The 445,580-nt window shown below is 64.7% G+C and carries 415 protein-coding genes, 1 tRNA gene, 10 pseudogenes and 2 riboswitches (2 of these 428 cut by a window edge); of the genes and pseudogenes, 218 read left to right on the forward strand and 208 right to left on the reverse strand.

What is annotated here, in order from left to right; all coding sequences use genetic code 11:
* The 3 genes in view from recD to recC are tightly spaced (each overlapping or abutting the next) and all read right to left on the reverse strand, a layout consistent with a single transcriptional unit that may run on beyond the window.
* Window positions 1-1,205: the 5' portion of an exodeoxyribonuclease V subunit alpha gene (recD, locus tag ACOAPY_RS00225; protein WP_465154600.1), read on the reverse strand. It extends 694 nt beyond the left edge of the window; only the first 1,205 of its 1,899 coding nucleotides appear in the window; the start codon lies at window positions 1,203-1,205; its stop codon lies beyond the left edge, outside the window.
* Window positions 1,202-4,861 carry an exodeoxyribonuclease V subunit beta gene (gene recB / locus ACOAPY_RS00230; protein ID WP_465154601.1) on the reverse strand — a complete coding sequence of 1,220 codons (3,660 nt, stop codon included), beginning with the start codon at window positions 4,859-4,861 and terminating at the stop codon, window positions 1,202-1,204. Before recB ends, recD begins: the two co-directional genes overlap by 4 nt.
* A complete protein-coding gene (gene recC, locus ACOAPY_RS00235; RefSeq protein ID WP_465154602.1) occupies window positions 4,858-8,187 on the reverse strand; it encodes an exodeoxyribonuclease V subunit gamma in 3,330 nt (1,109 codons plus the stop codon). The genes recB and recC overlap by 4 nt, the downstream gene beginning before the upstream one ends.
* A gap of 147 nt (window positions 8,188-8,334) precedes the next feature.
* On the opposite strand from recC, the gene ACOAPY_RS00240 reads away from it, so the two are divergent.
* The 6 genes and pseudogenes from ACOAPY_RS00240 (at window position 8,335) to ACOAPY_RS00265 (ending at window position 15,472) form a co-directional block, all read left to right on the forward strand.
* A complete protein-coding gene (locus tag ACOAPY_RS00240; protein WP_076423408.1) occupies window positions 8,335-8,628 on the forward strand; it encodes a hypothetical protein in 294 nt (97 codons plus the stop codon).
* Window positions 8,629-8,794: 166 nt separating this feature from the next.
* Window positions 8,795-11,050: a putative bifunctional diguanylate cyclase/phosphodiesterase gene (locus ACOAPY_RS00245; RefSeq protein ID WP_465154603.1), complete on the forward strand. Its 2,256-nt coding sequence runs from the start codon at window positions 8,795-8,797 to the stop codon at window positions 11,048-11,050.
* Window positions 11,047-11,376, forward strand: a pseudogene (locus ACOAPY_RS00250) (PAS domain-containing protein); the annotation flags it as partial. The gene ACOAPY_RS00245 and the pseudogene ACOAPY_RS00250, both read left to right, overlap by 4 nt.
* Before the next feature lie 138 nt (window positions 11,377-11,514).
* A complete protein-coding gene (locus ACOAPY_RS00255; protein ID WP_465156888.1) occupies window positions 11,515-12,636 on the forward strand; it encodes a methyl-accepting chemotaxis protein in 1,122 nt (373 codons plus the stop codon).
* 99 nt (window positions 12,637-12,735) lie between these two features.
* On the forward strand, window positions 12,736-14,373 hold the full coding sequence (locus ACOAPY_RS00260) for a Na/Pi cotransporter family protein (RefSeq protein ID WP_465154604.1): 1,638 nt from the start codon (window positions 12,736-12,738) through the stop codon (window positions 14,371-14,373).
* A 70-nt stretch (window positions 14,374-14,443) separates the two neighbouring features.
* Window positions 14,444-15,472: a DUF5924 family protein gene (locus ACOAPY_RS00265; protein ID WP_465154605.1), complete on the forward strand. Its 1,029-nt coding sequence runs from the start codon at window positions 14,444-14,446 to the stop codon at window positions 15,470-15,472.
* A 75-nt stretch (window positions 15,473-15,547) separates the two neighbouring features.
* On the opposite strand, the gene ACOAPY_RS00270 is transcribed toward ACOAPY_RS00265, so the two are convergent.
* Both ACOAPY_RS00270 and hmpA read right to left on the reverse strand, forming a co-directional pair.
* On the reverse strand, window positions 15,548-17,164 hold the full coding sequence (locus tag ACOAPY_RS00270) for a methyl-accepting chemotaxis protein (protein ID WP_465154606.1): 1,617 nt from the start codon (window positions 17,162-17,164) through the stop codon (window positions 15,548-15,550).
* Between the two features lie 111 nt (window positions 17,165-17,275).
* On the reverse strand, window positions 17,276-18,457 hold the full coding sequence (gene hmpA, locus ACOAPY_RS00275; protein ID WP_465154607.1) for an NO-inducible flavohemoprotein: 1,182 nt from the start codon (window positions 18,455-18,457) through the stop codon (window positions 17,276-17,278).
* 148 nt (window positions 18,458-18,605) lie between these two features.
* Between hmpA and norR the strand changes: the two genes are divergently transcribed.
* Window positions 18,606-20,162, forward strand: coding sequence for a nitric oxide reductase transcriptional regulator NorR (gene norR, locus ACOAPY_RS00280; RefSeq protein ID WP_465154608.1), 1,557 nt, complete (start codon window positions 18,606-18,608; stop codon window positions 20,160-20,162).
* 1 nt (window position 20,163) lies between these two features.
* On the opposite strand, the gene ACOAPY_RS00285 is transcribed toward norR, so the two are convergent.
* Entirely contained in the window at window positions 20,164-21,774 is a 1,611-nt protein-coding gene (locus ACOAPY_RS00285) for a methyl-accepting chemotaxis protein (protein ID WP_076581453.1), read from the reverse strand.
* Window positions 21,775-21,854: 80 nt separating this feature from the next.
* Window positions 21,855-23,081: a nucleoside recognition domain-containing protein gene (locus ACOAPY_RS00290; RefSeq protein WP_465154609.1), complete on the reverse strand. Its 1,227-nt coding sequence runs from the start codon at window positions 23,079-23,081 to the stop codon at window positions 21,855-21,857.
* A 130-nt stretch (window positions 23,082-23,211) separates the two neighbouring features.
* Between ACOAPY_RS00290 and ACOAPY_RS00295 the strand changes: the two genes are divergently transcribed.
* The 3 genes from ACOAPY_RS00295 (at window position 23,212) to ACOAPY_RS00305 (ending at window position 26,156) form a co-directional block, all read left to right on the forward strand.
* Window positions 23,212-23,868: a DUF3313 domain-containing protein gene (locus tag ACOAPY_RS00295; protein ID WP_465154610.1), complete on the forward strand. Its 657-nt coding sequence runs from the start codon at window positions 23,212-23,214 to the stop codon at window positions 23,866-23,868.
* A 115-nt stretch (window positions 23,869-23,983) separates the two neighbouring features.
* Window positions 23,984-25,684, forward strand: a complete 1,701-nt coding sequence (locus tag ACOAPY_RS00300; protein WP_465154611.1) for a sulfatase-like hydrolase/transferase — start codon at window positions 23,984-23,986, stop codon at window positions 25,682-25,684.
* A gap of 64 nt (window positions 25,685-25,748) precedes the next feature.
* Window positions 25,749-26,156, forward strand: a complete 408-nt coding sequence (locus ACOAPY_RS00305; protein ID WP_465154612.1) for a DUF1330 domain-containing protein — start codon at window positions 25,749-25,751, stop codon at window positions 26,154-26,156.
* Here the strand turns inward: ACOAPY_RS00305 and ACOAPY_RS00310 are convergent, their stop codons facing one another.
* The 8 genes from ACOAPY_RS00310 to ACOAPY_RS00345 form a co-directional block, all read right to left on the reverse strand.
* The gene (locus ACOAPY_RS00310) at window positions 26,157-27,728 is read right to left on the reverse strand and encodes an EAL domain-containing protein (RefSeq protein ID WP_465154614.1); all 1,572 of its coding nucleotides are present in this window, start codon (window positions 27,726-27,728) and stop codon (window positions 26,157-26,159) included.
* Between the two features lie 13 nt (window positions 27,729-27,741).
* Entirely contained in the window at window positions 27,742-28,518 is a 777-nt protein-coding gene (locus tag ACOAPY_RS00315) for an N-acetylmuramoyl-L-alanine amidase (protein ID WP_465154615.1), read from the reverse strand.
* Between the two features lie 26 nt (window positions 28,519-28,544).
* Window positions 28,545-29,138, reverse strand: coding sequence for a MarC family protein (locus tag ACOAPY_RS00320; protein ID WP_076423422.1), 594 nt, complete (start codon window positions 29,136-29,138; stop codon window positions 28,545-28,547).
* 104 nt (window positions 29,139-29,242) lie between these two features.
* Window positions 29,243-31,117: a diguanylate cyclase gene (locus ACOAPY_RS00325; protein WP_465154616.1), complete on the reverse strand. Its 1,875-nt coding sequence runs from the start codon at window positions 31,115-31,117 to the stop codon at window positions 29,243-29,245.
* A gap of 24 nt (window positions 31,118-31,141) precedes the next feature.
* Complete coding sequence (locus tag ACOAPY_RS00330) at window positions 31,142-31,987, reverse strand: endonuclease/exonuclease/phosphatase family protein (RefSeq protein ID WP_465154617.1); 846 nt, start codon at window positions 31,985-31,987, stop codon at window positions 31,142-31,144.
* A 10-nt stretch (window positions 31,988-31,997) separates the two neighbouring features.
* Window positions 31,998-32,627 carry a thiol:disulfide interchange protein DsbA/DsbL gene (locus tag ACOAPY_RS00335; protein ID WP_076581892.1) on the reverse strand — a complete coding sequence of 210 codons (630 nt, stop codon included), beginning with the start codon at window positions 32,625-32,627 and terminating at the stop codon, window positions 31,998-32,000.
* Between the two features lie 146 nt (window positions 32,628-32,773).
* Complete coding sequence (locus ACOAPY_RS00340) at window positions 32,774-33,391, reverse strand: c-type cytochrome (RefSeq protein WP_465154618.1); 618 nt, start codon at window positions 33,389-33,391, stop codon at window positions 32,774-32,776.
* A 45-nt stretch (window positions 33,392-33,436) separates the two neighbouring features.
* Entirely contained in the window at window positions 33,437-33,730 is a 294-nt protein-coding gene (locus ACOAPY_RS00345; protein WP_076423425.1) for a c-type cytochrome, read from the reverse strand.
* Window positions 33,731-33,924: 194 nt separating this feature from the next.
* Between ACOAPY_RS00345 and yihA the strand changes: the two genes are divergently transcribed.
* Window positions 33,925-34,572, forward strand: a complete 648-nt coding sequence (gene yihA, locus ACOAPY_RS00350) for a ribosome biogenesis GTP-binding protein YihA/YsxC (protein WP_465154619.1) — start codon at window positions 33,925-33,927, stop codon at window positions 34,570-34,572.
* A 312-nt stretch (window positions 34,573-34,884) separates the two neighbouring features.
* On the opposite strand, the gene polA is transcribed toward yihA, so the two are convergent.
* Window positions 34,885-37,671, reverse strand: a complete 2,787-nt coding sequence (gene polA, locus ACOAPY_RS00355) for a DNA polymerase I (protein WP_465154620.1) — start codon at window positions 37,669-37,671, stop codon at window positions 34,885-34,887.
* Window positions 37,672-37,745: 74 nt separating this feature from the next.
* Between polA and ACOAPY_RS00360 the strand changes: the two genes are divergently transcribed.
* Both ACOAPY_RS00360 and ACOAPY_RS00365 read left to right on the forward strand, forming a co-directional pair.
* Window positions 37,746-38,030, forward strand: coding sequence for a DUF2782 domain-containing protein (locus ACOAPY_RS00360; RefSeq protein ID WP_061902892.1), 285 nt, complete (start codon window positions 37,746-37,748; stop codon window positions 38,028-38,030).
* A 4-nt stretch (window positions 38,031-38,034) separates the two neighbouring features.
* Window positions 38,035-38,985 (forward strand): homoserine kinase, encoded by a 951-nt coding sequence (locus ACOAPY_RS00365; RefSeq protein ID WP_465154621.1) that lies wholly within the window; start codon window positions 38,035-38,037, stop codon window positions 38,983-38,985.
* On the opposite strand, the gene ACOAPY_RS00370 is transcribed toward ACOAPY_RS00365, so the two are convergent.
* Both ACOAPY_RS00370 and ACOAPY_RS00375 read right to left on the reverse strand, forming a co-directional pair.
* A complete protein-coding gene (locus ACOAPY_RS00370; RefSeq protein WP_465154622.1) occupies window positions 38,968-39,309 on the reverse strand; it encodes a hypothetical protein in 342 nt (113 codons plus the stop codon). The genes ACOAPY_RS00365 and ACOAPY_RS00370 overlap by 18 nt on opposite strands.
* The gene (locus ACOAPY_RS00375) at window positions 39,309-40,214 is read right to left on the reverse strand and encodes a zinc ABC transporter substrate-binding protein (RefSeq protein ID WP_465154623.1); all 906 of its coding nucleotides are present in this window, start codon (window positions 40,212-40,214) and stop codon (window positions 39,309-39,311) included. The genes ACOAPY_RS00370 and ACOAPY_RS00375 overlap by 1 nt, the downstream gene beginning before the upstream one ends.
* Before the next feature lie 62 nt (window positions 40,215-40,276).
* Here ACOAPY_RS00375 and ACOAPY_RS00380 point away from each other — a divergent pair, with 62 nt between their 5' ends.
* From ACOAPY_RS00380 to ACOAPY_RS00410, 7 genes are all read left to right on the forward strand, one after another.
* Window positions 40,277-40,777 carry a Fur family transcriptional regulator gene (locus ACOAPY_RS00380; RefSeq protein ID WP_076581481.1) on the forward strand — a complete coding sequence of 167 codons (501 nt, stop codon included), beginning with the start codon at window positions 40,277-40,279 and terminating at the stop codon, window positions 40,775-40,777.
* Complete coding sequence (znuC, locus tag ACOAPY_RS00385; RefSeq protein WP_076581484.1) at window positions 40,774-41,565, forward strand: zinc ABC transporter ATP-binding protein ZnuC; 792 nt, start codon at window positions 40,774-40,776, stop codon at window positions 41,563-41,565. Before ACOAPY_RS00380 ends, znuC begins: the two co-directional genes overlap by 4 nt.
* A complete protein-coding gene (znuB, locus tag ACOAPY_RS00390; RefSeq protein WP_076423434.1) occupies window positions 41,565-42,353 on the forward strand; it encodes a zinc ABC transporter permease subunit ZnuB in 789 nt (262 codons plus the stop codon). Before znuC ends, znuB begins: the two co-directional genes overlap by 1 nt.
* Before the next feature lie 53 nt (window positions 42,354-42,406).
* The gene (locus ACOAPY_RS00395; protein WP_465154624.1) at window positions 42,407-43,369 is read left to right on the forward strand and encodes a PA5502 family lipoprotein; all 963 of its coding nucleotides are present in this window, start codon (window positions 42,407-42,409) and stop codon (window positions 43,367-43,369) included.
* 236 nt (window positions 43,370-43,605) lie between these two features.
* Window positions 43,606-44,613, forward strand: a complete 1,008-nt coding sequence (locus tag ACOAPY_RS00400) for a methionine ABC transporter ATP-binding protein (RefSeq protein WP_465154625.1) — start codon at window positions 43,606-43,608, stop codon at window positions 44,611-44,613.
* Window positions 44,610-45,290 carry a methionine ABC transporter permease gene (locus tag ACOAPY_RS00405; protein WP_272794400.1) on the forward strand — a complete coding sequence of 227 codons (681 nt, stop codon included), beginning with the start codon at window positions 44,610-44,612 and terminating at the stop codon, window positions 45,288-45,290. Before ACOAPY_RS00400 ends, ACOAPY_RS00405 begins: the two co-directional genes overlap by 4 nt.
* A 77-nt stretch (window positions 45,291-45,367) precedes the next feature.
* Complete coding sequence (locus tag ACOAPY_RS00410) at window positions 45,368-46,147, forward strand: MetQ/NlpA family ABC transporter substrate-binding protein (protein WP_465154626.1); 780 nt, start codon at window positions 45,368-45,370, stop codon at window positions 46,145-46,147.
* Between the two features lie 46 nt (window positions 46,148-46,193).
* Here ACOAPY_RS00410 and ACOAPY_RS00415 read toward each other — a convergent pair whose 3' ends face one another.
* Genes ACOAPY_RS00415 through ACOAPY_RS00440 form a run of 6 tightly spaced genes read right to left on the reverse strand, consistent with a single transcriptional unit; the run spans window position 46,194 to window position 50,877 of the window.
* Window positions 46,194-46,871 carry a hypothetical protein gene (locus tag ACOAPY_RS00415; RefSeq protein WP_465154627.1) on the reverse strand — a complete coding sequence of 226 codons (678 nt, stop codon included), beginning with the start codon at window positions 46,869-46,871 and terminating at the stop codon, window positions 46,194-46,196.
* Window positions 46,872-46,896: 25 nt separating this feature from the next.
* The gene (locus tag ACOAPY_RS00420) at window positions 46,897-47,535 is read right to left on the reverse strand and encodes an SCO family protein (protein WP_076581499.1); all 639 of its coding nucleotides are present in this window, start codon (window positions 47,533-47,535) and stop codon (window positions 46,897-46,899) included.
* A gap of 24 nt (window positions 47,536-47,559) precedes the next feature.
* Window positions 47,560-48,459 carry a heme o synthase gene (gene cyoE / locus ACOAPY_RS00425; protein WP_021700885.1) on the reverse strand — a complete coding sequence of 300 codons (900 nt, stop codon included), beginning with the start codon at window positions 48,457-48,459 and terminating at the stop codon, window positions 47,560-47,562.
* A 14-nt stretch (window positions 48,460-48,473) separates the two neighbouring features.
* Window positions 48,474-49,532 (reverse strand): COX15/CtaA family protein, encoded by a 1,059-nt coding sequence (locus ACOAPY_RS00430; RefSeq protein WP_465154628.1) that lies wholly within the window; start codon window positions 49,530-49,532, stop codon window positions 48,474-48,476.
* Window positions 49,533-49,571: 39 nt separating this feature from the next.
* A complete protein-coding gene (locus tag ACOAPY_RS00435; RefSeq protein WP_465154629.1) occupies window positions 49,572-50,147 on the reverse strand; it encodes a hypothetical protein in 576 nt (191 codons plus the stop codon).
* On the reverse strand, window positions 50,122-50,877 hold the full coding sequence (locus ACOAPY_RS00440) for an SURF1 family protein (RefSeq protein ID WP_465154630.1): 756 nt from the start codon (window positions 50,875-50,877) through the stop codon (window positions 50,122-50,124). The genes ACOAPY_RS00435 and ACOAPY_RS00440 overlap by 26 nt, the downstream gene beginning before the upstream one ends.
* Window positions 50,878-50,945: 68 nt before the next feature.
* Between ACOAPY_RS00440 and ACOAPY_RS00445 the strand changes: the two genes are divergently transcribed.
* On the forward strand, window positions 50,946-51,149 hold the full coding sequence (locus ACOAPY_RS00445; RefSeq protein WP_076423443.1) for a twin transmembrane helix small protein: 204 nt from the start codon (window positions 50,946-50,948) through the stop codon (window positions 51,147-51,149).
* 6 nt (window positions 51,150-51,155) lie between these two features.
* Here the strand turns inward: ACOAPY_RS00445 and ACOAPY_RS00450 are convergent, their stop codons facing one another.
* The 4 genes from ACOAPY_RS00450 to coxB are packed head-to-tail and all read right to left on the reverse strand — an operon-like array spanning window position 51,156 to window position 55,357.
* Window positions 51,156-52,043, reverse strand: coding sequence for a cytochrome c oxidase subunit 3 (locus ACOAPY_RS00450; protein ID WP_076581510.1), 888 nt, complete (start codon window positions 52,041-52,043; stop codon window positions 51,156-51,158).
* A gap of 12 nt (window positions 52,044-52,055) precedes the next feature.
* On the reverse strand, window positions 52,056-52,634 hold the full coding sequence (locus ACOAPY_RS00455; protein WP_465154631.1) for a cytochrome c oxidase assembly protein: 579 nt from the start codon (window positions 52,632-52,634) through the stop codon (window positions 52,056-52,058).
* Between the two features lie 10 nt (window positions 52,635-52,644).
* Window positions 52,645-54,228, reverse strand: a complete 1,584-nt coding sequence (gene ctaD / locus ACOAPY_RS00460) for a cytochrome c oxidase subunit I (RefSeq protein ID WP_076581516.1) — start codon at window positions 54,226-54,228, stop codon at window positions 52,645-52,647.
* A gap of 4 nt (window positions 54,229-54,232) precedes the next feature.
* A complete protein-coding gene (gene coxB / locus ACOAPY_RS00465) occupies window positions 54,233-55,357 on the reverse strand; it encodes a cytochrome c oxidase subunit II (RefSeq protein ID WP_179085209.1) in 1,125 nt (374 codons plus the stop codon).
* 376 nt (window positions 55,358-55,733) lie between these two features.
* Between coxB and ACOAPY_RS00470 the strand changes: the two genes are divergently transcribed.
* Window positions 55,734-56,381: a hypothetical protein gene (locus tag ACOAPY_RS00470; protein WP_465154633.1), complete on the forward strand. Its 648-nt coding sequence runs from the start codon at window positions 55,734-55,736 to the stop codon at window positions 56,379-56,381.
* A gap of 36 nt (window positions 56,382-56,417) precedes the next feature.
* Here the strand turns inward: ACOAPY_RS00470 and ACOAPY_RS00475 are convergent, their stop codons facing one another.
* The 4 genes from ACOAPY_RS00475 to prlC form a co-directional block, all read right to left on the reverse strand.
* A complete protein-coding gene (locus ACOAPY_RS00475) occupies window positions 56,418-57,143 on the reverse strand; it encodes a carbonic anhydrase (protein WP_076581524.1) in 726 nt (241 codons plus the stop codon).
* A 313-nt stretch (window positions 57,144-57,456) separates the two neighbouring features.
* Complete coding sequence (locus tag ACOAPY_RS00480) at window positions 57,457-58,146, reverse strand: CatB-related O-acetyltransferase (RefSeq protein WP_465154634.1); 690 nt, start codon at window positions 58,144-58,146, stop codon at window positions 57,457-57,459.
* A gap of 25 nt (window positions 58,147-58,171) precedes the next feature.
* Entirely contained in the window at window positions 58,172-58,438 is a 267-nt protein-coding gene (locus ACOAPY_RS00485) for a YheV family putative zinc ribbon protein (protein WP_465154635.1), read from the reverse strand.
* Window positions 58,438-60,486, reverse strand: coding sequence for an oligopeptidase A (prlC, locus tag ACOAPY_RS00490; protein ID WP_465154636.1), 2,049 nt, complete (start codon window positions 60,484-60,486; stop codon window positions 58,438-58,440). Before prlC ends, ACOAPY_RS00485 begins: the two co-directional genes overlap by 1 nt.
* Before the next feature lie 124 nt (window positions 60,487-60,610).
* On the opposite strand from prlC, the gene ACOAPY_RS00495 reads away from it, so the two are divergent.
* From ACOAPY_RS00495 to ACOAPY_RS00505, 3 genes are all read left to right on the forward strand, one after another.
* Entirely contained in the window at window positions 60,611-61,153 is a 543-nt protein-coding gene (locus tag ACOAPY_RS00495; RefSeq protein ID WP_465154637.1) for a gamma carbonic anhydrase family protein, read from the forward strand.
* Window positions 61,150-61,572, forward strand: coding sequence for a hypothetical protein (locus ACOAPY_RS00500; RefSeq protein WP_465154638.1), 423 nt, complete (start codon window positions 61,150-61,152; stop codon window positions 61,570-61,572). Before ACOAPY_RS00495 ends, ACOAPY_RS00500 begins: the two co-directional genes overlap by 4 nt.
* Before the next feature lie 71 nt (window positions 61,573-61,643).
* Window positions 61,644-62,573: a hypothetical protein gene (locus ACOAPY_RS00505; RefSeq protein WP_465154639.1), complete on the forward strand. Its 930-nt coding sequence runs from the start codon at window positions 61,644-61,646 to the stop codon at window positions 62,571-62,573.
* Between the two features lie 6 nt (window positions 62,574-62,579).
* Here the strand turns inward: ACOAPY_RS00505 and ACOAPY_RS00510 are convergent.
* Both ACOAPY_RS00510 and ACOAPY_RS00515 read right to left on the reverse strand, forming a co-directional pair.
* Window positions 62,580-62,810: pseudogene (locus ACOAPY_RS00510) on the reverse strand (DUF1161 domain-containing protein).
* Window positions 62,811-62,844: 34 nt separating this feature from the next.
* Window positions 62,845-63,909 carry an aminopeptidase gene (locus ACOAPY_RS00515; protein ID WP_465154640.1) on the reverse strand — a complete coding sequence of 355 codons (1,065 nt, stop codon included), beginning with the start codon at window positions 63,907-63,909 and terminating at the stop codon, window positions 62,845-62,847.
* Between the two features lie 43 nt (window positions 63,910-63,952).
* Here ACOAPY_RS00515 and ACOAPY_RS00520 point away from each other — a divergent pair, with 43 nt between their 5' ends.
* Together ACOAPY_RS00520 and ACOAPY_RS00525 are read left to right on the forward strand one after the other, a co-directional pair.
* Window positions 63,953-64,354 (forward strand): PA0061/PA0062 family lipoprotein, encoded by a 402-nt coding sequence (locus ACOAPY_RS00520; RefSeq protein ID WP_465154641.1) that lies wholly within the window; start codon window positions 63,953-63,955, stop codon window positions 64,352-64,354.
* Between the two features lie 38 nt (window positions 64,355-64,392).
* Window positions 64,393-64,815: a PA0061/PA0062 family lipoprotein gene (locus ACOAPY_RS00525; RefSeq protein ID WP_465154642.1), complete on the forward strand. Its 423-nt coding sequence runs from the start codon at window positions 64,393-64,395 to the stop codon at window positions 64,813-64,815.
* An 84-nt stretch (window positions 64,816-64,899) separates the two neighbouring features.
* Here the strand turns inward: ACOAPY_RS00525 and ACOAPY_RS00530 are convergent, their stop codons facing one another.
* The 3 genes from ACOAPY_RS00530 to ACOAPY_RS00540 all read right to left on the reverse strand — a co-directional run bounded on the left by ACOAPY_RS00530 (window position 64,900) and on the right by ACOAPY_RS00540 (window position 67,500).
* Window positions 64,900-65,898 (reverse strand): LLM class flavin-dependent oxidoreductase, encoded by a 999-nt coding sequence (locus ACOAPY_RS00530; protein WP_465154644.1) that lies wholly within the window; start codon window positions 65,896-65,898, stop codon window positions 64,900-64,902.
* Window positions 65,899-65,959: 61 nt separating this feature from the next.
* Window positions 65,960-66,652 carry a DsbA family protein gene (locus ACOAPY_RS00535; RefSeq protein ID WP_465154645.1) on the reverse strand — a complete coding sequence of 231 codons (693 nt, stop codon included), beginning with the start codon at window positions 66,650-66,652 and terminating at the stop codon, window positions 65,960-65,962.
* Window positions 66,643-67,500, reverse strand: coding sequence for an MBL fold metallo-hydrolase (locus ACOAPY_RS00540; RefSeq protein WP_465154646.1), 858 nt, complete (start codon window positions 67,498-67,500; stop codon window positions 66,643-66,645). The genes ACOAPY_RS00535 and ACOAPY_RS00540 overlap by 10 nt, the downstream gene beginning before the upstream one ends.
* 103 nt (window positions 67,501-67,603) lie before the next feature.
* Between ACOAPY_RS00540 and ACOAPY_RS00545 the strand changes: the two genes are divergently transcribed.
* Complete coding sequence (locus ACOAPY_RS00545; protein WP_465154647.1) at window positions 67,604-68,515, forward strand: LysR family transcriptional regulator; 912 nt, start codon at window positions 67,604-67,606, stop codon at window positions 68,513-68,515.
* Window positions 68,516-68,570: 55 nt separating this feature from the next.
* On the opposite strand, the gene ACOAPY_RS00550 is transcribed toward ACOAPY_RS00545, so the two are convergent.
* The 3 genes from ACOAPY_RS00550 to ACOAPY_RS00560 form a co-directional block, all read right to left on the reverse strand.
* Window positions 68,571-68,795 carry a DUF1161 domain-containing protein gene (locus ACOAPY_RS00550; RefSeq protein ID WP_465154648.1) on the reverse strand — a complete coding sequence of 75 codons (225 nt, stop codon included), beginning with the start codon at window positions 68,793-68,795 and terminating at the stop codon, window positions 68,571-68,573.
* A 91-nt stretch (window positions 68,796-68,886) separates the two neighbouring features.
* Window positions 68,887-69,102: a dodecin gene (locus tag ACOAPY_RS00555; RefSeq protein ID WP_076423465.1), complete on the reverse strand. Its 216-nt coding sequence runs from the start codon at window positions 69,100-69,102 to the stop codon at window positions 68,887-68,889.
* Between the two features lie 47 nt (window positions 69,103-69,149).
* On the reverse strand, window positions 69,150-70,037 hold the full coding sequence (locus ACOAPY_RS00560; RefSeq protein WP_465154649.1) for a LysR family transcriptional regulator: 888 nt from the start codon (window positions 70,035-70,037) through the stop codon (window positions 69,150-69,152).
* Between the two features lie 112 nt (window positions 70,038-70,149).
* Here ACOAPY_RS00560 and trpB point away from each other — a divergent pair, with 112 nt between their 5' ends.
* From trpB to ACOAPY_RS00575, 3 genes are all read left to right on the forward strand, one after another.
* Entirely contained in the window at window positions 70,150-71,361 is a 1,212-nt protein-coding gene (trpB, locus tag ACOAPY_RS00565) for a tryptophan synthase subunit beta (RefSeq protein WP_465154650.1), read from the forward strand.
* The gene (gene trpA, locus ACOAPY_RS00570; RefSeq protein ID WP_465154651.1) at window positions 71,358-72,167 is read left to right on the forward strand and encodes a tryptophan synthase subunit alpha; all 810 of its coding nucleotides are present in this window, start codon (window positions 71,358-71,360) and stop codon (window positions 72,165-72,167) included. Before trpB ends, trpA begins: the two co-directional genes overlap by 4 nt.
* 102 nt (window positions 72,168-72,269) lie before the next feature.
* A complete protein-coding gene (locus ACOAPY_RS00575) occupies window positions 72,270-73,688 on the forward strand; it encodes a GGDEF domain-containing protein (protein ID WP_465154652.1) in 1,419 nt (472 codons plus the stop codon).
* Here ACOAPY_RS00575 and ACOAPY_RS00580 read toward each other — a convergent pair.
* A complete protein-coding gene (locus ACOAPY_RS00580; RefSeq protein ID WP_465154653.1) occupies window positions 73,651-74,775 on the reverse strand; it encodes a M14 family metallopeptidase in 1,125 nt (374 codons plus the stop codon). The two genes, ACOAPY_RS00575 and ACOAPY_RS00580, sit on opposite strands and share 38 nt — an antisense overlap.
* Window positions 74,776-74,946: 171 nt before the next feature.
* Between ACOAPY_RS00580 and ACOAPY_RS00585 the strand changes: the two genes are divergently transcribed.
* The 5 genes from ACOAPY_RS00585 (at window position 74,947) to ACOAPY_RS00605 (ending at window position 79,464) form a co-directional block, all read left to right on the forward strand.
* Entirely contained in the window at window positions 74,947-75,852 is a 906-nt protein-coding gene (locus ACOAPY_RS00585) for a LysR substrate-binding domain-containing protein (protein ID WP_465154654.1), read from the forward strand.
* A gap of 77 nt (window positions 75,853-75,929) precedes the next feature.
* Entirely contained in the window at window positions 75,930-77,216 is a 1,287-nt protein-coding gene (locus tag ACOAPY_RS00590; RefSeq protein ID WP_465154655.1) for an NAD(P)/FAD-dependent oxidoreductase, read from the forward strand.
* A gap of 42 nt (window positions 77,217-77,258) precedes the next feature.
* Window positions 77,259-77,816 carry a helix-turn-helix domain-containing protein gene (locus tag ACOAPY_RS00595; protein WP_203789668.1) on the forward strand — a complete coding sequence of 186 codons (558 nt, stop codon included), beginning with the start codon at window positions 77,259-77,261 and terminating at the stop codon, window positions 77,814-77,816.
* Window positions 77,817-77,987: 171 nt separating this feature from the next.
* On the forward strand, window positions 77,988-79,334 hold the full coding sequence (locus ACOAPY_RS00600; protein ID WP_465154656.1) for a glutamine synthetase family protein: 1,347 nt from the start codon (window positions 77,988-77,990) through the stop codon (window positions 79,332-79,334).
* A 54-nt stretch (window positions 79,335-79,388) separates the two neighbouring features.
* Window positions 79,389-79,464, forward strand: a tRNA-Thr gene (locus tag ACOAPY_RS00605).
* A gap of 56 nt (window positions 79,465-79,520) precedes the next feature.
* Here the strand turns inward: ACOAPY_RS00605 and pbpG are convergent.
* The 7 genes from pbpG to ACOAPY_RS00640 all read right to left on the reverse strand — a co-directional run bounded on the left by pbpG (window position 79,521) and on the right by ACOAPY_RS00640 (window position 86,555).
* On the reverse strand, window positions 79,521-80,432 hold the full coding sequence (gene pbpG, locus ACOAPY_RS00610; RefSeq protein WP_465154657.1) for a D-alanyl-D-alanine endopeptidase: 912 nt from the start codon (window positions 80,430-80,432) through the stop codon (window positions 79,521-79,523).
* 80 nt (window positions 80,433-80,512) lie between these two features.
* The gene (ppk2, locus tag ACOAPY_RS00615) at window positions 80,513-81,697 is read right to left on the reverse strand and encodes a polyphosphate kinase 2 (protein WP_465154658.1); all 1,185 of its coding nucleotides are present in this window, start codon (window positions 81,695-81,697) and stop codon (window positions 80,513-80,515) included.
* A 196-nt stretch (window positions 81,698-81,893) separates the two neighbouring features.
* Window positions 81,894-82,721: a shikimate dehydrogenase gene (gene aroE, locus ACOAPY_RS00620; protein ID WP_465154659.1), complete on the reverse strand. Its 828-nt coding sequence runs from the start codon at window positions 82,719-82,721 to the stop codon at window positions 81,894-81,896.
* A complete protein-coding gene (gene hemF / locus ACOAPY_RS00625) occupies window positions 82,718-83,677 on the reverse strand; it encodes an oxygen-dependent coproporphyrinogen oxidase (protein ID WP_465154660.1) in 960 nt (319 codons plus the stop codon). Before hemF ends, aroE begins: the two co-directional genes overlap by 4 nt.
* An 88-nt stretch (window positions 83,678-83,765) precedes the next feature.
* Window positions 83,766-84,323 (reverse strand): L-threonylcarbamoyladenylate synthase type 1 TsaC, encoded by a 558-nt coding sequence (gene tsaC / locus ACOAPY_RS00630; RefSeq protein ID WP_465154661.1) that lies wholly within the window; start codon window positions 84,321-84,323, stop codon window positions 83,766-83,768.
* A 39-nt stretch (window positions 84,324-84,362) separates the two neighbouring features.
* Window positions 84,363-85,451, reverse strand: a complete 1,089-nt coding sequence (gene dprA, locus ACOAPY_RS00635) for a DNA-processing protein DprA (protein WP_465154662.1) — start codon at window positions 85,449-85,451, stop codon at window positions 84,363-84,365.
* Between the two features lie 63 nt (window positions 85,452-85,514).
* Window positions 85,515-86,555, reverse strand: a complete 1,041-nt coding sequence (locus tag ACOAPY_RS00640; RefSeq protein WP_465154663.1) for a LysM peptidoglycan-binding domain-containing protein — start codon at window positions 86,553-86,555, stop codon at window positions 85,515-85,517.
* 133 nt (window positions 86,556-86,688) lie between these two features.
* On the opposite strand from ACOAPY_RS00640, the gene def reads away from it, so the two are divergent.
* Genes def through ACOAPY_RS00665 form a run of 5 tightly spaced genes read left to right on the forward strand, consistent with a single transcriptional unit; the run spans window position 86,689 to window position 91,241 of the window.
* On the forward strand, window positions 86,689-87,195 hold the full coding sequence (gene def / locus ACOAPY_RS00645) for a peptide deformylase (protein ID WP_021700840.1): 507 nt from the start codon (window positions 86,689-86,691) through the stop codon (window positions 87,193-87,195).
* Between the two features lie 60 nt (window positions 87,196-87,255).
* Window positions 87,256-88,188, forward strand: a complete 933-nt coding sequence (gene fmt, locus ACOAPY_RS00650) for a methionyl-tRNA formyltransferase (protein ID WP_465154664.1) — start codon at window positions 87,256-87,258, stop codon at window positions 88,186-88,188.
* Window positions 88,185-89,498: a 16S rRNA (cytosine(967)-C(5))-methyltransferase RsmB gene (rsmB, locus tag ACOAPY_RS00655; RefSeq protein WP_465154665.1), complete on the forward strand. Its 1,314-nt coding sequence runs from the start codon at window positions 88,185-88,187 to the stop codon at window positions 89,496-89,498. The genes fmt and rsmB overlap by 4 nt, the downstream gene beginning before the upstream one ends.
* A gap of 13 nt (window positions 89,499-89,511) precedes the next feature.
* Complete coding sequence (trkA, locus tag ACOAPY_RS00660) at window positions 89,512-90,885, forward strand: Trk system potassium transporter TrkA (protein ID WP_076581627.1); 1,374 nt, start codon at window positions 89,512-89,514, stop codon at window positions 90,883-90,885.
* A 23-nt stretch (window positions 90,886-90,908) separates the two neighbouring features.
* Window positions 90,909-91,241 (forward strand): tetratricopeptide repeat protein, encoded by a 333-nt coding sequence (locus ACOAPY_RS00665; protein ID WP_021700836.1) that lies wholly within the window; start codon window positions 90,909-90,911, stop codon window positions 91,239-91,241.
* Here the strand turns inward: ACOAPY_RS00665 and ACOAPY_RS00670 are convergent.
* From ACOAPY_RS00670 to ACOAPY_RS00685, 4 genes are read right to left on the reverse strand one after another with little or no spacing between them, the layout of a single operon-like run.
* A complete protein-coding gene (locus tag ACOAPY_RS00670) occupies window positions 91,238-91,501 on the reverse strand; it encodes a PilZ domain-containing protein (RefSeq protein ID WP_076423489.1) in 264 nt (87 codons plus the stop codon). The genes ACOAPY_RS00665 and ACOAPY_RS00670 overlap by 4 nt on opposite strands.
* Before the next feature lie 59 nt (window positions 91,502-91,560).
* Window positions 91,561-92,448, reverse strand: a complete 888-nt coding sequence (locus tag ACOAPY_RS00675; protein WP_142136092.1) for a lysophospholipid acyltransferase — start codon at window positions 92,446-92,448, stop codon at window positions 91,561-91,563.
* A gap of 54 nt (window positions 92,449-92,502) precedes the next feature.
* Entirely contained in the window at window positions 92,503-93,054 is a 552-nt protein-coding gene (locus ACOAPY_RS00680) for a DNA-3-methyladenine glycosylase I (protein ID WP_465154666.1), read from the reverse strand.
* A 48-nt stretch (window positions 93,055-93,102) separates the two neighbouring features.
* Complete coding sequence (locus tag ACOAPY_RS00685) at window positions 93,103-94,311, reverse strand: class I SAM-dependent methyltransferase (RefSeq protein ID WP_465154667.1); 1,209 nt, start codon at window positions 94,309-94,311, stop codon at window positions 93,103-93,105.
* Between the two features lie 158 nt (window positions 94,312-94,469).
* Between ACOAPY_RS00685 and glyQ the strand changes: the two genes are divergently transcribed.
* From glyQ to ACOAPY_RS00735, 10 genes are all read left to right on the forward strand, one after another.
* On the forward strand, window positions 94,470-95,417 hold the full coding sequence (gene glyQ, locus ACOAPY_RS00690) for a glycine--tRNA ligase subunit alpha (protein WP_076424507.1): 948 nt from the start codon (window positions 94,470-94,472) through the stop codon (window positions 95,415-95,417).
* Window positions 95,414-97,468 (forward strand): glycine--tRNA ligase subunit beta, encoded by a 2,055-nt coding sequence (gene glyS, locus ACOAPY_RS00695; protein WP_465154668.1) that lies wholly within the window; start codon window positions 95,414-95,416, stop codon window positions 97,466-97,468. The genes glyQ and glyS overlap by 4 nt, the downstream gene beginning before the upstream one ends.
* Before the next feature lie 93 nt (window positions 97,469-97,561).
* On the forward strand, window positions 97,562-98,098 hold the full coding sequence (gmhB, locus tag ACOAPY_RS00700; RefSeq protein WP_465154669.1) for a D-glycero-beta-D-manno-heptose 1,7-bisphosphate 7-phosphatase: 537 nt from the start codon (window positions 97,562-97,564) through the stop codon (window positions 98,096-98,098).
* Between the two features lie 15 nt (window positions 98,099-98,113).
* Window positions 98,114-98,887, forward strand: coding sequence for a lysophospholipid acyltransferase family protein (locus ACOAPY_RS00705; protein ID WP_465154670.1), 774 nt, complete (start codon window positions 98,114-98,116; stop codon window positions 98,885-98,887).
* A gap of 235 nt (window positions 98,888-99,122) precedes the next feature.
* Entirely contained in the window at window positions 99,123-99,746 is a 624-nt protein-coding gene (locus tag ACOAPY_RS00710) for a CDP-alcohol phosphatidyltransferase family protein (RefSeq protein WP_203789595.1), read from the forward strand.
* 10 nt (window positions 99,747-99,756) lie between these two features.
* A complete protein-coding gene (locus ACOAPY_RS00715; protein ID WP_465154671.1) occupies window positions 99,757-101,511 on the forward strand; it encodes a bifunctional alpha/beta hydrolase/class I SAM-dependent methyltransferase in 1,755 nt (584 codons plus the stop codon).
* Window positions 101,511-102,848, forward strand: a complete 1,338-nt coding sequence (locus ACOAPY_RS00720; protein ID WP_465154672.1) for a phosphatase PAP2/dual specificity phosphatase family protein — start codon at window positions 101,511-101,513, stop codon at window positions 102,846-102,848. Before ACOAPY_RS00715 ends, ACOAPY_RS00720 begins: the two co-directional genes overlap by 1 nt.
* The gene (locus ACOAPY_RS00725) at window positions 102,838-103,293 is read left to right on the forward strand and encodes a hypothetical protein (RefSeq protein WP_465154673.1); all 456 of its coding nucleotides are present in this window, start codon (window positions 102,838-102,840) and stop codon (window positions 103,291-103,293) included. The genes ACOAPY_RS00720 and ACOAPY_RS00725 overlap by 11 nt, the downstream gene beginning before the upstream one ends.
* A 13-nt stretch (window positions 103,294-103,306) precedes the next feature.
* Window positions 103,307-103,930 (forward strand): lysophospholipid acyltransferase family protein, encoded by a 624-nt coding sequence (locus ACOAPY_RS00730; RefSeq protein ID WP_272794470.1) that lies wholly within the window; start codon window positions 103,307-103,309, stop codon window positions 103,928-103,930.
* 1 nt (window position 103,931) lies between these two features.
* Window positions 103,932-104,864, forward strand: coding sequence for a phosphatidate cytidylyltransferase (locus ACOAPY_RS00735; protein WP_237045696.1), 933 nt, complete (start codon window positions 103,932-103,934; stop codon window positions 104,862-104,864).
* 331 nt (window positions 104,865-105,195) lie between these two features.
* Here ACOAPY_RS00735 and gyrB read toward each other — a convergent pair whose 3' ends face one another.
* The 4 genes from gyrB to dnaA are packed head-to-tail and all read right to left on the reverse strand — an operon-like array spanning window position 105,196 to window position 111,311.
* Window positions 105,196-107,619, reverse strand: a complete 2,424-nt coding sequence (gene gyrB, locus ACOAPY_RS00740; protein ID WP_465154674.1) for a DNA topoisomerase (ATP-hydrolyzing) subunit B — start codon at window positions 107,617-107,619, stop codon at window positions 105,196-105,198.
* Complete coding sequence (gene recF / locus ACOAPY_RS00745; RefSeq protein WP_465154675.1) at window positions 107,616-108,716, reverse strand: DNA replication/repair protein RecF; 1,101 nt, start codon at window positions 108,714-108,716, stop codon at window positions 107,616-107,618. Before recF ends, gyrB begins: the two co-directional genes overlap by 4 nt.
* 10 nt (window positions 108,717-108,726) lie before the next feature.
* Window positions 108,727-109,830 carry a DNA polymerase III subunit beta gene (gene dnaN, locus ACOAPY_RS00750; RefSeq protein WP_465154676.1) on the reverse strand — a complete coding sequence of 368 codons (1,104 nt, stop codon included), beginning with the start codon at window positions 109,828-109,830 and terminating at the stop codon, window positions 108,727-108,729.
* Between the two features lie 29 nt (window positions 109,831-109,859).
* Window positions 109,860-111,311: a chromosomal replication initiator protein DnaA gene (gene dnaA / locus ACOAPY_RS00755; RefSeq protein ID WP_465154677.1), complete on the reverse strand. Its 1,452-nt coding sequence runs from the start codon at window positions 111,309-111,311 to the stop codon at window positions 109,860-109,862.
* A 524-nt stretch (window positions 111,312-111,835) separates the two neighbouring features.
* Here dnaA and rpmH point away from each other — a divergent pair.
* The 21 genes from rpmH (at window position 111,836) to glmS (ending at window position 131,797) form a co-directional block, all read left to right on the forward strand.
* Window positions 111,836-111,970 (forward strand): 50S ribosomal protein L34, encoded by a 135-nt coding sequence (gene rpmH, locus ACOAPY_RS00760; protein ID WP_021702523.1) that lies wholly within the window; start codon window positions 111,836-111,838, stop codon window positions 111,968-111,970.
* Window positions 111,971-111,983: 13 nt separating this feature from the next.
* Window positions 111,984-112,379 carry a ribonuclease P protein component gene (rnpA, locus tag ACOAPY_RS00765; protein ID WP_465154678.1) on the forward strand — a complete coding sequence of 132 codons (396 nt, stop codon included), beginning with the start codon at window positions 111,984-111,986 and terminating at the stop codon, window positions 112,377-112,379.
* Window positions 112,372-112,608, forward strand: coding sequence for a membrane protein insertion efficiency factor YidD (gene yidD, locus ACOAPY_RS00770; RefSeq protein ID WP_076581672.1), 237 nt, complete (start codon window positions 112,372-112,374; stop codon window positions 112,606-112,608). The genes rnpA and yidD (ACOAPY_RS00770) overlap by 8 nt, the downstream gene beginning before the upstream one ends.
* A gap of 3 nt (window positions 112,609-112,611) precedes the next feature.
* Complete coding sequence (gene yidC, locus ACOAPY_RS00775; RefSeq protein ID WP_465154679.1) at window positions 112,612-114,282, forward strand: membrane protein insertase YidC; 1,671 nt, start codon at window positions 112,612-112,614, stop codon at window positions 114,280-114,282.
* Between the two features lie 77 nt (window positions 114,283-114,359).
* The gene (mnmE, locus tag ACOAPY_RS00780) at window positions 114,360-115,727 is read left to right on the forward strand and encodes a tRNA uridine-5-carboxymethylaminomethyl(34) synthesis GTPase MnmE (RefSeq protein WP_465154680.1); all 1,368 of its coding nucleotides are present in this window, start codon (window positions 114,360-114,362) and stop codon (window positions 115,725-115,727) included.
* A 423-nt stretch (window positions 115,728-116,150) separates the two neighbouring features.
* Window positions 116,151-118,043, forward strand: a complete 1,893-nt coding sequence (mnmG, locus tag ACOAPY_RS00785) for a tRNA uridine-5-carboxymethylaminomethyl(34) synthesis enzyme MnmG (protein ID WP_465154681.1) — start codon at window positions 116,151-116,153, stop codon at window positions 118,041-118,043.
* Window positions 118,043-118,690: a 16S rRNA (guanine(527)-N(7))-methyltransferase RsmG gene (gene rsmG / locus ACOAPY_RS00790; protein WP_465154682.1), complete on the forward strand. Its 648-nt coding sequence runs from the start codon at window positions 118,043-118,045 to the stop codon at window positions 118,688-118,690. Before mnmG ends, rsmG begins: the two co-directional genes overlap by 1 nt.
* A gap of 12 nt (window positions 118,691-118,702) precedes the next feature.
* Complete coding sequence (locus tag ACOAPY_RS00795; protein ID WP_076423510.1) at window positions 118,703-119,491, forward strand: ParA family protein; 789 nt, start codon at window positions 118,703-118,705, stop codon at window positions 119,489-119,491.
* Between the two features lie 9 nt (window positions 119,492-119,500).
* A complete protein-coding gene (locus ACOAPY_RS00800) occupies window positions 119,501-120,373 on the forward strand; it encodes a ParB/RepB/Spo0J family partition protein (RefSeq protein WP_465154683.1) in 873 nt (290 codons plus the stop codon).
* 157 nt (window positions 120,374-120,530) lie between these two features.
* A complete protein-coding gene (locus tag ACOAPY_RS00805) occupies window positions 120,531-120,938 on the forward strand; it encodes a F0F1 ATP synthase subunit I (RefSeq protein WP_465154684.1) in 408 nt (135 codons plus the stop codon).
* A gap of 16 nt (window positions 120,939-120,954) precedes the next feature.
* Window positions 120,955-121,824 carry a F0F1 ATP synthase subunit A gene (gene atpB / locus ACOAPY_RS00810; RefSeq protein WP_076581685.1) on the forward strand — a complete coding sequence of 290 codons (870 nt, stop codon included), beginning with the start codon at window positions 120,955-120,957 and terminating at the stop codon, window positions 121,822-121,824.
* 83 nt (window positions 121,825-121,907) lie between these two features.
* Entirely contained in the window at window positions 121,908-122,165 is a 258-nt protein-coding gene (gene atpE, locus ACOAPY_RS00815; RefSeq protein WP_003097235.1) for a F0F1 ATP synthase subunit C, read from the forward strand.
* 55 nt (window positions 122,166-122,220) lie between these two features.
* Complete coding sequence (locus tag ACOAPY_RS00820; protein WP_021702534.1) at window positions 122,221-122,691, forward strand: F0F1 ATP synthase subunit B; 471 nt, start codon at window positions 122,221-122,223, stop codon at window positions 122,689-122,691.
* A 12-nt stretch (window positions 122,692-122,703) separates the two neighbouring features.
* Entirely contained in the window at window positions 122,704-123,240 is a 537-nt protein-coding gene (locus ACOAPY_RS00825) for a F0F1 ATP synthase subunit delta (RefSeq protein WP_465154685.1), read from the forward strand.
* 21 nt (window positions 123,241-123,261) lie between these two features.
* Window positions 123,262-124,806: a F0F1 ATP synthase subunit alpha gene (gene atpA / locus ACOAPY_RS00830; RefSeq protein ID WP_076581687.1), complete on the forward strand. Its 1,545-nt coding sequence runs from the start codon at window positions 123,262-123,264 to the stop codon at window positions 124,804-124,806.
* 50 nt (window positions 124,807-124,856) lie between these two features.
* Complete coding sequence (gene atpG / locus ACOAPY_RS00835) at window positions 124,857-125,717, forward strand: F0F1 ATP synthase subunit gamma (protein WP_076581690.1); 861 nt, start codon at window positions 124,857-124,859, stop codon at window positions 125,715-125,717.
* A gap of 30 nt (window positions 125,718-125,747) precedes the next feature.
* Entirely contained in the window at window positions 125,748-127,124 is a 1,377-nt protein-coding gene (gene atpD / locus ACOAPY_RS00840) for a F0F1 ATP synthase subunit beta (protein ID WP_061902827.1), read from the forward strand.
* Window positions 127,125-127,165: 41 nt separating this feature from the next.
* On the forward strand, window positions 127,166-127,585 hold the full coding sequence (locus ACOAPY_RS00845; protein WP_021702539.1) for a F0F1 ATP synthase subunit epsilon: 420 nt from the start codon (window positions 127,166-127,168) through the stop codon (window positions 127,583-127,585).
* A 118-nt stretch (window positions 127,586-127,703) separates the two neighbouring features.
* Window positions 127,704-129,068 carry a bifunctional UDP-N-acetylglucosamine diphosphorylase/glucosamine-1-phosphate N-acetyltransferase GlmU gene (gene glmU / locus ACOAPY_RS00850; protein ID WP_465154686.1) on the forward strand — a complete coding sequence of 455 codons (1,365 nt, stop codon included), beginning with the start codon at window positions 127,704-127,706 and terminating at the stop codon, window positions 129,066-129,068.
* A gap of 114 nt (window positions 129,069-129,182) precedes the next feature.
* A complete protein-coding gene (locus tag ACOAPY_RS00855) occupies window positions 129,183-129,950 on the forward strand; it encodes a DeoR/GlpR family DNA-binding transcription regulator (RefSeq protein WP_465154687.1) in 768 nt (255 codons plus the stop codon).
* Between the two features lie 11 nt (window positions 129,951-129,961).
* Window positions 129,962-131,797: a glutamine--fructose-6-phosphate transaminase (isomerizing) gene (gene glmS, locus ACOAPY_RS00860; RefSeq protein WP_465154688.1), complete on the forward strand. Its 1,836-nt coding sequence runs from the start codon at window positions 129,962-129,964 to the stop codon at window positions 131,795-131,797.
* A gap of 52 nt (window positions 131,798-131,849) precedes the next feature.
* On the opposite strand, the gene ACOAPY_RS00865 is transcribed toward glmS, so the two are convergent.
* A complete protein-coding gene (locus ACOAPY_RS00865; RefSeq protein WP_465154689.1) occupies window positions 131,850-132,056 on the reverse strand; it encodes a hypothetical protein in 207 nt (68 codons plus the stop codon).
* An 894-nt stretch (window positions 132,057-132,950) separates the two neighbouring features.
* On the opposite strand from ACOAPY_RS00865, the gene ACOAPY_RS00870 reads away from it, so the two are divergent.
* The 5 genes from ACOAPY_RS00870 to ACOAPY_RS00890 all read left to right on the forward strand — a co-directional run bounded on the left by ACOAPY_RS00870 (window position 132,951) and on the right by ACOAPY_RS00890 (window position 137,939).
* Window positions 132,951-133,619 carry a sulfurtransferase gene (locus ACOAPY_RS00870; RefSeq protein ID WP_465154690.1) on the forward strand — a complete coding sequence of 223 codons (669 nt, stop codon included), beginning with the start codon at window positions 132,951-132,953 and terminating at the stop codon, window positions 133,617-133,619.
* A gap of 9 nt (window positions 133,620-133,628) precedes the next feature.
* Entirely contained in the window at window positions 133,629-133,877 is a 249-nt protein-coding gene (locus tag ACOAPY_RS00875) for a sulfurtransferase (protein ID WP_465154691.1), read from the forward strand.
* A 222-nt stretch (window positions 133,878-134,099) separates the two neighbouring features.
* Window positions 134,100-135,134, forward strand: coding sequence for a YeeE/YedE family protein (locus tag ACOAPY_RS00880; RefSeq protein WP_465154692.1), 1,035 nt, complete (start codon window positions 134,100-134,102; stop codon window positions 135,132-135,134).
* Window positions 135,135-135,447: 313 nt separating this feature from the next.
* On the forward strand, window positions 135,448-136,011 hold the full coding sequence (locus ACOAPY_RS00885; RefSeq protein ID WP_465154693.1) for a LemA family protein: 564 nt from the start codon (window positions 135,448-135,450) through the stop codon (window positions 136,009-136,011).
* A 2-nt stretch (window positions 136,012-136,013) separates the two neighbouring features.
* A complete protein-coding gene (locus ACOAPY_RS00890) occupies window positions 136,014-137,939 on the forward strand; it encodes a DUF2207 domain-containing protein (RefSeq protein WP_465154694.1) in 1,926 nt (641 codons plus the stop codon).
* A gap of 148 nt (window positions 137,940-138,087) precedes the next feature.
* Here the strand turns inward: ACOAPY_RS00890 and ACOAPY_RS00895 are convergent, their stop codons facing one another.
* Complete coding sequence (locus ACOAPY_RS00895; protein ID WP_465154695.1) at window positions 138,088-139,407, reverse strand: 4Fe-4S binding protein; 1,320 nt, start codon at window positions 139,405-139,407, stop codon at window positions 138,088-138,090.
* A gap of 156 nt (window positions 139,408-139,563) precedes the next feature.
* Entirely contained in the window at window positions 139,564-141,741 is a 2,178-nt protein-coding gene (locus ACOAPY_RS00900; RefSeq protein ID WP_465154696.1) for a TonB-dependent receptor plug domain-containing protein, read from the reverse strand.
* A 78-nt stretch (window positions 141,742-141,819) separates the two neighbouring features.
* Between ACOAPY_RS00900 and ACOAPY_RS00905 the strand changes: the two genes are divergently transcribed.
* Window positions 141,820-142,017, forward strand: coding sequence for a hypothetical protein (locus tag ACOAPY_RS00905; RefSeq protein WP_465154697.1), 198 nt, complete (start codon window positions 141,820-141,822; stop codon window positions 142,015-142,017).
* 3 nt (window positions 142,018-142,020) lie between these two features.
* Here the strand turns inward: ACOAPY_RS00905 and ACOAPY_RS00910 are convergent, their stop codons facing one another.
* From ACOAPY_RS00910 to folE2, 9 genes are read right to left on the reverse strand one after another with little or no spacing between them, the layout of a single operon-like run.
* Complete coding sequence (locus tag ACOAPY_RS00910) at window positions 142,021-142,602, reverse strand: 6-pyruvoyl trahydropterin synthase family protein (protein WP_465154698.1); 582 nt, start codon at window positions 142,600-142,602, stop codon at window positions 142,021-142,023.
* Window positions 142,596-144,521, reverse strand: a complete 1,926-nt coding sequence (gene thrS / locus ACOAPY_RS00915) for a threonine--tRNA ligase (RefSeq protein WP_465154699.1) — start codon at window positions 144,519-144,521, stop codon at window positions 142,596-142,598. The genes ACOAPY_RS00910 and thrS overlap by 7 nt, the downstream gene beginning before the upstream one ends.
* A gap of 34 nt (window positions 144,522-144,555) precedes the next feature.
* Window positions 144,556-145,896 (reverse strand): dihydroorotase, encoded by a 1,341-nt coding sequence (locus ACOAPY_RS00920; RefSeq protein WP_465154700.1) that lies wholly within the window; start codon window positions 145,894-145,896, stop codon window positions 144,556-144,558.
* The gene (gene yidD / locus ACOAPY_RS00925; protein WP_465154701.1) at window positions 145,889-146,134 is read right to left on the reverse strand and encodes a membrane protein insertion efficiency factor YidD; all 246 of its coding nucleotides are present in this window, start codon (window positions 146,132-146,134) and stop codon (window positions 145,889-145,891) included. Before yidD (ACOAPY_RS00925) ends, ACOAPY_RS00920 begins: the two co-directional genes overlap by 8 nt.
* Window positions 146,131-146,538: a phosphoribosyl-AMP cyclohydrolase gene (hisI, locus tag ACOAPY_RS00930; RefSeq protein WP_465154702.1), complete on the reverse strand. Its 408-nt coding sequence runs from the start codon at window positions 146,536-146,538 to the stop codon at window positions 146,131-146,133. The genes yidD (ACOAPY_RS00925) and hisI overlap by 4 nt, the downstream gene beginning before the upstream one ends.
* Entirely contained in the window at window positions 146,535-147,407 is an 873-nt protein-coding gene (locus ACOAPY_RS00935; protein WP_465154703.1) for a metal ABC transporter substrate-binding protein, read from the reverse strand. Before ACOAPY_RS00935 ends, hisI begins: the two co-directional genes overlap by 4 nt.
* Before the next feature lie 9 nt (window positions 147,408-147,416).
* Window positions 147,417-148,277, reverse strand: a complete 861-nt coding sequence (locus tag ACOAPY_RS00940; protein ID WP_465154704.1) for a metal ABC transporter permease — start codon at window positions 148,275-148,277, stop codon at window positions 147,417-147,419.
* Entirely contained in the window at window positions 148,277-148,942 is a 666-nt protein-coding gene (locus tag ACOAPY_RS00945) for a metal ABC transporter ATP-binding protein (protein ID WP_465154705.1), read from the reverse strand. The genes ACOAPY_RS00940 and ACOAPY_RS00945 overlap by 1 nt, the downstream gene beginning before the upstream one ends.
* Window positions 148,939-149,835 carry a GTP cyclohydrolase FolE2 gene (gene folE2, locus ACOAPY_RS00950; RefSeq protein WP_465154706.1) on the reverse strand — a complete coding sequence of 299 codons (897 nt, stop codon included), beginning with the start codon at window positions 149,833-149,835 and terminating at the stop codon, window positions 148,939-148,941. Before folE2 ends, ACOAPY_RS00945 begins: the two co-directional genes overlap by 4 nt.
* 85 nt (window positions 149,836-149,920) lie before the next feature.
* Here folE2 and dksA point away from each other — a divergent pair, with 85 nt between their 5' ends.
* Genes dksA through ACOAPY_RS00965 form a run of 3 tightly spaced genes read left to right on the forward strand, consistent with a single transcriptional unit; the run spans window position 149,921 to window position 152,182 of the window.
* Complete coding sequence (gene dksA / locus ACOAPY_RS00955) at window positions 149,921-150,343, forward strand: RNA polymerase-binding protein DksA (RefSeq protein WP_076424528.1); 423 nt, start codon at window positions 149,921-149,923, stop codon at window positions 150,341-150,343.
* Window positions 150,336-151,541: a zinc metallochaperone GTPase ZigA gene (gene zigA, locus ACOAPY_RS00960; RefSeq protein WP_095940884.1), complete on the forward strand. Its 1,206-nt coding sequence runs from the start codon at window positions 150,336-150,338 to the stop codon at window positions 151,539-151,541. The genes dksA and zigA overlap by 8 nt, the downstream gene beginning before the upstream one ends.
* Window positions 151,541-152,182 (forward strand): DUF1826 domain-containing protein, encoded by a 642-nt coding sequence (locus tag ACOAPY_RS00965; RefSeq protein ID WP_465154707.1) that lies wholly within the window; start codon window positions 151,541-151,543, stop codon window positions 152,180-152,182. Before zigA ends, ACOAPY_RS00965 begins: the two co-directional genes overlap by 1 nt.
* 215 nt (window positions 152,183-152,397) lie before the next feature.
* On the opposite strand, the gene ACOAPY_RS00970 is transcribed toward ACOAPY_RS00965, so the two are convergent.
* Entirely contained in the window at window positions 152,398-152,751 is a 354-nt protein-coding gene (locus ACOAPY_RS00970) for an NADH:ubiquinone oxidoreductase (protein WP_465154708.1), read from the reverse strand.
* 70 nt (window positions 152,752-152,821) lie between these two features.
* Here ACOAPY_RS00970 and ACOAPY_RS00975 point away from each other — a divergent pair, with 70 nt between their 5' ends.
* Window positions 152,822-153,787, forward strand: a complete 966-nt coding sequence (locus tag ACOAPY_RS00975) for a CobW family GTP-binding protein (protein ID WP_465154709.1) — start codon at window positions 152,822-152,824, stop codon at window positions 153,785-153,787.
* Here ACOAPY_RS00975 and ACOAPY_RS00980 read toward each other — a convergent pair.
* Together ACOAPY_RS00980 and ACOAPY_RS00985 are read right to left on the reverse strand one after the other, a co-directional pair.
* On the reverse strand, window positions 153,784-154,119 hold the full coding sequence (locus ACOAPY_RS00980; protein ID WP_465154710.1) for a hypothetical protein: 336 nt from the start codon (window positions 154,117-154,119) through the stop codon (window positions 153,784-153,786). The two genes, ACOAPY_RS00975 and ACOAPY_RS00980, sit on opposite strands and share 4 nt — an antisense overlap.
* Window positions 154,120-154,207: 88 nt before the next feature.
* Window positions 154,208-155,038: an extracellular medium-chain-length polyhydroxyalkanoate depolymerase gene (locus ACOAPY_RS00985; protein WP_465154711.1), complete on the reverse strand. Its 831-nt coding sequence runs from the start codon at window positions 155,036-155,038 to the stop codon at window positions 154,208-154,210.
* A gap of 475 nt (window positions 155,039-155,513) precedes the next feature.
* Here ACOAPY_RS00985 and ACOAPY_RS00990 point away from each other — a divergent pair, with 475 nt between their 5' ends.
* Both ACOAPY_RS00990 and ACOAPY_RS00995 read left to right on the forward strand, forming a co-directional pair.
* Window positions 155,514-157,274, forward strand: a complete 1,761-nt coding sequence (locus tag ACOAPY_RS00990; RefSeq protein WP_465154712.1) for a DUF1302 domain-containing protein — start codon at window positions 155,514-155,516, stop codon at window positions 157,272-157,274.
* A gap of 11 nt (window positions 157,275-157,285) precedes the next feature.
* Entirely contained in the window at window positions 157,286-158,638 is a 1,353-nt protein-coding gene (locus ACOAPY_RS00995; RefSeq protein ID WP_237045668.1) for a DUF1329 domain-containing protein, read from the forward strand.
* 22 nt (window positions 158,639-158,660) lie between these two features.
* Here the strand turns inward: ACOAPY_RS00995 and ACOAPY_RS01000 are convergent, their stop codons facing one another.
* Window positions 158,661-159,281 carry a TetR/AcrR family transcriptional regulator gene (locus tag ACOAPY_RS01000; protein ID WP_237045667.1) on the reverse strand — a complete coding sequence of 207 codons (621 nt, stop codon included), beginning with the start codon at window positions 159,279-159,281 and terminating at the stop codon, window positions 158,661-158,663.
* Window positions 159,282-159,460: 179 nt separating this feature from the next.
* Here ACOAPY_RS01000 and ACOAPY_RS01005 point away from each other — a divergent pair, with 179 nt between their 5' ends.
* The 3 genes from ACOAPY_RS01005 to ACOAPY_RS01015 are packed head-to-tail and all read left to right on the forward strand — an operon-like array spanning window position 159,461 to window position 161,565.
* Entirely contained in the window at window positions 159,461-160,261 is an 801-nt protein-coding gene (locus ACOAPY_RS01005; RefSeq protein ID WP_465154714.1) for an alpha/beta fold hydrolase, read from the forward strand.
* A gap of 55 nt (window positions 160,262-160,316) precedes the next feature.
* Entirely contained in the window at window positions 160,317-161,198 is an 882-nt protein-coding gene (locus ACOAPY_RS01010) for an alpha/beta fold hydrolase (protein WP_465154715.1), read from the forward strand.
* 1 nt (window position 161,199) lies between these two features.
* Complete coding sequence (locus tag ACOAPY_RS01015) at window positions 161,200-161,565, forward strand: DUF7079 family protein (RefSeq protein WP_237045664.1); 366 nt, start codon at window positions 161,200-161,202, stop codon at window positions 161,563-161,565.
* Window positions 161,566-161,567: 2 nt separating this feature from the next.
* Here the strand turns inward: ACOAPY_RS01015 and ACOAPY_RS01020 are convergent, their stop codons facing one another.
* A complete protein-coding gene (locus ACOAPY_RS01020; RefSeq protein ID WP_237045663.1) occupies window positions 161,568-161,972 on the reverse strand; it encodes a DUF3301 domain-containing protein in 405 nt (134 codons plus the stop codon).
* Window positions 161,973-162,084: 112 nt separating this feature from the next.
* Here ACOAPY_RS01020 and ACOAPY_RS01025 point away from each other — a divergent pair, with 112 nt between their 5' ends.
* Genes ACOAPY_RS01025 through ACOAPY_RS01035 form a run of 3 tightly spaced genes read left to right on the forward strand, consistent with a single transcriptional unit; the run spans window position 162,085 to window position 165,181 of the window.
* The gene (locus ACOAPY_RS01025; protein WP_465154716.1) at window positions 162,085-163,335 is read left to right on the forward strand and encodes a hypothetical protein; all 1,251 of its coding nucleotides are present in this window, start codon (window positions 162,085-162,087) and stop codon (window positions 163,333-163,335) included.
* A 60-nt stretch (window positions 163,336-163,395) separates the two neighbouring features.
* On the forward strand, window positions 163,396-163,758 hold the full coding sequence (locus ACOAPY_RS01030) for a DUF2946 family protein (RefSeq protein WP_465154717.1): 363 nt from the start codon (window positions 163,396-163,398) through the stop codon (window positions 163,756-163,758).
* A gap of 49 nt (window positions 163,759-163,807) precedes the next feature.
* Window positions 163,808-165,181, forward strand: a complete 1,374-nt coding sequence (locus ACOAPY_RS01035; RefSeq protein WP_465156890.1) for a PepSY-associated TM helix domain-containing protein — start codon at window positions 163,808-163,810, stop codon at window positions 165,179-165,181.
* A 41-nt stretch (window positions 165,182-165,222) separates the two neighbouring features.
* Here the strand turns inward: ACOAPY_RS01035 and ACOAPY_RS01040 are convergent, their stop codons facing one another.
* The gene (locus ACOAPY_RS01040) at window positions 165,223-165,705 is read right to left on the reverse strand and encodes an acyl-CoA thioesterase (protein ID WP_465156892.1); all 483 of its coding nucleotides are present in this window, start codon (window positions 165,703-165,705) and stop codon (window positions 165,223-165,225) included.
* A 170-nt stretch (window positions 165,706-165,875) separates the two neighbouring features.
* On the opposite strand from ACOAPY_RS01040, the gene ACOAPY_RS01045 reads away from it, so the two are divergent.
* Window positions 165,876-166,595, forward strand: coding sequence for a tetratricopeptide repeat protein (locus ACOAPY_RS01045; protein ID WP_465154718.1), 720 nt, complete (start codon window positions 165,876-165,878; stop codon window positions 166,593-166,595).
* Window positions 166,596-166,598: 3 nt separating this feature from the next.
* On the opposite strand, the gene ACOAPY_RS01050 is transcribed toward ACOAPY_RS01045, so the two are convergent.
* The 5 genes and pseudogenes from ACOAPY_RS01050 to ACOAPY_RS01070 form a co-directional block, all read right to left on the reverse strand.
* Window positions 166,599-167,354, reverse strand: coding sequence for an SDR family NAD(P)-dependent oxidoreductase (locus ACOAPY_RS01050; protein WP_465154719.1), 756 nt, complete (start codon window positions 167,352-167,354; stop codon window positions 166,599-166,601).
* 168 nt (window positions 167,355-167,522) lie between these two features.
* Window positions 167,523-169,162: pseudogene (locus ACOAPY_RS01055) on the reverse strand (ShlB/FhaC/HecB family hemolysin secretion/activation protein).
* 17 nt (window positions 169,163-169,179) lie between these two features.
* Window positions 169,180-175,149 carry a two-partner secretion domain-containing protein gene (locus ACOAPY_RS01060; protein ID WP_465154720.1) on the reverse strand — a complete coding sequence of 1,990 codons (5,970 nt, stop codon included), beginning with the start codon at window positions 175,147-175,149 and terminating at the stop codon, window positions 169,180-169,182.
* Window positions 175,150-175,346: 197 nt separating this feature from the next.
* On the reverse strand, window positions 175,347-176,714 hold the full coding sequence (locus ACOAPY_RS01065; protein ID WP_465156894.1) for a glutamine synthetase family protein: 1,368 nt from the start codon (window positions 176,712-176,714) through the stop codon (window positions 175,347-175,349).
* A 110-nt stretch (window positions 176,715-176,824) separates the two neighbouring features.
* Window positions 176,825-178,216 (reverse strand): aspartate aminotransferase family protein, encoded by a 1,392-nt coding sequence (locus tag ACOAPY_RS01070; protein WP_465154721.1) that lies wholly within the window; start codon window positions 178,214-178,216, stop codon window positions 176,825-176,827.
* Between the two features lie 122 nt (window positions 178,217-178,338).
* Here ACOAPY_RS01070 and ACOAPY_RS01075 point away from each other — a divergent pair, with 122 nt between their 5' ends.
* The 5 genes from ACOAPY_RS01075 to ACOAPY_RS01095 all read left to right on the forward strand — a co-directional run bounded on the left by ACOAPY_RS01075 (window position 178,339) and on the right by ACOAPY_RS01095 (window position 183,863).
* Window positions 178,339-179,109, forward strand: a complete 771-nt coding sequence (locus ACOAPY_RS01075) for an SDR family NAD(P)-dependent oxidoreductase (protein ID WP_465154722.1) — start codon at window positions 178,339-178,341, stop codon at window positions 179,107-179,109.
* Between the two features lie 142 nt (window positions 179,110-179,251).
* Complete coding sequence (locus ACOAPY_RS01080; RefSeq protein ID WP_465154723.1) at window positions 179,252-179,914, forward strand: GntR family transcriptional regulator; 663 nt, start codon at window positions 179,252-179,254, stop codon at window positions 179,912-179,914.
* A 74-nt stretch (window positions 179,915-179,988) separates the two neighbouring features.
* Window positions 179,989-181,587, forward strand: coding sequence for a response regulator (locus tag ACOAPY_RS01085; RefSeq protein WP_465154724.1), 1,599 nt, complete (start codon window positions 179,989-179,991; stop codon window positions 181,585-181,587).
* Entirely contained in the window at window positions 181,584-182,264 is a 681-nt protein-coding gene (locus ACOAPY_RS01090) for a sensor histidine kinase (RefSeq protein ID WP_465154725.1), read from the forward strand. Before ACOAPY_RS01085 ends, ACOAPY_RS01090 begins: the two co-directional genes overlap by 4 nt.
* Before the next feature lie 204 nt (window positions 182,265-182,468).
* Window positions 182,469-183,863 carry a pectin acetylesterase-family hydrolase gene (locus ACOAPY_RS01095; RefSeq protein WP_465156896.1) on the forward strand — a complete coding sequence of 465 codons (1,395 nt, stop codon included), beginning with the start codon at window positions 182,469-182,471 and terminating at the stop codon, window positions 183,861-183,863.
* Between the two features lie 51 nt (window positions 183,864-183,914).
* Here the strand turns inward: ACOAPY_RS01095 and ACOAPY_RS01100 are convergent, their stop codons facing one another.
* From ACOAPY_RS01100 to uvrD, 6 genes are all read right to left on the reverse strand, one after another.
* Window positions 183,915-184,559 (reverse strand): hypothetical protein, encoded by a 645-nt coding sequence (locus ACOAPY_RS01100; protein ID WP_465154726.1) that lies wholly within the window; start codon window positions 184,557-184,559, stop codon window positions 183,915-183,917.
* 66 nt (window positions 184,560-184,625) lie between these two features.
* Window positions 184,626-185,033, reverse strand: a complete 408-nt coding sequence (locus ACOAPY_RS01105; RefSeq protein ID WP_465154727.1) for an SMI1/KNR4 family protein — start codon at window positions 185,031-185,033, stop codon at window positions 184,626-184,628.
* Window positions 185,034-185,318: 285 nt separating this feature from the next.
* Entirely contained in the window at window positions 185,319-187,307 is a 1,989-nt protein-coding gene (locus tag ACOAPY_RS01110) for a PhoX family protein (protein ID WP_465154728.1), read from the reverse strand.
* Between the two features lie 181 nt (window positions 187,308-187,488).
* Entirely contained in the window at window positions 187,489-188,343 is an 855-nt protein-coding gene (locus ACOAPY_RS01115; protein WP_465154729.1) for a Tim44 domain-containing protein, read from the reverse strand.
* Between the two features lie 85 nt (window positions 188,344-188,428).
* Window positions 188,429-189,007 carry a TetR/AcrR family transcriptional regulator gene (locus ACOAPY_RS01120; RefSeq protein ID WP_465154730.1) on the reverse strand — a complete coding sequence of 193 codons (579 nt, stop codon included), beginning with the start codon at window positions 189,005-189,007 and terminating at the stop codon, window positions 188,429-188,431.
* A gap of 66 nt (window positions 189,008-189,073) precedes the next feature.
* Window positions 189,074-191,275 (reverse strand): DNA helicase II, encoded by a 2,202-nt coding sequence (gene uvrD, locus ACOAPY_RS01125; RefSeq protein ID WP_076581833.1) that lies wholly within the window; start codon window positions 191,273-191,275, stop codon window positions 189,074-189,076.
* A gap of 185 nt (window positions 191,276-191,460) precedes the next feature.
* On the opposite strand from uvrD, the gene ACOAPY_RS01130 reads away from it, so the two are divergent.
* Window positions 191,461-194,340: a putative bifunctional diguanylate cyclase/phosphodiesterase gene (locus tag ACOAPY_RS01130; RefSeq protein WP_465154732.1), complete on the forward strand. Its 2,880-nt coding sequence runs from the start codon at window positions 191,461-191,463 to the stop codon at window positions 194,338-194,340.
* Here the strand turns inward: ACOAPY_RS01130 and ACOAPY_RS01135 are convergent, their stop codons facing one another.
* From ACOAPY_RS01135 to zwf, 3 genes are all read right to left on the reverse strand, one after another.
* On the reverse strand, window positions 194,341-194,961 hold the full coding sequence (locus tag ACOAPY_RS01135; RefSeq protein WP_076581839.1) for a trimeric intracellular cation channel family protein: 621 nt from the start codon (window positions 194,959-194,961) through the stop codon (window positions 194,341-194,343). It lies immediately after the preceding gene.
* A gap of 20 nt (window positions 194,962-194,981) precedes the next feature.
* Window positions 194,982-195,079, reverse strand: a riboswitch (glycine riboswitch).
* Window positions 195,080-195,170: riboswitch (glycine riboswitch) on the reverse strand.
* Between the two features lie 21 nt (window positions 195,171-195,191).
* Window positions 195,192-196,508: a prephenate-dependent tRNA uridine(34) hydroxylase TrhP gene (gene trhP / locus ACOAPY_RS01140; RefSeq protein WP_465154733.1), complete on the reverse strand. Its 1,317-nt coding sequence runs from the start codon at window positions 196,506-196,508 to the stop codon at window positions 195,192-195,194.
* A gap of 113 nt (window positions 196,509-196,621) precedes the next feature.
* Complete coding sequence (zwf, locus tag ACOAPY_RS01145) at window positions 196,622-198,112, reverse strand: glucose-6-phosphate dehydrogenase (RefSeq protein WP_465154734.1); 1,491 nt, start codon at window positions 198,110-198,112, stop codon at window positions 196,622-196,624.
* Window positions 198,113-198,212: 100 nt separating this feature from the next.
* Here zwf and hexR point away from each other — a divergent pair, with 100 nt between their 5' ends.
* From hexR to ACOAPY_RS01160, 3 genes are all read left to right on the forward strand, one after another.
* Window positions 198,213-199,079 carry a transcriptional regulator HexR gene (gene hexR / locus ACOAPY_RS01150; protein WP_061902765.1) on the forward strand — a complete coding sequence of 289 codons (867 nt, stop codon included), beginning with the start codon at window positions 198,213-198,215 and terminating at the stop codon, window positions 199,077-199,079.
* An 87-nt stretch (window positions 199,080-199,166) separates the two neighbouring features.
* Window positions 199,167-199,367, forward strand: a complete 201-nt coding sequence (locus ACOAPY_RS01155; RefSeq protein ID WP_465154735.1) for a PA3496 family putative envelope integrity protein — start codon at window positions 199,167-199,169, stop codon at window positions 199,365-199,367.
* Between the two features lie 105 nt (window positions 199,368-199,472).
* Window positions 199,473-200,480, forward strand: coding sequence for an Ldh family oxidoreductase (locus ACOAPY_RS01160; RefSeq protein WP_465154736.1), 1,008 nt, complete (start codon window positions 199,473-199,475; stop codon window positions 200,478-200,480).
* A gap of 200 nt (window positions 200,481-200,680) precedes the next feature.
* Here the strand turns inward: ACOAPY_RS01160 and ACOAPY_RS01165 are convergent, their stop codons facing one another.
* The 10 genes from ACOAPY_RS01165 to ACOAPY_RS01210 all read right to left on the reverse strand — a co-directional run bounded on the left by ACOAPY_RS01165 (window position 200,681) and on the right by ACOAPY_RS01210 (window position 212,483).
* A complete protein-coding gene (locus ACOAPY_RS01165) occupies window positions 200,681-202,264 on the reverse strand; it encodes an aldehyde dehydrogenase (NADP(+)) (RefSeq protein WP_465154737.1) in 1,584 nt (527 codons plus the stop codon).
* Between the two features lie 87 nt (window positions 202,265-202,351).
* Entirely contained in the window at window positions 202,352-203,287 is a 936-nt protein-coding gene (locus ACOAPY_RS01170; RefSeq protein WP_465154738.1) for a dihydrodipicolinate synthase family protein, read from the reverse strand.
* A 141-nt stretch (window positions 203,288-203,428) separates the two neighbouring features.
* Window positions 203,429-204,466 (reverse strand): trans-3-hydroxy-L-proline dehydratase, encoded by a 1,038-nt coding sequence (locus ACOAPY_RS01175; protein ID WP_465154739.1) that lies wholly within the window; start codon window positions 204,464-204,466, stop codon window positions 203,429-203,431.
* Window positions 204,467-204,537: 71 nt separating this feature from the next.
* Entirely contained in the window at window positions 204,538-205,260 is a 723-nt protein-coding gene (locus tag ACOAPY_RS01180) for an amino acid ABC transporter ATP-binding protein (RefSeq protein ID WP_021702080.1), read from the reverse strand.
* Complete coding sequence (locus ACOAPY_RS01185) at window positions 205,253-205,903, reverse strand: amino acid ABC transporter permease (protein ID WP_076423613.1); 651 nt, start codon at window positions 205,901-205,903, stop codon at window positions 205,253-205,255. The genes ACOAPY_RS01180 and ACOAPY_RS01185 overlap by 8 nt, the downstream gene beginning before the upstream one ends.
* A 13-nt stretch (window positions 205,904-205,916) precedes the next feature.
* Window positions 205,917-206,582: an amino acid ABC transporter permease gene (locus ACOAPY_RS01190; RefSeq protein ID WP_076423614.1), complete on the reverse strand. Its 666-nt coding sequence runs from the start codon at window positions 206,580-206,582 to the stop codon at window positions 205,917-205,919.
* A gap of 3 nt (window positions 206,583-206,585) precedes the next feature.
* Window positions 206,586-208,361: a cis-3-hydroxy-L-proline dehydratase gene (lhpI, locus tag ACOAPY_RS01195; RefSeq protein ID WP_465154740.1), complete on the reverse strand. Its 1,776-nt coding sequence runs from the start codon at window positions 208,359-208,361 to the stop codon at window positions 206,586-206,588.
* Window positions 208,362-208,380: 19 nt separating this feature from the next.
* Window positions 208,381-209,199 carry an ABC transporter substrate-binding protein gene (locus tag ACOAPY_RS01200; protein ID WP_076423616.1) on the reverse strand — a complete coding sequence of 273 codons (819 nt, stop codon included), beginning with the start codon at window positions 209,197-209,199 and terminating at the stop codon, window positions 208,381-208,383.
* A 270-nt stretch (window positions 209,200-209,469) separates the two neighbouring features.
* Complete coding sequence (locus tag ACOAPY_RS01205; RefSeq protein ID WP_178105097.1) at window positions 209,470-210,222, reverse strand: AraC family transcriptional regulator; 753 nt, start codon at window positions 210,220-210,222, stop codon at window positions 209,470-209,472.
* A gap of 89 nt (window positions 210,223-210,311) precedes the next feature.
* The gene (locus tag ACOAPY_RS01210) at window positions 210,312-212,483 is read right to left on the reverse strand and encodes a M14 family zinc carboxypeptidase (RefSeq protein ID WP_465154741.1); all 2,172 of its coding nucleotides are present in this window, start codon (window positions 212,481-212,483) and stop codon (window positions 210,312-210,314) included.
* A gap of 286 nt (window positions 212,484-212,769) precedes the next feature.
* On the opposite strand from ACOAPY_RS01210, the gene ACOAPY_RS01215 reads away from it, so the two are divergent.
* Window positions 212,770-213,210: a hypothetical protein gene (locus ACOAPY_RS01215; protein WP_237046024.1), complete on the forward strand. Its 441-nt coding sequence runs from the start codon at window positions 212,770-212,772 to the stop codon at window positions 213,208-213,210.
* Here ACOAPY_RS01215 and ACOAPY_RS01220 read toward each other — a convergent pair.
* The 6 genes from ACOAPY_RS01220 to ACOAPY_RS01245 all read right to left on the reverse strand — a co-directional run bounded on the left by ACOAPY_RS01220 (window position 213,195) and on the right by ACOAPY_RS01245 (window position 218,641).
* A complete protein-coding gene (locus ACOAPY_RS01220) occupies window positions 213,195-214,451 on the reverse strand; it encodes an FAD-dependent oxidoreductase (RefSeq protein WP_465154742.1) in 1,257 nt (418 codons plus the stop codon). The two genes, ACOAPY_RS01215 and ACOAPY_RS01220, sit on opposite strands and share 16 nt — an antisense overlap.
* Entirely contained in the window at window positions 214,448-214,684 is a 237-nt protein-coding gene (locus tag ACOAPY_RS01225) for a (2Fe-2S)-binding protein (protein WP_465154743.1), read from the reverse strand. Before ACOAPY_RS01225 ends, ACOAPY_RS01220 begins: the two co-directional genes overlap by 4 nt.
* Window positions 214,677-215,777 carry an NAD(P)/FAD-dependent oxidoreductase gene (locus ACOAPY_RS01230; protein ID WP_465154744.1) on the reverse strand — a complete coding sequence of 367 codons (1,101 nt, stop codon included), beginning with the start codon at window positions 215,775-215,777 and terminating at the stop codon, window positions 214,677-214,679. The genes ACOAPY_RS01225 and ACOAPY_RS01230 overlap by 8 nt, the downstream gene beginning before the upstream one ends.
* On the reverse strand, window positions 215,774-216,850 hold the full coding sequence (locus ACOAPY_RS01235; RefSeq protein WP_465154745.1) for a proline racemase family protein: 1,077 nt from the start codon (window positions 216,848-216,850) through the stop codon (window positions 215,774-215,776). The genes ACOAPY_RS01230 and ACOAPY_RS01235 overlap by 4 nt, the downstream gene beginning before the upstream one ends.
* A gap of 112 nt (window positions 216,851-216,962) precedes the next feature.
* The gene (locus tag ACOAPY_RS01240; RefSeq protein ID WP_021702092.1) at window positions 216,963-217,634 is read right to left on the reverse strand and encodes a GntR family transcriptional regulator; all 672 of its coding nucleotides are present in this window, start codon (window positions 217,632-217,634) and stop codon (window positions 216,963-216,965) included.
* Between the two features lie 65 nt (window positions 217,635-217,699).
* Window positions 217,700-218,641, reverse strand: coding sequence for a LysR family transcriptional regulator (locus tag ACOAPY_RS01245; RefSeq protein ID WP_465154746.1), 942 nt, complete (start codon window positions 218,639-218,641; stop codon window positions 217,700-217,702).
* 188 nt (window positions 218,642-218,829) lie between these two features.
* On the opposite strand from ACOAPY_RS01245, the gene ACOAPY_RS01250 reads away from it, so the two are divergent.
* From ACOAPY_RS01250 to ACOAPY_RS01265, 4 genes are all read left to right on the forward strand, one after another.
* Entirely contained in the window at window positions 218,830-220,245 is a 1,416-nt protein-coding gene (locus tag ACOAPY_RS01250) for an acetyl-CoA carboxylase biotin carboxylase subunit (RefSeq protein ID WP_465154747.1), read from the forward strand.
* 72 nt (window positions 220,246-220,317) lie between these two features.
* A complete protein-coding gene (gene oadA / locus ACOAPY_RS01255; RefSeq protein ID WP_465154748.1) occupies window positions 220,318-222,126 on the forward strand; it encodes a sodium-extruding oxaloacetate decarboxylase subunit alpha in 1,809 nt (602 codons plus the stop codon).
* Between the two features lie 35 nt (window positions 222,127-222,161).
* The gene (locus ACOAPY_RS01260; RefSeq protein WP_465156676.1) at window positions 222,162-223,115 is read left to right on the forward strand and encodes a sodium-dependent bicarbonate transport family permease; all 954 of its coding nucleotides are present in this window, start codon (window positions 222,162-222,164) and stop codon (window positions 223,113-223,115) included.
* 1 nt (window position 223,116) lies between these two features.
* The gene (locus ACOAPY_RS01265) at window positions 223,117-223,419 is read left to right on the forward strand and encodes a P-II family nitrogen regulator (RefSeq protein WP_465154749.1); all 303 of its coding nucleotides are present in this window, start codon (window positions 223,117-223,119) and stop codon (window positions 223,417-223,419) included.
* Between the two features lie 70 nt (window positions 223,420-223,489).
* On the opposite strand, the gene ACOAPY_RS01270 is transcribed toward ACOAPY_RS01265, so the two are convergent.
* Window positions 223,490-223,705 (reverse strand): DUF1127 domain-containing protein, encoded by a 216-nt coding sequence (locus ACOAPY_RS01270; RefSeq protein ID WP_465154750.1) that lies wholly within the window; start codon window positions 223,703-223,705, stop codon window positions 223,490-223,492.
* Between the two features lie 354 nt (window positions 223,706-224,059).
* On the opposite strand from ACOAPY_RS01270, the gene ACOAPY_RS01275 reads away from it, so the two are divergent.
* The 3 genes from ACOAPY_RS01275 to ACOAPY_RS01285 all read left to right on the forward strand — a co-directional run bounded on the left by ACOAPY_RS01275 (window position 224,060) and on the right by ACOAPY_RS01285 (window position 226,554).
* A complete protein-coding gene (locus ACOAPY_RS01275; protein WP_465154751.1) occupies window positions 224,060-225,097 on the forward strand; it encodes a threonine aldolase family protein in 1,038 nt (345 codons plus the stop codon).
* A gap of 85 nt (window positions 225,098-225,182) precedes the next feature.
* A complete protein-coding gene (locus ACOAPY_RS01280) occupies window positions 225,183-226,007 on the forward strand; it encodes an HDOD domain-containing protein (RefSeq protein ID WP_076581960.1) in 825 nt (274 codons plus the stop codon).
* 112 nt (window positions 226,008-226,119) lie between these two features.
* Complete coding sequence (locus ACOAPY_RS01285) at window positions 226,120-226,554, forward strand: CBS domain-containing protein (protein WP_021702100.1); 435 nt, start codon at window positions 226,120-226,122, stop codon at window positions 226,552-226,554.
* A gap of 12 nt (window positions 226,555-226,566) precedes the next feature.
* Here ACOAPY_RS01285 and ACOAPY_RS01290 read toward each other — a convergent pair whose 3' ends face one another.
* Window positions 226,567-226,890, reverse strand: a complete 324-nt coding sequence (locus tag ACOAPY_RS01290) for a hypothetical protein (RefSeq protein WP_465154752.1) — start codon at window positions 226,888-226,890, stop codon at window positions 226,567-226,569.
* Window positions 226,891-226,916: 26 nt separating this feature from the next.
* Window positions 226,917-227,438: a LuxR C-terminal-related transcriptional regulator gene (locus ACOAPY_RS01295; RefSeq protein WP_465154753.1), complete on the reverse strand. Its 522-nt coding sequence runs from the start codon at window positions 227,436-227,438 to the stop codon at window positions 226,917-226,919.
* Between the two features lie 211 nt (window positions 227,439-227,649).
* Here ACOAPY_RS01295 and ACOAPY_RS01300 point away from each other — a divergent pair, with 211 nt between their 5' ends.
* Window positions 227,650-228,711 (forward strand): hypothetical protein, encoded by a 1,062-nt coding sequence (locus ACOAPY_RS01300; RefSeq protein ID WP_465154754.1) that lies wholly within the window; start codon window positions 227,650-227,652, stop codon window positions 228,709-228,711.
* Between the two features lie 32 nt (window positions 228,712-228,743).
* Entirely contained in the window at window positions 228,744-229,148 is a 405-nt protein-coding gene (locus ACOAPY_RS01305) for a hypothetical protein (RefSeq protein WP_076581979.1), read from the forward strand.
* A gap of 58 nt (window positions 229,149-229,206) precedes the next feature.
* On the opposite strand, the gene ACOAPY_RS01310 is transcribed toward ACOAPY_RS01305, so the two are convergent.
* Together ACOAPY_RS01310 and ACOAPY_RS01315 are read right to left on the reverse strand one after the other, a co-directional pair.
* Window positions 229,207-230,295 carry a polyamine ABC transporter substrate-binding protein gene (locus ACOAPY_RS01310; RefSeq protein WP_465154755.1) on the reverse strand — a complete coding sequence of 363 codons (1,089 nt, stop codon included), beginning with the start codon at window positions 230,293-230,295 and terminating at the stop codon, window positions 229,207-229,209.
* A 180-nt stretch (window positions 230,296-230,475) separates the two neighbouring features.
* Complete coding sequence (locus tag ACOAPY_RS01315; protein ID WP_465154756.1) at window positions 230,476-231,504, reverse strand: histone deacetylase family protein; 1,029 nt, start codon at window positions 231,502-231,504, stop codon at window positions 230,476-230,478.
* A gap of 193 nt (window positions 231,505-231,697) precedes the next feature.
* Between ACOAPY_RS01315 and glsB the strand changes: the two genes are divergently transcribed.
* Window positions 231,698-232,621 carry a glutaminase B gene (glsB, locus tag ACOAPY_RS01320; protein WP_465154757.1) on the forward strand — a complete coding sequence of 308 codons (924 nt, stop codon included), beginning with the start codon at window positions 231,698-231,700 and terminating at the stop codon, window positions 232,619-232,621.
* A 73-nt stretch (window positions 232,622-232,694) separates the two neighbouring features.
* Here the strand turns inward: glsB and ACOAPY_RS01325 are convergent, their stop codons facing one another.
* Together ACOAPY_RS01325 and ACOAPY_RS01330 are read right to left on the reverse strand one after the other, a co-directional pair.
* The gene (locus tag ACOAPY_RS01325) at window positions 232,695-233,687 is read right to left on the reverse strand and encodes an asparaginase (RefSeq protein WP_465154758.1); all 993 of its coding nucleotides are present in this window, start codon (window positions 233,685-233,687) and stop codon (window positions 232,695-232,697) included.
* Between the two features lie 90 nt (window positions 233,688-233,777).
* Window positions 233,778-235,223, reverse strand: coding sequence for an alanine/glycine:cation symporter family protein (locus ACOAPY_RS01330; RefSeq protein WP_465154759.1), 1,446 nt, complete (start codon window positions 235,221-235,223; stop codon window positions 233,778-233,780).
* Window positions 235,224-235,386: 163 nt separating this feature from the next.
* Here ACOAPY_RS01330 and ACOAPY_RS01335 point away from each other — a divergent pair, with 163 nt between their 5' ends.
* Window positions 235,387-236,205, forward strand: coding sequence for a helix-turn-helix domain-containing protein (locus tag ACOAPY_RS01335; protein ID WP_374322517.1), 819 nt, complete (start codon window positions 235,387-235,389; stop codon window positions 236,203-236,205).
* Window positions 236,206-236,389: 184 nt separating this feature from the next.
* Window positions 236,390-236,812, forward strand: coding sequence for a hypothetical protein (locus ACOAPY_RS01340; protein ID WP_465154760.1), 423 nt, complete (start codon window positions 236,390-236,392; stop codon window positions 236,810-236,812).
* A 14-nt stretch (window positions 236,813-236,826) separates the two neighbouring features.
* Here the strand turns inward: ACOAPY_RS01340 and ACOAPY_RS01345 are convergent, their stop codons facing one another.
* The 3 genes from ACOAPY_RS01345 to ACOAPY_RS01355 all read right to left on the reverse strand — a co-directional run bounded on the left by ACOAPY_RS01345 (window position 236,827) and on the right by ACOAPY_RS01355 (window position 238,646).
* Window positions 236,827-237,498, reverse strand: a complete 672-nt coding sequence (locus tag ACOAPY_RS01345; protein ID WP_465154761.1) for a GNAT family N-acetyltransferase — start codon at window positions 237,496-237,498, stop codon at window positions 236,827-236,829.
* Window positions 237,495-237,938 carry an N-acetyltransferase family protein gene (locus ACOAPY_RS01350; RefSeq protein ID WP_465154762.1) on the reverse strand — a complete coding sequence of 148 codons (444 nt, stop codon included), beginning with the start codon at window positions 237,936-237,938 and terminating at the stop codon, window positions 237,495-237,497. The genes ACOAPY_RS01345 and ACOAPY_RS01350 overlap by 4 nt, the downstream gene beginning before the upstream one ends.
* 84 nt (window positions 237,939-238,022) lie before the next feature.
* Window positions 238,023-238,646, reverse strand: coding sequence for an FMN-binding negative transcriptional regulator (locus ACOAPY_RS01355; protein WP_465154763.1), 624 nt, complete (start codon window positions 238,644-238,646; stop codon window positions 238,023-238,025).
* A gap of 88 nt (window positions 238,647-238,734) precedes the next feature.
* Between ACOAPY_RS01355 and pdxR the strand changes: the two genes are divergently transcribed.
* Entirely contained in the window at window positions 238,735-240,198 is a 1,464-nt protein-coding gene (gene pdxR / locus ACOAPY_RS01360; protein ID WP_465154764.1) for a MocR-like pyridoxine biosynthesis transcription factor PdxR, read from the forward strand.
* 316 nt (window positions 240,199-240,514) lie between these two features.
* On the opposite strand, the gene aspA is transcribed toward pdxR, so the two are convergent.
* Entirely contained in the window at window positions 240,515-241,942 is a 1,428-nt protein-coding gene (gene aspA, locus ACOAPY_RS01365; protein WP_465154765.1) for an aspartate ammonia-lyase, read from the reverse strand.
* A 183-nt stretch (window positions 241,943-242,125) separates the two neighbouring features.
* Here aspA and ACOAPY_RS01370 point away from each other — a divergent pair, with 183 nt between their 5' ends.
* Window positions 242,126-243,037, forward strand: a complete 912-nt coding sequence (locus tag ACOAPY_RS01370; RefSeq protein WP_465154766.1) for a LysR substrate-binding domain-containing protein — start codon at window positions 242,126-242,128, stop codon at window positions 243,035-243,037.
* A 150-nt stretch (window positions 243,038-243,187) separates the two neighbouring features.
* On the opposite strand, the gene aauR is transcribed toward ACOAPY_RS01370, so the two are convergent.
* From aauR to ACOAPY_RS01420, 10 genes are all read right to left on the reverse strand, one after another.
* On the reverse strand, window positions 243,188-244,516 hold the full coding sequence (gene aauR, locus ACOAPY_RS01375; RefSeq protein ID WP_076582022.1) for a two-component response regulator AauR: 1,329 nt from the start codon (window positions 244,514-244,516) through the stop codon (window positions 243,188-243,190).
* Window positions 244,509-246,377, reverse strand: coding sequence for a sensor histidine kinase (locus tag ACOAPY_RS01380; protein ID WP_465154767.1), 1,869 nt, complete (start codon window positions 246,375-246,377; stop codon window positions 244,509-244,511). Before ACOAPY_RS01380 ends, aauR begins: the two co-directional genes overlap by 8 nt.
* A 317-nt stretch (window positions 246,378-246,694) precedes the next feature.
* Window positions 246,695-247,429: an amino acid ABC transporter ATP-binding protein gene (locus ACOAPY_RS01385; RefSeq protein ID WP_465154768.1), complete on the reverse strand. Its 735-nt coding sequence runs from the start codon at window positions 247,427-247,429 to the stop codon at window positions 246,695-246,697.
* Window positions 247,426-248,094: an amino acid ABC transporter permease gene (locus ACOAPY_RS01390; RefSeq protein WP_181418831.1), complete on the reverse strand. Its 669-nt coding sequence runs from the start codon at window positions 248,092-248,094 to the stop codon at window positions 247,426-247,428. Before ACOAPY_RS01390 ends, ACOAPY_RS01385 begins: the two co-directional genes overlap by 4 nt.
* On the reverse strand, window positions 248,091-248,837 hold the full coding sequence (locus ACOAPY_RS01395) for an amino acid ABC transporter permease (RefSeq protein WP_061902729.1): 747 nt from the start codon (window positions 248,835-248,837) through the stop codon (window positions 248,091-248,093). The genes ACOAPY_RS01390 and ACOAPY_RS01395 overlap by 4 nt, the downstream gene beginning before the upstream one ends.
* Window positions 248,838-249,029: 192 nt before the next feature.
* A complete protein-coding gene (locus ACOAPY_RS01400) occupies window positions 249,030-249,944 on the reverse strand; it encodes a glutamate/aspartate ABC transporter substrate-binding protein (protein ID WP_465154769.1) in 915 nt (304 codons plus the stop codon).
* A 235-nt stretch (window positions 249,945-250,179) separates the two neighbouring features.
* Complete coding sequence (locus ACOAPY_RS01405; RefSeq protein WP_465154770.1) at window positions 250,180-250,974, reverse strand: hypothetical protein; 795 nt, start codon at window positions 250,972-250,974, stop codon at window positions 250,180-250,182.
* A gap of 68 nt (window positions 250,975-251,042) precedes the next feature.
* Entirely contained in the window at window positions 251,043-252,065 is a 1,023-nt protein-coding gene (adhP, locus tag ACOAPY_RS01410) for an alcohol dehydrogenase AdhP (protein WP_465154771.1), read from the reverse strand.
* A gap of 120 nt (window positions 252,066-252,185) precedes the next feature.
* Complete coding sequence (locus ACOAPY_RS01415) at window positions 252,186-252,365, reverse strand: hypothetical protein (protein ID WP_076423653.1); 180 nt, start codon at window positions 252,363-252,365, stop codon at window positions 252,186-252,188.
* A 109-nt stretch (window positions 252,366-252,474) separates the two neighbouring features.
* Window positions 252,475-253,074: a TetR/AcrR family transcriptional regulator gene (locus tag ACOAPY_RS01420; protein ID WP_169920876.1), complete on the reverse strand. Its 600-nt coding sequence runs from the start codon at window positions 253,072-253,074 to the stop codon at window positions 252,475-252,477.
* A 77-nt stretch (window positions 253,075-253,151) separates the two neighbouring features.
* Here ACOAPY_RS01420 and ACOAPY_RS01425 point away from each other — a divergent pair, with 77 nt between their 5' ends.
* Together ACOAPY_RS01425 and ACOAPY_RS01430 are read left to right on the forward strand one after the other, a co-directional pair.
* Window positions 253,152-254,879 (forward strand): N-acyl-D-amino-acid deacylase family protein, encoded by a 1,728-nt coding sequence (locus ACOAPY_RS01425; RefSeq protein WP_465154772.1) that lies wholly within the window; start codon window positions 253,152-253,154, stop codon window positions 254,877-254,879.
* A complete protein-coding gene (locus ACOAPY_RS01430) occupies window positions 254,880-255,776 on the forward strand; it encodes an alpha/beta fold hydrolase (protein ID WP_465154773.1) in 897 nt (298 codons plus the stop codon). It abuts the gene before it with no gap.
* Window positions 255,777-256,058: 282 nt separating this feature from the next.
* On the opposite strand, the gene ACOAPY_RS01435 is transcribed toward ACOAPY_RS01430, so the two are convergent.
* From ACOAPY_RS01435 to ACOAPY_RS01445, 3 genes are all read right to left on the reverse strand, one after another.
* Complete coding sequence (locus tag ACOAPY_RS01435; protein WP_465154774.1) at window positions 256,059-256,436, reverse strand: hypothetical protein; 378 nt, start codon at window positions 256,434-256,436, stop codon at window positions 256,059-256,061.
* A 209-nt stretch (window positions 256,437-256,645) separates the two neighbouring features.
* Window positions 256,646-257,587 carry a restriction endonuclease gene (locus tag ACOAPY_RS01440; RefSeq protein WP_465154775.1) on the reverse strand — a complete coding sequence of 314 codons (942 nt, stop codon included), beginning with the start codon at window positions 257,585-257,587 and terminating at the stop codon, window positions 256,646-256,648.
* A gap of 106 nt (window positions 257,588-257,693) precedes the next feature.
* Entirely contained in the window at window positions 257,694-258,227 is a 534-nt protein-coding gene (locus ACOAPY_RS01445) for a hypothetical protein (RefSeq protein ID WP_465154776.1), read from the reverse strand.
* A gap of 675 nt (window positions 258,228-258,902) precedes the next feature.
* Here ACOAPY_RS01445 and purE point away from each other — a divergent pair.
* The 4 genes from purE (at window position 258,903) to ACOAPY_RS01465 (ending at window position 261,395) form a co-directional block, all read left to right on the forward strand.
* Window positions 258,903-259,391 (forward strand): 5-(carboxyamino)imidazole ribonucleotide mutase, encoded by a 489-nt coding sequence (gene purE / locus ACOAPY_RS01450; protein WP_465154777.1) that lies wholly within the window; start codon window positions 258,903-258,905, stop codon window positions 259,389-259,391.
* A 14-nt stretch (window positions 259,392-259,405) separates the two neighbouring features.
* Window positions 259,406-260,488: a 5-(carboxyamino)imidazole ribonucleotide synthase gene (locus tag ACOAPY_RS01455; protein WP_203789399.1), complete on the forward strand. Its 1,083-nt coding sequence runs from the start codon at window positions 259,406-259,408 to the stop codon at window positions 260,486-260,488.
* 83 nt (window positions 260,489-260,571) lie between these two features.
* Window positions 260,572-260,817, forward strand: a complete 246-nt coding sequence (locus tag ACOAPY_RS01460) for a GlsB/YeaQ/YmgE family stress response membrane protein (protein ID WP_021702132.1) — start codon at window positions 260,572-260,574, stop codon at window positions 260,815-260,817.
* Between the two features lie 44 nt (window positions 260,818-260,861).
* Complete coding sequence (locus tag ACOAPY_RS01465; RefSeq protein WP_169920869.1) at window positions 260,862-261,395, forward strand: DUF3299 domain-containing protein; 534 nt, start codon at window positions 260,862-260,864, stop codon at window positions 261,393-261,395.
* Window positions 261,396-261,485: 90 nt separating this feature from the next.
* Here ACOAPY_RS01465 and ACOAPY_RS01470 read toward each other — a convergent pair whose 3' ends face one another.
* Entirely contained in the window at window positions 261,486-262,388 is a 903-nt protein-coding gene (locus ACOAPY_RS01470; protein ID WP_465154778.1) for a D-hexose-6-phosphate mutarotase, read from the reverse strand.
* Between the two features lie 217 nt (window positions 262,389-262,605).
* On the reverse strand, window positions 262,606-263,010 hold the full coding sequence (locus tag ACOAPY_RS01475) for an acyl-CoA thioesterase (RefSeq protein ID WP_021702135.1): 405 nt from the start codon (window positions 263,008-263,010) through the stop codon (window positions 262,606-262,608).
* Window positions 263,011-263,190: 180 nt separating this feature from the next.
* Between ACOAPY_RS01475 and ACOAPY_RS01480 the strand changes: the two genes are divergently transcribed.
* The 7 genes from ACOAPY_RS01480 to ACOAPY_RS01510 all read left to right on the forward strand — a co-directional run bounded on the left by ACOAPY_RS01480 (window position 263,191) and on the right by ACOAPY_RS01510 (window position 272,538).
* Window positions 263,191-264,498 carry an MFS transporter gene (locus tag ACOAPY_RS01480; protein WP_465154779.1) on the forward strand — a complete coding sequence of 436 codons (1,308 nt, stop codon included), beginning with the start codon at window positions 263,191-263,193 and terminating at the stop codon, window positions 264,496-264,498.
* Window positions 264,499-264,651: 153 nt separating this feature from the next.
* Window positions 264,652-265,617 (forward strand): PstS family phosphate ABC transporter substrate-binding protein, encoded by a 966-nt coding sequence (locus ACOAPY_RS01485; RefSeq protein WP_465154780.1) that lies wholly within the window; start codon window positions 264,652-264,654, stop codon window positions 265,615-265,617.
* A 175-nt stretch (window positions 265,618-265,792) separates the two neighbouring features.
* Complete coding sequence (locus tag ACOAPY_RS01490; protein WP_465154782.1) at window positions 265,793-268,072, forward strand: ABC transporter permease subunit; 2,280 nt, start codon at window positions 265,793-265,795, stop codon at window positions 268,070-268,072.
* Between the two features lie 76 nt (window positions 268,073-268,148).
* The gene (gene pstA, locus ACOAPY_RS01495) at window positions 268,149-269,765 is read left to right on the forward strand and encodes a phosphate ABC transporter permease PstA (protein ID WP_465156678.1); all 1,617 of its coding nucleotides are present in this window, start codon (window positions 268,149-268,151) and stop codon (window positions 269,763-269,765) included.
* Between the two features lie 65 nt (window positions 269,766-269,830).
* Window positions 269,831-270,664, forward strand: a complete 834-nt coding sequence (pstB, locus tag ACOAPY_RS01500; RefSeq protein WP_076423666.1) for a phosphate ABC transporter ATP-binding protein PstB — start codon at window positions 269,831-269,833, stop codon at window positions 270,662-270,664.
* 139 nt (window positions 270,665-270,803) lie between these two features.
* Window positions 270,804-271,532 carry a phosphate signaling complex protein PhoU gene (gene phoU, locus ACOAPY_RS01505; RefSeq protein ID WP_076582063.1) on the forward strand — a complete coding sequence of 243 codons (729 nt, stop codon included), beginning with the start codon at window positions 270,804-270,806 and terminating at the stop codon, window positions 271,530-271,532.
* A 100-nt stretch (window positions 271,533-271,632) separates the two neighbouring features.
* Window positions 271,633-272,538, forward strand: a complete 906-nt coding sequence (locus ACOAPY_RS01510) for a response regulator (protein ID WP_465154783.1) — start codon at window positions 271,633-271,635, stop codon at window positions 272,536-272,538.
* 20 nt (window positions 272,539-272,558) lie between these two features.
* Here the strand turns inward: ACOAPY_RS01510 and ACOAPY_RS01515 are convergent, their stop codons facing one another.
* Entirely contained in the window at window positions 272,559-273,467 is a 909-nt protein-coding gene (locus tag ACOAPY_RS01515) for a LysR family transcriptional regulator (RefSeq protein WP_465154784.1), read from the reverse strand.
* 92 nt (window positions 273,468-273,559) lie between these two features.
* Here ACOAPY_RS01515 and ACOAPY_RS01520 point away from each other — a divergent pair, with 92 nt between their 5' ends.
* Window positions 273,560-274,063 carry an SRPBCC family protein gene (locus ACOAPY_RS01520; RefSeq protein ID WP_465154785.1) on the forward strand — a complete coding sequence of 168 codons (504 nt, stop codon included), beginning with the start codon at window positions 273,560-273,562 and terminating at the stop codon, window positions 274,061-274,063.
* Between the two features lie 71 nt (window positions 274,064-274,134).
* Here ACOAPY_RS01520 and ACOAPY_RS01525 read toward each other — a convergent pair whose 3' ends face one another.
* Complete coding sequence (locus ACOAPY_RS01525; protein WP_465154786.1) at window positions 274,135-275,628, reverse strand: acetyl-CoA hydrolase/transferase family protein; 1,494 nt, start codon at window positions 275,626-275,628, stop codon at window positions 274,135-274,137.
* A 240-nt stretch (window positions 275,629-275,868) separates the two neighbouring features.
* On the opposite strand from ACOAPY_RS01525, the gene ACOAPY_RS01530 reads away from it, so the two are divergent.
* Window positions 275,869-276,765: a peptidoglycan DD-metalloendopeptidase family protein gene (locus ACOAPY_RS01530; RefSeq protein WP_076582069.1), complete on the forward strand. Its 897-nt coding sequence runs from the start codon at window positions 275,869-275,871 to the stop codon at window positions 276,763-276,765.
* Between the two features lie 89 nt (window positions 276,766-276,854).
* Window positions 276,855-277,127: a hypothetical protein gene (locus tag ACOAPY_RS01535; RefSeq protein ID WP_076582071.1), complete on the forward strand. Its 273-nt coding sequence runs from the start codon at window positions 276,855-276,857 to the stop codon at window positions 277,125-277,127.
* Between the two features lie 9 nt (window positions 277,128-277,136).
* On the opposite strand, the gene ACOAPY_RS01540 is transcribed toward ACOAPY_RS01535, so the two are convergent.
* From ACOAPY_RS01540 to ACOAPY_RS01560, 5 genes are all read right to left on the reverse strand, one after another.
* Window positions 277,137-278,477 (reverse strand): hemolysin family protein, encoded by a 1,341-nt coding sequence (locus tag ACOAPY_RS01540; RefSeq protein WP_465154787.1) that lies wholly within the window; start codon window positions 278,475-278,477, stop codon window positions 277,137-277,139.
* Between the two features lie 74 nt (window positions 278,478-278,551).
* Window positions 278,552-279,856, reverse strand: coding sequence for a phosphate regulon sensor histidine kinase PhoR (gene phoR / locus ACOAPY_RS01545; protein WP_465154788.1), 1,305 nt, complete (start codon window positions 279,854-279,856; stop codon window positions 278,552-278,554).
* Between the two features lie 22 nt (window positions 279,857-279,878).
* Window positions 279,879-280,568: a phosphate regulon transcriptional regulator PhoB gene (gene phoB, locus ACOAPY_RS01550; RefSeq protein ID WP_076423673.1), complete on the reverse strand. Its 690-nt coding sequence runs from the start codon at window positions 280,566-280,568 to the stop codon at window positions 279,879-279,881.
* 86 nt (window positions 280,569-280,654) lie between these two features.
* A complete protein-coding gene (gene ubiA, locus ACOAPY_RS01555; RefSeq protein WP_465154789.1) occupies window positions 280,655-281,548 on the reverse strand; it encodes a 4-hydroxybenzoate octaprenyltransferase in 894 nt (297 codons plus the stop codon).
* A gap of 59 nt (window positions 281,549-281,607) precedes the next feature.
* The gene (locus tag ACOAPY_RS01560; RefSeq protein ID WP_465154790.1) at window positions 281,608-282,156 is read right to left on the reverse strand and encodes a chorismate--pyruvate lyase family protein; all 549 of its coding nucleotides are present in this window, start codon (window positions 282,154-282,156) and stop codon (window positions 281,608-281,610) included.
* Between the two features lie 231 nt (window positions 282,157-282,387).
* Here ACOAPY_RS01560 and ACOAPY_RS01565 point away from each other — a divergent pair, with 231 nt between their 5' ends.
* The 4 genes from ACOAPY_RS01565 (at window position 282,388) to ACOAPY_RS01580 (ending at window position 284,445) form a co-directional block, all read left to right on the forward strand.
* Window positions 282,388-282,555 (forward strand): rubredoxin, encoded by a 168-nt coding sequence (locus ACOAPY_RS01565; RefSeq protein WP_021702151.1) that lies wholly within the window; start codon window positions 282,388-282,390, stop codon window positions 282,553-282,555.
* 283 nt (window positions 282,556-282,838) lie between these two features.
* Entirely contained in the window at window positions 282,839-283,111 is a 273-nt protein-coding gene (locus ACOAPY_RS01570; RefSeq protein WP_021702152.1) for an HU family DNA-binding protein, read from the forward strand.
* Window positions 283,112-283,247: 136 nt separating this feature from the next.
* Window positions 283,248-283,646: a helicase gene (locus tag ACOAPY_RS01575; RefSeq protein WP_076582086.1), complete on the forward strand. Its 399-nt coding sequence runs from the start codon at window positions 283,248-283,250 to the stop codon at window positions 283,644-283,646.
* A 70-nt stretch (window positions 283,647-283,716) separates the two neighbouring features.
* Entirely contained in the window at window positions 283,717-284,445 is a 729-nt protein-coding gene (locus ACOAPY_RS01580; protein WP_465154791.1) for a hypothetical protein, read from the forward strand.
* A gap of 46 nt (window positions 284,446-284,491) precedes the next feature.
* Here ACOAPY_RS01580 and ACOAPY_RS01585 read toward each other — a convergent pair whose 3' ends face one another.
* The 6 genes from ACOAPY_RS01585 to exbB form a co-directional block, all read right to left on the reverse strand.
* Window positions 284,492-285,901 carry an HDOD domain-containing protein gene (locus ACOAPY_RS01585; protein WP_465154792.1) on the reverse strand — a complete coding sequence of 470 codons (1,410 nt, stop codon included), beginning with the start codon at window positions 285,899-285,901 and terminating at the stop codon, window positions 284,492-284,494.
* Window positions 285,902-286,004: 103 nt separating this feature from the next.
* A complete protein-coding gene (recG, locus tag ACOAPY_RS01590) occupies window positions 286,005-288,080 on the reverse strand; it encodes an ATP-dependent DNA helicase RecG (RefSeq protein ID WP_465154793.1) in 2,076 nt (691 codons plus the stop codon).
* Complete coding sequence (locus tag ACOAPY_RS01595; protein WP_465154794.1) at window positions 288,077-289,009, reverse strand: hydrogen peroxide-inducible genes activator; 933 nt, start codon at window positions 289,007-289,009, stop codon at window positions 288,077-288,079. The genes recG and ACOAPY_RS01595 overlap by 4 nt, the downstream gene beginning before the upstream one ends.
* Window positions 289,010-289,090: 81 nt before the next feature.
* Window positions 289,091-289,804, reverse strand: coding sequence for an energy transducer TonB family protein (locus tag ACOAPY_RS01600; protein WP_465154795.1), 714 nt, complete (start codon window positions 289,802-289,804; stop codon window positions 289,091-289,093).
* The gene (exbD, locus tag ACOAPY_RS01605) at window positions 289,801-290,226 is read right to left on the reverse strand and encodes a TonB system transport protein ExbD (protein WP_076582100.1); all 426 of its coding nucleotides are present in this window, start codon (window positions 290,224-290,226) and stop codon (window positions 289,801-289,803) included. Before exbD ends, ACOAPY_RS01600 begins: the two co-directional genes overlap by 4 nt.
* A gap of 3 nt (window positions 290,227-290,229) precedes the next feature.
* Window positions 290,230-291,306, reverse strand: a complete 1,077-nt coding sequence (exbB, locus tag ACOAPY_RS01610) for a tonB-system energizer ExbB (RefSeq protein WP_465154796.1) — start codon at window positions 291,304-291,306, stop codon at window positions 290,230-290,232.
* A gap of 175 nt (window positions 291,307-291,481) precedes the next feature.
* Here exbB and ACOAPY_RS01615 point away from each other — a divergent pair, with 175 nt between their 5' ends.
* Window positions 291,482-292,354: an SDR family oxidoreductase gene (locus ACOAPY_RS01615; protein ID WP_465154797.1), complete on the forward strand. Its 873-nt coding sequence runs from the start codon at window positions 291,482-291,484 to the stop codon at window positions 292,352-292,354.
* Here ACOAPY_RS01615 and ACOAPY_RS01620 read toward each other — a convergent pair.
* The 7 genes from ACOAPY_RS01620 to ACOAPY_RS01650 form a co-directional block, all read right to left on the reverse strand.
* On the reverse strand, window positions 292,330-292,695 hold the full coding sequence (locus ACOAPY_RS01620) for a hypothetical protein (RefSeq protein WP_465154798.1): 366 nt from the start codon (window positions 292,693-292,695) through the stop codon (window positions 292,330-292,332). The genes ACOAPY_RS01615 and ACOAPY_RS01620 overlap by 25 nt on opposite strands.
* On the reverse strand, window positions 292,695-293,423 hold the full coding sequence (locus ACOAPY_RS01625) for a hypothetical protein (protein ID WP_465154799.1): 729 nt from the start codon (window positions 293,421-293,423) through the stop codon (window positions 292,695-292,697). The genes ACOAPY_RS01620 and ACOAPY_RS01625 overlap by 1 nt, the downstream gene beginning before the upstream one ends.
* Before the next feature lie 5 nt (window positions 293,424-293,428).
* Complete coding sequence (locus ACOAPY_RS01630) at window positions 293,429-293,809, reverse strand: RidA family protein (protein WP_021702007.1); 381 nt, start codon at window positions 293,807-293,809, stop codon at window positions 293,429-293,431.
* Window positions 293,810-293,848: 39 nt separating this feature from the next.
* Entirely contained in the window at window positions 293,849-295,957 is a 2,109-nt protein-coding gene (gene spoT / locus ACOAPY_RS01635; RefSeq protein ID WP_076423686.1) for a bifunctional GTP diphosphokinase/guanosine-3',5'-bis pyrophosphate 3'-pyrophosphohydrolase, read from the reverse strand.
* A gap of 63 nt (window positions 295,958-296,020) precedes the next feature.
* On the reverse strand, window positions 296,021-296,287 hold the full coding sequence (rpoZ, locus tag ACOAPY_RS01640) for a DNA-directed RNA polymerase subunit omega (RefSeq protein WP_076582113.1): 267 nt from the start codon (window positions 296,285-296,287) through the stop codon (window positions 296,021-296,023).
* Between the two features lie 105 nt (window positions 296,288-296,392).
* Window positions 296,393-297,013, reverse strand: a complete 621-nt coding sequence (gmk, locus tag ACOAPY_RS01645; protein ID WP_021702010.1) for a guanylate kinase — start codon at window positions 297,011-297,013, stop codon at window positions 296,393-296,395.
* A gap of 39 nt (window positions 297,014-297,052) precedes the next feature.
* Window positions 297,053-297,916, reverse strand: a complete 864-nt coding sequence (locus tag ACOAPY_RS01650) for a YicC/YloC family endoribonuclease (RefSeq protein WP_203789360.1) — start codon at window positions 297,914-297,916, stop codon at window positions 297,053-297,055.
* Window positions 297,917-298,073: 157 nt separating this feature from the next.
* Between ACOAPY_RS01650 and rph the strand changes: the two genes are divergently transcribed.
* Genes rph through ACOAPY_RS01665 form a run of 3 tightly spaced genes read left to right on the forward strand, consistent with a single transcriptional unit; the run spans window position 298,074 to window position 300,177 of the window.
* Window positions 298,074-298,793: a ribonuclease PH gene (rph, locus tag ACOAPY_RS01655; protein WP_465154800.1), complete on the forward strand. Its 720-nt coding sequence runs from the start codon at window positions 298,074-298,076 to the stop codon at window positions 298,791-298,793.
* A gap of 24 nt (window positions 298,794-298,817) precedes the next feature.
* On the forward strand, window positions 298,818-299,183 hold the full coding sequence (locus ACOAPY_RS01660) for a DUF4870 domain-containing protein (protein ID WP_465154801.1): 366 nt from the start codon (window positions 298,818-298,820) through the stop codon (window positions 299,181-299,183).
* A 58-nt stretch (window positions 299,184-299,241) separates the two neighbouring features.
* On the forward strand, window positions 299,242-300,177 hold the full coding sequence (locus tag ACOAPY_RS01665; protein ID WP_076423690.1) for a DUF808 domain-containing protein: 936 nt from the start codon (window positions 299,242-299,244) through the stop codon (window positions 300,175-300,177).
* Window positions 300,178-300,199: 22 nt separating this feature from the next.
* Here ACOAPY_RS01665 and ACOAPY_RS01670 read toward each other — a convergent pair whose 3' ends face one another.
* The gene (locus ACOAPY_RS01670) at window positions 300,200-300,979 is read right to left on the reverse strand and encodes an exodeoxyribonuclease III (protein WP_061902694.1); all 780 of its coding nucleotides are present in this window, start codon (window positions 300,977-300,979) and stop codon (window positions 300,200-300,202) included.
* Between the two features lie 358 nt (window positions 300,980-301,337).
* Here ACOAPY_RS01670 and pyrE point away from each other — a divergent pair, with 358 nt between their 5' ends.
* Both pyrE and ACOAPY_RS01680 read left to right on the forward strand, forming a co-directional pair.
* Window positions 301,338-301,979, forward strand: coding sequence for an orotate phosphoribosyltransferase (gene pyrE / locus ACOAPY_RS01675; protein WP_021702016.1), 642 nt, complete (start codon window positions 301,338-301,340; stop codon window positions 301,977-301,979).
* Window positions 301,980-302,001: 22 nt separating this feature from the next.
* Window positions 302,002-302,616 (forward strand): DUF4124 domain-containing protein, encoded by a 615-nt coding sequence (locus ACOAPY_RS01680; RefSeq protein WP_465154802.1) that lies wholly within the window; start codon window positions 302,002-302,004, stop codon window positions 302,614-302,616.
* 18 nt (window positions 302,617-302,634) lie between these two features.
* Here the strand turns inward: ACOAPY_RS01680 and argB are convergent, their stop codons facing one another.
* The 4 genes from argB to coaBC all read right to left on the reverse strand — a co-directional run bounded on the left by argB (window position 302,635) and on the right by coaBC (window position 307,880).
* Window positions 302,635-303,543 carry an acetylglutamate kinase gene (gene argB / locus ACOAPY_RS01685; protein ID WP_465154803.1) on the reverse strand — a complete coding sequence of 303 codons (909 nt, stop codon included), beginning with the start codon at window positions 303,541-303,543 and terminating at the stop codon, window positions 302,635-302,637.
* 24 nt (window positions 303,544-303,567) lie between these two features.
* A complete protein-coding gene (gene algC, locus ACOAPY_RS01690; RefSeq protein WP_465156680.1) occupies window positions 303,568-304,974 on the reverse strand; it encodes a phosphomannomutase/phosphoglucomutase in 1,407 nt (468 codons plus the stop codon).
* 1,217 nt (window positions 304,975-306,191) lie between these two features.
* Window positions 306,192-306,647, reverse strand: coding sequence for a dUTP diphosphatase (gene dut, locus ACOAPY_RS01695; protein ID WP_465154804.1), 456 nt, complete (start codon window positions 306,645-306,647; stop codon window positions 306,192-306,194).
* A gap of 24 nt (window positions 306,648-306,671) precedes the next feature.
* Window positions 306,672-307,880: a bifunctional phosphopantothenoylcysteine decarboxylase/phosphopantothenate--cysteine ligase CoaBC gene (gene coaBC, locus ACOAPY_RS01700; protein WP_465154805.1), complete on the reverse strand. Its 1,209-nt coding sequence runs from the start codon at window positions 307,878-307,880 to the stop codon at window positions 306,672-306,674.
* Between the two features lie 138 nt (window positions 307,881-308,018).
* On the opposite strand from coaBC, the gene radC reads away from it, so the two are divergent.
* Window positions 308,019-308,693 (forward strand): RadC family protein, encoded by a 675-nt coding sequence (gene radC / locus ACOAPY_RS01705; protein ID WP_076582138.1) that lies wholly within the window; start codon window positions 308,019-308,021, stop codon window positions 308,691-308,693.
* Between the two features lie 25 nt (window positions 308,694-308,718).
* Here the strand turns inward: radC and ACOAPY_RS01710 are convergent, their stop codons facing one another.
* The gene (locus ACOAPY_RS01710) at window positions 308,719-310,296 is read right to left on the reverse strand and encodes an ABC transporter substrate-binding protein (protein ID WP_465154806.1); all 1,578 of its coding nucleotides are present in this window, start codon (window positions 310,294-310,296) and stop codon (window positions 308,719-308,721) included.
* Window positions 310,297-310,616: 320 nt separating this feature from the next.
* Here ACOAPY_RS01710 and rpmB point away from each other — a divergent pair, with 320 nt between their 5' ends.
* Window positions 310,617-310,853, forward strand: a complete 237-nt coding sequence (gene rpmB, locus ACOAPY_RS01715; RefSeq protein ID WP_021702024.1) for a 50S ribosomal protein L28 — start codon at window positions 310,617-310,619, stop codon at window positions 310,851-310,853.
* A 10-nt stretch (window positions 310,854-310,863) separates the two neighbouring features.
* Window positions 310,864-311,019, forward strand: coding sequence for a 50S ribosomal protein L33 (gene rpmG, locus ACOAPY_RS01720; protein ID WP_021702025.1), 156 nt, complete (start codon window positions 310,864-310,866; stop codon window positions 311,017-311,019).
* A gap of 130 nt (window positions 311,020-311,149) precedes the next feature.
* Here the strand turns inward: rpmG and ACOAPY_RS01725 are convergent, their stop codons facing one another.
* Window positions 311,150-311,512: a cupin domain-containing protein gene (locus ACOAPY_RS01725; protein ID WP_021702026.1), complete on the reverse strand. Its 363-nt coding sequence runs from the start codon at window positions 311,510-311,512 to the stop codon at window positions 311,150-311,152.
* A 219-nt stretch (window positions 311,513-311,731) separates the two neighbouring features.
* On the opposite strand from ACOAPY_RS01725, the gene ACOAPY_RS01730 reads away from it, so the two are divergent.
* Together ACOAPY_RS01730 and ACOAPY_RS01735 are read left to right on the forward strand one after the other, a co-directional pair.
* Complete coding sequence (locus ACOAPY_RS01730) at window positions 311,732-313,225, forward strand: aldehyde dehydrogenase (protein WP_465154807.1); 1,494 nt, start codon at window positions 311,732-311,734, stop codon at window positions 313,223-313,225.
* A gap of 316 nt (window positions 313,226-313,541) precedes the next feature.
* On the forward strand, window positions 313,542-314,684 hold the full coding sequence (locus tag ACOAPY_RS01735) for an MFS transporter (protein WP_465154808.1): 1,143 nt from the start codon (window positions 313,542-313,544) through the stop codon (window positions 314,682-314,684).
* On the opposite strand, the gene ACOAPY_RS01740 is transcribed toward ACOAPY_RS01735, so the two are convergent.
* Window positions 314,681-316,114, reverse strand: coding sequence for an aminotransferase-like domain-containing protein (locus ACOAPY_RS01740; RefSeq protein ID WP_465154809.1), 1,434 nt, complete (start codon window positions 316,112-316,114; stop codon window positions 314,681-314,683). The genes ACOAPY_RS01735 and ACOAPY_RS01740 overlap by 4 nt on opposite strands.
* Window positions 316,115-316,273: 159 nt before the next feature.
* Here ACOAPY_RS01740 and ACOAPY_RS01745 point away from each other — a divergent pair, with 159 nt between their 5' ends.
* A complete protein-coding gene (locus tag ACOAPY_RS01745; RefSeq protein ID WP_272795034.1) occupies window positions 316,274-316,504 on the forward strand; it encodes a DUF1127 domain-containing protein in 231 nt (76 codons plus the stop codon).
* A gap of 6 nt (window positions 316,505-316,510) precedes the next feature.
* Here ACOAPY_RS01745 and ACOAPY_RS01750 read toward each other — a convergent pair whose 3' ends face one another.
* Window positions 316,511-317,845, reverse strand: a complete 1,335-nt coding sequence (locus ACOAPY_RS01750; protein ID WP_272795033.1) for an NAD(P)/FAD-dependent oxidoreductase — start codon at window positions 317,843-317,845, stop codon at window positions 316,511-316,513.
* A gap of 158 nt (window positions 317,846-318,003) precedes the next feature.
* Between ACOAPY_RS01750 and ACOAPY_RS01755 the strand changes: the two genes are divergently transcribed.
* The gene (locus ACOAPY_RS01755) at window positions 318,004-318,357 is read left to right on the forward strand and encodes a YkgJ family cysteine cluster protein (protein WP_272795032.1); all 354 of its coding nucleotides are present in this window, start codon (window positions 318,004-318,006) and stop codon (window positions 318,355-318,357) included.
* Between the two features lie 10 nt (window positions 318,358-318,367).
* On the opposite strand, the gene dadR is transcribed toward ACOAPY_RS01755, so the two are convergent.
* Window positions 318,368-318,856: a transcriptional regulator DadR gene (dadR, locus tag ACOAPY_RS01760; protein WP_021702033.1), complete on the reverse strand. Its 489-nt coding sequence runs from the start codon at window positions 318,854-318,856 to the stop codon at window positions 318,368-318,370.
* 227 nt (window positions 318,857-319,083) lie between these two features.
* On the opposite strand from dadR, the gene dadA reads away from it, so the two are divergent.
* The 5 genes from dadA (at window position 319,084) to ACOAPY_RS01785 (ending at window position 323,047) form a co-directional block, all read left to right on the forward strand.
* The gene (dadA, locus tag ACOAPY_RS01765) at window positions 319,084-320,382 is read left to right on the forward strand and encodes a D-amino acid dehydrogenase (RefSeq protein WP_021702034.1); all 1,299 of its coding nucleotides are present in this window, start codon (window positions 319,084-319,086) and stop codon (window positions 320,380-320,382) included.
* On the forward strand, window positions 320,357-320,707 hold the full coding sequence (locus ACOAPY_RS01770; protein WP_465154810.1) for a RidA family protein: 351 nt from the start codon (window positions 320,357-320,359) through the stop codon (window positions 320,705-320,707). The genes dadA and ACOAPY_RS01770 overlap by 26 nt, the downstream gene beginning before the upstream one ends.
* A 58-nt stretch (window positions 320,708-320,765) precedes the next feature.
* Window positions 320,766-321,839, forward strand: coding sequence for an alanine racemase (gene alr / locus ACOAPY_RS01775; protein ID WP_465154811.1), 1,074 nt, complete (start codon window positions 320,766-320,768; stop codon window positions 321,837-321,839).
* A 103-nt stretch (window positions 321,840-321,942) separates the two neighbouring features.
* The gene (locus ACOAPY_RS01780; protein ID WP_021702037.1) at window positions 321,943-322,491 is read left to right on the forward strand and encodes a cupin domain-containing protein; all 549 of its coding nucleotides are present in this window, start codon (window positions 321,943-321,945) and stop codon (window positions 322,489-322,491) included.
* Between the two features lie 133 nt (window positions 322,492-322,624).
* Window positions 322,625-323,047 (forward strand): c-type cytochrome, encoded by a 423-nt coding sequence (locus tag ACOAPY_RS01785; protein ID WP_465154812.1) that lies wholly within the window; start codon window positions 322,625-322,627, stop codon window positions 323,045-323,047.
* A 74-nt stretch (window positions 323,048-323,121) separates the two neighbouring features.
* On the opposite strand, the gene ACOAPY_RS01790 is transcribed toward ACOAPY_RS01785, so the two are convergent.
* Entirely contained in the window at window positions 323,122-325,671 is a 2,550-nt protein-coding gene (locus ACOAPY_RS01790) for an SEL1-like repeat protein (protein WP_465154813.1), read from the reverse strand.
* A 71-nt stretch (window positions 325,672-325,742) separates the two neighbouring features.
* The gene (gene rep / locus ACOAPY_RS01795; protein ID WP_021702040.1) at window positions 325,743-327,752 is read right to left on the reverse strand and encodes a DNA helicase Rep; all 2,010 of its coding nucleotides are present in this window, start codon (window positions 327,750-327,752) and stop codon (window positions 325,743-325,745) included.
* Between the two features lie 297 nt (window positions 327,753-328,049).
* Here rep and ACOAPY_RS01800 point away from each other — a divergent pair, with 297 nt between their 5' ends.
* A complete protein-coding gene (locus tag ACOAPY_RS01800; RefSeq protein ID WP_465154814.1) occupies window positions 328,050-329,723 on the forward strand; it encodes a putative bifunctional diguanylate cyclase/phosphodiesterase in 1,674 nt (557 codons plus the stop codon).
* A 121-nt stretch (window positions 329,724-329,844) separates the two neighbouring features.
* On the opposite strand, the gene ACOAPY_RS01805 is transcribed toward ACOAPY_RS01800, so the two are convergent.
* Entirely contained in the window at window positions 329,845-331,230 is a 1,386-nt protein-coding gene (locus ACOAPY_RS01805) for a NorM family multidrug efflux MATE transporter (RefSeq protein ID WP_465154815.1), read from the reverse strand.
* Window positions 331,231-331,366: 136 nt separating this feature from the next.
* On the opposite strand from ACOAPY_RS01805, the gene ACOAPY_RS01810 reads away from it, so the two are divergent.
* On the forward strand, window positions 331,367-332,296 hold the full coding sequence (locus ACOAPY_RS01810; RefSeq protein WP_465154816.1) for a LysR substrate-binding domain-containing protein: 930 nt from the start codon (window positions 331,367-331,369) through the stop codon (window positions 332,294-332,296).
* Between the two features lie 323 nt (window positions 332,297-332,619).
* Window positions 332,620-333,420: a gamma-glutamyl-gamma-aminobutyrate hydrolase family protein gene (locus tag ACOAPY_RS01815; RefSeq protein ID WP_465154817.1), complete on the forward strand. Its 801-nt coding sequence runs from the start codon at window positions 332,620-332,622 to the stop codon at window positions 333,418-333,420.
* A gap of 47 nt (window positions 333,421-333,467) precedes the next feature.
* Here ACOAPY_RS01815 and ACOAPY_RS01820 read toward each other — a convergent pair whose 3' ends face one another.
* Together ACOAPY_RS01820 and ACOAPY_RS01825 are read right to left on the reverse strand one after the other, a co-directional pair.
* Window positions 333,468-335,435: a BCCT family transporter gene (locus ACOAPY_RS01820; RefSeq protein WP_465154818.1), complete on the reverse strand. Its 1,968-nt coding sequence runs from the start codon at window positions 335,433-335,435 to the stop codon at window positions 333,468-333,470.
* A gap of 113 nt (window positions 335,436-335,548) precedes the next feature.
* A pseudogene (locus tag ACOAPY_RS01825) lies at window positions 335,549-336,019 on the reverse strand (magnesium chelatase subunit ChlI family protein); the annotation flags it as partial.
* An 83-nt stretch (window positions 336,020-336,102) separates the two neighbouring features.
* Here ACOAPY_RS01825 and ACOAPY_RS01830 point away from each other — a divergent pair.
* From ACOAPY_RS01830 to ACOAPY_RS01845, 4 genes are read left to right on the forward strand one after another with little or no spacing between them, the layout of a single operon-like run.
* The gene (locus ACOAPY_RS01830) at window positions 336,103-338,196 is read left to right on the forward strand and encodes a hypothetical protein (RefSeq protein ID WP_465154819.1); all 2,094 of its coding nucleotides are present in this window, start codon (window positions 336,103-336,105) and stop codon (window positions 338,194-338,196) included.
* Window positions 338,196-340,151, forward strand: a complete 1,956-nt coding sequence (locus tag ACOAPY_RS01835) for a site-specific integrase (RefSeq protein ID WP_465154820.1) — start codon at window positions 338,196-338,198, stop codon at window positions 340,149-340,151. The genes ACOAPY_RS01830 and ACOAPY_RS01835 overlap by 1 nt, the downstream gene beginning before the upstream one ends.
* Window positions 340,144-340,650, forward strand: a complete 507-nt coding sequence (locus ACOAPY_RS01840) for a hypothetical protein (RefSeq protein ID WP_465154821.1) — start codon at window positions 340,144-340,146, stop codon at window positions 340,648-340,650. The genes ACOAPY_RS01835 and ACOAPY_RS01840 overlap by 8 nt, the downstream gene beginning before the upstream one ends.
* Window positions 340,647-342,017 (forward strand): tyrosine-type recombinase/integrase, encoded by a 1,371-nt coding sequence (locus ACOAPY_RS01845; RefSeq protein WP_465154822.1) that lies wholly within the window; start codon window positions 340,647-340,649, stop codon window positions 342,015-342,017. The genes ACOAPY_RS01840 and ACOAPY_RS01845 overlap by 4 nt, the downstream gene beginning before the upstream one ends.
* 41 nt (window positions 342,018-342,058) lie before the next feature.
* Here the strand turns inward: ACOAPY_RS01845 and ACOAPY_RS01850 are convergent, their stop codons facing one another.
* Window positions 342,059-342,343: a helix-turn-helix domain-containing protein gene (locus tag ACOAPY_RS01850; protein ID WP_465154823.1), complete on the reverse strand. Its 285-nt coding sequence runs from the start codon at window positions 342,341-342,343 to the stop codon at window positions 342,059-342,061.
* 114 nt (window positions 342,344-342,457) lie between these two features.
* On the opposite strand from ACOAPY_RS01850, the gene ACOAPY_RS01855 reads away from it, so the two are divergent.
* On the forward strand, window positions 342,458-342,862 hold the full coding sequence (locus ACOAPY_RS01855; protein ID WP_465154824.1) for a hypothetical protein: 405 nt from the start codon (window positions 342,458-342,460) through the stop codon (window positions 342,860-342,862).
* Between the two features lie 1,027 nt (window positions 342,863-343,889).
* Here ACOAPY_RS01855 and ACOAPY_RS01860 read toward each other — a convergent pair.
* From ACOAPY_RS01860 to ACOAPY_RS01870, 3 genes are all read right to left on the reverse strand, one after another.
* Complete coding sequence (locus ACOAPY_RS01860) at window positions 343,890-344,111, reverse strand: AbrB/MazE/SpoVT family DNA-binding domain-containing protein (protein WP_465154825.1); 222 nt, start codon at window positions 344,109-344,111, stop codon at window positions 343,890-343,892.
* Between the two features lie 167 nt (window positions 344,112-344,278).
* The gene (locus ACOAPY_RS01865; protein ID WP_465154826.1) at window positions 344,279-344,785 is read right to left on the reverse strand and encodes an HAD domain-containing protein; all 507 of its coding nucleotides are present in this window, start codon (window positions 344,783-344,785) and stop codon (window positions 344,279-344,281) included.
* Between the two features lie 231 nt (window positions 344,786-345,016).
* Window positions 345,017-345,373: a histone-like nucleoid-structuring protein, MvaT/MvaU family gene (locus tag ACOAPY_RS01870; RefSeq protein WP_465154827.1), complete on the reverse strand. Its 357-nt coding sequence runs from the start codon at window positions 345,371-345,373 to the stop codon at window positions 345,017-345,019.
* A 470-nt stretch (window positions 345,374-345,843) separates the two neighbouring features.
* Here ACOAPY_RS01870 and ACOAPY_RS01875 point away from each other — a divergent pair, with 470 nt between their 5' ends.
* The 8 genes and pseudogenes from ACOAPY_RS01875 (at window position 345,844) to ACOAPY_RS01910 (ending at window position 359,764) form a co-directional block, all read left to right on the forward strand.
* Window positions 345,844-347,418, forward strand: coding sequence for an nSTAND3 domain-containing NTPase (locus ACOAPY_RS01875; RefSeq protein WP_465154828.1), 1,575 nt, complete (start codon window positions 345,844-345,846; stop codon window positions 347,416-347,418).
* 196 nt (window positions 347,419-347,614) lie between these two features.
* Window positions 347,615-349,735 (forward strand): hypothetical protein, encoded by a 2,121-nt coding sequence (locus ACOAPY_RS01880; protein ID WP_465154830.1) that lies wholly within the window; start codon window positions 347,615-347,617, stop codon window positions 349,733-349,735.
* An 846-nt stretch (window positions 349,736-350,581) separates the two neighbouring features.
* Window positions 350,582-351,589 (forward strand): AraC family transcriptional regulator, encoded by a 1,008-nt coding sequence (locus tag ACOAPY_RS01885; protein WP_465154831.1) that lies wholly within the window; start codon window positions 350,582-350,584, stop codon window positions 351,587-351,589.
* 439 nt (window positions 351,590-352,028) lie between these two features.
* Window positions 352,029-353,933, forward strand: coding sequence for a DUF1302 domain-containing protein (locus ACOAPY_RS01890; protein ID WP_465154832.1), 1,905 nt, complete (start codon window positions 352,029-352,031; stop codon window positions 353,931-353,933).
* Window positions 353,934-353,962: 29 nt separating this feature from the next.
* Entirely contained in the window at window positions 353,963-355,336 is a 1,374-nt protein-coding gene (locus ACOAPY_RS01895; protein WP_465154833.1) for a DUF1329 domain-containing protein, read from the forward strand.
* Between the two features lie 464 nt (window positions 355,337-355,800).
* Window positions 355,801-357,702 (forward strand): annotated as a pseudogene (locus ACOAPY_RS01900) (hypothetical protein); the annotation flags it as partial.
* A 111-nt stretch (window positions 357,703-357,813) separates the two neighbouring features.
* Window positions 357,814-358,002, forward strand: a pseudogene (locus tag ACOAPY_RS01905) (response regulator transcription factor); the annotation flags it as partial.
* A gap of 181 nt (window positions 358,003-358,183) precedes the next feature.
* Complete coding sequence (locus ACOAPY_RS01910; RefSeq protein WP_465154834.1) at window positions 358,184-359,764, forward strand: GMC family oxidoreductase; 1,581 nt, start codon at window positions 358,184-358,186, stop codon at window positions 359,762-359,764.
* A gap of 116 nt (window positions 359,765-359,880) precedes the next feature.
* Here ACOAPY_RS01910 and ACOAPY_RS01915 read toward each other — a convergent pair whose 3' ends face one another.
* Window positions 359,881-360,891: an AraC family transcriptional regulator gene (locus ACOAPY_RS01915; RefSeq protein WP_465154835.1), complete on the reverse strand. Its 1,011-nt coding sequence runs from the start codon at window positions 360,889-360,891 to the stop codon at window positions 359,881-359,883.
* A 153-nt stretch (window positions 360,892-361,044) separates the two neighbouring features.
* On the opposite strand from ACOAPY_RS01915, the gene ACOAPY_RS01920 reads away from it, so the two are divergent.
* Together ACOAPY_RS01920 and ACOAPY_RS01925 are read left to right on the forward strand one after the other, a co-directional pair.
* Window positions 361,045-362,079, forward strand: coding sequence for a 2Fe-2S iron-sulfur cluster-binding protein (locus ACOAPY_RS01920; RefSeq protein ID WP_465154836.1), 1,035 nt, complete (start codon window positions 361,045-361,047; stop codon window positions 362,077-362,079).
* Window positions 362,080-362,110: 31 nt separating this feature from the next.
* Window positions 362,111-363,277, forward strand: a complete 1,167-nt coding sequence (locus tag ACOAPY_RS01925) for an alkane 1-monooxygenase (RefSeq protein WP_465154837.1) — start codon at window positions 362,111-362,113, stop codon at window positions 363,275-363,277.
* 333 nt (window positions 363,278-363,610) lie between these two features.
* Here the strand turns inward: ACOAPY_RS01925 and ACOAPY_RS01930 are convergent.
* From ACOAPY_RS01930 to ACOAPY_RS01950, 5 genes and pseudogenes are all read right to left on the reverse strand, one after another.
* Window positions 363,611-364,737: pseudogene (locus ACOAPY_RS01930) on the reverse strand (IS3 family transposase).
* Between the two features lie 154 nt (window positions 364,738-364,891).
* Window positions 364,892-367,507 (reverse strand): AAA family ATPase, encoded by a 2,616-nt coding sequence (locus ACOAPY_RS01935; protein WP_465154838.1) that lies wholly within the window; start codon window positions 367,505-367,507, stop codon window positions 364,892-364,894.
* A gap of 191 nt (window positions 367,508-367,698) precedes the next feature.
* Window positions 367,699-368,487 (reverse strand): ATP-binding protein, encoded by a 789-nt coding sequence (locus ACOAPY_RS01940; protein WP_465154839.1) that lies wholly within the window; start codon window positions 368,485-368,487, stop codon window positions 367,699-367,701.
* Window positions 368,488-368,715: 228 nt separating this feature from the next.
* Window positions 368,716-369,609, reverse strand: coding sequence for a nucleotidyltransferase domain-containing protein (locus ACOAPY_RS01945; protein WP_465154840.1), 894 nt, complete (start codon window positions 369,607-369,609; stop codon window positions 368,716-368,718).
* 13 nt (window positions 369,610-369,622) lie between these two features.
* Window positions 369,623-370,570, reverse strand: coding sequence for a patatin-like phospholipase family protein (locus tag ACOAPY_RS01950; RefSeq protein WP_465154841.1), 948 nt, complete (start codon window positions 370,568-370,570; stop codon window positions 369,623-369,625).
* 320 nt (window positions 370,571-370,890) lie between these two features.
* Between ACOAPY_RS01950 and ACOAPY_RS01955 the strand changes: the two genes are divergently transcribed.
* The 6 genes and pseudogenes from ACOAPY_RS01955 (at window position 370,891) to ACOAPY_RS01980 (ending at window position 377,564) form a co-directional block, all read left to right on the forward strand.
* Entirely contained in the window at window positions 370,891-372,639 is a 1,749-nt protein-coding gene (locus ACOAPY_RS01955) for a hypothetical protein (protein ID WP_465154842.1), read from the forward strand.
* 651 nt (window positions 372,640-373,290) lie between these two features.
* Window positions 373,291-373,773, forward strand: coding sequence for a hypothetical protein (locus tag ACOAPY_RS01960; RefSeq protein WP_465154843.1), 483 nt, complete (start codon window positions 373,291-373,293; stop codon window positions 373,771-373,773).
* Window positions 373,774-373,851: 78 nt separating this feature from the next.
* Window positions 373,852-374,139, forward strand: a pseudogene (locus ACOAPY_RS01965) (YdcA family protein).
* Window positions 374,140-375,317: 1,178 nt separating this feature from the next.
* Window positions 375,318-375,674 (forward strand): molecular chaperone DnaJ, encoded by a 357-nt coding sequence (locus ACOAPY_RS01970; protein ID WP_465154844.1) that lies wholly within the window; start codon window positions 375,318-375,320, stop codon window positions 375,672-375,674.
* Window positions 375,675-375,686: 12 nt separating this feature from the next.
* Complete coding sequence (locus tag ACOAPY_RS01975) at window positions 375,687-376,583, forward strand: hypothetical protein (RefSeq protein ID WP_465154845.1); 897 nt, start codon at window positions 375,687-375,689, stop codon at window positions 376,581-376,583.
* 177 nt (window positions 376,584-376,760) lie between these two features.
* A complete protein-coding gene (locus ACOAPY_RS01980) occupies window positions 376,761-377,564 on the forward strand; it encodes an inositol monophosphatase family protein (RefSeq protein WP_465156682.1) in 804 nt (267 codons plus the stop codon).
* Between the two features lie 94 nt (window positions 377,565-377,658).
* On the opposite strand, the pseudogene ACOAPY_RS01985 reads toward ACOAPY_RS01980, so the two are convergent.
* A pseudogene (locus tag ACOAPY_RS01985) lies at window positions 377,659-377,781 on the reverse strand (ATP-binding protein); the annotation flags it as partial.
* A 34-nt stretch (window positions 377,782-377,815) separates the two neighbouring features.
* On the opposite strand from ACOAPY_RS01985, the gene ACOAPY_RS01990 reads away from it, so the two are divergent.
* From ACOAPY_RS01990 to ACOAPY_RS02000, 3 genes are read left to right on the forward strand one after another with little or no spacing between them, the layout of a single operon-like run.
* Window positions 377,816-378,934, forward strand: coding sequence for a tyrosine-type recombinase/integrase (locus ACOAPY_RS01990; protein ID WP_465154846.1), 1,119 nt, complete (start codon window positions 377,816-377,818; stop codon window positions 378,932-378,934).
* Entirely contained in the window at window positions 378,931-380,550 is a 1,620-nt protein-coding gene (locus ACOAPY_RS01995) for a hypothetical protein (RefSeq protein ID WP_465154847.1), read from the forward strand. The genes ACOAPY_RS01990 and ACOAPY_RS01995 overlap by 4 nt, the downstream gene beginning before the upstream one ends.
* 10 nt (window positions 380,551-380,560) lie before the next feature.
* A complete protein-coding gene (locus ACOAPY_RS02000; protein ID WP_465154848.1) occupies window positions 380,561-382,399 on the forward strand; it encodes a hypothetical protein in 1,839 nt (612 codons plus the stop codon).
* A gap of 951 nt (window positions 382,400-383,350) precedes the next feature.
* On the opposite strand, the gene ACOAPY_RS02005 is transcribed toward ACOAPY_RS02000, so the two are convergent.
* The 5 genes and pseudogenes from ACOAPY_RS02005 to ACOAPY_RS02025 form a co-directional block, all read right to left on the reverse strand.
* On the reverse strand, window positions 383,351-384,280 hold the full coding sequence (locus ACOAPY_RS02005; RefSeq protein WP_465154849.1) for a response regulator: 930 nt from the start codon (window positions 384,278-384,280) through the stop codon (window positions 383,351-383,353).
* A complete protein-coding gene (locus tag ACOAPY_RS02010; RefSeq protein WP_465154850.1) occupies window positions 384,280-386,598 on the reverse strand; it encodes an ATP-binding protein in 2,319 nt (772 codons plus the stop codon). Before ACOAPY_RS02010 ends, ACOAPY_RS02005 begins: the two co-directional genes overlap by 1 nt.
* Window positions 386,599-386,601: 3 nt before the next feature.
* Window positions 386,602-387,870, reverse strand: a complete 1,269-nt coding sequence (locus ACOAPY_RS02015) for a DNA cytosine methyltransferase (protein ID WP_465154851.1) — start codon at window positions 387,868-387,870, stop codon at window positions 386,602-386,604.
* Window positions 387,871-388,113: 243 nt separating this feature from the next.
* A pseudogene (locus ACOAPY_RS02020) lies at window positions 388,114-389,022 on the reverse strand (YifB family Mg chelatase-like AAA ATPase); the annotation flags it as partial.
* Window positions 389,023-389,054: 32 nt separating this feature from the next.
* Window positions 389,055-389,315, reverse strand: coding sequence for an accessory factor UbiK family protein (locus ACOAPY_RS02025; protein WP_021700072.1), 261 nt, complete (start codon window positions 389,313-389,315; stop codon window positions 389,055-389,057).
* Between the two features lie 413 nt (window positions 389,316-389,728).
* On the opposite strand from ACOAPY_RS02025, the gene glnK reads away from it, so the two are divergent.
* The 5 genes from glnK to sutA all read left to right on the forward strand — a co-directional run bounded on the left by glnK (window position 389,729) and on the right by sutA (window position 393,733).
* A complete protein-coding gene (glnK, locus tag ACOAPY_RS02030) occupies window positions 389,729-390,067 on the forward strand; it encodes a P-II family nitrogen regulator (protein ID WP_021700071.1) in 339 nt (112 codons plus the stop codon).
* 34 nt (window positions 390,068-390,101) lie between these two features.
* Window positions 390,102-391,418, forward strand: coding sequence for an ammonium transporter (locus tag ACOAPY_RS02035; protein WP_076423755.1), 1,317 nt, complete (start codon window positions 390,102-390,104; stop codon window positions 391,416-391,418).
* A 93-nt stretch (window positions 391,419-391,511) separates the two neighbouring features.
* Window positions 391,512-392,762, forward strand: a complete 1,251-nt coding sequence (locus tag ACOAPY_RS02040) for an ammonium transporter (RefSeq protein WP_465154852.1) — start codon at window positions 391,512-391,514, stop codon at window positions 392,760-392,762.
* 127 nt (window positions 392,763-392,889) lie between these two features.
* The gene (locus tag ACOAPY_RS02045; RefSeq protein ID WP_465154853.1) at window positions 392,890-393,315 is read left to right on the forward strand and encodes a secondary thiamine-phosphate synthase enzyme YjbQ; all 426 of its coding nucleotides are present in this window, start codon (window positions 392,890-392,892) and stop codon (window positions 393,313-393,315) included.
* An 88-nt stretch (window positions 393,316-393,403) separates the two neighbouring features.
* Complete coding sequence (gene sutA, locus ACOAPY_RS02050; RefSeq protein ID WP_076423761.1) at window positions 393,404-393,733, forward strand: transcriptional regulator SutA; 330 nt, start codon at window positions 393,404-393,406, stop codon at window positions 393,731-393,733.
* Between the two features lie 56 nt (window positions 393,734-393,789).
* Here the strand turns inward: sutA and ACOAPY_RS02055 are convergent, their stop codons facing one another.
* Genes ACOAPY_RS02055 through lptM form a run of 6 tightly spaced genes read right to left on the reverse strand, consistent with a single transcriptional unit; the run spans window position 393,790 to window position 398,355 of the window.
* Window positions 393,790-394,494: an HAD family hydrolase gene (locus ACOAPY_RS02055; protein WP_465154854.1), complete on the reverse strand. Its 705-nt coding sequence runs from the start codon at window positions 394,492-394,494 to the stop codon at window positions 393,790-393,792.
* The gene (xerC, locus tag ACOAPY_RS02060; protein ID WP_465154855.1) at window positions 394,491-395,387 is read right to left on the reverse strand and encodes a tyrosine recombinase XerC; all 897 of its coding nucleotides are present in this window, start codon (window positions 395,385-395,387) and stop codon (window positions 394,491-394,493) included. Before xerC ends, ACOAPY_RS02055 begins: the two co-directional genes overlap by 4 nt.
* Window positions 395,388-395,430: 43 nt before the next feature.
* The gene (locus tag ACOAPY_RS02065) at window positions 395,431-396,123 is read right to left on the reverse strand and encodes a DUF484 family protein (RefSeq protein ID WP_465154856.1); all 693 of its coding nucleotides are present in this window, start codon (window positions 396,121-396,123) and stop codon (window positions 395,431-395,433) included.
* Window positions 396,120-396,950, reverse strand: a complete 831-nt coding sequence (gene dapF, locus ACOAPY_RS02070) for a diaminopimelate epimerase (RefSeq protein WP_465154857.1) — start codon at window positions 396,948-396,950, stop codon at window positions 396,120-396,122. Before dapF ends, ACOAPY_RS02065 begins: the two co-directional genes overlap by 4 nt.
* Window positions 396,951-396,960: 10 nt before the next feature.
* Window positions 396,961-398,208, reverse strand: a complete 1,248-nt coding sequence (gene lysA, locus ACOAPY_RS02075) for a diaminopimelate decarboxylase (protein ID WP_465154858.1) — start codon at window positions 398,206-398,208, stop codon at window positions 396,961-396,963.
* A 9-nt stretch (window positions 398,209-398,217) separates the two neighbouring features.
* On the reverse strand, window positions 398,218-398,355 hold the full coding sequence (gene lptM / locus ACOAPY_RS02080; protein WP_021700061.1) for an LPS translocon maturation chaperone LptM: 138 nt from the start codon (window positions 398,353-398,355) through the stop codon (window positions 398,218-398,220).
* 164 nt (window positions 398,356-398,519) lie between these two features.
* Here lptM and ACOAPY_RS02085 point away from each other — a divergent pair, with 164 nt between their 5' ends.
* The 4 genes from ACOAPY_RS02085 (at window position 398,520) to rnk (ending at window position 400,815) form a co-directional block, all read left to right on the forward strand.
* Window positions 398,520-399,572, forward strand: coding sequence for an AraC family transcriptional regulator (locus tag ACOAPY_RS02085; RefSeq protein WP_465154859.1), 1,053 nt, complete (start codon window positions 398,520-398,522; stop codon window positions 399,570-399,572).
* 207 nt (window positions 399,573-399,779) lie between these two features.
* A complete protein-coding gene (gene cyaY / locus ACOAPY_RS02090) occupies window positions 399,780-400,112 on the forward strand; it encodes an iron donor protein CyaY (RefSeq protein ID WP_465154860.1) in 333 nt (110 codons plus the stop codon).
* Window positions 400,084-400,287 carry a DUF1289 domain-containing protein gene (locus ACOAPY_RS02095; protein ID WP_465154861.1) on the forward strand — a complete coding sequence of 68 codons (204 nt, stop codon included), beginning with the start codon at window positions 400,084-400,086 and terminating at the stop codon, window positions 400,285-400,287. The genes cyaY and ACOAPY_RS02095 overlap by 29 nt, the downstream gene beginning before the upstream one ends.
* A gap of 120 nt (window positions 400,288-400,407) precedes the next feature.
* Window positions 400,408-400,815 carry a nucleoside diphosphate kinase regulator gene (gene rnk / locus ACOAPY_RS02100; protein ID WP_465154862.1) on the forward strand — a complete coding sequence of 136 codons (408 nt, stop codon included), beginning with the start codon at window positions 400,408-400,410 and terminating at the stop codon, window positions 400,813-400,815.
* Here rnk and ACOAPY_RS02105 read toward each other — a convergent pair.
* Together ACOAPY_RS02105 and ACOAPY_RS02110 are read right to left on the reverse strand one after the other, a co-directional pair.
* Window positions 400,812-401,030, reverse strand: a complete 219-nt coding sequence (locus ACOAPY_RS02105) for a hypothetical protein (RefSeq protein ID WP_465154863.1) — start codon at window positions 401,028-401,030, stop codon at window positions 400,812-400,814. The genes rnk and ACOAPY_RS02105 overlap by 4 nt on opposite strands.
* Before the next feature lie 2 nt (window positions 401,031-401,032).
* A complete protein-coding gene (locus ACOAPY_RS02110; RefSeq protein WP_465154864.1) occupies window positions 401,033-401,221 on the reverse strand; it encodes a hypothetical protein in 189 nt (62 codons plus the stop codon).
* A gap of 185 nt (window positions 401,222-401,406) precedes the next feature.
* On the opposite strand from ACOAPY_RS02110, the gene ACOAPY_RS02115 reads away from it, so the two are divergent.
* Window positions 401,407-402,210, forward strand: coding sequence for a lipase family protein (locus tag ACOAPY_RS02115; protein ID WP_465154865.1), 804 nt, complete (start codon window positions 401,407-401,409; stop codon window positions 402,208-402,210).
* On the opposite strand, the gene ACOAPY_RS02120 is transcribed toward ACOAPY_RS02115, so the two are convergent.
* The 5 genes from ACOAPY_RS02120 to ACOAPY_RS02140 form a co-directional block, all read right to left on the reverse strand.
* Entirely contained in the window at window positions 402,211-402,900 is a 690-nt protein-coding gene (locus ACOAPY_RS02120; protein ID WP_465154866.1) for a glycine-rich domain-containing protein, read from the reverse strand.
* 18 nt (window positions 402,901-402,918) lie between these two features.
* Complete coding sequence (locus ACOAPY_RS02125; protein ID WP_465154867.1) at window positions 402,919-405,780, reverse strand: class I adenylate cyclase; 2,862 nt, start codon at window positions 405,778-405,780, stop codon at window positions 402,919-402,921.
* A gap of 133 nt (window positions 405,781-405,913) precedes the next feature.
* Window positions 405,914-406,162 carry a TIGR02647 family protein gene (locus tag ACOAPY_RS02130; RefSeq protein ID WP_076582231.1) on the reverse strand — a complete coding sequence of 83 codons (249 nt, stop codon included), beginning with the start codon at window positions 406,160-406,162 and terminating at the stop codon, window positions 405,914-405,916.
* Between the two features lie 52 nt (window positions 406,163-406,214).
* Window positions 406,215-406,979, reverse strand: a complete 765-nt coding sequence (locus ACOAPY_RS02135) for a substrate-binding periplasmic protein (protein ID WP_465154868.1) — start codon at window positions 406,977-406,979, stop codon at window positions 406,215-406,217.
* An 80-nt stretch (window positions 406,980-407,059) separates the two neighbouring features.
* The gene (locus ACOAPY_RS02140; protein ID WP_021700050.1) at window positions 407,060-407,335 is read right to left on the reverse strand and encodes a hypothetical protein; all 276 of its coding nucleotides are present in this window, start codon (window positions 407,333-407,335) and stop codon (window positions 407,060-407,062) included.
* 117 nt (window positions 407,336-407,452) lie between these two features.
* Here ACOAPY_RS02140 and ACOAPY_RS02145 point away from each other — a divergent pair, with 117 nt between their 5' ends.
* Window positions 407,453-408,112, forward strand: a complete 660-nt coding sequence (locus tag ACOAPY_RS02145) for a glutathione S-transferase family protein (protein WP_465154869.1) — start codon at window positions 407,453-407,455, stop codon at window positions 408,110-408,112.
* A gap of 3 nt (window positions 408,113-408,115) precedes the next feature.
* Here the strand turns inward: ACOAPY_RS02145 and ACOAPY_RS02150 are convergent, their stop codons facing one another.
* The 4 genes from ACOAPY_RS02150 to argH all read right to left on the reverse strand — a co-directional run bounded on the left by ACOAPY_RS02150 (window position 408,116) and on the right by argH (window position 411,115).
* Complete coding sequence (locus tag ACOAPY_RS02150) at window positions 408,116-408,868, reverse strand: endo alpha-1,4 polygalactosaminidase (RefSeq protein WP_465154870.1); 753 nt, start codon at window positions 408,866-408,868, stop codon at window positions 408,116-408,118.
* An 83-nt stretch (window positions 408,869-408,951) separates the two neighbouring features.
* Entirely contained in the window at window positions 408,952-409,431 is a 480-nt protein-coding gene (locus ACOAPY_RS02155; RefSeq protein ID WP_465154871.1) for an N-acetyltransferase family protein, read from the reverse strand.
* Between the two features lie 19 nt (window positions 409,432-409,450).
* A complete protein-coding gene (locus ACOAPY_RS02160) occupies window positions 409,451-409,693 on the reverse strand; it encodes a hypothetical protein (RefSeq protein ID WP_076582242.1) in 243 nt (80 codons plus the stop codon).
* 27 nt (window positions 409,694-409,720) lie between these two features.
* A complete protein-coding gene (gene argH, locus ACOAPY_RS02165; RefSeq protein WP_330099329.1) occupies window positions 409,721-411,115 on the reverse strand; it encodes an argininosuccinate lyase in 1,395 nt (464 codons plus the stop codon).
* A 210-nt stretch (window positions 411,116-411,325) separates the two neighbouring features.
* Here argH and ACOAPY_RS02170 point away from each other — a divergent pair, with 210 nt between their 5' ends.
* The 8 genes from ACOAPY_RS02170 (at window position 411,326) to ACOAPY_RS02205 (ending at window position 418,590) form a co-directional block, all read left to right on the forward strand.
* On the forward strand, window positions 411,326-412,408 hold the full coding sequence (locus ACOAPY_RS02170) for a sensor histidine kinase (RefSeq protein WP_021700045.1): 1,083 nt from the start codon (window positions 411,326-411,328) through the stop codon (window positions 412,406-412,408).
* Complete coding sequence (locus tag ACOAPY_RS02175) at window positions 412,405-413,154, forward strand: LytR/AlgR family response regulator transcription factor (RefSeq protein WP_021700044.1); 750 nt, start codon at window positions 412,405-412,407, stop codon at window positions 413,152-413,154. Before ACOAPY_RS02170 ends, ACOAPY_RS02175 begins: the two co-directional genes overlap by 4 nt.
* A gap of 92 nt (window positions 413,155-413,246) precedes the next feature.
* Window positions 413,247-414,179, forward strand: a complete 933-nt coding sequence (hemC, locus tag ACOAPY_RS02180) for a hydroxymethylbilane synthase (RefSeq protein WP_021700043.1) — start codon at window positions 413,247-413,249, stop codon at window positions 414,177-414,179.
* A complete protein-coding gene (locus tag ACOAPY_RS02185) occupies window positions 414,176-414,964 on the forward strand; it encodes a uroporphyrinogen-III synthase (RefSeq protein ID WP_465154872.1) in 789 nt (262 codons plus the stop codon). Before hemC ends, ACOAPY_RS02185 begins: the two co-directional genes overlap by 4 nt.
* Window positions 414,957-416,120, forward strand: a complete 1,164-nt coding sequence (locus ACOAPY_RS02190) for a uroporphyrinogen-III C-methyltransferase (RefSeq protein WP_465154873.1) — start codon at window positions 414,957-414,959, stop codon at window positions 416,118-416,120. The genes ACOAPY_RS02185 and ACOAPY_RS02190 overlap by 8 nt, the downstream gene beginning before the upstream one ends.
* On the forward strand, window positions 416,117-417,349 hold the full coding sequence (locus ACOAPY_RS02195; protein ID WP_465154874.1) for a heme biosynthesis HemY N-terminal domain-containing protein: 1,233 nt from the start codon (window positions 416,117-416,119) through the stop codon (window positions 417,347-417,349). Before ACOAPY_RS02190 ends, ACOAPY_RS02195 begins: the two co-directional genes overlap by 4 nt.
* Before the next feature lie 103 nt (window positions 417,350-417,452).
* Complete coding sequence (locus ACOAPY_RS02200) at window positions 417,453-417,944, forward strand: disulfide bond formation protein B (protein ID WP_076582271.1); 492 nt, start codon at window positions 417,453-417,455, stop codon at window positions 417,942-417,944.
* 172 nt (window positions 417,945-418,116) lie between these two features.
* Window positions 418,117-418,590, forward strand: a complete 474-nt coding sequence (locus ACOAPY_RS02205; RefSeq protein ID WP_076582274.1) for an Rsd/AlgQ family anti-sigma factor — start codon at window positions 418,117-418,119, stop codon at window positions 418,588-418,590.
* A 54-nt stretch (window positions 418,591-418,644) separates the two neighbouring features.
* Here the strand turns inward: ACOAPY_RS02205 and ACOAPY_RS02210 are convergent, their stop codons facing one another.
* The gene (locus tag ACOAPY_RS02210; protein WP_465154875.1) at window positions 418,645-419,283 is read right to left on the reverse strand and encodes an FKBP-type peptidyl-prolyl cis-trans isomerase; all 639 of its coding nucleotides are present in this window, start codon (window positions 419,281-419,283) and stop codon (window positions 418,645-418,647) included.
* A gap of 115 nt (window positions 419,284-419,398) precedes the next feature.
* Here ACOAPY_RS02210 and ACOAPY_RS02215 point away from each other — a divergent pair, with 115 nt between their 5' ends.
* Complete coding sequence (locus tag ACOAPY_RS02215) at window positions 419,399-420,397, forward strand: AlgP family protein (protein ID WP_465154876.1); 999 nt, start codon at window positions 419,399-419,401, stop codon at window positions 420,395-420,397.
* On the opposite strand, the gene ACOAPY_RS02220 is transcribed toward ACOAPY_RS02215, so the two are convergent.
* Entirely contained in the window at window positions 420,394-420,837 is a 444-nt protein-coding gene (locus ACOAPY_RS02220) for a TIGR02444 family protein (RefSeq protein WP_465154877.1), read from the reverse strand. The genes ACOAPY_RS02215 and ACOAPY_RS02220 overlap by 4 nt on opposite strands.
* Window positions 420,838-420,876: 39 nt before the next feature.
* On the opposite strand from ACOAPY_RS02220, the gene ACOAPY_RS02225 reads away from it, so the two are divergent.
* From ACOAPY_RS02225 to ACOAPY_RS02235, 3 genes are read left to right on the forward strand one after another with little or no spacing between them, the layout of a single operon-like run.
* Window positions 420,877-422,787, forward strand: a complete 1,911-nt coding sequence (locus ACOAPY_RS02225) for an ATP-binding cassette domain-containing protein (protein ID WP_465154878.1) — start codon at window positions 420,877-420,879, stop codon at window positions 422,785-422,787.
* On the forward strand, window positions 422,787-423,320 hold the full coding sequence (locus ACOAPY_RS02230) for a mechanosensitive ion channel family protein (protein ID WP_076423832.1): 534 nt from the start codon (window positions 422,787-422,789) through the stop codon (window positions 423,318-423,320). The genes ACOAPY_RS02225 and ACOAPY_RS02230 overlap by 1 nt, the downstream gene beginning before the upstream one ends.
* A 54-nt stretch (window positions 423,321-423,374) precedes the next feature.
* Window positions 423,375-424,004 (forward strand): LysE family transporter, encoded by a 630-nt coding sequence (locus tag ACOAPY_RS02235; protein WP_076582287.1) that lies wholly within the window; start codon window positions 423,375-423,377, stop codon window positions 424,002-424,004.
* A gap of 1 nt (window position 424,005) precedes the next feature.
* Here the strand turns inward: ACOAPY_RS02235 and ACOAPY_RS02240 are convergent, their stop codons facing one another.
* On the reverse strand, window positions 424,006-424,779 hold the full coding sequence (locus ACOAPY_RS02240) for an SDR family NAD(P)-dependent oxidoreductase (RefSeq protein ID WP_465154879.1): 774 nt from the start codon (window positions 424,777-424,779) through the stop codon (window positions 424,006-424,008).
* Between the two features lie 73 nt (window positions 424,780-424,852).
* On the opposite strand from ACOAPY_RS02240, the gene ACOAPY_RS02245 reads away from it, so the two are divergent.
* Window positions 424,853-425,302, forward strand: a complete 450-nt coding sequence (locus tag ACOAPY_RS02245; protein ID WP_021700030.1) for a YaiI/YqxD family protein — start codon at window positions 424,853-424,855, stop codon at window positions 425,300-425,302.
* Window positions 425,303-425,444: 142 nt separating this feature from the next.
* Here the strand turns inward: ACOAPY_RS02245 and ACOAPY_RS02250 are convergent, their stop codons facing one another.
* On the reverse strand, window positions 425,445-425,915 hold the full coding sequence (locus tag ACOAPY_RS02250; RefSeq protein WP_021700029.1) for a thioesterase family protein: 471 nt from the start codon (window positions 425,913-425,915) through the stop codon (window positions 425,445-425,447).
* 103 nt (window positions 425,916-426,018) lie between these two features.
* A complete protein-coding gene (elbB, locus tag ACOAPY_RS02255) occupies window positions 426,019-426,684 on the reverse strand; it encodes an isoprenoid biosynthesis glyoxalase ElbB (RefSeq protein WP_465154880.1) in 666 nt (221 codons plus the stop codon).
* 172 nt (window positions 426,685-426,856) lie between these two features.
* On the opposite strand from elbB, the gene ACOAPY_RS02260 reads away from it, so the two are divergent.
* The 3 genes from ACOAPY_RS02260 (at window position 426,857) to ppk1 (ending at window position 431,437) form a co-directional block, all read left to right on the forward strand.
* The gene (locus ACOAPY_RS02260; RefSeq protein WP_465154881.1) at window positions 426,857-428,086 is read left to right on the forward strand and encodes a sterol desaturase family protein; all 1,230 of its coding nucleotides are present in this window, start codon (window positions 426,857-426,859) and stop codon (window positions 428,084-428,086) included.
* Between the two features lie 108 nt (window positions 428,087-428,194).
* Window positions 428,195-429,208: a porphobilinogen synthase gene (gene hemB / locus ACOAPY_RS02265; RefSeq protein WP_465154882.1), complete on the forward strand. Its 1,014-nt coding sequence runs from the start codon at window positions 428,195-428,197 to the stop codon at window positions 429,206-429,208.
* 21 nt (window positions 429,209-429,229) lie between these two features.
* Window positions 429,230-431,437, forward strand: coding sequence for a polyphosphate kinase 1 (gene ppk1 / locus ACOAPY_RS02270; RefSeq protein ID WP_465154883.1), 2,208 nt, complete (start codon window positions 429,230-429,232; stop codon window positions 431,435-431,437).
* Between the two features lie 152 nt (window positions 431,438-431,589).
* On the opposite strand, the gene ACOAPY_RS02275 is transcribed toward ppk1, so the two are convergent.
* The 3 genes from ACOAPY_RS02275 to ACOAPY_RS02285 all read right to left on the reverse strand — a co-directional run bounded on the left by ACOAPY_RS02275 (window position 431,590) and on the right by ACOAPY_RS02285 (window position 433,301).
* On the reverse strand, window positions 431,590-432,030 hold the full coding sequence (locus ACOAPY_RS02275) for a DUF4399 domain-containing protein (RefSeq protein ID WP_465154884.1): 441 nt from the start codon (window positions 432,028-432,030) through the stop codon (window positions 431,590-431,592).
* A 63-nt stretch (window positions 432,031-432,093) separates the two neighbouring features.
* Complete coding sequence (locus ACOAPY_RS02280; protein ID WP_272794987.1) at window positions 432,094-432,591, reverse strand: 2-thiouracil desulfurase family protein; 498 nt, start codon at window positions 432,589-432,591, stop codon at window positions 432,094-432,096.
* A 101-nt stretch (window positions 432,592-432,692) separates the two neighbouring features.
* On the reverse strand, window positions 432,693-433,301 hold the full coding sequence (locus ACOAPY_RS02285) for a 2OG-Fe(II) oxygenase (RefSeq protein ID WP_465154885.1): 609 nt from the start codon (window positions 433,299-433,301) through the stop codon (window positions 432,693-432,695).
* 63 nt (window positions 433,302-433,364) lie between these two features.
* On the opposite strand from ACOAPY_RS02285, the gene ACOAPY_RS02290 reads away from it, so the two are divergent.
* Complete coding sequence (locus ACOAPY_RS02290) at window positions 433,365-434,132, forward strand: hypothetical protein (RefSeq protein ID WP_465154886.1); 768 nt, start codon at window positions 433,365-433,367, stop codon at window positions 434,130-434,132.
* 83 nt (window positions 434,133-434,215) lie between these two features.
* On the opposite strand, the gene bipL is transcribed toward ACOAPY_RS02290, so the two are convergent.
* A complete protein-coding gene (gene bipL, locus ACOAPY_RS02295) occupies window positions 434,216-435,157 on the reverse strand; it encodes a phospholipase BipL (RefSeq protein WP_465156684.1) in 942 nt (313 codons plus the stop codon).
* A 109-nt stretch (window positions 435,158-435,266) separates the two neighbouring features.
* On the opposite strand from bipL, the gene ACOAPY_RS02300 reads away from it, so the two are divergent.
* A complete protein-coding gene (locus ACOAPY_RS02300; RefSeq protein WP_076582302.1) occupies window positions 435,267-435,836 on the forward strand; it encodes a DUF6436 domain-containing protein in 570 nt (189 codons plus the stop codon).
* 102 nt (window positions 435,837-435,938) lie between these two features.
* The gene (locus ACOAPY_RS02305) at window positions 435,939-437,447 is read left to right on the forward strand and encodes a methyl-accepting chemotaxis protein (protein WP_465154887.1); all 1,509 of its coding nucleotides are present in this window, start codon (window positions 435,939-435,941) and stop codon (window positions 437,445-437,447) included.
* Between the two features lie 3 nt (window positions 437,448-437,450).
* Here ACOAPY_RS02305 and ACOAPY_RS02310 read toward each other — a convergent pair whose 3' ends face one another.
* Window positions 437,451-438,200 carry an NRDE family protein gene (locus ACOAPY_RS02310; RefSeq protein ID WP_465154888.1) on the reverse strand — a complete coding sequence of 250 codons (750 nt, stop codon included), beginning with the start codon at window positions 438,198-438,200 and terminating at the stop codon, window positions 437,451-437,453.
* Between the two features lie 105 nt (window positions 438,201-438,305).
* Here ACOAPY_RS02310 and ACOAPY_RS02315 point away from each other — a divergent pair, with 105 nt between their 5' ends.
* The 8 genes from ACOAPY_RS02315 to ACOAPY_RS02350 all read left to right on the forward strand — a co-directional run.
* Window positions 438,306-439,088 carry a sulfite exporter TauE/SafE family protein gene (locus ACOAPY_RS02315; RefSeq protein ID WP_465154889.1) on the forward strand — a complete coding sequence of 261 codons (783 nt, stop codon included), beginning with the start codon at window positions 438,306-438,308 and terminating at the stop codon, window positions 439,086-439,088.
* A gap of 10 nt (window positions 439,089-439,098) precedes the next feature.
* A complete protein-coding gene (gene lgt, locus ACOAPY_RS02320) occupies window positions 439,099-439,887 on the forward strand; it encodes a prolipoprotein diacylglyceryl transferase (protein ID WP_465154890.1) in 789 nt (262 codons plus the stop codon).
* Window positions 439,888-439,961: 74 nt separating this feature from the next.
* Window positions 439,962-440,756 carry a thymidylate synthase gene (locus ACOAPY_RS02325; RefSeq protein ID WP_076423872.1) on the forward strand — a complete coding sequence of 265 codons (795 nt, stop codon included), beginning with the start codon at window positions 439,962-439,964 and terminating at the stop codon, window positions 440,754-440,756.
* 3 nt (window positions 440,757-440,759) lie between these two features.
* On the forward strand, window positions 440,760-441,620 hold the full coding sequence (locus tag ACOAPY_RS02330) for a LysR family transcriptional regulator (RefSeq protein WP_465154891.1): 861 nt from the start codon (window positions 440,760-440,762) through the stop codon (window positions 441,618-441,620).
* Window positions 441,621-441,802: 182 nt separating this feature from the next.
* A complete protein-coding gene (locus tag ACOAPY_RS02335) occupies window positions 441,803-442,858 on the forward strand; it encodes a putative 2-aminoethylphosphonate ABC transporter ATP-binding protein (protein ID WP_465154892.1) in 1,056 nt (351 codons plus the stop codon).
* A complete protein-coding gene (locus ACOAPY_RS02340) occupies window positions 442,858-444,567 on the forward strand; it encodes a putative 2-aminoethylphosphonate ABC transporter permease subunit (protein ID WP_465154893.1) in 1,710 nt (569 codons plus the stop codon). Before ACOAPY_RS02335 ends, ACOAPY_RS02340 begins: the two co-directional genes overlap by 1 nt.
* 17 nt (window positions 444,568-444,584) lie before the next feature.
* A complete protein-coding gene (gene phnX / locus ACOAPY_RS02345) occupies window positions 444,585-445,412 on the forward strand; it encodes a phosphonoacetaldehyde hydrolase (RefSeq protein WP_465154894.1) in 828 nt (275 codons plus the stop codon).
* Between the two features lie 51 nt (window positions 445,413-445,463).
* On the forward strand, window positions 445,464-445,580 hold the beginning of the coding sequence (locus tag ACOAPY_RS02350) for a putative 2-aminoethylphosphonate ABC transporter substrate-binding protein (RefSeq protein ID WP_076582326.1). It continues 903 nt past the right edge of the window; 117 of the gene's 1,020 nt are visible here — the first part of the coding sequence; the start codon lies at window positions 445,464-445,466; its stop codon lies off the right edge, out of view.

Consider the following 445,580-nt stretch of genomic DNA (forward strand, 5'->3'; position numbering starts at 1 on the left):
CGACCTTCACGCAGCAGATTGAGGGTGCCGGCGGCATCGCCACCGTTGATCCTGCGCGCCAGCTCGCCGATGCCGCTGTCGCCAGCGAAGCGGTGGCTGTGGCTGAGCAGCACCACGGCGTCGCCCAGAGCCGAGCGTGGCGTCTCGACCGGCACCGTCTGCCCGGTGATGCGCTGCAGCTCGGCGGCAGCTTCGGCATCGAAGCCGCGCCCTTCGCACAGCTCGGCGAATACCGCACCGGCCTCCACGGCGGCCAGCTGGTCCTTGTCCCCGAGCAGGATCAGCCGCGCCTGCGGCGGCAGGGCGTCGACCAGCTTGGCCATCAGCGCCAGGTCGACCATCGACGCCTCGTCCACCACCAGCACATCCAGCGCCAGCGGCCGCGCCGCATCGTGGCGCACGGCCGGGCTGTCGCCACGGCTGCCGAGCAGGCGGTGCAGGGTACGCGCCTCCTCGGGCAGCAGCGCCTTGAGGTGATCGGCCAGCGGCAGGTCGGCCTTGGCATTGCGGATCGCCTCGGCCATGCGTGCCGCCGCCTTGCCGGTCGGCGCGGCCAGGCCGATGGCCAGGCGCTCGCCACCAGGCTGCTCCAAGAGTGCGGCGAGCAGGCGCACCACGGTGGTGGTCTTGCCGGTGCCGGGGCCGCCGGAGATCACCGCCAGGCGCCGACGTACCGCCTGGGCGGCGGCCAGGCGCTGCCAGTCCGGCTGCTGTTGGTTGAAGGCGAACAGGCGCGCCAGGCTCTCGCTCAGCAGCGCCTCGTCCACTGCGGGGCGCTCGGCGGAAAGCGCCAGCAGGCGCTCGGCCAGGCGCTGCTCATAGGCCTGGTAGCGCGCCAGGTACAGGCGCTCGCCTTCTAGGATCAGCGGGGTGAAACGGCCGGGCGCACCGACCAGCACGGAGCCTGAAAGAAGGACACGCAACTCGGCCAGCGGCGGCAGGGCGAAGTCGAACTCCGCCCAGGGCCGGCGGCCGGCCACCCGCACCAGCGGCAGGCACACGTCGCCGGCGGCCAGGGCCTCGCTGCACAGGGCGGCGCAGGCCAGCACGGCGTCCGGCGCCTGCGGCTCCAGGCGCTGCAGGCTGGCCAGCAGGGCGCGTTCCAGCGGACCGAAAGGTAGGGTGGACAACGGCGCAGCCTTGTCCACCTGGATGCCTGGTGGATATTCGCTGCGCGAGATATCCACCCTACTCTCCGTGCTCATCGGGCCTCCTCCGCAAACAACCGATCCAGCGCATCCAGCAGCGCATCGCTCGGCCGGGCGAAGTACACGCCGGCCTGCGGCATGCCGCGCAGGAACAGGTACCAGGCGCCGCCCAGCTGCGCGTCGCCGAAACCGGCCAGGCGCGTGCGCAGGAAACGGCGCAGCGCCACCAGGTAGATCAGGTACTGCAGGTGGTAGTGCTCAGCGGCGATGGCCTGCTCCAGGCGTTCGGCGCCGTAGTGGGCGGCGGTCGGGCCGAGCCAGTTGGACTTGTAGTCGAGGATGTACCAGCGCCCGGCGTGCTCGAAGGTCAGGTCGATAAAGCCTTTCAGGTAGCCCTTCAGCTCGTCGAACTGCAGGCGCTCGGCGGCCTGGCGCATGGGTTCGGGCAGGCCAAAGGCCGGATCGGCCAGCAGCGCGCGCAGGTGCTCTACATCGAGCCGTTCGACCGGGAAGGTGAAGCCCAGCTCAGGCAGGCGACGGTTGGGCTGCAGCGCCGACAGACGCAGGCCCTGGCCATCCAGGTCGGTGTCCAGCACCGCCTGCAGCTGGGCGATGGCGATCGCGCCCCACAACTCGGCGTCGATGCCGTGTTCCTGCAGGGCGAGCGGCACCAGCTGTTCCAGGCTGCCCTTGCCGCGCATCCAGTCTTCGAGAATGGCGTGCAGGCAGGTACCGGCGCGGGCGCCACGCGGGAAGGCGAAGAAGCCGGCGCCCGGCTCGCTGGCATCGACCAGGGCCAGGGCGTCGCGGTCCGGCGCCTCCATGTGCATACCGGCGGCCAGCCCCGAGAAGCTACCGATGCGCCAGGCGCTGTGCAGGCTGCGCTCGAACAGCTGCTGGGCCTGGGGCGGCTCGGCGCGGCCCGTGCCGGCGGCCTGGGCTTCCTCGGTAAGCGGGGCGAGACGGGCGATCAAGCCGGCGCTGCTGTCAGACAGCTCGTCCAGTTCGCCAGCCAGGGCCGGGCCTTCCTGGCCCGCCAGATAAGTAGCCAGCTCGCCCAGGGCATCCACACCGGGCAACTCGCGGCCGTGCAGCAGCCAGGCCAGGGCGCTGCTGTGCAGCCCCTCATCGGGCAGCTTGCCGGTCTTCTGATTCGGCTTGGGCAGGGCGACCGGCCCCCAGTGCAGCCACAGGCGGTCGCGGGCGCGGGTCAGGGCCACGTAGGTCAGGCGCAGCTTCTCGGCGAAGCTTTCGCGCCGCGCCGCCTGCAGGCGCTCGTCCAGGCGCGCGCTACCCAGGTCGAGCAGCGGCTGGCCATCCTCGTCGTGGCAACGGGCGCTGTCGGTGTGCTGGCCGAGCAGGCGGCCGTCCCACAGGAAGGGGCAGAACACCAGCGGGTATTCCAGGCCCTTGGAGGTGTGGATGGTGACGATCTGCACCCGCTCGGCATCGCTTTCCAGACGCAGCAAGGCGTCCTCGCCGGCGCCCTCGCTACCGCGCTGGGCGGCGAACCAGGCCAGCAGCGGCTCCAGCCCCGGGCGTTGCAGGCTCTCGGCCTGCAGCAGTTCGCCGAGGTGCAGCAGGTTGGTCAGCCGTCGCTCGCCATCGATGCCGGCCAGCAGGCGCTCGGCCACCCGCTCCTGGTCCAACCACGCCCTGAAGACGCGCATAAAGCCCTGCTGCTGCCACAGCTGGTGGTACTGCTCGGCAGCGGCGCGCTCGCGGTCCCATTCCTGCTCGACTTCCTGGCAGCGGGCAATCTGCGCCGCGTCGCGGCCCAGCAGGCGAGTCGCCAGGGCATAGCGCAGCACGCCCTCGCGGCCCGGCTCGGCGTAGGCCGACAGCACCGCCGCCAGCTCGGCGGCCTCCTCGCTGTGCCAGACGCTGTCGCGGCCGCGACGCACACTGGGCACGCCGCGCGCCGCCAGCTCGGCGGCGACGCTGGCGGCCTCGCGGTGGTTGCTAACCAGCACGGCGATATCGCCACCTTTCAGCGGCTTTCTGCCGCCATCGTCTTCGAAGTAGGCCTTGCCCTGGACGCTGGCGGTGAGCAGCGAGGCGATCCGCCGCGCCGTATCCAGCGCCGCCAGCTCGCCGGCACGCGCCTTGCTCAACCCCTCGTCACCGAGCCAGACCAGGCCGAGCGGCGCGGCGCCATCCTGCTCGCGCAGCACCAGCGTGGCCCGCGACTTCTTGCCGGCGCTGACCGGCGGGTAGCTCAGCCCTTCCTCGGCAAAGGGCTGCGGGCGAGCGAACAGCTGGTTCAGCGCCTTGATCAGCGCGGGGGTGGAGCGGTAGTTGAAGGGCAGGTCGTACTGCCGCTCGGCAGCCTCGCGGGCCTGCAGGTAGGTGGCCAGGTCGGCGCCGCGGAACGCATAGATCGCCTGCTTGGGGTCGCCGACAAAACACAGGTCGCCACGCGGGCTACTGCGCGACTCGCCAGCGTTGTCGATCGCCGTACTCGCTGTACTGTCTCGGCCTTCGCTCGAAGCCCTTCTAGCTGGCAAGCCGCTCGCTACGCCCGCAGCTTTTGGGTAGATACGGTCGAAGATGGCGTACTGGATCGGGTCGGTGTCCTGGAACTCGTCGATCAGCGCCAGCGGATACTGCTCGCGCAGGCGCGCGGCTAGGTCTTCGCCGGCCGCGCCCTGCAGGGCCTGGTCGAGGTTGTTGAGCAGGTCGTCGAAGGCCAACAGGCGCTGGGCCGCCTTGCGCTGCGGCAGCTCGACGTTGAGACGGTCGAGCAGTTCGACCTGCAGGGCGATCAGCTTCTGCCGGCCGGCGGGCAGGGCGCTTTCCAGGGCCGCGCCAAGGACATCCAGGGCTTCGGCCAGCGCGCTGTGCGGTGCCTCGAAGTTCTTCTTGGTGGCCTTGAGCAGGGCGGCGGCGCCCAGTTTGACCAGGCCGTCCGGCGCCTCGAACAGCGCCGCCGGGTCGGCGAAATAGGCGTCCAGCTCAGCCGACCACAGCGGCAGCTTGGCCGCCTTGTGCGTGCTCTGGCTGAGGCCACCGTGCTCGCGCAGCACCTCGACCCAGGCGTAGCCCTCGGCGCGCCACAGCTCGGCGGCGGCCTGCCAGGCGGCGCTGGCGGCCTGCAGCTCGGCCTCGCCCACACGCTCGCGTGGCTCTACGCGCAGGTAGGGCTTGCCCAGGTGGCTGCGCAGGGCCTGGCGCAAAGTCGCGGGGGTGACTTTCTGCTTAGCCAGGTAGCGCGCCCAGGCCGGGTCGGCGCCGGCCAGCACATGGCGCCAGGCGTCGCCGAGCAGGGCGTCGAGCACCTCGCGGTCGTCCTGGGTCAGCTCGGCGTCGAAGTCGCCGCCGGCCTCGAAGGCCGAGTCCTGCAGGGCGCGCTGGCAGAAGCCGTGGATGGTGAAGATGGCCGCCTCGTCGAAGCCATGCACGGCCAGCAGCAGACGCCGCCGTGCCGCCTCGCCGGGGTGGCGGCGGTGCAGCTCGACGAGGAAGGCATCGGTGCTGCTGCCGCCCTCGTAGAGCGCCAGCAGCTCGGCCAGGCGGGCACGGATACGCTCCCTCAATTCGGCGGTGGCGGCGGTGGTGTAGGTGACCACCAGGATCTGCCCGACCGACAGCTCGCGCTCCAGCAGCAGGCGCGCGTACAGCGCGGTCAGGGTCCAGGTCTTGCCGGTACCGGCGCTGGCCTCGATCAGCGAGCGGCCAGTGAACGGCGAGTCGTGCAGGTTGAGGTCGTTCATTCGCCCTCCTCCTCGCCGCCAGCCAGGGCCTGCAGCGCCGGGCCCAGCAGTTGCTCGGCCAGTTGCTCGAAGCGCTCGCCGAGCGGCTCGCGCTCGCGGAAGGCCAGGGCATACCAGGGGTCGAAGACTTCCCCGGCCAGCGGGCTGAATTCGGCGCCGAGCCAGGCGGCCTGGGCCTTGTCGCGGGCGGCGGCGATGGGCTCCTTGCGGCTCTTGGCGCTGGGCGTGACCAGCGCCTTGGCGAAGTCGTAGCTGCTGCGGGTGATGAAGGGCAGCGGCTCGCACAGCGCCTCGCGGTAGGCGGCCAGCCAGGGTTCGAGCAGTGCTGCGGGGTTGTCCAGCGGGCCGAGCTGCCAGTCACCGGCCGGCGACACCAGCAGGCTCTCGCGGGCGATGTCAGGAGTGGCGGCGACGTTGAGCAGCAGGTGGCGCAGCCAGAAGCCGGGCAGGTCGCGCGCGTCCGGCGCGCGCAAGCGCCAGTCGAACAGGCCGCTGGAGGTAACGCCGTCGAGCCAGCCGTGCAGACGCACGCCGGCCAGCTGAATGTCCACCAGCAGCGGCTCCGGGCTCTCCTCGGGGCGCGCCTCGAACAGCCGCGGGGCAAAGGCGCGCACCGGGCCGCGCTGCTTGCCCCACAGGGCATGGCCCAGCTCGCCGGGCGGCAGCCAGCCGGCGGCGCGGGCTACGCGGCGCTCCTGCTCCTCGCTCCAGCCGCGTTCCACTGCCTGCAGCGCCAGCTGGCGCAGGCCGAGGTAGGCCGAGCGCTCCAGGCTGAAGGGTTCGTCGGCGGCGATGCCTTCCTCGGCATCGGCCAGGCGCAGGCCCAGGCGTTGTTCGAGGAGGAAGCGCGCCGGGTGCTTGAAGCAATAGAGCAGCTGGCTGGGCTCGAGGGTCAGCCAATCGTCATTGGCCTCCGGCAGGCGCTGGATAAAGGCCGGAGCCGCTGCCGGGGCTTCGGCCAAACGCTGGGCAGCGCGGAACCAGGCGCCGGCGAAGCCCTGGCGCGGGCCGCTGCGCTCGAAGTTGCCGGGGGCGAAGGGCTGCAGCGGGTGTTCGACGGTGATGCGCGCGCTGGCTTTCTGCTCCTGTGGGAGCGGCCTTGGCCGCGATGCTTGTGATGTGGCGTCCACATCGCGGCCAAGGCCGCTCCCACTAGAAGCCACCACCCCGGTCAGATCAACCGCCTCCAGCAGCTCGCTGACCAGCACCGAGGGCGGCAGCTCGGCGTTGTCGCGCGGGTCGCGGCCGACATAGCTCAAATACAAACCATCGCGGGCGCTGAGCAGGGTTTCCAGAAACAGGTAGCGGTCGTCCAGGCGCCGCGCGCGGTCGCCACGCCGTGGGCGCTTGGCGATCAGATCGAAGCCGGCGGCCGGGGTGCGCCGGGGCAGGGCGCCGTCGTCCAGGCCGAGCAGGCAGACCAGGCGGAACGGCAGGCTGCGCATCGGCACCATGGTGCAGAAGGTCACCGCGCCGGTGAGGAAGCCCGAGGCGCCGCTGCCGCTCTCCAGCGCCGCGCCGAGCTGCTGGCGCACCAGCGCCAGTTCCACCGGGCGGGTGATGCCGGCGTCCGTGGCCTGGCGGCCCAGCGCCGCGCAGGCCTGGCTAAGCAGCAATAAGGTATCTCCCGCCTCGCGCTCGTCGAACAGCGCGTCGACCAGCCCCTGCAGGTCCAGCGCCCAGTCGGCCAGCGGGCGGGCGCGCTGCAGGCGCTCGGCCAGCCCGGCGAGCAGTTCGACAAAGGCACACAGGCGCCCGAGCAGCTGCGCGCGCGCGCCTTCCAGGGCGTCCAGCGGCCAGCTGTCACCCAGCAGCGGCAGGCCGTCACCGGCCAGCTGCGGTGGCGCGGCGAAACCGAGCAGCAGGCGATCCAGGCCCTGGCGCCAGGTGAAGGCGTCGTCGGCCGGCAGGTCGAGCGCGGCACGGTGCTGGCCGTCGCGGCCCCAGCGCACGCCGGCCTGGCGCAGCCAGTCGCGCAGCAGCGGCAGGTCCTCGGGCTCGATGCCGGCACGGCGGGCGATGGCCGGCTGCTCCAGCCAGGCGAGGATTTCCTCGGCGGCGAAGCGGCTTTCCGGCAGGCTGAGCAGGCCGAGGAAGGCGTCGAGCAGCGGCGTCTCGGCGCGCAGGCTGCGGTCGGCCAGGCTGTAGGGCACATAGGGGGCGCCTTCGCGGCGAGCGAAGACGGCCTCGATGAAGGGCGCATAGCGCTCGATGTCCGGGGTCAGCACCACCACCTGGTCCGGGCTCAGGCGCGGGTCGGCGGCAAAGCGCGCCAGCAGCTGGTCATGCAGGATTTCCACCTCGCGCAGCGGCGAGTGGGCGATGTGCAGCTCCAGCGAACGGTCGTCGGCGCGCAGCGCCAGGCGCTCGTCGGGCATGCGGGTGCGCAGGCGCAGGATGTCGTTCTGCAGCGCATGCAGCAGGCTGTCGTCGGAAAGCTCGGCGTCCTGCGGGTAGATGCCGTGCTCCTCGGCGATCTGCCCGAGCAGGCTATCGAAGAAGTCGCGGCCCTGCTTGCCCAGACTGGCCAGCAGCGGATGACCGACGTCGAGGTACCAGTCATCCGGGCTGACTTCGGAGTGGGCCAGCTCGCGCACGTCGCGGATCTCTCCCCAGGCCTCGCGGCAGGGGTTGAGGGCGCAGATCACCACATCCGCGTGCCGCGCCAGCCCTTCCAGCACACGCAGGTGGTGCGGCGGCAGCGAGCTGATACCGAACACCAGCAGGCGCTCGGGCAGACCCTCGATGACAGCATCGCCGTGCAGGCGCGCCAGCAGCTCGCCGAGCAGGCGCGCGCGGTGTGGGTGGCCGTCCTTGGTCAGCTCGGCCCAGAGCAGTGCCTGCCAGGCCTCGTCCGGGCCCAGGTCGCACAGCTCACCGCGCTCCCAGGCGGCCAGCCAGTCGTCGCGGTAGAGCAGGTACTGGTCGAAAACGTCGGCGATCTTCGCCGCCAGGGCCAGGCGGCGGCGCTCGTCGCCGCCCTCCAGGTAGCGCTGCAGGCGCTCGGCGCGGGCCAGGTTGGCCGGCTCGCACAGCCAGTCGTAGAGGCGCCAGGTCATCGCCTGCGGGTTGAACGCCGACTGCTCCGGCAGGGCGCCGAGTACCTGGCGCGCCAGGGCCCAGACGAAGCTGGACGGCAGCTGCACCTCCAGGTGCATGGCGATGCCCTGATCGCGCGCCAGCTGCAGGGTCAGCCAGCGGCCGATGCCCTGGCTTGGCACCACCACCCGCGCCGGCGCCAGCACATCCGCCTGCGGCTGGGCGAGCAGGCGGCAGGCGAGGGCGCCGAGGGTTTCCAGGTCGGGGGCGTGGTACAGGCTGAGCATGGGCGGGCATCCGTTCGATGGCGGCTAGGGTAGCAGGCCGGGCCGCAGGCCCGCGACGGCTGACCGACGCGGACGTTGATGCGGGTCAAGGGCAATTCGCCAGTATCCGCTACCGTGCAGTCTCCATAAGTCTTTGTGCGGATCACCATGCCCTGCCCGAAAGCGCGCGTCGCCTGCAGCGACCCGCAGCTGGCCCAGCACCTGCGCCGCCTGCTTGGCGACTGCGAGGTGATAGAGGAGCCCCACCACTGCAGCCAGGCACCGCTGTGCCGCTGGCTGGACGAGGCCCCCCTGGGCCCTGGCGGCCAGGTACAGGCCGCTCTGGCAGAAGCCGTGGCCACACTGGAGCGCACCCGCCACGCCTTCCGCTCGCGCGAGCTGGGTCAGCTGCGCCAGCGCCTGGAACAACTCTTGATCGAATTGTCAGCAACGCCGGATTGAGGTAGAACAGCCTCCAGCAAGGTTTCGCCGCATCGGCGAAGACCGGCTTTGCCGGGCAGGACGAACGGGCCTGCAAGACGAAGCGCCGCGACGTCGCATTCAACCGAATGCGCCGTGCGGCGCTTTTTTTGTGCCCGCAGAAAACAACAATGCAAGAAGGGTTCTCATGGATTCAGCGCAAGTACTGCGCCAGTTGATGCGCCGCATCGGCCTCGACCGCGAGGAAGTCGACGAGCGCTGCCGCCTGCTCGACTGGCAGGCCAGCGATGGCGTGCGGCTGAACCAGGCCGCCCCCGCCATGGACGATGTGCACCAGCAGTTCGTCGAGCAGCTCTACCAGCATCTCGGGACCTTTCCCGGGCCGGCCGGCCTGCTTGCCGCCGATCAGGTGCTCACACGCCTCAAGCACAGCCAGCTCGACTACTACCAGCGCCTGTGGCACGGCCCCTACGACCGCGACTACCTGACCGGACGCCTGCATGTCGGCCTGATCCACCAGCGCGCCGGGGTCGAGCCCAAGTGGTACCTGGCCGCGTACCGCCTGTACCTGGAACAGATGAGCCATGCGCTGTTCGCCGCGCATCCGCAGCAAGCGCTGTTCGCCAGCCTGCTCAAGGCGGTGTTCTTCGACATGACGCTGGCCATCGACACCTACGGTGCCGCCCAGCGCCAGGCCCTGGAAGACAGCGAGGCACGCTTTGCCCGCGCCCTGCGCGGCGCCCACGACGGCCTCTGGGACTGGCACCTGGAACACGACCGGCTGTACGTCTCGGAGCGGTGGGCCGGCATGCTCGGCCTCAGCCGCGACGGCCTCGGCGAGAGCAGTGCGGCCTGGTTCTCACGCGTGCACCCGGACGACCTGCCGGGCCTGCGCCAGGCCATCGACACCCACCTGGCCGGCAGCACTGCGCAGTTGCACCATGAATACCGCCTGCGTCGCCAGGACGGTGGCTACCTCTGGGTGCTGGCCCGCGGCGTGGCCGAGCGCGACCACGAGGGCCAGCGGCGCATGGCCGGCTCACAGAGCGACGTCAGCGCGCGCAAGGCGGTGGAACAGCAGCTGCGCCACGCCGCACGCCATGATCCGCTGACCGGCCTGGCCAACCGTCTGCGCCTGGACGAGCTGCTGCAGCAGGCCCTGCAGCAGCTCGGCAAGCACGGCGCGCGCGAGGCGGCGCTGTTGTTCATCGACCTCGACCGCTTCAAGCTGATCAACGACAGCCTCGGCCACCAGGCCGGCGACCGCGTGCTGGTGGAAGTCGGCCGGCGCCTGCAGCAGTGCCTGCGCCCCGGCGACCATCTGGCACGCTTCGGCGGCGACGAGTTCGTCGTACTGCTCACCGACCTGGCCTGCGGCAGCGACGCCGAGCAGGTGGCCCAGCGCATGCTCGATGCCCTGCACCAGCCGCTGCATCTGGGTGAGCAGACCCTGGTGGTCAGCGCCAGCATCGGCATCGCCGCGCTGCCGGCGCGCACCGCGCCCGAGCAGGCGCTACAGGCCGCCGACCTGGCGCTGTACCGCGCCAAGCAGGCCGGCAAGGCGCAGTTCGCCCGCTACAGCCAGGAGCTGCAGGCCGCCGCACGGCGCCAGTTGGAGCTGGAAAGCGCGCTGGGCCAGGCCCTGGAGCGCGACGAGTTCGTGCTGCACTACCAGCCGATCTGCCGCATCGACCAAGGCCAGCCGCGCCTGGTCGGGGTCGAGGCGCTGCTGCGCTGGCGGCACGCTGGCCGACTGATCGCACCACAGGAGTTCATCGCCTCGCTGGAAGAGTCCGGCGAGATCCTGCGTGTCGGGGACTGGGTGCTGCGCGAGGCCTGCCGCCAGGTGCGCACCTGGCAGCGGGCCGGGCACAGCCAGTTGCGCTGCGCGGTCAACCTGTCCAGCCGCCAGCTGCAGCAGGAAGACTTCGTCGCCCGCCTCACCGACATCCTCATGGACAGCGGCCTGGCGCCGTCCAGCCTGGTGCTGGAAATCACCGAGAGCCAGCTGATGCAGGACTGCACCAGCACCCTGATCGCCCTGCGCGAGCTGGGCAGCCTGGGCGTGCGCCTGGCCCTGGACGACTTCGGCACCGGCTATTCCTCGCTGGGCTATCTCAAGCGCTTTCCGCTGCACATCCTCAAGGTCGACAAAAGCTTCATCGGCGGCGCCGACGCCGAGTCGCATGCCATCAGCCGGGCCATCATCGGCCTCGGCCGCAGCCTCGGCCTGGAGGTGGTGGCCGAGGGCGTGGAGCGCGACGAGCACCTCGACTTCCTGCAGCACGAGAGCTGCAGCCTGGCCCAGGGCTACTGGTTCAGCCGGCCCCGCCCGGCCGCTGAGCTGCAGCGCCTGCTGGCCGGCGAAGATTGCTTCGAAGGACTCTGGTGCCTGCTGCCGGAGACATCCGCTCGCCAACCCTGCCGAGACCCCCAAACATGAAGATCAATCTGCCGGTCAGCCAGCGCGAGGTCCCGGTGGGCCCGCGCGCCAACATCCTCTCGACCACCGACCTGAAGGGTGTGATCACCTACGTCAACCCGGACTTCATTGCCATCAGCGGCTTTGAGGAGGGCGAGCTGCTCGGCCGCAGCCATAACCTGGTGCGCCATCCCGACATGCCGCCGGCGGCCTTCGCCGACCTGTGGCGCACGCTCAAGGCCGGGCGCTCATGGATGGGCCTGGTAAAGAACCGCTGCAAGAACGGCGATCACTACTGGGTCAGCGCCTTCGCCACCCCGGTGATCCGCGACGGCGCGGTGGTGGAGTACCAGTCCGTGCGCAGCCAGGCCGACGCGCAGCGGGTGGCCCGCGCCGAGCCGCTGTATGCCGAGCTGAGCGCCGGCCGCACGCCACGCGTGCTGCGCCGGCCACGCCTGGACAGCGCCAGCAGCCTGGCCCTGCTGGTGGGCGCAGCACCGCTCGGCGCAGCACTGTTGCTCGGGCTGGCCGGCGCGCTGCCGCTGCTGCCGGCCCTGGGCGGCGGCGCGCTGTTTGGCGCCGGCCTGGCCGCCCTGGTGCGCTGGCGCCTGCAGCCGCTGGTGGCGCTGAGCCGCGAGGCCCGGCGCATCGCCGACAACCCGCTGAGCCAGTGGGTGTACTGCGGGCGCAACGACAGCTTCGGGCAGATCGCCTTCGCCCTGCATAGCCTGGAGGCGGAATCGGGCGCCATGGTCGGGCGCATCGCCGACTCGGCGCGCCAGCTCAACGAGGATGTCGGCGAACTGGCAGCGGCGGTGGACTGCAGCCGCGGTGCCAGCGTGCAGCAGCAGCGCGAGACCGAGCAGGTGGCCAGCGCGGTGGAGCAACTGGCCGCCAGCGTGCAGGAGGTGGCGCGCCATGCCCAGCTCAGCGCCAGCGCCGCCGCCGAGGCCAACCAGGCCACCGACAGCGGCCTGCGCCAGGTGGAACAGACCCGTCGGCAGATCGCCGCGCTGGCCGAGGAGGTGGTGCAGGGCAACCAGGTGATCCAGCGCCTGCAGGCGCACAGCCAGGAGATCGACCAGGTCATCGAGGTGATCCACGGCATCGCCGAGCAGACCAACCTGCTCGCGCTCAACGCCGCCATCGAGGCGGCGCGCGCCGGCGAGGCGGGCCGCGGCTTCGCCGTGGTGGCCGACGAGGTGCGCGGGCTGGCCAGCCGCACCCAGCAGTCCACCGCGCAGATCCAGGCCATCATCGAGCGCCTGCAGCAGGGCACCATGGCGGCGGTAGCTGCCATGCAGCGCAGCCAGGCGCAGGCCGAGGGCAGCGTCGACAACGCCCTGCAGGCGGCCGAGGCGCTGAGCGGGATCAACCTGCAGGTGGAGGCCATCAGCGGCATGAGCCTGCAGATCGCCACCGCGGTGGAGGAGCAGAGCGCGGTAGGCGAGGACATCCAGCGCAACCTCGACGGCATCCGCGAGGCCGGGCAGAGCACGGTGGCCGCCAGCGGCCGCAGCCGCCACAGCGCCGAGCACGTGGCCAGCCTGGTCGAGCGCCTGCAACTGCTCGCCGAGCAGTTTCGCGGCAATGCACAACGGGGCTGAACCGGGCATCGCCGCGCCCGCTGGCGATCTACACTGACAACAAACGGGAGGGCGCCGGGAAACCGCACCTAGAAGAAGAGCGAGCCACGAGGCTGCGCCATGCTCACCCTGCTCAACCTGCTGTCTGCCATCGCCCTGCTGGTATGGGGCACCCACATCGTGCGCACCGGCATCCTGCGCGTGTACGGCTCGCAGCTGCGGCGCATCCTCAGCCACAGCGTGGCCCGCCGCCCACAGGCATTCGCCGCCGGTATCGGCGTCACTGCCCTGGTGCAGAGCAGCAACGCCACCGCCCTGCTGGTCACGTCCTTCGTCGCCCAGGGCCTGATGGCGCTGCCACCGGCACTGGCCATCATGCTCGGTGCCGATGTCGGCACGGCGCTGATGGCGCGGGTGCTGACCCTCGACCTGGCCTGGCTGTCGCCGCTGCTGATCTGCGCCGGGGTAGTGCTGTTCCTCTCGCGCAAGCAGAGCCGCGCCGGGCAGATCGGTCGCATAGCCATCGGCCTCGGCCTGCTCCTGCTGGCCCTGCAACTGATCGTCGAGGCGGCGCGACCGATCGCCGAATCCAACAGCATCGAGGCGCTGTTCGCCTCGCTGACCGGCGACCTGCTCCTGGACGCCCTGGTCGGCGCGCTGTTCGCCATCCTCACCTACTCCAGCCTGGCCGCCGTGCTGCTCACCGCGACGTTGGCCGGCAGCGGCATGATCAGCCTGCCGGTGGCCATCGGCCTGGTCATCGGCGCGAATGTCGGCAGCGGCGTGCTGGCCCTGCTGAGCAGCAGCATGCAGTCCGCCGCCGGGCGCCGGGTAGCCCTCGGCAGCCTGCTGTACAAGCTGCTCGGCCTGCTGCTGGTGCTGCCTCTGGTTGAGCCGCTGGTGCACTGGATGAGCGGGCTGGGCTGGTCGGCGGCCAACCTGGTGATCACCTTCCACCTCGCCTACAACAGCCTGCGCTGCCTGCTGATGCTGCCCAGCGTGGGGCTGATGGCGCGCCTGTGCAGCCTGCTGCTGCCCGAACGGGTGCAGGACAACGGCGTGGCCAAGCCGCGCCACCTCGACCGCGCGGCGCTGGACACACCGAGCCTGGCGCTGGCCAACGCGGTGCGCGAGACCCTGCGCATCGGCGATCTGGTGGAGCAGATGCTCGCCCACCTGCTGGAGGTACTGCGCGCCGACTCGACCGAGGCCGCGCAGCAGGTGCGCAAACTCGACGATGACGTCGACGCCCTGTACGGCGCGGTCAAGCTGTACCTGGCGCAGATGCCGCGCGACTACCTGCCGGCCCACGACAGCCGGCGCTGGGCCGAGATCATCGAGCTGGCGGTGAACCTGGAGCACGCCGGTGACCTGATCGAGCAGATGGCCGGCAAGCTGGACAGCCACAAGCGCGCCCGCCACCACTTCTCCAGCGACGGCCTGGCCGAACTGACCACCCTGCACGGCCTGCTCGCCGGCAACCTGCGCCTGGGCCTCAACGTGTTCCTCAACGGCAACCGCGACAACGCCCGCCGCCTGCTGGAGGAGAAGCAGCACTTCCGCCAGGAGGAACGCCGCCTGGCCCATGCCCATGTCGACCGCCTGGCCCAGCAGGTGGTGCAGAGCATCGAGACCAGCGCCCTGCACCTGGAGCTGATCGCCGACATGAAGCGCCTCAACTCGCTGTTCTGCAGCAGCGCCTACGCCCAGCTGGAGGCGCTGGCGCCAGTGCCCGGCGACCCGCAGACACAGCGTTGAGACGCGGCCTGACGGCACGCGGGGTGGCTGGTATCCTGCCGCCCCTGCCGTCACCACCTCGCGCTCCCCGATGCCGCACTGGAAACCCCATCTGCTCCGCCTGCTCGCCCTGCTGCAACGCTACCCCGGGCTGATCGCTGCCTTCGGCTTCTGCTCCGGCGTGGCCAGCTTCATCCTGGTCGATCGTCAGGCCGGGGTGGGCAAGGTGATCGCCGTGCTGATGCTGCTGAGCTGGGCCTGGCTGCTGCTCGAGGGCCTGCTGACCCGCAGCGCGGCGCGCTGGCTGGGCATCGAGGTGCCGCCCTTGCTGCTGCGCTACCTGACCCAGCTGATCCACCAGGAAAGCCTGTTCTTCGCCCTGCCGTTCTTCTTCGTCACCACCGCCTGGAACAGCGGCCAGGCGCTGTTCACCGGCCTGCTCGGCGCCGCCGCACTACTCGCCATCACCGACCCGCTGTACTACAAGTGGCTGGCCGCGCGGCGCTGGCTGTACCTGAGCTTCCACACCCTGGCGCTGTTTGCCGTACTGCTGGTGGCGCTACCGCTGATCGTCCACCTGACCACCGCCGAGAGCTATCGCCTGGCCCTCGGCGTGGCCCTGGTGGTGGCGCTGCCCAGCCTCGGCAGCAGCCTGCGCATCCAGCGCTGGTGGCGCTGGCCGGTGCTGGTCGGCCTGCTCCTGGCGCTCGGCCTGGGCGCCTGGCTGGCGCGGCCCTGGGTGCCGCCCGCGACCCTGTGGCTGACCCAGGTGGCGGTCACCGCCGAGCTGCAGCAGCGCAACCCCGGCCGCAGCCTGGAGCAGGTCGAGGCTGCCCAGCTGCACCAGGCCGGGCTTTATGCCTACACCGCGATCAGCGCGCCACGCGGTCTCAACGAGCGTATCTACCACGTGTGGAAGCGCGACGGCGGGGAGATGGACCGCATCGCCCTGGACATCCACGGCGGGCGCAAGGCCGGCTACCGGGCCTGGACGCACAAGCGCAACTTCCCGGCGCAGGCCGCCGGCAACTGGCAGGTGCAGGTGGTCACCGAGGCCGGGCAGCAGATCGGCGTGCTGCGCTTCGTCGTGACCGACCAGGCCGGCCCTGTCCGCCCGTAGGTAATCCGGGTCAGAGTCGCCGGCCGGTCCCGGACTGCATCCAAGCCAAGCTCGCAGCAGCCCGGCAACCGCAGCCTAGAGACGGAAGCGCTGCACCATGCCGTTGAGGTCAGTGGCCAGGCGCGCCAGCTGGTCGCTGGCCACCGAGGTCTCGTGGGCGCCGGTGGCGTTCTGCGCGGCGATATCGCGAATGGCTACCAGGTTACGATCAACCTCGCGCGCCACCTGCGCCTGTTCCTCGGCGGCACTGGCGATCACCAGGTTCATCTCGTTGATCTGGCTGACCCGTTGCGCGATCTGCTCCAGCGCATTGTCCGCCTCGCTGGCCAGGGCGCTGCTACGGCTGGCGTAGGTGCTGCTCTCGCCCATGGCGTCCACCGACTCGCGACTGGCGCTCTGGATCGCGCTGATCATCCGTTCGATTTCCTGGGTCGAGCTCTGCGTGCGCTGCGCCAGGGCACGCACCTCGTCGGCGACCACGGCGAAGCCGCGGCCCTGGTCGCCGGCACGTGCCGCCTCGATGGCGGCATTCAGCGCCAGCAGGTTGGTCTGCTCGGCGATGGTGCGGATCACTTCCAGTACGCGGCCGATGGCGATGGCCTCCTCGGCCAGGCGGGTGATGGTGCCGGAGGTATTCTCCAGGCGCTGGCTGAGCTGGTCGATGGTGCTGCGCGTGGTGTTCACCTGCTGGCGCCCGGCCTCGGCGCTCTGCTCCGCCTCGCGCGAGGAGTCCGAGGTGAGGTTGGCGTTGCGCGCCACTTCGTCCACCGCGGCGGACATCTCGGTCACGGCGGTGGCGGCCATCTCGATCTCGTCGTTCTGCCGGGTGATGCCCTGGGACGAATCCTCGGTGACCGCATGCAGTTCCTCGGCGGCCGAGGCCAACTGGGTGGCGGCGCTCTGGATACCCTGCAGGGTGTCGCGCAGGCTCTCCTGCATCTGCTTGAAGGAAACCTGCACGGCGGTGATCTCGTCGCGACCGCTGCACTGCACCGGCTCACGCAGGTCGCCGGCGGCATTGCGCGCCACCACCTCGCGCAGCTCGGAGAGGCGCAGGTTGATGCCGCGGCTCATCGACCAGGCCTGCAAACCGCCGCCGATCAGCAGCAGCGCGAGCAGCCCGGCGACCAGGTTGAAGTTGCGCTGATACAGGGCCACGCCCGCCTGGTACTGGCGCTCGGACTCCTGCAGCTGAACCTCGATCAGCTTGGCGAACTGCTCGGACAGGGGGTCGATGTAGGGGTAAAGCTCCTTGGCGGTGAACGTTGCCAGGGCCTCATGGTCATCGGCCTGAAGTATGGCCTTGAGGCGCTGCAGGGGCTCCCTGGCCTTGCTCATCAGCGGTTCGATACGGGCGATCAGAAGCTTCTCTTCATCGATCAGGTGAGTCGCCAGGTAGGCCGTCCAGATCGACTGGATCCTCCGCTCTGCCTCGTCCACCTGCCGCGCGGCCTCGGCTGCGGGCATGCCGCCGTTACGCGCTTTGTGGCTGGCATCGACGATATTCACCGCATACAGGTCGGAAATCAGCTTGAGATCGCGCAGAGGCACCACGCGGTCCAGGTAAACGCTGTTGAGGCCGTCGAGCACGCCGCGCAGGCCGCTGAGGCCGGCGGCGCCGATGGCCAGGCTGCCCGCCATCATCAGGACGATGAGAGCGAACAGCCTTGCCCGAATGGTCCAGTTGTTCATGGTCGGTCACCCGCATGAGGACAGGCGTATGCCTTGCAGAAACATAGACCCATTCCGCCGGCAACGCGCGGCCGGCGTGGCGCGGCTGGCTAGGCGCGGCCGGCTGGGCGCTCACTCCTCCAGCGCGGCGGCCGGGCCGAAGAACTCGTAACGCGCCTGCGCCTCGGGTACCCCCAGCTCGCGCAAGTGGCGCTTGAGCATCGCCATGAAGGGCTTGGGGCCAAGGAAGTAGGCATCCAGATCGCGCTCGGCCGGCAGCCAGCGCTGCAGCAGCTCAAGGCTCAGGCGGCCATGGGCATCGGCGCCGTCGGCCGGGCGCGCCTGCTCCAGGCAGTAGAAGCGCTGCAGTTGCGGATGGGCGGCGGCCAACGCATCGACACGGGCGGCGAAGGCCTGCACCCCGGCATGCCGCGCGCAGTGGATGAAGCGGATCGGCCGACCGCTGGGCAGCGCCGCCTCCAGCATGGCCAGCAGCGGGGTGATGCCGACGCCGGCGCTGATCAGCACCAGCGGCTTGCGCGAGACACTCAGGGTGAAATCCCCGGCCGGGGCGAACAGCTCCAGTTCATCGCCCTCACGCACCTGCTCATGCAGATGGCTGGAGACCCGCCCGCCGGCCTCGCGCTTGACGCTGATGCGGTACTCGCGGCCGTTCGCAGCCTGCGACAGCGAGTAGTTGCGCCGCACCTCTTCGCCATCCAGGCACAGGCGCAGGCCGATGTACTGGCCGGGAATAAAATCGAGCAGGGCGCCGCCATCGGCAGGCTGCAGGTGGAAGGAGGTGATCTCCTCGCTCTCGCGCACCTTGCGCGCCACGCGGAAGGCCCGCCCGCCGCGCCAGCCACCCGGCGCCCGTTCGGTGGCGGCATAGACCTCCTCCTCGGCGCCGATCAGCAGGTCGGCCAGCTGGCCATAGGCCGCGGCCCAGGCGGCGATCACCGCGTCAGTCGCCACCTCGGCGCCAAGCACCTCACGGATGGCGCGCAGCAGGCAGCTGCCGACGATCGGGTAGTGCTCGGGGAGGATCTGCAGCGACACGTGCTTCTGCACGATCTGCCCGACCAGCGGGCCGAGCGCCTGCAGACGGTCGATATGCCGGGCGTACATCAGCACGCCGTTGGCCAGCGCGCGCGGCTGGTCGCCGCTGGCCTGGTGCGCCTGGTTGAACAGCGGGCGCACCTGCGGGTACTCGGCCAGCATGAGGCGGTAGAAATGGGTGGTCAGCGCCTCGCCGCCGGCCTCCAGCAGGGGCACCGTGGACTTGACGATGGCAATGTGTTCGTTGGACAACATAGTAGATCCTCTTGCACGCAGGGTTGTTCTCAACCTGATATGCCAGGAATCGTGCCAATATAATTTTTCATATAAATCAATGATTTAATTTATATATTGTCATGAAGACAGCATTTGTTCTGCTGTCGTAAAGACACATGGAGTCACAATGACAACCCATCCACTGCTGCAGGCCCTGCTACCGCTGGTCGACGATCTCAGCCGTGAGCTGGCTGAAGCGGAACGCTACCGACGCCTGCTCAGCGCCCTGCGCGCGCTGATCCCCTGCGATGCCACCGCGCTGCTGCGCCTGGAGGGCGAGCAGCTGGTGCCACTGGCGGTGGATGGCCTCAGCCCGGATACCCTCGGACGGCGCTTCGCCGTGGCCGAACACCCGCGCTTCGCCGCCCTGCTGGCCGAGCGACGACCGACCCGCTTCGCCGCCGACAGCCAGTTGCCCGACCCCTACGACGGCCTGGTCGAGGAACACGTCGGCCAGCTCGAAGTACACGACTGCCTGGGCTGCCCGCTGTACATCGACGAGCGTCCCTGGGGCCTGCTGACGCTGGACAGCCTGCGCCCCGGCAGCTTTGCGCAGAACGACCTGGACAACCTGGACGCCTTCGCCCGCCTGGCCGCCGCCTCGGTCAAGGCCAACGACCGCCTGCTCGGCCTGGCCCAACGCGCCGAGGCCGAGCGCCAGCTGGCCGCACGCTTTCGCGAAATGGTCGGGCAGGCTGGCGCCGCCGAACTGATAGGCCAGAGCGCCGCACACAAACGCCTGCTGACGGAGATCGACACCGTGGCCGGCAGCGACCTGACCGTGCTGATCACCGGCGAAACCGGCGTCGGCAAGGAGCTGGTGGCGCAGGCCATCCATGCTCGCTCGGCACGCGCCGGCAAACCGCTGGTCAGCATCAACTGCGCAGCCCTGCCGGACCAGCTGGTGGAAAGCGAACTGTTCGGCCATGTGCGCGGCGCCTTCACCGGCGCCAGTGGCGAGCGCAGCGGCAAGTTCGAGCTGGCCGACGGCGGCACCCTGCTGCTCGACGAAGTCGGTGAACTGCCGCTGGCGGTGCAGGCCAAGCTGTTGCGGGTGTTGCAGAGCGGCCAGTTGCAACGCCTGGGCTCGGACCGCGAGCACCGGGTGGATGTGCGCATCCTCGCCGCCACCAACCGCGACCTGGCCGAGGAAGTGCGCGCCGGGCGCTTCCGCGCCGACCTCTATCACCGCCTCAGCGTCTACCCCTTGCAGGTACCGCCGCTGCGCGAGCGCGGCCGTGATGCGTTGCTGCTGGCCGGGCACTTCCTCGAACAGAACCGTGCGCGCCTGCACCTGCGTGGCCTGCGCCTGAGCGCCGAGGCCCAGGCCGCAATGCTGGCGCACCACTGGCCGGGTAACGTGCGCGAACTGGAACACCTGCTCGGCCGGGCCGCGCTCAAGGCGCTGGCGCGGCAGGCGGAACGGCCGCGCATCCTCAGCCTGGAAGCCATCGATCTGGATCTGGGTGCACCCGCCGCGCTGCCGGCGGCGCCAGTCAACCCGCCGCCGACGGACGCCGGGGCGGCGATTGCGGATTTGCGCAGCGCGGTCGATGCCTACCAGCGCCAGCTGATCCTGGCGGCCCTGGCACGCCACCAGGACAACTGGGCCGCCGCCGCCCGCGAACTGGGCCTGGACCGCGCCAACCTGCACCGCCTGGCGGTGCGCCTGGGGCTCAAGTAGGTCAGAGGCGGAAGCGCTGCACCATGCCGTTGAGGTCGGTGGCCAGGCGCGCCAGCTCATCGCTGGCGCTGGAGGTCTGGCTGGCGCCATCAGCGCTTTGCTCGGCGATGTCGCGGATGGCCACCAGGTTGCGGTCCACCTCGCGCGCCACCTGCGCCTGCTCCTCGGCCGCGCTGGCGATCACCAGGTTCATCTCGTTGATCTGGCTGACCCGCTCGGCGATCTGCTGCAGCGCCTGATCCGCCTCGCTGGCCAGTGCCTGGCTGCGGCTGGCGAACTCGCTGCTCTGCTGCATGGCGCCGACCGACTCCTGGCTGGCGCTCTGGATCGCGCCGATCATGCGCTCGATCTCCTGGGTCGAACTCTGGGTCCGCTGCGCCAGCGCACGCACCTCGTCGGCCACCACGGCAAAGCCGCGGCCCTGGTCGCCGGCGCGTGCCGCCTCGATCGCGGCGTTGAGGGCCAGCAGGTTGGTCTGCTCGGCAATGGTACGGATCACTTCCAGCACCTGGCCGATGGACAGTGCCTCCTGAGCCAGGCGGCTGATGATTTGTGACGTCCCGTCCAGCTTGCCGGTCAGCTGTACGATGGTGTCGCGCGTGACGCTGACCTGGCGGCGTCCGGTCTCGGCGGTCTGCTCCGCCTCGCGCGAAGCATCGGAGGTGTGGTTGGCGTTGCGCGCCACCTCCTCCACTGCGGCAGACATCTCGTTGACGGCGGTAGCGGCCATCTGGATCTCGCCGTTCTGCCGGTGAATACCCTGCGAGGTCTGCTCGGTGATCGCATGCATTTCCTCGGCGGCCGCGGCCAACTGGGTCGCCGAGGTCTGAATGGACTGCAGGGTGCCACGCAGGCTGGACTGCATCTGCTCCAGGGAATGCTGCACGTCGGTGATCTCGTCGGCGCCCTCGCAGCGCACCGGCTGGCTCAGGTCGCCACCGGCGATGCGCGCCGCCAGTGCCTTGAGCTCCACCAGCGGCCGGGTAATGCTGCGACTCAGCGACCAGGCGGTGATCAGGGTCAGCAGCAAGCCGGCCCCGAGCAGCAGGGAGAACATCAGAACCGCGCGCTCGGCCTGCTTCTCGGCCTCCACCCCGGCCGCCTGGGCGCCTTCGCGGTTGAGCTGCGACACCGCCTCCAGCGCATCCATCATCGCCGTGTACGCCTGCTGGCTGGCGCCCACGCTCGCCAGATCAGGCTCGCCGGCCCGCGTGGAGTCCAGCACCTTGCGCAGCGCCTGCTCGTAGAGACGGGTCTTTTCGATATAGGCATTGAAGGCGCGGCGGTCATGCTCGTAGACAATCTCGCCACTGTATTTCTGCTCGATGCCCTGTACCGAGCTGAGGAATGCCTGGATATCGCCGGCCAGGCTGTCGACCTGGTCCGGCAGGGTCAGTACCAGACTCTCCTTGAGGCGGATGTTCTGGCGGTCTGACTTCATTTGCGCGACCCAGTCCAACCCCAGCATCCACTCATCCCGCATCTCCAGCACTTCGCGCTTGAGCACCTGAATTTCCTTGAGCGCCACCACGCCGGTGACCAGCAGGATCAGGCCCAGCAGGCCAAAGCCCAGCAGATTGCGGGCGCGTACGGATACATTGCGAAGGGACATGGTGGCTCCAGGCAGGCGGGACTACATAAACGGGTTAGCGTCCAAAGCACGCAAAAGTTGAGGCTCGGGCGCCAAGCGCCTCAGCCGAAGAACCAGTAGCACACGCCGATCGCCGCCAGCACCCCGGCCAGGTCGGCCACCAGCGCGCAGCCCACCGCGTGGCGGGCACGCTGGATACCCACCGCGCCGAAGTAAACGGCCAGCACGTAGAAGGTGGTCTCGGTGCTGCCCTGGATGGTCGCTGCCACCAGGGCCGGGAAACTGTCCACGCCGTGGGTCTGCATGGTCTCGATCAGCATGGCGCGCGCCGCGCTGCCGGAGAACGGCTTGACCAGCGCGGTGGGCAGGGCGTCGACGAAACGGGTGTCCCAGCCAGCCCACTCGATCAGGCTGCGGATGCCGTCCAGGCCGAAGTCGAGGGCGCCGGAGGCGCGCAGCACGCCAATGGCGCAGAGCATGGCGACCAGATACGGCAGCAGGTTCTTGGCCACGTCGAAGCCTTCCTTGGCGCCTTCGACGAAGGTTTCGTACACCGGCACCTTGCGCAGCCAGCCGACCAGCACGAAGAGGAAGATCAGGCCGAACAGGGTGAGGTTGCCGAGCAGCGAGGACAGCTCTTTCAGCGCCACGGCGCTGAGGCCGCCCAGCAGGGCCATGAAACCGCCCAGCAACAGGGCGCCGGGAATCAGGTAAGCCAGCACCACCGGGTCCCACAGGCGCAGGCGCTGCATCAGCGCCACGGAAAGCAGGCCGGCCAGGGTCGAAGCACTGGTGGCCAGCAGGATCGGCAGGAACACCAGGGTCGGGTCCTCGGCGCCCTGCTGCACGCGGTACATGAAAATCGACACGGGCAGCAGGGTCAGCGACGAGGCGTTGAGTACCAGGAACAGGATCTGCGCATTGCTCGCCACCGTGGCACTGGGGTTGAGCTCCTGCAGCGCCTTCATCGCCTTGAGGCCGATGGGCGTGGCGGCGTTGTCCAGGCCCAGGCCATTGGCGGCGAAGTTGAGGGTGATCAGCCCGAGCGCCGGGTGGCCGCGCGGCACCTCGGGCATCAGCCGGGCGAACAGCGGGCCGAGGGCGCGGCCGAGCAGGTCGACCAAGCCGGCCTGCTCGGCGATGCGCAAAAAGCCCAGCCACAGGGTCAGGGTGCCGAACAGCACCACCATCAGCTCGACCGAGACTTTGGCCATGGCAAACAGGCTCTCGACCATGGCCGCCCATACCGTGACGTCGCCGCCTATCCAGCGCACCGTGGCGGCCAGCGCGGCCACCACGAAGAATCCCAGCCACAGGCCGTTGAGCATGGTCAGTCCCCCGATCGATGGCGGCGATGATAGCCGGCACCCGGCGCTTCACCAAACTGCAAGGCGCGCCTGCCAGTCTGCTATAAGCGACTAGAGTTAAAGCGCTTATCAACCCCTTAGGAGTGCAAGGATGAAACCCACACTGATGCTGTCTCTTGGCCTCGCCGCCGGTCTGCTGCTGACCGGCTGCGCCAGCAAGACCACTCAACCCTCGCAGTATTCCGGCTTCCTCAGCGACTACTCGCAGCTGCAGCAGGCCACTTCGGCCAGCGGCGCACCGGTGCTGCGCTGGGTTTCGCCTGACTACAGCGCCAGCCGCTACGCTTCGGTGTACCTGGAGAAACCCGTGTTCTACCCGGCGCCAACGCCAAGCGAGCAGGTCAGCCAGGCGGCCCTGAACGACATCAGCAATTACCTGTATCAAGCCATGCGCCGCGAGTTGCAGAGCCGCATGACGGTGGTCGACCAACCCAACGCGGACAGCCTGGTACTGCGCAGCGCCATCACGGCGGTCAACGTCTCCACCGAGGGCCTGAAGCCCTATGAGGTGATTCCCGTCGCACTGGTACTGGCCGCCGCCACCACGGCCGCCGGTACGCGCGACAAGAACACCGAGATCTACGTCGAACTGGAAGCGCTGGACGGCCGCACCAGCCAGCCGATGCTGCGCGTGGTGCGCAAGGGCCACGGCCTGGCACTGGAAAACAGCAGCACCCAGCTGAGCCTGAAGGACCTCAAACCCGCTCTGGACGTCTGGGCCCGCGACGCCCGCGCCTTCAAACCCTAAGCAGCGCGCCGCGTGGGGCGGGACCCGCGCGGCAAACTCCGGTAACAAGCCGGGCGGGAACCCGGAGCGAATCGGCATACTCTGTTGGCGATCCGCCACTATCGAGTAGTCCCCCATGTCGCTTGCCGCCCTGGCTCCCGATACGTCCGCCCAGCGCTTGCCCTGGTCCATCGCCCTGCCGCGCCTGCTGCTGTTGAGCACGCTGAGCGCCTGCCTGCTGATGGCCGACGACTTCATCCAGCAACTGTTCACCAGCGCCAACCAGGCCGAGCTCGAGGCCCGCTTCGTGGTAGTGGTCTGGCTGTTCGCCCTGGGCCTGTGGCTGTGCGGCATGCCGCGCCTGGTCGCGAGCCTGCTGGTGCTGCTGGCGGCCATGCAGCTGATCCAGCTCAGCCATGTGTCGTTCTTCGGCGAGCCGTTGGCGGCGCCCGACATCGTCAGCCTGTTCAGCGACTTCGCCGAAGTGCGCGAAACCGGCTGGGCCAGCTTCGCCGACCACTGGCACGTGCTGCCCACGGTGCTGCTGCCCTATGGCCTGCTGCTGGCGCTGCACCTATGGCTGCCGCGCCGCCTGCGCTTGCCACAGAGCCGCTGGGCTCTGCTGATCATCGTTCTGGTGCTGGCGGCCAAGCCCTGGCGCGCCACCTACCGCGACTACAGCTCGTTCCTCCCCGGGCCGACCCGCAGCGGCCTGCATAACAGCTTTAACGCCTTCGCCTTCTATGGCGTGCGCCTGGCCTTCCGCCCGGCCGAGGCGCTGCCCAAGGCGCCGTTCGCACCCTACCGGGTCACGCCGGTGGCCAGCGGAGCCAAGCATGTCTGGGTGGTGGTGGCCGACTCGCTGCGTACCGACCGCCTGGGCGTGTTTGGTCACACGCGCAACACCACCCCGACCCTCAGCCGCCTGCAGGCCGAGGGCGCACTGCTGGCGCGGCCGGGCATCGCCTCCGGGGTATCCACGGCGGTCAGCCTGCCGATGCTGCTCAACCTGATCCGTGAGCCCGGCCAGCCCGAGCTGCTGCGCCAGCAACCGCACAATCTGTTCGCCCTGGCCCGCGCCAGCGGCTTCCGCACCCACTGGCTGTCGGCGCAGGAATCCAAGCTGCTCAGTCACCTGGGCAGCCGCCACCTGGACGTCAGCATCACCCGCGAGGACCACCCGCTGCTGTTCCTCAAGCGCCACGACCATGCCCTGGTCGATCTGCTCGGCGAGCAGCACTGGGGCGAACGCAACTTCGCCGTGATCAACCTGCGCACCGCACACCTGCCGTACGAAGAGAACTACGACCAGCATCAAGAGCCACTGCCGAGCTGGCCGGTCGATCCGTCACTGCCGCGCGAGGAGCGCCAGCGCAACGCCTACGACAATGCCATCGGCTACCTGGATGACGTACTCGCCGAGGTGATCGCGCGCTTCGACCAGCTGGAAGGGGAGCGCTACCTGCTGATCACTGGCGACCACGGCCAGCTGCTCGGCGAGGGCGGGCGCTGGGGCCATAACGACCTGCTCCCGCAGGTCGCCGAAGTGCCGGTGATGGTGCTGGCGCGCGAGGCGCCGGAAGCGGCCCTGGAGTCGCTGCGCCAGGAGCAGTGGGTCAGCCACCACGAAGCCGGACTGTGGCTGGCAGAGCGCCTCGGCCAACGGGTGGAAAACCCCAACCGGATTGCTGGCGAACATTTCGTGCAGGGCAAGCAGCTGTTCGGCGACAACATGATCCAGCGTGTACGGGAAACGCCCGCAGGTCTGGTATTCGATGAGCCGCGCCTGCTCAGCCGCTGGCTGCGGGATCTGGGGGAGGCGCCATCCACGCCCTGAATGGGGCTTGCGACCGACCCGCCAGTAGCGGAGGCTGGGCACAGAACCCAATCAGGAGTCTGCCATGCCCAGTCTAAACCCCAGTCGCGACCAGCTCGCAGCCTTTGCCCAGAACATGCCGGACGACACACCGATCCTGATGCTCAACCTGCTGCGCTACCGCGAGGCGGCCGACTACCCGCCTGACAGCGGACATAGCCCCTGCAGCGGCCGCGAAGCCTATAAGCGCTACAGCAGGATCGCCCTGGGCAAGGTGCAGGGCGCTGGCGGCCAAGTCGAGCTGATGGCGCAGGCGCAGATGGCCCTCATTGCACCGCACGACGAGCAGTGGCATGACCTGCTGTTGGTGCGCTACCCCTCGAAGGCCGCCTTCCTCGGCATGCTCGCCGACCCCGAATACCGCGCCGCCACCGTGCACCGCACGGCGGCTCTGGCCGACTCACGGCTGATCGGCTGCCTACCGCCGGGCTGATCAATGCGCCGCGACGAAGTCGCGGAACGCTTGACCGGACAGCGGTTTGGCGAACAGCCAGCCCTGACCGATCTGCGCGCCCAGTTCGGCCAGTAGACGCGCCTGCTCGGCCTGCTCGACCCCCTCGGCGATCACTTTCAACCCCAGCGCCCGCGCCATGGCGATGATGTGCGGCGCCACCGGGCTGCTGGCAGCCTCGGTGCCCAGGGCATCGACGAAGCTCTTGTCGATCTTCAATACGTCCACCGGCAGCTGCTGCAGGTAGGAGAGACTGGAGTAGCCCGTGCCGAAGTCGTCGATGGCGATGCGGTGGCCGGCCTGACGCAACGGTTCGAGCACCGCCACGGCGCGCTGCGGATCGACCAGCCCACGCTCGGTGACTTCGTAGACCAGCTGTGCGGGTGCCACGCCGGCGGTTCGCAGTGCCTCATCTGCCTCGGCCGGGAAATGCGCCTCGACCAGGTCTGCCGCAGCCAGGTTGACCGAGATGTACAGCTGAGGATGCTGCCGCAGCAGCTCACCCTGCTCCTGCAGCACCTGGCGGATCACCCAGCGGGTGATCGCGGTAATCTGCCCGCTGTCCTCGGCCTGCGGGATGAACAGGTCCGGTCGCACCCGCTGGCCATCGGCGCGGCGCCAGCGCAGCAGCGCCTCGGCACCCACGCAGCGGCCCGTGTCCAGGTCCACCAGTGGCTGGTAGTCCAGCTCGAACTCATCACGCCGCAGCGCCTGGGCCAGCGCCCGCGCCAGCGACTGGTCACGGCGTAGCAGCAGGGCGACCAGCCAGCCCAGTAGGGCCGCCAGCACCAGGCCGAAAGTCGCGCCGAGCGCACGTAGCTTGAATTGTTGCTCGAGCAGGCGCTGCTCCGGACGACTGACCAGCAGACGCAGACCGAAACGATCACCCGCCCCCAGCAGATAGGTGTGTCCGTCCAGGTGCAGCAGCCCCTCGGGCTGTTGCAGCAGACGACGCTCGCGGTCTCTGAGCTGCGAGGTGTCCCCCTCAAGGTCAAGCACCTGTCCACCGGGGCCCAACAGGCGGCTGTCGGTTCCCGCCGGCATCTGCATGAGTGCCCGCAGGAAACGCAGACTGCTGGCAACCTGCACACCACCACGACCGAGCATCAGCGAAGGCTGCAGGGGATCTTGCACACGCGAGGGCTGCCACCAGATGTCGACATCATCGAGGCGCCAGTGGCGGTAGTCCTGCAGCGCGCGCGTCGACGGCAGCCGCAGGGTGCCGCAGGTCCGGCCGTCGGGCAGGGTGCGGCTGAAACCGACCACGAACAGTTCGGCAGCCGCACGCTGTTGCAGTTCGAAGGCCGAGGCTTCAGCGCAGCGCGCGGCATTCAGGGCATCCAGCTGGCGCATGCTGGCATAGAGGCTGTCGAAGAAGTCGCCAATGCGCTCGGCACTTTGTTGGCGCAACAGCTCCAGTTCGCGTTGCTCGCTGCGGCGCGCTTGCCAATCCGCCCCCGCGAACAACGCGGGCAGCAGCACCAGGGCACTGAGCAGAGCCGCCAGCAGGCCCATGGGCAAGGGGCGGAGCCACTGTTGCAATCCTTTGCCCATGACCGTTCCTCGCTCAGGGGGTGGTGTTCAATACGGCGAGTATCGCTGCCGTTTCCGCATCCGCCAGGCCATCGTAGCGATCCGGCCGGTACTTCATCTGGAAGGCCGCCAGCACGTTGCGGGTCTGTTCGTCGAACTGGCCACTGAAGGCCAGGCTGAAACCGACTTTTGCCAGTTGCTGCTGGAACCACAGTGCATCCGGCAACGCCTGTTCGAACTGGCCGCGCTGCCTGGCCACCTGTGCCGCGTCCGGCCAGCGGATCAAGCCAGCGTCGGCCAGGCGCTTCCAGGGAAACAGCGGGCCGGGGTCGACCTTGCGCTGCGGGGCCACATCGCTGTGACCGATGACGCTGTCGATGGGCAGGTCGTGACGCTTGACCAGTTCCTTGAGCAAGGCGATCAGCCTCTGCATCTGCGCCTCGCCGTAAGGCTGCCAGTAGCGGCCATTGGGCCCATCGAAATAGCCCTGGTTGACCAGTTCAATGCCGATGGTGCTGGCGTTCAGCCAGGTACGGCCCTGCCAGCTGCTGTCACCGGCATGCCAGGCTCGGCGATCCTCGTCGACCAGCCGATAGACCTTGGCCGAGCCATCGGCGATCAGGTAATGGGCACTAACTTCACCCTGGGTCAGCAGGGCCAGGGAACGCTGCAAGTCAGCGGAGGTGTAATGCAGCACAATGTACTGCACCCGGCTGCTCTGGCCGCGCGCGCTGTAACTGTCATCGATCGACGCGGTACCCGCGCAACCGGCGAGGAACAGGGCACAGAAGGTGAGGCTGAGAAATCTCATCGGTTGGGCGACTGTCCGTTCTGAAATCAGGGCGCGATATGCAGGATGCTCTGCAGATTGTCCAGCAGCATGTCGACACTGAGCATGATCAGCAGCATGCCGGTGAGGCGCTCGACCGCCGTCAGCCCGCGCGGGCCGAGGAACTTCTGCAGCCAGGAGGCCTGCAGCAGAATGCTGGCGGTGGCCAACCAGGCCAGCCCGACCGCCAGGTAGAGCTCCCAGATGGGCCCGTCGTAGGTGCTGCGCAGGGTCAGCAACACCGCCAGTGCAGAGGGCCCGGCCACCGCCGGCGTGGCCAGTGGCACCAGCAGCGGCTCACCATCGGGCAGATCGCCCAGCACGCCCTCAGGGCGCGGGAATATCAGGCGCATCGCGATCACGAAGAGAATGATGCCCCCGGCGATGGCGGTGGACTCGCGCGACAGCCCGAGGCCGCTGAGGATCTTGTCACCGAAGGTGAGAAACAGCATCAGCAGCGCCAAGGCCAGCAGCAACTCGCGCAGGGCCACGCGCATGCGCCGTTCGGGCGCGACGTTCTTCAGCGCGGCGAGGTAGATGGCAATGTTGCCGAAGGGGTCGGTGACCAGAAAAACCAGGACGGCAATACCGAAAATATCCATGAACAACTCCTTGAGCACGCCATAGTCTATCCGGCGCGCCCAGCCCGCCCCAAATACGCCGCGCGGACAGCGGGCCGTCGCCCGCCCTCGGCGCCCAGCGCAGGCTACGCCAGCTCGATGCGGTTACGCCCCTCGCGCTTGGCGCGGTAGAGCGCCTGGTCGGCTCGGGCAAACACCGCATCGCTGCTGTCGCCGCTGGTGAAGGCGGTGAGCCCCGAGGACAAGGTGATGGTCACAGGTTCGCCACGGAAGTGGAAAGGACAGGACTCGACACCTGCGCGCAACGTCTCCAGCAGCTGCCGTCCGCCTTCCAGCGGCGTGCTGGGTACCAGCAGGACGAACTCCTCGCCGCCGAAGCGGGCGAGAAAGTCCGTCTTGCGCAGCCGCTTGCTGAGCTCGCCGGCGATGATCTTCAGCACCTTGTCGCCGGCCAGGTGGCCATAGCCATCGTTGATCCGTTTGAAGTGATCGATATCCAGCACCGCCAGCAGCAGATCACCGCCATAGCGCTTCCAGCGCGCCACCTCCAGCTCCAGACGCTCGGCCCAGCCGGCACGGTTGGCCAGGCCGGTCAGCGGGTCGGTGAGGGCTTTCTGCCGCTGCTCCTCGATATGCTCGCGGAAGCCCTGGGCTTCCTGCTCCATCTCGGCCACTTTCAGCGACAGCGCCTGCAGGCGCTCGGCCACCTCGCCCTCCCGCCCCTCGCGCTGGCGCTGGTGCTCGATCACCGTACTGAGCAGGCCGTCGAGGCGCTGCTCCAGGGCCTGCTTGAGGGTGCCCAGGTCCACTGCCTCCTGCACACTGGCCTGCAGGCCACTGACCTGCTCGCGCAGCTCACGGTTGAAGCTGCGCGAGCTTTCCAACGACTCGCTGTACCCCTCATGAGCCTGGCCGAGGGTATCGATGAAGGCCGCCAGGCGCTCGTTGAGCTGCTTGAGGTACACGGCGAACTCGCGCTGACCGCTGTCGCTCACCGCCAGCACCAGCACGGCCAGGTCGTCCAGCGCCGGTACCAGCTCGTACCAGTTCAGACCACCGCTGATGCGCTCGCGCAGAGCCTCGCCCTGAGGCTGGTGGTGCGCCGGCAACTCCAGCTCGTCGAGCAGGCCCAGCAGGCTCTGCGCCACATGCGGCGCCACCGTGCTGTAACCGGGCTCAGAGGATTCCGGCAGGGCGAAAGAGGGATCACCCTCGCCGGTCAGAATCCGTGCATCCAGCGGCAAGCTGTCCAGGCCGGCGACTGCGACCGGCAGCGGCGCCGCCGGACGCGCCACGGGAGCGGGATCCGTCACTGCAGCAAGGGGCGCCGCCTCGGCAGTGAGCGAGGCAGAAACCTGGAGCGGCTGTGTGGCGGCCACGCCAGCAGGCGCCGGCACGTCACCCTCGTCATCCAGCATGATCGGCGCGGGCGCCTGAGGTTGCGACTGGGCTGCTGGAGCCTCGGGGACTGCCTCGTCGCGCCCGCCACCAAACAGGCGCTGCAGCAAACCTGGACGTTCCACTGGCGCACTGCCCAGCACCGTCAGCGTCTTGCCCTGCAGGCTGCTCAATTCAGCCAGCAGGGCCGGCATCTCGCGTGACTGACTGGCACGCTCCTCGATACGCCTGGCAAACTGCTTGAGCGCCTTGCGCACCTCGCGCGGCGGGTCGAGCGCCAGCAGTTGCTGGGTCAGATCGGTAATGCCTGCAATGTTCTGCTCGATGCGCTGCTGGCGGCGCTGCTCGGAATCCAGTACGGCCTTCTCCAGCCGCGGAATGAGCGCGGAGAGACCGCTATCCATCTGCTCGCCACGGATCAGCTCACGCAGTTCCTGCATGCACTGATCAACCGCCTTGTCACTGCCCTCTGCAGCCAGCGAACTGCGCACCAGGCCGCGCCGCAGCAGGTCGAGACGCTCATTCCAGAGCTTCTCCTGCAACTCCTGCTGCTCAAGGCTTTTAAGGTATTTGGTTTTCCAGCGCTGGGCATTCTCGGTCATGGTGGCGATCCAGTGGCAAAGCCACTACAGCATAGGCAGACTGAAACCGCTCGGCAGGCGGATATCGACCGCCACCGGCAGGTGATCGGAAATCGGCTGACTGAGCACTTCGACGCGCTCCAGCAGCAGCGTGGGACTGAGCAGGATGTGATCCAGGCAACGCTGCGGCCGCCAGCTGGGAAAGGTTGCGGCGACCTGCGGCGCGAACAGACCGAGATCACGCAGCGGTGATCGCTGCAGAAGATCGACGGCATGAGTGTTCATGTCCCCCATCAGCACCACGTGGCGATAGCCCTCGATCAACTCCCGAACATAGGCCAGCTGACGCGTGCGGGTCCGCGCACCGAGCGCGAGATGGAGATTGATGACTGCCAGGGCATCGGCACCCGCGCCGAAACGCGCCAGTATGGCGCCACGCCCGGGCGGCCCGGGCAGCGGATGGTCTTCCAGCAGGTCCGGACGCAGGCGACTGAGCATGCCGTTGCTGTGCTGGGCCAGGCGGCCCATATCGCGATTGAGCTGTTGGTACCAGTAGGGAAAGGCACCCAGCTCGGCGAGGCGCTCGACCTGGTTGATGAAGCCGGAACGCAGGCTGCCGCCATCGACCTCCTGCAGCGCGACCAGATCATAGTCGCCGAGCAAAGCGCCAATGCGTTGCAGATTGACTGCACGACCAGAGTGCGGCAGCAGGTGCTGCCAGCTACGGGTCAGGTAGTGGCGGTAACGTTCGGTGCTGATGCCGACCTGGATATTGAAACTGAGCAACCGCAGGCGCCCATCAAACCCGTGACCGCCGGATTCCGCGCAGAGGCCGTTGACCTGCGCTTGGCGCAGGCCCGCGGAACGCCCGGAACTCCAGCGGCGCAGCATGGCGAGGGACTCAGTTGGCGGAGCGCTCTTTCTGGATCAGGAAGTCGGCAACCTGCAGGGTTTCCTGCGGGCCGCCCGAGCTGCGGATGTCGAAACGGTACTTGCCGCCGACGATCAGCACCGGAACGCCGCTGATCTGGTAGGCGACCGCCAGCTTCTTGGCCTTGGCCATCTGACCCTTCACCGCAAAGGAGTTGAAGGTGCTGAGGAACTTGTTCTTGTCGATGCCATGAGCCGCGAGGAACTCGGCCATCTCTTCGGCAGTGGCCAGCTTGCGCTTCTCGTTGTGGATGGCATTGAACACGGCGTCATGCACGCGCTGCTCGACACCCATGGACTCCAGCGTGATGAAGAGCTGCCCATGCACATCCCAGATGCCGCCAAAGAGGGCAGGAATACGCACGAAGTTGACATCGGCCGGCAGTTTCTCGATCCACGGATTGAGGGTCGGCTCGAACTGGTAGCAGTGCGGGCAGCCGTACCAGAACAGCTCGACCACTTCGATCTTGCCCGGCTGCGACACCGGCACCGGGTTGCTCAGCTCCTCGTACTGGCGACCGGCTTCGATGTTCTCGGCCTGGGCGTTCAGGCCCAGCAGGCTGAGGCCGGCGAAGGCGGCGCTGAGAATCAGGTTACGCATGCAGAACTCCTTGAAAATGAGGGCCGCGCAGACACGGCGGTTCGCTTCGACCAACAGTGCGGCAACGGGTTCCAGCATTGTAGCGGCAGCACCAATGAAAAAGGGTGGCCGAGGCCACCCTTTTCTTTACACCTGGCAGCACCTGATCAGTGCAGGCCCTGGATGTAGCTGGACACCGCCTGGATATCCTTGTTGCTCAGCTTGGCCGCAATGGCGCGCATGATCATGGCATCGCCGTCGTTGGTACGGTTGCCTTCGCGGAAGTCGGTCAACTGCTTGGCGACGTACTGGCTATGCTGGCCACCCAGCTTGGGGTACCCAGCAGCAGCCAGACCAGCACCGTCCGGCGAGTGGCAACCGGTGCACGCCGGCATACCTTCAGCCAGCTTGCCGCCACGGAACAGCGCCTCGCCACGTTCGACCAGCGCCGGATCGGCGGCGCCAACGCTCATCTTCTGACTGGCAAAGTAGGCGGCAATATCGGCCAGGTCCTGATCGCTCAGGTTGGTCAGCATCCCCGTCATCTCGACGATCTGCCGCTTGCCGGACTTCACGTCATGCAACTGCTTGAGCAGGTACTTCTCACCCTGCCCAGCCAGTTTCGGGAAGTTCGGCGCAGCACTGTTGCCATCGGCGCCATGACAGGCACCGCAGACGGCGACCTTGGCCTTGCCGGCTTCAGCATCACCCACGAGGGGGTTGGCAGCTTGCGCGGCTGCGGAGACGCCCAGGCTCAACAGCAGACTCACGAGTACTTTGTTCATCAGCTAATCCAAATAACGGCTAGAGGTAATTAGGTTTTTTCGGGACTACTCGCTCATCACCTTGATGACGGCCTGGTAATCCTCGGCACTGCAATCCATGCACAGGCCACGGGGTGGCATGGCATTCAGACCGTTGGTGACACTCTGTACCAGCGCATCCATGCCCTTGGCCAGTCGTGGTTCCCAGGCCGCCTTGTCGCCCCGTTTGGGCGCCATCGGCAATTGACCATTGTGGCAGGCCGCACAGGCCTTGGCATAAACCGCTTCCGGATCCTGCGCCGCATTCGCGGCACCCGACAACCACAGTAACGCTGCACTGACGATCAGCACTTTCTTCATAGCCAAACCTCAATCAGGGAGGGAACGGCCTGCGTCTGGTCGCGCAGCGGGTTCTGTCTCGTTCCCGGCGGAAGGACAAAGCGCACACAAAATCTGCGGCATTATATACTGGCGTCGCTGAAACGGAAGCGACAGCATGCCGCGCCCCTCTGGCGCCGCCACGCGTTCCGGCTCCCCGCCCATACGGACTCCCCATGTCATCCAGAAACCCCATTCTCGGCCTGTGCCAGCAGGCAACCTTCCTCATCAGCGCCGCCAAGGTCGATCAGTGCCCGGACGACCAGGGCCTGGAAGTGGCCTTCGCCGGACGCTCCAACGCCGGCAAGTCGAGCGCGCTGAACACCCTGACCCACGCCAACCTGGCGCGGACCTCGAAGACCCCGGGTCGTACCCAGCTGCTCAACTTCTTCCGCCTGGATGACGAGCGCCGCCTGGTCGACCTGCCGGGCTACGGCTATGCCAAGGTACCGATCCCGCTCAAGCAGCATTGGCAGAAACACCTGGAGGCCTACCTGGGCAGCCGCGAAAGCCTGTGCGGACTGGTGCTGATGATGGACATCCGTCATCCGCTGACCGAGTTCGACAACATGATGCTCGACTGGTGCAAGGCCAGCGGCATGCCGCTGCACATCCTGCTGACCAAGGCCGACAAGCTGACCTTCGGCGCAGCCAAGAACACCCTGCTCAAGGTCCGCCAGGAAATCCGCAAGGGTTGGGGCGACGAGGTCGCCAGCATCCAGCTGTTCTCCGCGCCCAAGCGCCAGGGCGTGGACGAAGCCCAGCTTGTACTGGCCCAGTGGCTGGGACTGATCGAGGAAGAAGAGGCGGAACAGGACGCCTGACCCTGCACCCCACGACCGGCTGAAACCCCTGCCAGTGGGGCTGATGCCGGCCCGCGGGCGTTCGCCGGGCAAAAAAAACCCCGGGCTTCGTATGGGGAGGGAGAAGACCGGGGTTCAATTCTGAACCGCTAGGGCGGGGTTCAGAGATCTGCCAACACTAAAACACAGGAGCATCGAAGGGCTTCGTTGCCATTCACGATCTCTGACCCCCCTTTTCCAGCAATAGTTCAGATTTTTTTAAATCGCATTGCGATAAGCAGGGCCGCCTTTAGTCGCAACAGCAATTTACCTGCGACCTTATGCCGCAACGCCTCAGTGCGCCTCGTCCCAGTTGTTGCCCACCCCGGCTTCGACCACCAGCGGCACATCCAGCTCGGCGGCGCCGCTCATCAATGGTAGAAGGCCGGCACGCAGCGCCTCGACCTGATCCTCGCGCACCTCCAGAACCAGTTCGTCGTGCACCTGCAGTATGACTTTCGCATCCAGCCCGGACTGCGGCAGCCACTGGTCCACGGCGATCATCGCGCGCTTCATGATGTCCGCCGCGGTGCCCTGCATCGGCGCGTTGATCGCCGTGCGCTCGGCACCCTTGCGCAGGGCCGGGTTCTTCGCATGGATGTCCGGCAGATAGAGGCGGCGGCCGAACAGGGTCTCGACATAGCCCTGCTGGGTCGCCTGCTCGCGGGTGCGCTCCATATAGGCGAGCACGCCGGGGTAGCGGGCGAAATAGGTGTCGATATAGGCCTGCGCCTGCTTGCGATCGACGCCGATCTGCTTGGCCAGGCCGAAGGCGCTCATGCCGTAGATCAGGCCGAAGTTGATCGCCTTGGCGCTGCGGCGCTGGTCGGAGCTGACCTGCTCCAGTGGCACGCCGAACACCTCGGCGGCGGTGGCCCGGTGCACGTCGCGGTCGTGGCGGAAGGCGTCCAGCAGGCCCTCGTCCTTGGCCAGGTGCGCCATGATGCGCAGCTCGATCTGCGAGTAGTCCGCCGACATCAGCTTGTAGCCTGCGGGCGCGACAAAGGCCTGGCGGATACGCCGGCCCTCGGCGGTTCGGATCGGGATGTTCTGCAGGTTCGGGTCGGTCGACGACAACCGCCCGGTGGCTGCCACCGCCTGGTGGTAGCTGGTGTGGATGCGCCCGGTGCGCGGGTTGATCTGCTCCGGCAACTTGTCGGTGTAGGTGCTCTTCAGCTTGCTCAGTGAGCGGTACTCCATCAGCAGCTTGGGCAGGGCGTGATCCTGCTCGGCCAGTTCGGCCAGCACGTTCTCGGCGGTGGACGGCTGGCCGGTGGCGGTCTTGCTCAGCACCGGCAGGCCGAGCTTGTCGTAGAGGATGGCACCGAGCTGCTTGGGCGAGCCGAGGTTGAACTCCTGGCCGGCCAGCTCGTAGGCCTGGCGCTCCAGCGCCACCAGGCGCTCGCCCAGCTCCAGGCTCTGCTGGCCGAGCAGCTTGGCATCGACCAGCGCGCCGTTGCGCTCGATACGCGCCAGCACCGGTACCAGCGGCATCTCGATGTCCTTGAGCACCTTGGCCAGGCTCGGCGTGGCCTGCAGCCTGGCCCACAGGGTCTGGTGCAGGCGCAGCGTCACGTCGGCGTCTTCGGCGGCGTAAGGGCCGGCCTGCTCAAGGGCGATCTGGTCGAACGTCAGCTGCTTGGCGCCCTTGCCGGCAATGTCCTCGAAGCGGATGGTGCTGTGCTCCAGGTACTTCATGGCCAGGCTGTCCATGTCGTGGCGGGTCGCCGTGGAGTCCAGCACATAGGATTCCAGCATGGTGTCGAAGGCCACGCCCTGCACCTCGATCGGCGTGGTCGCGTGGGCCAGCACGTTCATGTCGTACTTGGCGTGCTGGCCGACCTTGGCCTTGGCCGGGTCTTCCAGGATCGGCTTGAGCGCACGCAGCACCGCGTCGCGATCCAACTGCGCCGGCACGCCCATGTAGGAGTGGGCCAGCGGCACATAGGCAGCCTCGCCGGCCTCGACGGCGAAGGACACGCCGACCACCTGGGCCTGCTGCGGGTCGAGGCTAGTGGTCTCGGTGTCGAAGGCGATCAGCTCGGCGCCTTCCAGCTTCTTCAGCCAGGCGTCGAAGCGGGCCTGCTCCAGCACCGTCTCGTAGCGCGATTCGCTGGCCGGCTGCTCGGCAACGGCAGTAGGCTCGGGCGCATCGAACAGGCCACCGATCGGCGCCGGCACCGTGGCCGGGCGGGCCTTGGGCTGCTGGCGCTGCAGCTCGTCGAGCCAGCCCTTGAACTCCAGTTCGGTATACAGGGTGACCAGCGCGGCACGGTCTGGCTCGCCGGGGTGCAGGTCGTCGACGCCGACGTCCAGCTCCACATCGGTCTTGATGGTCGCCAACTGGTAGGAGAGGAAGGCCATCTCCTTGTGCTCGGCGAGCTTGGCCGGCAGGGTCTTGGCGCCGCGGATCGGCAGCTCGGGCACCTTGTCCAGGCTGGCATAGAGCACGTCGAGGCCGCCGCCGACACCGACCAGCAGGCCCAGCGCGGTCTTCTCGCCGACGCCGGGCACGCCGGGGATGTTGTCGACCTTGTCGCCCATCAGGGCCAGGTAGTCGATGATCAGCTCCGGGCCGACGCCGAATTTCTCGCGCACGCCCTCGATGTCATAAACGCTGCCGGTCATGGTGTTGACCAGGGTGACATGCGGGCAAACCAGCTGGGCCATGTCCTTGTCACCGGTGGAGATCACCACGTCGCGGCCGAGCGCGGCGGTCTGCCGGGCCAGGGTGCCGATCACGTCGTCGGCCTCCACGCCTTCCATGCACAGCAGCGGGTAGCCGAGGGCGCGCACGGCGGCGTGCAGCGGCTCGACCTGACCGCGCAGCTCCTCGGGCATGGGCGGGCGATGCGCCTTGTAGTGTTCGAACATCTGGTCGCGGAAGGTCGGGCCCTTGGCGTCGAACACCACCGCGAAGGGGCTGTCCGGGTATTGCTTGCGCAGGCTCTTGAGCATGTTCAGCACGCCCTTCACCGCGCCGGTCTGCAGGCCCTTGGAGTTGGCCAGTGGCGGCAGGGCGTGGAAGGCGCGGTACAGGTAGGAGGAACCGTCGACCAGAACGAGAGGGGCCTTGGACATGCTTGGAATCAACCTTTTGCCGGGTGCGAGCGCTAGAATGGCTGCATCAACCTGAAGAAAGGGACAAGGTTACCATGCGCCTGCTCACCCGCCTGACCCTGGCCGCCCTGCTGGCCGCCAGCCCGATGCTCGCCCTGGCCGAGGAAGAAGTCACCGGCGACCCGGACGTGACCATCCGCCAGGATGGCGACAAGACCATCACCGAGTACCGGCAGAACGGCTTCCTCTACGCCATCAAGGTCACGCCGAAGAACGGCAAGCCGTACTTCCTGGTGCGTGCCGACGGCAGCGAGGGCAACTTCATCCGCTCCGACCAGCCGGACATGCTGATTCCCGCCTGGGAAATCTTCAGCTGGTAAGTCCATGTCCGTTTTCACGCCCCTTGAACGCCCAGAGCTGGAAACCTTCCTCGAACCCTACGGGCTTGGTCGCCTGAAGGATTTCCAGGGCATCGCCGCCGGCAGCGAGAACAGCAACTTCTTCATCAGCCTGGAGGGCGGCGAATTCGTCCTCACCCTGGTGGAGCGCGGCCCGCGCGCCGACATGCCGTTCTTCGTCGAACTGCTGGAACGCCTGCACCAAGCCGGCCTGCCGGTACCCTACGGCATCGCCACCGGCAACGGCGAAGTGCTGCGCGAACTGGCCGGCAAGCCGGCGCTGCTGCAGCCGCGCCTGTCCGGCAAGCATGTCGACCAGCCCAACCCCCACCACTGCGCGGAAATCGGCGCCTGGCTAGCGCGCCTGCACCTGGCGACCCGCGAGCATATTCTGGAACGGCGCAGCGACCGCGGCCTCGACTGGATGCTCGAAGAAGGCCCGGTGCTGGCCCTGGAGCTGCATGACGAACAGCTGCCGCTGCTGCGCGACAGCCTGCACGAGGTGGCCGAGCTGAAGGCGCGCATCCTCGCGCTGCCGCGCGCCAACCTGCATGCCGACCTGTTCATCGACAACGCGCTGTTCGACGGCAACCAGCTGGCGGGAGTGATCGACTTCTATAACGCCTGCTCGGGGCCGATGCTCTACGACCTGGCGATCACCCTCAACGACTGGTGTTCGACAGCCGACCAGCGCCTCGATGGCCCGCGCGCCCAGGCACTGCTCGGTGCCTATGCCGCGCTGCGGCCCTTCACCCGCGCCGAAGCCGAGCTGTGGCCGGCCATGCTGCGCATCGCCTGCCTGCGCTTCTGGCTGTCCAGACTGATCGCCGCGCGACGCTTCCAAGGCCGCGACGTGCTGGTCAAGGACCCCGGCGAGTTCCAGCGCCGCCTGGCGCAGCGCCAGCAGGTCGCCCTGGCGCTACCGTTCGCCTTCTGAGACGGGCTGCAGGCTGTACAGCCAGCGCTCACCCGCGGGATGGGCGAGCGGCTGCAGCTGGCCGAACTCGCCCTTGTCGATCAACAGCTCCAGCTGCGCCTGCGCGTTGTACTCGCAGAAGCGCAGACGCAGGCGGGTGCCGGCCGGCAGGGTAATGCCGGCGCCATCCTGCAGGGCAACACCGACGCGGTAATCCCGAAAGTCACCGGCGCACAGCAGGTCGGTCAGCCCGGCCTGCCAGCGGGCGGCATGCCAGCCCAGCAGCGCGCTCAGGCCCATCAGCGATAGCGTCGTCGCCGCCCACAGCAGACGCCGGCGGCGCATCAGAGACCTTCCAGGCAGCCGGCCAATTGTCCGGCCAGCGCCTCCAGCAATTGCTCGTAGCTGCGAGCCTCGGCGCCCAGCGCATCCAGCTCGGCCAGCCGCACCGGCAGGCCGGCGGAGAGCGTCTCGGCCAGACGCGGACGCAGCGGCGGCTCACTGAACACGCAGGCCGCGCCGGTCGCCTTGAGCCGCTCGCGCATCGCCGCGACGTGGCGGGCGCCGGGCTGAACCTCGCTGGCGGCAGTGAATACGCCGGCGTGCTGCAGGCCGTAAGCACTCTCGAAGTAGTCGAAGGCCTGGTGGAAGACAAAGAAGGGCTTGCCGGCCAGCGGTGCCAGGCGCTCCCTGAGGCGAACATCCAGCGCGCCCAGGCGCTGCTCGAAGGCCTGCAGGTTGGCCTGGTACAGCGCGGCATTGGCGGGGTCGACCATGGTCAGGTCGGCCGCCATCTTCGCGGCGATCACCCGCGCATTGGCCGGCAGCAACCAGAGGTGCGCGTCCAGGCTGCCAGGACGGTGATCATGGTCATGATCGTCATGCTCGTGGTGGTGCTCGTCCTCACCGTGCGCCGCCTGGCCAAAGTGACGCAGGGTCATGCCCGGCAGCGCCTGCACCGCCACGCTGGGCTTGTCGCGGCCCGCCAGCACGCGCGGCAGGAAGCCTTCCAGGTCCGGGCCGACCCAATACAGCAGGTCGGCGCCCTCGACCCGACGCACATCGGACGGGCGCAGGGCGAAGTGATGCGGCGAGGCGCCCGGCGGCAGCAGCACTTCGGGGCTGCCAGCGCCCTCTTGAACGGCTGCGGCGATCAGCTGCAGCGGCTTGATGCTGGCCAGCACGCGCACTTCGGCGCGGGCGGAAAGGACGGTGAGACTGAGCAGGAGCAGAACAAGGAGGCGCGACACGGAACAACACTCGGCGGGTCAAGAGTAATAGAATAACGTCTCTTCACCCGGACGTCCCCGTCATGTTCAAGCCCCTGACTCGCAACACGCCGCTCGCCTGCCTGCCTCATGACCATTCGCGTTGCGTGGCGTCGGCCCTGGCCGAGGCCGAGTCGCTGTGCGCGAAGCAGGGCACGCGCCTGACCGCACTGCGCAAGCGAGTGCTGGAACTGGTGTGGGCCAGTCACAAGCCACTGGGCGCCTACGACATCCTGGCAGTGCTGAGCGAGGAAGACGGCCGCCGCGCCGCCCCGCCCACCGTCTACCGGGCGTTGGACTTCCTGCTGGAGAACGGCCTGGTGCACCGTATTGCTTCACTCAATGCCTTCATTGGCTGCATCCACCCGGGTGAGCTGCACCAGGGCCAGTTCCTCATCTGCAAGGCCTGTCATGCGGCCATCGAGCTGGAGCTGCCAAGCATCAGCGAGGCGATTGCCAGCGGCGCCCGCGCCGTAGGCTTTGCCGTCGAAAACCAGACGGTGGAAGTCGTAGGCCTGTGCGCCGGCTGCCAGGGGGTGGCATGAACGATGCGCTGATTCGCCTCGAGGGTGTCAGTGTCGGTTTCGCCGGCCAGGACGTGCTGCAAGATGTGCAATTGAGCCTGCGCGCCGGCGAAATCGTCACGCTGATCGGTCCCAACGGCGCCGGCAAGACCACCTTGGTGCGCACCGTACTCGGCCTGCTCAAGCCGGACCGCGGTAGCGTGCAGCGCAAGCCGCGCCTGCGCATCGGTTACATGCCGCAGAAGCTGCATGTCGATCCGACCCTGCCGCTCTCGGTGCTGCGCTTCCTGCGCCTGGTGCCGGGTGTCGACCGTAGCGCCGCAGCCGCCGCGCTGGCCGAAGTCGGCGCCAGCCAGGTGATCGACAGCCCGCTGCAGAGCATTTCCGGCGGCGAACTGCAGCGCGTGCTGCTGGCCCGCGCCCTGCTGCGCGAGCCCGAGCTGCTGGTGCTGGACGAGCCGGTGCAGGGTGTCGACGTCGCCGGCCAGGCCGAGCTGTACCGCCTGATCAGCCAGTTGCGCGACCGTCATGGCTGTGGCGTGCTGATGGTATCGCATGACCTGCATCTGGTGATGAGCGCCACCGACCAGGTGGTTTGCCTGAACCGCCATGTGTGCTGCTCGGGTCACCCGGAACAGGTCAGCAACGATCCGGCCTTCGTCGAACTGTTCGGCCAGGACGCCAAGAGCCTGGCCGTCTACCACCATCACCACGACCACAGCCACGACCTGCATGGCACTGTGGTCAGTGAACCCGGCCTGCGCATTCACGGCCCGGCCCATGTCCACGGCCCAGGGTGCAAGCACTGATGCCCGATTTCCTCCTCAACGCACTGCTCGCCGGCCTGGCCCTGGCTCTGGTCGCCGGCCCACTCGGCTCCTTCGTGGTGTGGCGGCGCATGGCCTACTTCGGCGACACCCTGTCGCACGCCGCCCTGCTCGGCGTGGCGCTGGGCTTCCTGCTCGACCTCAGCCCGACCCTGGCGGTGACCGCTGGCTGCCTGTTGCTGGCCGTGCTGCTGGTGACCCTGCAGCAGCGCCAGCCGCTGGCCTCCGACACCCTGCTGGGTATCCTGGCGCCGACCACCCTGTCCCTCGGCCTGGTGGTGCTGAGCTTTATGGACGAAGTGCGCATCGACCTGATGGCCTACCTGTTCGGCGACCTGCTGGCGGTGAGCCGCACCGATCTGGCCTGGATCCTCGGCGGCAGCGCGCTGGTCCTGGCCCTGCTGCTGCCACTCTGGCGACGCCTGTTGGCGATCACCGTGCATGAGGAGCTGGCGCGGGTCGAGGGCCTGCCGGTGGCCGCCCTGCGCCTGGCACTGATGCTGCTGATCGCGGTGGTGATAGCCGTGGCGATGAAGATAGTCGGGGTGCTGCTGATCACCTCGCTGCTGATCATTCCGGCCGCCGCCGCCCAGCGCCATGCACGCACGCCGGAACAGATGGCCATCGGCGCCAGTTTCCTCGGCATGCTCGCGGTAGCCGCGGGCTTGAGCCTCTCCTGGTTCCAGGACACACCCGCCGGGCCTTCTATCGTGGTATCAGCCGCAGCAATTTTCCTCGCAGGCTTTGCCCTGCCGCGTCGGGCCCGCTAGGATTGGGCGTTTTTTGTCCAGCCCAAAACGAAACAGAACCAGCGGGTCACATCATGAACAAGCCAAGCCACCGTTATCTTGCAGCGCTCGCTTTGAGCCTGCTGCTGGGCGAAGCCCGCGCCGACTACCGGACCGTGGACGAGCTGGTAGACGGCTTCAACCAGGTGTCGGCGCAGATCGCCCGCGGCGAGCTACAGGCCGCCGAGGCCGGCCTGGACGCCCTGCGTCAGCGCACCGGGAGCAACGATGTGCGCATCGGCCAGTACCAGCGCGAGCTGGCCAGCGCCTACCTGCAGCAGGGCCGCCAGCAACTGCAGGCCGGCGACAAGGCCGGCGCCAGTGCCACCCTGGCCAAGGGCGAGCGCCATCTGGCCGCCACCTCTCCGGCATTCCGCCAGCAGTACCAGGCCGTTGTCGCCGAGGGCGGCAGCGTCAAGCCGGCAGCGGCACCCGTCGCGGCAGCCAAGCCACAGCCGGTGGCCAAGCCTGCCGAGGCGAAAGCCCCAGCGGAGCGCCGCGAAGATGTCGAACGCCGCCTGCGCGAAGCCGAAGCGACCATCGCCAGGCAGGAGGCCGAACGCGCCCGCCAGCAGCAGCTGGCCGAGGAGAAAGCCGCCGCCGAGCGCGAGGCCGCCCAACAGGCTGCCGCCGCCCAGGCCAAGCCAGCACCGGCAGTGCTGGCCAAGGTCGAGGAGCCCAAGCCCGCCGTGGCCGCCGCGCCGCGTGCGCGCCTGATCGACCCGAACGCCGCCAGCAGCAGCGTGCCCCTGCCGATGCTCGACGCCAACGATCGCGACAGCCTGCGTGACTTGCTCGACCAGGTCGCCGCCGATGTGGTTGCCTTCGACTGCGCGGTACGCCTGGAAGTCCGCGCGGCCAAGGACTACCCCTTCGTCGCCGCACTGCTCACCGCTAGGATCAAGAAGCTCGATCCAGGCTTCTCACCGCAATTCTCACCCGTGCTCAAGCCGGATCAGGAGCCGCGCCTGGTGCTGAGCCCGCAAAGCAACGGCTGAGCCCGGCAGCAAGACAGTGCAGGGCGGGTGCGCCCCGCGCGGGGTAGACCCGCGGGGTGCAACCGCCCTGCTTGCTTATGCCTTTCTGATAGCAATTCAGGCCAATAAAGACTAAGACCGCATAAACAAAGCGGCTAAAATGCCCGCCTTTCGGCCAACCGCCTACGCTTGCTGAAATCGCCGGCACCACCTATCTGCCGGCAGACAGCCTTCAACGTACCCACAAGGTTCGCTCCGTGATCGAGTTTCACCACGTCCAGAAGACCTATCGGGTCTCCGGGCGGGACGTTCCCGCCCTGCAGTCCACCGACCTGCGCATCGAGCAGGGTCAGGTGTTCGGCCTGATCGGCCATTCCGGCGCCGGCAAGAGCACCTTGCTGCGCCTGATCAACCGCCTCGAAGAGCCCTCGGCCGGCCGCATCCTGGTCGCCGGCGAGGACGTCACCGCCCTCGATGCCGACGGTCTGCGCCGCTTCCGCCGCCAGGTCGGGATGATCTTCCAGCACTTCAACCTGCTGTCGTCGAAGACCGTCGCCGCCAACGTGGCCATGCCGCTGGAGCTGGCCGGCGAGCTTAGCCGCCAGCAGATCACCCAGCGCGTCGCGGAACTGCTGGCCCGCGTCGGCCTCAGCGAGCATGCCAACAAGTACCCGGCGCAGCTCTCCGGTGGCCAGAAGCAGCGCGTCGGCATCGCCCGCGCACTGTCGACCAACCCGAAGATCCTGCTGTGCGATGAGGCCACCAGCGCGCTGGACCCGCAGACCACCGCGCAGGTGCTGCAGCTGCTGGCCGAGATCAACCGCGAGCTGGGCCTGACGATCGTCCTCATCACCCACGAGATGGATGTGATCCGTCGCGTCTGCGACCAGGTGGCGGTGATGGATGGCGGCTCCATCGTCGAGCAGGGACCGGTGGCCCAGGTGTTCCTCCACCCGCAGCACCCGACCACCCGGCGCTTCGTCCAGGAGGACGAGCAGGTCGACGAGAATGAGCAGCGCGACGACTTCGCCCATGTCAGCGGCAAGATCCTGCGCCTGACCTTCCAGGGCGAGGCCACCTACGCGCCGCTGCTCGGCACCGTGGCGCGCGAGACCGGCGTGGACTACAGCATCCTCGCCGGGCGCATCGACCGCATCAAGGACACCCCCTATGGCCAGTTGACCCTGGCCCTGACCGGCGGCGACATCGACGCCGCGCTGGCGCGCTTCCAGGCCGCCGACGTGCACCTGGAGGTGCTGCGATGATCGAGTCCCTGCTGACTCGCTGGCTGCCCAATGTCGACTGGCAGGAGATCGGCTACGCCAGCCTCGACACCCTCAACATGCTGGGCGGCGCCACCCTGTTCACCGTGCTGCTCGGCCTGCCGCTGGGTGTGCTGCTGTTCCTCACCGGCCCGCGGCAGATGTTCGAACAGCGCGCGCTGTATGCCGTGCTGTCGCTGGTGGTGAACGTGCTGCGCTCGGTGCCGTTCGTGATCCTGCTGATCCTGATGATCCCGCTGACCGTGCTGATCACCGGCACCTCGCTGGGCGTCGCCGGCGCCATCCCACCGCTGGTGGTGGGCGCCACGCCGTTCTTCGCGCGCCTGGTGGAGACCGCCCTGCGCGAGGTGGATCGCGGCATCATCGAGGCGACCCAGGCGATGGGCGCCAGCACCCTGCAGATCATCTTCCGCGCCCTGCTGCCGGAGGCGCTGCCGGGGCTGATCGCGGCCACCACCGTGACCGCCATCACCCTGGTGTCCTACACCGCGATGAGCGGCCTGATCGGCGGCGGCGGCCTCGGCGACCTGGCCGTGCGCTACGGCTACCAGCGCTACCAGCCGGACGTGATGGCGGTCACCGTCATCCTCCTGCTGGTCCTGGTGCAGGTGCTGCAGATGGTCGGCGACAGGCTGGTCATCCACTTCTCGCGCAAATAGACGATTTCGCCACACCTAGAACAGCGGGCGACCGGCCACCCATCGGACCCCGCGCCACACCCCACAAGGAGCTGAACATGAAGAAACTGCTGACTGCCCTGGCCGCCGCTGCGGCCCTCACCTCCGCCGCCGCACACGCTGGCGAGATCAGTGTCGCGGCCACCGCCGTGCCGCACGCGGAACTCCTCGAGTTCGTCAAACCGGCCCTGGCCAAAGAGGGCGTCGACCTCAAGATCAAGGTCTTCACCGACTACGTACAGCCCAACGTGCAGGTCGCCGAAGGCCGCCTGGACGCCAACTTCTTCCAGCACCAGCCGTACTTGGACGAGTTCAACGCCTCGCGCGGCACCGCCCTGGTGAGCATCGCCGGCGTGCACGTCGAGCCCTTCGGCGCCTACTCCAGCAAGATCAAGAAGCTCGACGAGCTGAGCGAAGGCGCCCAGGTAGTGATCCCCAACGACGCCACCAACGGCGGCCGCGCCCTGCTGCTGCTGCAGAAGGCCGGCGTGATCAAGCTGAAGGACGGCGCCGGCATCACCGCGACCGTCAAGGACATCGCCGAAAACCCGAAGGGCATCAAGGTGCGTGAGCTGGAAGCAGCCACCCTGCCGCGCGTGCTGGCCCAGGTTGACCTGGCGCTGATCAACACCAACTACGCTCTGGAAGCCGGCCTCAACCCGACCAAGGACGCCCTGGTGATCGAAGGCGCCGACTCGCCCTACGTCAACATCCTGGTGACCACCGCCGAGCAGAAGGACAACGCCGATCTGCAGAAGCTGGCCAAGGCCCTGCACACCCCGGAGGTGAAGAAGTTCATCGCCGACCAGTACAAGGGTGCCGTGGTTCCGGCGTTCTGATCGCGTCAGCTGCCCACGAAAAGCCCGCTCATCGAGCGGGCTTTTTTCATTCCGGCTGACGCCATAGCCAGGCCGCCAGCCAGAAGAACCAGAGCAGGGCAAGCAGCGAGGCGGGCATACTCCAGTTCATCGCCCGTTCGGAGAAGCCATCGTGCCCCTGCAGCAGGGCAGCCAGCAGATTGGCGCCCCCGGCCAGCAGCACACCGAACGCCAGGCCACGCGGCGCCGGGCGGCTCAGCCACAGCGCCGGCGCATACAACAGCAGGCTGATGGCGAAGCCCAGGCCGAACAGCGCGGCCAGGCCCGCCTCGATCTGCCGCACGCCAAAGGTGGCGGCAAACAGCTGGCTCCTGAGCGGTTCCTCGGCGTGCGCCCACTGGTCGACCATCAACTTCAGCGCCACGCCATCCACCGCTTGCAGGGCAAAAGCCAGGGCCAGGCTGGCCAGCGCGCAGGCCGCTCCGAACAACGCCCAGACCCCGGACTTACCGGCGCGCAGGCGCCAGGTCAGCGCCAGCAGGGCGAGCACACCGAGCAGCACGCCCAGCAGCTGGATCAGATGGCTAGCCAGCCAATGGTGGTCGGCGGCGTACTCGGCGAAGGCCGCAGCGGCATCCCAGGGCGCTGCCTGCATCGGATGCAGTGAAGTGCCCAATGTCAGTAGCAGGGCGCCGCAAAAGGCGGCGCCGGCCCCCAGGCGCGAACAGTAGCGGGTATCGATCATCTGCGCCCTCCCTGGCGCGCTGTCCTCAGCCGTCGCTGAGCAGCAACTGTGGCAACTGCGCGGCCAGCTTGTCGTTGTTCAGCGGCGCACGGATGAAACCACGCTGACGGCCATCCGGACCGATGATGACCAGGTTGCCGCTGTGGTCGACGGTGTAGTTTTCCTTGCTGGTATCCGCAGGAATGAAGGGGATGCTGACGGCGCTGGCGAGCTTCTGGATGTCGGCCTGGGCACCGGTCAGCCCCTGGAACCCGGCATCGAAGAAGCCCAGGTATTTCTTCAGCTGCTCGGGGGTGTCGCGGTGCGGGTCAACCGTCACCAGCACCACGCGCAGCTTGTCCTTGGTCTCGGCGGGCAGCATGCCCTGCAGCTGACGCAGCTGCGCCAGGGTCGCCGGGCAGATGTCGGGGCAGAAGGTGTAGCCGAAGAACAGCAGGCTCCACTTGTCCTTGAGCTGATCGAGCTGCACCGGCTGGCCGTCCTGGTCGGTCAGCGCCAGGCCCGGCAGGCTGCGGCTCTGCGGCAGCAGGACGATACCGGCATCGAGCATCGCCACCTTGTCGGTGCCGTCGCCCTTGCTGTTCAGCACCTTGTTGACGGTAAGCCCCAGCACCAGGGCGACGAAGGCGGCGAGGACAATGACGGTCTTGTGGGTACGGCTCATGAAATCTCTCTTGGGTTCGGCGCGCTACACGTTGAGCAGCAGGTAGTGGTCGACGAGCAGGGCGATGAACAGCAGGAACAGGTACCAGATACTGTACTTGAAGGTGTTGATCGCCGCGTGCGGTCGGCTGTCACGGTACAGCACCCAGGCCCAGAACATGAAGCGCCCGCCGAGCAGCAGTGCAGCCACGAGATAGAGCGGCCCGCTCATGTGAATGGCGTAGGGCAGCAGGGTCACGGCGAGCATCGCCGCGGTATACAGCAGGATGTGTACCTTGGTGTAGTGCTCACCATGGGTCACCGGCAGCATGGGGATGTCCGCCTTGGCGTATTCCTCCTTGCGGTGGATGGCCAGGGCCCAGAAGTGCGGCGGCGTCCAGGCGAAGATGATCAGCACCAGCAGCAGCGGCTCGGCGCTCAGGTGCCCGGTGGCGGCGACCCAGCCGAGCAGCGGCGGCGCGGCGCCAGCCAGGCCGCCGATGACGATGTTCTGCGGCGTGGCACGCTTGAGGAAGCCGGTATAGAGCACCGCATAGCCGAGCAGCGAGGCCAGGGTCAGCCAGGCAGTCAGCTCGTTGGTGAAGGCCAGCAACAGCGCCTGGCCGGCCACCGCCAGGAGCAGGGCGAAGCCCAGCGCCGCCGGCACCGTGACCCGCCCGGCGGTCACCGGACGCTTGTGGGTGCGCGCCATAATCGAGTCGATGCGCCGGTCCACCACATGGTTGACCGCAGCCGCCGCGCCGGCACACAGGCCGATGCCGAGGTTGCCGAACACCAGCACGGTCCAGGGCACGCCGGCGCGGGTGGCGAGGAACATGCCGACCAGCGAGGTGATCAGCATCAGCAGCACCACCTTCGGCTTGGTCAGCTCCAGATAGTCGCGCCAGCTGGCGGCTTCGGAGTGGGCTCGCAGCACAGTAGCCATGGCATCTCTCCTTCTTATTTGCCCAGCGGAGCGAAGCGGGCAGCGGCCAGATCGGCCGGCTCCCGGCTGTGCGCCGCCAGGGGATGCGCCCGCAGGCGATAGTTGATCAGCACCAGCACCAGCAGCAGCGCGGCGCCGCCGGCGTTGTGCGCCACCGCCACCGCCAGCGGCAGGTGCAGCAGTACGTTGCTCACGCCCAGGCTGACCTGCACGGCCAGGGCCAGCAGCAACAGGCCGGCCAGGCGACCAAGGCCGGCGACACGCAGGCGCCAGGCCAGCAGCAAGAGGACCAGGCTAAGCACCAGCGCGCCGAGGCGGTGGGTCATGTGAATGGCGGTGCGAGCATCGCTGTCGAGCTGGCCGCCGAGGTAGTTGGGGCCGATGTGCTGGGTCAGGTGGAAGCCGTTGGCGAAGTCCATCGCCGGCCACCACTCGCCGTGACAGGTCGGCAGGTCGACGCAGGCCACTGCAGCGTAGTTGGAGCTGACCCAGCCACCCAGGGCGATCTGGCCCACAGCCATAAGCAGGGCCAGGCCCGCCAGCGCCCGCAACCGCCGCGACATCGCCGGCAGCACAGGCAACGCAGCGGACAGGCGCAGGCACAGGAGGAACAGCAGCGACAGGGTCGCGAAACCGCCGAGCAGGTGCGCGGTGACCACCTGCGGCCAGAGCTGCAGGGTCACCGTCCACATGCCGAAGGCAGCCTGGGCGATCACCACGCCAAGCAGCAGCAGCGGCAGCTTCAGTGGCTGGCCGTCCTGGCCGCGACGACGCAGGGCCTGCACGGCCAGGCCGAGGATGACCAGGCCGAGGCTGCCGGCGAAGTAGCGGTGGATCATCTCGTTCCAGCCCTTCTCCACCTCCACCGGCGCCTCGGGGAAGCGCGCCTCGGCAACGGCCTGCTTGTGCTCGCTCATCGGTACGCCGATGAAGCCATAGCAACCGGGCCAGTCCGGGCAGCCAAGGCCGGCGTGGGTCAGCCGGGTGTAGGCGCCGAGCAGCACCACGACCACCGCCAGGGCGGTGGCGAACAGGGCCAGGCGGTAGCCGGGCAGGGTCTTGCGTTCACTCATCCGGGGCCTCTCTTGTTGTTGTGCTGGCCATGGTGGGGACTAACCGATCTGTGAGAGCTTCAGCAGCAGGCGCAAGTCGGTAAGGATGTCCTTGCCGTTGCTCTTGACGTCGTAACGCAAGACCAGGTTGCCGTGCGGGTCGACGATCCACAGTTGCGCACCCTGACCGGCTGGCACCGCCTTGTCGTACTTCAGGCTGTCCAGCACATAGCGGCCGAGCTGCGGGTATTCGCGCTGCAGCTGCTGGTCGTAGTCAGCCGCCAGTGGGCGACTGACGGCCAGACCGTGGACGGCACGGGAAGCCTCGCGATTGAGGCCGATATGGATCTGCCGGGCGGCATACACCAGCTGGCGGCAATCCTCGGCGCAGTCGCCGGGCGCGGTGACCAGCAGCTGCCAGCGCTCCTGGGCGGCGCCCTGCACGCCGATATCGGCCAGCTGGCTGCCGTCGCCAATCAGGGTGCCGTGGTAGTTGCGGCTGTCCGGCACCCAGAAGCGCCACTGGTACATGGCGGTGGCGAGCATCATCGGACCGATGGCCACCAGCAGCAGCAGGATCAGTTGCCAGCGGCCGCGCGCACGCGGTGCTTCAGGAGTGGAAAGGGCCGGACTCATGGCTGGGCTCATGCGATTTCTCCCGCGCGGATTGTCTTGAAGTGTGAATACCGAGATAGAGGTAGAGGCCGACGAGGGCGGCGGCCAGGGCGAACCACTGCACGGCGTAGCCGGTGTGCTTGTCCGGACTCATGGCCAGCAGCGGCCATTCGGCCTGGTAGGCTGCGGGGCCGGGCTCCAGGCGTACCTCGTAGGCCAGGCCGCCGCGGCCGAGCTGGCGCCACAGCTGCTCCGGCTCGACAGCGGTAATCAGTCGCGGCCAGTCACTGCTGGCGGGGTCGGCCTGTAACTGGAAGGGCTCACCGACCGGCACATGCACTCGCGCCAGCAGTTCCAGTGGCTGCTCGGGAGTCGTGAACTGTGGCGGCGTGCGCCGGTCCGGCCAGGGCAGCCAGCCGCGGTTGACCAGCAGCCACAGGCCTGAGGCCTGGTCGTAGAAGGGTTGCAGCAGCTCGACGCCGACCTTGCCGCCGCGCTGGCGGTTATCCAGCAGCAGGCTGTGTTGCTCGTCGAACTGGCCGCGCAGGCGGATGCGCAGGTGCGCCAGGTCGGCACGCCGCTCCAGCTCGGCGACGCTCATCGGCTCGGCATGCTCGCGGGCGGCAAAGTCGGCGAGCAACGTCCGCTTTTCCTCGGCCCGCGACAGCTGCCAGAACCCGAGGCCGAGCAGCAACGGCAGCAGCAGCGCCACCGCGATGCTGGGCAACCAGCCCGGGCGAAAGCCACTCACGGCCTGCTCCCGAATCGTCTGGCTATACTCGAACTGCACACCATCTCCCCCATCCCCCGGAGTCACGCATGCTCAAGGCCGCGATCATCCTCCTGCTGCTGGCCACCCTGGTCAGCCTGTTCAGCGGCCTGTTCTTCCTGGTCAGGGATGAAGGCCGCGGTTTGCGTGTGGTCAACTCGTTGAGCGTTCGCGTGATCCTCACGGCCATCACAGTGGCCCTGATTGCCTGGGGCTTCTACAGCGGCCAGCTGGTCAGCCACGTGACCTGGTGACCCTCCCTAGAGCACGTAGACGAAGATAAACAGGCCCAGCCAGACCACGTCGACGAAGTGCCAGTACCAGCTGGCTGCCTCGAAGCCGAAGTGCTTGTCGCCATCGAAATGGCCCTTGAGGATGCGCACGAGCATCACCGTGAGGATGATGGCGCCGAGGGTCACGTGAGCGCCGTGGAAGCCCGTGAGCATGAAGAATGTGGCACCGTAGATGCCCGAGCCGAGGGTAAGACCCAGTTCGGTATAGGCCTCGACGTATTCCTCGACCTGCAGCACCAGGAAGGCCGCGCCCAGCAGAATGGTCAGCGCCAGCCAGGCCTTGAGCGGGCCACGCTTGTTCTTCTTCAGCGCGTGGTGGGCAAAGGTCACGGTGAAGCTGGAGGACACCAGCAGGATGGTGTTGATCAGCGGCAGGTGCCAGGGATCGATCACCGCCGTTGGCGGCGGGAACAGCTTGGAGTCGGGGTTGTTGAGCAGCGGCCAGCTGTACTCGAAGCCCTCCCACAGCATGTTGCTCACACCCTTGTCGCCCTCGCCCCCCAGCCAGGGGCCGGCAAAGGTGCGGATGTAGAACAGCGCGCCGAAAAAGGCCGCGAAGAACATCACCTCGGAGAAGATGAACCAGCTCATGCCCCAGCGGAACGAGCGGTCCATCTGCGCACTATACAAACCACTGCGGCTTTCCTTGATCACGTTGCCGAACCAGCCGAACAGCATCCAGGCGAGCAGCAGGCCGCCGACGAAGAAGATCAGCGGACCATGGGATTCGGCGCGCTCGGCCTTCATGTCGTTGAACCAGGTGCCAACCCCGTAGACCGAGATCAGCATGCCCAGGGTGGCGATGATCGGCCACTTGCTCTGGGCGGGAACGTAGTAGTTCTCATGACTCGACATTTCTTGTTCTCCTTATGGAGCCGCCCGGTCAGGGGCCGTCTGGGCAAGAGTCACCTGCGCGACAGGCGGTTTGCGCGCAGTGATATCGAACAGGGTGTAGGCCAGGGTCAGGTGCTTCACCTCCTTGGGCAGGTCGCGGTCGACGATGAAGCGCACTGGCATCTCGATGCGTTCGCCGGGCTGCAGTACCTGCTGGGTGAAGCAGAAGCACTCGGTCTTGTGGAAGAAGGCCGCGGCCTTGGACGGCGCCACGCTGGGAATGGCCTGGGCGGTCATCGGCTTGTCCGTGGGGTTATGGGCGACGAACAGCATGTCGCTCGGCTGCCCGGGGTTGACCACCAACTCGTCGGCCTGGGGGCCGAACTCCCAGACCATGCCGGCAGCATTGGTGGCGAGGAACTGCACACGTACCTGACGCGTCTCGTCCACCGTCTGGCTGCCCTGGTAGGCACCGGCGGTCTTGCCGTTGATGCCGAAGGCCTGGCACATCACGTCGTAGATCGGCACCAGGGCGAAGCCGAAGGCGAACATGCCGGCCACCACCATCAGCAGGCGGACGACCAGGCGCCGATTGTCCAGAGCGGCACTCACGGGCGTGCTCCTACTTCACTTCCGGCGGGGTGCTGAAGGTGTGGTAGGGCGCCGGCGAGGGCACCGTCCACTCCAAGCCCTCGGCGCCATCCCAGGGCTTGGCCGGGGCGGGTTTACCGCCACGGATGCACTTGATGACGATGAACAGGAAGAGGAACTGGGTCGCACCGAAAGTGAAGGCGCCGATCGACGACAGCATGTTGAAGTCGGCGAACTGCAGGTTGTAGTCCGGGATGCGCCGCGGCATACCGGCCAGGCCGACGAAGTGCATCGGGAAGAACGCCAGGTTCATGCCGATGAAGCTCATCCAGAAGTGCAGCTTGGCCAGGGTCTCGTCGTACATGTGGCCGGTCCACTTGGGTAGCCAGTAGTAGGCCGAGGCGAAGATGCCGAAGATCGCCCCGGGCACCAGCACGTAGTGGAAGTGCGCCACCACGAAGTAGGTGTCGTGGTACTGGAAGTCCGCCGGGGCGATGGCCAGCATCAGCCCGGAGAAGCCGCCGATGGTGAACAGGATGACGAAGGCCACGGCAAACAGCATCGGTGCCTCGAACGTCATCGAGCCCTGCCACATGGTGCTCACCCAGTTGAATACCTTCACCCCGGTGGGCACAGCGATCAGCATGGTGGCGTACATGAAGAACAGCTCGCCGGTCAGCGGGATGCCGACGGTGAACATGTGGTGCGCCCACACAATGAACGACAGGAAAGCGATCGAGGCGGTGGCATAGACCATCGAGGTGTAGCCGAACAGCGGCTTGCGCGCGAAGGCCGGGATGATCGAACTGACGGCGCCGAACGCCGGCAGGATCATGATGTAAACCTCGGGGTGGCCGAAGAACCAGAACACATGCTGGAACAGCACCGGGTCGCCGCCACCGGCGGCGTTGAAGAAGCTGGTGCCGAAATGGATGTCCATCAGCATCATGGTCACGCAGCCGGCGAGCACCGGCATCACCGCGATCAGCAGGAAGGCGGTGATCAGCCAGGTCCAGACGAACAGCGGCATCTTCATCAGGGTCATGCCGGGGGCGCGCAGGTTGAGGATGGTGGCGATCACGTTGATCGCGCCCATGATCGAGCTGATGCCCATCAGGTGCACGGCGAAGATGAAGAAGGTGACGCTCTCCGGCGCGTAGGTGGTCGACAGCGGTGCGTAGAAGGTCCAGCCGAAGTTAGGCCCGCCGCCCTCGCTGAACAGGGTCGATACCAGCAGCAGGAAGGCCGCCGGCAGCAACCAGAAGCTGAAGTTGTTCATCCGCGGCAGGGCCATGTCCGGCGCGCCAACCATCAGCGGGATCATCCAGTTGGCCAGGCCGACGAAGGCCGGCATCACCGCGCCGAACACCATGATCAGGCCGTGCATGGTGGTCATCTGGTTGAAGAACTCTGGCTGCACGATCTGCAGGCCTGGCTGGAACAGCTCGGCGCGGATCACCATGGCCATGGACCCGCCGAGCAGGAACATGGCAAAGCTGAACCACAGGTACATCGTGCCGATGTCCTTGTGGTTGGTGGTCAGCACCCAGCGCATAAGGCCCTTGGCCGGGCCATGGTGGTGGTCAGTATGACCGTGGTCGATCACTGCACTCATGTCCTTACTCCTGAGCCTGCTTGAATGCGAGGATGTCCTTGGGCGTGACCATGTCGTTCATGGCGTTGCCCCAGGCATTGCGCTCGTAGGTGATGATGGCGGCGATGTCGACTTCCGACAGCTGCTTGCCAAAGGCAGCCATCGAGGTGCCCGGCTTGCCGTTGACCACGATCTCGATATGCCCGGCCGCCGGGCCAGTAGCGATCTTCGAGCCTTTGAGCGCCGGGAACATCGGCGGCAGGCCCTCTCCGTTCGGCTGGTGGCAGGCGGCACAACTCGTCAGATAGGCCTTCTCGCCACGGGCTATGAGTTCCTCGCGGGTCCATTCCTTGCTGGTCAGCTCCTTGACCTTGGCCGCCTCCTCCTGGCGGACAGCCAGCCACTTGGCAAAGTCTTCCTTGCTCTTGGCCTCTACCACCACCGGCATGAAGCCGTGGTCCTTGCCGCACAGCTCGGTGCACTGGCCACGGTAGATGCCGGGCTCTTCGATGCGCGTCCAGGACTCATTGACGAAGCCGGGAATGGCATCCTTTTTCACCGCCAGGGCCGGTACCCACCAGGAGTGGATCACGTCGGCAGCGGTGATCAGGAAGCGCACCTTGGTGCCCACCGGCACCACCAGCGGCTCGTCCACCTCCAGCAGGTAGTGCTCACCCTTCTCTGCCTGGTTGTTGATCTGCGCGGCCGGGGTGGCCAGGTTGCTGAAGAACTCGACATCCTGGCCCAGGTACTTGTAGTGCCACTTCCACTGGTAACCGGTGATCTGGATATCCAGTTCCGATTCAGAGGTGTCATAGATGTCGATGAGTGTCTTGGTCGCCGGGACCGCCATCACCACCAGAATGACGAAAGGAACCACGGTCCAGAGAATCTCCACCGTAGTGCTTTCATGGAAATGGGCAGGTTTCTGGCCGGTGGAACGGCGGTGGATCAGCATCGACCAGAACATCACGCTGAACACCACCACGCCGATCACGACACAGATCCAGAAAATGATCATGTGCAGGTCGAAGACCGAACGGCTGACTTCGGTAGCGCCGGGCAGCATGTTCACTGCCCACTCGGCATGCGCCGAGCCGAATGCCAGCCACAGCAGGAGGCCCATCCAGACTCGTGGATGTCGCATCATTGCGGGTTCCCCTCATTGTTCTTGTTATCCCGCCGGCTCAAGCCCGCGGCTCAGGGATCGACCTTGCCGATACAGCTGGCTACCACTGTCGAAACCTTACCGTGCCGCAGCCCGTCCGGTTCCATCAGGTAACGCCTTGCGATTTCGAGTATAGACAGGACATGCGACATCACAACGCAGTCAGAAAATTAGCGCCCGAATTCCGCTCGCCCGGCGCAGACCAGCAGCGGCGGGGGCTGGACTCGGGAGAAGGGTGAGCGCATATAGCGGTGATGAATAACCGTTAAATAATTATGACAATCCGATCTTAGCGGCTGCCCTCGGCCAGCTAAGGTGAATTCTCGTTTGCATCTCTCATGTCCCTTCCGGAGCCGTCATGAATACCCCCGCCCTGCGCCAACAGATCCAGCTCGCCCTCGTTCAAGAAGCCAGCAGCGGCGCCCTGGCGCGCCAGCTAATGAATCAGCTCGACCAGCTACACCCGACCATCCAGTTGCCCGCAGGTGATGCTCATGGGGTGCTGGCCCGCTTTGTCACCGCGTACGTCGAGCAGGTACCGGATGTACTGGATGCCGCCAATGCGGTGGCGCGTGAAGCCGGCATCGAGGCTCAGGTGAAGCCGGTATTGAAACTGGCAGAACAGTTCTTCCTGAGCCCACCCAGCCTGCTGGAGGGGCACCAGGGCCTGGACGCTCTGCTGGATGAGGCCTATCTGGCTCATCGCCTGGTGGAGGAGGTCAACGATCGCTACATCACCCACTTGGGGCAGCCGCTGATCCCGCTGGACACTACGGTAGCCAACGTGATCGCCCACCAGTTGATTGGCGAACCCTTCGCCAATCAACTGGACGAAGCCGTGCACCATGCAGTGGATGAGTTGCTCGGTGAGCAGGTTTTCCAACAGGACTCGGTGCAGGAATACCGCGCCCGCCTGAGCAATCCGCAGACGGTGGCGGCCTGGCAGAACTGGCCATGCCTGTCGCGCCAGCTCGGTGTCGAGCTGGGACTGCCGGTGAGCGCCTGAATGCAATGAGGCCCGCAACTGCGGGCCTCGTTTTCATCAGGGCTGCGGGTAGCGCGCCTTGGGCGTGGCCATCGGCATCCTGTCACCATCCAGTGCCAGGAAGCCACCGCTCTCCGCATCGTAAGCCCGGATCGCGCTCGTTTCGATATCGTAGACCCAGCCGTGAATAAAGAGCTGTCCGCTGGCCAGCTTCGCCGCAACCGAAGGATGGGTGCACAGATGATTGAGCTGGGCTATCACGTTCTCTTCGGTGAGGATACCCAGCGTGTCGTGCCCCCCGCAGCCACAGTTCTCCTCGACGACGCGCAATGCCACTTCACTGTGGCGCAGCCAGGTCTTCACCGTGGGCATGCGCTCCAGGCCCTGCGGATTGAGCACCGCCTTCATCGCGCCGCAGTCGGAATGGCCGCAGACGATAATGTGCTGCACCCCCAGGGCCAGCACCGCGTATTCGATGGCGGTGGAGACGCCGCCCATCATCTGCCCGTAAGGGGGCACCACGTTGCCGACGTTGCGGGTGACGAACAGATCGCCCGGCGCGCTCTGGGTGATCAGCTCGGGCACGATGCGTGAGTCGGCGCAGGTGATGAACATCGCACGCGGGTTCTGCGCACTGGCCAACGCCTTGAACAGTTCCTCCTGCTGCGGAAACACCTCGGTGCGGAAACGCTTGAAGCCACCCACGATGGCGCTCAACGCCTCGTCGGCACTCTCCGGCGCGGTACGCGCCTGGAGGGGAATGGCGTTGTGCTTGTAGGGCATTGCGTCTACCTCGTGCTGAACCATTGCGCTGGCGCGGATTATCGTCCTGGCATGCGGACAGCCGCCAGCCGCACCGAGTCACACATCCGGCACAATGGACGATGTTATGCGCCTGCTTCAACCTATTGGCTCTGCTCCGGCAGTCACTAAAAGGCGTGGTGTGTCTGAAATGAAAAGAACGTCCATTGCGGAAGACTCCGCCGGCTAAACCCGCAGAAACGAGCAGATTACCTGATTAACCTTGTTCTAATCTCTGCTTTCAAGTTTAAGAGGCTCGGGCCAACCAGCAATATAGAGGGCGTTGGAACTGCTCCTATATCTCTCTGCACCCTCTTCGCTCGAGAAGAAAACGTCGAGGCCTAGCCTTGCCTGAATCCCTTTCCTTGACGTTAGCAATGTATTTGAGAGACTCCAGAGGGTTATCGAAAGGTAGCCCCCTTAGCTGATCCATTGGTAAGTCCCACCATTCACTGTGGCGAATAGCATCCCGCAAAGCTTCTTCATCGAATCGCCAACGAATATGCTTGGCAGGATTACCGCCAACAATTTCATAAGGAGCAACATCCTTCGTAACCACAGCACCAGCAGCGATGACAGCGCCATCCCCTACCGTTATGCCGCTCAGAACTTTCGCACCCGCACCAATCCACACGTCATTACCTATCCGCGTGTCTGATTTTTTTGCGGTGTATTTCAGCCCTGCCGCCAAGTCATGCACAGGATGCGTAGTTAGCCAAGAGATTGGGTGTCCGTCAGCGATTAAGCCAAGCTGCACGTCTTGTCCGATTGAGCAGAATCGCCCAATTTCCGATACAGATTGGAGCAATCCACTGCGAATATAACTGTACGCCCCTATTTTCAGGTTCGTCGATTTAAGTAAAACCTCGCCTAAACGAACACCCTCTTCAACTTCTATTCTTGCAGAGGATTTTATGGCGCGAAGACCAATCGCCAGCTTGACGTTGTTCTTCCTCAACCAGCGTTTCCAGTAATAATCACGCACTATGTTTAACATTAATAAGGGATCGCTACTCGCTGGATTTCTTCAGCTTGGGATTGGGAAAGAACTGCACCGGCTGGCCCTTGCTCGCCGGCGGCTTGGGCTCGGCCCGGTTGACCCGCGTGCCGAGCTCCTTGGGCACCGACTGGCCCTGGGCGTTGAGGGTGTCGGCGTAGCCGCAGGCCACGCATTCGCGGTGCGGAGTGCCGTCCTCGTCCCACATCTTGATGGTGTCCTGGGCGCTGCACGCCGGGCACACGGCGCCGGCGATGAAGCGCTTCTTCGGCTCGCTCATCACGCCGCCTCCTGGCTCAGGCCGAGGTGGCGCAGCAGGGCGTCGATGCTCGGCTCGCGGCCGCGGAAGTCGACGAACAGCACCATCGGCTCCTGCGAGCCGCCACGGGCCAGGATCGCCTCGCGGAAGGCGCGGCCAGTGGCCGGGTTGAGCACGCCTTCTTCCTCGAACTTGGAGAAGGCGTCGGCGGACAGCACTTCGGCCCATTTGTAGCTGTAGTAACCGGCCGCGTAACCGCCGGCGAAGATGTGCGCGAAGCTGTTGGCGAAACGGTTGAAGGCCGGCGGACGCACCACCGCCACCTCGTCGCGGATGCCTTCGAGCACCTGCAGCACGCTGCGGCCGTCGCCGTGGGTGGCATGCAGCTCGAAGTCGAACAGCGAGAACTCCAGTTGGCGCACCATCATCAGGCCGGACTGGAAGTTCTTCGCCGCCAGCATCTTGTCCAGCAACGCCTGCGGCAGCGCCTCGCCGGTCTCGTAGTGGCCGGAGATCAGCGCCAGGCCCTCGGGCTCCCAGCACCAGTTCTCCATGAACTGGCTGGGCAGCTCCACCGCGTCCCAGGCCACGCCGTTGATGCCGGAAGCACCGGCATGCTCGACGCGGGTCAGCAAGTGGTGCAGGCCATGGCCGAACTCGTGGAACAGGGTGGTGACCTCGTCGTGGGTCAGCAGCGCCGGCTTGCCGCCAACGGCAGGGGTGAAGTTGCACACCAGGTTGGCCACCGGGCTGACCAGGCTGCCATCGGCGGCGCGGCGCTTGTCGCGGGCGCCGTCCATCCAGGCACCGCCGCGCTTGTTGGCGCGTGCGTAGAGGTCGAAGAAGAAGCGGCCGACATGCGCACCGTTCTCGCGAATCTCGAACAGGCGCACGTCCGGGTGCCAGGTGTCGAAGTCGTGCAGTTCCTTAATCTCGATGCCGTAGAGCTTCTGCACGATGGCGAACAGGCCGGACAGCACCCTGTCGATCGGGAACCAGGCGCGCACTTCCTCCTGGGAGATGCTGTAGCGCTGCTGGCGCAGCTTCTCGCTGAAGTAGCCGACGTCCCAGCTCGCAAGGTCCTGCACGCCCTGTTCGGCGGCGAAGGCCTTGAGCTCGGCCAGGTCCTGCTCGGCGAACGGCTTGCTGCGCACCGCCAGGTCGCGCAGGAAGTGCAGCACCTGCTCGGTGGACTCGGCCATCTTGCTGGCCAGGGAGAGCTCGCTGTAGTGGGCGAAGCCGAGCAGGCGCGCCAGTTCCTGGCGCAGGTCGAGGATCTCGGCCATCACCGGACCATTGTCGTGCTGGCCGGCGTTCGGCCCCTGGTCGGAGGCGCGGGTGCAGTAGGCGGTGTAGACCTCTTCGCGCAGGGCGCGGTCGTCGGCGTAGGTCATCACCGCGTAGTAGCTGGGGAATTCCAGGGTGATCAGCCAGCCGTCCAGTTCCTTGGCCTGCGCGGCCTGGGCCATCTGCGCCTTGGCCGAGTCGGTAAGGCCGGCGAGAGCCGCTTCATCGGTAATGTGCTTGGTCCAGGCCTGGGTGGCGTCCAGCAGCTGGTTGGAGAAGCGGCTGGCCAGCTCGGACAGCTTCATCTGGATCTCGCCATAGCGCTTCTGCTGCTCGGCCGGCAGGTCGATGCCGGACAGACGGAAGTCGCGCAGGGCGTGGTCGAGGATGGTCTTCTGCGCGACGTCGAAACCGGCGGCCGCCGGGCTCTTGGCCAGCGCGTCGTAGGCCTCGAACAGCGGCTTGTTCTGGCCCATCTCGGTCCAGTATTCCGACAGCTTGGGCAGGCAGGCCTCGTAGGCGGCACGCAGCTCGGCGTTGTTGCACACCGCGTTGAGGTGGCTGACCGGGCCCCAGGCGCGGCCCAGGCGCGCGTTCAGCTCATCCAGTGCCAGCACCAGGCCGTCCCAGCTCGGGCTGGTCTGCTGGGTCTTGAGCAGCTCGGCGATGGCCACGCGGCTGTCGGCGAGAATCTGCTCGACGGCCGGCTCGACATGCTCGGGCTTGATCTGGGAGTAGGGCGGCAGGTCGAAGTCTTGCAGCAGGGGATTGGCAGCGGTCACGGCGAGGCACCTTTGGATACGCGAATGCAGAACAGGTTTATGGGGCCGCCAGCGGCCTTTCACAACCTCGATGGCCGGCATGTTAATTACAATCTGCGACAACCGCAGCCTGAAGGAGACTATCGTGGCGATTCGAACTTACCGGGGTACCACTCCACAGCTGGGCCCGCGCGCCTTCGTCGACGCCTCGGCCGTGGTGCTCGGCGACGTGGTGCTGGGCGAGGACGCCTCAGTGTGGCCGATGGCCGTGGTGCGCGGCGACATGCACCGGATCAGGATCGGCAACCGCACCAGCGTGCAGGACGGCAGCGTGCTGCACATCACCCACGCCGGGCCCTTCAACCCGGACGGTTACCCGCTGCTGATCGGCGATGAAGTGACCATCGGCCACAACGTCACCCTGCACGGCTGCACCCTGGGCAACCGCATTCTGGTCGGCATGGGCAGCATCGTGATGGACGGTGCGCTGGTCGAGGACGAGGTAGTGATCGGCGCCGGCTCCCTGGTGCCACCGGGCAAGGTGCTGCAGAGCGGCTACCTGTACGTCGGCAGCCCGGTGAAGCAGGCCCGCGCCCTGACTGACCAGGAGCGCACGTTCTTCGCCTACAGCGCGGCCAACTACGTGAAGCTCAAGGACCTGCACCTGGCCGAGGGCTACGACCAATGAAACGCCTGACGATCTGCCTGCTGAGTCTGCTGCCGGGGCTGGCCCTGGCCGACGATGTGCGCTGCCTGCAATCGACCGGCGACAAGCCGATCCAGCTGCAGATGACCCTGTTCACCGACGCGGATGGAGGCTGGCAGGGCGCCGGGCAGGTGCAGTACCGCGGTCAGCCCGCCAGCCTGCCGATCGTGTTCAAGGACAGCGAGGAGGTGATGGCCGTCGAAGACCGCCCCTCGGAGTTCCGCAGCACCTGGCTGGAAGTGCTGCCGGACGAGGAGCGGATCGGCGGACGCTATGCGTTCCACCATCAGGGCGCCGTGGTGTTTGCCTTCAGCTACAGCAACGGGCGCAACGGCAAGCGCTTCGACTTCGCAGAACGCCCTGAACTGCTGGGCGAAGACGGTCAGTGTCACTGGCAATGACCGGGCGCACAGCAGCCGAAGCAACTGGCGGTTAAGCTGCGCGCGTACCCGCTGCCGAAAAGGAAGTCCCCGTGCACGCCAACCCGTTCGCCACCCTCCCGGCCGAATCCACTTCCGGCGCCCAAGAAGCCACGCGCCAGCCGCGGGCCTTTGCCCTGGCCGCGAGCCTGGCCACCCTGCTGAGCATCATGCTGGGCAGCCTGGTCGCGCAGCTGCGCTATCCGCAGTACGCGGAGTACCTGCTGGACAACCTGCACAGCCACCTGCCCGCCTGGTGCTTTTCGATCCTGCTGGCCGCACTGACCGCCGCGTTGCTCAGCCGCGGTTACCTGGAACGACACGGCAGCACCTTGAGCCGCCCCATGCCCCTGCTGCTGGGTCTCGCCATCGCGCTGCTGGTGGTCGGCCAGGCCTATGGCCTGCTCGCCGGTCTGTTGCTCGGCAACGTCTACCAGTGGATCAGCGACAGCTCGCTACCGGCGACCCTGATCCAGGAGTCGCTGGGCCTGCTCGACTTCGCCCTCACCTGCGTGCTGCCCCTGTGGCTGTGCCTGCGCCTGGGGGCGAAGACGCCCGCTGCAGCGGGGTTCGTACCGCGCCATGAAGCCGCGCTGCTGCTGGCCCTGAGCATCGCCCTGCTGAGCCTGAAGGGATTGCTGCTGGTGCCGCTGTACCTGCAGGAGGGCGGCTGGGTGAGCCTGGTGTACTTCGCCCCGCTGCTCTACGGCGCGCTGGTGTTCGCCTGCGCCTGGCAGACCCTGCCGCCCCGGCTGGCGCGAATCCGGCCTGGACAGCTGGTGCTGACTGCACTGGTGATCTTCCTGGCCTGGCTGCTGGTCCACCTGCTGGTGGCCGGCGTGCTGCTGGTGGCCGCCTTCAGCGGCAGCGATGCGCTGCTGCAGCCGGCACCGCTGATCATCGCCGGCCTCGCCGTGCTGGCCCTGCTGTGGCCGCTGACCCTGCTGGGCCTGCGCTGGATCTACCGCGCCGAGGCGGCCTGATCCGCCTCAGTCGTTCTTCTGGTAGATGATCTTCTGGCTGCCATTCTGACAGCTGCCGACCACGATGGCGGGGTCCTTGACCTCGCCAGCCGGCACGATTTCAAGGGTGTAGCTGTTCACCCGTGCGGCCTGGATCTTCACTTCGATCTACTGCTTCAGCTCCTCGCAGGGCTTGGGCGCGGCCAGGGCGCCGCCGCACAGCATCAGGGCCATGGTGGCCGTCACTAGGCGTTTCATCCGTTACTCCTCACTGGGGGCTGGTTTGTCAGTTCTAGTTCGACCCGGCCAGAGCCGCCAGCGCTCGCTCGCGCTCGACCAACGGCAGCTCGCCCAGCTCGGCGGCACGTTGGTAGAACGCCGCCCAGTCGCCGCCGGCCTGCTCGAACAACGTAGCGAAGGCCGGCACCCACTGGTCGTAGAGGCCGAAGGGCAGCAGGCGGGCGTTGTTCAGCGGGGCGTTGATCCAGGCGTCGTAGCGCGCATCGCCACCCCACTGGGCGTCACGCAGGGTGCGGTACTCGGCGCGCAGGCGCTCGAACTCGGCGACCTTGCCAGCGCGCTTGCCGGTATCGTCCAGCGGACCGTCGTACAGCGCCTGCAGGCGCTCGCGGCTGGCCAGGATCAGCGCGGTGAACTGGCGGCGCATGCGCGCTTCCTGCACATCGTCGGCGGCCAGGCCACGGGCGGCGCGCCACTGGCGCAGGCCCTGCTGCTCGACGAAGCTGGCGAAGGACTCGTTGAACGCCGTGTCGTCCTGCACATACAGCTGCTGGTGGGCCAGCTCGTGGAAGATCACCGCGGCCAGGCGCTGGTCGTCCCAGCGCAGCATGGTGTTGAGGATGGGGTCGGCGAACCAGCCCAGGGTCGAGTAGGCCTCGATGCCGGCCACATAGGTGTCGAGCCCCTCGGCCTGCAGCAGGGCGGCGGCGCCCCGCGCGCGCCCCTGCTGGTAGTAGCCGCGGTAGGCCACGCAGCCGGCAATCGGGAAGCAGTGGGTCAGCGGCTGCAGCGACAGCTCCGGCGTGGCGAACACATTCCACACCACATAGGGCCGCTGCAGGTCGGCGTACAGGCGGTAGCTGCGGTTGTCCGGCAGGCCCAGCTCGGTGCTGGCGAAGCTGCGCGCCTGCTGGGCCAGGGCCAGGCGCCGCTTGAGTTCGGGTTCGGTCTGCGGCGCGGCGAGCAGCTCGGCCACCGGCTGGCGCGCGGCCAGCAGGTCGATCTGGCCACGGCTGACCTGGGCGTAGTAATCGAGGCTGGCACAACCGTTCAGCAGGACGCCGCATAGCAGGGGAACCAGCCACCGCAAAGGGCGGTCGAGAAGGGCAATAGGCATTGCGCGAGACTAGTGCATTGTCGCGCCCCCAAGGAAGCCCGCCATGCGCCTACTGCTGCTCAGCCCCCTGCCCCTGGTCCTCGGCGGCTGCGCCCTGTTACCAGCCTGGCACGACCCCGCTCAGGCCTGGATCGACCTGGCGCCGGGTCTGCAGGCGGTGCGGGTGGATGAGCGGATGCTGGAGGATTCGCGCTACTTCCAGGTGCCTCCGGGGCGTCATGCACTGCAGATGCGCCTGCGCTTCGAGGTGGCACCCACCGACATCGGCGGCGCGCAGGCGCTGCCGCGCACCTGCCTGCTCGAACTGGACTATGCCGAGTTCAGCGCCGGCCAGCGCTACCGGCTGGAGGCCGGCCACCGCGGCTTTCGCCCCTGGGCGCAACTGCGCGACGCGCAGGATCGTCCTTTGGCGCGCGCACGCGAGGGGCGCTGCGGCGAGGTCTGATCGGCGTTATGCTCAACCACCACCCCGAGGATTGCACCATGCGTACACCCCTGCTGCTGTCCCTGCTCACCCTCAGCGCCTGCGCCAGCCCGCTGCCGCCGCCCGACGCGGGCAAGGCCTGGGTCGATCTCTACGCCACGGCGGGCTACACCCTGATGGCGCATCGCCTGGACGACCAGCGCTGGCCCGACGGCCGCTATTTCCAGGTCGACCCCGGCGCACATCAGCTGGATGTGCGCTTCCAGTTCGAGGTAGCCGGCGGTGGCGGCGGCGACGAATTCAACGGCGAACCGGTGCAGATGACCTGCCACCTGCGCTTCGATTACGACGGCTTCGCCGCCGGCCAGCGCTACCGCATCGAGGCACGGCCGCTGCAGTACAAGGCCCAGGGCTGGCTGTACGGCGCGGACCGCCAGGTGCTGGCGCGGGCCGAGGTGCTGCGCTGCAACACCTTCGGCTGACGGCATGCTTCCCCCTCTCCCCCTGGGAGAGGGCCAGGGGTGAGGGGCTCTCACCGCCTGATTCTTTCCCCAGCCGCTGCCCGCCTAGCGCAGACCAGCGGCTATCTCGAAGCTGCGCAGGCGGTGCTCGGGCTGGTACAGGTCGCAGGTGAAGATCAGCTCGTCGGCACCGGTCTGCTCCAGCAGCACCTCCAGGCGCGCACGCACCTTCTGCGGGCCGCCGATCACCGCCAGACCGAGGAAATCGCCCACCGCCGCCTGCTCGTGCGGCTGCCAGCGGCCGGCCATGCTCTCCACCGGCGGGCGCAGCACCAGGCTCTCGCCACGCATCAGCGCCAGCACGCGCTGGTAGGCGCTGGTGGCAAGGAACTCGGCTTCCTCGTCGCTGGGCGCGGCGATCAGCGGCACACCGATCATGGCGTAAGGCTTGTCGAGCGCGGCCGAGGGGCGGAAGTTCTCGCGATAGATGCGCAGCGCCTGGTGCAGGTAGCGCGGTGCGAAGTGCGAAGCGAAGGCGTAGGGCAGGCCACGCTCGGCGGCCAGCTGGGCGCTGAACAGGCTGGAGCCGAGCAGCCAGATGGGGATGCCGCTGTCCATGCCGGGCAGGGCGATCACTTGCTGCCCGGGCTGACGCGGGCCGAGCAGGGCCTGCAGTTCGGCGACGTCCTCGGGAAAATCGTCCGGGCTGCCCAGACGGTCGCGGCGCAGGGCGCGGGCGGTGGCCTGGTCGGCGCCCGGCGCGCGGCCGAGGCCCAGCTCGATGCGCCCGGGGTAGAGCGCGGCAAGGGTGCCGAACTGCTCGGCCACCACCAGCGGCGCATGGTTGGGCAGCATCACCCCGCCGGAACCCAGGCGCAGGGTGGTGGTATTGGCCGCCAGGTAGCCGAGCAACACGGCGGTGGCGGAGCTGGCGATACCCTCCATGTTGTGGTGCTCGGCCACCCACAGGCGTGAGAAGCCGAGCCGCTCCACATGCCGCGCCAGGTCCAGCGAGCGGCGCAGGGCAGGGCCCGGACCAACGTCGTCGTCGCGCATGGGCGCCAGGTCGAGTACGGCGAAAGGGGTGTGGGACAGCTGGCTCATGGGCGCCTCCTCGGGTCGAACTTCCTATATGGGGGCACGACCAGCGAAGGCAAGCCGCCGCTCAGCAGTCGCCACTGCCGTCGACCACGCAGAACGCCTGGCCGGTCGCCGGCGGCGCCTCGACCAGGCCACGCAGCAGGAACTCGCGCCAGGCCTCGGGACGTCCCAGGTAGGCGCCAATGTCCAGCACCTGCAGCTGCCCATCGCGCTCCAGTGCCAGGGTCGGGAAGCCGCCACCGCCCAGCTGCGCCAGCGCGCGGCGGCTGGCCACCAGGTGTTCGGCCAGTACCGGGCCGCTGTGGCGCTGCAATTCGGCGCCGAACGCCTGCGCCGCCAGACCCAGCTCCTGCGCCAGCTCGGCCAGCACAGCCGGCTCGGCAATGCGCCGTCCCTGCTGGTAATGCGCCCGCTGCAGGGCATGCAGCATGGCCAGGCCCAGCCCGGCCAGGGCATCGGCGGCCAGCACGGCGGCCGTCGGCGGGTCGGAATCCAGCCAGGTCTCGGCATCCTGCAGCAGGCCGTCGCGATAGGCGGCGCCGAACGGCTGGCCGCTCAGCGCGGCGATGCGCTGGTCATGCGCCAGGATATGCTGGCGCAGCGGTCCGTTCAGACGCTGGCGCTGGGGGCCGCTGAACAGTCCGCCGCCATGTAAGGCGATGCGCAGGCCGGGGATCTCGCCGGCCACCTGCAGCAGCGGGGCGGCGCCATAGCACCAGCCACACAGCGGGTCATACCAGTAGTGGATCACGGCCACTGCATTTCTCCCTTGAGCACCTTGGCGCTCAGTTCCAGGCTGGATTCGCCCGGCAGGCCGGGGTAGCGGCGCTGCATGGCAGCGATCAGCGCGGCAGCATCCGGCGCCTGGCCCAGCTCCTGCTCCAGCGCCTTGAGGTAACCGCGGGTGAAGCGCAGGGCTGCCAGGGTGTGCGGCACGTCGCCCAGGTAGTGGCCGGGCACGACCACCGCCGGCTGCAGCGCCTCGATCCGCTCGAGCATCGCCAGCCAGTCGCGGCGCGCCTGCACGGTCTGGGTATCGGCGGTCCACACGTGTTCGCCGGCGTCCACCAGCACGCCGCCGACCACGGCCTTGAGCGACGGAATCCACAGGGTGGTGCGCTCGGGATCGAGGCCGATCACCTGCAGCGTCTCGCCTTCCAGGGTCAGGCTGTCGCCGGCCAGCACCTCGGGCAGGATCACCCGACTGGGCGCCGTGTCCTTGAGGATCGGTCCCCAGTAGGCCAGCTTGCCGGCCTGGGTGGCGCGGATATGTTCGACGGTGGCGGCGGTGGCCAGCACCCGGGCCTCGGGGAAGGCCTCCTTGAGGGTCTGCAGGCCGAAGTAGAAGTCCGGGTCGCCGTGGCTGATGTAGATGGTGGTCAGGCGCTTGCCGCTGGCCCGGACCAGGCGCACCAGCTCGGCGGCCTCGCGGGTGGAAAACTGCGCGTCGACCAGGATGGCCTCGCGCTCGCCGCTGATCAGGGTCGAGCTGACCGGGAACACCGCGGCCTCGCCGGGGTTGTACACCTGCAGCTGCAGGGGGGCGGCCTGGGTCAGGCCGGTGAGGGCGAGCAGGGCAGCGCCAAGAAGGGAACGAAGAGACATGCGGACCTCGGGAATGGAGTGGGACGAGCCGCATCTTAGTTGCTCGAAAGCGTGCAAAAAGCCGGTTAACCTGACCATCTCTATTGCATGAATCGAGCGAATCATGGACCGACTCACCGCCGCCCGGGTCTTCGTCGAAGTGGTCGAGCGCGGCAGCCAGACGGCCGCCGCCGAGCACCTGGACATGTCACGGGCGATGATCTCGCGCTACCTCGGCGAGCTGGAAAGCTGGGTCGGCGCACGCCTGCTGCACCGCACCACGCGCCGCCTGAGCCTCACCGGCATGGGCGCGGAGCTGCTGCCGCGCTGCCGCGACATGCTGGCCCTGGCCGACGAGCTGCAAAGCGCCGGCCAGCGCGTCAGCGGCCAGCTGGCCGGCACCCTGCGCATCGCCAGCAGCCAGTCCTTCGCCCAGGCCTGGCTGGCGCAGGCGGTTGCCGCCTTCGTCGAGCAGCATCCGGGGGTGGCCATCGACCTGCAGGTGAGCAGCCAGGCGGTCAACCTGGTGGAGGAACGCATCGACCTGGCCCTGCGCATCACCAACCAGCTCGACCCCAACCTGATCGCCCGGCGCCTGGCCACCTGTCACTCGGTGCTGTGCGCCGCGCCGGCCTACCTGGCGCGCCACGGCGTGCCGCAGACACCGGCGGAGCTGGCCCGGCACAACTGCCTGACCTACGCCTACTTCGGCCGCAGCCTGTGGCAGTTCGAGCGCGACGGCGAACCGAGCGGTGTACCGGTCAGCGGCAACATCAGCGCCAACGAATCCACCGTGCTGCTGGAGGCCAGCGTGGCCGGCGCCGGTATCAGCCTGCAGCCGCTCTATGCGGCGGCACCGCTGCTACGCGCCGGGCGTCTGGTGCAGCTGCTGCCGCAGTACCGTGCCGAGGCGCTGGGCATCCACGCCCTGTACGGCTCGCGGCGGCAGATGCTGCCGGCCCTGCGCGCGCTGCTGGACTTCCTCGCCGCGCGGCTGCAGGCCGACCCGCACTGGGAAGAACAGCTCACCCCCTGAACGAAAAGGCCGGAGCCCCTGGCGGAGCTCCGGCCCGATGCGTACCGCGCCGCGATCAGCCGCGCTGGTAGACGATCTCCTTGCTGCCGGCGTCGCAGCTGCCAACCACCTGCTTGTCGCCGGCGCTGCCCTTGTCGACCACTTCCAGGCTGTAGGCGGCCACGCCCTTGGCCTTGAGCTTGGCGTCGATCTCCGCCTTGAGCTCCTCGCAGGGCTTGCCGGCGGCCAGTACGGAACCGGCCAGGGGGAGCAGGGCCAGGCCCAGCATCAGTCGTTTCATGTTCAACACTCCTTCGTCGATAAACGCGCGAGGCAACCCGCCCCGCACCCCTGCAGACTACCCGGGAACGCCGGGAAAATCCGTGCGCCGCTCAGCTGTTGCTGATACGGAAGCCGACCTTGAGGTCGACCTGGTAGTGCGCCACCTTGCCGTCGACGATATGGCCGCGGGTCTCGACCACCTCGAACCAGTCCATGTTACGCACGCTCTTGGCGCATTCGGCCAGGGCGTTGGCGATGGCATCCTCGATGCTCAGCTTGGAGGTACCGACGATTTCGATCTTCTTGTAAGTGCGGTGATCGGACATGGGCTGTTCCTCAGGCAGATGGACTCCTGTCTGAGGCTAGTCGAGATTCAGCCGCCCAGCTCCCGCCCCAGCCACTGCGCCAGGCGCTCGGCGCGGCCGTCGCGGCTGCGCACCGGCACCCACAACGCCAGGCGCGCCGGGCTTTCGACGAAGCCCCAGGGCGCGACCAGCCGGCCGCCGGCCAGGTCATCGGCCACCAGCGGCTGCGGCGCGATGGCCACGCCGAGGCCGGCGGCGGCGGCCTCCAGCAGGTAATACAGGTGCTCGAAGCCCTGGCCCTGGCGCAGCGCCACCGGGTCCAGGCCCTGGGCCTGCGCCCACTGCGGCCAGGCCTGCGGGCGCGAGGCGGTGTGCAACAGCGGCTCGCCGAGCAGGGCGGCGGCGGGGCGCTCGGCCAGCTCGGCAAAGCGGGCGTAGCGCGGGCTCAGCACCGGGCCAATGCGCTCGGCGGCCAGTTCGTAGACCTGCATGTCCGCCGGCCAGGGCGGCGTGGCAAAACACAGGGTGGCGTCCACCCCGGGGCGGCGCGGGTCCAGCTCGCCCTCGCTGGCCGACAGCTGCAGGCGCAGCTCCGGCAGCTCGCGGTTGAGGCGATCCAGGCGCGGGATGAACCAGCGCGCCAGCAGGCTGCCGGGGCAGCCGAGCACGAAGGGCGCATCGTCCTGGCGCTGGCGCAGCTCGGCGCAGGCGCCGCGCAGGCGCTCGAAGGCATCAAAGGCGGCATCGCGCAGGCGCACGCCGGCATCGGTGAGTTTTACGCCACGGCCGTCCTTCACGAACAGCGCCAGGCCGAGCTGTTCTTCCAGCGCACGTATCTGCCGGCTCACCGCGCCGTGGGTGACGCTCAGCTCCTCCGCCGCCTGGCTGACGCTCTGCAGGCGGGCAGCGGCCTCGAAGGCGCGCAGGGCATTCAGCGGGGGCAGTTCTCGGCTCATTGAATTGGTGAGTTTTTCTAACAGGTCAGCGCAATCTAATCGCTTTTCAGACCGGCAGCCAGGGGTAGAATGGCGCCATCACCCGATTAGCCACTCCCGCCAGGAGCCTGACATGACTTCATTCCGCAGCGGTCCCGACGCCAAGGGCCTGTTCGGCCGCTTCGGCGGCCAGTTCGTCGCCGAAACCCTGATGCCGCTGATCAACCAGCTGGCCGCCGAGTATGAGAAGGCCAAGACCGACCCGGCCTTCCTCGAGGAGCTGGCCTATTTCCAGCGCGACTACATCGGCCGGGCCAGCCCGCTGTACTTCGCCGAGCGCCTGACCGAGCACTTCGGCGGGGCGAAGATCTACCTCAAGCGCGAAGACCTGAACCACACCGGCGCGCACAAGATCAACAACTGCATCGGCCAGATCCTGCTGGCCAAGCGCATGGGCAAGCAGCGCATCATCGCCGAGACCGGCGCCGGCATGCACGGCGTGGCCACCGCCACCGTGGCCGCGCGCTTCGGCATGCAGTGCGTGGTCTACATGGGCACCACCGACATCGACCGCCAGCAGGCCAACGTGTTCCGCATGAAGCTGCTCGGCGCCGAGGTGATTCCGGTCACCGCCGGCACTGGCACCCTCAAGGATGCGATGAACGAGGCCCTGCGCGACTGGGTGACCAACGTCCATAACACCTTCTACCTGATCGGCACCGCCGCCGGCCCGCACCCGTACCCGGCCATGGTCCGCGACTTCCAGTCGGTGATCGGCAACGAAGTGCGTGAGCAGATCATGCAGAAGGAAGGGCGCCTGCCCGATTCGCTGGTCGCCTGCATCGGCGGCGGCTCCAACGCCATCGGCCTGTTCCACCCCTTCCTCGATGACGAAGGCGTGCAGATCGTCGGCGTCGAAGCAGCCGGCCACGGCATCGACACCGGCAAGCATGCCGCCAGCATGGCCGGCGGCGCGCCGGGCGTGCTGCACGGCAACCGCACCTTCCTGCTGCAGGACGCCGACGGCCAGATCACCGATGCCCACTCGATCTCCGCCGGCCTCGACTACCCGGGAGTCGGCCCCGAACACGCCTGGTTGCACGAGATCAAGCGCGTCGAATACGTGCCCTGCACCGATGACGAAGCGCTGCAGGCGTTCCACCAGTGCTGCCGCCTGGAAGGCATCATCCCCGCGCTGGAGTCGGCCCACGCCCTGGCCGAAGCCTTCAAGCGCGCGGCCAAGCTGCCCAAGGAGCACCTGATGGTGGTCAACCTGTCCGGCCGCGGCGACAAGGACATGCAGACCGTGATGCACCACATGAGCGAACAGGAGAAGCACGCATGAGCCGCCTGCAGAGCCGCTTTGCCGAGCTGAAAGAACAGAACCGCGCCGCGCTGGTGACCTTCGTCACCGCCGGTGACCCTGACTACGCCAGCAGCCTGGAAATCCTCAAGGGTCTGCCGGCCGCCGGCGCCGACGTGATCGAGCTGGGCATGCCCTTCACCGACCCGATGGCCGATGGCCCGGCGATCCAGCTGGCCAACATCCGCGCCCTGGCAGCGAAGCAGAACCTGCCGAAGACCCTGCAGATGGTCCGCGAATTCCGCGTCACCGACAGCAGCACGCCGCTGGTGCTGATGGGCTACTACAACCCGATCTTCGCCTACGGTGTCGAGCGCTTCATCGCCGACGCGAAGGAAGCCGAGGTCGACGGCCTGATCATCGTCGACCTGCCGCCGGAACATAACGACGAGCTGTGCGAGCCGGCTCAGGCCGCCGGTCTGGACTTCATCCGCCTGACCACCCCGACCACCGACGACCAGCGCCTGCCCACCGTGCTCAACGGCAGCTCGGGCTTCGTTTACTACGTCTCGGTAGCCGGCGTGACCGGTGCTGGCGCGGCCACCATGGACCACGTCGAACAGGCCGTCGCCCGCCTGCGCCGCCATACCGACCTGCCGCTGTGCATCGGCTTCGGCATCCGCACCCCCGAGCATGCCGCCGACGTGGCGCGCCGCGCCGATGGCGTGGTGGTGGGCTCGGCACTGGTCGACCAGATCGCCAAGGCCGAATCGCCGGCCCAGGCTATCGACGGCGTGCTGAGCCTGTGCGCCCAGCTGGCCGAAGGGGTACGCGGCGCGCGCCACTGACGCTCCACGCAGGCGCCGCCCCTGCCGCCGGGCGGCGCCGCGATTGACAGCACCCCCAGGCTTGCCGAAGCTGCAACTAAACCCGCCACGTTGCAGGTTCACATGGTCTTCCTGGCCCGCCTCAAGCCGTTCACACCCTACGCCGTCCTCCTCTTGCTGACGGTCGGGCTGACACTGGCCGGGATTTTCACTCGCGCCTTCGAGTCGCTGGCCCTGTTCTGGCCGGTCAATGCCATCCTGCTCGGCCTCCTGCTGCGCCACCCACCCCTGGCCCGACCGCTGGGCTGGGGCCTGCTCTATCTCGGCATGCTGGCCACCGACCTGGCCACCGGCAACAGCTGGGAGAAGGCGCTGTGGATGAACCTATGCAACCTGGGGTTGATCCTGGTCGGCTGGCTGCTGCTGCGCCGGCAGAGCAAAGCCATGCTGCGCCTCGCACAGCCGCAGGGCTTGATGCTGCTGTTCGTCGCCTGCGTCAGCGGTGCCGGCGTCGCGGCTACCCTGGCCGCCCTGGAACACAAGGGCTGGGATATCTGGCAGACCTGGTTCGGCGAGCAGTTCTCCACCGGCCTGCTGTTGCTGCCGGTGATTCTCAGCGCCCCCGACCATCCCTGGCGGACCCTGCGCTACCTGCTACGCCGTATTCGCACCGCCGACCTCTGGCCCCTGCTGGCACTGGGCCTGGCGCTAGTGGCCATGCTACTGGTTGGCGGCCCTGGCGCCGTGGTTTTCCCACTGCTGCCACTGCTCTGGTGTGCCATGCGCTTCCGCCCCTTCGTGGTCGCCTTGCTCGGCTTCATCAGCGGCGTGACCGAAATCGTGATGACCGCGAGCAACCTGGCCCATTTCGGCGTCCTGGGCGACAGCGCCAGTATCGATACCCTGACCTCGGCGCGACTGGGTATCGCCATCCTGGTGCTGGGACCGCTGTGGGTGGCATCCGTCAACACCCTTAACCGGCGCCTGATGGCACGCCTGCACCGTCGCGCCAACCACGACTTCCTCACCGGCACGCTCAACCGCAGCGCCCTCAGCCTGCGCGCGGAAGAGCTGCTGGAGCACCGCCGTCGGCACAGCGACGCGCCGCCGATGACCGTGCTGCTGCTCGACCTTGACCACTTCAAGCTGATCAACGACCGCCACGGCCACGCCACTGGCGACCGGGTGCTGCGCGCCTTTGCCGGTCTGCTGCACGAGCAGTTGCGCCAACAGGACCTGCTGGGGCGTCTGGGCGGCGAGGAGTTCGCCGTGGTGCTGCCGGGTATTGCACTCGACGAGGCACGCCTGATCGCCGAGCGTCTGCGCCGCCGTGTCGAAGCCATGATCCTGGCGACCAACGATGGCGAGTCCCTGCGCGTCACCGTCAGCATCGGTGTCAGCCAGCTGCGCCCGGACGACGACGATGGCTCGCTGGACCAGGTACTCGAACGCGCCGACGAGGCGCTTTACCGGGCCAAGGCCAACGGACGCAACCGCATCGAGCTCAGCGCAGACGAGGCGCCAGAGCTGCCAGCACGCTGAACACCGCCTGGGCCAGCCCCCTGGAGCGCGCGCCGTTCCAGCCGGTACGCGGCTGCGGGCAGTCGTCGTGGTCCTTGAACGGCATCTCGATGGTGAAGGCCAGGCAGTCGTAGGTCTGCCCGACCCAGTTGCAGGCCAGCGCCAGGTTGGCATGGCCCGGTTCGTCGCGCGGATAGCCGTGGACGGTCTGGAACTCGCCGGCAGCCACCAGGCGCTCGCGGAACTCCCGCTCCAGCGCATCCAGCCGTGGACTGAAGCCGGGGTTGCCCTCGCAGCCGGCGGCGAACACGTGGGGGATTTCCTCGTCGCCGTGGATATCCAGGAAGCCGTCCACGCCGATGCGCGCCATCTGCTGCTGGACGAACAGCACCTCGGGGCTGCGCTCGGCCGAAGGCCCCTGCCAGGCGCGGTTGAGGTCCTGGCCGGCGGCGTTGGTGCGCAGGTTGCCGAGGAAGGCGCCGTCCGGGTTCATGTGCGGCACCAGGTACAGGTCGGCCTCGGCCAGCAGGGCGCGCAGCACGTCGTCCGGCTGCTCCAGGCGCTCGATCAGGCCCTCCATGAACCACTCGGCCATGTGCTCGCCGGGGTGCTGCTGGGCGATCAGCCAGATCTTGCGCGGCGCGGTGGCCGTGCCACGCACCTGCAGCAGCGGCAGTTCGCGGCCCTGCAGGCTGCTGCCGCAGGCGACCAGGGCAACGTTGGGCAGCGCCAGGGCGCGCACCAGCAGCCGGGCATGGCGCGCCCGGCTGTAGGGCTCGAAGTAGGCGAAGCGAGCGCTGGGCTGCTCGGCCGTCAGCTGGAAATGCAGCCCGCCCTCGTCATAGGTGGTCGGCACGCGGAACCAGTCCTCGCCGTCGTAACTGGCCACCGCCTGGTAGCCGGCCCAGGCGTTCTTGTAGCTGGACTGAGGCGCGTTCTCCAGGCTGAAGCGGTGCGTCTGCCCCGGCGTCAGGCCCTCGGCGAGGAAGTGGAACCACTGGAAATGCTCGCTGGCGAAGTCCTTGCGGATGGCCAGGCGCACCCGGCTCGGGTCGCTGGCGTCCAGCACCTGGATGTTGCCGCTGTCGAAGTCGCTGCGAATCTGCATGGCCTGCCCCTGACGATGAAAACCGCGAGGATAGCCGTCGGCAGGCCCCGGCGCATGTCCGGCCGGCGCGCATGTCGCATCCACGCAACTCGGCTACGCATCGATTGCCGCGCCACGGCTGGCGCGCCAGACTCAGATAATGACCCCGCGATTCTTGCCCGAGCAGCAACAATGAAAACGACCCTGGACGAACTGCAGGCCTTCACCCGCGTGGTGGACGCCGGCTCCATCAGCGCCGCCGCCGAGCAGCTGGGGCAGACCGCCTCGGGCATCAGCCGCGCCCTCGGACGCCTGGAGGAAAAGCTCGGCGTCACCCTGCTGCGCCGCACCACCCGGCGCCTGGAACTGACCGAAGAGGGTTCGGCCTTTCTCGCCCAGGCGCGGCGCATCCTCGCCGCCGTGGAAGAGGCCGAGGAACAGATGAGCCTGCGCCGCCAGGCGCCGGCCGGGCGCCTGCGGGTCGACGCCGCCACGCCGTTCCTGCTGCACGTGCTCATCCCGCTGGTGGCCGGCTTCCGCCAGCGCTACCCGCAGATCGAGCTGGAGCTGACCAGCAACGAGCAGAACATCGACCTGCTGGAGCAGCGCACCGACCTGGCCATCCGCATCGGCGCGCTGCGTGACTCCAGCCTGCACGCCCGGCCATTGGGCTGCAGCCCTGTGCGCGTGCTGGCCAGCCCGGCCTACCTGGCCGCACGCGGCACGCCCGATACGCCGGAGCAGCTTGGCGGCCACGACCTGCTCGGCTTCACCCAGCTGGAACACCTCAACACCTGGCCGTTGCGCCATACCCTCGGCGACGGCCTGCCGATCACCCCGACCCTGCGCGCCTCCAGCGGCGAGACGCTGCGCCAACTGGCCCTGGCGGGCGCCGGGCTGGCCAGCCTGTCGGACTTTATGACCGAGCAGGACCGCGCCAGCGGCGCGCTGGTGGAGGTGCTGGCCGACTGGCACGTCGATCAGCGCCAGCCGATCAACGCCGTGTACTACCGCAATACGGCGCTGGCGGCGCGTATTACCTGCTTCCTCGACTACCTCGGCGAATGCCTGGCCGGGCGCGACTGGGCGAAATACTGACCGACCGGTCTTGGCCTTGTGAAATTTATTGTGTATTTTTTCATGAAATACAGAGCAATAAATTTCACGAAGGTCCCATGTTCAAGCAGTCCGCCCAACACATCGGCACCTACTACGCCGCCACCTACGGCCAGATTCCCCTGCGCCCGCGTCTGCAGGAAGCACTCGACTGCGACGTGATCATCGTCGGCGGCGGCTTCAGCGGCCTGCACACCGGCCTGCGCCTGGCCCTGGCCGGCAAGAAGGTGGTGCTGCTGGAAGCCAGCCGCATCGCCTGGGCCGCTTCCGGGCGCAACGGCGGACAGGCCCTGCCGGGCTGGTCCTGCGACATGCCACCGCTGGAAAAGGCCCTGGGCCTGGAACGCGCCAAGCGCCTGTGGGACAGCATGGTCTGGGCCGCCGAGGAGATGCGCGAGCTGCCCGGCCGCCACGGCTTCGACATCGACTACCGCACTGGCGCGCTGTACACCGCCGTGCTGCCGCGCCGCGTACGCCAGCTGCAGGAGAGCCTGGAGGAAGCAGAGCAGAAGTACGGCTATGCGCAGCTGAGCTTTATCGCCAAAGAAGAGCTGCCGCAGTGGATCGCCAGCCCGCGCTACCTGGCCGCACTGTTCGATGCCGGCGCCGCCCACCTCAACCCGCTGAAGCTGGCCCAGGGTCTGGCCGGCGCCATCGAAGCGGCCGGCGGACGCATCTTCGAGCAGAGCCAGGCGCTGCAATGGCAGCAGACCGCCGACGGCTACCGCGTGCACAGCGAGCACGGCGAGGTACGCGGCGACATCCTGGTGCTGGCCTGCAACGCCTATGTCGACGGCCTCGACCGCGAACTGTCGAAACGCCTGCTGCCGGTCGGCTCCTACCAGGTGGCCACCGCGCCGCTGGACCCGGAGCTGGCGCGCTCGCTGTTCCCGCGCGGCACCTGCGCCATCGACAACCAGTTCGTCCCCGACTACTTCCGCGTCACCCCGGACAACCGCCTGCTGTTCGGCGGCGGCTGCACCTACCTGGGCGGCATCCCCAAGGACGTACCGGCAGCCACCCGGCCCTACCTGGAGCGCGTGTTCCCGCAGCTGCGCGGGGTGCAGATCGACTACGGCTGGGGCGGCCATATCGACTGCACCCTGCACCGCACCCCGGATGTCGGCCGCCAGGGCCAGAAGTACTGGCTGCAGGGCTTCTCCGGCCACGGCATCCTGCCGACCCTGGCAGCCGCCCGCGCGGTCAGCGATGCCATCCTCGGCCAGGACGAACTGCTCGGCCTGTACCAGGGCCTGGACAACCCGCGCTTCCCCGGCGGCGACCTGCTGGCCGCGCCGATTGAGGCGGTGGGCAAGGCCTGGTATCGCCTGCGCGACGTCATTTGATCACCTCTCCCAAAGGGAGAGGGAACAGAACGGAGTCCCCCTTTGGACAAACAAGACGAAATCGAAGGCCTGGCGATCCTGGTGCGCGACCTGCGCAAGCACAAGAACGTCACCCTGGGCGAACTGGCCGAGCGCATCGGCCGCTCGGTGGGCTTCCTGTCCCAGGTCGAGCGCGGCCTGTCGCGCCCGACGGTGGCCGACCTCACCGCCATCAGCGAGGCGCTGGGCGTGCCGACCACCTACTTCTACAACCCTGGCAAGCCACGTGCGGTGCGCTGGGTGACCCGCCCGGACGAGCGCCGCACCCTCTACTACGCCGGCGGCATCACCGACGTGCTGGCCTCGCCGGGCATGTCCGGCGGATTCGCCATGCTCGAGAGCTTCCTCGAACCGGGCGCGACCAGCGGCGAAGGCCACCTCGACGACAGCTCCGAGCAGGGCGGTTTCGTCCTCGAAGGCGAGCTGACGGTCTGGTACGGCGACGACGCCGAGCCGGTCACCCTCGGCCCGCGCGACAGCTTCCAGCTGCCGCCGCACGCCCAGTTCCGCTACGCCAACCTCACCGATTCCCCCACCCGAGTGCTCTGGGTCTTCACCTGAAATGCGGCCAGAACCTACTGCGCTCGGTCAGGCGGCGTTGCACGCTGGCTCGGGCTGCTCACTTACCACTCGTAAGCTCCGCGCCCTCGCCAGCCTGCGCCTTGCCTGGCCTTCGCTCGTGACGGTTCTGATCCGCATTTGACGGGTACTGATGAAAACAAGGACAAGAACGTGACATCTACATTCCCCGACCTGCTCAGCGAAGTGCGCGCCTTCCGCGCCGCCCACCCCGACGTGCGCTACGTCGAACTGATCTGCCTGGACATCCCCGGGCACTTCTACGGCAAGCGCTACCCCCTCGACATGCTGGAGAAAGTCGCCGCCGGCGGCCCGCTCAAGGTGCCGCAGAACTGCGTGCTGCTCGGCGCCCAGGGCGGCCTGCACCCGATCGGCGACTACTGCTTCAACGACGGCGACCCGGACGCGCCGCGCCGCCTGATCCCCGGCACCCTCAAGCCGGTGCGCTGGGAGAAGCAGCCGCTGGGGCAGATGCTGATCAGCTCCGACGGCACCGAGGCGCCCATCGAGTTCGAACCGCGTGAAGTGCTGGCCCGCGTGCTGAAACGCCTGCAGGCCAAGGGCATCCGCCCGGTGGTGGCCTTCGAGCTGGAGTTCTACCTGTTCGACCGCAAGCTGGATGCCGGCCTGCCGCGCTTCCCGCGCGATCCGCTGACCGATGACGAGGACGACCAGCCGAACATGCACATCGAGCGCCTATCGCGCTTCTCCGAGGTGCTCCACGAGATGGTCGAGGCGGCCCAGGAGCAGGGCGTGGACGCCAACGTGATCACCGCCGAACTGGGCCCGGGGCAGTTCGAGATCAACTTCGCCCACTGCGACGACGGCCTGCACGCCGCCGACCAGGCCGCCCTGTTCTGCCGCAGCACCCGCGGGGTGGCGATGAAACATGGATACCGGGCCAGCTTCATGAGCAAGCCCTACCTGGACGCGCCGGGCAGCGGCATGCACGTGCACGTCAGCCTGTACGACGACAGCGGCCGCAACCTCCTCGACCTCGATGAGCAGCGCCCGCTGCGCCACGCCGTGGCCGGCTGCCTAGAGCTGCTGCCGCACTGCATGCCGATCTTCGCCGCCAACCACAACGCCTTCCGCCGCTACGGCGCCATGGTTAACTCGGCGAGCAAGGCCAGCTGGGGCTTCGAGGACCGCGACGCGTGCATCCGCATCCCCGAGTCGGACGGCAAGAACCTGCGCATCGAACACCGCCTGGCCGGCGCCGACGCCAACCCCTACCTGGTGCTGGCGGCCATCCTCAGCGGCATGGAGCACGGCCTGGAGCAGGGCCGCGAGCCGATCCCCTCGCTGAACGAGGACCGCAGCAGCGGCATCGGCTTCCCCAAGGACATGCTCACCGCAGTGGCGGCCATGGCCAGCCACGAGGTGGTGAAGGAAAAGCTGGGCAGCGAGTTCGTCTTCGTCTACTGCGAGAACAAGCGCCAGGATCACCTGCAGTTCATGCACGACATCAGCGCGCGGGAGTATCGATGGTTCCTGTGATAGCCATCGGACCCAATTGATCGGCATGCGCTCTACTGATAAGTTGCGCTCCACGCCGGTGTAGCTCAGTTGGTAGAGCAGCGCATTCGTAATGCGAAGGTCGCAGGTTCGACTCCTGTCTCCGGCACCAGCCTCCCGAACATAAAAAAGCCCAGCATCGAGCTGGGCTTTTTTATGGCTGTTCCGCTACTGCGCCGCCTGCATGCTGCGCGCCCGCTCGGCCTGCTTCTGCTGCTTGTAGGCCAACGCCGCCGGAGCCACCTTGGTGACCTGGCCGGTCTCCAGCCAGCGTTTGAGGCGATTGGCATCGGCCATATGGGTGTACTTGCCGAAGGCGTCGAGCACCACGAAGGCCACCGGCTTGCCGGCCATCTGCGTGCGCATTACCAGGCAGTGGCCAGCGGCGTTGGTGAAGCCGGTCTTGGTCAGCTGGATGCTCCAGTTCGGCTTGTGCACCAGGCTGTTGGTGTTGCGGAAACCCAGGCTGTAGCGCGGCTTGGCGAACTGCTGGACATGTTCGCGGGTGCTGCTGAACTGACCGATCAGCGGGAACTGGCCGGCAGCCTTGATCAGCTTGACCAGGTCGTTGGCGGTGGAAACGTTCTTCTCCGACAGGCCGGTCGGCTCACGGTAGCGGGTGTGGGTCATGCCCAGGGCCTGGGCCTTGGCGTTCATCGCCGCGACGAAGGCCGGCACACCGCCCGGGTAGTGGTGAGCCAGGCTGGCGGCGGCGCGGTTCTCCGAGCTCATCAGGGTCAGCAGGAGCATGTCGCGGCGGCTCAGCTGGCTGCCGAGGCGCACGCGCGAATAGACACCGCGCATCTCGGGCACGTCCCTGATCACGATATCCAGCTGCTGGTCCAGCGGCTGCTTGGCATCCAGCACCACCATGGCGGTCATCAGCTTGGTCACCGAGGCAATGGGCACCTGCAGGTCAGGGTTGCTGGAATAGAGGACCTGGTTGGTCTTCAGGTCGACCAGCAGGGCGCTGCCGGAGGCGAGTTCCTGCACCGCAGGCGCCTTGTTGGCCGCCACGGCCAGCGGGGAAAGCAGGGCGCTGCCGAGCAGCAGACCGATAAGGGTTTGGCGAATCTTCACGGACATCTCTACCGGAAAATGGAAAAGGTCGGCGCAGTATAACCGCGCCGCCCGCTCGGACCGACCTGCACAAGAGCGCTTTACAGCAGCGGCATATCGGCCACGTGCTCGCCACGCTCGTACACCACATTGGCACGGCCGACGATCAGCGGGTCAAGCGCCCCGATCGCCTGCAGATCCTTGCCCTTGTAAGGCAGCTTGTGCAGGACATAACGCATGGCATTGAGGCGCGCGCGCTTCTTGCAGTTGGACTTGATCACCGTCCACGGCGCATCGGCCGTGTCGGTGTAGAAGAACATCGCTTCCTTGGCCTTGGTGTAATCGTCCCACTTGTCCAGCGAGGCCAGGTCGATGGGGCTGAGCTTCCATTGCTTGAGCGGGTGTTTTTCACGTTCCTTGAAGCGCCGGCGCTGCTCGTCGCGACTGACCGAGAACCAGAACTTGATCAGGTGGATGTTGTTGCGCGCCAGCATGCGCTCGAACTCCGGCGCCTGACGCATGAACTCCAGATACTCCTCATCCGAGCAGAACCCCATGACCCGCTCGACCCCGGCACGGTTGTACCAGCTGCGGTCGAACATGACGATTTCGCCGGCGGTCGGCAGGTGCTGCACGTAGCGCTGGAAGTACCACTGGCCACGCTCCGCCTCGCTGGGTTTCTCCAGAGCGACGATGTGCGCGCCGCGCGGGTTGAGGTGTTCCATGAAGCGCTTGATCGATCCCCCCTTGCCGGCGGCATCGCGACCCTCGAAGAGGATCACCACCTTCTGCCCGGTCTCCTTGACCCAGGCCTGCAGCTTGAGCAGCTCGACCTGCAGACGGTACTTCTCGCGCTCGTAATTGCGCCGCGACATCAGGTTCTTGTACGGGTAGCCGCCATGGCGCCAGTACTTGGCCAGTTCGTCGTCCGGATGCACCGGCTGCCTGTTGAACGGCAGGGCGTTCTCCTGGCTGAGCAAGGCATTGCGCAACGCCAGCGCATCGTCGGCCGAGAGGCCGGTCATGAAGGTTTCCAGGGTCTTGAGCTGCGTATCGGTATCGCCCGGCGGTATCTGCGCAAGGATGTCCTTGATCGCCTCGCCGGTGGCCTGCTGCGCGGCGGCCGTCTTCTCCTGCACGGTGTGGCGCTCCAGTTGGCGGGGCTTCAATGAAGGCGCGGTATCGCCAGCCTGGGCTCGTCGCGGCCGCGGGGTACGGGAGGGGCCTTTCTGGGCCGGCGAGGCCGGCTGGGTGGGGGTTGGCGTGGTGTCGGGGGTATCGGTCATGAAAATCCTTCCGGGAGCAAAAGCGCGAGTTCGCACGGGGTGATCCGTCCAGTTATACGCCCGGGGTCATGTGGCATATAGACGCAAATCAATACCGCGCGGCCCTGCCGGCCAGCGCCAACAGGGTGCTCTGAAAGGCTAGTCGGCCAGAGGCTGAAGTGCCGGGAGGGAAGGGTCCAGACCTGCTAGACCAACATCATGCTTCGCTGAGCAGCAACCGCAGGTGAAGCAGCACGGGAGCCGACTCGGGGCGTACCCCGCGCCAGACACAGAAGGCCTCGGCAGCCTGCTCCACCAGCATGCCAAGGCCATCGATGCAGCGGGCCGCACCCTGCTCGCTTGCCCAGCGATTGAAGGCCGTCTGCTCCTTGCCATACATCATGTCGTAGCAGACGGTGTGACCGGGCTGGATCAGACACAGATCAATCGGCGGCAGCTCGCCGGCCAGCGACGCCGAGGTACCGTTGATGATCAGGTCGACCGGTTCGCTGAGCCAGTCGAAGCCGGCAGCCGCCACCGGGCCGAGATCAGCGAATTCATGAGCCAGTTGTTCGGCCTTGGCCAAGGTACGGTTGGCGATGGTCAGACTCTGCGGCCGCTCGGCCAGCAGCGGCGCCAGCACGCCCCGCACGGCGCCGCCGGCGCCGAGCAGGAGGATACGCTGGCCCGCCAGGTCGAGGCCGGCGTTCACCGTCAGATCACGGACCAGGCCGGCGCCGTCGGTGTTGTCACCGAGCAGGCGACCGTCGTCGAGCTTCTTCAGGGTATTCACCGCGCCGGCACGGCGGGCGCGCTCGCTCAGTTCGTCGGCCAGGCGAAAGGCCTCTTCCTTGAACGGCACGGTGACATTGCCGCCACGGCCCTCGACGAAGAAGGCACGGGCGAAACCGGCAAAGTCGTCCAGCGGCGCCAGCAGGGTTTCGTAGGACAGATCCTGGCCCGTCTGCTCGGCAAACAGGCGATGAATCAGTGGCGACTTGCTGTGGCCGATAGGGTTGCCGAATACGCCGTAACGATCCGTCACAGGCCGGCCTCCGCGAGCCAATCGCGATCCTGCAGGAAATGCTCGGTCAGGCGCGCCTCGGGACTACCCGGCTCCGGTTTCCAGTCATAGCCCCAGCGCACGTGCGGCGGCAGCGACATGAGGATCGACTCGGTGCGCCCGCCGGACTGCAGCCCGAACAGGGTGCCGCGGTCGAATACCAGGTTGAACTCGACGTAGCGGCCGCGGCGGAAGGCCTGGAACTCGCGCTGCGCCTCGGTAAAGGGAGTGGCTTTGCGCCGTTGCACGATCGGCAGGTAGGCCTGGATGTAGGCGTCGCCGATGGCGCGCAGGAAAGCGAAGCTGGTGTCGAAGTCCCACTCGTTCAAATCGTCGAAAAATAGCCCGCCGATGCCGCGCGGCTCGCCGCGATGCTTGAGGTGGAAGTAGCGGTCACACCACGCCTTGAACTTCGGGTAGACCTCCGCACCGAAGGGGGCGCAGGCCTCACGGGCGACCTGGTGCCAGTGCACGCAGTCTTCCTCGACGGCGTAGTAGGGCGTCAGGTCGAAGCCGCCGCCGAACCACCAGACAGGCTCCTCGCCGACCTTCTCGGCACTGAAGAAACGTACGTTGGCATGGGAGGTGGGCACGTGCGGGTTCTCCGGGTGGATCACCAGGGACACGCCCATGGCCTCGAAGCCGCGCCCGGCCAGCTCGGGACGGTGGGCGCTGGCCGACGGCGGCAGGCTGTCGCCGAATACGTGGGAGAAGTTCACCCCGCCCTTCTCGATCAGGGCGCCGTTCTCCATCACCCGGGTGCGACCGCCGCCGCCAGCGGGGCGCTCCCAGCTGTCCTCGAAGAAGCGAGCACTGCCATCCTCATGTTCAAGGGCGGCGCAAATTCGGTCCTGCAGGTCGAGCAGGTAGGCCTTCACGGCCTGGGTACGTTCACTCACGGCAATGGGTCCGGGCAGTTCGGAAGAGGGCGCCAGCATACCATCGTCACGTCCGCCGCTGGCTTGACGACGATCAGCACAACACGCTGAATGGAACGGCTCCCGACCGTCATGTCGCCGCTAAGCCTCAGGACGGCCGGATCACATCGCCCGTGCGCAGATCGCGGATCAGACTGGGGTTGCGGCGTCCACCCAGAGCGCCGCCAAGCACGGCGTCCAGCTGGCCATGGAAGTACTGCTCGACACGCAGGCGCGAGCGCGCCGATGGACGGCCGGCGGGGTTGGCCGAGGTGGACACCAGCGGCCCGGTGAGGGCGCAGAGGTCGCGCACCAGGGGGTGGTCGCTGACGCGCAGGGCGACGCTGTCATGCTGGCCGGTGATCCACGCGGGCAGGCGTTCCTGGTGCGGTACCAGCCAGGTATTGGGCCCCGGCCAGGCACTGGCCAGGCGATCAATCCAGCGCTCGGGCAGGTCATCGAGGAGGAAGTCGAACTGCTGGATATTGTCCGCTACCAGGATCAGGCCCTTGTGCACCGGACGATCCTTGAGTGCCAGCAAACGCTCGACGGCGAGCTCGTTCCAGGGATCGCAGCCCAGGCCCCAGACCGCCTCCGTGGGATAGGCGATCACCCCGCCCTGGCGCACCACCCGCGCTACCCGCTGTACCTGCCAACTGCCGTGCATGTTCACCGCCTCGTCTGCCTGGCCACGAGTTTACCCAGCTCAGCGGGGGCGATGCACCCAGCGTCCGGCCTCGCAGGCCACCAGTCCCTGTAGCTCCAGCTCGGTGAGCGTGGCCAGCACTTCGCCGATGGGCAGGTCGCAGGCCAGGGCCAGGTCCTCGCTGGTCAGCGGTGCCGCGCGCAGCTCCAGCAACAGCGGATGTACCTCATCCACCTCGGCTGCGCCAGGCGGCGTCACGCGCTGCCAGCCGCGCAGGGCCTGGAGAACGTCCTCGACGCTCTCGACCAGGGTCGCGCCCTCGCGGAGCAGCTGATGACAGCCACGAGCGCCCGGGTGATGGATGGAGCCAGGTATCGCATAGACTTCGCGCCCTTGCTCGGCGGCCAGGCGCGCGGTGATCAGCGAGCCACTGGAGGGGCTGGCCTCGACCACCAGCACGCCGAGCGCCAGGCCGCTGATGATGCGGTTGCGCCGCGGAAAGTTGCTGGCCTGCGGCGGGCAGTCCAGCGGCAGTTCCGAGACCAGCGCGCCACCCTGCTCGGCAATGCGCTCGGCCAGACCGACGTGGCGCTGCGGGTAGATCCGCTGCAGCCCGGTGCCGAGCACTGCAACCGTCGCACCGCCGGATTCCAGCGCGCCCAGGTGGGCGGCGCCGTCGATGCCCAGGGCCAGACCGCTGGTAATCACGAAGCCGCCACCGGCCAGGCTGCGGGCAAAGGCCTGCGCGGTATCCAGCCCCGGACGCGAGGCGCGGCGACTGCCGACCATGGCCAGCTGCGGACGCTGCAGCAAGGCTGGATTACCGGCGACGAACAGCAGCGGTGGGGCATCGTTCAGCTCAGCCAGCAGGGCAGGGTAATCAGGGTCGTCCCACATCAGCAGCGACTGGCCCGGCTGCTCCAGCCAGCGCAGAGCGGCCGTGGCTCGCTCGCGGATGTCTGCGCTACGCCTGGGCTCGGCACAGCTGTCAGGGAGACCCAGCGCGCGCCAGGCGGTGGCGGGCGCGCTGAGGGCGGCGGAGGCGCTGCCAAAGGCTTGCAGCAGCCGGCGAAAGCGCCGCGGACCGAGCTCAGGCAGGCCGTGCAGGCGCAGACGCGCCTCCAGTTCGGCGGGGGAAAGGCTGTACATGGCGATCGTCCCTGATCGTGGTGCAGAAAGCAGAACCCCCGCACTGGGCGGGGGTTCGGGGTGTTACGGGTTCTTGACCTTGTCCATCAGGGCCAGGTCGCGGGTGGCGTAAAGCACCAGGCCATAGCTGAGCTTCTCGTAGGTGCGGAACACCATCAGCAAACCAGAGCGCTGATCCGGGATCTTCACCGATTCGCCGGTGACGCGATCACGTACGGTCTCGCCGGTCTTGTACACGGCCAGTACGTTGCCTTCACTGAGGCCGTCGATCTTGCCCTTGTTGATGGTCACCACATCGAACTGGCCAATACGGTTCACGCCACGTGGCACGTCGAGAATCACGCCATCCACATCGGTCGGCGGCTCGCTGGGCATAAAGGTGGAATTGACAGCGCGCTCCTCGGTGGGGAACAGGCGGTCACCCGGACGAACTTCCTGGGTAGTCCGACTCAGATTCAGAGTGGCAATATCGCCCTCTTCAGAGACCAGCTCCCCCGAGCCAATATCATCGGCATTGATGCCGAGAAACTCCTTGGTCTCCGGATCGGTATAGGTCTTGCCTTGGCGGAAAATACCGTAAACCGCCTGGCCATCGTCGAAACTGCCGCGGGCATAGATACGATCACCGGCGCCGGTGATAACACCTTCCTGCTCACCCGCTACCACATAAGGTTGTGCGGAAAACTCTTCCGCCGTATCGACGATGCGATTGCTGATCAGGAAGCTATTGATCGCCTCCAGCGGAATGGTCGGGATGGCCTGGGCCAGCGGGGTGCTGCGCACCTGAGGCGACAGCTTGATGGTGCCGCGCGACTCGCCGCGGTTGAGCATCAGGCGCGGCTGGCCGTCGATGTAGACCAAGCTGAGCGTGTCACCCGGGTAGATCAGGTGGGGGTTTTCGATCTGCGGGTTGGCATGCCACAACTCGGGCCACTTCCACGGCTGGCTGAGGAACTTGCCAGAGATATCCCACAGGGTGTCGCCCTTGGCCACTGTATAGCGGTCCGGATGACCTTCCTTGAGCTGGACGGCGGCCTGCACCAGGCCAGTCTGCGCCAGACCGCCCGCGGCGACCAGCAACAGGGCGAGTAGTGATTTCCTCATGCGGTGAATCCCTTTATTATGTGGCTGGCGCCTGTGAGCCGCAGAAGTCGCGGCTTCCGAGCCGTTTTTCAAAGCTGTTCATCATCTTAGCAGCGGTTTTTTACTTTATTCCACAAGTGCATCACAAACAGCCATGGCCATTCTCAACATCCTCGAATTCCCCGATCCGCGCCTGCGCACCATCGCCAAGCCGGTGACCGTGTTCGACGCGGCGCTTTCCAAGCTGGTCGACGACATGTTCGAGACCATGTATGCCGCCCCCGGCATCGGCCTGGCCGCGACCCAGGTCAACGTGCACAAGCGCGTGGTGGTCATGGACCTGTCCGAGGACAAGTCCGAACCACGGGTGTTCATCAACCCCGAGTTCGAGTCGCTGACCGAGGAGATGGACCAGTACCAGGAAGGCTGCCTGTCGGTGCCCGGCTTCTACGAGAATGTCGACCGCCCGCAGAAGGTGCGGATCAAGGCCCAGGAGCGAGACGGCAGCCACTATGAGCTGATCGCCGAAGGTCTGCTCGCCGTGTGCATCCAGCACGAGTGCGATCACCTCAACGGCAAGCTGTTCGTCGATTACCTGTCCAGCCTCAAGCGCGACCGGATCAAGAAGAAGCTGGAAAAACAGCACCGCCAGCAGGCTTGATTCACGACTTCCAAAGGCTTGCTCCGGCAAGCCTTTTTCTTTTCATGCAGTGAGTGATCCATGCGTATCGTCTTCGCCGGCACCCCGGAGTTCGCCGCCCAGCACCTGCAGGCCCTGCTCGATGCGGACCGAGAGATTGTCGCCGTCTACACCCAGCCGGATCGCCCCGCCGGGCGTGGGCAGAAGCTTTCGCCCAGCCCGGTCAAGCAGCTGGCCCTGCAGCACGGCATCGCCGTATACCAGCCACAGACCCTGCGCGACCCGGCCGCCCAGGCCGAACTGGCCGCGCTCACGCCGGACCTGATGGTGGTGGTCGCCTATGGCCTGATCCTGCCGCAGGTGGTGCTGGATACTCCGCGCCTGGGCTGTATCAACAGCCACGCCTCGCTGCTGCCGCGCTGGCGCGGCGCGGCGCCGATCCAGCGCGCCATCGAGGCCGGCGACGCCAGCAGCGGCGTCACCGTGATGCAGATGGAAGCGGGCCTCGACACCGGCCCCATGTTGCTCAAGGTGACCACCACCATCACGGCCGAGGACACTGGCGGCACCCTGCATGATCGTCTGGCCACGCTAGGCTCCCAGGCCGTGGTCGAAGCCGTGACCAAGCTGGCTGCTGGCGAGCTGCGTGGCGAAGTGCAGGACGATACCCTCGCCACCTACGCGCACAAGCTGAACAAGGACGAAGCGCGCCTCGACTGGAGCCGTCCGGCCGTCGAGCTGGAGCGCCTGGTGCGCGCCTTCAACCCCTGGCCGATCTGCCACAGCACCCTGCATGGCGAGGTGCTCAAGGTCCACGCCGCCCAGCTCGGCGAGGGCCAAGGCGCGCCCGGCAGCGTGCTCGCCGCCGACAAGAGTGGCCTGACCGTCGCCTGCGGCGAGGGCGCTCTGCGCCTGACCCGCCTGCAGCTGCCCGGCGGCAAGCCGCTGAGCTTTGCCGACCTGTATAACAGCCGCCGCGAGCAGTTCGTCCCCGGCCTGGTGCTGGGGCAATGAACCCACGCCTGGCCGCCGCCCGTGCCCTGGCCGCCGTGCTCAACGGCAAGGCGTCGCTGGGCAGCAGCCTGCCGCCGCTGCTGGACAAGGTCGAGCCGCGCGACCGCGGCCTGGCCCAGGACCTGGCCTTCGGCACCGCTCGCTGGCAGCCACGCCTGGCGCTGCTCGCCGACAAGCTGCTGCAGAAGCCGTTCAAGGCCGCCGACCGCGACGTCGAGGCGCTGCTGCTGGTCGGCCTCTACCAATTACTGCACACCCGTATCCCGGCCCATGCCGCCATTGGCGAAACGGTGGCCTGCGTCGACAAGCTGAAGAAGTCCTCGCTCAAGGGCCTGCTCAACGCCGTGCTGCGCAATGCCCAGCGCGACCATGAAGCGCTGTTCGCCGAACTGGAGCGCGACCCGGTGCTGCACACGGCGCACCCGCGCTGGCTGCAGAAACGCCTGAAAGCCGACTGGCCCGAGCATTGGCAAGCCATCTGCACCGTCAACAATGAGCATCCGCCGCTGATCCTGCGGGTCAATCGCCGCCACGCTAGCCGCGATGCCTACCTCGCCGAACTGCGCGGCAACGGCGTCGAGGCCGAGCCCTGCACCTTCAGCCGTGATGGCATCCGCCTGCTGCAACCCTGCGACGTGAAGACCCTGCCGGGCTTCATGGAGGGCCGCGTCAGCGTGCAGGACGAAGCGGCCCAGCTAGCCGCCAACCTGCTCGACCTGGCCCCCGGCCAGCGCGTACTGGATGCCTGCGCGGCGCCCGGCGGCAAAACCTGCCACCTGCTGGAAGTGCAGCCGCAGCTGAGCGAGGTGATTGCCCTGGACCTGGAGCCCAGCCGCCTGGCGCGGGTGCAGGAAAACCTCGAGCGCCTGCAACTCAAGGCCACCCTGATCGCCGCCGATGGCCGCGACGTGACCTCCTGGTGGGACGGCAAGCCGTTCCAGCGCATCCTGCTCGACGCGCCCTGCTCGGCCACCGGGGTGATCCGCCGCCACCCAGACATCAAAATGACCCGCCAGGCCGACGACATCGCCGCCCTGGCCCAGTTGCAGGGCGAGCTGCTCGATGCCCTGTGGCCGACCCTGGAGGTCGGCGGCGTGCTGCTCTACGCCACCTGCTCGGTGCTGCCGCAGGAGAACAGCGACAATATCGCCGCCTTCCTGCAACGCACGCCGGGCGCGCGCGAACTGGATATCGCCGGCACCTTTGGCCTCAAGCAGGCCCATGGCCGCCAACTGCTGCCGCAGGCCGACGGCCACGACGGCTTCTACTATGCCAAGCTGATCAAGATCGCCGCCGCACCGCGCGGCTGAGGAAGGAACCCCGATGAAAATCATCATTCTCGGCGCCGGCCAGGTCGGCGGAACCCTGGCGGAGCACCTGGCCGGCGAGGCCAACGACATCACCGTGGTCGATACCGATGCCGATCGCCTGCGTAACCTCGGCGACCGCCTGGACATCCGTACCGTGGTCGGCCGCGGCTCCTTCCCCACCGTGCTGCGCCAGGCCGGCGCCGACGATGCGGACATGCTGGTAGCCGTGACCAACAGCGACGAAGTCAACATGATCGCCTGTCAGGTCGCTTACACCCTGTTCCACACCCCGACCAAGATCGCCCGGGTGCGCGAGTCGGCCTACCTGACCCGCGAGGCCCTGTTCGACAACGAGGCGATCCCGGTCGACGTACTGATCAGCCCCGAGCAGGTGGTGACCAACTACATCAAGCGCCTGATCGAATACCCCGGCGCCCTGCAGGTCATCGACTTCGCCGAGGGCAAGGCCCAGCTGGTGGCGGTACGCGCCTACTACGGCGGCCCGCTGGTCGGCCAGCAACTGCGGCAGATACGCGAGCACATGCCCAGCGTCGACACCCGCGTGGCGGCCATCTTCAGGCGCAACCGGCCGATCATGCCGCAGGGCGACACGGTGATCGAGGCTGACGATGAAGTGTTCTTCATCGCCGCCAAGGCGCACATCCGTGCGGTGATGAGCGAGATGCGCCGCCTGGAAGACAGCTACAAGCGCATCGTCATCGCCGGCGGAGGGCATATCGGCGAGCGCCTGGCCGAGGCCATCGAGAGCCGTTACCAGGTGAAGATCATCGAGATGAACCCGGCGCGCTGCCGCTACCTCTCGGAAAACCTGGAGAGCACCGTGGTGCTGCAGGGCAGTGCCTCGGACCGCGACCTGCTGGTGGAAGAGAACATCAACGAGGCCGACATCTTCCTCGCCCTGACCAACGACGACGAGGCCAACATCATGTCCTCGCTGCTGGCCAAGCGCCTGGGCGCGCGCAAGGTGATGACCATCATCAACAATCCGGCCTACGTCGACCTGGTCCAGGGCGGCGAGATCGACATCGCCATCAGCCCGCAGCTGGCCACCATCGGCACCCTGCTGACCCACGTGCGCCGCGGTGATATCGAGAGCGTGCACAGCCTGCGCCGCGGCGCGGCGGAGGCCATCGAGGCCATCGCCCACGGTGACGCCAAGTCGAGCAAGGTGGTCGGGCGCATGATCGAGGACATCGCCCTGCCGCCGGGCACCACCATCGGCGCGGTGATCCGCGACGAGGAAGTGCTGATCGCCCACGACGACACGGTGATCGAGAGCGGCGACCATGTGATCCTGTTCCTGGTCGACAAGAAGTACATCCGCGACGTGGAGCGCCTGTTCCAGGTCGGCCTGACCTTCTTCTGATCCGTTTAGCCGAGGCCCGTCGCATGACCACGCCCGACTCACTGGAAAAACTGCTGGCCCGCGGGGTGGACAATGCCCTGTTGCGCTTCGGCCTGGGCAAGGCCTACCTCGACAGCGGCCAGCCCGAACAGGCCGCCGAACACCTGCAGAAGTGCCTGGGCTTCGACCCCAACTACTCGGCGGCGTGGAAGCTGCTGGGCCAGGCCTGCCAGCGCCTGGGCATGCTGGAGGAGGCCCGCCAGGCCTGGCACAACGGCCTGGAAGTGGCGCGCAAGCGCGGTGACAAGCAGACGGAGAAGGAAATGACGGTATTTCTGCGCCGCCTGGAAAAAGCGGCGCGCGCGCCCGAAGCCTAGTTCTGGAAGGCCAGCGCCACGCCGCTGGCCTCGAAGCGCACCACCCGCATCAGCACCACCGGCGCCTCGATCGGCAGGCCCTGGACCTGACCACTGACCAGCTCGCCGATCTGCAGCAGCTTCTGCGCATCATCGATCACCACGAACACGCCGCTCTCGGAGATGTCGCGGGTGGTCACCAGCATCCGGCCGTGCGCGGGATGATCAATGCGCAGCTGGACCTTCAGCGGGGTGCGCTTGTGCTCGCGCTTGTTATCCATGCCTGTCCTGTGTCGTGGGGCGAAAGTTGCTCAGACGGTAATAGCTATCGTGCGCGGCATCAATACCATTTCTTCTCGCCGTCCGGGCGCTTCTTGAAGCGCTTCATGCTCCACAGGTACTGGCTCGGGTAGGCCCGCACATAACGCTCCAGCGTGCGGCTCATGGCCGCCGCGGACAGCTGCGGGTCCTCGCTGTACATATCCTCCGGCACCGCCTCGAAGATCACCTTGAAGCCACTGTTGTCCGGCAGGCGCACCGCGTTGAGGAACAGGCCGACGGCCTTGCCGCCGGCGAGCATGCCGGGGACGAACTTGCTGGTCAGCGCCTGGATGCCGCAGAAGGGCACGAAAACACCGCTGGAACGGCTCGGCTCGGGGTCCGCGGGAATGCCCACCACGCCGCCACGACGCACTTCCTTGATAACGCTGAGGATGCCTTCCTTGGTCGACGGCGCCACGCGGTTGCCCAGCTGCGCACGCTGCTTCTGCAGCAGCTCGTCGAGCGCCTGCAGCTTGGGCGGACGGTAGAAGATCACCGGTTTGCACTGCGAGCAGAAGTAATGGTTGAGCACTTCCCAGTTACCCAGGTGACTGGCCACGCCGACCACGCCCTTGCCCGACGCCAGAGCAGCTTGCAGCACCTCCAGGCCCTCGACTTCGCGCACCAGGCCGAGGGTCCGCTCGACCGGCCAGATCCAGGCGCAGGCGCTCTCGGTCAGGGTCTTGCCGATGTCGCGCAGGGTCTGCCCGACCAGGCGCTCACGCTCGGCCGCGGACAACTCCGGGAAACACTTGGCCAGGTTGATGCGCACCACCTCGCGCGAGCCGTTCGGCAGCTTCCACATCAGCCAGCCGATGGCCGATCCCGTGGCCTGCACGGCACCCCACGGCAGCAGGGCGAACAGGCGCAGGAAACCGACGGCCAGGGCACCTTTGAGCTTCTCCACGAGCGACTCCCGAATACACGAAGGCCGGCATTGTAACGGCTGTGACCGCCGGGTTCAGCCTCGCAGTGCGTGATAGCGATCGCAGTCGGTCGTATGGTCCATGACCATGCCGGCCGCCTGCATGTAGGCGTAGCAGATGGTCGGCCCGACGAAGGTGAATCCCAGTTTCTTCAGGGCCTTGCTCATTGCCTCGGCTTCCGGCGTGACAGCCGGCACCTGGTGGCGACCCTCGAAGTGATTGATCTTCGGCACGCCACCGACGAAGGACCAGAGCAGCGCCACCGGGTCTTCCAGGGTCAGCCAGGCCTGGGCGTTCTGCCGCGCCGCCCTGAGCTTGAGGCGATTGCGGATGATGCCGGGGTCCTGCATCCGCTCTTCGATCTCCGCGTCGCTCATCTGCGCCAGGCGTTGCACGTCGAAATGCCACAGCACCTGGCGATAGCGCTCGCGCTTCTTCAGCACGGTGATCCACGACAGCCCGGCCTGGAAGCCTTCCAGCAGCAACAGCTCGAACAGGCGGTCGGCGTCGCGCAGCGGCACGCCCCATTCCTCGTCGTGGTAGGCAATGTACAGCGGGTCGTCGTTACACCAGAAGCAGCGCGGCATGGCGTCCATATCCAGGCGAGGTCATGCCGCACTGTAGCGCAGTGGCCGTCAAAAACGCCCGTCCGCCTGCAGCAGAGTTTCCAGGCAGTGCTCCTGAATCCCGTAGAACTGCTTGATGCCGCGGATCTTTTCCAGCAGTTCGCCCGGCGCCACGGGCTCGGGACGTTTTACCGCGAGGATCATCTTGTTCTTGTTGGTGTGCTCCAGCGAGACGAACTCGAACACCTTGGTTTCATAGCCACAGGCCTCCAGCAGCAGGGCACGCAGGCTGTCGGTGACCATCTCGGCCTCCTGGCCCAGGTGCACGCCGTACTGCAGCATGGGCTTGAGCAGGCTCGGCGTTTGCATCTGCGGGCGGATCTGTTTGTGGCAGCAGGGCGAGCACATGATGATCGCCGCATCGCTGCGAATACCCAGGTGCAGGGCGTAGTCGGTGGCCACGTCACAGGCATGCAGGGCGATCATCACGTCGATGGCCGCCGGGGTATAGGTGCGTACGTCGCCATGTTCGAAGCGCAGGCCCGGCTGTTCCAGGCGGGCCGCCGCCGTGTTGCCCAGGCGCACCATGTCCTCGCGCAGCTCCACGCCGGTCACCTGACCCTGCAGGCCCAGGCTGTTGCGCAGGTAGTCGTGCATGGCGAAGGTCAGGTAGCCCTTGCCCGAGCCGAAATCGACGACATGGATCGGCAACTGCGGATCACGCTGCTGCAGCGGCGAGTGGCTCAGCGCATGGGAAAACACTTCGATGAACTTGTTGATCTGCTTCCACTTGCGCGCCATCGCCGGCACCAGCTCATGCCTGGCGGTGGTCACGCCCAGATCGGTGAGGAAAGGCCGGCTCAGTTCGAGAAAGCGCTTCTTCTCGCGGTCATGGCCAGCGACCGGCGCCTCACGCTCGACCACCTTGCCGACGAACAGGCGCGCCTTGTCCTTCTTGCCGAAAGTCAGTTGCACGTCCTCGGTCAGCGACAGCAGGTGAGCGTTCCTGAACGCCGCCGGCAGCAGGCTGGCGATATGTGCCAGGGCTTCGGCCACCGGCAGGTTCTTGGTGATATCGCGGGTCTTGTAGGTGGAGACAAACGACAGGCAGGCCTGACCTTTGACCGTGACTGGGCGAATGGTCAGGCGCTGCAGCTCGGCTTCCTCGCCCTGGTACTTGCTCAGCAGCAGCTTGACCAGGGTGTTCTGCACCACGCTGGTGTCCAGCAGGGCGAGAAACTCTTCACGAGCGGTGACGGCGGTGGGTTCGACTGACATGAAAAAGGCCTGAGTAAGCGCTGCCGGTGCCGGCAAGGAATGACAATGCTACAGGGTACGCAGCGTCTATGCGCTGCGGGCGTGCCGCCACATCCAGCGCAAGCCTGATCAGGTATACTGCGCGGCTTTACGCCAACGCCTCGATACCGGTGAAATTCGTGAGCCAGAACAAGCCCGACGTGAGCACCTTCCAAGGCCTGATCCTCGCCCTGCAAAGCTATTGGGCCGAGCAGGGCTGCGTGATCCTGCAGCCCTATGACATGGAAATGGGTGCCGGCACCTTCCACACCGCCACCTTCCTGCGCGCCATCGGTCCGGAGACCTGGAACGCCGCCTACGTCCAGCCCTCGCGCCGCCCGGCCGACGGCCGCTACGGCGAGAACCCCAACCGCCTGCAGCACTACTACCAGTTCCAGGTGGTGCTGAAGCCGAACCCGGAGAACATCCAGGACCTGTACCTGGAGTCGCTGCGCCGCATCGGCGTCGACACCCTGGTGCACGACATTCGTTTCGTCGAAGACAACTGGGAATCGCCGACCCTCGGCGCCTGGGGCCTGGGCTGGGAAGTCTGGCTCAACGGCATGGAAGTCACCCAGTTCACCTACTTCCAGCAGGTCGGCGGCGTCGAGTGCTACCCGGTGACCGGCGAGATCACCTACGGTCTGGAGCGCCTGGCCATGTACCTGCAGGGCGTCGACTCGGTGTATGACCTGGTCTACTCCGACGGCCCGTTCGGCAAGGTCACCTACGGCGACGTGTTCCACCAGAACGAAGTGGAGCAGTCCACCTTCAACTTCGAGCACGCCAACGTCGACAAACTGTTCGACCTGTTCGACTTCTACGAGTCCGAAGCCAACCGCTTGATGGAGCTGCAGCTGCCGCTGCCGGCCTACGAAATGGTGATCAAGGCCTCGCACAGCTTCAACCTGCTCGACGCCCGCCGCGCCATCTCGGTGACCGCGCGTCAGCAGTACATCCTGCGTGTGCGCACCCTGGCGCGGAACATCGCCCAGAGCTACCTGCTGGCCCGCGCCAAGCTCGGCTTCCCGATGGCCACCCCCGAACTGCGTGACGAAGTCCTGGCCAAGCTGGAGATTGCAGAATGAGTGCACATGATTTCCTGGTCGAACTGGGCACCGAAGAGCTGCCACCCAAGGCCCTGAAGAGCCTGGGCGAGGCCTTCCTGGCCGGCGTCGAGAAAGGTCTCAAGGCCGCCGGCCTGAGCTACCAGAGCGCCCGTTACTATGCCGCGCCGCGCCGCCTGGCCGTGCTGGTCGAGGCCCTGGCCAGCCAGCAGCCGGACCGCACCGTCAACCTCGATGGCCCGCCCGTGCAGGCCGCCTTCGACAAGGACGGAAACCCGACCCAGGCCGCCCTCGGCTTCGCCAAGAAGTGCGGCGTCGAGCTGAGCCAGATCGACCAGAGCGGCCCGAAGCTGAAGTTCAGCCAGAGCATCGCCGGGCAGAGCACTGTCAGCCTGCTGCCGGGCATCGTCGAGGCCTCCCTGGCCGACCTGCCGATCCCCAAGCGCATGCGCTGGGCCGCGCGCAAGGAAGAGTTCGTCCGTCCGACCCAGTGGCTGGTGATGCTGTTCGGCCAGCACGTGGTCGACTGCGAGATCCTCGCCCAGAAGGCCGGGCGCATGTCCCGTGGCCACCGCTTCCACGCCAACTACGAGGTGGCGATCGAGAGCCCGGCCAGCTATTCCCACGACCTGCGTGGCGCCTTCGTGGTCGCCGACTTCGCCAAGCGCCGCGAACAGATCGCCAAGCGCGTCGAGGAACTGGCCAAGGCCGAGAACGGCAGCGCCATCGTGCCGCCGGCGCTGCTGGATGAGGTGACTGCCCTGGTCGAGTGGCCGGTGCCGCTGGTCTGCTCCTTCGAGGAACGCTTCCTCGAGGTGCCGCAGGAAGCGCTGATCGCCACCATGCAGGACAACCAGAAGTACTTCTGCCTGGTCGACGGCAACGGCAAGCTGCTGCCGCGCTTCATCACCGTGGCCAACATCGAGAGCAAGGACCCGGCGCAGATCGTCGCCGGCAACGAGAAGGTGGTGCGCCCGCGCCTGACCGACGCCGAGTTCTTCTTCAAACAGGACAAGCGCCAGCCCCTGGAGAAACGCAACGAGCGCCTGGCCAACGTGGTGTTCCAGGCCCAGCTCGGCAGCGTGTACGACAAGGCCGAGCGTGTGTCGAAACTCGCCGCCTTTATCGCCGAGCGCATCGGCGGTGACGCCAGCCGCGCCGCGCGGGCCGGTATCCTGTCCAAGTGCGACCTGGCCAGCGAGATGGTCGGCGAGTTCCCGGAAATGCAGGGCATCGCCGGCTACTACTACGCCAAGCATGACGGCGAGCCGGAAGACGTGGCCCAGGCGCTGAACGAGCAGTACATGCCGCGCGGCGCCGGCGCCGAACTGCCGCAGACCCTGACCGGCGCCGCCGTGGCGGTGGCCGACAAGCTCGACACCCTGGTCGGCATCTTCGGCATCGGCATGCTGCCGACCGGCTCCAAGGACCCCTACGCCCTGCGCCGCGCCGCACTGGGTGTGCTGCGTATCCTGATCGAGAAGCAGCTGGACCTCGACCTGGTCGAGGCCGTTGGCTTTGCCATAGGCCTGTATGGCGACAAGGTCAAGGCCGAGGGCCTGGCCCAGCAGGTGCTGGACTTCATCTTCGACCGCCTGCGTGCACGCTACGAGGACGAAGGTGTGGACGTGGCCGTGTACCAGGCCGTGCGCGCCCTCAGCCCGGCCGCGCCGCTGGACTTCGACCAGCGCGTGCAGGCCGTGCAGGCCTTCCGCCAGCTGCCGGAAGCGGCCGCCCTGGCCGCCGCCAACAAGCGCGTGTCGAACATCCTGGCCAAGGCCGAAGGCCAGCTGCCGGCCACGGTGGACGCCAAGCTGCTGGAAGACGGCGCCGAGCAGACCCTGGCCCAGGCCGTGGCTGCCGCCGCCCAGGCGGTGGCGCCGATGGCCGCCGCGCGCTGCTACCGCGAGGCCCTGGCCCAGCTGGCCAGCCTGCGCGAGCCGGTGGATGCGTACTTCGACGCGGTGATGGTCAATGCCGAAGATGCCGCCGTGCGGGCCAACCGCCTGGCGCTGCTGAACCAGCTGCGTGGCCTGTTCCTCGGCGTCGCCGACATCTCCCTGCTGGGGTAACCGGTGGACAGCCCTTCGGCATGTCCACCCTACGCCCATAACCGCGCTCGGTAGAGTGGATAACGGCGCCGCCTTATCCACCTCTGCCCGGATATGTGTATGAAGTTGCTGATTCTCGACCGCGACGGCGTCATCAACGAAGACTCCGACGCCTACATCAAGTCGCTCGACGAGTGGATTCCGATCCCGGGCTCGATCGACGCCATCGCCCGCCTGAGCAAGGCCGGCTGGACCGTGGCCGTGGCCACCAACCAGTCGGGCCTGGCCCGCGGCTATTACGACCTGGCCACGCTGGAGTCCATGCATGTGCGCCTGCGCCAGCTGGTAGCGGAGCAGGGCGGCGAAGTCGGCCTGATCGTGCATTGCCCGCACGGCCCGGACGACGGCTGCGCCTGCCGCAAGCCCAAACCCGGCATGCTGCAGCAGATCGCTGCGCACTACGGCACGGAACTGGCAGGCGTCTGGTTCGTCGGCGACAGCAGCGGTGACCTGGAGGCAGCGCTGGCCGTCCATTGCCAACCCGTGCTGGTGAAGACCGGCAAGGGCCAGCGCACGCTGGCCAAGCCATTGCCAGCGGGAACCCTGATATTCGATGATCTGGCGGCGGTTGCCGATCAGCTTCTTCTCTAGAGAACGCGAGCCCCCATGACGACAGTGCAGGCCATCAGAACCTTCTTCTTCTACCTGCTGCTGTCCTCCAGCTCCTTCTTCTGGTGCATCTTCTGCGTGTTCATCGCGCCTTTCCTGCCGTTCCGCGCGCGCTACCGCCTGGTGATCCAGACCTGGTGCCGCTGCGCCACCTGGCTGGCCAAGGTGGTGGCAGGCATCCACTACGAAGTCCGCGGCCTGGAAAACATTCCGCAGCAGCCCTGCGTGATCCTGGCCAAGCACCAGAGCACCTGGGAAACCTTCTTCCTCTCCGCGCTGTTCGAGCCGCTGTCGCAGGTGGTCAAGCGCGAACTGCTGTACGTGCCGTTCTTCGGCTGGGCCATGGCCATGCTCAAGCCCATCGCCATCGACCGCAGCAACCCCAAGGCCGCCCTCAAGCAACTGGCCAAGCAGGGCGACGAGCGCATCCGTCAGGGCGCCTGGGTGCTGATCTTCCCCGAAGGCACGCGCATTCCACCGGGGCAGATCGGCAAGTTCTCTCGCGGCGGCGCTGCCTTAGCGGTGAACGCCGGCCTGCCGGTACTGCCGATCGCACACAACGCCGGCGAGTTCTGGCCCAAGCAGGGTTGGGCCAAGTATCCCGGCACCGTCCAGGTGGTGATCGGCCCGCTGATGCATGCCGAAGGTGAGGGCCCGCGCGCTATTGCCGAACTCAACGAGCGTGCCTATGCCTGGGTGGCCCAGACCCAGCAACAGATCAGCGGCGTAGCGCCTCAGGTCGTCCCCGAAAGCGCCTCCGGCCTCGCCTGACGCGCCTGTGGATAAGCTGTGCGCGGAATACCGGCGCATTGCCATTACCTCGCGCAAGATTCTGTTTTATATGGTTTTTATGCTTCGCCCGAGCAGCCATTGAGCGGGGCATAAGTTTTTCACCGCAACCGGCGCCATGGGCGAATTCGGCAATGCCGCACAGTCTTGCCGGAACGCCGGGCGGGCAAAGCGAGTAAGCTAGGCGGACCCGCATCGTGAAAGGGATTTTCGCTCCATGCCGTCCATCTACCAGCTCAAGCCCCGCTTCCAGAATCTGCTGCGCCCCGGTGTGCAGCGCCTGTATGCGCGGGGCGTTACCGCCAACCAGGTGACCCTCGCTGCCGCCGCGGTGTCCGTGCTGCTCGGCGCGCTGCTGGCCTGGTTGCCACAGCACACCTGGCTGTTCGCCCTGATTCCTTTGTGGATGCTGCTGCGCATGGCATTGAACGCCGTGGACGGCATGCTCGCCCGCGAGTTCGGCCAGCAGTCCAAACTCGGCGCCTACCTCAACGAGCTGAGTGACGTGGTCGCCGACAGCGCCCTGTACCTGCCCTTCGCTCTGCTCGCCGGCGTTTCGCCAACCCTGGTGGTGCTGGTGGTGGTGCTGGCGGTGATCAGCGAGTACGCCGGCGTGCTCGGCCCGATGGTCGGCGCTTCGCGCCGCTACGACGGGCCCATGGGCAAAAGCGACCGCGCCTTCTGCTTCGGCGTGCTGGGTGCCGGTGTGGCGTCCGGCCTGCTGCCGTCGTCTTGGATAAACGGGCTGCTGGCCGTGATCCTGCTGTTGCTGCTGGCGACTCTGGTCAACCGCGTGCGCCAAGGCCTGGCCGAGGTGGCACAAACCTCTCAATCGGAATAAGGATATTTCGATGCGCGACTGCAAGACGGCTGTCTTCCTCACCCACGATGGCGTGGAGCTTCTCTATCGCCACTGGCCCGCCACTCAGCCCGGCGCTGGCCCGCGCAAGGCGGTGGTGATGTTCCACCGCGGCCACGAGCACGGCGGGCGCATGGCCCACCTGCCCGCCGAGCTGGACCTGCCCGACTACGACTTCTTCGCCTGGGATGCCCGCGGCCACGGCCTGTCGCCCGGCGCGCGTGGCGACAGCCCGAGCTTCGCCACCAGCGTGCGCGATGTGCAGACCTTCCTCGATCACCTCAGCGCGACGCATGCCATCCAGCAGTCCGACATGGCCGTGTTGGCGCAGAGCGTGGGCGCCGTGCTGATCAGCACCTGGGCCCACGACTACGCACCCAAGGTACGCTGCCTGGTGCTCGCCTCGCCGGCCTTCAAGGTCAAGCTCTACGTGCCCTTCGCCCGCCCGGGCCTGAAGCTGCTGCGCCAGTGGCGCGGCAACTTCTTCGTCAACAGCTACGTCAAGGCGCGCTTCCTCAGCCACGATCCCGAGCGCATCGCCTCGTTCGAGAACGACCCGCTGATCACCCGGCCGATCTCGGTCAACATGCTGCTGGGGCTCTATGATGCCGCCGAGCGCGTGGTCGCCGATGCCCAGGCGATCCAGGTACCGACCCAGCTGCTGATTTCCGGCGCCGACTTCGTCGTGCACCGCAAACCGCAGGAGCAGTTCTTCGAACGCCTCGGTAGCCTGCGCAAGGAGAAGCACATCCTTCCCGGCTTCTTCCACGACACCCTTGGCGAGCGCGACCGCGCTCATGCGCTGAGCCGTGCGCGGCGCTTCATCCTGGAAAGTTTCGAGCAGCCGGCCGCGCGTCCCTCGCTGCTGGATGCCGACCGTTGTGGCTGGAGCTGCGCCGAGGCCGAGAGCCTGGCTGCGCCACTGCCGAAGAACTCCCTCGGCGATCTGTACTGGCGCGCGACCCGCGCCGGCCTCAAGCTCGGCAGCGGGCTGTCCGACGGGGTGAAGCTGGGCTTCGAAACCGGCTTCGATTCTGGCAGCACGCTGGACTACGTCTACCGCAACCAGCCGTCCGGCAAATCAGCGCTGGGCCGCCTGATCGATGCGAACTACCTGAACTCCATCGGCTGGCGTGGCATCCGCCAGCGCAAGCTGCATGCCGAGGAACTGCTGCGCCTGGCCATGGGCCGGCTGCGCGAAGCGGGCAAGGCGGTGCGCATCGTCGACATCGCCGCCGGCCACGGCCGTTACATCCTCGAATCCCTCGAAGGACTGGAGCACAAGCCGGACGCGATCCTGCTGCGCGACTACAGCGAGATCAACGTACGCGACGGCAGTGCACTGATCGAGCAGAAGGGCCTCAGCGACATCGCCCGCTTCGTCAAAGGCGATGCCTTCGACCGGGCTGACCTGGCTACCCTCGATCCCAAGCCAACGCTGGCGGTGGTCTCTGGACTGTATGAGCTGTTCGGCAGCAACCAAATGATTGGCGACTCGCTGGCCGGCCTGGCCGCAGCGGTCGAGGAGGGCGGCTACCTGGTCTACACCGGTCAGCCCTGGCACCCGCAACTGGAGCTGATCGCCCGCGCCCTGACCAGCCACCGCCAGGGCCAGGCCTGGGTGATGCGCCGACGCAGCCAGGCGGAGATGGACCAGCTGGTGGAGGCCGCCGGTTTCCGCAAGCTGGAACAGCGTATCGACGAATGGGGCATCTTCAGCGTGTCGCTGGCCCAGCGGGTGTCCTGATGGAAAGCACCCGCGAGACCGGAATGTGGAAGCGCGGGGTTCTCTGGCTGTTGCTGCTCGGCCCGCTGTTCTTCGCCAGCTACGGCTTCGCCAACTGGTTGACCGCGCAGCGCGAGGATGTCGGCAGCCTGGTGTTCGCCTGGGAAAGCGCGATGCCGTTGTGGCCATGGAGCATCGTGCCCTACTGGTCGATCGACCTGCTCTACGGCTTGTCCTTCCTGCTCCCGGCCACGCGCCGGGAGATGGACAGCCACGCCCTGCGCCTGCTTACCGCGCAGATCATCTGTGTCGCCTGCTTCCTGCTCTGGCCGCTGCGCTTCACCTTCGAGCGTCCGGAGCTGGACGGCTTGTTCGGCTGGATGTTCGACGTGCTGATGGGCTTCGACAAGCCGTTCAACCAGGCACCCTCGCTGCACATCGCGCTGCTGGTGGTGATCTGGGTGATGTTCGCCCGGCACACCCGTGGCCTGCTGCTGCGTGGCCTGCTGCATGGCTGGATGGCACTGATCGGCCTGTCGGTGCTGACCACCTGGCAGCATCACTTCATCGATGTTCCCACCGGCGCCCTGGCCGGCTGGCTGTGCGTCTGGCTCTGGCCAAACGAGGGTCGCAGCCCGCTGCAGAACCTGCGCCTGGCTCGCGAGCCACAGCGCTGGCGCCTAGCGCTTCGCTACGGGCTGGGCAGCGCGATCTGCGCGGCCCTGGCGGTCAATCTCGGCGGCGCCTGGCTGTGGCTGCTATGGCCCTGCGCATCGCTGCTGCTGGTGGCGCTGAATTACTCACTGTTCGGCGTGGCCGGCTTCCAGAAACGTGCCGATGGCTTACTGAGCGTGGCCAGCAACTGGCTACTGGCGCCTTACCTGCTCGGCGCCTGGATCAATTCGCGACTGTGGACGCGCAAGCATCCGCAACCGGATCAGGTGATCGAAGGCATCTGGCTCGGTCGTGTACCCACTGCTGCCGAGGCCATATCCTTCAGTGCGGTGCTGGACCTCAGCGCCGAGCTGCCGGTGCGCCTGCCCGGCAAGACCTATCGCAACCTGCCACTGCTGGACCTGGTCGCCCCCGATAGCGAGGCGTGCCGTCAGGGCGCCGAGCTGATCGAACAGTTGCGCCAGCAGGGTCCGCTGCTGGTCTGCTGCGCCCTCGGCTATTCGCGCAGCGCCACCCTGGTCGCCGCCTGGCTCCTGCACAGCGGCCGCGCCGGCAGCGTTGAGCAGGCCATTGCGATGATCCGCGCCGTACGGCCGCGCATCGTCCTTGGCGACGCCCAGCGCAAAGCGCTGCAGGGCCTGCGGCAACCCTCGGCGAATCTGGAGATGGCCCATGGCCTCTGAGATGCAACTCACCCTGGTCGCCGGCCTGCTGCGCCGTGGCCGCGGCCTGGACCTGCTGTCCAATGCGCTGACCCTGCTGGCCCTGGCCTATGGCCTGGCGCCACTGCTCGGTGCGCCAGCCAGCGCCGTCAGCGCTGTGGTCTGCGGCCTGCTGGTGATGCTCGGCCTGGCACAGAAGTACTGGGCCATCCGCGTGGCGCTGGACGCTGAACTGTTCGCCCGCCTGGCCGGCGATGCCGCTCGCCTGGCCATGCACACCACCGACCTCGACCAGGCCCTGCACAGCCTTGACCTGCAACCCACCGACGCTGCGCCTCGCGACTGGCTGCAACGTAGCCGCGCCGCGCTCCGTCTGCTGCGCCTACAGGCCGCCTGGCTGGTGGCGCAGATGCTGCTGGCCCTGGTCGTCATTCTCGCCACCCCCTGGCTTTCCCTGGCTGGATAAAGGAGTCATATCCATGCTCGCTTCGCTCACTGCGTTCGCCATCACCTCGGCAGCTCGCCTGCTGACCGGCGCCCGAGCCCTCTGGCTGGGCTGCACGGCCCAGCCGACACAAAGGTTGTATTACGCCAACCACAGCAGCCACGGCGACTTCGTGCTGCTGTGGGCCTCCCTGCCGCCAGAGCTGCGCCGCCGCACTCGCCCGGTAGCCGGCTCCGACTACTGGATGAAGGGCGATCTGCGCCGTTTTCTGATCCGTGATGTGTTCAACGGCGTGCTGGTCGACCGCGACCGCAGCGACCCCAACGCCAACCCGCTGCAATCGATGCTCGATGCGCTGGAGCAGGGTGACTCGCTGATCATCTTCCCCGAGGGCACCCGCAACCTCACCGACGAGCAGCTGCTGCCGTTCAAGAGCGGCCTGTACCACCTGGCACAGGCCAAACCCGATGTGGAACTGGTGCCGGTGTGGATCGCCAACCTCAACCGGGTGATGCCCAAGGGTAGGGCGCTGCCGTTACCGCTGCTGTGTACCCTTAGCTTCGGCGCACCGCTCGAACGCCAGGAAGGGGAGGACAAGGCAGCGTTCCTCGAACGCGCCCGCAATGCCCTGCTGGAACTGGCCCCGGAGGTAGTCTGAGATGGATCGCAACACAATCCTGCTGTTCGCCGGCATCGGTGCCGTACTGCTGCTCGCCACGCTGATCGCCCGCGTGCTGCGCTGGCGCGCCGGCGAAGTACCCAACGCGGTGATCGAGAACCTCAACGCACGGATCGACGCCTGGTGGGCTATGGTGCTGGTTATCGGCATCGCCTTCCTGTTCGGCAACAATGGCGTGATCCTGCTGTTCTACTTTGTGTCGTTCTACGCCCTGCGCGAGTTCCTCACCCTGACGCCGACCCGGCGCAGCGACTATCCGGCGCTGGTAGCGGCCTTCTACTTTGCGCTGCCGATGCAGTACCTGCTGATCGCCCTGGACTGGTATGGCCTGTTCGCCATCTTCATCCCGGTCTACCTGTTCCTCCTGCTGCCGATCCTCGCCTCGTTGGGCGGCGACACCACGCGCTTCCTTGAACGCGCCTCGGAAGTGCAGTGGGGGCTGATGATCGCGGTGTACTGCGTGTCCGCCGTGCCGGCGCTGCTGACACTGGATATTCCCGGCTATGAAGGGCGAAACCTGCTGCTGATCGCCTGGCTGATCATCGTGGTGCAGCTATCGGACGTGCTGCAGTACGTCTGCGGCAAGCTCGCCGGCAAGCACAAGATCGCGCCCAAACTGTCGCCCTCGAAGACCGTCGAGGGCTTTGTCGGCGGTGTGGCTCTGGCCAGCCTGGTCGGTGCCTCGCTGTTCTGGATCACACCGTTCAGCTTCTGGCAGGCCGCGCTGTTGGCCCTGATCGTCAACCTGCTGGGCTTCGCCGGCGGCCTGGTGATGTCGGCGATCAAACGTGACCGTGGGGTGAAGGACTGGGGTCACATGATCGAAGGCCATGGCGGCATGCTCGACCGCATGGACTCGGTATGCTTCGCCGCACCGATCTTCTTCCATTTCGTGCGCTACTGGTGGGCCTGATCCGCTTCGGCTGTCGCCTCGCTCGAGGCGACAGCTGATTCGCTGAATCCCGGGCCAGCGCTGACGCCGGGCCTGCATGGAATCGCAGGCAACAAAAAACCCGCCGAGGCGGGTTTTTTATGACCTTCCGACATCCTGTCGTCTGCCATCCTGGCGCGGTCTGTCTTCCTTGACCCGGGACATCCAGTTCCCGGCAGGTGTGTGTAGATTAGCCAGGAGCAGCAGGCGAGGTCAGAAGCCTGTTCCGCCATTCCGTGTAAGCCTTTCGCTATAGCGGCAGAAATAAAAACCCCGGCACAAGGCCGGGGTTTTCTTTCTGCGACGACTGGGGTCAGAAGTCCAGGTTCGACACCGCCAGGGCGTTGGACTCGATGAAGTCGCGGCGCGGCTCCACGGCGTCGCCCATCAGGGTGTTGAAGATCTGGTCGGCGGCGATGGCGTCCTCGATGGTCACCTTGAGCATGCGGCGCACGGTCGGATCCATGGTGGTTTCCCACAGCTGCTCCGGGTTCATCTCGCCGAGACCCTTATAGCGCTGGATGCTGTGGCGCTTGGTGCTCTCGACCTTCAGCCACTCGAAGGCTTCCTTGAAGGTGCTGACCGCCTTCTTGCGCTCGCCACGCTGCACGTAGGCACCGTCTTCCAACAGGCTGTTGAGCTGGTCGCCCAGCGCGGTGACCGACTTGTAGTCGTTGCTGGCGAAGAAGTCGCGGTTGAAGGTGATATAGCTGGACAGGCCGTGGGCCAGGACTTCAACTTCCGGCAGCCACAGGTGGCGCTCGCGGTCCTCGCGCAGGCTGGCGCTGTAGGTCTGGCCAGACTTCTCGGCGCCCTTCAGGCGCGCCTGGAAGGCTTCCAGCCAGGCCTGCATGGCGGCCTGGTCGGCCAGCTGTTCCACCGATACGCGCGGTAGGTAAACCATGTGCTCGGTGATGTCCTGCGGGTAGACGCGGGACAGGCGGCCGAGGGTCTTGATCACCGCGCGGTAGTCGTTGACCAGCCGCTCCAGCGCTTCGCCGGACAGACCCGGTGCGTTCTCGTTGACGTGCAGGCTGGCCTCTTCCAGGGCCGACTGGGTCATGTACTCGTCCATGGCCTCGTCGTCCTTGATGTACTGCTCCTGCTTGCCTTTCTTCACCTTGTACAGCGGCGGCTGGGCGATGTAGATGTAGCCGCGCTCGATCAGCTCCGGCAACTGGCGGAAGAAGAAGGTCAGCAGCAGGGTGCGGATGTGCGAACCGTCAACGTCGGCATCGGTCATGATGATGATGTTGTGGTAGCGCAGCTTGTCGATGTTGTATTCCTCGCGGCCGATGCCACAGCCGAGGGCGGTGATCAGAGTACCGACCTCCTGGGAGGAGAGCATCTTGTCGAAGCGCGCCTTCTCGACGTTGAGGATCTTGCCCTTCAGCGGCAGGATCGCCTGAGTCCTGCGGTTGCGGCCCTGCTTGGCAGAACCGCCCGCGGAGTCACCCTCCACGATGTAGAGTTCGGACAGCGCCGGGTCTTTTTCCTGACAGTCGGCCAGCTTGCCGGGCAGACCGGCGATATCCAGCGCCCCCTTGCGGCGGGTCATCTCGCGGGCCTTGCGCGCGGCTTCTCGAGCACGGGCAGCATCGATCATCTTGCCGACCACGGCCTTGGCTTCGTTGGGGTTTTCCAACAGGAAGTCGCCGAAGTACTTGCCCATTTCCTGCTCGACCGCGGTCTTCACTTCGGAGGAGACCAGCTTGTCCTTGGTCTGCGAGCTGAACTTCGGGTCCGGCACCTTGACCGAGATGATCGCGGTCAGGCCTTCACGGGCGTCGTCGCCGGTGGTGGCGATCTTGAACTTCTTCGCCAGGCCCTCCTGCTCGATGTAGTTGTTCAGATGGCGGGTGAGGGCGGAACGGAAACCAGCCAGGTGGGTACCGCCGTCACGCTGCGGAATGTTGTTGGTGAAGCAGAGGATGTTCTCGTTGAAGCTGTCATTCCACTGTAGCGCAACCTCCACACCAACGCCGTCTTCCTCGCGCTGCACGTTGAAGTGGAACACCTGGTTGACGATGGTCTTGTTGGTGTTCAGGTACTCGACGAAGGCCTTGAGGCCGCCCTCGTACTTGAACAGTTCTTCCTTGCCGGTGCGTTCATCCTTGAGCAGGATGCCGACGCCGGAGTTGAGGAAGGACAGCTCGCGCAGACGCTTGGCCAGGATGTCCCAGCTGAAGTGGATGTTCTTGAAGGTGTCTTCGGACGGTTTGAAGTGAATCTGCGTGCCAGTACCTTCGCTATCACCGACCGGGGCCAGCGGCGCCTGCGGCACGCCGTGCACGTAAGTCTGTTCCCAGATCTTGCCGCTGCGGCGGATGGTCAGCACCAGTTCCTTGGACAACGCGTTCACCACAGAGACGCCCACGCCGTGCAGGCCGCCGGACACCTTGTAGCTGTTATCGTCGAACTTACCGCCGGCGTGCAGCACAGTCATGATGACCTCGGCTGCGGAAACGCCTTCTTCCTTGTGCATATCCACCGGAATGCCGCGACCGTTATCGCGCACGCTGATGGATTCGTCGGGGTGGATGGTGATGCTGATCTCGGAGCAGTAGCCGGCCAGCGCTTCGTCGATGGAGTTGTCCACCACCTCGAACACCATGTGGTGCAGGCCGGTGCCGTCATCGGTGTCACCGATGTACATGCCCGGGCGCTTGCGTACGGCATCCAGACCTTTGAGTACCTTGATACTCGAGGAGTCGTACGTGTTGTTCTCGTCGCTCATGCGTTCACTCCCGATGCGGTGATCACTCCATGTTCCACGTGGAACATGGCGACCGGCGTGTCCGTGCGCCAGCCATCCTTCAAATATTCATGGTCGACACAGGTGATGAACACCTGGCACTGCAAATCGTCCAGCAGGCGGCACAGGGCCTGTCGATGTCGCTCATCCAGTTCCGACGGCAGGTCGTCCACCAGATAGATGCATTGGCCTTGTTTGGCCTGATTCAGCAGATGCCCCTGGGCGATGCGCAAGGCACACACCACCAACTTCTGCTGACCACGGGACAGAATCTCCGCGGCATTGTTCGTCCCCAGCCGCAGGCGCAGATCGGCGCGTTGCGGCCCAGCCTGGGTATGCCCCAGCTGCTGGTCACGGGGCAGCGTGGTGGCCAGTACATCGGCCAGCGGTTTGTCCTTGTCCCAGCCGCGGTAGTAACTGAGGGTCAGCCCCTCAATCTCCACCAACTCGCCCAGCACCTGTTCGAAAACTGGCTTCAGGGCCTGGATATAGGCACGCCGATAGCCATCCACCTCGTCGCTGGCCAGGCACAGTTCACGGTCCCAAGCCGCTTGCGACGCGGCGTCCAGTGTACCATGCCGCAGCCACGAGTTCCGCTGCCGCAGGGCCTTCTGCAGGCGCTGCCAGGCCGGCAGGAAGCGTGGTTCCACGTGGAACACTCCCCAGTCGAGGAACTGCCGACGTACCTTGGGTGCCCCCTCGAGCAGGCGGAAGCTGTCCGGGTTGATTACCTGCAACGGCAGGATCTCGGCGAGCTGCGCGGTACTCCGTGCGTTCTGTCCATCGATGCGAATTTGCAGCTCGCCCTGACGGTCACGGGAAATACCCAGGTTGCTGTGCAAGCCGTCCTCACGCTGCACCTGGCCGAACACGGTACAGGCCGGCTGTTCGTACTGGATCATCGGCTGCAATTTGTTGCTGCGGAACGAGCGGGCGAGGGCAAGCAGATGGATGGCTTCCAGCAGGCTGGTCTTGCCGCTGCCATTGGCGCCGTGAAGGATATTAATGCGAGGGGAGGGGGAGAGCGTCACCGGGTGCAGGTTTCGCACCGCGGTGACGGTGACGCGGGAGAGGGACATTCAGCGGAGATTACAGACGCATCGGCATAACGACGTAAGAAGAGTCGTCGTTGCCGGCTTCCTGCACCAGGGCGCTGCTGTTGGCATCGGAGAGGATCAGGCGCACCTGTTCGGTGGTCATCACGCCCAGCACGTCAAGCAGGTAGCTAACGTTGAAGCCGATCTCCAGCGAGCCACCGCTGTAATCGACCACCACTTCCTCTTCCGCTTCTTCCTGCTCCGGGTTGTTGGCCTGGATCTTCAGCAGACCGCTGGCCAGCTGCAGACGAATGCCACGGTACTTCTCGTTGGACAGGATCGCGGTACGGCTGAAGGCTTCGCGCAGGGCCTGGCGATCGCCGATCACCAGCTTGTCGCCGCCGCGCGGCAGCACGCGCTCGTAATCCGGGAACTTGCCGTCGACCAGCTTGGAGGTGAAGGTGAACTCGCCGGTGGTAGCGCGAATATGGTTGGCGCCCAGCACAACGGAGACTTCACCATCCTGCTCGGTGAGCAGACGGGCCAGCTCGAGGATACCCTTACGCGGCACGATCACTTGATGCTTTTCGGTGTGCTCGATGGTGGCTTCCATGGAGCACATGGCCAGGCGGTGACCGTCGGTGGCAACGGCGCGGAGCACACCAGTCTGTACCTCGATCAGCATGCCGTTGAGGTAGTAGCGTACGTCCTGCTGGGCCATGGCGAAGCTGGTGCGGTCGATCAGTCGACGCAGCTTGCTCTGCACCAGGTTGAAGGTCAGCGAGCCCGGGCCTTCCTCCACAGTGGGGAAATCGTTGGCCGGCAGGGTCGACAGGGTAAAGCGGCTGCGACCGGCCTTGACCACCAGCTTCTGCTCGTCGACGCGGATGTCGATCAGCGCATCGCTCGGCAGGCTCTTGCAAATGTCCATCAGCTTGCGCGCCGGCACGGTGATCTCGCCCGGCTCGGCGCTGTCTTCCAGAGTAACGCGCCCCACCAGCTCGACTTCCAGGTCGGTACCGGTCAGCGACAGCTGCTGGCCTTCGACCACCAGCAGCACGTTCGACAGGACCGGCAGGGTCTGGCGGCGTTCGACGACACCGGCGACCAGTTGCAGGGGTTTCAACAGGGCTTCGCGTTGAATGGTGAAATGCATGGTCTAGTCCCTTGCCTTGTGGGCTGCGATCAGGTGGTCAGGGTGCGCAGCAGGTTCTTGTAGTCCTCGCGGATATCCGCGTCGGCTTCGCGCAATTCCGCAATCTTACGACAGGCGTGCAGCACTGTGGTGTGGTCTCTTCCGCCAAAAGCATCACCGATTTCCGGCAGGCTGTGGTTGGTCAGTTCCTTGGACAGGGCCATGGCCACCTGACGCGGGCGCGCCACCGAACGGGAACGCCGCTTGGAGAGCAGATCGGCGATCTTGATCTTGTAGTACTCGGCCACCGTACGCTGGATGTTGTCGACGCTGACCAGCTTGTCCTGCAGGGCCAGGAGGTCCTTCAACGACTCGCGGATCAGCTCGATGCTGATCGGCTGGTTGGTGAAGTGCGAGTGGGCGATTACCCGTTTCAGCGCGCCTTCCAGTTCACGCACATTGGAGCGGATACGCTGGGCGATGAAGAAGGCGGCATCGTGGGGCAGATCGACTTTGGTCTGCTCGGCCTTCTTCATCAGGATGGCGACGCGGGTCTCCAGCTCCGGCGGCTCGACGGCAACGGTCAGGCCCCAACCGAAACGCGACTTCAGGCGCTCTTCCAGTCCTTCGATTTCCTTCGGGTAGCGGTCGCTAGTGAGGATCACCTGTTGGCCACCCTCGAGAAGCGCGTTGAAGGTGTGGAAAAACTCTTCCTGGGAACGCTCCTTCTTGGCGAAGAACTGGATGTCGTCGATCAGCAGCGCATCCACCGAGCGGTAGAAGCGCTTGAACTCGTTGATCGCATTGAGCTGCAGCGCCTTGACCATGTCGGCGACGAAGCGCTCGGAATGCAGGTAAACCACCTTGGCATTGGGGTTCTTCTTCAGCAGGTGGTTGCCCACCGCATGCATCAGGTGGGTCTTGCCCAGCCCGACCCCACCATAGAGGAACAGCGGGTTGTAGCCGTGCTTGAGGTTGTCCGCCACTTGCCAGGCCGCCGCGCGGGCCATCTGGTTGGACTTGCCCTCAACGAAATTCTCGAAGGTGAAGGTGCGGTTCAGGTAGCTGGTGTGCTTGAGCGCGCCTTCCACCTGCACGGTGCGCTCGACCGGTCGACTGGCGGCAGGCTGTGGCGCCGCCACGATCAGGGGATCGCTGCTGGGCGACTCATCCGCAACTACAGCCGGAGCCGACGCCACCGGCGCACTATTAATAGAAGGCGATGGCGTCGGGGCGGCCATGCGCGGAGCCGGATTGCGCTTGCTGCCGATCAGAAGCGACAGCGCCGGTGCCAAACCATTGGCGCGCTCAGCCAACAGCTCAAGCAGGCGCACCATGTACTTTTCGTTGACCCAGTCGAGCACAAAGCGGTTCGGCGCATAGACGCGCAGCTCGTCACCGGCCGACTCCACCTGCAATGGGCGGATCCAGGTATTGAATTGCTGGGCGGGCAACTCGTCGCGAAGCAGCTCCACACACTGCTGCCAAAGTTCTACGGACACTGAAATCCCCTGGGATCGCTACGGTTGCGATGAAAAAAACAGCTTGCATTGTAGCCCTGAGGGGCAGAGTTATCCACACGAATCGACACGATCAGCCGAATAGAATCAAGGATTTATTGGTGTTTCCCACGTTTACAGAAAGATCCGTAAAGTCTGTGGATAAAGGTAACTGAGGGCTGGGCAAAAGCCTGGGGGTAACGCACGGGAAAAGCCCTCTGTGGGTAAATTGACCTTTCCTGCACAGGCGGTGCACCGCCTGCGAACAGCCGGCACACCGCTTTCGGACAAGCTTATCCTTCTCGCCAAGCCACGAAGCGCTAAGCTTCCAGCGACTTTTCCACAGCACGTTGGAGGACCATTAAATTTTACTAGAACAAGCTCTTTAAAGATTTTCCTTCCTTTTATCTTTCTTTACAGATTCCAGGCTGGTTGGAAATTGACCTGGCGCCGCGGTTTCACTAGAATCGCCGGTCTCTTTAAACGGGGGCCATCCAGGCCCGTATGGACCACCCAGGTAGATCAGCATGAAACGTACTTTCCAACCCAGCACCCTCAAGCGCGCTCGCGTTCACGGTTTCCGCGCTCGCATGGCCACCAAGAACGGCCGTGCCGTCCTGTCGCGTCGTCGCGCCAAGGGCCGCAAGCGTCTGACCGTCTGATTACTCGGAACGGGTGGTGAGTCGAGACTACGGTCGGGAAAAGCGTCTGCTGACCCCCCGACAATTCAAGGCAGTCTTTGACTCACCGAGCGGCAAGGCACCAGGCAAGAACGTCCTGCTCCTCGCACGTGCCAACGATCTCGAGCATCCTCGTCTGGGGCTGGTGATCGGCAAGAAAAGCGTCAAGCTCTCCGTCGAGCGCAACCGCCTGAAACGTCTGATCCGGGATTCTTTCCGGCACCATCAGAAGTTGCTGGCAGGTCTGGACATTGTTGTGGTGGCACGCAAAGGTCTTGGTGATCTGGACAATCCGGAACTGCATGAGCAGTTCGGCAAACTCTGGAAACGCCTGGCCAAGCAGCGTCCCGCAGCCGCACCTCCCGGGGTAGGCGACAGCCCCCATGCGTAAACTGGTGATTCTACCGATCCAGTTCTACCGCTACGCCATCAGCCCCTTGATGGCCAGTCACTGTCGCTTCTATCCCAGCTGCTCCTGCTACACCCAGCAAGCCATCGAAACCCATGGCGTGCTGCGTGGCAGCTGGCTCGGCCTACGCCGCCTGAGTCGCTGCCATCCCTGGAACCCCGGTGGTTACGATCCGGTTCCGCCTCCCTCCTCACCTTCGATGACCGAGTAATCCATGGACATCCAACGCTCGATCCTGCTCGTCGCCCTGGCCATCGTGTCCTACCTGATGGTTCTGCAGTGGAACGAGGACTACGGCCAAGCCGCCATTCCGGCGACCGCCAGCACCACCGTCAGCGGCAACCAGGCCGCGAGCCTGCCGGATGTTCCGGCCAGCAATGCCGCCGACGACGTGCCGACCGCCAATACCGATGCCAACCCGCAGCTGGCGGCTCCGGCAGCGGTCAGCGACGAGCTGATCCGGGTGAAGACCGATGTGCTCGAGCTGGCGATCGATCCCAAGGGCGGTGATATCGTCCAACTGACGCTGCCGCAGTATCCGCGTCGCCAGGATCGCCCGGACGTGCCGTTCCAGCTGTTCGACAACGGCGGGGAGCGCACCTACCTGGCACAGAGCGGCCTGATCGGTACCAACGCACCGGACAAGACCAGCGGTCGTGCCCTGTGGAGCAGCGCCCAGCGCAGCTACGCAATGGCTGATGGCCAGGACCAGCTGGTGGTCGAGCTGACCTATGCCGAGGCCGGGGTCAACTACGTCAAGCGCTTCAGCTTCGAGCGTGGTCAGTACGATCTGAAAGTCGATTACAAGATCGACAACCAGAGCGGTCAGGCCTGGAGCGGCAACTTCTACGCCCAGCTCAAGCGTGACAACAGCGCCGACCCATCTTCCACCACCGCCACCGGTACCGCGACCTACCTGGGCGCCGCCCTGTGGACCGCCGAGGAGCCGTACAAGAAGGTGAAGATGGGCGACATGGACGAGAAGAGCCTGCGCGAAACCGTGCAGGGCGGCTGGGTCGCCTGGCTGCAGCACTATTTCGTCACCGCCTGGGTCGCCAACAAGGACGACAGCAACAGTGTGCAGACCCGCAAGGACAGCCAGGGCAACTACATCATCGGCTTCACCGGTCCGCAGCTGAGCGTCGCGGCCGGCGCCAGCGCCGAAACCGGTGCCGTCCTATATGCCGGTCCGAAGATCCAGGATCACCTCAAGGCCCTGTCGCCAGGCCTGGAGCTGACCGTCGACTACGGCGTGCTGTGGTTCATCGCCCAGCCGATCTTCTGGCTGCTGGAACATATCCACAGCCTGCTTGGCAACTGGGGGTGGTCGATCATCGTCCTTACCATCATCATCAAGCTGGCCTTCTTCCCGCTTTCGGCTGCCAGTTATCGCTCCATGGCCCGCATGCGCGCTGTTTCGCCCAAGCTGCAGGCGCTGAAGGAACAGTTCGGCGATGATCGTCAGAAAATGTCCCAGGCGATGATGGAGCTGTACAAGAAGGAGAAGATCAACCCGCTCGGTGGCTGCCTGCCGATCCTGGTACAGATGCCGGTGTTCCTGGCGCTCTACTGGGTACTCCTGGAAAGCGTCGAGATGCGCCAGGCACCGTGGATGTTCTGGATCACCGACCTGTCGATCAAGGACCCCTACTTCCTGCTGCCGATCATCATGGGCGCCACCATGTTCATCCAGCAGCACCTCAACCCGACTCCGCCGGACCCCATGCAGGCCAAGGTGATGAAGATGATGCCGATCATCTTCACCTTCTTCTTCCTCTGGTTCCCGGCCGGTCTGGTGCTGTACTGGGTGGTCAACAACGTCCTGTCCATTGCCCAGCAGTGGTACATTACCCGCCAGATCGAAGCGGCCGCGGCCAAGGCCTGAACCCGCTAAGCTGCACAAGACGCCCCCTCGTGGGGCGTTTTGCTATCTGTCAGATATCCACAGCCGAGAACACCAGCATGACCAGCGCCCGTGAAACCATAGCCGCCGTCGCCACTGCCCAGGGTCGCGGGGGCGTCGGCATCGTGCGCGTGTCCGGTCCTCGCGCGCGCGCCATCGGCATCAGCCTCTCCGGCCTGGAGCCCCGGCCACGCCACGCGCACTACGGCCCTTGGCACGACGATGATGGCGAGGTGATCGACCAGGGCCTGCTGCTGTTCTTCCCCGGCCCGCACTCCTTCACCGGCGAGGACGTATTGGAGCTGCAGGGTCACGGCGGCCCGGTGGTGCTGGATATGCTGCTGCAGCGCTGCCTGCAGCTGGGCGCGCGGCAGGCACGGCCGGGCGAATTCAGCGAGCGCGCCTTCCTCAACGACAAGCTCGACCTGGCGCAGGCCGAGGCCATCGCCGACCTGATCGAGGCCAGCTCGACTCAGGCCGCGCGCAACGCCCTGCGCTCGCTCCAGGGAGAGTTTTCACGGCGGGTGCACGAGCTGACCGAGCGCCTGATCCAGCTGCGTATCTACGTGGAGGCCGCCATCGACTTCCCGGAGGAAGAGATCGACTTCCTCGCCGACGGCCATGTACTGAGTCAGCTCGATGCGGTGCGCGAGTACTTATCCACAGTGCTGCGCGAAGCCGGTCAGGGCGCGCTGCTGCGTGACGGCATGAACGTGGTCATCGCCGGACGGCCCAACGCCGGCAAGTCCAGCCTGCTCAATGCCCTGGCAGGGCGTGAGGCGGCCATCGTCACCGATATCGCCGGCACCACCCGCGATGTGCTGCGCGAACATATCCACATCGATGGCATGCCGCTGCACGTGGTCGATACCGCCGGCCTGCGCGATACCGACGACCAGGTGGAGCGGATCGGCGTGGAGCGCGCGCTCAAGGCCATCGGCGAGGCCGACCGGGTGCTGCTGGTGGTGGACTCCACGGCTCCGGAGGCCGCCGATCCCTTCGCCCTGTGGCCGGAGTTTCTCGACAGCAAGCCTGATCCGGCGCGGGTCACCCTGATCCGCAACAAAGCCGATCTGTCGGGCGAGCCCGTCGCCCTGGAAACCTGTAACGATGGCCACGTGACCATTGCCCTGTCGGCCAAGTCGGCCGCCGGCCTGGACCTGCTGCGCGAGCATCTGAAGGCCTGCATGGGCTTCGAACAGACCGCCGAAAGCGGCTTCAGCGCCCGTCGCCGTCACCTGGAGGCTCTGCGCCAGGCCCAGGCCAGCCTGGAGCATGGCCGCAACCAGCTGACCCTGATGGGCGCCGGCGAGCTACTGGCCGAGGATCTGCGTCAGGCCCAGCAGGCGTTGGGTGATATCACTGGTGCCTTCAGCTCCGACGATCTGCTCGGGCGCATCTTTTCCAGCTTCTGCATCGGCAAATAGCCACGCTCATCGGTGATCCAAGGAGCAACTGCGGTCATCGGGAACCCTGTGGACAACCCTGCCTGAGCACGGTCGATAAGCCAGCCTGAACACTGAATATAATCTGGCCTGTGTATAAAATACCTTTCCATCCACAGGTGCCCCGCAGCTTTCCCCCCGGAAAATGGCAGGAACGCCACAGGGTTATCATTCGCTGCAGCCCATGAGCAGCAGGCTTTCCGTAAATCTATCCACAGAAATGGCTTGCACCATACATAAGAATAAAAATAAGGCTTTATATAAATTCATTCTTTTTATTCTCTATAAGCCTAAGAGCCGACCAGCTGGCTATTTTTTGTGCAGAAGGCTTCATTCACCCCGGCTAAGTCCCTATACTTGCGCCCCTTCTCTATTTCCCCTTTTTCTACAGGCACGAGGTGCGTGGTGGACTTCCCTTCCCGTTTTGACGTGATCGTGATCGGCGGCGGTCATGCCGGCACCGAGGCTGCTCTGGCAGCCGCACGCATGGGCGTGAAGACCCTGCTGTTGACCCACAATGTGGAAACCCTCGGCCAGATGAGCTGCAACCCTGCCATCGGCGGTATCGGCAAGAGCCATCTGGTCAAGGAAATCGATGCCCTCGGCGGCGCCATGGCGCTGGCCACCGACAAGGGCGGCATCCAGTTCCGCGTCCTCAACAGCCGCAAGGGCCCGGCCGTACGCGCCACCCGCGCCCAGGCCGACCGCGTGCTGTACAAAGCAGCCATCCGCGAGATTCTGGAAAACCAGGCGAACCTGTGGATATTCCAGCAGGCGGCGGACGACCTGATCGTCGAGCAGGACCAAGTCAAGGGTGTGGTCACCCAAATGGGCCTGCGCTTCATGGCCGACAACGTGGTACTGACCACCGGCACCTTCCTCGGCGGACTTATCCACATCGGCCTGCAGAACTATTCCGGCGGCCGTGCCGGCGATCCGCCCTCGATCGCCCTGGCCAAGCGCCTGCGCGAGCTGCCGCTGCGTGTCGGCCGGCTGAAGACCGGCACCCCGCCGCGCATCGATGGCCGCTCGGTGGATTTCTCGGTGATGACCGAGCAACCCGGCGACACCCCGACCCCGGTGATGTCCTTCCTCGGCAACCAGGCCATGCATCCGCGCCAGATCAGCTGCTGGATGACCCACACCAACGCGCGTACCCACGAGATCATCGCCAGTAACCTGGATCGTTCACCGATGTATTCCGGGGTGATCGAAGGCATCGGTCCGCGCTACTGCCCGTCGATCGAAGACAAGATTCATCGCTTCGCCGACAAGGACAGCCACCAGGTGTTCATCGAGCCGGAAGGCCTGACCACCCATGAGCTGTACCCCAACGGCATCTCCACCTCGCTGCCGTTCGACGTGCAGCTGGAGATCGTGCGCTCCATTCGCGGCATGGAGAATGCCCACATCGTGCGGCCAGGCTACGCCATCGAGTACGACTACTTCGACCCGCGCGACCTCAAGTACAGCCTGGAGACCAAGGTCATCGGCGGGCTGTTCTTCGCTGGGCAGATCAACGGCACCACCGGCTATGAAGAAGCCGGTGCCCAGGGCCTGCTGGCCGGCGCTAACGCCGCACTGCGTGCGCAGGGCAAGGACAGCTGGTGTCCGCGCCGCGACGAGGCCTATATCGGCGTGCTGGTAGACGACCTGATCACCCTGGGCACCCAGGAGCCCTACCGCATGTTCACCTCGCGCGCCGAATACCGGCTGATCCTGCGCGAAGACAATGCCGACCTGCGCCTGACCGAGAAAGGTCGAGAGCTGGGCCTTATCGACGACACCCGCTGGGCCGCGTTCGAGGCCAAGCGCGAGGGCATCGTCCTGGAAGAACAGCGCCTGAAGAGCACCTGGGTGCGCCCGGGCACTCCGCTGGGGGATGCCGTCGCCGCGCGCTTCGGTACGCCGCTGGCCCATGAGTACAACCTGCTCAACCTGCTCGCTCGCCCGGAAATCGACTACGCCGGCCTGGCCGAAGTGACCGACGCGCCACAGATCGATGCCCAGGTCGCCGAGCAGGTCGAGATCAAGACCAAGTACGCCGGCTACATCGACCGCCAGCAGGAAGAGATCGAACGCCTGCGCGCCAGCGAGGACACCAAGCTGCCTGCCGATATCGACTACGCCAGCATCTCCGGCCTGTCCAAGGAGATTCAGGGCAAGCTGGGCAAGACCCGCCCCGAGACGCTCGGCCAGGCCGGGCGCATTCCGGGCGTGACTCCGGCGGCCATCTCCCTGCTGCTGATCCACCTGAAGAAGCGCAACGCCGGCCAGACCCTGGAGGCCAGCGCCTGATGTCCCAGGTCACCCAACGCCATGCCGAGGAACTCGCGCAGGGCGCGCAGACGCTCGACGTGGCGCTCAGCCCCCTGCAGCAGGAACAGCTGCTGGCCTACCTGGCCCTGCTGATCAAGTGGAACAAGGCCTATAACCTGACCGCCGTGCGTAACCCGGACGAGATGGTTTCGCGTCATCTGCTCGACAGCCTCAGCGTGGTGCCCTTCGTGGCCCAATACGGTGACAACTGGCTGGATGTCGGCAGCGGTGGCGGCATGCCCGGTATTCCCCTGGCCATCCTGTTTCCCGAACGGCGCTTCACCCTGCTCGATTCCAATGGCAAGAAGACTCGCTTCCTAACCCAGGTGAAGCTGGAGCTCAAGCTGGCCAACCTGGACGTTATCCACAGCCGGGTCGAGGAGTTCCGTCCGCAAGTTCCGTTCAGCGGCATCTGCTCGCGCGCGTTCAGCTCGCTGCAGGACTTTACCGACTGGACCCGCCATCTGGGCAACGGCGATACCCACTGGCTGGCGATGAAAGGCGTGCAGCCGGACGACGAGCTGCAGGCGCTGCCGGCGGACTTCCGCCTGCAAAGCTGCGACGTGCTCAAGGTTCCCGGTTGCCAAGGCCAGCGTCACCTGTTGATACTGCGACGCTCGGTCTAGGGGGAAGCACAGATGGCCAAGGTATTCGCGATCGCCAATCAGAAAGGCGGGGTCGGCAAGACCACCACCTGCATCAACCTGGCCGCCTCGCTGGTCGCCACCAAGCGCCGCGTGCTGCTGATCGACCTCGATCCACAGGGCAACGCCACCATGGGCAGCGGTGTGGATAAGCAGGCCCTGGAACACTCTATCTACGACGTGCTGATCGGCGAGAGCACCGTCGGCGAGGCCATGCAGTTCTCCGAGCACGGCGGCTACCAGCTGCTGCCGGCCAACCGCGACCTGACCGCCGCCGAAGTGGCCCTGCTCGAGATGAAGATGAAGGAGAGCCGCCTGCGTTACGCACTGGCGCCGATCCGCGAGAACTACGACTACATCCTCATCGACTGCCCGCCGGCGCTTTCGATGCTCACGGTCAACGCCCTGGTCGCCGCCGACGGTGTGATCATCCCCATGCAGTGCGAGTACTACGCACTGGAGGGCCTGACCGACCTGATGAACAGCATTCAGCGCATCGGCTCGCTGCTCAATCCGAGCCTGAAGATCGAAGGCCTGCTGCGCACCATGTATGACCCGCGCATCAGCCTGACCAACGACGTCAGTGCCCAGCTCAAGGAGCACTTCGGCGAGCAGTTGTACGACGTGGTCATCCCGCGCAACGTGCGCCTGGCCGAGGCGCCCAGCTTCGGCATGCCGGCGCTGGCCTATGACAAGCAATCACGCGGCGCCATCGCCTACCTGGCGCTGGCTGGCGAACTGGTGCGCCGTCAACGCGCCGCCGCGAAAACCGCAACTGCATAAAGGAATCTCATGGCCATCAAGAAGCGCGGACTTGGCCGCGGACTGGACGCCCTGCTCGGCGGCAGCACCGCCGCTACCCTGGAAGAAGAAGCGGTCAAGGTCGACAGCCGCGAGCTGCAGCACCTGCCGCTGGACCTGATCCAGCGCGGCAAGTACCAGCCGCGCCGCGACATGGATCCTTCGGCGCTGGAAGAGCTGGCCAATTCGATCAAGGTCCAGGGCGTGATGCAGCCGATCGTGGTGCGCCCCATCGGCGGCGGCCGCTTCGAGATCATCGCCGGTGAACGCCGCTGGCGTGCCAGCCAGCAGGCCGGCCTGGACAAGATCCCCGCCATGGTCCGCGAAGTGCCGGACGAAGCCGCCATCGCCATGGCGCTGATCGAGAACATCCAGCGCGAAGACCTCAACCCGATCGAGGAAGCCGTGGCCCTGCAGCGCCTGCAGCAGGAGTTCGAGCTGACCCAGCAGCAGGTCGCCGATGCGGTCGGCAAGTCGCGCGTGACCATTACCAACCTGCTGCGCCTGATCGCCCTGCCGGAAGAGATCAAGACCTTGCTGGCCCATGGTGATCTCGAGATGGGGCACGCCCGTGCCCTGCTCGGTCTGCCGCTGGAACAGCAGGTAGAAGGCGCGCGACATGTTGTCGCACGCGGCCTCACCGTGCGCCAAACCGAAGCACTGGTGCGCCAGTGGCTGAACAGCAAGGACAAGCCTGCCGAGAAGGCCAAGGTCGACCCGGACATCAATCGCCTGGAACAGCGCCTGGCCGAGAAGCTAGGGGCTCCGGTGCAGATCAAGCACGGTGCCAAGGGCAAGGGGCAACTGGTGATCCGCTACAGCTCGCTGGACGAACTGCAGGGTGTACTGGCCCACATCCGCTGAAACAATTGCTCATCGTTGACCGTGTAGCGGGCGGTCGGAATTCACTACCGGCCAGTTGAACAGGGGGGGAACCCCCCCTATACTCTGCGCGCATTTTGTCGGCACAAAGTATGCCAAGTTGTTGATTTAACGTGCCGACCCAGAGGAACAGCAAGAGATGGATGCCCGCACGCCGAACCGCCTGCCCTTCCATCGTTTACCGGTGTTTCCGGTACTGCTGGCCCAACTGGCCGTGATTCTGCTGGCCGCTGCCGCCCTGTTCGGCTGGCGCGGCGCAGTGAGTGGCTACTCGGGACTCTGCGGGGGGCTTATTGCCTGGCTCCCCAATCTGTATTTCGCCCACAAGGCGTTCCGTTTCAGCGGGGCGCGGGCGGCCCAGAGCATCGTCCGGTCTTTCTATGCCGGCGAAGCGGGCAAGCTGATTCTGACGGCAGTGCTGTTTGCACTGACGTTCGTGGTGGTGAAACCCCTGGAGGCGCCGGCTCTATTCGGCATCTTCGTGCTGGCGCTCAGCGTCGGCTGGTTCGCCCCGCTGCTGATGAGAACAAGACTTTCGAGACCTTAGAGCGTTTGAGGCAAACATGGCAGAACAAACCGCTTCGGGCTATATCCAGCACCACCTGCAGAACCTGACCTTCGGGCAACTGCCGAATGGTGACTGGGGCTTCGCCCACACCGCGCAAGAAGCAAAGGAAATGGGCTTCTGGGCCTTCCACGTCGATACTCTCGGCTGGTCCGTTTTCCTTGGCCTGGTATTCATCCTGCTGTTCCGCATGGCCGCCAAGCGCGCCACCAGCGGTCAGCCGGGCGCCCTGCAGAACTTCGTTGAAGTGCTGGTCGAGTTCGTTGACGGCAGCGTCAAGGACACCTTCCACGGCCGCAACGCCCTGATCGCTCCGCTGGCTCTTACCATCTTCGTCTGGATCTTCCTGATGAACCTGATGGATCTGGTGCCGGTCGACTTCCTGCCGGTCCTGGCCGCCAAGATCACTGGCAACGAGCACCTGTTCTTCCGCGTGGTGCCGACCACCGACCCGAACGCCACCCTGGGCCTGGCCCTGTCGGTGTTCGCCCTGATCGTGTTCTACAGCATCAAGGTCAAGGGTATCGGCGGCTTCCTCGGTGAGCTGACCCTGCACCCGTTCAGCAGCAGCAACATCTTCGTGCAGATCCTGCTGATCCCGGTCAACTTCCTGCTCGAGTTCGTCACCCTGATCGCCAAGCCGATTTCCCTGGCTCTGCGTCTGTTCGGCAACATGTATGCCGGCGAACTGATCTTCATCCTGATCGCCGTGATGTTCGGCAGCGGCCTGTTCCTGCTGAGCACTCTGGGCGTGGCGCTGAACTGGGCGTGGGCCGTGTTCCACATCCTGATCATCACCCTGCAGGCCTTCATCTTCATGATGTTGACCATCGTCTATCTGTCGATGGCGCACGAAGACAACCACTAAGAGGCCCCCGCCTCTTGGGGTAAAACGAAAACCGCTTTATCGCTTCAACCTAAACCAATACGACGTAAAAGTCGGGAGGAAAAATGGAAACTGTAGTTGGTCTCACCGCGATTGCTGTTGCCCTGCTGATCGGTCTGGGCGCTCTGGGTACTGCCATTGGCTTCGGTCTGCTGGGCGGCAAGTTCCTGGAAGGCGCTGCTCGTCAGCCGGAAATGGTTCCGATGCTGCAGGTGAAAATGTTCATCGTCGCCGGTCTGCTGGACGCCGTGACCATGATCGGCGTTGGTATCGCTCTGTTCTTCACCTTCGCGAACCCCTTCGTTGGTCAGATCGCCGGCTAATCACTCGCTTGCGAGTTGATTGGTTTGACGAAACAACGAACAGCGAGGTACTGGCGTGAACATTAATGCAACCCTGATTGGCCAGGCCGTTGCGTTCTTCATTTTCGTGCTGTTCTGCATGAAGTTCGTGTGGCCTCCGGTCATCACGGCTCTGCGTGAACGCCAAAAGAAGATCGCTGATGGTCTGGACGCCGCCAACCGTGCGGCTCGCGATCTGGAACTGGCCCACGAGAAAGTGGCTCAGCAACTGCGCGAAGCCAAAACCCAGGCTGCTGAAATCATCGAGCAGGCCAAGAAGCGCGCGACCCAGATCGTCGACGAAGCCCGTGATCAGGCTCGTGTCGAAGCTGACCGTGTGAAGGCTCAGGCTCAGGCCGAGATCGAACAGGAACTGAACAGCGTCAAAGACGCCCTGCGTGCCCAAGTGGGTGCCCTGGCTGTTGGCGGTGCCGAGAAGATCCTGGGTGCATCCATCGATCAAAACGCGCATGCGGAGCTGGTTAACAAACTGGCTGCCGAAATCTAAGCGAGGGCGATCATGGCAGAACTGACCACGCTGGCCCGACCTTACGCCAAGGCAGCTTTCGAGCACGCTCAGGCCCACCAGCAACTGGCCTCCTGGTCAGCCATGCTCGGCCTGGCTGCGGCGGTGTCGCAAGACGACACCATGCAGCGCGTGCTCAAGGCCCCGCGTCTGACGAGCGCAGAGAAGGCCACCACTTTCAACGAAGTGTGTGGTGACAAGTTCGACGCCCAGGCACGCAACTTCATTTCCGTGGTAGCCGAAAACGGTCGTCTCGACCTGTTGCCGGAAATCGCCGCCCAGTTCGAGCTGTATAAGGCCGAGCAGGAAAAATCGGTGGACGTGGAAGTGACCAGTGCCTTCGCATTGAGCACAGAACAGCAAGACAAACTCGCCAAGGTTCTCAACGTACGGCTCAGCCGAGAAGTGCGTCTGCATGTGACGGAAGACGCCACCCTCATCGGTGGTGTGGTTATCCGCGCAGGCGACCTGGTTATCGATGGCTCGGTTCGCGGCAAAATCGCGAAGCTGGCCGAAGCGTTGAAATCTTGAGTTTGAAGGGGCAGCAGAGCAATGCAGCAACTCAATCCTTCCGAAATTAGTGAAATCATCAAGGGGCGTATCGAGAAACTCGACGTCTCTTCCCAAGCCCGCAACGAAGGTACCGTGGTATCCGTTTCCGACGGTATCGTGCGTATCTACGGTCTGGCCGACGTCATGTACGGCGAAATGATCGAGTTCCCGGGTGGTGTCTACGGTATGGCGCTGAACCTGGAGCAAGACTCCGTCGGTGCCGTTGTGCTGGGTGCTTACACCAGCCTCGCCGAAGGCATGAGCGCCAAGTGCACCGGCCGCATCCTGGAAGTCCCGGTTGGTCCGGAACTGCTGGGTCGCGTAGTGGATGCCCTGGGTAACCCGATCGACGGCAAAGGCCCGATCAACGCTCAGGCCACCGACGCCGTTGAGAAAGTTGCACCGGGCGTGATCTGGCGTAAGTCGGTCGACCAGCCGGTACAGACCGGTTACAAGTCGGTTGACGCCATGATCCCGGTCGGCCGTGGTCAGCGCGAGCTGATCATCGGTGACCGTCAGATCGGTAAGACCGCTCTGGCCGTCGACGCCATCATCAACCAGAAGAACAGCGGCATCCGCTGCGTCTACGTCGCCATTGGTCAGAAGCAATCGACCATCGCCAACGTGGTGCGCAAGCTGGAAGAAGCTGGCGCCCTGGCCAACACCATCGTGGTAGCCGCCAGCGCTTCCGAGTCGGCTGCCCTGCAGTTCCTGGCTCCGTACGCCGGTTGCACCATGGGCGAATACTTCCGCGACCGCGGTGAAGACGCCCTGATCGTGTACGACGACCTGTCCAAGCAGGCTGTTGCCTACCGCCAGATCTCCCTGCTGCTGCGCCGTCCGCCGGGCCGCGAAGCCTACCCAGGCGACGTGTTCTATCTCCACAGCCGTCTGCTGGAGCGCGCTTCCCGCGTTTCCGAAGAGTACGTCGAGAAGTTCACCAACGGTGCCGTGAAGGGCAAGACCGGTTCCCTGACCGCTCTGCCGATCATCGAAACCCAGGCTGGCGACGTTTCCGCGTTCGTTCCGACCAACGTGATCTCCATCACCGACGGTCAGATCTTCCTGGAATCGGCCATGTTCAACTCGGGTATTCGTCCGGCCGTCAACGCCGGTATCTCGGTATCCCGCGTGGGTGGTGCCGCTCAGACCAAGATCATCAAGAAGCTGTCCGGTGGTATCCGTACCGCTCTGGCTCAGTACCGTGAACTGGCGGCTTTCGCCCAGTTCGCTTCTGACCTGGACGAGGCTACCCGCAAGCAGCTGGATCACGGTCAGCGCGTTACCGAGCTGATGAAGCAGAAGCAGTACGCGCCGATGTCCATCGCCGACATGGCGGTGAGCCTGTATGCCGCCGAGCGTGGTTTCCTGGCCGACGTCGAAGTCGCCAAGATCATCAGCTTCGAGCAGGCCCTGATCGCCTACTTCAACCGTGAGAACGCCGCACTGATGGCGAAGATCAACGAGAAGGGCGACTTCAATGACGACATCGATGGCCAGCTGAAAGCCGGTATCGAGAAGTTCAAGGCCACCCAAACCTGGTAAGCCGCAGTGGGGGCCTGCTGGCCCCCGCTTGCTAACCTGATAGGTGTTACATGGCAGGCGCAAAAGAGATTCGCAGCAAGATTGCGAGCATCAAAAGCACGCAGAAGATCACCAGCGCCATGGAAAAGGTGGCGACCAGCAAAATGCGCAGGGCTCAACAGCGCATGGCTGCCAGTCGTCCCTACGCGGAGCGTATCCGCCAGGTGATTGGTCATCTGGCCAACGCCAACCCGGAATATCGTCACCCGTTCATGATCGAGCGTGAAGTCAAGCGCGTCGGTTACGTGGTGGTGAGTTCGGACCGTGGTCTGTGCGGTGGTCTGAATACCAACCTGTTCAAGGCTCTGGTCAAGGACATGACGAGCAATCGCGAGCAAGGCGTGGAGATCGATCTCTGCGTGATTGGCAGCAAGGGTGCGGCGTTCTTCCGCAACTTTGGTGGCAATGTCGTTGCTGCGATCAGTCACCTGGGCGAAGAACCGTCGATCAACGATCTGATCGGTTCCGTCAAGGTCATGCTCGATGCTTACCTGGAAGGTCGCATCGATCGTCTGTCCGTGGTCTCGAACAAGTTCGTCAATACCATGACGCAAAAGCCGACAGTGGAGCAGCTCGTTCCCCTGGTGGCGACTCCGGATGAAGGTCTCAAGCACCACTGGGACTACCTGTACGAACCCGACGCCAAACAGCTGCTCGACGGCCTGATGGTGCGTTATGTGGAGTCGCAGGTGTATCAGGCGGTGGTCGAGAACGCTGCTGCTGAACAGGCAGCACGGATGATCGCGATGAAGAACGCCACCGATAACGCTGGCGAACTGATCAAAGACCTGCAGCTGATTTACAACAAGGCTCGTCAGGCAGCGATCACCCAGGAAATTTCGGAAATCGTCGGCGGCGCTGCCGCGGTTTAAGAACGGTTCAAATATTCAGAGGAACCAAAGATGAGTAGCGGACGTATCGTTCAAATCATCGGCGCCGTTATCGACGTGGAATTCCCGCGTGATCAAGTGCCGAGTGTTTATGAAGCGCTGAAAGTAGTTGGCGCCGAAACCACCCTGGAAGTTCAGCAGCAGCTGGGCGACGGTGTGGTACGTTCCATCGCCATGGGCTCGACCGAAGGTCTGAAGCGTGGTCTGGACGTCACCCGTACTGGCAAGGCCATCTCCGTACCGGTCGGTAAAGCGACCCTGGGCCGGATCATGGACGTGCTGGGCAACCCGATCGACGAAGCTGGCCCGATTGGCGAAGAAGAGCAGTGGGAAATCCACCGCGCTGCGCCGTCCTACGCCGAGCAAGCGGGCGGCAACGACCTGCTGGAAACCGGTATCAAGGTAATCGACCTGGTCTGCCCGTTCGCCAAGGGCGGTAAGGTCGGTCTGTTCGGTGGCGCCGGCGTCGGCAAGACCGTGAACATGATGGAACTGATCCGTAACATCGCCATGGAACACAGCGGTTATTCCGTGTTCGCTGGTGTGGGTGAGCGTACTCGTGAGGGTAACGACTTCTACCACGAGATGAAGGACTCCAACGTTCTCGACAAAGTGGCCCTGGTCTACGGCCAGATGAACGAGCCGCCAGGTAACCGTCTGCGCGTGGCACTGACCGGCCTGACCATGGCCGAGAAGTTCCGTGACGAAGGTCGTGACGTTCTGCTGTTCGTCGACAACATCTACCGTTACACCCTCGCCGGTACCGAAGTATCCGCACTGCTGGGCCGTATGCCTTCCGCAGTAGGTTACCAGCCGACTCTGGCCGAAGAGATGGGCGTTCTGCAGGAGCGTATTACCTCCACCAAGAACGGCTCGATCACCTCGGTACAGGCCGTATACGTACCTGCGGACGACCTGACCGACCCGAGCCCGGCGACCACCTTCGCCCACTTGGACGCCACCGTCGTACTGTCGCGTGACATCGCCTCCCTGGGTATCTACCCGGCCGTGGACCCGCTGGACTCCACCTCCCGTCAGCTCGATCCGCTGGTGGTTGGTCAGGAGCACTACGAGACCGCACGTGGCGTGCAGTACGTTCTGCAGCGTTACAAGGAACTGAAGGACATCATCGCGATCCTCGGTATGGACGAGCTGTCCGAAGCGGACAAGCAACTGGTAGCCCGTGCTCGTAAGATCCAGCGCTTCCTGTCCCAGCCGTTCTTCGTGGCTGAAGTCTTCACCGGCTCCCCGGGCAAGTACGTTTCCCTGAAGGACACCATCGCTGGTTTCAGCGGCATCCTGAAAGGTGACTACGATCACCTGCCGGAGCAGGCGTTCTACATGGTTGGCAGCATCGAAGAAGCCATCGAGAAAGCCAAGAAACTGTAATCCCCTGTGCGCCCGGTAACGGGCGCTCGTGAGGCAAGCGTATGGCCATTACTGTCCATTGCGACATCGTCAGTGCCGAAGCGGAGATCTTCTCCGGTCTGGTCGAGATGGTGATCGCGCACGGCAACCTGGGCGATCTCGGTATCGCTCCGGGCCACGCCCCGCTGATCACCGACCTGAAGCCGGGCCCCATCCGCCTGGTCAAGCAGGGTGGCGAGCATGAGGTGTTCTACATCTCTGGCGGTTTCCTCGAAGTGCAGCCGAACATGGTGAAGGTCCTGGCCGACACCGTGACTCGTGCCGGCGACATCGACGAAGCTGCTGCCCAGGAGGCCCTCAAGGCCGCCGAGAAGGCGCTCAACGAGAAAGGCTCGGAATTCAACTACGGTTCCGCCGCCGCTCACCTGGCCGAAGTGGCAGCTCAGCTGCGCACCGTCCAGCAGATGCGCAAGAAGTACTGAGGCTCGTCCTCCGGCTTCCAGCGTCAGCGAGTAAAAGGGTAGCCTTGGCTACCCTTTTTCTTTTTCTGCCGTTTTATTCACAGGTGGTGTCCCGCCTGTGCCAGTTCAGGATTCCGCCATGTCCCTCGATATCGTCATCCTCGCCGCCGGCCAGGGCACCCGCATGCGTTCGGCCCTGCCCAAGGTCCTGCACCCGGTGGCCGGCAAGCCCATGCTCGGTCACGTCATCGACACCGCCCGCGCGCTTGCGCCGCGCAAGATCCATGTGGTGATCGGTCATGGTGCCGAACGGGTGCGCGAGCGCCTGGCGGCCGACGATATCCACTTCGTGCTGCAGGCCGAGCAGCTGGGCACCGGCCATGCCGTGGCGCAGGCCGTGCCGGGCATCGATGCCGAGCGGGTCCTGGTTCTATACGGCGACGTGCCATTGATCCAGGCCGATACCCTGCGCCGTCTGCTGGAGCGCTCCAGCGTGGACCAAGCGGCGCTGCTCAGTGTGGTCATGCAGGACCCCACCGGCTACGGCCGCATCCTGCGCGATGAGGCCGGGCGCGTGCTGGGCATCGTCGAGCAGAAGGACGCCACGCCGGAACAGCGGGCGATCAAGGAGGGCAACACCGGCATCTTCGCCCTGCCAGGCAAGCGCCTGGGCGATTGGCTGAGCCGGTTGTCCAACAATAACGCCCAGGGCGAGTACTACCTGACCGACGTGGTGGCGCTGGCGGTGGCAGACGGTATCCCGGTGGTCACCGAACACCCGCAGGATGAACTGGAAGTGCTCGGCGCCAACGACCGCATCCAGCTGGCTCAGCTGGAATGCCACTACCAGCAACGCATGGCCCGTCAGCTGATGGCCCAGGGCGTGACCCTGCTCGACCCGCATCGTTTCGATGTGCGTGGTGAAGTGATCGTAGGTCGCGACGTGACCATCGACATCAATGTGATCCTTGAAGGCAAGGTGGTCATCGAGGACGACGTGCAGATCGGCCCGAACTGCGTGATCAAGGATTCTGTCTTGCGTCGCGGTGCCATCGTCAAAGCCAACAGCCACCTGGAAGGGGCCGAACTGGGTGAGGGCGCCGATTGCGGCCCGTTCGCCCGCCTACGCCCGGGCGCCAGGCTGGGCGCCAAGGCCCATGTCGGCAACTTCGTCGAGCTGAAGAACGCCGTGCTGGGCGAGGGCGCCAAGGCCGGCCACCTGAGCTACCTGGGCGACGCCGAGATCGGCGCGCGCACCAACATCGGCGCCGGCACCATTACCTGCAATTACGACGGTGCCAACAAGCACAAGACGGTGATGGGCGAAGACGTTTTCATCGGTTCCAATAGCTCCATCGTCGCCCCCGTGACCCTGGGCAACGGCGCCACCACCGGTGCCGGCTCCACCGTGACCCAGGACGTACCGGCGGCCGCCCTGGCCGTTGGGCGTGCCAAGCAGCGCAACATCGAAGGCTGGAAGCGCCCGCAGAAGGCGCCGAAGTAACAGACCTGCATTGTGCGGAAAGGCGGCTCAGGCCGCCTTTCGTCTATCTGGCGCTTGACCTGACGCTTTCGTTAGGTTTTGATTCGCGCACTTATCTTTCGAATCGAAACTTAAATGTCGAAACGCAATACGCCCCAGCGCCGCCACGCGATCCTGGCGTTGCTCAACGAGCAGGGCGAGGTGGTTGTGGATGCCCTGGCGCAGCATTTCGCCACCTCAGAAGTTACGATCCGAAAGGACCTGGCCGAACTGGAGAAGAACGGCCTGCTGCTGCGCCGTTACGGCGGGGCCGTGCCCATGCCGCAGGAACTGATCGGCGAGCCGGCCCAGCCCATTTCCCGCCACAAGCAGGCCATCGCCCGCGCGGCGGTCGACCTGATCCGCGAGCACGCGCGCATCATCATCGACAGCGGCAGCACCACGGCGGCGATGATCCCGCAGCTCGGCTACAAGCCCGGTCTGGTGGTGATGACCAACTCGCTGAACGTGGCCAACGCCCTGCGCGACATCGAGCACGAACCGGTGCTGTTGATGACCGGCGGCACCTGGGACCCACACTCGGAGTCCTTCCAGGGCCAGGTCGCCGAGCAGGTGCTGCGTTCCTACGACTTCGACCAGCTGTTCATCGGCGCCGATGGCATCGACCTGGAGCGCGGCACCACCACCTTCAACGAGCTGCTGGGCCTGTCCCGGGTCATGGCCGAAGTGGCCCGCGAGGTCATCGTCATGGTCGAGAGCGACAAGGTCGGCCGCCGTATTCCCAACCTGGAGCTGCCCTGGAGCAGCGTCCATACCCTGATCACCGACGACCGCCTGGATAGCCGGGTGGCCGAACAGATACGCGCGCGCGGGGTCCAGCTGATCCTCGCCGCCGCTTCCTGAGGAGAACTCCTATGTGTGGCATCGTTGGCGCCGTCGCCGAACGCAACATCACCCCGATTCTGGTCGAAGGCCTCAAGCGCCTGGAATACCGCGGCTATGACAGCGCCGGCGTGGCGGTCTTCACCCAGGCCGGCGAGTTGCAGCGTCGTCGCCGCGTCGGCAAGGTTGCCGAGCTGGAACAGGCCCTGGCCGCTGAGCCGCTGACCGGCAACCTGGGCATCGCCCACACCCGCTGGGCCACCCACGGCGCGCCGAGCGAGCGCAACGCCCACCCGCATTTCTCCGGGGAAGAATTGGCCGTAGTGCACAACGGCATCATCGAGAACCACGAGGAGCTGCGCGAGCGCCTTAAAGGCCTCGGCTACGTGTTCACCTCCGACACCGACACCGAGACTATCGTCCACCTGCTGCAGCACAAGCTGCAGCAGCTCGGCGACCTTACCGACGCGCTCAAGGCCGCCATTCCCGAGTTGCACGGCGCCTACGGCCTGGCGGTGATCAGCGCCAAGCAGCCGGACCGCATCCTCGCCGCCCGCAGCGGCAGCCCGCTGGTGATCGGCCTAGGCCTGGGCGAGAACTTCCTCGCCTCCGACCAGCTCGCCCTGCGTCAGGTGACCGACCGCTTCATGTACCTGGAGGAGGGCGATATCGCAGAGATCCGTCGCGACAGCGTGCAGATCTGGGACGTCGCCGGCCAGCCGGTACAGCGTGAATCGGTGCAGTACCACGAAGGTGCCGAGGCCGCCGACAAGGGCGAGTACCGCCACTTCATGCTTAAGGAAATCCACGAGCAGCCCAAGGTTGTGCAGCGCACCCTGGAAGGCCGCCTAGGCGGCGATCACGTGCTGGTCCAGGTCTTCGGCCCGCAGGCTGCCGAGCTGTTCGCCAAGGTGCGCAACGTACAGATCGTCGCCTGCGGTACCAGCTACCACGCCGGTATGGTCGCCCGTTACTGGCTGGAGGCGCTGACCGGCATTCCCTGCCAGATCGAAGTGGCCAGCGAGTTCCGCTACCGCCAGGTGGCGGTGCAGCCGGACAGCCTGTTTATCACCATTTCCCAGTCCGGCGAGACTGCCGACACCCTGGCCGCCCTGCGCAATGCGAAACAGGCCGGCTACCTGGCCAGCCTGACCATCTGCAATGTCGGCACCAGCTCCCTGGTGCGCGAATCCGACCTGTGCCTGCTGACCCAGGCCGGCCCGGAAATCGGCGTGGCCTCGACCAAGGCCTTCACCACTCAGCTGGTCTCCCTGCTGCTGCTGACCCTGGCCCTCGGCCAGGTGCGCGGTACGCTGCAGGCCGGTGTCGCCGCCGAACTGGTAGAAGAACTGCGTCGCCTGCCGACCCGCCTGGGCGAGGCGCTGGCCATGGACAAGACCGTGGAGAAGGTTGCCGAGCTGTTCGCCGAGAAGCACCACACCCTGTTCCTCGGTCGTGGTGCCCAGTACCCGGTGGCCATGGAAGGCGCGCTCAAGCTCAAGGAAATCTCCTACATCCACGCCGAAGCCTACCCGGCCGGCGAGCTCAAGCACGGCCCACTGGCCCTGGTCGACGCCGACATGCCGGTGGTCACCGTGGCGCCGAACAACGAGTTGCTGGAAAAGCTCAAGTCTAACCTGCAGGAAGTCCGCGCCCGTGGCGGCCAGTTGATCGTCTTCGCCGACGGTGCCGCCGGCCTGGGCAACGGCGAGGGCACGCACGTCATCAACATGCCGCACATCCACGACGTGCTGGCCCCGATCCTCTACACCGTGCCGCTGCAGCTGCTGTCCTACTATGTGGCCGTGCTCAAGGGCACCGACGTGGACCAGCCGCGTAACCTGGCCAAGTCGGTGACGGTGGAGTAAACCGAAAGGGGAAACGAAAAAGCGGGCCGATGGTCCGCTTTTTCTTTGTTGATTAGGGGAGTGGAGGGGCTTCGTACTCCTGCATCTCCATATCCGTCTTGCCCTGGTAGGTCACACGGAATACGTGATCCTCTATGCCCGTATCGGCGATGCTCTCCAACAGGCTATAGCCGCCGAACTCGGGTGTGATCTCATACAGCGGCTTATCGTTCGCCTCGAACATCCTATAGAAGCGCACCGAGCTTTCGCCCAGGTTCATCACCACTTCCCGCTCGCTATCGGCGATTTCCACCAACGCAAATGGCCCGCCCAACGAGCCACCGAGCTTGTAGGCGTAAGTTGCCGAGCAGGCAGTTCCGCAACCGAAAGTCAGCAGGAATACACCTGTTTCATAGCCTGCCGATGCCGGGGCTGCTGGGTAGTCGAGTACTTTTCTTGCTCACGGCCATCGTTTACCAAACTCGCTTTAGCAAAAAATAACTTTCTCAGTAGTCAGTCTTAATAGACCGCTTTCGGCCAAAAGCGGCCAGTAGCAGCCACTGAAAATTGCCCGGGAAAGTCAGAACTATTCAAAGCATAGGCCGGGGATGTCTACCGGAGCGGGGATCGTCCACACCGACAAACCACCGGAGAAACATCTTGAATCACTCATGCGCGGTGCTTTCAACGGGCCTTAGGGCGAACGAGTGGCGGACCTTGGGTCCGTGTCGTGAAAAAGCGATCTCTCCCGGGCAGGCCAAGCGGCATCGGGTGTGTAGCAAGGCGGGCACTCAACCATAGCCCCAGCCAAAGAGGCTCCGAATAGGTGAGGATTGGCCTGCAACTATGGCCTTGGGAGGAGTTCCTATCTGGGAAAACAGGAGCCGAATAAGCTAATTCTTATTAATTATTGGAGTGTTTTTTTCCATCTTCTAGCGTAGCCGCTACCGGATGACCGGACTCAGCTCGACCCGCAGCTGTCTGTGATCTGGCCCTTCCATGATGGCCGACACGTTTTCATGAGGTTCGCCATGTCTCTCTCATGCGGTGCCTGCGCTGCGCAACAAAACGCATGTTGTGTACTTGGCTCCTGGTGATTCAGCGAACGGGTCTCTGCCACTCAGATATCCGCAAGGCGGGGAGCCTTGCCAATAAACCTGCGAGGGATTTTGTGATGAAGCTGAAAGCGTGGATTGGTGCCAGCGTGCTGGTAGTGGGAGCGTTGCTTCAGGCCTCACCAGCGATTGCAGCCAGCGATGTGCTGGTCACTACCGATTGGCTGGAAAAGAACCTCAATAACCCCAAGGTACGCGTGATCGAGGTCAGCGTCGTGCCCGGGGTATACGAGCGCGGGCACGTGCCTGGCGCTGTAAATTTTATATGGCACACGGATCTGGTTGATCCGGTGCGCCGCGATATTGCCACCCAGGAGAATTTCCAGAAACTGCTGCGCAAGGCAGGCATATCATCGGACACGACCACGGTCCTCTATGGCGATAGCAACAACTGGTTCGCCGCCTGGGGCGCCTGGGTATTTGATGTCTATGGTGTGGCCAACGTCAAACTGCTGGACGGCGGCCGGGTCAAGTGGGAGGCGGAAAAGCGACCGCTGGAAAACCGGGTGAAGGTACCTGCTGCCGGTAACGTCGTGGTCAAGGCCGCTAACCAGGAGCTCCGCGCATTTCTGCCGGATGTGGTTGCGGCCGCTGAGAAGCGTAGCGATGTCCAACTGGTGGATATCCGCTCGGCCGATGAATTCAACGGCAAGGTCTTCGCACCGCAGGGTGTACAGGAGCTGTCCGTGCGTGCAGGCCATGTGCCTGGCGCGGTCAATGTGCCCTAGGGCCAGGCAGTGGCCGCCGACGGGACCTTCAAGTCCGCCGAAGAGCTGAAAAAGGTCTACGGCGCCGTGGGTATCGATGGCAGCAAGCCAATCATCACTTACTGCCGCATCGGCGAGCGCTCCAGTCACACATGGTTCGCGCTGAAGAAAATCCTCGGCTACGACGTGCGTAACTACGATGGCTCGTGGACCGAATACGGCAACGCTGTGGGAGTGCCGGTGGTCAATGTGGCCGGTACCGTCTGGGGCGGCAAATAACAACGAGCTCCCAAGAGCTTGAGTCTTCAGGGTGGGCGTTCAGGCAGAGCGTCCGCCTTCTTTTTTGAGGGGTCTATGCCTGAACGTTCATTGCACTCTCCAGAGCCTCGTGCGGTTCTGATTGCCACGATTGTGGTACTGCTACTGCTATTCAGTGCCTGGGGGCTAGGTGGGCCGGACAGTGAAAGCCAAGGGCTGAGTCTGTCTCTACTGACTGGAGCAGTGTTCGGGTTACTGCTGCAGCGTTCGCGCTTCTGTTTCTTTTGTGTCACCCGCGACTTCATCGAGCAGCGCAAGCCAGAGGGGGTGCTCGGCGTAATTGCCGCACTGGTAATCGGCACGTTGGGCTATCACGTCGTGTTCGGAGCATTTTTACCCGAGCCAGGCGTGGGGCGACTGCCTCCGGATGCGCATGTCGGCCCGCTCAGTTGGGTGCTGGCGCTGGCCGCCACATTGTTCGGTATCGGCATGGCCCTTTCCGGCTCCTGCATCAGTGCCCATCTATATCGGTTGGGAGAGGGAGCCCTTGCATCACTGGCCGCGTTGCTGGGAGCGCTGATCGGTTTCGCCTTTGGATTCCTCAGCTGGAATTCACTCTATCTCCTGAGCATTCAAGAGGCACCTGTAGTGTGGCTGCCTGATTGGCAGGGCTATGGTGTTTCCTTGCTGCTGCAACTCGGGCTGCTGGGCGCAATCGCATATTGGCTGCTGCGTTACATGCAAGCAGCCGAGGCCAAACCTGTACCCCGTAGCCTCGTTCAGTTGCTTTTCGGCCAACGCTGGCCGACCTGGGTCGGTGGAGTGTTAATTGGCGCTCTCGCCACTTTGGCCTATCTACGAGTTGGCCCCTTGGGGGTGACCGCAGAGCTGGGCAGCCTGTCTCGCACCGCCGCGGATAGCTTCGGGTTGCTGCCTGCTCGCATGGAAGGGCTGGACAGTTTTGCCGGCTGTGCCACTCGCGTTAAAGAAACACTTCTCTCGAACAACGGCTTGTTCGTCCTCGGTCTGGTAGCAGCCTCTTGGGCCAGCGCACTTGTCGCTGGCGACTTCAAGCCTTACCGCCCAGAGGCGAAAGAGCTTTTACGCAATTTGTTGGGTGGAGTACTGCTGGGGCTGGGAAGTATGTTGGCACTTGGCTGTACCGTCGGCACCTTGCTATCCGGTGTGATGGCGGGCGCGTTGTCAGGCTGGCTATTTGGGCTTTTCTGCTTGTTAGGAATTTTTCTCGGCCTGTGGCTCAGGAAGTCTTGGCCCTGAGATGAGGAGCGAGCGAATATCCACATACAGAACTCAGCCGCTTATCACCGTGGTGTGAATCACCACTGGTTAGATAGACACCATTGAGCGGCCGCTCTTGGCCGAAGGCAGACTTCCAAAGACAGCAGCTCCCGGCCAAAAGCATCCGCCCTCGGCCCGAGATAGCAGCTCAAAGTGGTCAGCGAATCTATGGTCGATTCACGACTCACTTTGAGCTTTGCTCTAGCCACCCTTGGCGCCTGTGGCGCAATCGGCGGCGCCGGCCTGGTTCGGCAGGTACACTGGGTGCCTGGAAACAGCCGGGGGCGAGGGAATGCAGGGATTCGGATGGTGGGGCGGTGGCCTGTGCGTGCTGGTGCTGTTGGCCGGTATCTACGGTTACAACCGCCTGGTGTTCAACCGCGCGCGCGTGGCGGAGGCCTGGAGTGGCATCGAGGTGCAACTCAAGCGTCGTTCCAGCCTGATCCCGCAGCTGGTCGCCTGCCTCAAGGCCTACATGGCGCATGAGCGCGATACCCTCGAAGAGTTGGTCACTCGGCGTGGCGAAGCGCAGGCCCATGAGCGCGATGGCGCCGCTGGCCGCGGTCCGATCGAAGGCCAGTTGTCGGCCGCCCTGCAGCGCACCTTTGCCTTGGTCGAGGGGTACCCGGAGCTCAAGGCTGACGCGGTGTTCCTCGACCTGCAGCGCAACCTGAGTGAGGTCGAGGAGCATATCCAGATGGCGCGCCGCTACTACAACGGTGCCGTGCGCGAGCTCAATGTGCTGGTCGAGTCGGTGCCGAGCAACCTGCTGGCCAAGGCTTTCGGTTTTCGCTGTGCTGCCTATTTTGCCCTGGATGACGCCCGCGACGGGCTGTCGCCGCAATTGGAGTTCTGAACATGCCGGGATGGCTGAAACCCTTGCTGCTGTTGTGTGCTCTGCTGCCTGGCATGACGCTGGCGCAGGAAGTGATCGAGGATTTTGCAGTCGAGCTGCAGGTTCGCAACGATGGCCTGCTGGATGTGACCGAGCGCATCACCGTGCGGGCCGAGGGCGACAAGATCCAGCGTGGCATTTATCGCGACATTCCGGTGACCTACCGCCTGCCCGGTGGCCTGCTGCGCAAGACGCCGATCGATCTGCTCAGCGCCACCCGCGACGGTGAAGCCGAGTCGGTGCGCCGCGAGACTCAGGGCGCCTACCAGCGTTTCTATCTCGGTTCGCCGCATATCTTCCTGGAGCCCGGGCGCTATGTGTATGAGTTGCGCTACCGGGTCGATCCGCAGTTGTTGCAGCGGCCGGACGCGGACGAGCTGTACTGGAACGTCACCGGTAATGCCTGGGCGTTCCCGATCCTGCAGGCGTCGGCACGGGTGCTACTGCCGCAGGGCGCGAGGATTGGCCAATTCTCCGGGTACACCGGCGCCAGTGGCGCGCAGGGCAGAGGCTACCGAGTGCGGGAGCAGTCCGAGGATTCGCTGCTGCTGGAGACTACCGCTGTGTTGCCGCCGCAACAGGGTTTCACCCTGGCGGTGGACTGGCAGGCGGGCATCGTCGAGCGGCCCGGTGTGCTGCAGCGCAGCCTGCGCCTGCTGTTCGATAACGCCGGCCTGACGCTGGGTGCCCTGCTCTGGCTGGCCCTGCTCGTTTACTACGTGCGTACTTGGCGACGTGTGGGGCGCGACCCTCGCAAGGGCCTGCATATCGTGCGTTTCGAGGCTCCGGATGACCTCAGCCCGACGCAGGTCGGCTATCTGTGGCACCGCGGCTTTCGCGGCACCTTCAACGATGCCCGCGCCCTGGCGATCTGCTTCACCGACTGGGCCATTCACGGCCTGATTCGCCTGGAGGACCGGCCGCGCGCCGAGGGTTTCGTTCTGCAGCCCGGCCGCAAACCGGCGGAGTCGGCGCGCGTGGGTGAAATCGAATGGCTTCGTCGCCTGTTCCCGCTGAAAAACTCCGCCCCCCTGGAACTGGGCAGTCGCTACCAGCCGCGACTGGCCGAGATGAAGACGCGGATGGTCGACAGCCTGCAGACGGTGGGTGCGCTGTGGCACGCCAACAACCGAGGGGCCTGGGCCACCGGCCTGGCCATCGCTGTGCCCGGCCTGTTGCTGGCCGTGCTCACCGGGCTGGAGGGCGAGGAGCAGTGGGGGTTGGCCATCGCCGGCATGGTCTTCAGCCTGGGCTTCGGCATACCCTCGGCGGTGGTGCTGACGCTGGCAATACGTGAGTCGGGCTACGGTAAACGGATTGGCTTGGCGGTGGTGGCACTGCTGTTCGGCTTCCCGGTGCCGATTGGCCTGTGGATGCTGCTGTCGGCCTGCTCGTTGCCGGTGATGCTGCTGGTGATCGGCTACCTGTTGCTGGTGGGGCTGTTCTATCGCCTGTTGGAGGCGCCCTCGGTGAAAGGCCAGCAATTGCTCGATGCCGCGGCAGGCTACCGCGACTACCTGCAACTGGCGGAGAGCGAGGTTCTGGCGCGAGCGGCCGAGGCGCCGGCGATGAGCATCGAACTGTATGAACGCCACCTGCCATACGCCATGGCGCTGGGCGTAGAGGCACAGTGGAGTGCCCGCTTCGCCGCCGCGCTGGAAGCCGGCCTGATCGACCCCAGCCAGCATGAGTACCGGCCGGACTGGTATGCCGCGCGCGAGCGCTTCAGCTCACCGACCGCCTTCAGCACGGCGCTGAGCAGCAGCCTGGTGAGCCTCAGTGCCAGCGCCTCGACGCCACCGGCCAGCTCATCCTCGTCCTCCGGCGGCTCCTCGGGCGGCGGCTCATCAGGGGGTGGCAGTGGCGGCGGTGGTGGCGGTGGTTGGTAGTTGTGGCACCGCCTATAGATGGTTGCGTCAAGCGCATTTAGTTGACCGGACGGTGGTTATTACAACGATCTCCATGCCGATGGTGTAAGGGGAGGCTAAATGGTCACGATATGGTGGGCCGCGCTCCCACTTCAGCCTCTGTTGCGCGTCAGTGACGATGCGGCACGGGTAGCATGATGAAAGCCGCCACTTTGATCAGCATTACCGCGCTGTACAGCCAGATTGGCGCGCAGGCCAGCGCCCAGATGGCGAGCAGTTGTGCCTTGCCGGTTGTCCAGCGCGAGGCCCGTTGCCAAGTCAGTCGCAGGCTCCAGAGTATGCCCAGCCAGGGCAGCAGGTTGACGACCTTCAGCCAGGTGTCGCCGCGTTGCGCGAAGGGCTCGGCATGCCAGGCGTAGCCGAGTAATGCGCCTGTTTCATTGACCAGCGCCGGGCCGTACTTCATGGCAAAGGTACCAACCGCATGGGGGATCAGGCCGAGGATGGCCATGGGTGCCAGTGCGTAAGCCAGGTCGAGTGCCAGTGTCTGTGGCGGTTGTTTGAGTAGGCGCGCTGCCGCCCGATAGCCCAGTGCTGCAGTAGGTAGCGTCAACAGCAGAGCCAGTAGCAGTGCCAGCAGCCCGGAGAGATTCCAGGTATCGGTGCTCAGCGCCAGGCTTTGGTGCAGCCACTGGCCAGCCACATTCCACGGCAGGCTGTCGCGCAGGCCGGTGTGCTGCAAACCGTGCAGAAACTGAATACCCACGCCGGCAATGGCCAGAATCAGGATGATTACCCAGTAGTCATGTGGATCAGCGCGTGTGATGGGCTGGCTCAGGTTTTTGCCCGGACGCATCCAGTGCAGTTCGGCGCTGTCGCAGGCCTGCACGCAATCGAGGCACAGGGTGCAGTTGTCCATGTTGTTGCGTTCCTCGAAGCGGAACGGCGACAGGTGGTAATGACAGGCTTTGGCGCATTCGAAGGTGCTGCAACTGCTGCAGTCGCTTTGTTCAGTGCGGATGCTCAGGCCGCCGGCCTTACCGTGACTGGCCAGCACCCGACCCAGCGGACAGATGTGCTTGCAGTAGGCCATGTCGGCATAGAACAGGAAGCAGCCGACAGCGAACAGGGTGAACAGCAGGAAGTACCAGGCCGTGGTTTGAGTGGAAGCGCTCAGCAAGCTGGGGGCGCTGAAAGCCAGTACCCAATAGCCCAGGAATATCAGGCTCAGGCTGATCCAGGCACCCCGCAGGGCTCTGGGAAAGCGCCGCTTCAGGCTGAAGCGCTGCAGCCACTTACCCAGGGCGCCATGCGGGCAGACGGCACAGAACGCCGGTCCCAGGCTGGGGGTGATCACGCAGGTCAGCAATGGCCAGAAGATGCCCCAGAACAACAGGACGGTGAGGCCATCCTTGCGGTCTTCACTGAAAATCCCCAGCCCAATGGCCAGCAGTAACAGCGAGACGCTGATCAGTTGCAGGCTGGTCATGAATACTGGGTGGCGCAGTATCGGGCCAAGCAGGGGCAGACCCGTTAGATTCAGGCTGCGTGCCGTCGCCTTTGAGTCGCTTTCCCGCGCAATGATGTGTTCGTTCATGTGGTTATCCTCAACCTGCCGGCGCGGAGGCCGGCAGGCGCGCTAGGCTCAGAACTCGACACGGCTGCCGACGTAGAAATAGCGGGCGTCAGGATCGGTCCTACCGCCGCCAGTGCCGGCGTTGTTATTGACGTAGTTGCTGGGGTCACGCTGATCGAAGACGTTGTCGATCCCGGTAAACAGCTCGACCTGCTCGGTCAGGTTGTGGCTGATGTTCAGATCGACCAGGGTCTGACGGGTGTCATACAGCGGGCAGTTGACCCGGCAGTCCGGCTTGCGCGACAGGTAGTCGCCGGTGTGGCGGGCGCGGGCGGTGACGCGCCAGTCGTCAGCCAGGGCATAGCTGCTTTCCAGGCGGTAGGTGCGCCGAGCGCGGCCTTCCAGGCGTTGATCCGTATTGGCATCAATGGCATCCAGCCAGTCATAGCCGGCCTGCAGGGTCAGAGCGTCGGTGGCTTGCCACTTGGCATTCAGCTCAAGGCCACGGATACGTGCCTTGTCCACGTTTTCATACTCATAGAAGCCCCGGAAGCGACCGCCGCCGATGGGCACGCTGCGCACCAGGCGTGAGCTGATCAGGTCATCCACGTTACTGTGGTGCAGCACGGCATCCAGATCGAGATCGCCCAAGGTGCGGCCGAACGCCAACTCCCAGGATTTCGATTGTTCTGGCTGCAGGTCAGGGTTGCCGGTGATGACGCTGGAGCCACCGCCGCGACTGAAGCTGGCGTACTGCTCCAGTAGCGAGGGGGCGCGGAAGCCTTCGCCATAACCCAGGCGGGCGCGCCAGCCTTCATCACTCCAACCCAGACTGGCTTTGGGGGTGAGGGCGTTGTCGAAGTCGTCGAAGCGGTCATAACGGCCGCCGGCGACTAGGGTCCACGACTCATTGATCTGCCATTCGTCCTGCAGCAGTACAAAGCTGTTATCGCGGGCCGCCGACTGCGAGTTGATGGTCACATCCAGCTCGTCACGGTTATAGCCACCGCCGAGGGTCAGCTTGTGGCTGTCGAAGATCGGCAGGCTGTACAGCGCGTCACTTTGGTATTGCTTGTAGAGCGTGTTTTCTTTCAGCGTCTCGGGGAAGCTGCGGTTGGTAGCACCACTGCTGCGGCCATAACTGCTGCGCAGTTTGAGTTCGCCGGCACCGATCAGGCGTTGATAGTCGAGGCCGTAGAAATTGCGTTGCTCGTCTTCATAGTTGCTGTAAGCCACGCTATCGAAACGCGGTGGGCCGCCACCGGGGCGGCGCACCAGTGCTTCGGCGTCGCGGTCATTGTCGCGATCGAAAACTTCTACTGCCCAGCCCAGCGATTGCACCTCATCCGGTGTCCACTTGCCTCGGTAGGCGGCCGACAGGTTGATCAGCCGCCCGGCATCGTCCTGAGTCGAATCATCGTGGCGAAGAGGCTGGCGCTGCTCCTGTTCCAGCGTCAGCGAGTGGCCCAGGGTACTGTCGCCAAACCGTGCGTTGAACCCTGTCTGCAGGGTTTCGCGTCCCTCGCGTGCGGCACCAGCTGTGACCTGAGTGCTGATCCCCGGGTCTTCACCCGGCTGGCGCGTGATGATGTTGACGACCCCACCCAATGCATCCGAGCCATACAGTGAGGACATGGGGCCTCGTACGATCTCGATACGTTCGATATCGAAGGTGCTGATCTGGTTGGGGTTGTTGCTGCTGTAATTGTTGGTACGGCGCTGGCCGTTGATCAGCACCAGGCTCTGGTTGCTGTTGAAGCCACGAATCGAAATGGCGCCGGTGGCACCGGAGTTGTTGGTTTGTACACCGGTGGCGGACTTGAGCACTTCGGTGACGCTATGAGCTGAGTGCTGGTTCAGCTCTTGACGATCGATCACCTGGACCGAGGCCTGTACATCTTCAATCGGTTGCGGCGCACCGGTGGCAGTAACTACAACTTCTTCTAGCCGTAAATCAGCAGCAAACAGAGAGTAACTGGTGGCGCAGGCAAGGGCCGTGAGTGCCAAAGCGGGAATACGGGACATGGATAGATTCCTGAATGCAAAGACATGCCCGGCACAGCATTGGCCAGGCGTTAACACAAGCATCAGGCGTGGGTAGGGGGAGCTCGGTTGGGGGGAGCTAGCAAGAAGGGGGGATACCACCGCAGCAACTGATCCTGCAGTCTGGCGGCCTGGTGATCCAACATCGGGGGTGCTGGCGGCAGATACGTCCAGACCGGCAGTGTGCTGGCCTGAGTGGCGCATTGCGCACAGGGTGTATGGCCTGAATCGTCCTCGTCACTGACATCCAGCCATTGCGTACCCTGAGAGCTGCAGAACAGCATGAAGTCGCTAGCCGTCATCAATGGCGCGGCCCAGACCAGCAAGCTGGCACGTAACAGCATGCCGGCAAGGGCAAAGGCGATTAGCCAGTCGCGAGATGATTGGGAGAGCGGCATCAGGGTGACCTTTCAGGGGGGCATTATTGTATTGGAAGCTCTTTTTCCTGCAGCCGGACTGATTGCCGCAGGCCCCTCTTGAACGTCAGCATAGTGGTGCGTTGCGCGAGCGTCGATTTTCCAACAGTCGTTGAAATAATCCCGGGTCCCGCCACTCCTGGCAGATGCGTTCGGAGAAGCGGATCTGTTCCAGCCGGAAATCGCCCATGCGCGGGTTGTAGGCATCCCCGCGGAAGCACTGGGCATAGCCGGTTTCGGTCTCGTGGGCGATCACCGAGTGCAACTGCACATCCTGTTCGCCGTTTACCATCTCGGTCAGCTGCAACAGGCCGTCCACCAGGCGGAAGATCACCCGTGAGAACTGCTCGGCGCTGGGCGATACCGGCAGGCTGATCCAGCGCTCGGAGAAGCGCTGGCAGCTGGCAATGTAGTTGGGGTCGTCACCGTCCCAGAAGGTTACTGCGTGGTCGAAGGCGTCGATCAGGTCGCGCACATCGCCTTTGAGCAGGCCGAAGTCGTAGACCATCTGGCCGTTATCCAGAGCGTGGGCTTCCAGCAGCAGTTCGATCCTGTACGAGTGGCCGTGCAGCGAGCGCGAGCAGCGCCGGCTGCTGCAGCCGCGCACGATATGCGCGCTCTCGAACTTGAACAGCTTGCGGATCAGCATGCCGGCTCCTGGCCGGGCATGCGCGCTTCCGCGCGCAGTCGTTCAACCAGATCATCCAGCGCCAGGCTGCCGAGGTTGTCGCCGGCGCGGCTGCGCAGGGTGACGCGGCCCTCGGCCTTCTCCTGTTCGCCGATCACCAACAGGTAGGGCACCTTCTGCAGGGTGGCTTCGCGGATCTTGTAGCCGATCTTCTCACTGCGCAGGTCCGCCGCCGCACGCAGGCCGGCGCGCTTGAGGGCGGCGAGTACCTGGCGGGCGTAGTCGTTCTGCCCTTCGGAGATGGTCAGCACGGCCGCCTGCTGCGGGGCTAGCCACAGCGGGAACAGCCCGCTGTAGTGCTCGATGAGAATGCCGGTGAAGCGCTCCAGCGAGCCGAACAGGGCGCGGTGCAGCATCACCGGGCGTTCGCGTTCGCCCTGTTCGTTGACGTAGCTGATGTCGAAGCGCTCCGGCAGGTTGAGGTCCACCTGCAGGGTGCCGCACTGCCAGTCGCGGCCGATGGCGTCGCGCAGCACGAACTCCAGCTTGGGTCCGTAGAACGCGCCTTCGCCGGGGTTGAGCTGGTAGTCGATGCCCATCCGTTGCAGGGCGCCGGACAGCGCGCCTTCCAGCTGATCCCAGGTGGCGTCGCTGCCGATGCGGTTGGCCGGGCGGGTGGAGAGCTTCACCGCGACTTCGTTGAAGCCGAAGTCACGGTAGATGGCGAACACCAGGGCGATGGTGTCGGCGCATTCCTGTTCCATCTGCGCGGCGGTGCAGAAGATGTGCGCGTCGTCCTGGGTGAAGTGGCGCACGCGCAGCAGGCCGTGCAGCGCGCCGGACGGCTCGTAGCGGTGCACCTTGCCGAATTCGGCCATGCGCAGCGGCAGGTCGCGGTAGCTCTTCAGGCCACGGGCGAACAGCGCCACGGCACCGGGGCAGTTCATCGGCTTGAGGGCGAACACGCGCTCGTCCTCGGTGCTGGTGGTGAACATGGCGTCGCGGTAGTTGAACCAGTGCCCGGAGGTTTCCCACAGGCTGCGGTCCATCACGTCCGGGGTGTTGACCTCGACATAGCCGGCTGCGTCCTGCTGCTGGCGCATGTAGTTGATCAGCTGCTGGAACAGGGTCCAGCCCTTGGGGTGCCAGAACACCGAGCCCGGGGCGCAGTCGTCGAAATGGAACAGATCGAGTTGCGGGCCGAGCTTGCGGTGGTCGCGCTTGCCGGCTTCCTCCAGACGGGTGAGATGGGCCTTGAGCTCTTTGCTGTTGGCCCAGCAGGTGCCGTAGATGCGTTGCAGTGCGGCGTTCTTCGCATCGCCGCGCCAGTAGGCGCCGGCCACCTTGGTCAGCTTGAACGCCTGCAGATGGCCGGTGCGCGGAATATGCGGGCCGCGGCAGAGGTCTTCGAAGTCGCCCTGGCGGTACAGCGACAGCACCTCGCCGGCCGGAATGTCGCGGATCAGCTCGGCCTTGTAGTGCTCGCCCTGTGATTCGAAGTGGGCGATGGCTTCATCACGTGGCAGCTCGCGGCGGCTGACGGGCAGGTCGGCGGCGGCCAGCTCGCTCATGCGCGCCTCGATCAGCGCCAGGTCATCCGGGGTGAAGGGGCGCTCGAAGGCGAAGTCGTAGTAGAAGCCGTCCTCGATCACCGGGCCGATGGTCACCTGGGCGCTGGGGTACAGCTGCTTGACCGCCATGGCCAGCAGGTGCGCGCAGGAGTGGCGCAGCAGCTCCAGGCCCTCGGGGTCGCGCGCGGTGATCAGGCTGAGCTGGGCGTCGTGGTCGATCAAGGCGCTGGTGTCCACCAGACGGCCATCCAGGCGGCCGGCCAGGGCGGCCTTGGCCAGGCCGGGGCCGATATCGGCGGCGACCTCGGCCACGCTCAGGGGTTGGGCATAGTGACGCTGGCTGCCATCGGGCAGGGTGATGCTGGGCATGTCGGTTCTCTAATCAGGTCGGTTAACAGGGCGCTCAGCCGCGCTGGTAGCGCAGCGGCAGCCCCTGGCAATCGTGTTGCAGCTGGCCCTCATGCCAGGCCAGCTGGCCGGAGACGACGGTGCTGCGTACGGCATGGCGGAAGGCGCGGCCCTGGAAGGGCGTCCAGCCGCAGTGGGCGAGGATCGGGTCGGCGGCGACCGGGCGTGGCTCGGCCAGGCGTTCGATCAGGGTCAGGTCGGCCCAGTAGCCTTCACGCAGGTAGCCGCGCTGTTCGATGGCAAAGCGCTGCGCCACGGCGTGGCTGGTCTTTTCCACCAGGGTGGTGAGGGGCAGCAGGCCGTCGGCGACCAGTTCCAGCAGGGACGGCAGCGCGTGCTGCACCAGTGGCAGGCCGGACGGCGCCTGCAGGTAATGGCGCTGCTTCTCGTCCAGGGTATGCGGGGCGTGGTCGGTGCCGATGATGTCCAGCCGCCCGCAGAGCAGGGCCTGGCGCAGGGCGTCGCGGTCGGTCTGGGTCTTGATCGCCGGGTTGCACTTGATCAGATGGCCCAGTTCCGCGTAGTCGCGGTCATCGAAGTACAGGTGATGGGCGCAGACCTCGGCGGTGATCTGTTTTCCGGCCAAGAGGCCTGGCTGGAACAGGCCCAGCTCGCGGGCGGTGGTGATGTGCAGCACGTGCAGCTGGGTGTCGAAGCGTCGCGCCAGACTCACGGCCAGGCTGGAGGACTGGTAGCAGGCTTCGGCATCGCGGATCAGTGGGTGCTGATCGGGCGGAATCTGCTCGCCGTACTGAGCTTGCCACTGCTGTTCGCGCTCGCGGATGCGTGGGGTGTATTCGCAGTGGGTCAGGACAATGGTCGGGCAATCACGGAACAGGCGCTCCAGCGAGGGCAGGTCGTCGACCAGCATGTTGCCGGTGCTGGCGCCCATGAACACCTTCACCGCCGCCACCCGGTTGGGGTCGAGTGCCGCGACGATGTCGAGGTTTTCGTGGCTGACGCCGAAGTGGAAGCCGAAGTTGGCCATGGAGCAGCTGGCCGCGCGTCGCTCCTTGGCCTCCAGCGCATCAAGATTGAGCGTTGGCGGGTTGGTGTTGGGCATGTCCATCACGCTGGTGATACCGCCGGCCACGGCCGCGCGGGATTCCGTGGCGAAGCTGCCCTTGTGCGGCGCGCCGGGGTCACGGAAGTGCACCTGGTCGTCGATCATGCCCGGCAGCAGGTACTGTCCGGCGGCGTCGATCTCGGTGTGGGCATTGAGTCCGCTGATGCTGGTGGCGATCTTCTCGATGCGGCCGTGGCGTACCAGCAGGTCAGCCTCGAACTCGCGGCCCTCGTTGATCAGGCGGGCATTGCGGATCAGCAGATCAGTCATGGGGATGTTCCCGATTGCAGTGAGGGGGCGTTGGCACCGGGTCATAACCGCCCGGATGCCAGGGGTGGCAGCGGCCCAGGCGCCGCACGGCCAGCCAGCCGCCACGCAGCGCTCCGTGGCGTTCGATGGCTTCGATGGCGTAGTGCGAGCAGCTGGGATGGAAGCGGCAGCACGGCCCGAGCAGGGGGCTGATCAGGTACTGGTAGAGCCGCACCAGGCCCAGCAGCAGGCGTTTCATTGCGGCACGCTGATCACGCACACCCGTTTATCGCGGATGGCGTTGTAGAAGCAGCTGGGGCGACCGGTGTGGCAGGCCGGGCCCTGTTGCTCGACCAGTAGCAGCACGGCGTCGCCGTCGCAGTCCAGGCGTGCCTCGACCAGCCGTTGGCGGTGGCCGCTGGTTTCGCCCTTGCGCCACAGTTGCTGGCGCGACCGCGACCAGTAGCAAACCTGACCGCTGGCGAGGGTTTCCTCCAATGCCGCCCGGTTCATCCAGGCCAGCATCAGCACCTCGCCGCTGTCGTGCTGTTGGGCGATGGCGGCGATCAGGCCGTCGGCATTCCAGGGGATGGCCGCCAGCACCTCGGCCAGCGGGCGGCTGTCGCCCAGCCCGGTCTGCTCCAGTTGCAGCCACAGGTTCATGGTTTGAGCGCGGCCAACAGAGTGTCGAGGTTGTGCTGGAACATGCCCAGGTAGGTGCTGGCCGGCCCCTGGCTGGCCAGGGCATCGGAATACAGGGTGCCGCCGACGCGGGCTCCGGCCTCGTCGGCAATCTGCCGTACCAGACGCGGGTCGCGGATGTTTTCCACGAACACGGCGCGCACGCCTTCGCTGCGCAGCTGACGGATCAGTGCGGCGACTTCGGCAGCGGACGGCTCGTCATGGGTGGACAGGCCCTGCGGCGCGATGAACTGCAGCTGCCAGGCCTGGCCCAGGTAGCCGAAGGCATCGTGGCTGGTCACCACCTTGCGCTGGCTGGCCGGCAGGTCGGCGATGCGCGCGTTGGCAGTCTTGAGCAAGCTGTGCAGCCTGGTCAGGTAGGCGTCGCGGTTGGCGGCGTAGGCGTCGGCATGCGCCGGGTCGAGCTGGCTGAGCGCCTGGGTGATGTTGCGCACGTAGATCTCGGCGTTGCTCAGGCTCTGCCAGGCGTGTGGGTCGGCGACTTTCTCGCCGTCCTCTTCCAGCCACAGCGGCAGCACGCCTTGGCTGGCGTCGATGCGCCGGCCGCGCGCTTCGCTGCTGGCCAGCAGGCGTTCCAGCCAGGGTTCGAAGCCCAGGCCGTTGGCGATGATCAGGTCGGCCTGCAGCAGTGTGCGCGCATGTTCCGGGCTGGGTTCGAAGACATGGGCGTCTTCGTCGGGCCCGACCAGGTTGGTCAGGGCGATGTGCTCACCGCTAACGGCGCGGGTCAGGTCGGCGAGGATGCTGAAGCTGGTGACCACCTGCGGCTTGTCGGCGGCGGGCAGTGACAGCGGCAGGAGCAAAGCGATCAGGGCGAGCAGGGCGCGCATGGGGTTTCCTTAGGGTGATGTGGGTAAGGGGGCCGGGCGCCAGAGACCGTGGACCGGTCCGGCGATCACCGAGATCAGGTAGGCCAGCCCGGCCAGCAGGACGATGCAGGGTCCGCTCGGCAGGCCGGCGTGGTAGGACAGCAGCAGGCCGAGCCAGACGCTGGCGGCGCCGATCAGCGCGGCGAGCAGCAGCAGGTGCGGCAGGTGGCGGCTCCAGAAGCGCGCGGCGGCGGCCGGCAGCATCATCAGGCCGACCACCATCAAAGCGCCGATGGCTTGGAATCCCATCACCAGGTTCAGCACCACCAGGGCCAGGAACAGACCATGCACCAGCGGACCGATGCGGCTGACGCTGCGCAGGAACAGCGGGTCGAGGCTGTCCAGCGCCAGCGGGCGGTAGATCATCAGCAATACGGTCAGGCTGATGGCCGCCACGCTGAGCATGCCGTGCAGGGTGGGCAGGTCCACCGCCAGCGCCGAGCCGAACAGCAGGTGCATCAGGTCCAGCTTGCGCCCGGCCAGGCCGAGCAGCAGCACGCCGCTGGCCAGCGAGATGGGGTACAGGGCGGCCAGGCTGGTGTCTTCGCGCAGCCCGGTGCGACGCGTGACCCAGGCGGCCAGCATGGCCATGCCCAGGCCGGCGACCAGGCCACCGGCGGTCAGCGCCGGCAGGCTCAGGCCGAACAGCCAGAAGCCCAGCGCGGCGCCGGGCAGGATGCCGTGGGCGATGGCATCGCCAATCAGGCTCATGCGCCGCAGCATCAGGAACACCCCCAGCGGCGCGGCGCTGCAGGCCAGCGCTAGGCCGCCAAGCAGGGCGCGGCGTAGGAAGGCGAATTCGGCGAAGGGCTGCCACAGCGGGTCGAGCATCAGGCCACGCGCTCCAGACGCGCGCCGCGCAGTTCGCTGACCGGCGCCAGGATGCAGCCCTGTGCGGACACCAGCAGGGCGTTGTCCAGCCAGTCGCTAAGGTGGCCCACGGCGTGGCTGACCACCAGCAGCGTGCGGCCTTCGGCTTGCCACTGGCGGGCGCGTTGCCAGAACAGCGCCTGGCCTTCGGCGTCGAGCGCCGCTTCCGGTTCATCGAGCAGCAGCAGGCGGGCATCGGTCAGGTCGAGGCGGGCGAGCAGGGCGCGCTGCAGCTGGCCGCCGGACAGCGCCTCCAGCGGCAGTGCCTGCAGCCCGTTCAGCTGCCAGCGCTCCAGCGTCTGCTCCAGGCGGGCCCGCTGTGCGGCGCGCGAGTGCTTCTGTGACCACAGTCCGCCGGCCACCAGGGCGTCCAGGCGAATGGGAAACTGGCGGTCGAAGGCCTGCTGCTGAACCAGCACGCCGATGCCGCCCGGGCGTGGCGCCTCCACCCGCACCCGGCCCGCCAGCGGCGCCTGCCAGCCGGCGATGACCTTGAGCAGGCTGCTCTTGCCACAGCCGTTGTGGCCGATCACGGCGGTCAGGCTGCCGGCTGCCAGGTGCAGGTCCAGCGGTGGGGTCAGCGGGCGGCCGGGCGGCCCCCATTGCAGGCCCTCGCAGCGGATCATGCCGGCCGGCTCCAGTGGCTGCGGGCCACGGCATCGTGGGCATGCAGGCTTTCGGCGTGCACCACTTCCAGGGCGAAGCCGAGCAGCCCGTCCTGCTCGCGCAGGGTTTGGTGCAGGCGGCGCGCGGCGTCCTCGCAGAACATCAGGTTCTGCCCGTTGGCCAGGGCGAAGGCCTGTTCATCGGCGCGTTTGACCGCCGTCTGCAGGGCGGTGCCCAGGGCGGCCTCGGCGCTGTCCAGCCAGTGCAGCAGTGGCAGCTCTTGCAGCGTCGGGTCCAGGTGCAGCTGCAGGCGCGCCTCGCTGCGCTGGCTGTGCGGGGTGGCGAGGATGCCCTGTGAGCTGCCCAGCCAGTCGATGATGTCGGCATGATCGAGTGATTTACCGGCAAAATCGTCCACAAATCGCTGCTGAATCAGTTGCCGGGCCAGCGCCGCCGAGCACGGGCAGGTCGAGGAATAGCCCAGTGTCAGCTGCAGTTCCACGTGAAACCCCGTGGCGTCCAGCCGGGTGTTGAGTGCCACGGGGTAGGCCTTCCAGCCGGCCAGCGGGCTGACCAGTGCCGGGCGCTTGAGCAGCAGCTCGCCGCGCAGGTTGAGGTAGGCACGTTGTGACAGGCCTTCGTGGCTGTCCAGGAACTGGCGTAGCACCCGCTGCACGGCCGGCAGGTTCAGCGGCTGGTGTTCCAGGGCTTCCAGTGCCAGATACAGGCGCGACATGTGAATGCCCCGCGCGCTGGCGTCATCCAGGCTGACCCCGGCGTCCACCCGGCAGGCCAGCGGCATGCCGGCCAGCTGCACGGGCAGGGCGATCTGCTGCATGCCGACGAAGTCCAGCGCGGGCTGCGCCTGGGCGCTGGTTTGCGCGGCGATATCGGGGAGAGTCAGGGCGTTCATCGGGAACCTGTGGCGGCGAGGGCGGTTGTTCAAAATGTTATGTTATAACAAAATAAAGTGACACCCCTGACGAGTCCACCCCGTGATCAGCGAAGCCGACCTGCTTGCCATGCCTGCCGACACCTACATGAACGAGGTGCAGCAGGCGTTCTTCCGCCAGCGCCTGCTGGAGCAGCGTGCCGAGCTGCAGCAGCGCATCGACGAGGAGTTCGGCCAGCTGCGCGAGCAGCAGCCGGCCAGCGATCCGGCTGACCTGGGCAGCGCCGAGGAGCAGCGCCAGTGGCAGCTGCGCCTGCTGGAGCGGGAGAAGAAGCTGCTCGACAAGATCGACGAAGCGCTGGAGCGCCTGGCCCGCGGCGAGTACGGCTGGTGCAGCGAGACCGGCGAGCCGATCGGCCTGCGCCGTCTGCTGCTGCGGCCCACCGCCAGCCTGTGCATCGAGGCCAAGGAACGTCAGGAACAACGCGAACGCCATATCCGTGATGTGCGAGGAAACCCCAATGGATAACCGCTTACCCGTCACCGTGCTGTCCGGTTTTCTCGGCGCCGGCAAGAGCACTCTGCTCAACCACGTGCTGAAGAATCGCGACGGCCTGCGCGTGGCGCTGATCGTCAACGACATGAGTGAAATCAACATCGACGGCAGCGAAGTGCAGCGCGACGTCAGTCTTAACCGCGCGGACGAGAAGCTGGTGGAGATGAGCAACGGCTGCATCTGCTGCACCCTGCGCGAAGACCTGCTGGAGGAAGTGGCGCGGCTGGCCCGCGACGGCCGCTTCGACTACCTGCTGATCGAGTCCACCGGCATCAGCGAGCCGCTGCCGGTGGCCGAGACCTTCACCTTCCGCGACGAGCAGGGCCAGAGCCTGTCCGACCTGGCACGCCTGGATACGCTGGTGACGGTGGTCGACGGGGTGAACTTCCTGCGCGATTTCCATGCCGCCGAGAGTCTCGCCAGTCGTGGCGAAACCCTGGGTGAGGAGGACGAACGCTCGATCACCGACCTGCTGATCGAGCAGGTGGAGTTCGCCGACGTCATCCTGATCAGCAAGACCGACCTGATTTCCAGCGCTGAGCGCGAGGAACTGACGGCCATCCTGCGCGGGCTCAACACCGAGGCTGAGATCGTGCCGATGGTGATGGGTCAGGCGCCGCTGGCGAAGATCCTCAACACCGGCCGCTTCGATTTCGACCGCGCCTCCCAGGCCCCCGGCTGGCTCAAGGAGCTGCGTGGCGAGCACGTGCCGGAGACCGAGGAGTACGGCATCGCCTCGACCGCCTACCAGGCGCGCCGGCCCTTCCACCCCGAGCGCTTCTTCGCTTTCCTCAATCGCGAGTGGGTCAATGGCCGCCTGCTGCGCTCCAAGGGTTACTTCTGGCTGGCCAGCAAGTACCAGGAGGCCGGCAGCTGGTCGCAGGCCGGCGGCCTGATGCGCCATGGCTATGCCGGGCGCTGGTGGCGCTTCGTGCCCAAGACCCAGTGGCCCGAGGACGAGGACGGTCTGCGCACCGTCATGAGCAAATGGAGCGCCGAGGTCGGCGACTGCCGCCAGGAGCTGGTGTTCATCGGCCAGAACATCGACTTCGCGCGCTTGCGCGCCGAGCTGGACGACTGCCTGCTGACCGACGCCGAAATGGCCGCCGGCCCCGAAGCCTGGCAACGCCTGCCCGACCCCTTCGGCGCCTGGACCGAGGAGGCCGCCTGATGCTGGCACTCAAGCTGCGACCGCCGCCCCGCGCGTGTCTGGGGGCCGAGCCCGAGGTGCTTGCCGAGGCGCTGCAGGAGGGCGTCAACCTGGCGGTCTGGCAGCGCCGCCTGGCGCCGCAGGTCGAGGACTTCGTGCGCATCCTGCTGGCCCAGCCGCTGGAGGTGGCGGAGTCCGTGCAGATCGAGGTGGGCGCCGACGAGCAGCTGCGCCTGCCCGCGCTGCTGCGGGCGCAGGCCGACTTTCATGGCTATGATGCCTTCATTGCCGATCTCACCTGGCTGGTCGAGGCCTTTGCCTGCCTGCTCGGTGCCCGGCGTATCGGTCTGCGTCTGCGCAGCCTGACCAAGCCGATGTGCCCGCGCTTCCACGTCGACCACGTGCCACTGCGGCTGATCAGCACCTACGCCGGGGTGGCCAGTGAATGGCTGGAAGAAGGCGGCATGGACCGCCGCCGTCTCGGCGAGGCCCAGGCCGAACCGCATGACGGCGAGCGCATTCAGCGTCTGGAAGCTGGCTGGGTGGCGCTGGCCAAGGGCGAGAAGTGGTCGGGTAACGAAGGTGCCGGGTTGATTCACCGCTCGCCGACTCCGCCGCCGGGTGAACGTCGTCTGCTGCTGACCCTGGACTGGCTGGCCTAGCAGGCCGTTGAAAAACTACCTCGGCTTTGGCTTCCTGCGTCGCCCTACCTCCTGCATCCATGCAGTCGTGCGTTGCCATCGCAGCGTTAAAAACAGGCTCAAAATGCTCATTTACCAGTTGTAAACTGCGCTTTTTCGCCGTTTTGACCAGCCGGAGGCTGTTACTAACGTTGCGCCTTGCGCTGGCGGCCTCGCCAACGTTTTTCAACAGCCAGCTAGCGCGTCATCCACACGCCCTTGTACTGCTGTTCGCAGGCGGGCTTGAGGTAGCGGGCGTCGGTCGCGATGCCGTAGTAGTGGATGTCCTGCTGGTAGGGCGTGCCCTGTACCCTGGCGCTGCGGCATTCGCCGAAGGCGCCGATTGGGCACTGCTCGGCGAAGCTGACCTCGACCTTCTGCCCCTGCAGTTGCGGGGCGCAGAAGCCGGTGCGGAACAGGTTGGTCGGGATGCTGCGGTTCTGCTGGCAGAGCTTCACCTCCACCTGCTTGCCCTCGGCATGCACCACGCAGGCCTCGGCCCAGGCCTGGCCGGCCAGGCTCAGCAACAGCAGGGCAAGCATCGCGCGCATCGCATCTCTCCTCGAACAAAGCGGCGACTTTAGCCTTTCCCGCCGCCGCGTGAAACCGCACCATAGGCCCATGCTGACTCAAATCCCTACCCATGTGATCGCCGGCCCGCTGGGTGCTGGCAAGACCAGCCTGATCCGCCACCTGTTGGCGCACAAACCGGCCCGCGAGCGCTGGGCGGTGTTGATCAACGAGTTCGGCCAGATCGGGCTGGACCAGGCACTGCTGGCTGGCTCCTACGATGGTGTCAGCCTGAGCGAGATCCCCGGTGGCTGCCTGTGCTGCGTGGCCGGCGCGCCTTTCCAGGTCGGCCTGGCTCGGCTGCTGCGCCAGGCCCGGCCGGATCGTCTACTGATCGAGCCTTCCGGCCTGGGGCACCCTCTGGAATTGCTGCGTCAGCTGGGCCAGGCGCCTTGGGCCGGGGTGCTGGCCCTACAGCCACCGGTGCTGGTGCTGGACGCCGCCGCCCTGGCCGCCGGCCAGGAGCTGCCGGAGAGCCAGCAGGCGACCCTGGCGCGGGCCGGTCTGCTGTTGCTGAACAAGGCGGAGAGCCTGGACGAGGCGGCGCGGGCAGAGCTGCAGGCGCAATTGCCGGCTGTGCCGCTGCGCTGGACCTGTCAGGGCGAGCTGGATTTCACCGAGCTGCCTGGCAGTGCTGTACAGGCCGGACCGGAGCAGGACAACGGGCTGCCGGCCGCCGAGCGCGCGCCGCTGGCGCAGATCTGGCGTGACCCGCAGGAGCCGATCTGCCAGGTGCAGGCGCAGGCCGAGGGCTGGAGCATCGGCTGGCGGGTACATCCTTCTCAGGTATTCGAGCTGGGGCGGGTGCAGGCCTGGCTGGCCGGGCTGCCTTGGCGGCGGGCCAAGCTGGTGCTGCACGGCGAGAGCGGCTGGCACTCGGCCAACGCGCTGCAAGGCGCGCCGCTGCAGTGGCGAGACAGTGAGTGGCGGCGCGATTCGCGGCTGGAGCTGATCTTCGCCACGCCGCAGCAGGTGCAGGCGCTGCAGGCCGGACTGCTGGCCTGTCGGTGGCGCTAGTGTTGCAGCAGCGCTTCGGCCAGGCTGCCGAGTAGCACCAGGGCCAGTAGCGCCAGGCTGGCGCGGCGCACGGCAGCGGAACGGCAGAAGGTGATCAGGCGGTTGTCCCGGGTATCGGCAAGCTGCAGTTGGTGTTCGTGCTCACCCGGCGCCTGGTGGAGTGCCTGCCAGGCGCGCGGCGCATCGCCGTCGTGCGGCAGCAGCAGGGCGTAGCGATGACCGCGGGCCTCCTCGCCGAGGTCGCAGGCGATGGCCTCGATGCCCAGCTCGTTGAGTCGATCGCGGAGGAAGTCGATGTAGCTGCCGTTGTCGGAGGTGCGCAGGTTCTGCAAGGCGTGGTCCTTGTCCACGATGGTCGGGCCGGCCGCCGGGCGACCGGTCGCGATGGTAGCAGATTGCCAGTTTGTGATGCGTTTGGCGTTATGGGTGGGCCGCGAACCAGGCGAGTATCTTGCCCGCTGAGGCGGCGAACCACTCGTGGCCGCCCAGCGGCTCGGTGTAGCGTGCCGTTTCGATGCCCTGATAGAGCAGGCGGTCGTAGTAAAGATCCATGCTCCACCAGGGCACCACCGCATCGATGAAGCCATGCACAAACAGGGTCGGCGGGTGGTCGGCGGGCAGCTCCGGTACCACGCACAGCGGCCCGCTGCAGGTGGCATAGGAACCGGACTGGATGGCCAGGGCGCGGAATTTGCCGGGGAAGGACACCGCCATGCGGCTGGTGTTGTAGCCGCCGCTGCTGATGCCGGTGGCGTACTGGCGCTGCGCGTTGAGCGGGCCGAAGTGACCGGCGGCGATCGCTGCCAACACGTTGCCGAGGAAGTCGTAGTCGGTGCTCAGCTCGTAGGCCTGCGCCAGGCCGGGGATATTGGTCTGCCAGAACAGATCGGCCGGCGCGCTGGGAGCGATCACCGCGTAGCCGTTGTCGAGCAGGGTGCGGATCAGCTTGCCCTCGTAGAAGCCGCCGAACGGCTGGTTGCTGTAGTAGGTGAAGTTGTCCAGCGGGAAGAACGAGCCCTGGTAGACCAGCACCACCGGCCAGCCGCCGGCGGGTGGCGTGCCCAGTGGAGTCTGGTAGATCACCTGGCGGGCGCCGATCACGCCTGAGTCGATCCAGGTGGTCTGATGGGTGCAGCTGATCTTGGCGGGCAACAGCAGTGATTTGGGCCGTTCGCTGCAGCGCGAGTCGGCCAGGGTGGGCAGGGAGCAGAGCAGGAGCAGGCAGTAGAGCAGGGTGCGAGGAGCGATCATGGGAGTGATCTCCGGCGTTGTTATTGGGATTACTGCCTAGTGAATAGAAACAGGAATTCCGATTCCGTCAAATGAGATAGACCTTCGTCTGGTGAGGTGCTGTCGAGTCGCGGGCTGGAGTAGCCGAGCCCGGGCGGACGGTGCGGGTGGGTTCAGGGGTGGCGCTGGAACCAGTCGAGAATCTTCGCAGGTGAGGCGGCGAACCACTCGTGGCCGCCGTCCGCCTCACTGTGCAGGGCTGTCTCCACGCCCTGGTAGAAAGCGGTCATGGTAGGGCTGCATGCTGCTCCAGGGCACGACGCGCTCTGCTAAGTCATGCGAGAACAGAATCTCCGGCAGTCGATGGATGGCGGCCTGAGAGCGCAGGGCGGCGGCAGAAAAATATCGGCCGCGACTTGCCAGGTTCTCGATCAGCTTCTACATTGCATCGGAACCGATGTTCCGATTCCGATAAAAACAACAGCTGGAGGTCATCGTGGCACATCAAGGAAGAGGCCTGGCGGTTGCCGGCCTGGCATTGCTCGGCACACTGCCCCTGGGGCTGGCGCAGGCGTTTCAGGTGCGTTCGGGGGACTGGACCACCTCGCTCGACACCACCGTCTCCTACGGCGTCAGCTACCGCATGGAGGGCCAGGACGACAAGCTGATCGCCCGTGCCAACGGCGGCAGCGGCAGCAACTCGGGGCTGATCAACTCCGACGACGGCAACCTGAACTTCAGGAAGGGCGACCTGTTTTCCGAGATGGTCAAGGTCGTCTCGGAGATGGACCTGCGCTACCAGGAGCGCCACGGCGTGTTCATCCGCGGCCGTGCGTTCTACGACTTCGAACTGGAGGACGATTCGCGCCGCCACCGCGAGATCAGCGACGGCGGCCTGGACGAAGCCGGTTCCAGCGTCGACCTGCTGGACGCCTTCGTCTACGGCAGCTGGACGGTGGGCGAGCGCGACCTCAACGCCCGCCTCGGGCGCCAGGTGATCAACTGGGGCGAGGGGCTGTTCTATCAGAACGGCATCGGCGCAACCAATCCGGTGGACATCAACGCCCTGCGCGCCCCCGGCTCGGAAGTGAAGGAGGCCTACATGCCCACCTTCATGGTCTACGGCTCCTTTGAGCTGCGCGACAACCTCACCGTGGAGGGCTACTGGCAGCCGGGCAAGGCCTGGGAAGCCTCGAAGATCGACCCCTGCGGCACCTACTTCTCCACCCTCGACCCGCTCGGCGAGGACTGCGAGTACCTGTCCGCCGCGCCGCTGCAGGAGCAGATCACCGGCCGGGTTGGCGAGGCGCTGGCCTTCGACAGCCCCGCCGCCGCGCAGGCCTGGGCCGACAGCCTGGCGCCTGGCCTGGTCAACAATCTGCTGCGCGGCTACATCCCCACCACCTTCATCCCGCGCGCCCAGGACATCGACGGCGACGACTCGGCCCAGTACGGCCTGGCCCTGCGCTGGTACGTGCCGGAGCTGAACGACACCGAGCTGGGCTTCTACTACCTTCGCTACAACATGCAGGTACCGATGATCGGCCTCACCGTCGGCCAGCCCGTGGTGTTGCCGGTGGTCGGCGCACTGCCCGATGCCAGCAGCTCGCGCTACTACGCGGAGTACCTGGAGAAGCGCGACCTGTTCGGCATCAGCTTCAACACCTCGATTGGCGGCGACAGCATCTTCAACGGCCTGTCGCTGGCCGGCGAGCTGAGCTACCGGCCGGATACGCCGATCGCCCTCGGCCTCAACGAGTACCTGCCGACCGCGCTGCTCAACCCGGACGGCCTGCCGGTCGGCACCCGCCTCGACGGCTACCGCGAGAAGGACATGTACCAGGCCTCGCTGGCCGCCATCTACAACTTCAACGGCCTGCTTGGCTCGGACTCGGCCGCGCTGTTCTCCGAGCTGGTGGCCAGCCGCGTGCAGGGCCTGGAGTCGGACGTCGACTACTACGAGGCCACCAGCAGCGCCTACGGCGCCCAGGCCAGCCTGCAGCTGACCTACACCAACGTGTTCAACCTGGTGAACCTGGTGCCCAGCCTCGGCTACCAGTACAGCATCAACGGCGTGGCGCCCCAGCTCACCAACGGCCTGGACGAGGAAGCGCAGAGCTGGTCGGTGGGGCTCGATGCGATCTACCAGGAGTCCCTCACGGTCGGCGCCAAGTACGTCGGCTACAGCGGCGGCGGAATCTCCAACAAGCGCACCGACCGCGATTACCTGACCTTCAACGTCAAATACAGCTTCTGAGAGGGAACGCCATGCACAGTCTGCGAATCACCCTGCTGGCCGCTGCCCTGCTGGCCGCCACCCCGGCCCTGGCCCAGGTCGGCGCCGACCAGATCGCCCGTCTCGGCCAGGACCTCACCCCGCTGGGCGCGGAAAAGGCCGGCAACGCCGCCGGCACCATTCCCGCCTGGGACGGTGGCCTGGCCAAGGACAGCGGCGCCTTCGACGCCAAGGCCGGCTACAAGGACCCCTTCGCCGCCGACCAGCCGCTGTTCAGCATCAGCGCCGCCAATGCCGAGCAGTACCGCGCCAACCTCAGCCCTGGCCAACTGGCCATGCTCAAACGCTATTCCGGGACCTGGAAGCTCAACGTCTACCCAAGCCGCCGCTCCGCCTCCTACCCGGACAAGGTGTATGCCGCGATCAAGGGCAATGCCGCCAGTGCCAGGCTGATCGAGAACGGCAATGGCATCGCCGACTTCAAGGTGGCCACGCCCTTCCCGATTCCACAGTCGGCCCTGGAGGTGCTGTGGAACCATCTGGTGCGCTACCGCGGCGACAGCGTCAAGCGCTACTACGCCCAGGCCGTGCCGCACGCCAGCGGCGACTATTTCATGACCCAGATCGAGGACCTGTTCCTGTTCAACCAGGATGCCGGCGATTACGCCAAGGACAACGGCAACGTGCTGTTCTACTTCCGCCAGTCGGTGCTCGCCCCGGCGCGTCTGGCCGGCACCGAGCTGCTGGTCCACGAGACCGTCAACCAGGTCAAAGAGCCGCGCCTGGCCTGGCTCTATGCTGCCGGCCAGCGCCGTGTGCGACGCACGCCGAACGTGGCCTACGACTCGCCCGGCACCGCCTCCGAGGGCATGCGCACCACTGACAACTTCGACATGTTCTCCGGCGCGCCGGACAGGTATGACTGGCAACTGGTGGGCAAGCAGGAGCTGTATGTGCCCTACAACAGCTACCGCTTCGCGGCCAAAACCAACAAGTACAGCGAAATCGTCCAGCCCGGCCACGTCAATCCGGACCTGCTGCGCTACGAACTGCACCGCGTCTGGCACGTACGCGCCACCCTCAAGGCCGGCCAGCGCCACCAGTACAAGCAGCGCGACATGTACTTCGACGAGGACAGCTACCAGATCCTGGTGGTCGACCATTACGACAATCGCGACAACCTGTGGCGCCTCGGCGAGTCCTACACCATCAACCTGTATGACCAGCCGCTGGTATGGACCAAGGGCGACGCCGTATATGACCTGATCGGCGGCCGTTATGTGATCGGCATATTGTCCAATGAAGAACCGGCGGAGCAGTTCGATATTGCCCTGAAGCCGACTGATTTCACCCCGGCACAATTACGCCGTGACAGTCGTCGCTGACCCGCTTGTATATATAAGTGAGTCAGCGCGGGGACACTTGCAGGTAATTGCAGACCAGTCGCGAAAGTTCTCCCGGGATATGTTCCCGGGGGGTCGTGCCGAGGCTGCCGACCATGGTCAGGTAGTTCAGGCCGGAGAGCAGCATGTGCGCGCTGAGGTCGGCGGCCTGTTCCGGGGCGGGGTGCTGCAGGCTGTCGCGGTGGCTCAGCACGATGCTGGCGAACGCCTGGCCGATGTGGGCGTTGAGCTGGTGGAAGCGCTGGCGGAACTGCGGGTCCATCGAGCTGCGTCGGATCAGCGCGCGGAGCAGGCCCTCGCTGCCGTCGAACAGGCGTGCTACGCCACGGATAAAGGCCTCCACCTGGGCGTCCAGCGGCAGCGGCTGGCGCGTCAGGTCCGCCACCAGGTCATCCACGGCGGAGCGGCTCTGCTCGACGAAGTGTTGGTGTACGGCGTACAGCAGCACGTCCTTGTCGCCGAGCAGGCGGTAGAAGGTGCCGACCGAGGACTCGGCCAGCTGGGCGATCTGGGAGATGCCGGTTTCTTCGAACTGGTTGTTCGCCAGCAGGTCGGCAGCGACGTTGAGGAAGCGCTCCAGAGCCTTCTTGCTGCGTGCCTGGGTGGGGCTGGCGATGCTGTACATGATCAATTCTCGAAACGGCGCTGGTCGATTCTAGGGGGTTTGCCAGGGCAAGGCAAATAACGCGGAAGTGTAAATAAGGCGGGTATTAAAAGTTACCCGCTCGAGCAACTTTGTTTTGCCTGAAAGTTGCTCGAGTAATACCGATTCATTGTCATTCAATAGTGCAGGGAATAACTTTCATGGATTATCTGAACTTGCCCAGTGGCCGTTTCGCCTATGTCCGCCAGGGGCGCGGCAGCCCGGTGCTGTTGTTGCACGGCCTGGGTTCCTCGCTGCTCGACTGGCAGCCGCAGATCGAGCACCTGGCGCAGCACTGCGAGGTGTTCGCCCTGGACGTGCGCGGCCACGGCCAGAGCGAGCCGCTGCGCGCGCCGGTGAGCATGGCCGAGCTGGCCGGCGACGTGGCCGATTTCATCCGCGCGATGGACATCGCGCCGTGCACCCTGGTGGGCATTTCCATGGGTGGCATGCTCACCTTCCAGCTGCTGGCCGACCAGCCTGCACTGGTGCGCGCGGCGGTGGTGGTCAACAGCGCACCGAGCTTTCCGCTCGACTCCTGGAAGATCCGCGCGCAGGTATGGCTGCGCCTGGGCCTGGTGCGCCTGCTCGGCCTGCCGGCGCTGGCGCGGATGCTGGCCGGCAAGCTGTTCCCCAAGCCCGAGCAGCAGGCCCTGCGCGAGCGAGTAGCCGAGCGCATCGCGAGCAACGATCCCACCTCCTACCTGCATGCCATGCGCGCCATTCCCGGCTGGTCGGCGCTGCCGGCGGCGGGGCAGGCCGAGGTGCCGCTGCTGGTGGTCAGTGGTGACCGCGACTACACACCTGTGGATTACAAGCGCGCCTACCTTGCGCAGCTGCGCAATGCCCGCCTGGAAGTGATCGAGGACTCCGGCCACGCCACGCCGCTGGACCAGCCGCAATGCCTGAACCAGCTGCTGCAGGCCTTTATCGCCGAACATTCGCCACCTTTGTCGGCCTGACTCGAGCGAAGCGCGCCGCTAAACTGGCCGCAGTTTCCGCCGTGGTCCTTTCTGCATGCACCTGCTTCCCTGGTCCCATCCCACTTCTGCTGGCTTCACCCTGACGGGTTGGCATAGCCCGCCCAGCGGCAAGCCGCTGCTGCACTTCCTGCATGGCAACGGCTTCTGCGGGCGTACCTATGCGCCGATGCTGGCCGCCCTGGCCGAGCACTTCGACCTCTGGCTGTGTGACGTGCAGGGCCATGGCGACACGGAGCACGGTGGCCGTTTCCACGGCTGGAACCGCAGTGCCGAACTGGCGGTGGAGGCCTTCGAGGCCGGGCGCGGAGTCTACGGCGAGGTGCCGCGCTTCGCCCTCGGCCACAGCTTCGGCGGCGTGCTGACCAGCCTGATCCTGGCGCGCCAGCCGCAGCTGTTCCAGCGCGCGGTGCTGCTCGACCCGGTGCTGTTCAGCCAGACCATGATGGGCGTCATGGCGCTGTCCGAGCTGGTCGGCCTGCACCGGCGCAACGTCATGGCGAAGAAGTCGGCCAGCCGCCGCCGGCATTGGCCGGATCGCGCCAGTGCCTTCTCACTGCTGCAGGGCAAGGGCATCTTCCGTGGCTGGACCGACGCGGCGCTGCAGGCCTATGTCGACCACGCGCTGAAGGACAGCGCCGAGGGCGGCGTCGAGCTGAAGTGCCGGCCCAGCCGCGAGGTGGACATCTTCAGCTCCTTCCCCAGGCGCCTGTGGCCGTCGTTGGCGAAGATCGCCGTGCCGACCTTGCTGTTGTATGGCGACAAGACCTATCCCTTTGTTGGCCAGTCGGCCAGGCGCCTGGCCGGGCTCAATGCCGCGGTGAGCATCGCCGAGGTCCCTGGTGGTCACTGCTTCATGCAGGAACACCCCGAGGACGCCGCCGCGCGAGTCCTGGCCTTCCTCTGGCCCGGAGCCTGAGATGGGCGCCAGTCGCGAGGATGTGTGGCTGGCACTGTCCGAGCTATGGCTGGACAACCAGCCCGACGCACATACCCATCGACATATCGCCCGCGTACTGCTGGCCAGCGGCTTGCCGGCCGAGGAGCTGCGGCTGATCTACCTGGAGGAAGTGGCACCGCTGCTGTGGCTCAACCACTGGAGCGTGGCCGGGGTCTGGGAGGGTTTCGATCCGCTCTGGCTGAACAGTGGCTGCCGGCGCAACCAGGCGCTGCGGGCCAGCCGCTGGCATCGCTGGTGCTGCCGCCTGCTGCGCAGGCCGATGACCTACGCGGCCGAACCGGAGTGGCGCCAGGTGCTGCTGCAGATGGACGAGCTGCGCGGCTGACCTCAGTCGACCCGGCGCTGCTCGTCGCCCTTGGGATGGTCGCGGCGCCAGTCGTCGAGGCGGATCACCTTGTCATCATGCAGCGGTGGCGCCTGGAACGGGTGCGCCGCCAGCTCGATGGCGCCCAGCTGGCGGCCGTACATGCTGATGCTGCCGCTCAGGCGCTGCTCGCCGGTGACGGTGAATTCGAAGCCGTAAATGCGCGCCACGCGACGCTGGCCGCGGCTGTCGCGCAGCAGGGCCAGGCGGCGGAAGGCGACATTGCCATCGAGCAGCTCCACGTCCAGCTTGGCGCAGTGCTGCTTGGCCAGCGCCAGGGCGCGCTCGCGAATGCCATGGCCGCGCCACAGCCAGGCGCAGGCGGTGGCAAAGAGCATGAGCAGCAATACATCCAGCAGGTCGATCATGATGGCTCCGGCGGTTCTGGCCCAAGCTTACCCCATTCGCTAGCTGAGTATTGAGCCGGCGGGCGTATCCCGCTAGGGTGCGCCGGCACGATGAACAGAGGACGTTTTTCCGATGAAGACATGGCAGTTGGCGCTGTTGGCGGGCCTGGTCGGGCTGGGTGTGCTGGCCTGGTCGTGGCTGCAGGATGAGCCCCTCGACACCCGTGCCCAGGCCTGGCTGGAGCCGTCGGCGGAGTCCGCCGAAAGCGCTGCCTATTTCCAGCTGCTGGGCCTGGATGCGCCTGCCGGCCAGGAGCCGCAGGCGGTTGGCCGCCAGCGGGTGCAGGCGCATCGGCAATGGCGTACGCAGCATGACCTTTCCGAGCCGATGGCGGCCGTCGCCAGCGAGCGTATCGAGCTGCCTGGCGCCGAGCTCTGCATGCTGGGCGAGGGCGATTGTGTGCAGCGGCTGCGCGAGGAGCGCGCGGTGCTGGCCGAGCTGCTGGTGCGCCATGGCGAACTGCTGCGGCGCTACGAGACCCTGCTGGCGTTGCAGGACTACCGCAGCCTGAGCCAGCCGAGCATGGACGAGCCGCTGGCCAACTTCACCACCCTCGACCGTGCCAACCGCCTGCGCGCCGCTCAGGCCCTGGCACTGGCCCTCGACGGTCGCGGCGACGAGGCGCTGGCCCTGCTGCAGCAGGATGTCCGCCTGTTGCGTGGCTGGTTGGCGCGCGCCGACCAGCTGATCCTCAAGATGATCCTGGTGCGCCAGCTGGGCAAGGACCTGGACGCCATTGCCGCATTGCATCGCGCCGGCCTGGTGCCCTCTCCCGCGGCACAGCCTGCGCTAAGCGCTGCGGAGCGTTCGCTGGAGAGCGCCATGCAGCGCGAGTTTGCCCTGGTGGGTATCGGACTGCTGACCCTGGTGGGCAACCCACAATTGGCGGCCGAGGTGCAGGTGTCCCGCTGGAAGCTGCACTTGATGTACAAGCCACACATGACGGTCAACGACATGTTCCCGGATTATCAGCGTGTTGCTGCCCATTCGCGGCTGGATACCGCCGCTTTCGTCCGCACACTGACATCGCCACCGCGTCGCGCGCCCAGCCTGTGGTCGCGTGTGCGCAATCCCGTGGGAACCATACTTGGCAGTGTCGCCATGCCCGACTTCAGCAAGTACCTGGCCCGGTTGCATGACCTGGATGCCAAGCTGGCGCTGTTCAATGCCCTGGGGCAGAGCGTGCCGGAGGCCGACAACCCCTACCGGCCAGGCCAGCCGGCGAGCTGGAACGCGCAGCGCCAGGCCTACTGTTTCACTGGCCCGCTGCCGGACGAGCAGGGCATGCGCTGCCTCCCTTGGGCCGCACCGCCGCAGCAATAGCGGCTATGCTTGCCCCTGGGGCGCGCTCGCGCCCCGTTTCCTGCCCAACCGGATAGCCCCTTGAACCCGACCCGCCGCCTACAGAGCACTGCGCGCCTGGCCCTGCTGGCCATGTTCCTGCTGCTGGCTGCGCCGCTGTTCTCGCAGGCCGTGGCGGCCAGCGCCGTGCCGGCCTGGATGAGCGAGATGGCCTGCGGTGATGCCGAGCACGCGCCGCCGTCGCACGATGCGCCCCTGTGGGCGCAATGCGGCTATTGCACCCTGCTGCTCTCCAGCCCGGCGCTGAGTGGCGCGCTGCCGAACCTGGCTGGCGTGGCGCACTTCGCGCTCCACGCGGTGATGGCGCCGCTGTCTGCCGCCCTGGGCGAGCCGGTCATCCCGCACGATGCGCCGCCGCGCGCCCCTCCGCACCGCGTCGTCTGATCCTTTCCACCAGAGGCCGCAGAGCCTCTCGATCCGACCATTGCGGAGTATTCGCGTGAGCAAGCCATCCTTCTACAACCTGGCCTGGCGCTGGCACTTCTATGCCGGGCTGTTCGTCATTCCCTTCATGATCCTGCTGTCGCTGACGGGGATCGTCTACCTGTTCAAGCCGCAGCTGGACCCGCTGATGTATCCCGAGCTGCTCATCGTGCAGCCGGCCGGTACGCCGCTGTCCGCCGACCAGCAGTTGGCGCGCCTGCAGCAGGCGCTGCCGCAGGCCGAGGTGAGCCAGTACCTGCCGCCGACGACAGCCGAGAGCAGCGCGCAGTTCGTCGCCCAGCTCGACGGACGCAAGACCAACCTGTTCATCGACCCCTACAGCGGCGCGCTGCTTGGCCAGCAGGACGCGGCGGACAACCTGCAGGCCATTGCCCGTGCCCTGCACGGCGAACTGCTGATCGGAACCGTTGGCGACCGCCTGATCGAGCTGGCCGCCGGCTGGGGCGTGGTGCTGGTGGTGTCCGGCCTGTACCTCTGGTGGCCGCGCGGTCAGGGTGGTGCTGGCGTGCTGTGGCCGCGCCTGAATGCCCGTGGTCGCCTGTTTTGGCGCGACCTGCATGCGGTCACCGGGTTCTGGGGCAGCGCCGTGCTGCTGTTCATGCTGCTTACCGGCATGACCTGGACCGGCTTCTGGGGCGCGCAGTTCGCCGGCGCCTGGAACCATTTCCCGGCGGCCATGTGGGATGCGGTGCCGCAGTCGGACCTGCAGGCACGCAGCCTCAATACGGCGGCCCGGCAGACCGTGGCCTGGGCGGTGGAGAACACCCCGTTGCCGCAGTCCGACCCGCATGCCGCGCACAACGGCCAAGCTTCCGCCGCGCCGGCTGCGCCCACGCGCATCGGCCTGCAACAGGTCGTCGACACCGCCAGCCGCCTGGCTGTAAAGCCGGGCTACAGCGTCAGCTTCCCGGCCGACGACAAGGGCGTGTTCACCGTGGCCCTGTTCGCCGATGACCCGCGCCATGACGCCACCCTGCACCTGGATCAGTACAGCGGCCAGGTGCTGGCGGACATCCGCTGGGCCGACTACGGCCTGGTGGCGCGGGCGGTGGAGAGTGGCGCCATGCTGCACGAGGGCAAGATGTTCGGCCTGGCCAACCAGTTGCTGATGCTGCTGGCGTGCCTGCTGATCCTGCTGGCCTCGGTCAGCGGCCTGGTGATGTGGTGGAAACGCCGTCCGCAGGGCCGCTTCGGCGTGCCGCCACTGCGCCACGACCTGCCGCTGTGGAAGGGCGGGGTGGCGATCATGTTCGGCCTGGGGCTGCTGTTCCCGCTGGTCGGCGCCTCCTTGTTGCTGATGCTGGCGGTGGACTGGCTCGGCCAGCGCCTGACCCGGCGCGGGGCCGAGGCGGTCGCCGGCTGAAGCGCAGCGCGCCCACTGCGGTGGGCGCGTGATGGCCAGGCTTAGCCCTCATCGTCCAGGGACTGGTAACGCTGCTCCAGTTCCTGGCGAATCGCCCGGCGTTTCTGCGCCAGCAGATAGCGCCGCTTCTCCTCCGCCGATTCCGGCTGCAGTGGCGGGACCGGTTTGGGCTGGCCGTGCTCGTCCATCGCCACCATGGTGAAGAAGCAGCTGTTGCTGTGGCGCACCGAGCGTTCGCGGATGTTCTCGGTGATTACCTTGATGCCGATCTCCATCGAGGTGCGCCCGGTGTAGTTGACCGAGGCGAGGAAGGTGACCAGTTCGCCGACATGCACCGGCTCGCGGAAGATCACCTGGTCCACCGACAGGGTCACCACGTAGCAGCCGGCGTAACGCGCGGCGCAGGCATAGGCCACCTCGTCGAGGTATTTGAGCAGGGTGCCGCCATGCACGTTGCCGGAAAAGTTGGCCATGTCCGGCGTCATCAGCACGGTCATGGAGAGTTTGCTGGTTGCGAGTTCCATCATGTGTCTCATAGGCAGTTTTAAGGTGCTGGCGATGCAGTCCTGCGGGGTCTGCTTGTTGTTATAGGTTCTGCCTGGGTACTTCGCTGTGCCAGCGCGGGGCGCCATGCAAGTTTGTGGCCGGGGACCGCTGGCGCCTCTAGACTGGGGCTTTGTGCCGGAGAACGACCATGCGAACTGCGATTTCCGCCCTTTTTCTGCTGGCTTTCGGTGCGCCCTGCACCGCCGCACAGCAGGCCTGCACCGATGCGGTGAGCTGCAATCGGGTCGGCACGGCCGCCTATCAGGAAGGACGCTCCGCCGAAGCGCTCGAGGCTTTCGTGCGTCAGCTCGGCTTCGCCGAGGATGCCGACGACGGCAAGGCGCAGGAGCTGGCGCTGAACAACCTGATGCTGGCCAGCCTCAAGGCCGGACAGAGCGGCATGGCCCGCGCCTGGATGCAGCGCGCGCTGCGTGCCGGTTTCGAGGGTGAGGCAACCCGCTTCAACCTGGCCAAGGTGGCGGCGGCGGTCGACTATGCCGCGTTGCAGGCTTCGGCCGAGGGGCGCTACCTGCGCTATGCCGGTCAGGGCGGCTGGAGCGTTATCGAAGTGCGGCGCCAGGGCGATGGCTATCGGCTGCAGTTCTACCCGATCCGCGTGGGCCGCGGGCCGCTTGACGACTATGGTCCGGCTGCCATTGGCGAGCTGAGCGGCCGCCTCGAAGGCCAGGGACCTTATTGGCCGGTGCGCGACACCGGGCTGGCCGAGGGCTGCACGCTTGCAGTGCTGCGCGAGAGCCTCGACCTGCGGGTGCTGGAGGTGTTCGGCGAGCGCTGCCAGGAATATGGCGGCGCCGGCATCAGCGTGGCGGGCGAGTACCTCAAGGTCGACAGCCGGCTGGCCGACTAGACCTCACTTGCCGGCCGACAGCCCGAGGTCGATCGCCAGGTCGGCGCCGGTGATGGCGGCCGCGCCCGGCTGGCAGAGGAAGTACACCAGCTCGGCCACTTCGCTGGGCTGGACGAAGCGCGCCTGCTCGCCCTGCGGGTACTTGTCCAGCAGCTCGCGGAAGTAGGCACGCGGGTTGCCGTTGCCGTAACGCTCGGCCTGGAACTGCAGCATGGGCGTGTCGATATCGCCCGGCGACACCGTGTTGACCCGCACGCCATGGGGCGCCAGATCCAGCGCCAGGGTCTTGCCGAGCAGGGTCAGGCCGCCCTTGCTGGCGCAGTAAGCGGCGGCGTTCTGGTTGCCCTGATGGCCGGCATCGCTGGAGATATTGATGATGCAACCGCGGGTTTCCTTCAGGTGCGGAATGGCCGCCGAGCACATGAAGAAGGGCGCCTTGAGGTTGGCCGCCATGACCAGGTCGAAATCCTCTTCGCTGAATTCCTCCACCGGCCCCTCGCGCCAGATGCCGGCGGCGTTCACCAGCGCATCCAGGCGACCGACACGGCCCAGCGTGCGCTCGACCACGTCGCGACAGGCAGCGGCCGTGCGCAGGTCGGCGGTTATGCAGCCAGCCAGCGGCATTTCATGGCCCAGCTGGGCCAGCCCGGCGGCGTTCTGGTCGGTGACCACCACCCGCCAGTTGCCCTGGTGAAAACGCTGCGCCAAGGCGCGACCTAGGCCGCCGGCGGCGCCGGTGATCAGTACGACGGGTTGCATAGAATAAGTCCTGATACGTCCAGTTAAGGGGTACGTAGCGCTATGGTTCTCGGAGCTCGTTTAGGGGGGGCGCTACTAATACGGTGCGGCTGCGCTTTGCACTCTGGCGTATCCGCTTGCCGACAGTGTTCGTGCTAACGGTGTACACCCCGATACCCATTGTGATCGTCAGAATGTCCTTACCACCTGTGCCCAGATGCGCGGAGTCCTGGCTACGTCGCTTTCGGGATCTGCATTTCCAAGGCGCCAGGCGGCGAAGGTACTGACCTGCCATTCCTGAGCGGCCCAGCGGGCGCCTACACCTGCGCCTGAGAGGCTGCGATGGTTGTCTTCCGGCGTCCAGGGCTCCTTGTTGAGCCGAACCTGACCATGATCGAGGAAGGTGGACAGTTGCCAGGCCTCGTTCAAGGCGTAACGCAGCTCCATGTTGGCCAGCCAGCCTTGATCGCCTGATGCCTCGCCCTGCGGATAGGCCCGAACGCCATAGGCACCGCCAAGGTATAGCTTCTCGACGCTGTCTAGGTTGCCGTCGGCCCATTGCGCCTGCAGCTGGGAATAGAGACTGAAGCGATCGCTGAGGCGTTGCAGACGAACCAGGCTGGAATTGATCTTGTGGAATCGGCCGCGAGTGCCGGCTGTTAGGTCATCGCCGCGCTGCGCCTCTGCGCCGTCAATCGTCAGGCTGCCCTGACTCCAGGACAGCGCGAAGCTGTTGACGGCGCCACCCAACAGCGTGTCACGACTGTTGCCGTTAAGCGAAAGAAGAGTCACACGGTCACGTTTGTCGCTTTTTTGGTCGACCAGGTCGACGTCATCCTTGAGGCGCTTGTCATCAAACTGGAGCTGGCCATAGAGGCTGAAATCGCGGGAGCGTACCAAGGGTTGCAGCGCGAAGACGCTGGCGATGCGTGCATTACCATGGGCCTCGATATCTTCGAAGTCCTTACCCAACTGGTAGTCCATGTCCGAGTAGATGCCAGGCCGAACTGAGTTGCCCATGGGCCGAGTGGTAACTGGTAGGCGATTCGTCCATAGCGCTGCTCTTCTTCTGAACCCATAGCGCGTAAGGTCAGACGGTCGCCGAGCCCAAGCGAGTTATTGAAATCAACGGTGGCGCCTAGACGGTATTCGCCGACAAAGCGATTCCCGTAGTTGTCGGCATCCACCGAGCCAGAGATCAGCGGAGCACGCTGTACGTCCACTAGCAGATCAGTGGTCCCGGTGCTGGTGCCGGGACGCAAGGTCGATTTCACTTCAACGCCGGGCGTGTCCTGGAGCAATAGCAGGCTGCGTTCGAGCGTTTTGCCTTGCACTGCGTCGCCTGGCTGCAGTGCCTCCAATGGGGCGATGGCGCTGCCGCGCAGCCCTGCTTGGTCGTTGATCTGCACTTGGCCGTAGCGCCCTTCGAGCACGGCGATCTTTACTATACCGCCCTCGATCTCCTGGGCGGGAAGGTAAGCGCGGGTCAGCGGATAGCCGCGCTCTCGGTAGAGGCGAGTGATGCGGTTGGCAGCGATTTGCAACTGACCAACTGTCAGCTCTCGTCCAGCAAGATCAGCAAGTTGTGCGAGTAGCTCGGCACTGGGCAGAGCCTCATTGCCTTCGAGGATGAATCCATTGACTTGCAGGCGTGGGCCGGCCTCGGCCAGCGGATCTGGCGGTGCGTCAGGCAGGTTGATGTCCAGACGTTGTCTGGCAGGCAACTGCAAGGGGGCCTGATCAACGCTTTGTTGCACCTGGCCGGCATCCGGTGCTGTGGCAGCATGGGCGCTCAGCGTGATCAGAGAGGCGGCAAGACCCGCCAGCATAGAACTCGGACGCAACTTCAGATTCCTTCTGGAAGACGGATACCGCTATCGACGAGGTTCAGCTGCAGACCGGAGGTCTCGACGTCGAAGAGTTTCGGGCTGGTCATCATCAAGGGGCGGGAGGGTAGTTCATCGGTCTGTTGAGCGGTCAACTGTGCCGCTGCGAGCTGCGGATCGACGAGGTTGGCCAACGGGGAGAGGTTGCCAATCACGGTCAGTATGCCGTCCACATAGGTGATGTCGTAGTTGGCCAGCCCGGTGCCTCGGGCATTGCTGGCGACGATGGCGTAGTTGCCGCCGCCAGCATTGAAGACGGAGCCCAGGCTGGTGAGATCCATCCCATTGACCTGATCACCCGCAATCAGGCCCGAGGTGGTGAAGCCACTCAGCGAAGCAGTTTGGCCGTAGGTCTTGTTGGCATTGCTGGCAGTGATGGTCAGCGCCGCCTTGTCGATGGTCAGGGTGCCGTTGCCGTAGGTGATGTCGTAGTTGCTCAGTCCGGTACCCTGGGCGTTGCTGGCAACGATGGCGTAGTTGCCAACGCCAGCATTGAACACCGACCCCAGACTGGTGAGATCCACCCCACTGACCTGGTCACCCGCAATCAGGCCCGAGGTGGTGAAGCCACTCAGCGAAGCAGTTTGGCCGTAGGTCTTGCTGGCGTTGCTGGCGGTGATGGTGAGCGCGGCCTTGTCGATGGTCAGGGTGCCGGCGAGCATCTCGATGTCATAGCCGAACTGGCTGGAATAGAGCCCGCTCGCACGCAGGTTGGCGCCGGTGTAGGTGCCGGCGCTGGCGCTGTTGGCGGTGTAGAGGGCGCTGCCGGAAACCAGGGCCGGGTCGTAGCCGATGGGGAACACCAGGGCACCGGTGCTGCTGGTGGCGCTGCCGTCGTAGGTCTTGCTGGCGTTGCCGAGGTTGACGCTGAGGGCGGTCATGAAGCTGCGTAGCAGCGGCGCGCTGTGACCCTCGTACATGCGCCAGGTGGCGCCGGTGCTGCCGGCATCATCGATGCTCCAACCGGCCGCCACGAAGGGCGCCAGGCGGGTGAGCTGAGTGCTGGTCAGCCCCGATACCCCCGTGCCGTTGCCGGCCCCGACGCCCTGGGCCAGGCCGCTGGTTGTGGTGTTCCAGAAGCTGCCGGTGGCGGTGCCGACATTGCTGCCCACCAGGCCGCCGACCGCGCCGACGCTGGAGCTGGCCGTGCCCGTGGAATAGACACGCAGCAGGCTGCCGTCGTTGAACCCGACCAGGCCACCCGCCGTGGCGCTGCCCTGGGCGCTGCCGGTGGCGTAGCTGTCGCGGATGGTGCCGGTGCTGGCGTTGCTGCCGGCCAGGCCGCCGGCATTAAGGCCGCCGCTGGCGCTGCCCGTGGCCAGGGACTCGCTGAGGGTCCCGGCGTTGGTGCCGACCAAGGCGCCGACGTTGCCCGTACCGGTGACGGCGGTGTCGCTGCTGACCCGCTCGACCACCCCGGTGGCGGCGTTGTAGCCCACCAGGGCACCGGTGTAGCTGCCGCCGGCCACGCTGCCGCCCACCAGGTTGAGGTTGCCGACGTAGCCGGCGTTGTAGCCGAACAGGCCGCTGTAGGTGCTGCCGGGGCGGTTGATGGCCAGGCCGCTGATGCGATGCCCCTGCCCGTCGAGACGGCCGGTGAAGGGGTTGGCCAGGCTGCCGATGGAGAGGAAGCCGGTGCTGCTGTTCCACTGCGCGCTGCTGGAGGCATTGATGTCGTTCGCCAGGACGAAGCGGCTGCCTGCCAGGCTGGTGGAGGCCAGGCCCTGCAGGCCATAGACATCGGTGATGCGGTACGGCGTGGCGAGGCTGCCGTCACCGCCCAGGGCGCGCACGAAGGTGGCACCGGGGCTGAGGCGGAAGTCGGTGACGCTGAAGCTGGGCAGGCTGGTCGCCACCTGGCTCCAGGTGCCGCCGGTGAGATTCAGCACGCCGAGGTTGACGCCCCCGTTGCTGGTCGCGGTTCCGGCAGCAGAGAGGGTCAGGCTGCCGCTGGCGGCGTCGATGCCATCCCCCAGCAGGACGTTGCCGCTATTGCTGGTGCTGAGGGTCAGCCCGGCGTTGTCGCCCCAGGTCAGGCGGTCGGCCACGTTGAGGTTGCCGCCTGCCGACAGCTGGCGGGTGCCGCTGATGCCGAAGGTACCGCCGCTGTCGAGGCTGAGCAGGCCGCCGGAGCTGAGGTTGGTGTCCAGGTTGTAGCTGGCGGCGCTGGCAGCCAGGTAGAGGCCATAGCCGTTACTGGTGAGGGCTGAGAAGTCACTGGACGAGAGGAACGCCAGGTCGGCATCGGCATAACTGCCGCGCGCGGCCAGGTAGCGGCTGCGGGTCGCCGAGAGGCTGCCCTGCCCCGTGGCCAGGCGCGCGGCGGAGCTGTAGACGTCCAGCCCCTGGATGCCGTTGGTGCCGATCACGTCGCCGAAGCCGGCGCCGGTGTCGGCGTTGCCATCCAGGTAGGCGATGGCGCCGTTGGCATCCAAGCCGGCAGCGTCGCTGAGGATGTAGTAGTAGCCGTCCGCCCCGCTGTTGCCGCTGCCGATCGCCACGCCGCCGGATACGGCGGTCAGCGTCGCGCCCGCCAGAGGCGTGCTGCCGCCATTGCTGAACGCCTTGCCGCTGATGGCGATGGGCGTGGTGCTGTAGCGCCAGTTGAAGTACGGGTAGAGGTTGGCGCCGGTGCCCCAGATGGACGAGGAGAAGCCTGACGGCAGCCCGCTCTGGAGCTGCGCAGTGGTGCGCCCGGTGATGCCGTTTACCAGACCACCGGACGCGGCTTGCGACTGGCCACTGGTCTGGGTGTTCCAGTAGGCGTTGCTGATGGCGCCATTGGCGCCGTTGTTGTAGCCGACAAAGCCACCCAGCTGGGTGCCGCCGGCGACGTAGCCGGTGGAGTAGCTGTTGCTGATGGTGCCGTTGACGAAATTGACCCCGGCGAAGCCGCCGATATTGCTCGCAGAGCCCTGGACGATCACCGCGCCGGTGGCGTAGGAGTCGGTGATGCTGCCTTCGTTGTGGCCGACGAAGCCGCCGACCGGTCCCGACGACGCCCTTACCGTGCCGGTGGCGTAGGACTGGCTGATGGAGCCGCCATCGCCGTTGTAGCCGTTGGCGCCCACCAGGCCGCCAACATAGCCGAGGTTGGCGGTCGTGTTGGTGCCGGTGACGTTGCCGGTGGCATAGGAGCGGGTGATGCTGCCGCCGTTGACGTTGAAGCCGACCAGGCCTCCGATCTGGTAGCCAGCCCCGGTGACATTGCCGGTGGCGAAGGCATCGGCGATGGCGCCGCTGTCGTTGGCGCCTACCAGCCCGCCGGTGTTGGCTTCGCTGGTGCTGGTGCCGCTGACCGTGGTGCTGGCCGATGCGTTGCCGAGGGTGCCGCCCAGCATGTAACCGACCAGGGCACCGACGTTGTCTCTGCCGGTGACGTTGCCGCCCACCAGCTTGACGTTGGCCAGGGTCGCGCCGGAGGTGTAGCCGAACAGGCCGACATAGTCGGTGGTCGCGCGGTTGATGGCCAGGCCGCTGATACTGTGGCCCTGCCCATTGAAGCTGCCGGTGAATTGCTGTGTGTTGTTGCCGACCGAGCGGAAACCCGACGCGCCCCACACTTCACCGTAGTAGCCGCCGCTGGCGGCCATGGCGCTGGCCAGGCTCAGGTCGGTGCCCAGGCGGTAATTGGCGTTCAGGTCCAGCCCCATCAGTTGCAGGGCGTGGGGGGTGAAGATGGTCGTGGAGTATTCGTTGCGCAGCATCGGCCGGGTATCGCCTTCGAACATCACCCACATGTTGGTGAAGTCGAAGCCGGTGTAGGCCGACTGATTGCGCACAGCGCTGGTCAGGCCGGTACCGCCACCCAGGGAGCTGGACTGGCCGGTGCTGTTGATGTCCCAGTAGCTGTTGTTGACGGTGATGGTCGGCAGGAAGCCGCCGCCGATCAGGCCACCCGTGGTGGTGTAGCCGGTGACCTTGCCGCTGGCGTAGGTGTTGGTCAGCGTCGCGCTGGAGATCACCTCGCCCAGCAGCCCGCCCGCAAACGCACTGGTGTTGCTGACCGTGGCGGTGACCGAGCCGGTGGCATAGGAGTCGGCCATGGCAATGCTCTGCACGCTGCCCGCCAGCCCGCCCACCACGGTCAGGCCGGTCACGTCGGCGGCAGAGGACGAGTAGCGGATGATGCCGTTGTTCACCGTGCCGGCCAGGCCGCCGACGAAGGCCCCGGAGCCGGAAACGCTGCCGGTCATGTGGACGTTGCTGAGGGTGCCGCCGAGGGTGGCGGCGATGCCGCCGACATTCATCTGGCCGGTGATGCGGGCGTTCGACAGGGTCAGGTCACGGACGTTGCCGCTTACGGTGCGAAACAGTCCGACGTCGCTCTCCAGGCCGCGGTTGATGGTCAGTTTGTCGATGCTGTGGCCAAGGCCGGCGAAGTTGGTGCTCGCCCCATCCAGCGGATTGAAGCCGGCGCCGCCGTTCCAGCCCGCGGTGGCGCTGGCGTCGATGTCGTTGCCCAGGGCGTAGAAGCCTGTGCTGGTGATGTTCTGCAATGCGCCAATGTCATGGATCAGGGTGTAGCCGGTGCCCGCCAGGCTGAGGCTGGCATTGCTGCCGGACAGTGTCACGCGGGCGCCCTTGTTCAGGCTGTAGCTGCCGCTGTAGGACATGGACAGCCCGGCGTTGTTGCCCGTGGCGGTGATGTCCTTGTTGATGATGATGCTGCCGGCGGCGTTGAGCGCCAGCACCGTGTTGGCGCTCCAGTTGATGGGCGCGTCCACGGTGATGTTGCCGGCCTGGCTGCCGCCGACGCCGGTGGTCACCGTCACCCCAGTGCTGGCCAGGGCGTTGGTGAGGGTGGTGACGTTGAGCACGCTGTCGTTGGCGTTGCCGTTGAAACCGCCCATGCCGGAGCTGGTGGCGTTGGAAATGGTCACGTTGTAGGGGTCGATCAGCCACTCGCCGGTCTTGCCCTTGGGCGCCAGGGTGGTGACCTTCACGTCGTCGGCGATCTTTACGTGTGCGCCGCTGGTATCGATGAAGCCACCATTCCCACCGGTTGGCGCGCTGGCATCAAGGGTGCCAGCCACATTCACCACGCCACCGTCGAAATCGCCAAGTAGCAGGATTTTCCCGTTCTTCTGGCCCAGGGTGCGCGCTTCGATGACGCCTGTGTTGTTGACCACGGTCTTGAGTAGAGCATCGCCGGCGTTGGCGGTCAGTACCACCTTGCCACCGTCGGCTTTGATCAACTGACGGTTCTCCACCAGGGCATCGACTGCTGCTTCGTCGACCTGGACATTGAGTAGGCCATCGCCCGCGAAGTCCAGAGTCACAGAATTGCCGGCGGCCAGGGCGACTGTCCCTTGATTCGCGACTATCACGCCCTCGTTGCTGACCTTGCCACCGAGCAGAGCTACTGCGCCGCCATCGGCGTTAATAAGCCCTTGGTTGACCACCCCAGCTGGGCTTCCATCACCCTTGAAGTGGTATTGCCCTTTGTCAAAGTTCTCGACCGATAGATCCAAAGTAGAGGCCACAAGGCCACCCACGTTTACGCTGGCATCTTTGCCGAACACCACCCCGTTGGGGTTGACGAGGAAGACTTTACCGTTGGCATCCAGCTGGCCCATGATCTTGGAGCCGTCGCTACCGACTACCCGGTTTAGGGCGATTGCGTCCTGGCCAGGCTGATTGAAAGTCACCTTGTTTCCAGCGCCGATATCGAAACTCTGCCAGTTGATGGCCAGCTTGTTGCTGGCCTGGTCGATAATCATCTGCTGCGCATTGGGCTGGCTGATGCTGCCACTGCCGGACACCACTTGGCCGCCGCTTGGTAGATCAGCGGCCAAGGCCTGACCTGCCAGAAGTAGGCAGGTTGTAAGCACCGCACCAGATCCCTTGCCGCGTTTGCGGGCGTGTTCGTCGGCCACGCCCCAAGCGCCGTTGCTTGAGTTCCAGACGAGGGAATAGGTGCGATTCATCCTTGCCTTCCTTGTGCGATTTACTAGTCGACCTAGATTGTGCTCACTCCGCAATGACCAGTAAGTCGGTCTGGATGTTCATGCAGGAGCGTGACTGCATAAATGCTATCCAGAACCGTTGTGCGATAGCCAGCCTCTTGGCCGTTCCTGGCATAGAGAATGTGCATTGTGGGGGCGTACTGTAACGTCCATCCGTTTCAAGCGTGGGTCAGGTACCAGCGCCAATCCTGCTCGCCGACTTCACCGACGAACTGACGGAACTCTTCCCATTTGATCGCCAGGAAGATCTTCAGGAAGTCCTCGCCGAGGGCTTCTTTCGCCCAGGCCGACTGTTCCAGGGTGCGCAGCGTGGTCAGCCAGTCTGTTGGCAGGGTCTCGCGGGCCTGCTCGTAGCCGTTGCCGACGATGGCCTCGCCCGGGTCGATCTGGTGCTTGATGCCATGGTGGATGCCGGCGAGGATCGCCGCGGCCGCCAGGTACGGGTTGGCATCGGCGCCGCAGATGCGGTGCTCGACGTGGCGGCTCTTGGCCGGGCCGCCCGGTACGCGGAACGACACGGTGCGGTTGTTCACGCCCCAGCTCTTGGCCAGCGGTGCGTAGCTGTTGGCTTGGAAGCGGCGGTAGGAGTTGGCGTTGGGGCAGAAGATCGCCAGCGCGTCGTTGAGCGTGGCCATCATGCCGCCGATGGCATGGCGCAGCAGCGGCGTGCCGTGCGGGTCTTCGCTGGCCATCAGGTTGTTGCCCCGCTCGTCGGCGAGACTGACGTGCATGTGCAGGCCGCTGCCGGCCAGGTCGCCGAACGGTTTGGCCATAAAGCAGGCGATCAGTCCGTGCTTGTTGGCCACGCCCTTGACCAGGCGCTTGTAGCGGATGCCCTCATCGACCGCCTGCAGGGCGTCGAAGCGGTGCTCCAGGGTCAGCTCCAGCTGGCCGGGGGCGTACTCGGAAATGGCCGTGCGTACCGGCAGGCCCTGGGCCTCGCAGGCGCTGTAGAGGTCGTCGAGGAAGGCCTGCTGCTGTTCCAGTTCCAGCACGCCATACACCTGCGGCGCCTGCGGGCGTACGCCGTTGGCCTGCACGGCCGGTTGCGGGCGGCCATTGGCGTCGCGGTGCTTGTCCAGCAGGTAGAACTCCAGCTCCACCGCCATCACCGGGTGGTAGCCGTCGGCCTTGAGGCGGTCGATGGCGCGCGCCAGCACATGGCGCGGGTCGCCGGCGGCGGCCGGCGCGCCCTGGGTCGGGTGCATGCTCACCTGCACCTGGCCGGTGGGGGTGGCACGCCAGGTCTGCAGGGTCAGGCTGCCGGGGATTGGGTACGTCCAGCAGTCGGCATCGGCGACTTCCCAGACCAGACCGCTTTCCTCGACGTCCTCGCCCTGGATGGTCAGCGAGAGGATGGAGCTGGGCAGCGGGCGGCCGTTTTCGTAGATCGCCAGTAGCTCGTCGCGGTGCAGCAGCTTGCCGCGCGGGATGCCGTTGGCGTCGATCAGGATCAGCTCGATCAGGCGCACCTCGGGGTGCTGGGCGAGGAAGTCGCGGGCTTCCTGGGGGTTGGCAAATTGCATCATGGTGTCCTTTGCTGTGCTCCCCTCTCCCACTAGTGGGAGAGGGGCCGGGGGAGAGGGAAGGGGCTGTTGCCCTCTCCCCAGCCCTCTCCCGTAAACGGGAGAGGGAGTTAAAGCCGCGCGCCGGGAATGGCCAACAGCTCGGTGATGGCCTGGTCCAGCATGCTGATCAGCTTGTCCACATCCTCCGCCGTGGTGCTCGGGCAGCACAGGGTCATGTTGTGGAACGGGGTGATCAGGATGCCGCGGTTGATCAGGTACAGGTGGATGGCCATCTGCAGCTCATCGTGGAAGGCGGCTTCGGCCTCGGCGCCGGTGCGTGGCGAGACCGGGCAGAACTGGAATTCGCTGCGCGCGCCCAGCTCGGTCACCGACCACTTCAGGTCGTGCTTGGCGATCAGGCTGCGGAAGCCATCGGCCAGGCGCTTGGCCAGCGGCAGCATGTGGTCATAGGCCGCCTGCGTCATCACCTGTTCCAGGTTGGCGCGCATGCAGTGCATGGCCAGGGCGTTGGCCGACAGGGTGGTACCCATGCCGCTGTGGCCGTGGCCGTGGCTGTCTTCTTGGGCCTGCTTGCGCGAGGCGAGCATCTTCTCGGCCATCTCGGCGCTGCAGCCGAAGATGCCGCAGGGCACGCCGCCGGCGATCGGCTTGCCGACCACGAAGAAGTCCGGGTCGAGGTTCCACAGCTTGGTGCAGCCACCGATATTGGTGGAGATGGTGTGGGTCTCGTCGATGATCAGCAGGCTGCCGTACTTGCGCGTGAGCTCGCGGCACTTCTGCATGAAGCCCGGGTCGGGCAGGACCATGCCGATGTTGGTCATGGCCGGCTCGCACAGCAGGGCGCAGACGTCGCCCTTGGCCAGCGCGGCTTCCAGCGCCTCGACGTCGTTGAACGGAATCGAGCGGCTGTACTGGGTCAGGTCATAGGCCTGGCCGACCAGGCCGGAGCGGTGTACGGTTTCGCCGTCGCGGTAGCGCACCATCACATCGTCCACGGTGCCGTGGTAGCAGCCGTCGAACACCAGCAGGGTTTTCTTGCCGGTCACGGCACGGGCCCAGCGCAGCACGTAGCGGTTGGAGTCGGTGGCGGTGGCGGTGACCTGCCAGAACGGCAGGCCGAAGCGCTCGGCCAGCAGCTCGCCGCAGACCACGGCGTCTTCGCCCGGCAGCATGGTGGTCAGGCCATTGTTGGCCTGCTCGGCGATGGCCTTGGCCACCGGGTCCGGCGAGTGGCCGAACATGGTGCCGGTGTCGCCCAGGCAGAAGTCGATGTATTCGTGGCCGTCGACGTCATAGAAGCGCGCACCCTTGGCGCGCTCGACGAACAGCGGGCAGGGGGTCGACCAGTCGGCCATCCAGTGCATCGGCACGCCGGCGTACAGGGAATTGCGCGCGCGCTCGGCAAGGGCGACGGATTTCGGGTTGCGCGCCAGGAACAGTTCGCGCTCGCGGGCGGCGAAGGTTTCCACGGCGGAGGGGCTGATACCGCTGGCAGTCATGTTGAACACCTCGTTCGAATTTCTGCACATGCTATTTTGTGATCACAGAAATGGCAATAGCTCCATTTTTGAGCGATTTTATCTAATATCGACTTAAATTTGTGATCACAAAAGGCTTATCCATGAACATGAAAGGGCAAGTGGCACTGGTCAGCGGCGCCGGCAGCGAACAGGGCATCGGCATGGCCATCGCGCGGCGTCTGGGGCTGGCGGGAGTGCGGGTGCTGGTGACCGCCAGCAGCGCGCGTATCGAACAGCGCGCCGCCGAGCTGCGCCAGGAAGGTATTGAAGCACGTGCCTGGATCGCCGACCTCACCGACGAGCAGCAGGTCGCCGAACTGGCCGCCTGGGCCGAGACGCAGTGGGGCCGGGTGGACATCCTGGTGAACAATGCCGGCATGGCCATGCAGGGTAGCCCTGAGCCTTTCGCCGAGCTGGCGCAGATGGACCTGGCCACCTGGCAGCTGTCGCTCACGCGCAACCTGACCACCGCGTTCCTGCTCACCCGTGCCGTGCTGCCGGGCATGCAGGCGCGTGGCTACGGGCGCATCGTCAACATCAGTTCGACCACCGGCACCCGCGGCAGCAATGTCGGCGAATCGGCCTACAGTGCGGCCAAGGCCGGCATGCTCGGCCTGTCGATGGGGCTGGCGCTGGAGGTGGCCAAGCAGGGCATCACGGTCAACAGCGTGGCGCCGGGCTGGATCGGCACCGGCTCCTCCACCGACGAGGAGCGGCATGCCGCCGAGTACACGCCGGTCGGGCGTGCCGGGCGCCCCGAGGAAGTGGCGGCGGCCGTGGCCTTCCTGGCGTCGCCCGAGGCCAGCTACATCACCGGCGAGGTGCTGGTGGTGGACGGCGGCAACTGCCTGATCGAAAACAAGGCGCCCTGAACTGCCCGTACGTCACTCTTCCCCGGCTCGCCGGCCTCTAGCAGAATCGCCGAGCCCTCTATTTCGAACTCCGGAGACCACCATGCGCAATTGCCTGCTCACCCTGTCCCAGCTGCCCGCGCCGCCACGGAGCCTCTGAACCATGGCCGACAATCTGCAGGAACAACTCTACCAGCGCATTCGCGAAGGCCTGCTTGAAGGGCGTTTCCAACCCGGTGAGCGCCTGAAGATCCGCGACCTGGCCGCCGCCTGGGGCACCAGCCCGATGCCGGTGCGCGCCGCGCTGCAGCGCCTGGTGGCCGAGGGCGCCCTGGAGGGCGAGCCGCAGCGCTCGGTGCGCGTGCCGGCAATGACCCGCGAGCGCTACCAGCACATCTTCCAGGTACGCCTGGGCCTCGAAGGCCTGGCCGTGGAACTGGCCACGCCCAACCTCACCGCCGCCGACCTGGCCGAGCTGCGTGACTGTGTGCAGCGCATGGACCAGGCCATCGAGCAGCGCCTGGCGCAGGACTACCTGGAGGCCAACAGCCGTTTCCACCTGCTGCTCTACGGCGCCTGCGGCAACCCGGTTTTGCTGCGCTCGATCGAATCGCTGTGGCTGCAGATCGGCCCCTTCTTCAACCGTCTGTTCACCGGTGCCGACCTGTCGCTGCGGCTCAACGACTTCCACGAGGAGGCCTTCGCCGCCATCGAGGCCGGTGACGCCAAGGCCGCGCGCCAGGCCATGGAACAGGACCTGATCTACTTCGCGCGCTTCCTCCTCAACCTGTTGGAGCTGGAGCAGCGGCCGGTGTCGGCGCGGTAGTCGGCGGGCCTTCGCCGGTGCGCTTCCTGTCTTACACTGGAGGCGAGTCCATCCCCGCGCCCAAGGATTGCCCGATGCAGGATTACAGCGACAAGCGCTTTCTGGTGGTCGACGACTTCAATGACTTCCTCAGCTCGGTCAAGGCCATGCTGCGCGAGATGGGCGCGCGCGACGTGGATACCGCCAACCGTGGCGAGGAAGCCATCGCCATGTGCCGGCAGAAGCGCTACGACATCATCCTCCATGACTACAACCTGGGCGCCGGCAAGAACGGCCAGCAGGTGCTCGAGGAGCTGATCGCCGCGCGGCTGATCAGCCACCAGTGCATCTTCGTCATGGTGACCGCCGAGAGCAGCCAGGCCATGGTCCTCAGCGCCCTGGAGCACGAGCCGGACGCCTACCTGACCAAACCCTTCAACCGCGCCAGCCTGGCCCAGCGCCTGGACAAGCTGATGGAGCGCAAGGCGCTGCTCAAGCCGGTGTTGCAGGCGCTGGACAAGCAGGACCCCAGCGCGGTGCTGAACGTCTGCGACAGCCTGGCCCAGCAGGACAAGCGCCTGCTGCCGCTGTGCCAGCGCTACAAGGCCGGCGCCCTGCGCAGCCTGGGGCGCGGCGAGGAGCTGGAGCGTCTGCTCAATGCGGTGCTGGCCGAGCGGGCCATCCCCTGGGCCTACCAGGCCCTGGGCGCCCAGTTGCTGGCCCGCGGCGAGCATCTGCATGCCCGCCAGCTGTACGAGAAGGCGCTGCAGGCCTTCCCCATGCAGCCCGGGCTGTACGACGGCCTGGCCGCCGTGCTGGACGCCCAGGGCGAGCACCAGCGCGCCCAGCAGGTGCTGGAAGACGCGGTGCGCCTGTCGCCCCTGGCCATTCGTCGGCAGGCTCAGCTGGGCAAGCTGGCCATGCGCAACGAGGATTTCGCCAGCGCCTCCAAGGCCTTCCGCAGCGCGGTCGAGCAGGGCAAGAACTCGCGCTTCAAGAGCCCGGAGAACTACCTGGGATTGAGCCAGGCGCTGATTTCCGGGGCGGGCGAGGAGGCTCTGGACAAGCGTGCCCAGACCGAGATCAACCAGGCCCTGGCCGAGCTGGACAGCCAGTTCGCCGAGGACAAGGCGCTACGCCTGCGCTCGCGCCTGATGCAGGCCAGCAGCCTGCGCCAGTGCGGCGATGTGGCGCGTGCCACGCAGCTGGCCGCCGAGGTCGCGGCCGGCGTGGAGCAGCTGGGCGAGTTCTTTTCCGCCGACGCCGCGCTGGCGGTGGCCGGTCAGCTCAAGCAGCTGGGCCAGGCCGGTGCCGGCGAGGCGCTGCTGAAGAGCTGCGTGGCAATCTACGGCGATGATCCCGAGGTGCTGCGGGGCGTGGCGAAGCTGACCAGCGACCCGGCCATCCTCGGTGGCGCCAAGGAGGCGGTCGAGCTCAACCGTCAGGGGGTGCGCGCCTACCAGTTGGGGCGCCACGCCGATGCCCTGGAGCTGTTCCGCCGCGCGCTGGCGCTGCAGCCGAAGAACATCAGCATTGCCCTCAACACCGCCCAGTCGCTGCTGCGCCAGGGCGAGAGCGACGAGGCGCTGCGCGAGGAATGCCGGCAGTGCCTGGACGCGGTGATCATGATCCCGCCCGGCGATGCGCGCTACGAGCGCTATCAGCAACTGCGCCTGCGGGCCTTCGGCGCATGAGCGGGCTGGACTTCTCCACGGTGATCGCCTCCACCGTGCACGACATGAAGAACTCGCTGGCCATGCTCGGTCAGGCCCACGCGCAATGGCTTGCCCAATTGCCGCCGGAGCTGCAGGGCGGCACCCAGCGCGGGGTGATCGAATACGAGTTCGCCCGCCTCAACGGCATGCTGGTGCAGCTGCTCGGCCTGTACAAGCTGGGCGTCAACCAGCTGCCGATGCGCCCCGGTTACCACGAGGTGGAGGATTTTCTCCAGGCGCAGCTGGCACGCCATGACGAAGTGCTGCGCAGTCGCGCCATCGTGGCGCGCTGCGAGGTGGCGGAGTTCGACCTGATGGGCTTCTTCGACCAGGAGCTGCTCGGCTCGGTGGTGGCCAACGTCATCGCCAACTCCATCCGCTACGCGCGCAGCCAGCTGCTGATCGCCGCCCGCGAAGAGGATGGCGAACTGCTGCTGAGCATCAATGACGACGGCGCCGGCTACCCGACGGCCATGCTGGAGCACCAGGGCGACTACGTGCTGGGCCTCAACCAGAGCAGCGGCAGCACCGGCCTGGGGTTGTACTTCGCCGCGCGCATCGCCGAGCTGCATCAGCGCCAGGCGCGCGCCGGGCGTATCGAGCTGCGCAACGGCGGGCCGCTGGGCGGCGGCGAGTTCCGTATCTACCTGCCCTGAGTGGATGGGCGCCGATGGTGGCGCTATCGCGTTAGTTAGCTTCTTTTGGCGCACTATCTCGAATCAATATAAGGCCTCGTCTGGTCTTCCCGGCGTCCTGTACTAGCGTGCCTCTTGTGCCCTGATTCCATGACGGGATCGCTACCGGGTATGGATGTCTCCGGCTGTGGCCCCATGCCCCGACAAGAACAACAAGACGAGGACATGCCGATGAAGTCTGCCTTGCTGGCCAGCTGCGTCTCCGCCGCGGCCCTGCTGATCACAACTCCCGCGCACGCCGAACTGGGCGATTACAGTGCCTGGAAAACCCTGGTCAACCTGGTGTCGCCACCGCGGGCGGACAACAAGGTCACCGCCGAACAGGGCCTCGGCCCCTATCCGCTGCTGAACAACCCGGGCGGTTTCAACGCCGGCTTCAAGCCCGGCAACTACTACGGCTGGCAAACCGTGCAGCTGGCGCCGCAGACCGGCGCGGTATGCGGCAACGGCTCGCCCTACAAGTTCTTCGTCAACCGCGTGCCGAACACCAGCAACACCATCATCTACCTGGAGGGCGGGGGCGCCTGCTGGGACTACGCCAGCTGCACCGGGCAGACCGGCATCCGCGGGGCGCGCAACCCCGATGGCATTCCCGACGACTATATGAGCCTGCTCAACCCCGGCGCCAGCCTGGTCAGCCCGCTGGTGGTGCGCCTGCATCCCTGGACGCGGACCAAGACGCAGAACTGGAACATGGTCTACGTGCCCTACTGCACCGGCGACATCTACTCCGGCGACAAGGTGGCCATCTACGAAGACCCACAGAACCAGAAGCCGCCGCTGGTGTGGCACCACAACGGCCTGCGCAACACCCGCGCGGTGGTCGCCTGGCTGAAGAACAACCTGCAGCGCCCGGCCCAACTGCTCACCACCGGTTGCAGCGCCGGCGGCGCCGGCAGCCTCACCAACTACGTGGGTATCCGCCAGGACATGGCGCCGAGCCGCGGCTTTCTGCTCAACGACTCCGGCCCGGTGTTCAGCGCGCCACCCGGCAGCGACATCGGCCAGTACCCGTCGCTGCCGCTGCAGAACCATATCCGCAGCACCTGGGGGCTCGACGCCGGGCCGGTGCCCTACCTGCAGAGCCGTCTGCCGGGGCTTAATGGCAACGACCTGGGCACCCTGTATGCGGCACTGTCGAGCAACCTGCCGGGGGATCGTCTGGGCCACACCCACTTCTGGCAGGACCTCAACTACTCGTCCTACTCCTACGAGCGCTTCCACCCGGACATCATCAATGCGCCGGATGCGGCCACCAAGGAGGCGCTGATCCACGCCAAGTGGGCAGTGGACAGCGAGCGCCTGCGCGGCCAGCTGGCCAACCTAAGCAACTTCGGTGGTTACTTCCCGCAGTACCGGGCGGTGAACGAGAGCCACTGCACCAGCATCATCGAGTTCGCCAACTCGGATATCCAGGAGCAGAACCTGGAGCTGGACAACTTCGTCAACAACCTGCTGAACGGCAGCGGTGCGGTGCTGGCCGCTTCGGAAAGCAGTGATGCGGCGGACAAGGCCAAGCCGTTCAACCTGCTGTACTACATCCTCGACCAGTTGTTGTAAGCGGCGGGCGGCGCGGCGGAACGGGGGCGGCAGGCCCTCGTTCCCGGCGCCTTACTGGTAGGCCTGCTCGCGCGCCTCCTGCAGGCGCTGGCGCAGGTACTGGTCGCGGCTCAGGCCGTCGGGAATGCTGTCCAGCGCCATCACTTCATCGACGATGCGCTTCTCCTCGGACTTGTAGCGGCTGAAGCGAGCGTCGGGAGCCTTCGCCTGCGCCTCGCGCGCGGCGCTGAGTGCCTGGTAGCGGGCCAGCAGCGCATCGGCACGGGCCTTCTGCGCGGCCTCGTCGCCACCTTCGGCCTGGACCAGCCCTACCTGCATCAGCAGCGCCTCACTCAGCGCCAGCTCACCGGCCGCCTCGCGCCGGTCGATCTCCTTGGCCAGGGCGGCGGCACGCTTACGGCGCTCCTCCTCGCTCAGTTCGGCGGCGCTCTTGATAAAGATCTGGTAATCACCGGCAAACGTCAGGCGGGCCTGGTAGTCCAGCACCTCGGGCCGCTGCAGCAACTCGGCGCGCTTGATGTCGTCGGCCAGGCTGCCGGCGATCTGCGCATCGGTGCCCCCTGGCAGCGGCGCATCGGCGGTGGCGGTCAGCGCTGCGGGTTCCTCGCTCGGACCGGCCAGGCCCAGCCAGAGGCCGCCGCCGATCGCCAGGCCGGCGAGAGCGGTAAGGGGTAGCCAGCGGCTGATCTTGGCCATGTCGGGGCTCCGCAAGGTTGGTGCCTGCCAGTTAAGCCCAGCGCCTGCCAGGCTGCCAGCGGCGCTTCAGCTCTCCAGCCAGACGTCGCGGCACCAGTGCCAGACCGAGTCCCAGCTCTCGTCGGTGAGTTCGCCTTCTTCACCGTCCCACAGCCACACGGTGCCTTCCACGTCCACCGCGTAGTAGTCGCGACCGTCCTGGCACAGCGGCACCAGGTCGCGCGGCAGGCCACGGTCCCAGGCCACTGAGGCGACTTCCGGCAGGTAGGTGTGCGAGTGCGGGTCGCTGGCGGTGACCGGCTCCAGGCGGCCGTACACCACGTCGCTGACCTTGAGCAGGTATTCGCGCAGCTCGAAGGGCAGGTGAATAAGGATCTGCTCCTGGATTTCCACCAGGGTTTCCTCGTCCGGCAGCTCCAGCGGCACCGGCACCGGCTCGTTGAGTTCGCGCAACTGATCGATGACTTCTTCCACGGGACGTCTCCTGCAAGCGGTTTCGGCTAGAGGGTAGCCGATCGGAGGCGCGTTTTACCCTGTGCGGGCGCTGAGCGGAAGAGGCTCGTGGCGGATCTCCCCTCTCCCACGGATGGGAGAGGGGAGGAGGCAGAACCTAGCCCGGATGCAATCCGGGAGAACCGGCGGCTCGGTCCCCGGATTGCATCCGGGCTACGCGAGGCGATCTGTTCGCGTGTGGCGGTTGCCATCTCCCCGGCCCCGCTCATGGGAAAGGGGCGGGAGCGACATCCAGCGGCTTGGGCCTTACATCAGGCGCTTGCCATCCTCGCGGGTGATCACCACGGTGGCCGAGCGCGGGCGCCGGCCGGGGCCGTCCGGCCAGCTGCTGAGCAGGTTGCTGGCGGTGGAGCCTTCGCCCGGGTGCTGGATGTTGACGAACAGGGTGCGGAAGTCCGGCGTGGCGCTGATGCCGGTGACTTCGGCGCCGATCGGGCCGGTGAGGAAGCGCTTGACCTCGCCGCTGCGCGGGTCGGCCACCAGCATCTGGTTGTGGCCGAAGGGGCCGCTGGCCAGCTGGCTGCCGCTCATGTCGGTCTGGATCCACAGGCGCCCGTCCGGGTCGAACCACAGGCCGTCCGGGCTGGCCAGGATGCTCGCATCGTTCAGCGCCGCGCCGTTCGGACCGCGGCTGTCGCCCTGCGGGCCGGCGAGCAGGAAGATGTCCCAGTTGAAGCGTTTGCCGGCGTGGTCGCGACGGTCCTCGCGCCAGCGGATGATGTGTCCGTAGGGGTTGGCCGCGCGCGGGTTGGCCGCATCGGCGACGGTACGCGAGCTGTTGTTGGTGAGGGTGAAATAGACCTCGCCGTTGTCCGGGTTGACCGCGCCCCACTCGGGGCGGTCCATCTTGGTGGCACCGACGATGTCGGCCGCCAGGCGGGTATTGATCAGCACTTCACCCTGGTCGGCAAAGCTCACCCCGGCGGCGGCGCAGGCGGTCTGGAAGGCCTGGTCCTTGAGGTCCAGGGCCAGCCAGTCGCCCGTGCCGTCGGCGTTGAAGCGGGCCACGTAGAGGGTGCCCTCGTCGAGCAGGCGACCGGGCTGGCGCAGCAGCGGCAGGTATTTACCACGGCTGACGTACTTGTAGATGTACTCGTTCTGCGAATCGTCGCCGGAGTAGCACACCAGCGGCCGGCCGGCCTGCACCGGGGCGAAGATCAGGCCCTCGTGGGCAAAGCGGCCGAGGGCGCTGTGTTTGACCGGGGTGGAATCCGGGTTGAAGGGATCGATCTCGACGATCCAGCCGAAGTGGTTGGGTTCGTTGCGGTAGTCACCGCTGGCATCGGCAGCCTTGCGGGTGGCATCGAAGCGCTGGAATTCGTCGCCGGGCAGGGTATCCCAGCCGAAGCGGCTGGTGCTGCGCAGGCCATAGCGCTTCAGTTCGCGCGGCAGGTCGGCGTCGCGGCTGGCGAAGTAGCCGGCCCAGTTCTCCTCGCAGGTCAGGTAGGTGCCCCAGGGCGTGTAGCCGTTGGCGCAGTTGTTCTGCGTGCCACGGGTGGCGGTGCCGTTGGGGCTGTGCAGGGTCTTGAGCAGGGCATGGCCGCGCGCCGGACCAACCATCTGCATCGGCGTGGCGGCGGTGATGCGGCGGTTGTAGCGGCCGGGCACCACCTGCCAGTCGCCGAATCGGTCGCGGCGGACCTCGACGATGGTCACGCCGTGGGCGTTGATTTCCTTGCGCACTTCCTCGGCCGAGGTGCGCAGGCCGTTCAGTGTGGTCGGGCCGTTGGGGTGCAGCAGCGGCGCGTCGATGTACTCGTTGTTGAACACCAGCAGGCCGTGGTTGGAGCGGCGCCCGCCACCGTGACGGCCGTCGATGGGGAAGAAGTGCATGCCGTCATGGTGCATGCCGACCTGCTCGGCCTGGTCCTGGGCGCTGTTGCTGGCGTCCTCGAGGAAGGCCGGGAAGCGCCCGCTGATCGGCGTGCCCCAGGGCACGAAGACGCTGGCGCGGTAGCCGGCCGGCACCGTGATGCCGTCGGCGCGGCTCACCGGCACGGCATCGAAGGGCAGCCGATTGCGCTTGCGCAACGGCATGGCGGCGCTCTGTTCGGCCGCCTCGACCGCCTGCGGCAGCACGCCGAGGAAGCCCAGCGCGCCGAGGGCGGCACCGCCGGCGAGGATCTGCCGGCGGCGCTGGTCGATCAGCTCGCTCATGTGCGGGTTGGCGCAATGGTTGCTGGGGAGTTCATCGCCGCTGCCAAACAGCACGGCGTTCTGTTCATCAAGGCTCATCGTTCGGGTCCCTTCTGCGGAGGAGTGGCGACGGAGCCATGACGCTAGCGAGGGAAAGCGACGGGACGATGACGCTTGTGTGGCGAAACGATGGGCTGCGAGAGGGTTCACGCTTTGGCCTGGCATCTGCCAGGCAGAAAAAACCCGGGCCAGGCCCGGGTCTTTCGTGAAGCTCGAGGGATCAGCCGTTCTGGCGGATACCAGCGACCAGCCAGGGCTGGTTTTCGCCGTTGACCCGCTCCATGCGCCAGCTTTCGCTGAAGGACTCGCCCTGGTCGAAGCGCGAGGTCTTGGCCACGCCACGGAAGGTCAGGGTGGCGACCGTCTTGTCGGCCAGCTCGTCGATGCCGTCCAGCTGTACGCTGAGATCATCGATATAGGTCGACTGGTAGGCGTCGCCCAGGCTGGCGCGCTCTTCCTTGAGGAAGCTGAGCATCTGCGGGGTGACGAACTCGGCGATCTTGTCCATCTCGGCCGCGTCCCAGTGCTGCTGCAGGGCCAGGAAGTGGGTACGACCGGCTTCGATGAAGCGCTGCTCGTCGAACCAGGCCGGCGCATTGATGGTCGTTGCCGCGCTCGTACTGGCGCCACCGAAGATCGGTGCCTGCTGCGGCATCTGCCGCTGCATGCCGCCGGCCATGGCCGGCTGGGCCTGCGCCTGGCGACGCATGGCGAACAGTTTGAAGATGACGAAGGCGATCAGGCCCAGCAGGAGGATGTCGAGGAACTGGATGCCCTCGAAGCCATCGCCCATGAACATCGCGGCGAGCAGGCCACCGGCGGCGATGCCGGCCAGCGGGCCGAGCCAGCGCGAGGCGCCGCTGGCCGCAGGGGCCGCGCGACCGGCAGCCGCGGTGGCGGCAGTACCGGCCGCCGCCGGCTGGGCGACGCTGGTGGGCGCATCGGCCTGGCGAGTCTGGTGGGTCGGCGCGGAGCCGAAGGATTTACCGCCGCCCATGCGCTTGCCGGCGCTGGCGTCGAGGCTGAGGGTCAGGCCCAGGCACAGGGCCAGGGCGATGCTGAGGAAGCGCTGCATGTGGGGTAATCCCGCTGAGGTTGTGGTTCACGCGTGATGCTGCCGCAGTGCGGTGAACCTGGCCAGCCGCAGAATGTTTCCGGATTTATGCGCGCAGCAGCCAGGCCAGTGGAGTGGCCCGCAGCTGGCGGCGCAACAGGGCACGCACGTCGGCGTCGGCGACCTCGGAATGGCGCAGCCAGTGCACGAAAGTCCGCAGGAACGCGGCGCTGAGCAGGCTCTCCTCGGCCACCCGCGCCAGGTGCAGGTTGTGCCGCTGTGCCGCCTCGCGCCACCACTGCACGGTGCGGCTGACCCGTAGCAAGGCGCCGACCTGCAGGTGCACATGGCCGGGCTCCAGCTTGTAGAGCAGCATCTGCCCGGTCAGTGCGCGGTGCGCGGCGATGCCGCCGAACCAGGCCATCAGCAGTTCCTCCAGGCGCTTGTCGGGCGCCAGCACGGCCAGGTCGGCGCCCTTGGCCCGCTCGAACAGCGCCGCGTCGGCGCGATCCAGCCAGGCCTCGACCAGATCGTCCTTCTGTCGGTAATGCCGGGCGATGGCCGCCAGGTCGCACTTCAGCGCCGTTGCCACGTCATGCAGATAAAGACGTTCCCAGCCGCAGCTTTCGGCCAGGTCGAGGGCGGTATCGAGAATCGTGTCGGCGGATGGCGTCGAGCGGGGCATGCGGATTACCTCCGCTCGACAGTATGGTCAGCCAGCCCGGCCGGGGGCGCCGGGCTGACGGGCGGGCTAGAGCGCTTCCAGCTTGGCGTAGGCCAGCATCAGCCACTTGCTGCCTTCGCTGGCGAAGTTGACCTGCACCCGCGCCTGGGCGCCGCTGCCCTCGAAGTTGAGGATCACGCCTTCTCCGAACAGCGCATGGCGCACCGGCTGGCCGAGGCTGAAGGGGGTTTCCGGCACCTGGCTGCCGGCGAACATCGAGCCACCGCTCATGCTGCGGCTGGGCGCTGCGTAGGGGCGGCTGACGCTGTTGCTCAGGCGTACTTCCTGGATCAGCGCCGGCGGAATCTCGCGGACGAAGCGCGAGACCTTGTTGTAGGTCTCGTTGCCGTACAGGCGGCGGGTCTCGGCGTAGGTCAGCACCAGCTGCTGCATGGCGCGGGTCACGCCGACATAGGCCAGGCGGCGCTCTTCCTCGAGGCGGCCGGGCTCTTCCAGGCTCATCTTGTGCGGGAACAGGCCCTCTTCCATGCCGACCAGGAACACCAGGGGGAACTCCAGGCCCTTGGCGCTGTGCAGGGTCATCAGCTGCACGCAGTCCTCGTGTTCCTCGGCCTGGGTATCGCCGGCTTCCAGCGAGGCGTGGGTGAGGAAGGCGGCCAGCGGGCTCATCTCCTCTTCCTCGTTCTCGAAGTTGCGCGCGGCGCTGACCAGTTCCTCCAGGTTTTCCACCCGCGCCTGGGCCTTCTCGCCTTTCTCGGCCTGGTGCCAGGCGATCAGCCCGCTCTGCTCGATGACGGTCTGGGTCATCAGGTGCAGCGGCATGTCCAGCACCTTGGCGGCGAGGTTCTCGATCAGCTCGATGAAACCGCTCAGCGCCCCGGCGGCGCGGCCGGGCAGGGCCTTGTTGGCGATCAGCTGCTGCATCGCCGCCCACATCGACAGGTCGCTGTGGCGGGCGTGCTCGCGGATGGCCTCGACGGTCTTCTCGCCGACGCCACGGGTCGGCACGTTGATCACCCGCTCCAGCGCGGCGTCGTTGTGGCGGCCGTCGAGCAGGCGCAGGTAGGCCACCGCGTTCTTGATCTCGGCGCGCTCGAAGAAGCGCTGGCCGCCGTAGATGCGGTAGGGAATCTTCTCGCGCAGCAGGGCCTCTTCCAGCACCCGCGACTGGGCGTTGGAGCGGTAGAGGATGGCGATCTCGCTGCGCTTCAAGCCGTCCTTGCGCAGCGCCGCCTCGATCGACTCGACCACGTAGCGCGCCTCGTCGTGCTCGTTGAAGGCGGCGTACAGGCTGATCGGCTCGCCATCGCTGCCGTCGGTCCACAGCTCCTTGCCGAGGCGCCCGTTGTTATTGGCGATCAGCGCGTTGGCGGCCTTGAGAATGCCGGCGGTGGAGCGGTAGTTCTGCTCCAGGCGTATCAGCTGGGTGTCAGGGAAGTCACTGCTGAACTGCTGGATGTTCTCGATCTTGGCGCCGCGCCAGCCATAGATCGACTGGTCGTCGTCGCCGACCACCATCAGGCTCTCGCCACCCTTGGCGAGGAAGCGCAGCCAGGCGTACTGCACGGCGTTGGTGTCCTGGAACTCGTCGACCAGGATATGGCGGAAGCGCTTCTGGTAGTGCGCCAGCAGGTCGGGCTTGTCGCGCCACAGATCCAGCGCGCGCAGCAGCAGCTCGGCGAAGTCGATCACCCCGGTGCGCGCGCAGGCGTCTTCATAGGCCTGGTAGATCTTCAGCATGGTGGCGAGGAACAGGTCGCCGCCGGGCTGGATATTTTTCGGCCGCAGGCCCTCGTCCTTCTGCCCGTTGATGAACCACTGGGCCTGCTTGGCCGGCCAGCGCTGTTCGTCCAGGCCCAGCTCGCGGATCACCCGCTTGACCAGGCGCTGCTGGTCATCGGAGTCGAGGATCTGGAAGTTCTCGCTGAGCCCGGCTTCCTGCCAGTGCGCGCGCAGGATGCGGTGGGCCAGGCCGTGGAAGGTGCCAACCCACATGCCGGCCGGACTCTGGCCGAGCATCTGCTCGATACGCTGGCGCATCTCGGCCGCCGCCTTGTTGGTGAAGGTCACCGACAGGATCGAGTAGGGCGAGGCGCCGAGGAACTGGATCAGGAAGGCGATGCGGTGCACCAGCACGCGGGTCTTGCCCGAGCCGGCACCGGCCAGCACCAGCTGGCGGCCCAGCGGGGCGGCCACGGCTTGGCATTGCGCATCGTTGAGGGAGGCGAGGAGCAGTTCAGGGTCGAGAAGGGCGGGATCTTTATGCATCGCGGCATTCTACGGGCCTGCCGGGGGCGCGGCAAAGCGCGGGCAGACGGGCTGGGCGCATGAGTGAACAAATGTTCGCCATTCATCGCGATGCGCTGCTAAAAAGCCATCATCAGGCTTGGGCGGCCGCTCTAGCTCGGGTATGCTCGGGGAAAGTCGGGCATCCCATTACAAGAATATCGCCTATGACACAGTCACTTCGGGGGGCCTCCACTGGCACGGTGGGGGAGGAGTCGCGTGCGCTTCATCAGCAGTTCGCCACCGAGATCGCGGTGGAGCGAACGCGTTTGCTTTATCAGGGTTCCCAGGTTCCCACCCTGTTCATGCTCCTCAGCGGTCTGACCTGCGCGGCGCTGCTCTGGCAGCCGCAGCCCAGTCTGCTGCTGGCCGGCTGGCTGGTATGGCTGGTGCTGCTGGCGGTGCTGCGGCTGATCCAGATGACGGCGTTCAAGGCGGCGCTGCCGTCGCGCCAGGCCAACCCGCACTGGCGCCGGGTGTTTCTGCTTGGCGCCGGGCTGTCCGGCCTGACCCTGGCCTTCGCCGCCATCTTCCTGGTCCCGGCCGAGCGCTTCCTGTTGCAGGCGCTGGTCTATGGCCTGATCGCCGCGGCCATCCTCTCCGCCAGCGTGGCCTATGCCATCAGCCGTTCGGCCTTCCTGGTGTTCGCGCTGCCCTGCCTGTTGCCCACCGTGGCCTACCTGTTGCTCAGCGACAACCCGATCCAGCAGGGCTGGGGCGTGCTGGGGCTGATCCTGCTGCTGAGCCTGTGCGTGGTCGCCTGGCAGGTCAACCGCCTGATCCAGCGCAGCCTGTTGCGGCGCTTCCAGAACCAGGCACTGATCGAGAGCCTGGAGCACGCTCGCGAGAGCGCCGAGGGCCTCAATCAGGAGCTGGCGCGCGAGGTCGAGCAGCGCCGCCGTGCCGAGCGCGAGCTGCGCCAGGCCCACGGCGAGCTGGAGATCCGCGTGGCCCAGCGCACCCTGGAGCTGGACGACGCCAGCCATGCCCTGGGCAAGAGCGAGGAGCGCCTGGCCCTGGCGCTGGAGGCCAGCGAGCTGGGCCTGTGGGACTGGAACCTGGAGACCGACGAGGTTCATCACAGCCACCTGGAGAGCATCTTTGGCATCAGCCAGGAAGAGGTGAAGGGTGTGCTCAGCCACCTCAAGCCGCGCCTGCACCCGGATGATCTGCCGCTGCTGCGCCGCGCCCTGGTCGAGCACCTCAAGGGGCGTACCGACGGCTACTGCGTGGAATACCGTGTGCGCCATGCCGACGGGCGCTGGCGCTGGGTCGAGGACCGTGGCCGCGCGGTGGAACGCAACGCCCAGGGCCAGGTGCTGCGCATGCTTGGCACGCGCCGCGACATCACCGCGCGCAAGCTGGTGGACGAGCAGCAGCGCCTCGCCGCCACGGTGTTCGAGGCCTGTGGCGAGGGTATCGTCATCCTCGATGCCGACTACCTGATCCTTTCGGTCAACCAGGCCTTCAGCGACGTCACCGGCTATCGCAAGGACGAAGTGCTCGGGCGCAGCGTGGCCACCCTGATCAGCAGCCGCGAGACGCTTCGCCAGTACCAGCTCATCCGCGAGCAGCTGGAACTGCATGGCAGCTGGCGCGGCGAGCTGGTGGAAACACGCAAGAATGGCGAGCTTTACCCGCAGTGGCTGCAGCTCAACGCGGTGCAGGATAGCCGTGGCCAGGTCAGCCACATCGTCGGCTTCTTCTCCGACCTGTCGCAGCGCCGGCAGACCGAGGAGCGCCTGCGTTACCTGTCGCACTATGACGAACTCACCGGCCTGGCCAATCGCAGCCTGTTCCGCGAACGCCTGCACACGGCCTGCGAGCTGGCCCGGCACAGCGAAACGCAGATGGCCCTGCTGCACATCGATCTGGACCGCTTCAAGCTGCTCAACGACAGCCTCGGCCATGAAGTGGCCGACCAGCTGCTGCGGCAGATGGCCCGGCGCCTCAACCAGAGCGTGCCGGAGGCGCACACGGTGGCGCGTCTGGCCGGCGATGAGTTCGCCATCCTCCTCGACGACTACGGCAGCCTCTCGGCCCTGGCGCGCACGGCCAGCCGTCTGCTGGCCAAGCTGCGCACGCCGATGGATGTGGCTGGTCACGAGCTGGTGGTGAGCGCCTCGATCGGTATCAGCCTGCTGCCGGACAATGCCCGCGAGCTGGCCGTCCTGCTCAGCCAGGCGGACATGGCCAAGCAGCACGCCAAGCACCTGGGCGGCAACACCTTCCAGTTCTATACCGACAACCTGCAGGCCTGCACCCTGGAGCGTTTGCAGCTGGAGAACCAGCTGCGCAAGGCCATCGAGGAGCACCAGCTGGAGGTGTTCTACCAGCCCAAGCTGTGCCTGCTCGACGACAGCCTCAATGCCGCCGAAGCGCTGGTACGCTGGCGCCACCCGGAGCTGGGTCTGGTGCCGCCCAGCGACTTCATTCCGCTGGCCGAGGAAACCGGGCTGATCGGCCCGATCGGCGAGTTCGTCCTGCGCCAGGCCTGCCGCCAGGCCCGCGAGTGGCAGCGCCAGGGGCTGGCCGACCTGCGGGTGTCGGTCAACCTGTCGGTGCACCAGCTGCGCCAGGGCAACCTGGTCGGCCTGGTGCGCCAGGTGCTCGACGAGAGCGACCTGCCGTCACGCCTGCTGGAGCTGGAACTGACCGAGAGCCACCTGCTGGACAACGTGGAGAACGTCATCACCACCTTCCAGCAGCTGCGCGATCTGGGGGTGAAGCTGGCGATCGACGACTTCGGTACCGGCTACTCCTCGCTCAGCTACCTCAAGCGCTTCCCGGTGGACTACGTGAAGATCGACCAGACCTTCGTCCGCGACCTGGCTGCCGGCGGCGAGGATGCGGCGATCACCCGCGCCATCATCGCCATGGCCCACGGCCTGGAGCTCAAGGTGGTGGCCGAGGGTGTCGAGACCCAGGCGCAGATGGATTTCCTCAAGCTGCAGCGCTGCGACGAGATCCAGGGCTACCTGGTCAGCCCACCAGTGCCGGCCGAGCAGTTCGCCGAGCTGCTGCGGGCGCAGGCGGAGATGTGCTGATCAGCCGTTCCAGCGCCCCGGCGCATAGGAGAACACCGGCAGCGACCAGTGCCAGCGGATCGCCGCCAGGCGCAGGGCCAGCCCGGCGGTGAACGAGGCGAGCAGGTTGAGGTCCTCGTCGACGCCCAGGTGGCGCAGGCTCAGGTAGAGCAGGGCCACCAGCAGCGACACGCTGGCGTACAGCTCGTGGCGCAGTACCTGCGGCAGGCGGTTGCACAGGATGTCGCGCAGGATGCCGCCGAAGATGCCGGTGATCACACCGGCCATCACCACCACCGGCAGCGGATAACCCAGTTTCAGGGCGACGTCACAGCCGATCACGGTAAAGGCGATCAGGCCCATGGCATCGAGCAGCAGGAACAGCTGGCGCAGGTGGTGCATGAAGCGCGCGATCAGCATGGTGAACAGGCCGGCGCCGATGGTCAGGTAGATGTAGCCGGGGTGCTGGGTCCAGCCCACCGGGAAGTTGCCCAGCAGGATGTCGCGCACGGTGCCGCCGCCGAGGGCGGTGATGAAGGCGATGAGGGCGACGCCGAACAGGTCCATGTTGCGTTTGCCGGCGGCAAGTGCCCCGGACATGGCTTCGGCGGTGATGGCGATCAGATAGACGTAGAGCAGCACACAGAATTCCTGCGTCAGGTGCCTCTCCCCCTGTCCCCTGTACCTGAGAGTTTGCGCGGCGTGGCCGCTTGCCCCTTCGGTGGGTCGCTCTGGGCGACCGCTCTCCAGACGGCTATATCGGAATCTCGCAGTGCTGGGCCTGAGCGATCATGGGAGTTTGCGCCTTCGGCGGAGGCGCCAAGGGCGCCTCGCTCTCCTGCGAGGGCGCGCAGTATAGGGGCGTGCCCGGCTTAGGCCAACTGGCGCAGCAGCAGGGCATGCTCCAGGGCGACCTCCGCTGGCAGCGGCAGGTAGACGATATGACCGTCGCCCGGCGCCAGCTCGGTACGCTCGCCGCAGGCCTTCTCCAGGGCAGACAGGCTGAACTGCAGGTTGCCGCGCGGGGTCATCAGCTCCAGCTGGTCGCCGACGGCGAAGCGGTTCTTCACCCGCACTTCGGCCAGCTCGCCACGGCGCGCGCCGGTGAATTCGCCGACGAACTGCTGGCGTTCGGACAGCGAATTGCCGCGTTCGTAGTTCTGGTATTCGTCGTGCACGTGGCGGCGCAGGAAGCCCTCGGTGTAGCCGCGGTTGGCCAGTGATTCCAGGTCGTCCATCAGGCGCAGGTCGAACGGGCGGCCGGCGACGGCGTCGTCGATGGCGCGGCGATACACCTGGGCGGTGCGCGCCACGTAGAAGTGGCTCTTGGTGCGGCCCTCGATCTTCAGCGAATGCACGCCCATGCGCGTCAGCCGCTCGACGTGCTGCAGGGCGCGCAGGTCCTTGGAGTTCATGATGTAGGTGCCGTGCTCGTCCTCGAAGGCCTCCATCAACTCGCCGGGGCGGCTCTCGTCTTCCAGCAGGAACAGGCGCTCGGTCGTGGGGCCCTCGCCGAGGGTCGGCTGGCAGCCGCGCACGATAGCGCCCAGCTCATTCTCCCGGCCCTCATGGGCCTGGTACTGCCAGCGGCAGGCGTTGGTGCAGGTACCCTGGTTGGGGTCGCGCTTGTTGATGTAGCCGGACAGCAGGCAGCGCCCGGAATAGGCCATGCACAGCGCGCCGTGGACGAACACCTCCAGTTCCATGTCCGGCACCTGCTGGCGGATCTCCTCGATCTCCTCCAGCGCCAGCTCGCGGGACAGAATCACCCGGGAGAGCCCCTGGCGGCGCCAGAACTCCACGCTGGCCCAGTTCACCGCATTGGCCTGCACCGACAGGTGCACCGGCATCTGCGGGAAATGCTCGCGTACCAGCATGATCAGGCCGGGGTCGGACATGATCAGCGCATCCGGCCCCATCGCCACCACCGGCTCCAGGTCCTTGAGAAAGGTCTTCAGCTTGGCGTTGTGCGGCGCGATGTTGACCACCACGTAGAAGCGCTTGCCCTGGGCATGCGCCTCGGCGATGCCGATAGCCAGGTTGGCGTGATCGAACTCGTTATTGCGCACCCGCAGGCTGTAGCGCGGCTGCCCGGCATACACGGCATCGGCGCCATAGGCGAAGGCATGGCGCATGGCCTTGAGGGTGCCGGCGGGGGAGAGGAGTTCGGGGGCGTGAAGTGGCAACATAAGAGCGAAGTCTTGGCAGAAAAGCGCGAACTCTGCCTTGCTCGCGCGCTGACTGCATTGATCTGGCTCAGCAGTACTGTTGTCACCAAATGAGGGCGAAAGCGCTTACCTGCTTAGTCTTCCCACTCGCGCCCGGCCAGCTCCAGCAGGGTGTTGGCCTGTTCCGGGCCGTTGCGGCCGGCGGGGTAGGGGCGCGGGTCCTGGTAGTTGTCCTGCCAGCCCTTGAGGATGGGGTCGATCCAGGCCCAGGCTGCCTCGACTTCGTCGCGGCGCATAAACAGCGTCGAATCGCCTTCGATCACGTCCAGCAGCAGGCGCTCGTAGGCATCCCAGCGGCGCTTCTGCGGGAACACCTGGGCCAGGTTGAGGTCCAGCTCGATGGGGGTCAGCTGCATGCCCTTGCCTGGGCTCTTGCCCATCAGCTGCAGGGTGATGCGTTCCTCCGGCTGCAGGCTGATGACCAGGCGGTTGGCCTGGCTGCCTTCGAACAGGCGGTGCGGCACCGGCTTGAACTGGATGACGATCTCCGAGCACTTTTTCGCCATGCGCTTGCCGGTGCGCAGGTAGAAGGGCACGCCGGCCCAACGCCAGTTGTCGATCTCGGCCTGAATGGCGACGAAGGTTTCGGTATCGCTGTCGTTGTCGACATGTTTCTCGAAGTAGTACGCCGGCACTTCCTGCCCGCCGATCTTCCCGGCGACGTACTGGCCGCGCACCGTCTTGTCGTGCACGTCGAGGCCGGCGATGGGTTTGAGCGCTTCGAGGATCTTCACCTTTTCATTGCGCACCGACTCGGCGTCGAAGCGCACCGGCGCTTCCATGGCGACCAGGCAGAGCAGCTGCAGCAGGTGGTTCTGCACCATGTCGCGCATGGCGCCGGCCTTGTCGTAGTAGGCGCCGCGATTTTCCACGCCGAGCGTCTCGTTGACGCTGATCTGCACGTGGTCGATGTGCCCGGCACGCCAGATCGGCTCGAACAGGGCATTGGCGAAGCGCAGTGCCATCAGGTTCTGCACCGTCTCCTTGCCCAGGTAGTGGTCGATGCGGAACACCTGCGGCTCGCTGAACACCGCGCCGATGGCGGCGTTGATCTCGCGGGCCGACTCCAGCGAGCGGCCGATCGGCTTCTCCAGCACGATGCGCGTATCGCTGCCGGCCAGCCCGGCGATGGCCAGGTGTTCGGCGATGGCTTCGAACAGGTCCGGCGCGGTGGCCAGGTAGTAGATGCGCCCGCGGTCGCAGGCATGGGTGCCGAGGAACCGGGCCAGGCGGCCGAATTCGGCGCTCTGCGACAGGTCCATGGCCAGGTAGTCCAGGCGCGCGGCAAAGCTGGCCCAGGTGTCGTTGTCGAAGTCGCTGCGTGCTACCTGGGCGCGGCAGCGGCGTTCGGCCAGGGCCTGGTACTCGGCACGGTTCAGCACATTGCGTGCCGCCGCGAGGATGCGCATATCGGCTGGCAGGCGGCCGTCGCGATGCAGGTGGTAGAGCGCCGGCAGCAGCTTGTGCAGGGCCAGGTCACCGGTGCCGCCGAATACCAGCATGTCACAAGGGCTATTCAACGGTAGGCCTCCGGCCGGGTTTGCCTGTGCGGTTCGGGCGCTCATGTAGTATAACTACAAGCACGCTACAGCCGATCATAACAGGCTGGGCGAAACCGCCGCGAGCCGGCGCCTTGGTCATCGAGACGACAACAGAGCCCTGCCCGTGAATCTTCTGCAGCACATCGCCCAGTCCCGTCACCTGCTCCGCAAGTCCGAACTGAAGGTCGCCGATCACGTCCTGCAGGACCCGTCCGCAGTGATGCACAGCTCCATGGCCGACCTGGCCCAGGAAGTCGGCATCAGCGAGCCGACCATCGTGCGCTTCTGCCGGGCCATCGGCTGCAGCGGTTTCCAGGATCTCAAGCTGAAGCTGGCGCAGAGCCTGGCGGCCGGTGCCAGCTTCGGCCAGTTCGCCATCCACGAGGACGACTCGGTGGCGGACTTCAGCCTGAAGATCTTCGACACCACCCTGCACACCCTGATGGAGGTGCGCGAGCGCCTCGATCCGCAGGCCCTGCAGCGCGCCATCAATGCCATCGCCCATGCCCAGCGCATCGAGTTCTACGGCTTCGGCGCCTCCGGCGCGGTGGCCGCCGACGCCCAGCACAAGTTCTTCCGCCTGCTGCTGACCGCCGCTGCCTATTCGGACCCGCACATGCAGGCGATGAGCGCGGTGACGCTCAAGCCCACCGATGTGGCCATCTGCATCTCCCAGTCCGGCCGTTCCAAGGACCTGCTGATCACCGCCAACCTGGTGCGCGAGTCCGGCGCCACCCTGATCACCTTGTGCCCGAGCCAGACCCCGCTGGCCGACCTGGCCACCGTCAACCTGGCCATCGATGTGCAGGAAGATACCGAGATCTACACGCCGCTGACCTCGCGCATCGCCCACCTGGTGGTGATCGACGTGCTGGCCATGGGCGTGGCCATGGCCCGCGGCCCGGACCTGGTCAACCACCTCAAGAGCGTCAAACGCAGCCTGCGCAGTCTGCGCCTGTCGCCCAAGTCGGTGCGCAGCGCCGAGGACTAGCGTCACGCAAGATTCATCGACGCGCCGCCAAAGCGTCACGCCCCCGCGCGCATGCTGGGCTCCCGTTATCGGACTAGGAGCCCCGCGATGAGCCTGCATCACGCCGAACCCGTTCACGACAGCAAGACCCGCCGCAAGCTGGAAGACCAGCGTCGCATGGCCTTCCGCCGCGCCATCGAGGAATACGCCGAGCAGCGCCGCCTGCAGCGCGAGCTCCACGACTATCCCGATCTGCTCCCCACCGGCTTCCTGCTCGAACGCGCCACGCCCCGTCGCCAGGCGGCCTGAGCCCTGCCAGCGGTATGCCGAATTCGGCATGCCGCGCGTGCAAAGCGATCAAGCCTTGGCGGCCGCGACGGGCCACTGTAACGGGCAGACTGCCAGGAGCCCGTTATGACCCGACTGACCCTTACCGAGGCCCATGAGCTGGCCGCCGCCATCCTGCGTCATGCTGGTTTCAGCGAGGCCTTCGCCCAGGCCATCGCCGCCACCGTGACCGCCGGCGAGCGCGACGGCTGCAAGTCGCACGGTCTGTGGCGCCTGCTCGGCATCGTGCACACGCTCAAGGCTGGCAAGGCGGTGGCCGATGCCGAGCCCGAGGTGATCGACCAGGCGCCGTCGCTGGTGCGGGTCGATGCCCATGGCGGCTTCTCCCAGTTGGCCTTCGCCGCCGGTCTGCCGCTGCTGGCGGACAAGGCCCGGCACAACGGCATCGCCGCCATGGCGATCAACCGCTGCGTGCACTTCTCCGCGCTGTGGGTCGAGATGGAGGCGCTGACCGAGCTGGGCCTGGTGGCGCTGGCCTGCAACCCGACTCAGGCCTACGTGGCGCCGGCCGGTGGCAGCCGCCCGCTGTTCGGCACCAACCCCGTCGCCTTCGGCTGGCCGCGCGCCGGTGGTCATCCCTTCGTTTTCGACTTCGCCACCAGTGCCATCGCCCGTGGCGAGATCGAGCTGCACCGACGTTCCGGTGCGCCGCTGCCGCCGGGCTGGGGCGTCGACCGCCACGGCCAGCCGAGCAGCGAGGCCGCCGAAGTACTCGACCACGGCGCCATGCTGACCTTCGGCGGGCACAAGGGCTCGGCCCTGTCGACGATGATCGAGCTGATCGCCGGGCCGCTGATCGGCGATCTCACCAGCCTCGAATCCGGCGCCTTCGACGGTGGCGCCAACGCGCTGCCATACCACGGCGAGCTGATCATCGCCCTCGACCCGCAGCGCTTCCTCGGCGCGCAGGCCGACCAGCACCTGGCCCGCGCCGAGGCGCTGTTCGAAGCGATCCAGAGCCAGGGCGCGCGGCTGCCGTCGCAGCGCCGTTACGAGGCACGTGCCAGGAGCCTGGTCGAGGGCGTGGAGCTCGACGATGGTCTGTACCGCGATCTGCGCGCGCTATTGGCGTAACGGACAGTAGCCCGGATGAAGTCCGGGAGGCAGGCGACTCCGCTCCCGGATGCCATCCGGGCCACAGGGCTGGCAGCTCCGCGTCCCCTCACCCCGGCCCTCTCCCGGAGGGAGAGGGGACTTTCCCATAGGCAAAAAAAGCCCCGGCGAACCGGGGCTGAGGGAGAGAAGCGCTGGTGGCTGAGCCGACACAAGGTGTTTCAGGCCAGCGATTCCCGCGTGGTAATGCCGTCGACCAGCCGGGCCAGGCCCAGCGGGTTGGCGTTTTTCAGGGCGTCCGGCAGCAGGGCGTCTGGGCAGTTCTGGTAGCACACCGGGCGCAGGAAACGGTCGATGGCCAGGCTGCCGACCGAGGTGCCGCGCGCATCCGAAGTGGCCGGGTAGGGGCCGCCATGGACCATCGCGTCGCACACTTCCACGCCGGTCGGATAACCGTTGAACAGCACCCGGCCGACCTTCTGCTCCAGCAGCGGCAGCAGGTCGCCGTGGGCTTCCAGATCCGCCGGCTCGGCGGTCAGGGTGGCGGTCAGCTGGCCGCGCAGGCGCTGCAACGCGCGAATCAGCTCGGCTTTGTCGGCCACTTCCACCACCACGGTGACCGGGCCGAACACCTCTTCCTGCAGCAGCTCGTCGCCGTTGAGCAGCAGTGCGACATCGGCCTGGAACAGTTGCGGGCGGGCCTGGCGACCTTCCTGCGGCTGGCCGGCCAGGTGCTGCAGCCCCGGATGGGCGTGCAGCGCGGCCAGGCCGCGTTCGTAGCTGCCCAGGGTGCCGGCGTTGAGCATGGCCTGTGGCGGGCGCTGGCCGATCTCGGCGATCAGGTTGGCGACGAACAGGCTGAAGGCCGGCGAGGCGATGCCGATGACCAGGCCCGGGTTGGTGCAGAACTGGCCGCAGCCCTGCACCACCGAGTCGGCCAGTTCACGGGCGATCTTCTCGCCGCGCGCGGCCAGGGCGGCCGGCAGCATCAGCACCGGGTTGATCGAGCTCATCTCGGCGAACACCGGGATGGGATGCGGGCGCGCGGCAGCCATGTCGCACAGGGCGCGACCGCCCTTCAGCGAGCCGGTGAAACCGACCGCCTGGATCGCCGGGTGCTTGACCAGCCACTCGCCGACTCCGCCGCCGTAGACCATGTTGAACACGCCGGCCGGCATGCCGGTGGCCTCGGCGGCGCGGAGGATCGCCTGCGCCATCAATTCTGCGGTGGCCATGTGGCCGCTGTGCGCCTTGAACACCACCGGGCAGCCGGCGGCCAGCGCCGCGGCGGTGTCGCCGCCGGCGGTGGAGAAGGCCAGCGGGAAGTTGCTGGCGCCGAACACCGCCACCGGGCCGACGCCGGTGCGGTACTGGCGCAGGTCCGGGCGCGGCAGTGGCTGGCGCTCGGGCAGGGCGCGGTCGATGCGTGCGCCGAGGAAGTCGCCGCGGCGCAGCACCCTGGCGAACAGACGCATCTGCCCGCTGGTGCGACCGCGTTCGCCCTGGATGCGCGCGGCCGGCAGGGCGGTCTCGCGGCACACCAGCTGGACGAAGTCGTCGCCGAGGGCGTCGATCTGCTCGGCGATGGCGTCGAGGAACTGGGCGCGGCGTTCCGGGCTGAGGGCACGGTAGGCCGGGTAGGCCGCCTCGGCGGCGCGGGCGGCGGCGTCCACCTCGGCCTCGGTGGCCTGGTGGAAGGCGTAGGGCAGCGTCTCGCCGGTGCTGGCGTCGAGGCTGTGCAGGATGGTCTTGCCGGCGGCGCTGCGGGCGCCGGCGATGAAGTTGTGGCCGGTGATGGCGGGCATGGTTAGCTCCTGTCGGGTGCCTGTGAGATCAGCGTTGCCATGGCAGATCGGCCGGATGCCCGGAAGCACCCGGCCGCAGCACGGCGATCAGGCGGCCGACCAGTTGGCGTACCACTGGCGGAACAGCTTGTACTGGGTCTCGGCGTAGTTGCGCTGGGCGGCGCTGAGCGCGTCGCTGGGGTTGAAGTGCAGGCTGTACTCTGGGTCGCCGCCCAGCACCATCAGGTACTTGTAGTAGAGGACCAGGTCGCAGCCCTCGTCGAAGGACGACAGCACGTTGAGCGCCTCGGACAGCTCCAGGGCGCGGCGGCGGGCGACGGCGTCGCCCTTGGCGGCCTGCTTGCTCAGCTCGACCAGCTGCAGCACCTCGCGCGGCAGGACGTTGCCGATGCCGGTGATGGCGCCGGTCGCACCGCAGTTGACGAAACCATGCATCACCTGGGTGTCGACGCCGGCCATGAGGATCACCTGGTCATCCTGCGAGGTGATGTGTTCGGCGGCGTAGCGCATGTCGGCGGCGCCGCCGAACTCCTTGAAGCCGATCAGGTTGGGGTACTGGCGGCGCAGCTTGAAGAACAGCTCGGCGCGGGTGGCGAAGCCGTAGTAGGGGCTGTTGTAGATCACCGCCGGCAGCTGCGGCGCCGCTTCCAGAATGGCGCCGAAGTGGGCTTCCTGGGCGGCCGGCGAAGCACCGCGCGACAGCACGCGCGGAATGACCATCAGGCCGTGGGCGCCGACCTTGGCGGCGTGGGCAGCGTGGGATACCGCCTCGCGGCTGTTCACCGCACCGGTGCCGACGATGGTCGGGATGCCGGCGGCGACCAGGCGCGCCACCCCTTCCTGGCGTTCGGCCTCGGTGAGCAACGGCCAGTCGCCCATGGAGCCGCAGTAGACCACGGCGCTCATGCCGGCCTCGATCAGCTGCTTGCCCTTGCGCACCAGGGCGTCGAAGTCCGGCTTGCGCTCGGCGGTGCAGGGGGTCATCAGGGCGGGGATGGTACCGGTGAAGATGGTGCTGTTCATGCTGTCGCCTCCTGGGCAGAGTCAGAGTATTTCGTATACGGAAGCAAGGAGGCGGTATCCGCCCTTGTTTCCATGGCGTGGGCCTGGGCCCGGTTCAGTGCGCCGGCGCGGCGGCGGTTATCAGATCTTTAAGAAACAGGGTCATGGTTGCGGCTCGACCGGCCAGGTGTCCGAGAGGCGGTAGCCCTGCGGCCAGGGGTCGTCGGGGTCGAGCAGGTGCTGGTGGGTGCCGGTGATCCAGGCCCGGCCGGACAGGCAGGGGTGGATGGCCGGGCGCCCGGCGACTTCGGTGACGCCGGCGATGCGGCAGTGGAACTCGGAGCCGATGATCGAGCGGCCGACGAAGCGTTCGCCATCCTGCATCTGGCCCTTGGCGTGCAGCACCGCCATGCGCGCCGAGCAGCCGGTGCCGCAGGGCGAACGGTCGATCTTGCCGGGGCGGATCACCACCGCGTTGGCGGCGGTCAGCACGCCATCGATGCGCTCCACCGGCGCGGCGATCTGGCAGAAGGAGATGTGGTCCCAATCCTTGTTCAGCGGATGGACGAAACCCAGCTGCTCGTTGGCCGCGCGGGTGATCTTCAGGCCCACGGCGACCAGGTCGGCGGCCTCGTCGGCGGTCAGGGCGAAGCCCAGGGTACGCGCATCGGCGATGACGAAGCTGTCGCCGCCGTAGGCGGTGTCGACCTTCAGCGTGCCGAGGCCCTCGACCTCGATCATGGCGTCCAGCCTGTCGGCGAAGGACGGCACGTTCTTCACCTCGACTCGCTGCACCTTGCCGTCGCGGCACTGGGCCACGGCCTCGATCAGGCCGCCCGGCGCTTCCAGCACCAGGCGCGTCTCCGGCTCGGTCATCGGCAGGATGCCGCTGTCGAGCAGCACGGTGGACACGCACAGCGAGTTGGAGCCGGACATGGGCGGCGTGTCGGCCGGCTCCATGATGATCCAGGCCATCTGCGCCCTCGGGTCCTTGGCCGGCACCAGCAGGTTGACGTGGCGGAACACGCCGCCGCGCGGCTCGTTCAGCACGAAGTTGCGCAGCTCCTGGTCGCGGGCGATCCAGCGCGACTGTTCCCACAGGGAGGCGCCCGGCGGCGGCGCGACGCCGCCGACGATGACGTCACCGACCTCGCCCTCGGCGTGGCAGCTGACCACATGGATGACCTTGCTCGAACGCATGCGTTGCTCCTGTATTGCGAGGGGCCTGTAGTTCCCTCACCCTGGCCCTCTCCCAGAGGGAGAGGGAGTCGTTAAAGCACCGACTTGAGGAAGTCCGCGGTTTCCGGCTTCTGCGGGTTGCCGATGACCTGCTCGGGCGCGCCGATCTCGTGCACCAGGCCGTTGCGGAAGAACGCCACGCGGTCGGACACGTCGCGGGCGAAGCGGATCTCGTGGGTGACCAGGATCATGGTCATGCCTTCCTCGGCGAGCAGGCGCATGGTGTCCAGCACCTCGCCCACCAGCTGCGGGTCGAGGGCGCTGGTGGCCTCGTCGAACAGCATGTAGTCCGGGCTCATGGCCAGCGCGCGGGCGATCGCCATGCGCTGCTGCTGGCCGCCGGAAAGCTTGCTGGGGAACACCTTGAGCTTGTCCGCCAGGCCCACGTGGGTGAGCTGCTTGACGGCCATGGCCTCGGCTTCCTGCTTGCTCAGGCCGAGCACCTTGCGCGGCGCCAGCATGACGTTCTCCAGCACGGTCAGGTGGGGGAAGGCGTTCCACTGCTGGAACACGATGCCGATCTTCTGCCGCAGCTTGTTGAGGTCGGTGGCCGGCGCGTGCACTTCGGTGCCGTCGACGCGGATGCTGCCCTTCTGGATCGGCTCCAGGCCGTTGATGCACATCAGCAGGGTGCTCTTGCCGGAGCCGGAGCCGCCGATGATCGACACCACCTCGCCCTTGTTCACCGTCAGGCTGACACCCTTGATGACTTCGAGGTCGCCGAAGGATTTGTAGACGTTGTCGATCTCAATCATTTTCCTGCCACCTTTTCTCCAGCCGGGCGCCCAGCTGGGCCACCACCAGGCTCATGACGTAGTAGATGAGGCCGGCGATGCACAGCACCAGCAGCGGCTCCTGAATACGGGTAACGATGGTCTGCGAGGCGCGCAGCAGCTCGACGATGCCGATCCACATGACCAGCGCGGTGTCTTTCATCACGCTGAGCACCAGGTTGAGCCAGCCGGGGAAGGCCACCCGGGTGGCGATCGGCAGCACGATGTAGCGCAGGTCCTGGCTGTAGCTCATGCCCAGCGAGCGCGCAGCGCGGCGCAGGTTCGGCGGCACGGCCAGCACGCCGCTGCGCACCACTTCGGTACAGAAGGCCGCGGCATACACGCCGAGCACGATGCAGCCGACGGTGAAGGCGCTCATGTCCATCCCGGCGATGCTTTTGAGGGCATTGAACAGGACGAACTGGATCAGCAGCGGCACGCTGCGGAACACATCGAGCACCCAGGCCAGCGGCAGGGTGGCGCGCGGCAGGGCGGCGCGCAGCAGGCCGAACAGCACGCCGGCCAGGGTGCCGATGAGCATGGCGCCGGCGGTCAGCTTGAGGGTGACCCAGGCACCCTGCAGCATGAACAGCAGGTCGTTGGAGGTGAGGCTGGTTTCGAACATGTGCGCGCCTCCCTCAGTAGCGGAACAGACGCCAGGCCATCAGGCGTGCGGCGAGCACGATGGTCTTGGCGATCAGGTAATAGAGCACCGCCGCGATGGCGAAGTACTCGAAGGTACGGAAGGTCTTCACGTTGTAGTCCTGGGTGACCCCGGTGAGGTCGTTGTTCAGCCCGACGATCACGCCCAGCGAGGTCATCAGCACGGCCCAGACCATCTGGTTGGACAGCGGGTGGAAGACGATGCGCAGCAGCTGCGGGACGATGATCAGGCGGTAGGCCTGGAAGGCGCTCATGCCCAGCGAGCGGGCCGCCTTCATCTGCGTCTCCGGCACCGCCTTGAGGCCGCCGCGGAAGTTCTCCGCCAGGTAGCCGGCGTTGTTGAAGGTGATCCCCGCGACCAGGGCAACCCAGGAGCTGACGTGCAGGCCGAAGCTGCCGAGGCCGAAGTAGAGGATGTAGATCTGGAACAGCGACGGGGTGTTGCGGGCGATGGACACCCAGGTGTTGGCGAAATGCCGTGGCACCGGGTGCTGCATCTGCCGCATCACCGTCAGCAGCAGGGCGATCAGGGTACCCAGGAGCATCGACAGGGCTGCCGTCTCCAGGGTCACCCAGGCGCCCGCCAGCATGTCCGGCAGGGCCTTGAAGGCCGAGCGCCAGTGGAAGGTGTAATCGAACATCGATCAGCGATTCCCTTGGGGTGGAAGTTGACCCAGCCAGGCCGGGAGTTGTCCCTGGTTGCGCCCCGTGCAGGCGGCCTCGACGCAGGCGGCGAGATTGCCGAAGTGCACCTGGCGGCCCGCCAGGCCGGGGGCGTAGTGGGCGTACTTGCCCGAATTGGTCATCAGGTTGTGGCTGCCCGGCGGTACCACCGGCTCGCCGAGCATGCACCAGCAGGTGTCGGTGATCAGGTTGGCGCCGAAGCGCTCCAGCGTGGCGACATGGCCGGCGGCCTTGGCCTGTTCGTGCACGGCACGGCCGCAGGTCACCACCAGGGCAGTGTCCGGGTGGCGCTGGCGGCCCGCGCAGAGCTCGGCCAGGCGCGCCAGCTCGGTGGCCGAGCAGTGTGGATTGCCCAGGGCCACCAGGCTGACGTCGGCCGAGTCGGCGCTGTTCAGCTCCCGCCAGCTGCCCAGCAGGTCGGCGCGGGTCACCCGCAGCTGCCGGGTGGGCGCCTGGCCGCCGAGGGCGCTGGCCACATCCGGAGCCTCGGGGGTGACTCCGGCGATATGGAACATGGGCGCCGCTGAGGTGGTGGCGAAGGCGGCACCGAAGGCCTTGAGGTCGTCGGTATTTGGCGCGCTGTGCTCAAGGCCGCTGAGCACCGGGATGTCGACGGTGCTGAGCAGGCCGACGTGGTAGCCGAGCAGCGGCCAGAAGCTGTCATCCGCGTCCTGCGGGGTTTCCACCTCGATCAGCAGGCGCGCGTGGCGACCCTCGTCGAGGTGGCTGCCGCAGCGCGGCGCGCGGCCTGTCAGGGCGATGCAGATGTCCAGGTAGTCCGGGTACTTGAGGGTGCGCGCACCCAGCACGCTGTTGGCGTAGACCACGGCATTGGACTCGGCCCAGACGATCTGCTCGCCGGCCTTGGGCGCGCTGTCCAGCAGGTAGGGCGCGCAGGTGAAGCTGAGCGCAGCGCCCATGGCCATGTAGACGTCGCCCAGTTCGCTGGCCGGCTCGCCGAAGGCCGGGGCGATGCCCAGGGCGCGCCAGCGGCGCTGGTCCACCGAGATCGCGTTGAGGGTGGTCGGTACGCTGACCTTCGCGCCCCAGTCCAGCAACTGACGGGCGAAGCGCAGGCAGGCCGGGCCGGTGTAGATGCAGCCGTCGATGTGCGCCTGGGTCACGTCGAGCAGTTCGCGCGCGCCCTGCAGCTCGGCCATGCGCAGCACCAGCTGCATGGCCACCTGGGCGGCGCGGCCCTGCTCGCCGGCGAGGATGGCACGATCGAAGGCGCTCAGCGTCAGGCTCGGCGGGTGGCTGCCGTCGTGGGCGATCGGCGTGGCCTGCCAGCCATCGTTCGGCGCGGCGTCGAACACCTGCAGGTGCGTGCCGTCGACCCGCACGCTGGCGCCGGCATGGGCCGCCAGCGCGGCGAAGGCGGCGTGGCCGATGCACAGCACCGGCAACTGCACATCGAATACATGCTCGGCGACCAGGGCGCCGAGGGTGAGAATCTCGTCGGGTTCGGCCAGCACCAGGGCCGCCGGTGCCGGACCGTTGAGGATCAGTTCCAGCAGGACGCTGCTGCCGGTGCAGGAGCCGCGTCCACTGGGAATGGCCAGCACGCGCCCGGCCAGGGATTGCCCGCTCAGCGGGTGGTGACGGTCGATCACCTCGCCGCTGAACGGGTCGACGCCGCCCCAGAAGCTCAGGCCCAGGTCGGCGTGGAGCAGGCTGCCCTGCCCCCGTCCCGCGACCAGACTGCGACCCTCGATGGACAGTACGGACATCGTCATCTCTCCCGGGCGCGCGCGATCAGTAGTACACGCCGGGCACGGTCAGGTTGGCCGGCTTGATCTCGTCGCCGACCCACTTCTTCCACAGCTCCTCGTAACGGCCGTTGCGCACCTGCTGGTTGACGAACAGGTTGAGGTAGTTGAGCAGGCCGTACTCGCTGCGCTTGGCGGCCAGGGACACGTAGTCGACCACGTAGGGCGCGTCACCGGCGACTTTCAGGCCCTTGTACTTGCCGGACTTGAGGGTGGCGGCGGCCACGGTGTTGGTCACCACGGTGGCGTCGATGTGGCCCTGGGCCACGGCGAGGATGGTGTCGTTCTGCGACTGATAGGCGCGGAAGCTGCCCGAGCCCCAGGCCTTCTGGTCTTTCTCCAGGGCGATGGCCTCGTAGGTGCCGCTGGTGTTGCCCAGCTTCTTGCCCTTGAGGTCGGCGTAGCTGTTCACCCCGGCGTCCTCGCGGGTCAGCACGACCATCTGGAAGGCGAAGTAGGGGATGGTCATGCCCACGGTCTTGGCGCGCTCCAGGGTGTCGGAGGTGGAGGCGACGATCACGTCGGCACGGCCGGAAACCAGCGCCGGGATGCGGTCGGGGAAGGGCGTTTCGACCACTTCCGGCTCCACGCCGAGGACCTTGGCCAGGTCGGCGCAGTAGTCCACGTCGAAGCCGGCCGGGTTGTTGTTCTCGTCGCGGAAGCCCATGGGCGGGAAGTCCAGGGTCACGGCGCAGCGCAGCTTGCCGGACTCGATGATGTCATCGAGCTTGTCGGCCTGGGCGGTGGCGGCCAGGGAAGCGCTGAGTGCGGCGCCGAGGGCGATGGCGAGGGTCTTTCTATTCATGTGCAGCCTCATGTGTGTCTGATGGTTGGCAGATGAAACAGATGTATCTTGAATTTCGTATACGATATTTGATTAGCAAGGGCTGTGCCGGATTGCCCGGAGCAGACGCGATGAATCGCCCAGCCCGCGCCACATCGGCCCGGACGGCTGGATGCAGCGGTGACTGAAAGACTAGTCGGCCCTTTTCGTGACCGCTTGGTGTTACAGAACGAAGCATGGATGCGCCGGCGTGCCCACAAACGGAACACGACGGGTTGCACCCGGCGCTCGTCAGGGCTGGCGGTGGGAGTCGCGGTACTGGCTGGGGGAGAGGCCGGTGAGGGCCTTGAACTGCCGGCTGAAGGCGCTGTGGTCGGTGTAGCCGCAGCGCAGGGCGATCTCGGTGATCGGCAGCTCGCCGAGCAGCAGCTGCGAGGCCGCGCCCAGGCGCGCCTTGTGGATCATCTGCCGCGGGGTGAGCTGGAAGATGCGCTTGCAGTGGCGTTCCAGCTGCGCCACCGAAAGGCCGGCGATGGCGGTCAGCTCGGCCAGGCTGATCGGCTGGGCGTAGTGCTGGCGGATGTGCTCGTCCACCGCTGCCAGCTTCTGGTAGGCCGGGTGCGCCGCCTGGGCCGCCGGCAGGTCGCAGGAGATGCCGGCCATGCCGATGACCTGTCCGGAGAGATTGCGCAGCGCCAGCTTGTGGGTCAGGCACCAGCCGGGCTGGCGGCCAGGGTAGAGGTGCAGCTCCAGCTGGTCGGCGAGTAGGCTGCCAGCCTCTAGCACCTCTTTATCCTGGGCGGTGTAGAGCGGGCCGAAGCGCGAGGGGAACACTTCCTCGGCGGTGCGCCCGAGCAGCTCGCCCTTGTCGCGGTAGCCGCAGCGGGTGGCCAGGGTCTGGTTGACCAGCACGTAGCGCGCCTGCGCGTCCTTGACGAAGAACACCACGCCGGGCATGGCATCCAGCAGCGGGGCAACGGCGCTCAGGCTGGCGAGCAGGCTGGGCAGGTCGGCGGGAGCGGTGGACGGCAGCAGGTCGAGCATGGGACGGTCACTGGCCTTCGGGGCGCCCATTCTGCGCAGCGAGGTTCGGCGGGGACAAGTGGCCCGCCGGGTGGCGGGCCACTCATGGGTTACTGCAGGCGTACGCTGTAGTCCTCCACTTCGCCGTAGTTGAAGCTGCCGCAGGGGACGGGCGCGGCGTTGTAGCGCATGGCGATGCGCAGGCGCGTTTTGCCCGCCGGGGCGTTGGCCGGCACGTTGAGATTGCCGCTGGCCACCGTGCTGAGGGCGCGGCCGGAGCTGTACACCTCTTCGCCGGCGTCGAGGAAGTCGCCGTCCTTGTTCAGGTCGATCCAGGCCTTCCAGTACTCGGGGTAGGCGCGCCCGGAAAACTGCGGGGTCAGGCGCAGGCTGTTGGCGCCACGTTGCAGGTCGATCACCTGGGCGGTGAAGTCGCTGTAGGTGCTGGCACCGGAGCTGCGGCTGAAGGTGCCGACCTGCACCTGGCCGATCCACTCGGCATTGGCGTTGCCGCTGGCGGCGCTGCAGTAGCTGGGCTGTGGCGTACCCTCGCCGATCACCAGGAAGCTGGCGCTGACCGCGCCCCAGCTGCCGCCAGCGTCGCGGGCGCGCACATAGAGCAGGTGCTTGCCGGTGGCCAGACCGGTGGTGTCGACGTTGCCGGTGAGGCTTTCGCTCTTGGCGTTGAAGGCGCCGTCCTGCGGTAGCAGGGCGATCGGCGTGGCGCCGGCCTCCCAGGGCGCCTTGTCGAGGTAGTACTCGGCAGCGGCGATGTTCTGCGTGGCCTCGGTACCGTTGGCAGTGCTGAAGCGCAGGTCACTGGCCGTGGCGCTGAGTGTTACCGGCGTGCCGGCCGGCACGCCATCGGTGGCGGCGCCGCCGCTCAGGGTGACGCTGGCCACGTCCGGCCCGGCCGGCGTGAGGTATGGGGTGCGCACCACCTTGGCGGCATAGATCAGCGCCGGCAGGTTCTTTGGCTTCACGGTGTTCTGGTACACGGCGCAGGTCTGGAAGAACTGCGTGCCCAGCTCGAAGGTGTAGGCGGCCACGCCCAGTTCGCCGTAGCTGATGCCGTCGCTGGTGCCGTCGGTGGGGTAGAGGCCGACCGACTGCTGCGGGGTATAGCCGTTGAAGAAGGCGAACTTGCGCCCCAGGGTCTGCAGTGCGGTGCCGTTGGGCGCGGCCTGGCTGGTGTCGCCCCAGGGCCAGAGCACCAGCTCGCTGTAGCTGTGGATGTCCAGGTGGATGCCGCTGGTGCTGCTCGGCGCGGCATCGTTGCGGTTGGGGCCGCGGCGGTCCGGCCACAGGCTGCGCGCATAGGCCTCCAGCGTCTGCACCTCCGGCTCGGAGCCGGCGCTGGGGCCGCGGTAGGTGTCGTTGCACTGATCGCCGCTGGAGCCCTGGCCGTTGGTGCTGTTCCAGCCGAAGCTGAAGTTGCGGTTGAGGTCGGCGCCGCGGCTGTTGCTGTTCGGCCCACAGTAGTTCTGGTTGGTGTTCTTGCGCCAGGACAGCCCGGTCTCGGCCTTCTTACGACCGTCCGGGTTGGTGTGCAGCATCAGGTGCACTTCGTGGTGGTCGAGAATCCAGGTGGCGTCCGCGTCCACGCCGTAGCCATCGACCAGCCAGCGGGCGAAGGCCAGCACCAGTGGCGCGGTGGTGTACTCGCGGGCGTGGATGGCGCTGTTGATCAGCAGCTTGGGCTTGTCGCCGGGCTTGTCCTTGTTGGTCAGCTTGAGTACGCCGATGTCATAGCCGCCAAGGCCCTGGGTCTTTTCCCAGGACTGGCCGACGTTGAGCCATTCGGCCAGCTGCGGGCGTTGGCTGGCCATGCCGGCGGCGGCCGCGTAGGTCTCCTCCACCGTCTCGTAGCAGGCATAGCCGGGAATACTGGCGATGCTCACGTCGCTGGCCGCGCTGCTGCTCAGGCTACGCTGCTGCAGGCGTTGCTGGATCTTGCCGAGGATCTGGTTGCGCTTGGCGATGAAGTCGTCGGCCACCGCGAAGGTGAAGCCGAACACGGCCAGCTTCTGCTGTTCTTCCTCGGTCAGCTCCATGATCAGGTAGCCCTGCTCGTAGTGCGATTCGAGCAACTGGCCGTGGAAGCTGATGGCCGCCTTGCGGGCGATCTTTAGGTTGGGGAAGAAGGCCTTGTACACCTGGTTGTTGGCTTTCTCCTGCTCCAGCAGGAGGAAGTCGTCCTGGGCCTGGATCTCGTTGTTGGCCTGGGCCGCCTGCAGCACGCAGAGGGTGGCAAGGGCGAGGGTTAACTTCCGCTTTATCATGCTTGAGTTCCTATCCATGTGTTGTTGTGTCGCCAGGCCCGATAAGGCAATGGCGGTTTCTGGCGCCCTCTTGTGGAAGGCGCCTCGACGTGCGGCAGTGGAAGCTCTGGCTGACGACTGCACAGGCGCTGGGAAATCCCTTCCTGGCCTTGGGGGTACAGGTGGCCGGTCTGACAACGAGAGTGCGAGAAAACCTAGAAGCCCTTCCGAGGGCTGTCAATTTCTCGCAGGATGACGGTGTTTTTTCTGTAGATCGCTGCAGATACTAATGACATGGTGGCAATTTATGCGTTGCACGAAGTCGTTCGCTTTACTCCTGCCCTTGCTCCTGGCTCTGGGCTGCAGTGCCGGGGCGACCGTTGAGGACCCGCTGGCCGCGGAATGGGCGCAACTGCGCCAGCAGCGCGGGCATTTCGACGGCAGCCCCTGGCGCCAGGATCTGGATGCCTGGCAGGGGCGCAAGCACCAGCTAATGCAGGACCTGGCCGAGCGGCTGTTGCAGGAGCGCCCCGATGGCGCCGGCGTGCGCAGGCTGATGGGTGAGCCGGATCGCCAGGTGGCGCCTGGCACCGCCGAGCATGCCGACTGGCTGCGCCGCACCGAATGGCGCGGCGCGCCGGCCGGCGCGCTGTGGAGCTATCACTGGCGTGGCGAGCACGACCAGCTATTGGTGGCCCTCGCCGGCGAGCGGGTGGTGGCGGTGGGCTGGCTCTACGCCTGGGAGTGAGGTTCGTCGCCGAGCTGCAGCAGGGTGTCGATGCGCGCCGGGCTGAAGGGCGGGCGCGGCGCTGGCGGCTGCCAGCCGAACAGCACCTGGGCGGCGGCACCGCACACGCGGCCCTGGCAGGCGCCCATGCCGCAGCGGCTGGCCAGCTTGGCCTGGCTCCAGCCCTGGTGATCGGTTACGGCCGATAGCGGCACGTCCTCGCAGCGGCAGATCAGGGTGTCCGGCCGGGCCAGTCGCTTCACCGCGTCGCCGAGGGCGAAGGCGCCATTCAGCGCGCGGGCGAAGCCGTGCCAGCGCGCCTGCTGCGACCACAGGCGCTGCGCCGCTTCGCGCTCGCCGACCGCCGCATGACCGGCGATGGCGCCTTCCACCAATGCCTTCTCGCTGCCGCCGAAGCCGGTGCTCTCGCCGGCGGCGTAGACCCCGGCCAGGCTGGTGGCCTGCCAGGCGTCGACGGCGATGGCGCTGTTGTCTATATGGCAGCCCAGCGCCTGGCCCAGCTGCAGATTGGGCACCAGGCCGAAGCCGCAGGCCAGGCGCTCGCAGGCGATTTCGCGCAGCTGCCCGCCGATGTTCAGGCGCAGCGCTTCCAGGCGCCCGTCGCCGAGGGCTTCGACCACATGGCTGCTGGCCCGGTAACCGCGATGGAACAGGCCGAATGATTGCAGCAGCTTGTGCGGCCAGCGCGGCAGCTGCGCGGCGAAGCCGGCCACGGCGGACCACGGTGCCTGTTCCAGGATATTCAGCACCCGGGCGCCGTTGTCCCGCGCGGTGGCGGCGCTGGCCAGCAGCAGCGGGCCGCTGCCGGCGATGACGATGCGTTCGCCGGCCACCGGCAGGCCGCCCTTGATCAGCGCCTGCAGGCCACCGGCGCCGGTGACGCCCGGCAGGGTCCAGCCGGGGAAGGGCAGCAGCAGCTCGCGCGCGCCGGTGCACAGGATCAGTTTTTCGTACTCGATCACCCGGCCCTGCTCGGGGTCTTCCACCAGCAGCGCCTGGGGCCCGGCCAGGGCCACCACGCGGCTGGCCGGCAGCAGCTGGATACTGGCTTGCGCCTCCAGGCGCCTTCGATGTTCGCGGGCCAGCTTTGGGATGTGCGCCTGCGGGCCGGCGCGCCAGATCTGCCCGCCGGCGGCGGGGTTGTCATCGAGCACGGCGATGCGCGCGCCGCTCGGCGCGGCGGCCAGGGCCGCGGCCATGCCGGCGGGGCCGGCGCCGACGATGAGGATGTCCACCTTCATGGCTGGCTCTCCACGCGCATGCCGTCGCGGCACAGGGTCTGGCAGGCCAGGCGGCGCTGGCCGTCGATGGTCACCCGGCATTCCTGGCACACGCCCATGCCGCACACCGGCGCGCGGCGCTGGCCGCTGACCGAGGTTCGGCTGCTGCCGTCGCCGCCGAGTGCCAGCGCGGCGGCCACCGTGGTGCCCTCGGCCACGCGCAGCGGGTGGCCGTCGAGAATCAGTTCAGGCATGCGCACGGACTCCGGGGAAGCGTTGTGGCAGGTAGGGCTCGGGCGCCAGCGGCGCGGTTTCGCCGTACAGCTGGGCGATGAGCAGGTCGGCGCTGCCCGGCGCGGTGGTGACGCCCAGGCCCTCGTGGCCGACCGCCAGCCAGAGGCCGCAGCGCTGCGGGTGCTCGCCGAGCAGCGGCAGGCCGTCCGGGCTGGCGGCGCGGAAGCCGGTCCAGGCGCGGATGCCGTTGAGCCTGGCCAGGCCGGGCATGTAGTGCACGGCGCGGCGCAGCATCTTGGCCAGCATCCAGGGCTCGACCTCGGGGTCGAGGGTGCCGAACTGGCGCGAGGCGCCGATGAACAGCTGGCCGGTCGGCCTGGGCTGGATATTGGCGGCGGTCGAGGGGCCCGTGGCGTTGTGCGCGCTGGTGACGTAGCCCAGCTCCACCAGGGTATGGCTGATGCGCCCCGGGTAGCGGTCGGTGATCAGCAGGTGGCCCTTCTTCGGCTCCACCGGCAGCTCCGGACAGAGTTCGGTGACGTGGGTGCCGCCGGCCAGGATCACCGCCTGGGCGCCCAGCCAGCTGCCGTCCTGCAGGCGCACGCGGGCGCCGTCGATCTCGACCACCTGTGCCCGGCGCTGCTCGATCAGCGGGTGGTCGAGCAGCCAGCGCGCGGCATTGGGGGCGTAGAGGATGCCGTCGCCGCCGACCCGCAGGCCGCCGTGCAGGCCGTCGCGCAGCTCCGGCTCGGCGGCGCGCAGGGCGCCGGCGCCGAGCAGCTCGCAGTCCAGGCCGTGCTCGCGCAGCACCTGGTACTTGGCCTCGGCCACCGCCATCTCCTCGGCATTGGCGGCCAGCCACAGGGTGCCGTTCTGCCGGTAGGCGCAGTCGTCCGGCATCTCCCGCGCCCAGTCGCGCCAGCGCTGCACGGAGTACTGGCTGAGCGCGAGTTCCGCCGGGTTGTCGTCCAGTACGATCAGGTGGCCCATGCCGGCGGCGGTGGCGGCGCGCAGGCCGGCATCCAGCACCAGCACGCGCTGGCCGCGCTTGGCCAGTTCGCGGGCACAGGCGGCGCCGACGATGCCGCCACCGATGACGATCACGTCGCTCACAGGCGAATGCCCCAGGCGAAGGGGTCGTCCGCCTCGATCAGCAGGGTGGCCTCGGCGCTGAGGTGTGCGCGGCCACGGATGGTGGGGATGATGCGGCCGCCTTCGGCGTGCTCGTAGTGGGTCTCGAATTGGCTGCCGATCACGCTGGCCTGGCGCCACAGCTGGCCTGGCTGCAGCTTGCCGTCGGCGGCCAGGCAGGCCAGCTTGGCGCTGGTGCCGGTGCCGCAGGGCGAGCGGTCGTAGGCCTTGCCGGGGCAGAGCACGAAGTTGCGGCTGTCGGCTCGCAGCGAAGCTGCTGCGCTCGATGGGGCGTCGTTAAGAGCAGGCTCAGAATGCTCATTTACCGCCCGTAAACTGCGCTTCTTCGCCTGTTCTTGCCTAGCCCCCTCTTCGCTCGCGACGCTTCGCTGCGAGCCTTCCGGCAGTTCAGGGTCGGCGAACAGCTCGATATGATCGATCAGGCCGCCGTCCTCGCCGCGCAGGCCCTGGTCTTCGAGGGCCTGCTGTACGGCCACCGAGTAGGCGGTGAGCGCTTCGAGGTTATCGCCGGCCACACGCAGGCCGTGTTCGCTGATCAGGAAGAACCAGTTGCCGCCCCAGGCGATATCGCCGACCACCCGGCCATGCCCCGGCACCTCGACTGCGACCGCCTGGCGGTAGCGGTATGCCGGCACGTTGCGCACGCTCACCGAGCGGTCGTCGTGCAGGGTCGCTTCGACGGTGCCGACCGGCGTCTCGATCTTGTGTACGCCCGGGCCGATGCGCCCCAGGTGAGCCAGCGAGACCACCAGGCCAATGGTGCCGTGGCCGCACATGCCGAGGTAGCCGCTGTTGTTGAAGAAGATCACGCCGGCACAGGCGGCGGGGTCGACCGGCTCACAGAGCAGGGCGCCGACCAGCACGTCGCTGCCGCGCGGCTCCAGCACCGTGGCGGCGCGCCAGGCGTCGAAGCGCTCGGCGAGCAGCTGGCGGCGCTCGGCCATGCTGCCGCGGCCGAGGTCGGGAAAGCCGTCGATAACCAGGCGGGTCGGTTCGCCGCCGGTGTGCGAGTCGAGTACACGGATGCGTTGCATGGGTGGCCCCTGCCGATGAGTGGATACCGGCAAGGTTGCCGCCGCGCAGGCGTCGGCGGCTTGAGTCATTTAGCCTGCGCCGGTGACGAAATCGGCACAGCGCTACGGGCGCTCAGAGGCGGTTGGGCAGGTGCTCGTAGAGCGTCTGGCAGACCCCGCCGATGTGCTCCTCGATCAGCTGTGCGGCCCGCTCGGCATCGCCGGCGCGGCAGGCGGCGATGATCTCGCGGTGCTCGTGGTCGGCGCGCTCCTTGCCCTCGGACAGGCTCATCTGCATGCGCAGGTAGCGCTCCAGCTTGTCGTGGATCGAGCGGATCAGGCCGACCAGGAAGGGCCGCTGTGCCGGTTCGTAGAGGCAGGCGTGCAGCTGCCAGTTGAGCTCGGCCCAGCGGCCGACGTCCTCCTCGCCGAGGAAGGCCGCGCAGATGCGCTCGGCCTCGGCGAAGGTGGCTTCGCTCATGTTCGGCACCGCCAGACGGATCGCCCGCGTTTCCAGCAGCACGCGCACCTCGAACATCTGCGCCAGTTCCGGTTCGGAGATGCGCGTGACCACCGCGCCCTTGTTGCGCTGGAACATCACCAGGCCCTCGGCCTCCAGGCGCTTGAGCGCCTCGCGCACGGGGATCTTGCTGACGTTGAACAGCCCGGCGATGTCGTCCTGGCGGATCGGCTCGTCCTCGGCGAACTGCCCGGAGATGATCGCGTCGCGCAGGTGCTTGGCGATGACCTCGGAGGCCGAGGGAGCTATCCCCAGGTTGGGGGCATTGAAGCGAGGTAGAGGCACGGCGCGTCACCGAGTCGAGTGGGTGATGGTGCGAATATCATATACGAAATTCCATGGCTGCCAGCTCAGTCACTCATGGCGAAGCGCCGTTCCAGTGCGGCGATCTGCACCCGCTCCTGGCGGATGAAGTCGCGGAAGGCCTGGGCCACCGGCGACAGGTGCTTGCCGCGCGGGTGCACCACGCACCAGCTGCGCTGCAGCGGTAGCTCCGTTACCGGCAATTCCCGCAGCAAACCCTGGGCCAGTTCCAGGCGCGCGGCGTGGCGCGGCAGCAGGGCCAGGCCGAGGCCGGCGATGGCGCCTTCCACCTGCGACTCGGTGGAGCCCACTTCCAGGGTCTGGGCGAAGTGCGCGCGTTTCTGGTGGCAGTACTCCTCGCAGGCCTTGCGCGTGCCCGAGCCGGGCTCGCGCACCAGCAGGGGATAGGCGCCGAGGTCGGCCAGGCGCAGTTGTTCCTGGGCACACAGGGGGTGCTGCGGTGGCGCCACGGCGATGATCGGGTTGGTCAGGAAGGGGAAGAAGTCCAGCGCCTGGTCGCCGGGCGGCTGCGACATGATCAGCAGGTCGTCGCGGCTCACCGACAGGCGCCGCACCGCCTGCGCGTGGTTGACCACCACCAGCTGCAGGCTGACCTCCGGGTGCTGGGCGCGGAAGGCGGCGAACAGGTGCGGCACCAGGTACTTGGCGCTGGATTCCACGGCCAGGCTGAGCTGGCCCTGCAGTGAGCCCTGCAGGTCGGAGAGCTGCATGTCGAGCGCCTCCAGGCGGCCGAACACGTCCTCGCTGGCGCGCAACAGGGCCTCGGCGGCGGGCGTCAGGTAGAGCTTCTTGGCCACATAGTCGAACAGTGGCTGGCCGAGCAGCTCCTCCAGCTGGCGGATCTGCAGGCTGACGGCCGGCTGGGTCAGCGCCATTTCCTCCGCCGCGCGGCTGTAGGAGCGGCTCTCGCACACTGCGCGGAAGATCTGCAGTTGGCGAAAAGTCATACGCATCAGTGACTTGCGCATTCGCAACGATTCCCGGAAAGGCCATTTCGAGCAAATATAAGTGTTTGCTTATGCTTAACCCAATAAATATTGATTTTGGTTAATCCAGCAGCGGGCGTAGGGTAACTGCAAGACCGCCGTGGCCTGTGCGGTCATTCGCGGACCGCCCTGTCGCGGTCCTTTGCTCACGTGATCGAGGAACCAGGCTCGTGATCAAGAAGATCCTCATCGCCAACCGCGGCGAAATCGCCGTGCGCATCGTCCGCGCCTGCGCCGAGATGGGCATTCGCTCGGTGGCCATCTACTCCGAGGCGGACCGCCACGCCCTGCACGTCAAGCGCGCCGACGAGGCGCACAGCGTCGGCGACGACCCGCTGGCCGGCTACCTGAACCCGCGCAAGCTGGTCAATCTGGCCGTGGAGACCGGCTGCGACGCCCTCCATCCGGGCTACGGCTTCCTTTCGGAGAACGCCGAGCTGGCGGAGATCTGCGCTGAGCGCGGAATCAAGTTCATCGGCCCCAGTGCCGAGGTCATTCGCCGCATGGGCGACAAGACCGAGGCGCGGCGCAGCATGATCAAGGCCGGTGTGCCGGTCACTCCGGGCACCGAAGGTAACGTCGCCGACCTTGCCGAGGCACTGCGCGAGGCCGAGCGTATCGGCTACCCGGTGATGCTCAAGGCCACTTCCGGTGGTGGCGGCCGTGGCATCCGCCGCTGCAACAGTCGCGAGGAGCTGGAGTCGGCCTACCCGCGGGTGATCTCCGAGGCGACCAAGGCCTTCGGCAGCGCCGAGGTGTTCCTCGAGAAGTGCATCGTCAATCCCAAGCACATCGAGGCGCAGATCCTCGCCGACAGCTTCGGCAACACCGTGCACCTGTTCGAGCGCGACTGCTCGATCCAGCGCCGCAACCAGAAGCTGATCGAGATCGCCCCCAGCCCGCAGCTGACCCCCGAGCAGCGTGCCTACATCGGCGACCTCGCCGTGCGCGCCGCCCAGGCAGTGGGCTACGAGAACGCCGGCACCGTGGAGTTCCTGCTCGCCGAGGGCGAGGTGTATTTCATGGAGATGAACACCCGGGTGCAGGTGGAGCACACCATCACCGAGGAAATCACCGGTATCGACATCGTCCGCGAGCAGATCCGCATCGCCTCGGGGCTGGAGCTGTCGGTCAAGCAGGAGGACATCATCCACCGCGGCTATGCCCTGCAGTTCCGCATCAATGCCGAGGACCCGAAGAACAACTTCCTGCCCTCGTTCGGCAAGATCACCCGTTACTACGCGCCCGGCGGCCCCGGCGTGCGCACCGACACGGCGATCTACACCGGTTACACCATTCCGCCCTACTACGACTCGATGTGCCTGAAGCTGGTGGTCTGGGCGCTGACCTGGGAAGAGGCCCTGGACCGCGGCCTGCGTGCGCTGGACGACATGCGCGTGCAGGGTGTGAAGACCACCGCGCCCTACTACCAGGAGATCCTGCGCAATCCCGAGTTCCGCAGTGCCGAGTTCAACACCAGCTTCGTCGAGAGCCATCCGGAGCTGACCCAGTACTCGATCAAGCGCAACCCGTCGCACCTGGCCATCGCCATCGCCACCGCCATCGCTGCCCACGCGGGGCTTTAACGAATCGTAGCCCGGACGCAGTCCGGGATCTGCGGCCCCGGATTGCATCCGGGCTACAGGAGAGCAGAGAGCATGACTAAGAAGATCACCGTTACCGACACCATCCTGCGCGACGCCCACCAGTCGATCATTGCGACGCGCATGCGCACCGAGGACATGTTGCCGATCTGCGACAAGCTCGACCGTGTCGGCTACTGGTCGCTGGAAGTCTGGGGCGGCGCCACCTTCGACGCCTGCGTGCGCTTCCTCAAGGAAGATCCCTGGGAGCGCCTGCGCAAGCTGCGCGCCGCGTTGCCCAACACGCGCCTGCAGATGCTCCTGCGCGGACAGAACCTGCTCGGCTACCGCCACTACAGCGACGACGTGGTGCGCGCCTTCGTGGCCAAGGCGGCGGTCAACGGCATCGACGTATTCCGCATCTTCGACGCGATGAACGACGTGCGTAACCTGCGCGTCGCCATCGAGGCGGTGAAGGCCGCCGGCAAGCACGCCCAGGGCACCCTCAGCTACACCACCAGCCCGGTGCACACCGTGGCCGCCTACGTCGAGCAGGCCAAGGCCATGCAGGCCATGGGCATCGACTCCATCGCCATCAAGGACATGGCCGGCCTGCTTACCCCCTATGCCACCTTCGAACTGGTCAAGGCGCTCAAGGCCGAGGTCGACCTGCCGGTGTTCGTGCACAGCCACGACACCTCCGGCATGGGCGCCATGTGCCAGCTCAAGGCCATCGAGGCCGGTGCCGACCACATCGACACCGCCATCTCCAGCTTCGCCTGGGGCACCAGCCACCCGGGCACCGAGTCGATGGTCGCCGCCCTGCGCGGCACGCCTTTCGACACCGGCCTGGACCTGGAGCTGATCCAGGAGATCGGCATGTACTTCCATGCCGTACGCAAGAAGTACCACCAGTTCGAGAGCGAATTCACCGCCGTGGATACCCGCGTGCAGGTCAACCAGGTGCCGGGCGGCATGATGTCCAACCTGGCCAACCAGTTGAAGGAGCAGGGCGCGCTGGGCCGCATCAACGAGGTGTTCGCTGAGATCCCGAAAGTGCGCGAAGACCTCGGCTTCCCGCCCCTGGTCACCCCGACCTCGCAGATCGTCGGTACCCAGGCGGTGTTCAACGTGCTGGCCGGCGAGCGCTACAAGACCATCACCAATGAAGTGAAGCTGTACCTGCAGGGCCGCTACGGCAAGGCCCCGGGCAAGGTCGACGAGCAGCTGCGCAAGCGCGCCATCGGCAACGAGGAAGTCATCGACGTGCGCCCCGCTGACCTGCTCAAGCCGGAGATGGCCAAGCTGCGCGAGGAGATCGGTACGCTGGCCAAGTCCGAGGAAGACGTACTGACCTATGCCATGTTCCCCGACATTGGCCGCAAGTTCCTCGAGGAGCGCGCCGCCGGCACCCTCAAGCCCGAGGCCCTGCTGCCGCTGCCGCAGGCCGGCGGCACGGCGCCGGTGGGTGGCGAGGGCGTGCCCACCGAGTTCGTGGTCGACGTGCACGGCGAGAGCTACCGCGTGGACATCACCGGCGTTGGCGTCAAGGGTGATGGCAAGCGTCACTTCTACCTGTCCATTGACGGCATGCCGGAAGAGGTGGTGTTCGAGCCGCTCAACGACTTCGTCGCCGGGGCCGGCGGCAAGCGCAAGCAGGCCAGCGCGCCGGGCGATGTGTCCACCACCATGCCGGGCAATATCGTCGATGTGCTGGTCAAGGAAGGGGATGTGGTAAAAGCCGGCCAGGCCGTGCTGATCACCGAGGCGATGAAGATGGAGACCGAGGTGCAGGCGCCCATCGCCGGTACCGTCAAGGCCGTGCATGTGGCCAAGGGTGACCGGGTCAATCCGGGCGAAGTCCTAGTCGAGATCGACGCTTAAATCCCCGGGGCGCGCAGGCGCCCCCTTTTTTGCCCATGAAAAGGAGGTGCACGTTGGATCCGGTGGTGCTGTTCTTCGTCTTCGGCCTGGTCGCCGGGTTGCTGAAGAGCGAGTTGAAGTTGCCGGCGGCGTTGTATGAGACGCTGTCGATCATCCTGTTGCTGGCCATCGGTCTGCACGGCGGCGTGGAGCTGGCCGAGCAGGCCAGCGTGCAGCTGCTCGGCCAGGCCGGGCTGGTGCTGCTGATGGGCATTGGCTTGCCGCTGCTGGCCTTCGTGCTCCTGCGCGGGTTGCGTTTCGACCGGGTCAACGCCGCGGCGGTGGCGGCGCACTACGGTTCGGTGAGTGCCGGCACCTTCGCCGTGGTGGTGGCCTTCCTGGTGTCCAAGCAGGTCAGCTTCGAGAGCTACATGCCGCTGTTCGTGGCGATCCTGGAGATTCCGGCGATCCTGGTCGGCATCCTGCTGGCCAAGGGCGTTAGCCGCGGCACCGACTGGAAGGAGCTGGGCCGCGAGATCTTCCTCGGCAAGAGCATCATGCTGCTGCTCGGTGGTCTGGTGATTGGTGCGGTCGCCGGCAAGGAAGCGATCAAGCCGCTGGAGCCGCTGTACACCAGCATGTTCAAGCCGGTGCTGGCGTTCTTCCTGCTGGAGATGGGCCTGATCGCCTCCAGCCAGCTCGGCGCGCTGAAGCAGTTCGGTCTGCGCCTGGCGGCGTTCGCCCTGCTTATGCCACTGCTGGGTGCGTTGCTGGGTGCCTTGCTGGCGCGCTTCATGGGGCTCAGCCTGGGCGGTACCGCGGTGCTGGCCACCCTGGCGGCCTCGGCTTCCTACATCGCGGTCCCGGCGGCGTTGCGCCTGGCGCTGCCCGAGGCCAACCCATCGCTGTCGCTGACCGCCTCGCTGGGCATCACCTTTCCCTTCAACATCCTCATCGGCATACCGCTTTACCTGGCGCTGGCCGAGCAACTGATCGCCTGGGGGTTCTGACATGGACACGCACAACCGCACCCTGCTCACCGTGGTGGGCGAGGCCGCGCTGGAGAAGAAACTGGTGGCCGATCTGGAGGCGCTGGGGGCGCCCGGCTGGACCATCTCCGATGCCCGTGGTCGCGGCGGCCGTGGCGTGCGCAGCGCCGGTTGGGACACCGAGGGTAACCTGCGCCTGGAAGTGATCTGCAGCCGTGAACTGGCGATGCGCATTGCCGAGCACCTGCAGCAGCGCTACTACGCCAACTACGCGATGGTCTGCTATCTCTCCGAGGTCCAGGTGCTGCGGCCCGACAAGTTCTAGTCGAGAAATGCCTGGGCGACGGGCAACAAAAAGGGGAGCCTCGGCTCCCCTTTTTCATGCGCGCTGGCAATCAGCGCCAGAACGGCTTGCTGATCTCGATGGCGCGGTCGTAAGTGCTGATGCCGGCGTCGGCCAGCAGGCGCTCGTCCAGGCGCGCGAGTTGGCGGCGGCTGCTGATACGGCGCTGCCACAGCAGCAGGGTGCCCAGGACGCGCAGCGGGATGTGACCACCGCTGGCTGGGGACTGTTGTTGAAACATGAGGTCGGAACTGAGGGTACGTTCCATGATGAGGCTTCCTTCCGCTTGTGGCGGGCTAGAGGGTGTTCTACTGGAAGTCTATTTTCCTGACTGCCTAGTCGATTTCATAGGCACAGCTGGGATAAATTGCGCGGCTATTAGTTAGTCGGCTTTGCAACTGTTCTGTTTCTGGTTGCGCAACTGTACTGGTCATCCGTGAAAGTTCAGGCTTTTGGTAGAAAGTCGAGAATTTCTGCCGTGTCATGAAGTACTAGCGGCAGTTTCATGGCAGTACAGTTTTTTGCAAGGCCGCTTAACTGCTGTATCTGTTATTGCCGCCGGCAGGGCCCACGAGGCGTTGTCGGCTGGCTAGATTTAAGGTTGCTCCCACGAGGAAATCCCATGACCGACCATACCCAGCAATTCGCCAGCGACAACTATTCCGGCATCTGCCCGGAGGTCTGGGCCGCCATGGCCGAGGCCAATCGCGGCCATGAGCGTGCCTATGGCGAGGACAGCTGGACGGCCCGCGCCGCGGACCATTTCCGCCAGCTGTTCGAGACCGACTGCGAGGTGTTCTTCGCCTTCAACGGCACCGCTGCCAACTCCCTGGCCCTGGCCAGCCTGTGCCAGAGCTACCACAGCGTGATCTGCTCGGAGACTGCCCACGTCGAGACCGATGAGTGCGGTGCGCCGGAGTTCTTCTCCAACGGTTCCAAGCTGCTCACCGCGCGTACCCTGGGCGGCAAGCTGACCCCGGAGAGCATCCGCGAGGTCGCCCTCAAGCGCCAGGACATCCACTACCCCAAGCCACGCGTAGTGACCCTGACCCAGGCCACTGAAGTCGGCACCGTCTACCGTCCCGATGAGGTCGCCGCCATCAGCCAGGTGTGCAAGGAACTCAAGCTCAACCTGCACATGGATGGCGCGCGGTTTTCCAACGCCTGTGCCTCGCTCGGCTGCAGTCCGGCCGAGCTGACCTGGAAGGCTGGCGTCGACGTGCTGTGCTTCGGCGGTACCAAGAACGGTATGGCGGTGGGCGAGGCCATCCTGTTCTTCAACAAGGCCCTGGCCGAGGACTTTGACTACCGCTGCAAGCAGGCCGGTCAGCTGGCTTCGAAGATGCGCTACCTGTCGGCGCCCTGGGTCGGCCTGCTGCAGGACGATGCCTGGCTGCGCTACGCCAACCACGCCAACCGCTGCGCGCGCCTGCTGGCCGAGCTGGTGGCGGACGTACCGGGCGTCAGCCTGATGTTCCCGGTGGAGGCCAACGGCGTGTTCCTGCAGCTCTCGGAAGCGGCCATCGAACGCCTGCGCGCGTGGGGCTGGCGTTTCTACACCTTCATCGGCGCCGGCGGCGCGCGCTTCATGTGCAGCTGGGATACCGAGGAGGCGCGGGTGCGCGAGCTGGCGGCGGACATCCGCAAGGCGATGGCCTGAGGCCGACGAAAGGCAGGGTGAGGCGGCGTTCGGGTGGCTATGTTTTTTAATCCATACCACCCATCGCGCACGTCGGAGTTCATGCATGGATATCGACAGTCTGTTTTCCCAGCTGCACAGCCTGCCCAGCATTCCCAAGGTCGCTCAGGACCTGATCCAACAGTTCGACAACCCCAACACCAACCTCGACGCGGTCGCGCGCAACATCAACCTCGACCCGGTGATCGCCGCCAAGGTGCTGCGCCTGGCCAACTCCGCGCGCTTTCGCGGTGCCCGCGAGGCGCACAGCGTCGAGGATGCCGCCTCGCGTCTGGGCTTCAACACCCTGCGCACGCTGGTACTGGCCTCGGCCGTGACCGGCGCCTTCAAGACCGACTCCGGCTTCGACCTCAAGGCCTTCTGGCTGCAGAGCTTCCAGGTGGCGAGTATCTGCCGGCTGTTGGCCAAGAGCCGTGGCGTGGCCATGGAAACGGCCTTCACCTGCGGCATGATGCACAACATCGGTGAGCTGCTGATCCAGACCGGCGCCCCCGAGCTGGCCGCGCGCCTGAACCGCAGCGGCAAGACCGACGCCGCCGGCCGCGTGGCGCTGGAAACCCTGCAGCTGGGTTTCGGTTTCCCCGAGGTGGGCGCCGAGCTGGCGCGGCGCTGGCAGCTGCCTGAGGTGATCCAGCAGGCCATTGCCCTGCAGACGCGGCCGCATCAGGCGCCGGCGGACATGCCGTTACCGCGTCTGGTGGCGCAGGCAGTGCTGATTGCCGAGGCCCTGCGCCAGCACGAAGGTGATCTGGACAAGACCCGCGCCGAGCTGGACAGCCCGCTGTGCCAGGGCATCGACCTCGACGCCCTGTTCGACAAGCTGCCGGAGGTGCTGGAGGCCGACAAGGGCTTCGCCCAGTTGCTCGACTGAGCCTCAGTGAATTTCTCAATAGGCACCATCGAAATCTCCGCTTGGCTCGCCACGCTCCCCCTGGTCGATGCTTCGCCCATCCAAGGCGAACACAGGACAGGGGGAGATTCGCATGAAGACCGTCGCGCAGATGCTGGCCAGCAAGCCGCAGCAGAACGTACACACCGTGGCGCCCGAGGCCAGCATGCTGGAGGCGCTGCGGCTGATGGCCGAGCACAATATCGGCGCGTTGCCGGTGACCGACGCCGGGCGTCTGGTCGGCATCGTCAGCGAGCGTGACTACGCCCGCAAAGGCGTGTTGCTCGGGCGTTCGTCCGTCGGCACGGCGGTGCGCGAGGTGATGAGCGTGCCGGTGGTGACAGTGAGTGCGCGCCAGGGCATCCGCGAATGCATGAGCCTGATGACCGACGGCCACCTGCGCCACCTGCCGGTGGTGGAAGGCGAGCGTCTGCTCGGCCTGCTGTCGATTGGCGACCTGGTCAAGGAGACCCTGGCCGAGCAGGACGGCCTGATCCAGCACCTGGAGCAGTACATCCGTGGCGAGTGACGGCCGGCCGCGCTATTCAGCGGCCGGTGCTGGTTCCTGCGGCGCCTCTTGGCGTTCGGTACAGACGCCGTTGGCGCCCTGCTTGCCGGTGTAGGTCACCGTGGGCGAACCGTCGGCCGCGATGCTGATGGAAAGGGTCACGCCCTGGCTCTTGGCTTCGTAGTACTGCTCGCTGAACTTGCTCAGCACGGCCTGCCGGTCGTTGATGTGCACCGGGCCCCCGGCTGCGGCGCTCACGGCGATGTCGCCGGGGCAGGTGAGCGCGAAGGCCGGTAGGTTGGCGGCCTGGGCGGCGCCCGCGGCGAGCAGGCTGGCGGCGATGATCAGGCGTTGCATGGCGGAGCTCCCGAGGCGGATGGCGTTCAGAGAACTAAGCAGCCGCCCACGGCCTTGTCCAACCGTTCCCGCAGTTGCCGATAAGCTGTCGCAGGCGGCCGCACGGCCAGCACCAGCGGTGCGCGTTGCGGCGGTGTCAGGGGCAGCGTCAGCGCACCGCCGCTGACGGCGGCAAACAGCAGGGCACAGACGCTGCCAGCAGCGAACCTGCGCTGCAGGTTGTGCCGATGCTTGCGCACCGTCTGATCGCTGAGGCCCAGCGCCTTGGCGGCCTGCTTGTCGCTGCGCCCGAGGGCGAGCAGGTGCAGCACCTCGCGCTGCCGATGGCTCAGCGCCGGCGGGATAAGGTCAATCTCGCCCGGCGGGGCGACGTGTTCGAGGTAATGGATCGTCAGCTGCGCCGACTTGTGCAGGTCGAGCTTGCCCTGCAGGTTCTCGCGATGCCGGCGCGCGGTGCCGAGGCACAGGCCCAGCTGCTGGGCGACCTGGCGATCACTGCAGCCGCGGGCGATCAGCGCCAGTACCTGGCATTCACGCGGTGTGAGCATATCCCTGCCCCCGACTCATGAGCGATGGCGCGATGCTACTGCCCCGCAGCCAGCGAACCGAGACGGAAATCCTTCCCCGCAGTCCTACCGCATTTGCCCGATTTCGCCGCAGCGCCCTGCCCGAGAGCATCTGGGGTGCCGAGCGGCGCGCCGTTCGACAGGTGCGCCACGTCGTCCCGGCGCCGTCCCCTCAACTGCAAGGACTCTCACAATGAACTGGAATCGTACCTTTACCGATCTGATCCGCGCCGGTCGCGCGGCCTACTGGGGCAACTGGACGCTCGATCCGAAGATCAAGCTGGGCGCGGTGGGCATCGTCTCGCCGGACACCGGCGACTTCACCCTGGTGCAGGAAGCCACGCCGGGCGTGCCGCTGAGCAGCCGCGGCGTTCCCAACCAGTGGAAGCTGTCGTCGAGCAACGTCAAGCGCACTCAGGCCAATGTCAGCCTCGATGGCAGCGCCACCGACCCGGAGACCGGCACCAAGATCACCGCCGGCACCGAGATCACCTGGGACTTCGCCAACATCGGCTCGATGGCCTCGGAGTTCGGCATCGCCAACGAGGGCTTCGTCAGCGACCTGACCACCCTGTCCAAGCCCGAGACGCTCAGCTGGCTGTCCCAGCAGGCGGCCTCGGTGAGCATGAGCAACGGCAGCGGCATTGCCCAGGGCTTCGGCGTGGTCACCAGTGTGATCTATGCCAACAGCGGCCTGAACATCGGCTCCCAGGACAACAGTGCCTCGTTCTCCATCAGTGGGTCGGCCGGCGCCGTGCAGGAGATGCTGGCCGGCGCCAACGGCAAGGGCTCCTTCGTCTCCACCAAGGAGACCAAGCAGGTCGACCAGCACCTGTGGCCCAGCGTGCCGGACCAGATGGCCAACGGCGTGGTGCCGATCGCCTACACCTTCGCCTCGTTCGACGGCAACCTGCTGATCCCCAACTGGATCACCCGCCTGGGCTCGCTGCAGATCCTGTTCAACAACAAGCCGGGCTGCACCTACATCACCGACATCAAGCTCAGCTACGACACCCCGCAGGGCCCGCACAACGAGTCTTTCTCGCTCAGCGGCGGGTTGTCCAAGACCGTCGGCAACATCCCGCTCAATGCCACCAACATCGTGGCCCACGTCAGCTTCAAGGGCGTGATCAACAGCGATCACTACACCTTCAGCTGGCCGAGCCCGCTGGGCCAGTGGCTGACCGGCCAACGTGAAATCGAGATGAGCGGCGTCTGGCCGGGCCAGACCCACGCCCGCGACATCGCCCTGTGATCACCCCCCACTGACGCATCGAGGAACTCACCATGAACGCATTTATCGAGAACCATAAGTACCTGGCCGCCGCTATCCTGTTTGCCGCCCTGGCCTGCGGCGGCGTGTCTTCGGCGCAGGCCGAGGAGGTCGGCAAGGGCGTGCTGATCGTGCGCGGCGGTGCCGCCAATACCGACGCCAACTACGCCAAGGAAGAGCAGGATGCCAACGGTCGCCTGGAACGCGTGTCTGCCCTGTGCGCCAGCGCGGGCAATCAGACCGCCGCCGCGCTGATCGCCACCGACACCACCCGGGCGTGGGGGCCTTTCATGAGCGGCAACACCACCACCGTGATCAACTACGGTGGGCATGTGCTGAAGGACCCGCTGCCGGGCAATCCCAACCACTGCCTGATCAATGGCCTGAAGCTGGGCCAGATCAAGGGCATGTGGCACTGAGTGTCCGCGGCGTAAAAAAAGACCGGCCCAAGGGCCGGTCTTTTTCCATGCGGGCCGGTCAGCTGCCGGTCTTGATCTTGCTCCAGGCGCGGGTGCGCGCACGCTCGGCGGCACGCGGCAGCGGCTCAAGGGTGTAGAGCTTCCGCATGGCCTCGGCGGTCGGGTACAGGTTGGGGTTGTTGCGGATCGACTCGGCGACCAGCGCGGTGGCGTCCTTGTTCGGGTTGGGGTAGCCGACGAAGTCGGAGATCGGCGCGATCACCTGCGGCTGCAGCAGGTAGTTGATGAAGGCGTGGGCCTCGTCGATGTTCTTCGCGTCCTTGGGAATCGCCATCATGTCGAACCAGATCGGCGCGCCTTCCTTGGGCAGGCGCATGTCCACGGTCACGCCGTTGTTGGCCTGCTTGGCGTTGTTGGCGGCCTGGGAGAAGCTGCCCGAGTAACCCACGGCCACGCAGATCTCGCCGTTGGCGATGTCGCTCATGTACTTGGAGCTGTGGAAGTAGCGCACGTGCGGGCGGATCTTGCTAAGCAGCTGCTCGGCCTTGGCATAGTCGCCCGGCTCCGTGCTGTTGGGCGGCAGGCCCAGGTAGTGCAGGGCCAGGGGCAGGATTTCCGACGGCGAATCGAGCAGGGCTACGCCACAGTCCTTGAGCTTGGCGATGTTCTCTTCCTTGAAGATCAGGTCCCAGCTGTCCACCGGTGCGTTGTCACCCAGCGCGGCCTTGACCTTGTCCGGGTTGAAGCCGATCAGCACGGTGCCATACATGTAGGGCACGGCGTACTGGTTGCCCGGGTCGTTGGCCTCGATCAGTTTCATCAGCTGCGGGTCGAGGTGCTGCCAGTTGGGCAGTTTGCTGCGGTCCAGCTTCTGGAACACGCCGGCCTCGACCTGCTTGGCGAGGAACACGTTGGACGGCACCACCAGGTCATAGCCGGAGTTGCCGGTGAGCAGCTTGGCCTCCAGCGCCTCATTGGTGTCGAAGATGTCGTAGGTCAGCTTGATGCCGCTGTCCTGCTTGAACTTGGTCAGGGTCTCCGGTGTGATGTAGTCGAACCAGTTGTAGACCTTGAGTTCGCGGTCGGCGGCCTGGGCGGCGCCGGCCAGGGTCAGGCCGCAGAGGGCGGCGGCGAGCAGTTTCTTCATCTTGTTGTTCTCCTTCAGTTGATTCGGAACCTGCTCACGATCTCGCGAGCTAGAGATAAACGGTGGCGAAAGCTGCCGAGGAAGCGGAGTTTACGAGTGGTAAATGAGCATTCCGAGACGCCGCGTCCCGGGCGGCTTTCAACGCCGTTTAGCCGACGCGCAGCAGATCGTGGGCAGGTTCTAGGCGCCCTGGAAACCTTCGAGCACGTTGACGGCATTGATGCCGATTTCGGCGACCGCATAGCCGCCCTCCATGACGAACAGCGTCGGCTTGCCCAGCGCGGCGATGCGTTCGCCCATGCGCAGGTAGTCCGGGCTGTCCAGCTTGAAACTGGAAATCGGGTCGTTCTGGTAGGTATCGACGCCGAGGGATACCAGCACCACGTCCGGGCCGTAGGCGGCGATGCGCTGGCAGGCGGTTTCCAGAGCGGCGCCCCAGATATCCCAGGCGCTGCCGGCGGCCAGCGGCAGGTTGAGGTTGAACCCTTCGCCGCGGCCGGCGCCGGTCTCGTCGGCATAGCCGAGGAAATGCGGGTACTCGAAGCTCGGGCTGCCGTGGATATTGGCAACGAACACGTCGTCGCGGTCGTAGAAGATCGACTGGGTGCCGTTGCCGTGGTGGTAGTCGACGTCGAGGATGGCCGCGCGCGCGGCGCCCTGGTCGAGGCAGGCCTGGGCGACGATGGCCACGTTGTTCAGGTAGCAGTAGCCGCCCATCACGTCGGCGCTGGCGTGGTGGCCCGGCGGGCGGCACAGGGCGAAGGCGCTGTGGGCGCCGGCGGCAATCTCGGCCTGGCCGCTCAAGGCGACCTGCGCCGAGCTGTAGACCGCCTGCCAGGTGCCGGCGGTGATTGGCGCGAAGCAGTCGAAGCTGTGGAAACCGTACTGGCCGTACAGGTCATTGGGCCGTTTGGCGCGCAGATGGCGGGCCGGGAACACACCGGGCAGGAAGTCGGCGGTGTTGCCCTGGGCGGCCCAGCCGGCCCAGGCCTGCTGCAGGAACTCCAGGTAGTCGGCGGTGTGGATGCGCGCGATTGGCGCCAGGCCGAAGTCGCGTGGCGCCAGCACCTCGCCGATATCGCGCTCGCGCACCCGCGCCAGCACGTGGTCGGCGCGCGCGGGCATCTCGAAGCAGGGTTTGAACTCGCCGCCGACCATTTCGCCCTGGGCGTGGTGCAGGCGGTGGTCGTCGCTGTAGAAGGTCAGCATCTTGTTGTTCTCCTCGATGGGCTGGGCGCATTGTTGGCGCCGCGAGTGAGCCGGGAGAACGATAACGTCGGCCAACAAAGGGATAATTCCGGCCATTGTGGCTGGCCAACCGCGTCATCGCGGCCAACCGGCGCTGTGATGGTGTGCCCGTCGCGAGCGTCTATTTCGGCACCCGCAAACGGAGAGGCCGAGCATGCAGGCGCTGTTGAACGAGATTCTGGATCAGGTACGCCCGCTGCTGGGCCAGGGCAAGGTGGCCGACTACATCCCGGCGCTGGCCGAGGTACCGGCCGCGCGCCTGGGCATTGCCGTGGTGGGCGTGGACGGCAGTCTTTACACCGCCGGCGATGCCGCCGAGCTGTTCTCGATCCAGAGCATTTCCAAGGTGTTCAGCCTGGTGCAGGCGATCCAGCATTCCGGTGAGGAAATCTGGCAGCGCCTGGGCCACGAGCCGTCCGGGCAGCCGTTCAATTCGCTGGTGCAGCTGGAGTTCGAACGTGGCCGGCCGCGCAATCCCTTCATCAACGCCGGTGCCCTGGTGATCTGCGACATCAACGAGTCGCGCTTCGCCGCCCCGGCGCTGTCGATGCGCGACCTGGTCCGGCGCCTGTCCGGCAACCCGCTGCTGGTGTCGGACGCCAAGGTTGCCGAATCGGAATACCAGCACCGCGCGCGCAACGCCGCCGCGGCCTACCTGATGCAGGCCTTCGGCAACTTTCACAACGAGGTGGAGACGGTGCTGCGCAGCTATTTCCACCACTGTGCCCTGGCCATGAGCTGCGTCGACCTGGCCCGCGCCTGCGGCTTCCTGGCCAACCAGGGCGTTTGTCCGCGCAGTGGCGAGCAGATCCTCACGCCGCGCCAGACCCAGCAGGTCAACGCGATCATGGCCACCAGCGGCCTGTATGACGAGGCCGGCAACTTCGCCTACCGTGTCGGCCTGCCGGGCAAGAGTGGGGTCGGCGGCGGCATCGTGGCCGTGGTGCCGGGGCGTTTCAGCGTCTGCGTGTGGTCACCGGAGCTGAACGCCGCCGGCAACTCGCTGGCCGGCATGGCGGCGCTGGAGCTGCTCAGCGAGCGCATCGGCTGGTCGGTGTTCTCGCCGCTGAATCGCTAGAGCTTCCCCTCTCCCTAACCCTCTCCCGTAAACGGGAGAGGGGACTGCCCGTGGTGGGTTTGATGCCCTGTGCTTACTCGGCCAGCTCGCCGCACAGGTCGAGGGCGAACAGGCGCTCGACCTCGGCGGCCGGCAGGCCGGCACCGAGCAGGCCGAACAGCTTGCCCAGCGCGGCTTCACGGGTCATGCCGCCGCCGCTGACCAGGCCGGCCTCGGCCAGCGCGCTGCCGGCGGCGTACACCGCGAAGTCGACGTGCCCCAGCGGACACTGGCTGATGGCCCCCAGCACCACGCCGCGCTGGCGCGCCTCGCGCAGCGCGGCGAGGAACTCGGCGTCATCCGCCGGGCCGGTGCCGCTGCCATAGCACTCCAGCAACACGCCCTGCACGCCACTCGCCAGCACGGCGCGCAGCTGGGGGGCGCCCAGGCCGGGAAACAGCGGCAGCACGGCCAGTGCCACTGCGCGACGCGGGCGACGGTAGTGCAGGGCCTCGGGCAGCTGTTCCAGACACTGGCCGTGACGCGGCCGGGCCATGTTGACGAAGGCATCGAAGGCCTCGCTCTTCAGCTTGCTGGCGCGGGCGCCGTGCAGCAGCTGGCCGTCGAAGTACAGGTGCACGCCGGGCCGGCAACCCTCGGCGAGCACCGCCAGGGCGCCGAACAGATTGGGCCAGGCGTCGCTACCCGGGCTGCCAGCGGGCAGCATCGAGCCGGTCAGCAGCACCGGCACCGGCATGCCCAGCAGCAGGAAGCTCAGCGCGGCGGCGCTGTAGGCCAGCGTGTCGGTGCCGTGCAGCAGCAGTACGGCATCGAAGCCGTCGTGATCCACGGCCTGGACGATGGCGTCGCGCATGGCCAGCCAGTTGGCCTGGCGCATGTTGGCACTGTCGATCGGCGGGCTCAGTTCGCGGAACTGCCAGGCCGGGGCCGGGCGTTCCGGGTGCAGGGCCTGCTCGGCGCGCAGGCGCGCTTCGAAGCCGGAAGCGGGTGCCAGGCCGGCCTCGCTCATCTGCATGCCGATGGTGCCGCCGGTGTAGAGCACCAGCAGTTTCTGCGGAGAATTCATGGGTATTTCCACCATGTTGATCGGCCGAGTGTAGCGGCAGCGGGCAAGAAAAAGGGGGCCTTGGCCCCCTCCTTCTCGCGTCGCTGGCGGTCAGCGCTGATGGACGGCGTGGCCGATCTCGGCGCGTTCCCCGTTCGCATCGGAGGCGGCGTTGGCACTCCAGACGCTCGGGTCGAGGTCCAGGTCGGCGAACTTCTTGGCGTCCAGTACCGGGCTCTCGACACCGGCGCTGATCTGCTCGTCGTAGTCGCGCATCAGGCGCAGGCCGGTCTTGAACAGCATGAACACGGCGAACAGGTTGACCAGTGCCAGCAGGCCCATGGTCACGTCGGCGAAGCCGAACACGGTGGACAGGTCCTGCATCGAGCCCCACAGCACCAGGGCGATGACCAGCACGCGATAGACCTGCACCATCCAGCGCTTGCTGCTGAAGAAGCCCAGGGCGTTCTCACCCAGGTAGTAGTTGTACACCAGGGTGGTGAAGACGAAGAGCAGCAGCGCCATGCTGACGAACACCCGGCCCCACTCGCCGACTTCGGCGGCCAGCGCGTTCTGGGTCAGCACGACACCGGCCATCTCGCTGCCCGGCTGGTAAACGCCGGAGAGCAGGATGATCAGCGCGGTGCTGGTGCACACCAGGATGGTGTCGATGAATACGCTGAGCGACTGCACGATGCCCTGGGCGGCCGGGTGCTTGACCTCGGCCACGGCGGCGACGTTCGGCGCGCTGCCCAGGCCGGCTTCGTTGGAGAACAGGCCACGCTTGACGCCCATCAGGATCGCCGCGCCGATACCACCGGCGAAGGCCGGTTCGAGGCCGAAGGCGCTCTTGACGATCAGGGTGAATACCGCCGGCACTTCGCTGACGTTCATGCCGATCACCACCAGCGCCATGCCGATGTAGGAGAAGGCCATGATCGGTACCAGTACGTCGGCCATGCTGGCGATGCGCTTGATGCCGCCGAAGATGATCAGGCCGATCACTGCCACCAGGGCGAGGCCGCTGTAGTGGGTGGGCAGGCCAAAGGTGTCGTGCAGCGAGGTGGCCACGGTGTAGGACTGCACGGCGTTGAAGCCGAAGCCGAAGGTCACCAGCAGCAGGATCGAGAAGACGATGGCCAGCCAGCGCAGACCCAGGCCGTGCTGGATGTAGAAGGCCGGACCGCCACGGTAGCCGCCATCCGGCTCACGGCGCTTGAACAGCTGCGCCAGCGAGCACTCGAAGTAGCTGGTGGCCATGCCCAGCAGGGCGACCAGCCACATCCAGAACACCGCGCCCGGGCCGCCGAGCATGATGGCCACGGCCACGCCGGCGATGTTGCCGGCACCCACGCGGCCGGCCACCGACAGCATCAGGGCCTGGAACGAGCTGAGTTGACCGGGTTTGCGCTGGAAGGCTTCGGCGAAGATGCTGAACATGTTGCCGAAGTAGCGGAATTGCACGAAGCGGGAGCGAATCGAGAAATACAGGCCGAGGCCGACCAGGGCGACGATGAGGACCTTGCTCCAGAGCAGGTCGTTCAGGAGATCGAGCATGATGGGTTGTCTCTCTTGTAGTTATGCGTGATGAACGCCGGGACAGCACACGCGGCTGGCGCATGGTCTGCCCGTCGTTGGCTCCGGGCAATTTCGCGGGTTGCGGCGATATGACGCGAGTTGATGCTAGAATCGCGTCGCTCGCATCACCAGGACCGCTGTCATGTCGGACACCCTCGGCGCCAACCTCAGGCTGCTCTGCAGCCACTACCGCTCGATCGCCGAGGTTTGCCGCAAGCTCGCCATCAATCGCGCCCAGTTCAACAAGTACCTGGCCGGGCAGAGCCGCCCCACGCCCTACAACCTCAAGCGTATCTGCGACTTCTTCGGCGTCGAGGACTACGAGCTGCTGCTGCCGCCCGAGCAGTTCGTGCGCCTGCTCGGCGCGCGCGGGCCGGATCAGCCCAGTGGCAAGCGCAGCGATGCCCTGCTGGCGCTGCTCAGCCCGCTGCGTGAGCAGACCGGCGACCTGCGCCGTTACTGCGGCTACTACTTCGAGTACTCCAACTGCATGTCCGTTCCCGGCTACGTGCTGCTGTCGCTGGTGCACCTGTGGGAGGAGGACGGCGACTTCCTGTTCGAGCGCCAGGAGCGCCAGGAACGTTCGGCCAGCACCGACGTGCAGGCCGAGGACTGGGTGCGTTGCCGCTACCTGGGCGCCGCCTTCCAGCTGCAGGACCGGCTGTTCCTGATGGACTACGAGTCGCTCACCCTCAACGAGATGAGCCAGACCATCCTCATCCCCAGCTACAAGAGCCGCATCACCCGCCTCAATGGCCTGAAGACCGGCGTCTCCAGCGGCGACCGGCGCAACCCGGCCTGCACCCGCGTGGTGTGGGAATACCTGGGCCCGGAGATCAACCGCATCAGCGCCTACCGCCAGGTACGCCTGTACCGCCCGGACGACCCGCGCATCGACGCCGACGTGCGCCAGCGCCTGGATGTGGCGCCGTTGAAGAACGGCTTGTTCGAGATTGAGTAGGCGGCGAATCAAAACGCGATGGCAGGCTCGAGCGGATGTCAGTGTCTGCCCGTCAAGAAGCGCCAACGCGTGTTCGAGATACCCTGCAAAGCCCGGCTTTTCCGGACTCGCCGTTCTTCGCTGGACAATCCTAATTGCCTAACCGTAGCGTCTGCCCTCTCTCGCAACTATCCATGAGGTTAAGGTGAGTCGTCCTTGCGTCCGCTATCTCGTTCCAATCCCTTTCCTGCTTGGGTTGGCGATGATTGCGACTGCCTTCTGGCAAAACGATGCTGACTTCGTTTTTGGCGATGCAGTGCCAATCGATGCGGTTTTTGTAGATAGCGGCCCATCTCAGTCAGGTAGTGGCAGGCCCCGCTATTTCCCCATCTTCCAGTTACCAGATGGTCGAGCCCTCACGGTTGAGCGCGCCACTGTGGCTGCCGAGCTCCCACAGAAGGGTCAGACCGTACAGCTGCGCTGCAGCACCAAGAACCCAGGGAACTGCAAAATGCCGAACAGCCCAGAAAACGATTTCGTTTTTTACGGCATTGCAGCCCTATGGTCGTTAATTGCAGCAGGCGTTACTTATTTCATGTGGAGGCCTCTGTTCCGCAGTTCGATCTAAAGGCATTTGAACCTTCAGCCACGCAGCTCCTCCAGCCGGCGTATCTGCCGCCCCTCGGCGTCGAAGTTGTCCGCTGCCAGCCAGCGCTCGAAGGCGTCTCGGCAGGCCGGCCATTCGCTATCGATGATGGCGAACCAGGCTGTATCGCGGCTCTCGCCCTTGACCACCATATGCTGGCGGAACAGGCCCTCGTAGCTGAAGCCGAAGCGTTCGGCGGCGCGCCTGGAGCGGGCGTTGCGCGCATTGCACTTCCATTCGAAGCGGCGGTAGCCCAGTTCGTCGAAGGCGCGGCGGGCCAGCAGGAACACTGCCTCGCTGGCACCTGGCGTGCGCTGCAGGGCGGCGCCGAAGGCGATATGGCCGAGCTCGATGCAGCCGTCTTTGGGTGTGATGCGCAGGTAGGCCAGCAGGCCGATTGCACGTGCGCTGGCCTGCTCGACCACGGCGTAGAACTGCGGATCGCGGCTGTCGGCATGGCCGGCCAGCCAGGCATCGAAGGTCGTGCGTTCGGCGAAGGGGCCGTAGGGCAGGTAATCCCATAGCGCCGGGTCGGGGCCCTGCAGGGCGTTCCACAGATCATCGGCATGCTGGGCGAAGTCCAGCGGCTCAAGGCGGATAAAACGGCCCTGCAGCGGGTGATGTGGCGGGAAGGGGCGCGGCTGCCACTGGCCCAGGTCGATGCTCATCCCAGCAGCTTCCGGTACTGGATAAAGCCGGAGCGGTCGGCGATGTGGTCGTAGAGCATGCGCCCCTGGTAGTTGGTTTCCTGGGTCAGCCAGTGCACGCGACTGGCGCCGGCGGCGGCCGCCTGGGCGTAGACGTGCTCGATCAGCGCGCGGCCGATGCCGCCGCCGCGGATGTTTTCGGCCACGTAGAGGTCCTGCAGGTAGCAGTAGTCGCCCGTGGTCCAGCAGCTGCGGTGGAAGATGTAGTGCACCAGGCCGACGGCCGCGCCGTCACGCCAGGCCAGAGCGGCGTGCATCGGCTCCGCCGGGTCGAGGAAACGTTGCCATGTGAGGGCGCTGGTCTCGTCGGCAATGGTGGCGTTGTAGAAACGCTGGTAGCCCTGCCAGAGCGGCAGCCAGGCGGCGTGGTCGGCGGCGGTGATGGGGCGGATGTCGAGCATGGTTCCTCCTTGTATGCGAATGCGGGTGGGGCTTTCCCCCCTCCCTAGCCCTCTCCCCGGAGGGGAGAGGGGACTGGGTGCGGCTCAGCTCATGCGTGCCGCCAGTTCGCGGTCGCCTGGGCTGGTTGAGGCGGCAAGGCCGTCGCGTACGCCGGCCTGGTCGGCGGCCGAGCGGTTCTGCCCGAGCTTCCACTTGCCTTCCAGGCGGCGGATCGGCAGGGCGAAGCCGACGATGGCGCGCAGCATGCTGTCGAGGTAGTCGCGCGGTGCATCGCTGACCGCCCAGGGCCGCTCGCGGCCGTTTTCATGCTGGTCGCTGAGACGGCTGACGATCTGCAGCAGGCGCTCGGGCTCTTCGATCAGCTCGACCGGGCCGCGGGCGTGCACGGCGATGTAGTTCCAGGTCGGTACCACCTTGCCGTGCTCGGCCTTGGCCGGGTACCAGCCGGGGCTGATGTAGGCGTCCGGGCCGCTGAATACGGCCAGCGCCTCGGCGCCGCCCTGCAGGTCGCGCCAGTGCGGGTTGGCCCGGGCGAAGTGGCCGTAGAGGGTGCCGAACTCGCCCTCGTCGGGCGCAAGCAGCAGCGGCAGATGGCTGGCCTGCACGCCGGCGGCGCCGGCACTGGTGAGCAGGGCGAAGGGGCTGGCCTGCATCTGCGCGTGCAGCTCGGCGAGGTCGTCCTGGCGGAAAGCGGAGGGCAGGTACATGGCGGTTCTCCTGGCGCAATGAGGTCATGCTAGGCAGGATATTGGCCTGTTGTAAGAGCCATTAAGTGCGACTTCGATGGAGCCAATCATGTCCGCCACGCCACCGTTGCCCGTCGACCTTTCCGGCATCCGCCTCAGTGGCGCGGGGCTGGCGCGCCAGCTCTACCAGGGCCTGCGCGAACGCATCCTGGACGGGCGTCTGGCCGGCCGCAGCCGTTTGCCGGCCAGCCGCGACCTGGCCCGGGTGCTCGGGGTGTCGCGCAACACCGTCACCCGTGCGCTGGACCAACTGTATGCCGAGGGCTACATCGAGGGCCGCGTCGGCGACGGCACCTACGTGGCCGATGTCGCCGGGCTGCGCGCCACGCCCGCGCCGCCCGCGCAGGCCAGCCCCGCCAGCGCGGCGCTGGCCCTGTTGCGCGACCACCACCTGCCACTGCCGCCCAACGGCGCGCCGCGGGCCTTTCGCATCGGCGTGCCGGCCTATGACCTGTTCCCCTTCGAGACCTGGGCGCGGCTGCAGGCGCGCTTCTGGCGCAAGCCCTCGGCCGCGCGCCTGGGCTACGGTGACCCGGCCGGCGATGCCACCCTGCGCGAGCTGGTGGCGGCCTACCTGCGCAGCAGTCGCGGGCTCAACTGCGACCCGGCGCAGATCGTCATCACCTGCGGCGCGCAGCAGGCCATCAGCCTGTGCGCCCAGCTGCTGGTGCAGCCCGGCGACCGGGTGGCCGTCGAGAACCCCGGCTACCGCGCCGCCGGCCATGCCTTCGCGGTGGCCGGTGCCGAACTGTGCGGCGTGGCGGTGGATGGCGACGGCCTCGACACCGCCGCGCTGCAGGCGCTCGGGGACTGCCGGCTGGCCTATGTCACGCCCTCGCACCAGTACCCGACGGGCGTGACCCTGTCGCTGGCGCGGCGCCTGGAACTGCTGGAGTGGGCGCAGCACCGGGACGGCTGGATCATCGAGGACGACTACGACGGCGAGTACCGCTACAGCGGTACGCCGCTAGCCCCCCTGGCGGCACTGGACCGGCAGGGGCGGGTGCTTTACGTCGGCACCTTCTGCAAGATCGCCTTTCCCGCCCTGCGTCTCGGCTACCTGGTGCTGCCGCCCGCGCTGGCCGAGGCCTTTGCCCGGCGCCGGGCCATCGACATGCGTCACTCGGAGGTCGGCACCCAGGCGGTGATGGCCGAGTTCATCGCCGCCGGCCATTTCCAGCGCCACGTGCGACGCATGCGCGCGGCGGCGCGGGCGCGCCGCGACGCCCTGCTGGCGCACTGGCCGCAGGCGATTCCCGGTTGCGCGCCCTTGCCCAGGGTGGAGGCTGGCCTGCACCTGTGCGTACGGGTGGCGAGCATCGCCCGCGAGCGCGCGCTGGTCGCCGCCGCGCGGGCCGCCGGGGTGGAGATGAACCCTCTCAGCAGCTACTGGCTGGATGACGATGCGCTGCCGGTGGATGCCCGTGCCGGCCTGGTGCTGGGCTTTGCCGCCGTGCCCGAGGCGCAGATCGTCGAGGCCATCGCCACGTTGCGCCGGGCCTGGGGGGTGTAGCCCGGATGCAATCCGGGGGTGGAGTTGCCTGCATTTCCCGGACTGCATCCGGGCTGTGCCTGCTGCCCTCTCCCCCGGCCCCTCTCCCGTAAACGGGAGAGGGGAGCTGAACTCCGTGGTGCCGCTAAAGCTCCATGCGCCCCCTCTCCCCGGCGGGGAGAGGGTTGGGGAGAGGTTGCCCGCGCCAGCAGCAGAGGGGAGAAAACAGGCGGACAAAAAAAGGGATGGCCGAGGCCATCCCTGAGTGGTGAGGCTGGTGAGGCCTCGTCTATGAATCGGGTCGCGATCGACCGGGGTTGCCAGCAACCGGTGTGGATCAGGCGCCGGCCAGCGGCACCAGGCGCGGGGCGATCATGTTCTCGGGGCGCAGGATGTCGGCCAGCGTGGCCTCGTCCAGCAGCTTCTCCTCGCGTACCAGTTCCAGCACGCCGCGGCCGGTGTCCAGCGCGGTCTTGGCGATACGGGTGGCGTTCTCGTAGCCGATATAGGGGTTCAGTGCGGTCACTAGGCCGATGGAGTTCTCCATCAGCTCGCGGCAGCGCTGCTCGTTGGCGGTGATGCCGTCGATGCAGAGCTCGCGCAGCATGTCCATGGCGCGGGTCAGCAGGCGGATCGAGTCGAAGATCTTGTAGGCGATCAGCGGCTCCATCACGTTCAGCTGCAGCTGGCCACCTTCGGCGGCGAGGGTCAGGGCCAGGTCGTTGCCGATCACTTCGAAGGCGACCTGGTTGACGGCTTCCGGGATCACCGGGTTGACCTTGCCCGGCATGATCGAGCTGCCCGGCTGACGCGGCGGCAGGTTGATCTCGTTGATGCCGGTGCGCGGGCCGCTGGAGAGCAGGCGCAGGTCGTTGCAGATCTTCGACAGCTTGACCGCGGTGCGCTTGAGCATGCCGGAGAACAGCACGAAGGCGCCCATGTCCGAGGTGGCCTCGATCAGGTCGGCTGCCGTCACCACCGGGTGGCCGCTGACGATGGCCAGGCGCTCGACGGCGAGCTTCTGGTACTTCGGATCGGCGTTGATGCCGGTGCCGATGGCGGTGCCGCCCAGGTTCACTTCGGTGAGCAGGGTCGGGGCCAGGCGCTTGAGGTGCTGCAGGTCTTCACCCAGGGTGGTGGCGAAGGCGCGGAATTCCTGGCCCAGGGTCATGGGCACGGCGTCCTGCAGCTGGGTGCGGCCCATCTTCAGCACATGACCGAATTCCAGGCCCTTGGCGGCCAGGGCATTGATCAGCTTGTCGAGGGCGTTGAGCAGGCTGTCGTGGCCGAGCAGCAGGCCGATGCGGATGGCGGTCGGGTAGGCGTCGTTGGTCGACTGCGCCATGTTCACGTCGTTGTTCGGGTGCAGGTGCTGGTACTCGCCCTTCTCGTGGCCCATGGCTTCCAGGGCGATGTTGGCGATCACCTCGTTGGCGTTCATGTTGGTCGAGGTGCCGGCGCCGCCCTGGATCATGTCGACCACGAACTGGTCGTGGAACTCGCCCTGGATGATGCGCGCACAGGCGGTGCTGATGGCGGTGTGCTTGGCGGCGGACAGGTGGCCCAGCTCGCGGTTGGCGTCGGCGGCGGCCTGCTTGACCATGGCCAGGGCGATCACCAGTTTCGGGTAGTGCGACAGCGGCACGCCGGACAGTCGAAAATTCTGCACGGCACGCAGGGTCTGGATGCCGTAGTAAGCGTCTGCGGGGACTTCGAGTTTGCCGAGCAGGTCTTTTTCGACGCGGGTGGATGCAGCAGCGGACATGATGTGTTTATTCTCGGGGTAATACGGCTTGGCGCCGCGATGCCCAATAATCTAGGCTTTGCGCCGTCCGTCGGCCAATGCTGTTAAACGCTATGCTATGCCGAATCGGCATAATGTCGCCGTGACTCGGGTTGAATGTCGCGCGTGCATAATTTCAAACGAAATTGGGCGAAGAACTAGGCAATGAATCTGGAAACCAAATGGCTGGAGGACTTCGTCGCCCTGGCCGCCACCCGCAGCTTTTCCCAGGCGGCCGAGAAGCGCTTCGTCACCCAGCCGGCCTTCAGTCGGCGCATCCGCAGCCTGGAAGCGGCGCTGGGGCTGACCCTGGTCAACCGCACCCGCACGCCGGTGGAGCTGACCGAGTCCGGCCAGCTGTTTCTGGTCACCGCGCGCAGCATGGTCGAACAGCTCGGCGAGGTGGTGCGTCACCTGCACCACGTCGAGGGCCAGCAGGGCGAGGTGCTGCAGATCGCCGCGGCGCACTCGCTGACCCTCGGCTTCTTCCCGGAGTGGATCGGCCGCCTGCGCCGCGAGGGCCTGCCGCTGTCCACCCGGCTGGTGGCGACCAACGTCGGCGAGGCCGTGCATTCGCTGCGCGAAGGCAGCTGTGACCTGATCCTCGCCTACTACGACCCGGACGCGGCCATGCAGCTGGCGCCGGACATCTTCCCCTCGCTGCACCTGGGCACCACCTCGATGCTGCCGGTGTGCGCAGTGAGCGAGGACGGCGCGCCGCTGTTCAACCTGGAGAGCGGCCAGACCGTGCCGCTGCTGGCCTACAGCGCCGGCGCCTTTCTCGGCCGCTCGGTGAACCAGCTGCTGCGCCAGCGCGCCCTACGCTCCACCACGGTGTACGAGACGGCCATGGCCGACAGCCTCAAGACCATGGCCCTGCAGGGCCTGGGCGTGGCCTGGGTGCCGCGCCTGTCGGTGACCATGGAACTGGCTCGCGGCGAGCTGGCGGTGTGCGGTGGCGAGCAGTGGCAGGTGCCGCTGGAGATCCGCCTGTACCGCTGCGTGCTGTCGCGCAAGGCGGCGGTGCGCCTGCTGTGGCGCAAGCTGGAGGCCGGGGTGGGTGGGGCTGAGGCATAAGTCCGACGACTGGGCCTGGTCGCGCAGGGTGTACTCGCCGAAGGCCGTGCACCGAAGGGCGAGTGCTGGTGCTCCTGCGAGGTGCCAGGGTGGATGTCGCCTGGCACCACCGTGACGCTGCTCGGTGAATCGATGAAGCGCGATCCGCCCCTAGGTTTGCAGCCCGTACTTCTTCACCTTGTCGAACAGCGTGGTTTTGGCCATACCCAGGGCCTGGGCGGCCTGGCTGAGGTTGCCGGCGTGGCGCTCCAGGGCGGCGCCGATGAGGTTGCGCTCGAAGGCCTCGACCGCCTCGGCGAAGCTCGCGCCGCTGCCGTCCGGCGCCGCGCCGCTGTGCTTGAACACCGGCAAGCCGAGGGCGAAGCGCTCGGCGACGTTGCGCAGCTCGCGCACGTTGCCCGGCCAGTCGTGGGCCTGCAGCGCGCTGGCGGTGGCGCGGTCGAGCTCGGGCAGGGCGCGGTCGAAGCGCAGCGCCGACTGCTGCAGGAAGTGTTCGAACAACAGCAGGATGTCCTCGCGGCGGTCGCGCAGCGGCGGCAGTTCCAGGCTGACCACGTTGAGCCGGTAGTAAAGGTCGCTGCGGAACTCGCCGCGCTGGCCCAGCTCGGCCAGGTCGGCCTTGGTCGCAGCGATCACCCGGCAGTCCACGCTGATCGGCTGGTTCGAGCCGAGGCGCTCCAGGCTGTGCTCCTGCAACACGCGCAGCAGCTTGATCTGCAGGGCCAGCGGCATGCTTTCGATCTCGTCGAGGAACAGCGAGCCGCCGTGGGCGTGCTCGATCTTGCCGATGCGGCGTTTGCCGGCGCCGGTGAAGGCGTTGGCCTCGTGGCCGAAAATCTCGCTCTCGAACAGGCTCTCCGGCAGGCCGCCGCAGTTGAGGGCGACGAACTCCTTGCCCTGGCGCCGGCTGAAATCGTGCAGGCAGCGCGCCACCAGTTCCTTGCCGGTGCCGGTCTCGCCCTCGATCAGCACGTTGGCGCCGGTATCGGCGACGTTGGCGATCAGCTCGCGCAGGCGCTGCATGGCCGGCGAGCGGCCGATGATGCGCTGCTCCAGGGCCTGGCGCCCGGCCAGCTGGCGGCGCAGGTCGCTGACCTCGCGGGCCAGGCCGCGTTGTTCCAGGGCGCGGCGCACCACCTCGACCAGGCGCTCGGGGGAGAAGGGTTTTTCGATGAAGTCGTAGGCGCCGTCGCGCATGGCCCCCACCGCCATGCCGATGTCGCCGTGGCCGGTGATCAGCACCACCGGCAGGCGCGGGTCGCGGCGTTTGAGTTCGGCCAGCAGCTGCAGGCCGTCCATGCCCGGCAGGCGGATGTCGCTGACGACGATGCCGGCGAAGTCGGCCTCGACCCTGGCCAGCGCCTCCTCGGCGCTGCCGACGCCGACGCTGTCGATGTCCTCCAGGGCCAGCGCCTGCTGGCAGCCGAGCAGGACGTGGGGGTCGTCCTCGACGATCAGCACGGTCAGCGCGTCAGACATGGCGGGGCTCCTCCAGGGGCAGGGTGAGGACGAAGGCGGTGCCGCCTTCCTCCGGGTGGCGCACGGCCAGGCTGCCGGCGGCGGCGGCGGCGAGGCTGGCCGACAGGGTCAGGCCGAGGCCGAGGCCCTTCTCGCCGGGCTTGGTGGTGAAGAAGGGTTCGAACAGGTGGGCGCGCAGGTCCGGCGGGATGCCGGCGCCGCTGTCGCGCACTTCCAGCACGTAGTCGGCGCCCTGCGCTGCGCCGCTCAGCCACAGCTCGCGGCGCGGCTGTTCGCGCAGGGCGTCGAGGGCGTTGCTCAGCAGGTTGACCAGGATCTGCTCCAGGCGGGTCTGGTCGATGGCCAGACGTGCCTCGGCGAACGCGCGGTGCAGGGTCGGGCGCTCCTGCTCGATGCGGCTGTGCAGGAGGAACAGTGCGGCATCCACCGCCTGTTCCAGGCTGGCCTGGCCCTGGTCGCCACCGCGCCGGGCGAAGGCGCGCAGGCTGGCGGTGATACGGCCCATGCGGTCGACCAGCTCGCCGATGGCCTGCAGGTTGCTGCCGGCGGTGTCCAGCGCGCCGCGTTCGAGGAAGCGCGCGGCGTTCGCCGACAGGGTGCGCAGCGCCGCCAGCGGCTGGTTGAGTTCGTGGGCGATGCTGGTCGACATCTGCCCGATCACCGCCAGTTTGCCGGCCTGCACCAGGCCGTCCTGGGCCTGGCGCAGGGTGGCCTCGGTCTGCTGGCGCTCGCGCACTTCGTCCTGCAGCAGGCGGTTGCTGGCGGACAGGTCGAGGGTGCGCTCGGCGATCTTGCGTTCCAGGTCGGCGTTGGCCGCCTGCAGCGCCTCGCGTGCCGCCAGGCGGGTGGCGATCACCTTGCGCCGCTGGTTCAGTGCCAGGCCACCGAAGATCAGCAGGGCGCAGGCCACGCCGGCGAGCAGGCCGTGGCTGACGGCGGCGCGGCGCTGCTCGGCCAGCGGCGTGAGCAGGGTCAGGTGCCAGGGCGTGTCGGCCAGGGCGCGGGTCTGTTGCAGGTAGTCCAGCGGCTGGCCGGCGGGGCCGCGCAGGCGCACTTCCTCGAGGCCGTCACCGAGCGCGCGGCGCGCCAGCGGTTGCAGTTCTTCCAGCGCCGCCCAGTGGTATTGCAGGCTGCGCGCCAGGCGTTCGCGGGTGTCGTCGTCCAGCGGCCGCACGGCCTTGAGCCGGCGTTTCGGGTCGCTGGAGAGGATGATGATGCCGTTCTCGTCGCTGACGTAGGCTTCCACGCGGGCGTCGGCCCAGCGCTTCTCCAGGGCGTCGAGGCGCACCTTGACCACCGCCACGCCGATCACCCGGCCGTTGCCGCGCAGGCCGTGGGCCAGGTAGTAGCCGGGCTCGCCGGTGGTGCTGCCGATGCCGTAGAAGCGCCCCGGTTCACCGCGCACGGCCTGCTTGTAGTAGTCGCGGAACGACAGGTCCTCGCCCAGGTAGCTGTCCGGCTGGCTCCAGTTGCTGGTGGCGACCACCCGGCCGTCGAGGTCGAGCACGTACACCGCCAGGCTGCCGGCGCGGCGGTTGAGGCCTTCGAGGTGATCGTTGAGGCGCTGCCGGCGGTAGCGGCCGGGGGTCAGCAGCAGGCGGCTGACGCTGCTTTCCAGCTCCAGCAGGCTGGGCAGGTAGGTGTACTTGCCGATCTCGCTTTCCACCGCGCGGGCGTTGAGCTCCAGCTGGCGCTCGCCGCCCTCGGCCAGGTCACGGATGCCGGCCGCCTCGCTGAGGCGGTAGCCGGCGTAGCCGCAGCCGAGCACCAGGGCGATGCCCAGCAGGGTCAGCAGGAACTGGCGGAACAGGCGTGGCTTCACGGCAAGCACGGGCGGGACGCTGGGGGAGGGGCATTGCATCACAGTCGTCCGGGGCTGGGTAGGGAGAGGGGGAGGTGCCGATGAGTCCCTCACCCTGCGCGGGCCGCCCCGGCCCCTCTGGACTCGCCACGTCCCTGTGGCTCGGCCTGCGGCCAGCTGGCGCTGCCCAAATCGGTTTTCCTGCCGATTTGTCCAGGGGGAGGGGAGTCGGATCGGTTGAGCGCAGCGCGGCACGAGGCAAATGCTCCCTCTCCCGTTTACGGGGGCACGCCCAGTGGAGAGGGTTGGGGAGAGGGCTACGGGGCCTTCCCTCTCCCCCAGCCCCTCTCCCACAAGTGGGAGAGGGGAGGTTTCGCTTAGTGCTGGAGGATCTTGTTGAGGAACTGCTGGGCCCGCTCGGAACGGGCGTTGATGTCACCGAAGAACTCATCCTTGGCGCAGTCCTCGACGATCTGCCCGCGGTCCATGAAGATCACCCGGTCGGCGACCTTGCGCGCGAAGCCCATCTCGTGGGTCACGCACATCATGGTCATGCCCTCGTTGGCCAGCTGCACCATCACGTCGAGTACCTCGTTGACCATCTCCGGGTCGAGTGCCGAGGTCGGTTCGTCGAACAGCATCACCACCGGGTCCATGGCCAGCGCGCGGGCGATGGCCACGCGCTGCTGCTGGCCGCCGGAGAGCTGGCCCGGATGCTTGTGCGCATGTGCCAGCAGGCCGACGCGGTCGAGCAGCTTGAGACCCTTCTCGGTGGCCTCGGCCTTGCTGCGGCCGAGCACCTTGACCTGGGCGATGGTCAGGTTCTCGGTGATCGACAGGTGCGGGAACAGCTCGAAGTGCTGGAACACCATGCCGACACGCGAGCGCAGCTGCGGCAGGTTGGTCTGCTTGGCGGCGATGGAGGTGCCGTCGACCACGATGTCGCCCTTCTGGAACGGCTCCAGGGCGTTGACGCACTTGATCAGGGTCGACTTGCCGGAGCCGGACGGCCCGCAGACCACCACCACCTCACCCTTCTTCACCTCGGTGCTGCAGTCGGTCAGCACCTGGAAGTCCCCGTACCACTTGTTGACGTTCTGGATGGAAATCATACGGCTAACCTTTTCTGCAGGAGCTTGACCAGCTGTGAGGCGGCGAAGCTGAGGGTGAAGTACATGAGGCCGGCGAAGATCAGGAACTCGTGCGGCTGGCCGAGGATGTCGCCGCGCGAGCGGGCGGCGTTGAGGAAGTCCATCAGGCCCACGGTGTAGACCAGCGAGGTGTCCTGGAACAGGATGATGCTCTGCTGCAGCAGCAGCGGCGTCATCTTGCGGAAGGCCTGCGGCAGGATGATCAGGCGCATGCTCTGCGCATAGGTCATGCCCAGCGCGGAGGCGGCGCCCATCTGGCCCTTGGGGATGGCCTGGATGCCGGCGCGGACGATCTCGCAGAAGTAGGCCGCCTCGAACATCACGAAGGCCACCAGGCACGAGGTGAAGGCGCCCACCGGGGTGTCCTCGCCGGTGATCCAGCGCAGGATGAAGGGCACCGCGAAGTAGAACCAGGTGATCACCAGCAGCAGCGGGATGGAGCGGAAGTAGTTGACGTAGGTGGCGGCGGCATTGGCCAGCAGGCGGTTGTGCGACAGCCGTGCGATGGCCAGCAGGGTGCCCAGCACCACGCCGCCGAGCACACCCAGCACCATCAGCTGCAGGGTCATCAGCATGCCGTTCCACAGGCCCGGCAGGGCCGGGACGATAGCGCTGAAATCCATCATTTGCCTCCCACGGCGATCAGGCCGGGCACCGCGACCTTCTTCTCGATCAGGCGCATCAGCAGCATCAGGCTCATGTTCAGGGTGAAGTAGATCAGCGTGGCCAGGGTGAAGGCCTCGAACAGGTTGGCGCTGAATTCGGCGGTCTGCTTGGTCTGCGCCAGCAGCTCCATGAGGCCGATCAGCGAGGCCACCGAGGAGTTCTTGAAGATGTTGAGGAACTCGCTGGTCAGCGGCGGGATGATGATGCGAAAGGCCTGCGGCAGCAGGACGTTGGCGTAGATCTGCGGCAGGCTGAAGCCCAGCGCGTAGCCGGCGGCCAGCTGGCCCTTGGGCAGCGCCTGGATGCCGGTGCGCACCTGCTCGCAGACGCGCGCGGCGGTGAACAGGCCGAGGCACACGACCACGCTGATGAAGGCCGAGGTGGCCGGGTTGAGGTCCTGCTTGAACCACATTTCCAGCGGTTCGGGCAGCAGGTCCGGTACCAGGAAGTACCAGAGGAACAGCTGCACCAGCAGCGGCACGTTGCGGAACAGCTCCACGTAGCAGGTGGCGAAGCCGCTGATCCAGCGGTTCGGCACGGTGCGCATCACGCCGAGCAGCGAGCCCAGCAGCAGGGCGATCAGCCAGCCGGCCAGGGCGATGGCGATGGTCCAGCCCAGGCCGGTGACGAACCAGTCCAGGTAGATCTCGTTGCCGATGCCGGTGGACTTGAAGAACACGCCCCAGTCCCAGTTGTAATTCATCTTGGCTACCCACGATCAGGGCGGACAGGAGCCGGGGCCGACACGGTCCCCCGCCGCGGTTGGCGACGGTGCTCCTGTCCTAATTTGCAGAGGTGAGGCGGCGCCGCTCTCGTGAAGTGGCGCCGTACCAACAGGCGGCTTCCTGCTCCCTCTCCCCTGAGGGGAGAGGGGAGCCAGTCCCCGCAGCCTTGCTTAGAGTTGCTCGGCGGCCTTGTCGGTCGGGTTGGCGACCAGCTGCTTCAGCTCGTCGCTCATCGGGAAGTTCAGGTTGAGGCCCTTCGGCGGGACCGGGTTGAGGAACCACTTGTCGTAGATGGCGTTGACTTCGCCGGACTTGAAGGTGGCGATCAGCGCCTCGTCGACCACTGCCTTGAACGCCGGGTCACCCTTGCGCACCATGCAGCCGTAGATCTCGTAGGACTGCGGGGTGCCGACCACGTGCCAGTCGGCCGGCTTCTTGGCCTTGGCCATTTCGCCGGCGAGCAGGGCGTCGTCCATCATGAAGGCCACGGCGCGGCCGGATTCCAGCATCAGGAAGGACTCGCCGTGGTCCTTGGCCGAGATGATGTTCATGCCCATCTGCTTCTCGGCGTTCATTGCCTTGAGCAGGCGCTCGGAGGTGGTGCCGGCGGTGGTCACCACGTTCTTGCCCTTGAGGTCGGGGAAGTCGGCGATGCCGGAAGTGGTCTTGGTCAGCAGGCGGGTGCCCACCTCGAAGATGCCGACGGAGAAGTCGACTTGCTGCTGGCGCTCGACGTTGTTGGTGGTGGAGCCGCACTCCAGGTCCACGGTGCCGTTCTGTACCAGCGGGATGCGGGTCTGCGAGGTCACCAGGTTGTAGCGTACCTTGAGGTCGGGCATGCCCAGCTTCTGCTTGATCGCCTCGACCGCCTTCAGCTGCAGGTCATGCGAGTAGCCTTCCGGCTGCTGCGGGTCGCTGCCGAAGTAGGAGAAGGGGATGGAGGAGTCGCGATGGCCGAGGACGATGGTGCCGCTGTCCTTGATCTTCTTCAGGGTGCCGGTCAGTTCCTCGGCCAGGGCCGGGGCGCTGCACAGGCTGGCGGCCAGGGCGAAGCCGATGGCGCGGGAGAGAGTGCTCTTGGTCATGCTGATTCTCGCTGTTGTTGTTGTCATTGGGCGGATGGGTGCGGACCATCCCTGCGAGGACCTAGAGCAGGTACTGTGCCAGGCGCTGGATTCCTGTTTAAGTTATTGAAATTAAAGAATTAATTATTGGATGGCGAGGGCTTTCCCCGCGCCGCGCGTTCGGTGGGGCGAACGGCGGCGCGGCGGGCGTTCGGAATTCCGAATGGAAGTGCCCCGTCGATGGCGGGGCGGGGGATCAGCGGTTGCGCAGGAAGGCGTTGATGAACTCGCCCTGGTTGGGCGCGTCCTGCTCGGTGCTGAAGAAGATCCTGCCATCCCTCTCGCGCAGCTTCATGGCCGTGTCGAAGCGGCATTCCACCCCCTTGAGGCTGGCGACCTGCGCCTTGAAGTCGGCATCGCTCTCACACAGGCTGGCCAGCTGGTTGACCACCTCGCCGCAATAGCCGGCGATGCTCAGGGCCTTCATTTTCTCGTCGTCGATGGCGTTCCACTCCACCTGGGTCTGCAGCGGTACGTCGCAGGCTTCGCTGGCTTCCTCATCGAGTTCCTTGAGCAGGCGTTTGTTGGTCTGCAGGTGCTTGGCGCGGTCGAAGCGGGCCAGCTTCTCCTGCAGGCCCTGGCTCTGCTGCTGTCCATACAGGGCCAGCAGTTCAGCCGGCTTGGCCTTCTTGCTCAGCGCCTCGTCGAAGGTCAGCGGGAAGCCGGAGGTCTCCGGCAGGTACAGCTGGTAGCTCTCGCCGTCCCAGCCCTGGCGCTTGAGCAGCATGTTGTAGCGGCCACCGTCGAGGGTGGTGCTGTAGTCGCGCTCCTGGTTGCCGCGTTCCTCGACCTCGGTGAGGAACACCACCGAGTCCAGCGGGTGGTTGAGGCCCTTGACCTGCAACAGCGCCTGCCGGCCGTCGGCGCTGGGCGCGAGCGTCACCATCACGCCCATGCCGGTATCGAACACCTGGGGGTACTTCGCCAGTTCGAGGGCCTGGGCCTGGGTGGCCAGCAGCAGGGCAACGGCAAAAAGAGTGGGCTTGCGCATGACAACATCCTTGTCCAATGAAAGAGCCGCCAGCATAGCCAGTGCCCGCGGCCCGGTCTGTGCGCCGGCTAGAACTCCAGCACCATGCGCCCCTCGATGCGCCCGGCGCGCAGGTCGCCGAAGATGCCGTTGATCTGCTCCAGTCGGCCGCGCTGGATAGTGGCCTGGACCTGGCCCTCGGCGGCGAAGTCCAGCGCCTCCTGCAGGTCGGCGCGGGTGCCGACGATGGAGCCGGTGATATGGATGGCCTTGAGCACCACGTCGAAGATCGGCGTCGGGAAGTCGCCCGGCGGCAGTCCCACCAGCGCCACCGTGCCGCGCCGGCGCACCATGCCGATGGCCTGGCCGAAGGCGCGGGTGGACACCGCGGTAACCAGCACGCCATGGGCGCCGCCGATTTCCTCCTGCAGCACCGCAGCCGGGTCCTGGTCGCGCGCGTTCACCGTCAGGCTGGCGCCCAGGCGCCGCGCCAGGCGCAGCTTGGCATCGTCCACGTCGATCGCCGCCACGTGCAGGCCCATGGCGCGCGCATACTGGATGGCCACATGGCCCAGGCCGCCGATGCCGGAGATGGCCACCCATTGCCCGGGGCGGGCGCGGGTTTCCTTGAGGCCCTTGTACACCGTGACGCCGGCGCAGAGGATCGGCGCGATCTCGGCGAAGCCGACGCTTGGCGGCAGGATGCCGACATAGTTGGGGTCGGCCAGCACGTATTCGGCGTAGCCGCCGTTGATCGAGTAGCCGGTGTTCTGCTGGCTCTCGCAGAGGGTTTCCCAGCCGGTCAGGCAGTGCTCGCAGCAGCCGCAGGCGCTGTACAGCCAGGGCACGCCGACCCGGTCGCCTTCCTTGACCCGCGTTACCCCGGCGCCGACCGCGGCCACATGGCCGACGCCCTCGTGGCCCGGGATGAACGGCAGCGTCGGCTTCACCGGCCAGTCGCCGTCCGCCGCGTGCAGGTCGGTGTGGCAGACGCCGCTGGCGGCGATCTTCACCAGGATCTGCCCGGGGCCGGGCAGCGGCACGCGCACCTCTTCCAGGCGCAGGGGTTCGCCGAAGGCATGTACCACGGCGGCTTTCATCGTTCTGTCCATGACGGGCTCCTCGGGCGCGACGGGACAACCAGTCTGGCCCCGCTGCGCCGGGACGCATTGAGCTGGGACAAGAAAACCGCAGGAGCAGGGTGCGCGTATCAACCGCCGGGCGGCGGAGCGCTATTCGCCGAAGTGCGCCGCGCTGACCAGCGGGCAGACGATCAGCTGGTAGCAGAACTGGCTGCCTACCTGTGCCTCGATGCGTTCGTCGTGCACGGCAAGCGCGGGTTGTGGCGGGAGGTGGCCGGCGCAGCCGCCGAGGGTGGCGAGCAGGCAGGCGAAGGCGAGGGCGCGGCGCATCTTGAAATCCTTTTCAATCTGCCGGAATGGCGAAGGCGCGGATTCTACCCCAGCGCGGTACGCCGGGTTGTGCGCCGGCCGTCGGTTCGCGGCGGCGCACGCCCGTGCGCTAGTCGCCGGGCAGGCCCAGCGGCAGGTCCAGCCAGCGCGCGAGCTGGCGGAACTGCGCGCGGCACTGGCGGATGATGGCTTCGGCCTGCTCCGGCTGCTCCCCGGCCAGCAGCAGTTGCAGGCGATGGGCAAAGGCCAGCGCCACGCACAGGTCTGCCCATTGCTCGGCCTGTGCCTCTGGCGTGCCTGCGGCCGCGCGCAGCAGCAGGCCCTTGATCTGGTCGCGCTCGTGGCGGAACACCTGTGCTTCGAGCCGCTGCCCGAGCGCCGCGTCATGCAGCGCCTCGGCGCAGACCAGGCGCATGCTGCGGTTGTCCTGTGGGTCCCGCCACAGGGCAAACAGGCCTTCGAGCACCGCCTCGATCAGCTGCTCGGCCGGCAGGTCGGCCGGCAGGCCCTCGATCAGCCTGGCCATGCGCCCCGGCCCGCTGCGTTCGAGCAGCGCCAGCATGATCTCGCCCTTGCTGGCGAAGTGGTTGTAGAGCGATGGCGCGCGCATCTGCACCCGCGCCGCCAGCTCGCGCATGCTGGTGCGGCTGAAGCCCTGCTCGGCAAAGGTCTGCAGCGCGGCGTCGAGGATACGGTCACGGGTGCTCATGGGGTCATCCTTGCCAAACTAACGCTTGTTAGTCTATTACTTGCCCGGGCATTCTCCAACACCAGCGGGGCAGCGCCATGGATGTTGATCTGATCATTCGCCAGGGCCGGGTTTTCGACGGTACGCCGGGGCCTTCGCGCGAGGCCGACGTGCTGATCGAGGGCGGCCGCGTACTGAAGATAGAGGCCAACAGTCCCGCCCGCGGTCGCCAGGAAATCGCCGCCAGCGGCCACTGGGTGATGCCCGGCGCGATCGACATCCACACCCACTACGACGCCGAGGTGGAAGTGGCGCCGGGGCTGCTGGAATCCCTGCAGCACGGGGTGACCAGCCTGATCTTCGGCAACTGCTCACTGTCGCTGGCCCTGGGCAATGCCGAGGACATGATCGACCTGTTCGCGCGGGTGGAAAACCTCCCGCGCGCGACGCTGGCCAAGTGGCTGGACGGCAAGGTCGACTGGCACACGCCGGGGCAGTACTACGAGCACCTGGAGCGCCTCGCGCTGGGGCCGAACATCGCCACCCTGATGGGCCACTCCAACCTGCGCCTGGCGGTGCTCGGCAAGACGCGCAGCCTGAAGCCGACACGTCTGGACTGGGGCGAAAAGAATGCCCTGCGCAGTCTGGCCCACGAAGCGATGGAGGCCGGCTACCTCGGGCTGAGCATCGACATGCTGCAATGGCACCGCTGGAAAGGCTTCAAGTACAACGGCGCCTCGGCGCCCTCGCACTACGCGCGGATGAGCGAGTTCCGCCTGCTCGCCGACGTGCTGCGCCAGCACGACCGCGTACTGCAGGCCACCCCCGATGCCGGGCGCCGCTACCTGGTGCCGCTGCTCGCGCTGCTCAGCCACGGCCTGGGGCGCAACCCGCTGCGCATGAGCATGCTGACCAGCCTGGACTTCACCAACAACCGCAAGCTGGGGCCGATGACCCGGCGCCTGGCCAGCGTGATCAACGACGGCCTGCACGGCAACCTGCGCTTCCAGTCGCTCTCGGTGCCGTTCGAACTGTGGAGCGATGGCTGCAACACGCCGGTGTTCGAGGAAATGCAGGCCAGCGCCTGCCTGATGAACGCCGACAGCCCAGCCCAGCGCCAACTGCTCTACCGCGACAGCGACTGGCGCCGGCAGCTACGCCGCGAATGGCTCAGCCGCTTCGGCGCCAGCTTCCACAAGGACCTGGCGCGCATGCAGATTGTCGGCTGCCCGGATGCCGCACTGGTCGGCCAGAGCTTTGCCGATGTCGCCCTGCGCCGTGGCCAGGCCGCCGTCGATACCTTCATCGACCTGATCAGCGAATACGACGAACACATTCGCTGGCACTCGGTAATCGCCAATGACCGCCCGGCCGAGATGCGCCGCTATCTGCAGCATCCCTACATCCAGCTCGGTTTCTCCGATGCCGGCGCGCACAACCGCAACCTGGCCTTCCAGAACTCGCACCTGTGGTTCCTGCGAGACTGCCTGCTGCACAGCGACGCGCTGCCCATCGAGAAAGCCGTCTGGCGCATCACCGGCGAGCTGGCCGACTGGTTCGGGCTGGACGCCGGCTACCTGCAGGAAGGCCGGGTGGCCGACGTGCTGGTGCTCGACCCGCACGCGCTGAACACCGACCTGAGCGGCCCCCAGGAAACCACCGACCCGCGTTTCGACGGTGCCATGCGCATGGTCACCCGCTCCGGCCGGGCCGTGCAGCAGGTGATCGTCGGCGGCCAGCGGGTCCTCGACCAGGGCCGGCCACACCCGGAATTCGAGCAGCGCCGCTTCGGTCGCCTGCTCCGCAGCACGCACAAGGGGCGTTGAATGATCGACTCATTGCAGCAGTGGAAAAATCGCGGGCGCCTGCTCGACTGGCAGGGCCACCAGGTATTCGTGGTCGACAGCGCGGACCAGGACCCGGCCGCCGCCGGCAAGCCGGTCCTGCTGCTGGTGCACGGCTACCCCACCTCGACCTGGGACTTCAGCCATCAGTGGGCATCGCTCAGCGCGCGCTTCCGGGTGCTCGGTGCCGACCTGCTCGGCCTGGGCTTCAGCAGCAAACCCAGGCCGCACCGCTACTGCATGGCCGAGCAGGCCAACTTGATGGAGTTCGTGCTGCAGCAGGCCGGTGTCGAGCACTGCCACGTGCTGGCCCACGACTACGGCGACACCGTCACCCAGGAGCTGCTGGCGCGCGACCTCGAACGCGAGCAGTCGCGCTACCGCTCGGTCGTGCTGCTCAACGGCGGGCTGTTCCCGGAGACCCACTTCGCCCGGCCCATGCAGAAACTCATGGCCGGCCCGCTCGGCCCATTGCTCGCCCACCTGACCAGCCGCAGGAAACTACTGGCTACCTTCAGCTCGGTGTTCGGCGCCCATACCCAGCCGGACGAGGCAACGCTGGCGGCGGTCTGGCAACTGGTCAACTACCACAACGGCCTGCACGTGCTGCCGCCATTGCTCGGCTACATCGCCGAGCGCCGGCAGTTTCGCGATCGCTGGGTGCGCGCCCTGCGCGAGGCACGCATGCCGCTGGCTCTGGTCAACGGCAGCGCCGACCCGGTATCGGGCGCACACATGGTGGCGCGCTTCCGCGAGGTGGTCGGCCGCCAGCACTTCATCCGCGAACTGCCGGGCATCGGCCACTACCCCCAGCTGGAAGCCCCGCAAGCCGTGCTCGAAGCCTGCGAAGAGTTCTGGAAGGGTATTGGCGCGGGTTGAGCAGCGCTATTGCTGGTCAGCTGGTCTTGAGGTTGTGGTGAGACGCGAGACTGTCGGAAAAGGCGAGCCCTGCCGCGGAACAAGGCCGATAACAATCATGATCCTCGGGATCGTTTGAACGCTTGGCCCCCGCTGCGCGAACTAGAGAGTGGCCCGGGCACCCGCCCAAGCAAGGCCGGATATGCGATTGCAACCGCGCTGACGACAGGATCGAAAAAAGCTTTCCTCACTGCTTGTGGGGGGAGTCAATATGCGAATTGTTAGGCATAGCGCCCATTATATTTAGATATTTTTCTCACTGCCGCCTTCAAGCTTGCAACCAGGTTCCCACTCCATCCAATTATAGTTTTCATTTCTCTTTCTTGGGTGTTCTGTGTCGGTGGGTTCAACGATTGAGAGCTCATTATTGATTGTTTTTAGTAGGCGGACCTTGCATAAGTCTTCATCGCTTCTGTACTCAAAGCTATATACTGCACTTGGCTGCGGGTTAAATGTAATTATCATTTGGCAATATTTGCCCGGCTCTACGTGGATAAGTCCCCAGGATATATCACCAGTTGCTGGGATTTTTATCGTTGCTGGCTCTTGTTTTATGCTGTCATACATAAAGCCGCGGCGCTGGCGACAGTCCCTTGAGTCAAGCCAAATATATTGAACCATATTTAGCGGGCCACTTCTTTTGAGGTCGACATACGCAACGGGGCCACTACTTGGTTCAACGTATGGTGTTCCGCACCCCCAAAGCATTAGGGCCGCAGATGCCAGAATTGAGTGCTTTCTGATTTTCAATTTTTATTTGCCTAACGTTTGAATTCAGCGGACGGCAAAAGCGTAGCTTTTGACGGTCCGCTGGAATGAAGTGTTAGATTTCAATACCCAAGCCCTCCAAGGTAAGCTGGTATTGAGGTTAGATCCTGAATTCTCTCTTGCTCTTCTTGTGTGGCGTCACGTGCAACGAACGGATACACACTCAAAATGAATTCTTTAAGGTGCTCGAATGCCTCTGGGGAGTATGTGTCACCAGAATTCAGTTCGTTAAGTGGCGTCATCATCCAGCGAGCAAATACAAGGGGTATTGCTACATCTGGAATATCTTCCCACCCATCAATATAGCCTTTTCCTCGCATTGGACGAGAAAGCATCTGATCGCAATTTCCTTTGCAACACCAATAAACTTCGTCGTAGTGGGTTTTTCCAGAAGTCTGGTCAAGTTTATGCCATAGAACAATTATTCCACTTGGTTTGGGTTCTAATAGATTTTTCCCGCAATGTTTACAGTGGAGCGCAGGGTGCGTTGCAAATATTTTTGCTGGTTTTGGGTTTTCTCCCAACCAAGTAGCTGTTGATTTTGGGAAATATCGTTTTGCTAGATGCAGACCATCTGGACTCTTCAATAAATAAGACTCGATTTTTTCTCTATCGAAAATCTGAGTTTCAACTTTGGTAGAGAGGCCTTTTAGTGCGTCCGACAAGCCAGAGCTGGCAAGAGTTGAATAAAATCCGATGAATCCATTGCAACCATTAGCATCAATTCGGTCGCGTATATTTGAATCATCCTGGGTTGATACCGAAGCTCCTGAGTGGGCTTTGTGTTTGCAACTGACGAGCCATCGTACTGATGTCTCTCCGCCAACTCCACTGCGTCGTTCGATTACAAGAATGTCTTTGCCACCATCAGCTCCTCTACTAGGGTCTTCCTCAATTTCATACCCTAGATACGATAGAAAATCGCGCGCAAAGAGCTCAAACGTATCTTGGAGTCCACCTCCAAGATGAGCCTCTGGAATTTCTTTAAAGTCGATTGCTGACATAAATGCTCTTGTGAAATCTAACGATTAAGCTAACGGGCGGCCAAAAGCGCAGATTTTGGACGTCCAGCGAACGAAGTGAGCGACAGTTGAGCGCGTTGTTGGGCGGCTACTCGGATGTTTCATGAATTTCTTGCTCTGTGAGTTTTGAGCGCTTCTCCATGAGAATTTCTGAAAATCGCCGCATTTTGAAATTGATCAATTGAATGTTTTCGTTCTCAGTAGCCATGAAGTTTTCCCACTCTGTGATTTCTTCCGGGAGGAACTGGCTAGGGGTCAGTGGTTGTGGTGACCCGCCGCTCATTAATAAAGCCAAGTTGTCGTAAACTTTCTTACCTACAGCTGTGTTCATCAGCCTCTGTTGAACTCTTAATTCTTGCTCGGTAAGCATCTCTGCTAATGTCTCGTAAGCTAGTTCTTTTGCGTGCTTAAATTGCTTGTCATTCATTTTAAGGGGGGCGGCATTTGGTGCTCGTGCTGCGCGATATTCGTCGAACTGCCTTGAGACATCCGCTGCGCTGATTTCCTCAAATACCGGCGACCAGACCTCTTTTGCAAGCGCAACTTTATCTTTAGATGCGCTACTTTGGGCCAGAATAGGCTGACTTATTAGGGTAATAATTAAAAGAATAATTCGGATCATGGTATTCCTTAGGGCGAAGTAGCCCAACGTTTGGCTAAGGGGCGGCCGCGAGCGTAGCTTGCGGACGTCCAAGTGAGCGCAGCGAACGACTTGAGGCAATTGTTAGGCTCGGTGCTGAGCCGGAAACTGCCGCCGTAAACCCCGCATTTGCTTTACCGCAACGGCCCTGCAAGCGGCGCGATGGTTGCAGCCATGAACTTAATCGACTGCTTCTTTGCTGCACATTTTTGAAGATGGCCTGCGCGCTTTCCATGCGTTTACTTTCCTGATTGCTCTTGCTGCCTAACTAGTGTTTATACGACATGCCTAGGGGTAGGCATGATGTCCGATACTGGGTGTTTGTGGTCATTACTAGGCATTGCCATGTCTATATATAGGCATGGCGTCCGGCACGAGTCAGCCGAGGCGTAACGAGGGGGCATGCGGTCTTCCTTTTCCGGCGGGGTGATTGGCAGTCTGCGTCAGCCTCCGGGTCGCCCTCAAGCCCCCTGCGGGGGCGCCGGGTGACTGGCGGCGGACAAACGGTCACGCCATAGGCGCGACTGCCGTGGCTTTTCGGTATACTGCCCCGCCTCCGGGCCACCTTGGTCCGAACCCTCACATGACAAGCCACGCCGAATGCGTGGCTTGTTGGTTTTTGTCGCGCCGACAGGCGCCCGAGCTAGAGGCAAAACGATGAGCGCACTGGTTGGCGTGATCATGGGCTCCAAGTCCGATTGGAGCACCCTCAGTCACACCGCAGAGATGCTGGAGAAGCTGGGCATTCCCCACGAGGTGCAGGTGGTGTCCGCTCACCGCACCCCGGACCTGCTGTTCCAGTACGCCGAACAGGCTGAGGGCCGTGGCATCCAGGTGATCATTGCCGGTGCCGGTGGCGCTGCCCACCTGCCGGGCATGTGTGCCGCCAAGACGCACCTGCCGGTGCTCGGTGTGCCGGTGCAGTCGGCCGTGCTCTCCGGCGTCGACTCGCTGCTGTCTATTGTGCAGATGCCGGCCGGTATACCGGTTGCCACCCTGGCTATCGGCAAGGCCGGTGCGATCAATGCCGCCCTGCTGGCCGCCAGCATCCTTGGCCACCAGCACCCGCAGTTCCACGAGCGTCTGAAGCAGTTCCGCGACGAGCAGACCCAGACCGTGCTGGACAACCCGGACCCGCGTTCCTGATCGAGGCCCTATAGATGAAGATCGGCGTAATCGGTGGCGGCCAGCTGGGCCGCATGATGGCCCTGGCGGGCACCCCGCTGGGCATGCAGTTCGCGTTTCTCGACCCGGCGCCGGATGCCTGCGCCCAGGCGCTCGGCGAGCATATCCGCGCCGACTACGGCGACCAGGACCACCTGCGTCAGCTGGCCGACGAAGTCGATCTGGTGACCTTCGAGTTCGAGAGCGTGCCGGCCGAGACCGTGGCCTTCCTCTCGCAGTTCGTGCCGGTGTACCCGAGCGCCGAGGCGCTGCGCATTGCCCGTGATCGCTGGTTCGAGAAGTCGATGTTCAAGGACCTCGGTATCCCGACCCCCGATTTCGCCGACATCCAGTCGCAGGCCGACCTCGATGCTGCCGTGGCCGCCATCGGCCTGCCGGCCGTGCTGAAGACCCGCACCCTGGGTTACGACGGCAAGGGCCAGAAGGTGCTGCGCCAGGCGCAGGACGTGGTCGGTGCCTTTGCCGAACTGGGCAGCGTGCCGTGCATCCTCGAAGGCTTCGTGCCGTTCACCGGCGAAGTGTCGCTGGTGGCCGTGCGTGCCCGCGACGGCGAGACGCGCTTCTACCCGCTGGTGCACAACCGCCACGACAGCGGCGTGCTGGCCCTGTCCATCGCCAGTACTGACCACCCGCTGCAGGCGCTGGCCGAGGACTATGTCGGCCGCGTGCTGACCAAGCTGGACTACGTCGGCGTGCTGGCCTTCGAGTTCTTCGAGGTCGACGGCGGCCTCAAGGCCAACGAGATCGCCCCGCGCGTGCACAACTCCGGGCACTGGACCATCGAAGGCGCTGAGTGCAGCCAGTTCGAGAACCACCTGCGCGCCGTCGCCGGCCTGCCGCTGGGCTCGACCGCCAAGGTGGGCGAGAGCGCCATGCTCAACTTCCTCGGCAGCGTGCCGGACGTGGCCAAGGTAACGGCCATTGCCGATTGCCACCTGCACCACTACGGCAAGGCCTTCAAGGCCGGGCGCAAGGTCGGCCACGCCACCCTGCGCTGCGCCGACATGGCCAGCCTGAAAGCGCGTATCGCCGAGGTCGAGGCGCTGATCCAGGGTTGAACCCCGGTGCCGTGCTTCGGTCACAACAAGGCGCGCCCCCGGGTGCGCCTTGTTCGTTTCCGCCCTCGCAAAAGGAGCCTGGCATGAGCATCATCGGCACTCTCTTCATCGGTCTGATCGTCGGCCTGGTCGCGCGCTTCATCAAACCGGGCAATGACGGCATGGGCTGGATCATGACCATCGTGCTCGGCATCTGCGGCTCGATCGCCGCCACCTACGGCGGCCAGGCCCTGGGTATCTACCAGGCCGGGCAGGCGGCCGGCTTCATCGGCGCGGTGGTCGGCGCAGTGGTACTGTTGCTGCTGTACGGTGCCCTGAAGAAGGGCTGAAACCCACGGCGGCGCTTCGCGCGCGGCCCTGTCATGGAGTCATCATGCGTCGTCTGTTCCTCTTCGCGCTGCTGCTGTGCAGTACGCTGGTTCACGCCGAACCCACCGAGCTGGACTGGCTGGAGTTGATGCCGAAGGAGGACCAGCTGGCCCTGGAGGCGATGCCGGAGATCAGCCATGATAGCCCGGAGGCGGCTGGCTCGTTCGGCCAGCAGGGTGGGCTCAAGCAGGAGCTGGGGTTGCCGGCGGTGATGTACTCGACGAAGACGGTGGCGCGCCTGGATGGCAAGCGCATCCGTCTCGGCGGCTACCCGGTGCCGCTGGAAAGTGACGCCGAGGGTCGTACCACGCTGCTGTTCCTGGTGCCTTACCCGGGCGCCTGCATCCACGTGCCGCCGCCCCCGCCGAACCAGATCGTGCTGGTGCGCTACCCCAAGGGCATTGCCCTGAACGATATCTACGAGCCGCTGTGGGTCGACGGCACGCTGCACATCGAGACGGTCAACAACGACCTCGCCGATGCTGCCTATGCCCTGGATGCCCGTTCGGTGCGGCTGGTGGAGGAGGGCGACCTCTGATCCCTTTTTGCCCTAGAAGCAGGGCGGGTGAGGGCGCTCAGGCGTATTGCGCAGTAGGGCGGGTGTAACCCGCGGCAGACAACGCGGGTCTCACTCGCCCTGTTCGCTCCACAGGCTCAGGCCCAGGCTGTGGTGTTCGCCGGGCGCCAGGGTCACGCAGTCGTCCCAGACATTCGCCGTCTCGATGCACAGCATGCGCTGCCAGGCTTCGGCGGCGAAGGCGGACAGGCGCTGGGCCTTGTCGATCCAGGGGTTCCACAGGATGGCCGAGCGCGAGCCGCGGGTTTCCAGCAGCAGCTCGCGGCGCCAGCCGGCGTCGTGCAGGTGCAGGCGCGGCGGCACATCCAGGTAGATGCGGTCGGTCTCGCCGGCGAAGCGCAGTTCGCCCTGCTGACGTTTTTCCTGCCAGTCCTCCAGCGTTTCGATGTAGCGGCAGCCGTCCAGGCCGCGCACGGCCACCTGGCGGATATCGCTGACGGCGAAGTAGCTGTGCAATGCCTGGCTCAGCGCCAGCGGTGCCGGGCCGAGGTTGTGGCTGGTCAGGTCCAGGTGCAGGCGTTCGTCCAGGCGGATGTCCAGCTCGACGCGGGCCGCATGCGGCCAGTCGGCCAGCGGCTGCTGGCGGCTGTCGAAGGTGAAGCGCAGGTGCACGGCCTCGCCTTCGCTGTCGATGCCCTGCAGCTGCCAGTCCAGCGCGCGCACGCCGCCGTGGAAGGGCGCGGCGCCCAGGTTGTCATGCTGCGCCTGCAGCGCCAGCGGGTTGCGGCCGAGGTCGCCGAACCAGGGCCAGCACACCGGCACCCCGCCGCGCACCGACTGCTGGCGCTGATAGGCCGCCTGCTCGCTGAGCCAGATCAGCGGCGGCTGCTCGCCACGCTGGTAACTCAGTAGCTGGGCGCCCTGTTGCGCCACCAGCAGCTCGGCATCGCCCAGGCGCACGCGCCAGCAGGTCAGTTCTCCCAGTTCGATGCGTTCAATCTGTGCCTGGCTCATGCCTTGTCTCCCGAAAGTCCCGGTGTATTTGATGCCAGTTGGCGGGAAAGGCCAAGGGTTGAGCGTTCGCCTTGCGGGAGGGCGTTGCCTGCCTGGCCCTCACCCCCGGCCCCTCTCCCGGGGGAGAGGGGAGGCCAGCGCATGGCTGGCGGGATGTTCGCGGAGTACTCCCTCTCCCTCCGGGAGAGGGCTGGGGTGAGGGAAAGCGGGCGCCAGCTCAGCCGCGGCGCGGTGGGACCGGGCGGGTGCGGCCGCTGCCGTCGATGGCGACGAACACGAACACCGCCTCGGTGACCTTGCGCCATTCGCTGGACAGCGGGTCGTCGCTCCATACCTCGACCAGCATCTGGATCGAGCTGCGGCCGATCTCCAGCGCCTGGGTATAGAAGGACAGCTGTGCGCCGACGGCTACCGGCACCAGGAAGGCCATGCGGTCGATGGCCACGGTGGCGACACGGCCGCCGGCCACCTTGCTGGCCATGGCGGTGCCGGCCAGATCCATCTGCGAGACCAGCCAGCCGCCGTAGATGTCGCCGAAACCGTTGGTTTCACGCGGCAATGCGGTGATCTGCAAGGCGAGGTCGCCCTGGGGAATGGGGTCTTCCTGTTCGAGTTCGATCATGCTGCTGGGGCCCGAAGTGGGTTCTTGTCATTGGCTGGCCGCGCGGGCCGTGCGCAGTATATAGAGGCGAGCGTCAAAGAACGACCGCAGGGTTCCGCTTTCCGCCAGAAAACTGTGGCAAGGCAGCATGATTTGCTATGGTGCGGCGCAGCCTTGCCATTCCAATAATGAAGCCTTCCTATGTCCGTCGAGCATGTCCCAACCGCGCCCGTGGCGCGCCCGCTGAACCGCAGCGACTACAAGACCCTCTCGCTCTCCGCCCTGGGCGGCGCGCTGGAGTTCTACGACTTCATCATCTTCGTGTTCTTCACCGCCGTGCTGAGCAAGCTGTTCTTCCCGGCCGACATGCCGGAATGGCTGCGCCAGCTGCAGACCTTCGGCATCTTCGCCGCCGGCTACCTGGCGCGGCCGCTGGGTGGCATCGTCCTGGCGCACTTCGGCGACCTGCTCGGGCGCAAGCGCATGTTCACCCTGAGTATCTTCCTGATGGCGGTGCCGACCCTGCTCATGGGCCTGCTGCCGACCTACGCGCAGATCGGCATCTGGGCGCCGCTGGCGCTGCTGGCCCTGCGCGTGATGCAGGGCGCCGCTATTGGTGGCGAGGTGCCGGGCGCCTGGGTGTTCGTCGCCGAACACGTACCGGCGCGGCGCATCGGCCTGGCCTGTAGCACCCTGACCGCCGGCCTGACCGCCGGCATCCTGCTCGGCTCGCTGGCCGCCAGTGCGATCAACCGCCTGTTCACCCCGGAAGAGATCGCCGCCTACGCCTGGCGGATTCCCTTCCTGGTCGGCGGCCTGTTCGGCCTGATGGCCATGTACCTGCGCCGCTGGCTGCATGAGACGCCGGTGTTCGCCGAGCTGCAGCAGCGCCAGTCGCTGGCCGCCGAACTGCCGCTCAAGGCGGTGGTGCGCGAGCATCGTCCGGCCATCCTGCTGTCCATGCTGCTGACCTGGGTGCTGTCGGCCGGCATCGTCGTGGTGATCCTGATGACCCCGACCCTGCTGCAGAGCCAGCATGGCTTCAGCCCGGCCGACACCCTGGCGGCCAACGGTGTGGCCATCGTCTGCCTAAGCGTTGGCTGCGTGCTGGCCGGCCTGGCCGCCGACCGCTTCGGCCCGGGGCCGACCTTTCTGGTCGGCGGCCTGCTGCTGCTCGGCAGCTCGTCGCTGTTCTATTCGCAGATCAAGGCCAGTCCCGAGCTGCTGATGCCGCTCTACGCCCTGGCTGGCCTGTGCGTGGGCATGATCGGCGCCATCCCGATGGTGATGGTCAAGGCCTTCCCCGCCGTGGTGCGTTTTTCCGGCCTGTCGTTCTCCTACAACCTGGCCTATGCGGTGTTCGGTGGCCTGACGCCGGTCCTGGTGAGCCTGCTGCTGAAGTGGAACCCGCTGGGGCCCGCCTATTACGTTGGCGCACTGTGCCTGCTGTTCATGCTGATCGGCGCGCTGCTGTGGCGCCGCGAAGAGCGTCAGGCGGCGCTGGCCTGATCCCGGCAGCGTTTCAAGAGAAGGCCCGTTCGCGGGCCTTTATCTTTTTCGTGCGCTTTAATCTGATTGTCACAATCCAGTCATAGAGTATTCATGCGGCCTACAGATACTTGGGCCCGTTCCATCACAACCCCTTCCTGCTAGGAGCAAGGCATGAAACTCAAGCGTTTGATGGCGGCCCTGACCTTCGCCGCTGCCGGCGTAGGCGCTGCATCCGCGTTCGCCGCCGTCGACCCGGCCATCCCGGGCTATGAAAAGACTTCCGGTGTCTCGGGCAACCTGTCCAGCGTCGGTTCCGACTCCCTTGCCAACCTGATGACTCTGTGGGCCGAGGAGTACAAGAAGAACTACCCGAACGTGAACATCCAGATCCAGGCCGCCGGTTCTTCCACCGCGCCGCCCGCTCTGACCGAGGGTACCGGTAACCTGGGCCCGATGTCCCGCGCCATGAAGGACAACGAACTGCAGGCCTTCGAGGCGAAGTTCGGCTACAAGCCGACCGCCGTGCCGGTGGCCATCGACGCCCTGGCCGTGTTCGTGCACAAGGACAACCCGATCAAGCAACTGACCATGCAGCAGGTCGACGGCATTTTTTCCGCCAACTACCTGTGTGGTGGTAGCAACGTGAAGACCTGGGGTGATCTGGGCCTGACCGGCGAGTGGGCTGACAAGCCGGTCCAGCTGTTCGGTCGTAACTCGGTATCCGGTACCTATGGTTACTTCAAGGAAACGGCTCTGTGTAAGGGTGACTTCAAGGGCAACGTCAACGAGCAGCCGGGTTCGGCCTCCGTGGTCCAGTCCATCTCCAGCACCGTCAACGCCATTGGTTACTCGGGTATCGGCTACCGTACCGCCAGCGTCCGCGCCGTTCCTCTGGTGAACAAGAGCGGTGAAATCGAGGAAGCCAACGAGACCAACGCCCTGTCCGGCAAGTACCCGCTGGCTCGCTTCTTCTACGTTTACGTGAACAAGGCGCCGAACAAGCCGCTGAGCCCGCTGGAAGCCGAATTCATCAAGCTCGTGCTGTCCCAGCAGGGCCAGCAGGTGGTGGTGAAGGATGGCTACATCCCGCTGCCGCTGAAAGTGATTGAGAAGACCAAGAAGGAACTGGGTCTGTAATCAGCCCCAGAGGCGCGTCGGGCCCCATCCCCGGCGCGTCCAAGGCACGCCCGCTACTCTTTTGAGTCGCGGGCGTTGTCGCGTCACCGCTCTGTAATCTTTCTGTCATACAACGCGGATAGATTGACGTACCTCACATTGAGCGGGCTGTGTCCGCCGCGCCCGAGAACTCCTCATGAATGACCTGGCCAATAACCGCATGAGTGCTTCCAACAGCCACCGGATCGATTTCGATACCCCCGTCCTGCAACGCAAGCGGCGCATCCGCGCCCTCAAAGACCGCATGGCGCGCTGGTACGTGTCCATTGGCGGTCTGGCGGTGCTGGGCTGCATTACCCTGATCTTCTTCTACCTCGCCTACGTGGTGGCACCGCTTTTCGGTGGGGCCGACGTGGAGGCCCGCGAGCCGCAGCAGCCGGCCTGGCTGGCTGGCCAGGGCGAGGCTTTGCTGCTGGCCGTGGAAGAGCAGAACAAGGTCGCTATGCGCCTGTCACGCAGCGGCCAGGTGCAGTTCTTCGGCCTCAAGGATGGCGTGGCCATGAACGACTATCAGCTGGCCCTGCCGGCTGGTGCCAGCATCGTTTCGGTGGTGGAGGACCAACCTGGCAGCCACCGTATAGCGCTCGGCCTGTCCAACGGCCAGGTGCTGGTGTTCAAGCACGTCTACAAGGTTAGCTACCCGAACAACGTCAAGACCATCACGCCGCAGTTGGAATACCCCTTCGGCGAGGCCCCGATTACGCTCGACCCGCAGGGGCGCCCGCTGGAACATGTGGCCATCAGCGAGAACGACGACAGCCTGATGCTCAGTAGCTCGGTTGGTGCCGAGCTGCAACTGCTGAACATCAGCCGTGAAGAGAACATGATGACCGGCGAGGTCACCCTCGAAGAGACCCGCATCGACCTGCCGCAGATCGCCGAGCCGATCAAGGCGATGATCATCGACCCGCGTCAGCAGTGGCTGTTCGTGATCAACGGCAAGGCCACCGCCGATGTCTTCGACCTGCGCAGCAAGACCCTCAATGGGCGCTACACCCTGCTCCAGGGCGACGCCGAAGTCAGCACGGTGAATCCGCTGCTGGCGGGTATCTCGCTGATGATCGGTGACAGCAAGGGCGGCATCGGCCAGTGGTTCATGGTGCGTGATGCCGATGGCAAGTCCGCGCTCACCCACATTCGTGGCTTCCAGCTCGGTGATGCGCCCATCACCCAGATCATTCCCGAGGAGCGTCGCAAAGGCTTCGTGGCCCTGGACAGCGAAGGCCGCCTGGGCATCTTCCACAGCACCGCGCATCGCACCCTGCTGACCGAGCAGGTTGTCGAAGGCGGCGCCATCGGCGCCCTGTCGCCGCGCGCCAATCGCCTGCTGCTGGAGTCCAAGGCCGGGCTGCAGCGCTTCTACATCGACAACCCGCATCCGGAGATCTCCTGGAGCTCGCTGTGGGGCAAGGTGTGGTACGAGAGCTACGACGAGCCCAAGCACATCTGGCAGTCCACTTCTGCCAACAGCGACTTCGAGCCCAAGATGAGCCTCGCGCCGCTGACCTTCGGTACCCTCAAGGCGGCCTTCTACGCCATGCTGCTGGCCGCACCGCTGGCCATCTGCGCGGCCATCTACACCGCCTACTTCATGGCCCCGGCCATGCGCCGCAAGGTCAAGCCGGTGATCGAGCTGATGGAAGCGCTGCCGACGGTGATCCTCGGCTTCTTCGCCGGCCTGTTCCTGGCGCCTTATGTCGAGGGCCATCTGCCGGGCATCTTCAGCCTGTTGCTGCTCACGCCAGTGGGTGTGCTACTCGCCGCCTATGCCTGGAGCCGTCTGCCGGAGCGCATTCGTCTTCTGATTCCTGAAGGCTGGGAAGCGGCGCTGCTGATTCCGGTGATCCTGCTGGTCGGCGCCGGTTCGCTGGGCATGAGTGGCCACCTGGAGAACTGGTTCTTCGGCGGTGACATGCGCCTGTGGATCAGCAACGATCTGGGCATCACCTTCGACCAGCGCAACGCCCTGGTGGTGGGCCTGGCCATGGGCTTCGCGGTGATCCCGAACATCTACTCGATTGCCGAGGACGCGGTGTTCAGCGTGCCCAAGAGCCTGACCTTCGGCTCCCTGGCGCTGGGCGCCACGCCCTGGCAGACCCTGACCCGAGTGGTGATCCTCACCGCCAGCCCGGGCATCTTCTCGGCGCTGATGATCGGCCTGGGCCGTGCCGTCGGCGAAACCATGATCGTGCTGATGGCCACCGGCAACACGCCGATCATGGACATGAACATCTTCCAGGGTCTGCGCACGCTGGCCGCCAACGTGGCGGTGGAGATGCCGGAATCCGAGGTGGGTAGCAGCCACTACCGCGTGCTGTTCCTCTCCGCGCTGGTGCTGCTGAGCTTCACCTTCGTGATGAATACCCTGGCGGAGCTGATCCGCAACCGCCTGCGCAAGAAATACGCGTCGCTCTGAGAACTGGGAGTAGTCCGTGAAACGCAAAGAGCAAAACTTCAAGTCCTGGTTCAAGAGCGGTGCGCCCTGGGTATGGATGACCGCGGGTGGCGTATCCATCTCGGTGATCATGACCATCGGCCTGCTCGCCGTGATTGCCGTACGTGGCCTCGGCCACTTCTGGCCGGCCGACGTGGTCGTGGCCAACTATCAGGTGCCCGGCGAAGCCGCCCGCGTGATGGCTGGCGAGCGGGTGCAGGAAGAGCAGGTGCCGCGTGCACGCCTGGCCGCCGCTGGCCTGCCGGTGGATGTGCAGGGCGGCGAGTTCATGACTCGCGAACTGTACAAGGTCGGCAACCGTGAGGTTTACGGCGCCGACTTCAGCTGGGTAGTGGCCGAGTGGCTGAGCGAACCGCGCACCCCGCAGGATATCGTGGTGCTCGAGCGCCGCGAGTGGGGCAACTTCTATGGCAACCTGCTGAACGTCAAGCAGGATGGTCAGCTGGTCGCCGAGGGCGACGCCGCCTGGGGCGAACTGCAGGCCCGTATCGCCCGCGTCGACGAACTGCATGCGCAACTGGTGCGGCTGGAGAAGAAAGAGATCGGTCGCATCAACCACGGTCTGGAGCGCCTGCGCCTGGAAGGCCGTGGGCTGGAGCTCGAGGGGCGCCTGGATGCGGCTGCACAGGCCGATCTCGATGCCCGTCGTGCCGAGCTTGACGCTCAGTACAAGGGCCTCGAGTCCGAGCTGGCCGACCTCAACCAGCAGCTGGCGCGCGACAGCGTGACGGTGAAGACCGTTGAAGGTCGCGAGCAGGAGATTGCCCTGAGCAAGGTGGTGCGCGCCTACCAGCCGAACGCGATGGGCGTGGGTGCCAAGATCGGCTTCTACTTCGCCAAGCTGTGGGAGTTCCTCAGCGACGAGCCGCGTGAAGCCAACACCGAGGGTGGCATCTTCCCGGCCATTTTCGGCACCGTGATGATGACCCTGATCATGGCGGTGATCGTGACCCCGTTCGGCGTCCTGGCCGCCATCTACCTGCGTGAGTACGCCAAGCAGGGCACCCTGACCCGTATCATCCGTATCGCCGTGAACAACCTGGCCGGGGTGCCGGCCATCGTTTACGGCGTGTTTGGCCTGGGCTTCTTCGTCTATGTGCTGGGTGGCTCGATCGACCGCCTGTTCTTCCCCGAGTCCGCGCCGGCGCCGACCTTCGGTACCCCGGGCCTGCTGTGGGCGTCGCTGACCCTGGCGATTCTCGCCGTGCCGGTGGTGATCGTCGCCACCGAGGAAGGTCTGGCGCGTATCCCGCGTGCCCTGCGCGAGGGTTCCCTGGCGCTCGGCGCGACCAAGGCCGAGACTCTGTGGAAGGTGGTGCTGCCGATGGCCAGCCCGGCCATGATGACCGGCCTGATCCTCGCCGTGGCGCGTGCCGCCGGTGAAGTGGCGCCGCTGATGCTGGTTGGCGTGGTCAAGCTGGCCCCGGCGCTGCCGGTGAGCGGCAACTACCCGTACCTGCACCTGGACCAGAAGATCATGCACCTGGGCTTCCACATCTACGATGTTGGCTTCCAGAGCCCCAACGTCGAGGCCGCCCGCCCGCTGGTGTACGCCACCGCGTTCCTGCTGGTGCTGGTCATCGCACTGCTCAACCTGAGCGCTGTCTTCATCCGCAACCACCTGCGCGAGAAGTACAAGGCGCTGGATCATTGATTAACTGCGCCGCCGCAGCGTCGGCTGCGGCGGCCTGAACGATTTGTTAGCGTAGGGAGCCTCCCATGCAGCACGAAGTACAGACCCACGGTATCGACATGGCCGCCCTTGGCCGCGAGAAGCAAAGCCTCAACTTGGCCGAGGAGAAGGTCGCCCTGGAAGTACCGGGCCTGAACCTGTTCTACGGTGACAAGCAGGCGCTGTTCGATGTGTCGATGAACATTCCCAAGCAGCGCGTCACGGCGTTCATCGGCCCGTCCGGTTGCGGCAAGTCGACCCTGCTGCGCACCTTCAACCGCATGAACGACCTGGTCGACGGTTGCCGTGTGGACGGCCAGATCCTGCTCGACGGCCAGGACATCTATCAGAAGGGCGTGGATGTTGCCGAGCTGCGCCGTCGCGTCGGCATGGTGTTCCAGAAGCCCAACCCGTTCCCCAAGAGCATCTATGAGAACGTGGTGTATGGCCTGCGCATCCAGGGTGTGAACCAGAAGCGCGTGCTCGACGAGACCGTCGAGTGGGCGCTGAAGAGCGCCGCCCTGTGGGACGAGGTGAAGGATCGTCTGCACGAGTCCGCCCTGGGCCTGTCCGGTGGCCAGCAGCAGCGTCTGGTGATCGCCCGTACCGTGGCGGTGCAGCCGGAAGTGCTGCTGCTCGACGAACCCTGCTCGGCGCTGGACCCGATCTCCACCCTCAAGGTCGAAGAGCTGATCTACGAGCTGAAGAGCAAGTACACCATCGTCATCGTTACCCATAACATGCAGCAGGCCGCGCGGGTTTCCGACTACACCGCGTTCATGTACATGGGCAAGCTGATCGAGTTTGGCGACACCGATACCCTGTTCACCAACCCGGCGAAAAAACAAACCGAAGATTACATCACCGGCCGTTACGGTTAATGCAGGACAGTCCCCTCTCCCCTTGGGAGAGGGTTAGGGTGAGGGTGCTTCAGGCCAGGCCGGGCTTCCTCATCCGAACGCGGCCCGCCCCCTCCTCCGCTGAGAGAGGGGAGACAGAAGCACTGCCAAGGACTTCAAGATGATCAACAAAGACAGCCTCACCCATCACATCTCTCAGCAGTTCAACGCCGAGCTGGAGGAAGTGCGCAGCCACCTCCTGGCGATGGGCGGTCTGGTCGAGAAGCAGGTCAACGATGCGGTCACCGCGCTGATCGAGGCCGACTCCGGCCTGGCCCAGCAGGTGCGCGAGATCGATGACCAGATCAACCAGATGGAAACCAATATCGACGAGGAGTGCATGCGCATCCTCGCCCGCCGCCAGCCGGCCGCTTCCGACCTGCGCCTGATCATCAGCATCTCCAAGTCGGTGATCGATCTGGAGCGCATCGGTGACGAAGCCTCGAAGATCGCCAAGCGCGCCATCGAGCTGAGCGAGAATGGCGAGGCGCCGCGCGGCTATGTCGAGGTGCGCCACATCGGCGACCAGGTGCGCAAGATGGTGCAGGAGGCGCTGGACGCCTTCGCCCGCTTCGATGCTGACCTGGCGCTGTCGGTGGCGCAGTACGACAAGACCGTCGACCGCGAGTACAAGACCGCCCTGCGCGAGCTGGTCACCTACATGATGGAAGACCCGCGTGCCATTGGCCGCGTGCTGTCGATCATCTGGGTATTGCGTTCGCTGGAGCGCATCGGCGACCACGCGCGCAACATCGCCGAGCTGGTCATCTACCTGGTGCGCGGTACCGATGTCCGTCACATGGGGCTGGCGCGCATGCAGGAAGAGGTAAAGGGCGGCAAGTCCGAATAGGACGGCGACCACCGCGCTCGGTCATGTGCCGAGTGCGGGTGGTTGGCGTTGGGCCTGTTTCCGCAGCTATGCTTGTCGACATCGTTGTCGGGAGTGGTCGATGAGCAAAGTCAGTGTGCTGGTGGTGGACGACGCCACCTTTATCCGCGATCTGGTGAAGAAGGGCCTGCGCGATCATTTCCCCGGCGTCCAGATCGAGGAAGCGGTCAATGGACGCAAAGCCCAGCAGATGCTCGCCCGCCAGCCGGCCGACCTGATCCTGTGCGACTGGGAAATGCCGGAGATGTCCGGTCTCGAGTTGCTCACCTGGTGCCGTGAGCAGGAGAGCCTCAAGGTCGTTCCCTTCATCATGGTGACCAGTCGCGGCGATAAAGAGAACGTGGTTCAGGCCATCCAGGCCGGTGTGTCCGATTACATCGGCAAACCCTTTTCCAACGACCAGCTGGTGACCAAGGTCAAGAAGGCGCTGCACCGTGCCGGCAAGCTGCAGGCGCTGATGGCGAGCGCGCCACCGAAGATGCTCAGCTCGGGGGGGCTGGCCAACGACTCGCTGGCGGCGCTGACCGGCGGCAAGGCCGAGGTGGTCAAGCCGGCTGCCAAAGCTACTCCCGCAGCGGTGGCAGCCCCTGTTTCAGCGCCGACAGCGGCAAAGCCCTCGGCCAACAACGGTGGCCGCGGCCAGGGCCAGCTGCGCTTGCCCGGTGGCAGCATGGCCTGTGTGATCAAGGCGCTGAGCCTCAAGGAGGCGCTGCTGGTAGTCAGGCGCGCCGAGTTGCTGCCGCAGGTGCTGGAAAGTGCGGTGCTTGACCTCGAGCAAGGCGAGGCTGCGGAAACCGCACGTCTCAATGGCTACCTGCATGCGGTAGCCGCGCTGGAGCCCAAGCCGGACAGCGAGTGGCTGCAGCTCACCTTCAAGTTCGTCGACAAGGACCCGCAGAAGCTCGACTACCTGTCGCGCCTGATCGCCCGCGGCACCGCGCAGAAGCATTTCGTTCCGGGCGCCTAGTCCGGCGCCTGCTCGCTCCCTCAATCAGCCTCGCGGCAGACCTCGACTAGCAGCTCGCGCAGCCAGCGCTGCGCGCCATCACGGTGGCTGCGTTCGTGCCAGGCCAGGGTCTTGGTAAAGCCGGGAATCGCCAGTGGCGGCTCGACGCTCAACAAGCCCTCGGCCTGCTGTGCCAGGCGGCTCGGCACCACGGCGAGCAGGTCACTCTGGCGCAGGATCTGCGGCAGAACCAGGAAGCTGGTGAGCGACAGGCTCACTCGCCGCGCGAGGCCAAGGCCGGCCAGCGCCTCGTCGGTGACGCCGCTGAAGCCGCCGCCCTGATAGGACACCAGCGCGTGCTCGAGGGCGCAGAAGTCCTGCAGCGACAAGCCGCCAGTGGCCAGCGCCGGATGCCCGGCGCGCAACAGGCAGACGTAGCGCTCGTCGAACAGCGGCCGCGCGTGCAGCTCGCCTGGTGTGTTCTGCGGGGTGACCAGGGCCAGGTCGATGGCGCCGCGCTCGAACTGCTCCAACAGCTGCATGCCCTGCACCGGCAGCACCGCTACGCGAATGCCCGGCGCGCGCTCGCGCAGCGCGGCGAGGAAGGGCACCACCACGGCGCTCAGGGCATAGTCGGTGGCGGCCAGGCGCAGGGTCAGCTCGGCGCTGCGTGGGTCGAAGTGCGCCGGCTGCAGCAATTGCTCGATATCGCTGAGCAGCTGCTTGACCGGCGCGGCCAGCTCCAGCGCACGGGCAGTGGGCAGCATGCCGCGCTGGGCGCGGACGAACAGCGGGTCGCCGAAGCTATCGCGCAGGCGCACGAGCATGCCGCTGACCGCCGGCTGGGTCAGCGCCAGGCGCTGGGCGGCGCGGGTCACGCTGCGCTCGTCGAGCAGGGCGTCCAGGGTCTTGAGGAGGTTGAGGTCGAGGTTTCTGATATCAGGCTTCACGATGGCGAAGATACCAAATGGCGATTGGCCTTATTTTAGGTCGGCCGCCCATCATGTGCTCAGTCGATTCTTCCTGTTCGAGGAGCACACAGATGAACGCTATCCACTGGCCCGAGGGCTATCTGCCGGGCACCACCGAAAACTTCGCCAGCAACGAGGTGATAGTCGCCGGCCTCGATGCCGCTACGGTCTGGCCGCTGCTCAGCCACCCGCAGCGCTGGCCCGAGTACTACAGCAATTCCGCCAACGTGCGCTTCTACGACGGTACCGGCCCGCAACTGGCCGAGGGCGTGCGCTTCTACTTCGAGACCTTCGGCTTCCCGGTCGAGGCGCAGTGCAACGAATTCGTCCCGCCGCAGGGCGAGCAGCCGGGACGGGTGGCCTGGCATGGCTGGGCGGGGGAGGGCGACACGCGCCTGGATGTGCACCACGCCTGGCTGATCGAGAACTTGCCCGGCGACCGCGTGCGCATCCTCACCCAGGAAACCCAGCGCGGTAAGCCTGCGGAGGAGCTGGCCCGCGCCCGGCCCAACCCGATGATCAACGGCCACCAGGACTGGCTGGACGGGCTGGTCGCTGCCGCCCACGCGCAGTGATCGAGCGCCCATAAAAAAGCCGCTCCCGATCGTGTCGGGAGCGGCTTGGTCATTCGAGCCGTGGCCCGAAATCAGCCGGCCAGCATGCGCCCGCACTCTTCCAGGTTGATGTGCCACTGCAACGCTTCGCGCAAGATGTGCGGGGTATGGCCACCCTTGGCGCAGGCCCGCGCGAAGTAGTCGTTCAGCGCGCCACGGAAGTCCGGGTGCACGCAGTTGTCGATGATCGCCCGGGCGCGCTCGCGCGGGGCCAGGCCACGCAGGTCGGCCAGGCCCTGCTCGGTGACCAGGATGTCGACGTCGTGCTCGCTGTGGTCGACGTGGCTGACCATCGGCACCACGCTGGAGATCGCCCCGCCCTTGGCGATCGACTTGCTGACGAAGATCGCCAGGTGCGCGTTGCGGGCGAAGTCGCCGCTGCCGCCGATGCCGTTCATCATCCTGGTGCCGCCGACGTGGGTCGAGTTGACGTTGCCGTACAGGTCGAACTCCAGCGCCGTGTTGATGCCGATGATGCCCAGGCGTCTGACGATCTCCGGATGGTTGGAGATTTCCTGCGGGCGCAGTACCAGCTTGTCCTTGTAGCGCTCCAGGTTGCCGAATACCCGCGCGTTGCAGCGCTCCGACAGGGTGATCGAGCAGCCCGAGGCGAAGCGCATCTTGCCGGCATCGATCAGCTCGAAGGTGGAGTCCTGTAGCACCTCGGAGTACATCTCCAGATCCTCGAAGGGCGATTCCAGCAGGCCGCACATCACCGCGTTGGCGATGCTGCCGATGCCGGCCTGCAGCGGGCCGAGGTTCTGCGGCAGGCGCCCGGCCTCGACTTCGCGGCCGAAGAAGGCGATCAGGTGATCGGCAATGGCCTGGGTCTCGGCGTCCGGTGCGGTGACGGTGGAATAGGAGTCGGCCTGCTCGGTGATGACGATCGCGGCGATCTTGTCCGCCGGGATAGGGATCGCGCCGCTGCCGATGCGCTGGTCGGCGCGCACCAGCGGGATCGGCGTGCGGGTCGGCCGGTAGGTCGGGATGTAGATGTCGTGCAGGCCTTCCAGGTTGGGGTTGTGCGCCAGGTTGATCTCGACGATCACGCGCTCGGCGAAGATCGCGAAGCTGGCCGAGTTGCCCACCGAGGTGGTCGGCACGATGTGGCCGTCCTCGGTGATGGCGACCGCTTCGATCACCGCGATATCCGGCTTCTTCAGCTGCAGGTTGCGGATCTGCTCGACGGTGTCGGACAGGTGCTGGTCGATGAACATCACTTCGCCGGCGTTGATCGCCTTGCGCAGGGTGGCGTCGACCTGGAACGGCATGCGCCGAGCCAGCACGCCGGCCTCGGTGAGTTGTTTGTCGAGGTCGTTGCCCAGGCTGGCGCCGGTCATCAGGCTGATCTGCAGCGGCTGGCGGCGGGCGCGTTCGGCCAGCGCACGCGGCACCGCCTTGGCCTCGCCGGCGCGGGTGAAGCCACTCATGCCGACCGTCATGCCGTCCTCGATCAGCGCGGCGGCATCGCTCGCGCTCATCACCTTGTCCAGCAGGGCGGGTAGGCGGATGCGCTCGGAATACATGGGAACCTCGGCAGGCGGAAAAATCGAAGGCCGGCAGTCTAGGCGCCGCGCCGGCCCGCGCCAGTTCGACCAAGGTCGGATTGAGCGCTCTGCGCCGCACCTTTCGTCGGATATCGCGGATTTTCCCCGGCTGCTCCTGCCGATTGCCGCACAGCTCGCGCCGGCGAGGCTCGCGAGCCGCTTTCGGCGCTGCTAGTCTTGCCAGTCCCGGATACCAATAACCATTAGATCCGCGAACTTATGCTAGGGCGTTCAATCATTTTCTGCGCATTGCTGCTGGCCGCCGGCCAGGCCAGTGCGCTGACCATCTACAAGTATGTCGACCAGCACGGCACGGTGACCTATAGCGACAAGGCCGTGCCCGGTGCCCAGGTGTTCGTGTTCCGCGACCGCATGGTGGAGAAGCTCGACAACCTGGTGAAGCTGGAAACCAAGAAGCACGACGCCGGCGAGACGCTGGTGCTGCGCAACGATCTCTATGCGCCGGTGGAAGTCGAGCTGCGCCTGGAGCGTCTGGTCAATGTCGCCGGCGCCCCGGACGAGCCGATTCGCTGGGTGCTGCCGCCGCGCAGTCATATTCGGCTGACCACCCTGGCGCCGCTGGAAGCGGGCAAGCCGATGAGCTACAAGCCCCGGCTGCGCTATGCCATGGGCGACCCGCGCCTGCAGCCCCAGCTGTTCCGCTACCCGCTGCCCTGGCTGGGTGGCCCGTTCCGCCTGACCCAGGGGGCCAACGGCAAGTACAGCCACTTCACTCCCAAGGGCCGCTACGCGATGGACATCGCCATGCCCGAAGGTACGCCCATCGTCGCCTCGCGTGGCGGCATGGTGGTGAAAACCGAGAATCACCAGAGTGGGCGTGGCAACAACCCCTCCGGCAACTACGTGCGCATCCTCCACGACGACGGCACCATGGGTGTCTACCTGCACCTGATGCGTGGCTCGGTGGCGGTGCGCGAAGGTCAGCGCGTCGAGGCCGGCATGCAGATCGGCCGTTCCGGCAACACCGGCAACAGCACGGGTCCGCACCTGCACTTCGTGGTGCAGCGCAACGTCGGCCTGGCGCTGGAGTCCATCCCCTTCAACTTCGCCCAGCCGGTGGACAGCCTGCCCAACTTCGCCGTGGGCGGCGAGTAGCGCTGCCGGCCGTCGCCCCGTCGACTGGCGCGGGCGATCCGGTCTTATGGTGTCGGAACCGTCTTCCCGTCACCGCACGAGGCCAGACCATGAATAACCAGCACTGCATCTACCGTGACCACGTCATTCGCGCGGTGGTCATGGAGCATCCGGGTATCCCCACGCCCTGGGCGGCCGGCTGTCAGATCACCCTGGCGGACGGCCACGCCACCAAGCGCATCCCGTTGCCGCTGCGATTCGCCTTTCTGGCCGATCTGGACAGCGCCCAGCGCGCCTCGCTGGCCCACGGCAAGTGGCTGGTGGACCAGCATCTGGATCACGGCATGCGCCTGCTGGGCGCCGAGCAGGCGCGCGCGGCCTGAGGCGGGCGTTCAGTCCAGCCTGAGCACCTTGGCCAGGACGATCTTCGGGCCCTTCATCTTCTTGATGATGATGTGCAGGCCCTCGGTCTCGAGCATTTCGTCCTCTTCCGGCACCCGGTTGAGGCTCTCGTAGACCAGACCGGCCAGGGTCTCGGCCTCGATATGGTCAAGGTCGATACCGAGCAGGCGCTCGATCTTGAACAGCGGGGTGTCGCCACGTACCAGCAGCTTGCCCGGCTGGTAGGCGAGCACGCCGCGCTCGGCCTTGTGGTGCTCGTCCTGGATGTCGCCGACCAGCACTTCCAGCACGTCCTCCATGGTCAGGAAGCCGACCACCTTGCCGTCGGCTTCCTCGACCAGGGCGAAGTGCGCGCCGCCCTTGCGGAACGTCTCCAGCAGCTCGGACAGCGGCATGTGCTTGGTGACCCGCTCGATCGGCCGCATCAGATCGGCCAGGTTGAACTTGGATGGCAGCATCTCGAACAGTGACAGCTGCAGCAGCAGGTCCTTGATGTGCAGCACGCCGACGAAGCTGCCGCTGGCCTCGTCATACACCGGGTAGCGGCTGTACTTGTGCCGGCGGAACAGGGTGAACACTTCGTCGAGCTTGGCGTTCAGCGGCAGGTGCACCAGGTCCTCGCGCGAGTTGGCCCAGTCCACCACCTCCAGCTCGCCCATTTCCACGGCCGAGGCCAGTACGCGCATGTCCTGGTCGCTGGGATCGCGGGCGCGGCTGGAGTGAAGGATAAGCTTCAGTTCGTCGCGGCTGTAATGGTGCTCGTGGTGCGGCCCCGGCTCGCCCTGGCCGGCGAAGCGCAGGATGGCATTGGCACTGGCGTTGAGCAGGTAAATGGCCGGGTACATCAGCCAGTAGAAGGCATAGAGCGGTGCGGCCGTCCACAGCGACAGCAGCTCCGGCTTGCGGATCGCCCAGGATTTTGGCGCCAGCTCGCCCACCACGATGTGCAGGTAGGAAATGATGAAGAAGGCCACGAAGAAGGAGATGCCGTGGACCAGCTTCTGCGACTCGATGCCGATGGCGCTGAGCACCGGGGTGAGCAACTCGGCGAAGGCCGGCTCGCCGACCCAGCCGAGGCCGAGGGAGGCCAGGGTGATGCCCAGCTGGCAGGCCGACAGGTAGGCATCCAGCTGGCTGTGCACGGTCCGCAGGATGTGTCCGCGCCAGCCATGCTGCTCGGCAATGGCCTCGACCTTGGTCGAGCGCAGCTTGACCATGGAGAACTCGGCGGCGACGAAGAAACCGTTGAGCAGGACGAGGAACAGGGCGAACAGCACGAGGCCGAGATCGGCGAAGAGTGCGGAGGTGGAAAGGCTACTGGAAGGGTCCATCGGCGGCAGGGGCTAGCAAAAGATCGCTACAGGTTGGCGGCTGACGCCGGCGATTGCAAGCCGCGGCGCCGCCGCTACTCGCGGCGGCTGAGCTGCTGTGCCGGGAACTGGCAGGTGAAGGTGCTGCCCTTGCCCGGCACGCTGGCGATATCCAGCCGCGCCCGGTGGCGCAGCAGGACGTGCTTGACGATGGCCAGGCCCAGGCCGGTCCCGCCGGTATTGGAGGCACGGCTGGAGTCGACTCGGTAGAAGCGCTCGGTCAGGCGCGGCAGGTGCTTGGCCTCGATACCGATGCCATTGTCGGACACGCTGAAGTGCCCGCCCTGTTCATCGGCCCACCAGCGAATGCGGATCTCGCTTTCGTCCGGGCTGTACTTCACCGCGTTGAACACCAGGTTGGAGAACGCGCTGCGCAGTTCGGCCTCGCTGCCCTTGAGGCGTACCTGGTGGTCGGCCTCCAGACTGATGCGGTGGTTGCGGCTGCCGGACAGGGCCTGGGCGTCGTTGCGGATGGACAGCAGCAGCAGGTCCATCGCCACCGGCTGGTTATCCGAGGGGTAATCGGTGGCCTCCAGCTTCGCCAACAAAAGCAGGTCATTGAGCAGGTTCTGCATGCGCGAGCCCTGCTGCTGCATCTGCTGCAGGGCGCGCAGCCAGCGTGGGTTCACCTCCTCGACGTTGTCCAGCAGGGTCTCCAGGTAACCGGAGATGACGGTCAGCGGCGTACGCAGTTCATGGGAGACGTTGGCCACGAAGTCCTTACGCATCTGCTCCAACTGATGCAGACGGGTCACGTCACGAACGAACATCAGGTGCTCGTTGTTGCCGTAGCGGGTGATCTGCAGCTGCAGGCGCTGGCGGTCGCTGAGCGGCGAGGGGATCTCCAGCGCCTCCTGGTACTGGCCGGCTTCGAAGTACTCCTTGAAGCGCGGGTGACGGACCAGGTTGGTGATGGCCTGACCGCTGTCCTGCGGGGTCTTGAGCCCCAGCAACTGCTCGGCGGCGCGGTTCCACCATTCCAGGTTGCCCTCGCTGTCGAGCATGATCACCGCATCGCGCAGGGCAGCGGTGGACTCCTGCACGCGGTCGATCACCGCCTGCAGGCGACCGCGCACGCGCTGGTCGCGACGTTGCAGCTGGTAGATGCTGTCGAACACTTCGCCCCACAGGCCGTAGCCTTCGGGCGGCGCATCATCCGGCTGACGTTCGCGCAGCCAGGCATGCAGGCGTAGCAGTTGCTTGAGGTGCCACAGCAGGTAGGCGCCGAGACCGACGGCCAGGGCCCAGGCGTACTGACCCGTGATCAGGCCGACCAGGCTGCAGACCGCCAGCAATAACAACAGGCGGCGCACCAGGGCGCCGCGCCAGTTTGGGTTCACCTAGCGCTTCCTTACGACTGTTTCAGCTCTTGGTGGAGAAACGATACCCGGTGCCGCGTACGGTCTGCACCAGATTCTCATAGGCTTCACCCAGCGCCTTGCGCAGGCGGCGAATGTGTACATCCACCGTGCGCTCCTCGACATACACGTTGCCGCCCCAAACCTGGTCGAGCAACTGGCCGCGGGTATAGGCGCGCTCCTGGTGGGTCATGAAGAACTGCAGCAGGCGATACTCGGTGGGGCCCATCTCGGCCGGCTTGCCGTCGATGGTCACGCGGTGGCTGATCGGATCGAGCAGCAGGCCGCCGACTTCGATTGGCGACTCGCCGTCGCTCGGCGCGGTGCGGCGCAGCACGGCCTTCAGGCGAGCGACCAGCTCGCGCGGCGAGAAGGGCTTGGTGATGTAGTCGTCGGCACCGACTTCCAGGCCCTGGATCTTGTTGTCCTCTTCGCCCTTGGCGGTGAGCATGATGATCGGGATGTCGTCGGTCAGCTCGTCGCGCTTGAGGCGACGGGCCAGCTCAATGCCGCTGGTGCCGGGTAGCATCCAGTCGAGCAGGATCAGGTCCGGCTTGCGGTCCACGATCAGGGCATGTGCCTGCTGGGTATTTTCCGCCTCCAGGCAATCGTAGCCGGCCATCTCCAGGGCCACTGCGATCATCTCGCGGATCGGAGCTTCGTCGTCAACGATGAGGATGTTCTTGCCAACCATGGATCGAGCCTCGGGTCGTCTTGTCTGTGCGCCGCATTAGATAACGGAATTATTGCAGCGATATGACATCTCTGCGCCGGGCTTTTTCAGCGCAGCGCGTAGTCGACGACGATGCCTAGCAGAATCGCCAGGCCCGCCCAGTGGCTGTGCAGGAAGGCAGCGAAGCAGGCCTGTGGCTCGCGCTCGCGGGTGCTCCAGAACTCCCAGGCGAAGCAGGCGGCGGCGCCGAGCAGGCCGAGCAGGAACCAGATGCCCAGGCTGAAGCGCGCCCCGGCCATGGCCAGGCACAGCAGGGCCAGGCCCTGCAGGGTGAGAATGATCAGGCGGTCGGCCTCGCCGAACAGGATGGCGGTGGACTTGATGCCGATCTTCAGGTCGTCCTCGCGGTCGGTCATTGCGTAGTAGGTGTCGTAGGCCACCGTCCACAGCAGGTTGGCGATGTACAGCAGCCAGGCCTCCGGCGGCGGCAGCTCGCCGGTCACCGCACTGAAGGCCATCGGCATGCCCCAGCTGAAGGCTGCGCCCAGCACCACCTGCGGGTAGTAGGTGTAGCGTTTCATGAAGGGATAGCAGGCGGCCAGGGCCAGGCCGCCGAACGACAGCAGGATGGTGGTCAGGTTGGTGAACAGCACCAGTACGAAGCTCAGCGCCACCAGCACGGCGAACAGGATCAGCGCCTCGCGCGGGGTGACCCGCCCGTCGGCCAACGGGCGCCCCCTGGTGCGCGCCACATGGCCGTCGAAGTGACGGTCGGCGTAGTCGTTGATCACGCAGCCGGCGGCGCGCATGAACAGGGTGCCGAGGACGAAGATCAGCAGCCACTTGAGGTCCGGCATGCCCTTGCTCGCCACCCACAGGGCCCATAGGGTGGGCCACAGCAGCAGGTAGATGCCGATCGGCTTCTCCAGACGCATCAGCTGGACGAAGTCCCAGGTGCGCGGGTGAACGCGGTTGAGGGCGAGCAGGAAGGATTGGTACATCGGCGGGTCTCCGGTCCGGGTGCGCCGATTATACGAGCCTGCGCAGAGCAAGGGCGGCGCTAGTTCGCTGCCGCGTGATCCCAGAAAGCCGGCAGGAACACTTCCGCCACCAGCACGCCGAGGCCGTCGCGGCGAAAGCACGAACGACGCCCCCACAGCTGTTCGGCGCGCACCCTGTCCGGCAGCCAGGCCGCCGGGTAGCGGCAGGCCTGCAGCTCGCCGCGGACGAAAGCCCGGTCGCTGAACAGCAGTTCGCCGAGCGAGCGGCTGCCCAGCTTGCCCAGCTCGAAGCCGGAGCCCTCCAGAGCCTGGCGGGCGGCTACGCTGCGGGCGAACACCCAGGGCTGCCCGGCGCCCAGCAGGAACACCTCGCGTACCCAGCCCTGGCTGCCGGCCGGCACCTGCAGCGCGTTGCACTCGTCGGCGCGCAGTACCTCCCAGCCTTGTTGCAGCGGCTGCACGGTGAAGCACTCGGCGCTGAGGGTGGTGAGCCGCCGGGTCAGCGAGCCCTGGTCGAACAGCCAGTCACGCAGCAGCGGCGCGGGAGCCGGATGCAGCTGGGCGGCAGTGAGCCAACGGGGCGGATGGGCGAGGGCGGAGGAGGGCACGACAACGACTTCGGAGCTCGGGGACGGCGGCGAGCTTAGCACGACGAAGGGGCGCCCCGGAGACTTGCGCGGCGACGTCCATGTCAGTACAAAGCCTGCTGATTTCCGATGGTTCGCCATCCCCGACGGCCACCCCGCTGGGGCCGTCGCCCAAGGCGACGTTCAAATCGCTTACGGCGAATTTTTAACCAGGGCAACGTCCGCCAGAGACGGCCCACGATGAGGTAGAGCATGAAGAAGTGGCAATGTGTGGTCTGTGGCCTGATCTATGACGAGAGCCAGGGCTGGCCCGACGACGGCATCGCCCCTGGCACCCGTTGGGAAGACGTGCCGGCCGACTGGCTATGCCCGGATTGCGGTGTGGGCAAGGCCGACTTCGAGATGATCGAGATCGGTTGATCCGCTCTAGCACGGTGTATCGCAACGGCGGCCTGAGGGCCGCCGTTTGCTTTTCCGAGGGGATGAATCGGGCCATTGCAGTGCTTCTGGCGGAAATGGCAGGCGTTCTGTCGCTATCGTCGTGTTATCGGCCGTGCAAACCGCCCGGCGACACTGGCGCCATCCCGGATGGCGTGCCATTCTCCCGCAGGTCTGCCGCAGCGCAGAGCCGTTGCGGCGCCTTTGGCGCTGTTCCGGACGGACAGCACGGACACAACAACAACAAACCGTCAAAGAGGCATCTATGCGCAAACCTGAACTCGCCGCGGCTATCGCCGAAAAGGCTGATCTGACCAAAGACCAGGCCAACCGCGTACTCAACGCCGTGCTCGAAGAGATCACCAGCGCGCTGAACCGCAAGGACAGCGTCACTCTGGTCGGTTTCGGTACCTTCCTGCAGCGTCATCGCGGTGCCCGCACCGGCAAGAACCCGCAGACCGGTGCTCCGGTCAAGATCAAGGCCAGCAACACCGTGGCCTTCAAGCCGGGCAAGTCCCTGCGCGACGCCGTCAACTGAGCAAGTCACGGCCCGGAGCCGTGCGGCTCCGGGCCATTTCCCCTCGTGCGCAAGCCGCCCTATCTGACGGGATGTAGTGCGCCGCGCCATCCGCTACAATGCGCCGCCGATTTCATTACCCTCGAGGCTGCGTGCCATGAAATTCCGCTTTCTCCTCTGGATGCTGGGCCGTCTGATGGCCAAGGCCAGCCGTACCAATGCCGAATTCCAGCAGCAGCTGGAGGGCAAGGAGCTGGTGTTCCAGCTGCACACCCTCGACGGCAAGGTGGCCCGTCACTACCGGATCAAGGACAAGCGCGTCACCAGCCATGCCGGTGAGGCCCGCGAACCGGCCTTCGCCATCGGCTTCAAGGACGCCGTTTACGGCTTCGCCACCATGAATGCCAAGAACAAGCAATTGGCCTTCATGCAGGGTATCCAGAACAAGGACATCCAGATCCAGGGCAACCCGGCGCTGGTGATCTGGTTCCAGGGCCTGCTCAAGCACGTGGTGCCGAAGAAGAAAAAGAAGACCGAGGTCAAGAAAGCGGCCTGATCCGCTTTCCCTCGCTGGTTCGGCCCATGCCAGTTGGCTAGGCTGGGCCTTTGCCACGGAACCTTCGCCCATGCGCCTGTCCCACCTTCTGCTCGCTGCCCTGCTCATCGTGGCCGGCCCTGCGCTTGCCGCCGACAAGACGCTGGAGCGTGTGCTGGAACTGTCCGGCGTCAAGCTGCTGTGCGAACAGACCGCACCACTGCTGCAGCGCGGCATGCAGGCCGAGCAGCAGAAGGCTCTGCAGCAGGCCTTCGCGGCCGCTTCCCTGTGCAGCGATCTGGCTGTCAGGGTGGCCAAGCAGGTCAAGCGCGAGCAGCTGGATGCCGCGCTGAAACTGCTCGACAGCCCGTTGGCGCGGCATTTCACCGCCGCCGAGCGGGCCGTGGGCGAGGATGGTGGCCTGGCAGCCTACCGCCAGCAGCTGCAGGAGCGCCCGCCGTTGGGCAAGCGTCTGGAGCTGGTGCAGCGCCTGGACAAGGCCGCCCATACCACTGAACTGGCTACCCTGCTGCGCTACGAGGTGGGCAAGACCCAGGCTCTGCTGGCGCTGCGCGCCCGCGGCGGCGACCTCGACGAGAAGTCCCTGGCCGAGCAGACGGCGGCACAGGTGCCGCCGCTGCGCGAGTCCAGCGCCAAGGGCATCGAGGCCTTCATGCTGTACGCCTACCGGCAGACGCCCAGTGATCAGTTGGCCGAGTACGCCGCGTTGTACGAGCAGGCGCCGCTGCGGGCCGTGCTGGAGGCCAGCGCGCAGGCGCTGCCCGAAGTCTTCGCGGCGCGACGAGCCAAGCTCAAGTAAGTAAAAAGGGACCCTCAGGTCCCTTTTTTAATGCCTGGCGCCGCAGTCAGTGCGGGTGGTTGAACTGCGAGGCCAGTTCGCGCAGGGCGGCTTCGGCCTGCAGCACCTTGTCCAGTGCCTCTTCGGCCTTCTCGCGGGTCAGCCCAAGGCGCTCGAACAGCTCGTCCGGCAGATCATGCTGCGGGCCGCTGCCGATGCCGCGGCTGCGCAGCAGGTTGACCGCCAGGCACACCAGGTTCGGGTAGGCGGCGTGGGCGCCGTCGTAGCTCGGGTCGTGCTGGAAGCGCAGGGCGGTGGCCAGCTCCTCCGGCATATCCCAGAAGCGCATGAGCCAGGCGCCGATCTGCTCGCGGGTGATGCCCAGCAGGTGCTGTTCGATATAGCCGGCGCCCAGATGCGGATTGACCTCCAGGTGCCGGCAGATCAGCGAGAAGTGAGGCGGGAACACGTGCGCCAGGACCAGGTAGCCGAAGTTGTGCAGCAGGCCGGCGAGGTAGGTCAGGCCGGCTTCCGGACGCTGCGCACGCGGCATGGCGCGGGTCAGGCCCTCGATGATGGCGGCGGTGTAGATCGCCTGCTGCCAGTAGGGGGTGGCCTGTTGCGGCTGGTCCTTGGGCAGGCTGAGGGTCTTGCCCAGGGCCAGGCCGAGGGCCAGGTTGATCACCAGGTCGAAGCCCAGCACGCGGACGATGGCGTCTTCCACCGAGCGGATCTTGCCGGGCGCCGCGTAGTAGGGCGAGGCGGCCCAGCTGACCACCTGGGCGGCCAGCGCTGGATCGGTCTCGACCACGCCGGTGATGTCGTCCACGGTGGCGTCCGGGTCGACGCGCAGCTTGATGATCTTCTGCGCGGTTTCCGGCAGCGGCGGGATCTCGATGGTCTCTTCCAGGCGCTGCTGAATGCGCCGGGCGGTGAAGGCCTGCACCGCCTGGGTGATTTCGGCCCGATCATCGTCCGGGCGATTGAGGTTCGGGTGAATGCCCGTCAGCGGTTCGCCGAAGCGCGCGGCACTGGCCTTGGCCAGCAGGATGCTCTTGTAATGCTCGCTGCTGATCTCCAGCAGGACGCCAGGCTGACCGGATTCCACCAGCAGGCTGGGCTCCTGCAGCAGGCGCTCGTCGTACAGGCAGGGCGAACTGGTCAGCGGCGGCAGGCCGGGTAGCACGCCAAGGCTGTGCTTGGACAACATGCGTTCCATGCGCTCGGGCTTGACCGCAGTGAGCTTGCGACCCGTCAGTTCGGCCAGGCGATTGAGATCGAGCAGCTGGCTCTGCGGGAACAGCACCAGCATGGCGCCGACGGTGTCGTCGAGCAGGGCGGCCTGCACGCGACGGCTGGCGGCCAGGGCAGGGTGATCGGGACGGATGTGGCAGGGTACGCCGAGCTTCTCGAGGAGTTGCAGGATCACTGTCGGCGGACGCGGGGCAGTATCGGGAGCAAGGGCGACTTCGGTCATGGGGCGACATCCGGCAGGAACTACGTGCCTTGGAGTATAACCAGCGCCTTGCGGGGTTCGCTTGGCCGCCGGACGGGCGACCAACGGCTGTCTGTGAGCTGCGTCACACTTGTCCGTACTGCTGGCCGTGGCGCAACCAGCGTTCGAGCAATGGGGCGACGTGCTGTGGCCAGTGCGCCAGCAACTCCTGAGCGGCTTCACGCACGGCCGGTAGCAGGTCGGCATCGCGCATCAGGTCGGCGACCTTGAACTGCAGCAGGCCGGTCTGGCGGGTGCCGAGCATCTCGCCGGGGCCGCGCAGCTCGAGATCCTTTTCGGCAATCACGAAGCCGTCGCAGGTCTCGCGCATGATCCCCAGGCGCTCGCGACCGAGCTGCGACAGCGGCGCGTGGTAGAGCAGCACGCAGTGGCTGGCGGCGCTGCCGCGACCGACTCGCCCGCGCAGCTGGTGCAGCTGGGCCAGGCCCAGGCGCTCGGGGTTCTCGATGATCATCAGGCTGGCGTTGGGCACGTCGACGCCCACTTCGATGACGGTCGTGGCCACCAGCAGCTGCAGCTCGCCGCGCTTGAACTGGTCCATCACCGCGGCCTTCTCGGCCGGCTTCATGCGCCCGTGGATCAGGCCGACGCGCAGCTCGCCCAGCGCCGCGGAGAGCTCCTCGAAGCTGGTCTCGGCGGCCTGGCAGGTGAGTTCCTCGGATTCCTCGATCAGGGTACACACCCAGTAGGCCTGGCGCCCCTCGCGGCAGGCGGCGCGAACCCGCTCGACCACCTCGAGACGGCGACTGTCGGCGACCAGCACCGTGTTCACCGGGGTACGTCCGGGCGGCAGCTCGTCGAGGATCGAGGTGTCGAGGTCGGCGTAGGCGCTCATCGCCAGGGTGCGCGGGATGGGCGTGGCGGTCATGATCAGCTGGTGCGGGCACAGGCGCCCGTCGATGCCCTTCTGCCGCAGTGCCAGGCGCTGCTGCACGCCGAAGCGGTGCTGTTCGTCGATGATCACCAGGGCCAGCTTCTGGAAGCGCACTTCGTCCTGGAACAGTGCGTGGGTACCGACCACCATCGGGCAACCGCCGGCGATCTGCTCCAGGGCCGCCGCGCGGGCCTTGCCCTTGAGCTTGCCAGCCAGCCAGGCGACCTCCAGGCCGAGTGGCTGCAGCCACTTGCTGAAATTGAGGAAGTGCTGCTCGGCCAGGATCTCGGTGGGCGCCATCAGCGCCACCTGGTAGCCGGCCTCCAGCGCCTGCAAGGCGGCGAGTGCCGCCACCACGGTCTTGCCCGCGCCCACGTCACCCTGTACCAGGCGCAGCATCGGCTCGCTCTGGCTGAGGTCATAGGCGATCTCGGCGCCCACGCGCAGCTGTGCGCCGGTGGGCGCGAAGCCGAGGTTGGCCAGGAAGCGCTGCGGCAGCGTCTGCGCCTTCGGCAGGACCGGCGCCTGCTGCGCGCGCACCTGCTCGCGCAGGCGCTGCAACGACAGCTGGTGGGTCAGCAACTCCTCGAAGGCCAGGCGGTGCTGGGCCCAGTGGCGGCCCTCGGCCAGCTCGTCGAGGTCGGCATCCGGCGGTGGGCGATGCAGGTAGCGCAGCGCCTCGTCCAGCGCGCCGAGTTGGTAGTCGCGGGCCAGCTCGGCCGGCAACCAGTCCGGCAGGCTGTGCGGGCCGAGACGAGCCAGGGCCTGCTGGCTGAGCTGGCGCAGGCGCTGCTGGGTCAGGCCCTCGGTGGTCGGGTAGATGGGCGTCAGGGTCTGTTCCACCGGGGCCGGCTGGTCGCCACTCTGCGCGCGGTATTCCGGGTGGTAGATCTCCAGGCCGGTAGCGCCGGGGCGAATCTCGCCGTAGCAGCGCAGCGCGGTGCCGCGCTTGAGGCCGTCCTTCTGCGCCTGGCTGAAATGGAAGAAGCGCAGGGACAGGGTGCCGGTGCCATCCTGCAGGCGCACCAGCAGGCTGCGCCGGCGGCCCATGGCCACGTCGGCGCCGGCCACCACGCCCTCGACCACCGCGTCCTGCCCCGGGCGCAGGGCGCCGATAGGGGTGATGCGGGTGCGGTCCTGGTAACGCAGCGGCAGGTGGAACAATACGTCCTGCAGGGTCTCCAGGCCGACCTTGGCGAGTTTCTCGGCCAGCGCGTCACCCACGCCCTTCAGCGCGGTGACCGGGACCTGAGCCAGCTCGGTCATGCCGGCAGGGCATCACCCTGCGGGCGCGCCACCGAGCACAGGCGGATCGAGTCGGCCAGCACTTCGATGGCCTTGGGCCGCGGGAAGCTGGCGCGCCAGGCAATGGCGACGGTGCGGAACGGCGCCGGCGGCGTCAGCGGGCGCACCTCGATCACGCCGGGGGCGTAGTGGTGGCTGTCCACTGCGGAGAACGGCAGGATCGAGATGCCCAGGCCCGAGGCGACCATGTGGCGGATGGTCTCCAGCGAGCTGGATTCCACCGTGGTGTGCTTGGCCGCGTCCTCGCCGCCCTTGCGCAGGCTCGGGCAGGCTTCCAGCACCTGGTCGCGGAAGCAGTGGCCCTCGCCGAGCAGCAGCAGGCTCTTGTCGTTGAGCAGCTCGGTGTCGATGCTCTCGCGTGCGGCCCAGGGGTGGCCGGCCGGCAGCAGGGCGAAGAACGGCTCGTCGTACAGCGGCTTGGTGAGCACGTCGGCTTCCTGGAAGGGCAGGGCGATGATGATCGCGTCCAGCTCACCCGTGCGCAGCTTGTCGCGCAGGATATGGGTGAAGTTTTCCTCGATGTACAGCGGCATCTGCGGCGCAACCCGGTGCAGCTGGGGAATCAGGTGCGGGAACAGGTAGGGACCGACCGTGTAGATGGCGCCGATCTTCAGCGGCGCGGTCAGCTGATTCTTGCCGGCCTGGGCCAGTTCGCGGATGCCCTGGGCCTGCTCCAGCACCTTCTGCGCCTGGGTGACGATGCCTTCGCCGACCGGGGTCAGGCGCACCGCGCTCTTGCTGCGCTCGAAGATCAGCACGCCGAGCTCGTCTTCCAGTTTCTTCACCCCCACCGACAGGGTCGGCTGGCTGACGTGGCAACGCTCGGCGGCGCGGCCGAAATGCTGTTCCTGGGCGAGGGTGACGATGTAACGCAGCTCGGTGAGGGTCATAGGTAAATTCCATTGAGATGCCGGCAAGCATAGCGACTGTATTCAATGGAACCAAGGCGCATGCAACGATGCGCCCGGCGTTCAGCGGGTGAGGGTGAAGTTCAGCGGGTAATCGATGGTCATGCGGTTGCCGCTCAGCACCTTGGCCGGTGGCGGCGGTACCGGGCTTGCCTTGCGCAGCTGGCGCTGCACGTCACGGTCGAAGGAGCTGCGCGCGGTGGACTGCTTCACTTCGCTGGCGAGAATGCGGCCCTGGGCATCGATGGTGAAGTTGACCAGCAGCGCATGCTTGCTGCCGGGTCGGTTGAAGCGCCGCTCACGGTCCGGGTAGTGCAGGCGCTTGCTCAGGTAAGCCTGCAGTTTGGCCATCCACAGGGCGCGTTCGCGGTCGATCTCGCCCTGGCTGGTCTGCTGCTGCACCGGCGCGCGCACTGGCGCCGCGCTGGTCTCCTGGCTGGCCACCTTGGGCGTCTCCGGCTGCGGTTTGACCTCCGGCTTGGGCGGCTGTGGCTTGGGTTTGACCTGCGGCTTGGGCTTGACGATGGCCAGCTTGGGCTCTGGCGCCTCGACCACCTCGGGGATGGGCTCCGGTTCCGGCTCTGCCACGGGTTGCGGCGGTGTCGGCTGTGGCGGGGCGACCACCGGCTCCAGTTCGATCAGCATCGCCGCCGGTTCCAGCAGGACCGGCGTGAGCGCCGGCTTCCACAGCAGGGCCAGGTAGTAGAGGCCGGCATGCAGGCCGAGCACGGCGAGCAGGCTGAGGGCCCATAGTGGCAGGCGACGCGCCGGACTCATTGCTTGCCGACCGTTTCCAGGCCGACCAGGCCGATCTTCAGGTAACCGGCGCCACGCAGGTTATCCATCACGCTCATCAGGTCGGCATAGTCCACGCCCTTGTCGCCTCGGACGAAGATGGTCTTCTGCTTGTCGCCGGCGGTCAGTCGGTCCAGCGCCGCGCCAAGCTGGGTCGGGTCGATCTGCTGGTTGTCCAGATAGAGGCTGGTGTCTTCCTTGATGCTCAGGTACACCGGCTGGTCCGGGCGTGGTACCGGCTTGGCAGTGGAGGCCGGCAGGTCGACCTTGACGTCTACCGTGGCCAGCGGCGCGGCGACCATGAAGATGATCAGCAGCACCAGCATCACGTCGATGAAGGGCGTGACGTTGATCTCGTGGTTTTCCTGAAGGTCGTCACCGCCCTCATGCAGATGCAGCCCCATGGGTCATACCACCTTGGCGATCGGCGCCTGGGTGCGCTCGGTGGCGGGCTGGTCGAGATCGCGGCTGACCAGCAGCAGAACCTGTGCGGAGGCGTCGGCGACCTGTGCCTTGTAGCCGGTGATGGAGCGGGCGAAGACGTTGTAGATGACCACCGCCGGGATTGCTGCGACCAGGCCCAGGCCGGTGGCCAGCAGGGCCTCGGCGATGCCCGGGGCGACCACGGCGAGGTTGGTGGTCTGCGATTCGGCGATGCCGATGAAGCTGTTCATGATGCCCCAGACGGTGCCGAACAGGCCGACGAAGGGTGCGGTGGAGCCGATCGTGGCCAGTACGCCGGTGCCCTGGCTCATGCCGCGGCCGCTGGCGGCGACCAGGCGTTCGAGGCGGAAGCTGACGCGCTCCTTGATGCCTTCCTTGTCCCTGCAGCCGGCAGACAGGCGCAACTCATCGCGGGCGTCCTCGATCAGTCGGGCGCTAAGACTGTGTCGAGCGCGGGCCTGCTCGGCGGCCTGATTAAGGCTGCGCGCGCCCCTGAGGTCTGGCAATTCGCGCTGCAGGCGGCGGCGGGCGACGATCAGCTCCAGGCCTTTGGCGATCCCCACGGTCCAGGTCAGGATCGAGGCCAGAACCAGGCCAATCATGACCGCCTTCACCACCCGATCAGCGTTCTGGTACATGCCCCAGGGCGACAGGTCGTGTGCCACCTCGTCCACCATCGGGTCCTCGGCCTGCAGTGCCTGCACGGCAGCCAGCAGCTGCTCGGCGTCTGCGCCAGCGATACCGTTCTGTTGCAGGAATGCCTGCCGCACGGCTTCGATCTGCTCCATGCTGGCCGGCTCGCCCAGGGCATCCAGCCTGGCCTTGAGGGCTTGCGCCTGAGGATGGGTTACCACTGCAGTGGTTGGCGCCAGCGCGCCGCCGACCGGCTCGACAGGGGCGCCGCCCGACGAGGGGGCGGAAACGGCTGTCGGTGTACCCGGTGCCTGCAGCTCGGCATGCGCGCCCAGCGGCAGCAGCAGGCTCAATGCCAGGGTTATCAGTGGAAGGCAATTGAGGGTGCGGAGGGCGTTAGAATTCATGCTGGCCGGACCTGAAGTGAGGAAGCATTGGACGAGGGAAGTGGAACCCTGCGTGCAAAATGTTCTGTATTATTGCAAGTAATTCTTGTTTAGGAAAGAAACACTGTAACTTCACCTCCCCATGCCACCCAGGTCGGGCGGCTATCCTCATGCTCTAGAAAGGTAGAACCTTTTCATGTCCAAGACCCTCATGATTGCTGGTTGCGGCGATGTCGGCAGCCGCCTGGCGCGCAGCCTCGAGTCTACCGGCTGGACCTTGTATGGCCTGCGGCGTGATGTCGCGCAGTTGCCGGCTGGTGTGCTGCCGGTGGCGGGCGACCTGCAGCAGCCGGTCTGCCCGCTGGCGTGGCCGCAGGGGCAGCTCGACTATCTGGTGTATTGCGTGGCGGCCAGCCAGCACGACGAAGCCGGCTACCGCAGCGCCTATGTCGAGGGGCTGCGCCATGTACTGGCCTGGTTGTCCGAGCGCGGCCAGCGCCCGCAGCGTCTGCTGTTCGTCTCCAGCAGCGGGGTATATGCCCAGGCGGACGGTGAATGGGTCGACGAGCATTCGCCGGCCGAGGCCAGCAGCTACTCGGGCCGGGTGATGCGCGAGGCCGAGCAGCTGGCGCTGGACAGCGGCCTGCCGACGACCCTGGTACGCCTGACCGGCATCTACGGTCCCGGTCGCCAGTGGCTGCTCAACCAGGTGCGCCAGGGGTACCGGGTCGCCAGCGAACCGCCGCTGTATGGCAATCGCATTCATGCCGACGATGCGGCGGGCCTGCTGGCCTTCCTGCTGCAGGCCGATGCCGCCGGCACGCCGCTGGCCGACTGCTACATGGGCGTGGACGATGCGCCGGCGCCGCTGCATGAGGTGGTGGGGTGGCTGCGCGAGCAGTTGGGCGTGACCCATTGGGCCGAGCAGAGCAGTGTGCGCCGTGCCGGCAGCAAGCGCTGCAGCAACGCCCGGGCCCGCGCATTGGGCTGGGCGCCGCAATACCCCAGCTATCGCGAAGGCTATGCGGCGGTGCTGGCGGACGCTCAGTCGTCGCTGCGTCCGTCGTAGCGGCCGCTGTCGTCGTAGTGGCGGCCGTCCGGATCGGTGCGGCCCTGGTAGCGCCCGGAGTCGTCGTAGCGCCGTCCATCCTCATCCTGGCGCCCGAGATAGCGGCCGCTGTCGTCATAGCGGCGGCCGTCGGCATCGGTGCGGCCGGTGTAGCGTCCGGAGGCGTCGTACTGACGGCCGTCGGCGTCGGTGCGCCCGGTGTAGCGCCCGGAGCTGTCATAGGCGCGGCCAGCGTCGTCGGTGCGTCCCAGGTAGCGGCCGCTGTCGTCGTAATGGCGCTGTTCGGCCTGTGCCGACAGGCTCGCCAGCAGCAGGCAGAGCAGGAACAGGGCGCGCGGCATCAATCGCGCTCCAGCAGCCAGGCCAGGCGCCCGGGGTGCAGGTCGGGCACTTCATCCACGGTGGCGCGGTTGATTGCCTGGAAGATGCGCAGCTCGTCGCCGTCACGCTCGAACAGCCAGGGTGCGCCCTGCTGGCCCAGCTGCAGCCAAAGGCTGTCGTGCTCACCGGTCATCGCCGCACAGTCACCGGCCAGGCACAACGCATAGCGCTCGGCACCGGGCAGGCCCTCCAGGCGGCCGTCCGGGTGAAACAGCACCAGGCCGCCGTCGCCGACACCCTTGCGGATCTTCCATTCGCCGCCCAGGTAGGCGTCGTACAGTGCCCACTCGAAGCTGCTGCCGATGGGTGCCCCGGCCTCGACCGCTCGGGTCGGGCGGGCGAAGTGCTGTTCCGGGCCCTGGGCGCTGGCCTGCTGCACCAGCTGCTGACCCTGCAGGGTCAGCACTTCGTGGTGATCGCCTGGGTAGTCGACGCGCCACTGGCGCTCCGCATTGCTCCCGAGCCGGCCCTGCGGCGCCTCGAAACCGTTGCTGTAGGTGGCCAGCCCCTGGCGACTATCCAGCTGCCACTCGAGGTTGGGGCCGTAGGCCAGCAATGCCTCGCGCAGCGGGCCACCCTGGCGGGCGGCGTCGATGATCGACTGGTTGATCCAGGTACCGTCCGGGTTGGCGGAACCCGCGCAGCCGCTCAGCAGGGCAGCAGCCAGGAGAGGGAGCAGGTGGCGCATGGGGCTTATTCGATGACCAGGATGCCGTCCATTTCCACCTGCGCGCCGCGCGGCAGGGCGGCCACGCCAATGGCGGCACGGGCCGGGTAAGGCTGCTCGAAGTAGCGGCCCATGACCTCGTTGACCTTGGCGAAGTGCGACAGGTCGGTGAGGAAGATGTTCAGCTTGACCACGTCCTTGAACGAGCCGCCGGCGGCCTCGATCACTGCCTTGAGGTTCTCGAACACCTGCACGGTCTGCTCCTCGAAGCCCTGCACCAGCTCCATGGTCTTCGGGTCCAGCGGGATTTGGCCGGACAGGTACACGGTGTTGCCGGCCTTGATGGCCTGGGAATAGGTGCCGATGGCAGCCGGGGCGTTGGGCGAAGTGATGACGGTCTTGCTCATGGACAACTCCAATAGGCTTTCTTGTTGGGGCCGCGCGCCCTAGGCGCGCATGCGGGTAATGCGGATCACGCCCTTGAGGGCGCGCAGCTTCTTGATGACGCGCGCGAGATGCACGCGGTCATGCACGCTGATGACCAGCTGGACCACGCTGATGCGGCCGTCGCGCTCGTCCATGCCGATCTTCTCGATGTTGCCGTCGGCGGCGTTGACGCTGCTGGCGAGCAGGGCAATCAGGCCGCGCTGGTGTTCCAGCTCGACGCGCAGTTCGACGTTGAATTCGCCGGCGACATCCTTGGCCCAGTTGAGCGGGATGCACTTCTCCGGGTTGTGGCGGATGTCGGCGATGTTCCTGCAGCTGTCCAGGTGCACCACCATGCCCTTGCCGGCGGACAAGTGGCCGACGATCGGGTCGCCGGGGATCGGTGTGCAGCACTTGGCGTAGCTGAGCACCAGGCCTTCGGTACCGCGGATGGCCAGCGGGCCATCGTAGCTCGGTGCGGTCTCGCCACTTTCGGCCAGCAGGCGGCGCGCCACCACGTAGGCCATGCGGTTGCCCAGGCCGATGTCTTCCAGTAGGTCCTCGAGCACATCCAGGCGGTATTCGCCCAGCACGGCCTGGATACGCTCCGGGGCGATCTTCTCCAGGTGGCTGTCGAAACCGGTGAGGGTCTTGTTCAGCAGGCGCTCGCCGAGGCTGATCGACTCCGAACGGCGCTGCAGCTTGAGCGCATGGCGGATATGGGTGCGTGCCTTGCCGGTAACCACGAAGTTGAGCCAGGCCGGGTTCGGTCGCGCGCCGGGGGCGGTGACGATCTCCACCGTCGAGCCGCTCTCCAGGGCCTGTGACAGCGGCGCCAGGCGGCGGTTGATGCGGCAGGCGATGCAACTGTTGCCGACATCGGTGTGCACCGCGTAGGCGAAGTCGACCGCCGTGGAGCCTTTCGGCAGCTCCATGATGCGGCCCTTGGGCGTGAACACGTAGACCTCGTCCGGGAACAGGTCGATCTTCACGCTCTCGATGAATTCCAGCGAGTTGCCGGCGCGCTGCTGCAGTTCGAGGATGCCCTTGACCCACTGGCGGGCGCGGGCGTGGCTGCCCTTGGGCTGCTCGTCCTCGGCGGACTTGTACAGCCAGTGCGCGGCGATGCCGTTGTTGGCCAGCTCTTCCATCTCGCGCGTGCGGATCTGGATCTCGATGGGGACGCCGTGCATGCCGAACAGGGTGGTGTGCAGCGACTGGTAGCCGTTGGCCTTGGGAATCGCGATGTAGTCCTTGAAGCGGCCGGGCAGCGGTTTGTACAGGTTGTGCACGGCGCCGAGCACGCGGTAGCAGGTGTCGACCTTGTCGACCACGATGCGGAAGGCGTAGACGTCCATGATCTCGTTGAACGCCCGGCGCTTGCCGCGCATCTTCTTGTAGATGCTGTAGAGGTGCTTCTCGCGCCCGATCACCTCGCCCTGCATGCCTTCGCGTTGCAGGCAGGCGGTGATCGACTCCTCGATCTTGTTGACGATTTCCTTGCGGTTGCCGCGGGCGCGCTTGACCGCCGTGCGGATGCGCTCGGAACGCATCGGGTACATGGCCTTGAAGCCGAGGTCCTCGAACTCCACGCGCATGCTGTGCATGCCCAGCCGGTTGGCGATGGGGGCGTAGATTTCCAGGGTTTCCTTGGCGATGCGCCGACGCTTCTCGCCGGCCAGCACTTCCAGGGTGCGCATGTTGTGCAGGCGGTCGGCCAGCTTGACCAGGATCACGCGGATGTCGCGCGCCATGGCCATGGCCATCTTCTGGAAGTTCTCGGCCTGGGCCTCGGCCTTGGTCTGGAAGTCCATCTGGGTCAGCTTGCTGACCCCGTCGACCAGTTCCGCGACGGTTTCGCCGAACTGGGCGTGCAGGGCTTCCTTGGCGATGCCGGTGTCCTCGATCACGTCGTGCAGCATGGCGGCCATCAGGCTCTGATGGTCCATGTGCATGTCGGCGAGGATATTGGCAACCGCGAGGGGGTGGGTGACGTAGGCTTCTCCGCTGCGGCGGCGCTGCCCGTCGTGGGCCTGCTCGGCGTAGAAGTAGGCGCGGCGGACCAGATTGACCTGGTCCGCGGCCAGGTAGGTCGAGAGTCGTTCGGCGAGGGTGTCTATGCTCGGCATGGGCTTACCCCCTGCCGTGCTGGTATTGAACCCGGTGCCGCGAGACTTCGACCAGGCATGGGCTTACAGAGGCTCGTTGGCCTCTTCCTCGAAGGCGGCGGCGAACAGCGGCTCTTCTTCGACCAGGTCTTCCTGAGCGACGTACTCGGCATCGACCAGGCCGGCGGCGATTTCACGCAGGGCGACTACGGTCGGCTTGTCGTTCTCCCAGGCGACCTTCGGCTCCTTGCCGCCGGTGGCCAGTTGACGGGAGCGCTTGGTGGCCAGCATGACCAGCTCGAAGCGGTTGTCTACGTTCTCCAGGCAGTCTTCAACGGTAACGCGGGCCATGGTGTTCCTCGTGGCAAATAGCAAATAAGGCTGGGCCCGGATGGGCGAGCGGACTGAATAGTCTAAAAAATCACCAGCATTAAGGGAAGGCTTTTCGGCAGTCTGTCAGGCCAGCAGTTCACCCAGCAGGCCGGCATGGCGTTTGGCCTGCTGCTCGGCGTGCAGCTGGTTGGCACGGAAAATCGCCTTGAGATCGTCCAGTGCGTGGGCGAAATCGTCGTTGATCACCAGATAATCGTATTCCACGTAGTGGCTCATCTCGCTGACCGCGTCGCGCATGCGTCGTTCGATGATCTCGCCGCTGTCCTGGCCGCGGTTGGTCAGGCGGTGGCGCAGCGCTTCCTGGGTCGGCGGCAGGATGAAGATCGACTTGGCCTGCGGCATCAGGTGGCGCACCTGCTGGGCGCCCTGCCAGTCGATCTCGAGGATCAGGTCGAAGCCTTCGGCCAGGGTCTGCTCGATCCACGTCTGCGAGGTGCCGTAGAAGTTGTCGAACACCTGCGCGTGCTCAAGGAACTCGCCGCGCTCGACCATGGCGCCAAAGATTTCGCGGCTGACGAAGTGGTAGTTGACCCCGTCGACCTCGCCCGGACGCATGGCGCGGGTGGTGTGCGAGACGGATACGCGAATGCGTGACTCGCTGTCGAGCAGGGCCTTGACCAGGCTGGTCTTGCCGGCGCCGGACGGCGCGGAAACGATGTAGAGGGTGCCGGTGGTGACGGTCATCTTGCTGTCCTGGTGAGGCATTGGCTCAAGCCTAGCGGTTTATTCGATGTTCTGGACCTGTTCGCGCATCTGCTCGATCAGGACCTTGAGGTTGACGGCGGCCTGGGTGCTGCGCGGGTCGAAGGCCTTGGAGCCGAGGGTATTGGCCTCGCGATTGAGTTCCTGCATGAGGAAGTCCAGGCGCCGGCCGGCGGCGCCGCCGGCCTTGAGCACGCGGCGCACCTCGGTGACGTGCGTGCTCAGGCGGTCCAGTTCCTCGGCCACGTCGCTTTTCTGCGCCAACAGCACCAATTCCTGCTCCAGACGCTGCGGGTCCAGTTCGGCCTGCAGTTCGGCGAAGCGTGCCTCGATCTTCTGCCGCTGGTTGCCCAGCATCTCCGGGATCAGCACGCGCAGGGTGGCGACTTCCTCGAGGATGTTGTCCAGGCGCTCGTTGAGCAGCTTGGCCAGCTCGGCCCCTTCGCGGGCGCGGCCGTTCTTCAGCTCGCCCAGGGCCTGCTCGAACAGCTGCAGGGCGGCGGCGTTGAGCGCCTGCGGGTCGGCCGCGTCGGCCACCAGCACGCCCGGCCAGGCCAGCACTTCCAGGGGATTGAGCGGTGCCGGCTGGCGGATCAGCGCGGCCACCTGCTCGGCGGCATCGATCAGCTGGCGCGCGCGCTCACTGTCGATCTGCAGGCGGGAGCTGGTGCTCTCCTCGGCGAAGCGCAGGGTGCACTCGACCTTACCGCGTGACAGGCCCTGGCGCAGGGCTTCGCGCACCGCGCCTTCGAGGTCGCGGAAGGCTTCCGGCAGGCGCAGGTGCGGCTCCAGGTAGCGGTGGTTGACCGAGCGCAGCTCCCAGCTCAGGGTGCCGTGTGCCGCGGCCGACTCGACGCGGGCGAAGGCGGTCATGCTGTGCACCATGGGGGAACCTCGTGGAATGACGAATGAGGCGCGGGATTGTAGCGCAGTGCGACCACTGGCCCAATCTGGCGTGTCGCGCCGCCCATGGCGGCCCTATAATGCCGGCAGGTTTGGGCGCCCGGCGCCCGAGATTTCCGTTTTCTACAGGTATCAGCAGATGAAACGTCCCAGCGGCCGTGCTTCCACCCAGTTGCGTTCCGTGCGCATCACTCGCAACTACACCAAGCACGCCGAGGGTTCGGTGCTGGTCGAGTTCGGCGATACCAAGGTCATCTGCACGGCCAGCGTCGAGGCTGGTGTACCGCGCTTCCTCAAGGGCCAGGGCCAGGGCTGGCTGACCGCCGAGTACGGCATGCTGCCGCGTGCCACTGGTGAGCGTAATGCCCGTGAAGCCAGCCGCGGCAAGCAGGGTGGTCGGACCCTGGAGATCCAGCGTCTGATCGGTCGCTCGCTGCGCGCTGCGCTGGACATGAGCAAGCTGGGCGAAAACACCATCTACATCGACTGCGATGTGATCCAGGCCGACGGCGGTACGCGCACCGCCTCCATCACCGGCGCCATGGTGGCGCTGGTCGACGCGCTGAAGGTGCTGAAGAAGCGCGGCGCGCTCAAGGGTGAGCCGCTCAAGCAGATGGTCGCTGCCGTGTCCGTGGGCATCTACCAGGGCGAGCCGGTACTGGACCTGGACTACCTGGAGGACTCGGCTGCCGAGACCGACCTCAACGTGGTGATGACCGACGCCGGTGGCTTCATCGAAGTGCAGGGCACCGCCGAAGGCGCCCCCTTCCAGCCGGAAGAGCTGAATGCCATGCTGGCACTGGCCCAGCAGGGCGTGCGCGAGCTGTTCGAGCTGCAGCGTGCCGCCCTGGCCGACTGAATTCCCCTACCCGCGGAGAGCCCCATGGAAGAGCAGAACCTCAGCCCCACCCCGAGCCCGGAAGCCCGTCAATGGGCGATGTTCTGCCACTTTGCGGCCTTTGCCGGCTTGCTGATTCATTTTGGCAACCTGCTCGGCCCGCTGGTGGTCTGGCAGCTCAAGCGCGACTTCGACCCCTTCGTCGATGAGCAGGGCAAGGAGGCGCTGAACTTCCACATCACCGTCTCCATCGCCGCGCTGGTGTGCATGCTGCTGGCCGTGGTGGTCATCGGCTTCCTGCTGCTGCCCTTGCTTGGTCTGGCGGCGCTGGTACTGACCATCATTGCCGGGATCAAGGCCAACGAAGGCCGCTCCTACCGCTACCCGTTGTGTTGGCGGCTAATCAAGTAATGCGAAGGCCCCGCTTGCGGGGCCTTTTTCTGTAACCACTCACATAAGGAAATCGGAAGTGGCTGGAGCCAGTCTGTTAACTCTGCTCGATGATATCGCCAGCGTGCTGGATGACGTCTCGGTGATGACCAAGGTCGCGGCGAAGAAGACCGCCGGTGTGCTCGGCGATGATCTGGCGCTGAATGCCCAGCAGGTCACCGGGGTCAAGGCCGAGCGCGAATTGCCGGTGGTCTGGGCGGTGGCCAAGGGATCGCTGATCAACAAGCTGATTCTGGTGCCGGCCGCGCTGCTGATCAGCGCCTTCGCGCCCTGGCTGGTGACGCCGCTACTGATGCTCGGTGGTGCCTTTCTCTGCTTCGAGGGCTTCGAGAAGCTGGCGCACAAGTTCCTCCACAGCCAGGAGGAGGATCAGCAGCACCATGCCGAGCACGTAAAGGCGTTGAATGATCCGGCGGTGGACATCCAGGCGTTCGAGAAGGACAAGATCAAGGGTGCGGTGCGCACTGACTTCATCCTGTCTGCCGAGATCATCGCCATTACTCTGGGCGTGGTGGCCGAGCAGGCCTTCATGCAGCAGGTCATGGTGCTGTCCGGCATCGCGCTGCTGATGACCGTCGGCGTGTACGGCCTGGTGGCCGGCATCGTCAAGCTGGATGACGCCGGCCTGTACCTCAGCCAGCGAGCCAGCGCCGCAGCGCAGAGCCTGGGGCGCGGCATTCTATGGCTGGCGCCCTGGTTGATGAAGCTGCTCTCGGTGGTCGGCACTGCGGCCATGTTCATGGTCGGCGGCGGCATCCTGACCCATGGCATCCCAGGCGCTCACGAGCTGATCCATCACTGGGTCGAGGCTGTCGGCGCAATTGCGGCGGTGGGTGGCGTGCTGGCCGTGCTGGCGCCGACACTGATCGATGCCGTGTTCGGCGTGCTGGTAGGAGCGCTGGTGCTGGTGCTGGTGAGCGTGGCGGGCAAGGCCTGGGGCGCGTTGCGCGCCTGAGGCCATGGGGCGAGCTGGCTGCTTAGACGCTGAGCAGCCAGTCGTAGTCAACGATCAGCGGTGCGTGCTGGGAGAAGCGCGGCTGACGTGGCAGCTTGGCGTTGCGCACGATGCGGCGCATGCCGGGCGTGAGCAACTGATAGTCGAAGCGCCAGCCGAGGTTGAGCATCTCCGCCTGCTCGCTATCCGGCCACCAGCTGTACTGGTCACCCTCGCGGCTGACTTCGCGCAGGGCATCGACATAGCCCATGGTGCCGATCACTTCGTCCAGCCAGGCGCGTTCCGGCGCGAGGAAGCCCGGCAGCTGCTGGCTGTCGCGCCAGTTCTTCACATCCAGCTTCTGGTGCGCGACATACAGCGAACCGCAGTAGATGTACTCGCGACGCTTGCGCCGCTGTTTGTCCAGGTAGCCGGTAAAGTCGTCGATGAACTTGAACTTGTGGTTCAGGCTCTCGTCGCCGCCCTGGCCGGACGGCAGCAACAGGGTGGCGATGCTCACCTTGTCGAAATCGGCCTGCAGATAACGTCCGTAACGGTCGGCCATCTCGAAGCCGAGGCCGTGGATCACTGCCTTGGGTTGCAGGCGCGAGTAGAGCGCGACGCCACCCTGGGCAGGCACTTCGGCATCGGCTGCATAGAGAAAGTAGCCATCCAGCTGATAGGCCGGATCGTCCAGTTCGAAGGAGGAGACTCTTGTATCCTGCAGGCAGATCACGTCGGCATTCTGGGCCTGCAGCCAGCTGAGCAAACCTCGCTCGACCGCGGCCTGAATACCATTCACGTTCACACTGATGATCCGCATAAATGGCCCCCAAAAACACCTGCGTGTATGATACCCGAGCTCATTCCCATTAGCTAAATTCATAGGGTCTGTTCGCGTTTTTTCGCGGCCGCGACGCAGCTGGTTTTTTCACGGAGCTAGGCGCGAGACACGAAGTTTGGTCGCCCAAATGAGTCGTCGAGCAACGACGCGCCGTGCAAAAAACCGGCCCGTCCCTGCGGGTTGCGCGTCAAATGGCGCCATGCGTTGTTGCGGGACTTGCCAATGGATCGCCATTGCCTGCGCCCCGCGCCTAGCCTGGCGCCATTTGACGCGGCAATGCGGCTCGTGAAAAAAACGCCAGCAGACCCTAGTAAATCCGTGCCGTACGGAGCTTTGCATGCAGGCGTATCAACGCGAATTCATCCGTTTTGCCATCGAACGCGGCGTGCTGCGTTTCGGTGAGTTCACCCTCAAGTCCGGGCGCACCAGCCCCTACTTCTTCAATGCCGGCCTGTTCAACAGCGGCCTGGCGCTGGCCAAGCTCGGACGTTTCTATGCGTCCGCACTGATGGAGGCCGGTGTCGACTTCGATGTGCTGTTCGGCCCGGCCTACAAGGGCATCCCGCTGGCGGCCGCTACTGCCGTGTCGCTGGCCGAGCAGCATGGTCGCGACCTGCCCTGGTGTTTCAACCGCAAGGAAGCCAAGGATCATGGCGAAGGCGGTACCCTGGTGGGCGCACCGCTGGCCGGGCGGGTGATGATCGTCGACGACGTGATTACCGCCGGCACCGCGATCCGCGAAGTGATGCAGATCATCCAGGGCCAGGGCGCTCAGGCCGCTGGCGTGCTGATCGCGCTGAACCGCCAGGAGCGCGGCCAGGGTGAGCTGTCGGCGATTCAGGAAGTGGAGCGCGACTACGGCATGCCGGTGATCAGTATTGTGTCGCTGGAGCAGGTGCTGGATTATCTGGCGGGCGATGCCGAGCTGAAGAAACACCTGCCGGCGGTGGAGGCCTACCGCGCGCAGTACGGCATCTAGTCCAATAGCACAGGTGTCTTACATGCTCAGACAGTTGGTTCTCGGCTCGTTGCTCCTCTCAGTAACTGCAGTTTCCGCCCTTGCAGCCCAGCCGTCTCAAGAAAAGACGTCCGTACCCACCGAGCTTTACCGTTACACGGATAAGAATGGACGTGTGGTGCTAGACCGCCTGGGGGTGCCGCCCGAGTACGTTTCTCGGGGCTATGAAGTGCTCAATGACAAAGGACGAGTAGTGCGAGTTGTACCCCCGGCTCCCAGCCTGGAAGAGCGCCAGCGACAGGCTGAGGAGAAGGCCAAGGCCAGCTCTGATGCTCAGTTGCTGCGTATCTACTCCGAGCCTGCGGATGTCGATCGGGCTCTTGAGCGCAAGTTGGCCGAGTTGGATGGGCTGATCAGCGTTGCACAGAGCAACCTCCATTCGCTGCGGACGCAACAGGCGAATCTGCAGGCCAAGGCAGCGGAATTCGAGAGATCAGGCGGTCAAGTGCCGGAGCACTTGTTGGTACAAATTGACAACATCAAAACCGAACAGCTGGGGGTCGAGAAGGATATTCAGCGCTACCAGGCCAGCCGCAAGGAAGCCGAGGCCTCCTTTGCCGCCGATCGTGCGCGCTTGGTGGAACTGCGCGGCGAGTGATCCCGCCGCGCAACGCCATCAGTGATGGCGCTTGCGATTGGTGATCAGGGTGCCGACGCCGCTATCGGTGAAGATTTCCAGCAACACCGCATTCGGCACGCGACCATCGATGATGTGTGCGCTGGTCACGCCGCCTTGCACGGCCTCCAGGGCGCAGCGGATCTTCGGCAGCATGCCACCATAGATCGTGCCGTCGGCGATCAGCCCATCCACCTGCTCGGTGGTCAGGCCGGTCAGCACCTCGCCCTGCTTGTCCATCAGGCCCGCGATGTTGGTCAGCAGCATCAGCTTCTCGGCCTTTAGCGCCTCGGCCACCTTGCCCGCCACCAGGTCGGCGTTGATGTTGTAGGACTCGCCATCGGCGCCCACGCCAATTGGTGCGATCACCGGTATGAAGTCACCCTTGACCAGCATGTTCAGCAGCTCGGTATTCACCCCGGTCACTTCACCCACATGGCCGATGTCGATGATTTCCGGCTGGGTCATCTCCGGTGTTTGACGGGTCACGGTTAGCTTGCGCGCGCGGATCAGCCCGGCGTCCTTGCCGGTCAGGCCGATAGCGCTGCCGCCATGGCGATTGATCAGGTTGACGATGTCCTTGTTGACCTGGCCGCCGAGGACCATCTCCACCACGTCCATGGTCTGCGCGTCGGTGACGCGCATGCCATCGATGAAGTGGCTTTCGATGCTGAGTCTCTTCAGCAGATCGCCGATCTGCGGGCCGCCGCCATGCACCACCACCGGATTGATGCCAACCGCCTTCATCAGCACGATGTTGCGGGCGAAGCCTTCCTTCAGCTCGTCGCTTTCCATGGCGTTGCCGCCGTACTTGATCACTAGGGTCTTGCCGACGAAGCGACGGATATAGGGCAGCGCTTCGGACAGGACCTTGGCGACTTGGACGGCGGCATCACGATTGAGGGTCATGGTGAAACGGACTCCGAAAGCGAATCAGAACGGCAGGTTGAGGTCGGGGGCGACGTTGTACAGCTGAGCGCGGAAGACTTCCTTGATGCGTGTGAGTTCTTCTTCGGTCTCCGCCTCGAAGCGCAGCACCAGCACCGGCGTGGTGTTAGAGGCGCGCACCAGACCCCAGCCCTTGGGATAGTCGACACGCACGCCGTCCAGGGTGGTCAGGTTGGCTTCGCCCCATACGCCGTCGCGCTGCAGGCGGTCGATCAGGCGGAACTTGCTCTCGTCGGTGACGGTAACGTTGATCTCCGGTGTCGAGATATCCAGCGGGAAGGCGGAGAACACATGCTCGGCATCGCGGCGATCCTGGCTGAGGATTTCCAGCAGGCGTGCGGCGCTGTAGATGCCGTCGTCGAAACCGAACCAGCGCTCCTTAAAGAACACGTGGCCGCTCATCTCGCCGGCCAGCAGGGCACCGGTTTCCTTCATCTTCTTCTTGATCAGCGAGTGGCCGGTCTTCCACATCACCGGGCGGCCACCGTAGCCGCTGATCAGCGCGCCGAGGCGGCGGGTGCACTTGACGTCATAGATGATGTCGGCGCCCGGGTTGCGCGACACCACGTCCTTGGCGAACAGCATCATCAGGCGGTCCGGGTAGACGATGGTGCCGGTATTGGTCACCACGCCGACGCGGTCGCCGTCGCCGTCGAAGGCCAGGCCCAGGTCGGCGCCTTCGCTTTTCACGCGGGCGATCAGGTCTTTCAGGTTCTCCGGTTTGCCCGGGTCTGGGTGGTGGTTGGGGAAGTTGCCATCCACCTCGCAGAACAGCGGGATCACGCTGCAGCCCAGCGCCTCGATCAGTCGGGGCGCGATTACCCCGGCCACGCCGTTACCGCAGTCGACCACGACCTTGATCGGTTTGGCCATGGCGATGTCGTCACGGATCTGCTTGAAGTAGCGGTCGAGAATGTCGATCTGCTCGACGCTGCCCACGCCGCTGGCCAGGTCGTTGTTGTCGATGCGGGTTTTCAGCGCCTGGATCTGCTCATTGGCCTGGGTGTCGCCGGCGATGACGATCTTGAAGCCGTTGTAGTCCGGCGGGTTGTGACTGCCGGTGAGCATCACCCCTGACTTACCCTCCAATACGTTAGTCGCAAAGTACAGCACCGGAGTCGGCACCATGCCGATGTCGGTGACCTGGCAGCCGCAGTCCAGCAGGCCCTGGATCAGCTGTTGTACCAGCTGCGGCCCGGACAGGCGGCCATCGCGCCCGACGGCGACGCAGGGTTCGCCCTGTGCCAGGCTCTCCGAACCGATGGCGCGGCCGATCCAGTAGGCGGCCTCCGGGGTAAGGGTATCTCCAACCACGCCGCGGATGTCGTAGGCGCGGAAGATGCTGGCGGGAAGTTTCGGTGGGGTCTGTACGTTCTGCACGTTGCTATCCATGAGGGGTTGCTCCAATCCCAGGAGATCCTGGTCTTCGTCGAGAATGTCGATATCGAGGATATCGGTGGCCTGGAACAGCGGGTCCGCCAACTGCGTAGGCTTGGATACCGCTGCGGGGGCAGTGATCGGGGTACTGCCGGCCTCATGTCTTGAGGCTTCTTGTTTGGCGCGCGGAATCCGCGCGAGGCTCTGCGCCAGCCCGTCGAGGGCGGCGAACTGCAGGCTGAAGGCTTTGACCGACTTGCCGCTGGAAAGCTCCTGAACCATGCCGGCCAGTTGCTGTACGTCATCACGCAGGCGGCCGAGCAGGTGGTTGCGGGTCAGTACCAGGCCGAGCAGTGCACCGGCCAGTGCCAGCAGGGCGGCGATGGCCAGTATTACGGGCGAGACGGGCAGGCCACTGTTGGTCGGCCCCGGTATGAAGTCGAGTTGCCAGTTGGGGTTGCCCGTGTCGAAGCGCAGTGCCTGCGCATCGCCGGCGGTGCCGCGCTGCAGCAGGATCTGCGCGGCGCTATTGCCGAATTTCTGGCTGAGCTGGACTTGCCCGGCCTCCTCCGGCATGGCCGGGAGGGCGCCGAGCAGACGTTCGAGATCGACCACCAACAGCAGGGTGCCCTGCAGCTGGTTGCTGCCGGCGGCGCGCAACGGCGCGGCGCTGTAGGCCAGCCAGCGCTCGCCGACCTTGTAGGCCTCGATGGCAGGCTGCTGGCCATTTTCCAGGCGGCGCAGCATGTCCAGCGCGGCGAAATTCATCGGGCCGCTGCGGCCGACGTCCAGCGCGGCGCGTGCCGGCAGGTTGATATGGGCATCGACCACGCCGTGCCAGTGCTGCAGGCCACGCTCGGCGGTGCCGATCAGGCTGCGGTCGCCGCTCTGCAGGGCGGTGAGTAGCGCCGGGTCATTGGCGGCGGCCTGGGTGTCAGCGAGCAGTTGTTGCTGAGCCTGTTGCAAGGCACTTGCCTGGCTGCCGCCCCAGGCTTCGACCAGCTGTTGTTGCTGCTGTTTACCGCTGCCGCTGAGACCGAAGCCGAGCAGTGCGCAGGCCAGCACCAGGCCGCCCAGCGCGGCGATGGCGCCCGGCAGCAGCGCCTGCGAGTCGTTGCTGGTCTTGGCTGCCGGCTTGGCCGGAGCGGCGGCGATGAGTGGTTCGTTATCCTTGGCTGCTCGCTTGAGTTTCACGCGACGTCTCCCTGGCAATTCATCCCGAGCGGGCGGGGTCAGTGGCTACCGGAATGGCCGAAACCGCCGGTACCACGCTGGCTGGCGTCGAATTCCTCGACCAGCTCGAAATGCGCCTGCACCACCGGCACCAGCACCAGCTGGGCGATGCGCTCGCCGACGGCGATGGTGAAGGGCGTCTGGCCGCGATTCCAGCAGGACACCATCAGCTCGCCCTGGTAGTCCGAGTCGATCAGGCCGACCAGGTTGCCGAGCACGATGCCGTGCTTATGGCCGAGCCCCGAGCGCGCCAGGATCAGCGCGGCCAGGCCGGGATCGCCGATATAGACGGACAGGCCGGTGGGGATCAGCAGGGTCTGCCCCGGCTCGAGGATGCTGTCCTCCTTGAGCATGGCGCGCAGATCGAGGCCGGCGGAGCCGGGGGTCGCATAGTGCGGCAGGGGAAAATCGCTGCCCAGGCGCGGGTCGAGGATCTTGGCTTGCAGAGCGTGCATGGTGGATTCCATAAACGATGGGGGTCAGGCGCGGTTGAGGCGCTCGGCAATGAAGGCCACCAGTTGGCGGGCGATCTTGCTCTTGCTGGTCTGGGCGAAGGCGCTGGCCTGCAGCTCGCGATCGATCACGGTGATGGCGTTCTCTTCGCTGTTGAAGCCGATGGTCGGGTTGGCCACGTCGTTGGCGACGATCAGGTCGAGGTTCTTGTCCTTCAGCTTGCGCGCAGCATAGTCGAGCAGGTTCTCGGTTTCTGCGGCAAAGCCCACGCTGAACGGACGATCTTCACGGCCGGCGATGGTGGCGAGGATGTCCGGGTTGCGCACCAGTTGCAGGAGCAGGCCTTCGCCGCTGCTGGGGTCCTTCTTCATTTTCTGCGTGGCCACCACTTCCGGTCGGTAGTCGGCCACGGCAGCGGAGGCGATCAGCAGGTCGCAGGGCATCGCGGCCTCGCAGGCGGCGAGCATGTCGCGGGCGCTGACCACGTCGATGCGATTGACCCGGTCTGGTGTCGGCAGATGCACGGGGCCGGTCACCAGGGTGACCTGGGCGCCGGCCTCCACGGCGGCCTCGGCCAGGGCGAAGCCCATCTTGCCGGAGCTGTGGTTGGTGATGTAACGCACCGGGTCGATGTTTTCCTGGGTCGGGCCGGCGGTGATCAGTACGTGCTTGCCGGTCAGCGCCTGCCACTGGAAGCAATCGGCGGCGCGCTGGGCCAGCTCCTCGGCTTCCAGCATGCGCCCGGGGCCGACGTCGCCGCAGGCCTGGCTGCCGGCGGCCGGGCCGAACAGGTGCAGGCCGCGCTGGGCGAGAATCTCGGCATTGGCCTGGGTGGCCGCATCGCGCCACATGGCCTGGTTCATCGCCGGGGCCAGGGCGACCTGGGCGTCGGTGGCCAGCACCAGAGTGGTCAGCAGATCGTCGGCCACGCCCTGAGCGAGGCGCGCCATGATGTCGGCGGTGGCCGGGGCGATCAGCACCAGGTCAGCCCATTTGGCCAGCTCGATATGGCCCATGGCGGCTTCGGCGGCCGGGTCGAGCAGGTCGAGGTGCACCGGGTGGCCGGACAGCGCCTGCAGGGTCAGCGGGGTAATGAACTCGCGGCCGCCACGGGTCATGACCACCCGTACTTCGGCGCCCTGGTCGCGCAGGCGACGGACCAGCTCTGCGCTCTTGTAGGCGGCGATGCCGCCACCGACGCCCAGGACGATGCGTTTCCGATACAGCCGCTGCATAGGCCTGCCTTTAATAATGTGGTGTGGATAGCAGCGCGGCGGCGACACCTCCCCAGGCCGGTCACCGCGCCAAAAAAGCCGGGCTAAGATAGCACAGGGCCTGCGCTGGAACAGCGGGCCGACGGACAGGGAGATGTCATGAGCATACGCGACTGGCCTGCGGCAGAACGCCCGCGGGAGAAACTGCTGGAGCTGGGTGCCGCGGCGCTGAGCGACGCCGAGCTGTTGGCGATTTTCCTGCGCACCGGGGTGGCCGGGCAGAGCGCGGTGGACCTGGCTCGCCACCTGCTGGCCGACTTCGGCAGCCTGCGCGCGTTGCTGGAGGCCGACCTGGATTCCTTCAGCCAACGCCTGGGCCTCGGCCCGGCCAAGTTCGCCCAGCTGCAGGCGGTGCTGGAGATGGGCCGCCGTCATCTGGCCGAGCGGCTGCGCCGGGATTCCGCGTTGGAGAGCCCGCAGGCGGTGCGCGACTACCTCAAGGCGCGTCTGCGCCACGAGCCGCACGAGGTGTTCGGCTGCCTGTTCCTCGATGCCAAGCACCGGGTGATCTGCTTCGAGGCGCTGTTCTTCGGCTCCATCGACGGCGCCAGCGTTTATCCCCGCCAGGTGGTCAAGCGTGCGCTGTTCCACAACGCGGCCGCCACCATCCTGGTGCATAACCACCCGTCCGGCGTCGCCGAGCCCAGCCAGGCCGATCGCCAGTTGACCGAGCGGCTCAAGGAGGCGCTCGGCCTGATCGAGGTGCGCGTGCTCGACCACTTCATCGTCGGCGACGGCGAGCCGCTGTCGATGGCCGAGTTCGGCTGGGTGTAGGGCGGGCGCTGCCCGCCATGCGGCCTCAGGGGGCCAGGCGGACCTTGGCGAAATCCTGGCGGCCGAAGGGGCTGACCTGGTAGCCGCTGACCCTGTCGCTGTGCAGGGCGAAGGCGGTGGGGTGCGCCAGCGGCAGCCACAAGGCCTGCTGCTGGATCAGCGTCTGCGCCTGGCGATACAGCTCGCTGCGCTGTGCCTGAGCGCTGGCGGCCCTGCCTTGGCTGATCAGCTGGTCCAGCTGCGGGTCGCAGTAGCGCGCGAAGTTCAGGCCAGACTGCACCGAGGCGCAGGCGAACTGCGGGGTGAGGAAGTTGTCCGGGTCGCCGTTGTCGCCGGCCCAGCCCATGAACAGCAGGTCATGCTCGCCAGCCTTGGCGCGGCGGATCAGCTCGCCCCACTCGATCACGCGGATTTCCGCCTGGATGCCGACCTTGGCCAGGTCGGCTTGCAGCAGCTGGGCGCCGAGAGACGGGTTGGGGTTGAGCAGGCTGCCCGACGGGCGGGTCCAGATGGTGGTCTTGAAACCGTCCGCCAGTCCGGCTTCGGCCAGCAGCGCGCGGGCCTTGGCGGGGTCGTGGGCATAGCCCGGCAGATCCTTGGCGTAACTCCAGGTGTTCGGCGGGTAGGGGCCGCTGGCCGGGGTGGCACTGCCCTCGAATACCGCCTTGAGGTAACTGGCCTTGTCGAAGGCCAGGTTGATCGCCTGGCGCACCTGCGGCTTGTCCAGCGGTGGGTGCTGGCTGTTGAGGGCGACGAAGGCGGTCATGAACGCTGGGGTTTCACTGACTGCCAGGCGACTCTCCGCGCGCGCTGCCTGCACATCCTGCGGCTTCGGCGACAGGGCAATCTGGCATTCGCCGCGTCTGAGCTTCTGCAGGCGCACGCTGGCGTCGGGGGTGATGGCGAACACCAGGCCGTCGATAGCCGGCTTGCCGGCGAAGTAGTCGGGGTTGGCCGCGTAGCGGATCACTGCGTCCTTCTGGAAGCGCTTGAGCACGAAGGGGCCGGTGCCGACCGGTTGGGCGTTCAGTTTCTCCGGCGTGCCGTCGGCCAGCAGTTTGGCGGCGTACTCGGCGGAATAGATGGAGGCGAAGCCCATGCTCAGGGTGGCGAGGAAGGTGGCGTCCGGGCGCTTGAGCACGAAGCGCACGCTCAGCGGTGTCGGCGCCTCGATGCGCTCGATCAGCGCCGGCCACTGCATGGACTGGGCGTGCGGATAACCGCTGGCGGCGACCTTGTGCCAGGGATGGGTTGGGTCGAGCATGCGCTGGAAGCTGAACAGCACGTCGTCGGCGTTCAGTTCACGGCTCGGTGTGAACCAGGCGGTGCGCTGGAATTTCACTCCCGGGCGCAGCTGGAAAGTCCAGCTCAGGCCGTCGGCCGACACTTCCCAGCGCTCGGCCAGGCTGGGCACCAGTTGGCCTGCGGCGGCGTCATAGTCCACCAGACGGTTCATCAGCATGTCGGCCGAGGCGTTGGTGGTGGTCAGCGAGTTGTACTGCACCACGTCGAAACCGTCCGGGCTGGCTTCGGTGCAGACGCTGAGAGTGGCGGCCTGGCTTAGCAGCGGGGCGAGCAGCAGGGGCAGGGCGGCGATGCGCATCGCGGTTCCTCCGAAAGGCGAGAGGCAACCCTAGACCAAAGGCGGCGGGCAGACAATCGACCCAGGCGACGAGCGGTCGGGGTGCCTGCGGCGCGAAGGGCCGCTGCTTCTGGGGCTATGCTGGTTCGCGGTACGCGGGAATTCTTGCGACTGCCGGGGTGTTCTGGTATAAAGCAGCGCTCTTTTCTAGGGGCCCGGTCCAGCGGCAACGCCAAATGCCGGTAAGACCCCCGAGAAACGCGGCGCTGAGCGCCAAATGACTATTGAGTTCAAGCGGCCAACCCATGCCGGGTTGGGCATGTGGTTTAGAGGGCTGAGGCATGTCGAGAGTCTGTCAAGTTACCGGTAAGGGTCCGGTAACCGGGAACAACGTTTCCCACGCTAACAACAAAACCCGTCGTCGTTTCCTGCCGAACCTGCAGCACCATCGCTTCTGGGTCGAGTCCGAGAAGCGCTTCGTGCGTCTGCGCGTTTCCGCCAAGGGCATGCGCATCATCGACAAGCGCGGTATCGACGTAGTGCTGTCCGAGCTGCGCGCTCGCGGCGAAAAGGTTTAAGGAGCTAATCATGCGTGAACTGATCCGTTTGGTGTCCAGCGCCGGTACCGGCCACTTCTACACCACCGACAAGAACAAGCGCACCACTCCGGACAAGATCGAGATCAAGAAGTACGATCCGGTCGTCCGTAAGCACGTGACCTACAAGGAAGCCAAGATCAAGTAATTGATCCGGCCCTTGTACGAAGAAACCCGCCTCGGCGGGTTTTTTCTTGCCTGCGAAAAACTGTGGGCGAAAAAAAAGCCCGCGGGCGCGGGCTAATCAGGGTGACTCTGAATCGAGTGTTAGGCCGGGCTCAGGCCTTGGCTTCGAAGATCACATAGACCTTGCGGCAGGGCTCCAGCACTTCCCAGGTGCCCTTGAGGCCGGCCGGGATGACGAAGCGGTCGCCGGCGCGCACGGTCTTGGCATTGCCATCCTGATCGCGGATCACCGACACGCCCTGGAGAATCTCGCAGTACTCGTGCTCGGTGTAGTTGATCGTCCACTGGCCGACGGCGCCTTCCCAGATGCCCACGTTGAACTGGCCGCAGGGGCTGCCGTAGTGGTTGCGCACGCTCTGCTCGGGGTCGCCCTTGAGGATCTTCTCGGCGGCCGGGCGATAGTGTTCCGGCGCGGTGGTGACGCTGGCGAAGTCGATGATCTGGGCGACATTCATGGAGTGGGTTTCCTGTTGTTGTAGGGCTGTCGATGGGCGGCAGTCTATGTTTGATAAAACGAACATTCAAGGCGCCTGATCGGGCCTTTGTCAAAAATATTGAAAAGGCGACGCGCTCTGGTTTAGTGTTGTGCGCACGATGGCCGGCAATCGGCCTGGCAGAATAATTGACAGTGCGTGTTGCCTATTTGCCACACGCTTCCACTGAGGAACTCCCGCATGACCACCCTGACTCGTGCCGACTGGGAACAGCGCGCCAAGAATCTGCAGATCGAGGGCCGCGCCCTGATCCATGGCGAGCACCGCGATGCCGTTTCCGGCCAGACCTTCGAGTGCGTGAGCCCGGTCGATGGTCGTGTCCTCGGCCTGATCGCCAGTTGCGACGCCGCCGATGCCGACGTCGCCGTGCGTGATGCCCGCGCCACCTTCGAGTCGGGCGTGTGGTCGCAGATGAAGCCGGTCGAGCGCAAGAAGATCATGATCCGCTTTGCCGATCTGCTCGACGCCCACGCCGAGGAGCTGGCCCTGCTGGAAACCCTGGACATGGGTAAGCCGATCGCCTTCTCCCTGAGCGTCGATGTGGCGGGTGCCTCGCGCGCCATCCGCTGGAGCGGTGAAGCGATCGACAAGATCTATGACGAAGTGGCCGCCACCCCGCACGACGAACTGGGTCTGGTGACCCGCGAGCCGGTCGGCGTGGTCGCCGCCATCGTGCCGTGGAACTTCCCGATGATCATGACCGCCTGGAAGCTGGGCCCGGCCCTGGCCACCGGCAACTCGGTGATCGTCAAGCCGTCCGAGAAGTCCCCGCTGACCGCCATCCGCATGGCCGAGCTGGCGCTGGAGGCTGGTATTCCGGCCGGCGTGCTCAACGTGCTGCCGGGCTTCGGCCACACCGTGGGCAAGGCCCTGGCCCTGCACATGGACGTCGACACTCTGGTGTTCACCGGTTCGACCAAGATCGCCAAGCAGCTGATGATCTATGCCGGCGAGTCCAACATGAAGCGCGTCTGGCTGGAAGCCGGCGGCAAGAGCGCCAACATCGTGTTTGAAGACGCGCCCTGCCTGAAGGAGGCTGCCGAGGCCGCCGCCATGGCCATCTGCTTCAACCAGGGCGAAATGTGCACCGCCGGTTCGCGCCTGCTGGTACAGCGTTCGATCAAGGACAAGTTCATGCCGATGGTGGTCGAGGCCCTCAAGGGCTGGAAGGTCGGCCATGCGCTGGATCCGGAAACCCAGGTCGGCGCGCTGGTTGACCAGGGCCACCTGAACACCGTGCTGTCCTACATCGAAGCCGGTCATGCCGATCAGGCCAAGATGCTCTGCGGCGGCAAGCGCACCCTCGAAGAGACGGGCGGCGTGTATGTCGAGCCGACCATTTTCGACGATGCGCACAACAAGATGCGCATCGCTCAGGAAGAGATCTTCGGCCCGGTGCTGACGGTGATTCCGTTCGACACCACCGAGGAAGCGATCGCGATTGCCAACGACAGCATCTTCGGTCTGGCGGCGGCGATCTGGACCAGCAACCTGTCCAAGGCGCACCTGACTGCCAAGGCGCTGCGCGTGGGCAGCATGTGGGTCAACCAGTACGACGGTGGCGACATGACCGCGCCGTTTGGTGGCTACAAGCAGTCGGGCAACGGCCGCGACAAGTCGCTGCATGCCTTCGACAAGTACACCGAGATCAAGGCCACCTGGATCAAGCTCTAAGTACGCGGGACGATCTCCTGGTCGTCGGCCATACGGCGTTGCGTCCTCGCTTTTAATGCTCACGTACTGCAGTACGCTGCGCTTAAAAGCTGCGGGGCGCCTGACTCGCTGACGCTCGCCCTTCGGGCCAGCCTAACGGCTGTTACTCCCGTTGGTCGATGGTCCTGGCCTTAGCCCAGAAGACCTTCATCGCTGCTGGGTTAGTTTGACCGTACTTTAAGGTCCGCCCTTCGGGGCCGGCTCCCGAGTGAGCCACACCTGCGGCCGGGTTTCCTTGGGAACCCGGCCGTTTGCTTTGGCCGGAAAGGATTGGGCTATGCGTTGGGGAACCTACTTCGCCGTCACTGCGGCGGTGGTCATCGTCGGGCTGGCGCTGGGGGTGACCTTGCCGCTGGTGTCGCTGCGCCTGGAGAGCTGGGGCTACGGGCCTTTCGCTATTGGCGTGATGGCGGCGATGCCGGCCGTCGGCGTGCTGCTCGGGGCGCGCCTGACCGGGCGCCTGGCAGGCGTGCTGGGCACGCCGCGCACCCTGCGCCTGTGCCTGCTGGCCAGCGCCTTCTCGGTCGGCCTGCTGGCCCTGCTGCCCTATTACCCGCTGTGGCTGCTGCTGCGCCTGCTGATCGGCATTTCCCTGACCGTGGTCTTCGTCCTGGGCGAAAGCTGGATCAACCAGCTGGTCGAGGAGCGCCTGCGCGGCCGTCTGGTGGCGCTGTACGGCACCGGCTTCGCCCTCAGTCAGCTGGCCGGGCCGCTGGCGCTGACGGTTATCGGCAGTGCCAGCGACCTCGGCTTCTGGCTGTCGGTGGCGCTGCTGGTCGGGGGCAGCGCCGTGCTGCTGGGCCATAGTGGCGCGCCGCAGGTCGATGCGCACAGCGCTTCCGGGCGCGGTCTGGGGCTGTTCTGTCGGCGCCTGCCGGCGATTGCCTGGGCCGTGGTGCTGTTCGCCGCCTTCGAGTCGATGGTGCTGACCCTGCTGCCGGTCTATTTGCTGCGCGAAGGCTTCGCCCAAGAGACGGCGCTGCTGATGGCCAGCGTGGTGGTGGTGGGCGACGCCCTGCTGCAGCTGCCTATCGGCCTGCTCGCCGACCGGGTGTCGCGCGCCACGCTGTTTCGCGTCTGCGGCGTGCTGCTGCTGCTGTCCAGCCTGGCGATTCCCACGCTGCTGCACACGCCGCTGATCTGGCCGCTGCTGGTGGTGTTCGGGGCCGCCGCCGGTGGGCTCTACACCCTGTCGCTGATCCTGGTCGGGCAGTTCTACCGGGATGACGCGCTGGTACGTGCCAACGCTCACATCGCCCTGCTGTGGGGCGCCGGCTGCCTGCTCGGGCCGCTGTCCACCGGCGCTGCCAGCCAGTGGCTGAGCGGTCATGCGCTGCCCCTGCTGATGGCGGCCGGCGCGGCACTGTTCGTCTGGCTGGCCTGGCGCCGTGGGGCGTTCCAGGCGCCGGCGGCTGACTAGAGCGCCGCGCCGCCCGGTGTTGGGCTGAGCAGTTCACCCACCGTCTGGCCCACCTGCCGGACCGCCCACTCCAGGTCGGCGGTCATGGCGGTGGCGAAGTTCATGCGCAGGCAGTTGCGGTACTTGCCGGCGGCGGAAAAGATGCTGCCGGGCGCGATCTGCACCTTGTGCGGCGCCAGCAGGCGATTCAGGCGCTGGCTGTCGAAGCCCTGCGGCATCTCCACCCAGAGCATGAAGCCACCCTGCGGCTGGCTGACCCTCACGGCGGCGGGGAAGTGCTGGCTGACCCAGGCCGTCATCCGCTCGCGGCCTCGCGCGTACTGGCTGCGCATGCGCCGCAGGTGTGGCTGGTACTGGCCCTCGCCGATGAATTCGGCCAGCGCCAGCTGCGGCAACTGGGCGCTCATGCCAGTGCTCATGTACTTCATGTGCAGCACCCGCTGCAGGTAGCGCCCCGGCGCGATCCAGCCGATGCGCAGGCCCGGTACCAGGGTCTTGGAGAAGGAGCTGCAGAGCAGCACGCGGCCGTCTTCGTCGAACGACTTGATGGTGCGCGGGCGCGGGTAGCGGTAGGCCAGGTCGCCGTAGATGTCGTCCTCGATGATCGCCAGGTCGTAGCGCTGCGCCAGCTCCAGCAGGGCGCGGCGATTGGCCTCGGGCATGACGTAGCCGAGCGGGTTGTTGCAGGTCGGGGTCAGCTGGATGGCCTTGATCGGCCACTGCTCGAGGGCCATCTCCAGCGCTTCCAGATTGATGCCGGTGAGCGGGTCGGTGGGCAGCTCGAGGGCCTTCAGGCCGAACCCCTTGAGCGCCTGCATCACGCCGTGGAAGCTCGGCGAGTCCACCGCGACGATATCGCCGGGCTGGCAGATGGCGCGCAGCGCGGCGGACAGCGCCTCGTGGCAGCCGGTGGTGATGATCAGGTCGTCAGGGGCGATCTGGCAGCCGGAATCCAGCGCCAGGCGCGCCACCTGTTCGCGCAGCAGGACTTCGCCCGCCAGGCTGCCGTAGCTCAGCTCACGCAGGCCCTGGCGCCGGCTCAGGCGCGACAGGCTGCGCAGCAGCGGCTTGAGCGTGGGCGCATCGATGTCAGGGATGCCGCGGCCCAACTGCACCAGGTCGGCCTGGGCCGGCGTGTTGACCAGCTCCAGCACCTGGTCCCACTGCGACACTTCCACCGGGCGCTGGGCGGTGCGCCCGACCATGGGCAGCGCCGGGCGCTGGCGGCCGTGTGGTACGAAGTAGCCGGATTTGGGCCGGGGTTCCACCAGGCCCTCGTCCTCCAGCTCGCGGTAGGCCTGCTGCACGGTACTCAGGCTGACGCCGTGCTCCTGGCTGAGCGCGCGCACCGAGGGCAGGCGGTCGCCAGGGCGGTACAGGCCCTGTTCGATGCGTTCGCCGAGGATCTCGGCCAGGTTGCGGTAAAGCATGGCGGCCTCCGTCAGACCATACAGATGACGGCAAAAAGCAGGATTCAGTGGGGCGCACACAGAATCTGTATGGATCAAAAGTCCATTCTTTGAATCTGTATCCTGTTTCGTGCGACCCGCATCATGGTCCTCCATACAGATCGGTGCAAGGAGGTCGACATGCCGCAGCCATGGGAACGCCAGGAAACAGTCCATCCCGAGACAGGGAAGCCCGCGCGTGGAGGGATCGGCGTCGCGCTCGTGCTGTTCGGGCGCTGGCGGGCCTGGCGCCGTCGCCTGCAGACGCGCCAGGCGTTGCGCTATCTCAGCGACGAGCAGTTGCGCGATATCGGCCTCAGCCGGGCGCAGGCCCGGACCGAGGTCGAGCGTCCGTTCTGGACGCTGTGGTGAGGGCGGTCAGGCCAGGCCGACCGCTTCCTTGAGGCGGTACCAGGCCATGCCCAGGGCCAGCAGCGGCGAGCGCAGGTGTTTGCCGCCGGGGAAGGTGATGTGCGGTACGCGGTTGAACAGCTCGAAGCCGCCGCCCTGCTCGCCGGCAATCGCCTCGGCCAGCAGCTTGCCGGCCAGGTGCGTGGCGTTGACCCCGTGCCCGGCGTAGGCCTGGGCGTGGTAGACGTTGGGCTGATCCTTGAGGCGGCCGATCTGCGGCAGGCGGTTGGCGCCGATGCCGATCATCCCGCCCCACTGGAAGTCGATCCTCACGTCTTTCAGGTTGGGGAAGACTTGCAGCATTTTCGGCCGCATATAGGCGGCAATGTCTGCCGGATCGCGACCGGAATAATGGCAGGCGCCGCCGAACAGCAGGCGGTTGTCGGCCGACAGGCGATAGTAGTCCAGCGCCACGCGCTGGTCGCACAGCGCCATATTCTGCGGGATCAGCGCGCGTGCGCGCGCTTCGCCCAGCGGCTCGGTGGCGATCACGTAGCTGCCGGCGGGCAGTACCTTGCCGCCCAGCTCCGGGTCCAGGCCGTTGAGGTAGGCATTGCAGGCCAGGACCAGGGTCTTGGCGCGCACACTGCCGCGGGCGGTGTGTACCTTCACCTCGGGGCCGTAGTCGATGCGGCTCACCGGCGAGTGTTCGAACAGGCGCACGCCCAGCGAGGCCGCCGCGGCTGCCTCGCCCAGGGCCAGGTTGAGCGGGTGCAGGTGGCCCGAGCCCATGTCGATCATGCCGCCGCAGTAACGGTCGGAGCCGACGACCTGGTGCATCTGCTGCGGTTGCAGCAGACGCAGTTCGTGGCGGTAGCCGAGGCTTTCCAGCTCGGCCTTGTCCTCGGCGAAGCCGTCCAGGTGGGCCGGCTTGTTGGCCAGGTCGCAGTAGCCCCAGGTCAGGTCGCAGTCGATCTGGAACTCTTCCACGCGGCGACGCACCAGCTCCACCGCTTCCAGGCCCATCAGCTTGAGCTGGCGCACGCCGTCGGCGCCGATCACCGGCTCGAACTGTTCGACGCCATGGCCGACCCCGCGGATCAGCTGGCCGCCGTTGCGCCCGCTGGCACCCCAGCCGACCAGATGGGCTTCCAGCAGCACCACCGAGAAGCCTTTGCGGGCCAGTTCGATGGCGGTGTTGAGGCCGGAGAAGCCGCCGCCGACGATGCACACGTCGGCCAGTTCCTCGCCTGCCAGTGTCGGGTAGCTCAGCTGGCGGTTGGCCGTGGCGGCGTAGTAGGAGGCGGCGTGCTGGTCGCTGTGCACGGCGGGGCGTTGCGGCTGGTGAACGCGGGCGTTCATGTGCGAAATCCTGAGTTGTGTGTTGTTAAAATTTTACGCAGCTTAAGCATGGCCCATGCCAGGCGCCAAGAGCGCCCCAGGAAAAACTCTTTTCACTCGCAGTCATCGACGCCGCTGCCGCGCGGATACACTAGCGGGATTCAGCACAAGGCCCGCCAATGAGTTGCACCGACCGCAAGATCGACCAGCTGCGCCGGCAGATTCCGCGCTTCGCCTGCGTGCCTGGCTGCCATGACTGCTGCGGCCCGGTGACGGCGTCGTCCGAAGAGCTGGCGCGCCTGCCGGTCAAGAGCGATGCCGAGCATGAGGCCGCGCTGGCCGAGTACAACTGCGTGCACCTCGGCCCGCAGGGCTGCACCGTGTATGACCAGCGTCCGCTGATCTGCCGCCTGTTCGGTACCACGCCGAACCTGCCGTGCCCGCGCGGCCAGGGGCCGGACACGCCGATCGAGCCGGCCGTTGAGCGCCAGGTACACCGGCTGATCGCCAGTACCCGCCAACGCCTGGTCTAGCCCGCAGCCTTTATTCCGGCACCGGCAGAGTCAGTGACTCCTTGACCTCTTCCATGACGATGTAGGACTTCGACTCGCGCACATGCGGCAGCTTGAGCAGGATGTCACCGAGCAGCTTGCGGTAGCTGGCCATCTCGTTGATCCGCGCCTTCACCAGGTAGTCGAAGTCGCCACTGACCAGGTGGCACTCCAGCACATGCGGCAGCTTGAGCACGGCGCGGCGGAAGTCCTCGAAGGTGTCGCCGGATTTGTAGTCCAGGCTGATCTCGACGAACACCAGCAGGCTGGCCTTGAGCTGCTGCGGATTGAGGCGGGCGTGGTAGCCCATGATGATGCCCTCGCGCTCCAGGCGGCGGACGCGCTCGGTGCAGGGCGTGGTGGACAGGCCGACCCGCTCGCCCAGCTCGGTGAAGCTGATGCGCCCGTCCTCCTGGAGGATGCGCAGGATGTTGCGGTCGATCTTGTCCAGCTCGCGGCGGCTCTGGTGCTGGGTGCGCATGATGTGCTCCGTAGGGAATAACTGAACGCGATAATTCACTGGCGTTGAGGCGAATATATAGCCATATCGCCTGGATGCAATCCTGTGAAAACGCTCTACGTCGAGAACTAACGCCAAATGCTCAGCGATAAACAGTGAATATCGCTACTTGCGCCTTCCTATACTGCGCCCATCTACGGTCAAAATAACAAACGCTCGCGGGCTCGCCCTGCAGCGAGGAGGCGAAGATGCGTGTTCTGGTGCTCGGCAGCGGTGTGATCGGTACCGCCAGTGCCTATTATCTGGCCCGTGCCGGCTTCGAGGTGGTGGTGGTCGACCGCCAGAACGGCCCGGCCCTGGAAACCAGCTTCGCCAACGCCGGCCAGGTTTCGCCCGGCTACGCCTCGCCCTGGGCTGCCCCGGGTGTGCCGCTGAAGGCCATCAAGTGGCTGCTGCAGAAGCACGCGCCGCTGGCGATCAAAGCCACCGCCGATATCGACCAGTACCTGTGGATGGCGCAAATGCTGCGCAACTGCACCGCTGCCCGTTACGCGGTGAACAAGGAGCGCATGGTGCGCCTGTCCGAGTACAGCCGTGACTGCCTCGACGAGCTGCGCGCCGAGACCGGCATCGCCTACGAAGGCCGCCAGCTGGGCACCACCCAGCTGTTCCGCACCCAGGCCCAGGTCGACAACGCGGCCAAGGACATCGCCGTGCTGGAAGCCTCCGGCGTGCCTTACGAGCTGCTCGACCGCGACGCCATCGCCCGGGTCGAACCGGCCCTGGCCGGGGTCAAGGACAAGCTGGCCGGCGCCCTGCGCCTGCCCAACGACCAGACCGGCGACTGCCAGATGTTCACCAGCAAGCTGGCGCAGATGGCCAAGGACCTCGGCGTCGAATTCCGCTTCGGCTGCAACATCGAGCGCCTGGACCACGCCGGCGACCGCATCAACGGCGTGTGGATCGACGGCAAGCTGGAGACCGCCGACCGCTACGTGCTCGCCCTCGGCAGCTACAGCCCGCAGCTGCTCAAGCCGCTGGGCATCAAGGCGCCGGTCTACCCGCTCAAGGGTTACTCGCTGACCGTGCCGATCACCAATGCGGCGATGGCGCCGACCTCGACCATCCTTGATGAGACCTACAAGGTCGCCATCACCCGCTTCGACAACCGCATCCGCGTTGGCGGCATGGCCGAGATCGCCGGTTTCGACCTGTCGCTCAACCCGGCCCGCCGCGCCACCCTGGAGATGATCACCAACGATCTTTACCCGCAGGGCGGCGATGTCAGCCGTGCTGAATTCTGGACCGGCCTGCGTCCGGCCACCCCGGATGGCACGCCCATCGTCGGCGCCACCGCCTACCGCAACCTGTTCCTCAACACCGGACACGGTACCCTTGGCTGGACCATGGCCTGCGGCTCCGGTCGTTTCCTCGCCGACCTGATGGCGAACAAGCGTCCGCAGATCAGCGCCGAAGGCCTGGATATTTCCCGTTATGGCCGCACCAAGGAGAGCCACAAGCATGTCCATCCAGCGCCTGCGCATTGAGAAGCGCTACAGCGAAATCGTCATCCACAACGGCACCGTCTACCTGGCGGGCCAGTTGGCGGACGATTACGACGGCGATATCCGTGAGCAGACCCGTCAGACCCTGGCCAACATCGACCGCTTCCTGGCCGAGGCCGGCAGCGACAAGACCAAGATCCTCTCGGTGACCATCTACCTCAAGGACATGGCCGACTATGCCGGCCTCAACGAGGTGTACGACGCCTGGGTGGCCGAGGGTGCCGCCCCGGCCCGCGCCTGCCTCGAGGCCAAGCTGTATGACCCGCGCGTGCTGGTGGAGATGATGGTCGTCGCCGCACAAGCCTGAACATCCCTTTGGCCCGGCACCCCCGCCGGGCTTTTTTTAACCGAATGAAGTAGCCGCCATGCGTCCCGCCCGTGCCCTGATCGACCTCGAAGCCCTGCGCCACAACTACCGCCTCGCCCGCGAGATCAGCGGTGCCAGGGCGCTCGCGGTGGTCAAGGCGGACGCCTACGGGCATGGTGCCACGCGCTGTGCTGCCGCCCTGGAAGCTGAGGCCGACGGGTTCGCCGTAGCCTGCATCGAGGAGGCGCTGGAGCTGCGCTATGCCGGCATCCGCAAGCCGATCCTGCTGCTCGAGGGGTTCTTCGAGGAGAGCGAACTGAGCCTGATCGACCAGCACCAGCTGTGGTGCGTGGTACATGCCACCTGGCAGGTCGAGGCGATCGAGCGCGCGCGCCTGGCGCGGCCGCTGCAGGTGTGGCTGAAGCTCGATTCCGGCATGCACCGGGTCGGTCTGCACCCGGCCGAGTACCGGGATGCCCATGCCCGCCTGCTGGCCAGCGGCAAGGTCGAGAAGATCGTGCTGATGAGCCACTTCGCTCGCGCCGACGAGCTGGATTGTCCGCGCAGCGAGGAGCAGGTCGCGGTGTTCGAACAGGCGCGTGCCGGCCTGCAGGCCGAGGTCAGCCTGCGCAACTCGCCGGCCATCCTCGGTTGGCCGGCCATCGCCAGCGACTGGGTGCGCCCCGGCATCATGCTCTACGGTGCCACGCCCTTCGAGCAGGACCAGGTCCAGGCCGCGCGCCTGCGCCCGGTGATGACCCTGGAGTCGAAGATCATCAGCGTACGCGAGCTGCCGGCCGGCGAGCCGGTGGGTTATGGCGCACGCTTCGTCGCCGAGCGGCCGACCCGCGTCGGTGTGGTGGCCATGGGCTATGCCGATGGCTATCCGCGGCATGCCGCCACCGGCACGCCAATCATGGTCGATGGGCTGATGACCCGCCTGATCGGCCGGGTATCCATGGACATGCTGACCGTCGACCTCACCGACCTGCCCGGCGCAGGTCTGGGGAGTCGGGTCGAGCTGTGGGGGCGCAACGTCTCCGCCAGTGCCGTGGCCTATGGTTGCGGCAGCATTCCGTACCAGTTGTTCTGCAACCTGAAGCGGGTGCCGAGGCTCTATTCCGGGGGCTAGCCGTCACGGGGCGGGGCAATTGCGTTTGCAGTGTTGTAAATACTGAACACTGGCCGCATCATACGGCCACCCAGATGCCTTGCTCCCAGGGAGGACCCCCGCATTGGACGTCGGTGTTCGACTGCAATCTATCCGTAAACTCAAAGGCCTTTCCCAGCGTGAACTCGCCAAGCGGGCGGGTGTCACCAACAGCACCATCTCGATGATCGAGAAAAACAGCGTGAGCCCTTCGATCAGCTCGCTGAAGAAGGTGCTCGGCGGCATCCCCATGTCGCTGGTCGAGTTTTTCTCTCTCGATCTGGAGCAGGACAACCACACTCAGGTGGTGTACCGGGCCGACGAACTGACCGACCTTTCCAGCGGTGCCGTGACCATGAAGCTCATTGGCAAGGCGCACCCCAATCGGACCATTACCTTCCTCGACGAAACCTACCCGCCGGGCACCGATACCGGTGAGGAAATGCTCAACCATGACGGCGAGGAAGCCGGCATGCTGGTCGACGGCCGTTTGGAGCTGACCGTGGGCGCCGAGGTGTTTGTGCTGGAGCCGGGCGACAGCTACTACTTCGACAGCACCAAGCCGCATCGCTTCCGTAACCCCTACGACAAGCCGGCGCGACTGATCAGCGCCACCACGCCGGCGAACTTCTGAGTCGGCAGCGGGCGTTGCCTTACGCAATGCCCCTGCGACAAGTTGGGTTGTTCCGGCCAGCCGGCCGAACCGTTATACTGCGCCCGCTCGCGAAACCGTGGCCGCGGGCGTTTCTAGCCAATGAGGGTGTACCGTGAACCTGATCAAGAAGATGCTGGCGGCTCAAGCTGCCGTATTGGCCCTGTGGGCTGTGAGCGCTCAGGCTGCGACCAATGATGAGATCGCCGAGCGCATCAAGCCGGTTGGCGAGGTCTGCGTCCAGGGTGAAGAGTGCAAGGGCGTCGGCGCCGTTGCCGTGGCTGCCGGTGGTGGCGCCAAGTCGCCGGACGACGTGATCGCCGCCCACTGTGGCGCCTGCCACAACGCGGGTGTGCTGGGTGCGCCGAAGGTTGGCGATACCGCTGCCTGGAAAGCGCGTGCCGATGCCAAGGGCGGCCTGGATGGCATTCTCAAGTCGGCTATCGCCGGCATCAACGCCATGCCGCCGAAAGGCACCTGCGCCACCTGCTCGGACGACGAGCTGATGGGCGCTATCAAGAAGATGTCCGGTCTGTAACAGCCGCCAGCTTCTGAAAAAACCGCCTTCGGGCGGTTTTTTTTGTGCCTGTCATTGACTGTGCAGGCTGCGGTTTATTGTCGCAGTCGGTCGAGCAGGCGCGCCAGCGGACCGGGCTGGCGGCGCTGCGCCAGCAGTTCCTCGGCGCGCTCGCGGGCGCCGGCGACGCCGGCGTCCACTGCCTTGCGCAGCCACTCCAGCGCCTGTTCCTGGTCGGCCTCGTTGCCGAGCAGTAACTCGGCCAGGTCCAGGTAGGCGTCCTCGTACTGCTCGGCGCAGGCCTGCTGCAGGTGCTCGCGCGCCTTGCCCGGATTGGCCTTGCCGCCCAGGCCGTGGAGGTACTGGCGGCCCAGGCGCCAGTGCGCGTAGCCGTCACCCCGGCGCAGGCTGTGCTGGTAATAGCGCTGGGCCTGGGCATAGTCCTCGCGCTGCTCGTGCAGCCAGCCCAGGTAGTTGGCGCTGGCATCCTTGTCGCCGTAGCGCCAGGCGGCCTCGAAGTGCTGCAGAGCCTGGTCGTAGTCCGCTTCCTCCTCGAACAGCAGCTGGGCCAGCTCCAGATGCGCCGGGCGGTGGCCGTGCTCGGTGGCCAGCTGCAGGTAGTGGCGCGCCAGCGCCCGGTCCTGGGCGCAGCCGCGGCCCTGGCGGTAGCAGTCGCCCAGATTGCGGGCGGCCAGCGCCGAGCCGGTGTCACTGGCGCGCTGGAAATAGGCGAGGGCGCCGGCATGGTCCTGGTCGGCATGGTCCAGCAGGCAGCCGAGGTCGTTGAGGGCATCAGTGTTGCCCAGATCCACGGCGCGCAGCAGCAGCGGCCGGGCCTTCTCGTAGTCTTGCGCCTCGAGGGCGGCCAGGCCGCGGCGTTGTGCGTCCAGGGCCAGCCAGAGATCGCCGGCGCTGCGCTGCAGGCAGGCCTGCTGCACCTCGCTGAGGCCGAACTGGGCATAGCGGTCGACGATCTGCAGGGCGCGCTCGGCGGCCAGTGGGTGGCTGCTGCCGTCTTCCTCCAGGCGCCAGGCCAGGTCGTCGTGGAACACCAGTGCGCGCTCCTCGCTCTGCACGAAGCGGCGTTCGGCGGGTGCCTGGTCGAGTGGTTCGCGCAGCCACTGGCCGTCGCTGTCGAGGATGCCCCAGCGGCCTTCCAGGCAGGCGCTGAAATACTGGTCATAGAGGCTTTCCAGGCGCTCAAAGCGCGGCTCTGAGCTCCAGCCGGGCTGCGCGCCGCCGCGATACAGGCCCCAGCGCTTGCCCTCCTGAACCCGGCAGTAGTGGCTGCCGTCGGCGCTCCGGCAGCCGAGCTGCGGCTCGATCCGGGTGTAGGCGCAGGGCAGCAGCCAGCGCTGCTGCTGATGGCGATAAAGGCCGTACAGACGGCTGTCGCGCACCTGCCAGGCCTGCAGGTCGTGGAGGTAGTCGAGCGCCTGGTACTCGCCGGGCAGCAGCGCCTGGCCCTGATCGTCGAGAGCACGCCAGCGCCACTGCTGGCCGTCGCGGCGACGAATCAGATAGACCTCGCGGCCATCCAGGTCGAAGCTCTGCAGGTTGTCGGTGCCGATTGCGCCGAGGTCGTGGAAACGGGTGGTGAACAGATGCTGCGGACCCTTCGCCGGTCGGGCGGCGTAGTAGCCTTCGTACGCCTGGATCTGCTGGTACTGCGCCGGCAGCAGCCAGTTGCCCTGCGGGTCGATCGCCCCCCACAGCTCGCCCTGCTGCACGCTCCAGCAGCTGCCGCGGTGGTCCAGCGGCTCGCCTGCTTCGAACTGGCAAGGCACCGTCAGCCGGCCCTGCAGGTCGATCAGGCCGAGCTTGCCGCCCTCGGCGACCAGCGCGTGCCCGCCGGCGAAATCGTAGGCTTCCTCGAACTGGCAGGCGATCACTTCGCGGCCCTGGCGGTCGACATAGCCGAAGCGCCCGTCCAGCTGCACGCAGGCGCGCTCACTGCTCTCGTCGAATTCGTAGAAGGCCTGGTAGCGCGGCTCGATCAGTACCCGGCCATCCGCCGCGCGCAGGCCGTAACGCTGGTTCTCGCAGAAGATCTGTGGCGCATCTTCATCCTGCACCGGCAGCATCGAGCCGAGCGGTTCCCAGCCGTAGTCGTAGGCGGCCTGGTTGAGCAGGGCGCGGAAGCTGCCGGCCCAGGGCGCATCGACGCCGGGGCAGTTGTCCAGCAGCCGCGGATTGTCGTTGTCGATGGCCTCGCGGATGCAGGCGTTGCTGCGCGCAATCTCCTCCAGCAGGGCGTCGGCCTGGGCGCGGCGGTCGTCGTCGCTCATGTTGAACAGGTCCCAGGCGTCCAGGTGGAACCAGGCGTGGCTGGCACTGCCATCGAGCAGCTGGAAGATCCTGTCGCGCGCCGTGCGGAAGGCCTCGACATCGTCCAGCAGGCTGCCGGCATGGCGCTCGATGAAGGCATAGAAGGCGCGCAGCGCCTCGATGCCGGCGGGCGCCTCGGCGTACAGGCCTTCTTCGCTGTGCGGGTCGTTGTAGCAGTTGTGCCCGACGCACGCGCCCTGGGCGAACAGCGGGTGCAGCAACAGGGGCAGCTCGTAGCCCCACTCCATCAGCGGCAGGCAGTCATCCTCGCTGCTGCCAATTTCGGCCTTGTTGTACAGGTACAGGCGATGGGACATGGCGCGCTTCCTTGCGAGACGACGGACGCGCGCAGTCTAGCCGGGAAGCCGCTCTGCGGCTGTGCGCTCGGTCAGCGCTTGAGCATGGCGCGCATGCTGGCCAGGGCATCGTTGCCGCGCGCCGTCTTGACCTCTACCGGGGTGTCTTCCTGGCCTTCCCAGACCAGGTCCTCCTGCGGCAGCTCGTCGAGGAAGCGGCTCGGCGAGCAGTCGATGATCTCGCCGTACTGCTTGCGCTTGGCGGCGAAGGTCAGTGCCAGGTTGCGCTTGGCGCGGGTGATGCCGACATAGGCCAGACGCCGCTCTTCCTCGATGGTGTCGGCCTCGATGCTGGAGCGGTGGGGGAGGATCTCTTCCTCGAAGCCGATGATGTACACCGAGGGGAACTCCAGGCCCTTGGAGGCGTGCATGGTCATCATCTGCACGCCCTCGGCGCCTTCTTCTTCTTCCTGCTGGCGCTCCAGCATGTCGCGCAGCACCAGCTTGCCGATGGCGTCCTCGATGGTCATGTCGCCGTCCTCGTCCTTGTCGAGGGTGTTCTTCAGCGCTTCGACGAGGAACCAGACGTTGCCCATGCGCGCCTCGGCGACCTTGTCGCTGGAGGCGTTCTGGCGCAGCCAGTTCTCGTAGTCGATATCCATGATCATGCTGCGAATGGCACCGATCGGGTCGTTACCGGCGCAGAGTTCGCGGATCTTGTCCATGTAGCGCTTGAACCGCGACAGGCGCTCGGTATAGCGGTTGTCCAGGTGCTCGGCCAGGCCCAGCTCGTCGCTGGCGGCGTACATCGAGATGCCGCGCTCGCTGGCGTAGTTGCCGAGCTTCTCCAGGGTGGTGGAGCCGATCTCGCGGCGCGGCACGTTGATCACCCGCAGGTAGGCGTTGTCGTCGTCCGGGTTGACCAGCAGGCGGAAGTAGCTCATCAGGTCCTTCACCTCCTGGCGGGCGAAGAAGCTGGTGCCGCCGGACAGGCGATAGGGGATCTGGTGGTGCTGCAGCTTCAGCTCCATCAGCTTGGCCTGGTAGTTGCCGCGGTAGAGGATGGCGAAGTCGCTGTACGGGCGCTCGGTGCGCAGGTGCTCGGTGAGGATTTCCAGCGCCACCCGCTCGCACTCGGCGTCCTCGTTGCGGGTGCGGATCACGCGGATCGGATCGCCGTGGCCCATCTCTGACCACAGCTGCTTCTCGAACACGTGCGGGTTGTTGGCGATAAGGATGTTGGCGCACTTGAGGATGCGGCTGGTGGAGCGGTAGTTCTGCTCCAGCATCACCACCTTCAGCGACGGGTAGTCTTCCTTGAGCAGGTTGAGGTTCTCCGGCCGCGCGCCGCGCCAGGCGTAGATCGACTGGTCGTCGTCGCCGACCACGGTGAACTGGTTGCGCATGCCCACCAGCTGTTTTACCAGCAGGTACTGGCTGGCGTTGGTGTCCTGGTATTCGTCCACCAGCAGGTAGCGGATGCGGTTCTGCCATTTTTCCAGAATGTCGCGGTTCTCCTGGAACAGCTTGACCGGCAGCAGGATCAGGTCGTTGAAGTCCACCGCGTTGTACGCCTTGAGCGTGCGCTGGTAGTGCAGGTAGACGATGGCGGCGGTCTGCTCCTTGGGGCCACGGGCATTGGCCAGCGCCTCGTCGGGCAGGATCAGGTCGTTCTTCCAGCTGTCGATGTAGTTCTTGATCTCGTCGGCGCCATCGTCGCCGGCGTATTCCTTCTGCATGATGTCGGTCAGCAGGGCCTTGATGTCGCCGTCGTCGAAGATCGAGAAGCCCGGCTTGTAGCCCAGCGCCGCGTATTCCTTGCGGATGATGTTCATGCCCAGGTTGTGGAAGGTGGACACGGTCAGGCCACGCGCCTCGGCGCCCTTGAGCAGGGTGCCGACACGCTCCTTCATCTCGCGCGCGGCCTTGTTGGTGAAGGTCATGGCGACGATGTGGCGGGCCTGGATGCCGCAGTTCTGCACCAGATGGGCGATCTTTCGGGTGATCACGCTGGTCTTGCCGGAGCCGGCGCCGGCCAGTACCAGCAGCGGGCCGCCGACGTAGTTCACGGCCTCTTGCTGCCGGGGATTGAGTCGCGACATGGGGGAATTCGGTCAGAAAAAACGAGGCGGCATTCTAGCAGTCGCAGGACGCCGCCGGGGCGCATGCGGATCGCCGCCCGGCAGGCCGGGTTCCCAAGAAAAAGCTTAAGGATTGTGGGCTAAGTCACTATTTTCAAAGATCATGTACGCTTGTACCAGTCGCAGCCCGTTGCCGCTGCCGAGCCTTTGCCGCAGGATGCGCAAAGATCTGCACAGGGACAGGCAGAAAGAGAACGCCGGAATACACGGTGCATGCAGACGGGGTAAGTCTGCCTTTCCTGACCCTGGGGAGGTCATTTGTCCGCGCACGTCGAACCCTTGCGCCTGGTCCTGCTGGCCGAACAGCCAGAGTGGGTTGCGCTGTTGCGCGCACGCCTCGAGACTCTTGGCGGCGCCTTCCCGCTGATTACCGCACCGAACTGGGAGGCGGCCAGCAGCCTGTTCGACGACGGCGGGCACGGCCTGCTGCTGACCACGCCCGCCTGCCAGCCGGCGCCTGGGCGCTGCCCGTTGCCGACCATCCTGCTGCTCGACGAGGAGCCCGCTGTGGAGCCGGCCGATGTCTGCGACTGGCTGGTGCGTGACAATCTGGGCGTCGACCTGCTGCGCCGCTGTCTGCGCTATGCCGGCGAGCGCGGGCGGCTGCAGGCGACCCTGCAGCGCCTGGCCGAACAGGACCCGCTGACCGGTATCGCCAACCGCCAGGGCTTCCAGACCCTGCTGGCCGGGCGTCTGGCCGAGCACCAGGGACGCGGCCTGGCTCTTGGTCATCTCGATCTGGACAACTTCAAGCACGTCAATGACGCCCTCGGCTACCAGGCTGGCGACCGCCTGATCCTGCAGGTGGTCAACCGCCTCAAGGCCCAGCTGGAGCCCGGCGACGCGCTGGCGCGCCTGGGCAGTGACGAATTCGCCCTGCTCATCGACAACCGCCGCGATCCGCAACGCGCCGAGCGCGTGGCCGAGCGCATCACCGAGGTGTTGTCCGAGCCCTACTGGCTGGACGGCGAGAGCCTGCTGCTTGGCTGCAGCCTGGGTCTGGCCCATGCCCGCACCGGCGAGAGCGCCGATCCGCTGCTGTGGCATGCGCACATCGCCATGCAGCAGGCCAAGGCCGCCCAGGGCTGTACCCATCACCTGTACGACGAGCGCATCCATCGCGGCGCGCGCAGCATGGCCGATCTGGAAGGCGAGCTGCGCCGTGCCCTGCGTCGCGACGAGCTGGAGCTGCACTACCAGCCACGCCTGTGCCTGCAGAGCGGGCGTATCCTCGGCCTGGAGGCGCTGGTGCGCTGGCGCCATGCCGAGCGCGGCCTGCTCGGCCCGGACGAGTTCGTGCCGCTGGCCGAGGAGAGCGGGCTGATCGTGCCGCTGGGCTACTGGGTGATCGCCCGTGCCCTGCGCGACATGCAGTGGCTGCGTGGGCGCGGTCTGCCGACCCTGCACATGGCGGTCAACCTGTCGTTCCGCCAGTTCCAGGACAGCCAGCTGCTGAGCACCCTCGGCCGCCTGATCGAGGAGCGCGGGGTGGATGCCCAGTGGCTGGAGTTCGAGCTGACCGAGACGGCGGTGATGCGCCGCAGCGAGCAGGTGCGGCAGACCATGCAGGCCCTCGGCCGGCTCGGCGTGCGCTTCTCGCTGGACGACTTCGGCACCGGTTTCTCCTCCTTCGTGCACCTCAACAACCTGCCGATCACCCTGCTGAAGATCGACAAGAGCTTCGTCGCTGGCATGGGCGAGCGCGCGGAGAATCGTCAGTTGGTGCGGGCGATGATCAACCTGGCGCACAACCTGCACCTGGAAGTGGTCGCCGAGGGCGTGGAGAACGCCGAGCAACTGGCCCTGCTGCGCCAGTTCGGCTGCGACCAGGTGCAGGGCTACCTGATCAGCAAGCCGCTGCCGCTGGCCGAGCTGGCGCGCTTCCTGGTGTTCGGCCTGCGCCAGCCGCTGCTTGGCGGCTTGCCGTCCTAGGCTGCGGCGTCGCGCGTTGCACCATTCCCTCTCCCCCTGGGAGAGGGCTAGGGTGAGGGACTTAGGCGGCAGCTTTCACCCTGACTTGGCCGCCCATCCCCTCTCTCGGAGTGCACCCGGGCTACGACAGGCAGGCCTGAGCCGTTACCGCCTGCGGTCTTAGCATTCGTGCCATGCGCCACTCGAAGCCGAGGGTCAGGCCGATGGCCGCGCAGGCCAGGCCGCCGGCCAGGCCCCACCATACGCCTTCGGCACCCCAGCCGAGCGGAAAGGCCAGCGCCCAGGCCAGCGGAATGCCGATCACCCAGTAGCAGAGAATGCCAACCAGCAGGGTGGTCTTGCCGTCCTTGAGACCACGGATCGCGCCCATGGCGATGGTCTGAATGCCGTCGAACAGCTCGAACCAGGCGGCCACCGCCAGCAGGCTCACGGCCAGCGCCACCACGGCGGCGAACTGCGGGTCGTGAAGGTCGAGGAACAGCCCCACCACCCACTCCGGCGCCAGCCAGAACAGCAGGGCGAACACCAGCATGCAGCAGGCGCCCCCGCCGATGCCCAGACGTCCGGCGCGGCGCGCGTCAGCCAGGCGTCCGGCGCCATAGTGCTGGCCGATGCGGAAGGTGGTGGCGTAGGAGATACCCACCGGCACCATGAAGGCCACGTACACCGACATGATGGCGATCTGGTGCGCGGCCAGCGCGTCGCTGCCGATGGCGCCCATGCACAGGGCGGCGAAGGCGAACATGCCGGACTCCACCGCGTAGGTGCCGCCAATCGGCAGGCCCAGGCGCAGCAGCTCGCGCAGCTCGGCCAGGCGCGGGCGCAGCAGGCCGCGGGCCAGCGGGTAGGCCGCGTAGGCCGGGTGGCGCATCAGGTGGAGGAACAGCAGCAGGGTCATGACGTTGGCCACCAGCGCGGTGACCAGGCCGATGCCGGCCAGGCCCAGCGGCGGCAAGCCGAACCAGCCGTGGATCAGCGCCCAGTTGAGGGCGAAGTTGGCCGCCGCGCCGCCGATGCTGATGGCCATCACCGGGCCCGGCCGGCCGATGGCCGCCGGGAAACCGCGCAGGGCCATGAAGCCGAGGTAGCCGGGCAGGGCGAACACCAGGGTGGAGAGAAACTGCATCGCCCCCTCGATGTTGTGCGGCTCCTGACCAACGCGCGCCAGCAGCGGGCCGAGGTTCCACAGCAGCAGGCCGCTGGCAAGCGCCAGACCGCCGGCCAGCCACAGGCCATTCTGCGCCAGGCGGGTGACCCCGGCGCTGTCGCCGGCGCCATGGCGGATGGCGATCAGGTTGCCCACCGCGGCCAGTACGCCGACGCAGAAGATCGACACGAAGGAATAGCTGGCCGCGCCCAGACCGCCGGCGGCCAGCTCGGCAGGGCCCAGCTTGCCCATCATCAGGGTGTCGGTGAACACCATCAGTACATGGGCCAGCTGCGCGGCGATCAACGGACCGGCGAGGCGGAAGAGGGCGACCAGTTCGGTGCGGACGGACTGCGGCATGATGAGTCAGGCTCAAGAGAAGACTTGCCGGGAAAAATCCGGCGGGCGGAGAATGGCCCATTCTCTGGAGTCAGTGCGACGTGCACAAAAGGAAAAAAGCGATGCCTGGCATGACTAATACTCATGGGTTAGGCACATGAGCCGGCGCCTGCCGCCGCTCTATGCCCTGCGTGCCTTCGAGGCGGCGGCCCGGCATGCCTCCTTCACCCGCGCCGCCGCCGAGCTGGCCATCACCCAGAGCGCGGTGAGCCGGCATATCCGCACCCTGGAAGAGCACTTCGGCTGCCGCCTGTTCGAGCGCAGTGGCCGGCATTTGCAGCTGACCGAGACGGCGCGCGGCCTGCTGCCCGGCGTGCGCGAGGGCTTCGATGCGCTGGAGAAGGCCTGCGCCACCCTGCGCAGCGAGGATGCCTGCCTGCGCCTCAAGGCGCCCTCGACCCTGACCATGCGCTGGCTGCTGGCGCGTCTGTCGCTGTTCCGCCTGGGCAACCCGGACAGCGAGGTGCAGCTGACCAGTGCCTGGATGGACGTGGACAAGGTCGACTTCCATCACGAGCCCTTCGACTGCGCCGTGCTGCTGGGCAATGGCGACTTTCCCGAGGAGTGGGACAGCGTGCTGCTGTTCGAGGAGTGGCTGATCCCGGTGTGCGCTGCCGAAGCGGTGCAGGCCGGCCCCTGGGACCTGGCCCGGCTGCAGGCCGCCGAGCAGCTGCACCCGACCCCGGATCGCCGCGATTGGCGCCAGTGGCTGCAGGCCACCGGCCTGAGCGACCGGGTGCCGCTCAAGGGCGGCCAGCTGTTCGACATGCTGGAGCTGGGCATCGTCGCCGCCGCCCGCGGCTACGGGGTGTCGATCGGCGATCTGCTGCTGGTCGCCGAGGACGTCAATGCCGGACGTCTGGGCTTACCCAGGCCGACCGCCGTGTACAGCGGCTGCAGCTATTACCTGGTGTGGCCCAAGACGCATCGCGCGCAGGCGCGCCTGCGCCGGCTGCGTGACTTCCTGCTGGCCGAGGTGGCGCAGATGCGCCTGCCGGCCGTCGAGCGCATCATGCCGGGTGCGTAAAAAATAATGGACCATGAAGCCGCGCTCTAGCAGGGCCTTATGCGGTAGGTGTCCGTTTTTTGGCGTCTGCAGCCCTGATTGCTATATGGTCCTTTTACGCCATCCGCCTGAAATGTTTGACATATTTTACGTCTCTGGAGAGACTGTGCGGGCGGTTCGACTGTTATGCGGCCGTCGCGGGTGGTCCGTTACCTCCCATTCCCATGCCTCCAGGTGAGGCCCTGCTACGCCGCCGACAGACGGAACCGTGCCAAACAGGTAGCGCGTCGATCTCCCGACCCACCTGCACAGCAACGGCAGATCGATCTGCCCCAAGGTGACGTATGTCCAACAAGAACAGTGCAAAAACTTCCACTGCCAAGCGTAAACCCGTCGTGTTGATGTCCATGGGCGCTCAGGAGCGCAAGGGCCACGACTATCAGGTAATGACTCACAAATACATCACGCCGCTGGTGGAGATCGCCGGCTGCGTACCCGTGCTGGTGCCCACTTGCTGTGGTACCGACGACCTCGAGCAATACCTGGACATGGCCGACGGCGTGTACCTGACCGGTGCCGGTTCGAACATCGACCCGACCCTCTACGGTCAGGAAAACCTCACCCCGGAGAAGGGCCAGGATCGCGACCGCGACCTGTTCGACCTGCCGCTGATCAAGGCTGCCATCGCCCGTGGCCTGCCGGTCTTCGGCATCTGCCGCGGCATGCAGGAAATCAACGTGGCCCTGGGCGGCGACATCCACCAGAAGGTGTATGCCGAGCCGGGCTTCAACGACCATCGCGAAAACCCCGAGGACCCGGTGGCGGTGCAGTACGCCGAGGCGCACAAGGTGCGCATCGAGCCGAACAGCTGGCTGGCCCGGGTGCTGGGGCGCGAGGAGATCGGCGTCAACTCGCTGCATGGCCAGGGCATCAAGACCCTGGGCAAGGGCCTGGAGCCGCTGGCCCGCGCCGAGGACGGTCTGATCGAGGCCTTCCACGCGCCGAGCCTGTCGCCCTTCCTGTTTGCCGTGCAATGGCACCCGGAGTGGCAGGCTGCGCAGAACCCGGATTCGGTGAAGATGTTCGAGGCCTTCGGCGAGGCCTGCCGTCAGCATCAGAAAGGTGGCCAGCGCAGCGCCGCCTGATCCTGCAGGCCCCAGAGAAAGCCCGGCATGTGCCGGGCTTTTTCGTTTCAGCGCACCAGGTGCAGGTAGTGCATGTGCTTCTCGTACTGGTCGAGGATGTCGTCGATCACCGCCTCGCGTACCCAGCCCATCACGTCGTAGTCCTGGCCGCCCTCGCGCAGGTGGACTTCGGCGCGGAAGTACTTGCGCTCTTCGTTGCCGTCGTCGCCGGTGTCCCGCAGGGCGAAGCTGGGCTGGGCGAAGGCGCGCGGGCGCACCTCGTAGCTGAAGTCGGTCTCGCTGCCATGCGCCACGGCCAGGCGCACGCGGCCGTCGGCGCCGCTCTCGACCGTCGCCGGCAGGCCCTGCTTGCGCAGTTCCTCGGCCACCGCCTGGCAGGCCGGCTGCACCACTTCGTCGATGAAACGGGTGACGTGGGCGCGGCGCGGGAACATCGCCAGGTTGCGCAGGCGACGCTGCCAGCCGCCATGCTGGCGGGCCAGCGGGCGTGAACCGTTGAGCGCCTGGAAGCGCACGCCGCGCTTAGTGGCGTCCAGTTTCAGTGCGCGCAGCAGGCCCCAGATGGCCGCCAGCAGGACGATGGAGAAGGGCAGGGCGCTGGCGATGGTGGCCGTCTGCAGCGCCTTGAGGCCGTCGGCCAGGAGCAGGGCGATGGCCACCACGCCGATCAGGATCGACCAGAACAGGCGCTGCCACAGCGGCGTGACGGTCCTGCCGCCTGAGGCCAGCATGTCCACCACCAGGGCGCCGGAGTCGGCCGAGGTGACGAAGAACACCACCACCATGGCCACCGCGACCAGCGACAGCAGGTCGCTCAGCGGGAACTGTTCGAGGAAGGCGAACAGCGCCAGCGAACTGTCGGCATTCACCGTCTCGGCCAGGCCGCCCAGGCCCTCGTTGAGCACCATATGAATGGCGGTGTCGCCGAACACGGTCATCCACAGCAGGGTGAAGCCAGCCGGCACGAACAGCACGCCGCTGATGAACTCGCGGATGGTGCGGCCACGCGAGATGCGCGCGATGAACAGGCCGACGAAGGGCGACCAGGACAGCCACCAGCCCCAGTACAGCAGGGTCCAGCCACCGATCCAGTCGGTCGGCTCATAGGCGTAGAGGTTGAAGGTCTTGCTGACGATCTCGGAGAGGTAGGCGCCGCTGTTCTGCACGAAGGTCTTGAGCAGAAACACGGTCGGTCCCAGCACCAGGACGAACAGCAGCAGGAACACGGCCAGCGCCAGGTTGAGCTCCGAGAGGATGCGGATGCCCTTGTTCAGGCCGCTCGCCACCGACAGCGTGGCCAGTGTGCAGATGGCGGCGATCAGGCCGATCTGCACCGGCGTGCTGACCGGCAGGCCGAACAGGTGGTGGAAGCCGCTGTTGATCTGCAGCACGCCGTAGCCCAGCGAGGTGGCCACGCCGAACACGGTGCCGAGGATGGCGAAGGTGTCCACCGCATGGCCGATGGGGCCGTGGATGCGCTCGCCGATCAGCGGGTAGAGCGCCGAACGCAGGGTCAGCGGCAGGTCGTGGCGGAAGCAGAAGAAGGCCAGGATCAGCGCGACGATCGCGTAGATCGCCCAGGCGTGCAGGCCCCAGTGGAAGAAGGTCAGCTTCATCGCCTCGCGCGCAGCCTGCGCCGTGCCGGCCTCGCCCACTGGTGGGGCGGTGAAGTGCATCAGGGGTTCGGCCACGCCGAAGAACATCAGGCCGATGCCCATGCCGGCGGAGAACAACATGGCGAACCAGGTGGTGTTGCGGTACTCGGGCTGGCTGTGGTCGGGGCCCAGCTTGAGGTCGCCGTAGCGGCTGACGGCGAGGAATACGCAGCAGATCAGGATCAGGGCGACGGTGAGGACGTAGAACCAGCTGGCCTTGTCGATGATCCAGCGTTGCAGCCAGGCGAACTGGTCTTGTGCATGCTCCGGCAGCAGCACGCTGTAGAGCACCAGGGCGAGGATGAGAAGGGCGGAGCCGAAGAATACCGGCCGGTTGAGCGAAGACGAAGATGCCTCCATTGAGCTAGCTCTCCTTGTTATCGGATGGGCCGCCAAGGGCGGAAGGCCAGCCATGCTAACACAGATCGATAGCTTTTTTCTCTGAGGAGTCCTCTCCTGATAATTATGCTGGATCAGCTGCCGCTGCTGGGACGGTACTGCAGGGCCTCGGCCAGGTGCGCGCGGCCGATCTCGCAGACGCCCTCCAGGTCGGCCAGGGTGCGCGCCACCTTGAGCAGGCGATGGGCCGCCCGCAGCGACAGGTTGAGGCGTTCGCAGGCCTGCTCCAGCCACAGCCGGTCAGTTTCGGGCAGGCGGCAATGCTGCTGCAGGCCCGGCAGATCGAGGAAGGCATTGGCGCAGCCCTGGCGCGCGAGCTGGCGCTGGCGTGCCTGGCTGACACGGGCGGCGACCTCAGCGCTGCTCTCGCCAGCCTGGCTGCTGGCCAGCAGGCTGGTGCTTTCGCGCGCCACGGTGAGGTGCAGGTCGATGCGGTCGAGCAGCGGTCCGGACAGCTTGGCGCGGTAGCGCTGGATCTGTTCCGGGGTGCAGCGGCAGCGGCCGCCGGGGTCGCCCAGGTAGCCACAGGGACAGGGGTTCATCGAGAATTTTTGTTAGTGAATCTTATTGAGGGAAATAGAAACGTAGTCGAGCATACGCGCGAAATTCGTCTGCTAGAGGTCAAAAGATGGCTAAGCGAACAAGCTCAACCCAGGGAAAAGGTTCATCCGGGAAAAAGAAATCAAGGCTGGAGCTGAAGGTAAGGAACGATGGACGCCAATCAGGGGTTTCTGTTGTTTGCTTTGACTTCCTAGTTGATTGGTTGGGTGACGACGCTGGTCTCTTCTTGAATGGTATTGCGCGTTTCTCTAGGCGTTACTCAAGTGCAGCTTCTACATACGCAGTTCGGCGCGTTCTTGAGCACTGGGCAGGCATGCATAAAACGAGAGACTGGAGTAATCCTAAAGATTCAGCTGCTGAAGACTTTAAAGTTATGCTTTCAGAGATTCGAGAAAGCTTCTATATAGAAGAAACAGCTAAAGGATTGGCGCTTACAACGACGACAAATAAATGGACAGCGTTCGTAAATCTTCTGGAGGAGTTATCAGCTGTCGGTGCAATTCCAATGGTTTTCATAGGAGCATACGTTAAAGCTCCAAGAGGTTCAGAGATATTAACCGTTAGGCAATCTGCGGTTGATGGGGTCGAAGTTGTTTCTTTGCCTAAATCGTTTAGGCCTGATAAGGATTCGTTTAATGATGATCTCCTAGAGCCGATATCTTTAACTGCATCCGATGAAAAATATCTGATCGAGTACACTACTAAGTTAAATTGCGCTCTGGCTGCAATTAGGTCATGTGCGATAGCTGATTTTAATTTATTAAAGTCTAAACAGGCGGAGGGCGCTGCTTTAATAGAGAAAACTGGTTGTGGTTATCAAATAGATATGAGAGAAAACCCGTGGCCGGTGAGATATTACGATTTCTCTGTAAGGAAGCATTATTTTGAGGCAGAAGGTGGCCACCCAAACTTGCTTGGCAATTTACTTTCAGTGGTTCACCATGAAATGGGGGGGATTCCTAAACCTCATCGGAAATTTAAGTCGAATATAAAGAACGCAGTATCTTGCAGCGGCAATTCTCATTGGCAATACGTCGCAAAATATGGGAAAAACAAGTTGATTCCATATTTAGGGCTAATGAGTAGTGAGGCTGCAGCTGTTTGTATGCTTTTATTAATGTTAGAGCATCCGAAATTTAACTCGACTTCATTGTACAGAGCCAAAGTTGAAGATAAAAATGGTTTCTCAGTCCTTCTGTCCTCGGCTGATGGTGATAATGTACGCCTCACAGTTAAGAAGCCGAGGGCTGGGGAGGAAAAGTCCGAAGTCCTGAGTGATTTGGCGAAAGATGTTATTACGAAAGTAATGGAATGGACCTCGCCAATCAGGCAGGAAATGAGGAGGCAGGGGCGTGAAGAAGAGGCATCTAATCTATGGTTGGGAATAAGCTCACTAAATTACGACCTAAAGGCTTTCTCAGAGAAAGCGCTTGTAGGGGGGCTATATGTAAACCCAGCTTGGCGTAAGAGAGGCAAGGAGGAGGTAAATACAAGGGTCTACTCATTTGTGGACAGGCATGCGGAGCTTATGCCTTGGAAGGACAAGATTAATTTCAAGGCAATTCGAGTAAATGCTGGTGTGGCGGCATATCTCAATTCTGATGGAGACTTGGTTGCTTCAGCAAAGGCATTTGGTCACAAAAATATTAAAACCACTATTAATAATTATATCCCGCTAGCGTTGCAGCGTGCTGTATTTGAGCGGCAAATCCGCAGGCATCAAAATTTTCTAATAACATCAGCAATGCGTGAAGAAAGCGAAATGCTGAGGGTTTCAGATTTCAGAACAATAGAACAGCTACATGAATACCTTAAGTCATCTAGTAGTTACTTGTTCGACTCTGAGCTAGAGGTGCAAGCTCGTGAGAGCGAAAAGCCTGTTGTCGATTCTGCTGTTTTGTCTAGGCTCGTACTAGCAAACGATCCCGAAGCTCTTGCAGTTGCAATGCTCTATCGTGACTCCCTCGATAAAGCAACTCCCTCGTTTATCAATAGGCCAGATAGCCTTACTGGAGTTGCGCCAAAATTTTGGATGGAATTTATTGATGCAGTAGTGGTGCCTCTTCCTTTAGCGCTGAGCGATCTAAGTAAGCTTGTCCAAAAGGCGCTTGCTAGGAAAGCAACAATATCTTCTATGATTATTCTTCCAGAGATAGGCTGATGAGCAATAGGGAGCTGCCATTCGGGATTATAGACTTCTTCAAGAGGACAACTAGGAAGATAGATAATCTATACAAGCCGGCATGGTTACTTAGTGAGTTGAGTAGTCCAATATGGATCATCGATGCGGGTACTGTTGTTCGAACTGTAGATGGAGCTATCAAGGGCGGAGTGCGTCTTAACTGGAACAGATTGTTGCCAGGAGGAAGCTTCACAAGCCCTATCTACGCTGTTCCTTTGGAGCAGGCACGAATGATGGTTGTCTACGCTCATGATGGGGCACTTACACTCTCCAAGTCATTAAGAGGAATCGGTCACTTTCATCTATATATTTTATGGCTTGCCGAGTTTCTTGCTGTTCGTTATGGGGATAGTTTTATTGATGAGGGATTTTCCATTTTTGGGATGGATGACATAGTTGAGTTTCTCGGGGCTGCTGAAGAGGGTGGTGTTTGTGGTACTGGTGCTTTTATTCAGCGGTGGGAAAATTTCCTCACTGTTTCTCAGGAGGGTAGTGGGGCGGAATCGCTTACAGAGCATTTAGAAAATATAGGTGCACTGGATAAATCCGGCGCAATCAAATTGCGTTTCGCGGCAGACGCTTTAGGCATTGATTACTTCCGTTTATCTCAGTCTGCCGAGTTTAAAAATCACATATCTCGTGTTTTTACTGATGAGCTGGAGTTTCGAGCTGAAAACTGCAGTGCAGAGAGAAAAGTAACTGCTCTTTCTAACTGGATGGTAACATTCTGTGAGGTGCTAGCTTCTCTTCCTATTCGTTCCAATTTTGAGCTGGCTGACTCTGGCTTGGTGCTGGATGTTGTACGTCCATTTCGTAGTGGAGACAACGGAAGAACAAAGACCTTGCCCTTGTCCACTGGAAGAAGTTTGATGTTTGGCTGTGCCAAGTGGATGATCGATACATATCCTGTACTCCTCAATTATTACAGTGAAATCATTCCTCTTTCATGCTCAATTAAGAAAAGCTCAAACTTTTCAGCTTTTTCGGCGCTGTATATGTCGGAAGAAATTGTTCCGCTCCCAGTTGGGCTAATTTCCTCCTTTAACGTATACAAACGAATGCAGGCGGACCCGCTTCTCTCTGAGGCAAGAGTTAGAACCAAATTCCCCTTTTCCATTTTTATGTTGAGGATTCACACAGCAGTTTGCTTCTGCTTAATTGGTGTGCTCTCTAGTTGTCGCAGAAGTGAGTTGGTGGAGCTAGAAAGTAGAGCGAGTTATTCGGTTCATGGGAAATATTTCCTTTCAGTTTTGTTGAGAAAAACTGGCTTTGATAGCATTCGGGCTTCTATGCAGAAGCCTGTTCCGCGCCTTGTTGATGAGTGTCTGGCTTCTTTAAATGCGCTGAAGGAAATGTTGATAAAAATTTCGCCTTCAAATGATATTTTGTTCAATTCGCAGGCTTTCTTTAAGGTTAATGTCAGGGGTTCTTTCCCATTCGATGTTACTGACGCTTATGTGGTCCTTAAAGAGTTAAGTGAATACTTAGGTCTGACTGATAACTTTGGAATGCGCTGGGTGGTGCTACCTCATCAGCTTCGCCGCTATTTTGCTATGACATTTTTTCACTTCGGGGGTTTGGAAAACTCTTTGCCTGCGCTTTCTTGGTTTATGGGGCATGAGGATATAGGTGAAACCTGGCGCTACATCAAGGAAGGATTAACAGGTAAAGAAATAAGTGCGTCTGAGGCTGCTTTAGCTACCTCAGCTGTTTGTTCTGATGATCAATCTGATGGAGTGAAAAAGCTCAGAAGTATCCTTGTTAAGCATTTCGGGACAGATAAAATCAACGTTATGCATGAGGATGAGCTAAGAGATTACCTAGAGATGTTGTCTGAAAGAGGCGTCTACAATGCTACGCCCATTCAAATAAGTGCAGGAAGGAAAAAGATTTACACGGTAGCCATTTCGATCAAGGAAAGTGTCTGTGCCTAGACTTAGTAAGGGGCAGCTTGCTCCAAGCATCAAAGGTCTATCTGTTGCTGCTGCTAGAAGTGTCGCAAATAGAGTTTCTGAATTTCATAGGCTCCGAGCTTCTTCTTCTCCATCCCGGGGTGATATATCAGTATTCACTACTGTGACCAGCTTGGCTGATTGGAGTAATGAATCGCTAGGGATCACTCCTTTGAGTCCCAAAACACTACGAAAATATGTTAATGGGCTTTATGAGGGGGGGCTCGCGCAGCTACTACGTGATGCTGCCTTGCTTTTGGGGGATTCGCAGCAGTCACTGAATAAAAAATCTACTAATGATGAGGTTTTTAAATTAAATGCTCAGTTAGCTGTTGATGCCGCTTTAGATATGACAGCTCGATATTTGGATTTGCTTGAGCGCATGAAGAGATTATCTTTGCGGTCAGATGCTGTTGGTGCCGAGCTACAGTGTCATTATCGGCGATATGATAAGCATCCGCATATTAAGGTTGTGAAATGACTTTTGTTGGCAAGCTTTGGTTAACTTCCTCTAAAGACTTCTATTTGCCCGGTTATCAGGGTCTGAAGAAATCACCTCGATGGTCTGCCCCTGACATGAGGGTTGTTTATTGGCCGAGTGGTTGTGTTTGTTGGCAGCTGAACTTATATTTATTGCATGTCAGGCGCTCAGGTAGCGCCATTTCCACAGTTAATACTTATGCCTCAGAGCTATGTTTGCTGATTCGTTTTTTGTCTGAATCTGAGTGCCCGCTTGAAGAGATAAGTGATGATGTGCTTGTTTCTTTTTCAGAGTGGCTCCTTCAGAGAAAGAAGTCTTCAGGGAATCATATAAATAGAATTATATTGCGTGTTATAACATTCCTTGAGTGGTATCAAACTTTGCTTATTGGTAGAGTTTTGGTAGGCACATTGGGGCAGGGGGGGCAGGTAACAATTACCCTGCGGTCCTTGAGGGGGGGGCGTGGTGCCGTAAGGATTCGAACCCAGCATCACGCAATGGTGCCTGCAAGTATTCCTCGTTCAGTTCATCCTGTTTCTTCTGGTTCCATTTCAGCTCTACTAGACTCGTGCGAATGGACTGCAAAAACAAATTTTCGTCGAAACCGTGATCGGTGCATGCTTGTTCTCCTCGCAGACACAGGTGTACGCAGAGAGGAACTAACTTGGATCAGCGTTTCTGATGTAATAGGCGCAGCTGGTGATCGGAAGCTGCCCGTCAGAACATCAAAAAGAAAAGGCAACCCCTACAGGTTAGTTCCCATCTCTGATGAAACACATAAAATGCTCGTGGAGTATATAGATGTTGCTCGTAGCATTCAGGTGAGAAAATTAAAGAGAAGGAAAATCGGCTATAAAGATTTGGGATGGCTTTTTTGTACTAGGGAGGGACTTAAGATGGCTCCCTCCACGGTTTCCCAGTTATTTTCTGATCTTCGGGCGGCGGCAGGTATTACTGAGCGGGTGTCTGCTCATATGTTTAGGCATCGATACATCACATTGCAGGTTATTGCAAGGCTGCGATCGTTGAGTCAACGAGGCTCAATTGGTGTTGAGGCAATTACCACTGTGCTTTCGAAAGTTGCGAGTCTCAGTGGCCACTCCTCGCTTGATAGCATGTGGCGCTATGTAGATTGGGCTTACGAACAGCTCGAGTATGAGTACAATGATTCAGCGAACGTTGCGGAGGAGGCACTTAGAGTCATCGAAGTCTTGATGGGTGATGCGCAAAGCTCCGCTAGTAAAGAGTTATCAGAGTCACTTTCCATTGTGAAAGATGCTTTGTCGCAGCTTAGAACAAAGAGCTACGAGTTACCAAGCGTTGTGGCGCATTCTCTCCGGGGCTCTGGGAATAAGCCCCGAGATTGAAGGCTTCGTATTCGCTGTTACTGATTTCTTGTTTCGAACACTCACGGCAACTCAATTTCTTGTAGTTCTGACTCAATCCGTTTGAGGATCTCTACTGCGTTAGAGTTTTCCTCTGCGTAGATGTACCCCGCAACGATAATGGTAGCTGGATGGACGCCGAGTACAGAGGCCATCTGTTCAATTTTCTCCAGCGAAGGGCTCCACCTTCCTGCCTCTAGGCTGCTGACATAGCTCTGGCTCGGGCCCATTCCTTCTTGGGGAATCTGGCGCTTGATCCGATAAGCCCGTAGGGTCGCTCCCAAGGCTTTCTTCAGTACCGATCGCATTTCATCTGCTCACAAAAGGAACGATGAAGCCTTCTCGGAGTAAGTTGGGCTATGCTATACACAGCATATTTCGGAGATTCGGCGATGTTTTTGACTCATTTGCAGGCACGAGTGATGGACGCGCATCTGTTCAGCGACGTCATCACATGGCGTTACGTCGAGCATTCAATACATCGACCTTGGCTCTATGTGGCTGCTGTAGAGAAGAATCCAGATTTTGATCTGCGGCCGATGCTGATGATCGGAGACGTTGACCTTCTCCAGTCTCTGCTGTCAGACCAAGGCAGCGGTCTACAGGTGGAAAGCATCTTGTTGGTGACACCGGATCACATGAATCGATCTGGTCGGTGGATGATGGAACCACTTGTCTCTATCGATAAATTCGTCGCACCTGATGGCGTTGCCTACGTTTATTCCGTTGAGAGTGGTCGCGTCTACGTCGAAGGAGATCCTGACGTACCTACGCGTGCTGATGCGCGGCGTGTTGGGATTTTTACGCCCGACATGCTCGATCAATAAGTTCCAGGCTCAGTTTGAGTGGAGTGGTGGCGGTAACCCGGCTGGAAGCACAAAACTGCCACTGGCTTCGCGCTCATTTACCTGGATGTCGCACGGAATGTGCTTTTTGGGGATGTACATCCGCCTGATTGGCTTGGCTTATAAGATCCACTCCAGTGGCTTAGGGTTCAGCGAACCTAGTGCTAGCTGATTCCTCGCCGCTCTAGCCCGGTGCGCTCCGTTATCACTCCGAATGTGACCCGGAGAGTGCTGATACCGACCTGGGCCAGATCCCACACAGTGGAGATGCTTAGTGTGGCCAGCCTGGCTGCTGAGCGGTAGCCAACACCCCACACACCGCTGCCAGGCTAAGCAACTTCTCCTGACGTCCCGAAGCGGTTAGGTCTCCGAGTGTATATCGACCTGCAGCAGAGTTTGAGTGCAGAGAAAGCAGAACTTCTACGCCGGACTCTTCGCATCGAGAGCGGCACGATCATGGAGTTACTGCTTGAGCACTGAATCTCGAGCTCTAACTCGTGGACAGCGTCTAATATCTGCTGCTTTGCATGCTCTGACTCTGGGGCTTGTAGAAGAAGCTCAATTTTAGCCTTAGCCAATAGTGTCATGCTTATCCCCAGCTGACGGGCTACCGCCATCACCGCACCTAAAGCGTGCTCTAAAGCCACTTCTCTACGCTCTCACACCAAATCCCCCTGGCATCCCTATCCAAAGAGGCGCAACGCAGGCTCCAAGAGATCCAACAGGATGATATCGATGCGCTGATGTCGTTCCGGATTAACGGACCAACCCGGGTTTTCTGTATCAGAGAGCGGGAGGCAATGCGTGTGCTCTGGTACGACCCTGAACACCAAGTCTGTCCCGCCCCCAAGAAGCACACTTAAACAGAGCCCACTAACGTCCCACTGAAGTAGCCTGCATTTCTTGAAAAAATCGGGGATCAGGTCAAGTGCTGGGGAGCAGCTGCTGGCCGAGAGGCGCCTATGGCGACAGGCAGGAACCGGCCAAGAGCTGCCTACGGTGATTGGTGCTATTCGCCTCCAGAACGATTCCAGTGGTCGACCAACTCATCGGTACGATCCGGAATCCGAGGTGTCTTGCTGAGTACAAGGCATCGGACATTGCCGACGTACTCCTGAATCACATAGAGAATGCCGCCAACGTCGACGCCCAACTCCTGAAGAACCTCATCTGGAATGCGGATAGCGCCATCGCCATCCCAGTCTTCGATAGTCACTTGCTTGGGGTCCATTTCCTTTCTCCACCTCTATGATCGCCTTCGGCTCGCCCCATCTTAGGGCACGCCCAGGCCGCTGCCGAGATCATGTGCTGCGGTAGTAGCTCTGGCCGTTAGCGGCCGCCAGTGAGAGGCAGCTACCGGGCACGAACACCTGATGCGGCCGAGTGGCTAGGGCTACTTCACTTATTTGGCTTGCTCAGATGGTTTCGAAGTTCATCGATGCGACCGGGTTGGGCCAAACCGTGCTGACCTTCACAGCAAACCAGATGACCCAGCTTCGTCTCTGGCCATCGATCTGAGTCATCGTCAACCGACACCCAATCTGTTAGGTGGGAGCGATCAACGTACCGGCAGATTTGTTCATACCGCGAAGCGGTATCCCACCAGCTCTCATCCAGCCAGCCTTTGCCCATTGAGCTATGCCAGGTTGCGCCGATTACCCGTGCTTTAAGCGGGACGGGCAAGTAACTTCGGGCGCGCGCAAAACCCAAGTGACGCACCCAGCTTGTGCTCAGAACCACTCGGACTTGAGGGAAGTCGTCCAGTACTTCTACCAATAAGTTAGCCCACATGAAAAGCGAGCCTTCAGCGCGCAATATGGGGCCTTTCCTAGTCATGAAGGCAGCGTCCGGATGAAGTACACCATCAAAGTCGAGGAAAAGTACTTGGGGGCTGGCTTGCTGCATCGTGAGGAGATCCGAGTTGATGGACTATCCAAAACTAGATCAGAGGGTATCAGGAGTACTCTGGGGTGGGGCTATCACAAGCTCGTCGGGCTGCTTTTGGCCGGTTAGCGCCCCATACACTGAGCAATCGCCTTATCCTCCCGTACGCGGAGGAAAATCCACGAACACCATTGCTACCTAACCCAGAAACAACAAGGGCCGCATTCGCGGCCCTATCGTGCAGCTTAAAGCTTACTGCAGCCAGCTCTCAACAGTCTCGGCGCCATACTGTTCTTTCCAGGCTTTCAGTACCTTATGGTTGCCGCCTTTAGTTTCTACAACTTCACCGTTATTCGGGTTCTTGTAACGCTTCAGAGCACGCTCACGACGAGCACCTTTCACCGGCGCTGCTGTGGTCTTGGCAGCATTCGGATCGAGGAGAGCGATAACGTTGCGCAGGGAGTAGTTGTAGTCGGCCAGCAGTGAGCGCAGTTTGGTTTCAAACTCGATTTCACGCTTGAGTTTCTCGTCGCCTTTCAGGGCTTCGAGGCGCTTTTGCTGCTCGGCGATTTGGGCTTCCAGAGCTTTGTATTCTGCAATGATTGACATTGATATTTCCCTAGTTTTTGCGGAGTGACGAAGAGTTATTAAGTAGCTATAGGGTATTTGAAACGACAGGTCGAAAGAAGCTTCCATTTTGCCTGAATTGAACGCACAAATACGATGAACCGCGCCGACTTCCCATCGACGATATTAATGTCAACGTCGTTCATCGCTGGCGCAAGGTGGTCTGAGTCGGCCAAGAAGACAGACGAGTTCATCGGCTTGCCTCTGACGATGGCTCCACCACCGGTGGCCGCCCATGACATTCGAAGTTGGCGGGTGCAGTCTTGCACGTCGAACTGCGCCGCAGAGCGACCATGATGTCCATCACCTGGCCGCGCAGCGCTACCGCTGAATTCGCTCTCTAGACCCGCAACGTCCTCGTGTGAGCAGGCTGCCATGGCGGCGCATTACGATGGATACTCGAACCATCTAACCATGTAGCAAAGAGGGAGACTTCGTTTCGACGAAGAGCCATGTCAATAGAAATCATCGGTCAACAGAAGTACCGCTTTCAGGACCATGTATGTGCACTTCTAGCTGTGCTCTCGTCTGGGAACACAGGGACTTCGCTGCAGATCGAGCCTAAGGATGGCGAAGATGCACTTCTACAAACCACAGAAGGCGGCGTCGCCAGAACGGTGGAGGTGCAGGTGAAGGGCGCAAACACTGCCATCACGCATGACGTATTGGCGGATTGGCTTGCACACTATCCAGCCTACGGTGACAGCGGATCGCTGCTAGAGCGGATTTCGAGTGATTCCAGCAGATCCGTGTTGTTTGTTGCCAGCGGCCGTTGCAACGATGCCGTCGTCCCCCATGCGGTTCCCCTGTCTGTCCGCACAACGCAAGTTCCAAAGGGGGGGGTGACAAACGCCACAGAGCACGGGATGCGGGAGGGTCTGCGCAACTACGAGACCGGCGCGTCATCAACCGACTCGAAGTTGGGCAAACGACGTCGAGCGAACATCGGGGAATGGCTTGTGGTTACGTCTGCCCCTTCACTGAAGGCAGCACTTCAGAGGGTCCTCATCGCTGAGCTACTCGACGAGCCAGAGGTGCTCAGACGCATTCGAGACAACCTTGAAGTTGTTCACCGTGTGGTTCCAGATCGGGTCGAGGAGGCGATAAGACGCATCACCGAGATCGTCGTCAATGAGAAGAAGACCGGCGTGAACGTACTGCCACAGGTAGACAGGGTCATCTCCTGGGGCTCGGCGGTAGACCCGCTGGTGGCAGCGTCATATGTTTCCAGAGGGGAGGAGGACGCCTTGCTGGACCAGCTGTCTCTGGACTCTGCACTCCTCCTCACAGGCGCCCCTCGCGTAGGAAAGACGTCCTGCGCTCGCAACTTGGCGTACTCGCTACAAAGCCAGGGCTACAGCGTTCGAATCTGTAACGACATTTCAGAAGCAGAACGCTATCTGACCGAGCCTGTCACTGGCAACCGGGCCGCTCTCGTCGACGACCCACTTGGAGGTGCGCACGCGGCAGACAACGCGGCACGTGAGCTAATGCTACTGGGCGCCTTGATCCCTAAACTTGCCAACGGCAGGAGGCTCATCGTCTCTCAAGCGCAAGACCGCCTCCTGCAAATCTCTCGATGCCAATCAGTCTCCGCCGTCCGTACGGGTAACTTGCCCTGGGTGGAGATGAGCATTGGTGCTAACGGCTTCCTGGCCGGCCTCTGGAGTGCACTGACCGCCGACTATTCCGTCCCGCCGGTTCTGGCAGCGTTGGTTGCAGAGGCCATCGAGGCCGGGCAACTTGACTTGGAATCTGGCTGCCTCGTCTACCTTGCGGCCAACCACGACCGTGTCGGCGCGGACGCTCAGCTTGCCGACGTTATCAGCCACGCGCGTCAGGACTCGAGATCTCTAGGCGACGCGCTGCGCGAGGAGCAACTCGCACCTCTGATGAGCGCGCTCGCGATCGCATCGACACCTTCCCTGCGAAGCGCCGAGCTGGAGCTGGCATTTGTGCTGGATGACAAGCGCAGCGACCGGCCCGGGGAGTCCAACGTCAATTGCACCATGTCCTCCTGGTCCTAGCCGAGTCTCGACTACGCCGCCGGCGCTGCCGCCAAGCTACGTGCCACTTCCTGCTTTGTCTGCTCAGCAGATCGGTGACTTAGATCGCCTTGAGCTTCGAAGGATGGTGAGCCGGGCATCTAGGCGCTATACCTTCAGCCACCCGTTCTACCGGGCCAGTGCCGAGTCGCTTGTGGATGCAGCCACGACCCGATCAATGGAGTCGGCGCTGTCCGCTTTGGAGCGGGCGCTGTTCACGCTCGATTCTGATACCTCACGTGCGGCGGCTACCAATCTCGGCTGGGTGTACCGAAATCTGTACACAGAGGAAGGTCGGCAAGGTGTCGTCAACATAGCGGTTCGCGGGCTGCGTTCGATCTTCCCTGTTGTACGTGATCTGTGTTTCGAGTTTCTCGCGCGCAGGCTTGCATCGCTCTCAGTGGAAGAGCAGGAAAAGGTGCCTGACTGGGTACGCAGCGTGACCGTCATGGAGCTCTCTTCCGTCGAATGGACAGAGGACGGTCAGCCACGCATCCCGTCGGCCACTTTCGGAGACCTCCTGGAGGTCGACGCCATCCCAGCATTGGTTTCCCAGGCAGAGGTGGCGGATGCGTTAGCCCTCTTCGACAGTGAGCGGCCGCACACGCTCTCCGCACACGATGCGGCAAGAGCTGTGATGCTCCTTCAGCAGTCACCGGGGCATCTGACGCTTCAGATGGCGTCTCGTCTTCTTAGCTTTGACATCTCCATGGTCCGTGCGCCAGTTGCTCATCTCTGGCTCGGTTCCCCTCGGGACGGTGACCACTTGCTGTTGCAGCGCATCTTCAATGAGCAGCACCCATCAGTCACCAAGGCCGCATACCAAGGCGTGCTGGAAGCGTGGCCAGACTGCGGTGAGGCACGCCGCGCCGCACTTATAAGTGGACTGCAGGTGATGACTGACTCCCCGATCGCCGCCGCGGTCCTCATCGACAGTCTAGTGCTCATTGCTCGCAAAGAGTACGGAGGCCCCGATACCCCTTGGCCGTTGTTTGAAGCTTTGATGCCAAAGGTTCTCCGCCAACTGCCGCTGGGCGCCTCATTCAGGGACGAGCGGCTATACCACGTGATGGATGACGCTATCGGGAACATTTCCACTCAGAGCCTTCTGGAAATCATTGACCGTTGGATAGAGTTGGTCCATCAGTACGCGTTGTCTGGCACCCCGAGCGACTACATCCTCGGCGTCACGGACATCCTTATGTCAGGTGTGCCGAGTGGCACCGGCGAGAGGGGTGCACGGATCGAACGCCTGCTTGCAGTGCCAGGCACAGCAAGTCGGATTCGTGTCGTCTCTGACCTGGTCAATGCTTGGGACGACCTGACGGACGTGGAGCGCTCGCGTCTGCTCAAGCATTTGACGACAGCGGACCTTGATGTCATGTGGCTGCAAGCATCAGCGTTGACACGCCGTGACGTTCCATCGGAAATCCAGAATGCGCTGCTTCCAGCTGGACTCACATTGGCCTCGGCGCCTGAGGAAATCATCTCTAGGCTGCCGGCTTCGCTTCTCGAAGCGTGTGTGCATGTCTTCACTGGCGACCATCCCGTCATCTACTACGTTGGTGCCCACGGATCTAGAAACACCACTTGGAATTCGGTACTCCGCAGAATCGTACGCGTGCCAGACCACAGCATGTTCGAGGTCGCATGGGAATGGCTGTCATTCATGGGCAAGGAAGGGGAACTGGCGGATGTGGCACATGCGCTGGGTGGCGCCCATGCAGAGCGTTTGGCCGGCCTTTTGCTCGAGCGCAAACAGCACACGACGGGCGAGTTCATGGCGGACGTCTGGAACGTGCTCTTCGGACTACCCGTGAGCGAAGACGTGAAGTCAGATTGGCTTGCCCGGATGGCGGCCCTCGCACCCAACGCCCTGGATTCCTTGGACGAGCACAAGAGTTGGATCCCTGAGTCGCATCGCGAAGAGTTCCTGTCGCATTTCAAAAGCGACCGTGAACTGCTGGAGTTGGCTGTGACCTTTCTGAGGGTGCTGAAGGTCGTTCAAGATGGAGATGATGCTGGCGAGGAGAATAAGGTCGAACACGAAGAACTGCTCACCACAGGCCCACAGCTGAAATCCGAAATGCTGAGGCTGATCGAAGTAGTGCTCGACAGAAATCCCCCGAAGCACTGGCAGACGTATGACATCGTCCTCAAGTTCATGGAACTGGGCAAGTTCTCGAATGACTTCTTCAAGAAGAAGGTCCAAGCGCTTCGCTCGCGTGCTATCGAGCTGTCCCAGGATCGTCCAGCAAGGCGAAGGCAGACTCCGAAAAACTGGGAGGGACGCTCCTGAGTCGGCCCTGAAGCCCCTGCCATCAGCATGAATATCGGCCTTGTGTGTGGCGGCCCTTCGCAAGCTTGCTGTATGGAACAAGAACTGGGTTACTCCGGCCAGCGACAGAACCGCTGCAAGCTCTGTCGTCAAGCAGGCCCTCGATCCGTTCGCCAGCCTTACCCAGGCCTCACGTTTTTCTGCCGCGTAGTCGTGATGCCGATAATTCCAGGGGTAAAAAGGGACAGATTTATTTACTGGGTGATCGTCCGCTTTTGGCCGGGAGCTGCCTGTCACCAACGCCTACTTCCGGCCAAACGCTATCTTGAGGAGTGGCTGAAACGCCTCATAGCTGCTTTTGGATCGGTTGCCCAACAATTTCTGCGAGACGAAGGGGGATTCACGGGAGGCTGGGCCGAAACCAAGCGCTTAGCAGTTGACGTTGGTGGCTATATGAGTATTCGCATGAAAACCGTCAGGCGTTCGCATAGTCCGCCGCTAGGGTCCTGAGCCCTTTGGCCTTTGCCTCGCTCTACCCAGTAAGCGGACAGCGGCCAATCAGGCGCTCAGAGCGAATTCTATAGTCGCCCTATAGTCGATTATAAATAGCTATAAACCTCATTCTAGAGCGGCTTAAGTAACCTCTGTAACTGGCAGAGTGAAGAGCAATTGGCCTCGTTGTTGGCTTTTACCATCCGGGTTCTACCCCATTTATTAATCTTAACAGAGTCGACTGTGTGTGGTTGAATCGCCCCGATTCTCCTAGATACTCTCCAAGCTCCGCCTCTAGAAATTATCATTTGCAACTATGCACATATTCAACGATAGGGCTCAGGCCGCTTGGATATTGATCGGATTCCAGTCAACATGACTACTCTTATTCGGACCACTTCCTTTTGGGGATTTAGTGAGCTTGTGAGCCAGTTGGGTGGTCAGCCCGAGATTTTTTTGCAGCGCTACCACATTGATCCCCGATTGCTTGGGGATGAGGACGCACGCGTTCCGCTTCGCTCGTTTATTGAGGTGCTGGAGAACGCAGCGTCGGTTCTGAGTTGCCCTGATTTCGGGTTGCGTATGGCCCACTATCAAGATGTGCATGTACTTGGTCCTATTGCTTTGATCGCGCGCAGTGCTGCTACTGTGGGGCAGGCTCTGGAGGAAATAGTCCGTTTCATCGGTTATCACAGCCCAGGAATTCGTCTTGAGCTAGACAGCAGCGAGCCAGAGACATCACGATTGCGCATCGATATTCGTTTGCCGGGTGCTATACAGCCCCGACAGCTACAGGAGTTAGCTCTCGGGGTGGCGCACAACACTATGAAGCTACTTTGTGGCTCAAGCTTCAGGGCTCAGGCCGTTCTTTTGCGGGGCATCAGCCCATTACCCATTACCCGTTATCGACGTTACTTCAACGCTGGCATTTTAAAAGGCCAGGATTGCAATGCTCTGGTTTTTCATCGTAGTCAGCTAGAGCAGGCCATCGAGCTTAGAGATCCGCTGCTTTACCGCACCTTGGTTCAGTACCTCAGTGCTTATGCCGCGCGGCCTAAAGACTTGCGCTCTCAGGTGGAGTTTCTCATCCTGCGTATGTTGCCGACCCAGCGATGCCGCCTGCCACTTGTGGCCGAACAGCTGGGGTTGCACGAGAGGGTGTTGCAGCGACGTCTGGCGGAACAGGGGTGTGGATTCGACGACCTGTTGGAGGGCTTGCGCAAGGAGCGAGCCGACTGTTATCTGGCTGAGCGGGACATGTCGATGTCGCAGGTCGCCGGCTTGCTTGGTTATAGCGAACAGAGTGTGTTTAACCGTGCTTGCCGGCGTTGGTTCGGCATGGCACCACGGGCGCGGCGCCGCAAGCTGTTGGAAAGAGAATAGCTCCAATTGCTACTGGCTCGACTGTGCTGAGACCCTAGGTACAGCTGGAGATTCCAGTGGTCGCCAATCTGTGCGAAGTGAAGGCCAAAAGGTGCTGATCAATACGGAATTCCACAAGTCGGCCAGGCAAGCATCTTCCAACAAGCTTATATCCGTATCCTATATCAAGGCGCGATTCAACACCGGTCAGCCGCTCTTCTGCTACGCGGTCCATAGCAATTCGTACAGTGGCCCCGTCAACCTGTTACCACCTTACACCGGCAGTGTGTGGCAGGATTGAAAGTCTATTGCCACTCAAGTTGTGAGGTCTAAATCACCGAAAAAGAACCACGGACTCATTACAAAGTATGAGTCTAAGGATCACTCCTTCGCCCGTTACCCGATCCGTGACGATTGATTACTTTTGCCGTCGATCAATCACCACATACAGGGGTAGCGCATGATTACAACAACAAGGCGCGCAATTTTTCGGCCGCATGCACTGGCGGCAGCAATCGCAGTGGGCCTATCAAGCGGGGTGCAAGCCGTAACCTTCAACATTGGCGAGATCGAGGGCAACCTTGACTCCTCGCTTTCCGTTGGGGCTAGTTGGTCGATGCGGGGCGCTGATCCGGAGCTGGTAGGTGGCCACAACGGTGGTAAGGGACTGCTTCAGGCATCCGACGACGGCCGTCTGAACTTCAAGAAGGGTGAAACCTTCTCCAAAATCTTCAAGGGGATCCACGATCTCGAACTTAGATACGGTGATAGTGGTGTTTTTATTCGCGGCAAATATTGGTACGACTTCGAGCTGAAAGATGAGCACCGTCTATTCAAGGATATCGACGACCATAACCGCAAAGAGGCTGCCCAAGCGTCTGGCGCTCAGTTTCTCGACGCCTTCGTCTACCACAATTACTTCTTTGGCGAGCAACCGGGATCCGTTCGTCTGGGCAAACAAGTCGTAAGCTGGGGCGAGAGCACCTTCATCCTCAACTCGATTAACGCGATTAACCCAATCGACGCAGCAGCCTTCCGCCGGCCCGGGGCGGAGATCAAGGAAGGCCTGATACCGGTAAATATGTTCTATGTCTCGCAGAGCCTGACCGAGAACTTGTCCGCCGAGGCCTTCTACCAGTTGGAGTGGGATCAAACTGTCGTCGACAACTGCGGAACCTTCTTCGCTCAATACGACAATGTGGCCGATGGGTGTGACGGTAGTCTGAATGTCCTGACACCCGCGTTGGCTCCCTTCGGCAATGCGCTCGGTTACCAGGCAACCTCGGAAGGCGTAATCGTGCCTCGTAGCGGTGACAAAGACGCACGTGATAACGGTCAATGGGGGCTGGCTCTGCGCTATATCTTCGAGCCACTGGATACCGAGTTCGGCGCTTATGCAATGAACTATCACAGCCGAACACCGTTCTTCAGTGCCAGAGCTGCAGGGCAAGCTGACTATTTGGAGTCCCTCAATGCGGTGCTGGGCAATATCAGTGGGGTTCCAGGTGGAGTGCCAGGAATAGCCATTGGCAATGTGGCGGGTGGCAGCGAATACTTCATGGAGTATCCGGAAGACATCCGCCTGTATGGCTTGAGTTTCGCTACCACCCTGCCTAGCGGCACTGCATGGTCTGGCGAGATCAGTTACCGCCCGAATGCTCCGGTGCAGCTCAACACCACCGATGTGACCTACGCACCGGTTCGCGGTCTTGCGCAATTCGATTCCGCGTTCAGCCAGTATTCACTGCTGGGCGGCGATCCAACTTCGATTCCCGGCAGTACCGTGCATGGCTACAACCGCAAGGAAATCACTCAATTCCAGAGCACCTTTATCCACTTCCTTGATCCGATGATGGGAGCCGCGCGCGTGACCCTAGTGGGGGAAGTTGGCGTGGTACATGTGGGCGGGTTGGAAAAGACCTCGGAGGCACGGTATGGCCGCGACTCAGTCTATGGTCCGGGCGAGTTACCCGGTGACCTGGCTGGAGGCGTACCTAGCTGCACGGCGATCAACGCCGGAACTTTCGCTGGCACACCGGCCTCGGCCTATGCCAGTGCGCATTGTAACGATAAGGGTTTCGTAACCAGTACAGCGTGGGGTTATCGCACCCGTGCCGTCTGGGACTACAACGACGTGTTCGCCGGGGTGAACCTCAAGCCAAGCGTTGCCTTCTCGCATGACGTCGATGGCAATGGTCCCAACGGTCTCTTCACCGAAGGTTCCAAAGCCATCAGCCTGGGCTTGGATGCCGAGTACCGAAATACCTATACCGCCAGCCTGTCCTATACGGATTTCTTCGGCGGCGATTACAACACCTCGATTGACCGCGACTTCCTGGCACTCAGCTTCGGTGCGAGTTTCTAATCTAGGGCGCAATAAGAATGGATATAACGATGATCACAACGAAGTCCTTAATTCATACCGGTGCTCTCGCACTCTCTCTGCTGGCTACCAGCGTAATGGCCAAGGTCTCTCCGGATGAAGCTGCCAAGTTGGGCACTAGCCTGACACCTATTGGTGCCGAGAAGGCCGGAAACGCCGATGGAAGTATTCCCCAATGGGACGGCGGTTTGCCAATCAACGCTGGCGCTGTTGATGAAAAAGGTTTCCTTGCCGACCCCTATGCCAGCGAGAAGCCGCTGTTCGTCATCACGGCGAGCAATGCCGAGCAGTACAAAGACAAACTGTCGACCGGTCAGCTCGCGATGTTCAAGAGATACCCGGATACCTACAAGATGCCGGTGTACCAGACTCATCGCAGTGCAGTTCTGCCTAAGGATATCTATGCGCTCGCCAAGATCAGTGCACTCAACACTGAAGGCGTCGACGGCGGAAACGGGCTTAAGGGTTTCGGCGATAGTCGCTACTACGCTTTCCCAATCCCGAAGAGTGGTGTCGAGGTGGTGTGGAATCACACCACCCGTTACCGGGGCGGTAACATCAAGCGTTATGTAACTCTCGTCCAGCCACAGGTCAACGGCACATTTAGCACGGTTCATCTTACCGACGAGGTCTCTTACCCCGCTAATCTTCCGGACTTGGATAAGCGCAAAGCAGAGAATATCTTGTTCTACTTCATCCAGCGGGTAACTGCACCTGCCCGCCAGGCGGGTAATGTGCTCTTGGTTCACGAGACGATCGACCAAGTCAGGGAGCCACGTATGGCCTGGCTGTATAACTCTGGGCAGCGCCGAGTTCGGCGCGCACCTCAGGTGGCCTACGACACTCCGCAGACCGCCTCCGAAGGTATGTCCACCACTGACAACTACGACATGTTCAACGGTGCCCCGGATCGTTACACTTGGGAGTTGGTTGGCAAGAAGGAGATGTATATCCCCTATAACAGCTATAAGCTGGACTCGCCAGACCTGAAATACGGAGACATCCTCAAGCCCGGACACATCAACCAAGATCTGACCCGCTACGAGAGGCACCGCGTCTGGGAGGTGGTGGCTAAACTCAAAAGTGGGGAGCGCCACATCTATGCCACTCGTCACATGTACTTCGATGAAGACAGCTGGCAGCTCGCGTTAGTAGATCACTACGATGGGCGAGGGCAACTATGGCGCGTAGGTGAGGGGCACACTCAGCAGTACTACCATAAGCAAGTACCAGGCTATACCGCCGAAACACTGTATGACCTTATTTCCGGCCGATACTCTGTGTTTGGTCTGAAGAACGAGGAAAAACAGAGCATTGAGTTTGGCGCCAAAGCATTTGCCGCCAGCTATACCCCGGCAGCATTGCGTCAGGCCGGCGTGCGCTGATAATTCCATTGCTCTTTGTGCTACTCCATTTTTAGGCGGCCCTAGGGCCGCCTTTTTTCCGTATTTGCCAAGCAGCGCCATGCTCTGCAAGGATTGTTCACTTCTGAACAAGAAGGTCGAACGCATCCATGGCACCCTCGCCGCTACCATCCTTACGTCCAGCCGACTTGCCGCGTGTACCTCCGGGCCATCTTTCCCGCCCACGCTTGCGTGACGCCTTGCTGCAGGCCAGTTGCCGCCTACGCTTGTTATGCGCCCCAGCCGGCAGTGGTAAGAGTGTATTGCTCAGCGAGTGCGTGCTACTGAAGCCAAAAGACACTGGTACAGCGTATCTCGACCTGCGCGGTTCATCATTGAGTACCGAGTCCTTTGTGCGACGCTTGGGAGCGGCCCTGGGCCTTGGTGAGGTCCCCCGGGGGGTCATTGGGCGCCACCTGCAGGATCAAACGCAGCCGCTCTGGCTGATGCTCGACGATTATCCACGCCTCCCCGACGCCTCGCTCGATCTGCTCCTGAACGAGCTAATTCTTGCCTCGTCAACCACAGTGCACTGGTGGATCACTAGTCGGCGTCGACCACAACTGCAGCTAGCCAGGCTGCTACTGGATGGAGAACTATTCGAGCTGGGTAGCCAGGAGTTGGCATTCAACGAAAACGAACTGGGAGAGCTGTTGCAGCTCGCAGGCCATCAATGGTCAAGGTCAACCCAGCTGGAGCTACTGGAGCAAACCCATGGCTGGTGTGCGGGGCTGCGTGTGCGCCTGCATGGCTTCAAGCCCGGACAGTCGTTGGCGGCCGACGGTAACGGAGGACTGCTTCTGGACTACCTCAAGCGCGAAGTGCTGAATGAGCTGCCTGATGATTGGCAGCAGGCTCTCTACACTCTGGCGCAGTTCCCCGCCTTTGAGCGCGAGATGTGCGATCACCTGCTCGGCGCTGGTGAGGGCGTGCAACTGCTGGAGCAACTACGCGAAGCGGGGCTTTTCATTGAGGTGGCAGACCAAGACGGCAGACGGCTACGCGTACAGCCAGCCGTGGCCCCCTTCCTGGCCGGGCAGTTGCCAGGCAGTATGACCAAGGCTTTATTTCGCAAGGCGTGCCAGTGGTACATCAGTCGCGAGGAAATCCGCCCTGCGCTGGAGTACGCGCTTAAAGCGGATCAGCCAGAAGTGGCTGCCAGCTTGATGCAGCGCTACACCCAGGATCGTCTGCTCCAGGGTCGCGGCCTTGCTCTGCTGTTGGAGTGGCGCCGTGAACTGCCGGCCCCTCTGCTCAGCAGCACCCCTCAACTGACTCTGCTCAATGCCTGGGCCTTGCTACTCAGTGGCCGGCTCGACGAGGTCCCGGACTACATCGCGGCGCTAGAGCAATTTCTGCCGCAACCCGACGCGCGACATCAACAAGAATTGATTGCGGAGTGGAAGGCTTTAGCTGGCAAGCTGGCTTTTCACAGCGGCGATGCTGAGCGAGCTCGCATTCTGCTGGCTGAGGCTGTCGACGAACTGCCTGAAAGGTCTTGGGGGCAGCGCCTTCTCTGCCATCTGGCACAGATCGATCAAGCACTTATTGAGGGGCGCTTCGAGGTGGCCCAAGAGCTCAACCGCATTTCCATTAAGCAGGCTCGTGAGCACGCCAGCCTGGCCTTCGAAAGTCTAGTGGCGCTCGAGCACGCTAAGTTGCTGGAAATCCGTGGTGAGCTGCTACGCGCAGAAACCCTGCTCAGCCGCCTGTATACCGAGCTGTCTGACGCCAGGGGTGACACTGAGCCCAGCCCAATGCGCGGTCGTACCCAACTGCTGCGCGCGGGCCTACTATTGCAACGTGGTTGCTACCAAGAAGCCGAGGCTGCCTTTACTTCAGGTTTGCGGGAGTGTCAGTCCTGTGCAGACCCGGCCGCCGTTTGGGGCCACCTGGGCTTGGCGGAGCTGAGCGGTCTGCACGGCGATATTGCGGACGCCTTCGCCCGTATTGCCGATGCCGAGCGTCTGATGCAGTACAGCCACATCAACGTGCAGCTTTATCAGGGCTTGCTATTGCTGGCCAAGGCGCGACTGTGGCTGGGCCAGGGCCGTCATGCTCAGGCCGAAAAGGCCCTGCGCGCCTTGCTGGAAGGTGGAGCGCAACTGCCACCATTTGGCGCCCCCGAACTCCAACTGCGTCTGCGTCTGGCACTGACCCAGGCACAGCTTGCCGGCGATCAGCCGGAGTTGGCCCTGGCCAACCTGAACGTGCTGCTCAACCAGGCAATGTCCGAAGGTCGCCGCCCGCTAGTCTGCGAGATAGGCTTTAGCCTGGCCGAGGGCCTGCATGCCAACAACAGGCAAGCGCAAGCCAAGCAGGCTCTGCTCGATGCCCTAGCACTGGCCCGGCAGATAGGCTTGGCCAGCGTTGAACGAGCCTTTGCCCAGCGCAATCCGGCCATGATGCGCTGGGCCGCTGAGAGCGGCGGCTCAGGTGACGGTAGCCCTGCTGCCCTGTTAAGCCGGCGTGAACTGGACGTGCTCAAACTGATTGCCCAGGGGTACTCCAATCAGCAGATCGCCGATAGCCTGTTCATTTCTCTGCACACGGTGAAAACTCATGCCCAGAACATAAACTTTAAGCTCGGCGTGGCGCGCCGAACCCAGGCTGTGGCGCGTGCCAAGGAGCTTGGTCTGGCCGGCTAAACCCGATTCGGGTATCTCTTGCACTTCGTCTTATGCGCGGCGCACCCACGCGAAAAATTGCGTGCTGCTTGCCTGGAAAGTCGTCATAAGTCAAAAAATAGTCGCCGTTAGTCAATAAAGAGCCTGTCACATCCACTGAGAATTCCACTGTTCTCCTCGCCACCAATCGAGACCTGCACAGATGGAATTCGACTACATCATCGTCGGCGCCGGCTCTGCCGGCTGCGTTTTGGCCAATCGACTGAGCGCCAACCCGAACATCCGCGTCTGCCTACTGGAGGCTGGACCAAACGATACCTCGCCGTTGATTCACACGCCGGTGGGTGTCGCCGCAATCCTGCCGACTCGCCACGTCAATTGGGCCTTCGACACTGTCGCGCAACCCGGACTTAACGGCCGCGTTGGCTATCAGCCACGGGGTAAGGTGCTGGGTGGCAGTAGCTCGATTAACGGAATGATCTATATCCGTGGCCACCGCAGTGACTTTGATGACTGGCAAGCATTAGGCAATCCCGGCTGGTCCTTCGCTGATGTGCTGCCGTACTTTCGCAAAAGCGAGATGCACCACAGCGGTAACAGTGAATTCCATGGCGGCGAAGGCGAACTCTACGTCGGTCGAGCCCACCGTCACGCCGCCACCGAAGCTTTTGTCGAAGCCGCAATTCAGGCTGGCCATTCCTACACACCGGACTTCAATGGTGCGCAACAGGAAGGCGTTGGCTACTACGACGTAACCATCCGTGACGGGCGCCGCTGGAGCACTGCCACCGCTTTCCTCAAACCGATCCGCCAGCGCGAGAACCTCACAGTACTCACGGGTGCCCATGTCGAGCGCGTATTGTTGCAAGGCAAGCGAGCTGATGGCGTGCAAGCTCTGATCAAAGGGCGGCGCATGCAACTGAAGGCCCACAAAGAAGTGCTGCTGGCCGCTGGTGCTTTCGGGAGCCCACACTTGCTAATGCTATCTGGCATAGGCCCGGAGGCTGAGCTGAAGCCATTGGGTATGGCTGTGCAGCACGAGCTGCCAGGTGTGGGCCAGAACCTGCAGGATCATCCGGATATCGTACTCTGCTACAAGAGTCACGATACCTCGCTGTTGGGCATCTCGCTCGGCGGTAGCATGAAGATGGGCAAGGCTCTGTTCGAGTATCTGCGCAACCAAAAAGGTCCATTTGGAAGCAACTGTGCCGAGGGTGGCGGCTTCCTCAAAACAGCCCCCAACTTGGCGCGCCCAGATGTCCAGTTGCACTCGGTAATCGGCACTGTCGATGACCATAACCGCAAGCTTCACTGGGGGCATGGCTTCAGCTGTCATGTTTGTGTACTGCGGCCAAAGAGTATCGGCAGCGTCGGCCTTACATCTGCGGACCCCAGCGCTGCACCGCGGATCGACCCCAACTTCCTCGGTCACGACGACGATGTGCAGACGCTTCTCAAAGGCTATCGTATCGCCCGCGAGATAGTCGCGCAGGCTCCCATGGCGCGCTTTGGTCTCAAGGACATATACAGCCAGAACCTGCACAGTGATGAACAACTGATTGAATTGCTTCGTCGCCGTACTGACTCCATCTATCACCCGGTTGGAACCTGCAAAATGGGCCAGGATGAGATGGCTGTCGTCGATAGCCAGCTGCGAGTGCACGGCATTGAAGGTCTGCGAGTGATAGACGCCTCCATCATGCCGACCTTGGTCGGTGGCAACACCAACGCAGCGGCGATCATGATCGCCGAGCGCGGTGCCGAATGGGTAGCCTCTGCCTGAAGAGAGTAACAGTACAGAAAGGGATCCGATGCAGTCATCAGTGCCGTGGATCCCAGTCACTGGTATTGAGTTTCAGCATCGCCCCAATACACCGTGGATGCTGGGTTCAAACCGCTTTACCTGCTTTTCTTCAGGTACTGGGAGGGAGGGTTGCCCGTCCACCGTTTGAAGGCTCTACGGAAGTTTGCGAGATCTGTGTAGCCCAGCGTGTAGGCGATCTCTCCCATCGTTAAGTGGCCAGCTTTGAGATGTTCGACTGCCAGTGTATGGCGCACTTCTTCGAGGATCTCTTTGAAGGAGGTTCCCTCCTCAAGCAATCGGCGGTGGAGGGTTCGTGGTGTTAGGTTGAACAGTCGTGCCGTTACGTTCAGGCTCGGGAAGCCGTGTTGTTTCTCCAGCAAAATCCTGCGCACGCCTGCGCTGGCTGATGTCTTGGCGGCCAGCTTTACCAGCTCACGCTGGCAGATTTTTTCGGCCTCTTGGAAAGCTGCCGGATCGGCCATTTTGAGCGGTTGTTCAAGTAGCTCGGTATCCAGTGTGAATCCAGCCCAGCTCTGCCCATAGGCTACATCGCAACCAAACATATCGATTGCCAGGCTGGCATAAGTTGGTTTCGGGAAAGGGAAGCTGACTTGTTGAGGCTTGGCGCAACCCAAGGTGATCGTGTCAAAAATATTCTTCACCGCCAACATCACTGCTTCAAACAATGTTCGCTCGCAGGCACCGAGAGAGAAGTTCGCACGGAAGCGCAGATGTTCTAACTGGGTTGCCTCCTCGTGCTCATGCTCAAGGTCAAACAGGGTTGTGCGTAACGCTAGATAGCGCCTTACCAATTGAATGGCTTGGTTAAGCGATTCGCTCTGTTGCGCAGCGAAACCAAGAATCCCATGTGTGTTGATGACCAGTCGCTCACCCAGCAACAAGCCGAGTGCCGGTTCGTCGGTCAGTATCAACGCATCTTCAGTTAGTTGGCGAAACACGTCGAAGCTGGGGTGGAAGCTAGCTTCATCTAGCTGGATCAGGGTCAGTTGGCTGCGCGCTAACCAGTCTTCCGGATTTACGCCAAAGACCCGAACCAGTTCAGCAATTTGCCGTAAGTACTGCACGGGCAAGACGAAGTCGAGCATAACGATTCCCCTGTCCCATTGATGATTCAGTGTTGCGTGAATTGTCAATAAATGACCTCTTATTGTCAATCCGGAACCTCTTGCCCGCCATAGGTCGTCGCTAGGATGTGAACGTCCGTAGCTCCTACTCCAACAATGAATATCGGAGGGCAAATGTTTTCATTTTTCGCCAAGCGCAAGGCTTCAGCAGCGCTTATCAATGGTATCGGGGTTGACGTCAGGCCGGGTGAAACCCTGCTGCACGCTGCCCTGCGCCAGGGCATTGATTTCCCTCATAGCTGTCGTGTGGGGGGCTGTGCCAGTTGCAAGTGCAAGCTGCTATCGGGCCGGGTTAAGGAGTTGACTGAAACCGGCTACATCCTCAGTGATCAGGAGCTGGATGCTGGCTACATACTGGCCTGCCAGAGTGTTCCCAAGGGTGAAGTGAGCATTGAAGTGGATCTTACTGCTGCTCAAGCCCGGCGGCATGTACGTGGCAAGGTGGTAGCGCAGGACAGGCTCACGCATGACATCACACGGTTGGTTATTCAGCTAGAGGAGAGCCTGCCTTACAAGGCTGGCCAGTACGCGGATCTTTGTCTCGACGTTTTGCCGCAATATGCCCGTAGCTTTTCATTTGCGAGTAGGCCGCAGCCTGACGGCAAAGTGTCCTTCTTCATTCGTAAGGTGCCAGGCGGGCGTGTAACAAGCGTAATCAACGATCAGTCATTGCTGGGGCAGGGCGCGATGGTTGCGGGGCCTGTTGGTGACTTCTATTTGCGCCCGAGCGCTTCTCCACTGCTCTTGGTGGCAGGTGGTAGTGGTCTGGCGCCAATTCTCGCCCTTCTCGAAGAGGCTCTTGCCGCAGGGGCTCAGCGATCTGTCACTCTGCTGTTCGGCGCTCGCGAAGAACGCGACCTTTATGCGCTTGATGAAATTAACGCTCTGGCAGCTCAGTGGCGTGCGTCGTTCCGGTTCGTTCCGGTTCTCTCTGGCGCGACAAGTGACTCCAGCTGGCAAGGTGCCAGGGGCTTGGTAACTGAGCTCATCCCTGCGTTCCTGGAGGATGGTGCCCACGCCTACCTGTGTGGCCCCCCCGTCATGATCGATAGCGCGGTTTTGATGTTGCACAGTTCTGCGGTGCCCCGTGATCACATCCACGCCGATCGCTTCACTACTCATCATGACCCACTGGCGGCGACCGCCTGATACTCATCTAGCAATAACAAGAGAGACGCCCATGAACGCGTTGCATTACCTGAAGTACTTTCTCTTCCATGTGGTTGGTTTAGTGTCTGCCGCAGCTATCTTGGCCGGTGGTGCCTGGATAACGATCGGCCTGATAACTGTGGTATTTATTTACGTCATTGGCGATGCGATTGCTGGCGATGACACCAGTACCCCGAGTTTCAAATATCCCGGCATCCTGACATTTCAGTTGTGGCTGGCTCTACCGTTATTGACGTTTATTGTCTTTTCGGCGGTATGGAGTGTAAGTAGTGGTGACTTCATGGGCTTCGGTGCAGCTTTAAGTCGTTTAACCGGATACGATCTTGTCGCAGCCCGTGAGGCTACTTTTGTTGGTCACTACATTTCTACCTGGGCGCTCACCTGGTTGATGATCGGCATGAGCGGCACTATTCCAGCGCATGAGCTTACTCATCGCACTTGGGATCCTATATCTATGTTTATTGGTCGTTGGTTGCTGGCCTTTAGTTTCGATACCGTGTTTTCGATTGAGCACGTTTACGGCCATCATCGCTATGTCTCGACTACCGAAGATCCGGCTACCGCACCGCGAGGCCGCAATGTCTATTGGCACGTTCTGGTTTCGACCATCAAGGGCAATATCAGTGCTTGGAAAATAGAGAGTAAGCGCCTTGCGCGTAAAGGGCAGAGCCGTTTTGGTTGGCACAATGCGGTTATTCGTGGCCACCTGATGAGTGTTCTTCTAGTTGTGGCAGCCTATGCCATTGGGGGTATGAATGCCGCGCTGTTCTTTATCGCCTGTGCGCTTGCGGGCAAGGCGCTGCTGGAAATTGTTAACTATATGGAGCACTACGGAATAGTGCGCAATCCAGCCACTCCTGTACAGCCGCGCCACTCTTGGAATACCAATAAACGTATCAGTTCTTGGGCTATGTTTAATTTGACTCGCCATTCGCACCACCATGCTCAAGGTGAGGTTCCCTATCAAGACCTTAAGCCGTTTTCTGATGCGCCAATGATGGTTGGTGGTTATTTGACGACTATCATCGTTGCCATGATCCCGCCTCTGTGGAATAGGCTTATGACGCCGAAAGTGCTGGCTTGGGATCGTGACTACGCCACTGCAGAAGAGCGTGAGCTGGCTCGCGAGGCGAATGCAAGAAGTGGAGTTAAGGCCTTGATGGCTGCTAATGAGTAGATTTCCACATAAAAAATACTAGTGGTTGCCGAAGGGGGGAGGGGGCAGGCTAATTTGATCTCTCTCCTTTTCATTAAGTTAAAAGGTTCTGGTCTGGGCGGAATAGTCCCGATTTTCTTAGCACTCTCCAAGCCCTGGAAATGGCGATTTCCAAGCTATACTGGCGATAGCCGCATAGCACTGCTGTGCCGGCGAGTGTGGTTATTAAAAATCTCGATGTAATCGAACACATGGAGTATTCGCATTGGTTCCGACACTAATTCGCATGCCTAACCGACACTGATTCGCACGCAAAACCTGGACTACCCCCGCTCCAATAGACATTTCCCGACCTCACAATGAGGCCTGTCCAAAGGCCTCGGGACTGATGCCGCCCAGATAACTGTGGCGGCGGGTTCGGTTGTAAAACACTTCGATGTAATCGAATACATCAGCCCGGGCCAGGTCTCGGGTTTTGTAGATCCGCTTGCGGATGCGTTCTTTCTTCAGGCTGCTGAAAAAGGACTCGGCCACCGCGTTATCCCAACAGTTGCCACGCCGGCTCATGCTGGGCTCAAGGTTGTTGGCTGCGCAGAAGCGCTTCCAGTCATCACTGCCGTATTGACTGCCTTGGTCGGAGTGAACGATCACACGCTCCTTGGGTTTACGCCGCCAAAGGGCCATCAGCAGCGCGTCCAGTGCCAGCTCTCGGGCCAGCGTCGGCTTCATCGACCAGCCAACGACCTTGCGCGCATACAGATCCACTACCATACAGCCAGCCTTGCCAAGTACGAATGTAGGTAATGTCCGTTACCCAGGCTTTATTGGGAGCGTCGACGGTGAACTCGCGGTTGAGATGGTTGGGCGCAATGATTGAGGGGCGCCCGGCGATTGGGCGTGGCGCCTTGTAGCCCCGTAGCGCCTTGATCTTGTGGGTGCGCATCAAGCGAGCAACACGATGCTTGCCGCAGGTTTCGCCGGCCTCCCGCAGATCGCCAAAGACACGGCGCGCACCATAAACACCGCGACTGGCCACGTAGGAGTCACGAATCAGTTGCAGCAGGCGGCTGTCTTCCCGTTCGCGGTCGGAGACCGGCTTGTGCAGCCATTGATAGAACCCGGCACGAGCAATCCGCAATACCCGACACATCGTGGTGATTGCATGTTGGTGGCGATGCTCGTTGATGAAGCGGTACTTCACTCGGGCTCCCTGGCAAAGTACTGCGCGGCTTTTTTAGGATGTCCCGCTCTTCTTCCAGGCGCCGCATCTGCGCTCGCAACCGCAGAATCTCGCCCTTGGCTTCGAGCAGCTCACTGGCCTGGTTCTCGGACTTATCAGGGGTGACGGCCTTCACCCATTTGTAGAGACTGTGGGTAGAGACGCCGAGGCGAGTGGCAATCTCCGCCACGGAATATCCTCGCTCAACGACCTGTCTGACGGCTTCAGCCTTGAATTCCGGGGTGAATCGCTGAGTGCTCAGACTTCCTCCTATGCTCAAAGCATAGGCCGGGGATGTCTACCGGAGCGGGGGTAGTCCAGATCTTCGAGGACCACTACAAGGTACTTGCCCGTCTCTTGGGGCATTGAACATCTACCTTAACACCGAACCAGGCAGCCTCTGATGAGGCTGCCACTTAACCTCTGCGTCGGCGGATATCCTGGAACAAGGTGTTGACGTCCTCGATATCTTGCAGGAATTCGGCTGGTTGCGTTACAGGACGCTGCTGACCGGCCGCATGTGAATGCGCACGCACGTTGCGGCAGCACTTGTCATGCAAACGCTGCACTTCGCGGTAATCAGCCTCCTGCACAATCATTACACCATCTAGCCGGCCGACCGAGATGCCGTCGCGGAACCGCACCACGGTTTCATTGAGTATCGTGTCCTCGATACCTACCTCTATCGTCACGCGAAGATCATCGTAAGCATTGCGCATCGCAAGCCGCTCATTATCCCCAGGCGGGTTATTGAAGTTGGCGGCAATTCGCTGATGGTCAGCACGATGATATGCAATGCGCTCACGGTGTCTGCGCATGTCATAAGGCAAGCCGGCATCGATGTAGCCAGGCCCTTCAGCCCGGTAGGTGATCGATCTCACTTCAGGAACCAACTGGGCATCTTGGCAAAGAGTGACCAGCTCTCCGAAGAACACTGCATCGTGAGTAAACACAATGACCTGTCGTTGAACGGACTCCTGAACAATCCGTCGTGCGACGGCGGTTCGATGACTGTGATCAAGGCTGGAAACCGGATCGTCGAACACGATCCCAGAAGAGGAACCCGACTGCTGGAGCTCTGCGAAGAAGTACGCGAGCGCACACATGCGCTGCTCCGCCTCGCTTAGGACTAAATGAGGGTCAAGCTGGCAATCCTGAAGTTGGATGCCGAGTCGCACGGACCCCGCATCTCCGCTTGAACTGATACCGGCCCGAACGTGGTACAGATCTAGCCTGTTGAGTTCATCGTTCATCGTTCCAGCCAACGCCTCACTGACGTATGTTTTGGCCAACTGGCCCGCGAGCATGCTGATAGCGCGCGTGTTGCCGATATCATCCTGGCAGCGCTGGAGCTTTGCCTTGTGAGCGAGGTTCTCACTCACTCTTGCGATGGCTTCGATATGTTCGGAAAGTATCCGTCGTGCCTCCAGTTCCTTCAGGCGCAGCCTCTTAGCCGCTAAGGCCGCAGCATCAAGGTTGGCGCGCAATCGAGCTGCTTCTGCACGGAGGACATCGGCGATTTGGTGGAGTGAAGCCGTTGGGTTTGCACCACGATACGTTGGGCGATCCTGCCATTCACCGCTGAGAGCGGCAGCTCTGAGCCACTGAAGTCGAGTGGTTAGGTCTTCCTGGAAGCATCGAATCTCGTCCGGCAGCGTTGCTACACGCGCGGCTAAGCTCTCCAACATGTTCGGAGGAGCAGCAAAGGCAACGTTCGCCTGGTCGACACTGCGTAAGATCTGCTGCCAAGCATTACGCGCAACTTGGGCAGCTTCTGCCGCCTTGTCCCGAATATAGCGATCAAACCGCTCCAGGCGATCCTTCGCTTCCGGCGTCAGATCCTGCTGACAAAGCACGCAGACAGATCCTTCACCGGTAACCGGAAAGGTTTGCCCAGGATATGCCGTGCTGGTCGAATACTCGCGAGCGGCGTTGAACAGTGACGCCCAAGGGCCTTGTCCAGTTCCGGCGAGCAACTTCGTGGCATCTTCCGCCTGAAGCAATTCAGAGGCGGCGCGCTCCGCAGCTTCTGCTTCTACCAGATTTCGATACGACGACTGCCTGGCATCCAGCGCATCATCAGACACAATGTCGGCTGCCGCAGTGATGTTGTTGGCTAGCTCATCAACCCTCGTTGCAGCGTTGTCGAGGTTTGCTGCCTTGGCAGTGGGGTCTGCCTCGCTAATCTCCTGCGGTAGTCGCGCGAGCTCTGCTTGCTCATCCAAATTGAGCGTGGCTAATGCGCGTGCCCGTGTCAGATCAGTAGTTGGACCAATCGGGTGCACTGTCCGGCCGGCCTCGGTATCGGCGGGAATGACATTGAACGGCGTAACGTCTGTGGCGAGAGCTGCGATCTCTGCCTGAAGCCGTGGACGCAGGGCCTGATTTAGACCATTGGCCAGTTGCTGGAGATAGGTCAGAGCGGACGACTGAAAGGTGGCGGTCTCTCTCGACTGAAGATAGTGGCGTGCGCAGTCGCCATCGAAGACGGAGATGCCCCTGAGTTCGGGTCGCGAAACATGGTCGCGTTGAGCACGCCAGATTGTCTGCTCTGGGGCGCCGTTCAACTCGAAATCGATAGTGGCGCTCGGGGTTAGTTGCTGATAGTCCGCTGCATAGGCATTGGCGTAAACGGTTCCCGGGCTCCTAGCCCTGCATGCCTGCTTCAACACTCGCGCATAACCGGACTTTCCTGTGCCATTGCCCCCGTACACGATGGTCAGGCCTAGGACTTGAAACTCCAAAGCTTGGTCTCTCGGGATTTTTCCCACATTGATCAACGTATGCAGGGATTTGAGAGCAACGACCTGGTCCTGATTTGCTTCTGCGGGAAAATGTTCTGCTGCGAACCTGATTGGCTGTAGCGCAGGTTCAAATTCACTGGCAATTCCATGATGCTGCTTGGCGAGATCAAGAATTTCTCCAAGATCCTCCTCGATCCAGCCGCCCTGAACGCATAAGCGACGTAGGGCGTCTTGACGCCACGGCGGCAGCCTATCCGCCCACACTAATACTTCCTCGTAAATGGCCATATCGATGCTCCGTATCGTTAAAGGGGGATAAGTACAGGAACTAACACTGCGCCATCAATGGGCAACTGGAAGTTAAAGGCCTAGTGAACGGAGCAAATTCATTTCGGTAGCTTCGATTGACGTGGGTGAACCACCCCCGTTCTCGTAGGCTCTCGACCGGCAGCTTTTGGCCGACAGCGGCCTTTCCCGATTCATAGGTCGTCCGAGCTACTGCCCGTTGTGACGGATCTTTGGAGCTGCACTAGGGCGCGGGTTAGCTCATCAGGGTTGCTGTTTGCGGCTCTGAACAGCTGCTCTGCGATTTCCACCGTAGGTAGGTTGCAGTGACCTTCTTGCTGTAGTCGCTCTAGCAAGAACTCCACATAATCCCTTTCCAGAAAGGGATAGGGCATGTTGGCTGCGCCGGCAAATGCTTGGTTTTCAGCAGTGGTCATCTCGATACTTGCGGCTTGGTTGGAACAGACACCTATGAGTAAGAAATGTCCCGGTGTCACCAATCGAGTGTTTATGGCATCGCGGGCCGCCTTCAAGGCTAACAACATCTGTTGCCCCTCCAGAGTGGATGCCGCCTCCTGCACTTCGTCGATAATCAGAACGAGATCGGTTTTCGCTTGATCGACCTGTGACTTGAGCACTTCCGCAATCGTTGCCCCTCCTGCTATCCCCAGATTTTTGAGCCCAATGTCGAGCTTGGCTCCGGGAGCTTCGCTCCCCCTATTGCTCAAGGCTTCTCGAATAGCATCTAGAACCATGTCTTTAGAGCTGCGCTGAGGGGAGCAGCAGAGATTGACGTAAATCACCAGCGCTCCACCTTCCTCCAGCGCGGGAACTAGATCCTGTATCAGGAAAGTGGTTTTTCCGCTTCGGTGAGGCCCAAACATGAACATCCCGGACCGCAGCCCAAGATCAAGTGCCGAAGGCTTCAGAAGCTGCCTGGCCATCTCTTGGGCCAATTGGGGACGCCGGAATATTTCAGTCATGACGTCATTATGGAGCATCGATTTCCGATGGCAGATCTCAACGTCTTCCTCTGGCCGGTTCCCGCCTGTCGCGGCAGGCGCCTCTCGGCCAATAGCTGCTTCTAGCGGACGACCGCTACCGACCAATCGGAGCTGGCAATCACCTCTTCGATTTTGACGAAAAATTTATCGACGTTAAAACCTGCAATGAATGTCAGTGCAAAGACGCCGGGCTCGTTTGCATCAGCGTCACCAATCGTTCCAAAGCTTGACTGCAGCCTCAATGAAGGCATCACACTTAGTCTGCGTCCAACATGTGTGAGAGCCGTCGCGCAGCAAGTAGTACTGCTCGTTGGCACAGACAAGCTCTGCCTTATCCGCCTCCTGGCGATACCAGTTCAAAATATTCACCATGCAATCTTGGTAGCTTGTGGTGAAATAGATGGTCGGTACGTTGTAGAGCAAGCCTTCGAGGTAGTACGACGGGGCACTGCCGGCCTCGATCAAGCCATTCTCCGCCATTTTACTGCGCATGTTCTTAAACACACGAGCCATAGGCTTTAGCCACCCAGACGTGCCTTGGTTTTTGGTCGTAAGGTTTGCTGAGTGTTGCTTTGGGTAGTTCGCTATTAGCTCGCCTTTCTTGCTGAATAAGCAGATTCCCTCAACGTACGCGGAGTCGCTTGCCGAGCGAAATTTTGAATATCGCCTGAAAGCAGTAGTCGCAATTACATCGGCCTTTCGGCGCGTACTGGAAGCATCGATGGCGATGGCTTTCTCACCTACATGGATCGCCTGTCTATACTGCGCTTCCAAAGCAGACAGAATGTCGCGCTTGAAATCAGCATACACATAGGTCGCAGACTCGAAGGCGCGCGCGTGTGCCTCTTTCTCCTCACTAGTCAAATCATCAAGGTCGTTGTAGACGCAGTCGTCTAGTCGAATGACGATATCCACGTCGCTCTCAGCGTAGATATTTGTATTGTTGCCATAGGAGCCTTGGAGAAAAACTGTGAAACTCTTGTCGGCATACGGTGTGGCAGGGGCTTCCAGCACTTTTTTTATCGAGTTGTAGGTCCTGCTGGACTGTTCAATAGAGCCTTGGTGTGACCACGTTTCGAGCTGAGACTCAGGTATAGGCATCCGTACCTCCCTCCTAGATCAAATACTCACGAAGTTGCTGTTCTCGCGAGGCAAATGATTCGCGACCACGTTGGAACAAAAGCCCTAGCTTCTTAAGATCGTGCTCTAGCAAGTCAGTGGCCATTTCCGGGGTGACGTATGAGTCACTAATCCGGATGGTTGGTACGTCATGGAAAAGGACTTGGCGTAACTGATCCATTGACTGAGTATTGATTTCCAGGGTCTTTTGCAGTAACTGCACACTGATGAGGTATTTCTTTGCCAGCCGCATCAGAAGCCCCGGCTTGGGGTCTGGGTAGATACCCACTCCAACACTCACAAGACGAATGTCACTCCTATTATGCTTAAGAGCTTCAATGGCATCGGCGAGTGCGTACAGTGTTGGATTGTTCGCGCAGTAACCTCCATCAATTAGCTCGACGTCTTCTCCGCTTGATGTTCGAACTGTTGTGCGCTCAAAGAACGGGTAGGCGGAGCAGGATGCTTTGACTGCATCCGCGATGCATACACCGAAACCGGGAGTAAATGTGCTCATCCGGCCATGCGCCTGGGAAACAGAGCCCTTAAAGATCATAGGGCGCTCGGTCATCCACTTGGCGGCAACGACTCCGAGTCCTGTTTTCACGTCGCTGAATGTTGCTTCCCCGAAAATCTCTTCGGCTAGCCGCTTTAATGCCGCAGATCTGGCCGAAGCCGACTTGTTCAACATCACGGTCGGTACATGTTCTCGATATAAATCTAAGATGGTGTCAATGCTATGACCGAGGGCGATCAGAGCCGCAATTATGGCACCTGTACTCGTGCCAAACACCAGATCGAACTTCTTGTGAAGCGGTCCACCAACCATGGCCTCAATCTCTTTGAGGACACCCAGAGTGTAGAAGCCTTTGGCCCCACCACCATCTAGGGTCAGTAAACGAAGCAGTGGTTGAGAACTGGACTCATCCTTTTCTTGTGTCATCTCGGAGCGCTCTTCCTTGGCCTGAGGAGTGATGGTGGTGGCTTTGAGATATTACATGCCTCCAGCTTAGGTTGATACTGGCAAAAGAAAGGGCTGAAACGTCGCTAATGATCTTCTGCGCTCAGGCCGTTTCTCAGCCCTATAATCAGGCTGCCGCATTAACGCTTGATCCAAGCCTTGGCGCGACTAGTCGAAGATTGAATCCGGAGACGCCGCTTCGTGTTTCAGCGCTGCTATTAAGTGCTAGGGTGTCTAGTGAAGCGAAGCACCATTAATAAATCTGCCGCAAGAGTGGCACCGTTTAGAGCTCAGGAGTCGCAATGGCCGGTCGCTGCATCACCCTTTTCATGTGGGGATATCAGGTCAGCTATCGAATCCATATTCGGTCGCTTGTACACGAGGTACTGAAGCACCTAGGGGCGCCAGCGGAGGCTGAGGTGCTTCTTGTCGGAGCTCGCAAGCCTACAAGCACAAGTCCGAATCCGGTGTGTGTGGAGCCGGAGGATGGAAAGTGGCCTCTGGCGCTATTCGACAACCTGCTCGATTCCGTGGAGTCCACCTATAAGGACCATGACCTTCAGAGCATGTTTTACAGCGACGACGCAAGCATGCACGACAAGCCGGAATGGATGCGTCGCGACTCTGTGCGAACGTCGGTACGCAATGCACTTAAGGTATTCGACACTGAGCACGATGTGACTTCGCTATGTGGCGAGGTCCGGCGGATCGACGAATACTACGTTACAACCGTCATACAGATTCCTAATAGCACCTTCTCGCAATTTCCTCCCTTACCTGACAGGCCCGTTGACGGACGGCGTCAGGGATACGGATATCGCAGCCTGATCCACGCGGCCTTGTTCGCTGTCCTTCACGAAGCGACGAAAGAGTTGCAGAATCCGGACCCCGGCCGCTTCACGCATGGCAGTGTGAGAAGCGCCCAGGAGGTTATTCGCGTTGGGGCGCGTAACTTTCTGCATACGCCCGGGCTTTCGATCGGGCGAAATTACTTTTATAACGATCTATTTGATGCGCTCAATCTTGTTGCCTCGCTGATGTACGAGGGTACAAAAAGTGTCGGTAACCTCATCTTGGTCAATCCCGAGAGCGAGTGCGTCGAATTTCTCGCCAGGTTTTCCGAGCCTGTGCCGCTTCATGAGCCGCGCTGGGTCCGAAAAGTCCTGCAGATGGCCTCCACTGGAATGGGAATCGTCGCAGACAGTCGTCATATATATGGCCTTGGCAAACTAAAGGATTCTCACGACGCCTACGCTGCGCAAGATGCATTTACGGCCACCTTCCTCGATCACTACCACTGGGAGTTGCGGTGCGGTGATCAGGTGCTGATCCGCAGCCATTACGGAGTGCCAAAACTCCCACAAGAACCCTTTGAAAAAGTTGCTTTTCTGGCCAACTATGCACGGCTCTTCCCAAGAGCCTCGCCGAAAGACGGATTGCATCTCTGGAGTCTGCTACTATTCCAGATGAGTCAACAACACGGCAGCATGGTTGTTGTTGCGGAGGATGCGCTAAGTGAGGCATCCCGACTTGGAAAGCAAGGAACACGCATCGAACCAACCCGGTTGACGGAGTCGTTGCTTCGGAGTTTCAGCTGTATCGACGGAACCATACTTCTCGCGCCCGATGGGGTATGTCACGCTGTCGGGATAATTCTTGATGGGGAGGCCACCGATCAATGTACCCCTTCGCGGGGATCTCGATACAATTCAGGGATACGCTACGTACAAACAAGCGAAGCACGTAGGCTAGCGATTGTTGTTTCTGATGATCGTACAGTCGATATAATCCCTCGAATTCGACGCTTGGTAAGTCGCTCTAAGATCGAACAGCATGTCACCTCACTTGAAGGGGCGACACTCGATAATTACCATGATTCTCGAAACTGGCTCAATGACCATCGGTTCTATGTCAATGCAGAACAATGTGTTCGGGTGAATAGAAGTCTCGATAGATTAGACTCGATGCCAAGAGAAGTTGGCCTGCTGTACATTAGAACCGATCGATTTGTAGTTGATCCCGAAATGGATGAAAGCTATCTCACGGACTAGTTTTCTAGAGTTTGGATCCCTCGGCTTTCCACGCACACAAGGAATCGAAATTTTATTCGCTGTCGCCTTGTCGTGGACGTCAGCGCAACCTTTTCGTTGGACGCGTCTGGGGGCATGGAGGCAAGGTCGCTTTTCTCTGCCCTGAGGATTCCAATGTCTCTTGTGCGTAAGAAGGATATATCTACTCAAAGCCTCAATGATTTGCACTCATAGAACGAATGGCCTAAATTGGCGATTCAGCCGTTCTTGATGCGAAGCGGCTAACCACAATCAGACATTGTTTGGATTGCTATGTCGAGGCGCCATCGGCTCGTTGCTTGAGTTTCAGGCTAATGTTTCCTCTCCCGCCTCAACAGAAAGTTCATCATCCAGACCCTACCCGAGCTGCTCAAGTAACTCGGATGGAAGCTCGACGATGACGTCTCCGCAGTCACCTCCGGGGCTTGGCATACAATTCGCCAGCGCTCAGATGTAGTTTTCATAGATTCGCCCTGACGTAGTAGGTGCAGTGTGGCAGCTTCGTCTCAGGCAGGTCTGTTTTGTACGGTGGGGCGGCATTGTGGTCGGAAGCGACCCTCCGGCTCGCTCATTTCTTTAAGATGCTCTAGTGTTTAGATCGGCCAGGACGGCTGCCACCAGAACGGACTCTATATGCGCCACCTCAAACTGCTGCTGATCGCACTTGCTTCGGCTCTATGCGCGACCTACATCGTGCTCTGGCTCACGAAGCCTGCTCCTCTCGAGAGCACCACTATTCCTCCGCTTATGATTAAGGTCGAGCAGAACGAGCTCATAGTTTGGGGCGGCTGGAAGACCATCGAGGGATACCAAACACCAGGAACAAATGCGATCGAAATTCGCTGCAACCGCACATCCAACACCTGTCAGGAAGCGGTTGCCACGATCTTGCATCACACCGAGGGCGAAGACCTTGAGGCGCAGGTGTTCAGCTACAAGGTCAGCAGCTGGGATACGACCAAGCTTGAGGCCTTAGCGGAGCGCGCAATGGGGGAGTGCTTGGAGCGTCGCCTAGTCATCCACATGCCTGATAAATCTGCTGCTCTAAGTTGGTCTCCACCCACTGGGTGCGAGGGTGATAAAGGCCGGGCGGTTTTAGTTGGCGACCCTTTGTAGGCCAGAATGAAAAGCTCTCCCAAACTGCTACGAAAAGTATCTCTCAGCCTGTGCTTCGTCATCTGAGCAGCGCTTGGCATCTCGGCGCTGGAGGCTATTGCGGCCAACACACCCTGTTCTGGAGGGAAGGGGGGCATCGCTGGCTGCGATGGCGATCTCTTCCTGTGCAACGACGGCTCGATCAGCGGATCGAAGAAGGGCTATTCGGCCTAGATGGGAACAGGACGTGTTTTAACTGCTGCTCCACAGCAGCTCATCCAGAACGACAGTGAGTTTGCGTGTGACACCAGTACCTTTTGTACGGGCCTAAGTGGTGGCGTTTACTGCTTAACGCTGTCGGGCAAGAAGAGCTACGTGAGGCATTGAGGCGGAGATGGATATGCGGCCAGTGCTGAGCGGAGGTATCCAGGGAAGAAGGCGCTTAGCTGGGCGAGGAGAGGCAATAGCTATGGTGGTGAATCCTGCAGTCCTATTCGTGGCCCCACCTGCAAGCACCTGCAAGTCACGAGTTGCCCTTGAGCTCGGCGACATCCAATGTGCGAGCGTGGTAATTGTCGGCAGAACCAAGAACTACGAGATCGTCCAGTCCACAGACAAGAGATCGAATTCCTGGAGAAGTAAGTCGAGGAGTAAGAGAATTCTGAGCGACTATGCTCGCTTCGAGGTGGTCGTGGACGCAGTCCTGGCTGGGCACCCGCCACAGAGGATTCCGGTAACTTGGGACAACTCTACGTTCGGCGAACATGAGGCGATGAAGGCGTTGCCGTACTTGATCGCACTGCGTGAGCCGGGCTCCAAGACCCCACCGCTTCGCGTGCCAAGCGAGACTACTTTGCCTACTCCCGAATCAGAGTCGTTGACTGTCCTACAACCCTGTCAGACCTTGAGCTGGCAGGAGTGCCTCATTTACGGCCTCAGGCGACGGGAGGAAATCATTGACCTTTAGGGACTGGCAACTCTTAATTGCAGCTAGGCAATCCTGATTAAGGAGAGATTGATGGCTCTACACTCTGAGCTCGCGCAGTGCCCTTACCAAATCAAGGCTATTTCCAAAGGCCTTCAGCGGTACGTTATATCTTCACCTGAACTCTGCGCAGAGATTGCGAGGTCGGTATTCAAGGAATGGGGATTTGGGCCATATTGGAGCGTGGCCGTTCAACTGACGCATCCCGCACATCGATCTCAGATATCAGGAATCCTCGCTCGCAAGCAGGACCGAGACCAGGCGGCACACGCTCTGGTGATGCACTTCATCAATAACCCAAACCCCATAGATTCCAACTCCTTGACCGTTGCAGACATGGCGCTCTATTGACCCCCCCCCGTCTGCTTCGTCAGAAATAAAAAGGCAGATTATCCGTTCAAGCTCAAAGCTGAACCTCCGGAGTAGCCCCCATGACTTAGCGATCACATCAGGCCCCAGGCAGTTGATGAGATGGATCGGGGAATAGGTTATGGAGCTGTAAGGGCAATTGCATGCCCAGCCCAGCAAACCCGAACGATTACACGCGCTTGCCGCCAACCCTCACCGTTGCAGAGGGACTATGCACGACATCAAAGCAAACCTTTACCCATGTGCGCACTGCGCGGGGGTTGGTACATGCAAGAATGGAATCGGCCAAAACTCCTGCGCCATCTGCATCAAGAATAGCGAGCTGAAAGGTAAGGATTTTGTAGGCCTACCGTGCTCTATTTGCGGAGGTATAGGCTTAGCTGAAGCCAAGACCGAAAGAATCAATAAACGCATCCCGGCGCTTCTTGGCTTTCTAGTGGTGTTTCTGCTGATTCTGTTCTTGCTCTTTGCCGCAGTCACCAACAGCAATTACTTCAGCGAAATACTGGCCTTCTCTGGCACATTAATCGGCACAGTGCTCGGCTTCTACTATTCAGCACGAGCCTAGGCAGCCTAATCAATGATCGTTTATCTAGATCAGAACAAATGGATTGAACTCGCCAAGATCATCCATGGGAAAAACTCATCCCCTGGGGCGCAATCGTTTATCAAAGAGGTTCGCGCTGCCGTTCAGAGCGGGCTTATTCTGCCCCTCTCTGCAATCCATTACCTCGAATTCGCCTCCATTTCGAATCCAGGAAGACGCGAGCGCTTGGGCGAGGTTATGTGGGATTTATCACAAGGGAAAACTCTAGTTTCGTATCGAGATATTGTCCGTCGAGAACTAGAGATTGGACTCAGCACGGTCTTCCCCAAGATAAAGCCTAGGCAGATCAATCTTATTGGAAAGGGTATTGTTCATGCGTTTGGCAAGCACTTTGACTACTTGCTGCCCGAGGTGCTCGATGAGCTATTCGAGAAAGCTATTTTCACTGGCTTGCCTGGTTTAGGCGTAGAGCCGATTAAGCACCCTCAGACAGGGCAGAGGGGGGTTTTCCTTTCCCACTTAAACTCTCTGCATGAGAAGAGTGGATTACTAGAGAAGGGAATGCTGGACAACTGGCTTCATGCGATGGCCATAATTGATATCAAAGATCCGCTGATTGAGATATTGAATTCACACAAGATCAGTCAGGCTGAATTTGAAAATCTAACCGCCGACGATTACAAGAAAATCCTTGCTGCTATGCCGACAAGACAGCTTGATATGCACCTTCATCGGCAGGTCATCAAGAACAAGATGTATAAGGCAAAGCCAAGCGATCTTGAAGACTGGGCTGGAGTCGGTGTCGCCAGTTGTTACTGCGATGTTGTGATTTGTGAAAAGCACTTCGCAGACATGCTCAGGCGAGACAAATACTCGCCTCGCGCTAGGATAGAAACCGACCTGTACAAGATGTTCACCTTGCTAGAATAAGCCGGCTCAATTATGAGCGCTAAGCTTTGAGGGCTTTATGAGGCAGGGGGCGGTCGCTATCGGCCACAAGCAACCCCTGAAGTTTTTCTACTAAAGTGGAGCGATTCAAAGAGGCTGATTTTTGGATGACTGAACTAGGACTCTTAGTGCATCGCTGATCTGCGGAGTTGATTGATCTTGGACTACACGCTTCTTCTCAACGAGGTTGTTCGAATAACCGAAAAGGCGGGCAGACTTCTGGTCGCTGAATGGGAGCGGCCTGAGGGGCCACGTGGCTCTGGCGACAAGGCCGACATTGACCTTGAAATTGAATCGCAACTGCGCCCGGAGCTCCTAGCACTTCTGAGCTGCGATTTTTGGGGAGAGGAGACTGGATTCAACCTAACAGGCCACGAGTATTGCTGGGTGGTTGACCCAAACGATGGCACTACGGACTTTCTAAAGGGGCTTAAAGGGTCAGCTATTTCAGTTGGCCTGCTCCAAGATTCGCAACCAATTCTGGGCGTCGTATATGCTCCGGTGCTTGAAAATCGGCCTTGTGACTGCATTGCCTGGGCGAAGGGGATGTTCTCTGTTCAGCGAAATGGACTACCGGTTAATACGCAGCTGACCCAGCGAGAATGGTCTGAACAGAGTGCGGTGATGGTGAGCGCAGCTGCAGTGTCAAAGCCAGCTGTTAACGCGGAGCTATGTTCGCCCGGTCATTTTGTCGCTATGCCAAGCATCGCCTACAGACTTGCTCGCGTAGCAGCCGGGGATGGCGATGTTGGAGTGTCAATCTTCCCCGTATCTGCTCATGACGTGGTGGCTGGTCATGCACTATTGATCGGAGCTGGTGGTGTTTTGCTTGATCAAGACGGTGAGGCCATCACCTATTCTACGGTGGACAGCCTGAAGATTGTTTCGCAGCGTTGCTTCGGAGGTTCGCATGCTGGCTGCCAAGCGCTGGTCCGGCGTGACTGGGGCAAACTACTCCGTTAAGAGCTTGGTTCACCTGTCGATTCTGAGTGAGAGGAGGTGGGGTTGGGAGATAGCTGTGTTTTCTATCTCCCTGACCTGAGTATTTGCTCACAAAAGCCGCCACCAGCTGGAAGCGTGCCGGGAAGCGCACCTTGTCGCGGGCCCGGGCGATCACGATATGGCCGGACTCCAGAGGCTCGCGAAGGACCTCGAGGACCTTGCGGTCGAACTCGGGCATTAGTCTACCTTGATACATGTTAAGGGAGGCTTATATGGACGTTCTGTGGCCGAAAGAGAATGACCAAACACGAATTAACTGTGTTTTGAAAAAGCACGGACTGCTTTCGCTTTTCCCTCCGCAATACAGCTATGCCCACTTTAGGTTGCCAATAATTTTAATGAGCGATGGGTCAATAAATTATACGGCTTATATGTTTCTAAGAGAAAAAAGCCAGATGGCCAAATCTGTAAGGCCAACAAGGACGATAAAAACATATGCAGAAAGCCTGAAGAGCTGGTTTGTCTATCTTGATATGGTGGGTATTGGCTGGAGAGAGACGAGCATCAGGAATTTATTTATGTACAGGCAGTACATGATAGAAAAATCTGGTCTAGACAGGGGGCGCACGTTAAGTCCGGCAACGATAAATCTTCGAGTTACAGTCGTTGCAGAGTTTTATCGATACAGTTGGAGTCGTTCTGGGCAGGTTTCTGATAGCTACATTTCAAGCAAGCTGAAGCAGCTGGATAAATTTAAGTCCATTCGAGTTAGAGGGAAGCAAAAAAGACCTAGAGCGCTATCCGGCGACGAGTGTGCGGCTATCCTGAGTAACTTAAGTGGCGTGCATAAGCTGATTTTTAGATGGGCTCTATGCACTGGGCTTAGAACTAGCAGCATACTCTCTATAGAGAAAGATAATTTTATCGGACAGAGATTTCTTGAGGTGCCTGTAAAGGGGGGGAAGATTATCGATGTGTATGTCCCAGAAGATCTTGTTAGAGAGACAAGTGACTATATAAGAATTGAGCGGCTGCTATCTATTCCCAAGGGGCAGGGATCGACGGTTACTACAGATTCCCCGTTCTTGTTTATAGGTCGAAACGGGAAGGCTGTTGCGCAATCTTCATACTACAGAGCTTTCAAGAGAGCTGCTGCTAGGGCAAAGGTGAAAGCAAATCCGCATCAGGCTAGAACTACTTTCGCTACCGCTGTCAGTCACCGCCTTGAGCAGCTGAAAGGCCAATCGTTGGGTGTTGATGGCATAAAGATAATTCAAGGGCTTTTAGGGCATGCAAGCTCACAAACCACAGAGATATATTTAGAGAGAATCGCTACTCATAGATTTGATGTGCTCCAGCTTTTAGATGAAATGTGTGGGGCTATCAAATGACAGACGATAAATTTGTGGCTTCCTTTCATGATTCATCAAGGGGTAGACGCGATAATTACACAATATTTAGAAGCGACATTGATGAACTAGTTTTGCTAGATATCAAGTCCGCCTTTCTAGCGCTTACGGGGCATTATGCGGCGAGAAGTAGAAGGCAGGCGTGGCGATCAGTAGTGAAGTTTATGGATGCATTGAGCTCAGGGGTCGATGTGACCAAGAAATCGATTCTTGCGCAGTTCCATGCATATTTAGAAAGCTCATCCAGACTGCGAAAAACTAATGGTGCGCACTTTAACTTCATAAGGAGTATGGTGCGGTGGCTTTCCGAGTTTGGTTCCCATGAACTATGGAATGCTCAAATAATAATCGATGGAAGGTTCCCAAGAGAAATCAGAAATGTGAGGGATAATGACTTAACTCAGGAAGAGTTGAGACGGATTGCCGCTATTTGCAAGAGGGAGGTCGATGTGATTATGCATCGAATGGCTATAGCAGAGGCAATTAGAGTAGGAGAGCCATTTGAAGATCATACTCTTTCAGCTAGAGACATAAAGACTCTGCAGAAGTTAATAGAATATGAGGTCTTGGATATTTGGTCTCAGAAAGATTTCGGCAAGGTGAACAAAGGAGGTCTAGGTACTGTAGGGCTGAGGCGGTTTGCAGAGTATCGTGAAATGACAATGGCCTCATTCATTCCGGTGTATCTGTTGCTGCTAATCGAGACGGCAGGGAACCCAATATCTATCATGGAAATAAGTTTAAATTGCTTGGAGGAGCATCCTCTAGATAAGCGGCTGGCAAATTTAAGTTGGATAAAGGGTAGGGCTGCGAACGAGCAATCAATGTCTTTTCCTGTAGACGGGAAATACTCTGTACCTAGTTTGGTAGGGCTGGTGCGTCGGATGACTGAGTCTATTCGTAGAATGGCAGCTGAACCAGATAAGGATCTTCTATTTATTACGCGTTCGGGGCGATTAGCAAAAAGAATTTCGATCCAGAGTGCTCATAATAGTTTAGATCGTTTCAGAGTTACAAATGAGCTCAGCTACTTTACTTTTAGTGACATTAGGAGGGTGGTGGCCGGCTTACATAAAGACAGATACAAAAATAATAGCCATGTGTCTGAGTTGCTTCAGCATAAAAACTCAGAAACTGTAAAGCACTATTTAAATAGGGATTTGAATTCCGAAAAGGTGTACGAAAGGATCAATGTGTTCCAGGGCGAGATTATATCTAGATTAAGCGATAGGGCGGAGGGCTCAGATTACGACACGCTTTTCGGAATGAAGTGCATAGATCCTAAAGCAGGCTACATCAAAGGGTCGAAAATCGGAGAACCATGCATGGCATATTTGAGCTGTGCTACATGCAAGAATGCAATCGTAATCTTTGATGATCCTGACTATGTAGCAAGAATAATAAAAGCGAAAATTTTCTTAGAGGAAAGAGAACGGCAAAGCGTACTTAATGCAGATGAGACCGTTCGCTTTAGTGAGGCGTATTTGCCTGTGTTGAATGTGATTAGAAATTCAATTATTCCCAGAATCCCAAAGAATATAATAGCCAAGGCCAGTGCTCTGTTAGAGCGGACGGCTGATCTACCTCTTCTATACTGATGAGGCAAGTATGAAGAATACAGTAGCAGGATTGCATCTGTTCAGCGATTCAATGGGCGCTGATGAAGCTTATGTGAAAGATATTTGGTTATTCAGTTCGAAGATCTCTGATATCGATCCTCCCATTAAATTTGATTGGAATAGGTTATCTACTGGATTGGAGAACTTTCCAAGCTTAGCCGAGTCGCTAAAGAGAATGGCCTGGTGCTGGTTGTGTGGAGGCGAAGGAGAGTTCAAGAAAATTTCCCCCAGCACTGCAAAGTTGAAGACGAATTGCGCTAAAAGGATTCTCCTTAAAGTGGCTGAACTGGGGTATGAGGATTTAGCACTTGTTTCTAGTGGTCAAATTCAGCAAATAATCGATAGTCTCTATAACGAAAAGCGCGATAGTGCGTCGGCGACAGTATATGAGGCCATGGCTGTGGCATCAGATATGTTCAGGTTCTCACAGTATCTAAATTCTGCTCTAACTCATGACCCTTTTCCCTTACACACCAGGAAAAAGCTTATAAAGGGATACCGGGAGGGGAGGCAATGGGAAGCTCCGCCAGATAAAGTCTGTGTTTTTCTGCTCAGCACAGCAATGAAGCTTATCGAAGAAGCGACGAAAGACAGCCTCTCCGCGTATGAGAGCTATGTGAGTGCCATTGAAAGTGCTCGGGCACAAGGGATTAAGGGCCGTAGGCCGTTAGCGAAGATTGGGAACGAGGCAATAAAAGATGCGCATATTTCATGTTCGGAAGAGTTGCGTGAGATTTTAGATGGATACAATTTAAGTTGCTCGCCTTCTTTAGCTGCACTCATCCGGCGGCTTCAAGATGCCTGCTTCATTGTTATAACTTACACCGTTGGAATGCGTGTGAGCGAGATTAGGCGTGCATGTGTAAATGGGTTGAGGTCCCGCATTCATGCAAATGGAACGAAATATGACTACTACCATGCGCCCAGATCGAAATTGAGGTATCCGGAATACTCAGAGAGTGAGAGCGAAAGGCCCTGGGTGATCTCATCAGCTGCCGCTACAGCGTTCAGCATCTTGGAGCAGATATCGCGGCCTATCAGACATAAGCACAATAGTGAAAGCCTCTGGGTTGCGTACTGCGGGAATGGGCTATGGCCGCTGAAAGAGAAGCCAATATCTCCTTCAGTCTTGAGTTTAGGGCAGTTTAATAACAGATTAAATTCCTTTGCTAGATTCATAAGGCTGGAGGAAAAGACGGGATGGAGTGGCTACTTGCATAGCCATATGGGTAGAAAGCATTTAGCAAGGTTCATAGGTATGCGAGACAGAACAGCGCTGCAAGATCTCGCAACTCAATATTCCCACGCATCAGTATTAACTATTGACACTATGTATGCGAGGCCTGACTCCGACTTCAAGAACTTAGTTGACTCAGAGGTTCGAAAAGAGGTTGAAGTTGCAGTAAAAGAAATTGCCTATAGTTTTGATGGGAATGTTTATCAAAATGGCGATTACGCGATTGGTAAAGATAGACTGTCCGAATTTGTGGGCAGGTTAAAGCGTAAGAGTGAGGTGAATCAGCTTCTTTCTAAGGGAGTGAATTTAGTTCCTTGTAACTGGGGAGTGTGCCTTTACGAAAGTAAGGTGAGCGCATGCGGAGGGAGTAAAGATCATCCAAACCAGGCATTAAGATCGCCTGAGGTATGTTACGGATGCCTGAATTTTCACGCGACTAAAGTTCATAAGGACTGGTGGGTTAGATATAAGGATGACTGCCTTAAACTTCTGGCAACATCAAATGTCGCACAACAGACAAGGCTTATTTTGGAGTCCCGACTTCAAGAGGCAATTTCTGTGCTCCATATCATCGCTCGCGAGGGAGAGTAATATGACCTCAAAACGAGAGATAGTACTTGCATCGTTAGAGAAAATGTTGACCTCAGAGGATCTAGATAGACGGGCAGTGAGTGTCGTCGAGCTCGCTAAACGTAGTGGCGTTAGCCGTGTATCTATATATAAAACATGTCCGGAGGCGATAGAGAAGATAAAGTCCATTAGGAAAGGCAATGAGGCCGAGCCCCAGAAGACTACCAGTCTCAAGATCGATGTCTTACGATCACAACTTAGAAAAAAGACTGAGCTTATTGATGCTTTAACAGCTGCTTGCGAAGGCCTTTTGAATGAGCTGGCAAATACGCAAGAAACTATGCAAGAGTTGCTTGAGCGGAAGCAGCTACGTATCGACTATTTAGAGAAGCAGCTAGATGGATTCCGGTCGAAGCTAATCGGAATGAAGCGCTAGTGAGACGCGTCATTTGCTCTAGCATGCTCCATAGCGCTTTTGGCTTCACTAGTGTAAGTCTGGATAACGCGAGAGATATTGTCTTGATCTTCGACGCTTAGCGCATCTCGCTCCGTATCAAGAGCTGATCGCCTCTCCATTAAGCTCCTAATTTTCTCGCTGCTCGGTAAGCTCTTCTTCTCTTCACAGTATATTTGCTCGGAACAGCAAGATATCAGTATGTCTAGAGACCATTCAGCTAAATCAAACGCTTTCCACTTATCGGCATTAGTCACTTGATTGCCCTGAGTTGGTTGATTCATGGATCAGAATAGGCGAAAGCGCGACCTTGGATTTTCGCGCGCGCGAAAAACCAAATGTGGTGATGAAGAGCTCCCAGGGCAACCGCGATCCTAGCCTGAGGGGCCTCCGCTCTAGTCGGAAGCGGGGTGATGAAGAACTCTCAAGCCTGCGCAACCAACACGTCGGTAGCGCACTCAGAATGCATCAGAGGGGTTAGCTAGGTGTGGCGGCACCCTGACACAACAGCCCCATAGTCATGCCTTCGGTGGCACGGCCCGGTAATAAGTAATTGCTTGTTCCGCAGCTGTTATGTGTTCTCTTATAGTGCAAAGGATCTCCTTCATGTGCTTATGTTCTAGGATCTTATTATCAATTTTGATTTTGGGTTCGCCATTAATATATTCGGTGGGCGTGTGCGCGAATTTATTTCTCTTATTCCCAACTTCATCTATAAAGCTTTCTACTTTAGAGAGAAAGCTAGCAGAAAAATTGCTGCCTTCTAGAGTTAGAAGCTCTATGAGAAGATTGGTTTTTACATGAAAGTTGGCTTTGGCTATGTATCGGCTTAGGGTTTTTTCATTGATTCGCTCGATCTGCTCGCGCTCTTCATCCTGATAAACATTAAATCTTTGCTTTATATCTGCAAGTACAGCAGTTGCGTCCTTGAGCTTTAGTTCGTTGAGAGCATGCAAAATTATTTCTGTAAAGAGCCTGTCCATGTGACTAACGGAGGAAACTACTATTCCGCGCATATAGTTTGTTTGGACCACACGGCCCAGTGCGCATTCGACAATGCTATAGATTTCCCCCGCCAATCGCATGTCGCGAGCAAGGCAGAATACGCCATCGACACCTTTTTCCAGAAGAAGCTCTCGTAGCTCTCTTATATTTTTAGCGCTGTAGAAGATCATGCTAATCGAGGTTGAGCGGCGTAGCTTTTTTAGGAGCTCATCACCTTGTAACTCTCTAGTTCCAAGGTCATAGTCCACCATGATTAAGTCGTAGGAGCATGATTGCCGTAGATCTCGACAAATTTTTGCTATATTGCTGTTTTCGAAATTATTGATCATGGTGACGTCAAACTTCATGCCGTAGCTATGCATGCGAGCTTGAACGGACTCGGCTATTTCGCCGACGTATTTAGGATTGTCCTCAAACCAAAGAACACGAAATGACGCATCCATTACTTATATATCCGTATTAGAAATTCACTACCATATTCATTGGTATCGTGCAGCGAAATGCTTCCCTGCATTGACTCAAGAAGTTGTCTGACGTGATATAGGCCTAGACCCGATCCTGAGGTTGTTGTTACACCCTTCTCGAAAATACGCTCCGGTGGCTGGATCTCGCTCGGTACGCCGCCACCATTGTCATTCACAAGAATTTTTATAGAGTGAACATCTTCTTGTGAAAGGGAAAAAGTTATATGGCCTGCGCCAGCTTTGTAGGCGTTATTGATTAGGTTGTCTACGATTATAGATATTTCAATTGGGCTAAACTTCAGCTTAAAGTTCTTAACCCTATTGTCTGCAATGATATCTATGTTGCCTTCGTGTATAGGGCAAACCTTTGTTATGTATTCATAAATGTAGCCGCCGAGGTCAGTCTCTATCTGGCTAGATTCGAGCATAAAATTCGCTGTGGTTGCAAAACGAGACGCCGCAATCACCTGTTGATTTAGAAGTAGTAGCTGCTCAAACTCGGCTTTCACTTCATCGGCAGTGAGCGTTCTTCCGCCGTTTATTAAAATCAAATTCTTCTCGATGCAATGCACGGCGTTGCTTGCATAGATCATGACTTGATGGTGAAGATTTTCGAGAATATCTTTATCTCTAGACCCTTGAGACAATAGGAAGAGGTTTCGCTGGCGCTCAATTCTGAGTTCTGCGTCTTTTTGTACCGATGCAGCTTCTGCGGCTTTCCGAGCCTTCTGTTCGTTCTCAGCGAAGGTGAGTGCTTCTGCTTCAGCGCGACGCATTTCCTCGTAGTTTTGAGCCGCACTCTTCGCTTTATTGGCAAGTTCAGTATTGCCAATCTTAATGGCCAGGTTTTCAAGGCTTTGAATCGCTTTGTCAAAGCCTTTCACTTTGTTGTCTATAACTGTAAGAATATCTTCTGAGTAGCTTTCAACTTTTACCGTAGGTGTATTTGCAAGCTTTGCTACAACCTCAATAACTTTCGAGCGTGCTTCATCGCCGGTTAAGAAGGACGCATCCTCTAGGTCCATGTCATATTTTAGGCGCCAACTAACGCCCACGACATAGTTCTCAAGTCGCAAGAAACAGCGATCCCAGAATGAATCAACTAATTCTAGATATGCCTTGGACTCAATAAGGCCTTTGTCTCGGCTAGATGACTCTTTGAATTTTTTTTCGTCTCCGTAGACATCAATTCGACCTAGAACGTCTCGGGTACCGAGATATCGCGCGTAACCCTGTTGTTTTCGGCGGTCAATACCAAAGGTATCGTCGTTCTCCTCGCCGATAGGGTATGAGCGGAAACCATTCTTGAAAAGGAAGATTGAGCCGAACTTAACTGAGCTAATGCCCATGTTTCTGGCAAAGGTCAGTTTTGCTGCGCGATTCAAATAGAAAATATTGCACTCAAAGTTTGTGTCGGTCAGCTCGGGATAAGGATTCTCTTCTGAGATTCTATAGATTAATTTCTGGCGATCTATGAGCTCTGTATAGAAGCGATTTTCATCTGGGGCAATCCAGCTCCGAAGCCAAGTTGTCTTATCTTGAAGCGTCTGGAATATGAAATTTTCAACTGGCCCGTTGATTATTTCGTTTGGAGTTGTGATCTCTCGTTTGCGGAGCTCCTCATCTCTTTCAAGCTCTGCAGGTGCATGAATGTTTATCGTAAATCCTTCAGTGGTAGCACCAAAGGGATTTATTAATTTTGCGAGAGAGGCCTTGAGCTCCTTTATCGACTCACGGGGCCAAGACGACCGCAGATCGGTTATTCCTAATATTGTGCCGTGATTAGGGTGATCTATTGATGAGTCCGATTGGAAGCTCTTAGCGACCCCGTACTGCACGGGGATGTCAATGAAATTTTCTTTGGCGGATTCTTCAAAATTTAGCCAATTGACTATGAGCTGTTGAACGTCTCCGGTCTTTGATTTCCTGCTTTGGAGGAATAATTTACTTCCAAGTCGGTCACATGAGAACCGTCCAACACCTTTGCTGCCTGCATACCTACGGTGTTGTATATTCTCTCGATAGTCGGTATCAGCAGCCGGGCTGTCTTCAGTCCCATCACTTTTCGCGGAGTACGCAACAAAAAGCCATTTGTTCTTTATGTCCGATTCGGACATGCCCTTGCCGTTGTCGACTATTGTTATTTGGTCATCACCAAAGTAAATATCTACTTTAGATGCGTTGGCGTCGAAGGAATTTTTGACAAGTTCAAATATTGCTACAAAGTCGTCTGTGATTAGATCTCGGCCAATCACGGACTTCAGGTGTGAGCTGATTTTAAAGTTCAAATCTTCCATGGCTTAGCTCTTTGCTGCTGCAGCTTGCTCTAGGTATGTTTGTTCTTCTTTTTTTCTAGCTAGTAGCATTTGCCCGATTGCTTCTGATAGAAGTGGGGGCACAGCATTCCCGATCTGTGTATAGCGGGGACAGTCCAGCTTGCGAGCCTTACCCCCTGTTGTGTATTTCCCCGTAAACTCGAACCAGTCAGGGAAGGACTGAATTCTTGCTGTCTCTCTCGCGGTGAGGATTCGCGGCTCACTGTAATGAATGATATCGTCCGGGAGAGTGGTAATGGTAGGGGAGGGGAAGTTTCTGGCTAATACCGTAATTGCGTGTTTTTTTAGTCCCAGCGCATCGCGAGATTTTTTTGAAAGAGATTTCCCTGGCTCGGAGGCCTGCCTGAATTTTATAAACTGTACTATTGTTTCTACTTTATGGTTTGGAAGTCTCAGGCTATTTGGTATGCCAGAGAATCCGTCGCGCATAATTTTCAAATATGGGGAAAGAATATCTGGGGCCTTATATTCGATCTCCCAAAATCCCTTAGCCGGGGAATCGGTGCTGGGGATACGTTGTTTGCTGTCAGTTTCGAGATCTGCGATTGCGTCATGCACGGTTACAGGGTGATCAGGATTTAAACCCTTGCTCTGTCTGAACTGTACGGCGCTTTTAATTAGCTCTTCAAAGAGATTCTCTTTCAGCTCTTGTTTTGAGCAAATGATAAGGTAGCGGTGTCTGTTCTGAGGCACTCCAAAGGAGGCGCAGTTTATTTTCCCCCGAGATACTTTATATCCTAGTCTTGTGAGCTCTTCACTAATATATTCTGCGTAAGATTTTTTAATGTATTTCTCATCCGCAGCAGAAGTTTTCTTTTCTTCATTGAACTTGCTGTTGAAGCCGCTGACGTTCTCAATAACTATGTAGTTAGGGCGAACAATCTTAACAAGCTCTAAATACTGCTCGGCCATTTTGTTGCGGGGGTCGGCTGGGTTTCTTCGCCCTGCTGTTGAAAAGCCTTGACACGGTGGTCCCCCGACCATCAGGTCTACAGTGCCAGCCAGCTCAGATATTTGAGTTTTATAGTCGCTGATGAACTGCTCACAGCTCATAGCTTCTTTAGGAAGCCAGTCTGGCCATTCAAATCTATAGCGCTTCCCATCTATAAGGTTGTGCCGTAGCGTTTCAAAGGCCATCGGGTTTTTTTCGATTGCAGCAACACCACGGCATCCTGCTTTTAGGAGGCCTAGCGAGAGCCCACCGCATCCCGCAAACACATCAATGAATCTCATCTGACCTTACGTCCCTGAGGCTTCCTAATAGCGCAAGAGCAAGCCTGCTCCAACGCAGCAGGGCCCTATTGAAATGGCATAATGCTAGCAAATTGACGCTCTGGTCGAGTACGACTATCGCCGAATGATTGCAGTCTACCTCGCCCTGCGCTCGATTCTGAGATAGGGCTCTGGGCTCAGGGCCCCGCAATGCCTGAGTCCCACTATTTTTTCTTTACACCTCTTGCATGTTCTCCTAAGAGAAAGCTCGTCGAGGAACAGGATGCCGTGATGGGCCAGGCTGATCTCGCCGGGTTGCGGGCGACTGCCGCCACCGACCAGCGCTGGCCCGGAGGCACTGTGATGAGGCTGGCGGAACGGTCGGCGCGGCCAGGCCGTTAATGGCGCATGGCTGGCCACCGAATGGATGGCCGCCACCTCCAGCGCCTCCTCCTCGGACAACGGCGGCAGCAGACCGGGCAGGCGGCTGGCCAGCAGGGTCTTGCCGGTGCCCGGAGGTCCGCTGAGCAACAGGTTGTGGCCACCGCTGGCGGCGATCAGCAGGGCGCGCTTGGCCGCCAGCTGGCCCTGCACGTCGGCCAGGTCGGGGTACGCCGCTTCCTGGCGCAGCAGACCATTGGCCTGATACGGTGATAATGGTGTGTGGCCGTTGAGGTGGGCGGCGATCTGCAGCAGATGGTCGACCGCCAGCACCTTCAGGCCCGAGGCCAGGCTGGCTTCCTCGGCATTGGCCCGCGGCACCACCAGGGTGCGTCCGGCGGCGCGGGCGGCCAGGGCGGCGGGCAGCACGCCCTGCACCGGGCGCAGCTCGCCGGACAGCGCCAGCTCACCCAGGCACTCCAGTTCGGCCAAACTGGCCGCTGGCACCTGCTCGCTGGCGGCCAGCACGCCGAGGGCGATGGCCAGGTCGAAACGCCCGCCGTCCTTGGGCAGGTCGGCAGGCGCCAGGTTGAGGGTGATACGCCGTGGCGGGAAATCGAAACCGGCGTTCTGGATCGCGCTGCGCACCCGATCCTTGCTTTCCTTGACCGCGGTTTCCGGCAGGCCGACCAGGGTCAGGGCCGGTAGACCGTTGGCCAGGTGCGCCTCGACGGTGACGGCCGGCGCTTCGACGCCGACCTGGGCACGGCTGTGGACGATGGCGAGGGACATGGATCACTCCTTGATCACATGCCCGCCGAGTTTTATTCGGCGGGTGGGTTCTGCCTGGCTTCCAGCTCTGCCAGCTTGGCTTCCAGGGCTTCCAGGCGCGCACGGGTACGCGCCAGCACGGCCATCTGGCTGTCGAATTCTTCGCGGCTGACCAGGTCCAGCTTGCCGAAGGCGCTCTGCAACAGGGCCTTGAGCTGGGCTTCGATCTCACTGCGCGGCAGCGGGTTGTCACCGCTGAACAGGCGCGAGGCGTGGCTGGCGAGGGTGTCGAGAATGGCTTTGGGCGGCAGCATGGCGGGGTTCTTTTCGATGACGAACCGCGGCAGTGTAGCACGCAGGCGACGCTGCTCAGGGCGTGCGCGGGCGATGCACGGTTTTCGCTCATGGCTAGCGCCGATCATGCACCAATGCTGTGCGGTGACTGTGCGGTCGCTGCGCACGATTTTCCTGGGGGCGGCCTAACTGCATGAAAAAGTGGCCTTTTGGCATAGCTGGCAAGCTTTCTGCTTAACCCCCTGTGACGCGTGCACCGATGCAGTACCGGTGCGCAGGCTGAGGCGGGGGAGTGCCTCACCGGATGCGGTTGGTGAGCATCGGACGGCGGTTGATCACGGCGGTCGATGCGTTTCAAAAGCCAGACACTGCGCTTAGACTTGAGCCGGGTTCGTTTTCCTGGGGCGAGTCCATCCAAACGGGAGAGAGTTTCATGAAGCTAGTCACTGCCATCATCAAGCCGTTCAAGCTGGACGACGTGCGCGAGTCGCTGTCGGAGATCGGCGTGCAGGGCATCACCGTGACCGAAGTCAAAGGCTTTGGTCGGCAGAAGGGCCACACCGAGCTGTATCGCGGCGCGGAGTATGTGGTCGATTTCCTGCCCAAGGTGAAGATCGACGTGGCCATCGCCGACGATCAGCTGGATCGGGTCATCGAGGCGATTACCAAGGCGGCCAACACCGGCAAGATCGGTGACGGCAAGATCTTCGTCGTCAATCTGGAACAGGCCATCCGCATCCGTACCGGCGAAACCGGCACCGACGCAGTTTAAGCCTCAGAACCCCACACGCCCCAGGAGAAAACACATGACTCTGCGTAAATTCGCAGGGCTTGGAGCCCTTTTGTCCCTCGTAACCCCCGGCATCGCCATGGCTGACGAGGCTGTACTGAACAGCGGTGACACCGCGTGGATGATCGTCGCGACGGCGTTCGTTCTGTTTATGACCATTCCCGGCCTGGCGCTGTTCTACGGCGGCATGGTGCGTTCGAAGAACGTTCTCTCGGTGATGATGCAGTGCTTCGCCATCACCGGCCTGATCAGCATTCTCTGGGTGGTCTACGGCTACAGCCTGGCGTTCGACACCACCGGCATGGAGAAGGGTGTCACCAACCTCAACTCCTTCATCGGCGGTCTGAACAAAGCCTTCCTCAGTGGCGTCGACACCAACAGCCTGGTGTATGCGATCCCGGAAAGCGTGTTCATCGTCTTCCAGATGACCTTCGCTATCATCACCCCGGCGCTGATCGTCGGTGCCTTCGCCGAGCGCATGAAGTTCTCCGCGATGCTGATCTTCATGGCCGTCTGGTTCACCCTGGTCTATGCCCCGATGTGCCACATGGTCTGGTCCGGCGACGGTGCCTTCCTGTGGGATGAGGGCGTCCTGGACTTCGCCGGTGGCACCGTGGTGCACATCAACGCCGGTATCGCCGGCCTGGTAGCGTGCCTGGTTCTGGGCAAGCGCAAAGGCTTCCCGACCACGCCGATGGCGCCGCACAACCTGGGTTACACCCTGATCGGCGCGGCCATGCTGTGGGTCGGCTGGTTCGGTTTCAACGCCGGTTCCGCCGTCGCCGCCAACGGCACTGCGGGCATGGCCATGCTGGTGACTCAGATCGCCACCGCCGCTGCCGCTCTGGGCTGGATGTTCGCCGAGTGGATTACCCACGGTAAGCCGAGTGCTCTGGGTATCGCTTCCGGTGTGGTTGCCGGTCTGGTCGCCATCACCCCGGCTGCTGGTACCGCCGGCCCTATGGGCGCCCTGGTGATCGGTCTGGCCGCTGGCGTGATCTGCTTCTTCTGCGCCACTAGCCTGAAGCGCAAACTGGGTTACGACGACTCCCTGGACGCCTTCGGCGTACATGGTATCGGCGGTATCGTCGGCGCGGTCCTGACCGGTGTGTTCGCGGCACCTGTGCTGGGCGGCTTCGGCACCGTGGAAGACATCGGCGCTCAGGTCTGGATCCAGATCGTCGGCGTGCTGGTCACCGTGGTTTACACCGGTATCGTCACCTACATCATCCTCAAGGTGCTGGACCTGGTCATGGGCCTGCGTGTCAGTGAGGAGTCCGAGAGCGTTGGTCTCGACCTCTCCGAGCACAACGAGCGCGGCTACAACCTGTAACGCTCGCTGTCTAGCCCAACGCCCGGTTCGCCGGGCGTTGTTCTTTCTGCGCCAACGGCGGCGCACCCGTGCAACGGTACAACGGAGTACTAGATGGAAAGCACCGCACTGATTCCCTTGCAGTATGCGCTGGACACCTTCTATCTGCTGGTCTGTGGCGCTCTGGTGATGTGGATGGCCGCTGGCTTCGCCATGCTCGAATCCGGCCTGGTGAGGGCCAAGAACACCGCCGAGATCCTGACCAAGAACATCGTCCTCTATGCCTTGGCCTGTGTGATGTACCTGCTGGTGGGCTACTACCTGATGTATGGCGGCGCCCAGGGTGGTGTGCTGCCCAACTTCGGCTTTCTGATCGGCAATGAGCATGCGACGGATGTGGTCGCGGCGGGTGGTGAGGGGGCGCCGGCCTATTCCAAACGTGCCGACTTCTTCTTCCAGGTGGTATTCGTTGCCACCTGCATGTCGATCGTCTCCGGCGCGGTGGCCGAGCGCATGAAGCTGTGGGCCTTCCTGGCCTTCGCCCTGGTCATGTGCGGCCTGATCTACCCGATCGAGGGCTACTGGACCTGGGGCGGCGGCTTCCTCAAGCAGCTCGGCTTCAAGGACTTCGCCGGCTCCGGCATCGTGCACCTGGCCGGCGCCTCGGCGGCGCTGGCCGGTGTCATCCTCCTCGGCGCGCGCAAGGGCAAGTACGGCAGCCGCGGACAGATCAACGCCATTCCCGGCGCCAACCTGCCGCTGGCCACCCTCGGTACCTTCATCCTCTGGCTCGGCTGGTTCGGCTTCAATGGCGGCTCGCAACTGAAGATCAGCGGTATTGCCGACGCCAACGCGGTGGCGGCGGTGTTCGTCAACACCAACCTGGCGGCCGCCGGTGGCCTGCTGGCGGCTCTGGTGGTGGCGCGTCTGCTGTTCGGCAAGGCCGACCTGACCATGATCCTCAACGGTGCCCTGGCTGGCCTGGTGTCGATCACCGCCGAGCCGGCCACGCCGAGTGCCGTGCAGGCCGTGCTGGTCGGTGCGGTGGGCGGTGTGCTGGTCGTGTTCAGCATCCTCATGCTGGAGCGGCTGCGCATCGATGATCCGGTCGGCGCCATCTCGGTGCATGGCGCGGCGGGTATCTGGGGCCTGCTGGCCGTGCCGCTGACCAACTCCAGCGCCAACCTCAGCGTGCAGATGCTCGGCGCCGCCTGCATCTTCGCCTGGGTGTTCGTCGCCAGCCTGGTGGTGTGGGGGCTGATCAAGCTGCTGATGGGCCTGCGCGTGAGCGAGGAAGACGAGTACGAGGGGGTGGATATCGCCGAGTGTGGCCTGGAGGCCTACCCGGAGTTCACCCGCAAGTGAATACCAGGGCGCTTCGGCGCCCTTTTTGTTGGGCAATGTTTACCTGGAAAATTCCCCCACGGGCCAGGTGAAATGGTCAGCGACAGGCTCTAAAATGCGCCGCCATCGGAGGCTGCGGATGCCTGCCATGTGGCAACAACGGCTGATCAGCCTGCGCGCAAGGGCGCGCGGGTTTCACCTGGTGACCGACGAACTGGTCGCGGCGCTGCCTGAACTGGCCCAGTGCCGGATCGGTCTGCTGCACCTGTGGCTGCAGCACACGTCCGCCTCGCTGACCATCAACGAAAATGCCGATGGTGCGGTGCGACGTGACTTCGAGCGCTTCTTCAACCGTCTTGTGCCCCAGGGTGAGGGTGGCTACGAGCACGACTACGAGGGGCCGGACGATCTGCCGGCGCACTTCAAGTCGAGCCTGCTCGGTTGTCAGCTGAGCCTGCCCGTCAGCGAGGGGCGTCTGGCACTTGGCACCTGGCAGGGTATCTATCTCGGCGAGCACCGCGATCATGGCGGTTCACGCCGGGTACTGGCGACCCTGCAGGGCGAGTGGCGTTGAAGACCGAAGAATTTTTTCCGGTGGCATGTTTGCAATGCGTGCCACTGGGCTATAAGTAACCTGCTTTGCGCAAGTCATGAGGTAGAACATGAGCGACGAAGAACTGGAACAGGACGACCTGGAAGGCGCCGACGAGGATGACGGCGAGGAGCTGGAAGCGGCTGATGCCGGTGATGATGGCGAGGACGATGGCAGCGATGCCGTAGAGCCTGGCAGCAAACCGAGCAAGAAGGCCAAGGCGGCTGAGGAAGTCGAGGAACTGCCCAGTGTAGAAGCCAAGCAGAAGGAGCGCGACGCCCTGGCCCGTGCCATGGAGGAGTTCCTCTCGCGGGGTGGCAAGGTCCAGGAGATCGAGGCCAACGTGGTGGCTGATCCGCCCAAGAAGCCAGACAGCAAGTACGGCAGCCGCCCCATCTGAGGACGGTCGCCGCCATGAAAAAGCCCGCCATCCGGCGGGCTTTTTCATGATTGGCTCTAACGCACGGCGCTCCAGCCGGCCAGCAGCGCCGGCAGCTCGGCCAGGCGGCGGATCTGCGCGTCGGGGGCGGCCTCGCCCTGCCAGTCCTTGCCTTGCGGGTTGAACCAGATGGCGCGCAGGCCCGCGGCCTTGGCCCCGGCGATATCGTCGCCGGGGTGATCACCGATATGGGCGGCCTGCGGCGCCTCCACTCCGGCGCGTTGCAGGGCGTTGTGGAAGGGCTTGGGATCAGGCTTGCCAATGCCCATCTGCTCGGCGCTGATGGCGAAGCGGAAGTAGTCGGCCAGGCCCAGGCGGGCCACCTCGGCGTTGCCGTTGGTGATCACGCCGAGGATGTAGCGCTCGGCCAGGTGTTCGAGGATACGGTGCACGTCGGGAAAGAACTCGACCCGGTGGCGGGCCTCGAGAAACACCTGGAAGCCCTGTTCGGCCAGCACCTGCGCTTCGCCCTGTGGATAGCCGGCCTCCTCCAGTGCGTGGAACAGGATACGCCGGCGCAGCTCGCTGAGGCGATGCTTGAGCATGGGCTCGGTGCCCAGCAGGCGTGCGCGAATGGCCCACAGGTGCTCGATGGGCACTGGCCCCAGGCGCGGTGCTTCGGCAGCCAGCCAGTCACGCAAGGCGGCCTCGGCGCCGTGCATCACCGGGGCCACGTCCCACAGGGTGTCGTCGAGGTCGAAGGTGATCAGGCGCAGGCTCATGGGGTCTCGCTCTTGCGTTTGGCGCGCGGGTGGGCGCCGTCGTAGACCTTGGCCAGGTGCTGGAAGTCCAGATGGGTGTAGATCTGCGTGGTGGCGATGTCGGCATGGCCGAGCAGCTCCTGCACGGCGCGCAGGTCCTGGCTGGATTCCAGCATGTGGCTGGCGAAGGAGTGCCGCAGCATGTGCGGGTGCAGGTGCTGGCCCAGCTCGCGTACGCCGGCCTGGCGCACCCGCAACTGAATGGCGCGTGGGGTCAGGCGCTTGCCCTGGCGGCCAACGAACACCGCACCATCCTGCGGGTTGCTCAGGGCGCGCAGCGGCAGCCAGGCCTGCATGGCCTCGCGGGCCTTGCGCCCGATCGGCAGCTCGCGCGCCTTGTTGCCCTTGCCGCGCACCCGGACCAGGCCAGCGGGCAGGTCGAGGCCGTCGAGATCCAGGCCGACCAGTTCCGACAGGCGCAGGCCGGAGGAATAGAAGAGTTCGAGCATGGCCTGGTCGCGGCGAGCGATGAAATCATCCTCCACGCCGCCATCCAGCAGCTGCGCCGTACGGTCGGCATCCAGGGCGCGCGGCAGGCGGCGCTCGCCTTTCGGCGCGGAGAGGCCGGCCGCCGGGTCATGCCGGCACTCGCCTTCGCGATTGAGGTACTGGTAGAGGCCGCGCACGGCCGAGAGCAGGCGCGCCAGCGAACGGCTGGACTGCCCCTGGGCGTGCAGGCGCGCGACCATGGCGCGCAGGCCGCGGGTATCCAGCGCATCCCAACTGGCTACGCCGTGCTTCTCGCACAGGACGAGGACTTTCTGCAGGTCACGGCGATAGCCGTCCAGGGTATGGCTGGACACCTGGCGCTCGCTGCGCAGGTGTTCGAGGAAGGCGTCGAGGCTGCTCTGCATGAAGACTCCGGCAGACGACGATAGGCCGCGCGCGGCCCGGGGTTCAGCGCACCGAGCGCAGCGGCGCGGCGAAGCGCGGCAGCACGCGGGCCAGGACCTCGGCGACGTAGCCGAGGAACAGGGTGCCGAGGCTGCTCTTGTAGTGCTGTGGGTCGGGGCTGCCGATGGCCAGCACGCCATGCAGGCCCTGGTGGGTCAGGCTGACCACGGCGGCCGAGCCGACCTGGGTGCATTCGTCCGCGCCGAAGAGAAACTCCAGTTCGGCCGGGCGCAGCACGCCGCAGGTGGTCTTGCCGCCGCCGAGCAGGCCGCCGATGGCCTGGTGGGCCTCGGCCGAACTGACCGAGCGGCCCACGCCCAGCGGCGTCTCGCTGAACAGGATGAGGCTGACGAAGGGCACCTGGAACTCATGGCGCAAGCTGTCTTCCACTGCGCCGATGACTTCTTCCAGGCTGCCGGCGTCGAGCAGGTCGAGCACCAGGCGGCGGGTCTTGTCGAACAGGCGGTCGTTGTCGCGGGCCACGTCCATCAGCTGCGACAGGCGATGGCGCATCTCGATGTTGCGCTCGCGCAGCAGCTTGACCTGGCGCTCCACCAGCGACACGGCCTCGCCGGGCTGATGCGGAATGCGCAGCTCGGGGATCAGCTCCTCATGGTCGACGAAGAATTCCGGGTGCTGCCGCAGGTAGGCGGCAACGGCTTCGGCATCCAGTGGCATCTGATCCTGCGTACTCATAGGCGAACCTGTCCTTCGTACACGCGAACGGCGGGTCCGGTCATCATAACCGGCTGGCCCGGACCTGCCCACTCGATGGACAGCTTGCCGCCTGGCAGCTCCAGCTGCAGCGGCGAGTCCATCCAGCCCTGGCGGATGGCGGCCACGGCGGCGGCGCAGGCGCCGGTGCCACAGGCCTGGGTCTCGCCGGCGCCGCGTTCCCACACGCGCAGGCGCGCCTGCTTGCGGTCGATGACCTGCAGGAAGCCGACGTTGACCCGCTTGGGAAAGCGCGGGTGGTGCTCCAGCTTCGGCCCCAGGCTGTGCACCGGCGCCGTGTCGACATTGTCGACGCGCAGCACGGCGTGCGGGTTGCCCATGGACACGGCCGCCAGCTCATGCCGCTCGCCGTCCACGTCCACCGTATAGCTGAGCGCCTCGGCGTCGGCCTGGAAGGGGATCTGCTCGGGGACCAGGCGCGGCGCGCCCATGTCCACGGTGACCTGGCCATCCGGACGCAGGTTGAGTTCGATGATGCCGCCCTTGGTCTCGACGCGGATCTGCCGCTTCACGGTCAGGCGCTTGTCCACCACGAAGCGCGCGAAGCAGCGCGCGCCGTTGCCGCACTGCTCCACTTCCGAACCGTCGGAGTTGAAGATGCGGTAGCGGAAGTCCACGTCCGGGTTGGTCGGCGCCTCCACCAGCAGCAGCTGGTCGAAGCCGACGCCGGTGTGGCGGTCGCCCCAGGCCTTGGCGTGCTTGGGCTGGATATGCGCGTGCTGGCTGATCAGGTCGAGGACCATGAAGTCGTTGCCGAGGCCGTGCATCTTGGTGAAGCGCAATAGCATGATCGCGCCCTCACTGCGGCAGCAGGCTTTCGCCGGCGTAGAGTTCCTCGATGGTCTCGCGGCGACGCACCTCGAAGACCTGCTCGCCGTCCACCAGCACCTCGGCGGCGCGGCCGCGGGTGTTGTAGTTGGAACTCATGACGAAGCCATAGGCGCCGGCCGAGCGCACGGCCAGCAGGTCGCCTTCGGCCAGCACCAGTTCGCGGCCCTTGGCCAGGAAGTCGCCGGTCTCGCAGATCGGCCCGACCAGGTCGTACTGGCGCGCCTCGCCGTCACGCGGCTGCACCGGGGTGACGTCCATCCAGGCCTGGTACAGGGCCGGGCGAATCAGGTCGTTCATCGCCGCGTCGACGATGGCGAAGTCCTTGTGCGCGGTGTGCTTGAGGTATTCCACACGGGTCAGCAGCACGCCGGCGTTGGCCACGATGGAGCGGCCCGGTTCGAACACCAGAGCCAGCTCGCGGCCCTTGAGGCGCTCGCGTACGGCGGCGATGTAGTCGCCGGCCAGCGGCGGCTGCTCGTCGCGGTATTGCACGCCGAGGCCGCCGCCGAGGTCCAGGTGCCGGATCTGGATGCCTTGCGCGGCCAGCTGGTCGATCAGCGCCAGCAGGCGCTCCAGGGCGTCGAGGAAGGGCGGCAGGCTGGTCAGCTGCGAGCCGATGTGGCAGTCCACGCCGACGATGCGCAGGTTCGCCAGTTCGGCGGCGCGGGCATACACGGCCGGGGCCTGCTCGATGTCGATGCCGAACTTGTTTTCTTTCAGGCCGGTGGAGATGTACGGGTGGGTGCCGGCGTCCACGTCCGGGTTGACCCGCAGCGAGATGCTGGCGGTCTTGCCCAGTTCGGCGGCCACCAGCTGCAGGCGCTCCAGTTCATCCACCGATTCGACGTTGAAGCAGTGCACGCCGACTTCCAGGGCGCGGCGCATGTCGTCGCGGGTCTTGCCGACGCCGGAGAAGACGATCTTGCCCGGCTCGCCGCCGGCGGCCAGGACGCGTTCCAGCTCGCCCCGGGAGACGATGTCGAAGCCGGCGCCAAGGCGCGCGAGGACGTTCAGCACGCCCAGGTTGGAGTTGGCCTTGACCGCGAAGCACACCAGATGCGGCATGCCGGCCAGTGCGTCGGCATAGGCGCGGTACTGCGCCTCGATGTGGGCGCGGGAATAGACATAGGTGGGCGTGCCGAAGCGTTCGGCAATGGCGGACAGGGCCACGCCCTCCGCGAACAGTTGCCCGTCGCGGCTGGTAAAGGCTTGCATGGAACCCCCTTAGAGGAAGACGTCTTTGTCGCGTTCTTTGACGGTCTTGTCGTCGTCGGGCAGGTACAGCGGGCCTTTCTGGCCACAGCCGGCGAGGGCGGCGGTGAAAACGGCGAGCGCGATGAAGGGCAGCAGCAGGCGCTTCATGGTGGTGTCCTTTGCAAAATCGTGAATGGCCCGGAGTATACCCACCCCCCGGCCCCTTGCCTATGCACGCCTGGCGGGGGCTGCGCCCCTTGTCGTGGCGCGTTCGGCTTGCCCGCGACGGCGGGTTTGCGGCTAGCATGGCGGCTAAAAATCACGGAGTCGCGATGGAAGTCCCCGTTCCCGCCGCCAGCTCGGTCTCGGTCGCCTACCTGCAGGGCCTGCTCGATTACCTGGAACGCCAGGGTTTCGCCAGCGCCGGGCTGCTGGCCAAGGTGCAGCTGAACCCGGCGATCCTGGCCCAGCGCGACCAGCGAATCGCTGTCAGCACCTACCTGGAACTGCTCGGCGAGGGCGTGCGCCTGACCGGCGACGACAACCTCGGCCTGCACCTGGGCGAGGCCATGCGCCCCGGCTACTACGGGGTGCTCGGCTACCTGATCATGAGCTGCGCGACCCTGGCCGATGCCCTGCACCGCCAGGCTCGCTATGCCGCGCTGGTGGGTAACCTGGGCCGCGTCGACCTTGACGAGGAACCACCGCGTGCGGGGCTGGAGCCGCAGGTAGCGCACAGCTGGGAGCCGCTGGTGCACCAGCAGCAGCGCCAGCACAGCGAGGAGACGCTGGCCGGCTGGCTGACTTTCGGGCGCTGGATCACCGGTCTGCAGATCTCGCCTACCGAAGTGCGCTTCCAGCATCCGGCGCCGGCCGATACCAGCGAGCACCGGCGCATCTTCGGCTGCCCGGTGCTGTTCGGTCAGGCCGACAACGCCCTGGTATTCCCCAAGCGCCTGTTGAACACCCCGCTGGGCCAGGCCGACGCTCAGTTGCGCCAGCTGCTCGATGCCCACGCCGACCGCCTGCTCGGCCAGCTCAACCAGGGCCACAGCGTGCTCGACCGCGCGCGTCGCGAACTGGCACGCCAGCTGCCGGAGCAGGGCGCCGACCTTGAGTTGCTGGCGCACAGCCTGCAGCTCAGTGCGCGCACGTTGCAGCGCCGCCTGCGCGAGGCCGGGCTGTCGTTCAGCGAACTGCTCGACGAGACCCGCCAGCAACTGGTGCTGCATTACCTGCGCGACCCGGCGCTGGAGCTGGCGGAAATTGCCTTCCTGGTCGGTTTCAGCGAGGCCGGCTCGCTGGCCCGCGCGTTCCGCCGCTGGACCGGGCAGAGCCCCGGCGCCTACCGACAGAGTCTGCTAGATTCCGCCTCCCAATCCTGAGCCTTCCCGGGATTTGCTGCGCGTCGGCCAGTCGGCGTTGAAAACGTTCTCGGAAAGCAGCTTGCTGCTGACGCGCTTTAGCGCGGCCCGAAGGGTGAGCGAAGCGAGCAATGCTCATTTACTGTCTGTAAACTGCGCTTCCTTGCCCATTTTCGCCTTGTCTGGCTCTAGCTCGCTAAATCCCAGAAAGGCTCAGAGGACGTTGTTATGAGTTTGAGCGAAGCCCGTTTCCATGACCTGGTCGATGCCGCCCAGCAGGCCGTGGAAGACATTTTCGATGACAGCGACCTGGACCTCGACCTGGAGAACAGCGGAGGCGTGCTCACCGTGCGTTTCGAGAATGGCAGCCAGGTGATCCTCAGCCGCCAGGAACCGCTGCGTCAGCTGTGGGTGGCGGCGCGCTCCGGTGGCTTCCATTTCGACTACGACGAGGCGCAGGGCCTGTGGATCTGCGACACCAGCGAAGAGCCGCTGGGCGAGCTGCTGACCCGGGTGACCCGCGAGCAGGCCGGTGAAGAGCTCGAGTTCGACGAACTCTGAGGTCGTCGACTCGCCCTGCCGCCGGCAGTGCTGCCTGGATGACCACGATGTGTGTCTGGGCTGTGGTCGTAGCCTGAGCGAGATCCTCGAATGGGGGCGGGCCGGCAGCGAGCGACGTCGGGCGATCTGTCAGGCCGCACAACAGCGTCTGCGGCCGACGCCCTTTTCCCGATGACCACCCGGTCTTGCTTATTGCCGGGCTTGTGGTAGCTTCACCGAAAGCTGACCCAATGATCAAAACCCCGCCTTCGGGCGGGGTTTTGCTTTATCTGGCCCAAGGAGAGAACCCGTCGCCATGAGCAACACCCCCGCCATTACCATCACCCGTCTCGATCTGCAGCGCCTGGAGCGCCTGCTCGACAGCCTGGAGGACTTCGGCCCGACCGCCGAGGCGCTGGAAAGGGAGTTGGCGCGTGCCCAGGTGGTAGGTCATGACGAGGTACCGGCCGGGGTGGTGACCATGAACTCGCGGGTACATTGCCGCGAAGAAGGCAGCGGCAAGGACTGGCACCTGACCCTGGTGTTCCCCGAGGATGCCGGCGGTGAAGGGCGTGTGTCGATCCTGGCGCCGGTCGGTTGCGCGCTGCTCGGCCTTTCCGTCGGCCAGCAGATCGACTGGCCGGGGCCAGCCGGCAAGCCGCTCAAGCTCACCCTGCTGGCCGTGGAATACCAGCCGGAAGCGGCTGGCGAGTACCAGCGCTAGGCCAGCAGCAAGCGCCGCGCCAATGCCTGCTGCGCGCGGCAGGGCGGTGCATCGCTGCCGCGCCTGAGCCGCTCGTCCAGCTCCAGAAAGCGCGCCATGTTCTGGTTGCACTCGATGCCGCCTCCGGCGATCTGGCCCTTGCCGGCCAGCGCCGGGCCTTTGATCAGTGCCAGCAACAGGAACAGCAGCAGTGCGCGCGGCGGGGAGAGCTGCATGGCTAGCCTCCCACTCGGATGGCGCCGAGCAGGGCCTGCAGTACTGGCTGCAGTGCGGGGCCGACGGGCTTCGGCCCGGATACCTCGGTAGCGGCCAGGCTCAGGGCCAGAAACACGCTGGCGATGACGGACAGCAGGCCGAAGCCGGCGAGGGTGCCATGGTCCGCGTTTGGGTGAATGAGCCTGGGCATGCTGCGCGTTCCCGGGAGGTTGCTGGACGTGGCAGCTTCCCTCAGGCGCATTCGATTGAATAATGGTCCTTGCTCGTATCAGGTATCAGTGAAATCGATATTTTATGCCGTGCCAGGATTTCCGCTGCCACGTGCCTGTCACTCGGCTAGAGTCTGATAGTCCCGTCGCCGGCAAGGAGGCCGCCATGTCCAGTCTGCCCCTGTACTTCCCGCAGAACTTCTCCCTCGACCGCGCACTGCGCTGTGCCCAGCTGGTCGAGCAGGCCTATGCCCAGTATCAGCAATGGCAGGCGCAGGGCCGGCCGCGGCGCCCGCAGGACTTCCACTGGAGCGCGCCGCAGCTTGACGGCTGGCGCTTCTCCGCGCCGATCTGGAGCATCCTCAGCGACCTGCGCTTCATCAACGAGTCCGAGCCCTTCGGTTTCGCCGCCGCCAACGATCAGGGCGAAACCTACCTGGTGCTGCGCGGTACCGAGTCGGCTCAGGACTGGCTCGACGATCTGGACCTGCAACAGGCCAAGTGGCCCTGGCAGGACGGCGTTGCGGGGGGCGTGCACGCCGGCTTTCTCAAGCTCTACACCTCGCTGCGCGACCTCGCCCTGGCGGCACTGGACAGCCTGCAGCCGAGCGGGCCGCTGTGGGTCTGCGGGCACAGCCTGGGCAGTGCGCTGACCAGCCTGGCCGTGCTCGACCTGCATGAACGCTGGCCGGACCAGGCGCTGCAGCACTACAACTTTGCCAGCCCGCGTCTGGCGGCGCCGGACTTCGCTGCAGCCTATAACGGCCTGGGGGTGCCGACCTTCCGCGTGGTCAATGACAGCGATCTGGTGCCGCAGATTCCGGCCGCAGTCAGTGGCGAGTTGCTGTACCAGCACCTCGGTCAGGCCGTGACCTTTACCGCCAGCTACGCCGGCGTAGCCGCCAACCACAGCATGACCGACTGCTACCTCTACGCCCTGCAGCACCCGCAGGCGCCGATGCGTGGCTGACTAGTCGCCGCCCCCGCCGCCACACCCGCCGCCGCAGCCACCTCCGCCATCAGCGCCGCCGCTGTCGCCGCCGCCGGCGGAACCGGAGTCGCCGCCGCAGCCCCCGGCGGAGCTGCAGCCGAAGTGGCTGACGCAGAAACCGTTGTCGCTGCCGATGCTGCCAGGCTTGGCATCGCACTGGCGGCTGTAGCGGAAGCCATCGTCGATGGCCAGGTCGGCGTCCAGGGTAAACAGCCAGGGCAGGCGCTCGGTACGCTGCGGCGACAGGCCGAGGCGCTGGCAGGCCAGCTGCCAGGCGCGCTGGATACCCTCGCTGGGTGCCTGCGGATTGGGCATGGCGTCATTCGGCGTGTGGTGCAGGAAGTGGCCGAGGGCGGATGTGCAGAATGCCTGATACTGACGGGTGTAGAGAATGAACTCGTGCCAGGCCACATCGACCGCGCGCGACGGCATGGCAACCATCGCGCCCCTGGCCAGGCGGCACAGCTGGAAGTACTCGCGCAGCCCCAGCAGCACCCACTGGATCTGTTCGCCCGTGAGGTGTGGGTAACGCTCCAGCAGCTTCTCGCGCAGCCGTTCGGGGAACCAGTAGCCGTCGATGAAACGGGCGCGCTTGCGCTGCAGTGCCGCCCGCCGCTGGTAGACAACGCCGCCCAGCAGCGCCGTGCTCAGTAGGGTGGTGAGGATCATCGGGCAGTCCTTTGCCGTTCAGGCGTTTTGCAGGGCGCTGTTGAGCGCGCCTTCGAGCTGGGCCTTATAGCGCAGATAGTGGATGGTCTGCGCCTGGCCGTCGCCGAGAATGCGCGACAGATCAAGGTCAGTGATGTAGCAGGGATAGCGCTCGGCGCCACGACGCTGGTTGAGGATGTGCCGCGCCACCGCGGCGAATAGCTCGGCGCCGTACTCCAGTTCGGAGAATTCGCGGTGGTTGCAGTACAGGGTGACATGCACCCGGCCACTGTCGGCCGGCTCGATGATCGCCTGTACGTCATAGAAGGAGTGGGCGACCTGTGCCTGTGGCGGTGCGCGGCGCTCCAGGTGCCTGGCGCGCTGCGGTGGTGCCGGCAGCACTTCGTAGTAGAGGATGTCCAGGGCGGCCGGCGGCAACGGGCTGTCCAGTGGCAGCAGGGCGTTGCGGCGGTACAGCACCGATTGCAGGAAGCGCTGCAGCGGCGTCAGCAGGCTCTGCTCGTCGCGATACGGCAGGCGCTGGCGCCACAGTGCGTTGTGCTCGTCGAGCACCGTCAGCTCGGCCTGGGCGCCATCAATGCGGTAGAACACCTGGATGCAGTCGGGGCGGCCCAGTGGCAGGATCAGGGCCAGGTCCTCGCCTTCCAGGGCGTAACGGTCGAGGTACAGCGGGCTGTAGGTGGGCTGTTCCTCGCCCAGGTGCTCAAGCAGGCTCGGCAGGTCATGCAGGGCGGCGTGGCTGACCTGGCCGGGCAACAGCTCCAGTACGTGGTAGTGCTGCTGGATCTGCAGCAGGTAGCGGCTGTTCGCGGCGCCGGCGAGGCTGGACAGGGTGTCGCGGAACAGTTCCTCGACCCGCTGGGCGATGGCCTGGGCACGGTTGCGGCAGAAGCAGCGCACCTCCAGGCGTGGCCGGCGGCCGTCGGCCGGCAGCGCGTTGAGGTAGTCGCGCAGGCAGTCGAGCAGAGCGTTGGGGCCTTCGTAGCGGCTGACCATCAGCTCGTTCCAGCTGTTCAGGCTGACCTGGTCGAGGGTCAGCACCAGATTCTCGCGCACGCCGGAATAGCCCAGTGAGTCGGTGCGGCCCGTGGTCAGGTGGACGTTGAGCTGGCTGTGGGCCTTGAGCGGGTCGACGCCGACGTTGACCAGTAGCAGCGTCTCGGCCGGTTCGGCGGCATGCAACAGGGCCTCCTCGCTGACCGGCGGCAGGGGCAGCGGCGCCACCTGCTGCAGGCTGCCGAGCAGGCTGGACAGCTCGAACTCGCTGAGGTCGCTGCTGCCGGGGTGCAGCGACAGGCGGGTGCTGGCGTCGATCACGCCATTGCGGTGGCACCAGGCGAGCAGTTCGATGAGCTGACGTGTGCGCTTGAGCGGGGCGAAATCCGGCCACTCCTGGCCGTTCAGGCTGCCCTGGTAGAGCGCCCACTGGGTTTCGCCTTCCGCCTCCTGGCTGGGGCTCTGCACCAGGGTCAGGGTGTCCTCGGCCAGGTCCGGGGCGATGCCGGGGTTGATGAACTCGATCTTGCCGGCCTTGCGTTCGAAGGCGGCATACAGGCGCCGACCGAGGACGCCGAGGTCGCGACTGTTGAGCGGGATGGCGGTCTGTTCGCTGCGGGCAAACTGCGACAGGAAGCGGTAGCTGTACGTTAGTTCGTTGACCAGCGCACGCCGTTCGGCGCTGACCTGGCGTACCTTCCACTGGCTGCGGCTGTCGAGCATGGCCAGTTCGCGCTGGCTCCAGCGCCACTCGCCGGTCAGGCGCTCGAACAGCAGGCGCTGCCAGCTTTTGGCGCGCTGGCGTGGCGGCACGCTGAGGCGCTTGCCGATCTTCAGGTACAGGCAGCGGCGGATCAGCTCCAGGCGCTCCAACTCGCCGCGCGCGGTGAGGTATTCCTCCAGGCGGCGGTACACCACGATGTAGGGGTCGAGTTCGTCCAGCTCCAGGCGACCCTCGTATACGGCCTGCTTGAACCGCAGGCTCAGGCACTCCACATGGGGGTGCTCGCTGGCGTAGACCTCGGTGAGCAGCAGCTTGAGTACCGACTTGTAGGGTGACTCGATGCCCTTGAACAGTTGCCACATGCCGGCGCCGATGAATTCGCCCGGCGGGATGCGCGCCAGGTGACCGAGGTCCAGCACCTCTTCGGCGCGCACGAAGCGCTTGCTCAGCAGGGCATGGGTGTAGGCGCGGTAGTTGGCTTCCTCGTACACCGGCACCAGCCACCACAGGGGGGTGCGGCCGCCAAGCCAGATGGCGGTGCGGTAGAACTCGTCGAGCAGCAGGTAGTGCTGGGTGGTGCCGCAGTCGTCGGAGGTCAGTTGTGCTTCGCGGTCGCCCAGGGTGTAGCGCGCCGGGTCGATAAGGAAGCAGTGTGCCTCGGCACCCTGAGTGGCGGCCCAGGCCTCCAGCAGATCGCATTTCTTGCGCAGTTCGGCCAGGGCGCGGGCGTCGAGTGCCGGGTCATGGCATACCCACAGGTCCATGTCGCTCTGCTCGGCCTGTGCCACGGTGCCCAGGCTGCCCATCAGGAACAGGCCCTGGATCGGCGTTGGTGGCTTGCTGCCGGGCGTGCCCCGGCGTGCCTTGTAGGCGAACGAACGGGTCAGGCGCTGGGCTTCGGCAAGGAGTTCGTCGTCCGGCTCGAAGCCTGATAGTCCGGCGGGGGTGCTGGCCGAGACATAGCCGGGCAGCAGCGGGTGGTTGACGTGGAACAGCAGGGGCAACAGCTTGAGCACCAGTTGCTGGCGCGTCGACAACGCCTGCATGGCGCGCCCCAGGCGCCCATCGTTGACCTTGAGAAAGCGCGCGCGCAGCTGCCCCAGGACCTTGCGGTCGATGCCTTCATTGATATCCGGGCGGATTTCCAGGGTGCGCGTCATGTACGGCTCGGAGCGGTGGTGGCAGCAAGACTACCAGTGCCGTGGGGCATCTGGCAGTCATCTCTGCCCAGTGTATCGGCGGCACCCGCTCGCCGCTGCAGGGGAAAATCCGGGGTCGCTCCACCCCGTTCGGTCAGGCGCGTGCGGGCTCGGTGCGCAGAATGGTCAGTAGCGCCTGGGCATGCTCGGCGGCATCCAGCCCCAGGCTGGTCAGGTAGCCGCCGTCGGCCTGGGTCACCAGCCCCTTCTGGTGCAGACGGGTGATGGCCAGCTGGGCGCGATTGGAGGCGTTGTTGTGCACTTTGAGGCCTTCCTGGTGGTTGTCCAGGTTGTACAGGGCGAGGATTTCCAGTTCGGCAATCAGTTCGGGGGTGTAGGCCATGGTCGTTGCGCTCTTGTTGTTGTGGGAGTTGCCTGAGTGTAGAAGCGTCGCTTCAGGGCGTCGCATCCGGCGTCTGCCAGCGCTCGGTGATCTGTTGGTAGAGGCCGTCGCGATGCAGCGTGCGCATGCCGCTGTCGAAGCGGTTGAGTAGCAGCTCGGCCTGCGGATGGTGGCGCGAGAACGAGACAAACAGCTGTGGGCGATGCAGCGTGGCGACTGGCACGAACCGATCGGCCAGTTCCGGGTTCTCGGCAAACAGAGCCGTGGCGATACCGCGGTAGGCGGCGGTATAGGCTACCCGCTGGTGCGCCAGCATGCGGAATCCATTGAGGTCGCGGCGCACTTCCACGCGTTCCACGCCGGTCAGGCTGTCGAAGGGTGTGCCGTACTCGTAGCCGATGGTCACCGCCACCTTCTGCCCGGTGAGCTGCTGCAGGTTGGTGATCGGGTGGGCATCGTCGCGGCGGGCCCAGAGCAGGATGTCATCGCTGAACAACGGTTCCTGCGGCAGGCGGAATGCGCTGGCGATGTCGGCATCCGGCGAGGTGTTGAAACAGGCTGCCAGCTGGCCCGTTCGGGTCAGCTCCATGCAGCGCGAGTAGGGGTAGGGCACCAGTTCGACGCGGGTATTGCTGGCGGCGAAGGCGGCGCGCACCAGATCGGCGGACATCCCCTGCACCTTGCCATCGCGCAGCGCGGTAAAGGGGTACCAGTCGTCCTCGGCGCCGATGCGATAGACCTCGTCGGCCGTGGCCGCCGGAGCGCACAGCAGGGGTAGGAGTATTGCGAGGCAGAGCCGGAGACAGCGCGCGGCCATGAAGTGACCTTTCCGCAACGGGGCCATTGCACCTTAGCAACACCTGGTCGTGGCGGAAATAGACCTTGGTCAAGGTCGGCTCATTCTTCCCCGGGCAGCTCCGGCAGGGCGCGCAGGGCCTGCTCATACCAGGCGCCGTCGAAGGGCCGGTCATCGCGCAGCATGGCATCGATCTCGTGGGCCAGGACCAGGGCCATCAGTTCGAGGATTTCCTCGCGTTCGTAGCCGACCAGGGTCAGCTTGTTGTACACGGCCTTGGCTGCCGGCGGGTTGTCCGCTTCCAGCTGGTTCTCGATGGCCTGGATCAGGGTTTCTTCGGCGAAGGCTTCATCGTCGTCGTGGTCATGTTCGCTCATGGCTTTTCCTCGGAGGCGGCGCTGTAGTCTGCCACAGCCATCATTCAGCCGGCTGATGGAGCTTTTCGCGCGCATCCGGCGGGCTATAACTGGTTTTTCCCAGATCGGTAAGCCGCCATGCTCAGACTCCACGGATTCGCCGTCAGCAACTACTACAACATGGTCCACCTGGCCCTGCTGGAAAAGGGCCTGGCGTTCGACACCGTCAGCGTCTACGGCAGCCAGGACGAGGCCTTCCTGGCCATCAGTCCGCGCGGCAAGGTGCCGGTGCTGCAGACCGAACAGGGCTACATCAGCGAGACCGGGGCCATCCTCGACTACCTGGAAGACCTCGGTCGGGGCCGCCCGCTGTTGCCGGCCGAGCCGTTCGCGCGGGCCCAGGTGCGCGCGCTGATGCGCGAGATCGAGCTGTATATCGAGCTGCCGGCGCGCAGCTGCTATGCCGAGGCGTTCTTCCGCACCCCGGTGGAGGCGGCGATCAAGGACAAGGCACGCAGCGAACTGCAGGCCGGTATCGCCGCGCTCAAGCGCCACGGACGCTTCGCGCCCTATGTCGCCGGTGAGCAATTCAGCCTGGCCGACCTGTACTTCCTCTACAGCATCGACCTGGCCGAGGCGGTGGCACACAAGGTCCTCGGATTCGACCTGCTGGAGGGTTTCCCCGCCGCCCGCGAACTGTTCCAGCGCCTGCAGCAGAACCCGCATGTACAGCTGATCGCGGCACAGAAGGAGGCCGGCATGGCCGCCTTCATGGCGCATCTGCGCAGCAGGGCCTGAGGCTCAGGGGCAGGGCTTGCCGGTGCCCTTGAGGTCGAGCTTGAAGAACTGCAGGCGGAAGCCCGAGGTCTTGGCGCGGCTGCACAGCTTGGCGTTGTAGGCGCGGTAGTCGGCGATGAAGATCGGCTTGCCCTGGCGGCGCATGGGCACGTAGCCGCCGCATTCCTCGTACTGGTAGCAGCTCTCGTTAACCGCGAAGTCGAAGTACGCCGCCAGCTGTGGCAGCAGTTCGACGGCGTTCTTCAGGCCGACGCTGAGGTTGCGCTTGTGTGCTTCGCTGGCCAGCCAGCGGTTGAAGTCGATCTGCTGGGCGCGGGTCAGCTTGAGGCCATTGTCGTTGCTGTAACCGTCCACGTTGTCCGGGTCGACGCCGTCGCAGCCCTTGCTGCGGGCCAGGTCCAGGCGTTTGGCCAGCAGCGTGCGGACATCGCTGCGGCGATAGTCCAGCCAGCGCTCGCCGGGCCACTCCGGCAGCGGTTTGCCGATGGCGGCCTTGGGATAGAGCTTGGCATCGCTGCGCCAGTCTTCCCAGGTGCCGGCGCTGAAATAGCAGATGACGATGCGGCCCTGGCCCTTGAGGTTGGTGATGGTCTGCTTGGGCGTGTCGTACAGGTCGATGTCGTAGACCTGCCGGTTGGGCGTCTGCAGTGGGTCGTTGAGTTGCAGGTGCCAGCTGGCATTGGCCGGGATGGCCAGGGGAGAGGCCTTGGCGAGCGTGGCCAGGAAAAGGGGCAGCAGTGCCAGGAGTGAGCGCATGGAGGCGGCCTTGGTGGGGCGGGACGTTTGGGCACGATAGATGAGCCGCTGGGACGCCCCAAGCGCAGGGCGCCGGACGGTACTCAGCTGGCGGCGAAGTCGAGCAGCGCCTGACCGGTCAGACGGTAGGAAATCCAGTCGTCCTTGGGGCGTGCGCCGAAGGATTCGTAGAACTCCATGGCCGGTGTGTTCCAGTCCAGCACGGCCCACTCCATGCGCCCGCAGCCCCTGGCCACAGCCAGTTTCGCCAGGTGCTGCAGCAGCGCCTTGCCGGCGCCGAGCTTGCGGTATTCCGGCGCGACGTACAGGTCTTCCAGGTAGATGCCGTGCTTGCCGAGCCAGGTCGAGTAGCTGAAGAAGTACACGGCAAAGCCGATCGCTACGCCATCCTGCTCGCAGATCAGCGCATGGGTGGTCGAGCCCTCGCCAAACAGGCTGTCGCGAATGCCGGCGACGTCGGTCTGCACCTCATGCTCGGCCTTCTCGTAGATGGCCAGGTCGGTGATGAAGCGCAGGATCAGTTCGGCATCATCGGCCGTGGCGGTGCGGATATGCAGGCTCATGCGAATACTCTCGAAGTGGTTAGCCGTAGAGGAGAACCAGTGCAGCCAGTGGCAGGGCAACCAGGCAGAGGACGCCGAAGGAGGCGATCCAGTTGCCGCGTGGGCTGTCTGGATCGATCTGGCGCAGTGGCAGGCGCGGATAGCGGCCCAGCGTCAGCAGGCGCAACAGCAGCCAGCCGGCGCTGTAGAAGAAGTAGCCGAAGATCAGCCCCAGAATGGCCTCGCCGAGGAACAGCAGGCCACGTAGCAACAGTTCAAGCATGGGAAGTCCTTTTCCCTTGGCGGGCGATCAGCGCGTCGCCAGCAGTTCCCGGCCGCGCGCCACGGCGGCACGTACCTGGTTCGGCGCGGTGCCGCCGATGTGGTCACGGGCGTTGACCGAGCCTTCCAGGGTCAGCACGGCGAACACGTCGTCGCCGATCTGCTCGCTGAACTGGCGCAGCTCATCGAGGCTCATTTCGGCCAGGTCCTTGCCGGTTTGCACGCCGTACTTCACCGCGTGGCCGACGATCTCGTGGCAGTCGCGGAAGGGCAGGCCCTTGCGCACCAGGTAGTCGGCGAGGTCCGTGGCGGTGGAGAAGCCACGGCGCGCGGCTTCGCGCATGATGTCCTTCTTCGGCTTGATCGCCGGAACCATGTCGGCGAAGGCGCGCAGGCTGTCGCGCAGGGTGTCGGCGGCGTCGAACAGCGGTTCCTTGTCTTCCTGGTTGTCCTTGTTGTAGGCCAGCGGCTGGCCCTTCATCAGGGTCAGCAGGCCGGTCAGGGCGCCGAACACGCGGCCGGATTTGCCACGCACCAGCTCCGGCACGTCCGGGTTCTTCTTCTGCGGCATGATCGAGGAGCCGGTGCAGAAGCGGTCGGGCAGGTCGATGAACTGGAACTGGGCGGAAGTCCACAGCACCAGCTCTTCGGAGAAGCGCGACAGGTGCATCATCGCCAGGGAGGCGGCCGCGCAGAATTCGATGGCGAAGTCGCGATCCGACACGCCGTCCAGCGAGTTGCCGCCAACGGCGTCGAAACCCAGCAGTTCAGCGGTGATCTCGCGGGCAATCGGGTAGGTGGTGCCGGCCAGCGCGGCCGAGCCCAGCGGCATGCGGTTGACCCGCTTGCGGCAGTCGACCAGGCGCTCGTAATCGCGCGACAGCATCTCGAACCAGGCCAGCAGGTGATGCCCGAAGGTCACCGGCTGGGCGGTCTGCAGGTGGGTGAAGCCGGGCATGATGGTGTCCGCTTCGGCTTCGGCCAGGCCGAGCAGGCCCTGCTGCAGGCGGGTGATTTCGGCGAGGATGAGGTCGATCTCGTCGCGCAGCCACAGGCGGATGTCGGTGGCCACCTGGTCGTTGCGCGAGCGGCCGGTGTGCAGCTTCTTGCCGGTGACGCCGATGCGGTCGGTCAGGCGCGCCTCGATGTTCATGTGCACGTCTTCCAGGTCGACGCGCCAGTCGAACTGGCCCGCTTCGATCTCGGCCTGGATCTGTTTCAGGCCGGCCTCGATGGCGTCGCGCTCGTCCGCGGTCAGCACGCCGACCCTGGCCAGCATGGTCGCGTGGGCGATCGAGCCCATGATGTCGTGGCGGTACAGGCGCTTGTCGAAGTCGACCGAGGCGGTGAAGCGGGCGACGAAGGCGTCGACGGGCTCGCTGAAGCGGCCGCCCCAGGACTGGTTGGTTTTTTCGCTGCTCATGGCTGGACTCGTGGCAGGGCAGACGCGGCGGGCGCCTGCGAAACGGACAAAGTGTGCCGATAATAACAGCCTTGCCGGGAAAACCGAGGCCGCGCCGATCTGTTGCCGCCGTCACAGTTTGCGTGGTTCGGCGGCATTTGGGTCGCCGTTTTGGCCCGGCCGGGCCGCTCTGGGTTGCCGCCCGGTGGCGCACACAAGGAAACTGCAGGGATGAAAATCCAATGGTTCAACAAGGGGCGCACCCTGGCCCCGGACGACGATTTCTTCCTGCCGGAGCTGTGCGAGCCCGAGGCGCTGCTTGGCCTGGTGCTGCTGGCCGAGCTGCTGGTGCTGGTGCTGGTGCTGGCCGAACCCATGCTGCCCGCCTTCAACTGGGAGCGCCTGGCGCTGACCTCACTGTTCGTGCAGTGGATCGTGCTGCTCTCGGCGGCGCTGCTGTGCCGCCTGCGGCCGCTGCTGGCGCGCCTGCGAGCGGCCCTGGCCGGGGCGCTGTGCTGCACGCTGGTGGTAGCGCTGACTCTGGCCTGCACCACGGTGGCCGACTACTTCAACCTGGGCGGCGTGTTGCCGCGTGAGGGCGAGGTCAACCTGTACCTGCGCCATGCGCTGATCAGCCTGATCATGTCCGGCCTGATGCTGCGCTACTTCTACCTGCAGAGTCAGTGGCGCAAGCAGCAGCAGGCCGAGCTGAAGGCGCGCATCGAATCGCTGCAGGCGCGTATCCGTCCGCACTTCCTGTTCAACAGCCTGAACAGCATCGCCAGCCTGGTGGTGGTCGACCCGGTCAAGGCCGAGCAGGCGGTGCTTGATCTGTCCGATCTGTTCCGCGCCAGCCTGGCCAAGCCCGGTACCCTGGTGTCCTGGGCCGAGGAACTGGAATTGGGCAAACGATATCTGTCGATCGAGCACTATCGGCTCGGCGACCGGCTACAGTTGGATTGGCAGGTGGAAAATGTGCCGGCGGATCTGCCGATCCCCCAGCTGACCTTGCAGCCGCTGCTGGAGAATGCCCTGATCTACGGCATCCAGCCGCGCATCGAGGGCGGACTGGTACGGATCGAGGCGGACTACCGTGATGGGGTGTTCCAGCTCTGCGTGAGCAACCCCTTCCAGGAAGTCGCCGATCAGCAGCCGTCGCGCGGAACCCACCAGGCCCTGGTGAATATCGATGCGCGCCTGGCGGCACTTTTCGGCCCCGGCGCGAGTCTCAGCGTGGATCGCCGTGACGGGCGCCACTTCACCTGTCTACGCTATCCTTGTTCGAGACTCATGCAGGAAGCCCGAGCAATATGAATGTGCTGATCGTCGATGACGAACCCCTTGCCCGCGAGCGCCTGATCCGCATGGTCGGCGAACTCGAGGGTTATCGTGTCCTCGAGCCCTCGGCCAGCAACGGCGAAGAAGCGCTGGCGCTGATCGACAGCCTGCGGCCGGACGTAGTCCTGCTGGACATCCGCATGCCCGGCCTTGATGGCCTGCAGGTGGCAGCCAAACTGTGCGAGCGCGAGGCGCCGCCGGCGGTGATCTTCTGCACCGCGCATGACGAGTTCGCCCTGGAGGCCTTCGACGTCAGTGCCGTCGGTTACCTGGTCAAACCGGTGCGCCCGGAGGCCCTGGCTGCCGCGCTGAAGAAGGCCGAGCGGCCCAACCGCGTGCAGCTGGCGGCGCTGACGCGCCCGGCCATGCCCGGCAATGGCGCCGGCCCGCGCAGCCATATCAGCGCGCGTACCCGCAAGGGTATCGAGCTGATTCCGCTGGAGCAGGTGATCTTCTTCATCGCCGACCACAAGTATGTGACCCTGCGCCATGAAGGCGGCGAGGTGCTGCTGGACGAGCCGTTGAAGGCGCTGGAGGATGAGTTCGGCGAACGCTTCGTGCGCATCCATCGCAATGCGCTGGTCGCCCGCGAACGCATCGAGCGTCTGCAGCGCACGCCGCTGGGGCACTTCCAGCTCTATCTCAAGGGTCTGGGGCCGGACGCCCTGACCGTCAGCCGGCGCCATGTGGCCGGTGTGCGCAAGCTGATGCACAGCCTGTAAGCCCCCCGGATGCAGCCTGCGGCGATCGTGCCTGCGGGCGTGCGCCGGTCATCCTGTTATCATCCCCGGCAGTTCGTCTTCTGGAATTGCCCATGTCCCGCGAAATCCGCATCGCCACCCGTAAGAGCGCCCTGGCCCTGTGGCAGGCCGAGTACGTCAAGGCCCGCCTGGAGCAGGCTCACCCAGGGCTGAAGGTCAGCCTGGTGCCCATGGTCAGTCGTGGCGACAAGCTGCTCGACGCGCCGCTGGCGAAGATCGGCGGCAAGGGCCTGTTCGTCAAGGAGCTGGAAACCGCCCTGCTGGAGAACGAGGCCGATATCGCCGTGCACTCCATGAAGGACGTGCCGATGGACTTCCCTGAGGGGCTCGGCCTGTTCTGCATCTGCGAGCGTGAAGACCCGCGCGACGCCTTCGTCTCCAATACCTACGACAGCCTCGACGCGTTGCCGCCCGGCAGCGTGGTCGGGACCTCCAGCCTGCGCCGTCAGGCCCAGCTGCTGGCGCGCCGCCCGGACCTGAAGATCCACTTCCTGCGCGGCAACGTGAACACCCGCCTGGCCAAGCTGGATGCCGGCGAGTACGACGCCATCATCCTCGCCGCCGCCGGCCTGATCCGCCTGGGTTTCGAGGCGCGCATCCGTGCCTCGATCAGCGTCGACGACAGCCTGCCGGCCGGTGGTCAGGGCGCGGTGGGCATCGAGTGCCGCACGGCCGATGCCGAGATCCACGCGCTGCTGGCGCCGCTGCACCATGCCGAGACGGCCGCGCGGGTGACCGCCGAACGCGCGCTGAACAAGCGCCTCAACGGCGGCTGCCAGGTGCCGATCGCCTGCTACGCCCTGCGCGAGGGCGAGCAGCTGTGGCTGCGTGGCCTGGTCGGCCAGCCAGATGGCGGTCTGCTGCTGCGCGCCGAAGGCCGTGGCAGCGATGCCGAGGCACTCGGCGTGCAGGTGGCCGAGCAGCTGCTGGCGCAGGGCGCCGAGGCCATTCTCAAGGCGGTCTACGGCGAGGCCGCGGCCGAGTGACGGGCTGGCGCCTGCTGCTGACCCGCCCGGCCGCCGAGTGCGCGGCGCTGGCCGCCACCCTGGCCGAGGCTGGCGTGTACAGCTGCAGTCTGCCGCTGCTGGAAACCGAGGCGCTGGCGGAAACGCCCGAGCAGTGCGCCATCCTCCGCGATCTTGAGCGCTACAGCGCCGTCATCGTGGTCAGCAAGCCGGCCGCGCGCCTGGGCCTGGCCCTGCTCCAGCGGCACTGGGCGCAACCACCGTCCGGCCCGCGCTGGTTCAGCGTGGGCGCCGCCACCGCGCAGATTCTCGACCAGTACCTGCAACCGCATGGCCTGCAGGCCTGTTGTCCGAGCCTGGGCGACGACAGCGAGGCGCTGCTGGCCCTGCCCGAGCTCGACCAGGCGCTGTGCGTGGCAAACCCACGGGTGCTGCTGATGCGCGGCGAGGGTGGGCGCGAGCTGATCGCCGAGACCCTGCGCGCGCGTGGCGCCGTGGTCGACTATCTGGAACTCTACCGGCGTCTGTGTCCTCAATACCCCAGCGGCACCTTGCCGCAGCTGGTGGCGGCGCAGCGTCTCAACGCCCTGCTGGTGAGCAGCGCCCAGGGTCTGGAAAACCTGCTGCAGCTCGCTGCCAGTGCCTGGGCAGAGCTGGCTCGGCTACCCTTGCTGGTGCCCAGCCCGCGGGTGGCCGAACTGGCCCGTGCGGCGGGCGCCCGGCAGGTCATCGATTGTCGCGGCGCCAGTGCTGCGGCTGTTCTGGCGGCCCTGCGCGCCCATCCGGCGCCGGCCTCTGATGCATAAGGAAGGACTCGTGAGCGAAACCACCCCGCAGATCAGTGAACAGACCCCGCCACTTGCTGCGGAACCGGCCCTGCAGGCGGCCGCCAAGGCCAGTGGGCGCGGCCCAGCCTGGTTGGCCCTGCTGGTCGGCCTGGCCGGCCTCGGCGTCGGCGCCTGGAGTGCCTGGCAGCTGCATCAGCAGCAGGGACTGGCGGAGCAGCAGCTGGAGCGGCTACGCGAAATCGGCGCGGCAACCGAGACTCGGCTGCAGGGCAGCGAGGATAGCGTGGCCAAGAAGCTGGCCGGTCTGCCCTCGGCGGACCAACTGGCCACCCAGCGCGACCTGCTGGTGAGCCTGCAGGGCGAGCAGCAACGCCTGGCGCAAAGCCTCTCTGGCCTGCTCGGCAAGAGCCGCGAGGACTGGCGCCTGGCCGAGGCCGAGCACCTGTTGCGGCTGGCCATGCTGCGCTTGTCCGCGCTGCAGGACGTCGACAGCGCGATCGCCCTGGTGCAGGGCGCCGACGACATCCTGCGGGCGCAGAACGATCCGCAGGCCTTCGCCGCCCGTGGCGAGTTGATCAAGGTGCTGGAGGCCCTGCGCGGCCTGCCGCAACTGGACCGTAGTGGCCTGTTCCTGCAGTTGGCCGCCTTGCGCGGCCAGGCTGCCCAGCTGCAGACGCTGACGCCCGAGTACCTGGTGCCGGCCGAAGCACCGGCGGGTGCCAACAACGCCAGCGACGCCAGCCGCTGGGAAGAACTGTGGCAGCAGGTGTCGCGCTATGTGCGTCTCGACCTGCACGCTGATCAGGACGTGCGTCCGCAGCTGGCCGGGCAGAGCCTGGCGCAGGTGCGCCTGACCCTGGCCCTGGCCCTGGAGCAGGCGCAGTGGGGCGCGCTGAATGGCGAGCCGGAAGTCTACCGCCAGGCGCTGGCCGCCGCCGGTGACGTGCTGGACACCTACTTCGACCGCGACAACCAGGCCGTGCAGGCCTTGCGCCAGCGCATCGGCGAGCTGGCAGAGCAGCCGGTGGTGGCCCAGCTGCCGAGGCTGGATAGCGCGCTCGACGTGCTGCAGGCCTATCTCAAGCGCCGCGAGGCCGCCGAGCTGATGCCCGATGCGCAAGCCGAGCCGGCGCTGGAGCCGGATATCGAAGCCATCGAGGAGGACGGGCAATGATCCGCGCCGTCCTGCTTCTGCTGCTGGTGGTCAGCGCGGCGACCCTGCTGGGGTTGGCCGTCGCCGAGCACAGCGGCTACGTGCTGATCGCCTGGAAGGGCCTGCGCTACGAATCCAGCCTGTGGGTGTTCCTGCTTTTGCTGGCGCTGGCCTGGGGCCTGTTCGTCGGCTTGCGCTGGCTGGTGCGGGTGTTGCTGGCCTCCGGTGGTGTGGTCAATCCCTGGTCCCGGCGCAACCGTGGCAAGCGCCAGCAGCTGGCAGCCGACAAGGGCCTGCTGGACCTGATCGAGGGGCGCTGGGAACGTGCCGTGCGCCACCTGTCGCTGGCCGCCGAGGGCGAGCGTCAGCCGCTGATGTATTACCTGGGCGCGGCCCGTGCCGCGCACAAGCTGGGACGGGTGGAGGAGGGCGAGGCGTTGCTGGAAAAGGCCCTGCGCAGCCAGCCGCAGGCCGAACTGGCCGTGGCCCTGACCCATGCCGAGCTGCAGCGTGAGCGCGGCGATCTCGAAGGTGCCCTGGAAACCCTGCAGGCCATGCGCGAGCGTCATCCGCGGCACCATGCGGTGCTCGAGCAACTGCAGCGCACACTGGTCGAACGCGGCGACTGGGCAGCCTTGCTGGAGCTGCTGCCGGAGCTGCGCAAGAGCCGTGTGGTCGAGGGCGAGGCGCTCGCCGAACTGGAGCGCAAGGCCTGGATCGACCGCCTGCAACGTGCCGGCGATCAGGGACTGGAGCAGGGCGAGCTGGCCCTGCAACCCCTGACGGCCGCCTGGCAGCAGTTGTCCTCGGCGCAGCGCCAGGATGCGGAGCTGCTGCTGGCCTATGCCCGCCAGCTGTGCGCCCTGGGCGCCCAGGAGGAGGCCGAGGAGGTGCTGCGCAAGGCGCTCAAGCAGGGTTACGACGAACGTCTGGTGCGCCTCTACGGCCAGCTGCGCGGGCGCGACCCGGCGCGCCAGCTGCAGACTGCCGAGGCGCTGCTCAAGCAGCATCCGCAGGCGCCGCAGCTCCTGCTGGCCCTGGGCCGTCTAAGTCTGCAGAACGGCCTGTGGGGCAAGGCGCGCGAATATTTCGAGATCAGTCTGGAGTTTGCCCGCAGCCCCGAGACCTGCGCCGAGCTGGCGCGCCTGCTGGCCAGCCAGGGCGAGGCCGAGCAGAGCAATCGTCTGCTGCAGGAGCTGCTGGTGCTGCAAGGCCAGCGCCTGCCCGAGCTGCCCCAGCCATCGGCCTGACGTATGGCGCCCTGTCGCTGACGGGGCGTCTGCCATTACCTTGAAAGGCCGCTCGGCTTTCCTCTACCGTAGGCGCCTTTCTCGCCCCCGCATCGGAGTTCCCATGGCGCTGGCCACCTCGCGTACCCTGTTCCTGCTGGCATTTATCGGCTGCCTGGCCCTGATGGGCGGTGCGCTCTATCTGGAGCATGTGGTCGGCCTCAACCCCTGCCCGCTGTGCGTCGTCCAGCGCGTCTTCGTCATTCTCTTCGCGCTGGTCTGCCTGATCGCCGCCATTCATGGCCCGGCCCGTGGCGGGCAACGCGGATATGCCCTGCTAGCTCTGTTGTTTGCCGCTGGTGGTGGCGCCACGGCGGCGCGCCAGGTCTGGTTGCAGGGCGTTCCGGCGGATCAGCTGGAAGCCTGCCTGCCGAGCCTGGAGTTCATGGTCCAGGCGCTGCCCCTGCAGGAGATCGCCCGCCTGGTCTTCCATGGCACCGCCGACTGTGCCGAGGTGACCTGGACCCTGTTTGGCCTCAGCGTGCCGGAGTGGAGTCTGCTGGCTTTCGTCGGCATGGCCCTGTTCGCCCTGATCCAGCTGTTTCGTCGCGCCTGACGATTCCCGATCGGCATGACTTGATGCCCGCGCCGAGTGGGCATACTCTGGCCCTGCGCCTTGTCAGGAAACTGCCGTTTTTGCCGAGGCGCCCCCCGAGAATTCGCGAGCTGACAATAAAATGTCTCGGGGCTGGCGTATTCGCATTCACCAGTAGGGAAGTGAGGACATCATGCTCGAGAGCTGCCAGAACGCCCAGGAACGCTGGGGTGGCGTACACCAGCTGATCGATCGCTGGTTGCAGGAACGCCATGAACTGGTGAGCGCCTTCGGCGCGCTCAGCGATAACCTTCAGGGTGCGGCGTCCGGGCAGGGCGTGCAGCGCTTCTGCGAGATTTTGGTCGACTACGTCTCGGCCGGCCACTTCGAGGTCTACGAGCAGTTGACCAGCGAGGCCAAGGCCTTCGGTGATCAGCGTGGCCTGGAGCTGGCCAAGCAGATCTACCCACGCATCGAGGCCATCACCGAGGTGGCACTGGCGTTCAATGATCGCTGCGACAACGGCGACTGCCGCGATGCCGCCTCGCTTAATGCCGAACTCAAACGCCTCGGTCAATTGCTGCATGAGCGTTTCGAGCTGGAAGACTGCCTGATCGAGGTGTTGCACAACGCCCATCGGCAACAGGCCACCGCGACCCCGCTCTGAGCCGGTCGATCACTCAAGAAAAAGCCGCCCTACGAGGCGGCTTTTTCTTGGCTGTCAGTCGGCGACTTCGAGCAGTTCCACTTCGAACACCAGGGGCGCGTTCGGTGGTATCAGGTCACCTGCGCCTTCTGCACCATAGGCCTGCTCAGCCGGAATCACCACGCGCCAGCGCGCGCCGGCCGGCATCTCGCGCAGCGCGGTCTGCCAGCCGGGAATCAGCGCACCGAGGCGGAACCACTGGGGGCCTTCGCTCTGGTCGAACAGGCTGCCGTCGGCCAGCTCGCCGCGGTAGTTGACCCGCACTCTGCCATTGCTGCGAGGCTTGGCACCGTTACCCGCGCGCAACTCGCGCACCAGTACGCCACCGGCCATTTCGCGTACGCCGTAGCGGGACTTCTCCGTGGCCAGGAAGCGTACCTCGGCCAGACGCGCCTGTGTTTCACGGGTCTCGGCGCTGCGCTGTTCGTGTTCTTCAAGCAATGCGTCAATGCGCTCTGGCGGCAGGCGTAGCGCCTCGCCGCGATAGGCCTGGCGCAGGCCTTCGAGCAGCGCCGGCAGCGGCAGGTCGGGCACCTCGCCGCGCAGGCGTTCACCCAGTTTGGCGCCGAGGCTATAGGCCAGATCCTCATCCTGCTGCGCGGCGTACGCCAGCGATGAACAGAGGCACAGCAGTACCAGCCAGAAGCGCAACATGTTCGATATCTCCGCAAAATTTGCCGGCGATTATGCAGGTTGCCGGCGCGGGCGCTAGCGACTGGCGAGTCAGGCGTCTAGTATGGGGTCACCAACGTCCGTTAGGAGGCACGCCATGCCGACCAACAATAAGAAGTCCGTTAGCACTCCTTTGCACCTGCTGCAGCAACTTTCTCACAGCTTGCTCGAACACCTGGAAAAGGCCTGCACTCAGGCGCTGGTTGAGGCCGAAGAGCTGCTGACCAAGCTGGAAAAGCAACGCGTCAAAGCGCAGGAAAAACTGCACGACACCCGCAGCAAGCTGCAGGATGCGGCCAAGGCCGGCAAGGCCAAGGCACAGGAAAAGGCCAAGGCCGCCGCGGCTGAGCTGGAAGAGCTGCTTGAGGCGCTCAAGACCCGTCAGGCTGAAACCCGCAGCTACATTGCCCAGCTCAAGCGCGATGCCCAGGAAAGCCTGAAGCTCGCGCAGGGCGTGGGCAAGGTCCGCGAGGCTGCTGCCAAGGCGCTGGACAGCCGTGCTGTCGCCAAGCCTGCGGCCAAAGCCGCGGCGAAAAAAGCGACTGCCAAGCCCGCTGCCAAAGTAGCCACGAAACCCGCTGCCAAGCCTGCTGCGAAGAGTGCTGCCAAACCCGCCGCCAAGCCGGCGGCTGCCAAACCGGCGAGCAAGGCTGCGGCCAAGCCCGCCGCGAAATCGACTGCGGCCAAACCGGTTGCCGCTAAGCCTGCTGCCAAACCCGCCAAGGCTCCGACCAAGGCAGCTGCGGCCAAGCCTGCAGCTAAACCGGCCGCCAAGCCTGCGGCCAAGGCAGCCGCGAAGCCCGCCGCCAAACCAGCTTCTAAGCCTGCGGCCAAACCGGCTGCTGCCAAGGCTCCGGCCAAAGCAACAGCGGCCAAGCCGGTAGCGAAGCCGGCGGCAAAACCCGCTGCCAAGCCTGCGGCGAAGCCGGCAGCCAAGAAGCCCGCTGCGCCCAAACCGGCAGCCGCCAAGCCCGCTGCGAAGCCGACCAGCAAGCCTGCAGCCGCCAAACCGGCAGCACCGGCCAGCGCTGCGCCGGCACCGGTGCCGGCGGCCGCACCTGCCTCCAGCAACGGCAGCACGCCGCCCAGCGCTTAAGTCAGAGTGGCCGCGGCGCGCAGCAGTTCGCGCGCGTCGCGCTCCTCCAGCAGCGTTTCCAACCAGGCCACGGCTTCGTCCGTGGCCTGCCATTTTTGGGCCAGCTGTTCCAGTCTGCCGAGCAGCTCCCGTTCGGCCTCCAGCTCCAGCGCCTTGACCTGTTCGCGCAGCCGCGCCTGTTGCGGGTCGTGCTGCGCTGCGGCCTTCCAGCCCTGGCGTAGCGCGCGCAGCGGCTGCACCACCTGGCGTTGCCAGGGCTCGGCGACGGCATGCAGCTGCGCCATGCGCTGCGCGTCGCAGGGCACTTGCCGGCGCTCCAGCCACAGCGCGCAGAGCAGCAGGCAGACGTCCGCGCCACTGTCCTGCAGGCGCAGAAAGGTCTGCTCCACGCCGGGACGGGCGTAACAGGCCAGGGCGAAATTCCACAGGTCAGCTGGCATAGGGTGCTCCGGGCGAAGCTGGTAGACTCCGCGGCCATTATGATCCGACTCCAGAACCTCACTCTACAGCGTGGTCCGCAGCGCCTGCTCGAAGGCGCCGAACTGACCCTGCACGCCGGCCAGAAGGTCGGTCTCATCGGCGCCAATGGCGCCGGCAAATCCAGCCTGTTCGCCCTGCTGCGCGGTGAGCTCGGCCCCGACGCCGGCGACTGCCAGCTGCCGGCCGACTGGCGCATAGCGCACATGCGCCAGGAGGTCGACAACCTCGAACGCCTGGCGGTGGACTATGTCCTCGATGGCGATCTGCACCTGCGCACGATCCAGGCCGAGCTGGCCAAGGCCGAGGTCGCCCACGACGGTGCCGCCATCGCCCGCCTGCATACCGAGCTGGACAATGCCCAGGGCTACACGGCCGATGCCCGTGCGCGCAAGCTGCTGGCCGGCCTGGGGTTCACCAGCGAGCAGATGGACCGCCGTGTCGGCGACTTTTCCGGTGGCTGGCGCATGCGCCTGAACCTGGCCCAGGCGCTGATGTGCCCGTCCGAACTGCTGTTGCTCGACGAGCCGACCAACCACCTCGATCTCGATGCGATCCTCTGGCTGGAGGACTGGCTCAAGGGCTACCCCGGCACCCTGCTGCTGATCTCCCACGACCGTGACTTCCTCGACGCCGTGGTCGACCATGTGGCGCACCTCGAACAGCAGAAGCTGACCCTCTACCGCGGCGGCTACTCGGCCTTCGAACGCACCCGCGCCGAGCGCCTGGCGCAACAGCAACAGGCCTACGAGAAGCAGCAGGCGCAGCGCGCGCACATGGAAGACTTCATCCGCCGCTTCAAGGCCAAGGCGACCAAGGCGCGCCAGGCGCAGAGCCGGATCAAGGCCCTGGAGCGCCTGGAAGAGCTGGCCCCGGCGCATGTCGACTCGCCCTTCGACTTCGTCTTCCGCGAGGCGGACAAGGTCTCCAGCCCGCTGCTCAACCTGTCCGAGGCGCGCCTCGGCTACGGCGACAAGACCGTGCTGGACAAGGTCAAGCTGAGCCTCGCCCCCGGCGCGCGCATCGGCCTGCTCGGGCCCAACGGCGCCGGCAAGTCGACCCTGATCAAGACCCTGGCCGGCGACCTGGCGGTGCTCGGTGGCACCCTCGCGCGCGGCGAGAACCTGGCGATCGGCTACTTCGCCCAGCATCAGCTCGATTCGCTCGATGCCAAGGCCAGCCCGCTGCTGCACCTGCAGCGCATAGCCCCGGGCGAGCGCGAGCAGACCCTGCGTGACTTCCTCGGCGGTTTCGACTTCCGCGGTCCGCGCTGCGACGAAGTGGTGGTCAATTTCTCCGGTGGTGAGAAGGCGCGCCTGGCCCTGGCCCTGATCGCCTGGCAGAAGCCCAACCTGCTGCTGCTCGACGAACCGACCAACCACCTCGACCTGGAAATGCGCCTGGCCCTGACCATGGCCCTGCAGGATTTCGCCGGCGCCGTGCTGGTGGTATCGCACGACCGTCACCTGCTCAAGAGCACCACCGACGAGTTCCTGCTGGTGGCCGACGGGCGTATCCAGCCGTTCGAGGGCGACCTCGATGACTACGCGCGCTGGCTGGTCGACTACCGTGCCCGTCAGCAGCCACAAAGCACCGCCGCCCCGGCCGCGGACAAGACCGACAAGCGCGCCCAGCGTCAGGCTGCCGCCGCCTTGCGCCAGCAGCTGGCACCGCACAAAAAACAGGCCGACAAGCTGGAGCAGGAGCTGGGCAAGCTGCAGGAAAAGCTCGCCGCCGTCGAAGACAAGCTCGGCGACAGCGGCCTTTACGAGGCCGCGCGCAAGGATGAACTGCGTGAGCTGCTGGCCGAGCAGGCCACGCTCAAGGCTCGCGAGGCCGAGCTGGAGGAGACCTGGCTGGAGGCCCTGGAAACCCTGGAGGCGCTGCAGCAGCAACTGGAGGAGAGCGAGTGATGGAGCAGCTGGCAGTGCTCAGCGACTGGCGTGAGCCGCTGATTCTGGCCGGGCAGGTGCTGCTGATCCTGCTCCTGGCCTGGGCCGTCCAGCGCCTGGTTGGGCGCGGTATCACCCGCCTTGGCGAGCGCTACGCGGCGCTGCCGACCGAGCTGTGGCTGCCGCTGCGCGGCCTGCTGCGCTGGCTGATAATGGGCAGCGCGCTGATGCTGGTGCTGGAGCGCCTGGGCGTGTCCGCCGAAGTGCTGTGGACGGCGCTGACCGGCTTCGTCGCAGTGGCCGCGGTGGCCTTCTTCGCCATCTGGAGCGTGCTCTCCAACATGTTCTGCGCCTTGCTGATCTTCAGCATGGGGCCGTTCCGCATCGGTGACACCGTCGAGGTGATCGACAGCGCCGACAAGCCAGGGGTCAAGGGGCGGGTGATGGCGATCAACCTGTTCTACACCACCCTGGAGGACCCGGAGGCAGCCAATGCGCTGATCCAGGTGCCGAACAGCCTGTTCTTCCAGAAGTCGGTGCGTCGCTGGCGCTGAATGGCGCGCGGGAGTAGGCTGAGCGCCTGCTTTCTGCCATCGAGGTAACTGTCCATGACCCTGGAAACCTGGCTCGCCTTCTTCGTCGCTTGTTGGGTGATCAGCCTGTCGCCGGGTGCCGGTGCGGTGGCCTCGATGAGTGCCGGACTGCAATACGGGTTCTGGCGTGGCTACTGGAATGCGCTGGGCCTGCAACTGGCGCTGCTGATGCAGATCGCCGTGGTCGCCGCCGGCCTCGGTGCCGTCCTGGCTACCTCGGAGCTGGCCTTCAACCTGATCAAGTGGTTCGGCGTGGCCTACCTGGTCTATCTCGGCTGGAAGCAGTGGGTCGCCGCGCCCGGCGAAATCGCCGCCGGTGAAGGCGAGCGGCCCCTGGGCCGGCCGTTGACCCTGGTGCTGCGCGGTTTTCTGGTCAACGCCAGCAACCCCAAGGCGATCATCTTCATCCTCGCCGTGCTGCCTCAGTTCCTCGATCCCAAGGCGCCGCTGCTGGTCCAGTACCTGCTGATGGCCGCCACCATGGTTGCGGTCGATCTGGTGGTGATGGCCGGCTACACTGGCCTGGCCGCGCGGGTATTGCGCGCGCTGCGTTCGCCGCGTCAGCAGCGCATCCTCAACCGCACCTTTGGCGGCCTGTTCGTGGCCGCCGCGGCGCTGCTCGCGACCGTGCGGCGTGCCGCCTGATCTACCAGGGAATCTGCTGTCCGTCCCAGGCCCAGAAGCTGCCGCTGTCTTCCGGCCCATGTTCGGCCACCTGCTGCAGCAGGCAGCGGGCGGCAAACTCGGGGCTGAAAAGGCTGTCTGCGGCGATCTTGGCCTGAAATGGGCGCGATAGCTCCGTGTCGGTGGTGCCAGGGTGCAGGCTCAGTACGCAACTCTGTGGGTTGAGTCGCTTGAGTTCGATGCTGGCTGTGTGCAATAGCTGGTTGAGTGCCGCTTTGCTGGCCCTGTAGCTGTACCAGCCTCCCAGTCGATTATCGCCGATCGAGCCCACTCTGGCTGAAAGGGCCGCCACGCTGCAGGGGTGCTTGCCGCGTAGCAGTGGCAGCAGGTGCTTGAGCAGCAGGATGGGGGCGAAGCAATTGCTCTGGAAGCTGGCCATCAGTCCTTCAAGGCTGAGCTGTGTCAGGCTCTTTTCGGCGCGAGCAGCATCCTCCTGGAGAATACCTACGCTGCACAGCAGCAGGTGCAGGCGTGCCGTTTGCGCGAGCAGCTGGCTGGCCAGCGTGGCCACGGCAGCTTCGTTGCGCAGGTCGCAGGCCAGTAGCTGCAGACGCGAACCATGGCGAGCCTGCAGGGCCAGCAGATCGGCGCTGGCAGGGGCGTGACGCGCCACGGCAAACACCTTGGCCACCTCGGCACGTTCGAGTAGCTGCGTCGTCAGCGCCAGGCCGATACCGCGGCTGGCTCCGGCGACAAGCACCTGGGCCGGTTCTTCGATGCGTTGCCAGAACTGCATGGGGTCGCCTGTATTGTCGATAGCCTGATGGGCTCGGGCATACTAGTCGCTGTTCCCCGAGGATTGTCAAATCATGCGTGTGTGGATCGATGCCGACGCCTGCCCCCGGCTGGCCCGCGATCAGGTGGTGAAGTTCGCCCTCAAGCGCGGCTTCGAGGTGGTGCTGGTGGCTGGCCAGGCGGTGGCCCGGCCAAACTTTGCCTGCGTGAAACTGGTGGTGGTGCCGAGCGGCCCGGATGCGGCGGATGATCACCTGGTAGAGCACGCCGTGCCCGGTGAGCTGGTGATCTGCAGCGACATCCCGTTGGCCGATCGCCTGGTCAAGAAGGGCGTGGCGGCCCTCGATCCGCGCGGCCGCGAGTTCGACGAGCGCAACATGGGCGAGCGTCTGGCGATACGTAACCTGTTCACCGACCTGCGCGAGCAGGGGCAGATGGGCGGCGGCCAGGCTGCCTACTCGGACAAGGACCGCCAGGCCTTCGCCAATTCACTGGACCGCATTCTGACCCGCCTGATGAGATAGCCCGGATGCAATCCGGGGCGGAGCTGCCTGCTTCCCGGATTGCATCCGGGCTACGGGCTGCACCGAGTCGCCTTTGAGACCCTCACCCCAACCCTCTCCCGGCGGGAGAGGGAGCCGCCAGTCCGCCGCCTAATACGGCAAGCTACCCGCACAGATAGGTGCCGGTCCCCACCGCTACCAGCGTGCCGTCGTCGCTGTGCAGTTCGCTGCGCACCACGGCCACCTTGTTGCCCGAGCGCAGCAGTACGGCGGTGGCGGTGAACAGCTGGCCGCGGCCGGGGCGCAGGTAGTCCACGCGCAGGTCGATGGTGCCCAGCTTGGACAGGCGCTGCATGCGTTCCTGCTGGCTCAGGTGCTGATGCTTGTCGAAGGCACCGATCAGTGCCATGGCGCCGCCGGCGACATCCAGCAGCGAGGAGATCACCCCGCCGTGGAGAATGCCGTGGACGAAGTTGCCGATCAGCTCGGGCTTCATCGGCAGGCTCATCACCACCCGGTCGCCACTCAGCTCGTCGATGCGGATGCCCAGCACCTGATTGAACGGGATGCGCTGGAAGAAGGCTTCCACGCCCTGGCGCTGTTCCTCGGATAGCTGGAAGACCGGTTTGCTCATGCTGCGCTCCTGCGGCTCGACTGTGGCGCACACGCTGCCGCAGGACGCTGCTACTGGCCAGGGGCGCGGCGGGGACGCCGCGCACAATGGCCGGAACGACCTGTCAGTGAGCCTGGGCCAGCTCCAGGACGCGGTCGACCAGCTTGTTGATGCCGGCGGCGGCCTGGGCGATGGACTCGGCCAGCATGTAGGCAGGGGTGGTAACCAGCTTGCGCGCGCTGTCTTCGACGATGTCTTCGACCGTGCACTCGACGTGCTGGCCGCCCATGGCGGTGAGGCCTGCGACGGCAGGATCGTCGGCAGCGCCCAGGGTGCAGGAAACACCCTCGCCATAGATCTTCGCCGCCAGGGCCGGGGCGATGCAGATCAGGCCGATCGGCTTGCCGGCCTGGGCGAAGGCCTGGGCCGCGGCCAGCACATCGGGCTGCACGCTGCAGCCGGCACCTTCCAGGGCGAAGTTGGAGAGGTTCTTGGCCACGCCGAAACCGCCAGGCAGGATCAGCGCATCGAACTGCTCGGCCTTGAGTTCGCGCACGTCCATCACGTCGCCACGGGCGATGCGCGCGGCCTCGGTGAGCACGTTGCGGCTCTCCGGCATCTCGGCGCCGGTGAGGTGGTCGATCACGTGCATCTGCGCGATGTTGGGGGCGAAACACTGCACCTGGGCGCCGCGCTGGTCGAGGCGCAGCAGGGTGATCACGCTCTCGTGGATTTCCGCGCCGTCGTAGACGCCACAGCCGGAAAGGATGACCGCGACTCGTTTGTGCATGCTGTTCTCCAGTAGCCAGGCAAGGGGACTGCGCGCCAGTTTCGCCGATTGCTGGGGCGAGCGTCGAGCCATGGCATGTCGCCAAATGCCACTTGGGCTGGCATTCGCCGCCGCGAGCATCCGGCGGGGCAGGCATAGGATCAGCTTAGGTCAACCTGCGCAGTGCCGAACCATGAACCTGATCCTGCTCGCCGTTCCCTTCTTCTTCCTGCTGATCGCCCTAGAGCTGGTCGCCGACCGCGTGCGCGGGGTCAGCACCTACCGCCTGGCGGACTCGCTGAACAGCCTCAGCGCCGGGGTGCTGTCGCAGGCCAGCGGCCTGCTGAGCAAGGCCATTGCGGTGCTCGGCTATGCCTTCGCCTATGAGCACCTGCACCTCACCGTGCTGCCGGACGAGCCCTGGGTCTGGGTGCTGGCCTTCGTCTTCTACGACTTCTGCTACTACTGGAATCATCGTATCGGCCACGAGCGCAACATCTTCTGGGCCTCACACGTGGTGCATCACCAGAGCGAGGACTACAACCTGTCCACCGCCCTGCGTCAGACCAGCACGGGTTTTCTGCTGAGCTGGATCTTCTACCTGCCGATGGCCGTGGCCGGCGTGCCGCCGCTGGTGTTCGTCACGGTCGCCGCGCTCAACCTGCTCTACCAGTTCTGGGTGCATACCCGCCACGTGCCCAAGCTGGGCTGGTACGAGTGGTTCTTCGTCACGCCGTCCAATCATCGGGTGCACCACGCGCAGAACCCGGTGTACATGGATCGCAACTACGGCGGCGTGTTCATTCTCTGGGACCGCCTGTTCGGCACCTTCCAGGAGGAGCTGGACGAGCAGCCGGTGGTGTTCGGCGTGACCACGCCGCTGCGCAGCTGGAACCCGCTGTGGGCCAACCTGCAGTTCTACGTGCAGCTTTGGCGCGACGCGGTGCGTGCCGGCTCCTGGTGGGACAGGCTGCGCATCTGGTTCATGCCCACCGGTTGGCGCCCGGCCGATGTGGCGGCGCGCTACCCGCTGGACAAGCCGGACCTGGCCAGCTTCCGCAAGTTCGAGGTGCCGCTGGCGCGCGGGCAAAAGGTCTATGCCGCGCTGCAGTTCACCAGCTACGTGCTGGGCACCAGCTGGCTGCTGGCCGTGGCGGCACAGCACGGCCTGGGCGTGCTCGTCGGTGCCTGGCTGTGGGTGGCTTTCGGCCTTTATGCCATCGGTATCTGGCTGGAGAACCGACCCTTTGCCCGCGGTCTGGAGCTGCTGCGCCTGGCGCTGAACCTGCCCGCGCTGCTCTGGGCCCAGCAGGTGGGTCTGGTGGGGGAAGGCATGCTGGTGTGGGGGCTGCTGGTGGCCTGGAGCCTGGCCAGCCTGACCTGGCTGCTGTGGTCGCGGCAGGCGCAGACGCAGCCGGCCTGAAGGGAACTGCGGCGGCCCGTCGCAGTCTGGGTGTGACAGTCATTATTTGGTCATAATGGTCGGATATACCTGTCACACTCGCCCGCCGTGCGGGTTCTGGAGTCCGTCGTGAGCTTTACCCCCGCCAATCGCCTGTTCCCCGCTACCCGCCTGCGCCGCAACCGTCGTGACGATTTCTCCCGCCGCCTGGTGCGCGAGCATCGCCTGAGTGTCGATGATCTGATCCTGCCGGTGTTCGTTCTCGATGGCGAAGGCCGCCGCGAGTCGATTCCCTCGATGCCGGGCGTCGAGCGCCTGTCCATCGACCTGCTGCTCAAGGAGGCCGAGCACTGGGTGGCGCTGGGCATTCCGGCGCTGGCGCTGTTCCCGGTGACGCCGCTGGAGAAGAAATCCCTCGACGGCGCCGAGGCCTGGAATCCGGACGGCATTGCCCAGCGCGCCATCCGCGCGCTGCGGGCGAAATTCCCCGAGCTGGGGGTGATCAGCGACGTGGCCCTGGACCCCTTCACCACCCACGGCCAGGACGGCATCCTCGATGACGAGGGTTACGTGATGAACGACGTAACCGTCGATGCGCTGGTCAGGCAGGCCCTGTCGCATGCCGAGGCCGGTGCCCAGGTGGTGGCGCCGTCGGACATGATGGACGGGCGCATCCAGGCGATCCGCGAGGCGCTGGAAGTGGCCGAGTACCCCAACGTGCGCATCATGGCCTACTCGGCCAAGTACGCCAGCGCCTACTACGGCCCGTTCCGCGACGCGGTCGGCTCGGCCGCCAACCTGGGCAAGGCCAACAAGGCCAGCTACCAGATGGACCCGGCCAACGGCGACGAGGCTCTGCACGAAGTGGGCGCCGACCTCGCCGAAGGCGCCGACATGGTCATGGTCAAGCCGGGCATGCCCTACCTGGACATCGTCTGGCGGGTGAAGGACGCCTTCAAGGTACCGACCTTCGCCTACCAGGTCAGCGGCGAGTACGCCATGCACATGGCCGCCATCCAGAACGGCTGGTTGGGCGAGGCGGTGATTCTCGAATCGCTGACGGCCTTCAAACGCGCCGGCGCCGATGGCATCCTCACCTACTTCGCCGTGCGTGCGGCAGAACTCTTGAAAGCGGGGCGCTGAGGCGCCCCAGGGAAGCAGGACATGAATACCGAGGGACTCAGCAACAAGCAGATCGTCGACGCCCAGCTCGAGGCCGAGCCGCCCGTGCCGGTGGAGGTCGTCGCCGAGGTGGCGCCCGTCGTCGAGCCGGAGCCGGCCCCCGCGCCCGCGCCGATTCCCGGCCTGGATGACAGCAGCCTGTACATCCACCGCGAGCTGTCACAGCTGAAGTTCAACATCCGCGTGCTGGAACAGGCGTTGGACGAGTCCTACCCACTGCTGGAGCGGCTGAAGTTCCTGCTGATCTTTTCCAGCAACCTCGACGAGTTCTTCGAGATCCGCGTTGCCGGCCTGAAGAAGCAGATCAACTTCGCCCGCGAGCAGGCCGGCGCCGACGGCCTGCTGCCGAGCCAGGTGCTGGCGCGCATCTCCGAGATCGCCCACGAGCAGGTCGAGCGCCAGTACGCGCTGCTCAACGACGTGCTGCTGCCGGAGCTGGCCAAGCACCAGATCAACTTCATCCGCCGTCGCTACTGGACCACCAAGCTGAAGACCTGGGTGCGGCGCTACTTCCGCGACGAGATCGCACCGATCATCACCCCGATCGGCCTCGACCCGACGCACCCCTTCCCGCTGCTGGTGAACAAGAGCCTCAACTTCATCGTCGAGCTGGAAGGCGTGGACGCTTTCGGCCGCGACTCCGGCCTGGCCATCATCCCGGCGCCGCGCCTGCTGCCGCGCATCATCCGCGTGCCGGAAGAAGTCGGCGGCCCCGGCGACAACTACGTGTTCCTCTCCTCGATGATCCACGCCCACGCCGACGACCTGTTCCACGGCATGAGCGTGAAGGGCTGCTACCAGTTCCGCCTGACCCGCAACGCCGACCTGTCGGTGGATGCCGAGGATGTGGAAGACCTGGCGCGCGCTCTGCGTGGCGAGCTGTTCAGCCGCCGCTACGGCGACGCGGTGCGCCTGGAAGTGGCGGACACCTGTCCCAAGCACCTGGCGGACTTTCTGCTCAAGCAGTTCAACCTCTCCGAGAACGAGCTGTACCGGGTCAACGGCCCGGTCAACCTGACCCGCCTGTTCAGCATCACCGGGCTGGAGAGCCACCCGGAGCTGCAGCACGCGCCCTTCACCCCGGTGATTCCCAAGCTGCTGCAGAACGCCGAGAACATCTTCAACGTGGTCGGCAAGCAGGACATCCTGCTGCTGCACCCCTTCGAGTCGTTCACCCCGGTGATCGACCTGCTGCGCCAGGCCGCCAAGGACCCCAGCGTGCTGGCGATCAAGCAGACCCTGTATCGCTCCGGCGCCAACTCGGAGATCGTCGATGCGCTGGTGGATGCGGCGCGTAACGGCAAGGAAGTCACTGCGGTGATCGAGCTGCGCGCGCGCTTCGACGAGGAGTCCAACCTGCAGCTGGCCAGCCGCCTGCAGGCCGCCGGCGCGGTGGTGATCTACGGCGTGGTCGGCTTCAAGACCCACGCCAAGATGATGCTGATCCTGCGCCGCGAGAACGGCGAGCTGCGCCGCTACGCGCACCTCGGCACCGGCAACTACCACGCTGGCAACGCCCGCCTGTACACCGACTACAGCCTGCTGACCGCCGACGAGGCGCTCGGCGAGGACGTGTCCAAGCTGTTCAACCAGCTGATCGGCATGGGCAAGACCCTGCGCATGAAGAAGCTGCTGCACGCACCCTTCACCCTGAAGAAGACCCTGCTCGACATGATCGCCCGCGAGGCGCAGTTCGCCAGCGAAGGCAAGCCGGCGCATATCATGGCCAAGGTCAACTCGCTGACCGATCCGAAGATCATCCGCGCGCTGTACAAGGCCAGCCAGATGGGCGTGCGCATCGACCTGGTGGTGCGCGGCATGTGCTGCCTGCGTCCGGGTGTTCCGGGGGTGTCGCACAACATCCAGGTGCGCTCCATCGTCGGTCGCTTCCTCGAGCACAGCCGCATCTACTACTTCGGCAATGGCGGCGACGAGCAGCTGTTCCTCTCCAGTGCCGACTGGATGGAGCGCAACCTCGACAAGCGCGTGGAGACCTGCTTCCCGGTGGAGGGCAAGAAGCTCATCACCCGGGTCAAGAAGGAGCTGGAAAGCTACCTCACCGACAACACCCAGGCCTGGCTGCTGCAGCCGGATGGTCGCTACCAGCGCATCACGCCGTTCGGCAACGCCAACCCGCGCAACGCCCAGGCGGCGCTGCTGGAAAAGCTGACCGCACCGCAGGTACGTTGACCTCCAGGGCCCCTGGCAAGTCGGCAGCGGCGTGGATGGCTCCCCTCTCCCGTTGACGGGAGAGGGGCAGGGGAGAGGGCTGTTTCTGCGGCCCCTCTCCCTAGCCTTCTCCCCGCCGGGGAGAGGGAATGTCCGAGCCACGGTCGTGGCTGCTATTGCACCGTGATGCTGATTTTCTCGGAGATCACCGGCGGGTCCATCGGCACATGGTGTTTGTCGCCGATCAGCAGCTGCAGCGTGTGGGTGCCCGGCGGCAGGGTCAACTCAGTTTCCGTCTGGCCCTTGCCGAAATGCAGAATCTTTTCGGTCGCCGGCAGCGGTGCATCCAGCAGTGGCAGGGTGGCGACATCCACCAACAGGTGATGATGTCCGGTTGCAGGCACATCAACCCCGGCCGGCGCCACGCCCATGCCTTTCAGGCCGAACCTGACGGTGAAGGTCTGGCCGACGCTGGCGCCATCCTGCGGCGTGATGAAGTACACCTGGGCGCCTTCCGGCGCGGGTAGCTGAGGCACCGAGTTGTCGGCCTGGGCCAGGGCGGGTAGCAAGCAGAGCAGGGCGGTCAGCCCCAGGGGCAGTAGCAATGGACGCATGGCAGGCTCCTGTGCGTAGAGGGTCCTGCTCTGACCTTAGGCGCTGCGGCGCCTGGCGCCGGGTCAGTCGTCGCCTTGTTCCAGGCGGGCCAGTTCGGCAGCCGCCTCGGCCAGCTGGGTCTCGTTGAACACCATGACGCCGTGGCGCTTGAGCAGGGCTGCCGTGACGCCCTCGCCGGCCACCAGGGTGCCGTTGAAGTGGCCGTCGTAATTGTGCGTGTTGCCGCAGGACGGGCTGCGCGCCTTGAGTACGGCGACCCGCAAACCGTGCTGCTGGGCCAGGCGCAGGGCGATTTCGGCACCGGCGACGAAGGCCGCCGTGACATCGGCGCCGTCGTCGGTCAGCACCGGCAGGCGGCCGTCGAGCACCGCGCCGCCCTGGCCGCCGGGAATTTCCGCCGGCGGGCGTGGCGTCGGCAGGCCGCCCGCCACTTCGGGACACAGTGGCACGATGCGGCCCTCGTCCTGCCAGCGTTGCAGCAGATCATAGGGCCCGTGGGCGCCGCCGTCGTAGCGAACCTTGTGGCCGAGCAGGCAACGGCTGACCAGCAGCTTTTCCATCATTCCTCCAAGGTTCGCGCAGGTCAGGTGCAAGCGGGTTTCACCCACCGAAAGCGCATGTGACAGTGCTGCCCTCTCCCGGGGTGAGCGGGGAGCATGCTTCAGCGCCGCCTGAACCAGCCGGTCAGCGACAGACGTTCGCGGGTGGCCGGCAGCACTTCGTGGGGCAGCTCGGCGGAGATGAACAGCACCAGGGTACCGGCGCTGGGCAGCACGTCCAGCTCGGTATCGTCCGCCAGGTACAGGCGCAACGCGCCACCCTGCTCGGCCTGCCAGGCCTCGTTGAGGTAGTACACGGCACTGACAGTGCGGCGGTCATCGTCGCGGAAGCGGTCGAGGTGCTTCTGGTAGAAGGCGCCTGGCGGGTAGCAGGCAAAGTGGCACTCGAAATCTTCCAGGCCTAGATAGAAGGCCCGGTTGAGGGCGCTGCGCAATTCGTCCATGGCCAGCAGATAGCCGTCGCTCGGCGCGCTCTGACCCTGTTCCAGCCACTGGATGCTGTCGCCGCGGATGCCCTCGCGCACCGCCAGGCCCTGGCCGCGGCCGACCCCGGCCGGGGTGAGGGCACCGGCGCGCGCACGCTTGCGGCACTCTTCGGCCAGTTCGAGGGTCAGAGTGGCAGGCAGGACGTTGTCCAGCCGTGACCAGCCGCGTGCGGCCAGGTCGTCGATGATCTGCGGCAGGTGCCGCTGGAGAAGTTTCTCGTGCATGGCGGGATTCTACCAGCGTCGCTCGCACGCCCCTACAATAGCCGCGCCCTACAGGAGTGCCCCATGCGCGTCGTCTTTGCTCTGTTCCTGCTGCTGTGCAGCGCCACCGTCCTTGCCGACGATCATGCCCGGCTCTATCAGAGCGCCGGCTGGCCGGAGCAGCGCGCGCATTTCGGCGAGGCCCTCAAGGCGGCCCAGCAGCGTTACCAGGCCAGCCTGCCGCCAGCGGTTTACCAGGCGCTGGTGAACAACAGCGACCAGCGCTTCGCGCCGGCGGCCATGGAGCAGCGCGCCCTGGCGGCCCTGCGCATGAGCCTGGCCGACCCGCAGCCGGCGCTGCAGTTCTTCGAGTCGCCGCTGGGGCGCCGCATCATCGCCGCCGAAACCCGCGCCACCGCGCGCGACCAACTGACCGCGCATGCCAATGGACTGCCCCGGGTCGAGGCCGACGCCACCCGGCGCCTGTTGATTCGCCACCTGGCCCAGGCCCTGCCGGCCACCGCCGCCGGCGCCGAGGTCAGCCTGGCGCTGGCCTCGGTGGCGGCCGACAGCCTGAGTTCGATGGTGCCCGGCCTGTTCGGTGGCGAGCAGGCGCAGATGCTGGTGCAGAGCCAGCGCGAGCGCCTGATGCAGCAGATCGAGGGCGATATCGACAACACCCTGCTGTATGTCTACCGCGACCTTTCCGACCCGGAGCTGGACGAGTTCGTCAGCTTCGCCCAGTCCGCCGGTGGCAAGGCCTACTACCAGGCTGCCCTGGCCGCGTTGCGCGCCGGGCTGGGGGCGGGCCAGAGCGGCGGCGACCTGCAGCCGGCCCAGCAGGGCATCTAGCGGCGTGGGCGGGGCCGTTAGCCCGGATAAGAACCGGGGCACGGGCAGCGCCGCCCCCGGATGGCATTCGGACTACCCGGTGATCAGCGCAACCGCTCGCTGAGGAAGGCGAAGTAACGCCGGCGGATGTCCTCGTGTTCGTTGACCAGGTGGTGACGCGCGCCAGGCAGGCGCAGGATCTGCGGCTGGTCGAACTTGTCCTGCAGCACCTGCAGGTTATGCCGCCAGTCCACCGTCATGTCGTCCTCGCCCTGGACCACCAGTGGGTTCAGGGGGCTGCGCGGCGCGCGCTCCAGACGCGGTATCCAGCGGGCCAGGGCGCCGACCCAGGCGGTCGGCAGGTGGCGTGGCTGCAGCGGGTCGCGGTGGCGCAGGAACTCGAGGAACGCGGCATCGGTGGAGTTCTCCGAGAAGCGTCGGGGAATCTCGCGGCGGAATGGGCCGATCAGGTGATAGCTGAGCTTGGACAGACCCCAGGCGCGCGGCCGGACCAGCGGCGCCAGGAGAATGGTGGCGCCAGGCTCCGGGCGTTTATCGCCGAGCAGGAGGAAATCCAGCAGGATGGCGCCGCCGGTGCTTTGCCCACACAGGTGCCAGGGTTGCGGCAGGTCGAGGCTGGCGGCCTCGGCGAACAGGCCCAGCAGGGCGCGCTGGTAGGCGGAGAAGTCGTCGATGCTGGCGCGTGGCCCGGCGGACAGGCCGTGGCCCGGCAGGTCGCAGGCCAGCACGGCGAGGTTTTCGCCCAGGGCCCAGTCGATCACGTGGCGGTACAGGCCCATGTGGTCGTAGTAGCCGTGCAGCAGGATCAGCGTCGCCCTCGGCTCCGGCGGCAGCCACAGCTGGGCCACCAGGTCCAGCCCGTCGCTCTGGAAGAGGCCGAGGCGGCTATGCACGCGACCGTGCTGCGGCAGGTCCAGGCCGTAGTAGCGCTGGTAGGCCAGGACCTCGTCCGCCGACTCCGCCAGGGCCGCGGCCAAGGGTCGCAGGCCGGCACGCAGGCGCTCGGGCTGGAAGAGCTCTGGCAGGGACTGGGGCATGGCGGTCATGGCATCTTCGCTGGGGTGGGTGACAGCCGATATTCAGCTGTCGGGCGCGGCGTGGCAAGCTAGGCCCCTTTTCTTCGTGTCTTCGCTCATGCATTCCCGTCGCCGCATCATCATCGCCAGCCTCCTCGCACTGCTCTGGCTGGCCGCCATGCTGGCCGCCTTCTGGTGGTTCCAGGCCCGCTATATCCGCCCGTTCGACGAGCGCACCGAGCTGTTCATCGGCAGCCAGCTGCGCTTGCCGGCGGAGCTGGCCGGGCCCGGGGCGATCCGCCTGGTGCACTTCTGGGACCCGGCCTGCCCGTGCAATGTCGGCAACCAGCAGCACCTCGGCGAGCTGGTCGAGCAGTTCGCGCCGCGTGGCGTGCAGTTCTATGCGGTACAGAAGGCCGGTAGCGAGGGCCGCCTGCCGGACAACCTGCAGCAGCTGCAGCCCCTGCCGGCGCTGCCCGGCAGCGAGAGCCTGGCAGCCAGCCCGGCGGTGGCGATCTGGGACCAGCAGGGTCGACTCGCCTACTTCGGCCCCTACAGCGAGGGTGCCCTGTGCACCTCCAGCAACAGCTTCATCGAGCCGATCCTCGAGGCGCTGGTGGCGGGGCGCTCGGTGCAGGCCGACAGCAACCTGGCGGTGGGTTGCTTCTGCGACTGGCAACCCGAGTGACCCTGGCAGGGTGTGGAGAAGATATCGGGCTATAATTCCTGTACAGTATTTTCGCTTTGTACAGTTTTTTGCTCAGGATGAGCCTCTACCCCCGGTGAGTGCATGAATTCGTCCGCTTTCAGTCTCGACGCCCACTATCGCCGTGCCGACCGCATCATGCTGGCCGTGCTGTGGCTGATGTTTCTCTATTCCCTCGGGCTGGCCGCCTGGCACGGTACCTGGGGGCAGGCGCTGCTGGTCGGCGGCGGTACCGCAGCGGCACTGACTGCGCTCTACGCGCTGGTACCCGGCAGTCGCCTGATGCGCTGCTGCGTGGGGCTGGCCTTCATGGTCATGTCTGCCCTGCACATCAACCAGAGCGGGGGTGTGCTGGAGATGCACTTTGGCATCTTCGTGCTGCTGGCCTTCCTCGTCTATTACCGCGACTGGTTGCCGATCGTGCTGGCCGCCGGCCTGATTGCCGTACATCACCTGGCCTTCTTCGCTCTGCAACAGCAGGGTGTGGGTGTGTACGTGGTGCCCCAGGGCAGTTGGGGCGTGATTCTGCTGCATGCCTTCTATGTGGTGCTGGAGAGCGCGATCCTCATCTACCTGGCACGCCAGGCCTATGCCGAGGCGCGTGAAGGCGAGGCCCTGCTGCAGGTCGTCGAGGGGCTGACGGCCGAGGAGGAGCGCATCGATCTGCGGCTGCGCGGCAGTCAGGTCGGACCGGTGATCCAGCGCTTCAATCACTTCCTCGCCCAGCTGGAGGCGATGGTGGGCGAGGTGGTCGAGGATACCCAGGGGCTGGCGGCGACTGGCGATAGCCTGGCGCGTGCCACCCGCCAGTTGCGCGAGGGTTCCGGGCGCCAGCTGGGCGAAATCTCGCAGATGTCCAGCGCCATGCATGAAATGAGCGTGGCCATCGACGAGGTTGCCGGGCATGCCCAACAGGCGGCACTGGCCACCGAGGCAGCCACCAGCAAGGCGGCCGAGGGCCGCGCAGCGGTGAAGCAGAGTGCCGAGGAGATCGGCCGTCTGGCGGCGCGCATCGACGGCACCGGTGCCGAGGTGCAGGCTCTGGCCGAGCAGTCGCAACAGATCGGCCGGGTGCTGGAGGTGATCCGCGCCATCGCCGAGCAGACCAACCTGCTGGCGCTGAATGCCGCCATCGAGGCCGCGCGTGCCGGCGAGCAGGGACGCGGCTTTGCCGTGGTGGCCGACGAGGTGCGCAACCTGGCGCAGAAGACGGCCGTCTCGACCGCGGAAATTCAGGACATCATTGCTCGCCTGCAGCACAGCAGCCGCCAGGCCGCCAGTGCCATGCAGGAGAGTCAGGCAGGCGTGGTGCGGTGCGTCGAGGACAGCCGGCAGGCCGGCGAGCTGCTGCTGGCCATCGTCGCGGAGATCGAGGCCATCAGCCAGATGAGCACGCTGATCGCGGCGGCGACCAACGAGCAGGCCAAGGCCAGTTCCGAAGTTAGCCAACACCTGAGCGAGGTACAGCAGGTGGCCGAGCAGAATGCCGAGGACGCCGGCGTGCTTGATGGCGACAGCCTGCGGCTGCGCGAGCTGGCGCGGCGCCTGGGGATTCTCAGTGCACGCTTCACGGTCGGCCAGCCGCCGCGCTGAGGCTCAGGGCAACGTCAGCCGGACGTCGCCTACGGGGATGCCATTGCGGTCGAAGCTGCGCTCCAGCAGCTCCAGGCCGCCGTCGCGTTGCAGCACCAGGGCGGTGCTGGCGCGGGTGCCATAGCCGGGGCCGACGATGAAGATGGTGGCCAGCAACATTTCCCAGTCCAGGCCCACGCCGGTATCCGGCAGCAGCGTACGGGGAGGTTGCTGGCGGTCCGCCAGCAGCTCCAGCAGCTGCAGGGGCTCGGCGGCGTCGAGTGCCGCAGCGAGGCTGGAGCTGGCGCGCAGCAGCTTGGGCCAAGGCGTGTCCAGGTCGGCATTGGACAGACCGTAGAGGCCGGGCTGCAGACGCTCAACCTCGCCCCGTTCGGAGTTGAGAAAGAACAGCCCGTGGCGATCGCCCAGCAGCAGGTTGAAGCCGCTGTACTGATCAAGGCATGGCAGTAGCTCGGCGAGGAAGTCCGCGGCGTCAGCATCGCCGCGCAGGAACTGCACCGGCAGCTCACCGCGCGAGCGTTCACCCTTGGGTTGGCGCGGGTCGCGGATGTTGGTCAGCGCGGCGAAGCGGCCGCCGGCCGTCACGCCCAGCCAGGTACCGCCGGCCAGCAGGTCGCGCCCGGCATACAGGCCGGGCACATCCGGCCACTCGGCCAGGGGCAGGCTGGCACGGTCATAGAACTCGTCGCGGTTGGCCGCCAGCACCAGCGGTTGTGGGTGCTCGGGGCGCCAGGCAAAGACGATCAGGCACATGTCGGGGTCCGGTTCGGGTATGCGCCGAGCCTACTGCATCCGCCGGGGCAAGTGGAGGCGTCGCACGCCATCCGTTACCATGCCGCTTCGTTTCCGGGGGTGTGCATGGAATTCCTGCTCTATCTGCTGCTCGGCGCAGCGGCCGGCGTGCTGGCCGGGCTGTTCGGCGTCGGCGGCGGCATCATCATCGTGCCGGTACTGGTGCTGAGCTTCACGGCCCAGGGCATCGACCCGGCCGTGCTGACCCACCTGGCCGTGGGCACTTCGCTGGCCACCATCGTCTTCACCTCGATCAATTCGGTGCTCGAGCACCAGCGCAAGGGCGCGGTGCTGTGGCCGATCTTCACCTGGATGACCCTCGGCATCCTGCTGGGCGCCGGCCTCGGCTCGCTCACTGCCGCGGCCATTCAGGGGCCGCTGCTGCAGAAGATCATTGGCGTATTCGCCATCGTCATCGCCATCCAGATGGGCCTGGAATTGAAACCCAAGGCCGGTCGCGCGGTCCCAGGCAAGCTGGGGCTGACGGCTGCCGGTGGGGTGATCGGTTGGGCCTCGGCGATCTTCGGCATCGGCGGTGGCTCGCTGACCGTGCCGTTCCTGACCTGGCGCAGCGTGCCCATGCAGCAGGCGGTGGCGACGTCCTCTGCCTGTGGCCTGCCGATCGCCGCTGCCAGCGCCCTGAGTTTCATGCTGATCGGTTGGGGCGAGCCGCAGCTGCCGGAATGGAGCGTCGGTTTCGTCTACCTGCCGGCCATGGCCGGTATCGCCTTCACCAGTATGTTCTTCGCCCGCTTCGGCGCGCGCCTGGCGCACAAGCTGTCGCCACGCCTGCTCAAGCGCCTGTTTGCCCTGCTGTTGCTCTGTGTGGGCGTGAATTTCCTGATCTAAGGAGTTTTGAATGCTGCCTTATCCGCAGATCGACCCGGTGGCCATCGCCCTGGGCCCGCTGAAAATCCACTGGTACGGCCTGATGTACCTGGTCGGCATCGGCGGCGCCTGGCTGCTGGCCAGCCGCCGGCTGAAAGACTTCGACCCGACCTGGAGCAAGGAGAAACTCTCCGACCTGGTGTTCTGGGTGGCCATGGGCGTGATCCTCGGCGGCCGCCTGGGCTATGCGCTGTTCTACGACCTGTCCGCCTACCTGGCCGACCCGCTGAAGATCCTGCGCGTCTGGGAAGGCGGTATGTCGTTCCACGGCGGCCTGATCGGCGTGATGCTGGCCACCTGGCTGTTCGGCCGGCGCAACGACAAGAGCTTCTTCCAGCTGATGGACTTCATCGCGCCCCTGGTGCCGATCGGCCTGGGTGCCGGGCGTATCGGCAACTTCATCAACGCCGAGCTGTGGGGCAAGGTCACCGACGTGCCCTGGGCAATGGTCTTCCCCAATGGCGGGCCGGACCCGCGTCACCCGTCGCAGCTGTACCAGTTCGCCCTCGAAGGCGTGGCCCTGTTCCTCATCCTCTGGCTGTATTCGCGCAAGCCGCGCCCGACCATGGCGGTGTCCGGCCTGTTTGCCGCCTGCTACGGGGTGTTCCGCTTCATCGTCGAGTTCGTCCGCGTGCCGGATGCCCAGCTCGGCTATCTGGCGTGGAACTGGCTGACCATGGGCCAGGTGCTGTGCCTGCCGATGATCCTCGGCGGCATCGGCCTGATGGTCTGGGCCCATCGCCGCCAGGCGGCGGCCTGAATCCGCCTCGACTTGGTTAAAATGCGTGTTTTGCCCGGGCGCCCAGGCGCCCGCGACCCTTCAGCGGAGCTGAGATGAAACAGTACCTCGACCTGATGCGCCTGGTGCGCGAGACCGGCACCTTCAAGAGCGACCGCACCGGCACCGGCACCTACTCGGTGTTCGGCCACCAGATGCGCTTCAATCTGGCCGATGGTTTTCCGCTGGTGACCACCAAGAAGTGCCACCTGAAATCCATCATCCACGAGCTTCTGTGGTTCCTCCAGGGCGACACCAACATCAAGTACCTGAAGGACAACGGCGTGCGCATCTGGGACGAGTGGGCCGACGAGAACGGTGACCTCGGGCCGGTGTACGGCTACCAGTGGCGCAGCTGGCCGGCGCCGAACGGCGAGTCGATCGACCAGATCAGCAAGCTGATCGAGATGATCAGGAAGAACCCGGACTCTCGCCGCCTGATCGTCTCGGCCTGGAACCCGGCGCTGGTCGACCAGATGGCCCTGCCGCCGTGCCACGCCCTGTTCCAGTTCTATGTCGCCGAGGGCCGCCTGAGCTGCCAGCTGTACCAGCGCTCGGCCGACATTTTCCTCGGCGTGCCGTTCAATATCGCCAGCTACGCCCTGCTGACCATGATGATCGCCCAGGTCTGTGACCTGCAGCTCGGCGACTTCATCTGGACCGGCGGCGACTGTCACCTGTACGCCAACCACATCGAGCAGACCGACCTGCAGCTGACCCGCGAGCCGCTGCCGCTGCCGACCATGAAGCTCAATCCCGAAGTGAAGGACCTGTTCGCCTTCCGCTTCGAGGACTTCGAGTTGCAGAACTACCAGGCCCACCCGCACATTCCCGCGCCGGTCGCGGTGTAAGCCATGCTGGCGGCCGAACTCAAGGCCTTCCACATGGTTGCCCGCCTGGGCAGCATCACCCAGGCGGCGAAGAAGCTGGGCCTCAGCCAGCCTACCGTCACCACGCAGATCCGTAACCTGGAAGCGCAGTACGGTGTCGAGCTGTTCTACCGCGGCGGCCGCCGCCTGACCCTCAGTGACGAGGGCGTGCGCCTGCTGCCGATGGTGCAGCAGTTGCTGCAGCAGGAAGCCGATATCGAGTTCTTCCTGCGCAACTGCGGCCAGCTGCAGGGCAGCCTACGCATCGCCGCCACCGCGCCCTACTACGTACTCGACCTGGTCAAACGCTTCCGCGAGCGCCTGCCGCAGGTGCAGGTGACGCTGGAGATCGGCAACTCGCAGCAGGTGATCGAGGCGCTGGAGGAATACCGTGTCGACCTCGCCGCTTCCTCGCAGCTGGAGCAGGACGCGCGCTTCACCCGCCTGGTGCTGGGCCAGGACCCGCTGGTGCTGGCCGTGCACCGCAGCCACCCGCTGGCGGCACAACAGCGCCTGTCACCGGCGGCCCTGGCCGGCCACTGCCTGCTGGTGCGCGAGGCCGGTTCCACCACCCGTGTGCTGACCGAACAGATGTTGCGGGAGACGGGCACCGTGCCCGGCGCGGTGCTGGAAATCGGCAGCCGCGAATCGATCCGCGAGGCCGTGCTGCGCAACATCGGCGTTAGCGTGATCGCCCGCCACGAAGTGCCGGACAATCCCGCGTTGCGGGTGATCGAGCTGGACGACGCGCCGCTGATCCCGGAATACCTCTACTGCCTCAAGGAGCGCCGCAGTGCACGTCTGCCGGCGGCCTTCCTGGCCCTGGCGCGGGAAAGCACCGAGTAGGGTGGGCAACCGCGTAGCGTTGCCCACCATTGCGCCACTCTCGGTGGACAAGCCGCCAGCGGCGTTGTCCACCCTACACAAATCCGCCGATGACACTATCGGCCGCTTTTGCCCAACTGCCATAAAGCCTTAGCACGGCGTGCCCAGGATGAACCTCGTCCGATTCATCACGAGGTTCGCTCATGGCCACCGTCGATCTGCAGCTGCGCGACATCCACAAGGGCTTCGGCGCCTTCAAGGCGCTGGACGGCGTGTCGCTGGATATCGGCGCCGGCGAGCTGGTCTGCCTGCTCGGCCCGTCCGGCTGTGGCAAGACCACCCTGCTGCGCTGCATCGCTGGCCTGGAACGCCAGGACGGCGGCGCCATCCGCTTCGCCGGGCGCGACGTCTCCGACCTGCCGCCGCAGGCGCGCGACTACGGCATCCTGTTCCAGTCCTATGCGCTGTTCCCCAACCTCACGGTGGCGCAGAACGTCGCCTACGGCCTGGCCGGCCAGAGCCGCGAGGCGATCCGCGCACGGGTGAGCGAGATGCTCGAACTGGTCGGCCTGGCCGGTAGTGCGCAGAAGTACCCGGCGCAGCTCTCCGGCGGTCAGCAGCAGCGCGTGGCGCTGGCCCGCGCCCTTGCGCCGAGCCCGTCGCTGCTGCTGCTCGACGAGCCGATGTCGGCCCTCGATGCCCGCGTGCGCGAGCATCTGTGCGGCGAACTGCGCGCCCTGCAGCGTCAGCTCGGCATCACCACCCTGATGGTCACCCACAACCAGGACGAGGCCATGCTGATGGCCGACCGCATCGCCGTGATGAACCACGGCCGCGTCGAGCAGTACGCCTCGCCCCGGGACATCTACCGCGCGCCCGCCACGCCCTTCGTTGCCGAGTTCGTCGGCCAGGGCAACTGGCTGCCGTTCGAGCGCGATGGCGAGCACGCCCGCGTTGGCGACCTCAGCCTGCGCCTGCACGGCCAGCAGCCCCGGACTGCCGGTCATATCGAACGCGGCCGCCTGTTCTGCCGCCCCGAGGCGGTGGTAATCAACCCGCCGGTACACGAGGACAACCTGTTTCCGGCGCAGATGCGCGAGATCACCTTCCTCGGCAACCGCTGCCGCCTGAGTTTCGAGCTGGACGCGTTGCCGGGGCACGCGCTGCTCGCCGAGCTGGCGCCTGAATCCATGCCGCGCCTGAGCGGCGCCGAAATCTGGGTAGCACTGCCACCGCGCAGCCTGCAGGTATTTGCCTGATGGAAGCGCTCGCCTCGCAACGCTCGCCCATGGCGGCCCGGCGCTGGCCGGCCGACCTGGCCGATCGCCTGTTCGTGCGTGGCGGCCAGTGGCTGCTGCTGGCGCTGCTGCTGCTCGCCGTGTTGCTGCCGCTGCTGGCCATGCTCTGGCGCGGTCTGGCCGGTGAACCGGGGCAGGGCGGTGGGCTGCTCGCGGCACGCGAACTGGTGGCCAGCGCCAACTTTCGCTGGCTGCTCGGCAACAGCCTGAAGAGCGCCCTGGCCGTGGTACTGATCGTGCTGCCGCTGGCCTATGCCTTCGCCTACGCCCTGCAACGTACCTGCGTGCCGGGCAAGGGCCTGTGGCGTGGCATCTCGCTGCTGCCGCTGCTGGCGCCGTCGATGCTGCCGGGCATCGCGCTGATCTACCTGTTCGGCAACCAGGGCGTGCTGCGCCACCTGCTGACGGACAACGTCTACGGCTTCTGGGGCATCGTCCTCGGCCAGGCCATCTACACCTTCCCGCACGCGCTGATGGTGCTGCTCAGCGCCCTGGCCCTGGCCGATGCGCGGTTGTTCGACGCCGCGTCGAGCATGGGCGCATCGAGATGGCGCGCTTTTCGCAGCATCACCTGGCCGGGCAGCCGCCAGGGTGTGTTCGCCGCGGCCTGCCTGGTGTTCACCCTGTGCGTCACCGATTTCGGCGTGCCGGTGGTGGTCGGTGGCGACTACCAGGTGCTGGCCCTGGAAGCCTACAAGGCGGTGGTCGGCCAGCAGCAGTTCGGCCGCGGCGCGCTGATTGGCCTGTTCCTGCTGCTGCCGGCGCTGCTCAGCTTCGCCGTCGACCTCTGGCTGCGCCGCCGCCAGCGTGAGGCCATGGGCGGTCGCGCCCAGGTCTACCACCCGCAGCCCAGTCGTGGTCGCGATGGCGCCTTCCTGCTGCTGGTGCTGCTGGTCTGCGCCTGCCTGCTCGGGGTGTTCGGCATGGCGGTGTACTCGTCGCTGGTCAAGTTCTGGCCGTATGACCTGTCGCTGTCGCTGCACCACTACGCCTTCTCCGAGCTGCCCGGCGGCTGGCTGGCCTACCGCAATAGCCTGCTGCTGGCGACCTGCTGCGCGCTGTTCGGCGGCGTGCTGATCTTCCTCGGCAGCTACCTGCTGGAGAAGACTCGCCAGAGCCCGCTGACCCAGCTGCTGCGCCTGCTCTGCTTCATTCCCATGGCGGTGCCCGGTCTGGTCCTCGGCCTCGGCTACGTATTCTTCTTCAACCTGCCGGCCAACCCGCTGCACGGCCTGTACGGCAGCCTGACCCTGCTGGTGATCTGCACCGTGGCGCACTTCCTGACCACCGCGCAGATGACCGCCAGTGCTGCCCTGCGCCAGCTCGACGGCGAGTTCGAGGCCGCCGCGCTGTCGCTGAAGGTGCCGCTGCTGCGCCACTTTTTCCGCGTGACCTTGCCGATCTGCCTGCCGGCGCTGCTCGACATCGTGCGCTACCTGTTCGTCTCGGCGATGACCACGGTGTCGGCGGTGATCTTCCTCTACAGCCCGGACAGCCTGCTGGCCGCCATCGCCGTGCTGAACATGGACGACGCCGGCAACGTCGGCGGCGCCGCCGCCATGTCCACCCTGATCCTGCTCACGTCCGCCGCCGTTTCGCTGCTGCTGGCCGGGGCCTCGCGCGGCCTGCTGCGCCGCTCCCAGGCCTGGCGCGCGGCGCCCGGTCACTAACCGTTCGGAGACTGTCCATGCGCTACCAACACCCCACTCGCCTGCAGGCCGCCATCCTCGACTGGGCCGGCACCGTGGTCGACTTCGGCTCCTTCGCGCCGACGCGCATCTTCGTCGAGGCCTTCGCCCAGTTCGATATCGAGCTGAGCCTGGAGGAGGCGCGCGGCCCGATGGGCATGGGCAAGTGGGATCACATCCGCACCCTCTGCGATCAGCCGGCCGTGGCCGAGCGCTACCAGCGCCGCTTCGGCCGCCTGCCGACGGACGCCGATGTGACGGCGATCTATGAACGCTTCATGCCGCTGCAGATCGCCAAGGTCGGCGAGCACTCGGCGCTGATTCCCGGCGCGCTGGAAGCCATCGCCGCCCTGCGCGAGCGTGACCTGCGCATCGGCAGCTGCTCCGGCTACCCGCTGGCGGTGATGGGCAAGGTGGTCGAACTGGCCGCCGCCAACGGTTACCGCCCGGATCACGTAGTCGCCACCGACGAGGTGCCCAAGGGCCGGCCGAGCCCGGCCCAGGCCCTGGCCAACGTCATTGCCCTGGGCCTCGATGACGTCGCCGCCTGCGTCAAGGTCGATGACACCGAGCCGGGCATCCTCGAAGGCCGCGCCGCCGGCATGTGGACCGTGGCGCTGCGCTTCTCCGGCAATTTCCTGGGCCTTTCCTGGGCCGACTACCAGGCGCTGCCGGCCGAGCGCCGTGCCGCCGAGCGCACGCGCATCGACGACCTGTTCAGCGGCAGCCGCCCGCACTACCTGATCGACACCATCGCCGAACTGCCCGCGGTGATCGACCACATCAACGCCCGCCTGGCCCGGGGCGAGAGCCCGCAGGCCTGCTGAAAGCCGTGCATCAACCGAACAACCAACGCCAACACCATCAGGAGCCCCACCATGTTCAAACGCACCGCCCTGGCCGCCGGCCTGCTCGCCGCCTGCACCCTGCAGGCCCAGGCCAACACCGAGCTGACCGTCTACACCGCGCTGGAAGTCGAGCAGCTCAAGCCCTAC

The sequence above is a fragment of the Pseudomonas stagnisoli genome, from assembly GCF_048595745.1.
Taxonomy (GTDB): Bacteria; Pseudomonadota; Gammaproteobacteria; order Pseudomonadales; family Pseudomonadaceae; genus Aquipseudomonas; species Aquipseudomonas alcaligenes_A.

Coding starts and splice junctions, on each gene's coding strand:
- recB (WP_465154601.1), bottom strand. CDS start 4,861: ATGAACGACCTCAACCTGCACGACTCGCCGTTCACTGGCCGCTCGCTG.
- recC (WP_465154602.1), bottom strand. CDS start 8,187: ATGCTCAGCCTGTACCACGCCCCCGACCTGGAAACCCTCGGCGCCCTC.
- ACOAPY_RS00240 (WP_076423408.1), top strand. CDS start 8,335: ATGCCCTGCCCGAAAGCGCGCGTCGCCTGCAGCGACCCGCAGCTGGCC.
- ACOAPY_RS00245 (WP_465154603.1), top strand. CDS start 8,795: ATGGATTCAGCGCAAGTACTGCGCCAGTTGATGCGCCGCATCGGCCTC.
- ACOAPY_RS00260 (WP_465154604.1), top strand. CDS start 12,736: ATGCTCACCCTGCTCAACCTGCTGTCTGCCATCGCCCTGCTGGTATGG.
- ACOAPY_RS00265 (WP_465154605.1), top strand. CDS start 14,444: ATGCCGCACTGGAAACCCCATCTGCTCCGCCTGCTCGCCCTGCTGCAA.
- ACOAPY_RS00270 (WP_465154606.1), bottom strand. CDS start 17,164: ATGAACAACTGGACCATTCGGGCAAGGCTGTTCGCTCTCATCGTCCTG.
- hmpA (WP_465154607.1), bottom strand. CDS start 18,457: ATGTTGTCCAACGAACACATTGCCATCGTCAAGTCCACGGTGCCCCTG.
- norR (WP_465154608.1), top strand. CDS start 18,606: ATGACAACCCATCCACTGCTGCAGGCCCTGCTACCGCTGGTCGACGAT.
- ACOAPY_RS00285 (WP_076581453.1), bottom strand. CDS start 21,774: ATGTCCCTTCGCAATGTATCCGTACGCGCCCGCAATCTGCTGGGCTTT.
- ACOAPY_RS00290 (WP_465154609.1), bottom strand. CDS start 23,081: ATGCTCAACGGCCTGTGGCTGGGATTCTTCGTGGTGGCCGCGCTGGCC.
- ACOAPY_RS00295 (WP_465154610.1), top strand. CDS start 23,212: ATGAAACCCACACTGATGCTGTCTCTTGGCCTCGCCGCCGGTCTGCTG.
- ACOAPY_RS00300 (WP_465154611.1), top strand. CDS start 23,984: ATGTCGCTTGCCGCCCTGGCTCCCGATACGTCCGCCCAGCGCTTGCCC.
- ACOAPY_RS00305 (WP_465154612.1), top strand. CDS start 25,749: ATGCCCAGTCTAAACCCCAGTCGCGACCAGCTCGCAGCCTTTGCCCAG.
- ACOAPY_RS00310 (WP_465154614.1), bottom strand. CDS start 27,728: ATGGGCAAAGGATTGCAACAGTGGCTCCGCCCCTTGCCCATGGGCCTG.
- ACOAPY_RS00315 (WP_465154615.1), bottom strand. CDS start 28,518: ATGAGATTTCTCAGCCTCACCTTCTGTGCCCTGTTCCTCGCCGGTTGC.
- ACOAPY_RS00320 (WP_076423422.1), bottom strand. CDS start 29,138: ATGGATATTTTCGGTATTGCCGTCCTGGTTTTTCTGGTCACCGACCCC.
- ACOAPY_RS00325 (WP_465154616.1), bottom strand. CDS start 31,117: ATGACCGAGAATGCCCAGCGCTGGAAAACCAAATACCTTAAAAGCCTT.
- ACOAPY_RS00330 (WP_465154617.1), bottom strand. CDS start 31,987: ATGCTGCGCCGCTGGAGTTCCGGGCGTTCCGCGGGCCTGCGCCAAGCG.
- ACOAPY_RS00335 (WP_076581892.1), bottom strand. CDS start 32,627: ATGCGTAACCTGATTCTCAGCGCCGCCTTCGCCGGCCTCAGCCTGCTG.
- ACOAPY_RS00340 (WP_465154618.1), bottom strand. CDS start 33,391: ATGAACAAAGTACTCGTGAGTCTGCTGTTGAGCCTGGGCGTCTCCGCA.
- ACOAPY_RS00345 (WP_076423425.1), bottom strand. CDS start 33,730: ATGAAGAAAGTGCTGATCGTCAGTGCAGCGTTACTGTGGTTGTCGGGT.
- yihA (WP_465154619.1), top strand. CDS start 33,925: ATGTCATCCAGAAACCCCATTCTCGGCCTGTGCCAGCAGGCAACCTTC.
- polA (WP_465154620.1), bottom strand. CDS start 37,671: ATGTCCAAGGCCCCTCTCGTTCTGGTCGACGGTTCCTCCTACCTGTAC.
- ACOAPY_RS00360 (WP_061902892.1), top strand. CDS start 37,746: ATGCGCCTGCTCACCCGCCTGACCCTGGCCGCCCTGCTGGCCGCCAGC.
- ACOAPY_RS00365 (WP_465154621.1), top strand. CDS start 38,035: ATGTCCGTTTTCACGCCCCTTGAACGCCCAGAGCTGGAAACCTTCCTC.
- ACOAPY_RS00370 (WP_465154622.1), bottom strand. CDS start 39,309: ATGCGCCGCCGGCGTCTGCTGTGGGCGGCGACGACGCTATCGCTGATG.
- ACOAPY_RS00380 (WP_076581481.1), top strand. CDS start 40,277: ATGTTCAAGCCCCTGACTCGCAACACGCCGCTCGCCTGCCTGCCTCAT.
- znuC (WP_076581484.1), top strand. CDS start 40,774: ATGAACGATGCGCTGATTCGCCTCGAGGGTGTCAGTGTCGGTTTCGCC.
- znuB (WP_076423434.1), top strand. CDS start 41,565: ATGCCCGATTTCCTCCTCAACGCACTGCTCGCCGGCCTGGCCCTGGCT.
- ACOAPY_RS00395 (WP_465154624.1), top strand. CDS start 42,407: ATGAACAAGCCAAGCCACCGTTATCTTGCAGCGCTCGCTTTGAGCCTG.
- ACOAPY_RS00405 (WP_272794400.1), top strand. CDS start 44,610: ATGATCGAGTCCCTGCTGACTCGCTGGCTGCCCAATGTCGACTGGCAG.
- ACOAPY_RS00410 (WP_465154626.1), top strand. CDS start 45,368: ATGAAGAAACTGCTGACTGCCCTGGCCGCCGCTGCGGCCCTCACCTCC.
- ACOAPY_RS00415 (WP_465154627.1), bottom strand. CDS start 46,871: ATGATCGATACCCGCTACTGTTCGCGCCTGGGGGCCGGCGCCGCCTTT.
- ACOAPY_RS00420 (WP_076581499.1), bottom strand. CDS start 47,535: ATGAGCCGTACCCACAAGACCGTCATTGTCCTCGCCGCCTTCGTCGCC.
- cyoE (WP_021700885.1), bottom strand. CDS start 48,459: ATGGCTACTGTGCTGCGAGCCCACTCCGAAGCCGCCAGCTGGCGCGAC.
- ACOAPY_RS00430 (WP_465154628.1), bottom strand. CDS start 49,532: ATGAGTGAACGCAAGACCCTGCCCGGCTACCGCCTGGCCCTGTTCGCC.
- ACOAPY_RS00435 (WP_465154629.1), bottom strand. CDS start 50,147: ATGAGTCCGGCCCTTTCCACTCCTGAAGCACCGCGTGCGCGCGGCCGC.
- ACOAPY_RS00445 (WP_076423443.1), top strand. CDS start 50,946: ATGCTCAAGGCCGCGATCATCCTCCTGCTGCTGGCCACCCTGGTCAGC.
- ACOAPY_RS00450 (WP_076581510.1), bottom strand. CDS start 52,043: ATGTCGAGTCATGAGAACTACTACGTTCCCGCCCAGAGCAAGTGGCCG.
- ctaD (WP_076581516.1), bottom strand. CDS start 54,228: ATGAGTGCAGTGATCGACCACGGTCATACTGACCACCACCATGGCCCG.
- coxB (WP_179085209.1), bottom strand. CDS start 55,357: ATGATGCGACATCCACGAGTCTGGATGGGCCTCCTGCTGTGGCTGGCA.
- ACOAPY_RS00470 (WP_465154633.1), top strand. CDS start 55,734: ATGAATACCCCCGCCCTGCGCCAACAGATCCAGCTCGCCCTCGTTCAA.
- ACOAPY_RS00475 (WP_076581524.1), bottom strand. CDS start 57,143: ATGCCCTACAAGCACAACGCCATTCCCCTCCAGGCGCGTACCGCGCCG.
- ACOAPY_RS00485 (WP_465154635.1), bottom strand. CDS start 58,438: ATGAGCGAGCCGAAGAAGCGCTTCATCGCCGGCGCCGTGTGCCCGGCG.
- ACOAPY_RS00500 (WP_465154638.1), top strand. CDS start 61,150: ATGAAACGCCTGACGATCTGCCTGCTGAGTCTGCTGCCGGGGCTGGCC.
- ACOAPY_RS00515 (WP_465154640.1), bottom strand. CDS start 63,909: ATGCCTATTGCCCTTCTCGACCGCCCTTTGCGGTGGCTGGTTCCCCTG.
- ACOAPY_RS00520 (WP_465154641.1), top strand. CDS start 63,953: ATGCGCCTACTGCTGCTCAGCCCCCTGCCCCTGGTCCTCGGCGGCTGC.
- ACOAPY_RS00525 (WP_465154642.1), top strand. CDS start 64,393: ATGCGTACACCCCTGCTGCTGTCCCTGCTCACCCTCAGCGCCTGCGCC.
- ACOAPY_RS00530 (WP_465154644.1), bottom strand. CDS start 65,898: ATGAGCCAGCTGTCCCACACCCCTTTCGCCGTACTCGACCTGGCGCCC.
- ACOAPY_RS00540 (WP_465154646.1), bottom strand. CDS start 67,500: ATGTCTCTTCGTTCCCTTCTTGGCGCTGCCCTGCTCGCCCTCACCGGC.
- ACOAPY_RS00545 (WP_465154647.1), top strand. CDS start 67,604: ATGGACCGACTCACCGCCGCCCGGGTCTTCGTCGAAGTGGTCGAGCGC.
- ACOAPY_RS00550 (WP_465154648.1), bottom strand. CDS start 68,795: ATGAAACGACTGATGCTGGGCCTGGCCCTGCTCCCCCTGGCCGGTTCC.
- ACOAPY_RS00555 (WP_076423465.1), bottom strand. CDS start 69,102: ATGTCCGATCACCGCACTTACAAGAAGATCGAAATCGTCGGTACCTCC.
- ACOAPY_RS00560 (WP_465154649.1), bottom strand. CDS start 70,037: ATGAGCCGAGAACTGCCCCCGCTGAATGCCCTGCGCGCCTTCGAGGCC.
- trpB (WP_465154650.1), top strand. CDS start 70,150: ATGACTTCATTCCGCAGCGGTCCCGACGCCAAGGGCCTGTTCGGCCGC.
- trpA (WP_465154651.1), top strand. CDS start 71,358: ATGAGCCGCCTGCAGAGCCGCTTTGCCGAGCTGAAAGAACAGAACCGC.
- ACOAPY_RS00575 (WP_465154652.1), top strand. CDS start 72,270: ATGGTCTTCCTGGCCCGCCTCAAGCCGTTCACACCCTACGCCGTCCTC.
- ACOAPY_RS00580 (WP_465154653.1), bottom strand. CDS start 74,775: ATGCAGATTCGCAGCGACTTCGACAGCGGCAACATCCAGGTGCTGGAC.
- ACOAPY_RS00585 (WP_465154654.1), top strand. CDS start 74,947: ATGAAAACGACCCTGGACGAACTGCAGGCCTTCACCCGCGTGGTGGAC.
- ACOAPY_RS00590 (WP_465154655.1), top strand. CDS start 75,930: ATGTTCAAGCAGTCCGCCCAACACATCGGCACCTACTACGCCGCCACC.
- ppk2 (WP_465154658.1), bottom strand. CDS start 81,697: ATGACCGATACCCCCGACACCACGCCAACCCCCACCCAGCCGGCCTCG.
- hemF (WP_465154660.1), bottom strand. CDS start 83,677: ATGCTGGCGCCCTCTTCCGAACTGCCCGGACCCATTGCCGTGAGTGAA.
- tsaC (WP_465154661.1), bottom strand. CDS start 84,323: ATGCACGGCAGTTGGCAGGTACAGCGGGTAGCGCGGGTGGTGCGCCAG.
- dprA (WP_465154662.1), bottom strand. CDS start 85,451: ATGTACAGCCTTTCCCCCGCCGAACTGGAGGCGCGTCTGCGCCTGCAC.
- ACOAPY_RS00640 (WP_465154663.1), bottom strand. CDS start 86,555: ATGAGGAAATCACTACTCGCCCTGTTGCTGGTCGCCGCGGGCGGTCTG.
- def (WP_021700840.1), top strand. CDS start 86,689: ATGGCCATTCTCAACATCCTCGAATTCCCCGATCCGCGCCTGCGCACC.
- fmt (WP_465154664.1), top strand. CDS start 87,256: ATGCGTATCGTCTTCGCCGGCACCCCGGAGTTCGCCGCCCAGCACCTG.
- rsmB (WP_465154665.1), top strand. CDS start 88,185: ATGAACCCACGCCTGGCCGCCGCCCGTGCCCTGGCCGCCGTGCTCAAC.
- trkA (WP_076581627.1), top strand. CDS start 89,512: ATGAAAATCATCATTCTCGGCGCCGGCCAGGTCGGCGGAACCCTGGCG.
- ACOAPY_RS00665 (WP_021700836.1), top strand. CDS start 90,909: ATGACCACGCCCGACTCACTGGAAAAACTGCTGGCCCGCGGGGTGGAC.
- ACOAPY_RS00670 (WP_076423489.1), bottom strand. CDS start 91,501: ATGGATAACAAGCGCGAGCACAAGCGCACCCCGCTGAAGGTCCAGCTG.
- ACOAPY_RS00680 (WP_465154666.1), bottom strand. CDS start 93,054: ATGCCGCGCTGCTTCTGGTGTAACGACGACCCGCTGTACATTGCCTAC.
- ACOAPY_RS00685 (WP_465154667.1), bottom strand. CDS start 94,311: ATGTCAGTCGAACCCACCGCCGTCACCGCTCGTGAAGAGTTTCTCGCC.
- glyS (WP_465154668.1), top strand. CDS start 95,414: ATGAGTGCACATGATTTCCTGGTCGAACTGGGCACCGAAGAGCTGCCA.
- gmhB (WP_465154669.1), top strand. CDS start 97,562: ATGTGTATGAAGTTGCTGATTCTCGACCGCGACGGCGTCATCAACGAA.
- ACOAPY_RS00705 (WP_465154670.1), top strand. CDS start 98,114: ATGACGACAGTGCAGGCCATCAGAACCTTCTTCTTCTACCTGCTGCTG.
- ACOAPY_RS00710 (WP_203789595.1), top strand. CDS start 99,123: ATGCCGTCCATCTACCAGCTCAAGCCCCGCTTCCAGAATCTGCTGCGC.
- ACOAPY_RS00715 (WP_465154671.1), top strand. CDS start 99,757: ATGCGCGACTGCAAGACGGCTGTCTTCCTCACCCACGATGGCGTGGAG.
- ACOAPY_RS00720 (WP_465154672.1), top strand. CDS start 101,511: ATGGAAAGCACCCGCGAGACCGGAATGTGGAAGCGCGGGGTTCTCTGG.
- ACOAPY_RS00725 (WP_465154673.1), top strand. CDS start 102,838: ATGGCCTCTGAGATGCAACTCACCCTGGTCGCCGGCCTGCTGCGCCGT.
- ACOAPY_RS00730 (WP_272794470.1), top strand. CDS start 103,307: ATGCTCGCTTCGCTCACTGCGTTCGCCATCACCTCGGCAGCTCGCCTG.
- ACOAPY_RS00735 (WP_237045696.1), top strand. CDS start 103,932: ATGGATCGCAACACAATCCTGCTGTTCGCCGGCATCGGTGCCGTACTG.
- gyrB (WP_465154674.1), bottom strand. CDS start 107,619: ATGAGCGACGAGAACAACACGTACGACTCCTCGAGTATCAAGGTACTC.
- recF (WP_465154675.1), bottom strand. CDS start 108,716: ATGTCCCTCTCCCGCGTCACCGTCACCGCGGTGCGAAACCTGCACCCG.
- dnaN (WP_465154676.1), bottom strand. CDS start 109,830: ATGCATTTCACCATTCAACGCGAAGCCCTGTTGAAACCCCTGCAACTG.
- rpmH (WP_021702523.1), top strand. CDS start 111,836: ATGAAACGTACTTTCCAACCCAGCACCCTCAAGCGCGCTCGCGTTCAC.
- yidD (WP_076581672.1), top strand. CDS start 112,372: ATGCGTAAACTGGTGATTCTACCGATCCAGTTCTACCGCTACGCCATC.
- yidC (WP_465154679.1), top strand. CDS start 112,612: ATGGACATCCAACGCTCGATCCTGCTCGTCGCCCTGGCCATCGTGTCC.
- mnmE (WP_465154680.1), top strand. CDS start 114,360: ATGACCAGCGCCCGTGAAACCATAGCCGCCGTCGCCACTGCCCAGGGT.
- rsmG (WP_465154682.1), top strand. CDS start 118,043: ATGTCCCAGGTCACCCAACGCCATGCCGAGGAACTCGCGCAGGGCGCG.
- ACOAPY_RS00795 (WP_076423510.1), top strand. CDS start 118,703: ATGGCCAAGGTATTCGCGATCGCCAATCAGAAAGGCGGGGTCGGCAAG.
- ACOAPY_RS00800 (WP_465154683.1), top strand. CDS start 119,501: ATGGCCATCAAGAAGCGCGGACTTGGCCGCGGACTGGACGCCCTGCTC.
- ACOAPY_RS00805 (WP_465154684.1), top strand. CDS start 120,531: ATGGATGCCCGCACGCCGAACCGCCTGCCCTTCCATCGTTTACCGGTG.
- atpB (WP_076581685.1), top strand. CDS start 120,955: ATGGCAGAACAAACCGCTTCGGGCTATATCCAGCACCACCTGCAGAAC.
- atpE (WP_003097235.1), top strand. CDS start 121,908: ATGGAAACTGTAGTTGGTCTCACCGCGATTGCTGTTGCCCTGCTGATC.
- ACOAPY_RS00825 (WP_465154685.1), top strand. CDS start 122,704: ATGGCAGAACTGACCACGCTGGCCCGACCTTACGCCAAGGCAGCTTTC.
- atpA (WP_076581687.1), top strand. CDS start 123,262: ATGCAGCAACTCAATCCTTCCGAAATTAGTGAAATCATCAAGGGGCGT.
- atpG (WP_076581690.1), top strand. CDS start 124,857: ATGGCAGGCGCAAAAGAGATTCGCAGCAAGATTGCGAGCATCAAAAGC.
- atpD (WP_061902827.1), top strand. CDS start 125,748: ATGAGTAGCGGACGTATCGTTCAAATCATCGGCGCCGTTATCGACGTG.
- ACOAPY_RS00845 (WP_021702539.1), top strand. CDS start 127,166: ATGGCCATTACTGTCCATTGCGACATCGTCAGTGCCGAAGCGGAGATC.
- glmU (WP_465154686.1), top strand. CDS start 127,704: ATGTCCCTCGATATCGTCATCCTCGCCGCCGGCCAGGGCACCCGCATG.
- ACOAPY_RS00855 (WP_465154687.1), top strand. CDS start 129,183: ATGTCGAAACGCAATACGCCCCAGCGCCGCCACGCGATCCTGGCGTTG.
- glmS (WP_465154688.1), top strand. CDS start 129,962: ATGTGTGGCATCGTTGGCGCCGTCGCCGAACGCAACATCACCCCGATT.
- ACOAPY_RS00865 (WP_465154689.1), bottom strand. CDS start 132,056: ATGAACCTGGGCGAAAGCTCGGTGCGCTTCTATAGGATGTTCGAGGCG.
- ACOAPY_RS00870 (WP_465154690.1), top strand. CDS start 132,951: ATGAAGCTGAAAGCGTGGATTGGTGCCAGCGTGCTGGTAGTGGGAGCG.
- ACOAPY_RS00885 (WP_465154693.1), top strand. CDS start 135,448: ATGCAGGGATTCGGATGGTGGGGCGGTGGCCTGTGCGTGCTGGTGCTG.
- ACOAPY_RS00890 (WP_465154694.1), top strand. CDS start 136,014: ATGCCGGGATGGCTGAAACCCTTGCTGCTGTTGTGTGCTCTGCTGCCT.
- ACOAPY_RS00895 (WP_465154695.1), bottom strand. CDS start 139,407: ATGACCAGCCTGCAACTGATCAGCGTCTCGCTGTTACTGCTGGCCATT.
- ACOAPY_RS00900 (WP_465154696.1), bottom strand. CDS start 141,741: ATGCGCCACTCAGGCCAGCACACTGCCGGTCTGGACGTATCTGCCGCC.
- ACOAPY_RS00905 (WP_465154697.1), top strand. CDS start 141,820: ATGAAGTCGCTAGCCGTCATCAATGGCGCGGCCCAGACCAGCAAGCTG.
- ACOAPY_RS00910 (WP_465154698.1), bottom strand. CDS start 142,602: ATGCTGATCCGCAAGCTGTTCAAGTTCGAGAGCGCGCATATCGTGCGC.
- thrS (WP_465154699.1), bottom strand. CDS start 144,521: ATGCCCAGCATCACCCTGCCCGATGGCAGCCAGCGTCACTATGCCCAA.
- ACOAPY_RS00920 (WP_465154700.1), bottom strand. CDS start 145,896: ATGACTGATCTGCTGATCCGCAATGCCCGCCTGATCAACGAGGGCCGC.
- yidD (WP_465154701.1), bottom strand. CDS start 146,134: ATGAAACGCCTGCTGCTGGGCCTGGTGCGGCTCTACCAGTACCTGATC.
- hisI (WP_465154702.1), bottom strand. CDS start 146,538: ATGAACCTGTGGCTGCAACTGGAGCAGACCGGGCTGGGCGACAGCCGC.
- ACOAPY_RS00935 (WP_465154703.1), bottom strand. CDS start 147,407: ATGCGCGCCCTGCTCGCCCTGATCGCTTTGCTCCTGCCGCTGTCACTG.
- ACOAPY_RS00940 (WP_465154704.1), bottom strand. CDS start 148,277: ATGCTCGACCCGCTGTGGCAGCCCTTCGCCGAATTCGCCTTCCTACGC.
- ACOAPY_RS00945 (WP_465154705.1), bottom strand. CDS start 148,942: ATGATCCGCTGCGAGGGCCTGCAATGGGGGCCGCCCGGCCGCCCGCTG.
- folE2 (WP_465154706.1), bottom strand. CDS start 149,835: ATGAACGCCCTGACTCTCCCCGATATCGCCGCGCAAACCAGCGCCCAG.
- zigA (WP_095940884.1), top strand. CDS start 150,336: ATGGATAACCGCTTACCCGTCACCGTGCTGTCCGGTTTTCTCGGCGCC.
- ACOAPY_RS00965 (WP_465154707.1), top strand. CDS start 151,541: ATGCTGGCACTCAAGCTGCGACCGCCGCCCCGCGCGTGTCTGGGGGCC.
- ACOAPY_RS00970 (WP_465154708.1), bottom strand. CDS start 152,751: ATGCGCGCGATGCTTGCCCTGCTGTTGCTGAGCCTGGCCGGCCAGGCC.
- ACOAPY_RS00975 (WP_465154709.1), top strand. CDS start 152,822: ATGCTGACTCAAATCCCTACCCATGTGATCGCCGGCCCGCTGGGTGCT.
- ACOAPY_RS00985 (WP_465154711.1), bottom strand. CDS start 155,038: ATGATCGCTCCTCGCACCCTGCTCTACTGCCTGCTCCTGCTCTGCTCC.
- ACOAPY_RS00995 (WP_237045668.1), top strand. CDS start 157,286: ATGCACAGTCTGCGAATCACCCTGCTGGCCGCTGCCCTGCTGGCCGCC.
- ACOAPY_RS01000 (WP_237045667.1), bottom strand. CDS start 159,281: ATGTACAGCATCGCCAGCCCCACCCAGGCACGCAGCAAGAAGGCTCTG.
- ACOAPY_RS01005 (WP_465154714.1), top strand. CDS start 159,461: ATGGATTATCTGAACTTGCCCAGTGGCCGTTTCGCCTATGTCCGCCAG.
- ACOAPY_RS01010 (WP_465154715.1), top strand. CDS start 160,317: ATGCACCTGCTTCCCTGGTCCCATCCCACTTCTGCTGGCTTCACCCTG.
- ACOAPY_RS01015 (WP_237045664.1), top strand. CDS start 161,200: ATGGGCGCCAGTCGCGAGGATGTGTGGCTGGCACTGTCCGAGCTATGG.
- ACOAPY_RS01020 (WP_237045663.1), bottom strand. CDS start 161,972: ATGATCGACCTGCTGGATGTATTGCTGCTCATGCTCTTTGCCACCGCC.
- ACOAPY_RS01025 (WP_465154716.1), top strand. CDS start 162,085: ATGAAGACATGGCAGTTGGCGCTGTTGGCGGGCCTGGTCGGGCTGGGT.
- ACOAPY_RS01040 (WP_465156892.1), bottom strand. CDS start 165,705: ATGGAACTCGCAACCAGCAAACTCTCCATGACCGTGCTGATGACGCCG.
- ACOAPY_RS01045 (WP_465154718.1), top strand. CDS start 165,876: ATGCGAACTGCGATTTCCGCCCTTTTTCTGCTGGCTTTCGGTGCGCCC.
- ACOAPY_RS01050 (WP_465154719.1), bottom strand. CDS start 167,354: ATGCAACCCGTCGTACTGATCACCGGCGCCGCCGGCGGCCTAGGTCGC.
- ACOAPY_RS01060 (WP_465154720.1), bottom strand. CDS start 175,149: ATGAATCGCACCTATTCCCTCGTCTGGAACTCAAGCAACGGCGCTTGG.
- ACOAPY_RS01065 (WP_465156894.1), bottom strand. CDS start 176,714: ATGCAATTTGCCAACCCCCAGGAAGCCCGCGACTTCCTCGCCCAGCAC.
- ACOAPY_RS01070 (WP_465154721.1), bottom strand. CDS start 178,216: ATGACTGCCAGCGGTATCAGCCCCTCCGCCGTGGAAACCTTCGCCGCC.
- ACOAPY_RS01075 (WP_465154722.1), top strand. CDS start 178,339: ATGAACATGAAAGGGCAAGTGGCACTGGTCAGCGGCGCCGGCAGCGAA.
- ACOAPY_RS01080 (WP_465154723.1), top strand. CDS start 179,252: ATGGCCGACAATCTGCAGGAACAACTCTACCAGCGCATTCGCGAAGGC.
- ACOAPY_RS01085 (WP_465154724.1), top strand. CDS start 179,989: ATGCAGGATTACAGCGACAAGCGCTTTCTGGTGGTCGACGACTTCAAT.
- ACOAPY_RS01090 (WP_465154725.1), top strand. CDS start 181,584: ATGAGCGGGCTGGACTTCTCCACGGTGATCGCCTCCACCGTGCACGAC.
- ACOAPY_RS01095 (WP_465156896.1), top strand. CDS start 182,469: ATGCCGATGAAGTCTGCCTTGCTGGCCAGCTGCGTCTCCGCCGCGGCC.
- ACOAPY_RS01100 (WP_465154726.1), bottom strand. CDS start 184,559: ATGGCCAAGATCAGCCGCTGGCTACCCCTTACCGCTCTCGCCGGCCTG.
- ACOAPY_RS01110 (WP_465154728.1), bottom strand. CDS start 187,307: ATGAGCCTTGATGAACAGAACGCCGTGCTGTTTGGCAGCGGCGATGAA.
- ACOAPY_RS01115 (WP_465154729.1), bottom strand. CDS start 188,343: ATGCAGCGCTTCCTCAGCATCGCCCTGGCCCTGTGCCTGGGCCTGACC.
- ACOAPY_RS01120 (WP_465154730.1), bottom strand. CDS start 189,007: ATGCCCCGCTCGACGCCATCCGCCGACACGATTCTCGATACCGCCCTC.
- uvrD (WP_076581833.1), bottom strand. CDS start 191,275: ATGCATAAAGATCCCGCCCTTCTCGACCCTGAACTGCTCCTCGCCTCC.
- ACOAPY_RS01130 (WP_465154732.1), top strand. CDS start 191,461: ATGACACAGTCACTTCGGGGGGCCTCCACTGGCACGGTGGGGGAGGAG.
- trhP (WP_465154733.1), bottom strand. CDS start 196,508: ATGTTGCCACTTCACGCCCCCGAACTCCTCTCCCCCGCCGGCACCCTC.
- zwf (WP_465154734.1), bottom strand. CDS start 198,112: ATGAGCGCCCGAACCGCACAGGCAAACCCGGCCGGAGGCCTACCGTTG.
- ACOAPY_RS01155 (WP_465154735.1), top strand. CDS start 199,167: ATGAGCCTGCATCACGCCGAACCCGTTCACGACAGCAAGACCCGCCGC.
- ACOAPY_RS01160 (WP_465154736.1), top strand. CDS start 199,473: ATGACCCGACTGACCCTTACCGAGGCCCATGAGCTGGCCGCCGCCATC.
- ACOAPY_RS01165 (WP_465154737.1), bottom strand. CDS start 202,264: ATGCCCGCCATCACCGGCCACAACTTCATCGCCGGCGCCCGCAGCGCC.
- ACOAPY_RS01170 (WP_465154738.1), bottom strand. CDS start 203,287: ATGAACAGCACCATCTTCACCGGTACCATCCCCGCCCTGATGACCCCC.
- ACOAPY_RS01175 (WP_465154739.1), bottom strand. CDS start 204,466: ATGCGTTCGAGCAAGGTCATCCATGTGGTCAGCTGCCACGCCGAGGGC.
- ACOAPY_RS01180 (WP_021702080.1), bottom strand. CDS start 205,260: ATGATTGAGATCGACAACGTCTACAAATCCTTCGGCGACCTCGAAGTC.
- ACOAPY_RS01185 (WP_076423613.1), bottom strand. CDS start 205,903: ATGTTCGAAACCAGCCTCACCTCCAACGACCTGCTGTTCATGCTGCAG.
- ACOAPY_RS01190 (WP_076423614.1), bottom strand. CDS start 206,582: ATGTTCGATTACACCTTCCACTGGCGCTCGGCCTTCAAGGCCCTGCCG.
- lhpI (WP_465154740.1), bottom strand. CDS start 208,361: ATGACGATGTCCGTACTGTCCATCGAGGGTCGCAGTCTGGTCGCGGGA.
- ACOAPY_RS01200 (WP_076423616.1), bottom strand. CDS start 209,199: ATGAATAGAAAGACCCTCGCCATCGCCCTCGGCGCCGCACTCAGCGCT.
- ACOAPY_RS01205 (WP_178105097.1), bottom strand. CDS start 210,222: ATGCTCGACCTGCTGCCGTCCACCGCTCCCGCCGACCTGCCCAGCCTG.
- ACOAPY_RS01210 (WP_465154741.1), bottom strand. CDS start 212,483: ATGATAAAGCGGAAGTTAACCCTCGCCCTTGCCACCCTCTGCGTGCTG.
- ACOAPY_RS01215 (WP_237046024.1), top strand. CDS start 212,770: ATGCGTTGCACGAAGTCGTTCGCTTTACTCCTGCCCTTGCTCCTGGCT.
- ACOAPY_RS01220 (WP_465154742.1), bottom strand. CDS start 214,451: ATGAAGGTGGACATCCTCATCGTCGGCGCCGGCCCCGCCGGCATGGCC.
- ACOAPY_RS01225 (WP_465154743.1), bottom strand. CDS start 214,684: ATGCCTGAACTGATTCTCGACGGCCACCCGCTGCGCGTGGCCGAGGGC.
- ACOAPY_RS01235 (WP_465154745.1), bottom strand. CDS start 216,850: ATGCAACGCATCCGTGTACTCGACTCGCACACCGGCGGCGAACCGACC.
- ACOAPY_RS01245 (WP_465154746.1), bottom strand. CDS start 218,641: ATGCGCAAGTCACTGATGCGTATGACTTTTCGCCAACTGCAGATCTTC.
- oadA (WP_465154748.1), top strand. CDS start 220,318: ATGACTAAGAAGATCACCGTTACCGACACCATCCTGCGCGACGCCCAC.
- ACOAPY_RS01260 (WP_465156676.1), top strand. CDS start 222,162: ATGAAAAGGAGGTGCACGTTGGATCCGGTGGTGCTGTTCTTCGTCTTC.
- ACOAPY_RS01265 (WP_465154749.1), top strand. CDS start 223,117: ATGGACACGCACAACCGCACCCTGCTCACCGTGGTGGGCGAGGCCGCG.
- ACOAPY_RS01270 (WP_465154750.1), bottom strand. CDS start 223,705: ATGGAACGTACCCTCAGTTCCGACCTCATGTTTCAACAACAGTCCCCA.
- ACOAPY_RS01275 (WP_465154751.1), top strand. CDS start 224,060: ATGACCGACCATACCCAGCAATTCGCCAGCGACAACTATTCCGGCATC.
- ACOAPY_RS01280 (WP_076581960.1), top strand. CDS start 225,183: ATGGATATCGACAGTCTGTTTTCCCAGCTGCACAGCCTGCCCAGCATT.
- ACOAPY_RS01285 (WP_021702100.1), top strand. CDS start 226,120: ATGAAGACCGTCGCGCAGATGCTGGCCAGCAAGCCGCAGCAGAACGTA.
- ACOAPY_RS01290 (WP_465154752.1), bottom strand. CDS start 226,890: ATGCAACGCCTGATCATCGCCGCCAGCCTGCTCGCCGCGGGCGCCGCC.
- ACOAPY_RS01295 (WP_465154753.1), bottom strand. CDS start 227,438: ATGCTCACACCGCGTGAATGCCAGGTACTGGCGCTGATCGCCCGCGGC.
- ACOAPY_RS01300 (WP_465154754.1), top strand. CDS start 227,650: ATGAACTGGAATCGTACCTTTACCGATCTGATCCGCGCCGGTCGCGCG.
- ACOAPY_RS01305 (WP_076581979.1), top strand. CDS start 228,744: ATGAACGCATTTATCGAGAACCATAAGTACCTGGCCGCCGCTATCCTG.
- ACOAPY_RS01310 (WP_465154755.1), bottom strand. CDS start 230,295: ATGAAGAAACTGCTCGCCGCCGCCCTCTGCGGCCTGACCCTGGCCGGC.
- ACOAPY_RS01315 (WP_465154756.1), bottom strand. CDS start 231,504: ATGCTGACCTTCTACAGCGACGACCACCGCCTGCACCACGCCCAGGGC.
- glsB (WP_465154757.1), top strand. CDS start 231,698: ATGCAGGCGCTGTTGAACGAGATTCTGGATCAGGTACGCCCGCTGCTG.
- ACOAPY_RS01325 (WP_465154758.1), bottom strand. CDS start 233,687: ATGAATTCTCCGCAGAAACTGCTGGTGCTCTACACCGGCGGCACCATC.
- ACOAPY_RS01330 (WP_465154759.1), bottom strand. CDS start 235,223: ATGCTCGATCTCCTGAACGACCTGCTCTGGAGCAAGGTCCTCATCGTC.
- ACOAPY_RS01335 (WP_374322517.1), top strand. CDS start 235,387: ATGTCGGACACCCTCGGCGCCAACCTCAGGCTGCTCTGCAGCCACTAC.
- ACOAPY_RS01345 (WP_465154761.1), bottom strand. CDS start 237,498: ATGAGCATCGACCTGGGCCAGTGGCAGCCGCGCCCCTTCCCGCCACAT.
- ACOAPY_RS01350 (WP_465154762.1), bottom strand. CDS start 237,938: ATGCTCGACATCCGCCCCATCACCGCCGCCGACCACGCCGCCTGGCTG.
- ACOAPY_RS01355 (WP_465154763.1), bottom strand. CDS start 238,646: ATGTACCTGCCCTCCGCTTTCCGCCAGGACGACCTCGCCGAGCTGCAC.
- pdxR (WP_465154764.1), top strand. CDS start 238,735: ATGTCCGCCACGCCACCGTTGCCCGTCGACCTTTCCGGCATCCGCCTC.
- aspA (WP_465154765.1), bottom strand. CDS start 241,942: ATGTCCGCTGCTGCATCCACCCGCGTCGAAAAAGACCTGCTCGGCAAA.
- ACOAPY_RS01370 (WP_465154766.1), top strand. CDS start 242,126: ATGAATCTGGAAACCAAATGGCTGGAGGACTTCGTCGCCCTGGCCGCC.
- aauR (WP_076582022.1), bottom strand. CDS start 244,516: ATGTCTGACGCGCTGACCGTGCTGATCGTCGAGGACGACCCCCACGTC.
- ACOAPY_RS01380 (WP_465154767.1), bottom strand. CDS start 246,377: ATGCAATGCCCCTCCCCCAGCGTCCCGCCCGTGCTTGCCGTGAAGCCA.
- ACOAPY_RS01385 (WP_465154768.1), bottom strand. CDS start 247,429: ATGATTTCCATCCAGAACGTCAACAAGTGGTACGGGGACTTCCAGGTG.
- ACOAPY_RS01390 (WP_181418831.1), bottom strand. CDS start 248,094: ATGATGGATTTCAGCGCTATCGTCCCGGCCCTGCCGGGCCTGTGGAAC.
- ACOAPY_RS01395 (WP_061902729.1), bottom strand. CDS start 248,837: ATGAATTACAACTGGGACTGGGGCGTGTTCTTCAAGTCCACCGGCATC.
- ACOAPY_RS01400 (WP_465154769.1), bottom strand. CDS start 249,944: ATGACCAAGAGCACTCTCTCCCGCGCCATCGGCTTCGCCCTGGCCGCC.
- ACOAPY_RS01405 (WP_465154770.1), bottom strand. CDS start 250,974: ATGCGCAAGCCCACTCTTTTTGCCGTTGCCCTGCTGCTGGCCACCCAG.
- adhP (WP_465154771.1), bottom strand. CDS start 252,065: ATGGACAGAACGATGAAAGCCGCCGTGGTACATGCCTTCGGCGAACCC.
- ACOAPY_RS01415 (WP_076423653.1), bottom strand. CDS start 252,365: ATGCGCCGCGCCCTCGCCTTCGCCTGCCTGCTCGCCACCCTCGGCGGC.
- ACOAPY_RS01420 (WP_169920876.1), bottom strand. CDS start 253,074: ATGAGCACCCGTGACCGTATCCTCGACGCCGCGCTGCAGACCTTTGCC.
- ACOAPY_RS01425 (WP_465154772.1), top strand. CDS start 253,152: ATGGATGTTGATCTGATCATTCGCCAGGGCCGGGTTTTCGACGGTACG.
- ACOAPY_RS01430 (WP_465154773.1), top strand. CDS start 254,880: ATGATCGACTCATTGCAGCAGTGGAAAAATCGCGGGCGCCTGCTCGAC.
- ACOAPY_RS01435 (WP_465154774.1), bottom strand. CDS start 256,436: ATGGTTCAATATATTTGGCTTGACTCAAGGGACTGTCGCCAGCGCCGC.
- ACOAPY_RS01440 (WP_465154775.1), bottom strand. CDS start 257,587: ATGTCAGCAATCGACTTTAAAGAAATTCCAGAGGCTCATCTTGGAGGT.
- ACOAPY_RS01445 (WP_465154776.1), bottom strand. CDS start 258,227: ATGATCCGAATTATTCTTTTAATTATTACCCTAATAAGTCAGCCTATT.
- purE (WP_465154777.1), top strand. CDS start 258,903: ATGAGCGCACTGGTTGGCGTGATCATGGGCTCCAAGTCCGATTGGAGC.
- ACOAPY_RS01455 (WP_203789399.1), top strand. CDS start 259,406: ATGAAGATCGGCGTAATCGGTGGCGGCCAGCTGGGCCGCATGATGGCC.
- ACOAPY_RS01460 (WP_021702132.1), top strand. CDS start 260,572: ATGAGCATCATCGGCACTCTCTTCATCGGTCTGATCGTCGGCCTGGTC.
- ACOAPY_RS01465 (WP_169920869.1), top strand. CDS start 260,862: ATGCGTCGTCTGTTCCTCTTCGCGCTGCTGCTGTGCAGTACGCTGGTT.
- ACOAPY_RS01470 (WP_465154778.1), bottom strand. CDS start 262,388: ATGAGCCAGGCACAGATTGAACGCATCGAACTGGGAGAACTGACCTGC.
- ACOAPY_RS01475 (WP_021702135.1), bottom strand. CDS start 263,010: ATGATCGAACTCGAACAGGAAGACCCCATTCCCCAGGGCGACCTCGCC.
- ACOAPY_RS01480 (WP_465154779.1), top strand. CDS start 263,191: ATGTCCGTCGAGCATGTCCCAACCGCGCCCGTGGCGCGCCCGCTGAAC.
- ACOAPY_RS01485 (WP_465154780.1), top strand. CDS start 264,652: ATGAAACTCAAGCGTTTGATGGCGGCCCTGACCTTCGCCGCTGCCGGC.
- ACOAPY_RS01490 (WP_465154782.1), top strand. CDS start 265,793: ATGAATGACCTGGCCAATAACCGCATGAGTGCTTCCAACAGCCACCGG.
- pstA (WP_465156678.1), top strand. CDS start 268,149: ATGACCGCGGGTGGCGTATCCATCTCGGTGATCATGACCATCGGCCTG.
- pstB (WP_076423666.1), top strand. CDS start 269,831: ATGCAGCACGAAGTACAGACCCACGGTATCGACATGGCCGCCCTTGGC.
- phoU (WP_076582063.1), top strand. CDS start 270,804: ATGATCAACAAAGACAGCCTCACCCATCACATCTCTCAGCAGTTCAAC.
- ACOAPY_RS01510 (WP_465154783.1), top strand. CDS start 271,633: ATGAGCAAAGTCAGTGTGCTGGTGGTGGACGACGCCACCTTTATCCGC.
- ACOAPY_RS01520 (WP_465154785.1), top strand. CDS start 273,560: ATGAACGCTATCCACTGGCCCGAGGGCTATCTGCCGGGCACCACCGAA.
- ACOAPY_RS01525 (WP_465154786.1), bottom strand. CDS start 275,628: ATGTATTCCGAGCGCATCCGCCTACCCGCCCTGCTGGACAAGGTGATG.
- ACOAPY_RS01530 (WP_076582069.1), top strand. CDS start 275,869: ATGCTAGGGCGTTCAATCATTTTCTGCGCATTGCTGCTGGCCGCCGGC.
- ACOAPY_RS01535 (WP_076582071.1), top strand. CDS start 276,855: ATGAATAACCAGCACTGCATCTACCGTGACCACGTCATTCGCGCGGTG.
- ACOAPY_RS01540 (WP_465154787.1), bottom strand. CDS start 278,477: ATGGACCCTTCCAGTAGCCTTTCCACCTCCGCACTCTTCGCCGATCTC.
- phoB (WP_076423673.1), bottom strand. CDS start 280,568: ATGGTTGGCAAGAACATCCTCATCGTTGACGACGAAGCTCCGATCCGC.
- ubiA (WP_465154789.1), bottom strand. CDS start 281,548: ATGTACCAATCCTTCCTGCTCGCCCTCAACCGCGTTCACCCGCGCACC.
- ACOAPY_RS01565 (WP_021702151.1), top strand. CDS start 282,388: ATGAAGAAGTGGCAATGTGTGGTCTGTGGCCTGATCTATGACGAGAGC.
- ACOAPY_RS01570 (WP_021702152.1), top strand. CDS start 282,839: ATGCGCAAACCTGAACTCGCCGCGGCTATCGCCGAAAAGGCTGATCTG.
- ACOAPY_RS01575 (WP_076582086.1), top strand. CDS start 283,248: ATGAAATTCCGCTTTCTCCTCTGGATGCTGGGCCGTCTGATGGCCAAG.
- ACOAPY_RS01580 (WP_465154791.1), top strand. CDS start 283,717: ATGCGCCTGTCCCACCTTCTGCTCGCTGCCCTGCTCATCGTGGCCGGC.
- ACOAPY_RS01585 (WP_465154792.1), bottom strand. CDS start 285,901: ATGACCGAAGTCGCCCTTGCTCCCGATACTGCCCCGCGTCCGCCGACA.
- recG (WP_465154793.1), bottom strand. CDS start 288,080: ATGACCGAGCTGGCTCAGGTCCCGGTCACCGCGCTGAAGGGCGTGGGT.
- ACOAPY_RS01595 (WP_465154794.1), bottom strand. CDS start 289,009: ATGACCCTCACCGAGCTGCGTTACATCGTCACCCTCGCCCAGGAACAG.
- ACOAPY_RS01600 (WP_465154795.1), bottom strand. CDS start 289,804: ATGAGTCCGGCGCGTCGCCTGCCACTATGGGCCCTCAGCCTGCTCGCC.
- exbD (WP_076582100.1), bottom strand. CDS start 290,226: ATGGGGCTGCATCTGCATGAGGGCGGTGACGACCTTCAGGAAAACCAC.
- exbB (WP_465154796.1), bottom strand. CDS start 291,306: ATGAATTCTAACGCCCTCCGCACCCTCAATTGCCTTCCACTGATAACC.
- ACOAPY_RS01615 (WP_465154797.1), top strand. CDS start 291,482: ATGTCCAAGACCCTCATGATTGCTGGTTGCGGCGATGTCGGCAGCCGC.
- ACOAPY_RS01620 (WP_465154798.1), bottom strand. CDS start 292,695: ATGCCGCGCGCCCTGTTCCTGCTCTGCCTGCTGCTGGCGAGCCTGTCG.
- ACOAPY_RS01625 (WP_465154799.1), bottom strand. CDS start 293,423: ATGCGCCACCTGCTCCCTCTCCTGGCTGCTGCCCTGCTGAGCGGCTGC.
- ACOAPY_RS01630 (WP_021702007.1), bottom strand. CDS start 293,809: ATGAGCAAGACCGTCATCACTTCGCCCAACGCCCCGGCTGCCATCGGC.
- spoT (WP_076423686.1), bottom strand. CDS start 295,957: ATGCCGAGCATAGACACCCTCGCCGAACGACTCTCGACCTACCTGGCC.
- rpoZ (WP_076582113.1), bottom strand. CDS start 296,287: ATGGCCCGCGTTACCGTTGAAGACTGCCTGGAGAACGTAGACAACCGC.
- gmk (WP_021702010.1), bottom strand. CDS start 297,013: ATGACCGTCACCACCGGCACCCTCTACATCGTTTCCGCGCCGTCCGGC.
- ACOAPY_RS01650 (WP_203789360.1), bottom strand. CDS start 297,916: ATGGTGCACAGCATGACCGCCTTCGCCCGCGTCGAGTCGGCCGCGGCA.
- rph (WP_465154800.1), top strand. CDS start 298,074: ATGAAACGTCCCAGCGGCCGTGCTTCCACCCAGTTGCGTTCCGTGCGC.
- ACOAPY_RS01660 (WP_465154801.1), top strand. CDS start 298,818: ATGGAAGAGCAGAACCTCAGCCCCACCCCGAGCCCGGAAGCCCGTCAA.
- ACOAPY_RS01670 (WP_061902694.1), bottom strand. CDS start 300,979: ATGCGGATCATCAGTGTGAACGTGAATGGTATTCAGGCCGCGGTCGAG.
- pyrE (WP_021702016.1), top strand. CDS start 301,338: ATGCAGGCGTATCAACGCGAATTCATCCGTTTTGCCATCGAACGCGGC.
- ACOAPY_RS01680 (WP_465154802.1), top strand. CDS start 302,002: ATGCTCAGACAGTTGGTTCTCGGCTCGTTGCTCCTCTCAGTAACTGCA.
- argB (WP_465154803.1), bottom strand. CDS start 303,543: ATGACCCTCAATCGTGATGCCGCCGTCCAAGTCGCCAAGGTCCTGTCC.
- algC (WP_465156680.1), bottom strand. CDS start 304,974: ATGGATAGCAACGTGCAGAACGTACAGACCCCACCGAAACTTCCCGCC.
- dut (WP_465154804.1), bottom strand. CDS start 306,647: ATGCACGCTCTGCAAGCCAAGATCCTCGACCCGCGCCTGGGCAGCGAT.
- coaBC (WP_465154805.1), bottom strand. CDS start 307,880: ATGCAGCGGCTGTATCGGAAACGCATCGTCCTGGGCGTCGGTGGCGGC.
- radC (WP_076582138.1), top strand. CDS start 308,019: ATGAGCATACGCGACTGGCCTGCGGCAGAACGCCCGCGGGAGAAACTG.
- ACOAPY_RS01710 (WP_465154806.1), bottom strand. CDS start 310,296: ATGCGCATCGCCGCCCTGCCCCTGCTGCTCGCCCCGCTGCTAAGCCAG.
- rpmB (WP_021702024.1), top strand. CDS start 310,617: ATGTCGAGAGTCTGTCAAGTTACCGGTAAGGGTCCGGTAACCGGGAAC.
- rpmG (WP_021702025.1), top strand. CDS start 310,864: ATGCGTGAACTGATCCGTTTGGTGTCCAGCGCCGGTACCGGCCACTTC.
- ACOAPY_RS01725 (WP_021702026.1), bottom strand. CDS start 311,512: ATGAATGTCGCCCAGATCATCGACTTCGCCAGCGTCACCACCGCGCCG.
- ACOAPY_RS01730 (WP_465154807.1), top strand. CDS start 311,732: ATGACCACCCTGACTCGTGCCGACTGGGAACAGCGCGCCAAGAATCTG.
- ACOAPY_RS01735 (WP_465154808.1), top strand. CDS start 313,542: ATGCGTTGGGGAACCTACTTCGCCGTCACTGCGGCGGTGGTCATCGTC.
- ACOAPY_RS01740 (WP_465154809.1), bottom strand. CDS start 316,114: ATGCTTTACCGCAACCTGGCCGAGATCCTCGGCGAACGCATCGAACAG.
- ACOAPY_RS01745 (WP_272795034.1), top strand. CDS start 316,274: ATGCCGCAGCCATGGGAACGCCAGGAAACAGTCCATCCCGAGACAGGG.
- ACOAPY_RS01750 (WP_272795033.1), bottom strand. CDS start 317,845: ATGAACGCCCGCGTTCACCAGCCGCAACGCCCCGCCGTGCACAGCGAC.
- ACOAPY_RS01755 (WP_272795032.1), top strand. CDS start 318,004: ATGAGTTGCACCGACCGCAAGATCGACCAGCTGCGCCGGCAGATTCCG.
- dadR (WP_021702033.1), bottom strand. CDS start 318,856: ATGCGCACCCAGCACCAGAGCCGCCGCGAGCTGGACAAGATCGACCGC.
- dadA (WP_021702034.1), top strand. CDS start 319,084: ATGCGTGTTCTGGTGCTCGGCAGCGGTGTGATCGGTACCGCCAGTGCC.
- ACOAPY_RS01770 (WP_465154810.1), top strand. CDS start 320,357: ATGTCCATCCAGCGCCTGCGCATTGAGAAGCGCTACAGCGAAATCGTC.
- alr (WP_465154811.1), top strand. CDS start 320,766: ATGCGTCCCGCCCGTGCCCTGATCGACCTCGAAGCCCTGCGCCACAAC.
- ACOAPY_RS01790 (WP_465154813.1), bottom strand. CDS start 325,671: ATGTCCCATCGCCTGTACCTGTACAACAAGGCCGAAATTGGCAGCAGC.
- rep (WP_021702040.1), bottom strand. CDS start 327,752: ATGTCGCGACTCAATCCCCGGCAGCAAGAGGCCGTGAACTACGTCGGC.
- ACOAPY_RS01805 (WP_465154815.1), bottom strand. CDS start 331,230: ATGCCGCAGTCCGTCCGCACCGAACTGGTCGCCCTCTTCCGCCTCGCC.
- ACOAPY_RS01810 (WP_465154816.1), top strand. CDS start 331,367: ATGAGCCGGCGCCTGCCGCCGCTCTATGCCCTGCGTGCCTTCGAGGCG.
- ACOAPY_RS01815 (WP_465154817.1), top strand. CDS start 332,620: ATGTCCAACAAGAACAGTGCAAAAACTTCCACTGCCAAGCGTAAACCC.
- ACOAPY_RS01820 (WP_465154818.1), bottom strand. CDS start 335,435: ATGGAGGCATCTTCGTCTTCGCTCAACCGGCCGGTATTCTTCGGCTCC.
- ACOAPY_RS01830 (WP_465154819.1), top strand. CDS start 336,103: ATGGCTAAGCGAACAAGCTCAACCCAGGGAAAAGGTTCATCCGGGAAA.
- ACOAPY_RS01835 (WP_465154820.1), top strand. CDS start 338,196: ATGAGCAATAGGGAGCTGCCATTCGGGATTATAGACTTCTTCAAGAGG.
- ACOAPY_RS01845 (WP_465154822.1), top strand. CDS start 340,647: ATGACTTTTGTTGGCAAGCTTTGGTTAACTTCCTCTAAAGACTTCTAT.
- ACOAPY_RS01850 (WP_465154823.1), bottom strand. CDS start 342,343: ATGCGATCGGTACTGAAGAAAGCCTTGGGAGCGACCCTACGGGCTTAT.
- ACOAPY_RS01855 (WP_465154824.1), top strand. CDS start 342,458: ATGGACGCGCATCTGTTCAGCGACGTCATCACATGGCGTTACGTCGAG.
- ACOAPY_RS01860 (WP_465154825.1), bottom strand. CDS start 344,111: ATGGACCCCAAGCAAGTGACTATCGAAGACTGGGATGGCGATGGCGCT.
- ACOAPY_RS01865 (WP_465154826.1), bottom strand. CDS start 344,785: ATGCAGCAAGCCAGCCCCCAAGTACTTTTCCTCGACTTTGATGGTGTA.
- ACOAPY_RS01870 (WP_465154827.1), bottom strand. CDS start 345,373: ATGTCAATCATTGCAGAATACAAAGCTCTGGAAGCCCAAATCGCCGAG.
- ACOAPY_RS01875 (WP_465154828.1), top strand. CDS start 345,844: ATGTCAATAGAAATCATCGGTCAACAGAAGTACCGCTTTCAGGACCAT.
- ACOAPY_RS01880 (WP_465154830.1), top strand. CDS start 347,615: ATGGAGTCGGCGCTGTCCGCTTTGGAGCGGGCGCTGTTCACGCTCGAT.
- ACOAPY_RS01885 (WP_465154831.1), top strand. CDS start 350,582: ATGACTACTCTTATTCGGACCACTTCCTTTTGGGGATTTAGTGAGCTT.
- ACOAPY_RS01890 (WP_465154832.1), top strand. CDS start 352,029: ATGATTACAACAACAAGGCGCGCAATTTTTCGGCCGCATGCACTGGCG.
- ACOAPY_RS01895 (WP_465154833.1), top strand. CDS start 353,963: ATGATCACAACGAAGTCCTTAATTCATACCGGTGCTCTCGCACTCTCT.
- ACOAPY_RS01910 (WP_465154834.1), top strand. CDS start 358,184: ATGGAATTCGACTACATCATCGTCGGCGCCGGCTCTGCCGGCTGCGTT.
- ACOAPY_RS01915 (WP_465154835.1), bottom strand. CDS start 360,891: ATGCTCGACTTCGTCTTGCCCGTGCAGTACTTACGGCAAATTGCTGAA.
- ACOAPY_RS01920 (WP_465154836.1), top strand. CDS start 361,045: ATGTTTTCATTTTTCGCCAAGCGCAAGGCTTCAGCAGCGCTTATCAAT.
- ACOAPY_RS01925 (WP_465154837.1), top strand. CDS start 362,111: ATGAACGCGTTGCATTACCTGAAGTACTTTCTCTTCCATGTGGTTGGT.
- ACOAPY_RS01935 (WP_465154838.1), bottom strand. CDS start 367,507: ATGGCCATTTACGAGGAAGTATTAGTGTGGGCGGATAGGCTGCCGCCG.
- ACOAPY_RS01940 (WP_465154839.1), bottom strand. CDS start 368,487: ATGACTGAAATATTCCGGCGTCCCCAATTGGCCCAAGAGATGGCCAGG.
- ACOAPY_RS01945 (WP_465154840.1), bottom strand. CDS start 369,609: ATGCCTATACCTGAGTCTCAGCTCGAAACGTGGTCACACCAAGGCTCT.
- ACOAPY_RS01950 (WP_465154841.1), bottom strand. CDS start 370,570: ATGACACAAGAAAAGGATGAGTCCAGTTCTCAACCACTGCTTCGTTTA.
- ACOAPY_RS01955 (WP_465154842.1), top strand. CDS start 370,891: ATGGCCGGTCGCTGCATCACCCTTTTCATGTGGGGATATCAGGTCAGC.
- ACOAPY_RS01960 (WP_465154843.1), top strand. CDS start 373,291: ATGCGCCACCTCAAACTGCTGCTGATCGCACTTGCTTCGGCTCTATGC.
- ACOAPY_RS01970 (WP_465154844.1), top strand. CDS start 375,318: ATGCACGACATCAAAGCAAACCTTTACCCATGTGCGCACTGCGCGGGG.
- ACOAPY_RS01975 (WP_465154845.1), top strand. CDS start 375,687: ATGATCGTTTATCTAGATCAGAACAAATGGATTGAACTCGCCAAGATC.
- ACOAPY_RS01990 (WP_465154846.1), top strand. CDS start 377,816: ATGGACGTTCTGTGGCCGAAAGAGAATGACCAAACACGAATTAACTGT.
- ACOAPY_RS01995 (WP_465154847.1), top strand. CDS start 378,931: ATGACAGACGATAAATTTGTGGCTTCCTTTCATGATTCATCAAGGGGT.
- ACOAPY_RS02000 (WP_465154848.1), top strand. CDS start 380,561: ATGAAGAATACAGTAGCAGGATTGCATCTGTTCAGCGATTCAATGGGC.
- ACOAPY_RS02005 (WP_465154849.1), bottom strand. CDS start 384,280: ATGGATGCGTCATTTCGTGTTCTTTGGTTTGAGGACAATCCTAAATAC.
- ACOAPY_RS02010 (WP_465154850.1), bottom strand. CDS start 386,598: ATGGAAGATTTGAACTTTAAAATCAGCTCACACCTGAAGTCCGTGATT.
- ACOAPY_RS02015 (WP_465154851.1), bottom strand. CDS start 387,870: ATGAGATTCATTGATGTGTTTGCGGGATGCGGTGGGCTCTCGCTAGGC.
- ACOAPY_RS02025 (WP_021700072.1), bottom strand. CDS start 389,315: ATGCTGCCGCCCAAAGCCATTCTCGACACCCTCGCCAGCCACGCCTCG.
- glnK (WP_021700071.1), top strand. CDS start 389,729: ATGAAGCTAGTCACTGCCATCATCAAGCCGTTCAAGCTGGACGACGTG.
- ACOAPY_RS02035 (WP_076423755.1), top strand. CDS start 390,102: ATGACTCTGCGTAAATTCGCAGGGCTTGGAGCCCTTTTGTCCCTCGTA.
- ACOAPY_RS02040 (WP_465154852.1), top strand. CDS start 391,512: ATGGAAAGCACCGCACTGATTCCCTTGCAGTATGCGCTGGACACCTTC.
- ACOAPY_RS02045 (WP_465154853.1), top strand. CDS start 392,890: ATGTGGCAACAACGGCTGATCAGCCTGCGCGCAAGGGCGCGCGGGTTT.
- sutA (WP_076423761.1), top strand. CDS start 393,404: ATGAGCGACGAAGAACTGGAACAGGACGACCTGGAAGGCGCCGACGAG.
- ACOAPY_RS02055 (WP_465154854.1), bottom strand. CDS start 394,494: ATGAGCCTGCGCCTGATCACCTTCGACCTCGACGACACCCTGTGGGAC.
- xerC (WP_465154855.1), bottom strand. CDS start 395,387: ATGCAGAGCAGCCTCGACGCCTTCCTCGAACACCTGCGCAGCGAGCGC.
- ACOAPY_RS02065 (WP_465154856.1), bottom strand. CDS start 396,123: ATGAGTACGCAGGATCAGATGCCACTGGATGCCGAAGCCGTTGCCGCC.
- dapF (WP_465154857.1), bottom strand. CDS start 396,950: ATGCTATTGCGCTTCACCAAGATGCACGGCCTCGGCAACGACTTCATG.
- lysA (WP_465154858.1), bottom strand. CDS start 398,208: ATGCAAGCCTTTACCAGCCGCGACGGGCAACTGTTCGCGGAGGGCGTG.
- lptM (WP_021700061.1), bottom strand. CDS start 398,355: ATGAAGCGCCTGCTGCTGCCCTTCATCGCGCTCGCCGTTTTCACCGCC.
- ACOAPY_RS02085 (WP_465154859.1), top strand. CDS start 398,520: ATGGAAGTCCCCGTTCCCGCCGCCAGCTCGGTCTCGGTCGCCTACCTG.
- cyaY (WP_465154860.1), top strand. CDS start 399,780: ATGAGTTTGAGCGAAGCCCGTTTCCATGACCTGGTCGATGCCGCCCAG.
- rnk (WP_465154862.1), top strand. CDS start 400,408: ATGAGCAACACCCCCGCCATTACCATCACCCGTCTCGATCTGCAGCGC.
- ACOAPY_RS02105 (WP_465154863.1), bottom strand. CDS start 401,030: ATGCAGCTCTCCCCGCCGCGCGCACTGCTGCTGTTCCTGTTGCTGGCA.
- ACOAPY_RS02110 (WP_465154864.1), bottom strand. CDS start 401,221: ATGCCCAGGCTCATTCACCCAAACGCGGACCATGGCACCCTCGCCGGC.
- ACOAPY_RS02115 (WP_465154865.1), top strand. CDS start 401,407: ATGTCCAGTCTGCCCCTGTACTTCCCGCAGAACTTCTCCCTCGACCGC.
- ACOAPY_RS02120 (WP_465154866.1), bottom strand. CDS start 402,900: ATGATCCTCACCACCCTACTGAGCACGGCGCTGCTGGGCGGCGTTGTC.
- ACOAPY_RS02125 (WP_465154867.1), bottom strand. CDS start 405,780: ATGACGCGCACCCTGGAAATCCGCCCGGATATCAATGAAGGCATCGAC.
- ACOAPY_RS02130 (WP_076582231.1), bottom strand. CDS start 406,162: ATGGCCTACACCCCCGAACTGATTGCCGAACTGGAAATCCTCGCCCTG.
- ACOAPY_RS02135 (WP_465154868.1), bottom strand. CDS start 406,979: ATGGCCGCGCGCTGTCTCCGGCTCTGCCTCGCAATACTCCTACCCCTG.
- ACOAPY_RS02140 (WP_021700050.1), bottom strand. CDS start 407,335: ATGAGCGAACATGACCACGACGACGATGAAGCCTTCGCCGAAGAAACC.
- ACOAPY_RS02145 (WP_465154869.1), top strand. CDS start 407,453: ATGCTCAGACTCCACGGATTCGCCGTCAGCAACTACTACAACATGGTC.
- ACOAPY_RS02150 (WP_465154870.1), bottom strand. CDS start 408,868: ATGCGCTCACTCCTGGCACTGCTGCCCCTTTTCCTGGCCACGCTCGCC.
- ACOAPY_RS02155 (WP_465154871.1), bottom strand. CDS start 409,431: ATGAGCCTGCATATCCGCACCGCCACGGCCGATGATGCCGAACTGATC.
- ACOAPY_RS02160 (WP_076582242.1), bottom strand. CDS start 409,693: ATGCTTGAACTGTTGCTACGTGGCCTGCTGTTCCTCGGCGAGGCCATT.
- argH (WP_330099329.1), bottom strand. CDS start 411,115: ATGAGCAGCGAAAAAACCAACCAGTCCTGGGGCGGCCGCTTCAGCGAG.
- ACOAPY_RS02170 (WP_021700045.1), top strand. CDS start 411,326: ATGAAAATCCAATGGTTCAACAAGGGGCGCACCCTGGCCCCGGACGAC.
- ACOAPY_RS02175 (WP_021700044.1), top strand. CDS start 412,405: ATGAATGTGCTGATCGTCGATGACGAACCCCTTGCCCGCGAGCGCCTG.
- hemC (WP_021700043.1), top strand. CDS start 413,247: ATGTCCCGCGAAATCCGCATCGCCACCCGTAAGAGCGCCCTGGCCCTG.
- ACOAPY_RS02190 (WP_465154873.1), top strand. CDS start 414,957: ATGCATAAGGAAGGACTCGTGAGCGAAACCACCCCGCAGATCAGTGAA.
- ACOAPY_RS02195 (WP_465154874.1), top strand. CDS start 416,117: ATGATCCGCGCCGTCCTGCTTCTGCTGCTGGTGGTCAGCGCGGCGACC.
- ACOAPY_RS02200 (WP_076582271.1), top strand. CDS start 417,453: ATGGCGCTGGCCACCTCGCGTACCCTGTTCCTGCTGGCATTTATCGGC.
- ACOAPY_RS02205 (WP_076582274.1), top strand. CDS start 418,117: ATGCTCGAGAGCTGCCAGAACGCCCAGGAACGCTGGGGTGGCGTACAC.
- ACOAPY_RS02210 (WP_465154875.1), bottom strand. CDS start 419,283: ATGTTGCGCTTCTGGCTGGTACTGCTGTGCCTCTGTTCATCGCTGGCG.
- ACOAPY_RS02215 (WP_465154876.1), top strand. CDS start 419,399: ATGCCGACCAACAATAAGAAGTCCGTTAGCACTCCTTTGCACCTGCTG.
- ACOAPY_RS02220 (WP_465154877.1), bottom strand. CDS start 420,837: ATGCCAGCTGACCTGTGGAATTTCGCCCTGGCCTGTTACGCCCGTCCC.
- ACOAPY_RS02225 (WP_465154878.1), top strand. CDS start 420,877: ATGATCCGACTCCAGAACCTCACTCTACAGCGTGGTCCGCAGCGCCTG.
- ACOAPY_RS02230 (WP_076423832.1), top strand. CDS start 422,787: ATGGAGCAGCTGGCAGTGCTCAGCGACTGGCGTGAGCCGCTGATTCTG.
- ACOAPY_RS02235 (WP_076582287.1), top strand. CDS start 423,375: ATGACCCTGGAAACCTGGCTCGCCTTCTTCGTCGCTTGTTGGGTGATC.
- ACOAPY_RS02240 (WP_465154879.1), bottom strand. CDS start 424,779: ATGCAGTTCTGGCAACGCATCGAAGAACCGGCCCAGGTGCTTGTCGCC.
- ACOAPY_RS02245 (WP_021700030.1), top strand. CDS start 424,853: ATGCGTGTGTGGATCGATGCCGACGCCTGCCCCCGGCTGGCCCGCGAT.
- ACOAPY_RS02250 (WP_021700029.1), bottom strand. CDS start 425,915: ATGAGCAAACCGGTCTTCCAGCTATCCGAGGAACAGCGCCAGGGCGTG.
- elbB (WP_465154880.1), bottom strand. CDS start 426,684: ATGCACAAACGAGTCGCGGTCATCCTTTCCGGCTGTGGCGTCTACGAC.
- ACOAPY_RS02260 (WP_465154881.1), top strand. CDS start 426,857: ATGAACCTGATCCTGCTCGCCGTTCCCTTCTTCTTCCTGCTGATCGCC.
- ppk1 (WP_465154883.1), top strand. CDS start 429,230: ATGAATACCGAGGGACTCAGCAACAAGCAGATCGTCGACGCCCAGCTC.
- ACOAPY_RS02275 (WP_465154884.1), bottom strand. CDS start 432,030: ATGCGTCCATTGCTACTGCCCCTGGGGCTGACCGCCCTGCTCTGCTTG.
- ACOAPY_RS02280 (WP_272794987.1), bottom strand. CDS start 432,591: ATGGAAAAGCTGCTGGTCAGCCGTTGCCTGCTCGGCCACAAGGTTCGC.
- ACOAPY_RS02285 (WP_465154885.1), bottom strand. CDS start 433,301: ATGCACGAGAAACTTCTCCAGCGGCACCTGCCGCAGATCATCGACGAC.
- ACOAPY_RS02290 (WP_465154886.1), top strand. CDS start 433,365: ATGCGCGTCGTCTTTGCTCTGTTCCTGCTGCTGTGCAGCGCCACCGTC.
- ACOAPY_RS02300 (WP_076582302.1), top strand. CDS start 435,267: ATGCATTCCCGTCGCCGCATCATCATCGCCAGCCTCCTCGCACTGCTC.
- ACOAPY_RS02305 (WP_465154887.1), top strand. CDS start 435,939: ATGAATTCGTCCGCTTTCAGTCTCGACGCCCACTATCGCCGTGCCGAC.
- ACOAPY_RS02310 (WP_465154888.1), bottom strand. CDS start 438,200: ATGTGCCTGATCGTCTTTGCCTGGCGCCCCGAGCACCCACAACCGCTG.
- ACOAPY_RS02315 (WP_465154889.1), top strand. CDS start 438,306: ATGGAATTCCTGCTCTATCTGCTGCTCGGCGCAGCGGCCGGCGTGCTG.
- lgt (WP_465154890.1), top strand. CDS start 439,099: ATGCTGCCTTATCCGCAGATCGACCCGGTGGCCATCGCCCTGGGCCCG.
- ACOAPY_RS02325 (WP_076423872.1), top strand. CDS start 439,962: ATGAAACAGTACCTCGACCTGATGCGCCTGGTGCGCGAGACCGGCACC.
- ACOAPY_RS02330 (WP_465154891.1), top strand. CDS start 440,760: ATGCTGGCGGCCGAACTCAAGGCCTTCCACATGGTTGCCCGCCTGGGC.
- ACOAPY_RS02335 (WP_465154892.1), top strand. CDS start 441,803: ATGGCCACCGTCGATCTGCAGCTGCGCGACATCCACAAGGGCTTCGGC.
- ACOAPY_RS02340 (WP_465154893.1), top strand. CDS start 442,858: ATGGAAGCGCTCGCCTCGCAACGCTCGCCCATGGCGGCCCGGCGCTGG.
- phnX (WP_465154894.1), top strand. CDS start 444,585: ATGCGCTACCAACACCCCACTCGCCTGCAGGCCGCCATCCTCGACTGG.